Below are 461373 nucleotides of genomic sequence, written 5' to 3' on the forward strand. Positions count from 1 at the left end.
CTCAATCGGCGGACCAAGAACAACCCGGTCCTGATCGGTGAAGCCGGTGTCGGGAAGACCGCCGTGGTTGAGGGCTTGGCCCAGGCGATCGTTTCCGGTGAGGTTCCGGAAAAGCTGGCGAATAAGGAAATTATCCGGCTCGACGTGGTTTCCCTGGTTCAGGGGACCGGGATCCGGGGCCAATTCGAAAAGCGGATGCAACAATTAATGGAAGAAGTCCGCAAGAACAAGAACATCATCCTCTTCATCGACGAAATCCACGAAATCATGGGTGCCGGCAACGCCGAGGGTGGCATGGACGCCGGGAACGTCTTGAAGCCAGCCCTTGCTCGGGGTGACTTCCAACTGCTCGGGGCCACGACCTTAAACGAATACCGGAAGATCGAAAAGGATGCTGCCCTCGCCCGGCGGTTCCAACCGGTTGAGGTCAACGAACCGTCCGTCGAGGAAACGATCAAGATCTTAAATGGGATTAAGGGTCGCTACCAGGATTACCACCACGTCAAGTACACCGACGACGCCATCGTGGCCGCCGCTAAGCTATCCGACCGTTACATCCAGGACCGTTTCCTGCCTGACAAGGCGATCGACCTGCTCGACGAAGCCGGTTCACGCAAGAACCTGACCCTGAAGACGGCCGACCCGAACACGATCGAAAACGAAATTCACACGGCCGAAGCCCACAAGCAACAGGCCGCTGACAACCAGGACTACGAAAAGGCTGCCTTCTACCGTGACCAAGTTTCCAAGCTGGAAAAGGCCAAGAAGGCCGCGGAAGAAAACCACACCGAGGACACCGCGACGGTCACCGTTCAGGACATGCAAAAGATCGTCGAGGAGAAGACCAACATCCCCGTTGGCGACCTACAGAAGCAAGAAGAAAACCAGCTGCGGGACCTCGACAAGAAGCTGGAGCAGCACGTTATCGGCCAAAACGAGGCCGTCAACAAGATTGCCCGGGCCATCCGGCGGAACCGGATTGGGCTCAACAAGTCTGGACGGCCGATTGGTTCCTTCCTCTTCGTTGGACCAACCGGTGTCGGGAAGACCGAAACGGCCAAGCAACTGGCTAAGCAGCTCTTCGGTTCTAAGGATGCCATGATCCGGTTCGACATGTCCGAATACATGGACAAGACTTCAACTTCCAAGCTGATCGGGGCCGCTCCTGGTTACGTCGGCTACGAGGAAGCCGGTCAACTGACCGAACAGGTTCGGCGTCACCCATACAGTCTGATCCTGCTCGATGAAGTTGAAAAGGCCCACCCGGACGTCATGCACATGTTCCTGCAGATCCTGGACGACGGGCGCCTGACCGATTCCCAGGGTCGGACGGTTTCCTTCAAGGACACGATCATCATCATGACCTCCAACGCCGGGACCGGTGACTCCACGGCCAGTGTCGGCTTCGGTGCCGAATCGAATGGTTCCACCCACTCGATTCTCGACAAGCTGACCAACTACTTCAAGCCAGAGTTTTTGAACCGGTTCGATGACATCGTTCAGTTCAACGCCCTGACCAAGCCGGACCTGATGAAGATCGTCAACCTGATGATCACCGACGTCAACAGCATGCTCAGCGACCGTGGCCTCCACATCGCCGTGCCGGATGACGTTGCCGAAAAGCTGGTCGACCTCGGCTACAACCCGAAGATGGGTGCCCGGCCGCTGCGGCGGGTTATCCAAGAACAGATCGAAGACCGGATTGCCGACTACGTTCTCGACCACAACGACGTCAAGAACCTGGCCGCTAAGCTCGACGACGATGGCAACATCACCGTCGTTGCGGCAGCGCCGGTTGCGACCGCGGATGCCAGCGTTGACAGCGATAAGTAATAAACAAGCTCACTCTAGCTTCAAGCCATGAGTGAGCTTTGGTTTACCGCATTCGCCGTCGTACCTCCAGCACCGGCAAGGCTACCAGCGGCACCACAATTACCGCCAAGGTTAGTTCGGCCACCCCGTTCGTTGCCATGATCGTCTCCAGAGCAGGCAGGAGGTGGTCAACGTTGACCCCGTACGCATGAGCGACCGCCGGGGTCCGGTAGAAAAGCGCCACGAAACCGAGGACTAGGCCGGTATTGGTGACCGTCCCACCGATCGCCGCCACGATTGCCGCCGCCCGTTGCGAATGGGCATAACGGTTGACCAGGCGAAAGAGCCAACCGGCGACCAGGCCGATCATGATCCGCGGCACGACCGAGACCAGGGGGTTCACGAATATCAACGGAGCTAGCGGGCTAGACGGCGCCACGAAGGCCCGGACCCAGGTCAAGAGGCCCCAGACGCCACCGATGATGGCCCCCTCCCCCGGTCCTAGGGTAATTGCGGCAATGATGACCGTCACGTGTAGAGTCGTGATGCTCAAGGGGCCCAGCGGGATGTTGCCAAAGAACGGCACAAAGTCCTGTAAGATGATGATTGCAATGAAGATGGCGCGCGTGGCGTTGCGCCGAATTCGTTGGTGGCGTGTCATGATGTTTCCCCCGTTTATTTGAATAAGTCGATTTTAACAGTCCTGGACAATTTTCACCACTATTCTTTCTTGTCCCCGAAAAGCGGTATAATAAAGGTTAAAGATTAAATTTGACGGGGTGTAATTATGTTTGAGCAATTTAAGACCGGCAACCCGATCTGGGTCTACTATGTCGATATCGATTCCGGCGCCAACCTGGTGGTTCCGCAGCTGCTGCGGGGCCGGCTCGGCCAGGCCTACCAGGTCGAAAAAAAGGAGTTTCCACACTATCGCTATGTTAAGACCGAGGGCCAGGCCGCGGGAACCTTTGACATGAGTCAGCACAGCGTTCGGATCTTCTACCGCAAGGAAAACTGGGGCGAGGTTCAGTCTATCGAGATGTTCCTCAAGCTCGATGCTCCGGCAGTCATTTACGATACGGTCAACGGAATGCCGGTTGGCCAGCCCCTGCCGGAGGACATCACCATCAAGGCCTTCAACCGGGTGGCCACCAAGGATGGCGAATTCTGGTACGAGATCGGTGCCGACCAGTGGATCAAGTACGATCAGATGCACGTGGTCGACAATCCCTTCGGCGGCCCGAACGACAAGATCGATTCCCGCCTGGCCCAGCGCCTGACCGTCCTGCCCCTGCACGACATCCCGGCCACCGTCGACTACATCCCCGGCAAGTCGGTCGACGTTTACGATTCACCGTATGGGGAAGCCGTCGACAAGCTGGCGGATGGTCAGGAGATCAAGCTGACTGGCAAACTCAGCGACAACAACGAGATCACCTGGTATCAGCTCGCCCCCGACCGCTACATCTCGGGCAACTACGTCCAAGTAAATGATGAGGATGAATAGAGTGAGTGGGAAATAACCAGCAAAGTGGGGCGAGAGGCTACTAGGACGGGAGTCGGCGCTGAAGGCGTCGGCTTTCGTCCGTAGTCAAATAGACTTGCTTCGCTGCGCTAGACACTAGCCCCACGGTTACGACGCGAAGCTAGCCTTTGGTTTTCCACGTTATCGTTTTAATAAAAGAATCGCTCAGCCATGGTTGGTTGAGCGATTTTTATTTTCAGACTATTCTTCCTTTGCCGGATGTTCAATCCGGTAGATGTCAAAGAAGTATTCGGCGACCGTCTTGACGACCGCGTAGGCGGGGATGCAGAGAATCATGCCGCCGATTCCGGCGATGTGCCCCGCCGCCAGCAGGAGCAGGATGATCGTCAGCGGGTGGATCTTCAGGCTCCGGCCAATGATGTTCGGGTAGACGATGTTACCGTCAATCTGCTGAACGATTATGACGACGATGATCACCGGAATGATCTTGTTCGGGGCCATTGTCAGTGCAACAAAGAGCGCCGGCGCAATCCCAATGTAGGGGCCGATGTAGGGGATGATGTTGCAGAGGCCGGCCGCGATCCCCAGCACCAGGGCCAGCGGTTGGTTGATGATCAGATAGCCGATCGAGGTAAAGATCCCGACGAAGAGGCATTCGATCACCTGACCGGAGATGTAGGAGGACAGGGTGTCGTTCATCTTGGTCAGCAGCTGTCCCACTTCCTTGGCGTGGTGCGGCGACAACCACTTCTGGATACTAGGGGTCAGCTTCGAGCCGTCCTTGAGCATGTAAAAGAGCATCACTGGCACCGTGATCGTCACCACGGTAACGTTGGTGACGGCCCCAATGATGTCCCCGACCCGCGACGAGAGGCCCTTTAAGATCATCTGAGCGTATTTGGCCAGCTGGTGGTCAAACTGCCGGTAGTAGGACGTCAGGTCGACGCTCTTGAGGAACGAATGCTGGATGGTGTTATTCAACAAGTGCTGGATCCCGCTAACCGTCTGCGGCAGGTGCGTGACCAAAGTGGTAATTTCCTTGATTACGGGCGGGATCAGCAAGAAGAGGCCCCAGACGATGATCAGGATTAGGGCCGCCACCAGGAGGAGGCTGGCCAAGCCCTTGTTAATCTGGTGACCGCGAATCTTGATCTTGAGCATTAATTTCAGGATTGGGCTCAGCATGTAATACAAAAAGCCCGAGAGGATCAGCGGCACGAAGACCACCGAGATAAAGGTTAGAAACGGTTTGAAAATGAACTGGATCTTGGTGCAGACAAAAATCAGCGTGGCCAAGATCAGCAGCAACAGCGGCCAAAACAGCCGCCGGTAGAATTTACGACTAGACATCTTTCTCATCCTTAAACTTTATTGAGTCTTTTCATATCATAAGCTAAATCGCCGCTGATTGATAGGTAGAATTTTACTTGCGCGAAGATTTATTTTACAAAAAATAACAAATTCTTTCGATTGAGTTACATTAATATTTCAAACGTGTTACAATTAATGTATCAAAAAGCTAACAATGTTGAAACATTGCGGAAGGGGTGCTATCTATTATGAAGCTTAACAAGAAGATCTTAAACAGTTCGTTGGTAATCATGCTGGCATTGGGACTCGGCGGTTGCGCCGTTAGTTCCGCGCCAACGACCCACAAGGCAAGCGAGGCCACTAGTGCCAAGGTTGTCAAGCAGAGCAGCAAGAAGAATACCGATAAGTCGGCTAAAGCGGATAATAAGGCAGCCACCCAGAAGTCCGCAAGTCAAGCCACGAGCACGAGCAGCAGCGCCAGTTCAACTGCCGCAAGCTCCACGCAGGCAACAAACGTAAGCAGCGCTAGCGCCAAGGAAAGCCTGGCCGCAACGACCAAGACGACCAGCGAGAACACTGCTACTACTGTTGCTACTAACAAGACGGCTCAGACGGCCACCAGCAAGGCCGCCAGTCAGCAAAAGCAAGAAGTTCAGCTCGGTCTCGGTGACGTTGCCAGCTGGACCGATGACAACGGTACGACCCACCACGTTGACAGCGATGGGATGGACCGTTACACCACCAAGGGCAGCCAGGACATCCAATACCAAGACTGGTCCGGCAGCCTGCCGCAGAATGTCGTTGTTAGCCACAACGATTAATTGCTAATCAATAGCATCCCTACTAAAGAAGGAGTTACGTGTGATCGCGCGTAACTCCCTTTTTTACTTTAAATATTTCAAAACGTAATGGTGACCGGCTGTAATGTCGTACTGGAGCAGCTGGTAGTCGTGCCACAGCTGCTTTTGGTGCTTGGTGAAGCTCTTCTTCTTGACGACCTTCCCCTGCTGGTTGACAAATTCGTTGCGGTCCGCCGTCTGGTCGCTGCTGGACTGGTTAAAGTTCACCGCCACGGCCGGCAGCTGCTCGTACACCCGGGTCAGCAGCGCCTGGTACCAATTAACCCGCGAGTTGGTCTGCTTGGCAACCATCGCTATGAAGTCGTTCGGATCAACGATCTTGCTGTTGGCCTTCAGGCTGTGGGCCCCGTGCCGGCGTGCATAGCGGTTCGAGTAGATAAAGTAGTCGGTCTCGTGGAGCTTCAGACCGTCGGTGGCCATGCTATTGCCGTAGATGCCCGGCAAGTGATCCCCGTAGAAGACCACGGTGATCGGCTTATTGATCCGGTCGATCTGCTTGATGAACTGCTTGACGTAGTTGTCGGTGTAGTGAATCCCGGTGATGTAGTCGGTCAGCGAATTCTTATCCGTCCCGCTGGAAACGGTCTTGGCCTGGTATTGAGACAGATTGTTGTAATAATTCTGGTCAAACGGCAGGTGGTTCTGCATCGTGATCAGATTAATAAACTGACCGCCGGAATGGCCCTTGATCTGGTCCAGCGTGTTGGCATAGGCCGTTTTGTCCGACAGGTAGGGACTGCGGTCGATCTTGTGCTGGTGCTTGATCGGGTACTTGCTGCCGAGGTAGAGGAACTTGTCAAAGCCAAACTTCTTGTAAACCGCGATCCGGCTGTAGAAAACGCCCTGGTATGGGTGGATGGCCACCGCGTGCTTGAAGCTGTCGACCACCGACGGATCCTTGGCCAGCCGGGTTACCAGCTGGGTGTAAGGCACCGCCAGCGTCGGCAGGAAGTTGCTGAGGCTCAGCCCGGTCAGGGTCATGTATTCCATGTTCGCCGTTCCCCCACCGTAGCCGGAGCTGAGCATCAGGCCACCGGTCGTCTTTTTCTTGAGACTCGTGATGTAAGGAACCGGATTCTTCGTCAGGGTCACGCCCGGCACTCGCTGTGGATTGGCAAAGCTCTCACTCAGGTTAAAGATCACCGTCTGGTCACCCAGCTTGTTGGTCCGGTGGCGATTAATCTGAGCCGCTTCCTTTTGATAGCGGCGAACAACCCGCTTCATTGTCGCTGCTGAGTAGCCACTGGGCTTTTTCATGACCTCGCTGTCGACGTTGTTTAAGAACTGCAGCGTCGGGCCGTTCCTCCGTGCCCCGTCCAGCTGACTGTAAAAGGTCGGTTGGTCGCCCAGCGAAGTCAGAAAGTTATTCAGCGGTCCCTGCTGGTTCCAGAAAAAGCTGGTTGCCAAAAGCAACGGCAAAACTAGCAGCCAGCTGATCCGGCGCCGCCAGGACCAGGTCAAGCGCAGCGGCATTTTCTTCTCGGCTAAAACGACCAGGACCACCAGTATGAGAATCGCAATGCTCCCCATCAGCAGCGTTTTTGTGTCCACCATCTTGATCAGTTCAACGTTGAGCGCCGACAGGTCGGCCGGAAGCACCGGCTCGTTGCGGGACTGGATCTTAACCCGGCTCCCCACAATGAAAATCAGGTTGAAGATCACCACGATGGCGAGGCTGGTCCAGTAGCGCTTGGTCAGTGCCTGAAAGAACTTGACCCCGGAAAAGATGATCAGGGCCGTCATCAACAGGAGTGGTTCCCGTTGCCCGAGGGCGTAAGCAAGGGTGTTGTAGGTGGCGTTATCGATGTAGATCCGCCAGCCCTCGTTCATCAGCAGCATCGAGATCACCGCGATCAGGTAGGCCACCCCAAAGACGAGGAGGTTCGGCCCCAGGCGACGGCCCCAGCGCTTAATAACGGCCAGTTGATCGCGCGGTGTCCTGCTGCTAAAGCGGTGCAGGCGGTCATTGAAGCGGACCACTAGCGGCACGCGGGCCCAGAATTGCCAAAACACCGCCACCACCATTGCGAGCACTACGACCACCAGGGTCAGGAGGGCCACCCGTCCCGTGGACCGGTCCAGCGAACTCGCCAGGCTGGTGCAGACGTTCAGCGTCGCGGTCGCCTCCACCAGCGGCAAAAAGGCCCAGGTCAGTCGAACCGGTATCGTCGTTAAGGTCCCCTCGCCCAGCAGCTTAACCACGCTTAAAGCAATGAGCACCGTCAGAATATTCACCGGGGTGGAATAGCGGGTGATCGTGGCGCCGTTAATGCTAAACCAGGGCATCACCACCTGGAGCCCGGTATTGAACAACAGGGCTCCGGCGCCAAGCAGCTCCCACCAGCGCTTCCCCCAGTTGAGGAGATGCTGATGACTCTCCAGCCAGCCGAGGAGGAACACTAGCGCGTAGAAAATGCTGGTGGTCTGTTCTCGCCAGCCAAAGATGCTAGGCGTAAAAATCGTCGAGGCGGTGATCATGGCCAGGCTCAGCCCACCAATCACTGCTTGCCAGCGTCGGGTAAGCTGATCGCTGATCCGGCCGAGCACTAGGCCGAGCAAGATCCCACTGATCAATGGGTACGAGTTCCGCAGGATCGGCAGGGCCGCATCATAGAAGGCCGTGGTCATTTCACTGGTGCTGAACAGGCTGATGATTAAACTGAGCAAGCAGCCGACAAACAGCGTATTCAGCCAGATCTTCACCAGCTGGGCCTTGGCATCGACGACCCGGCGTGCCAGGGAGGCCCCGAGCAGCAGAATTAAAATGTCCGGACCGATCATCGTCAAACCGCGGCTGACATTGAATATCACCGTTGCCAGGTCCCAGCCGTGGTTGCTAGTGATTTGCGGATTTAGCCGCCAGTAAAGCTGACTAAAACCCGCCCACCCCAAAATAATCAGGTAGGCGAGTCGTCCCCTAGTTTTCTTCACTGAAAAACACCTCGCTTCGTTGAAAACTATTATAGACGTTAAATATTGCAAATCTGTGACATATCGAAAAAACTAGCGATTGTCCTCAAAAAACAGTCGCTAGTTTTGCTTACTTATTCTTGATGATTTCACCATGACGAAGGACTATTGGGCTCTGCAGTGGTCGGACGGTTGACCAATGGCGACCGGCTAAGTCACTGGTTGCATAGTGTAGCCCATGGTAGACAACACCATTAGCTGCGGTTTGCTCCATTGTATCAAAATACAACCAAATCCGGTTGCCACTAACCAAGGCTTCAACCCCTTCTTTATAGCCCGGGCCAAGATCGAGGTGATGCATCTGATAGTTTCCCGTAGCAGTAGGTGCAGTCCCCATCATCAGTTGCTGGCGACTCTCATCCTTGCAAAACAAGTAGTACTTTCCGCGATAGTATTGAATATGCGGATCAATCACGTTTTCTGGAAAATTCCCTTGCAAACGCTTCCAACGTCTTCCAACCCGGTGATGGGTAAAAGTAGTGAGGTAAAGCTGGTGATGCAGATAAGAATCGTGGGTTTTCGACATCACTACCCATGTTCGTCCTTTGGAACCACTAACGAACTCGGGCGCCCAGTCCTGGGAATAACTGAAACCGTGATCAGCTGGCCATTTAATTTCTTGCCAGTGGCTAAAGTCAGTGGTCGACAGTAACCCCCGAGTATAAATAATGAAGTACCGTTTCCCTTGCCGCATAATACTGGGATCTCGCACACTGAGTGCCGGATAATTGGCACTGACCACCCGGTAGCGATTAAAGCGATCACCGACGATTAGTCGTAAGGTATCTCGGCCGCTGGTTGGTCGATTATAGCGCCGTTCCAAAATCGCCGGATCTGTCTGACCGCCGTGCTGAATGGGCACCGTCGTCGGCTGAAAGGTAACGCCAATGTATTTTGCATTATGAATCACCTTTCGCGGATCCTGCCGTGGTACATAGGTTCCCACAATCATGTGCTGAGAATGGTGATAAGCAACCTTCTTTAAGCGGTACCCATTCTGATGACTAGCTTGCAGGATACGGACAAGTCGGGTAGACCGGTCTGGGGCAATCGACGCCCCATTTTGGTCCAGGTAACGAAAGGTTGTCCAATGCATCCCAAATACAATCAAGGCCACTAGCACCCCCACTGTACAACCGAGTACAATCTTCTTTTTCACAATAAATCTCCCCATCAAAAAAGAGGTTGGGAATTCACCCAGCCTCAGCTAAATTTATTCTTCAGTTACTGACGTGGCGGTCACGTGGTAGGTGTGGCCATTCCCGCTGACCGTCCAATCGTTAACCCCATTCTGAGTGGCCGTGTAGCCATCGATCTCATCCATTGACGGAACGTCCGGCCGTGCTTGACCGTTGACACCGGCCTCGTTGAGCTTATTTAAGATGTGTTCCTTAACGATGTTCTTGGCGTCGGTGGCCGTCATCTGGACCTGACTTGTGGAATCACTATTCGCCTTAACGGCACTGGAATGGTCGCCGGTCTTGATAACGCTGTACTGCCCCTGTGTCTTCTGGGAGCTGCTTGCCTGGCTCGCGCCGGATTGAGAATTAGTCGTCACCTGGGAGCTAGCGGACTGGGCAGTCGAACTGCTGTCTTGCTTGCTCTCACTCTTCGCGGTGGTGTTCTTCTTGGTCGTTGAACTCGAAGGCTTCACAACCTTGGCTGACCGCGCCTCACTATCCTTGCTTGAATTTGTCGAAGTCGAATTGCCACATGCGGCAAGGGTCAACACCAGCGAACCAGCAGCGAATAAAGTCACAAATTTTTTATACATATAGATTTAGACACTCCTCAATACGGTATTACAGAGTTACGTAATAACTAGCGTTGTAGTACTTGTTGTAGCCGATCTTGACAACGTCACCCGGCTCTGGGGCGTGAACGTAGGCACCGTTCCCCAGGGAGATGGCAACATGGTATGGAGCACTGTCGCTACCGAAGAAGAGCAGGGCACCCTTTGGAGCGTTAGCAACGTCGTAGTGGTGCTTGCCCAGGGTCTGCTGCTGACTAGTCGTCCGGTAGTTGCTGCCCAGGCCGTAAGCCCATTGTACTAAACCGGAACAGTCAAAGCCAGTGGATGGCTTGTTGCCACCCCAAACGTAGGCGGTACCACGCACGGACAGGGCCTTGTTGACGGCGGCACTGTGATCGTCAACCCAGGAACCATCGCTGTTGAAGTGGTAGCTCTGGCCGTTGATGGTCTGGTCGCCGGTGGCCATCCAGGCGTTCGTCGTGTCGAAGTAGTACCACTTGTTGTTGATCTTCTGCCAGCCGGTCAGAGCGTTGGCGTTGTTATTATCAAAGTAGTACCAGTTGCCGGCACCAGACTTGTACCAACCAGTGTTGGCCCAAGCGTTGGTTTCGTCGAAGTGGTACCAGTTGTTGTTGATCTTCTGCCAGCCAGTATCGGCCCAGGCGTTGGTCTGGTCAAAGTTGTACCAGTTGTTGTTGATCTTCTGCCAACCGGTGTCTGCCCAAGCGTTGTTGTTATCAAAGTAGTACCAGTTGCCGGCATCGGACTTGTACCAGCCGGTCTTGGCGGAACCGTCGTCGTTGAAGAGGTACCAGTTGGAATTAGATTGGTACCAACCGGTCTTGGCGGCGCCGTTGTCGCCAAAGTAGTACCAGCTGTTGTTGACATTTTCCCAGGTGTTGGTAGCGTAATTGTTGGCGTCCTTGTTGTAGTAGTAAGTCCCGCCATCGCGCTGAACCAGGCCGGATTCACTCGGCTGAGCAGCGTCATCATTGGTAGCGGCGGCGTTCTTCATCGTCCCGGTCAGCTGAACGGTCGTGGTCTGGCCATCCGTCGTCAGCTGGTCGCTGGAAGTTGCTTGGTTAGTCTGCGCAGTCACTGCAGTGTCGGTGGTGGTATCCGCCTGACCATCAACAGTTGCCATCGTCATACCGAGCGTCAGGGAAGCCAAAGCAACCATTGCCATGCTGAACCACTGCTTGCCACTCTTATATAACTTGAACCGTTTCTTAACCATAGATTAAAATTACAACTCCTTTATTTTTCCCGTTTCACAACAGTTATTACTATACACCGCGAAATGAGAAAATCCGGGAATGTCGTCGCTTTGTTATTAATTGTGTTGGTCCTGTAATATTCGTGTAATTTCTTGTAAAAAAAGTGGGACAGAACTCGCTTGCGCGTTCTGTCCCACCGTCTCATTACTACTAGTCGGCGTAACCGAGCCAGTAACCATTATTATCAAAATTGCTGTAACGACCGTCAACCTTTACGTGACCGGTCTGCATCTTGCCCTGGTCGTCAAAGTAGAACCAGTGACCCAGGTACTGCCAGCCGGTGTCGGCCCAAGCGTTCGTCGGGTCGAAGTAGTACCAGCTGTCGCCAATCTTTTGCCAGCCGGTCAGGGCCCAGGCGTTGGTGCTATCGAAGTAGTAGCGGTGGCCGTTAATCGTCTGCCAGCCACTGAGTGAAGCACCATCGCTGCCGAAGTAGTACCAGTTACCGGCACCGGACTTGTACCAGCCAGTGACTGCGGCGCCACTGCCGTTGAAGAGGTACCAGTGACCATTGACCTTTTTCCAGCCAGTCTGCATGGCACCACTGCCGTTCAGCAGGTAGGTTGCACCGTTGATCTTTTGCAGCCCCGTTGCCATCTGGCCGTTAGACTGCAGGTAGTACCAGGCACCGTTGATCCACTGCCAGCCCGTCAACATCCAATCGTTGGTTGGATCCAGGTAGTACCAGCTGTTGCCGAGCTTTAGCCAACCGGCATCCGCCCAGGCGTTGTTGTTGTCAAAGTAGTACCAGTGACCGTTAATCCACTGCCAGCCGCTGGCAGAAGCGCCGTCGCTGCCAAAGTAGTACCAGTTGCCGGCACCGGACTTGTACCAGCCAGTGACTGCGGCGCCACTGCCGTTGAAGAGGTACCAGTGACCATTGACCTTTTGCCAGCCAGTCTGCATGGCCCCGCTGTTGTTCAGCAGGTAGGTTGCGCCATTGATCTTCTGCAGCCCCGTTGCCATCTGACCGTTGGATGAATTCAGATAGTACCAGGCACCGTTGATCTTCTGCCAGCCGGTTTGAAGCTTGCCGTTATTGTCGTAGTGATACCAGACACCGTTAACCTGACTCCAGCCAGGCTGGTGGGTCGTAGTGGTCTGCTGGCTACCGTTGTTCAGCTGCTCAGCCTTTGGCCAGATAAAGTGCATGTCGACCCGCTGAACGTTGAAGTTGAAGTGCCCCACCACGTTGCCGTTGCTGTCGGTCGTGGTCCCGCTGTTCGTCGCGCTGGTGATGGATGGGTAAACCCCCATCACGGTGCCGTGCGTATTAGTCAGGAAGTTCTGGGCGTGGCCAAAGTTATCATTAGCATCCTGGAAGAGCATCCCCATGACCCCGTAGTAGATCATCGCCTGCAGGTCGTCCATATTGGTGACGACAATCAGTGGCAGATGGCTGCTGTCGGTCAGTTCGCTGCCCCGGACGGCCGCGAAGTGCTCGTAGCCGAGGTTGGCGATGTTGTCGTGGTAGAGGCCATAGGCACTGATGTTTTCAGATGCCCCCTGCAGAATGCTCTGGTCGTGCCAGCCGTTATTCAACAGTGAAATCTGCTTGTTCTGGTACTGACCGGCCATGTTCTTGGCCACGTCAATGCTGCCCGCCGTCTGGGTAAAGCCGCTCTCGCCGAACTTGCTCCGGACCTGGTTGACCAGGTTTAAGGCAAAGTTGTTCATCTGGCTGGTTTGGTCCGCATTCAGGTTCGATACGTCAACGCTCTCGCTAGCGGTCTGTGGATCAGAGGTGTAGTTGTTCATCCGCATACCCTGGCCCGCGGTGTTGTTCTGGAAATTAACGGCCGCCGTGTTGTCGTGGATGCTGCCCACCGCATTCAGCGTGTAGCCGTTCGGAATGTTGACCTGCTGGTTGTACTGGCTAGCGGCCGCCTTGGCAGTCGCAGCGTGCAGGTCGGTTGCCGAAATCGTGGCCGAGCTAATTGCCTGCTGCGTCGGCGTGGTCGTTGCCGTCGGGTCAACCTGAGTGTCGGCCTTGACGTTGCTGTCGATCGCCACTAACCCCATCGTCGTGGTCAGGGCTGCGACCATCGTCCATCGAGCAATTTTTCTATTCATGTTACTCCCCCCACAATAAATCAATGATATTCAATACATATCAATTGTATCACTTTCGTCCACTGACAGCCGCCCACATTTGGCAATGAAAAAGGAACTTCCACGGGAAATCTTCCCAGAAGTTCCTCTCTTCTTAATGCTTAGCCGTGGTTGCGAATAACGGTCTCCGGGTTGAGCCAGGTTCCACCACCCGTTGGCTGCGACGAATCGGACCAGCTTGGCTGGAAGGAGTGGGCCAGGTCCTCACCATAGTTCGGGCTGGTGTTAATGCCGAGGTGCAGATGCCCCAGGTCCCGGTAGCCGATTACCTGACCAGGGTAGACGATGTCGTTGCGGCTAACCGTGATCTTGTTCCGGTTGCTGAAGGCCTCCTGGTAGACGTAGAGGTACTTGCCGTCGTAGATCGTGACGAACCACCAGAGGGTCTTGCCCTGGTCGTCACGAACCGTGTTGACGTCCAGCACCTTCCCACCGTGGACGGCGTGGACCGCTGAGCCAGGGTGATCGGAGGAGCCGAAGTCAAGCCCGTCGTGGTAGCCGTTCTCCCGTGGATAGCTCGAGTAGCCAAAGCGTTGGCCTGGCAGGAAGTAACCTTCCCCAGCCTGTGGGAACGGCCAGCTCCAGCCATCGTTCCATGGCTCGGCCGTCTCGGCGCCACTCGTGCCGAAGTTGTAGCAGTGACCGTCGACCCATTGAACGCCGGTGTACATCTGGCCATAGGTATCATCGGAGTAAACCCAGTGTTCGTCGGGCTGGCTGGCGTAATAGCCGTCGGCGAAGTAGTACCAGTGACCATTGATGTACTGCCAGCCGGTCATTGCCCAAGCGTTGGTTGGGTCAAAGTAGTACCAGAAGCCGGCCGCACTCTGGTACCAACCGGTCGTGGCCGTCCCGTTGTCGGCGAAGTGGTACCAATTGCCGGCCGTTGACTTGTACCAGCCGGTCGTGGCCGCACCCTGGTCACCGAAGTAGTACCAGCTGCCGTTGATCTTTTGCCATTGGTTGCTGAGGAAGCGATCGGCACCGCGGTTGTAATAGTAATAGCTGCCGTTGATCTTAATCAGGCCGTCAGCAAGTGTGGACGTGTCGATATCCCCGCTGTTCGCATCAAAATTAAAGGTCCGCCCATCGCTGGTCAGCTGGGTTTGCCGACTGCCCGTCTGTGAATCGTAGTAGATCAGCTTGCCGGTGGCCGGGTCGAGGATCAGCCCCCGCTCCTGGTGGCCGGTAGCGGGATCAAAGTAGTAGTGGTAGCCATCGATCTCCGTGTCCCCGGTTGCCATCCGAGCCTGTGAATCGAAGTGGTACTCGTTGCCGTTGATGTTGCTCCAACCAAAGACGGCGGAACCATCAGCGTTGAAGTAGGACCAGGCGCCGTCGATCCACTGCCAACCAGTCTTCATTGCGCCGTACGTGCCGTCATGGTCTTCATTCAGGTAGTAACGCTTTTGGTTGATCGTCTGCCAGCCGGTCTTCATTTGATCCTGGTTGGCCGGGTCAAAGTAGAACCAGTTATTGTCGATCCACTGCCAGCCACTGAGCGCGGCCCCGCTGCCATTCAGGTAGCGCCAGGCACCGTCAGCCCACTGCCAGCCGGTCTTCATCGCGCCGTACGTGCCGTCGTGACTTTCGTTCAGGTAGTAGAGCTGGTTGTTGATCGTCTGCAGGCCAGTTTCCATCTGACCATGAGCTGCCGAATTGAAGTAGTACCAGTTGCCGTCGATCTTTTGCCAGCCGGTGTCGGCCCAGGTCTGACTCGGGTCGAAATAGTACCAGCTGTTGTTGAGGTTCTGCCAGCCCCGCAGCGTCCAGGCATTGGCGTTGTCACCGTAATACCACTTGCCGCTCGCAGTCTGGAACCAACCGGTCTTGGCCTTGCCGGTGTTGTCAAAGTAGTACCAGTTGGTGGCCGGGCTCTGGTACCAGCCGGTCCGAGCGGCGCCGTTGTCGGCAAAGTCGTACCAGCTGCCGTTCAGGTTCTGCCAGCCAGTCTTCATCGCCCCATAGGTTCCGTCGTGCTGCTCGTTCAGGTAATAGGTGGCGTTATTGATCGTCTGCAAGCCGGTCTCCATGGCGTTACTCTGCTGGTTCAGGTAGTACCAGTTATTGCTGATGCTCTGCCAGCCGGTCTGACTGTTACCGTTAGTGAAATAGTACCAGTTGCCGTTGTCAGTCTGCCAACCATTGGCTGCCTGACCCTCGGCATTCTTCCAGGTGCCATCGGCCTGCTTGGTGTAGCCGGCAACGCTCTGCTGCGTCGTCACCGTGGTGGTCGTGGTGCCCGCAGTCGTCGTGGTATTAGCGTCATCCGCCTGCGCCGGTGCGGCCATGGTCAGGCCGAGTCCGGCCGTCAGCAGGCAGGCAATTAACCACTTTTTCCCCGCTTTGTACAGCTTAAAGTGTGTCTTCATTGCTTCATTACTCCCCTTTGAAATCAGTCGTTACAGGAACATTCTACCACCACTGTCACTTTTCCTTAAGGGGTGATAAATAAAAAACGCCTTAGGACGGTGAAGCCCCAAAGCGTTTCAAAATTAATATTTAGTAGCCAAGCCAGTGGCCATTATTGGCGAAGTGGTAGAGGCGGCCGTTGATCCGCACGCTGCCGGTTTCCATCTTGCCGTTGGCGTCGAAGTAGTACCACTGACCGTTGATGTAGTGCCAGCCGGTCAGGGCCCAGGCGTTGGTTGGGTCGAAGTAGTACCAGTTGCCGTTAACGGTCTTAAACCAGCCCTTCACTGCCCAGGCATTGTCCAGGTCAAAGAAGTACCAGTGACCGTTGATCCGTTGCCAGCCGGTGTCGGCCCAGGCGTTCGTCGGATCGAAGTAGTACCAGTTACCGGCGGCCGTCTGGAACCAGCCCTTCATTGCCCAGACGTTCTGGGTGTCGAAGTAGTACCAGCGGTTGTTGATCTTCTGCCAGCCCTTCAGCGCCCACGCATTCGTCGGGTCAAAGTAGAACCAGTTGCCCGCCGCGGATTGGAACCAACCAGTGTCGGCCCAAGCGTTCGTTGGATCGAAGTAGTACCAGTTCTGGGCGGCCGTCTGGAACCAGCCCTTCAGCGCCCAGGCGTTGTTGTCGTCGAAGTAGTACCAACGACCATTAATCTTCTGCCAGTTAGTGGCTGTCTGTGCCGTGTCCGGGTTAAAGTAGTACCAATTGCCTGCCCCAGACTTATACCAGCCGGTCTGTGCAGCCCCATCGGTATTGAAGTAGTACCAGTGGGAATTGATCGACTGCCAGCCGGTCAGGAACTTACTGTTCTCAAAGCGGTACAGCTTGCCGTTGATCGTCCGCCAGCCGGTTACCGTGCCGGACGTGTTTGAGCTCGACGGCTGCGTCGGCTGAGCTGGCTGCTTTGGCGTGACCGTTTCACCAGTCGTTGTCGATTGCGCAGGAGTCGACGGCTGCTGGGCCGGCGTCGATGGCTGAGCAGCGGGAGTAGTTGGCTGCACAGGAGTGGTCGGCTGCGCGGGAGTGGTTGGCTGGGTTGACGGTGCCGAGGACTGAGTCTCGTTGGAAGTCCCCTGAGCCCAAATGAAGTGCATGTCGACGTTCTTCAGCTTGTACTGGAAGTGCGTCCCATTCGAATAGAGGCCGGTGCCGTAGCCATCAAGGATGGACGGGTAAACCGCCATCGTCGGGATCGGCTGGTAGTTCGTCAGGAAGTTCTGAGCATGGCCGTAGATGTCACTGGCGTCGTCAAAGAGCATCGTCGTGACACCGTAGTAAATCATGGCACGCAGGTCATCCATCGTGGTCACCGTGAACAGGGGAATACTGTTTTCGTTGACGAAGTCGCTGCCCTTGGCGGTCGCAAACGGCCGCACGAGGGTCCCCCACTGGTTATCGGCGTAGATTTGCATGGCGGAGATGTTTTCACTGTCATTCAACAGGATGGTCTCGTCATGCCAGTAACCAGTCAGCAGTGACTCCTTCTTGTTCTGGTACTGCAGAGCCTTATTCCGGACTTCGGCAATCGTTCCGGCGTCCTGGCTGTAGGCGGACTCGCCAAAGGCCGCCCGAGCGTTGTTAACCAAGTTCAGGGCATACTGGTTCATCTCGCGAACCTGCTGGTCGGTTAACTGGTCGATGTTGATCGACTCGGCCGCCGCCGCACTGTTGGATTGGTAGTTGTTGCTGGTCAATCCCGGCAGGGCCTTCTTGTTGAATTCATTGGCCGCCGACAGGTTATTGATACTGCGCAGGTCACTCAAGTTATAACCACTCGGGAAATTGATCTGCTGGGCTGCGGTTACATCGTTGGAATAGGCCGCAGCATTAGAATAGCTAGCCGCCTTGGCCGTAGCAGCGCTGGCTGTTGCCCCACTGACTGCGACGGAACTGCTCGCCACCTGCTGACTTCCGGCAGCGGATTGGTTCAGCGTCGTTGCAACGTTAGTGGTCTCACCGGTCGGTGCATCATCGGCCCGGACGTTGTTGACCATTGAGACGGTACCAAATGCCATCGTCAGGGCCGTCAGCGCCGTTAACTTTAGTACTTTCTTATCCATTACTAACCCCCACTCTCGCGACAAATATCTTTATATTAATGATTATAATAGACATTTGTGTCTTTATAAAGCTTTATTTAAGCCCAGTAGAAGTTTGGCCGGTAGACCATCTGGTAAGGACAGTCATCCTGCTGCCAGTACCACTGGTAGTTGAATTCCTGAACCGCCATGTTCGGGTTACCGTGGCCCCATGGTGCTTGATCACCGTAGTAGGCGTTGGTTGAAATACACATTGGGTCGCTGCCACCAGTTGAAACTACCGAAACGTGGCCGGCGCCACCAGCAGAGTGTCCTGGGTTCCCCCAGATGACGATGTCCCCGTAGCGAACGTCCTGAACGCCACGGCCAGAGCCAGCAACGTAGTAACCGTTGGACAGGAGATAATTGCCAAGGGTCTCAGTCGAGTAAATCATCGATGGCCGGGAACCACCGGCAGACCAAACGGCCATCGTCATCGAACCGGAACAGTCGGCGGTCCCGTCACGACCGGTCCGTGAGCCGTAGAGGGAGTAGGTCAGCTTGCCTTCCCGGTCCAGGAACCAGTTAATGACCCGCTGACTGAAGCCGACGAAGCCACCCCAGCTCTGCAGAGTTACCTTGTGGCCGTCGATCCAGTGCGTCCCGGTGTACATGTAGGCATTGACAGGATCGAAGTAGTACCAGTTGTGACCAATGAAGCCCCAGCCGCGGTCGGCCCAGGCATTGTCAGGATCGAAGTAGTACCAGTTGTTGTTGATCTTCTGCCAACCGGTCAGTGCCCAGGCGTTAGTATCGTCAAAGTAGTACCAGTTGCCGGCGGCCGTCTTGTACCAGCCGGTCCGGGCACTGCCGTTGTCATTGAAGCAGTACCAGCGACCATTAATCTTCTGCCAGCCAGTCTGCATGGCGGCATTGTCACCGAAGTAGTACCAGCTATTAGCATACTTGTACCAGTAATCGTGGGCAAAGGTGTTAGCCGCCCGGTTGAAGAAGTACCAAGTATTGCCGATCTGGTTGAAGCCGTCCGCCAGATCAGTGGTGATCATGTCGCCACTTGCCTGGTCAAACGTGTAGGTCTTGCCGTTAAGGATTACCTGACTCTGCCGGCTGCCGTTCGTTTGGTCAAAGTACTGGAGCAGGCTGGTCGCTGGGTTAAATACCAGGCCCTTCTCCTGCTTGCCGGACGTTGGGTCAAAGGCGTAGTAGTAGTCACCGATCTTCGTGATGCCGGTCGCCATCTGGGCCGTCTCCGGATCGAGGTAGTACTCGCTGCCGTTGATCGACTGCCAGCCTAGCGCGGCCGCACCATTGCCCTGGAAGTAGTACCAGGAACCGTCGACCTGCTGCCAACCGGTCTGCATGGCACCGTAAGTTCCGTCGTGGTTTTCATTCAGGTAGTAGGTCGTGTCACCGAGCTTTTGCACCCCGATCAGCATGGCGCCCGTCTCCGGGTTCAGGTAGTACCAGTGGCCGCCAATGTTCTGCCAGTTGGTCTCCAGCCAGGCGTTGACCGTGTCAAAGTAATACCAGGAGTCACCCAGCGTCTGCCAGCCGGTCAGGGCCCAGGCGTTATTATTGTCGAAGTAGTAACGATGGCCGTTGATCGTCGACCAGCCGGTTTGCCCCTGGCCGTCCTTTAAGAAGTAGTACCAGTGGCCATTGATATAGTGCCAGTCGTTATAAGCTGCACCATCGTCGGGGCCGCCAAAGCCGTACCACTTGCCGTTGATCTTCTGCCAGCCACTCTTCATCGCACCGTACGTGCCGTCGTGCTGGTCATTTAAGTAGTAGGTCCGGTTGTTAATCGACTGCAGCCCCGCCAGCATCTGGCCCTGGTTGGCCGGGTCGAAGTAGTACCACTGCCCGTCCAGCTTGCCCCAGCCGGTGTGGGCGGCACCGTTGCCTTCGAAGTAGTACCAGTGACCACCGACGTTTTGCCAGCCGGTCTTCATGGCGCCATAGGTACCGTCGTGTTGCTCATTCAAGTAGTATGTGGCGTTGTTGATCGTCTGCAGGCCGGTCTCCATGGCACTGCTGTCGTTGTTCATGTAATACCAATTGTTATCGATCTGCTGCCAGCCGGTGGTGTTGGTCCCGTCCTTGAAGTAGTACCAGTCGGAACCCTCGGTCTGCCAGCCGCTTGGCGTTTGGCCGTCAGCGTTCTTCCAGCTGTTGTCCGACTGGTGCGTGTAACCGTTGATGGTCGTCGGCACCGTCGACGTGGACTGCTGATCCTGCTGACTGTTCTGCTGCTGGGTGGCGGCCGTGGTCGTCTGACCGGTAGTCGTAGTCGTCGTGTTCTTGACAACTGCTACCGTGGTCGTGGCGTCATCCGCATGGGCAGCTTCGGGCGCAGCTACCGTCGTCAGGCCAATCCCCAAGGCCACGAGGCACGCCGTCAGCCACAGTTTCCCTGCTTTATACAGCTTAAAATGTGTCTTCATAAATTACTCGATCCCTTCAAAATTTATAGAATCCAACATTATAATACTAACATTGTTTAGCCGTGAATAAAGGCCTTGTCAGCGAACGGTCAAACTTTTCAGTTAGCTGAATTTGCACCGCCACGAATCAATGGTTAATAATAGGTAGCTATTTCAGACAATTGGCTAATAATATTCAATGATGTATCAACTATCTTACATCTATATTGCAAAAATGTTACAATATAAATAGAAGGAGTGGTTAAATTAGATGTTCGATAGAGGGGAGCGCTAAATCATGATTAAAGTTACAAAAAAATTATTAAACACCTCGTTAGCTTTACTATTAGCGTTAGGGCTTGGTGGCTGTGCGGCCACTAATCAGGCTTACACCCACAAGACTTCCAACGAACCAACAAGCGCAAAGACCGTTAAGCAAAGTACTGCCCAGCATAAGGCAGTGACCAAAGAGAGTAAGCAAGCAACTAAGAAGAGCGCCAAGGCGGAATCGACGAGCGCAGCCAGCGAGAGCAGCAGCGCAGCTAGTTCGACCAGCGCACCGGTAAGTTCCACGACCGCACCGAGCCAAGGCACGACGGCTAGTCAGCAGCCAGCCACGACGAATCAGGCAACTCAGGCAGCTACAACGACCACCTACCAGCAGAACAACGCTGACACCACCGCGGCAACTACTAGCCAAGCCCCGGCAGCTGCAACGACCACGCCAAAGGCAACCAGTAACCAGCAGCAGGGCGAAATCCAGCTTGGCCTTGGTGACGTTGCCGTCTGGACCGACTCCTACGGCATCACCCACCATGTCGACAGTGACGGGATGGATCGTCAGACGATCGCCGGCAGCACCCAGGTAAACTACGAAGACTGGTCTGGTTCACTGCCAGCCGACGCCCAGGTGATTCACAATGGTGACGAACAGCACGAAGAGATTCAGCTCGGCCTCGGTGACGTCGCCGTCTGGACCGACTCCTACGGCATCACCCACCACGTCGACAGCGACGGGATGGATCGTCAGACGATTGACGGCAGTTCCGAGATTCACTACGAGGATTGGTACGGATCACTGCCGACCAACGCCCAAGTTATCCACAACGAAACGTCAATTGGTAACTAAATGGTTAAGATTGGGATCATCCGTCATGGATTGGTCCCTTTTCTATGTTATTTTCCCGCTAGATGAACTAGAATGATTCTGTACAGAGGTTCAAAGAAAGGGGCTTTTTTAATGCGCAATCAGCACATCTATTCTCACAAACTTAGAAATACCTTGTTAGTTGCCGGCGCAGCACTGACACTGGGCTTCACGCTCAACACCACCGCTAACGCCGCAACTACTACCACGCAGGAGCCGGCAACCACCCAGACAACGGCCGTTAAGAGCACCGCAACGAGCAGTGCCAGTCAAGCAACGTCATCCGCAGCAAGCAGTGCCGCAGCAACGAGCTCGGCCGCTTCCAGCAGCGCGGCAACCAGCACGGCCAACACCAGTGCCGCTTCTTCATCGGCAGCATCGACGAGCGCCGCAAGCAGTTCAGCCGCCGAGAGTGGCAGCACGAGCAGCGCCACGACGCCAAGCGAAACGCCATCCACCACTACCCTGCCGACGGGCAAGCCTGGCTGGCAGCAGGAAAATGACAGCTGGTACTACTTCAATGAAGACGGAACCGCAACTACCGGCTGGAAGAAGATCAACCAGTGGTACTACTTCGACACGACTAATGGTCAGATGCAGACCGGCCTGAAGGAAATCAACGGCCACTACTACTACCTGAATACCCAGCACGACGGCACTTACGGGGCCATGCAGAATGGCTGGCAAAAGATTGATGGCCAGTGGTACGGCTTTGGTGGTGCGAATGACGGTGCGGCTTACACCGGCTGGCACAAGATCAACAGCCGCTGGTACTACTTCCAAGAAAACGGGAAGGCCCAGACCGGCTGGTTCCAAACTACTGCTCAGAACTGGTACTACTTCGATACCCAAAACGCCTGGGCACTGACCGGCTGGCAAAAGATTAACGGCAACTGGTACTACTTCGATGCCCAAAACGCTTGGGCACTCAAGGGCTGGCAGAAGCTCAACAACAACTGGTACTACTTCGACACCACCAACACCTGGGCCGACACCGGTTGGCAAAAGATTAACAACCGCTGGTACTACTTCGATACCCAAAACGCCTGGGCACTCAAGGGTTGGCAGAAGATTAACGGCAACTGGTACTACTTCGATCCAACCAATGCCTGGGCACTGACCGGTTGGCAGACCATCAACGGCACCCGCTACTACTTTGACCCGACGAACGCCTGGGCCGTAACTGGTTGGGAAAAGATCAATGGTTCCTGGTACTACTTCGATGCCAATAACCACGTCGTCACCGGCTGGAAGACCATCAACGGTCACCGCTACTGCTTCAACTGGACGACCGGTGAAGCCATGACCGGTTGGCACCAGCTTGGCGGCTACTGGTACTACTTTGACCCAACCAATGCTTGGGCACTGACGGGGCTTCAGGAAATTAACGGCAACATCTACTACTTTGACCCTGGCTACGACAGCGCAGCTCAAGGCTGGCGGTGGCTGAACAAGCAGTGGTACTACTTCGACCCAACCAACGCCTGGGCAAGTCGGGAAACCTCGGCTGAACAGGAAAACGGCTGGCAGAAGATCAACGGCAACTGGTACTACTTCAACGCCAAGGGCCAGGCCGTTACCGGTTGGAAGCAGTTCAAGAACGGTGATTGGTACTACTTCAACCCGCAAACTGCCGCAATGGTAACTGGCAGCCAAAAGATTAACGGCAAGACTTACAACTTCTCTAACAGCGGTAAGCTGCTGTAATGAAATTTAATAAACAATCAAGAGCGGACAGTCGCGTACAGATGACGAATGCCCGCTCTTTTTGCTTCTCTATAACTATTAATTATTGGCGGAATGGGTTAGAATTAAGGGTATAATCTAATTTTTGACTAGTAACCAATAAGGAGATTATTTTTAATGACCCTAAATTTCAAGAATAAGTTAGCCACTGGACTCAAATAAATAATACTGACCAATTGATTATTGGTTGATGGAGCTGTGATATCTCTTGGTAGAAGGCCTTACGATAGATATCCATTGACGAATGTCCATTAAACATAGCTCGTGGATAGTGATTCATCCAATCATTAGTCGCTATGATCTGAGCACTACTATAGTTATTTATAGCTTCACCTTTGGTAATCTCCTTGCGGAGAAACCGGTTATTGATCTCATTGGATCCACGTTCCCAAGGGGAATACGGATCAGCATAGAAAACATGATCGTGAACTTGTGTTAACTCACTAAATTCTGAACCGTTGTCAGAGGTTATTGTCTTAAAAATGCGATAGTAAGCATCTGTGCCCATTTTCTGGCGCAAATTTATAAAGAACTGATTTACTGCATGCGCAGTTTTACCAGCAATTTTACTCGTGATATTAACTCGTGAAAGGCGATCAGTCATTACTAGTACAACACTGTCATTACCGTTTTTCTGTCCCTGAACTGTATCCAGTTCCCAATGGCCAATTTCGGACCGTTGGTCCGCAGTTTGAGGTCGTTGAGCAATATTAGGCCCTAAGCACCTTTTAGCTTGCGGATGAGTTTGATGATGCTTACGTTTAGGTTTTTCAAAGAGGTCTAAATTGGACGTACGAAGCACACCCTCATTAATCCATTGATATAAAGTTACAACCGACTTTGGGATCAGGGTGCCATCATTCATTAAATCTCGAGCCTTATAAATAACCGCTTGTGGGGAGTAATGGTGGTCGTCAAACTCACCAAGCATTAGCTGATCAGCTAATCGTAAAAATTGCTTTGAAGAATAATATAAGCGACGACGACCAGAATGGCGGTGATGTTCAAGATATGTGGCCTGACCAGCTTCATAACTATAGATGTAGTAAGAATATTCGTAAATCTTACCATTAGATTTTTGACGACGAAGTTGGCGGACCGTACCACGGTTGAGCTCGTTATTAATTGTTTGATGATTAACTCCTAATTGGCGACCAATTGCGCGATTGGAAAGTCCTTGCGACTTTAAAGTCGCAATCATCACACGTTCTTCTTTAGTAAGATGAGCATTCTTTTTATGAGTAGTCAATAAAATAGTAGACATGGTATCATTTAAGTGCGTCATTTGACGGACATCCTTTCATATAGGTTTGGTTCACTTAATATGATACCTGATGTCACGCCGAATGGCGTTTTTTATTTACCACCAACTGGGTGGCTAACTTCATTCTATAATCTACCTATTTTTAATGACTAATAAACATATCTATTCGCACAAAATTAAAAATTGTGTCCTCTTAGCCGGCGCCGCCCTCGCCTTTGGCGTCTTCGCTAACACGAATAATCAGGTCCACGCCGACACGACTGTCCAGGCAACGACCGTCAACCAGACGAGTGCCCAAAGCAGCGCCCTGGCCGGCAGCCTCAATTCGGCCGCAGCCAGCACGGTTGAAGTAAAGGCCGCTACCAGCATCGCCCCGGTCGAGGCAATCAAGAGCGCCCAGACACCGACTGCCGCCTCCGCCGCGGCCAGCGAGGCAATTAACAGCCAGACGGCCGCAATCAATTCCGAATACCAGAAGAAGATCAGTGACCAGAAGTCTGCCAACGCCGCTGCCGAAAAGAAGCTTGCTTCAGATAACTCCGCGGCTTACAACTCGGCTTCAACGGCAATCGCCAATCACGATTACAGCTCCCTACCGACGATCTCCTCTGCCGTATCCAGCGCCGCTACCAAGCGTGACGACGCAATCAAGGCGGCCAGCGAGGCAAAGACCAAGGCCGACTCAGAGGCGAACAGCAGCTACAATACGGTTGCCAGTGCCGCAAACAAGGCAGCAGATGATCTGAAGAGTGCTCAAGCAAACGAAAAGAGCGCCCAAAGCACGGCTGCTGCGGACAGTACTGCTGCTAGCAGCGCAAAGTCTGCCGCTGCCAAGGCGGCAGATGACCTGAAGAAGGCCAGTGAAGCAGCCAGCACTGCTTCCGCTGCCGTTGTGACAAACAGCACTGCCTTGGCCACTGCCAACACGGCTGCTAGTGACGCTAAAGAGGGTTATGCCAGCGCTTCAACCGCAGTTACTGAAGCACAGGCGGCATACGATGCAGCCAGTGCTGCCGCTAAGAATTTGGCCAGCGACGCAACTCCTGAGGCTCAAGCTTCTGCTTCTAATGCTGTAACCGAGACTGCAAAAAAGCTGTCTACGGCTAAGGCAAATGCTTCCTCAGCTAAATCTGCAGTTGACCAAACCGAAGCGGCGCTTACAGAAGCACAAACCAACTCAGATAACGCGGAAGCCGCATTTCAAAAGGCACAAAAAGATCTTAAGAACGCTACCGCTGACAATAAAAAGGCACAAGACGCTGTCGCTCCAGCCAACAAACAAGCACAGAAGTCCCAAGATGCCTTAGAGAAGGCGCAGGAGGCTACCAAGAAGGCCCAGGCGGCCAACGATCAGGCGGTCAAGGACCAGCAGGCCGCCAAGAAAAAGCTTGACAAGGCCCTGGCTGATAACGAAAAGGCCTATAACGATAAGGAGCAAGAGGCTCGCAACCAGTACGATATCGACCTCATCGGTACCAATCCAGGTGCTTACCTCACCGAACTGCAGAAGGAACAGCAAGAAGCCTACAACAAGCTGGTTGCCGACGACAATAAGAAGGTATCTGACCTGCAGACTGAACAGACCAACGCCATCAAGACGATGACGGAAGCCATCAACCAGCAGCGGGACGACCGGATCAAGGAACTCGGCGTTCACCCTGACCTGCCAACTGGCACCAAGAACACCTGGAAGCAGGATGGCGACAACTGGTACTACTTCGGTGATAATGGCGTTGCCGTAACCGGCTGGAACAAAATTGGCAACCAATGGTTCTACTTTGCTTCATACACTGGTGCTATGGAGTCCGGCTTCCAAACCATCGATAACAAGACATACTATCTGAACCCGAACCACGATGGTTCATTCGGTGCCATGAAGACTGGTTGGCAAAAGATCGACGGTAATTGGTACGGCTTCGGTGGAGACGGTGCCGCGTATACCGACTGGCACTTCATCAATGGTCGTTGGTACTACTTCCAGAAGGATGGCAAAGCGCAAACCGGCTGGTTCAAGTCACAGGCAGGCAACTGGTACTATTTCGACACCACCAATGCCTGGGCACTGACCGGTTGGCAACATATCAACAACAACTGGTACTACTTCGACCCAACTAATGCTTGGGCACTCAAGGGCTGGTTCAAGACGGCCGCCGGCAACTGGTACTACTTTGACCCAGATAACGCCTGGGCACTCAAGGGCTGGCAGCAGATCAACGGTCGCTGGTACTACTTTGACTGGAACAATTGCTGGGCAATCACCGGCTGGCAATACATTAACCACCACTGGTACCACTTTGACCCAGCAAATGCCTGGGCCGACACCGGTTGGCACATGTTCAACGGTCGCTGGTACTACTTCGACCCACAAAACGCTTGGGCCGATACCGGTTGGCTGCAGGTCAATGGCCACTGGTACTACTTCGACCTGAACAACGCCTGGGCAATCACCGGCTGGCAATACACCTCCAACGGTGGTTGGTACTACTTCGACCCGACGAACGCCTGGGCCGTAACCGGCTGGCACAAGATCAACGGTAAATGGTACCAATTCGACGGTAACGGTCGGATGATCTAACCATAATTTTCTAAACAAAAGAAGCAGGATTTCGCAATTGAAATCCTGCTTCTTTGTTGTTTTAAATGGTTTACAATTTCGCCGTCAACTTTACATCCGGGTACTTCTGCTTGAACCAGTTCTCAGCAAACTGGTTTTCAAACAGGAAGAGTGGCTGGTCGTGAATGTCCTTTACCAGGATGTTACGGGATGAGGACATCTTCTCATCCAGCTGTTCGGGATCGATCCACCGTGCCGTCTTGTGGCCCATCGGCTCCATGATGACGTCCGAGTTGTACTCGTTCTTCATCCGGAACTTGAAGACTTCAAACTGCAACTGACCGACCGCCCCGAGGATGTAGTCGTTCGTCGTGTAGGACCGGTAGAGCTGCACAGCCCCCTCTTGAACCAGCTGGTTAATCCCCTTGTGGAAGGACTTCTGCTTCATGACGTTCTTGGCGGAAACGCGGACGAAGAGCTCCGGCGTGAATTGCGGCAGCTTCTCGAACTGCACGGCTTGCTTGCCGGTGTAAATCGAGTCGCCAATCTGGAAGTTCCCGGTGTCGTAGAGTCCGATGATGTCCCCGGCCACGGCTGTCTCGACATTCTCACGAGTATCGGCCATGAATTCCGTCACGTTCGACAGGCGCAGCGGCTTCTGCGTCCGCGCCAGGGTGACGTCCATCCCCCGGTCAAACTCGCCGGAACAAATCCGCACGAAGGCGATTCGGTCCCGGTGCCGCGGGTTCATGTTGGCCTGAATTTTGAAGACGAAGCCGGAGAATTCTGGATCCAGCGGCTTAACGGTCTGACCGTCCTCGGTCTTGTGGTCGCCCGGTGCCGGTGCGAACTGGAGATAGTTCTCCAGGAAGGTCCGGACCCCGAAGTTCGTCAGGGCCGAGCCGAAGAAGACCGGCGTCTGGTCACCACTGGCGATCTTGTCCCGATCCAGCTGGTTGCCGGCCACTTCGACCAGTTCCATCCCGTCCAGGGCATCCTGCCACTCGCCATCACCGGCCAATGGGTTCTCCCCCTCGACGTCCCCGTCGTCATTCAGCGGCAGGTAGGGATTATCCGGATCAGCCGGGTGGGTCAGGGCAACCCGGTGGTTAAAGCGGTCGTAGATCCCCTTGAACTGGTGGCCGGAACCGATCGGCCAGTTCATCGGGTAGGTCTCGATGCCCAGCACGTCCTCGACCTCGTTCAGGAGATCCAGGGGTTCGCGGGCGTCCCGGTCGAACTTGTTCATGAAGGTGAAGATCGGAATGCCCCGCATCTTACAGATCTGGAAGAGCTTCTTGGTCTGAGGCTCGATCCCCTTGGCGGAGTCGATCACCATCACCGCGGAGTCGACGGCCATCAGGGTCCGGTAGGTGTCTTCGGAGAAATCCTCGTGCCCCGGGGTGTCCAGGATGTTGATCCGCTTGCCCTGGAAGTCGAACTGCATGACGGAAGAAGTAACGGAGATTCCCCGCTTCTTTTCGATTTCCATCCAGTCGGACTTGGCGAAGTTCCCGGTCTTCCGTGCCTTGACGGTTCCGGCTTCCCGGACGACGCCCCCGAAGAGGAGGAGCTGTTCGGTGATCGTGGTCTTCCCGGCGTCAGGGTGGGAAATGATGGCGAAGGTCCGCCGCTTATTAACTGCTTCAGCTAATTCTTTAGTTGATTTCATCGATAAAATCCTTTCATATTATTTCGCGCAATATCCTTACTATATTAATATAATTTTCCGCCAAAGTCTAACTTTCCAAATTCTTACGGAAAGGTTAAACTATATGATGTTACGTTGAATTGTACTAGCAATTTTTGCTATATTAGTAGAGTGTTAGAATTTTTTGGTCGAGGTATTAATCTTTATGGATAACAACAATCATCGCGAATCACGCGAAGAATACCGGAAACGGATGGAGGAGCGGATTCGTAAACAGGTTAACGAAAACCGCCAGCAAGAAGAGGCCGAGGAGCAGCCACAGCCGCGCCATTTTAGACCACGCCGCAATGGCCGCCGTCAGCCGAACAATGATTACGATCGTCCAGTCAAGCATCACTACCAGATGCCGAAATGGATGAAGGCACTGATCTGGTTCTTGATTATCATCGTGGCTCTGGGGGGCTTCTATGAGTATCACAAGATCCACTCCGCCACGAACAAGATGTTTGCCAACGGAAACGGGCAGATCAGCAAGAAGCTGCAAAAGGGTGAGCCTGTCTCCGTCCTGGCGATGGGGACCGACGTCGGCGCTCTGAACCGGGGGAACAAGGGTGGAAACACCGACTCGATGGAGCTCTTCACCATCAACCCGAAGAAGAAGACGATCACGATGACCAGTATCCCACGGGACATCCTGGTCCGGGTCAACACCAAGGAGGGTCCGGACTACGTCAAGCTGAACGCCGCTTACTCGATCGGCGGTCCAAAACAGTCGGTCAAGCAGGTCAAGGAGTTGCTGGGCGTCCCGATTGACTACTACGCGGTCATCAACATGGGTGTCCTCGAGAAGGTCGTTAATTCCGTCGGCGGGGTCACTGTTGACAACCCGTTCGCCTTCACCTACGAAGGGCACCACTTCAAGAAGGGTAAGCAGCACCTGAACGGCGCCAACGCCCTGAAGTACTCGCGGATGCGGTATGAAGACCCGAACAACGACTACGGTCGGCAAAAGCGGCAGCAACAGATCCTGACGAGCGTCATTGAGAAGTTCAAGAGCTCCGGTTCCATCGCCGCCGCCAACAAGATCCTTGATGCCGTCGGTGACGGGGTCAAGACCAACATCCCGATTGACGACATCGCCACCCTCTACGGTAACTACCACGGGGCAATGGAAAACATCAAGACCTACCACTTCCAGGGTCAGGACGCTACGATCGACGGCGTTTCCTTCCAGATCGCCAGTCCAAAGGAAATCAACCGGGTTTCCAAGCTGATCCGCAAGCAACTCGGTCTGAAGCCGAAGAAGATCGTCAACCACGAAACCAAGATGTACAAGTCACAGCCAAACTACGATGGCTACAATAACACCGACTTCATCCTGCCGGGTGGCGCTTCTTACAACGACCCGGGCAGCGGTAACGGCAGCGACTATGTAACCGGTGGTCGGACTTCCTCATCGAAGTCCTCATCCACGAGAAGCTCACGGCGGTCGTCCAGCAGCTACGGTGGTGTCTCGTCATCGTACGGCTATGGCTACGGCAGCACCGGTGCCTACTCGATGTACTAAATACTGATAAGACTAAATCATCTCCGCTTGGGGATGATTTTTTATTTCCGAATACCAAAAAAGAGCCGGAGAACGATGAACCAATATTCATCGTTCTCCGGCTCTTTGCTTTAAGCCTTATTATTTATTTGGATCGATCCACTTCAGGGAAGCTGAGTAGGTCAGGTTGATTGGATCACCATACTTGGCGCCCTGGTTAGCCGCCTGGACGTCCTTAGTGGTCAGCCAGTACTCGTAGTGGTACTGGTTGCCATCTGCCATGGTGTAGACCTTAGAGCCAACCAGCGGACCAGTAACCCCCGGCAGGGCATTGGTCAGATTCTGGAAGGCCTGGGCACTGATGGCCGTGCCCTTCTCACCGGTCAGAATGTCCTTGACGGCTTTCTGAACCGTGGCCAGCTCATCAGCAGGCATGTCGTCATTGGCCTTGAGCGGATCATCGATGGTAACCCCATCGAGTCCCCAGGTCTCACTTAACTTGACGTTGACGTGGCCAGCTGGTCTTCGGACGGGTTGGCAACCAGTACTGCCCGGTAGTGGGCCCGCAGAGAGGTGCCGTAGGTTGCGCCCTGGTTGAGGGCCAGGAAGTTGGCCAGCTTGTCGCTTGCGCTGTCGCCGTCCAGCCAGTATTCGTAGTGGTACTGGTTGACCTGAGCATCGGTGTAGGTCGCGCTCTTCAGGCCATCCTGCAGCTCGTGGAAGAGCGCCGTCAGTGAGGACTGACTGATGGTCGTCCCGGCGATCCCGTTCAGGTATTCCCGACCGCTCTTGCTCAGGACGCTGAAGAAGTCGACGTCGTCACCAATCTTCACTGGATTAAGAACCTGGACACCATTATTGTCGATCGACGTTACCACGGCACGGAATTCGGAGGTGGTATTAGCCGGTGACTCGTAGCCGTTCAGGAAGCCGTTGTACATCTTCAGTGACTGCAGCGGGTGTCCCTGGTCATCGAAGAAGGCGTTGTTGTCCCATGAGGAACCACCGGATGCCGGCTTGCCTTCCCACATGATCTTGCTGTCTGGGTAGTAGCCACGGGAGTTGATGGAGGCCCAACCGGTCCCCTCAACGTCACCCATCAGGCGGTTGTATTCCCAGTTGTCCCAACCGGCCTTGGCAGGAATCCAGCTTGGCTCCCAGTAGAAGACCCCGAGACCGTTATCGTTGCTCAGCACGGCCTTGTAGGCGTCGGCGAGCTCATCGACCTGTCCCTGAGGGCTAACTTCGTACAGGTTGCTTGGCACGGAACTAATGTTGTTCGGCGTTCCGTCGGAGTTCTGGAGCGTGAACGGCCAGCCGGTTTCGGCAATCATAAACTTCTTGCCGTACTTGTCCTTGACCATCTTTTCGATCTTGGCAACGTTCGTCGGGTTATTGGTCCCGGTCCCCCAGAATGGGTAGTAGGACGAAGCCAGGATATCGTAGTCGACGTTGTTCGTCTTCAGAGTGTTCATGATGGAGTCGTATTTATTGTATTCTGGCGTTTCGATGTGAATGGCCAGCTGAGTGCTTGGACTTGCTTCACGGAAGCCCCGGGAGATTGACCGCAGGTAGCCGGTCAGCCGTGCGGAGTCGGTTGGGTTGTCCCAAACGCCCCAGTAGCGAATACCGAGCATCCCGGCCGTGATCTCGTTCCCCATCTGAGCCATGTCGACGGTGACACCGGCCTTGGTGAAGTCGTTGGCGATCTTCTTGGTGTAGAGGTAGAGTTCCTCGTTCAGGTCGGTATCGCTCAGGTTCTTCCATTGCTTTGGCAGCAATTGAACACCCGGGTCAGCCCAGAAGTCGGAGTAGTGAAGGGCCAGCAGCACCTTCATGTTGTACTTCTTGGCTTGACGGGCCATCTCTAAGACGTTGGCCTCGTCATCGTTACCCCCACCATAGGTCAGGCCTTGGGCGTTGTAAGGGTCCACCCACATCCGCAGCCGGACGTAGTTGACACCCGCGTCGGAGAGCACCTTCAGCAGGTCGGCCGGCTGACCATTGAAGTCGTAGAACTGCACGCCGTTTTGAACCAGTGCCAGGTAGCTGGACAGGTCGACACCCCGGATGGTGTCCTGCTTCATTCCATCGATTGGCTCAACCTTGACGGTCTCATAGCGGGAGCCGGATTCTGTCCCCTTCTGGTAGGCCAGTTCGATCTCGGTAGAGGACTTAAGGCTTGCCGGGGTCTCATTGACGGCCGGGGTCGCGGTCCCCTGCTCCTCGCCGTAAACCAGGGTGGCCGTGTAGTTGACCTTCAGCTGGTCGCCGTACTTAGCGCCCTTGTTCAGGGTCAGGAAGTTGTTCAGCTTGTCATCGGCATTCTGCCCGGCCAGCCAGAATTGGTAGTGGTAGGCATCGTTGCCGTTGTAGTAGTTCTTGGTCCCTGCGATTGCCGCGGTGTTGCCCGGCAGGCCGGCAAAGATCGTCTTCAAGACGTCCTGACTGATCTCGGTGCCCTCTTCACCCTTCAGCAGGGCTGGACTCAGTTTGCTCAGGACTTCGCCGAGGTCCGCGCTGCTCAGCGTGGTCCCCTTCTCCAGGCCATTCTGAACGTCGGCGGTAACCCCGCTGTTCTTGTAAACATCCGAGATGACGCCGCTGATGGTTGAGGTGGCATCATGCAGTGCCGAAGCACCCGGCCGGAAGAGCAGCATGGCGAAGCGGTTATTGGTCGTGTCGTAGCCGACACCCAGGACGGTGTTGGTCAGATCGCCGGACGGCAGACTGTTGACGAAATTCTGGGTCAGGCTGTTGACGTTCAGGTTGTCCAGGGTGGTGTTGATCACGCTCGAAGCCACGACTTCCCCGTTCAGGAGATCGTTTTGCTTCAGCAGCGATTCGATCACCGTCTTGTCGTTGTCCATATCGCCCTGGGCCAGGAGCTGGGCGTTGTCATGCAGTGCCAGTTCCTGGTAGTCATGATCCTGACTCGTCCAGTCGTAGAGAATGGTGTTGTTGCGCTGCTGGTTGACCAGGGTGGCGATCTTCTGGGCAATCCCTTCCCGGATCGTCCGTTCGGCGTTTGGAATCAGCCCATCGGCGTCCGCGTGGAGGGTCAGGCCGTTGAGGTCAACGTCCTGGCCGGTTGCCGGGTGACCATTCTTGTCCAGGTAGGCCAGGTTGCCGTTGATCCACTGCCAGCCGGTTGCCTCTACCCAGGCGTTCGAGTCGTTGAAGTGGTACCAGTTGCCATCGATCTTCTGCCAGCCCGGATCGGCGGCCTTACCGTTCTGATCGAAGTAGTACCAGGCGTTGTTAACCTTATGCCAACCACCGGTCAGGGCCCAGGCGTTGGTTGGGTCAAAGTAGTACCACTTGCCGGAATGGGTCTGCAGCCAGCCCTTATGTGCCCAGACGTTGGTTGGATCGAAGTAGTACCAGTGATTGTTGATGTACTGCCAATCCTTCAGGGCCCAGGCATTCTGGTTATCAAAGTAGTACCAGTTGTCATTGATGTGCTGCCAACCGGTCAGGGCCCAGGCATTCTGGTTGTCGAAGTAGTACCAGTTGTTATTGATGTGCTGCCAACCGGTGTCGGCCCAGGTATTCTCGGGATCGAAGTGGTACCAATTGTTGTTGATCTTTTGCCAGTTCTTCAGGGCCCAGGCGTTCTGGTTGTCAAAGTAGTACCAACGACCGGCGCCGGACTTATACCAGCCGGTCTGTGCCCAGGCGTTTTGTGGGTCGAAGTAGTACCAATTGTTGTTGATGTGCTGCCAGTCGGTTACGGCGTGGCCATTCTGTTCAAAGTAGTACCAGCGGTTGTTGATGTAGTGCCAGCCGGTGTAGGCCGCACCATCACTGGCACCGCCAAAGCCGTACCACTGGCCGTTGATCTGCTGCCAGCCGGTCAGCATGGCCCCGAAGCTACCGTTGTGGTTTGGGTTCAAGTAGTAGTACTTGTTATTGATGGGCTGCAGTCCCGACTGCATCTGGCCGTTAGTCGGGTCGAAGTAGTACCAACTGCCCAGCTGCTGCCAACCGGTGCTGGCCGTTCCCTGGGCGTTGAAGTAATACCAGTTGCCATTCTGCTGGCTCCAGCCTGGCCGTCCCGTCGGCAGGCTGACCTGGTTTACGTCGGCGGCCAGCTTCATGGTTGTGGTGGCAGTCGCCTCGTCGGTTGACTTCGTCGAATTTGAAGTCGTTTGTGAGTCCGCACTCTTACTGTCGCTAGTAGAAGCAGCCGTCTGCTCGGTTGAACTGGTCTCCTGAGCAGCTTGGCTATTCCCCTGCGTGGTGGCGTCCTTATCAGTCGTCACCGTCTGAGCAACAGTGCTCTCCTGAGTTACCGCCGGCGTTGCGTCATCAGCGGATGCAACGCCTGCAAGGCCGGCTACAACGGCAACGGTGGCGATTGCCGCCACACACCATTGTTTACCAGCCTTATATAACTTGTAGTGTTTCTTAACAGACATAGTAACCTCCAAAATAATTCGTAACACTATCCTTGATAACATACCCATTATACACCTGTCAAGGGCAAGTAAAACGATTACAGAAAAAGCGGCGCCAGGCTGAAAACTTGGCGTCGCTTCCTTAATTCTTAAGTTTACAGTGATTGATTAGCGTAGTAGTCGAGCGAGGAGATTGCTTCCGGCAGGTAGGTGGTGTATGCCTGGTTGCCGTTGCCATTCAGGTAGGCGTAGTCGCCATTCGCCAGCTTGACTGCTAAGCCGATCCCAAGGTTCTGCAGTGAGGTCCCGTTCTGGTACTTCGCTGACCATTCCGTGATCCGGGTGTTCGGATCCGGTGCCACCCCGGTCGAGGCTGCCTTGGTCGTGAAGAGGTCTGGGTACTTGGCCTTCAGTTCGGCCAGGTACTTCCCACCGTATTCCTTCTGGCCTTCGCCACCACCACGGGTGTAAGCGAAGTAGATCTTGTTAGCGAAGGTCTGGCCATCGACATTCATCTGGTGACCACTCGAGTTGACCCGGGTAACCGTGACGGCTTCCTGACTGCTGAAACCGATCATCTGATTCATAACCAGGTCCTCCTGAACCTTCAGTCCGGCCTTGTGGAGGGCGGCGATCGCATCGCTCAGCTCCTGGCCGCTACCGTACTTGGTTGGGTTGCTGGTCGTCCCCAGGGTGTAGCGGTCGGTCATCGAGTAGCCTTCGTGGTAACGGCTCATGCCAAACGGCGTGTAGGCAGGAGCCATCCAGAAGTCGGTGATGCCAAGGTCACTAAAGAGGTTGGCATTCTGGGCGATGATGTTGTAGGCGTGATTTACCTGCGAGGTTGGTTCCGGCTGGTAGAGGCTGAAGTCCTCGTAGATCATGTGGGAATCAAGGGCCGCGTTGGATTCGAAGTACTTGTCCTTGTTAGCCGCGGTCGTGGATGCAGCAGTTGCGGCGCTCTGGGTCCCGTCAATGACTGGTGCCCAGACACTCAGGTATCCACTGACGTATGGGTTGCTGAAGCCCTGGACGCGGACGTGAAGGATCCCGTCGGCGTCAGTCATCAGGACGGCCGGGTTCAATGAGCCGGTGCCGTCGTAGGTCAAGCCCTGCGTGGACGTGTCCATGATGTTTTGATACTGCTGGTTGGCGTGGGCCTTCCCCATGTTGATGGCAACCGTCTGCTCGGTCATCGACGGGTCGTTACCGACGAGGACGGCCAGGCCAGTGGTCCGACTCAGCGGATCGTTCCCCAGACTGTTGGCATCCTTGACGCCCTTCCCGTAACGAACGCTCGCCAGGAGGCCGTCGTTCAGCTTGGTCATCGTTTGACCACCGCTGACGTAGGTCTTCCGTGCCTTCATCAGAGTCGTGATGGCGTCGTAGTACATCGACTTGGTCTGCATGTACTGGTCGGTCTCATCGTAAAGGTCACCGTAGTAAACCTGTGGGACGGTGTCCTTGTTGGTCAGGAGCACTGCGTATTGAGCCGGCACGTTGTACTGAGCGTAGAGCTTGTTCGTCCGAGCCTGGTCGGCATAGAATTCTTTCCAAGCCTGCTCAGCGTACTCGGCCTTGTAGCCGTTAGCCATGATATCAGGAATACCAGGATGATCGTTCATGATGATCCAGTTGATCAGGTTCTTCCGCTGGTCATGGTTAGTAACGAAGGACCAGTTTGGCGTTGCCTCGTTCTCCGTAGTGTCGTTGGCCCGGTTGACCACGCTGTTGGTGATCAGGTTGGCCACGCTGTCCCGGCCATTGAGTCTGCCGAGGACGTTCTGGAGGGTGTTGAAGTAGGTAGCATCCATGAAGAGCTCAGAGTTATTCTTCTTGTTGAGCATCGTGGAGGCACTGCCGTGGTAGCCTTCGTTGTAGAGCAGGTGGTCATTGGCGTTCTGCGGGTTGCCCTTGGTGTGGTAGAGGTCGTTGACCAGCTGAGCTACCTGGTCGAGCACGTCGGCATCGGTGTTGTCGGCCGCGTCGATCCGGAAGCCGTCGAAGTTGCCATCGGCATTGTAACCCATCAGGTTCCCGTAGTTCAGCAGGAAGTACTCCCAGTTCAGGTTCTCAGCCTGGACGACCGGGTTGGAGTTGTCGATGTCGTTACCGACTAACAGCTCCGGACTCTCGTTGCTGGTGCTCGAACCGGTCTGGTTGTTGATGGTCCGGTTGATCAGACGGTAGTTGCTGTCAGCATAGCTGGTGTCACCAGCCGCCTGGTTCCGGGAATTGTTGTTGACGAAGAGCAGCTGGTCGTTATCAGTCGTCCCGTCCACGGTCGGCTGGAAGCCCTTGCTGTAAACAACGGACAGTTCAGAAGCAGCGGACAGTTCCGGCACGGTGGCCATGAAGCCGTTGACGTCGTTGGCCAGCTGGCCGGTGCTCTTGTTGGCAGCGATATGCTGCTCGATGACGTAGCGCAGGTTCTGGGCAGCGTCGTTAAGCGTCTTGGTGTCGGTATCCTTGGTCAGCTTGGCAACGCTGTCCTTGGTCAGGCCGTAGTCGGCGCTCTCGTAGCCGTGGTTGACGAAGTACTTGATGAATTGGGCTTGAACGTCCTTGCTTGGCCAGACGTACATCAGCATCGGCCGCCAGTCACCAGCGCCAGTCTTGTACCAGGTCTTGCCATCCTGGCTGGTCCCGTATGGACGGTACCAACCCGTGTAACTGAGGTAGCCGTCGATATTGTTGATGGAGTTGGTGTCGAGGCTGTAAGCGACGTTCTCCCAGGTGCCGGAGTCCAGCGTCTTAACGACTGAATTATCAGCTGCCTTGTAGATCACAAACTTGCCATTTTCGATCTTGGCGTAGGTCTCGGACATCCGACCATAGTCATCGAAGTAGTAGGACTTGCCGTCGATCTGCTGGTGACCGGTCAAGGCCCAGGCGTTCGTCGGGTCGAAGTAGTACTGGTGACCATCAAGGGTCTGCCAGCCGGTCAGCGCCCAAGCGTTGGTTGGGTCGAAGTAGTAGGTATGGTTGTTGATCCGCTGGAAACCACTCAGTGCCCAGACATTTTCTTCGTCGAAGTAGTACCAGTGATTGTTGATTTGTTGCCAACCGGTCTGGGCCTTGCCGTTCTGATCGAAGTAGTACCAGTGACCGTTGAGCTGCAGCCAACCAGTCTGGGCCCAGGCGTTCTCCGGATCGAAGTAGTACCAGTTGCCGGACTGGGTCCGCAGCCAGCCCTTCTGTGCCCAGACGTTCACTGGGTCGAAGTAGTACCAGTTGTTATTGATCCGTTGCCAACCCTTGAGTGCCCACGCATTCTGGTTGTCGAAGTAGTACCAGTTATTGTTGATGCGCTGCCAACCGGTCAGCGCCCAGGCATTCTCCGGATCGAAGTAGTACCAATTACCATCCGCGGTATTCAGCCACCCCTTCTGTGCCCAGACGTTTACCGGGTCGAAGTAGTACCAGTTGTTGTTGATCCGTTGCCAGCCCTTGAGTGCCCACGCATTCTGGCTATCAAAGTAATACCAGTTATTGTTGATCCGTTGCCAACCAGTCTGGGCCCAGGCGTTCGTCGGGTCGAAGTAGTACCAGTTGTTGTTAACCTGCTGCCAGCCGGTGTCGGCCTGGCCGGTCTGTTGGAAGTAGTACCAGCGACCGTTAATCTTGTGCCAGCCGGTCAGGGCCGCACCGTCGTTGGCACCGCCGAAGCCGTACCACTGGCCGTCAATCTGTTGCCAGCCGGTCAGCATGGCGCCAAAGGTCCCGTCGTGGTTCGGGTTCAGATAGTAGTAGCGACTGTTGATCGACTTCAGTCCCGACTGCATTTGGCCGTTGCTTGGATCAAAGTAGTACCAGTGGCCAAGCTGCTTCCAGCCGGTAACGGCATTCCCCTGGTTATTGAAATAGTACCAGCTGCCAGCCTGCTGGCCCCAACCCGGGGTACCGGTCGGCAGGCTAGTCTTTGCGGCGTCCCGCATGGTTGCGGTGGCCGATTGAACCGTTGCCTGGTCAGTCAGTTGAGCAGCTGCAGTGCTGCCAGTCGTGTTCGTGGACTGCGTGTCGGCCGTGGCGGTAGCATCATCCTTCGTAGCCTGGGTAGTCGTAGTGGCATCATCAGTAGTCCTCTGACTCTGAGAATCAGTGGTGGTGACGAGAGTCGAGTTAGCGGCCCCCGTGCTGGTCGTGTCATCCGCAGAAACCGTTCCCTGAAGAGCGAGCATCCCGCCGGTCATGGCGATGGTGGCAATTGCCGCCACGCACCATTGTTTACCAGCTTTATAGAGCTTATAGTGCTTTTTTAGTGACATAGTAATCCTCCCAATAATTTTCACATTACAGTTCCAGTATTACATAGTTTATAACTTTGTCAATCTTTTTCGAAAGCGCTTTAGTAAAATGCAGTAAAAAAATCGCACTGGCTGAAGCCAATGCGATTTTTTTACTGCATTTTAATTAAATTTCACGATCCCAGGAATCCAGGCCATACGTCTGAATGACGTTGTTAAGGCTGGTCGTGTAGGTTGGGGCCGTAGCATAACCATCGAGCCGGATCTTGTAGGTAACGTCCTTGTAATTCCGGTCCCACAGCAGGTTGTGGTAACGAGAATTCTGGGCCAGGAAGCGACCGTGGTCAACCACGCTCTCGTAGTTGGATGGGTAGCGACGGAAGGCGGCGTTGATGTAATAGTAGCCGCCATTACCGTACTCAGCGGTCCGCATTGTGATTGACTGACCGTTGTAGCTACCTTTGATCCCGAAGAGGTTGTGCCCTTCGGTGGCCAGCTTGGATTGGCCCCAAGCACTTTCCAAGATGGCTTGGGCGGCGGTCAGCGATGGCAGAACCCCGTACTGCTTCCAACCGTCTAGGGCCGCCTGCTTAATGCTGGCGAGGAAGGCCGAGTGACCAGTCAGCTGACTGGTCTTACCGCTGGCGTCTGCCCAGTAGCTGTTGTAACCGTCACTGAAGGACTCGTTAGCGGCCATGGCACAGGAACTCTTGAAGTAGTACCAGGTACCGTTGATCTTCTGCCAGCCCTTCTCGGCCCAAGCATTATTGTTGTCAAAGTAGTACCAAACACCGTTGATCTTTTGCCAACCGGTATCGGCCCAGGCGTTGTTGTTGTCGAAGTAGAACCAGTTACCAGCACCGGACCGGTACCAGCCCTTGTTTGCCCAAGTGTTAGTTGGGTCGAAGTAGTACCAACGGTTGTTGATCTTTTGCCAGTCTTTTTCTGCCCAAGCATTCTGGTTGTCGAAGTAGTACCAGTTGCCAGCAGAGGACTTGAACCAGCCCTTATCGGCCCAGGCATTGTTGTTATCAAAGTAATACCAGTTGCCAGCATTAGATTGGTACCAGCCTTTATTAGCCCAAGCATTAGTTGTATCAAAATGGAACCAATTACCAGCATTAGACTGGTACCAGCCAGTCTTGGCACTACCATCATCATTAAGATAGAACCAATTTTGCGCTGGCGACTGATACCAACCAGTATCAGCAGCACCGTTATCATTGAAATGGTACCATTGATTGTTGATGTTTTGCCAACCAGTCTGGACAGCGCCATCCTGATCGGGACTCAGATAATAGGTCGAACCATCAATGTTTTGTAAACCGGTCTCTTTCTGGCCGTTATTGTAGTAATACTTATTATTGTTGTTGCTTTGCCAGCCATTCTGGGTCTGACTAGTAGAATTATTATCAGCCACTGTAACGGATGAACCACCGCTAGTTAAGCCATCGTCAGCATTCGCAACACTGCCACCAAAGGTAACCCCGGCGGCTAATGCTAGAAGAGTTAATAATTTAAAATGGATATTTTTATTTTTACCCTGATTGCTCAAAATCGTTAATTCCTCCCTATTAAAGTTAATAACAGAACTTTAATATCCATTAAATAGTATAAAAAATAGCAGGCCCGACCTCAAGTCATCCTGCTATTTGTAATTGAATTGTTAAGTTGGCGTAATCAAGCTCATCATGTTAGATTATGTCGTACAAGATTTGATAAAGATTTCGACCCAGATTTACACTTTAAAGTGCAGTGCCATCATAAATTAACAAACATCCTATGAAGGCATCACACATAATATTGCACTAATCCTTTATTGCCTTATGTCTAATATTTCCATAACCAATCCCACTAAGTAATACCATCAACGGTAAGAATTGAATAAGATATCTACTTCGACCTGATTCAAAAATCAATAAGAAGGCAAAGAAGCCGACAATCGCATATTTTAAGAATTGTGAATCATAATCAGAATTCTCAAAAGTAAAAAGAAGACAGATTAATACAATTATCCAGCACGCTTGAATTACTATTGCAAAAAGTTCTTGATATTTTCTGGCAACACCATCATTGTCTAAAAATAATTTTCTAGTGAGTAAGTATTGGCTCCCACTAAAACTATTGCTTCGTATAAACTCTCCTTCTTTTCCCCAGTTAAAACTACTATCTTCCGTATTAGCAACTTGTTTCCTTACTAAAAACAATTGATACTTTAGAGGGCCCATGTTATTAAACCTTTTCATCCATATTCTCTTATCAGATTTCAATCGATTTTTAGGATCTTTTATCTTCCTAAATTTCAAGAATAAGTTAGCCACTGGACTCAAATAAATAATACTGACCAATTGATTATTGGTTGATGGAGCTGTGATATCTCTTGGTAGAAGGCCTTACGATAGATATCCATTGACGAATGTCCATTAAACATAGCTCGTGGATAGTGATTCATCCAATCATTAGTCGCTATGATCTGAGCACTACTATAGTTATTTATAGCTTCACCTTTGGTAATCTCCTTGCGGAGAAACCGGTTATTGATCTCATTGGATCCACGTTCCCAAGGGGAATACGGATCAGCATAGAAAACATGATCGTGAACTTGTGTTAACTCACTAAATTCTGAACCGTTGTCAGAGGTTATTGTCTTAAAAATGCGATAGTAAGCATCTGTGCCCATTTTCTGGCGCAAATTTATAAAGAACTGATTTACTGCATGCGCAGTTTTACCAGCAATTTTACTCGTGATATTAACTCGTGAAAGGCGATCAGTCATTACTAGTACAACACTGTCATTACCGTTTTTCTGTCCCTGAACTGTATCCAGTTCCCAATGGCCAATTTCGGACCGTTGGTCCGCAGTTTGAGGTCGTTGAGCAATATTAGGCCCTAAGCACCTTTTAGCTTGCGGATGAGTTTGATGATGCTTACGTTTAGGTTTTTCAAAGAGGTCTAAATTGGACGTACGAAGCACACCCTCATTAATCCATTGATATAAAGTTACAACCGACTTTGGGATCAGGGTGCCATCATTCATTAAATCTCGAGCCTTATAAATAACCGCTTGTGGGGAGTAATGGTGGTCGTCAAACTCACCAAGCATTAGCTGATCAGCTAATCGTAAAAATTGCTTTGAAGAATAATATAAGCGACGACGACCAGAATGGCGGTGATGTTCAAGATATGTGGCCTGACCAGCTTCATAACTATAGATGTAGTAAGAATATTCGTAAATCTTACCATTAGATTTTTGACGACGAAGTTGGCGGACCGTACCACGGTTGAGCTCGTTATTAATTGTTTGATGATTAACTCCTAATTGGCGACCAATTGCGCGATTGGAAAGTCCTTGCGACTTTAAAGTCGCAATCATCACACGTTCTTCTTTAGTAAGATGAGCATTCTTTTTATGAGTAGTCAATAAAATAGTAGACATGGTATCATTTAAGTGCGTCATTTGACGGACATCCTTTCATATAGGTTTGGTTCACTTAATATGATACCTGATGTCACGCCGAATGGCGTTTTTTATTTACCACCAACTGGGTGGCTAACTTCATTCTATAATCTACCAATGTAATCTTTTTTTCATTCGTTTCTCCCATATTCAATTTCTATATCTACCAATTTTTTCATTAAACTTTCTCTTTAAAAATTATCTACTTTAATACCTTTCTTATATCTAGCAATCACACCGAAAGCAAACAATGTTAAAAGGGATACTAATGATATAGTTCTTGCAACAATAAATAAATGTGGCGTGATAAATTCAATTTTAGCTTTTATAACATTTGAATTTTGCATAGCTCTAAATTGAACACACGAAGACTGATTAACCTTTATTTTTGTCCTTTTGCCATTTACATATAATTTATAATCGTTCTCATTGTAAATTAGGAACGGTAGTTCAATCTGCATTCCCTTTTTTATTTGTCCCTGGTTCAAAGTAAATGTTGCACTTTGATAACCTGATTTTATTTTATTCCGATTTAGTTTAAATTTTTTGTCTCCAATCACTACGTAGTGTTCATATATTGAGTTCAAATCTTTCTTTGATTTTTGAGGTACATAATCAGCAAATCGAGCACTATATGATTGGCTCCTGTTTTTAGACAGAACACTAGTATAATTTTGTGAGTTAATAAATGTTCCCCATGGATTTTCCTTATCACTGATACTAGATGCTACATGGTACTGACTATTTTCAGTAATTTTTAACTGCGATTGTGCACCCAATACCAGGGTTAATGAGAGCAAAGCAACAACCAGATAGCTGTACCGGCTATTAAAATTACATTCAAATACACTAGTTAGATACAATGATAAAAACAACGTACCGAAGATTAGCAGGCGCCACGGGAACTGAAGCATATCAACTGGAGTACCGCTCAATAATTTCCAAGGGAATAGATTCGTAGAAAGAATCGTAAAAAGCCATCCTAATAAAAAATAACTTTTCGTAAGGGACTTCTGTCCTCGGTAGCTTACTATTCCCAAAAGAAGTGTAAGTACTAATACTAACCCAATATTATGATCACCCCATTGTGTTGAGTTTGATAGTGAGTAACTGATTAATTTGGAAAAAGTCAGACTATAGTTAGACAACTGGGAAATCGAGGGAGTTACAATCCCAGCCTTTGACATATGTAGTATTGGGACAAAAATAGCTAGACAAGTTATAAAGTAGATTAATGCAGCCAGCAGTACTGCAAGAATAACCTTTCTTTTTTCTTTTTGAATACTTAAACTTACCAGATAAAAGATAAACAGCATAACCACCGTTGTGACAGGAGTCAGAATATGACAGTAAGTCTGTAATGTTAAGCCAATTGTCATATTTAAAATACCGTTAATATATTCATTCTTTACGGTAATAAGGTATAAGCCGCAAAAAGTTAACGGAAGGAATACTAATGCCCAGCTTTCCCCAATATCCATTCTCATGAAATCGTTGTAACAGACATATGAACTAAGCCTAAACACAATTGCAAAAACGAAAGCGCGACGTTCTATCCCATCAAAAATTTTCATTCCTGCATAAAAAGCTATTATTAATCCCAAGAATTGTTCCAAAAAGATTAAAAGATAGAGTGATAAGATAGGTGATTTAACTATTATCCTTAAAATGGCATATAAACATAAAATAAAGGAAGGATAAAAGCTATTAATAGCCTGTCCTATTCTCAAAAAGCTATACGTAGAAACATATGCAGGGAACAAATGTCCGCTTTTCATATCCTCGTAAGCTTCTTCTAATCTTTCCAAATGAAATATTCTATCATCGGCTACGTACAACTGTTTTGTTTTAAGAAAAAGAAAAATATATATAAACGATACAAGAAAGAAAAATGGTAGATTATAGAATGAAGTTAGCCACCCAGTTGGTGGTAAATAAAAAACGCCATTCGGCGTGACATCAGGTATCATATTAAGTGAACCAAACCTATATGAAAGGATGTCCGTCAAATGACGCACTTAAATGATACCATGTCTACTATTTTATTGACTACTCATAAAAAGAATGCTCATCTTACTAAAGAAGAACGTGTGATGATTGCGACTTTAAAGTCGCAAGGACTTTCCAATCGCGCAATTGGTCGCCAATTAGGAGTTAATCATCAAACAATTAATAACGAGCTCAACCGTGGTACGGTCCGCCAACTTCGTCGTCAAAAATCTAATGGTAAGATTTACGAATATTCTTACTACATCTATAGTTATGAAGCTGGTCAGGCCACATATCTTGAACATCACCGCCATTCTGGTCGTCGTCGCTTATATTATTCTTCAAAGCAATTTTTACGATTAGCTGATCAGCTAATGCTTGGTGAGTTTGACGACCACCATTACTCCCCACAAGCGGTTATTTATAAGGCTCGAGATTTAATGAATGATGGCACCCTGATCCCAAAGTCGGTTGTAACTTTATATCAATGGATTAATGAGGGTGTGCTTCGTACGTCCAATTTAGACCTCTTTGAAAAACCTAAACGTAAGCATCATCAAACTCATCCGCAAGCTAAAAGGTGCTTAGGGCCTAATATTGCTCAACGACCTCAAACTGCGGACCAACGGTCCGAAATTGGCCATTGGGAACTGGATACAGTTCAGGGACAGAAAAACGGTAATGACAGTGTTGTACTAGTAATGACTGATCGCCTTTCACGAGTTAATATCACGAGTAAAATTGCTGGTAAAACTGCGCATGCAGTAAATCAGTTCTTTATAAATTTGCGCCAGAAAATGGGCACAGATGCTTACTATCGCATTTTTAAGACAATAACCTCTGACAACGGTTCAGAATTTAGTGAGTTAACACAAGTTCACGATCATGTTTTCTATGCTGATCCGTATTCCCCTTGGGAACGTGGATCCAATGAGATCAATAACCGGTTTCTCCGCAAGGAGATTACCAAAGGTGAAGCTATAAATAACTATAGTAGTGCTCAGATCATAGCGACTAATGATTGGATGAATCACTATCCACGAGCTATGTTTAATGGACATTCGTCAATGGATATCTATCGTAAGGCCTTCTACCAAGAGATATCACAGCTCCATCAACCAATAATCAATTGGTCAGTATTATTTATTTGAGTCCAGTGGCTAACTTATTCTTGAAATTTAGGAAGAAAGAAAAATAACAAAATCAGAATTTTTTTTACAAGTTGTTCATTATTTTTCTTTTTTAATAAATCTGACATAATATCTCCCTGTCTTATTCTCCCCGTACAAGATTATGTAAGAAGCTAATCACAATCAATACCATCACAATCATCGTTGGAAAAGCCGCGATAATCGCGACCGATTGAATGTTGTACATCGTGCTGTCATTAATCAGTAGCGATAATGGCAAGACAATAAAGACAACCGCCCAAAAGCCCCGCAGAATTCGGCTGGGTTCCTCGTTAATTGCCAGATGGTGGTATGAGTATTTGGAAATCACCATCGTAATCGAATCAAAGACCGTCGAATACAGGCCGATCATCGCAACTGCCAGTAGCACTAGGGCTATCCGGTACTGTGGCAGTGTCTCCATGATTTTTAGGATTACCTGTGAATAAGTAGCACCATTTTGCAGGTCAGCCAGCGCGTTCACCAGATGATTGATTTGCCGCGAGATTCCGAAGTTGCTCAGGACGATAAAGGAAAGGTAGGTTCCGCCGAGCCCCCAGGCAAATCCTCTCAGCACCACGTCCTTAATCGTCCGTCCCTTGCTGATGCTGCCAATAAAGAACGGGGTAGCCACGCACCACACGATCCAGTACGACCAGTAATAGATCGTCCACTTTTGCGTAAAGCCCTGACTTCGCGTCGTCGTCGCCATCCCCACGAAATTCTGTAAGAGATTCCCCGTAGCTTGCACGCCAGAATCAATAATAAAGCTAAACTCGCCACTGAACAATAGGACGTATACCATTAGTCCAATGAAAAAGGTATAGCAAATAGTGCTCAAGCGTGACATCACCTTCATCCCCAGCACGGATGCAATGAGGTAAATAGACACCACGACCACCATCAGAAGAAGCGACAGGGTCTTAACATTCGTTACGCCAATCAGATTGCCAACCGTCGTCGCCAATAAAGGCATCGACATTGAGAAGGTAGTCGCTGTCGCCGCAATCAGGGCAAAGATGGCTACCAGGTCAATTATTTTACCGACCCAGCCATCAATCCGCCTTCCCAGCAACGGCCGGCACGCCTCCGAAAACTTTTGTCGCTTGTTTTTCGTGACGTAAAGCATGTAGCCAAAGGCAACCGCCAGGACAATGTAGAACGACCAAACGATTGGCCCCCAGTGGAAAAGCGAATAGGTCAGCGACCATTCCATCACGTCAGATTTTGCCTTAATAAACGGCTCCTGGGCGTACATAGTCCACTCACTGAGCGAATAAAAGATAATGTCCGCCGACATCGTTGACGTAAAGACCATCATCCCCCACCGCAAATTGGAGTATTCTGGCTGATCATTGTCAGCGCCCAGCTTTACCTTTCCATAACGGGAGAAGGCAAAGTAAAAGCTGCTGCATAGGAAAAAGATGGCAATCAGGATGTAAGCGAAGGTGAAATGCTGGTCCAAGCCCCCGCGAATTGCCGAAAGGATTCGGTGAGACTGCTTCGGCGATCGATCAAAAAGAAAGCTGAGGCTAAATACTCCCAGTATTGGGATAATGATCAATGGCCAATCAATTTTTCTCGTATGATTTTTCAATGCTGTTATCCTTTCAGACGCCGCTCAACTTCCTTTAGTTGATCTAGGCTGTCAATCTCGATGATATCGTTTCTCTTAATTGGCATCATCGCAAGTTCAAACTGGTCAAAGTACTTAAACATAGCAACGTCGTCCCAGTACAGATCATAGTGATGGAGGTCCTCAAATTCGTGGGTAAGCAGTCGTTTCAGTCGCTCACTATCTACTGCACGCCACTTGGACAGGCTGTAGAGCCGCCACCCCTGATCGTCACCATCGCGGCTGCAGGAAATGATTTTATTCTCATCATCGACGTGCATAATCCATTCGTCAGACCATTGATTGATTTTTACTCCGGCATAACCTGAATGTTCAAAATGACGGTCTAAGATCTGAGGATTGGTGATCACTTGGTCACCATCTAAAATCACCGTGTTCTTCAATTCGTTCCGGGCAACGTAAAGCGAGGAGATGTTGTTGTACTGATCATAGTATGGATTGTTGATCAACTTTAATCCCGCATACTTGTCAGTCAAGTAGCTAAAATGTTCCCCGAGGTAGCCAATGACAACCGTGATGTCTTTGATGCCGTTCTGATGCAAGCCATCAATCACCGACTCAATCATCGGCTTCCCGTTAACTTCAATCAGGGGCTTTGGCGTCTGGTAAGTCAGCGGACGCATCCGGGTTCCCTTTCCCGCCGCCATAATAATGGCATTATCAATTAGTGGCATCTTTCTCTCCTTTTAAGTAGCTAAGAACCTTGCGGCTGTACTCCTTCGCGTATCGATACTGGGCAAGCGAATATTCGCCAAAGTCCAGGCCCAGTGACTGCTTATACTCACACCAGTTGCTCCACAAGAGCCCACAAATGGCAATGTAAGCATAGATCTTGTAGCGAACCTGCTGGCTGATGGCATGACCGAAGTAGGCATCGATTAGGCGGTCAACCTGTTTTTGATCATACATTGCATAGATGGCAAACATTGCGATATCGACGTGGGCATCCTGCATTCCGGCATACTCCCAGTCGATCAAATACAGATCCTCTTGATCATCAAAGACGAAGTTATCTGGATTGGCGTCAATGTGGCAGAGCGTCCACTCCTTGTCCTGGCGATCGATGAACTTTCGCAAACGCATAATATTGGCGTGCACCTGGTCGTAGTCGCGGTAGGCAGATGCACCGTTGCGCAACTGTTCATAAAGCGCAATCTGCTTATACAGGTTAAATTCATGGTTAACCTGTAGATGGCTGGCGTGCATCTTCTTCAGGAGTTGCATACACCGACCAACCTCTTCCCAATTATTAGCATCACAGTTATGTGAATGCTCGATGAAGCGGGTTAATTTGTACCCATTCTCTGGATTCAAGTATAGTGTTTGCTCTACATATGGCAGATCCTTCACCTGCTGGTAAACGTCATATTCACCCTGGCGGTCAATTAGCTTTGCCGTGCCGGCACCGGGGATTCGCATAATGTAATGCCGATCGTGACACTCAAAGATGAAGGAGCGATTAGTCATCCCCTTCTTCAGCACGCGAATATTGTGAATTTCATCGTTGGAGACGTTCAATGCCTTTGTAATGACATCAATCGCGTCGTTTTTCAAGTGGTCAGAACTGCCATCCAGATCACGGAGCTCCTCGTAGGAGTTAATTTCCGCGTATCGATCGCTAGAAATCAGTTTACCACTGAGAGCAAACCGGTTACCTTGAATCAAAGCCGACTCCCAGAATTCGCTGAGGCCTTCGTGCTTGTCAACACGTTGGTTTAAGCGATCGGCAAGGCGGTCAGCGTCTTCTTGGTTAAGGTAGGCAACCCCGATCATTCTATTTCCGGGTTGCTTCGTCCTTACAACCCGATTCTTGGCGTTTACCCGCCACATGGACTGGTCTGTCGTTTGAGTGCTGAATGAGTACCAGGATTCATCTTCAATGCTCGAGAATGGATTGTCCTTAAACCAGACATCCGACGGTACCACATAGCCATTTGCAAACTGACTTTTTGCCAGGTAGAGTGAATATAAATTATTCCAATCGGAGTAGTGGGAATTAACAAGGAGCTTAACGTTGTACTTGTCGATCAAGTATTCATAGTGCTCCTTCATGAAACCGACAACGACTTGAATATCGTTAACATTGATGGCACGAAGCTGCTTGATAAGCCGTTCAATCAGAGGCTCACCCTGCACCTCTAGCAGTCCCTTTGGCTCCTCGGTGTTAATTGGAACCATCCGCATCCCGTAGCCAGCAGCTAGGATCACCGCACGTTGGGGATGGTGAGTGTCGATATATTTTTTGCCCTGCAAGCTTACCTGACTGCTCTCGTCTAACAGGCCCTGCTTCTTCAACTCGTCCAGGGACTGGTTAATTTTGCCGAGTGAAAAGTTTGTCTCAGCAGCTAAAGTTCGCTGGGTGCTCTGTGGCTTTTGGGCCTTGAGCTTGAATACTTTAAGTAATTGACTGTTCATAAAATTAAGCTCCTTGTATTTCTTGAACATTTGTATTTTACCACTTACTGGCTGGGCTAACAATCCCATTCATCTCCCTAACATAAAAAGCCTTCTTAGTATCACTGCTCCACTTTGATACTTAAGAAGGCACTATGTTTTTATGAAATTTTTTCTTCTTATACTAATAACTGCTGAAGTTTCTCGGACTGAAAATCAACACTAAATTCTTGTAAAGCTGGGTCTAAATGGTTCCGATCTGGAGAATGATCTAGCATTGTTGCTAACTCTTTTCCCCAACTTATCGGATCCAAATTATTCATCTTTTTAATATTTTTGGTAGCAAAAATCTTCTCTATATTGGTATTCGATGCTAACACGGGCAAATTGCTGATTTGGGCTTCCAGAGCAACTAAACCAAATCCTTCATATTTGCTTGGAAACAGGAAGGCATCCATGGCAGAATACCACTCATTAACATTAGGAGCAAAATCGATTTGAATCACATCATCAGCTAATCCCAATTCTTTGATTCTATTATCAATGCTTTCTTTTAGCGGCCCCTTCCCTAACATTACAAACTTACTATCCGAATTAATTTCATGGTACTTTGCAAAAACTTCTAAAGCAAAAAGTGGATTTTTCCGCTCCTGCAAAACGCCCACAAAGCCAATTAGTTTGATCTGATCAGCTAAGTCAAGCCTATTTCGAATATGCGAACGCTTCTGCTTATCATATTGAAACTTAGGAAGGTCAAGCCCATTCACACTAATGTAAACATCTTTTGTATTTTCTTCACCAAACATCCAAGACGCGGCTTCATCGGATGTTGCCACCTTGACATTGGCATAATGATTAAAAATTTTCTTACCATTGTTATTCAACGCGGTTAATGCTCTCATCAGAACTGGATTAGAAAATTCATGACTGAAATACGCGTTATGGGAATGGCAAACAATAGTTGGAACGTGCCCATAACGTTTAGCATAAACCACTGGTAAGTAATTCCAGGAAGAGGAGTAATTGAAATAGGCGATGTCATAGCTATGCTGCTTAAAGTATTGCTTCCACCAACGCCAGTGCTCAACTGGATTTTTCGTAACTGGAATCACTCGGTGTAAAGGCCACCCAAGCTCAGTACACTTTTTATCCGTATATTGACTAGGATCCTGTCCATAGCCAACTGCTTGAATCTTAAACTGCTCAGCCGGAAAGCGGCTAAATACGTTGAAAATCACCTGAGTTAATCCACTGCCGCTAATGAAGTCGCCAACAATCAGTAGTTTTTTCATTCCTAACTCCCCTACGGTAATAATTCCTTTAGCTTATCCGAATATGGACTTTCAAATTTACGGCCAAACATTGCATCACTTTGTTTGATTTCATCATAGTAGCGTTCATCCAATATTGCGGGAAAACTGTTATGAACGTGTTCCCACTTAACAAAGCGGTAATAGTTGTCAACTAATCTCGATTTATATTGTGGGGCATTGCAAATTATTGTTTGTACCCAAAATTCGTCAGAAAAGCAGCCAGTTTGCAACATTTTGCGGAGATTAGCATGGTGGTCAAAGTAATCAAGACAATATTCCACAACATCACGCGGTAAATCACACCAATTAGCACCACTATAAATTTCTAAATCGATCTCTAACCGCCTAAATTTATTAACACCTAAAATAGTCTGTGCCCATGTGCTTAACCGATTATAGACTTTCCCAAAGAATGAACGTCGATTAATAAGATCATAGTGGTAATAAAATTGCTGCCAGTGAATAATGTTGTCATGACCCTTATGATAGTCCTTAGCTTTGTAATAACGTAGGTAGATTTTATTATTATTTTCAAAAAAATCATAAATTGAAGATACTGGTTTGAGTGGCCAGTCTTGACCTGAAATTAGATGAACGTAGGTAATGTTTGGATCTTCCATTGCCTTTTTCATCAACTCAACCGCAGCTTGACCAATTGACCATCCTCCCCAGTGAACACTGATTTTGGAAAAGAATTGCACCCCTATTTTCCGCAATTCTTCCTTTTGCTGGTCAGTAACCATTGCTTTTTTGTCAAAATGAATAATGACCTTAAAAGTTGGGGAAAGCTTTTGAGAAAGCTCAACCACCTGGTCAATATCTTTATGAGCAATAATTAATACTGCTTGCATCTTACCCACCATCCTATCTACCTTAGCCAAGCCGTCAAGCGATGATCAACTCGTTTGCTCTTTGGTGGAATGGCCATGTAATCAATTCCATAAAGCATCGTTAAATATTTGTCCCAGCAAGCCATTGTTTCAAACTTGTGACCCTCGAAACTCATTGTTGTTGATTGGAAATATTCTTTAACTGATAATGTTTCTTTGCCAAACTCTCCCCACAAAACATCACCAATCCAACCTGTTTGTCTGTAATCATATGTTTGAGCCAATTTATTTAATCGTTTATTTGCCCGTTTTAATCCATATATCTTGGCAAGTGGGATTATCAGTGGCTTAACGAGCTTTTTGACAAGCGTTCGTCCATTTGCCTTTGCAAAACTTAGCATTTGAACTTCACGAACAAAAGTAACTCTTCGATAAAGCCTCTTTTGCTTGTTGACGTCAGCCGGAAGTCCATCCATTGGGAAAACATCAATCCATAAATAATCGGCCTCGTCATTTTCAAATTCTTGACTCATCTTTGTTTCTAAATCAACAATTTTAATAAAAGGGTAACTGGAATTTTCAAAACGAAAATCAACAATCTTGTAATGCCCATTGAACGTATCGCCCTTTTTCGCAATCCGCATTAATTTCTCGTAGCTTACTCGATCTAGGCAGGTATCAATGTCATCATCCCATGGAATAAAGCCTCCATGCCGCACGGCTCCTAATAAAGTCCCCGCGCATAAATACGGATTTAATCCGTTTTGATGGCAAAAATCATAAAAATTCAAGAGAATGTCTAATAATCGTTGTCGTATATCTTGACGTGATAATTGTTTCATAATTAATTCCTTCTATTTTTACTTTTCTCCCTACAGCTTACCAATAGCAAAAACAACTTTTCCCACTGAAAGGATTCAAAATATTTAATTACTTTCAATAAATCTCGCTAATTTTGAGCTCAATACAGAACATAGTTTGAGTCCACCAAATTTACGCTCAATAATCAAGTATATCTGGTCAATAGCAACTGTTACTATAAGCAACAATAAAGCTGATAATATGCCAGCAATCACTAGATTAAAATGTGCCTCTGCTCTAAACATCAGGTTCCCCCACAATACAGGTACAACCAGCGGATGAGTTGTTATCAAATATGTTGCAAATACTGACATAGCAAGTCTATTAATGATTGGACTAAAGAAACTCTTCGATCTAACGATAATGGGGAAAAGAGCGGCCGCACTAACATATGGTAATGCCCCATAAGTCACCATCTGATTTTTAAAAAAGTATATGGAAATGTACTGTATACTAAGTCCCAGCAAAAACACGGAAATAAACAGCCAAATTGAAAAATCTTTCAAATAAATTCTTGTATATCCAGCAAACATATAGGACGCAATCATTATTCCAATATTTAGGTACCCTCCAAATGGTGTAAATCCAACATACAAAGGCATAACACCACTAATAAATACCAAAACAATAATAGAGGCAATTATTTGTCTCGGACTTAAATGGATCAAAACCTGATTCAAAACTGGTACTAGTATCATTAAAAGAATGAAATCAGTGATAAACCAGTACTCATTAAAAGATACTGGTAATAATGCACTTAGTATATTCCAAATATTTAATTTGCTAATCTTGAATACAACAAAAATTAGCAGTATCAACCACGAATAAAATATGGTCCTTAACCATATTCTTGAAACTCTAAAAAAAGTTTTCTCTATGGTTGGTCTTTGCTTACATAGAAAGTATCCAGAAATCATAACAAAGATGTCTGTTCCTATTTCTCCATATGGTTGAAAAATCATAGTATGAAAATTTCTTACAGTTCCAGTACCCCATATAGAAATATGACTAAGAATTATTAAAAACATTGCGATGATTCGCCATAGTTCGAATTTTGAATCTCTCATTTAATTTCCTCACTCTTCCCAAGCTAAAAGCTAAATTTGAGTTAAATGTTGAAAGGCATCTTTAATATAGTAACCCTGGCGAATTTTTTTGCCAACATTAATTGCATTTTTCTTCATAATTGCAAACTCATCTTGCGAAATAGAAGCCAATAAATTATCAAGATCCCCAAGCCTGCTAATGGTTTTACCAACTCCATTATTTACTACAAAGTCTGCAATAGCTGCTTGTTCCCAAACAATAATTGGCAAGCCACTACTTAAATATAACGATGCTTTGTGAGGGGCATTATATCTAAGATATTGGCCGTAGTTACCCGCACACGTATCAACCGATACACCATCCCAGATTAAGCCAAAGTTATAATCAAGATGAGCAGGTAATTCAGTTGGCGTGTACTCCCCTTCATATATAACATTCACAGGTAATTTTTTATCGCAATTTGGCCCAAAAACATGCAATTGATTTTCAATTTTTAATTTGGTTAGAAATTCTGATTTAGTTAAATTACCTGCATAGCAAATCGATGATCGGTAACTATAATCGGTATTAAAGTCCTGAACATTATGATAATCCCATATTTTTAAGGAAACAATTGGAGCTTGTACCCCTTCTTGAGTCAAGAGACTCTTCATCTTGTCATTTAATGCTATAAGTCCGTCTGCTTGATCAAGAAATCGGATCTCTTCTTTGCGTTTTTTTTCATGATCAGCATCATTATGAAAACGTAATACCTCCAGATCATGGATCAGCAAAAAGGTTTTAAGACTTTTGTTATGCTTAGCAGCGTTCAACCATAATCTTCGCAATAATGGTTTCCCAGACGGATACTGAATTAATAGATTTCCATTGAGTGATGACAATCTATACTTTGCAGTTAAAGAGGCATATACTTTACCCCAATTATTGTAAGGGGTATCAATGGCTTTCACGCCATCCTGTGTTAAAAAGTAAACTGTATCCTGTTTTGCTTTGCTTCCACCAGTATTCTTCTCACTATCATGCCATGCTAATACATAATTATTAGACATTTTTATTTTCTCCTCATTCTAAGTTGTGTCTAACTCAATTAATATTTCTTACTTAAACTTTCATATATTAAAAATGAAGGCTGATTCTAAAATTATATCAGTTTATATATTTACCAACAACACATACTATATTCTGCTTTTATGATCTTAAAAGTAAAGGAAGCTAAAGCGAACCCTTTAGCTTCCTAATTCAAAAAATATTTATTGGTTAGTTAACAGTAATAGCTTGTCCAGCATATTCACGTGCAAATTGAGCTGTTGTAATCCAAGCCATAGCACCATAATCAAAACTGTTTCTACCAGAGGAATGACTACCAGACCAGCCATAACATGGATCGTAAACTCTAAGCCAACCATTCCGATATCCAACAATCACCTTGCAGTGGTTCCTATGAGCAAAGCTTGACTCAAATTGTGAATAACCATAATACTCAACTGGTCGACCAGAATTAACCACATTTATAATATCCTGAACAGAGCTACCCGAGATATTAGTGACTGATGAATCAAAATGTCTTGCTAAGTCAACAAGAGAGTTAGGCTGAATTACTATACTGAATCCTGCACCTGTATAGATATTTCCACCCTGTCTCTGCTGTAGCAGCGCCAAAGCATAAGGAATATTTATGTATTCTTTAGGGCTTAACAACATGGCTAGTGAGAATACAGAACAGCCTTCTGCTACCCATGGAGAGCCAAACTGTCCATACCACTTAGGGAACCAAAGTCGTCCAGAATTATCTGCATGATAAGTCCATCCATTAACGTTTACCCATCTGTTCGAATACATGTATGCATTTGTCGGATCAAAATAATATTCAATTCCATTAATTACATTGTAGCCTTCATCAGCCCATGCATTCGTTGGATCAAAGTAATACCAGTAACCATTTATATTTCGCCAGCCAGTTAGTGCCCAGGCATTTTGATTATCAAAGTAATACCAGAAGCCGTTAGGTGATTTAAACCATCCCGTTATTGCCCAGGCGTTTGTTGGATCCAGGTAGAACCAATTACCAGCATTTGACTTAAACCAACCGGTGTTTGCCCAGGTATTTACTGGGTCAAAGTGGTACCAATGACCATTAATCTTTTGCCAGTCCTTTAAGGCCCAGGCATTTTGATCATCAAAGTAGTACCAGAAGCCATTAGCTGACTTAAACCAACCGGTCTTGGCAGAACCGTCATTATTAAAGTAGAACCAGTTAGCTGCTGGTGATTTATACCAGCCAATATTCGCGGCACCTTCATTGCCAAAGTGATACCACTTATTGTTAATCTTCTTCCATTCATTTGCAATAAAGCGCTGTGCTGCCTTATTGAAATAGTAGACATGGTTGGCAATCGTGTTCAAACCATCGATCAGATTGCTTGTGTCGATATCACCCGTCGTTGAGTTAAAGGTATAGGTCTTGCCATTAGCGGTAAGTTGGTTTTCCCGCACACCATTACTCTCATTGTAGTACTTCAGAAGGCCATTCGTATCCAGAACCATTCCCTTGATTTGGTGACCAGAAGTGGTGTCAAAGTAGTAGTGGCTTCCGTTAATCACCGTGTCGCCAGTTGCCATCTGACCGTTCTCAGGATCGAAGTAGTACTCACTGCCGTTCAAATTCTGCCAACCGGTGTAGGCCGCACCGTTACCCTGCAGGCCGTACCAGTGACCGTTGATGTACTGCCAGCCGGTCTTCATTGCCCCGTAGGTACCGTCGTGCTTCTCGTTTAAGTAGTACAGACTCTGGCCGACCTTCTGGAAGCCAACCAGCATCTTGCCGTGATCGTTCGGGTCAAAGTAGTACCAGTTGCCATCAATCTTTTGCCAACCGGTGTCCGCCCAGGTCTGAGTTGTATCGAAGTGGTACCAGCTATTGTTCAATACCTGCCAACCACGCAACGTCCAGGCGTTAGTTGGGTCGGCGTAGTACCAACTGCCCGACGTGGTATCGAACCAGCCGGTCTTAGCCTTGCCGTCGTTGTCGAAGTAGTACCAGTTGCCCGCTTGGGATTCAAACCAACCAGTGTGAGCAGCACCGTTGCTTTCGAAGTAGTACCAACTGTTGTTGACGTTTTGCCAACCAGTCTGCATTGCTCCGTATGTACCATTATTTTGCCGGTCATTCAGGTAGTAAGTATTATTGTTAATCTTCTGAATGCCGGTCTCCATAGCTGAGTTCTGCTCATTCATGTAGAACCAGTCATTGCCAACCTTTTGCCAGCCGGTCTGGGCACTGCCATCCTTGAACTGGTACCAGTTGTTATTAGCACTCTGCCAACCGTTCAGGGTCTGGCCACTGTTGTTCTTCCAAACGGCATTGCCGGACTGATCCTGCTGCTTGGTGTAGCCATTGATATTCTCTGGAACACTGTCCTTGTCAGTTGAGGTCGTTGCACTCGTATCAGTGTTTGCCTTAGCAATCGTGACCGTCGTGCCTTCCTCGCTTACTGGTGACTGGACGGTTTGGACCTGGGTGGTCTGAACGTCATCCGCAGCAGTTGAGACCTGGTCGGCATTAGCACTGGTAGTGGCAACCGCAATCCCCATCGCAGCGACTAATGCCGTCACCCAGAGCTTACCGGCCTTATAAAGCTTCACATGATTCTTCATTACTCTATCCTTCCCAAAAGTTTTTATTCTGTAATCTAACCGTTATGATACTCCGATTTTCGTGCTTTGAAAATATTAACTTAAGGGATTCTTCACAGTTTCTTCAACAAGTTATTAAAAGAACTTAAATAGATGTTGATATAGTAGTATTTGACTTATCTACATTAGGAGGATTAATGTGAATCATCACAAACACATCTATTTAGCATCTACTCTAGCATTACTCACCTTTTCCGCCCTTACCTTCGCTGATAATGCTTCGGCTCAGGCGGATATTAACACTAATTCTCAAGCAACCATCACTGCTTCTGCAAGCAGCAGTGACGCTAATAATTCAGCAAATTCAGAGCAAATCGCATCTACCAGCGCCGAGGCAGCAACAATCGTTACCAGCACGGCCGACACTGCTTCATCAGCAAGTCAACAGTCCACTCCCGCGATCTCATCGGCTGCCCAAAGCACGGTCGTTAATTCAGCAACGAGTACTCCATCTCCATCTGCTTCGGCCAGTGATCAAGCGCGGGTTGCAGCAGCATATACTGTTTCAAAGGCTGCCGCCCAAACCGCATACGACGGTACACCGATCATTAATATCGGTGATTCCCAGTACCCACGGGTAGACGCAGTCGATATCTCCGCCTATCAGGCCGCACTGACTTACGACAATTTCGTTACACTAAAGAATCGCGGGGTCAAGACGATCATCGTCAAGCTTACGGAAGGAACCAGCTACACGAACCAGTACGCCTGGCAACAGATCAGTAACGCTCGTAAAGCCGGCCTGAATATCCAGGTCTACCACTACGCCCACTTCGGTAGCTACAGTGCAGCTGTCAGTGAAGCTAACCACCTGGCCGATGTCATGAGCTCCCTTGGACTGGCGGCCACAACCCGAATCTACGCGGATATGGAAGACAGTACAACTAAATATTCAGGCGTTGCCAGTGATCTAAACGGCTTCTGGGCCCAGTTAAACAACCGTGGCTACACCAACCACGCCGTCTACGCCTCGCTTTCTTACGATGCCACCTACAACGTCAGTTCTACGGTCGGCAAGAGCAAGACCTGGATTGCCCAATACCTTTACAGCCCCTCTTCTAGCAATTTAATAAATCAGAGCTATGGTGCCTGGCAATTTAATGCGCACGGGACAATTCCTGGCTATAGCGGTGAGCTTGACCTCTCAATCGATTATCAAAATTTGCTCACCGATACTGGCCAGTGGAGCTACACCAATGGCAAATGGTACTACAGTGTCGGGAGTCAAAATGATACCGGATGGGAAAAGATTAATGGAAAATGGTATTATTTCAATTCTAATGGCGCCGCACAGACCGGTTGGTTCAAATCTGGCGCTGGTAACTGGTACTACTTTGACCAGAACAACGCCTGGGCACTAACTGGCTGGCAAAAGATTAACGGCAATTGGTACTATTTCGATAATCAGAACGCCTGGGCCTTAAAGGGCTGGCAATCCATCAACAATCACTGGTACTACTTCGACCCAACCAACACTTGGGCCGACAAGGGCTGGTTCAAATCCGGGGCTGGCAATTGGTATTACTTCGACTGGAACAACGCTTGGGCGCTTACTGGCTGGCAGGGTATCAATGGCAACTGGTACTACTTTGATCCGACTAATGCCTGGGCACTGACTGGCTGGCAGTACATGTATGACAATTGGCTCTACTTTGATCCGACCAATGCCTGGCAGGACAAGGGCTGGGCGAAGATCGACGGCCGCTGGTTCTACTTTGACAACAAGGGCCACATGCTGAAGGGCCTGCAGACCATTAACGGTAAGATTTACGACCTGCAGACCGAGCATGACGGCCACTTCGGCGCCATGAAGACCGGCTGGCAGAAGATCAATGGTTTCTGGTACTACTTCAATGGCGGTGGCGACGCGGCGATTGGCTGGTTCCGCTCCGGTGCTGGCAACTGGTTCTACTTCGACAACAATGGCCAAGCACTGACCAGTTGGCGGGAAATCAACAACCGTTGGTACTACTTTGATCCAACCAATGCCTGGGCACTACGAGGCTGGCAATACATGTACAACAACTGGTACTACTTCGATCCCGTTAATGCTTGGCAATACAAGGGGTGGACAAAGATCAACGATCAGTGGTTCTACCTTGATGACAAGGGGCAACTAAAATCCGGTCTGCAGACCATTGATGGCAAGATTTACTACCTAAACCCCAATCATGACGGTTCCTACGGTGCCATGAAGACTGGTTGGCAAACCATCGACGGTCACCAGTACTACTTCGACAGCAATGGTCAGGCAATGACCGGCTCGCTGTACATCGGCGGCAAGCTCTATATATTTGATAACACTACTGGACAATTGAAATGATAAACAAAATCAGCTTATTGCCGTTTAATTGACAATAAGCTGATTTTCCTTTACCAAATGCTTTACGCATTATACTTCTTATCCGGTTTACATATAAGGGACAAACTTCCAAATGCACTAATACCACTAGCCAAAATTATCCAGCCAAGCAAAGCATGATGATCATTCCCAGTTTGCGGTAACCGTTTATTATCCTCATGTGATTTTGAACCAATTATCCTAGTGTCCGTTCCTGCTGGCAAAATTTTGCTTGCTTGAAATGGACTAACTAATGAGTATTCAGGACTTTTAATATCATTGTTCTTTTGAACCATTGACCCTTGTTTTGCTACCACTTGATTGCGCCCAGTTGTAGATGCTTTTTGATCCTTATTAACCGTGGCTGGCCTCTCAACCGTTTCCCCCATTAACACAGCATCCCAGATCCGGTTAATCGCAATCCGGTCCGCATCAGAGAAATACTCCTGCCCCGTCTGGTGATTGACGTTATCCAGCCCCTCAAAGTCCCAGGTTACGTACCAGTGATTGGGGCTTACCAGCTGAAAGCCCATCGCCACGTGGGTGAACAGGGGGTTCAAGGCGTTAGCAAGGTGCTCATTTGCCCCCTCCAGCTTGCCATTCAAGTCGGTGGCTTCACCCCAGAGCATGTCCTCCATCCGGTTGAAGAGGTTAACTTCCGCCTCCAGCATCGTGCTGCCGCTCAGTTTGAAGAGGTTCTCCCCCACCGTAAAGCCGGTCCCGGTCGCGTCCGGTGCAACCGAACGAACGACCTCTTCCGATGGGGTGAGATCGGCTTGGACAATGTATTGGCCATAGGCCGTGTTGCCAGCCGCATTCAGGACGGTACGCTCATCCCCGGTGTGATCGTACCCGTAATTGACCCGGGTCCGGTCCACGGCCATCTCACTGATCGCGTTGAACAGCGCCGGCGGAGTAACCAGATCGTTCGGCGCCTGATAGGCCTGGCCGTGGTAGCTGTACTGGCTTGGAGAGGACTGCCAGATGTGCCGTAGGCTGTTCATCCACCGGTTGGAATAGTCGTTCAGCGTCTGCATCTGCTGGGTTGTCAGTTGACCGTTGATCTTCTCAGAATGATCATTCTGCTGGTCATACTGAATAATCCCCGGCGTAAAGGTTGTCGGCAACTGCTGCTCGCTGCTGACGACGTTGCTGTTGCTATTGAATAGTCCCCGGTCGGGTGTGATGGTCTGATCGACCGCTCCAAGACCGGTTGCCGCTAGCCGTGTACTGGCGCTCGGTGCCAGCCGACTGACCGCCTGCCCCGCCGGGCTAAGGTCAGTCGACGGCGTCACTGGCTGTGCGGTTACGCTGGCTGTGACGGCTCCTGAGGCATCATTAGTGCTGACGTCGGCAAGGGCCCCAGCCGGCAGCATCAGCATGAATAAGACGCTGAGGATCAGTACCCTCCGAATTTGTTTTTTTCTCATAGATTAATCAACCTCAAAAAATGGCGATGTTAGAAAGAATTTCTGAACATCGCCATTTGCTTAATTATTATTAACCATTAATACCGTTCCGGATGACCTGCAGTGGATCCAGCCAAGTACCGTTGTTGGTGAATGAGTACTTCAGTGCCTGGTTGAAGTTGTGGTTCCGGGTAATCCCGATGTGAACGTGGGAGGTGTTCCGGTAGCCAATCACGTCACCGGTGCTGATCTGCTGTCCTTCGTGAACGTAGATGTTAGACTTGTTGGCAAAGGCTTCCTGGTAGACAACCAGGTATTCACCGGTGTCAACGACACAGTACCAGTCCAGGCCCGCGGTGTAGCCAACGATCTTGACCGTCCCACCGTGGATGGCGTGAACTTCGCTGCCCGGGTGGTCGACGGAACCGAAGTCCAGGCCGTCATGGAAGCCATTCTGCCGGAATTGACCACCAGCATGAACACCGAACAGTTGGGCACCGGAGAAGTGACCCTCACCGTCCTGTGGGAATGGCCATGCCCAGCCATCAGCCCAGGAACCGTCGGAATTAAATTTGTAGGTCTTGCCATTGATCTGCTGGCTGCCGGTCAGCATCCAGGCGTTGGTTGGGTCCATGTAGTACCACTTGCCGTTGATCTTCTGCCAACCGGTATCAGCCCAGGTATTGGATGGGTCAAAGTAGTACCAGTGACTATTGATGTACTGCCAGCCCTTTAGTGCCCAAGCATTGTTCTGATCAAAGTAGTACCAGAGACCAGCGTTAGACTTGAACCAACCGGTCTTGGCAGAACCATCGTTATTGAAGTAGAACCAGTTGCCGGCACCGGACTTAAACCAACCGGTAGCGGCATCGCCACCACCATTGAAGTAGTACCAGGAGCCGTTGACCTTTTGCCAACCGGTCTTCATGGCACCGTAGGAACCGTCGTGTTCGGTCCGCAGGTCGTAGCGCTTGCCGTTGATGGTCTGCAGGCCCGTCAGCATGTGGCCCTTGTCATCGAAGTAGTACCACTGACCGTCAATCTTTGCCCAGCCCTTGTCCTGCCAGGCGTTGGTTGGGTCAAAGTGGAGCCAGTTGTTGTCCATGTACTGCCAACCGCGTAATGCCCAGGCATTGGTGGTGTCAAAGTAGTACCAGCGATTGTTGATTCCCTGCCAGCCGGTCTTAGCGGAACCGTCATTATCAAAGTAGAACCAGTTGCCGGCACCGGACTTGTACCAGCCGGTTACGGCACTGCCGTTGTCACCGAAGTAATACCACTTGTTGTTGACCTGTTCCCATGCGTTGCTAGCAAAGGTGTTGCTGCTGGCGTTGAAGAAATAGGTCCGCCCAGCAATCCAGTTCAGGCCGTCGCTCAGGTTGCTGGTGTTCATGCTGCCAGTCTGGGCATCAAAGGTGTAGGTCTGGCCGTTGCTGTACATAACGTTCTGCCGGGAACCGGAGTTGGTGTCGTAGTACTTCAGCGTGTGGGTATTCTGATCGAGGATCAGACCCTTTTCCTGGTGGCCGGAGTTAACATCGAAGTAGAAGTTGTAGCCGTCGATGTTGGTGTCACCGGTGGCCATCTTGGCACTGCTCTGATCGAAGTAGTATTCGTTGCCATCGATGTTGTTCCAGCCGGTATTGGCTGCGCCGTTATTCTGGAAGTGGTACCAGCTGTTGTCAACGTACTGCCAACCGGTCTTCATCGCACCATACGTCCCGTCGTGCTGTTCATTCAGGTAGTAAGTGTTGTTGTCGATCTTTTGAATCCCGGTCTCCATGGCGGCATTGCTCTGGTTCATGTAGTACCAGTTGTTGTCGATGCTCTGCCAGCCGGTAGCGGCGGAACCATTGTTGAAGCGGTACCAGTTGCTGCCGGTCGACTCCCAGCCGTTCAGCGTCTGACCACTGTTGTTCTTCCAGACGTTGTTGCCGTTCTGGTCTTGCTGCTTAGTGTAGCCGTTGATGTTGCTAGGAATGCCAGCAATTGCGGACTGGTTGTTGATAACCACCGTGGTCTGGCCACTGGTCGTAGTGTCCGCCTGGGCCTGCTGCACCTGAACCCCAGCAAAAAAGCCAAGAGAAACGATCGCTGCTGTCAGCCATTGCTTCCCGGCCTTGTATAACTTCACTCTTTTTGTCTGTTTGTGACTACTCAAAATGTCTTAATCCTCCTAAAGTGATTGGGACGAGTAATTCTTAGCTTTTATAATTTTATTTTAAATTTTAACCTATCAAATAGTATAGGAGATCGATCTTTTCAAAACAACTCTCTTGTTTATTTATTAGCAAAATGTAAAAGCCATGTTACATAAATGTAACATAGCTTTTAACGAATTTATTTGCGGCTTTCCTTAACGATGTCAATCGCCTTGTTTAAGATCTTGGCCTTCAGCAGGATCAGCCCCAGACCGTAAATAATGACCCCAAGGGCCACCTCGAGAATCAGGTTGGCGATCGTCATCTGAATCACCTGGCAGATCCGGCTGACCACGATGAACATCACGAGCCCGCTGAGGAAGTACTTCCACACCTCGCGGAACATCACCCGCCGCTTAATCGTCTTGCGGATCATGAACATCTGACTGGCCGTCACCAGGAATTCCGAGCCGACGGTGGCCAGGGCCGCCCCGTTGGCCCCCCAGAGGACGATCAAGAAAAGGTTGAAGAAGACGTTGCTGACCGCCCCGATCGTCACCGAGGTCGTGTACTCCTTCACCCGGTTGACCGGCATCAGGTACTGGGTCCCGGTGACGTTGCTCCAGGCAATCAGGACAATGATCGGCGATTCGAGAAACATGATCTGACCGGAAGGAACGAAGTCACTGCCCAAAAACCAGGGGGCAAACTTATAGGCAATCGCCATCAGACCGAACATCATCGGAATCGAGATGGACGAGACGAAGTCGAAGGAGGCGTAGAGACTATTGCGCACCCCTTCGATGTCCCCCTTGGCAAACTTATTGGCAACGTGCGGCAGCATGACCGTCCCCGTTGCCGTCACAATCGCCAGGACGAACTTGACGATCTTGTCCGACTGGCCGAAGTTCCCCAGGGCCGCCTGAGTCGACATGTGCCCCAGCATCAGTCGGTTCAGGACCAGGTAGACCTGGGTAGTGATGGTCGGAATGAACAGCAAGAGCGACGGGTAGAAGTGCTTGAACGGGTGCCACTCGCGCACGTTCACCCAGATCAGGTTGCCCCGCAGATACGGCCACAGGGTCAGGTTACCGGCTACCTGTGCACCACCAAGGATCAGGATGTAGAGCCCCAGATCCGCGTTCGTCTTGACGAAAGTGAAGATCAGGATCACCGACGCCAGCTTCACCAGGGCGTTTCGGGCCACCGTGACCTTGAAATTCTCCAGGCCCATGAAGTACCAGGAGACGTCAAGCCCGGTCGCAACGATCCAGAGAGTCTGCATCAGGAAGTAGTACTTGAAGGTCGTACTGAACAGGAAGACGGCCGAAAGGTAGGCGATCAAGGCCAGACCAATGGTCATCACCTGAAGACTCTCCACGCCCCAGAAGGTCCGCGACCGCTCGTAGAGGTCATCGCGGTGGTAGGCGACCTCCCGATTACCGTAGAGAGTGATCCCCATCTGACCGATCAGGTAGAAGAAGGAAACCCAGCTGTTGGTATACTCGTTGATCCCGACGTTGTGCGCACCCAACACCCGTGAAATGTAGGGAACGGTGATCAGCGGGATCAGCATGTTCAGGATCTGGTAGCCCGCATTATAGAGATAATTCCTAATTACCTTCATGGTTAGTTATCGAACTCCTCATCCACGGTCTTCAGGGCCGCCGCAATCACCTGGTCCATGTTGTAGTAGCGATACTGGCCGAGGCGGCCGCCGAAGATGACCTTCGGCTGCTGCTGGGCCAGCTGCTGATACTTGGTGTAGAGCTGGTTGTTGCGTTGGTTGTTGACCGGGTAGTAGGGCTCATCCCCACGGTGCCAGTCGGCGGGATACTCACGGGTAATCACGGTCTTGCCCTTGTCGCCCTTGCCGAACTCGAAGTGCTTGTGCTCGATGACCCGGGTGTAGGGCGTCTCCGCGTCGGTGTAATTGATCACCGCGTTCCCCTGGTGGTTATCTTCATCCAGCAGCTCGGTCTCGAAGCGCAGGCTGCGGTACTGGAGTTCGCCCAACTGGTAATCGAAGAACTGGTCGATCGTCCCGGTGAAGACGATCTTCGGGTAATCACTCAGGTACTGGTCCTTGTGATCAAAGAAGTCAACGCCCGTCTCGACGTCGATCAGGTCGCTGGCCAGCATCTTCTCGACGATCTGGGTGTAACCGCCCTCGGGAATTCCCTGGTAGCGGTCGTTGAAGTAGTTGTTATCGAAGGTCAGCCGAACCGGCAGGCGCCGAATGATGAAGGCTGGCAGCTCGGTGGCCTTTTGCCCCCATTGCTTCTCAGTGTAGCCCTTGATCAGCTTCTCGTAGATGTCGCGGCCGATCAGGGAGATCGCCTGCTCCTCCAGGTTGGCCGGCTTCTTCCCCGCCATCTCCTGGCGCTGCTCATCAATCTTCGCCAGGGCTTCCTTCGGCGTGGTCACACCCCACATCTTATTGAAGGTGTTCATATTGAAGGGCAGGTTGTAGAGCTCCCCCTTGTAGTTGGCCACCGGGCTGTTCGTGTAGCGGTTAAAGTCTGCGAACTGGTTGACGTATTGCCAAACCTGGTCATTTGAGGTGTGGAAGATGTGGGCGCCGTATTCGTGCACCTGAATACCAGCGACCTCTTTCGTATAGACATTGCCACCAATGTGCGGCCGTTTCTCGATCACCTTGACCCGCTTGCCGCGCTTGGCAGCTTCGTAGGCAAAGGTTGCACCAAACAGGCCGGCACCGACAACTAAATAATCATACTTTGACATAACTACTTTCCTCTCGCGATCACATAAAATTTCGATATTTTAGTAAACTATGTAAATTCTACCAAAAATCGTTCCAAATTATATTTCATTTCGGTTATAACTTACCTAAGATTCGGTATCAATTAGCAGATTAACATTGATGGTCGGATTTGATGGTGTTAAAATGCTAAATAGTTTGGGTAATTCACCCACCAGATTAATTTGATAGACTTTGATTTCTTACAAATGATATAATTATACTATTAAATTCAAACTTTGCATAGTTACATCACCAATTTAAGTAATAGGAGTTAAAAGAGCTATGAAAAATATTCGACACCTAGTTTTATCGAGTTCATTAGTATTGATGATGGCATTCGGGTTAGCTGGTTGTTCCACCAATAAGAGTGCATCCAAGTCATCCTCATCGAAGGAACAGGCTGCCAAGGTCGTTAAGCAAAAAAAGCACAATTCTTCTAGCAAGCAGAGTACGAAGAGCAGCTCCAAGAAGAATAGTCAGAGCGGCGACAACGAAAGCTCGAGCACCGCTAGTTCGTCCCAAAGCAACACGAGCAGTGCGGTCAGTGACCAGAGCAGCGATTCGACCAGCAGTCAGGCCAACCAAAAGTCACAACGGCAGCTAGGTCTGAGTGATGTCGCCGTCTGGACCGACTCTAATGGTGTTACCCACCACGTCGACAGTGACGGGATGGACCGGCAGACCTCACCGAACAGCCAGAGTACTACCTACGCCGACTGGTCCGGCAGTCTGCCAAGCCAAGCACAGATTGTCCATCAAAACTAAACTAATGAGTTGAAAAGGATCGCGAACGCGGTCCTTTTTATTTACCCTACAAAAATAACGGAGAAGTGACACTCGGTCATTCCTCCGTTATTTTGTGTTCTTATAGTTTTTCAAGCTTTGCAACTGCTTGCTTAATGAAGTATCCGGAGCGCAGCTTTTCCGCAATCTTTAAGACGTTTCCCTTGTAGGCAGCGAATTGTTCTTCACTGACGTTTGCCAGTTCTTGGTCGAGATTCTCAAGGCTATCAACCGCAATTCCCAACTGATTATCCACGATAAAGGACGCCTCAGCTGCCTGCTTCCAGATCATCACTGGCAAGCCACTGCTGAGATAAAGGGAGATCTTGTGGGGATTGTTGTAACGCATGTAGTCACCATACTTGCCACCACAGGTATCCAGGACATCGCCATCCCAGACCAGCCCAAAGTTCTGTGTCAGGTGCTTAGGCAGCTCTTCGGGAGTGAACTGTCCCATATACTCCACGCCTTGGTGATAGTGGTCACTGGGGTGGGAGCCAAAAATCTGCAGTTGACCGTCAGCCAGTTCAACCTTATCCAAGAAGGATGACTTCTCCAGATTGCCGGCAAAGCAGACCTGCTTTTGGTAGCCCGGCTTAGTATTTAATGCCTGCGGGTTGTCATAGTCAAAGACTTCCAGCGAGACCATCGACGTTTCTACCCCATGGTCCTTCAACCACTGGGCCATCTTCTCATTATGAACAATTAGTCCATCGGCGGTATTAAACAGCTGACGCTCACCCTGCCAGTACTCTTCATCATACGTGAACAATCGTAATGATTCAACGTCATGAATGACAAAGTAGAGTTTTTTCGTACTTTCCTTCAGCTTTGGTACCAGCCTCTTCATCAGAAAACTGGAGTAAGTTGGATACTGAAACAGCAGCTCGTCGAACTTTTCCGTGCGACTGAATAGGTGTGGGATCGTCCAGTAATAGTCCTTCAACTTTTGAAGTTTCGAGTGAACCTGGAAGTGCTGGTGAACAATCTGGAAGCCTTCTTGCGAAAGAAAATGATCAATGTCCATCTTCGCCTTTGGGCCGGCATTGTTCTTGTTTGCACCACTGTACTCATCAACAGTAAAAACAGCCTTTTTCATTGCTTCACCTATTTAACAAGAAAGTTCTTAATCGTCACGGCAATAAACGAAACGATCATTCCCAGGAGGCCACCCAGAGCTAGGCCAACTGCGGCATGCTTCTTGATGCTTGGATGGGATGAGCTGCTGACTTCATCCGTGTTTGCCTTCTGCAGAAGCGTCACCTTACCAGATCCTGGTTGAAGCGTCGGCAGTTCTTGCTTCATCGCCTGAGCAGTTGCGTTAACAATGGCAACGGAATCCTTCGGAGATTTAGTTTCGGCCTTGAGATCCATTACCAACGACTGTGGCGTTACCTTTGCCTTAACAGCACTCTTAACATCACTGGAGGAGTACTTAGACCGCAGATGTTTTGACAGGCGATGGTGTGCCGCCGTTGCGATCGTGCCGTTCTCGGCAATTTCCTTGTAGGTTGGCATCATGTTTGCATCTTCGTTTACCAGTGAATCCTGGCTGTTGTTTTGCTTGGACTGATATGCCTTCTCGATATTGTGAGAAATTACGATGCTCCGCGTAGCAGTGTACGTGGTCGTCTTCTTGTGCTTAGCATCTAGCCCCATGGCAACACCGCCAATTAGGGCAAAAATAATAATAACCAGGATGCTCTTACCAAATGTGTGCATGAATTTTTTCAGTGTATAAGTTTTCAACTTTGCTCCTCCAATGTCATTTCTTTTGGTTGCAGGTAACAATTAGCAAATAATGCTAGCAAAAACGGATCATAGCCAAAGTCAAATAGTCGCTGCTCAACCACGGCGCTGACCGCAATCATCACTATGATGCTGGCCAAGGCAAAATCGCGTTTGGCAACCGACCGCCATGAGATGACGCTCATCAATATGACGATTAACAGCAGTACTATCGCCCCGTAAAGGATGAAGGTTCGCACGAACGACGAATCAACAAAAAAGTAATTGGCATCGTTCACCCCTGCAAAGTGTACACCATAGCCAAAGCCATTTTCGTGCATTCGCTGACCCAATAGCGTAAATGGGTGGTGAGCAAGTCCCTCGTGGCCATAGTACAATCGGCCGGATAAGATAGTATTGATCCGCTCCAGGAAACCGCTGCCCCCGGGACGATACAGGTAGGTCATCAGCAGCATTGCATAGGCTAATACCGATGGCACCATCCAGTAGAACGATGCAATCGCCCGGGACAGCTTATTCCCTTTCTGGGCGTACTGACCAATTATCATCACCGGAATTAGGAGAATCAACGAGTATGCACTCAAGCGCGCACTGCAGAACTTAATCAGTGCATACGCCAAGAGAACAAATACGACGTAGCTCTTCCAGCCGACCCGTCTGAAATTCAGGTAACAATATGCCATCACCAGGTATAGAACGTGGGCGGCAAAGTCGGTCGGGTAAATAATCCCGAAAGCCCGCCGGACAAGTCCATTTCCCCGGTGGAAAATCAAATCCTTCGTCAATCCAAGAAGAGACGTAAAGAAGATAAAGGCAAGCAGCGTCGTTCCGATAATCAAGTACAGGTATACAATCCGGCGAAAGTCAACGTTGCGTGCACCGAGGATAAAAATCCCCATCGGTAGCAAGATGTACTCACCAGATGTTCGCCACGTTACCACCAACAAGGCGAGCATTACCAGGTTGAACAGCAATGTCTTTACGTCGAACCGGTCCAACAAGAAGATCTTAAATAGCACCATTATCAAGGGAATAAACGACAGCACGTGCAAGAAATTCCCCGGGAAATAATCCGTGTATGTTGAAGTTTGGAAAAAAGCAATTACAAAATAAAAAGAAAACGCGATTTCATAGATAAGTGGACCATCTAGTCGCATCTCCCCTATTCTTTTGCCCTTGTCTACTAAAGATGTCAATTCCTTTCTCCTCTTTAACAAATTCGCCGGTTAAGCTATTTTTTCTCTTTCACAATATAGATCGGCCGCTTCTTCACCTGCATATAGATCCGGCCGATGTAGCGACCGACGATTCCCAGACAAAGGAGCTGCACCCCGCCCAGGAAGAGCATGATGCAGACCAGCGATGCCCAGCCCACGGTGCTGCTTCCCGGATCAACGAAGTAACGCACGATAACGACGATCAGACCAACGACCGCGATAAATGCCGTGACCCCACCAATCCAGGTGGCCAGTGCCAGCGGCGCCTCGGAGAAGTCGGTGATTCCGTCAATGGCGTACTTGAACAGCTTCCAGGTCGACCAGTCCGTCGTCCCGGCGACCCGCTCGACATTCTTGTAAGGCAGGTACTTGGTCTTGAAACCAACCCAGTTGAAGATCCCCTTCGAGAAGCGGTTGTACTCCTTCATCGAGAGAACGGCATCGACCATCTGCCGGGTCATCATCCGGTAGTCCCGGGCACCAGAAACGATCTTGGTGTCCGAGATCCTGTTGATCACGTTGTAGAACTGGTCGCTAAGGAAGGACTTGAATTTGGCCTCTCCCTTCCGGTCGGTCCGCCGCATCCCCACGCAGTCGTACTCGCCGCTGGTGATGTACTTGTACATCTCCGGCAGGTATTCCGGCGGGTCCTGCAGGTCGGCGTCCATGACCACCACGTAGTCGCCGGTGGCCGCTTCTAATCCCGCATAGAGTCCCGCTTCCTTCCCGAAGTTGCGGGAAAACGAAACGTAGTGGACCCGTTGGGGATCGGTCGCGTGGAGCTTGCGCATCTCGTTGAGGGTGTCGTCCGCGGACCCATCGTTGATGAACCAGTATTCGGTCTCCAGGGGCATCTTGGAAACGACCTTCTCGACCGCTGGGTAGAACAGCGGGATGGCTTCCTGCTCGTTATAGCAGGGCACCACGATTGATAACTTAGCTGTCATTTCACGCCCCTCCTTTTACTTGTAGCCAACGATCTTCCGCTTCAGGAAGGCACCGCCCTTCTTGAACCAGTTGGTGTGTTCCATGAAGACGTAGTTAACCTCGGTTGTCGAGTATTCTGGATGCTGATCCAGCCAGACATCCAGTAGGGGCTCGCTCAGGAAGCCGTAAACCCGCTTTTCGTAAGTGGAGTAATTGCTGATGTCGATCCGTTTTTCAACCTCACTTAAGACATCGAACATCCACTTGCAATATTCGTTCAGCGGGCCACGCTTCATGATGAACATGTTGAACATGTGGGCCCAGGTCCGCTTCATCACCTTTTGGTAGGAGGCCTGATACTCCGGGTACTTCTCGGCAATCACCTGGGTCATCACGTCCAGCGGTTCGTTCTCGTGCGAATGTCGGTAGTGCGACTCGATCGTCTCGATGTAGTAGCGACGCTTCGGCGGCAGGATGATGTCGTGATCCTGCAGAAGGTCCACCGCCTGCTGGCGAGACAACACGGCGTCCAGGGACTTCTTGTGGTTCAGGCTCAGGTAGCGCCGGTAGTGCACCAGCCCCATGGCATCGAGGTCAAGGTTCTTCCAGCCCCAGTAGATCGCCGTCAGTTCATTGTAGTAGGGATTCTTCGCCGAAATGTTGTCCCCCGTGTTGTCCCCCTGAAAACTGTGGTTAACGTCCGGATGAATCGCCTTCCCCACGAAGACCGGCAAATACAGGTCATCCTTTGGCATGGCGTAGTTCTTATGCGCTGCGACAAGTACTTTGATTTCCACTGCTTTACTCCTTTTAGTATGCTCCGTTAGGCTTAATCATGATCTTGACGGTCTCAAACATAATCTTGAGGTCAAGCCAGATCGAGCGCTCCTGGATATAGGTCAAATCTAGTTCAACCATTTCGTCAAAATCGACGTCGTTCCGGCCACCGACCTGCCACATGCCAGTCGCCCCCGGCTTTACCATCAGGCGCTGCTTGTCGTAGTCGGTGTACTCGGCCACCTCGCTGGTTAGCGGCGGCCGCGGGCCCACGATACTCATCGAGCCCCCCACGACGTTCACCAGTTGCGGCAGCTCGTCCAGGCTGTACTTCCGGATGACCCGGCCGACCCGCGTGATCCGCGGATCGTTCTTCATCTTGAACATCGCCCCGTTGACCTCGTTTTGACTCCTGAGCTTTTCCAGCAGTTCATCGGCGTTGGTGACCATCGACCGGAACTTATACATCTTAAAAAGACGGCCATCCTTGCCCACCCGGGTCTGGGAATAAAAGACCGGGCCCTTGGGATCATCGACCTTGATGCAGATCGCGATGATTAAAAAGACGGGGCTCAAGATCACCACGGCGATGGACGCCGCAACGATATCGAATAGCCGTTTAATTGTGCGATAAGCATACTGGTGATTCAGCTCCTGCTCATCGACATGAATCCTCTTATTTTCCATTGTGCATTCTCTTTATCTTACTTCGAAATTAAATCATATCTTATACATGATACCAATAATTTTTCCATTAGGGAAGCTCTTCTTCGTGTTCGTCCAGCCAGGCCTGCACCCGATCCAGGTCAAAGCCCCGCCGAAACATCCCCTGCTTGAAGTGCTGCACCCGTGCGCGGCCTTCGTAACGCCGGTAGCGCCGCCAGAGCTTCTCCGCCTGCTGGGCCAGCAGTGCGTCCTCTTCTTCCGGATCTTCCGTCGGTTCGACCGCCTCCTTGACCTGGTCGAAGAGCGCACTGGCGTAGCCCTTGGTCAGCAGGCCCTGACGCACCTTCTGTTCCTGGCGCATCCGGGGTTGGCTGCGGTAGCGCTTGAAAAGCTTCTGGGCCAGCTTGGCCGCGTTCTCCCGTTGGCGCTCCGGGGTGAACTGGGCCAGCGCCGACTCGATGTCGTTCTCCCCAATCTTCTTGGCCCGCAAGTGCTGACGAATCGCCCCCGGCCCCTTCAGACTAGTGATCATCGCCGTACGTACGTAGCTGGCCGCGTACTCGTGATCGTCGACCAGGTGCTGGTCGCGCAGCTTTTGCAGGATCGGCGCGATGAACTGCTCCGGCGTCTCCAGGTCGCGCAATTTCTTAACGATGTCGCTCTCCGTCCGCAGGCTGTGGGCCAGGTAGTCCAGCATCCGTGAGTAGGCCCGCGCCTGAGCATCGGCCGTGGTGATCGCCGCCACCTGCTCCTTGTCGAGCTCCAATCCCTTCATCAGGCGAAATTTGACCAGGACGCTTTCGGCTACTGGGAAGGCATAGTGCCCATCAAGATAAATATTATAGCGCCCCCGCCGCTTCTGGGCCTCGATTTTTGAAATTTTTGCCATTTCTTAATTTCCCCTTTACTTTTTTCGTTGGTAGATTATAGAATGAAGTTAGCCACCCAGTTGGTGGTAAATAAAAAACGCCATTCGGCGTGACATCAGGTATCATATTAAGTGAACCAAACCTATATGAAAGGATGTCCGTCAAATGACGCACTTAAATGATACCATGTCTACTATTTTATTGACTACTCATAAAAAGAATGCTCATCTTACTAAAGAAGAACGTGTGATGATTGCGACTTTAAAGTCGCAAGGACTTTCCAATCGCGCAATTGGTCGCCAATTAGGAGTTAATCATCAAACAATTAATAACGAGCTCAACCGTGGTACGGTCCGCCAACTTCGTCGTCAAAAATCTAATGGTAAGATTTACGAATATTCTTACTACATCTATAGTTATGAAGCTGGTCAGGCCACATATCTTGAACATCACCGCCATTCTGGTCGTCGTCGCTTATATTATTCTTCAAAGCAATTTTTACGATTAGCTGATCAGCTAATGCTTGGTGAGTTTGACGACCACCATTACTCCCCACAAGCGGTTATTTATAAGGCTCGAGATTTAATGAATGATGGCACCCTGATCCCAAAGTCGGTTGTAACTTTATATCAATGGATTAATGAGGGTGTGCTTCGTACGTCCAATTTAGACCTCTTTGAAAAACCTAAACGTAAGCATCATCAAACTCATCCGCAAGCTAAAAGGTGCTTAGGGCCTAATATTGCTCAACGACCTCAAACTGCGGACCAACGGTCCGAAATTGGCCATTGGGAACTGGATACAGTTCAGGGACAGAAAAACGGTAATGACAGTGTTGTACTAGTAATGACTGATCGCCTTTCACGAGTTAATATCACGAGTAAAATTGCTGGTAAAACTGCGCATGCAGTAAATAAGTTCTTTATAAATTTGCGCCAGAAAATGGGCACAGATGCTTACTATCGCATTTTTAAGACAATAACCTCTGACAACGGTTCAGAATTTAGTGAGTTAACACAAGTTCACGATCATGTTTTCTATGCTGATCCGTATTCCCCTTGGGAACGTGGATCCAATGAGATCAATAACCGGTTTCTCCGCAAGGAGATTACCAAAGGTGAAGCTATAAATAACTATAGTAGTGCTCAGATCATAGCGACTAATGATTGGATGAATCACTATCCACGAGCTATGTTTAATGGACATTCGTCAATGGATATCTATCGTAAGGCCTTCTACCAAGAGATATCACAGCTCCATCAACCAATAATCAATTGGTCAGTATTATTTATTTGAGTCCAGTGGCTAACTTATTCTTGAAATTTAGGTACTTTTTTCGTTCCCATTCGTCTGTATAAGTGTAAGCAGTGGCCACCGCTTATCAAATCAAAATCAAAGGAGTGCTCAAAATGAGTATGGTACGTAATTTTAAGTCCGCAAAGGTTCAACTAACGCTGATCGGTGACAAGCATCCCAAGGGTGTCACCCACCTCTTCAACAACGTCATCGAGCGCGTCACTGACGAACAGCTGACCAGCTTAACGCAGGCCATCGAAATTTTGACCAGTGAAAAGTGTAACGGTGCCAACGTCATCGCTACCGACCACGTCGCGATTGACTAATCTAGCAAAGGAAGGTAATCAAATATGAAGTCTCTCAACCTCACATTCAAGGGCAACACCGGCAAGAAACACCTGCTCAAGCTCAACTACGCCAACGACAACCTTGACCCCAAGACCGTTCGGCAGGCAATGGACCTGATCGTCAAATCGAACCTGTTCGCCAAGGACGACGAGCAGCTCTACGTCACGCCAGTTGCCGCCAAATACGTCGACACCGTCTCCACACCGCTCTTCAACGACGAAGAACAACCAGCCGCTTAATCTAGAATCTCCTCCCATATAAGCTAAAGGGAGCAGTAATCGCGTGCGATTACTGCTCTTTTTTCATTCTTTCCTCATGTTCGATCAGCTGCCAGAAGTGCTTGCGCTCGTATAGTTTGCCCTCGTGCGCCTCCTGGAGTGTCGCGTTGAGCACCGCTCCCCACATGATGATGTAGCCGGAGAAGTCCAGCCAGACCATCATGGCGATGAAGGCCCCGATGGTCTTGTAGGTGATCACGCTGTGGCGAAAGATCACCGTGTAGTAGGAGAAGAGCCGCGACAGTCCCATCCAGAGCAGCGCTGCAAACAGGGCCCCGGCCAGGGCGTAACGCAGCCGCACCTGGGCGTTGGGGACGAAGTAGTACAGCAGGGTCAGCGCGATGAAGAGCACGGTGAAGGTCACCGGCCACCGCAGGGAGCTGAAGATGTAGATGTACTTGCGGTGGAAGTGGAAGATCGGCTGGGCGCTCTTGAGCAGCTGCTCCCCGATCCCGTAGGCCAGGACGATCAGGAAGATGATCATCAGGACGACGATCATCCAGATGAAGGAGATCACCCGGTTGCTGATCGGGTTCTGGTTGCGGGCCACCCCGTAGGTCAGGTTAACGCTCCGTTGGAAGGCGGCGATTCCCTGGCTGGTCGACCAGAGGGCAATCAGGGCCCCGGTCGTCAGCAGGCCCCCACTCCCCTGGCGCAGAAAGTCGTAGATGAAGGGTTGGGTGAAGGTGTAGATCGACTTGGGAACGGCCGTCTGCAGGTAGGACAGCACCGTCTTGGCGTTGAGCCCGACCATTGGCAGAAGGTTCCCGATCACCAGGACTGCTGGGAAGATCGACAGCAGGGTGTAGTAAGCCAGGGTCGCTGCCGAGCTGGAAATCTGAGCCATCTGAAAGTGGCGCAGCAGCAGCAGCACGAATTTTTTCATTTTGCTCGGTTCTTCCGTCGTCCTGACCCCCTAGTTAATATAGGCTAATTATACCAGAACGGCCATAAAAAATAAGACCCGGTAACAAATTGTTATCGAGTCTTAATTTAGGAAGTGCAATTAACGACCAGCGGGACGTATGGCTAACCGCGGGCGGAAGTTGGCGCTGAAGGCGCCGGCTTTTGTCAGTGGTTAGACACTAGGCCCGCAGTTAATTACACGTTATCTAGTGAGTGGGAACAAGCTTCTCGGAGTCCCGTACAGCTAGCCTAGGGCGGGAGTTGGCGCTGAAGGCGCCGGCTCTCGTCCGTAGCTAGATGCTAGGGGCTCGCTTGTTTCCACGTTATCTGCAATTAACGACACTTACTTTTGTTCAATGTGATTCCGCTTCGTCGCGGTCTGGTAGAAGATCAATGCCACTGCGGCGAAGAAGATTGGACCGGCAATCGTCCAGAAGGCCGTCTGCCAATCGTGTTCCAGCATTGGCTGAATGAAGGTGAAGAGAATCCCGATGATCAGGATAATCTCAACGAACCACACGATGACGTTTGTCCAGAACTTGCTCTTGAAAGCAACGAATGGCCGCTCGATGTCAGTCCGCTTCTTGAAGAACGGGAAGGCACCGACTAAGAACAGGTATGGGAAGCAGGTCGAAACGTTGGCCATATCAGTCAGGATGGTGTAGAACTTCTGGGCGGCAGAACCACCGAAGGCTACCAGGAAGATGATGATGGAAACGATCGTAATCTGCAGCCACATGGCGTTGGCAGGCATCCCCGCCTTGTTCAGCTTAGTCAGCTTCTTTGGCCACAGGTCTGGGTTGGAACCCAGGATGAAGGCCTTAATTGGCGAGTACATCAAAACGAAGAGCGCACCCAGGAAACCGAGAGCCTGTGAGAAGGCCACGATCCGGGTCATCGCAGAACCCCAGACAAGGGCAGTGGCGTGGGAAAGGCCCAGCGCCGTCGCCAGCTTAACCCCGAGGACGTTGAAGAGCACGTAGGTAGCGTTCCCCAGGTTGGTCGTGGAAACTGCAAAGTCGTGCTTGTAGTTAGCGAACCAGCCGGCCATCAGAATCATGATGACGTAGGCACCAATCGTGAAGATGGATGCGATGATCAAACCACGTGGGAAGGTCTTTTCAGGCTTCTCCATCGAGTCAGTGACGGAACCCAGTGACTCCATCCCACCGTAAGCGAAGATGGCGTAGACGACGAAGGAAATAATGGCAATCGGCGTCTGGAACTGGGTATTTGGTGACATGATCAAATCCCGTGCGCCGTGGAATGGCTGTGCCAGGGCACCCCGGTTGGCAATCAAAATAACAATCGCTGCAATGACGTAGATGATGTTGACAACCACGGTGAAAATCCCACCGATTGAACCAACCTTGGCAATCGCGGTCATCCCCCGGGAACTGAAGTAGGTGCAGGCAATCATCAGGATGATCCCCAAGATCCCGATCACTTCGGTCGAGGACAGGCCGGCAAAGTGCCATTGCTGGGTGGTATCCTTACCGAAGATCAGCGCGGAGAAGGTGATCCAAATCCGTGAGGCGGTCGAAACCATCCAAACAATCCAGGAAGCAAGCCAAACGAAGGTCCCGATAAAGGCCATTCGTTCACCGATCGAGCCAGCCAGCCAGGAGTAAATACCACCCTTGGCGTCCTTAAAGGCGGACCCGTATTCGGCCATCATTAAGCCACACGGGAAGAAGAAACAAATCCCCGCTAAGGCATACCAGATGATACTACCGTAACCCATTTGCAGGTAGGCGTTTGAAACATTACCAAATCCGAAGATCGAGGTAATGATCATCGTCACCAGGCCAAAGGTAGTAATCATCTTTTTATTATTACTACTCTGCTCATCCAATGTAATAAGCCTCCAAAACATTTAAATTCTTAAATAAAAATAAGAATTTATTTAATAATTCAAGTATAGTCCTTTATTTTCAAAATAAAAGTCTTCTTGGGCGATTCTAATTCTTTTCTCACGCAAAATATACGGTTTTGTGCGCATATTTTATTAATCACCTGCATAATCGGCTATTTTCTGCCGTTTTATGCATAGAAATGTCCCCAATCGCCACAGGATTCATGAATTGTTCGATCAATATTTATGCTTAATTGACTGTATAAAAAACGCCTTCTCTTATAATGGAAGGCGCTTTTCTAATTTATTTCTTGTATTGTTGGGCGATCTTGCGAGCAATTGCACCGTAGTGGTCCAAGTAGCCGGCATAATTGTCGTCGTAGAGGTACTTGGCGTCGGCCTCAGGATCTTGAGAGGTCAGGATCTTCGGGCCGTCATTGGTAACTACCAGGGTGTGTTCGTACTGGCAAGACCAACCACCATCGGCCGTTTTGGCCAGCCAGCCGCTCGGGTCGGAGGTGTCGGCTTCCCAGGTGCCGGTGTTGATCATTGGTTCCACGGTAATCGTCATACCGTTACGCAAACGCAGGCCCTGGCCGTGTTCACCATAGTGCGGTACCATCGGGTCTTCGTGCATCGTTGGCTGGATCCCGTGGCCGACGAATTCCCGGACGTCTCCGTAGCCATTCTCATCCTCGGTGTAGTGCTGAATGACGGCACCAATGTCACCGATCCGGTTACCGGGAACACACTGGTCGATCCCCATGAAGAGGGCCTTCTTGGTGACGTCCATCAGCTTGGCAATCTCTGGCTTAACCGTACCGACCGCGTAGGACCAGCAGGAGTCGGAGAAGAAGCCGTCAACGCTGACCACGGTGTCGACCTTGACCAGGTCCCCCTTCTTCAGGATCAGCTTCTTGCGCGGGAAGCCGTGGCAAATCTCGTCGTTGACGCTGACACAGGTGGCGTACTTGTAGCCTTCAAAGCCGATCTGTTCGGCCTTGGCACCCGCCGCCTTGAAGTACTTGCGGGCAAATTCTTCGATCTCCCAGCTGGACATCCCCGGCCGGATAAACTCACGAATACCGAGGTGCATGCCGGCAAGGGCGGCCCCGGCCTTTTCCATCGCTTCAATTTCACGCGGTGATTTTAAGGTAATCATTCTATGTGATGTCTCCTTTTTTGACATTTCTACCTTACACAGTATACCACTAGTTCGCCGGTTCCGGGTAAAGCATGCTATACTAAGGAATTGATCAAATCTTTTTGAATAGAAGTTGAATCAAAACTAGTGACACTTTTGATAAAATTAGATCAAACTAGTGATAATATGGAGGAATTAACATGAAAGCACTCGTGGTATATGCAACGATTACCGGAAACAACGAAGACGTTGCCGACATCATCACCGAAGCCCTCGAAAAGCAGGACGTCGAGGTCGAGGAAACCGAAATGACGATGGCCGACCCGGCCGACTTCGAGGACGTCGACATCTGCGTCATCTGTCCATACACCTACGACGAAGGGGCACTGCCGGAAGAAGGGCTCGACTTCTACGACGACCTGCAGGATGAGGAACTGGACGGCAAGGTTTACGGCGTGGCCGGCTCCGGTGACACCTTCTACGGCGACAACTTCTGCGTGGCCGTTGATAAGTTCGGCGAGGCCCTGGCCGATGCCGGCGCCACCAAGGGTTCGGAAAACGTCCACGTCAACCTGGCCCCAGACGAGGACGACATCAAGAAGCTCGATGCCTTTGCAAAAGAACTGGTAGAAAAGGCGGGCCAGAATGACTAAGCTGGTCGCCCTCTTCAACAAGTACCGCTCGATCATCGCCTACCTCTTCTGGGGCGTGGTAACCACGGTCGTCAACATCGCGGTCTTCCAATTTCTGAGCTCGGGAGCCCACTGGAATTACCAACTGGCCAACGTGATCGCCTGGTTCCTGTCGGTGCTGGTTGCTTACTTCACCAATAAGGTCTGGGTCTTCGGCTCCCACTATTCGACGGTCAAAGCCTTCGTGAAGGAATTCTTCTTATTCTACTTCTACCGGGGACTGACGCTGATCGTGGATGTCATCATCATGTACGTCGGTGTCACCCTGATGGGCTTCGATTCACCGATCCAGCAGCTGATTGTCAAGATCATCGATAACGTGGTCGTGGTGATCGCCAACTATGTCTTCTCCAAGTGGCTGATTTTTCACGATAACCGCGATATTGCAGAGAAATAATAATATCATTAAAAAGGCTTCGGCAACTTTTTCGGTTGTCGAAGCCTTTTCGTTATCTTAGTTGTTCTGAATTCGGCCATCGTTCCCGGCGTGGTACCAGGTGCCAAAGTACTGGAACCACTTATTGGTTACCATCTTGCCATCATTGCCAACGTAGTACTTCCCGGCCGCTATTTTGTTACCAAATTCTACCTGTCCGTCCTCAAGCTTATTTGTTTCCATTGCATAATCGCCATCGAAACAATACCAGGCATTGTCAATCTTGTGCCAGCCACGAATCAACTGGCCACCTTGACTACCGTCTGCATAGTACCAGTTGCCCAAGGTTTTAATCCAGCCGTTCGTAACTAGCTTACCATCATTGCCAACGTAGTACTTCCCGGCCGCTATTTTGTTACCAAATTCTACCTGTCCGTCCTCAAGCTTATCCGTTTCCATTCCATAATAGCCATCGAAACAATACCAGGCATTGTCAATCTTGTGCCAGCCACGAATCAAACGGCCACCTTGACTACCGTCTGCATAGAACCAATTGCCCAAGGTTTTAATCCAGCCGTTCGTAACTAGCTTGCCGTCATTGCCAACGTAGTACTTCCCGGCCGCTATTTTGTTACCAAACTCTACTTGTCCGTCCTCAAGCTTATCCGTTTCCATTGCGTAAACGCTACTGAAGCAGTACCAAGCATTGTCAATCTTGTGCCAGCCCCTTGCCAGCTGACCATTTGCCAAACGGTATTCCCAGACACCATATTCTTTTAGCCAATTACCGGCTTCGTTCCCGGAGTTCCACGCCCCAGACGATTCGAAGTAGTAGTTTGTGCCATTGATGTTATGCCAGCCGGTGAACATCCAAGCGTTGGTCGGGTCGAAGTAGTACCAAGTGTTGTTAATCTTCTGCCAGCCCTTCAGCGCCCAGGCATTATTCCAATCGAAGTAGTACCAATTACCGTTAATCTTTTGCCAACCGGTCAAAGCCCAGGCGTTATTCCAGTCAAAGTAGTACCAGTTGTTAGCCCCGGATTGGAACCAGCCGCGATCGGCCCAGGCATTCGTCGGGTCAAAGTAGTACCAATGGCTGTTAATGTTTTGCCAACCGGTCAGCGCCCAGGCGTTATTGTTATCAAAGTAGAACCAGTTGCCGGCCCCAGACTTGAACCAGCCGGTCTGGGCATAACCTGCGTTGTTAAAGTAGTACCAGTTGTTATTGATGTGCTGCCACTGGTTGTAAATCCAGTTGCCCTGGTCATCCGTGCGCGACCATCCCTGATCGTAACGAACCCACTGGTTGCTGGCGTTGGCCTTAGGGGCAGAAACTGTTAGTGTGTCGGCATTTGATGTAGTCTGTTCTGCCGTGGTCGCGGTACTTGCCTGCTGCGTGGTTTGGTCGGTGCTTGTAGCCTGACCCTGTTGAGTGCTTTGCTCTTGCTGATCTGCATTAGCTGTGGTGTCCGCTTCTCCTGTAGCTTGTTGCGGTTGCTGAACCGTTTCAGTTTGAGCCACCGGCGTCGCATTCGAGGTTGCATCGGCGTGAGCGCTATTAGCAACCAGGCCGCCAGCCAAGGCAACCGCGGCAATCGTGATCGTTGCCGTCAGCCAATTCTTACCAGCCTTGTATAATTTCTTGTGTTCCTTATTCATAAATGATTCCTCCCTAGTAATATTTCATCAAATCATGATCGTCCGCGTTGCCCGCGCCAGGCGCTCAATCAGGTTGATCCCATTGTTCATCGACGTGTTCGAATCCGTGTACACGGCGATCGTGTAGCCATCGTTTTGGCTCCCCGGAATGAAGCCAATGCTGTTGACGTGCCACCAGCCATTGTCCGGCCGCCAACCGTTCTTGACGTAGAAGCTGCCGCTGCCGGCCGAGATCCCCCAGTTCTGGCTCGCGGAGACGCTCCCCATCAACTGCTGAATGTACTGGCGCGACTGGTTATTGAGGTAGGTCGAGCTCGGCTTCAGGTAGATTTCGGCGAGCAGCTTCAACTGGTCGGCCGGCGTCGTCTTGGTTTTACCCCAGGTTGGCCCAATGCTGGTGCTATTCATCCCCAGCGCGGAATAAATGCTCCGGAGTCCACCCAGGCCGCCCAGGTAGTTGTTTACGATGTAGGTCGTCGCGTCGTTGTCACTGTTGCGGATCATCTTCGCCGCTAGCTGTTGCTGCTGCCAGGTCAGGCTGCCGCCGGTGTTGTGCAGCAGCTCCGCCAGGACGGCCACTTTAACGGTGCTGGCCGTGTCGAAGGTGTGCCCAGCAACGTTCGTATACGTGTACACCTGGTTGGTGGCTTGGGACTGGATCGCAATCGCCACCGGGTTGGAGTACTGGTTGATAATCGACCGCCAAGCGTAGTCCAGGGTTGGCTGATAATCCAGCCAGCAGTTCTGCGGATCGAAATAGTACCAGGTCCCGTTGATCAGCTGCCAATCCTTCAGTGCCCAGGTCTGGTCGGTGTCAAAGTAGTACCAATTATTGTTGATCCGCTGCCAGCCCTTCAAGGCCCAAGCATTCGTCGGATCGAAGTAGTACCAGTTGCCAGCCGCGGACTTGAACCACCCGGTCTGCGCCCAGGCGTTCGTCGGGTCAAAGTAGTACCAATTCCCGGCAGCGGATTTGAACCAGCCGGTCGTGGCGGTTCCATCGGCAGCGAAGTAGTACCAATTGCCGGCCGCGGACCGGTACCAGCCCGTGGTGGCCGCCGCCTGGTCACCGAAGTAGTACCAGTGACCACTAAGCTGCCGCCAGTCGCTGCTGCTGAATTGCCCATTGGCGGCATCGTAGTAATAGTTGTGCCCGTTCAGCTTGACCAGGCCGCTTGCCCAGCCGGTTGTGTCAAGATCGCCGGTCGTCGGGTCAAAGTTCAGCGTCCGTCCTTCCGTGGTCAGCTGTGTCTTTCGACTCCCGGTGCTTTCGTCATAGTACATCAGCTTGTGACTGGTCGGGTTCAGCACCAGTCCCCGCAGCTGGTGACCAGAGGCGGGGTCAAAGTAAAAGTGATAGCCGTCGATCACCGTATCGCCTGTGGCCATCTGAGCCGTTTGCGGGTCAAAATAGTATTCGTTCCCGCCAATCGAGCTCCAGCCAAAGGCCGCGGCCCCATCGCCGTTCAGGAAGTACCAATGACCATTGAGCCACTGCCAGCCGGTCTTCATCGCGCCGTACGTGCCGTCGTGCTGCTCATTCAGATAGTAAGTCTTCTGATTGATCTTTTGCCAGCCAACCTTCATTTGTCCCCGGTTGGCCGCGTCGAAATAATACCAATTGTTATCGATCCACTGCCAGCCAGTCAGTGCGTTGGCCTGGCTGAGATCGAAATAGTACCAGTTGTTGTCCAGGTATTGCCAGCCCTTCAGCGCCCAGGCATTCTGATTGTCAAAATAGTACCAATTACCAACCGTGGTCTTGAGCCAGCCGGTCTGAGCGTAGCCGGCGTCGTTGAAGTAGTACCAGTTGTTGTTGATGTGCTGCCACTGGCTGTAAACCCAGTTGCCCTGGCTATCCGTGTAGGACCAGCCCTGGTCGTAGTGGGCCCACTGATTGGCGGCGTTGGCCTGGGGCTGGGAAACGGTCAGTCCGCTGGTCGCGGTGGTCGCCTGGCTCGTGGCCGTGGTCGTTTCTTCCTGCACCGCCTGGTCTGCATTGGCCGTCGCCTGCTTTTCCTGTGAAGCCTGGCCCTGCTGCTCCTCCTGTGGCACCGTGGTTGTCTGTGTTTGCACCGCTGCGGTCTGTGGCTCGATGGTCGTTGCCTGCGAATCAGCTTGGGCCGTAGCCGCTCCGCCCAGGACGGTGACCGCCCCAATCGTGATCATGGCGGTCAGCCACCGTTTGCCGGCCTTGTAGAGCTTCTTATGCGCTTTTTTCAATGAAATCTCCTCCCGGTTTAACTTGCAATTCCATCATATCATCTTTGGAAGCGCTCAATGGTCAGCATTTTCAGTCATCAAGCATAAACTTCAGTGAACAACAAAATAATAAAAACCGCCTGCCAGCTGGCTGATTGTCTGGCTGGAAGGCGGTTTGCTATTTTGCGCTTAGATAATGATCAATAATTTCAAGAATGTGCTCGCTGGCGTGCCCATCGCCAAAAGGATTCGGCGCGCTGGCGATTTTGCGGTAGGCCCGGTGATTGTGCAGCAGCTCAAAGACCGCCTGCTGGATGGTCGTCGGGTCGGTGCCGACGATTCGGACAACCCCCGCGTCGACCGCTTCCGGCCGCTCGGTTTTCTCCCGCAGGAGCAGCACCGGCTTATGCAGGGCCGGCGCCTCCTCCTGGATGGATCCCGAGTCCGTGATGATCAGGGTGCTGCGGGCCGCCAGGTTCAGGAAGTCCCGGTGCGGCAACGGCTTTACCAGGTGGATCCGCTCATGTTCCCCCAGGATGTCATTGGTCAGATCCATGATTTCCGGATCGTCAACCACCGGATAGATCAGCTCCACGTCGGGGTTGGTTTGGACAATGTCACGCATCGTGTGGAAGACCCGCTTCATCGGGGCCCCCACGCTTTCCGGACGGCGCATCGTCAGAACGATCACCCGGTGGTCCGCCGGCAGCTGGTCGAGGAGCGGACTGTGAAATTCGGTCGAGAGGGCCTCGCGGACGGCATCGATCGAGGTGTTGCCAGTGACGTAGATCTGCTGGGCCGGATGGTGCTCCGCCAGCAGGTTGTCCCGGGCGCGGGTCGTCGGGGCAAAGTAGAGATCGGCCAGGTCGTCGGTCAACCGGCGGTGCATTTCATCGGGGAAGGGCAGGTTCTTGTCGTAGGTCCGCAGCCCGGCCTCGACGTGTCCCAACGGCAGGTGTTGGTAGAAGCTGACCAGGCTGGCCGCCAAACTGGTCGTCGCATCCCCGGCCACCAGTAACATGTCGGGCTGGCTGGCCTTCATGACGTTGTTGAGGTTGTGGAGGAGCTTGCTGAGCTGCTCGACCAGGTCGTATTCGGGCGCGTCGGCCACGTCGAGGTTGAAGTCCGGCCGGATGTTGAAGCGTTCGATCGCCTGCAAAAGCTGCGACTGGTGCTGCTGCTGCGCCGTCGTCACGATCACCGGCTGCCACTTGTCCGGCTGACGACGCATCAGTCGGATGACCGGGATGAGCTTGAGCGCCTCGGCCCGCGTCCCGAAGAGCAGCATGATCTTGTATGGTGCCTGCACGTTGAATCCCCCTTTAGCATTACTATTGTTCATTATACGCTCAAGAAGGTGGCATTGGCGATTTATCGAGATTAATTAGATTTTGACACTCCAGAAATTATCTGTAATAATGAAATTGAACGAGTCCAAAGGGCCCTAGGAGTAGGTGTTGGACTAACAAAGCCTCAGTTCTGTGCATTTGCACAGTTACTGAGGCTTCTGTTTTGAATATTAAATTGACTAATTAATAATGATCCTTGCAAGAGTAAATATAAATGGTGGATTATAGAATGAAGTTAGCCACCTAATTGGTGGTAAATGCAAAAACGCCATTCGGCGTGACATCAGGTATCATATTAAGTGAATCAAACCTATATGAAAGGATGTCCGTCAAATGACGCACTTAAATGATACCATGCCCACTAACCTCTTGGCCACTCATCGCAAATATGCACACCTTACTAAAGAAGAGCGAGTGATGATTGCGACTTTAAAGTCGCAAGGACTTTCCAATCGCGCAATTGGTCGCCAATTAGGAGTTAATCATCAAACAATTAATAACGAGCTCAACCGTGGTACGGTCCGCCAACTTCGTCGTCAAAAATCTAATGGTAAGATTTACGAATATTCTTACTACATCTATAGTTATGAAGCTGGTCAGGCCACATATCTTGAACATCACCGCCATTCTGGTCGTCGTCGCTTATATTATTCTTCAAAGCAATTTTTACGATTAGCTGATCAGCTAATGCTTGGTGAGTTTGACGACCACCATTACTCCCCACAAGCGGTTATTTATAAGGCTCGAGATTTAATGAATGATGGCACCCTGATCCCAAAGTCGGTTGTAACTTTATATCAATGGATTAATGAGGGTGTGCTTCGTACGTCCAATTTAGACCTCTTTGAAAAACCTAAACGTAAGCATCATCAAACTCATCCGCAAGCTAAAAGGTGCTTAGGGCCTAATATTGCTCAACGACCTCAAACTGCGGACCAACGGTCCGAAATTGGCCATTGGGAACTGGATACAGTTCAGGGACAGAAAAACGGTAATGACAGTGTTGTACTAGTAATGACTGATCGCCTTTCACGAGTTAATATCACGAGTAAAATTGCTGGTAAAACTGCGCATGCAGTAAATCAGTTCTTTATAAATTTGCGCCAGAAAATGGGCACAGATGCTTACTATCGCATTTTTAAGACAATAACCTCTGACAACGGTTCAGAATTTAGTGAGTTAACACAAGTTCACGATCATGTTTTCTATGCTGATCCGTATTCCCCTTGGGAACGTGGATCCAATGAGATCAATAACCGGTTTCTCCGCAAGGAGATTACCAAAGGTGAAGCTATAAATAACTATAGTAGTGCTCAGATCATAGCGACTAATGATTGGATGAATCACTATCCACGAGCTATGTTTAATGGACATTCGTCAATGGATATCTATCGTAAGGCCTTCTACCAAGAGATATCACAGCTCCATCAACCAATAATCAATTGGTCAGTATTATTTATTTGAGTCCAGTGGCTAACTTATTCTTGAAATTTAGGAGTAAATATAAATTGTTGTTTCATCAACCTTATAGACTAAACGATCTTCCAGATTAATTCGTCGAGACCATTTACCAGATAAGTTGAACTGCAAGGGCTCCGGTTTCCCTTCTCCATCAAAAGGATGTCTATCAATATCTTTGATGAGTTTATTAATTTTATTGACGACCTTCTTTTGACCTGTTCGATGCCAGTACATATAATCGTCCCAGGCATCATCTGACCATGCCTTAATCATGATTAAATTCCTCAATCAAGTCATGCGTCTTAAAAGAGCCCTTCTCGAATTGCGCATCCCCTCGCGCTATCTTGGCCATCAAGTAATCATTATTGCTAATTGTTAATGTTTCCATGATTGCATCGTAATCATCCTTTGATATTACAACAACATTATCTTGAGGATTCTTATTCGTTACTATCAGGGGTTCATTGTTAGTATTTACCTGTTTGAAATATTCTTTTAATCCCTTGCGAAAATTTGAATAGGCTACTGCTTCCATTTTCTTACCCCCTTTTTATTATATATAAATTGTACAACATTCTGTACAGTTTTTCAAAATTAATGCAAAAAAACGCCAGCCCAGCGTGGGCGTGGCGTTATCAATGATCCCATCCGGGCTTGAACCGGAATCGACCGCTTAGGAGGCGGATGTACTATCCAATTATACTATGGGACCAAACAAAGAATATTATCGCATTTTACCGGGCATTGGTAAAGACGATAATATTCTTTTTCTTTTAGTTGCCGGCATTCTTGCGGCGGTGCTTGAGCCGAATGCCCTTGTTCTTACGATTCTTCTTGTGGTGCCGCTTCTTTGGCTTGGTGAAACCAGCCAGCGTTTTGTGAACGTGCTTTTCCACGCTGCCGTCGTCGCGCTGAGCCTCCTGCAGGTGGTGGCTGAACTTACGCTTCAACGAAACCGTCGCCTGCCCCGCCACCGGCTTCTGGTCGGTCAGTTGGTCGTTGGCGATGTACATCTGAATTAGCTTGACATCGGTCTCGCCCACCAACTTCTTCAAATCCCGGATGTCGTGGTCATCCCCGAGATTCAAAACCACGCCAGGCTCACCTTGGCGACCAGTCCGACCCGCCCGGTGAATGTAGGTGTTGGTCGTCTTCGGCAGATCAAAGTTAACCACACCCGGCAGCTTCGGGATATCCAGGCCCCGGGCCGCCAGATCCGTCGTCAGCAGCAATTTAATCTGCCGCTTCCGGAAGAGCCGCATCGCACGCTCCCGCTGGGTCTGCTTCTGCCGGCCGCCCAGGATGCCAACGTTAACGTGCTCGTGCTTCAGCCGGCTGGCCGCATAATTGAGCGTCCGGGTGCTGTTGAAGAATACCAGGGCCCGAAAGTCCTTGACGCTGGCCAAACGCCGTAGCGTGGCGGTCTTCTGCTGGTTCGTCCGTGCGGTCAGGTAACCGTGCTTGACCGGCCCCCGCGATTTGTCAGTGTCGCGAACGTCAAAGACGACGATGTCCCGGCCAAACATGACATCCAGATCCTTGAAGACCGGTGACATGGTGGCGGAGAAGAAGGCCAGCTGGGTGCTCAGCGGTGTGGCCCGCTCGATATCCTCAACCACGGCCTGGGTATCGTCCTGAAGCAGGTCGTCCGCCTCATCGATCACCAGGGTCTGTAGGTGGCCAAGCTTGAGGTGATGGTTATCCAGCATGTGGAGAACCCGCCCCGGCGTCCCGACGACCACGTCCGGATGCTCATGCAGCTTTTTGACCTGACGATACAGGTTGGCGCCCCCGGTCAGCGACTGGACCTTGACCCCGATCAGGGTCGCCCACTCACGCATCACCCGGGCGGTCTGCAGGGCCAGCTCCTGGGACGGCGACAGGACTAAGATCTGGGTACCGGTCCCCGGCATGACCTTCGGCAGCAACGGCAGCGTGAAGGCCAGGGTCTTCCCCGATCCAGTCGGGGCAATCCCGAGGACTGACTTGTCGTTTTGCAGCGCTTCGGCGACCGCGGATTGGATCGCGGTCGGCTCCTTATAGCGCGCGTTGAAATGTTCCTGAAATTGTTTAATCAATTCAACATCATCCTATTCTTCCTTGTCTGCTGGGAACGTCAGGTTGGCGGACTTGCGCAGCGAGTACATGATGGAGTTGACCGTGCGGGCCAGGTCCAGCCAGTGCTTGTACTTTTCCTGTTCCTCTGGGTCGTCCGGGTTGTTGAAGAGGTCGGCGAAATCGTTCATTTCGTCGGTCATCGAATTCTTGGCGACCGGTGCATCCAGGACGTGGGCGTTTTGGTCGGCATCATAGTAGGTAACGTGCTTGGTGTCAAAGATGCTGTCAAAGACCAGGGTGTCCTTCAAGCCGTACACTTCGGAATCGAGGTGGGAGTTGGCGGTCTTCCCAAAGTTCAGGGTGACCGAGTAGTCCTGGTAGTTCAGGATGGCAACCCCCTTGGCGTCGACACCGGTCTTGGCCAGGGTTGGGAAGTAGAGAACGGACGTCGGCGCGCCAAACAGGGTTACCGCACCGTAGACGGCGTAAACACCGAGGTCCATCAGCGCCCCACCGGCGAAGTCGAGGGTGAAAATGTTCGGGTAGGGCTTCGAGTCGGCCAGCACCTTGTCGTAGCGTGACGAGTACTTCATGACGGTGATCGTCCCGCCCTGGCAGTGCTCCTTCTTCATTTCATCAAACTTGGCGACCGCCTGCCGGTAGAGCGGCGTGTGGATGTGCCGGGCCGCTTCGACTAGGCGGGCCTTCGGGTGAGCGGCCAGCAGTGATTCGATGGCCTCGAATTCGGCCGGGTTAACGAAGGCCGGCTTCTCGACGATGATGAACTTGTCGTTTTCGATTGCCAGACGCACCTGCTGGTAGTGCAGGCTGTTCGGTGAAGCCACGTAGACCACGTCAAAATCACCGTCTTCGAAGAACTTGTGCAGGTCATCGTAGTATTCGGTGGCGCCGTATGGTTCGCCGTATTCCTTGGCCCGGGCCATCGTCCGCGAATAGACGGCCGTCAATTGATATTTGCCGGTCGTCTTTGCTGCATCTAGCATCTGATCAGTGATAATGTGGGTTCCAATAATTCCAAGCTTAAGCATGCTGTATTTCTCTCCCTTTACGCAGATAGTTTTGCTTACTCTAATTCTAACAATTATTGCGTGATTTTAACAGAATTGAAATCTTCTCATAATACAAAAGTGTGTATAATATTGATGATGAAAAATTAACTTATCACTTAATTAATTGAGGAGACTGATGGAATATGAAGAAAAAGGGAATGTTACTTTTCGGCGCGGGACTGATGGCTGGGCTCAGCAGTACTTTTGGGTTCAGTCACGCGAAGAAAAGCAGCAAAACGACCGCGCTGCCGATTTTTTACACGGGCACTTGGCAGTATTATGATAAGGAACGCGATCGCTCCCATAAAATCACCATTTCTCCTGAATTAAAACTGGGAATCGATGATCAGCCGATTCCGGCCACCGTCCAGCAGATTCAGGCCGACAAATTAGTATTCCTCGATAAGTTCGGCTACCACATCACCATTCGGGCTAACGAGAACCGTCCCGTTTCCCTCACCGATGAGGCCGACGATCAGATTTACACCATTCAACCACTGCAATAATTCACGCCGTTTCTGCGGCGTTTTTTATTTTTGGTAGATTGTAAAATTTAAGTTGAACATTTAAGTGGACAGAAAAACCCATCAAGGTCTTTAATGGTGTTACCGTACAATCCATTAGAAAGAAGGGCCTTGATGAGCACCACTATTTTATCATTCCAGAACCGTGTTGTCATTGAAACACTTCATAATGAAGGACGTTCCTTGCGATACATCGCTAACTACTTAGGCTTTAGTAAGACCACCATCTTTAACGAACTTCACCGGCTAAATAGTGAGTACCAGGCTGAGCTAGCGCAAACTGACTTTGAACAAAAGGTTAGTCAACGGGGGCGGAAGTCTTCGCTCACTAAAAACCTTAAACACTTGGTCGAGGAAAAGATTCAAGTCCAGAAGTGGTCCCCTGAACAAGTTGCCCATGTGGTTGGGATTGCCTACAAGACGGTCTATAACTGGATTGATCAAGGCTGGCTTGATGTACAGCTACCCGATTTGCCTGATCATGGAATTCGTCGTCATCGTGCTAAAGAAAAGCGTGGTACGTTCAGTCACGGCCGCTCCATTGAGGAGCGTCCTCATAAAGTCGAAACTCGCCAGGAGTTCGGCCACTTTGAAGCTGATACCGTACTTTCTGGCAAACGTAAAGGTCAAGCTGTGGCTACTTTTGTGGAGCGTAAGAGTCGCCTGACAATTGTTAAACGGCTCCATGGCCGCGACAGTCAGTCTATGACTCAAGCCGTACTTGAACTAGCTAGTCAACTTCAAGACAAGCTCAAGACGCTGACCGTGGATCATGGGAAAGAGTTCGCTAACTATCAGACAATTGAACGGCAAACTGGTACTCCGGTTTATTTTGCCCATGCTTATTCACCACATGAACGCGGTAGTAATGAGAACCGTAATCGAGTTTTACGGCGCTTTATTCCCAAGGGACAAGCTATTGAAGAGCTGAGCGATCGCCAGCTGGTTCAAATCAATTGGTATCTGAATTCCCGGCCACTTAAATGTCTTAATTGGCATACACCGATCGAGATCTTCCTGCTTAATCTACGTCATTAAATTCGTTCAAGTTATTTCTTGCAATCTGCCAATTCTTTATTTGTACTGCCGCCGCAGCGGAGCCCGGTAGCTGTTCATGAAGTCCAAGATCTGGTTGAAATCGTCGCTGAAGCACAGGCTATCCAGGTAGCGCTGCTCCATGAAGCCGGCCCGGTTCATCGCCACGAGCTGGTCGCGGAGGGGATCGTAAAAGCCGTCCAGGTTGTAGAAGGCGACCGGCTTGGCGTTGTCGCCGAGGGTAATCCAGGACGCCGCCTGACTGATCTCCTCAAGGGTCCCCAGGCCACCGGGCAGGGCCAGCATCCCGTCGGCCAGCTGCATCATTTCCTTCTTGCGCGTGTCCATGTCCGGCACCACCCGCAGATCGGCGATGGCGTCAAAGGTGACGCCGCGACTGGCCAGCTGCTTGGTGATGATGCCGTGCACGGTCCCGTCGTGGTCGAGGACGCCCCGGGCCACGGCGCCCATCATTCCGTATTGGCCACCACCGTAGACCAGGTCAATCTGGTGCTGGGCCATCTTAGTGCCGATCTGTTCGGCAATCTTTTCGTAGTCGGGATTCTTTCCGGCACGCGAACCACAGTAAACTGCTAGTTTTTTAATCATTATCTTTCCCCATCCTTTGCATGGCCGCCACCTGTTGTTGAATCGTCGTGGCGGCCGTTTTAATTCCGGCCTCTTCAACCGGGTAGAGCTTCAGTAACAAGAGGTTGCCCACGCCCTGGCAACCGATCAGGGCCGGGAAGCTGACGTAGGTCGAGTATTGTGGCTGGTAGATGGCCACCGGCAGGGCCAATTGCTCATCGGTCAGGATCGCGCTGATGATCCGCTGGGTCCAGGCGCAGGCCGCGTGGGCGTTGTACCCCAGCCCCTGCAGCGAGTACCAGTTGCTCAGGTCGGCGTTGACCTTCAGGCGCGATTGGTCGAGTTTGCGGCCGTTGATCGTCGCGTCCAGTGGCTGGCCATTGACCCGAACCGTCGACCAGGCAAAGACCTGCTGGCCGTCGTGCTGGCCGTAGACGAAGCCCCCCACGTTGGTCGGCGATAGCTTGGCGGCGGTGGCCACGGCACGGTGGAGACGAGCCGTGTCGAGGACGGTTCCAATCCCCAGCACTTGCTTGGCCGGCAGGAGCACCCGCTGCTGCAGGTAGGCCGTCACCGCCTCGTTCGGATTAGCTAGGTTGACGATGACACCCGCGAAGCCGCTCGCGTGAATTTGCGGGGCAATCGCATCCACCAGCTCCCGGTTGGTAGTCAACTCCGCCATCGGTTCTTCCTGGATCAGCTGGCTGTTGCCGGCCGCCACCACCAGCACTTGAGCATCTTTCAGGGCCGCGTAGTCCTGGATGACAATCTGGGGCTGGTGGGCCAGGGCAACCGCGGCATCCGCCAGGTCGCTCTGCAGGCCCAGCGCCAGCTGATCATCTTGATCGATCAGGACCAGCTCGTCAACTGCTTCCGTCACAAGAAGCTGGTGGGCGAGCAACCGACCTACGTGGCCCAGCCCAATAATTCCAATTTTTCGCATTTTTATCACCTTTATTTCCCGGGTAATTAAAGGAGCATCGTGGCCACTTGCTGCCACGATGCTCCTCCCTTTACTTATTTGTTGATTTCTAATGGTTCTTCTTGGAACGCCCGGGCCTCTGGAAAGGCGTCCAAAACGAACTTCCTGACATCCTTGTTACTGAGATCAAGGTCTTCATCGGGCTGGTAGATCTCCTGGTGGTCGTCCACGCTCAGGACAACCTTGTCATCCTCCAGCAGGACCGAGATGCCGAGCTCGATGCCCGCCCGAATCAAGCGCTGAACGTCATCCGAGTAGGTGTCGCTGATCGCCTGCAGTGGGTGCTGGTAACCGATGTTAGCGGTGTAGCGGTCGTTGGCGATCTTCAAGCCAAATGACAGCAGGTTGCCGTTTTCGATCTGGTCGGCCAGTTGCCCACTGATCGTCAGGCTCGGATCATCAATCCGCCGTTGGGCAAAGGTCAGGGCCAGACGGTATTCCCGTGGGGCGTTGAATTCCGCCACGAAGGTCTGCAGCTCGGCCATCAATTGGTTGGCGGCTTCCTTCATCCAGTCCGCCTCTTCCTGCGGCTTCTGCAGGGCCACCTCGTTGTTCTGCTTCCGAGCCTCAGCCAGCCGATGAGCTAAGTTATCCGGCAGTGGCGAAACAATGCTGTCGAGCAGGAGCAATTCCAGGAAGTTGATCGTGTCGTCACTGATCCCCGTCCGGGACAGCGGGTCGAGGTCGAAGTTCCGGAACTCGATGTAGTTGATCCCGTTCTTGAGGATCCCCATCAGGTCGTTGTTGTCGTGGTTGTGACGCCGCATCCGCACTGGCCCGAAGAATTCTTTCAGGCTGTAGAAGGAGCCATTGTCGATGTAATTTTGGAGCTCCGTAAAGTGCTCCTCCAGGGAATTATAGGTGACCTGTTCCGTCGCCAGGTTGTCATCCCCGTAGTTGCTGCAGCGCAGGCTCCGAACCGGCAGTTCGAGGTCATCCGGGAAGCTGTGTGGCATGTCCTCGGTGACCGGGCTGGCACCGAAGAGGTAGGTGAAGAGCCACTGGTAGAGGTAGAAGCTCTGAGCCAGCTTAAAGTAGAGATGGTTCTGGAAGTCAACCAGGCTGTCGTAACGATCCGTGTAGAAGCGCTGATAGAGTTCCTTGACCAGATCACTGTTGAGGCTGAAGTTGACGTGGACGTCCCCTAAGATTTCCTGGGCGATTCCGTACTTCTTGCCGAGGTAGTCGTGGTTGGCCTGGTCCCAGGGCTTGGTAAAGGCCGTCTTCAGGTAGTCCAGGTCATTCTGGTAGAGCGGCGCCGGGGCCATGCTCAGTGGCCACAGGCGCTCGTCGCTGTGCAGCTGGGCAATCATGATCTGCTCCAAAACCTTCAGGTGACGCACGGCCCGCTTGCTCCCAACAACCGGGGCCGTCTCAAAGTCAATCATGTCATCAGTGTAGCCCGAATTTAGGTAAACATTATGTTTTCGAGAACGCAGATTAGCTGGATATGGGTAGCGGCTCGCCCGCCCGTTCGTCAGCACCCGATGCTTCTTAACCTCTAGTCCAAAGCGACAGGCAAACATCTGGGCATTTAGTGCCGGCTCCTTTAATGCCGCCTTGATCGCATCGTATTTTCCAGTCATCGCCTTCACACCCCCATCTTTTTATCTCGCAATCCACTCTAACACTTTTGGGACATAATGAGCAAGATTTTAATTTAATTCATCAGCTTTTGGTTGTCTCCCTTTCAACTACCTAAAATCCTAGCTGAGACAAAAAAGGACAGCCGACGTGAAAAAAAGCATCTCACGAGGACTGCCCTAATTATTTACTTGACAATGTAATCCAAAAGTTTAAACATCACTTGCTGATTTTCGGCCGGCACACCATGAGCAATGATCTCCGCCGGCGTCTGGTGAAGGTCGTTGCCTTCGAGCGGATACTGGTCATCGTTGACCGCCATCTCGCGGACGTTGTCGAGCTGTGGTTCGAAGTGGAACTGGAGGCCGATAACGTTTGTGCCGAGCAGGAAGCCTTGGTTCTTCACCAGGTCACTGGAGAAAAGCAGCTGTGCTTCGGCCGGCACCTGGAACATTTCCTCATGCCAATGCAGGGCCACCAGCTTTTCCGGGATTCCCGGGATCACGTCTGACTGCCGGTAGACCGGCGCCCAGCCGATTTCCTTGTGCGGGGCCTTGCCGATCTCGTAACCCAGCGTCTTGGCGATCTGTTGGGCACCGTAGCAGGCCCCGAAGATCGGCCTGCCCTGGTCGAGAAGCTGCTTGATCAGGACCCGCTCCTGCTTGATCCAATCGAGGTCGTCGTTAGGACTCATCGGGCCGCCGAGGATGACGAGCAGGTCCGTCTCGTCTGCCGTCGGGAGGTTGCCAAACTGGTAGGGATGGTAGACGTAGAATTCATGATTGTGAAGGTGGGCCCAGTCCTGAATGGAGCCGGGACCTTCGTTCGGCGTGTGCTGTAAAACATTGATTCGCATGTTGATCCTTTCCATCGACGGCAATGTTGGATTAGGTATCGCCTGCAAGTACCCTAGTTGGTCACATTTTAGCACAATCCGGACAATTGGGTAATCACCTGATCAAATTTATTTCCCGGGAAATGATTGTCCGGATTTAATCATCGTGATCCGTCTTCGGGGCGGGATGGGCCAGCCGGAGTAGTTGAACCTCTCGTTCCGTGGCCACGCCGTCATTATAGCGACGGGCCCAGTAACGAACCTGGCGCGTCGGCAGCCAGGATTTCCCAACCAGGGTCTGGGCTATTCGGGGTGCCGCAGCGGGACCATACCCCTTCCCCGGGCGGACCCGCTCCAGGTGCCAGCTCGGCCGGGAAATTAATTTAGCGCCCGGAACCCGCTCGTGCCAGCGCGCCTCGTAGTGCCAGTTCTCCGTCTGCCAATCGTATTTGACCTGGTGGTATCCAGCCTTGGATTGACGACTTGCCTGGGCTTCGGGCGGGATCGGCCACGGAGCCGTCTGTCTGAGTTTCACCTAACTCCCCCTTTCATAAGGAAAATCCAGAATCACTCCTCGGTGAGAGCAATTCTGGACCCTACATTTATTACTCGAGGTGAGCGGACTCGGCCAGCTCATCCATTGTCTTGAAGAAGGCATCCTTGTCCGCCTTGGTGACCAGGGTCAGTGGGCGACCATCGGCAGTCTTAAAGGTCCGGCCAGCTGCCTGCCCCTGCGTCTTGACGTCCGCCGTGGTCTGGATCGTCTTGACCAGGTCTGGGTAGAGACTGGACAGGGTCGTCAGGACGTCCCAGAGGTAGTAGGTTGAATCGGCTTCGTCCGCTAAGACCAGCGAGTAGCCCTGGCCAATCAGGTCGATGGCCGGGTACTTGCGGAGACTGGCCCAGTGAAGGCGCAATTCCTTGGTCAGCGGAATCTCTTCGGTACTCTCGAGGCCGACCATCTGAATCTTGATTTTGGAATCAAAGACTGCCTTGACGGCCTCCGGATCCCAGAAGGCATTCCACTCGGCAGTCCCGTCAAAGCCCATTTCATTGACGTTACCGTGACCATCCAGGCAGCCGCCCATCCAGTAGAGGCATTCGATCTTGTCCTGGATGCCTGGGTCCGCCTGCAGGGCCCGGGCCAGGTCAGTCAGCGGGCCGGTCATGATCAGGGTTACCGGACCGTCCGCCTGGTTGATCTTTTCGACCATGTCCAGGTGAGCGGGTTTGGCCGCCTGACGCGTCTTGATGGTGCCGGACTCGTTCAGCATCGGAAAGGCGTCAAAGGAGAATGAACTCAGCCGCCAGTTAGATGGGAACTGGTGGTGGGCCCGGGAATCGGACTTGGCGACTTCCAGCGGGTCGTGGTGCTGGTTGAAGCGGTCGATGATCTTCCGGGAAGCCTCGACGGCCGGATCGACGTAGCAGTCGGCGTCAACCACCCCAACGCCAAGCAGCTTGATGTCCGGCACCTGAAGCAGGAGCAAAAGCGAAACCAAGTCGTCGACGTTGCCATCGTGATCAAAGTAGACGTTTTTCATGATAAATACCTCCTATTTGAGTTGAGTATATCATGGATTGCGGGCCGGCAGATTAACGTTTTCAGCCTAAATCGTTTTACGATTGGCAAGAAAATTTTAGGATGAGTTTTTTCATGATTAATATTTCCTGGGAAATGGTGACGGACGATTGCAGAATATTTTTCTCATCATTTTATAATTTTGCTTTTCCTATTTATATCTTTTCTTATTGTCCCTTTTACCACATCAAATTTACAAATCACTGTTGACAGCTGAGAAAAGTGTGGTTACAATAATGACAATCAAATTAGAAATTGCTTAGAAGAGATGAGTAGTGACCTGAAGTCATCACAGAGAACCGGGGAAGGTGCGAGCCGGCATGATGGATCTTCACGAAGATGGTCTTGGAGCAGTTGCGAGGTGTGAGCCGCTTGGTTAGCACCTCACGGGAGACGCCCGGTATCGCGTCTGGGTCTACCATGGAAATGGTGTACCTACTGAGGATTGGGCAGTGATGCCCGGTTAAACAAGGGTGGTAACACGTTGAAAAGACGTCCCCGCAGATGAGCAAATGCTTTTCTGCGGGGATTTTTATTTACCCTGAGTTAGCTTTTACATGAAGAAAGGATCGATGTTTTATGACTGAATTTACTACACGCACGACTTCCCCATTTCGTTTTGACATTGTCGGCTCATTCCTACGTCCCCAGGAACTGAAGGACGCCCGCGCCAAGTACGCCAAGGGCGAGATCAGCAAGCCCGAGCTGACGGAGGTTGAAAATCACTGTATTGAAGATTTGATTAAAAAGGAAGAAGCGGCTGGCTTGAAGGCCGTGACGGACGGTGAATTTCGGCGCAGCTGGTGGCACCTCGACTTTTTCTGGGGCCTGGGTGGCGTTAAGAAAGCCATTTTGAAGGAAGGTTACCACTTCGCCGACGAAGAGACCCGTCCAGAAACCGCCCAGCTTACCGGCAAGGTCACTGGTGAAAATCACCCCTTCGTTGAATACTTCAAGTTCGTCCGTGACCATGTCAGTCCAGGAACCCAGGTCAAGCAGACGATTCCCGCACCAGCGCAATTTTTGGAGGAGTTCCTGCGACCAGAAAATCAAGCCAATGCGAAGGAATTTTACCCGAACCTGGATGAGCTCGACCATGACGTAGCAGCTGCCTATCACCAGGTAATTGAGGACCTATACGCGGCTGGTTGTCGAACTCTCCAGTTAGACGACTGTACCTGGGGTATCTCGGTCAACAACTTCGCGAACCTAAAGAAGAAGGATCCAAACGCTGATACGTCACAGCTCAAGGCCCTGCAGGAACGCTTCTTAAAGGTTAACAACGAGGCCATTGCCGACCTGCCAACGGACCTAACTATCAACACCCATGTTTGCCGGGGCAACTACCACTCCACCTGGGCCGCGGCTGGTGGCTACGGACCAGTGGCCGACACCCTGCTGGCCCACGAAAACGTCAAGGCCTTCTACCTGGAATACGACAGCGACCGCGCCGGTGGCTTTGAACCGCTCGCCGCTGTACCAGACGACAAATACGTGGTCCTCGGGCTGGTCACCTCCAAGAGCGGTGAGCTGGAAGACAAGCAGGCAATCATTGACCGGATCAATGAGGCAGCGAAGTACCACCCGCTCGATCACCTCTGTCTCAGTCCCCAATGTGGGTTCGCGTCAACGGAAGAAGGTAATATTCTGACGGAAGAGCAGCAATGGAACAAGATCAAGCTGATTAAGGAAATCGCCGAAGAAGTTTGGGGCTAATTTAGAAAGGAAGTTTTTCATTATGGCTAAGGTTGAAAGTTTTACATTGGATCACACAAAGGTAAAGGCACCCTACGTTCGTTTAATTACCGTCGAAACCGGGCCTAAGGGCGACAAGATCAGCAACTACGATCTCCGCCTCGTCCAGCCGAACGTCAACGCCATTCCAACGGCCGGGCTGCACACGATCGAACACCTCCTGGCGGGTCTGCTGCGTGACCGCCTCGATGGTGTGATTGACTGTTCGCCCTTTGGCTGTCGGACCGGCTTCCACCTGATTACCTGGGGCGAACATTCCACGACCGATGTCGCTAAAGCGCTGAAGTCTTCACTGGAGGAAATTGCCTACAAGACCAAGTGGGAAGATGTCCAGGGCACGACCATTGAATCCTGCGGGAACTACCGTGATCACTCGCTCTTCTCCGCCAAGGAATGGTCGAAGAAGATCCTGAGCGAAGGGATTTCCGACCAGCCATTTGAACGCCACGTTGTCGAATAATCTAGCATCCACAGGAAGGGATGATCCAAATGAACATCACCAATTGCCTCAACACGAACCTGCTCGAAATCAAAGAGCAGGAGCAGCAAAAATCCAATCAACAACATCCACAACATCCCAATAATTTCTGGCAGAAAATTTTGAACATCTTTTCCTAATTAAATGACCGCCGAGAGTGAATTGCCCTCGGCGGCCATTTTGGCGTTTTGCTTAGTTTTCTATCTTCTTAATGAGGCGGGCTGGCACCCCGCCGACCACGGTGTTGGCTGGGACGTCCTTGGTGACCACCGCACCGGCAGCGATCACAGCGTTCTCCCCCACCGTGACGCCCTGCAAGATGGTAGCGTTGGCCCCAATCCAGGCATTCTTGCAAATGTGGATTGGCGCGGGGATGAGGTCATGGCGGTGAGCCGCAGCCAAACCGTGATTCAGCGTCGCCAGGACCACATGATGGCCGATCAAAGCGCCATCGTCAATCGTGATGCCGCCCTGATCCTGCATGGCAACGCCAGCATTGACGTAGATGTGCTTGCCAAACTTGATGTTGGCGCCGAAGTCAGTCGTAAAAGGCAGGATCACGGTCACCGTCGAATCGACTGGGCGGCAGGTCAGCTCGGATAAGGCCGCCTGAATCTCCTGGTGATCGTGATAACCGGTACTGATTTCGGCCAGGATCAGGTTCGCCCGGGCGGTCATCTTGGCACTCATCGCCATTTCCGGAGAATCATGCTTGATTGGCTGACCGGTCTGAACGTAGCGGCGGAAATGCGCAAGCTCCGTTGGATCAACTTGACGTAGGTTGGTTTGCTCTTCTGGTGTCATGATATTCTTCCTCCTTATTTAGATTTATAGTCATTTTTTATGCCTGTCATTTTTTAACTTCTGCCTGCCATATAGCGGTAATAAAATAGCCAATGGGAATCTCCCACCGGCTATTTTAGCTTCTTTGCCTTAATTAACCCAAGTTAGCCATATCAAATATAAATTAACAACTCATTTCGACAAAGTTGTTTGTCCCCCATGCGTATGGGGAAAAACTTATTGCTCATTTGATTGATACGAAGAATGCCTCATGTGCATGGGGAAAACATCGCATGAGCAACTTGACAGGCAGCATCCACAGGATCACCCCCATGTGCATGGGGAAAACACTAGCAGATCCCAAGTGAATTGCCGAAAGGTCTTCAAGGCAAAATCTATTTCTCTTAATTTCTAAACTTACGAAGACTAGTTAAGAACTTTTATAGCATTATGTTCTTACAATTAAAGTGTCCCAAAACTAAATTTTTGGCATTCAATGGTACGCAAATTGAAAGCTCGGATCCTTTAAGTTTTCTGACTTTTGAGGATTATAAGAAAAAGCCCTAAATTTCAAGAATAAGTTAGCCACTGGACTCAAATAAATAATACTGACCAATTGATTATTGGTTGATGGAGCTGTGATATCTCTTGGTAGAAGGCCTTACGATAGATATCCATTGACGAATGTCCATTAAACATAGCCCGTGGATAGTGATTCATCCAATCATTAGTCGCTATGATCTGAGCACTACTATAGTTATTTATAGCTTCACCTTTGGTAATCTCCTTGCGGAGAAACCGGTTATTGATCTCATTGGATCCACGTTCCCAAGGGGAATACGGATCAGCATAGAAAACATGATCGTGAACTTGTGTTAACTCACTAAATTCTGAACCGTTGTCAGAGGTTATTGTCTTAAAAATGCGATAGTAAGCATCTGTGCCCATTTTCTGGCGCAAATTTATAAAGAACTGATTTACTGCATGCGCAGTTTTACCAGCAATTTTACTCGTGATATTAACTCGTGAAAGGCGATCAGTCATTACTAGTACAACACTGTCATTACCGTTTTTCTGTCCCTGAACTGTATCCAGTTCCCAATGGCCAATTTCGGACCGTTGGTCCGCAGTTTGAGGTCGTTGAGCAATATTAGGCCCTAAGCACCTTTTAGCTTGCGGATGAGTTTGATGATGCTTACGTTTAGGTTTTTCAAAGAGGTCTAAATTGGACGTACGAAGCACACCCTCATTAATCCATTGATATAAAGTTACAACCGACTTTGGGATCAGGGTGCCATCATTCATTAAATCTCGAGCCTTATAAATAACCGCTTGTGGGGAGTAATGGTGGTCGTCAAACTCACCAAGCATTAGCTGATCAGCTAATCGTAAAAATTGCTTTGAAGAATAATATAAGCGACGACGACCAGAATGGCGGTGATGTTCAAGATATGTGGCCTGACCAGCTTCATAACTATAGATGTAGTAAGAATATTCGTAAATCTTACCATTAGATTTTTGACGACGAAGTTGGCGGACCGTACCACGGTTGAGCTCGTTATTAATTGTTTGATGATTAACTCCTAATTGGCGACCAATTGCGCGATTGGAAAGTCCTTGCGACTTTAAAGTCGCAATCATCACACGTTCTTCTTTAGTAAGATGAGCATTCTTTTTATGAGTAGTCAATAAAATAGTAGACATGGTATCATTTAAGTGCGTCATTTGACGGACATCCTTTCATATAGGTTTGGTTCACTTAATATGATACCTGATGTCACGCCGAATGGCGTTTTTTATTTACCACCAACTGGGTGGCTAACTTCATTCTATAATCTACCTATAAGAAAAAACACCTGTTTCTTTCAGTTGTAAGTACACACTATATGGCTGAATGGTCCACATAATCATTAGTTCTAGTCCTCATCTAAATAAAAGCTCTTCAGGCGATAAGTCGTCACCGGTTCAACATAGTAGCGATATTTAGCCACCAAATCGCAAATCTGATCGCCATTGATTAAAGTAATAATACGAGTACCCTGCCGCGCCGTTCGTACGGCATCCCGCGTGAAATCGGAATTGGTAATAAAGATACCAAACTCAGCGTTGTATTTATCCATTGCACCGCGAAATTTGTCAATCTCGGGCGCCGATACCTTCCCCTGCCAGCGCTTTGCTTGTAAAGCCACCCGGGTCGTCCGATAATCATCAGACCGAACGTAACCAAAACCATCCAAGCCACCGTCGGCAACGTACTGAACACCAATCGTATCATCCACATCAACGCCCATTTTCTTGAGCAGGCCACGGCAGAATAGCTCAAACTTCTTCGGATTCATTCTCATTAGTGCGTCCAGGAGCTGCTGACGCCAAGAATCTTCTTCGTCATCTGTGGACGTTTCTTCGATGATTGCGGTGCTATTACTTTTCTGTGCTGTCTCTTCTCCCTTAGTACTATTATGATGTGGGAATTTAGGCTCCGAAATTGCTCGAACGTCTTTATCTGCATCAAAGGAAGTCAAATCAACGTTTCGTCCTTTTTTAGAAAGCGCAAGTTGATAATTTCCCAAATCATCAATAAACCCAGCTAATATCAAATGTTTAACGGCAAAGTTAAATTTCCATTGAAATGGGTGGTATATCTTTCCAGTTTTTTTCGATCTTTTTTCCTGATCAATTTGTTCTTCGGTGAAACTAGTTGAGTTTTCTCGCAAGTCCTGCAGAATTTCTTTTCTTGTCACTTGACCGCCCAAATTATGCATCGATATCAGGATGTCTTTCATTGCTTTATTTTCAATTTCAGTTTGTCGATTTGCCATTTTATTGCTCCCTATTTTGGCTATTTTTTATTACCTACTTTTCATTGTAGGCTTTCCCTTTTCAGCCCGTTTAATTACTCTCATCAAGCTTTTCTTTGATCTCAGCCAGCTTCACAATCGCCTCTTCTACATCAAGCGTGGTTAGCAGCGGAATAATCCGATCAAGCAACTCATCGGGAAAGCTCCACCATTTAATCTGCTCCAGCTTTGCGATCGTCTCATCATCAAACCTTGAGCGAATTAGCTTAGCAGGATTTCCGCCAACGACCGTATATGGCGCAACGTTTTTCGTCACGACTGCCTGAGCACCAATGATTGCACCATCGCCGACCGTCACGCCGGGCATGATCGTCGCCTTTCTGCCAATCCACACATCATTACCAATCACCGTATCGTTGCGCTTGAGATCCTGACGACTTACCTGGGTCAGTTCCCGCCATTCGGGTGAAAAAGTATTAAAAGGATAGGTTGAAATTGACTTAATTGAGTGATTCGCACTTGCCATCAAAAACTCAACCCCCGTCGCGATCGCACAGAACTTGCCGATCCTGAGTTGATAGGTATCGCGCGGGTTGTTGTACAAAATATGGTTTTGACTGAACTTCGCCGGTTCCTCATCGCGTGCTAAGCTGTAGTAGCTATGCTCACCAACATGGACATTCGTCGGTAAATCAATTCCTGACAGCATCAAGGTCGTTTCGCTATATTTGTTGGCCATTTTAATCCCCACTTTCTTTATACAGTTACTAATGCAATATTATAGTAGTACGAAATAAGCATCGGCTTTAACGGGTCGATGCTTTTATTTTTTCCAAATTAGCAGTCCACTCTCAACGACCCATGTGCCAGCAGCTATCCTCTTGGATACTGCCGCCCAATCCAGTCAATAATATACTGCATTACTTCTTCCTTGTTATACTCATGCAGGATTTCATGTCGAGCTCCCTTAAATAGCTTAAGAGTCACCTTTGAACACCCAGCCACCCGTAGTAGGCGCGTCAGTTTTCTAACGCCCTTACCAAAATCGCCAACCGGGTCCTGAGCACCCGAAATGATCAAAAGCGGCAAATCATGCGGCATTGCCTGAATCGATTTCTTCTTGTTGGCAAAATGAGACAGGTTAAAAATCCCCCGATACATGTTAACTGTCGGACGAAATTGCTGATAAGTGTCTGCTAGGTATTTATCGACTTCTCGCGGATCGCGATTTATCCAATCTGAACGGGTACGATTCGGCCTAAAATTGCGATTGAACGAACCGGTGCTCAATTGTTCCAGTAATTTGCTCCGGTAATCAGGTCCCCTGAATAGTTTAATAATTTCGGCAATTGCAATTCCCAATCCAGTTAGCAGCTGCGATTGCTGGCCAGTTCCCATTAAGATTGCTCCCGCTAGCTGATCATCACCATACTTAGCCAGATACAGTCGGACAATGTAAGAACCCATCGAATGCCCCAACATGGTATAAGGAAGGTTGGGGTAGCGTTCCTGCACCTGCCGCTTGAGGAGACGGACATCCTCCACTAAACTTTCCCACTCGTCAGGAAATTTTCCATAATCATCTTTTTGCCTGACAGTTTTGCCGTGGCCAACATGATCATTGCCGACCACAATGTAACCGGCCCGATTAGCAAAGTGGGCAAACTGATCATAACGCTCCGTGTACTCAATCATGCCGTGCACAATTTGAATAATCCCAACTGGGTGATCGACTTCCCACATGACTGCGTAATTTTCACGTGGGCCATAGTACCAGGACTTTTTCTCCGTCATTGCTTTTCCCCTATCCTTCATCAGTAATTATCTTTAGTATAACGGATCTTGGAAAGCGGTTACAAGTAGTCTTAATGTACCCGGTATGGTTGGCATTTAACTTTCGCTTTGTCTTACCTCCTCGCTATCTTTAATCACAAGCTGCTGAAGAACCTCCGCCGTGTGGCGGTCGCGATACTGGTAGTGATTCGATAATGATAAATTTGAATTTAGCATCTTGATGATCTGGTCGATATCCATATTGTCCGCAACGGTGTTTACCAGAATATTCAAATCCTTCACCTTGCGCCTCGTCCGCCGGGTTCCCTGCAAATACTTAACAAACTCTTCCGCATTAATCGTTTCTAAATTACTCAGTTCAACCAGGTGCAACTGATCCTGAAGCACCTTGCTGTCATACCAGCCCAGCAGCTTGTTCAACTTTTCCCGCTGCGCCAGGCATTCCATGACGTACTTGAGACTATCGAAAAATTTAGAAGCGTCATACCGTGCGAAGTCAATCTGTGGCTTCTCCTTTGTCTTGTCGGTTACCGACAGAATTTCCTGGTCGGTATCATCAAAATGATCGACTAACCGCTGACTAAGCTGGTCGATTCGCCGCGTTATTTGATCAGTTTCCCAAGTCGACATGTTCTGTTCACCCGATCCATTGTCCCAAACTATTTCCCCCGTCCGTAGATTTAAAACCCGCATCGAGTAGGGGTTCAGCTCAGGGAAATTGCTCCAAAAGCGTTTATTGGTCGCGATGCTTCCCGCGGTGGCAACCGCCTTACTTGCCTCATCCCAGCGGCGGACGCGATTACCGAACGGATAAATGAAGCCGCCATTATCATATAAAGTCGTGTCCAGAAAGTAGTAATTATCGCCGACCTCAACGGCGACCGCAAAGAGTTTCATGTCCTTACTAATCTTCTTTGCCATTTTCGGACTGACCCATTCCGGCCACGATGCCTCTGGCACAACTTTCTCTTCCATCTGTTCCTTAGGCTCAGCAGTCGCGTTAATTGGCGAAAGATTATCGGTCCCGATCTCGTGAATATAAAAACGCTCTTTCTTTTTCGCACCAAAAATAGTTGGAAAGTCCTGGCGCAGACGACTAAGTTCCTCTGCCACCTCCAGCTTTGTATCCCAGGAACGATGATCTTCAGCTTTTTTTCTACCATTAGTCAAGCCCCACAAGGAATTTGATTTAGAATTAGTTGTTGAGATGGTCTGAAGGGTATTCATTCAAAGAAGCTTAGGAGTTTAAGGGTATACTAAATAAGCCCATGGCCTTGGTTATTTTGACCATTGGCTGTAAAATGAATCATGACCTAATTTTAGCGATTTATATGGGTTTTAGAATAATCGTAAAACTGGTCATTTTTTACAAGATGATACATCGTACGGATTAGGCGATGTATTGCACTAATGGCAATCTTTTTCGTTTGTGGCGAAGAGGATTGCTTTTTTCTTTTTTGATAAAAGTCCCCAATGTGGTTGGGGTGGTAATGAGAAGCGATTACACAATTCAGAACGGCTTTGTATAGGAGTTTACGCGCAATTGCGTTACCACGCTTGCTAATCGTATCTTTTGCCACAAACTTACCGGATTCATAATGTCGAAAATCAATTCCAACGAATGCATTCATAGCGTTACTGCTCTTGAAACGTCGAATATCACCAAATTCCGCAATCAAGGTCACTACAGTGGTTTCACCAAACCCGGGAATACTAATGAGGTTTTGAAATTCTGGCAACTCCTTAGCGATCGCTACCATTTGCTCAATTAAAGCTGCTTTTTGCTGGTTACCATCAATCAACTGTTGGGCATAGTAACAAAGTTCCATAACCTTGGGAGAATCAGCTGTTACGGCTGGATAAGCTTGCTTGCTTAATCCCACCAGACGGTGGGCAATTCGTTGAAGATAAACGCTGGTAACTTTCTTTTTTGAAACACTGGCTAAAAAGGTAATTATCTGTTTTTCGCTTTCTAAGAGCACAAACGATGGGTGGGCATAATGTACTACAATTTGCCAGTAAAATTCACCGTCAGTAACGCTGAGCAGTTGCTCAAGCTCAGGGAAAGTTAGCTGAAGAATCTTATGTAATCGGTTTTTCAGCCGAACCACGTCATTAGTAACGTTTTGATAAAAGCGGTTGAGATCCCGCAAGTTTTGGTAGACCGGTGCTTCTGGGGAGGTCAAACGGTGATGTCGATAAAAACTACTATAAGCAAGGTTCTGTGCATCATTAACGTCTGTTTTATTGTAGCGGAAACTGGTTAACTCAATTCGGGCCTGCAAGGGATTCAGTCGTACAAATTGGTAGCCGTTATCAGTCAAGAATCGTTCGAGCCGTCGAGAATACACTCCAGTGGCTTCAAAGACCACTTCGGGGTCGGTGTAGGCATCTAGGGCAGCTTTTAACTGATTGAACCCCACCATATCCAAACTCAGTTTGGCCTCGTCTACTAAGTGTTCATTAACTACCACCGCAACGTTACAAGTTTTACTGCTAACATCAATTCCAAACACACAACGCATTAATATCATCTCCTGTATGAAGTTCAATTCTTTTAAGGGTAATTATTCCAATTTTCAATACACGACCTAAGAGCCAACAGACTTCGAACGAAATAGGGATACCCGATGAAGTTGCCAGTTTAGTTCACGACCTCATGGGTCAAAAAAGCCTTCGACATGTCAACTTCATCACTACTTTAACAAAAAAGTAGCGAAATCAATCACCCCGTCGAGCAATTGATTTCGCTACTAATGTTAGTCTGTTTAGTAAAGTGATTCGTTTGCGTCCAGTAGGAGTGGTTCCCCGCCTGCGAAATATAAACAAGTTCAAATGCCATCGTCATAGCCCCATTTTCAATTTTTAGATTAGCGAACATATGTTTGTTTAAATTATATCATAAAGGAAATATAATGGAAGCGCTTTTATCACTGAATAAAAATAAGCAGCCCATATCATTGATATAAGCTGCTTGGAACTCTTATCGTTTAATTTCCGCATTTAACTGCTGCACACTAACAAAATCAAGATTAATCAGCTGACCGCCGAGCCATTCTTTAATCGCCGGGTCAACCCAGCCGGCGCGAAAGTCGTGGTAGTAGTCCTCCAATGCGTCGACACCGCCAATGTCCTCAATAATCCCGTAACCTCGCGCACTGCTAATCCACGGTGTGTGACCACCCAGGTCAATAATAGATTGAACCCTTAGTTTGAATTCCCAACCGTCACCATAATCATAATGCAAGGTCAAACGGTCCCCTATATTCAGGCAGGCAACTGTTGCTTTCTCAGCATCAACCAGCCGATTGTCCGTTTCATAATAATCCTTAAACATTGGGAGCAAGTAGCACTCCCCCGTCGTATCATCTGTTAAATCATAATGGTGCTCAAACCGTCCCCGAAACATTTTGATAATAAGCCTTTGAAGTTCGGCCATTGTTTCCCAGCTACCGATGTTAAATGTTCGTGACATTGTCGGCTTAAACCCTGCCAACTGCACTTTGATCGTGTAACTTTGTTCAAAACCGTCCGCATCCTTTGGCACTTTTTTCAGAGGATAGAGATATTTAGCTAAGCCGGCGGGCAGTTCCCCCTGGCCAATCATCGCTCCCATTTGATCACGGAATTCGTCAACGAACACTGAATCATCATGAATAAACTTAGTTAGATCCGCTTCACTGGCTTCACTGGCTTCACTAAATTCATCCGCTTTTCCATTAAAAATGTCCAGCGCGTCTTGCAAAAATCTCCTGACTTTTGCTATGTTCGGCTTATTGATAATGGCTGTCTGACTGAGAAATTTATAGAAATCCGTTAAAACCACCACTGCCAAATCCTCGTCGCCATCGCTATTGAGAATTTTCCAGAAGTAACGGTTCACATCCGCCAAATTATCGGTCACCAACCCAATTTGTTCGCTCGATAGCAGAAAATCATTGAGGTAGTTATCCAAGAGCTTCTCGGTTGCCTTCTTCTCAACCAATTGTTCCCCAAATTTGCTTGTCAGGAACTGCTTTATCATTACTTGGTTGTTAGCCTTAATTGCGGAAAGTTCAGTGACATGGTCAGCTGATTGTTCACCAACAAGGTCTGCCCATTTTCGTGGGTCTTCGAATTTTGCCTGAATGGTGTGGTACTTAACAGTGCTCTTCGGCTTATTGATTTTCACCGGATGGAGTTCATTCATAACCCGGGAAATTATTTCATTAACCTGATCATTATTTCCCAGGAAATACATCAGTTTTTGGGAGGCTCTACACAGAATTGTGTTGTGCGCTAGCTCTGAGCTGCCCTCTAATTCAGCAATTAGCTCGTTCTGGTGGTCAGCGACTGCTTTTCTTGCTTTTCGGAGCGCTTCATCATCGATTTGTTCCACAAAGCGGTGCTGAGAATAATAGTTAGCCATCTTTTGGGATAATTTCCCCCGTTGTTCAGCAGTCAAAAAGCCCATTTTCTGTATTAGTCGTTTAACAACATATCCAAAAGTTTGGAGATCCAGATTATCACTTAACACAAGCATCCCCGACGTTTTTTCGCGATAGAGATAATATTGCCGACCACCAATTTGAACCGGTTTAAGGTTCCAAATTGTCAATGGCTTCGTCGACTTACCGCCATGCTGATTAGCCAAACTCTCTTCTAGTTCATGATCGAAAAACACCTGCGTCATTGATTTTTCACCTCTGTAAATCTCATTTCAGCATTTGGGACCCGATAAATCTCGAAATTCACGCAACATTGCATAAATCCGCAAATTTATCGTGTCCCGAAAGCACGTTTACACAACATTAGCCAAAATCCGCTCCACGTCATGGCTGAAACTGCTTTTCTGCAGCTGGCTGCTGATGAAGTAAACCGTCACCTGCTCACCATCAATTGTGAACGCCACCCTGGCGGAGCCAATTTTACCCAGGTTCAACCGAAATTCGTACACTGGATGTCCGGCAACCCGCTGCCTGCTGGCCAGCTTAACCTTGGTCATCCCCGTCTCTTGTTCCTCATCAATCGCCGCAGCAATCCGCCGCCGAATTAGCTCAACTTGTCGGGAATGCTTTTTGAAAAAGCTTTTGCACCCCGCCTGATAAAAGTCCACTTTCACTCTGCTTGCCTCGCAATTTTTCATAACTGTTCACGACTGATGTAGAGCTGATGGCTGCGCGGAAATTCGCGCTTAAAGGCCGTCATCAACTGGTGCTTGGCGTCGCTACCGCCGGGATAAGTTGTCGTTAGGTTGAGGTAGCCCTGTTCGGTCAGCGTCACCTGTCCTGCCGCGCTCGTAACGGTTAGCGAACGGTCTTTTTTATTGGTGAGCAGCACCACGCGCTGGTCAGTCCGTGCCCGCACGAGCCGCTTCAGTTCCGCCTGGGCCTGTTTTACTGGTATTTGTCGCATCTGCACACCCCACTATCTCGGCTGAGCTGCTCCTCGGCGCTTCTTCAACAGGAACAGAAAGAGCCCAATCATCAGCAGGTAGGCGACATTGAAGGCCAGACTGCAGTCAGACCCGTATTGGCCGCCGGTGATTAACTGCCGATGGCTGCTGAAAATCAGCTGGAACGGCCAGTCGTGGGTAACGCTGGCCTGGATCGGAACCAAGGTAAAAAAGAGGTTGTAAAAGGCGTGAACGGTATAGTCTGCCCAAATCGAACCCTCGTAAAGGTAGATCAATGATAGCAGGCAGCCCATCAGCGCACCGGAAAGGATCAACTGAACGGCACTGATAATGTTAAGCGGGCCGTTCAGCAGGTGGACAAGGCCAAACAGCAGCGAAGACACAATAACGCCAGCGATGAGATTGTAGCGGCGGGCGACTTGTTCAATGATGACACCCCGGAAGGCCACCTCTTCCACGAACGGCGCCGCAAAGAACATCAATGCTTCGCTCACCAGATTTTGCGTGAAATCCCAGTGATTTAATGCTGGCGTCTCAAACTTCAGGCCGGCAATCAGCGATCCGCACAGTATTAAAGTGTACAGCAATAATCCGTAAGCCAAATACCGCCCCTTGATCCGGACCGGAAAAGAAATTGCTGGGAAATCGTGGTGATAAAAGTGCTTTTTGAGCCAAACAAAACCATAGTAGAACAGAAAGAGGTAGCCCAGCGGCGCCAAGACGTACACCGTTAAAATATAGAGATGGTTGGTTTTCAGCGTAGGAAATACAATCTGCGGAAGGCCAAGTACAACTTGTGCGAGCACCTGGGCGACGATTACCCACAGCAGGATCACAACCACATCACGGACGGCTAGCCAAAATTTTTTCATTGTTCTGTTCCCTCTTCCAAGATCATATCTGCTTTAATTCTATTAGCCATTAACCATCCAGTCATGAAAATCCGGCGACTTTTTCGGATCATAGTGACCATTTGCATCAATTTCAACGTTTTCGACTGGAGTTTGTTTAATCAGGTTCGCCCAATCTGATGCAGTCGGTAGTTTTTTGATGGTGACTTCATCATTCTTCATCTCAAATGACACCTCAATACTTACTGTTAATCCCATTGTCTCACAGTTATATTACAGCTAAATATGATTCTTTACTTAGGGATAATATGATACTTCATATGACGTGCCTTGAAATAACAATAATCAGCTGTTATCTCCTCTACCGTCATCCCCTCTTCATCAACCAAGTAGACAAAGCCGTCTTGAAGAAGAATGGTAGCGTCAAACCAGTACGGGTCAGTCGTCTCTGGATCGCGGCTAGACGTATCATATTCAAGATCACCCCAAAACCAGACCTCTAGATCACATCCCCAGATTCCATCAAATTTCAGATAAAGCTGTCCATCATCTTGCAGCTTTTCCTTTTTGATGCGAGCGTCATGAAAATTTCCAACCGCCCAATCTAAATCTTCGATATCTCGCTGCGTTTTAATTTCATGAATCTCACCATAGACATATCCCCTATCTATATTTCTGCACTGGTTAAGAATATTTTGGGGCTGATTTCTTTTTTCAGTAATTGAATCTAAAAGATCACGACTTAAAAAGTTGACGCAGCCTTCACCATCTTCGTTCAAATTCCAGTCACTCTGGTCTGAATCAACAATCAAAATTTGTGTTTTTAGAAACTGACTGTCAGGTTGAAATGTTAGCCATTTAATTAATCTTTTCTTTTTAGCATCCCACACGATCCAATAGTCATAATAAAAACTATCATCAGATCTTTGCCTATCCTGGTAATGGCCAAATACCATTGATAGATAGTGGCTTCCGTTTTCTTGACGAACAATTGCATGCATCGCTCTTCCCACCAATCATTAAGTATTAAAGTTTTTAACGCATTAGACTATTTATTATTTTACTACCTACTCTAAATTAGATTAAGTCCGCTATCTAGCTAGGTCCTGAATTCATAAGACATATAAAAAGATCTCCTATCTTGAATTCAACTTCAAGAATAGAAGATCCTTAGAACCATACTTTCCCAGTATTTTCCGCTTCAAGCCTTGCTGGCCAATAATTTAAACTGCCCCACTGTTTGTCCCGTCCACCGCTTAAATGCTCTTAGAAAAGAAGAGGTTTCGGTATATCCCACCAAATAGGCAATTTCGTCGGTATTGACTCCGTTCCGGATATAGGACTGCGCCAATTGTTTTTGCACCTTGGTTACCACATTCTTAAAAGTGGTCCCCTCTTCCTTTAGCTTCCTCTGTAGGGTTCGATCACTCATTCCAAGCTGGCTCGCTACCGCTTCAATTGTAGCCTGATTTCCTGGCAGGGCATCTAACAGAAGCTGCTGAACCTTTTCCTTAGTGCCCGCCGAATTGGCAGTATTTTGCAGTTCCTGGTCGAGGCTCGGTTTGAGGTATTTCCACATAATATTGTTTTCTGTTATAAACGCCTGATCCAGGTCATGGCTGGAAAAGACTAATTGATTGTCAGCCGAAAATTCACCCTTAATCCCTAAATAATTTTCTACCACTGCGCCATAACGGTACGGGCCCTTAACCTTTTTTGGCGTTATTTCTTGGCCACTGCCAATTCGTAAGAGGCTCACCACCAATATCTGCTCATTTAATAGCATAAAACGCGGAATCGCTTCGGTTTGGTGCGTAAAGGATAAAGTCACCTCTTGAGGCGTCTTGGTTAGTTTCACATCGACCGGACCCACCACCTTTTTATAGCGAGCAAACCGCTCTAAGGCCGTTATCCCATCCGGACTAGCCAGGGCCGCATAAAACGACGGGATGAACTGCTGCAAGTTATTAATATTGCTTAGCTGGAGAAGCTGCTGATCATCAAGTTCTTGATCTAAAACTCGCATGACTTGAATATACTGCTCGTCATTTAACTCAAGCTCTTCTCCAACGCTAATCGGTAGTTTAGCCTTTTGGTAAAGCGTCGAAAAGTTTATTCCCGATTGCTCAAGCATCCCTATAAATTGCTTGCTTAGATCAAGTTCCATCAGCTTTTTCCTCCTAAGATGCTTTTGAAATGATAAAATCAAAGGCTCGCGTCGGCAAGATAGTGTGCAAAAAGACAAACGGCTTAGCTCCAAAGCCCACCAAGTAACGCGCTTTCGGGTGCTTGGCATTGGCGATTTTTAGCATGGTTTTAGCGATCACCTTAGGACTCGACAACAGGTTGCTGGAATACTGGCGAGTCATCGAATCTGCTGTCTTGCGGGCTTGTTGCTCATAGGCCCCGCCCTGAGCAGATTTGCGCAAATTATCAGCGGCAATGAATCCCCATGGGGTTTTAATCCCACCAGGTTCAACCAAAATAACATCAATGCCAAATGCCTTGGTTTCTAACCGTAAAGCATCGGAAAAAGCCTCCAAGGCATATTTGGTGGCGTGATACCAGGCACCAAACTTGGTGGTTAACCGGCCACCCATGGAGGAAACGTTAATAATCTTCCCCGATTTCTGGGCACGCATGTAGGGCAATACCGCCTTCGTCAGTTCGGCCAGGCCAAAAAGGTTAACCTCGAATTGCCGCTTGGCTTCCTCAATTGTAACATCCTCAACCGCTCCATATGATCCGTATCCCGCATTGTTAATCAGGATATCAATGCGTCCCTCGCGGTCAATCACTTCTTTAACGGCTGCCTGGATAGAGTCTTCCAGAGTAATGTCCAACTGAATCGGAACAATCCCGGCTGCATTTAAGTCCTCCATCGACTTAACGCGCCGGGCGGCTCCGTAGACCTTGTAACCATTTTGAGCCAGACTCTGTGCGGTTTGATGACCAATCCCTGATGATGCACCAGTCAGTAATACTACTTTTGTCATTGTGATACCCTCTTACTTTATATTTGATGTCTTCATTCTAGACAACAATCGCCGCCAATTGGATAGCAATTAATGACAGGTTAGTAGCAAATCACGACAAGGATATTTATGCGGATTTTATTCTCGCACCAGCCGCCGATCGTCAAAATCACGGACGTTCTTCTACCTGCACCGAACAGGACTTTTTCGGATTATAATAACCATTCATATTAATTTCAAAGTCTTAACCGCTAACGGGCAAATGCTAATTATTATTCAGTGTGAAACCGAATTCGACTAATAATTTGATGGCAAATTGGATAAACTATTGTGACCGGTCCAAAGAAATGCTAGATTAGTTCCAAATTGTTAGGAGGTGGTCTACTTGTTCCAGGTAAACACATTATTCGTGATGATGGCTAGTATTCTAGTATTGTTAATGACACCCGGTCTCGCTTTCTTTTACGGTGGTCTAATTAATCGACGTCATGCCAATAACATGCTGCTAACCGTCTTTATGATGTGTGGATTAGCTGTAATTCTCTGGATCTTTGTAGGTTACTCACTATCCTTTTCCGGCAATCATTGGGGGATAGTTGGTAATCTACATGACATTTTAATGATTCACGTTCCAGTTAATACGGCCATTAAAACCGGAATTCCCGTTGCTGACTACGCAATGTTTATGATGATGTTTGCCATCATTACCCCTGCCATCTTTTGTGGCTCAATCGTTGGACACGGTCGATTCAACTTTTTAGTAATCTTCACGATTTGCTGGTCAATCTTAGTTTATTATCCACTCGTTCATATGGTCTGGACACCCCACGGATTGTTGGCAAGGTTGGGGGCGGTCGATTTTGCAGGTGGACTAGTTGTTCACGTGAACGCGGGCATCACAGCCTTGATTCTTTCCGCCTGGTTAGGCCGGCGCAAAGAGGTTCATTCACAACACAATAATCTCTCCTGGGTCTTAATCGGCACGGCACTTTTATGGATTGGCTGGTATGGCTTTAATGCCGGGTCTGCTTTAGCCGTAAATGATACGGCAATTCAAGCAATGTTAACAACGACCATTGCCTGTTCAACCGCAATGGTTACCTGGATGCTTCTAGACCGCTATCGCTTTAACCATGTAACCCTAGCCGGCGCATGCAATGGCGCCATTACTGGATTAGTGGCTATTACTCCCGGCGCTGGCTATGTAACATTAGGCGGTTCAATGGTTATCGGGATCCTTGGCGCCATCATTAGTCAGTCTTTTATTACCAAGATCAAGCCCCATTTGCAAATTGATGATATTGTTGATGCATTTGGCTGCCATGGGATTAGTGGTATTTGGGGAAGCATTGCCACAGGTATTTTTGCTAGTCACCAAATTAATAGTCACGTAGAAAATGGGCTTTTATTTGGTGGTGGTCTCCATCTTCTCCTCGTTCAATTTTTGGTTACAGCGTTAATTATTGTCTTCCTCATAGTAATGGACGTTATATTAATCAAAATTCTCGTCATCATTATCCCTGGTTCAATTGATTACACTCAGTTACCGGCAGTGCGCAATAGCAAGGGCCTTCAAAGTTGACGGTCATCATCCCAATTTTAATGGTCAGACAAATAGCTTTTCAGGCTTGCCAGTTTGCGATCTTCCAACGCTACATGGAGCTCACGTTAACGTTAACCTTAACCAACTCAACTCGCCAAAACGAACACTAATTTCAACAACCAGAAAATCTAGCATGCCACCCACTCGCCCCTCCAGCTTAATAAACAAAAAGTGTATTAATTCCAAGCATCAAAGCAGGAATTAGTACACTTTTTATTATGGATGGTTAAACTTCCTTATAGCACGGTTCATTAGCCGCTATCCTTCTCATTAGATAATTCTCTAAAATTACCCCTTGGCGAATAACTTTTTGTTCTTTAATAACACGATATCCTCGATGCTGAAAAAATGCTTTTGCCGTAATAGAAGCTTGGGTTGTGATCATTTTTCCAGCTACTGATTGCTCTAGCTCGTTGCAAATTGCAGCGGCAACTCCCAATCCTTGATAATCCTTATGCACAAATAATCTGTCCAAATACCCAGAATCGTCTATATCGCCAAAGCCGACAATCACATTACGCTCCATCGCAACAACTGTTTTATGCCTTAGAAAAGAGTGACTCCATTCCTCTAAGTCAACTCGCCCTGTTGCCCAGGCATTTAATGCTTCGACAGGATAGTCCGATAGTCCTTAGCATTGACGCGATGAACTGTATCATAAAATAATTCTGCTAATTGCTTACAATCGGCGGGAATATACTCTCTTAGTTGCATTTCTCTTCTCCAATTTTGATATTGCTCTCAGCGGTTCAGCATAACTCAGAAACAAGAATCTTAATCAGTCTGTGGAAAACTGATCTGCCGGCCTCAAAGTCACTATCCAGTTATGATATAATCACCCTTGCGAGAAGTTTTATGGGCGGTGGCTGTTTTCTCGAGACGAGGTGGTTCTATGAGCTATTCTTCAGAAAGGATTACGGCCCGTGAGCGTCTACCAGGCACTCATGCTAGCGTTAGCATTTGCGACTTTCATCGTTGCATTACTAACCTTTATTTTCACATTTTGTGCATAATAAAAGACCGTCCACTACATAACTTTGGCGAGTTACGGACGATCTTTTATTGATCCAAAATAACTAAGCCACCGCCTTTAAAGCGGCTCGCTTTTTTGTTTACAACTATATTTTACCATCAGCAATTACTGGTAGCAAATTACAGATCCTTAAACTGTACATTACCATTTGGAAATAGCACACCAAGGGCAGTCGATTCATGAGCAGAAGTTATTTCAGAAATAAAACCACCTAAGCTCTTTTACAGTAGTCTATTTTACATTGAAAAAGCTTTTATTGTCGCATAAACAAATATAAATTCTCTACCTCTTCCGGTGACGTGATAAACCATTCTTTACCCGGAGAATCAGATAACCACCGACCTTTTACCTTGAGAATACTATGTAACGCTTTCTCCATTAAAGACGAATTGTCGCAATTAAGAATCAACGCAATATGAGGTAACTCAGGATAACAAGTACCTGCCTGTCCCAAAACCCTACTAATAGGATCTGTTTCAGTTCGTCCAATTTTACATTCCCACACATGCTGACCTTTTAATTCAGCCAATTCTTTGTATTTATCGTAATAATAAAGATACACAGCGTCCATCCCTGTGCCAAGCTCTTTATCAGCAGACCATGCTCTGTCTACCGTTACTTTCTCAGATACGATAACTTCAGTTATTCCTACCTCATAATTTAATCTCCAAATACCATACCCTATGTTCTTTATGCCGTTATTTTTTAATTTCTGAACGGCCTTTTTAAAAACCGAAACATAAGATGCTTTCCCAGTAATCCACCATGATCAAAATGATACTTTTTAACTTTAGCAATAGCATCCTGCCTGGAAAACTGCTTACCGTCAAACAGTTGTAAGAGTAATTCACGGAAAATTGCAGGAGTCAGTTCCAATCCACTAAATTTGTAATCCATAACCGCCATCTCCCTTTCTCTCCATGAATCTTATTAATTCATTTAACGCCAAACAGGAATGCCAACAAACTCAGGCATGAGCTTCCATGTTGTTAGTTTCCCTGAGCATAAATAAGGCGACAAGTGTACCACCGCGTCATCTATTCGCAATCATCAAAGTTTAACGCCTAAGCTATACTGCATGCTGTATTTCAAGCCTCTGAGTATAACTATTCATCCCGCTCCAGCACCGTTACGCTCTCAGCGGTTCGCCACTATCCAATCATTCGTCGCTCTGCTCCTCATTCTTGGGTGGCTATCGCATGGAGTATCACTAGTAATCCCTTCGTCGCTTTTAGCTCCTCGACATTACTGTGATACTCTCAACATGCCACGAGCTGAGTCTCTTAATTAGACATTTGTTACATCAGGTCAGTTTAGTCGATTATCATTCTTTATTACAAAACAGCGTGTTTGTTAGCTCACTGCCATAATTCTAGAAGCTACCTTGTTCTAAAAATCAATAACAGATTCAACATTTTATCAGTTTGCGGGAGAATCTAATTCTCCACAGTTAAAGCAATACGTTCGTGGAAAATTCTAGTATAACTATTATAATTAGAAAAACGCTTCTCACCCATCAGGATCCAAGCGCTTTCCCTATGTCATGCACTATAAAGCAACATGACGCCATTACTGGCAAATATTTATTTCATACTTATCTTATCTAAATTACCTCTAAAAGTCAAATGGCAATGGCCAGTTGCTTTGACGCCAATATCCTATACTTCTTAAATAACTGGACTTTAGTCGACTTGGTATTCGACTTTGTTTTATCAAATTAAAGAATGATATTTTAATTTCTTGGATCGAATCTAAAATACACATTACTTGGAAAAGATTCAAATTCCGTCTGGACCTATTTGTCCTTAATCCCAATCTCTTTATTAAAGAAGCGTCTACCGGGTATTTAGCGTGATATCTACTTTTATTAATCATTTCAAAATGTGCACATTCATTTCTCAACCAATTAACCACATAGAGGACACTTTCAAATTCCTGTCTTTCTACTGGTTTAAGATTGAAGTCAGCTAGGACTTCCTTAGCGACTGTTGCGTTTAATAATGTGAACATTAAATGAGTTTGTCCAAAATCCAAGATTTTTATTGCAACCCACAGAGGTGGACATCCTCCATATGCACTCATGTATCTTTCCTTACGTCTCAGCTTGCGTCTCAAAACATTATCGGTAACAAAAAAAGGAAAAAGGTCTCTCTGATTTATTTTTGGATTATCACCAGAATACTTTATTGAATATCCGAATCTCGCATAAAACACTTCTTCACGATCGTTTCTGGTAATATCTTTGTAATGAGACGGATCACGATAATCATTCCAGATAGGATAATGTCGTGAGAAATGATATGCAATAGATGTTTTTAAGCTAATTTCGAATCTACCAATATTTGCTAACAGCAATTGGCGTAGGTCCTCATTAAGTTTGTACAAGCCTAATAGATCATCTAATGAATAATCTCCATAGTACTTATGCTTTGGATCTGATACGTTAATAACATCTTCTAGGCCATTAACTAAATCAAAATAGTTTTTCTGTATAAGTTCATTCTTTAATCTACCAATAGATTTTTTCTTACACTCATTTGAAGGTACTTTAAGATGCCGCTGATCAAAGATAATATCACACTGTTCATCTAAAGTTTTAAAACTTTTGGGGCTACCACTATTCACAGAAGTACATACCTCCTTATTTTAAGTATTAATCATCTGATGCCATCAGTTCAGCCTGTTCTACCACGGTATTTACTGCTTGAGGCGCAATATCAGGCGGATAACCATACTTTCTAAGAAGGTGTTTTACAGCCACACGCATTTTAGCTTGAATATTACGTCTCTTTTCCCAATCAACGCCAGCTTCTTCTTTAACTAGCTTGACTAGCTCCTGAGCAATCAAATGAAGTTTCCTTTCTCCAAGAACTTCGACAGCTTTCTTATGATCAGCTAGTGCATCATAAAAGGCGATTTCTTCTTGACTAAGTCCTAAGTCTTTACCCTTTTCTTGCTCTGCATTAATCTTTTTAGCCATATCAATCAACTTACGAATAACAATTTCACTGGTAATCCCACGTTGATTATATTCGTCAATTGATTTCTGGAGCATATCTTCAAATTTTTCGGACGTAACTTTATTACTTTTAATCATTGCTTTAATCTTACCCTTAAGTAATTTTTCCAACAGGGTAATTGCAACATCTTGCTCCGGCATACTATTAACTTTCTGCAAGAATTCATCTGAAATTAAATCAATACTTTGTCTTTTTATGCCTAGTTCATTGTAGATGTCAACATTGGGTTCAGAAATGATGGACTGATCCAATAACTGTTGCATTTGATATTTAACATCAGTATGTTTTCCTGAACCGACAGGCGTAGTTGGTTGCTTTAGTTTTTGAATAAACACCTTAACCGTCTTAAAGAAAGCAATCTCTTTGCCATAGGCTTGCGCTTCCGGTTGAGTTGAAGTCAAAGCATAAGCTTTCTGTAATTCAGTCACAACATCCAAAAACTTTTGTTGTGTTTCCTCGTCCTCACCTAGAATCTCGTTAGCAACTCGCCGAGTAATCTTTAAGCGAACAGCTCCATCTTCTGAATCAAACCCTGAGTAATCAACTCCATATAGGAAATCATTAGTAATGATGTCATATTTCTCTTTCAAAAGGGCTAGGGCTTTTTGCATATTGATACCCACTTGCCCCTGGTCTTCTGTGGAATAAACGTTCAGCGCTTCTTTCAGATTTTCAGCGATACCAATGTAGTCCACAATTAAGGCACTATCTTTGTCCTTAAAGACCCGGTTGACACGAGCAATAGCTTGAATTAAATTGTGTCCCTTCATCGGCTTATCAATGTACATAGTATTCATCGAAGGTACGTCAAAACCTGTCAACCACATATCAACCACGATAACAATCTGTAATTCATCATTATTATCTTTCATCCGTTTTTGAAGGACTCGACGATCAGCTTTACTGGTCTGAAACTTTGCCATTTCTGGACCATCGGCCGCAGAAGACGTCATTACAACCTTGATTTTCCCTTTATTAAGGTCATCACTATCCCACTCTGGGCGTAACTTGATGATTTCATTATAGAGACGAACTGCGTTACGACGCGACATTTCAACAATCATTGCCTTGCCAAAAGTCTCTTTTTGTCGTGCTTCGAAATGATTAACAAAATGCTTAGCAATACTTTCTAGTCGCGGCTGAGCACCAGCTAATGCCTCCAAACGGGAGAATTCTCGGTTACGTCGAGCATTTTCTTCTAAGTTAGGATCATCATCTAAGTTGGCCTCTTTTAGCAGTTGTTGATACTTAGCCTGTGCATCGGACTTCAATTTTAGAGGAAATACATGACTCTCATAATAAATTTTGACTGTAGCATGGTCATTAACAGCCTGAGTAATATCATAAACGTCAATATAATTACCGAAGACCGCAACAGTTGATTTATCAGCAGTAGAAATTGGGGTCCCAGTAAAACCTATGAATGATGCATTAGGTAAAGCATCACGTAAGTATTTAGCGAAGCCATATCGTAACCCATTATTAGTGAATTTAGCCTTTAATCCATATTGAGAGCGATGCGCCTCATCTGCAATAACAATTACATCACTACGGTTCGTTAAAACTGGCATCTCTTTTTCCCCGCTGTCAAAATCTGGTGAAAACTTTTGAATAGTTGAAAAAACAATTCCCCCCGATTGTTTATCCATAAATTTACGAAGTTCATCACGAGATTCTGCATGTTCTGGAGTCTGTCGTAAAAATTCATGTGCGGCGGCAAACGTATCAAATAACTGATCATCTAAATCATTACGATCGTTGATTACCAACATCGTTGGATTATTAAGCTTTCTAGCCACAATGCTGGCAAAGAACACCATCGATAAACTTTTACCTGATCCAGTAGTATGCCAAACCACACCAATACGCTTATCATTAGGGTCAACAAGTGTTCGTTTAGCTGCTTTAACCGCTTTATTAACCATGTAGTACTGGTGGTAAGCCGCCAGAATCTTGATTGTATTATCTCCATCAGTTTCAAAAATAATGAAGTTTTCAATTAAATTAAGTAGATCCTTAGGCTTAAGCATGTACTTAATCATTGTCTCTAATTCAAGATCATCACCAGTGTTAATATTTTTTGGTGCTCGCCAGCGCATAAAGCGATCAAAACCAGCAGTTAAAGATCCAGCTCGAGAATTAATACCATCCGATGCAATCAAAATTTCATTATATTTCAGATATTCAGGAATTTCAGCTTTATAAGTTTGTAACTGTCGATAACCATTCTCAATGCTAACATTAGGATTACTTGCGTCCTTAAATTCAAACGTCACCACTGGTAATCCATTCACAAAAATAGTGGTATCTGGACGCCGCTCATTGCTTCCCTTAAAGGTGAACTGATTGGTAGCGATAAATTCATTATTTTCAACATGATCAAAATCAATAGGATATAAAACTTCAGTCCTATTTTCACCCTTAACCGTTGTTTTAACTCGAATACCTTCGATCAACAGCTTATGGAAATAATGATTATTAACCATCATATCTGGATTATTAGCTAACCGCATTATTTGCCGAAATGCTTCTTTATAAATTTCATCTGAGTATCCTGGATTTAGTTTACGAAGTGCAGTTTGAACCTTAGTAGGTAAAATAGCTACCGTATGATCATTACTTCGCATAGCATCAATTTCTGGATTAGGTGATGTTGGGCTTGGGCTTTTATAAACGTCATAGCCAACCTGTTTTAAGGTATCTAATGCCAGATTTTCAACATCTGCTTCTAGTAAATAACCTTTTGACATGATGTATCACACTCCTTTCTTTTTGTTGTGTGTTAAATGCTAATTTAACTAATCAGCTTAACTCAATGTTTGACAAAATGTATTATGAATCATCATCAAGAATTGAGTTGATGAACTTTGTTTCTGAAATGAAATCTGGCGACTGGGGAAAAGCAAAATCAACTGACAATTTTATTAAACCGGCAACTATAATACGGGGAACTGACTTTTGCAATGTTGCAAATGGACAAAAATCCGATGCTCCTATTAGATATTTGAAAACAGCTACTATACAAAAGAAACATCTTATTGCAAATGACGTTTTAATAGAAATATCAGGCGGCTCGCCAACTCAATCTACAGGTAGATCGTTATTGATAACAGATAAATTACTAAATCGATATAATACCCCAGTGTTAGGTACTAATTTCACAAGATTGTTTAGGTGTGAAACTGAAGAAAACGCTGTACTTTTCCATAGTTATATTAATTTTCTCTATAACAAAAATGTTTTCTTCAATTATGAAAATGGAACAACCGGCATTAAAAACTTGGATTATAAGTCAATACTAAAAATTAATGTTAATGATGTTCAAAAGCACTCTTTATTTCCTAAGTATTTCTCAATGTATCATTTTTATGAATCCATGAAGCAACATTTAGGAGATGAATCCACAGTACTAACCTGCTTAAAAGAGCAACTTCTTAGGAAATTCTTTTAGGCAGCTAAATTAGCATTTATTTGATAATTTAATTCGATCTTGCGGGTTATCGGTTCTATTTTTTGAATAATATTTGCTTGCTTATCAAGCGACGGAATATCTACCTCAAACCCCTTCATTACTCTTCCAGAGACCTCTTTGAATGTAGAACCTGAAGATACATTTTCAAGTTCGTCTTTTTTTGTAAGCATTAAGTAATATAGGTATTTAGGTAATACTATATCGGTATTTGGGACAATACTTTTAAACCCTTGATTCGTTGTTATCTTGTTAGCAGCTAAAGCAACATATCCAATTGGTGCTCTTGAGCTAACTAACACTGTATCCTTAGGTAATAATTTAGCACTTGAATTATCCAATCCTTCTTGACTAATATCTCTGGCACCATGTGAAATATACATTTTGGAATATCCACTGAGATCCTTCGGAGTTATCCAGGCAATTCCTTTATTTGCGTAATATTGCTTTTTTCTTGTGGAAGGTGTTCCACCACCAATCACTTTACCGATTTGGTCTAACCTATATTTAGTCACCCTATATACCTCCTGTGAGCTATTTTTACATTACTTTGTTTAACCATTGCATAATGCAATGTTGTGTCTATTCTTTCGTGTCCAAGTAGTTTTTGAACCTGCTCAATCGGCATTCCCTTATCAATAGCATTTGTTGCCAATGTCCTTCTGAATTTGTGAGGATAAACTTTTGCTATCCCTGCTTTCTTACCCAAACTCTTAAGGCGATTTTCAATTCCATTAATACTCATTCGTTGATGTGGTGCGTGTAAAGAAACAAACAATGCAGAATTGGCATCTTTTCTCTTTGCTAAGTAATTCTGTAAATGTATTTTGCTTCTAGCATCAAAATATACTATTCGCTGCTTATTGCCTTTTCCCAATACCACACATTCACGCTCATCAAAATTTATATCATTTTGGTTAAGGTTAACTAATTCACCTATACGCATACCTGTTGAAGCAAGTATGTCAATCATTGCAACATCACGCTCACTATTACAATGATCCCTCAGCCTTTCTAAATCTTCATCACTATAAGTATCCTTAACTTTAGCTGATGACTTAACCTTATGAATCCGTCTTACAGGACTTTTGATAATAACATCTTCATCTTCCAGCCAGCTAAAAAAGCTAGAAAAAATTCGTCTAATATTATCAATAGTCACTCGGCTGGAGTTTCTAGATTGCTGATAATTACCCAAGTAATCACGTAAATCTTCAGTAGTAATCTTTTGAACATGCTTCCCTAAATACGAAAACATCATCTTTAATGTCACTTGATAATAGTTAATTGTTTTTTCAGAACATCCTTCAACCTGTTTAGCGGCTAAATAATCTGCAATATAAGATTCATTGCTTTTTTTAGGACCGCTATCTGTATTATTCCCAAGTTTTTTCTTTAGTACCCGTTTCAGTTGTATTAGTTGACTGTTATCCAAAACCCTTAACATTTCTTGTACGATTTCATCAATAATTGAGTTCATCTGTCATATACCTCATTTTTGAGGTAGATTATAGAATGAAGTTAGCCACCCAGTTGGTGGTAAATAAAAAACGCCATTCGGCGTGACATCAGGTATCATATTAAGTGAACCAAACCTATATGAAAGGATGTCCGTCAAATGACGCACTTAAATGATACCATGTCTACTATTTTATTGACTACTCATAAAAAGAATGCTCATCTTACTAAAGAAGAACGTGTGATGATTGCGACTTTAAAGTCGCAAGGACTTTCCAATCGCGCAATTGGTCGCCAATTAGGAGTTAATCATCAAACAATTAATAACGAGCTCAACCGTGGTACGGTCCGCCAACTTCGTCGTCAAAAATCTAATGGTAAGATTTACGAATATTCTTACTACATCTATAGTTATGAAGCTGGTCAGGCCACATATCTTGAACATCACCGCCATTCTGGTCGTCGTCGCTTATATTATTCTTCAAAGCAATTTTTACGATTAGCTGATCAGCTAATGCTTGGTGAGTTTGACGACCACCATTACTCCCCACAAGCGGTTATTTATAAGGCTCGAGATTTAATGAATGATGGCACCCTGATCCCAAAGTCGGTTGTAACTTTATATCAATGGATTAATGAGGGTGTGCTTCGTACGTCCAATTTAGACCTCTTTGAAAAACCTAAACGTAAGCATCATCAAACTCATCCGCAAGCTAAAAGGTGCTTAGGGCCTAATATTGCTCAACGACCTCAAACTGCGGACCAACGGTCCGAAATTGGCCATTGGGAACTGGATACAGTTCAGGGACAGAAAAACGGTAATGACAGTGTTGTACTAGTAATGACTGATCGCCTTTCACGAGTTAATATCACGAGTAAAATTGCTGGTAAAACTGCGCATGCAGTAAATCAGTTCTTTATAAATTTGCGCCAGAAAATGGGCACAGATGCTTACTATCGCATTTTTAAGACAATAACCTCTGACAACGGTTCAGAATTTAGTGAGTTAACACAAGTTCACGATCATGTTTTCTATGCTGATCCGTATTCCCCTTGGGAACGTGGATCCAATGAGATCAATAACCGGTTTCTCCGCAAGGAGATTACCAAAGGTGAAGCTATAAATAACTATAGTAGTGCTCAGATCATAGCGACTAATGATTGGATGAATCACTATCCACGAGCTATGTTTAATGGACATTCGTCAATGGATATCTATCGTAAGGCCTTCTACCAAGAGATATCACAGCTCCATCAACCAATAATCAATTGGTCAGTATTATTTATTTGAGTCCAGTGGCTAACTTATTCTTGAAATTTAGGACTTATTTAAGAACAATTGATAATAAAATTCAACTAAATAAGCAATTAAATGCTAATTTACAAGAACTAAGACATATTCTATATAAACAGCTAATAGCACAGTCGGCTCTTAAAACGATTAGTATAAAAGAATTGTATAGCATTAAATATGGCAAGACGTTACCCAAATCACAATTGTTAAGAACAGGCACTAAAGTTTTTGGTGCAAAAGGTTTTATGGGATATACAGAAAGAAAGCCCTTAGTTAATAAGGCAACTGTTACAATAACGAGCCGTGGATCTGGGGCAGGATTCGTTAGTTATATTGATGAGGAAGAAGCATTTTTAACAAACAACTTATTGTACTTAATAGATAAAACTGGTTTGGGTTTATCATTCACTTATGAACTTATTAAAAGTAGTAAGCCTTCGCAGTTTGTAACCGGTTCAGCACAGCCACAACTGACTATAAATAATCTTAAGCAATTAAAATTAAAGATTCCCACTGATAGATTTATTATTGAACAGTTTAAAAATAATACCAAACGGATTGAAGATTGTATGAGTAATAATAAAATAGAGAATAATTCGCTTCAAAAACTAAGATTAGCATTTTTAAATTATTACTTTTAGGCGGCTAAATTAGCATTTAGTGACTTGCAGAATATTATTGTATTATTTTATCAAAAATGAGGTACCTAAATTTCAAGAATAAGTTAGCCACTGGACTCAAATAAATAATACTGACCAATTGATTATTGGTTGATGGAGCTGTGATATCTCTTGGTAGAAGGCCTTACGATAGATATCCATTGACGAATGTCCATTAAACATAGCTCGTGGATAGTGATTCATCCAATCATTAGTCGCTATGATCTGAGCACTACTATAGTTATTTATAGCTTCACCTTTGGTAATCTCCTTGCGGAGAAACCGGTTATTGATCTCATTGGATCCACGTTCCCAAGGGGAATACGGATCAGCATAGAAAACATGATCGTGAACTTGTGTTAACTCACTAAATTCTGAACCGTTGTCAGAGGTTATTGTCTTAAAAATGCGATAGTAAGCATCTGTGCCCATTTTCTGGCGCAAATTTATAAAGAACTGATTTACTGCATGCGCAGTTTTACCAGCAATTTTACTCGTGATATTAACTCGTGAAAGGCGATCAGTCATTACTAGTACAACACTGTCATTACCGTTTTTCTGTCCCTGAACTGTATCCAGTTCCCAATGGCCAATTTCGGACCGTTGGTCCGCAGTTTGAGGTCGTTGAGCAATATTAGGCCCTAAGCACCTTTTAGCTTGCGGATGAGTTTGATGATGCTTACGTTTAGGTTTTTCAAAGAGGTCTAAATTGGACGTACGAAGCACACCCTCATTAATCCATTGATATAAAGTTACAACCGACTTTGGGATCAGGGTGCCATCATTCATTAAATCTCGAGCCTTATAAATAACCGCTTGTGGGGAGTAATGGTGGTCGTCAAACTCACCAAGCATTAGCTGATCAGCTAATCGTAAAAATTGCTTTGAAGAATAATATAAGCGACGACGACCAGAATGGCGGTGATGTTCAAGATATGTGGCCTGACCAGCTTCATAACTATAGATGTAGTAAGAATATTCGTAAATCTTACCATTAGATTTTTGACGACGAAGTTGGCGGACCGTACCACGGTTGAGCTCGTTATTAATTGTTTGATGATTAACTCCTAATTGGCGACCAATTGCGCGATTGGAAAGTCCTTGCGACTTTAAAGTCGCAATCATCACACGTTCTTCTTTAGTAAGATGAGCATTCTTTTTATGAGTAGTCAATAAAATAGTAGACATGGTATCATTTAAGTGCGTCATTTGACGGACATCCTTTCATATAGGTTTGGTTCACTTAATATGATACCTGATGTCACGCCGAATGGCGTTTTTTATTTACCACCAACTGGGTGGCTAACTTCATTCTATAATCTACCTTACCAAAAATAACTGGATAATGCTTAACTTTTGCTGACAGAAAGCCATGCTTGTCCCAGATAATTCCTGCTAAACGCTGATCTGTATTTTCACCAAATACTCGTGAATCATCGTGTTGTATTAATAAAGAGCCATCATGGCTAAAATCTTTATTATCAATAACTAGTAATTCATAATTTTGATAAGACACATACTCATTACTTAAAACACGTTCTGAAACCTTATTTACTAGCCGCTGTTGTTTTTGCAACAGTGGTTTTTTCTTTACACTACTTTTCCCTTGGGCTGCATCATTAATGATCTTTTCAAGCTTTCTTGCATATGCATCCCCTGCTTTGGACGGATGAGTACTGATACCAACCTGCATTAAGCTTTTAGCAATCCGCGAGCGCGCCTGATAGTCCAGTCCATCAATATATTTAGCTATTCGCTCTGTACTTAAATGACCACCCACTCGCCGTGCTAAACGATTAATTGATGACCGTCCTGTGAAGTAACTCTTAAAAGTATTTTCATTATATCCAATCAAATGATGGTACTTAACATTAGTCATCAATTCCATCATTTTGTCGACACATTCCGCTTGTGAACCTCCATGACCTAAATATGGCTGCAATATCTTAGCCATTTTCGAGAATTCCTCGTTTGCCACATCTACCACCTACTACTTTTGGTCAGTTGGTCGGTTAACCATAACTAACCAAAGAATATTTTTATCAATCGGTATTAACCATCACCGACCTGAACACACCACCAATCTTTACTATCCTAATCACCGTGATGCTGCTCATGCTATACGCTTTCATTATATCAAGTTTTCTCATTAATACAAACGTATGTTCGGAAACGTCATACGATATGCACCATTTGATCACGGTGTTCCGACATATCAATAATTTAATACTTATTGTTCTGTAACCAACCATCGGAAGGACGGCTGCAGTACCCAAGCGATCTTATCGTTTAGGTCTGTTTTATGCTGTCTTTTTAGTGGTTTTTAATATGCCTTCGATTCCTTCGCTTGGGAGATCCAAGAGGAGGAATTTTTTATGAAGAAATACTACGACGACCGGAAACAACTCAACATGGAGATCTCAGATGCTAAAGATGGCAGCATGCGCATCAAGTTACATCAACCGACTGGCATCAAGGAAATCACGGTCACAGAAGCTGAAGGTAAAGAAATCATCGAACTTAATCGTATTGAGTACAACGATAACCACCGTGAAACTCGTCGTCATGTTTCACTTGAAGCCTATGATCCATACGGCGCCTTAGTACAAAACGATGCTGATCCATATCAAGCCGTAGTTAATAAGGAAGAAATGGACCAACTCTACCACAGCATCAATCAACTTAAACCTGAGCAGCAGAAATTAGTCATGAAAAAATTCTGGAATGATATGAAACAAGTAGATATTGCTAAGGACGATGGAGTGACCAAGATGGCGATCACTAAACGTTTCCAAACTATCTATCGACGGCTCAAGAAAAATCTTCAAAAATAATCGTTTACTTTTTTCTTTCCCATGGCCTGTAAGTGTAAGGCAGTTATTCCTTACCAAACTTAACAAGAAAGGAACGGTCAAAATGGCTAACAAAATTTCTATTTCAGTAGCCAAGCATCCCCAACAAGATGGTGTTGTCAGTATGCGTCAAATCACAATCCGTGAACGGCTGCTGCGTTTACTACTCGGTCAACCACACCATCTGATGGTGATTACACCTGGCAAAGATGTTCAGCAACTGCAAATTAACGAAGTAAAGGAGGATTCATATGAGCGTAATGAATGACTTCGATTTACAACTTAAGGAAGCTGAGAACCAGCTTGATCAAGCCAAGGATGCCATTCAGTCCATCCGTCAATTGCTATCAAGCAATCAGGATGCAGCCCCATGTGATAATGAGCAACCAAAGCGCGATCCAGTTGAAGATAAAGTAACGGTTCGCAAGATGCTAGCAAAGAAGAGTGGTGAAGGCTACACCGCTCAAGTGAAAGCATTGCTTCATAAATTTGGTGCTGAAAAATTATCCGACGTAGGCCCTAAGGATTACAAGGATCTTTACTACAGTGCGGAGGGCTTGGGACAATGAGTTCACCAAAATATCACGCTTTACTATCAGCTTCCAGTGCCAACCGTTGGCTAAGTGCTCCGCCACTACCGCGATTAGAACAATACTTTCCGCACACCACTTCAAACGCTGCCGCTGAAGGAACAGCTGCCCACGCACTAGGAGAATATAAGATCCATCGATTGCTCGGTGATAGGTTCAAGCGTCCTACTTCTGATTACCAATCAGATGAGATGGAAGACCTAACCGATGATTACGCTAGCTATGTCCTGGGACAATACCACCAAGCTAAGAAGTATGCTTCTGACGCCACCATCAATGTGGAACAGAAACTAGACTTCTCCAAGTACGTTCCGGAAGGCTTCGGTACCGGCGACTGCGTGATCGTTTCTGATCACCTGCTCCACATTATCGACTTCAAGTATGGCAAGGGTGTCCGGGTGGAAGCCAAGAACAACCCTCAGATGAAGCTCTATGCCGTTGGAGCATTAGAGATGTTTGGCAATCTGTACAACATCGATGAAGTTGAAACTACAATCTTTCAACCTCGCATGGCCAATATCAGTACCTGGACCATTAATGCCCAAAAATTGATGCACTGGGCCAATACCGAACTGAAAGAAAAAGCCGAATTAGCTTTTGCTGGCAAAGGCACTGTTCGTTATGGCCCCTGGTGCCAGTTCTCTGCCTGCAATGCCGTGCTGCGTGCTCGCTACAATTATCATCACAAGCTCACCCGGTTTCAGCTCCGTTCACCGAGTTTACTAACAGACAGCGAAGTAGCTGAAGTTCTGGAACATATTGATGATTTAAATCGGTGGGCACACGAAGTTAAAGATTACGCTGCTGACTTGGCAATTAATCATGGTAAGCGGTGGCCGGGCTACAAAATTGTTGAAGGCCGTTCCATCCGTCGTTATAAAGATGAGAAAGCAGTCGCCAAGATTGCTGAAACTAATGGCATTCATAACATCTACCAACAAAAGTTATTGCCAATTACTAAGTTAGAAAAACAGCTCGGCAAAAAGAAATTCACCGAACTGTTCAGTCAAGAGATTATTAAACCGGCGGGCAGGCCGACTCTAGTGCCGAATTCCGATTGGCGGCAGAGTATTGGAAAATCAAACCCAAAGGATGAATTTAAGGAGGAACCATAACATGTCACAACAAACTAAGGTCGTTACTGGTATTAACACTCGTCTTTCTTACGCCAACATCTGGGAACCCAAGTCTATTAATGGCGGTAAAGAAAAATACTCAGTCAGTCTGATTATCCCCAAGTCAGATCAGAAGACAGTCTCCGCAATTGAGAAGGCCATCGATGCTGCCATTCAAGAAGGCATTGGAAAGTTTGGTGGTAAGAAGCCTAACAAGGCCGCTCTGAAGCTACCTCTTCGCGATGGAGATGTGGAACGTGATGATGCAGCCTACCAAGATAGCTATTTTATCAACGCTAATTCAATTACTGCTCCACAAATTGTGGACAAGCATGTTCAACCAATCCTTGATCGCAATGAAGTTTACAGTGGCTGCTACGCTCGGGTTTCAATTAACTTCTATGCCTTTAACACCAACGGTAACCGTGGAATCGCCTGTGGCCTGGGTAACATCCAAAAGATCCGTGATGGTGAACCACTGGGTGGACATGCTAGTGCCAGTGATGACTTTACAGCAATTGATGATAGTAATGACGATGATTTCTTAGCTTAAACCAAAAGATGGGCAGTCGACTTTGACTACCCATTTTTTGTAGAAAGGATTTCTAATGAAACAGCTTTCGATTGATATTGAAACTTATTCCAGCACCAACCTAAATCATACCGGGGTTTACCGTTATGCCGATAGTGATGACTTTGAACTCTTGCTATTCGGCTATGCTGTCGACTTTGGACCAGTTAAAGTCGTTGATTTAACCCAAGGCGAAAAGATTCCATCACAGATTATCCAAGCCCTAGATAATCCCAACATTATTAAGAGTGCTTTTAATGCTCAATTTGAACGGGTCTGTCTGTCACGCTTTGTTGGTCACCGCTTAAAGCCAACTGGTTGGCATTGTTCTCGCGTTTGGTCCGCTACTCTCGGACTACCTTTGTCACTGCGAGATGTCGGAAGCGTACTAGGGTTACCACGGCAAAAGATTACTGCTGGTAAGGAACTTGTTCGCTACTTTTGCACACCTTGCAAACCTACGAAGGCCAATCAAAATCGCACTCGTAACTTCCCCTACCATGCTCCTGATAAATGGCAACAGTTTAAGCAATACAATCAGCGTGACGTCGAGGTTGAAATGGAAATCACCCAGAAGCTCGAATGCTTCCCCGTCCCACAGAATGAATGGGAAAACTACTGGATGGATCAAGACATTAACGATCGCGGTATCCGGATTGACCAACAACTGGTTAACAATGCGATCAAATGTCAAAACGTCTTCCATGACCAGTACTTACAAACTGCTAAAGAATTAACAGGTCTAGCAAATCCTAACTCTCCATTACAGCTAAAAGACTGGCTCCAGCAGCAAGGTATTAAAACTAATTCACTATCCAAAGCATCAGTGGCACAGCTATTACAAACCACTACCGGCACGGTCCATCAAGTATTAGCTCTCCGCCAGTTGTTATCTAAATCAAGTGTCAAAAAGTATCAGGCTATGCAGAAAGCTATGTGCCAAGATGGTCGTGTCCATGGTCTTTTACAATTTTATGGTGCTAACCGGACAGGTCGGTGGGCTGGTCGCCTTGTACAAGTACAAAATCTTCCCCGTAATTCAATGCCAGACCTCGAAGAAGCTCGCGAATTAGTTAAGCAAGGCAACGTACCAGCACTTGCAATGCTTTATGATTCAGTGCCAGACGTCTTATCACAATTGATTCGCACTGCTTTTATCCCTAGCAAAAATCATCATTTCTACGTGGCTGACTTCTCAGCGGTTGAAGCACGAGTGATTGCTTGGCTATCTAATGAAAAATGGCGACAAGAATCCTTTGCCAAGAATGAAGATATCTATTGTGCATCCGCAAGCCAGATGTTTGGTGTCCCGGTGGTCAAACATGGAATCAATGGTGAACTCCGTCAAAAGGGTAAAATTGCGGAACTCGCCCTGGGCTATGGCGGTTCTATTGGTGCGCTCAAAGCCATGGGTGCCACTAAACTTGGCCTAACCGATGATGAATTACCACCACTGGTTCAAATGTGGCGTAATGCTAGTCCTCACATTGTGCAGTTTTGGTGGGACGTTGATAAAGCAGCTAAAGAATGTATTAAAACGCACCTCCCGCAAACTACCCACGGAATGAAGTTTATTTACCGGAGTGGCTGCATGTTTCTTCGTTTACGGTCGGGACGTTATCTTTGCTACCCCCAACCTAAAATTGGCATTAACCGGTTTGGTTCTGAATCGATTACCTTCATGGGGAACAACACCGTGAAAAAATGGGATCGAATTGAAACCTATGGGGCCAAGCTGGTAGAAAACATTGTCCAAGCAACTAGTCGTGACCTGCTAGCTGAAGCAATGCGGCGGTTAGAAGCTACTGAGAATACGGTGGTAATGCATATTCACGATGAAGCCGTAATTGATGCCCCTTCCAATCGGTCACTTGACACCATGGTTCAGCTCATGACCGAAGTTCCAGACTGGGCCAATGGCTTAATCCTCAACGCTGCTGGTTTTGTTAGCGACTTTTATAAAAAAGATTAATTTTAATGGTTTACTTTCTGCCCTCATCTGGCTTATTGGTGAGGGCTTTTTTAGTTCTCTAATTTAATGAAAGGATCTGAATCTATGTCAGAAGCAACCATAGCAATTACCAAGCTGCGCCAAGATAAACTGAATCCACACTACCGACCAATGATCTTTGTCATTGCGCCGTTTACAGAAGTAGTAAAGAGCGATGCTAAAAGTACCATGACAGTGCGCTCCAACTGCCGTTTTGTCTATCAACATGGCGGCATCCCCGTTTGTCCACAGCTTTACCTACCTCAATTTATTAACCTGCACCATTCACAGGAATTTCAAGTAGCCGCCTTTATTAACATTGTGCTACTAACCAAATGCGCCGAAGCCTGGTCATTTGGTAAGCCAACACATGATATGCGCTACTTCATCCGCTTAGCCAAACGTAAAAATAAAAATATCCGCTACTTTAATAACGAAATGGAGGCCAACTAAAGATGCATTTTACTTTATCGACGGCAGTTAATTCCGGTCAGGCTAGCAATACGATCTATCCTCATCAACAAGCTATTACTAATACACAGGAATTAGAACAAGCTGTCCGCTATGACCATGTCTGCGGTCAATTTCAAAATAACAAACGCACCATTGCCAACTTCATCAAAGCCGATTGCCTAATTATGGATTGTGACAATGATCATTCTGACGATCCGACTACTTGGATCAACCCTGCAAACATTGCTAACTATTTCGATGATGTTTCCTACGCCATTACCTTGTCACGCAACAACATGAAAGCCAAGCATCATAAAGTACCCCGGCCTAAGTTTCATGTCTACTTTCCGATTACTGAGATTACGGATGCTAAAACCTATGCTGAACTAAAACACGAAATTCAAGAATACTTTCCCTATTTTGATGATAATGCGCTTGATGCGGCCCGGTTTGTCTTTGGTGTGCCTAGTACTAAAGCCATCTGGCATGAAGAATCACAAACCGTAGACAAATTTATGATGGTTCAACATTACTTTGCTCAGCAAAACGTGGGAGCAATCCATGAAGGTCAACGTAATGCAACCCTCTCACATTTTGCCGGTCGCATCATTATGCGTCTTGGCAATACTGCTGAAGCTCGTCAGGCATTTCAGGAAGAAGCTGCTAAATGTGATCCACCACTAAGCAAGCAGGAATTAAAAACTATTTGGAATAGTGCTATTAAATTTGGCCAGCGGATGGCAAGCCAAAAGGGATATATTCCACCCGAAGAATACAACCAGCCTAATGATGAATTACAGCCGGCTGATTACTCGGATACTGGTGAATCTTATGTCTTTGTCAACAACTGCAAGAACCGGGTCTGCTACACCAACCAGTCAGGCTTCATGTGGTTTGATGGCAAAGTCTGGCAGGAATCAGAACCGCTAGCTCTTGGTGAGGTTCAGCGTTTCACCGATCAACAACTAGCTGACGCCCAACTCCGTGTCTCTCAAAGTTACCAAGTAATTAAGAACAATGGAGTCGCCAACGCCCTGCAAACAATGGGCAAGACGAAAGCCAGCCGGACCTTTAATGATGAACAACAAGCAACGTTCAAAGACTACGAAAATGCTAAAGCTTACGAAGCCTTTATTCTCAAGGAACGCAGCACTCGAGGTATTAACGGGATCTTAACCAACTCCCGACCAAAGCTCGTCAAAGAGATTAATGAGTTTGATGCTAATCCATTTCTGCTGAATACCCCGACCGGTCCTTTCAATTTAAGGAAAGGGATGCATGGTCAGCAAGAAATTCAAGCTGATGAATTAATCACTAAATCCACATCCTGTGTTCCTGGTAGTCAAGGAGCTTCACTCTGGCAAGAAGCACTCACTACTTTCTTCTGTGGTGACCAAGCGTTGATTAATTACGTCCAAGAAATTGTGGGTCTGGTGGCGATTGGTCAGGTTTACCTGGAAGCTCTGATTATTGCTTACGGCAGCGGGAGAAATGGTAAATCAACCTTCTGGAACACCATCGCTAATGTACTCGGTACCTATACCGGTCACCTCTCGGCTGATGCCTTAACAACTGGTGTCCGGCGAAACGTCAAACCAGAGATGGCCGAAGTCAAAGGCAAGCGGCTAATCATCTCCGCTGAACTAGAAGAAGGTAAGCGACTGAACACTTCCATCGTCAAGCAACTCTGTTCAACTGATGAAATCTATGCCGAAAAGAAATACATGAAACCTTTCTCTTTTACGCCCAGCCACACCATCGTGTTATACACCAATTACCTGCCCCACGTAGGTGGTAATGATGAAGGAATCTGGCGCCGATTGATTGTGATTCCCTTTAAAGCCACGATTGCTAAACGGAATGACATTAAAAACTATGCTCAGTATCTAACCGAACAAGCTGGTCCAGCGGTATTGCAGTGGATTATTGAGGGTGCCCAGCGAATCATTCAGCAAAATTACCAGTTAACCACCCCCGTTGCCGTAACCAAAGCGGTACGATCCTACCACGCTAATAACGATTGGCTAGGACATTTTCTTAATGAGAATTGTGAACTTGACCCCAGTTATGAACAAAAGTCAGGCGATCTTTATCAAAAGTATCGCGAATATTGCCAAGGCATCGGTGAATATATCCGCAACACAACTGACTTTTACACGGCCCTCAAAAATGCTGGCTTTCAACGTCAACACAAACAAAACGGTCGTTTCATCAAGGGACTGCGATTAAAAGTTGAGGCTGATGAATTCCTCAGTTGACTGTCATCGACTGTCACACTTTAAAACTCTAAAAGCTTGATACATCAGTGTTTACCAACCCTAATGACAGTCGTGACACTCTTTTACATTACTTGTATATAGGAATAAAAATAGAAAAAAAGAGTATAGAGAAGAGTAGTAAAGCAACTGTCACGACCGTCATTAACCCTGACGAACCACCTATATATCAACGTTTAGGAAGGATTTTACAAATGTTAGAAAAACAAATCGAAACTGCTTTTGTCAAAGCTACTCACCAACGCGGAGGTCTTTGCCTAAAGTTCATCTCGCCATCTATGGCCGGAGTACCTGATCGATTGGTCCTCCTGCCTGATGGTCACATGGGCTTTGTGGAGATGAAGGCTCCTGGTAAACATCCCCGCCCGTTACAAGTGCAAAGACTCAACCAGTTAAAACAACTTGGTTTCCAAGTCTTTGTTTGCGATCAGCTTGATCAGATTGGAGGAATGCTTGATGCAATACAAACCGCATGAATATCAACAATATGCAACTCGGTTTATTTTGGACCATCCCGTAGCAGCCATCTTGCTTGATATGGGACTAGGTAAAAGCGTCATTACCCTAACTGCTATTAAACAACTTATTCAGCAGGGGAAAGTTCAACGGGTATTAGTTGTCGCTCCACTGCGCGTGGCTAAACAAACTTGGCCAGAAGAAATTGAAAAATGGGACCACTTAAAAGGCCTTAACTATTCAGTCGTCACTGGTTCTAAGCTTCAAAGGATCAAAGCACTGCAGCAAGATGTCGACATTTATATCATTAATCGGGAAAACTTGAAATGGCTAATTGAATCCTCTGGTAATTCCTTTGACTACGACATGTTGGTGATCGATGAACTCTCTAGTTTTAAGTCTTACCGCTCACAACGCTTCAAAGCCCTCAAACGAGTACGACCTCTGATTAAACGCGTGGTTGGCTTAACAGGTACACCGTCGTCTAATGGCTTGATGGATCTGTGGGCGGAATTCCGCGTGCTGGACATGGGCCAACGACTTGGCCGCTTTATCTCATCTTACCGGATGAACTACTTTGACCCCGACAAGCGAAACATGTATCAAGTGTTTACCTACAAACCTAAGCCCGGTGCTGAACAAAGTATCTACCGCGCCATTGATGACATCACCATTTCTATGAAGTCTAAGGACTACTTGAAGCTGCCACCATTAACTATGAACACCGTTCCGGTAAAAATGAGTGATAGTGAGCAGGCTATCTATGATGAGCTTAACGCCCAGCTAGTAGTTTCAACCCAGGGCAAACAAATCGATGCCTTGAATGCTGCTAGCTTGTCGAACAAGCTATGCCAAATGGCTAACGGATGCGTTTATGATGACCATCAACAAATTGTGCAGATCCACCAGCGAAAACTCGATGCACTCGAGGATTTGATTGAAGCTGCGAATGGCAAACCAGTACTCGTTGCTTACTGGTTCAAACACGATCTCTCCCAGATCAAGCAACGATTCACTGCTCGCGAGATTAAAACTGTTAAAGACATTCAGGACTGGAACGCTGGTAATATTCCATTGGCATTGATTCATCCTGCTTCTGCCGGACATGGTCTCAACCTGCAGGCTGGTGGTGCCACCTTGATTTGGTATGGATTAACTTGGAGTCTGGAACTCTACCAGCAAACTAACGCTCGGCTCTGGCGGCAAGGACAGCGTCAGACAGTAGTCATTCACCACATTATCACCGAAGGCACTATTGACGAAAACATTCTGGCGGCTTTAAAACGTAAAGACAAAACCCAGCTAGCTCTAATCAACGCAGTAAAAGCCAACCTGAAAGGAAGTGTTGTAGCGTGAGTATCATGTGGAACTACTTAGACAAACGACGAGCAACCATCGCAGCCTTGAAAGATTACGATGGTATGAAGTTCATCATTAACTCTTACCAAGACGACTTGAAGCTAGCCAAGGAACAAATGATTGGTGTCAGTTCGCCACGCTACGGTTTCGTACCTGGCAGCAGTAAAAAAGATAACCCAACTGAGCATCGCCTGCTGCATGGCATCGATGAGACAACCAAGCTGAATGAACGCTACCAACAAGCCCAACTTTACTTCAAGTGGTTCGAGCCAGCCTGGCAAGAGTTATCTGAAGACGAGCGCTTTGTTTTAGATGTCTGCTATCGTACTCCAAACCAGTCAATGAACGAGGGACTAACCATCGTGATGGACAAGTACTTCATTGCGAAAACCACTGCTTACAATCGAAAGAACAAAGCACTCGATCACCTCACGCTCTTACTTTATGGATCCCATCATTAGAAAGGTAAAACGCAGAACAAACAATCGGCTTATCTATGTTACGATGGTAGTGTAGAAAATTAGGATAAAGGCATTTGCTTTATAACATTGAAGCCTAGCGGTGCAAAACTGCTGGGCTTTTCTTATACCCTCAGAAAGGAGGAGTGTCATGCCCTACTCACCCAAGAAACCCTGTCGTTACCCTGGCTGCCCGCGACTAACCCACAACACTTATTGTGACGTCCATGCTAAGCAAGTCAGTTCTCACTACAATCGTTACCAACGACCAAAACGTAGTCGTCCGCGCTATCATCGTGGCTGGCCAAAGATCCGTCAACGCTACTTGCTCCACCATCCCTTCTGTGAGATGTGCCTGAGCCAAGGAAGGTATACCCAAGCCACCGAGGTCCATCACGTTCTGCCTCTGGAACACGGCGGCACCAACGAGTTCAAGAACCTGATGGCATTATGTAAGCCATGCCACTCCCGCATCACCGCCCAGATGGATGATCGCTGGCATAAAAAGCCACGTCGATATCATTACTAAACCACGGAGGGGGCCATCAAATCCTTAAAAATTTTTCGCGCGGGAGCGGGCCTGGGCCTTCGTGTACAAAAAAGCGAAATCAAACGGGGTATTAACCCCTGCCGGAAGGAGGGAGAGATTTGGCTAAAGATGGTACAAACCGTGGTGGATCCCGAATTGGTGCTGGACGCAAACCTAAATCACTTCACGATAAAATTCAAGCTGGACAAGACGCCCAAGTAATTGACCTACCAACTCCAACTAATTTGGAAGGTCATGTGATGCCGCCAGTTAAAGAGTACCTAAAAGCCAAGCAGAAAAATGGATTAGAGTTTGACGCTGCTGATATTTTTAAGGAAACCTGGAAATGGCTCGTTGAACGGGGGTGCGAAAGATTAGTCAACACACAACTGATCGAACAATATGCAGTAAGTGTTAGTCGCTGGATTCAGTGTGAAGAGTGTATCTCAAAATTTGGTTTTCTTGCCCGCCACCCGACGACCGGGAATGCGATTGCTTCCCCTTACGTATCAATGAGTCGCGACTATATGAAGCAATCTAGCCAATTATGGTTTCAAATTTTTCAGGTTGTTAAAGAAAACAACGCTACTACTTATCAAGGATCTACCCCACAAGATGATGTGATGGAACGCTTGCTCCGTTCACGGAAAGGAATGAACTGATGAAAATTGTTAAAAAGAAAATAGCAGACCTCATCCCCGCTGACTATAATCCACGTAAAGATTTGCAGCCGGGTGATCCCGACTACGAAAAGTTAAAACGATCAATGAAAGAATTTGGCTACGTTGACCCGATTATCTGGAACCAACAAACTGGCCGCGTGGTTGGAGGACACCAGCGATTAAAAATTCTCCTGGATGAAGGGATCGAAGAAGCCGAATGTGTAGTCGTCAACTTAAACGAAGAGAAAGAAAAAGCACTGAATATTGCACTTAACAAAATCAGCGGTGATTGGGATAAGGATAAGTTGGCTCTGCTCATGACCGACTTACAGGCCAGCGATTTGGATGTTTCATTAACTGGTTTTGACGAGAATGAGATCTCTGATCTTCTCGGTACCGAAGATGACACCCATGATGATAATTTTGACGTTGATAGCGAATTGGATAAACCAACCTTTTCAAAGTCAGGTGATTTATGGCACTTAGGTAAACACACTTTATTATGTGGTGACGCTACTAAAACAGAAAGTTACCAGAAATTGCTAGGTGATCATAAGGTCAACCTCGTGTTAACCGATCCACCATACAATGTTGATTACTCCAGCAAGGCTGGCAAGATCAAGAATGATCATCAAACCGACGAAAAGTTCTACCAGTTTCTACTCGCTGCTTTTCAAAATACGAATCAAGCAATGGCTAATGACGCCAGCATCTATGTTTTCCATGCCGACACGGAAGGCCTTAACTTCCGCCGTGCTTTCCAAGATGCTGGCTTTTATTTATCTGGTTGCTGTATCTGGAAAAAACAATCATTAGTGCTTGGTCGTTCACCATACCAGTGGCAGCATGAACCAGTTCTATATGGCTGGAAGAAAGATGGTAAACACGAATGGTACACCGGACGAAAGGAATCTACCATCTGGGAATTTGATCGTCCAAAGCAAAGTAAGGAACACCCAACGATGAAACCAATCCCATTACTAGCCTATCCAATCATGAACTCTACTATGTCGAACTGCACGGTTCTTGATCCATTCGGCGGTTCTGGTTCGACTCTGATTGCTTGTGAACAGACTAATCGGGTTTGTTACATGATGGAGTTAGATCCAAAATACTGTGATGTCATCGTTAATCGCTACATCAAACAAGTCGATTCGGATCAAGAAGTCAGTGTGGAAAGAGATGGTCATACAATTCCTTATAGTAATCTAAAAAAGCCGGCTTAATGCGTCGAAAGTCCTTGCTATCTGTACCTTCTAGAGTGATGTATACAGTGATCAAACAAGGAGGTATTGAATATGGAAATTAATTTTAATGTTCATGGCCAACAGCGCAAAAAGTTAGTCGAACAGATTGCTGAATACACTCAGCAAAAGGCAGAGTACCAGTACACACCAACTTATGCATACCAGATTGGCAAATACACTATCAGCAAGGATGGCAATCTTCTATCCCCGGATGAGATTCCTGCTGGATTAGTAACACATCTTAAGCAACAGGGATTCACACCCAGCGAGACAGTCAAGTTGAACATAACATATCGCCGCAATGAGTTTACTGACCAAGATCTAGATAACCTACGCCATTTAATCTGGGCAAAAGGACAATTAATCAAAGACGCTTGCCAACTGAACTCGTTGCCTCTCACAATCGATGACCAACAAGTAACCTTCGATTGGTTCACCGAAGTTAACACCGATGATGCTCCAGCTTATCAACAATTGATCGATAAGTTAGTGCGATACGCAAAGAGTCACCAGCGGATTATGTCCCAGCCACGGGAAGAAAGCAATGAAAAATATGCCTTTCGTTGTCTTTTGCTCCGGCTGGGATTTATTGGCCCAAGGTATAAGAAGCAACGGAAGGTGTTACTTAAAAATTTAACCGGGTCCGCCGCATTCAAAAGTCAGGAGGCTTAGTCATGAACAGGATCAAAGATGAATTAGCCAAACGTGATCGTATTCGCCAACAGGTTTTACAAATTCGCAATACCGGTGAAGTAAATATGTTTGATATTGAAAACGTAAAACGACTCGCTTATTACTATAATTGCCACGATCTGATCGACTATTTAACCACTGACCGAGCCAGCTATGTCAACCTGATCTTAACCGGTAAATTTAATTAGCTACCAAGCATTGAGTTCACTCTCAGTGCTTTTTTAGTACTAACGAAAGGAAGTGATGCTTTCTTGAGAAAGTTAAAAGATTATAAACCAACTCGCTTTATGGCTAAAGATTCTACTTACAACAAGGATGCAGCTGATTTTGCGGTTTCTTTTATTGAATGCCTCTGTCATACAAAAGGAACTTGGGCGGGTAAACCATTTGAGTTGATTGATTGGCAGGAGAAAATCATTCGTGACATTTTCGGCATTTTGAAGCCTGATGGTTACCGTCAATTCAATACCGCTTATGTTGAGATTCCAAAGAAACAAGGAAAATCAGAACTAGCGGCAGCAGTTGCCCTTTTGCTTTGCTGCGCTGATGGTGAAGAACGTGCAGAAGTTTATGGTTGTGCTGCTGATCGCCAGCAGGCCGCCATTGTTTTTGACGTCGCCGCTGATATGGTACGAATGAACCCGGCTTTGAAGAAACGATGCAAAATTCTCGCTTCACAAAAACGGCTGATCTATGAACCCACTAATAGTTTCTATCAGGTTCTATCTGCTGACGCTTATTCTAAACATGGGTTCAATGTGTCCGGAGTTATCTTTGACGAACTGCATACCCAACCGAACCGGAAACTCTATGACGTTATGACGAAGGGATCAGGGGATGCCAGAACACAACCTCTTTACTTTCTAATAACCACTGCTGGTAATGATGAAAATTCAATCTGTTATCAAGTCCATCAAAAAGCAATTGATATCATGAAAGGTCGCAAACATGATCCCCGCTTTTATCCGGTAATTTATGGTGCTGGTCGGGATGAAGATTGGTCGAGCCCCGAAGTCTGGAAAAAAGCTAATCCTTCTTTAGGAATTACAGTCAAAATGGAGAAAGTAAAAGATGCCTATAATTCAGCCAAAGAAAACCCAGCTGAAGAAAATACCTTCCGTCAACTCCGTTTAAATCAGTGGGTTAAACAAGATGTCCGATGGATGCCGATGGATAAATGGGATGCTTGTGCATTTCCTGTTGATCCCGATGAGTTACGTGGTCACGATTGTTACGGTGGTCTTGACCTGTCATCAACTACTGATATCACAGCATTCGTTTTGGTCTTTCCACCGCGTGATGATTCCGAAGGTTACACCCTGCTCCCCTACTTCTGGATTCCTGAAGATAATGTCGACCTGCGGGTACGCCGTGACCATGTTCCCTATGATATCTGGAAACAGCAGGGATATTTACAAACCACAGAAGGTAATGTAGTTCACTACGGATTCATCGAACACTTTATTGATGATCTGGGAAAGAAATATCACATCCGTGAAATTGCCTTCGACCGGTGGGGAGCTGTCGAAATGGTCCAGAATCTTGAAGGAATGGGCTTCACGGTAGTGCCATTTGGCCAAGGGTTCAAAGATATGACTCCACCAACCAAAGAGTTGATGCGCTTAACTTTGGAAAAGAAAATTGCTCACGGTGGACACCCAGTTTTGCGTTGGATGATGGACAACATCTACATTCGAACTGATCCGGCAGGCAACATCAAACCAGATAAAGCAAAATCAACTGAAAAGATAGATGGCGTTGTCGCTACTATCATGGGATTGGATCGCGCCATTCGCAATGAAGACAGTGGTGACTCTGTTTATGATGGTCGAGGTCTATTAATGTTGTAATTACGAAAAACTGAAAGGAGTTGATGCCATGAGTCTATTTAATAAATTGTTCCATACCAATAAAGCTTCACCCAAAAACACCCTATCCAGCACCATGTCATTTTTCTTCGGCAGTTCGATGGCTGGCCAAAATGTGACCGAACGCACCGCAATGCAGAATACAGCAGTTTATGCTTGTGTGCGAGTCTTGGCTGAAGGATTAGCTGAACTGCCACTCCATATTTATCAATACACCAGTGATGGTGGCAAACAGCGGGCAACTAACCACCCGCTTTATTTTTTGCTTCATGATGCGCCAAATCCAGAAATGACCAGTTTTATCTTCCGTGAAACTTTGATGAACCATCTCTTACTGTGGGGTAATGCTTATGCTCAGATCATTCGAAACGGTCAGGGCCAGATCACTGGGCTCTATCCTTTGATGCCAGATCGAATGGACGTTAACCGTGCTGCCAACGGTGAAATCTACTATACCTATACCCGCAACTATGATGATTACCAAGCAAACAATAAATCGAAGCAAGTCATTCTCTTATCCGATGAAGTCCTTCATATCGCAGGGTTAGGATTTGATGGTTTGATCGGCTATAGTCCAATTGCGATGGCCAAGAATGCGATTGGATTATCCATGGCCGCCGAACAATATGGAGCCACTTTCTTCAAAAATGATGCCACGCCTGGTGGTGTTCTCGAGCACCCTAATGTAGTCAAAGATCCTGAACGGCTTCGGAAAAGTTGGCAGTCACAATTTTCGGGATCTAATAATCACAGCATTGCTGTCTTGGAGGAAGGAATGACTTTTCACCAGCTTTCCATTCCACCCGACCAAGCGCAATTCCTTGATACCCGAAAATTCCAACTCGACGAAATTGCCAGAATTTTTCGTGTTCCACCGCATATGGTTGGTGGCCTAGACCGTTCAACTTTCTCAAATATTGAGCAGCAATCACTAGAATTCGTAAAGTACACCCTGAACCCTTGGTGCATTCGCTGGGAACAAGCTATGAATCAACAGCTACTTTCCGCTGATGATCAACGAAAGTTCTTCGTCAAATTCAATGTTGATGGACTACTACGTGGCGATTACGAAAGCCGAATGAATGGCTATGCAATTGGACGCCAAAATGGTTGGTTGTCTGCAAATGATATTCGGGAACTTGAAGATCTTAACCGCATCCCTACTAATGAAGGCGGTGACGAATACTTGGTAAATGGCAATATGCTACCACTCAACCAAGCTGGTAACTTCTATAATTCTCAACCATCTAAAGAAAGTGAGGAACCGAAAGAATGAAACGTTTCTGGAACTGGAGCGGTCCTCAAAATCAACGTGTCTTAACTATCAACGGTACGATTGCTGAAGATAGCTGGGTTGATGATGAAGTCACTCCCCAAGTATTTCAAGATGAATTAAGTCAAGGGAAAGGGCCAATCAATCTCTGGTTAAATTCTCCCGGTGGTGACTGTGTCGCTGCCAGTCGCATTTACACGATGCTAATGAATTATCCCGATGACGTGAACGTCAAGATTGACGGTATCGCTGCTTCAGCGGCATCAGTTATCGCCATGGCAGGAACAAAAGTTTCCATGGCTCCAACCGCGATGATCATGATCCATAATCCATTAACCATTGTTGGTGGACAAAAAGAAGATCTTGATCAAGCTGCACAGATGCTAGCTGAAACCAAAGAATCAATCATTAATGCCTATGAGCTTAAAACAAATCTACCCCGCGAGAAGATTTCAGCCATGATGGATGACGAAACCTGGATGAACGTTAACAAGGCCATCGAGTTAGGCTTTGCTGATGATATGCTAGGTCAAAATAAAGATATCACAGATTGTTATTCCTATTCGGATAAGCAATCGGATCTCGTTGTCCTCAATAAACTCAAACGAACAAGCAAAATCTAATATCTCTGTAAAGTCGCTGCAAAAGCGGCTTTCTTTGTTATCACACTAATTTTTAGGAGGACTTATCAATGAGTAAAATTACTGAATTACAAGAAAAGCGTGCCCGTATTTGGAAACAAGCAAAGGATTTCCTAGATGCTAAGCAAAAGGAATCAGATGTACTCTCAGCCGAAGACAATGCCCGCTATGAAAAGATGGAGCAAGAAGTTGTCGACTTAGGTAAGGAAATCAATCGACGGCACAAGCAGGCAGAAATTGAAGTGGCACTGAACCAACCTACCTGTAAGGCCCTTACTAATTCCCCAACTGCTGATCAGCTACCAAAGAGACAGGATGCTTATGCAAAAGATTTCTGGAAAATGATGCGTGGACATGCCGTCATGGATGCTCTTAAGGAAGGTGCGGACCCCGATGGTGGTTTCTTAGTGCCCGACGAATTTGAAAACCAACTTATCCAAAAGTTGCAAGAAGCAAACGTGCTGCGAACGATCAGTCACGTCATCCAAACCAATAGCGGCGAACACAAGATCCCGGTTGTTGCCAGCGAAGGAACAGCTGCTTGGCTTGAAGAAGAAGCAGCCTACACAGAGTCCAACACGCAATTTAGTCAGGTGTCACTAGGCGCCCATAAGTTAGGAACCCTAATCAAAGTGTCGGAAGAATTACTAAACGATTCCGCATTTGATTTGATGTCCTATCTCTCTGATGAATTTGGCCGCCGACTCGGTAATGCCGAAGAACAAGCCTTTTTAACCGGTACCGGTACTGGTCAACCTACTGGCATCTTAACTGACACTAATGGTGCTTCAGCCGGATCCACAGCTGCTAAGGCCGATACGTTAACTTTTGATGATTTGATCGACCTTTTCTATTCCTTAAAGGCGCCATACCGTCAAAATGCTGTCTTTTTGATGAACGATGACACTGTGAAGGCCATCCGCAAGATGAAGGATAAGAATGACCAGTACATTTGGCAACCTTCCGTTCAGGCGGGCCAACCAGACCGAATCCTCAATTGCCCGGTTTATACTAGTCCGTTCATGCCAACCATGGCCGCATCTAATAAGCCAGTGCTCTTTGGTGATTTCAATTACTATTGGATTGCTGATCGTCAAGGTCGAACCTTCAAGCGTCTCAATGAACTTTATGCCGTAACTGGTCAAGTCGGTTTCTTGGGCTCGCAACGAGTAGATGCCAAAGTCATCCTCCCAGAAGCCATTAAGACTCTCGCCATGGCTGCTAAGTAGAAAGGACTGATGTAATGTGGCTGCTATTACTTTGGCCGAAGCAAAAGCCTACCTAAGAGTTGATAACACAACTGAAGATGACCTCATCACAAAGTTGATTGGATCAGCAACTGCTACCGTCGAAAATGTCCTTCGTCAGCCTCTATCAGCATTCGATTCCCTTCCTGATGATATTCACACGGCAATCCTTTATACCGTGGCCTACCTTTACGAATATCGGGAAACCGCCGATTTTGATGCCATGATCAAATTTCTTCGAGCCATCTTGTCCCCTTACCGGAAGGAGGAATTTTAAATGCAACAGCAAAACAAACGGGTCAGTAAGATTGCTGATATTGGTGAATTAGATCGCCGTATTACGCTGATGAAAAAGAAATATGTCGGCGAAAATCCTAATACTGGAATGTCGATGTACAAGGATGTTCGCTTAGGCGATGTGTGGGCAAAAGTTTCTGCTCTGCATGGTCAAGAATATTACACGGCGGTTACGGTCAAATTGGAAAAGCAATTGTCCTTTATTATTCGATATCGTGATGATATTGACGAAGAAACCAACATTTGGTTTGAAGGTCGTGGCTACAATATTGGCTTTATTGATGATGTCAAATATAACCATGAGTACTTGGAAATTAAGGCCGAGTATTCGAGAGGAGTTGATGATCCGAATGAAGACAACTAGTTTAACGGTAATTAATACTTGCTTTGGTGCAATTGGTGCTTTTCTCGGCTGGCTCTTAGGCGGGCTAGATGGTTTCTTATATGTTCTCTTGATTTTTATGGTCGTGGACTATATCACCGGAGTGCTTTGTGCCATTAATGAGCATAAGCTCTCCAGCGAGATTGGCTTTCGTGGGCTTACGCGCAAAGTATTAATCCTATTGTTAGTTGGCATTGCACATTGCCTTGATATTTACCTATTAAAGAATGGTTCAGCAATCCGTACCGCTACTATTTTCTTCTATATCTCTAATGAAGGTATTTCTCTATTAGAAAATATAAGCCGTCTGGGGCTACCCGTACCTGATAAATTGAAAAGTGTTCTCCAACAATTGCACGATAAGGACGATAATAACTAACTTTTGCCTGTGGACTGCGGTCTGCAGGCTTTTTGTTGTTTCTATGGTAAAATATCATCAGGTCTGAAATGGTGGGTCGCTCCCAACATGGAAGGCTTAGTGATAAGGACATGGTCGCATCACCCTTCAACTATTCCTGATAACGCGAGGTGATGACTATGTTAATTTGGAAAGAATCGAGGACTCGGCATTACTGCCGCCATAGTTATCGTGGCAGTCGGCCAGTTGATCATTGACTGCGCCAAAGCCTACGCGATAATAAAAAAAGCCAACCATAACGGTTAGCTTCATCCTCGATCATTCCTGATCACGCTTGAGGGTAACGAGATGCAGCTCGTTGCTCTCTTTTCTTTTATTATGATAGCTGATCTATCCTATTTTTTCAACTTTTTAGCTGGCAGTTTTCTGTCAGCTTTTTTCTTTTACCATGGTTTACTTTTCGACCTCCGCTGGCTTATCAGTGGAGGTAATTAAGATGACCAAACAAGTTAAAGAAGTAACTCATCAACCACTGACGTCGATCAATACAACAATTTCGCAAAAGCAATTGCTAAATGACTTACATTATCGACAATCCAAACAGATCATCCAGAATCTGCTTAATAAAGGCTTAATCTCGCCCACCGAATTTAAGGACATTGATGCCTTAAACAAGCAGTCATTTCCACCATTATTAGGGCCCGGAAACGTTGATACATCAGGTCTCTAGAGCTAACATACCACACTGATGAAAGGAGGTTTGTCATGTCAACCATTACTAAAATCCAAAGCTACCATCGTGATGCCAAGCAACTCCGTGTAGCGGCCTATTGTCGAGTTTCAACTGACAACGTTGAACAACTTGAAAGTCTTGAGAATCAGCGTGAACACTATCAAAAATACATTAGCAATCAACCAAACTGGCAGTTAGCTAAGATCTATTACGATGAAGGAATCTCGGGTACCAAATTGACAAAGCGTGATGCCTTAAAAGAATTACTAGCTGATTGTCATAATCACCGAATTGACCTCGTAATTACCAAGTCGATCAGCCGCTTATCACGGAATACAACCGATTGTTTACGAATCGTTCGAGAGTTACAACAGCTGAACATCCCGATTATCTTTGAAAAGGAACATATCAACACTGGAGCAATGGCCAGCGAATTATTTCTCTCAATTCTCAGCAGTATTGCTCAGGATGAATCTCATTCGACTGCAGGAAATTTACGCTGGTCAATCAGGCAACGTTTCGCTAGTGGTGAGTTTCGAGTATCCTCTGCTCCCTATGGATATTCAATTGAGGATGGCAACTTAGTTATCGATTCAGTGGAAGCCGGGGTTGTGCGAGAAATTTTTCAACAATTTTTAAGCGGGATGTCAGCTAGTCAAATTGCTAGAAAACTGAATCACAGCCATGTCGCAACAAAGCGTGGTGGTCAATGGCGAAGTAACACCGTGATTAACATCTTACGAAACTGTAATTACACCGGTGATATGCTCTGCCAAAAGACTTATCGTGATGATCAATATCACCGTCATTTTAATCAAGGTGAACTCACTCAATACTTAATTGAAAACCATCATCCAAGTTTGATCAGTCACCAAGCCTTCGATCAAGCTCAGAAAATAATTAAGGAAAATGCGCAAAAGCGCCACATTGAAGTCGGTACTCACAAGTATCAGCAACATTATCCTTTCTCAGGAAAAATCATCTGTGGATATTGCAGTACCACCTTTAAGCGACAAACCAGACCTAATAAAATCTGTTGGGCATGTCAAAAGCACTTAAAGTCTGCAAAGCAATGCCCGATTAAAGCAATTAGTGAAGAAAGTTTGGAAGCCGCCTTCTGCAGCATGATGAATAAGTTAATCTTCAGCCAGAAGTTCCTACTGCAACCATTTCTTGAAGAACTACAAAATCAAGCTAATAGCAATTCCAATGGTGAATTAGGAAAATTGGCTGAGCAAATCAAAGCTAACGACCATAAGGCCGAAACGCTAACCCGATTGATGCAAACTGGGCTGCTCGACAAGGCCATTTATGTTAACCAAACGGCCAAACTAGAACAAGACGCTTATCAATGCCGACAAAAGATCAAACTACTGAATAGTCAAAATACTGATTCAGCCAACGATTTTGAAGAAGTCAGGTCTTTACTGCGTTGGTGCCAGAAAGGGCAAACGCTAACCAGCTTTAATCCCAACTTATTTCAAACTTTTGCACAGCAAATCATTGTCAACGATCCGACTGAAGTGATCTTTAAACTCAAATGTGCCTTGGAATTAACTGAAAAACTAACCAAGAAAGCCGCAGTCTATCAACAATTCTACCGTGGCATCATTAAGCAACGGTTCAATGAACCAATCAAGCAAGCCGAATATTTGTACAGCATTATCGAAAGTGAAGGTGATTTAATTGGGTAAAGTACACATTATCCCAGCCCACCAGCAAAAAGGAAATACTATTCATCAGCGGCGTAGTCAACATCCATTTGACCAACTCCGAGTGGCCGCTTATTGCCGGGTTTCGACCGACTATGATGAGCAAGCTAGCTCCTACGAAACTCAGGTAGCTCACTACAAAGAGCTAATTCAAAAGAAACCAACCTGGGAATTTGCAGGTATCTATGCTGATGATGGAATCTCCGGAACCAACACCAAGAAACGGGAACAATTCAATAAAATGATTGCGGCCTGTAAAGCCGGTAAAATTGACTTAATTGTCACCAAGTCAATTAGCCGATTTGCTCGAAATACTATTGATTGCCTGAAGTATATCCGGGACTTAAAAGCTATCAATGTGGCGATCTTCTTTGAAAAGGAAAACATCAACACCATGGACGCCAAGGGTGAAGTTCTGATTACCATCATGGCTTCCCTTGCTCAACAAGAAAGTGAGTCCTTATCACAAAACGTCAAGATGGGGATTCAGTACCGCTATCAGCAAGGAAAAGTATTCGTGAATCATAATCACTTCCTGGGCTATACCAAGGATGCTCAAGGTAACTTGGTAATTGAACCGGAAGAAGCCAAGGTTATTAAACGGATCTTCTATAGCTACTTAAATGGAATGAGCATGAAGCAAATCGCTGATTCACTCAAAGCTGATGGTATTCTGACTGGTGGCAAAACAAAAAATTGGCGCTCTAGCAGCGTGGCTAAAATCCTAAAAAATGAAAAATACATTGGTGATGCCCTTTTACAGAAGACTTACACCGTTGATTTTCTTAATAAAAAACGAGTGAAGAATGAAGGCATCATGCCACAATACTACGTGGAGAATGATCACCCGGCGATTATTCCCAAGTCTGTTTTCATGCAAGTACAGCAGATCATCAAACAGCGCCGAAATGGTATCACTACTAAGAACGGTAAGCATAGGCGCCTTAACGGTAAATATTGCTTCTCTCAAAAAATATTTTGTGGTAAGTGCGGTGATATCATGCAGCGAAACATGTGGTATCGACCAGAGAAAGTAGCAGTCTGGCGCTGCGCCAGTCGGATAAGGAGAAGTAAAACTGGTCGCCGCTGCATGATTCGAAACGTTAAAGAACCCCTTCTAAAAGAAGCTACTATTGAGGCTTTTAACCAGCTCATTGAAGGGCATGAGTTAGCCAACAAACAAATCAAAGCCAACATCATGAAGGTCATCGAGAACTCCAAAGGACCAACACTCGATCAAATCAACCAACAGTTGGAAGAGGTACAGATGAAGCTCATCCAGGCTGCCAATCAGCATCAAGACTGCGACGCGCTAACCCAGCAAATTATGGACCTGCGGAAGCAAAAAGAAAAAGTCCAAAGTCGTGAAACTGATCAACAAGCCAAACTACACAGCCTTGATGAAATTAACAAATTAGTCGAATTGCACAAGTATGGCTTAGTTGACTTTGATGAACAATTGGTTCGTCGCTTGGTAGAAAAAATCACCATCTTCCAACGCTACATGGAATTCACGTTCAAAGATGGTGAAGTAATTAGACCTGAATTATGCATATCTTTTCCTAAACCTTAACGAGAATGCTGCTACACCATAGTTTTATCTTTGATTGAGGGTTTCACCAAAATGGTGTACCAAAAAAGCACCTTCCGTGTTATTGTTATAGCGACCAAACAATAACGAACACAGGAGATGCCTCATGACTAACTTACACGAAACCCAACTGCGATTCAACCCTAAAATCAAAATTAAGACTGATGATGTTCAACTTTCAAATAACGCAGGCCTGTTGTTTTACGCCGAATTTAAGCACGCAGCTGGTCTTGACCAAATTATTGATCAAGCGGCGGCACAATTAAGCGAAAAACATATTGGCCCTCATTATTCTAAAACTAGCTTACTCAATCAAATGCTGGAACTGAATATTGCCGGTTACGGCAATGATGTCGCGGCCGACGCGCTACAACGACCCAGTCATGAAACAGGTCCATGGGACGACTGATTTAGCACCACAACCGACTATTTCTCGTTTTTTAAGTGCGCTAACTTGTGATGATGTTCTGCACTTGAACCGTTTGATTTTAACTTTGGCGCTCGATTATATCAGTACTAAACATATTGACACGGTCATGCTTGATGTTGATTCGACGCATTGTGATACCTTTGGTCATCAAGAAGCTGCTAGTTTCAATGCGCATTATGGGGTTACTGGTTTCCATCCGCTAGTGGCCTATATCGCGCAGCTGAATTTGCTTTTAGGAATCAAGCAACGTCCAGGCAATCAGTACACCAGCACTGGTGTCAAAGAATTCTTAGCCCCGATCTTTGCGGCTTTTTGTGAATTGCCGTTTGATGTTCAGTTGATTTTACGCGGTGATAGTGGTTTTGCGACGCCTGAGCTTTATACGCTCTGCGAATTTTATGATGTAAAATATGTGATCCGCCTGAAGCAAAACGCCGCTTTAGACCAACTAGCTGATGAATTCACACCAGTAGTGCCCAAGCATTTTGATCAGAATTCGGTCATCTATGGTGAATTCAACTACGCGGCCAAGAGCTGGTCGATTGATCGACGTGTCCTAGTAAAATCGACGCATCAAGTAGGCGAACTATTCTTTGAACGGCAATATATGGTCACTAATATGACTGAAGCCGGGGTCAAATTATTGTACTTAGCCTATCAAAAGCGTGGGGCCATGGAAAACCTGATCAAAGAAAGTAAAGCAGGCTTTTTTATGGATAAGACGAATAGCCACACCGTAGCAATTATCGAAGATTTATACCGCCAATGGACCCAAGTATTTTATTTGAAAAGCGCTTTCACAACTGTTATAGTATTAGTGTAACCAATAGTTATGAAGAGGGGGTTCATTATGACAACTTACAATTATGACTTTCCAAAATCAAAAGCACAACTCAATCAACTGATTGCCGATATCAGCCAATTAAAGGTCAACGTTCAACAAACACACTGGTATATGCGCGGTGAAAACTTCTTCCGTCTCCATCCGCTGATGGACGAATATGGCGATCAACTAAGCGAACAGCTCGATCAAATTGCAGAACGCTTGATTGCTTTAAATGGTAGCCCACTGGCAACAACTCACGAATTCATTGAAAATACTGGCCTACCAGATGACAAAGTCGCTTTTGATCAATTAACGATGACTGAATTCATGCAACGGCTAGTTGATCAATTCAAGTACCTACGTGACCAATACCAAAAAGGAATCGAAGTTACTGACGAAGAAAAAGACTTCCCAACTCAAGATATGCTTAATGGCTTCAAGGATGAAACCGATAAAAATATTTGGATGATCAGTGCTTATCTAGGCAAAGCACCATTCGCTGACTAATATAAAAGACCATATGGCTATAAACGAGTAGCAATATGGTCTTTTCTTATGCTGAAAAAATAGCAACCAATAACACGACAATAACTCCCTGAATTATTCACCATAAGTTCTCCAAGCACAGTGTCACCCCGTTATCATGGGCGGTACTGTGTTTTTTATTTTTCACCTTTTTAGAGCAGAAAAAATCACCATCTTCCAACCTGTAGTTAACCGTTAACAAATAGTCATCCACCAGTAACTGTAACTCTTTTGAGGAACTTACCCAATTATTTATCACACTGAGCAACTCCGATTGAACATCATTATAGTCATATAAAAAACTGTACGCTTGAATTATTTAGGGTTGCATACAGCGAATTAAAGTGTTAAAATTATTCAGATTAACACATCAGGAAGTTATAAGTATCATTCATTTTTGCTATCTATTATTTTCTTAGATGTTAATTCAATTTGGTTACTTTGGTTTGATTCCTAGGAGGATATATATATATGCAAAATGGTACTGTAAAATGGTTTAATGCTGATAAGGGCTATGGGTTTATCTCTGGTTCAGATGGTAAAGATGTATTCGTACACTTTTCATCAATTAAAACTAACGGTTTTAAGAGTCTTGAGGAAGGGCAAAAAGTTAGTTACGATGTTGAACAAGCCGATCGAGGACCTCAAGCGACTAATGTTGTTCCACAATAATTTGTCTAATATTATGAAGAACTGCTTTTGATGGAGCAGTTCTTTTTTTATGGCTCTTCGTCAAAAAGTACTGATAGAAAAATTTGAATAACTTTTCAAACAGCTCGTGTCTGAGATTGGACATGAGCTGTTCTTTTATTCTTCCAGTTGATGGCAAAGTATGAGTTAGGAAGGGCAAGCAGGATTTGAGCCCGAAAATTAAAGAAGTTACGAAAGCCATAAGCAGTTCGTTTAATAACTTTGATCTTATTGTTAGTTCCTTCGACTGGACCATTCGTGTAGTCACCATATTTAAAGCTGGTGATAATCTCTTTACGATTCCTCCGGAGAGTCCGTTGAACTTTTTGAAGTGATTGGGGAAGCTGGGTCCATTTAATCGCGAGTAAATGATTGAGTTCATCCTTACTACGATGATTGATCGCGAGAATAAGGTCCTGATAATAACGATAAGCTTGTTTAAGATCATCATTGAAAGCCAGTAAGCGTTGAATAACTTCAACGTCGGTCAACTGAGTATACTCTATTGTAGCAGACTATTGAAAACGTTTACTTATTTTTGCTGATTATTCCAACTTTAAATCGGCTTGACTGACCATAGTATCAACCTTCAATTCATGGATTGTATATTCAGTTGAAATTTGTGATAAATGATGATTAACATTTATTGGTAGATTATAGAATGAAGTTAGCCACCCAGTTGGTGGTAAATAAAAAACGCCATTCGGCGTGACATCAGGTATCATATTAAGTGAACCAAACCTATATGAAAGGATGTCCGTCAAATGACGCACTTAAATGATACCATGTCTACTATTTTATTGACTACTCATAAAAAGAATGCTCATCTTACTAAAGAAGAACGTGTGATGATTGCGACTTTAAAGTCGCAAGGACTTTCCAATCGCGCAATTGGTCGCCAATTAGGAGTTAATCATCAAACAATTAATAACGAGCTCAACCGTGGTACGGTCCGCCAACTTCGTCGTCAAAAATCTAATGGTAAGATTTACGAATATTCTTACTACATCTATAGTTATGAAGCTGGTCAGGCCACATATCTTGAACATCACCGCCATTCTGGTCGTCGTCGCTTATATTATTCTTCAAAGCAATTTTTACGATTAGCTGATCAGCTAATGCTTGGTGAGTTTGACGACCACCATTACTCCCCACAAGCGGTTATTTATAAGGCTCGAGATTTAATGAATGATGGCACCCTGATCCCAAAGTCGGTTGTAACTTTATATCAATGGATTAATGAGGGTGTGCTTCGTACGTCCAATTTAGACCTCTTTGAAAAACCTAAACGTAAGCATCATCAAACTCATCCGCAAGCTAAAAGGTGCTTAGGGCCTAATATTGCTCAACGACCTCAAACTGCGGACCAACGGTCCGAAATTGGCCATTGGGAACTGGATACAGTTCAGGGACAGAAAAACGGTAATGACAGTGTTGTACTAGTAATGACTGATCGCCTTTCACGAGTTAATATCACGAGTAAAATTGCTGGTAAAACTGCGCATGCAGTAAATCAGTTCTTTATAAATTTGCGCCAGAAAATGGGCACAGATGCTTACTATCGCATTTTTAAGACAATAACCTCTGACAACGGTTCAGAATTTAGTGAGTTAACACAAGTTCACGATCATGTTTTCTATGCTGATCCGTATTCCCCTTGGGAACGTGGATCCAATGAGATCAATAACCGGTTTCTCCGCAAGGAGATTACCAAAGGTGAAGCTATAAATAACTATAGTAGTGCTCAGATCATAGCGACTAATGATTGGATGAATCACTATCCACGAGCTATGTTTAATGGACATTCGTCAATGGATATCTATCGTAAGGCCTTCTACCAAGAGATATCACAGCTCCATCAACCAATAATCAATTGGTCAGTATTATTTATTTGAGTCCAGTGGCTAACTTATTCTTGAAATTTAGGATTAACATTTATTTCTTGCATAGCTGATTTATCCTTAAAAAAGAATAATTTTTGTCATACACGTCGAGTATACAACTCTCCTGCGAATTTTCGATATTTTAACCGAATTAGCATAAATTCAATATTATTTTCGTTGACTCACTCCTTGGTACCAAACTGACCGATTCGTACATACCACAAACGCTACCATATCAAGGCTCACTTCTACTTTCACTACCATAATCAACACAACCTGCCAAACTGGACATTCGCACACTCGACTATCGAAATAGGACATAGAACACTCGACCCGCCAGCTTCAAATAGAAGAAGTGTACTATTTCCAATAGTTCAGAAGGGAAAAAGTACACTTTCAATCATCTATAAATACCGTCAGAGCGCGGTTTATCGGCTATTTTTCTGTACGTTCAAGGACTGTAACGCTCTCGACATGCGTAGTCTGCGGGAACTGATCCACCGGCTGAATCGGCTTCGTCACATGGTAGCCGACCTCAGCAAAACGCTGAATATCGCGCACCAGGGTCGCCGGGTTGCAGGAAACGTAGATCACCTTTTGCGGTCCCATCTCGCCGGTTGCTTCAATCAGCGATTCCGCCAGGCCCTTACGCGGCGGGTCCACGATCACGACATCCGGCTTCAGGCCCGCCGCCTGCCACTTGGCAAACTGCTCCTCCGCCTTGCCGACGACAAACTTGGCGTTCTTGATTCCGTTGCGTTTAGCATTGTGCTTGGCATCGTCAATCGCTGCCGGGACAATCTCAACCCCGTAGACCTGCTTGGCGTGCTTAGCCACCGCCAGCGAAATCGTTCCGATCCCACAATAGGCGTCGATCACCGTCTGACTGCCGTCCAACCCCGCATTGTCGATTGCCGTCTGGTAGAGGCGCTCAGTCTGTTGCGGGTTAACCTGGTAGAAGGACAGCGGCGAAATCGCAAAGTCGATCCCCAATAACTGGTCGTGGATCTCACTGGCGCCCCACAGCGTCTTGTCGGTGTCGCCGAGCAAGCGGTTGGTCTTCTTGTCGTTGATGTTTTGGACAATCGACTTGACTTCCGGCACCCCGGCCACGATTCCGTCGACAATCTGTTCCTCCATCGGCAGGCGCTTCGTGTTGGTGACCAGCACCACCATCATCTCGTGACTATAGTAACCGCGGCGCACCATCACCGTCCGGATGACGCCCTTGCCGGTCCGCTCGTCGTACGGCGTCACGTGGTACTTGCGCAGAAGGTCCCGCACCACCACAATCGCCTGGTCAATCTTCGGATCCTGGATGTAGAAGTCCTCAATCGGCACCAGGGTGTGGCTGCCCCGCTTGTAGAAGCCAGTCTCCAGCTGGCCCCGCACCGTCTTCACCGGCACCTGGGCCTTGTTCCGGTAGTGGTAGGGCGTGTCCATCCCCATCGTCGGCAGCACCTTGATCTCATCGAGGTGGGCCTTCTCCAGCAGCTCCTCAATCTGATGCTGCTTAAACTTCAGCTGGGCCGCATACTTCAGGTGCCCCAGCGGCGCAATCCCGGTCTGGATGTAGGCCTTGTCCTTGACGTCGACCCGGTCCGGGCTCTTAGTCTGCCACTCCATCACCCGCCCCCAGGCAAAGTTACGCGTCACCTTGGTCACCCTGATCGTCACCTGTTCCCCGGGCAGGGCGTTGGGCACGAAGACCGGGAAGTCGTCGACCTTGACCACCCCGTTGCCCTGGTAGGTCAGATCAACCACGGTGCCCTGATAATCATTGTTTTTATGTACTGGTACTTGAACCTTCATTTCTTTTCCTCCATCGAAAATCTCTGCTCTCTATTATATAACGACCGCTTTTCTTCCCTCAACTGGGACGCTAAAAAGGGATTGTGAACGCCGCTTTTGGCATTCACAATCCCTTTATTTTACTTTTTCTCTTCTTGGTTCATCTTGTCGACACCCTCAACGAAGTCCTTCTCGACCCGCTTGAAGTCCGCCGATTCGGTGATCGCGTCGTCCGGAATCTCGTCTAGGTTGGCGATTACCTCAATGTGCTGCTTCAGGTCGTGGAACTTCATCGGCGCGTCACCACCGTATTCCCCGTCGAGGTTGATCATCAAGCGATCATCCGGGTTCAGTGGCGTCACCTCGACGTCGGTTGCCTTGGCGTAGATGATGCCGGGGTCGCCAATGTGCTTCCCCTGCAGGGCCTTGGCCATCAGGCTCATCATGTCGACCAGACCGCTCTTCTTGACGATGATCATGGTGAACTTCCCGTCATCCAAGGCGGCGTCCGGCACGATCTGCTCGAAGCCCCCGACCGAATTCGTCAGGGCGAGGAAGAGCGTCGAGGCCTGGCCCCGGTACTCCTGACCATCGTACTTGATGTCGACGTCAACCGGCTTGATCCGTGGCAGGAGTTCCGCCCCCTTGGCAAGGTAGGCGGCGTAGCCAAAGAGCGACTTCATCTGGGATGGCACGTCGTAGGTCAGCTCCGTCAGCGTCCCCCCGGCGGCGATATTCATGAAGTAGTTCTCGCCAGCCTGGCCAATGTCGATCTTGAACTTCTTGTTCTTGCGCAAGATCAGCTTGGCCGCCGCGATCGGATCATCACGCGGAATCCGCAGTGCCCGCGCGTAATCGTTGGTCGTCCCGGCCGGAATGATCGCCATTGTCGGTCGGTGTTCCAGCCCGGCGATCCCGTTGACCACCTCGTTTAACGTCCCGTCACCACCGGCGGCCACGATCAGGTCAAAGCCCTCCTCGGCCGCCCGCCGTGCCTCGTTCTTCGCTGAGTTCGGCGCCGGTGTGGTCGCAAAGGCACTGGTTTCGTAACCGGCCTGCTCGTAGATCGCCAGGATGTCAACCAGGTCGCTGCGCAGGGCTTCCCGGCCGGAAGTCGGGTTATAAATTACTCGTGCTCGTTTTCGCATGAGATCACCTCCAGCTTAGATGTTGGCCAGTGACTTCTTCAGCAGCTGGGTAACCATCTGTGGGTTGGCCTTCCCGTGGGTCTGCTTCATGATCTGACCCATCAGGAAACCGAATGCCCGGTTCTTCCCGTTCTTGTAATCGTCGATTGACTGCTGGTTGTTGGCCAGGACATCGTCAACGATTGGCTGCAGCTGGGCTGGGTCGGACAGCTGAACCAGGCCGTGTTCCTTGGCGTAGGCATTTGGTTCCTCGCCGTTCATGATTCCCTTGAAGACCTTCTTGGCCATCTTAGAGGAAATCGTGCCGTCTTCGATCAGCTTAACCATCCCCGCCAGGTTGGCCGGCGTCAGCTTGGTATCCTGCAGGTCGACGTGGTTGTCGTTCATGTAGGAGTTCACGTCGTTCATCAGGTAGTTGGCCAGGCGCTTCGGGTCACCGCCGTCCTTGACCGCTTCCTCGAAGAAGTCGGACATTTCCTTGGTCTGGGTCAGGACCATGGCGTCGTAGTCGGTCAGCCCGAGATCGTCGACGTAGTGCTTGCGCCGTTCACCCGGCATGACTGGCATTTCGGAAGCAATCTCCTGAATCCATTCGTCGCTGACGTTCAAGTCCGGAATATCTGGTTCTGGGAAGTAACGGTAGTCGTCGGCCCCTTCCTTGGACCGCATGGCAACCGTCGTCCCGGTTGGTTCATCGTAACGCCGCGTTTCCTGGGCGATGTGGCCACCGGACATCAGGAGGTTCTGGTGCCGCTTTTCTTCGTAGGCCAGGGCCTTGCGGACGTAGTTGAAGGAGTTGATGTTCTTCATTTCGGTCTTGGTCCCGAACTTGTCGGAGCCCACCGGCCGGATGGAGATGTTGGTGTCGACACGCATCGACCCTTCTTCCATCTTCACGTCGGAGATCCCGGTGAACTGGATCCGCTGGCGCAGGGCTTCCAGGTAGGCGACCGCTTCTTCTGGGGAAGCGATGTCCGGCTTGGAGACGATTTCGATCAGTGGCGTCCCCTGCCGGTTCAGGTCAACGTAGGAGTACTTGCTGGTGTGGGTGTTCTTCCCGGCATCCTCTTCGATGTGCATCTCTTCGATCCCGATCTTCTTCTTTTTGCCGTCGACCTCGATCTCGATCCAGCCGTCGTGGGCGATTGGCGTGTCGGACTGGGTGATCTGGTAGGCCTTCGGGTTGTCCGGGTAGAAGTAGTTCTTCCGGTCGAAGTGCATGTGGTGGGCAATCTGGGCGTGCAGTGCCAGCCCGGCCATGATCCCGTCACGCACAACGCCCTTGTTCAGGGTTGGCAATACGCCGGGGTATCCCCAGTCGATCACGTTGGTGTTTTCGTTTGGCTGGTCACCATACTCAACCGGTGATGGACTGTAGATCTTGGAATTGGTCTTTAATTCAACGTGGACTTCGAGCCCGATCGTAGTTTGAAAGTTCATCTTAGTTTTGCCCCCCTAACTTTGGTGCTTTCTTGTGAAAGTCAGTGGTTTGTTCAAAGACGTAACCAGCGTTGTAGATGGTCTGCTCGTCGAACGGCTTCCCGATGATCTGCAGGCCAACTGGCATCCCGTTCTTGCTGGAGAAGCCGGCCGGAACGGACATCGATGGCAGACCGGCCATGTTAACTGGGACGGTCAGGACATCGTTCATGTACATCTTCTTTGGATCGTCAACTTCGGCACCAATCTTGAAGGCCGTCGAAGCGCCGGTAGCCCCGAGGATCAGGTCGTGGTCCTTGAAGACATCGTCAAAGTCCTGGGCGATCAGGCGACGAACCTTGGCCGCCTTGTTGAAGTAGGCGTCGTAGAACCCGGCGGACAGGGAGAAGGTCCCCAGCATAATCCGCCGCTTGACTTCTTCACCGAAGCCTTCCGTCCGGGAACGAACGTAAACGTCTTCCAGGTTCTTAACATCCTTGGCCCGGTAGCCGTAACGAATCCCGTCGTAACGCTGCAGGTTGGAGCTGGCTTCGGATGAGGCCAGGATGTAGTAAGCCGGAACCCCGTACTTAGTGTGTGGCAGGGTGACTTCGTCGATGACTGCCCCGAGGGATTCGAGGTGGTCGAGGGCGGCCTTGATAACTTCGTGAACGTCCTCGTCAAGGTCATCGAAGTATTCCTTCGGTACGGCAATCCGCAGACCCTTGACGCTCGTGCTGTCGTTCAAGTTGGCAGCCCAGTCTGGCACTTCCTTCAATGAGGAGGTCATGTCGTGCTCGTCGTTGCCGGCAATCAGGCTCGTCAGGTAGGCATTGTCCTTGACGGTCCGGGTCAACCAGCCGACCTGGTCAAAGCTGGAACCAAAGGCAATGATCCCCCACCGGGAAACACGGCCATAGGTTGGCTTCATGCCGACCACGCCGTTGAAGGAGGCTGGCATCCGGATGGAACCACCGGTATCGGTCCCCAGTGCCCCGAGAACGTCGCCTGCCGCAACGGCCGCCGCGGAACCACCTGAAGAACCGCCGGGTACCCGGGTCAGGTCCCACGGGTTGTGGGTGGTGAAGAAGGCGGAGTTTTCCGTCGAGGAACCCATGGCAAATTCATCCAGGTTGGTCTTCCCAACGTTGATGAAGCCGGCCTGGTTCAGCCGTTCCACCACCGTGGCGTCATAAACTGGGTTGAAGTTTTCCAGGATCTTGGAAGCGGCCGTCGTCTTCAGGCCCTTGGTCAAGATGTTATCCTTAACCGCCAACGGCACCCCGGAGACCAGTTGCTGGGCGCTCACGCCCGCGTTGTCAATCTCTGCTGCCCGCTTCATGGCGGCGTCCTCGTTCAGGGTCAAGAAGGCCTTGACCTGGTCGTCGTTGGCCTTGATGTGGTCAAAGGTGGCCTTCGTCAGTTCGGTGGCGCTGATCTTCTTGTTGACCAGGTCGTCATGCAACTGGGTCAGATCGGTTTGATAGAAATCCATTATTCGCCGTCCTCACTTTCGTCAATGATTGCTGGAACTCTAATGTAGCCGTCATCCGCGTCCGGTGCGTTCTTAAAGATCGCTTCCCGTTCTTCCTTCGATGATCTAACGGCCTTGTCTTCGCGCATGACGTTTACCCGGTCGGTTGCTGACGTCATTGGCTCGACGCCATCGGTATCAACCGCCTGGAGGTCTTCGAACATGTCGATAATGTTTCCTAATTGAGTGGTAAACTGACCAAGCTCGTCCTTCGGGAATTCAAGCTTGGCAAGTTCAGCAACGTGTTGTACCTGTTGCTCAGTGATTTTACTGGCCATTCTCTCTACCTCTTTTCCAGTAATTTTGTTTGCATACATTTTATAATTTTAGCACACTCTCGCCCGGTTTTTTACCGCCAAGGGTCCTGAAAACAAAATCAGTCCGTGGTTTTCACCAACGAACTGATTTTGTTGATCTTAATACGACGTGAGCACGTGAGTCCGGAAGGTATCAGAGCCGCTGTCCCGGTAGACGATCGCCTGCATCTCGGAGTCGGATTGGATCCGGATGTCAATCGGAATCCCGTTTGGCAGGTACTTCTTGGCTGCCCGGGCGATGTACTGGGTGAAGCTGGTGATTTCAGACTGGCTGTAGAACTGGGTCGTGACGGTGATGTGCATCCCGTTCAGCTGCCCGTTTTTGTATTGTGCCTGAGCCGTAACCCCGCTCAGGTTCGGGAAGAAGCTCTGGATTTGGCTCTTGAAATTGGAGAAGCTGTCGCTGTCGGTCTGGTTGGCACTCGTGGTCGAGTTCGTCGCGCTGGCCTTTGGCAGAACCATCGTCTTGTAGTTCAACTTGTGCCAAGAACTGATCGAGTTGCCCCGGTTCTTGCTGTAGGCAAAGAAGCTCCCGCCGACCAGGCTGTCATCTGGCGCCTGCTTGTAAAGGGCGATGACGATTGGCACGTTGCCAATCTTGGAGTTCTTGCGCATCCGTTTCAGCACCTTGGCCGCGGCGATCTTCCCCTGGCGCTGGACCTCGGCGTCGCTGATCTTCTTGGTGTAGCTTGGCCCATCGGTCTTCTTCTTGTAGTTGTACTCGGAGTTGATCCCGATCCCGATGACGATCCCCTTGAGCTTCATCGAGTTCCCGTTTTCGGTCATGTAGTCCTGTTCCTCAATCTGCTGGATGTATTCCGGATTCGGGTCGCTCTTCTTCCCCTGGGCCGGGTTCAGGCCGTTGGGGTTGCTCTTGGTCTTCCGCCCCAGCCAGGATTCAACCGTGCTGGTGTTCAAGTACTGACCTTCCTGGAAGATGTAGCTCTTCGGCGAGAAGACCAGCTTGGAGACTTCGGTCAGGCCGTTTTCAAAGCTCTTCAGGTTGTACTGGTTGTCGTTTTGGCTGACGTTGACCCCCCGGGCCTTGCTGGTCTTGTAGTGACCGTTCTTGATCACACCCTGGTAGGCACCGCTGCTGTTGCCGGTGGTCGTGTAGTTCTTCGACGACTTGCTGCTCCCACAGGCGGCCAGCACGAAGGTACTCATCACGATGACGGCGGCCGTCGTTAATTTCTTTAGTTTCGCATTCAAAATTAATTTTCCTCCTGCATTGCCTGACGGAAACGGGCCTCGTCCCAGACCGTGATGCCCAGGTCCTGGGCCTTGGTCAGCTTGCTTCCCGCCGCTGTTCCGGCAATGACAATATCAGTTTTCTTTGAAACACTTCCGGTGACCTTGGCGCCGTGATCCTCCAACCACTGCTTGGCCGCGCTGCGGGTCAGCTCTTCCAGCTTCCCGGTGAGCACGACCCGGCGACCGTTCCACGGGCTGTCTTCATCCACCGTCGTCGTTGGTCCCTGGTAGGTGAAGTTCACCCCGGCGTCCCGCAGCTGGTTGATCAGGTCGACCACCTGCGGATTGGCAAAGTAGGTGTGGACGCTCTCACCGATGGTTGGGCCAATGCCGTCAACGTTGGCCACCTCTTCGGCCGACGCTTCCATCAGGTGGTCGAGATCGCCAAAGTGGGCCATGATCAGCCGTGCGGCCTTGGCGCCGACGTGGCGAATCCCTAGGCCAAATAATAAGCGCTCGACAGAATTATTACGACTATTGTCGATTGATGTCAATAGGTTAGTGGCTGATTTGTCCCCAAATTTATCTAAAGTTAACAATTGGTCGTGGTCAAGGTGATACAGATCAGCCACGTCACGGACCATCTTCTTGTCCCAGAGCTGCTGAACGATCTTCGGGCCGAGGCCGTCGATGTTCATCGCGTTCCGGGAGGCGAAGTGGGCCAGGCCCTCCTTGATCTGGGCGGGACACATCGGGTTAATGCAGCGCAGGGCCACTTCATCGTCGAGGTGGACCAGATCCGAGCCACAGACCGGACAGGTAGTCGGCACCACGTATTCCTCACTAGCGGCCGGCCGCTTCTTCAGGTCGACCCGAGAGATCTCCGGAATGATGTCACCGGCCTTGTGGAGGTAGACCGTGTCGCCGAGGCGGATGTCCTTCTCCCGCAGATAATCGGGGTTGTGAAGCGAGGCCCGGCTGACGGTCGTCCCGGCCAATTGAACCGGATCCATCACGGCCGTCGGGGTGACGTTGCCGGTCCGGCCCACCGTCCAGACAATATCTCGAACCACGGTCGCCTGCTCCTCCGGTGGGAACTTGTAGGCAATCTCCCAGCGCGGCACCTTGACCGTGTTGCCCAGGGCCGTCTCGGTATCGAGGTCGTTCACCTTTTCGACGATCCCGTCAATCCCGTAGGACAGCTGGTCGCGCTTGGCCGTGTACTCGTCGATGTAGGTGGTGATCTCTTCTTTATTGTGGACCACCCGGTTGTTCGGGTTGACGGTAAAACCGAGCTCACGCATCCGGTCTAGGGCCGCCGCCTGGGTGGTCACGCCGAGCTTTTGGTACTCCGGCACGTAGTACATGAAGGTCGCCAAATCACGCTTGGCCGTCACCTTAGGATCCAGCTGGCGCAGGCTGCCGGCCGCCGCGTTCCGCGGGTTGGCGAAGACGGGCAGGCCCGCCGCCTCCCGCTCCTGATTCAACTTTACAAAGGACGCCTTGGGCATGTAGCACTCGCCCCGAAACTCCAGGCTCAGTGGCTCCGGCAGCTCGTGGGGTACCGACTTGATCGTCTTCACGTTGGCGGTGACGTCCTCGCCGATCGTCCCGTTGCCCCGGGTCGAGCCCTGGACCAGCTTGCCGTTTTCGTAAACCAGGGACAGCGAGAGGCCGTCGATCTTGAGTTCCAGGTTGTATTCCGGCTCCACCTCAACGTCGCGGTTCTCTTGCTGGCGCTGATTGAAGTCCATCAGCTCGTCGACGGAGAAGACATCCCCCATCGACAGCATCGGGATCTCGTGGCGCACCTTGGTCAGCTGGGTGGTCACCTGGCCACCCACCCGTTGCGTCGGCGAATCGGCCGTCTTCAATTCCGGAAAACGCGATTCCAGCTCGACCAGGCGCTGGTAGGCCCGGTCGTAGACGTAATCCTCGACCGTCGGATTATCCTCTTCGTAGTATTCCTTGCCCCACTGAGTCAGCTGCTTTCTCAAAGGCGCAATCTCTTGTTTGGCCTCATCCAGGCTGAGCTGGCTGACTGGTTGTTCTTTTTCCATTCCTTTAGGCCTCACTTTTAATCAACTTTGGTAATCGGGGCAAAGCTGGCGAGCAGCCGCTTGACCCCCTGCTGTGGGAAGGCAATGTCGAGCTCCATGTCGTTGCCGGTCCCGCTGACCTTGACGACGGTGCCCTGACCCCACTTCTTGTGACTGACCTTATCGCCGGTCTTCCAGCTGACCTTGTCGGCCCCGGTCCCGGTGTTGGTGACCGGCGCCTTCTTCTTGCCGGCGTCCTTGTAGCGCCGCTTCTGCTGACTGCGGTAGGTCGTTGCCGTGGCGGACGTCTTGCCAAACGGCAGGGAGCGCTCGCTCAGACCCGCGTCGTTGTTGCCATTCTCGTACTGCAGGAGGTCGGGGTTGATCTCCTCGACGAAGCGTGACGGCTGGTTGCGTTGAATCCGGCCGTACAACAGGCGCGAGTAAGCGTTGGTCAGGTAGAGCTTCTTCTTGGCCCGGGTGATCCCGACGTAGGCCAAGCGCCGCTCCTCTTCCAGCTGGTCGTCCTCCAAGACGGCCCGGGAGAGCGGGAAGATCCCCTCTTCCATCCCGACCAGAAAGACGACCGGGAACTCGAGCCCCTTGGCCGCGTGGAGGGTCATCAGGGTCACTGCCGGTGCCTGCTCGTCGACGTCGTCCTGGTCGGAAACCAGGGCCAGGTCGGCCAGGAAGTTGGTGATCTTCTGGATGTTGGTCCCCTCGTCGTCCTTGTGGTTTTCGTCGTACTCCTGGGTAACCGACTTGAATTCGTCCAGGTTTTCGCGCCGTGCCTGGGACTCGAGGGTATTTTCGCTATCGAGCATCTTGTTGTAGCCGCTCAGTTCCAGGATCTGGTCGGTCAGGTCAGTCAGGTTGAGGAACTCAGCCTGCTTGGTCAGCTTCTGCATCAGCTCACCGAACTCACCGATCTTGTTGCGCGTCCGGGCGGTAATCTGGTTGGCGATGTCGACGTTTTCCGCCGCCTGGAGAAGCGACCAGTGATTGTCGCTGGCGAACTGGCGCAGGTGCTCGACGCTGGTCATCCCAATGCCGCGCTTGGGCGTGTTGACGACCCGCTCAAAGCTCATCGAGTCCTGGGGGTTGACGATCAAAGTCAGGTAGGCCAGGACGTCCCGGATTTCCTTGCGGTCGTAGAACTTGTGGCCCCCGACCATCGTGTAGGGCACGCTGCTCTTCAGGAAGGTTTCTTCGACCACCCGCGACTGGGCGTTGGTCCGGTAGAGAACGGCAAAGTCGTTGTAGTGGTAGCCGTGCTTCTCCCGTTCCTCCTTGATCTTGGCGACGATGAACTGGGCCTCGTCGTGCTCGCTCTGGGCCCGGTAATAGGAGATCTTTTCCCCCTTGCCGTTTTCGGTCCAGAGGTCCTTCTTCTTCCGGTTGACGTTGTTGACGATCACCTCGTTGGCCGCATCCAAAATCGTCTGGGTCGACCGGTAGTTCTGCTCCAGCATGACGGTCTTGGCCTGGGGATAGTCGTGCTCGAAGTTCAGGATGTTGTTCATGTTGGCACCCCGCCAGCCGTAGATACTCTGGTCGGCATCCCCGACGACGCAGATGTTCTGGTACTTCTTGGCCAGCAAATTGACCAGGCGGTACTGGGCGTCGTTGGTATCCTGGTACTCGTCGACGTGGATGTAGTGGAACTTGTCCTGGTAGAACTCCAGGGTCTCCTGGTCGCTTTCGAAGAGCTCGATCGTCTTCATGATCAGGTCGTCGAAGTCGAGGGCCTGGTTGGCCTCCAGTTCCTGCTGGTAGAGCTTGTAGGCCCGGGCCACCATGTTTTCAAACATCGAGTTGGCCTTCTCGCTGTACTGGGCCGGGGTCAGCAGGGCGTTCTTTGCGTTGGAGATCGCGCTCAGGATGCTGCGGGGGTCGAACTTCTTGGTGTCGATGTTGAGCTCGGCGCAGATCCGCTTCATTAATGTCCGCTGCTCGCTGGTGTCGGCAATCGTGAAGGCGCGGTTGTAGCCAATCTTCTCGATGTCGCGCCGCAAAATCCGCACGCAGAGGGCGTGGAAGGTGGAAACCCAGACGTCGCGGGCACTCTCGCCGAGCAGCTTGCCGACCCGCTCCTGCATTTCCTTGGCGGCCTTGTTGGTGAAGGTAATCGCCAGGATGTTCCACGGCAGGACTCCCTTCTCCTCAATCAGATAGGCCACCCGGTGAGTCAGCACCCGGGTCTTGCCGGATCCCGCGCCGGCCATGACCAGCAGCGGTCCCTCCGTGGTCACTACCGCCTCGGCCTGCTTGTCGTTCATTCCTTCTAAAAGCTCTTGACTATTATTCACGCCGTAACCGTCCTCTCTTAAAAAATGATCGGCTAATATTATACCAAATATTCGGGGCCGATGTGCTAAATCGAACACCTGATTGGGAGATTTTCTCCCCGCCCGAAAACAAAAACAGCGCCCCGCTGGTTGGCGGCAGCACTGTTGTTATTATTGCTTTTCTGTTCCCTGATCGGTGGCCTTTTTCTCGGTCACGGTTTCTTGCCAGACCTCGGTGTCATCAACCTGATTCTCCAGGTCAACCAGATTGTTGCTCCCGGTGACCCAGACGAAGCCGAAAATGCTCTGGTCGTCCCCCTCCGAATCGTTGAAGAAACGGAACTGCCAGTTGCTCTTCAGCAGCCACTGGCGCTGAATGGCCACTTGCTGATACTTGCGCACCACCATCAGCAGGCCGGTCTGCAGGGGGTGAATGACGTGCAGCGGCATGCCAACCGTGGCCCGGACCTGTTCCTCGTACTGGTCAACGTTGGCCGTGGTGTCATAGACGTTGGCGATCGAGGTCAGCCCCAGCTCGATATTCTTGACGTAGAGGGTCCCGGTGGCGGTCACGTAGAAGTTGACCGAAAAGACCCCGCGGTACTGGAGCGAATCGGCCACGCTCTGCACGATCCGCTGCATCTCCTCTAACAGATCATCCTGAACGGTGGCTGGTGAGGCAACGGAGATCAGCTGACGGTCCGAATTGAACTGCAGCTTGGCCAGCGGGTAGATCTTCGTATCCTTGCCGGCCGTGGCCGCCGTCATGGTGTACTCGGCGGTGTGATCGATCCAGGATTCCAGGAGGTAGGTCCCGGTGTCGATAAAGTCGGCCGCCCGGGTGATGTCGGACTGACGCCGGATGATCATCGACTGTTCGCCCAGACCGCGCTGGATTGGCTTCAGGAGGGCAGGGTAGCCGATCGAATCAATCGACTGGTAAACGTCGTCCAGGCTCACCACCGTCACGTAGGGGGCAATGTTGATGTTGACTTGATCCAGGAAGGCCCGTTCCATCAGCCGGTCCTGGATGATCTCCAAGCCGTTGATTCCCTGGGGAACGGCCGCAAACTGGCTGAGGTAGCGCAGCACCCGCGAATCGACGTTGGGGGTCTGGTAGATGATGGCATCACAACTCTGGCCAAACTGGGTCAGCTTGACCTTATCGTTGTAGGCCCCGATGATGGTTTCGTCCGCCATCTTGGTGATCGCCGGTTGGGCATGATCATCGTAAACAATGACGTTGAAGCCGGCTTTCTTGGCAGCCGCGATCAGCGCCCCGCCGTTGCGGTTAACGGCAATAATGCCCAGGGTACTGCCCGGGTAAAAAGCAGTTCTACTCATTGAAAAACTCCCCTTACTTGATTAGTCAGTCATAAATTCAATGGAATTATTTTCCAGGGACTTGATCCGGGCCAGTGATTCCAGCCGAATGCCCCGATCCTTGATCTCCTGGGCTCCCGGCTGGAAGCTCTTTTCGATCACGATCCCGGCACCGGCGACCTCAACCCCGGCCTGGTCGGCAATCTCCAGCATCCCCTCGACGGCCTGCCCGTTTGCCAGGAAGTCGTCAATTAGGAGGACCTTGTCACTTGGCGAAACGTACTTCTTCGAGATCGAAATCCGGTTCGTCGTCTTCTTGGTGTAAGAATAAACGTCGGCCACGTACATGTCGTGGTTAAGGGTCAGACTCTTGTGCTTGCGGGCAAAGATCACCGGAATTTTCATTGCCAGGCCGGTCATGACCGCCGGGGCAATCCCGGATGATTCCACGGTCCAGACCTTCGTGATTCCCTCATCTGCAAAGCGCTTGGCAAATTCCTGGCCGATGTGAAGCATCAGCTCAGGATCAACCTGGTGGTTCAAGAAGGCATCGACCTTCAGAACGTTGCCAGGCAGCACGGTTCCGTATTCCCTTATTTTTTCCTCTAATTCACGCATTCTTCTTACCCCTTTTTATCTATTTATCATAATTATATAACTTATAGGTCTTGATTACCGAGATTAATTTCTGGGCATAGTTCGGGTCGGTGGCATAGCCGGCCTCCTGCAGGGCCTTGGCCGCCTCCTGGTAGGAAGTGGCTTTGACGACGGCATCGTAGTTCTGCTGGTTGGTGTCCGTCCCCGTCAGCATTAACTTGGTGTGGTCCTTGATCGAATCACTCCAGCTGTCGTAGACCCGGAAGCGCCCCGTGGTGACGACCCACTTGCCGTTGACGTACTCCTTGGTGCTCAGTTCCTTGGAGTTAGGACCGGTCCCCTTGATTCCGAAGAGGTTGTGGTATTGCGAAGCCAGCTTGCTGGTCCCCCACTGCGACTCCAGGATCGCCTGGGCAATCGTAATCGAAGCGTAGACGTGATAGGTGTTCTGCATGGCCTGGGCTTCGGGCGCCACCTGCTTGATGAAGCGCTCCTTGGCCTCCTGGTCCTGCTTCTTCATCTGTTGCTCAATCCGCTGCTGGTTCCAGATCCGGTAAAAGTGGTGCCCGGCATAGACACCCAGGAAAATGGCGATGACGACGAGCACCCAGATAAGCGTTCGCGTCCCCGAATTGCGTTTTTTCCGACTTCTTTTTCGCTTTGCCAAGAAAAGGCCTCCTTAAATATCCTACTAGCTTTTAATTGTAGCAAAGAACACGGCGTTTGGCCTTAATTTTTGGGAAAAATAAAAGATCCAGCTCCCATTTCGGAAACTGAATCTTCTTTCTTAAATTTTAGTGGAACTGCATCCCACCATCAACAATGATGGTTTGACCGGTGATGTAGTTGGAGTCTGGGCCTGCCAGGAAGGCAACCGCATTGGCAACGTCCTCTGGTTCAGAGAGCCGCTTCAAAGCGATATCCTTGGCAAAGGTCTGCATCCCCCATTCATCACTCTTGCCAGCGTTCTTGCCGACCTGGTGAGCAATGTCAAACATCATTGGGGTCTTAACAATCCCTGGTGCGTAGGCATTAACGGTAATGCCCTCATCGGCCAGGTCCCGTGCCGCAACCTGGGTAATTCCCCGGATCGCAAACTTGGTGCCGGAGTACAGGGCCAGGTTTGGATTACCGACAACCCCGGCCTGCGAACTGGCGTTAATGATCTTGCCACCGTGACCGAGCTTCTTGAAGGCCTGGTGAGCGGCCTGAATTCCCCAGAGGACACCACCGACGTTCACGGCGTAAACCTTCTGGAATTGTTCTGGGGTAATCGTGTCAATCGGGGTAGTTGGGCCCAGGCCAGCGTTGTTAACCATGACGTTGAGGTCGCCGAAGTGATCAACCGTCTTCTGTACCGCTGCAAAAACTGCGTCCCGGTCGGAAACGTCGGCGACGATCGGCAATGCTTCGCCACCCTTATCTTCTAGTTCCTTCGCGGTTGCCTGCAGCTTATCCTCTTCGAGTGCCACCAGGGTAACGGCAAAGCCATCGTGAACCAGTCGTTCAGCAATCGCCTTGCCAATCCCTTGACTACCACCGGTAACTAATGCGACCTTTTTCGTCATAGATAAGACCTCCTTAATATTCATTTAACATCAACGCCTTCATTATAGTGCAAGCGCTATCATTTGTTAAATTATCGACTCCTAAATTTCAAGAATAAGTTAGCCACTGGACTCAAATAAATAATACTGACCAATTGATTATTGGTTGATGGAGCTGTGATATCTCTTGGTAGAAGGCCTTACGATAGATATCCATTGACGAATGTCCATTAAACATAGCTCGTGGATAGTGATTCATCCAATCATTAGTCGCTATGATCTGAGCACTACTATAGTTATTTATAGCTTCACCTTTGGTAATCTCCTTGCGGAGAAACCGGTTATTGATCTCATTGGATCCACGTTCCCAAGGGGAATACGGATCAGCATAGAAAACATGATCGTGAACTTGTGTTAACTCACTAAATTCTGAACCGTTGTCAGAGGTTATTGTCTTAAAAATGCGATAGTAAGCATCTGTGCCCATTTTCTGGCGCAAATTTATAAAGAACTGATTTACTGCATGCGCAGTTTTACCAGCAATTTTACTCGTGATATTAACTCGTGAAAGGCGATCAGTCATTACTAGTACAACACTGTCATTACCGTTTTTCTGTCCCTGAACTGTATCCAGTTCCCAATGGCCAATTTCGGACCGTTGGTCCGCAGTTTGAGGTCGTTGAGCAATATTAGGCCCTAAGCACCTTTTAGCTTGCGGATGAGTTTGATGATGCTTACGTTTAGGTTTTTCAAAGAGGTCTAAATTGGACGTACGAAGCACACCCTCATTAATCCATTGATATAAAGTTACAACCGACTTTGGGATCAGGGTGCCATCATTCATTAAATCTCGAGCCTTATAAATAACCGCTTGTGGGGAGTAATGGTGGTCGTCAAACTCACCAAGCATTAGCTGATCAGCTAATCGTAAAAATTGCTTTGAAGAATAATATAAGCGACGACGACCAGAATGGCGGTGATGTTCAAGATATGTGGCCTGACCAGCTTCATAACTATAGATGTAGTAAGAATATTCGTAAATCTTACCATTAAATTTTTGACGACGAAGTTGGCGGACCGTACCACGGTTGAGCTCGTTATTAATTGTTTGATGATTAACTCCTAATTGGCGACCAATTGCGCGATTGGAAAGTCCTTGCGACTTTAAAGTCGCAATCATCACACGTTCTTCTTTAGTAAGATGAGCATTCTTTTTATGAGTAGTCAATAAAATAGTAGACATGGTATCATTTAAGTGCGTCATTTGACGGACATCCTTTCATATAGGTTTGGTTCACTTAATATGATACCTGATGTCACGCCGAATGGCGTTTTTTATTTACCACCAACTGGGTGGCTAACTTCATTCTATAATCTACCTAAATTATCGACTGCTAGGGGATCTACTTTATTGAAAAATTTAAAAATAAAAAAGCACCAGCCGAAACTGATGCTTTTTGGAATTGAAGCGGTAATCGAATATTAACGCTTACTGAATTGAGCAGCCTTACGAGCCTTCTTCAGACCTGGCTTACGACGTTCCTTCATCCGAGGGTCACGGGTCAAGAGACCGGCCTTCTTCAGGGCGTCACGGAAGTCAGGGTCAACGCTGAGCAGGGCACGGGCGATCCCGTGGCGAACAGCGCCGGCTTGACCGGAGAAGCCACCACCATTGATGTTAGCGATAACGTCGTATTGACCGTTCGTCTTGGTAACATCAAATGGTTGGTTAACGATGGCACGTAAGTTGGCAAATGGAATGTAGTCTTCAATTGCCTTGCCGTTCATCGTAATCTTACCTGAACCTGGTACTAAGCGAACACGTGCGGTTGCGTCCTTGCGCCGACCAGTACCACTGTATTGTACTTGTTGAGCCAATTCCATTCCCTCCTTAGATTAAGTTCGTGATGTCGAGTGCTTCAGGCTTTTGTGCAGCATGACTGTGGTCTTCACCAGCGTAAACATGCAGCTTTAAGCCCATCTTGTGACCAAGGGAGTTGTGTGGAAGCATACCCTTAATAGCAGTCTCCAGCAGCTTCTCTGGTTCCTTAGCACGGAAGTCACCGGCAGTCCGTTCCTTCAAACCACCAGGGTAGTTTGAGTGACGGTAGTACTTCTTTTGGGAAGCCTTCTTACCAGTTAACTTAATTTGTGCGGCGTTGATAACGATGACGTTGTCACCAGTGTCAACGTGTGGAGTAAAGGTTGGCTTGTTCTTACCACGCAGGATTGATGCGACGACGGTGGCCAGACGACCCATTGGGACATCCTTGGCATCGACAACGTACCACTTGCGATCAACTTCACCAGGTTTTGCGATGTATGTCGTTCTCACGATTAAGTCCTCCAATTTTGTTTTTCTTTTACATATAATAGTGTACCGAGTTATTAGATGGAAAAGAAATACCATTTGTTAGTATACCTTTTTCTCTACTGGCCGTCAATTATTTTCCATAATCTACCGAGACCAAATAGAGGCCGCTGGCCGGGGCAGTCATCCGCGCCTGTGTCCGGTCCCGCGCCGCCAGGACCCGCTTGACGTCGGACACCGGCCGTTGCTTGCTGCCGACCTCGAGCAGGAAGGCGACCATGATCCGAATCTGGTTGTAGAGAAAACCGTTGCCGGTAAAGTCAAAGACCACCTCATTGTCGTGTTCGTCACGGTCGATGGTGATTGAATAGACCGTCCGGACGTTGCTCTTGGCCTGGCTGCCCGAGGCAACGAAACTCGTAAAGTCGTGCTCCCCAATGAAGTCCTGGGCCGCCTGACGCATCAACTCGATGTCCAGCGGATACTTGAAGTGGGCGGTGTAGTTGCGCTTGAAGGGGTTAACGAACTCCCCCTGGTCAACCCGGTAACGGTAGGTCTTGCGGTGGGCGCTGTAACGAGCGTGGAAGGAGTCGTCGACCAGCTCGGCCTTTTTGACCAGAATGTCGAGCGGCAAAAGGCTGTTTAAGGCCTTGCGCATCGACTCGTTGCTCAGCTTGTACGGGATGTCGAAGTGGGCAACCTGGTTGAGGGCGTGGACGCCGGCATCGGTCCGCCCCGAGCCAATCACGGGGATTGCCGGGTCCGGGTGTTTAGCAATTTTATTGACGGCGGTCTTTAATGTCTGCTCCACCGTTCGTTTGTGGGGCTGGATCTGAAAGCCAAAAAAGTTCGTGCCGTCGTAGGCAAAGGTGATTTTATAACGATACAAGCGCAAAAACGCCTCCTCTGATTAGAAATAGGACCACAGTCAGGACTACCATGATCACCATGGTGATGTTGTCGGCACCGTGCCAGTGCAACTGCCGGTAGTGGGTGCGCGGTGAATCGGGATCGTATCCCCGGGCCTCCATGGCCGTCGCCAGGTCCTCGGCCCGCTTAAACGAATTGACGAAGAGCGGGATCAGGACCGGCACCAGGTGTTTGACCCGCTGGAAGAGGTTCCCCTGGTGGAAGTTCATCCCCCGCGACCGCTGGGCGTTGGTGATTTTGCCCGCCTCGTCCATGATCGTCGGGATGAAGCGCAGGGCGATCGACAGCATCAGGGTCAGCTGGTTGACCGGCACGTGGATCGCCTTCAAAGGCTGCATGTACCAGTCCAGCCCGTCGGCAATCCGCAGGGTCGGGGTCGTCGCCGTCAGGACCGTCGAGGCCGTGATGATTACCATGAAGCGGTAGAAGATGATCAGCGAGTTAATCAGGCCGTCATGGGTGATCGACATGATCCACCAGTGCCAGTAGACTCTGCCGCCACTGCTGAAGAGGATCTGGAAGACGACCGTGATGACGATCACCCAGGCCAGGGGCCGTATCCCCTGCCAATACTGCCGGAAGCTGACCCGGCTGAGCACCATGGCAAAGCCGAGACCGAGCAGGAGCCACAGACAGGTCCATAAGCTATTGGCAAAGAAAACCAGGATGACGTACCAGATGCACATCAAGAGCTTCATCCGTGGATCCAAGCGGTGCAAGACGGAATCAACCGGGACATAGGAACCAAAAACAACTTTATTCATTCTTCTGCCCCCCTAAGCGCGCCGCCAGTCGATCGGCGAGGTCGCCCATCTTCATCGTCGGCGGCAATTCAACGCCCGCCTGGCGCAACTGGCGATTGATCTCAACCGCTGCTGGTAGGTTCAAGTGGTTGGCAACCAGGAAATCGGGATCGGCAAAGACTTCCTGTGGTGAGGCCGCCTTGACCAGCTGTCCCTGATTCATTACCACCACCTGGTCTGCGTACTGGGCCACCTGATCCATCTGGTGGGTAATGAGTAGGATCGTCGTCCCCTGGGCGTGCAACCGAGCCACGTTTGCCAGGAGCTGATTGGTCGAGGACGCATCCAGGCCGGCCGTCGGTTCATCCAGGATCAGGATCGCGGGCCGCATCGCCAGCACCCCGGCGATTGCCACCCGCCGCATCTGGCCACCGGATAGGGCAAAGGGCGAACGCTGGGCCAGCGACTGGGGCAGCCCCACCAGGTCGAGGGCGTCGTGAACCGCCTGTTGAATCTTATCGTCAGACCAGCCGAGGTTGGTGGGCCCGAAGGCAATGTCCTCGGCAACGGTTTCGGCAAAGAGCTGCTGCTCGGGAAACTGGAAGACATAGCCGACGTGCCGACGCAATGCGGCCATCTCCTTTGCGGACGAATTGGCACCCACGACGACCGACCCCACCTGGATCGTGCCACTGGTCGGCCGGGTCAGACCGTCAATCAGGGAAACTAGGGTGGACTTGCCGCTGCCGGTGTGACCCACGATGCCTACAAAGCTCCCGGCCTCGATCGTCAGGTTAAGGTCCTTTAAGGCCGGATGAGCGGCAATGGCAGAATAGGTAAAGCCGACGTTTTTAATTATAATTGCTGGCTGAGCCATTTGACCATCTCCTCCACCGTAAAGTACCGGTCGGGCACCGCGACTCCCCGGTCGGCCAGTTCCTGACGCAGCTGCTGACCGGCCGGAATACCAACGCCGATCTTTTCCAACAGATCGACATCCCGCAGCACCTCCGCCGTGGTTCCCTGGCGAGCAATCTTGCCTTGATCCAGGACCACCAGTTGATCGGCCATGGCCATTTCAGCGGGGTCGTGGGTGATCGAAATAATCGTAAACTGCTGCTGATCGCGGAGCCGTTCCAGCAACGACAAAACCAGCTGCCGACCGGCCGGATCCAGCATGCTGGTGGCCTCGTCTAAAATGATCACCTGGGGGCGCAGGGCTAGGATGCCGGCCAGGGCCACCCGCTGTTTCTGGCCCCCAGAGAGCATCGTCGGTTCACTCTCGGACAGGCCGGCCATGTCGACCGCTTCCAGGGCCCTTTGGATCCGGGAAGGCATTTCCTCCCGCGGAACCTGCCGATTCTCCAGTCCAAAGGCCACGTCATCGGCGACGGTCGCCCCGACGAATTGGTTATCCGGATTCTGAAAGACGATCCCGACCCGTTGGTGGACCTTGGTCAGGTTGTCCTCGGTCACCGCTAGATCGCCGACTTTGATCTGGCCCCGCTGGGGAACAAGCAATCCGTCAATCAAGCGCGCCATGGTACTCTTACCGCTCCCGTTGCGCCCAATCAGCGCCGTCCATTGACCAGCCGGAAAGGCCAGGCTAATCCCGTCTAAGACCGGCTGTTGAGCATCCGGGTATTGATATTGAATGTCAGTTAACGTCACCGCGTTCACGAGTGTTACGGCCCCCTTGTGCTTAATATTTATATTTTAGCAAAGAATCGATCAGTGAACAGCAAAAATGGCTTTAAACTAAAAAATCACTTACCACCGGGGCGCGCGGGGTTTCCGCATTCGAGCTAGACTAGGGATTGCTCCCACCATCGTAACGCTCTATACCATCGATGATAGTGATTCTTTATTACGTATTTAGTTTTCGCCCGACTAAAAAATTAGTCAACGAATTCCAAAATAACCATTGGTGCACCGTCACCACGACGAGGCATCGTCTTCAAAATCCGCGTGTAACCACCGTTGCGGTCAGCAAACTTTGGTGCCAGGTCTTCAAACAGGTGTTGAAGAGCGGATTGAATCCGAATGTTGTCGCCATCTTCCTTAACGTCAGCAACGACGTTCCGCAGGAAGGCAGCTGCCTTACGACGGGAAGCAAGGTCGCCATGCTTGGCAAGCGTAATCATCTTGTCGGCAGTCTTGCGAACTTCCTTTGCCCGGGATTCAGTAGTGGTAATTTGACCATTAACAATTAAATCAGTAGTTAAATCACGTAATAAAGCTTTACGTTGTGAACTAGTACGTCCTAATTTACGGTAACTCATGAAGTGGTTCCCTCCTTTGCAATTGGTGTTTGTTAGTCATCTTGGCGGAATGACAGGCCAAGATCGCTTAATTTAAGCTTAATTTCTTCTAATGACTTCTGACCAAGGTTCCGAACCTTCATCATGTCCGAAACAGTCCGATCAGTCAGTTCCTTGACGGTGTTGATGCCGGCACGCTTCAGACAGTTGTAAGAACGAACGGAGAGGTCCAGTTCTTCAATCGTCATTTCCAGCATCTTTTCCTTGTGGGTTTCTTCCTTTTCAACCATCACTTGGGCATTTTGTGCTTCCTCAGTCAGGTCGACAAACATGGCCAGGTGTTCGGTCAGGATCTTGGCACCCAGACTTACCGCCTCGGTAGGTGTTAATGAACCGTCAGTCCAAACATCCAAAGTTAACTTGTCGTAATCGTTACGTTGACCAACCCGTGCATTTTCGACAGTGTAGTTTACACGTTCAATTGGGGTATAGATGGAGTCAATTGGCAAAACACCAATGGCCAGATCATCCATCCGGGCCTTATTATCGGTAGCAGAAAGGTACCCGCGACCTTTGTCAGCTGTCAGCTTGATGTGTAATTCCGCACCATCGGCAACAGTTGCAATGTGCAGGTCAGGATTCAGGATCGTTACATCACCATCACCCTGGATATCACCGGCGGTCGCTTCTGCAGGTCCCTTCACGTCCAGCTCCAGGTCCTTAGCGTCCTCGGAGTTGATCTTCAGGGAAACCTTCTTAAGATTTAAGATAATTTGGGTTACATCTTCAGTGACCCCTTCAACGGTACTGAATTCATGTAAAACCCCGTCGATTTGCATGCTGGTAATTGCTGCACCCGGAAGTGAAGCCAGCAGTACGCGTCGTAATGAATTACCAAGAGTGGTTCCATAACCGCGTTCAAGTGGTTCTACAACAAACTTGCCGTAGTTATCAGTCTCTTCAACTTTGTGAATGTTTGGCTTTTCAAATTCGATCATTCTATCCCCGTACCCCTTTCAAAACGTGGTTCGCATTTGAGACGAAAAGGCAACTGATGGAAAATACATCCACCAATGTCAATTAAACACGACGACGCTTTGGAGGACGAGAACCATTATGTGGAACTGGAGTTACGTCACGGATGGCAGTAACTTCCAAACCAGTTGCTTGAAGAGCACGGATAGCAGATTCACGACCGGAACCTGGACCCTTAACTTCAACTTCAACGGTCTTCATACCGTGTTCCATAGCCTGCTTAGCAGCAGCTTCAGATGCCATTTGGGCAGCAAATGGGGTGGACTTACGTGAACCCTTGAAGCCTAAAACACCGGCTGATGACCAAGCAACAGCGTTACCTTGAACATCAGTAATCATGATCAAAGTGTTGTTGAACGTTGAGTGAATGTGAGCAACACCGGTTTCAACGTTCTTTTTTGCACGACGCTTACGCGTACCCTTTTTAGCCATAAACTAACTAACCTCCTTCGCTATATATTATTTTGGTGAGTTGCTGATCTTCTTACCAGCGATTGCAACGGCCTTACCCTTCCGAGTCCGGGCGTTGTTCTTAGTGTGTTGACCACGAACTGGGAGACCACGACGGTGACGCATACCACGGTATGAACCAATTTCTTGGAGCCGCTTGATGTTCATGGAAACTTCCCGACGTAAGTCACCTTCAACTTCGATTTGGTCGACTTGTGCACGGATCTTTTCTTCTTGATCTGGAGTCAGATCACGAACCCGGATGTCTTCTGAAACACCGGCGTTTTCAAGAATCTTCTTTGCACGTGAGTCACCAATACCATAAATATATGTTAAGCCGATTACGATTCGTTTGTCACGAGGTAAATCGACACCTGCAATACGAGCCATTTATTGCACCTCCGTTCTTATCTAATGTAATTACTTACCTTGACGCTGCTTGTGCTTTGGGTTTGCAGAGCAAATAACCATAACACGTCCATGACGCTTAACGATCTTGCAGTGCTCGCACATCCGCTTGACTGATGGTCTTACTTTCATTCTTAAATCCTCCTAGAGAGTTCCTGTAACAATTACTACTTACTTGAACCGGAACGTAATCCGACCCTTAGTCAGGTCGTACGGGGACATTTCAACCTTTACCCGGTCACCAGGCAAGATTTTGATGTAGTGCATCCGAATCTTACCGGAGACGTGGGCCAGGATTTCCGCGCCGTTTTCCAGTTCAACTTTAAACATCGCATTAGGCAAAGTTTCGGTAACTTTACCCTCTACTTCGATCACATCGGCTTTTGCCACGGATTGGTTCCTCCTTGCCTAATCAAGAAATTACGTAAAAACGGTGGAAAGTGCGTCACTTCCCACTGTCAGCTAGATAAACCTTGCCTAGTTTAGCATAACTAACCGCACTTCGCAAGGCATAACCTCATTAAAGGTTATTCAGCACTTCCTTGACGTCAGCGTAGACCTTATCGATGTCCTGTTGACCATCGATCGTGTGCAAAACGCCTTGCTTTTGGTAGTAATCTACCAGTGGTGTATTCAGCTTGATGTTAACGTCCAGACGATTCTTAACCGTTTCCGGCTTGTCGTCTTCACGTTGGTAGAATTCGTGGCCGCCACAAACATCACAGGTTCCTTCAACCTTGGTTGGGTTGTAGATCTTGTGATAAGTTGCTCCACAGTTGCGACAGATATACCGACCACTCAACCGTTCTACCAATACCTCAGGTTGAACATGAATATTGATAACTGCGTCCAGCTGCCGGTCACTCTCAGCTAACATCTTATCCAGGGCTGCTGCCTGGTTCAGGTTACGTGGGAAGCCATCAAGCATGAAACCATTCTTGGTATCATCCTGGGAGAGGCGTTCCTGGACGATGCCGTTAGTAACTTCGTCCGGAACCAGTTCACCCTTATCGATGTACTTCTTGGCTTCAAGTCCCATCGGCGTTTCATTCTTGATCGCCGCACGGAAAATATCCCCGGTTGAGATGTGAGGAATATCAAAGTCTTCTACGATCTTTTGCGCTTGGGTACCCTTACCGGCACCTGGCAAACCCATTAAGACAAGGTTCATACTCATTTGCCATTTCCTCCTTCAGGTTCACGAATAAATCCAATGTATTCACGTTTCATAGTCAAACCATTTAATTGCCGAACGACATCCAGTGCAATCTGAACGACGATCAACAGACTAGTCCCACCAAGACCGATTGACTGTGGCAGGTTCCAGATGATGCTGGCAACCAGCGGGATCAGTGAAATCAGTCCCAAGAAAAGTGAACCAACTGTACTTAAACGCATCAGTAATGCCGAAACATAATCCTGCGTTCCTTTTCCAGGACGAACACCGGAAATATAGCTTCCTTGCTTCTGAAGATTCTCAGCAAGCTTTTCGGGATTAACCTGAACAAAGGCGTAGAAAAAGGTAAAGACAACAATCAGCAGAATGTAGAGGGTGATCCCCGGACCAGTCTGCATGTTAAAGATTGTTGACAAAACTTGATACCAGGTATCCCCACCATGGCTTTGCTGGAACGCCATCAAAATGGTTTGTGGCGTTGAGATAAATGACCCGGCGAAGATAACTGGAATAACTCCAGAAACGTTAATCTTCAGTGGCAGATAACTACTCGATGGTGAAGTGGTCGTCCGACGAGTATATTGAATTGGCAACCGCCGCTCGGCTTGTTGAACCCAAGTGACGAAGGCCACGATGATGATTAATGCAACAACTACTAAGGCCAGGAACCCGATTCCCATCCAAAGACTGGCACCGGATTCGCCAACAATTTGATCATCCCAGAGCTGCCGAATACCAGACGGCATCGCCGCAACAATCCCGGCGAAGATGATGACGGAAACCCCGTTACCAAGGCCGCGTTCCGTGATCATATCACCCATCCAAGTAGCGAACATCGTCCCCGCGGTTAGGATCAACCCAATCGTCAGATAGGTCTGAACATTCGGGTGATCAACCAGGTGAATCGAGCTCAGTGCATTAAAGCCGGCGGTGATCCCGATCGACTGGATAAAACCGAGCACGATCGTTAACCACCGGGTCGCTTGATTCAATTTCCGCCGTCCGACTTCACCCTGCTTACTCCATTCAACGAACCGCGGGACAATGTCCATCTGCAGCAGTTGAACAACAATTTGGGCGGTGATGTATGGTGAAACCCCCATTGCAAACAACGAGTAGTTTTCCAAACCACCACCACTAAACGTATTGAGGATCGATGCTAACCCGGTCGAGGAAATTTCCTGCAAAGCTGCAGCGTTAACTCCAGGAACAGTGATAGCCGCCCCAATCCGATAGACGATCAGCACAAACAAGGTAAAGAAGATCTTTTTACGGATATCCTTAACCTTGAACGCGTTTTTGACGGCTGTGAACAAATTACATCACCTCAGTTTTACCGCCGGCAGCTTCAATTGCAGAAACTGCAGAAGCAGAAAACTTGTTAGCCTTAACAGTTAACTTCTTTTCGAGCTTGCCGCTACCAAGAACCTTAACACCACTCTTGAGGTTCTTAACCAGACCGCTTTCAACAAGTACTTCTGGGGTAACTTCAGTACCGTCATCGAACTTGTTCAGAGCAGTCAGGTTAACAATGGCGTATTCCTTGCGGTTGATGTTGGTGAAACCACGCTTTGGAATCTGCCGGTAGAGTGGCATCTGGCCACCTTCAAAGCCCAGACGAGTCTTACCATGAGCCTTTTGACCCTTCGTACCACGTCCAGAAGTGAAACCATGACCTGAGGAAAGGCCACGACCCTTGCGAAGACGCTTTGAACGAGAACCTGCTGCAGGCTTCAATTCATTTAACTTCATTTAGTAGGCACCTCCTTGTTATTTAATTGTGATTACTTAACTTCTTCAATGGAAACTAAGTGTGCAACCTTGAAAATTTGACCACGTGTTGCGGCGTTGTCTGGCAGGATGTTAGAACTGCCGATCTTGCCAAGGCCTAAAGCCTTAACAGTCTTCCGCTGAGTTGGTTCGCGGTGGGCAACACTGTGGATTAAGGTAACTTTAACTTTAGCCATATTAAGTGCCCCTCCTTACTTTGCTAAGTGGTCAACTGAAACGCCACGAAGTTGAGCAACTTCTTCAGCACTCTTCAATTGCTTCAAACCTTCGAACGTTGCACGAACAACGTTAATAGGAGTATTTGAACCAAGACGCTTGGAAGTAACATCGGCGATTCCGGCCAGGTCCATAACGTTACGTACCGCACCACCGGCAGTAACCCCAGAACCTTCAACGGCTGGCTTCAGCATGATGCGGCCACCACCGTAAACACCAATTGCTTCGTGTGGAATCGTCGTACCAACGATTGGCACTTCAATCAGGTTCTTTTCAGCAGCAGCTTGGGCCTTCCGAATGGCTTCCGGAACTTCTTGCGCCTTACCAGTACCGAAACCAACGTGACCCTTACGATCACCAACGATAACTAAGGCAGCAAAACGCATCCGACGACCACCCTTAACAACCTTGGTAATCCGGTTGATGGCAACAACTTGATCGTCTAAGTCCAACTTTGCTGGATCAATGAATTCTGATGATGTCATTGCAGGTTATTCCTCCTTCTTTTTAGAATTTAAGTCCGTTTTCACGAGCAGCAGTAGCCAGGGCTTCAACACGGCCATGGTAGAGGTAGCCACCACGGTCGAAGACAACATTTTCAATGTTCTTGGCAGCAGCGCGCTTGGCGATCAATGCACCAACACCACTAGCTTGCTCAGTCTTCGTCTTGCCACTAACTTCACTGTCCATTGTGGAGGCACTAGCGAGCGTCACACCCTTTACGTCATCAATTAATTGAGCGTAAATGTTTTTGTTTGAACGGTAAACACTTAAGCGTGGGCGCTCCGCAGTACCAGAAATCTTACCGCGAACGCGCATGTGACGGCGTTGACGGATCTTGTTCTTATCTGGTTTAGAAATCACAATAGTCACCTCTTATTGAATATTTAAATTGTTGTTTAATTTGATTGAGAAAACCACTAAATAACCTCAAGAGATTACTTACCAGTCTTACCTTCCTTACGGATGATGTGTTCGTTCTCGTAACGAATACCCTTACCCTTGTATGGTTCAGGTGAGCGAACAGCACGAACTTGGGCAGCAAAATCACCAAGGTGTTCCTTGTTGATGGAGCTCAGTTCGATGGTAGTGTTGTCAGGAACATTGATGTCAATGTCCTCAGGCTTGTCCATTTCAACTGGGTTGGAGTAACCAACAGTCAGGATCAGCTTGGTGCCCTTGAATTGAGCACGGTAACCAACACCGACCAGCTTCAGAACCTTCTTGTAACCATTAACAACCCCTTCAACCATGTTGTTAACGTTAGCCCGGGTAGTACCGTGCAGCATCTTCAGCTTGTTGGTATCTTCAGCACGATCAAACTTAACAACGTTGTCTTCAACAGTCATCGTGATCAGTGGTGAGATTTCACGGGATAAAGTACCCTTAGGACCCTTAACAGTTACGACGTTACCGTCTTGGGAAACTTCAACGCCCTTTGGCAGGTCAATTTCCTTGTAACCAATACGACTCATACGTACACCTCCTAACTTTTAATTGATATTACCAAACGTAAGCGATAACTTCGCCACCAACGTTCTTTGCACGAGCAACCTTGTCAGTTACAACGCCCTCAGAAGTGGAGATGATGGCAATTCCTAAACCGTTAAGAACCTTCGGCACAGCGTCAGCCTTAACGTATGAGCGTAAACCAGGCTTAGAAATCCGCTTCAAGCCGGAAATAACCCGTTGGCCGTCTTTTCCGTACTTCAAGAATACACGGATGATGCCTTGCTTGTTATCGTCAACATATTCAACATCGCGAATGAAACCTTCGTTCTTTAAGATTTCAGCGATGTCCTTCTTCATCTTTGATGCAGGTGCCTCAACTGATTCGTGGTGAGCCATGTTGGCGTTACGAATCCGCGTTAAGAAATCTGCAATTGGATCACTCATAGACATCGATGTTTTCCTCCTTTTGTCGGTGATTTGTTTACCAGCTAGCCTTCTTCAAACCAGGAATTTGTCCCTTGTGGGCAAGTTCTCGTAAGCAAATCCGGCATAGGTGGAATTTACGGTAAACTGAGTGCGGACGTCCACAACGTGCACAACGCGTGTATTCACGACTTGAGAACTTAGCGGGACGGTTGCACTTAGCAATCATTGATTTTTTAGCCAATTTGTGGAACCTCCTTTATTTAGCAAATGGCATGCCGAGTTGGGCGAGCAATTCGTGTGATTCTTCATCACTCTGGGCAGTCGTAACGATAACAACGTCCAGACCACGAACACGGTTTACCTTGTCGTAATCGATTTCTGGGAAAATTAATTGTTCATGAATACCGAGGGTGTAGTTCCCACGACCATCAAAGGCCTTGTTGGAAACACCATGGAAGTCACGAACCCGTGGCAGGGCAACGTTGATTAACTTGTCCAAGAAATCGTACATCCGTTCACCACGCAGGGTAACCTTGGCACCAATTGGCATTCCTTCACGCAGACGGAAGCCGGCGATGGACTTCTTAGCCTTGGTGATCAGTGGCTTTTGACCGGCGATCAGGCCAAGTTCTTCAACGGCTTCATCCAGGTTCTTGGAATTGGTAGTAGCATCACCAACACCCATGTTCAGAACGATCTTGTCAACCTTAGGTGCTTGCATAACTGAAGAGTAGTTGAACTTTTCAATTAAAGCTGGGCGAATTTCACTTTCGTATTTAGCTTTCAAACGGTTTTCCATTAGTTATTTTTCCTCCTTTCCTTAAAAATTAGTCGAGGGTCTTGCCAGACTTCTTGGCAACGCGAACCTTCTTGCCGTCAACGAACTTGTAACCGACGCGGGTTGGTTCGTTAGTTGAAGGATCAATCAGCATAACGTTAGAAGCGTTGATTGGGGCTTCCGTGTCGATAATCCCACCGTTTGGGTTAGCGTTGTTTGGCTTCTGGTGTTTCTTAATCTTGTTAATGCCTTCAACAATGACCCGGTTGTCAGCAGCGAAAATCTTCTTAACGCTACCTTCCTTACCCTTGTCCTTACCGGCGATAACGCGAACTTTGTCACCTGTCTTAATAAACATGTTGATTGTGCACCTCCTTATTTTTGGTAATCTTTACAGAACTTCTGGAGCCAGTGAAACGATCTTCATGAAGTCGTCACCACGGAGCTCACGAGCGATTGGGCCAAAAATACGGGTACCCTTAGGGCTCTTGTCATTGTTAATCAGAACAGCGGCGTTTTCGTCAAACTTGATGTATGAACCATCCTTACGGTGCAGACCATGCTTAGTCCGTACGACAACGGCCTTAACAACGTCACCCTTCTTAACAACGCCACCTGGTGTTGCCTGCTTTACAGTAGCAACAATAATGTCACCAATATTACCAGTCTTAACTCGGGAACCGCCCAAGATCTTGATAACCAAGATTTCACGCGCACCGGAGTTGTCAGCGACTTTCAACCGACTTTCCTGTTGAATCACGGTTAGGTCCTCCTTCCATTTACAAATAAGAATTAAGAATACGAATTTAAGAGTTATCTGCTAATTAAAGGGTAGCAGCCTTTTCGACAATCTTTACAAGACGGAAACGCTTCTTAGCTGACAGAGGCCGAGTTTCCATGATTTGTACAGTGTCGCCGGTCTTAGCTTCGTTGTTTTCATCGTGAGCGTAGTACTTCTTTGAGTAACGTACACGCTTGCCGTAGACAGGAGCACTCTTGTAAGTGTCAACTACGACAGTGATGGTCTTGTCCATCTTGTCAGAAACAACGCGGCCTTGGTAAACCTTACGTGCATTACGTTCTTCACTCATGCGCTAATCCTCCTTTTCGTATTCTTATTTGTTTAATTCTTGTTGACGAAGAACTGTCTTAACCCGTGCAATGTCCTTACGTACTTGCTTCAGACTTGCAGTGTTTTCCAATTGGCCGGTTGCTAACTGGAAACGTAAGTTAAACAATTGTTCCTTCAATTCCTTCTCACGATCAAGTAGCTTGTCAGTGGTTAATCCATTCAGTTCTTGTACGTAATCTTTACTTTTCATTAGATTGTCCACCTACTTCCTCACGTTGTACGATCTTAGTGCGAACTGGCAACTTGTGACCGGCAAGACGTAAAGCTTCGCGAGCGACTTCTTCAGAAACGCCCCCTACTTCAAACATTACCTTGCCGCGCTTAACTGGGGCAACCCAGCCTTCTGGAGCACCTTTACCATTACCCATCCGGACACCGACACCCTTGCTGGTGTAGGAGAGTTGAGGGAAGATCTTGATCCAAACCTTCCCACCACGCTTCATGTAACGGGTCATGGCGATACGGGCAGCTTCGATTTGACGGTTGCTGATCCAATGAGAATCAAGGGCTTGCAAACCAAATTCACCAAAGGTAACAGTCTTGCCACCCTTAGCTTCACCACGCATGTGACCACGTTGAACCTTACGGTGCTTTACTCGCTTTGGTACTAGCATGTTTTACTTCCCTCCTTGTTCATCATCGTTAGCTTCCTTCTTGGCAGGAAGAACTTCACCACGGTAAATCCAGGTCTTGATACCTAAGACACCGTAAGTGGTGTGTGCTTCGTCCCAAGAGTAGTCAATATCTGCACGAAGAGTATGAAGCGGAACAGTACCGTCTGAGTATGATTCAACCCGAGACATGTCGGCACCATTCAGACGACCAGCAACCTGGGTCTTGATACCCTTGGCACCGGCACGCATTGCCCGCTGCATAGCTCCACGCATTGCCCGACGGAAAGCAATCCGAGCTTCCAGTTGACGAGCGATGCTTTCACCAACCAGGTGTGCATCCAAGTCTGGCTTCTTGATTTCCACAATGTTGATGTGGACACGCTTGCCAGTTAACTTGTTTAATTCCTTCCGAAGTGCTTCAACTTCTGAACCACCCTTACCAATTACCATTCCTGGCTTGGCAGTGTGAATTGAAACGTTGACGCGGTTTGCGGCACGTTCAATTTCAACGGTTGATACAGAGGCTTCAGCAAGTCGCTTTTCAATGTACTTACGGATCCGAAGGTCTTCGTTCAGGTAGTCGGCAAAGTTTTGGTCAGCGTACCACTTTGCGGTCCAATCGCGAATGACTCCGACACGAAAACCATTAGGATTGATCTTTTGACCCACTATTCATTCCTCCTATCGTTCTGTAACAACCACTGTGATGTGACTAGTCCGCTTGTTAATTGGTGAAGCAGAACCCTTTGCACGTGGACGGAACCGCTTTAAGGTTGGTCCTTCGTTCGCATAAGCTTCGCTAACAACCAATGAAGCCCGGTCTAAGTCAAAGTTGTTTTCAGCGTTTGCAACAGCAGAATTTAATACTTTTTGAACATCTGAAGCGGCACCACGGGTGGAGAACTTCAGAATAGCGAATGCTTCGGCAACGCTCTTACCACGGATTGCGTCTAAAACCAGACGAACCTTCCGGGGAGCAACCCGCACCATCTTGGCGGTTGCCTTAGCAGATGTGATGTTTTCAGCCATTTCTTAATTCCCCTCCTTACTTACCAGTCTTCTTGTCATCAGTGGCGTGACCACGGAAAGTCCGCGTTGGTACGAATTCACCTAACTTGTGGCCAACCATGTCTTCTTGTACGTAAACTGGTACGTGCTTCCGACCATCGTAAACGGCAAAAGTGTAGCCGATGAAACTAGGGAAAATGGTGGAACGACGTGACCAAGTCTTGATGACAGTCTTCTTTTCAGAACCTTCTTGAGCCTTAACCTTCTTCAGCAGTGAAGCATCAGCGAAAGGTCCCTTCTTCAAACTACGACCCATTTAGTGTACCTCCTCTCGGGTATTAAAACGTCAATTAACGAGTATGTGGACCGCGCTTCCGACCACGAACAATGAACTTGTTTGAACGAGCCTTGTGTGAACGGGTCTTCTTACCAACGGTCTTCTTACCCCATGGAGACAGAGGAGATGGTAAACCAACTGGTTGCTTACCTTCACCACCACCATGTGGGTGATCATTAGGGTTCATAACAGAACCACGAACGTGTGGACGTTGACCAGCGTAACGGGTCCGACCAGCCTTACCCTTGATTAAGAGGGCGTGTTCGTCGTTACCAACAGTCCCGATAGTTGCACGGCAAGTAGCCAGAACCATCCGAACTTCACCAGAAGAAAGACGAACCAGAACGTACTTTTCTTCCTTACCAAGCAGCTGTGCGGAGGCACCAGCTGAACGGGCGATTTGGCCACCCTTGCCTGGCTTTAATTCAATGTTGTGAATGATGGTACCAACTGGAATGTTCTTCAATGGAAGAGCGTTACCAACCTTGATATCAGCATCTGGACCTGACTGAACGGTCATGCCAACCTTTAAGCCCTTAGGAGCAATGATGTATGACTTAGTACCGTCAGCGTAAACCAGGAGCGCAATGTTAGCAGTCCGGTTAGGGTCGTATTCGATGGCCTTAACAGTTGCTGGAACATCGTCCTTGATCCGCTTGAAGTCAATGATCCGGTATTGACGCTTAACTCCACCACCACGGTGACGAACAGTAATGTGTCCGTAACTGTTACGGCCGGCGGTGTGCTTTAATGGGGCCAGTAATGACTTTTCAGGGGTCGTCTTCGTGATGTCCGCGAAGTCGTAGCCGTTCATGTTCCGGCGACCGTTAGTAGTAGGTTTATACTTACGAATTCCCACTGTGTTTTCCTCCTTTTTTTAATGATTAGTTTTCACTGTTGTCGTTGAACAGCTTGATTTCGTCTGAATCAGCAGAGAGCGTAACGATTGCCTTGCGACGGCGCTTCGTGTAGCCAACGTAACGGCCTTGACGCTTCTTCTTACCCTTCAGGTTCATGATGTTAACCTTAACAACCTTAACACCGAAAATTTCTTCAACGGCGTTCTTAACTTGCGTCTTGGTTGCTCGTAAATCAACATCGAACGTGTAACGCTTGTCGTCCATGCCGGCCATTGAGGCTTCGGTAACAACTGGACGTAAAATAATGTCGCGTGCTTCCATTATGCGAGCACCTCCTCTACTTGAGAAAGAGCAGACTTGGTGATGACAACCTTCTGTGCATCAGCAACGTTTAAGATGTTAACACCGGCTGGAGTAACAACGGTTGCGTTAGCCAAGTTGCGAGCAGATAAGGCAGCGTTCTTGTCATCATCAGTAACAACAACCAGTGCCTTTTCAGCAACGTTTAAGTTGCTCATTGCAGCTGCGAATTCCTTGGTCTTTGGTGCATCAAAGTTCAGAGCATCAACAACTACCAGGCTGTCGTCTTGAACCTTCTGGGAAAGAGCAGACTTGATAGCCAGCTGACGAACCTTGCGTGGCAGGCTGTACTTGTAGGAACGTGGAGTAGGTCCGAAGACAATACCACCACCACGGAATTGTGGTGAACGAATGGATCCCTGACGAGCACGACCAGTACCCTTTTGACGCCATGGCTTCTTACCACCACCGCTAACGGCGGAACGGTTCTTAACGGCGTGAGTACCCTGACGCAGTGAAGCGCGTTGACGCAGGATAGCATCGAATTCAGCGTTTTGGTTAGGTTCGATGCCGAATACAGCGGCGTTCAGTTCAATGGTGCCGTTTTGGCTACCATCTTGCTTGTACAAATTAACGCTAGTCATTTATTTCTTCCTCCTTTCTGATTATTTGTTGTGTTGCTTGCTCAGGCTCTTCTTGGTGTTAGCCTTCACAGAGTTCTTGATCGTAACGTAGGACTTGTTAGCGCCCGGAACGTTACCCTTGATCAACAGAACGTTATTGTCTAAGTCGACCTTAACAACTTGTAAGTGTTGCATCGTAACAGTCTTGTTACCCATCCGGCCTGGGAGCTTCATACCCTTGAATACCCGGTTAATGATGGCACCCAGAGAACCAGGACGACGGTGGTAACGAGAACCGTGCGCCATAGGTCCACGAGATTGGTTATCCTTGTGGATGTTACCTTGGTAACCATGACCCTTGGTAGTACCCGTAACGTCGACAGTTTCACCTTCAGAGAAGACGTCTGCCTTGACTTCGTCGCCGACTTTGATATCCCCTAATTCAGCGTCACGGATTTCACCGATGAAGCGCTTAGGGGTCGTATTTGCTTTTGCTGCATGACCTTGTTCAGGCTTGTTGCTCAAGATTTCGCGCTTGTCGTCAAAACCAAGTTGAACAGCGCTGTAACCATCGTTTTCAACGGTCTTGATTTGCATAACAACGTTTGGCGTTACGTCGATAACAGTAACTGGTACCAATTCACCGTTGTCAGTGAAGACTTGAGTCATACCAACCTTTTTACCTAAGATTCCTTTGGCCATGAGTACACCTCCAATTTAATTGTTTTGATTTTTAATCTGATAAGAAATAATTACAGCTTGATTTCGATGTCAACACCACTTGGCAGGTCGAGCTTCATTAATGAGTCAACCGTCTTTGGCGTTGGGTCGATGATGTCGATCAAACGCTTGTGGGTCCGCATTTCAAACTGTTCCCGAGACTTCTTGAACTTGTGTGGTGAACGGATAACCGTGTAGATAGTCCGTTCAGTTGGTAACGGGATTGGACCTGAGATTTGAGCACCTGTCCGCTTAGCGGTATTCACGATCTTATCAGCAGATTCATCGAGAATACGGTGTTCATAAGCCTTTAACCGAATACGAATCTTTTGTTTTGCCATTATGTTCCCTCCTTCGTCAGATTTAAAATTTGACTAGCTCCGCGGAAATTACCGCCACATCCTGTGGCAAAGCGGCCGGGTGTGTCGCAACCTTCCGCATCAACGCTTCGCAGCTTCAGCTCCTATGGGGGTAGGGCAAAACTACCCGCCAACGCTCAAGCACCTATCCATAATACTAAAGAATCGCCGTCAGATCAAGTCTTTAAAGCAATTAATTTTGACTGAAATCTTTTTGTAACGAAAATCGGTTTCAAAATTGGCAGCAAAAAAAGCGCGAAAAAATTTTTAACGCGCTTTTTGGATCGTTTCTTCTATATTAATTAGGAAAGCTTGGTCTGCTTGGTTGGCATCAAGAGGTGCAGGATGATTGCCGTCAGTGCCGCAACCGCGATTGGGGAACCAAGCAGGTATTGAACCACCTGGGGAGCCGCAGCGGTGATCTTCTTCGGGATCAGTACCAGGGCAATCGTCAGGATGATTGGCAGCCCGATGACGTAGAGGTCACTTTCGCCGGTCTTAATGTTGCGAATGACGTTCAGCCCGTTGAGCATGATCGTCACGGTGATGATCGCAAAGACCCCACCGATCACCGGCGCCGGGATGGCAGCTAAGAAGGCCGACAGCTTCGTGCAGAAGCCGAGGACGATGAACCAGAAGCCGGCCGAGATGAAGACCCGCTTGCTGGCCACCCCAGTGATCGAAATGATCCCGGCGTTGGTCGAGTAACCGGTCACCGGCGTCGTTCCGGTAATCGTAGCAACCAGACAGCTCAGCCCCTCACCGATGATCCCGCGGTTCCACTGCTTCTTAGTGATCTGGTGGTTGGTGACGGCGCCCATCGCAAACCAGGTCCCGGTAGTTTCCGTCGTCAGGATGGCGTAGATGATGATGAAGGTCAAAATCGCCGTGCCGTTAAAGTGCATCCCCCAGTAGAAAACGGTTCGCTGCGGCAGGCTGAACCACGGTGCCGCCGTAACCGAGCTGGCATCGAAGCGGCCCATCGTTGCACTCAGGGCCGTGCCGACCAGGAGGGCAATCACGATCGAGCCGGTCTTAAAGACTTTCTGTACCCGTGGGAAACGAATGCTGATGGCAACGCAGACCAGCAGGACCAGGGCCGTAACGGCGGCCAGCTCCATGTTCTGGTAGACGTTTCCCTTGGCCTCGAAGATATTATCGTTTAAGGCCGATGGAATCAGCGACAGCCCCACGCAGGTGATGATCGTCCCACCAACCACGGCGGGCACCAGGTGGTTAATGATCTTCTGAAAGACCCCACTCAATCCCAACAGGATCAGGAGCAAGCCCCCGATTAAGAGTGAGCCCATTAAGGTCGCCATCCCGCCGCCGTGAACACCGCCGCTGGCGAGAACCACCCCCGCGGCCGCCGTCAGCGGAACGAAGGATGGCCCCTGGGAAACGGGCATCTTCATGAAGTAGGCCGTTTGCAGGATCGTCCCAATTCCGGCCGCCAAGAAGGTCGCCTGCAGAAGCGCCGTGGAATCGGCCGAGCCCATTGCCAGCAGCCCCGCCAGGATAATCGGCGGGACATAGACGTCCATCGCCAGAACGTGCTGCAAGCCGAGCAGGGCAGCTTCACCGGCCGGTACCTTTTCGTCCGGTCCAATCAACAAGTGTGCTTTTTCATCCATTATTTCTCAAATTCCTCCTGTGCCATTATCAAAATCAATTCTCGTAAACTAGGTGCCCGTTGACGTAGACGCCCCGAATATCGGCCGCCTCCGTTTGATAAAGCAGCCGTTCAAAGACATCCTGCGTCGAAAGCGGGGTAAAACTGGAATGGGCGCTGACGACCTGTAAGTCTGCCCGATAGCCGGCCTTGATCTGCCCGCTCTTGATGTTAAGGGCCCGGGCCCCGCCGACCGTCGCCAGGTAAAAGGCGTTGGTCACCGTGATCCGAGAAGCAGCAACGCCCCGCTCGCTTGCTGGCCGCTTGCTATCAACGCCATCCTCCAGCATTCGGGAGGACTTCACGGCCTGACGAATATTATGGTAGAGACTCGGCGTGTAGCCACCCGAAATGTCAGATCCCAGTCCTAGCCGGTTCCCGGCCGCCAGCAGGTAGTGTACCGGCAAAACTCCATTGCCAAAGTAGGCGTTCGAAATCGGGCAGTGCGCCAGCGCGGTTTGCCGTTCCTTCAGTAATCCCATGTCTTCATGGGTTAACTGGGTGCCGTGGGCCATCACCGCCCGGTGGGTCAGCAGACCAAAGTGGTCCAGGGTGACGGCATCGTGCATGCCAAAGTGGTCGATGGCGTACTGACTCTCCCAGTTGCTCTCGCTGACGTGGGATTGGATTGGCAGGTCGTACTTGGCCGCCAGCTTGCCTAGGCCCGCCAGTGTCTCAGCAGTACAGCTGGGCACGAAGCGTGGTGTGATCACCGGCGTCACCAGGTCGTCGGCCCCGGCCGTTTCTTGAACGCGTTGAATGAAGTCTTCACTCGCCCGCAAGGCCGCCGCCGGTGAAGCGTCGCGATAGTATTCCGGGGTCTCTTCCGGATTGTCCATGGCCACCTGACCGACGAAGCCCCGCAGCCCCTGCCGACGACACTGGGCCGCCAGTTCTAGGTTGGCACTCACGTGAATGGTGCCAAACATCATTGCCGTCGTGGTTCCGTGGGCCAACAGGGTGTGAACAAAGTCCTGGTAAACCCGCGCCGCAAAGTCACGGTCGCTAAACTTGGCCTCCAGCGGGAAGGTGTAGTGGTTGAGCCATTCCTCCAGCGGCCGGTCCAGAGCCAACCCCGCCTGCGGCCACTGGGGAGCGTGGACGTGAAGGTCAATAAACCCGGGCAAAAGGTACTCACCCTTGGCAAGCTCTCTTAGCTGGCCCGCCTTCTTGGCTGCCTGCCGGACCCGCTCGAAGTCCTGGTCGCCCGGCGTCAGCACCCGCTCAATCCAGCCGTGATCATCGATCGCCACCAGGCAGTCTGCCAGCGCCTGAACGTGATCGGCATCCAAAGCGGTAAAGGCCGGTCCGTGAATAATCAATTTCTTCACTCCCTCGTTTCATTTTCTGTAGTCTAACACGAACATTAGATGATGTAAACAGTCATTTATTCGTTAATAGTTGTTTTTTAAGCATTAAAAGAGGTAAAAGGTTCAACTAATTATTTAAAACTTTAAAAAGAAAAAAGACCGGCATTTACCGATCTTTTTTACGGTTCAGGCGACAAGATTAGTCGTTGCCCTTACCGTTCTTCTTGATAATGTCTTCTTGGATAGCCTTCGGAACTGGTGCGTAGTGGTCGAAGGACATCGTGAAGGTACCACGACCCTGGGTAGCAGACCGCAGAGCAGTAGCGTAACCAAACATTTCTGACAGTGGAACGTAGGAGTGGATCTGTTGAGCGTTACCACGTTCTTCCATCCCTTCGATGGTCCCACGACGAGCAGTAACCTGACCCATGACGTCACCCATGTTGTCTTCTGGAACAACAATGTCAACCTTCATGATTGGTTCAAGGATTACTGGGTCAGCCTTCTTAGCAGCATTCTTCAGAGCGAGGGATGCGGCAACCTTGAAGGCCGCTTCACTAGAGTCGACTTCGTGGTAAGAACCATCGTAAAGCTTGGCGTGCATGTCAACCAGTGGGTAACCGGCCAGCACACCGTTTTGCATAGCTTCCTTCAGACCCTGTTCAACGGCTGGGATAAATTCACGAGGAACAACCCCACCGACGATGGCGTCTTCGAATTCGAAGCCCTTACCTTCTTCCAGTGGCGTAAATTCGATCCATACATCACCGTATTGACCCTTACCACCAGACTGCCGAACGAACTTACCTTGGGCACTAGCCGTCTTGGTAAATGCTTCACGGTAGGAAACTTGTGGCTTACCAACAGTAACTTCGGCGTGGAATTCACGACGCAGACGTTCAACAATGATGTCCAGGTGCAATTCACCCATCCCGGCGATCAGCGTTTCACCAGTTTCAGGGTTAGTTTCAGCCTTGAAGGTTGGGTCTTCTTCAGCCAGTTTTTGCAGACCACGGTCCATCTTGTCCTGGTCGGCCTTGGACTTAGGTTCAACGGAAACCTGAATAACTGGGTCAGGGAAGTCCATGGATTCAAGTTGCAGTGGGTGATCTGGGTCGGTCAGGGAGTCACCAGTACCAGTGTTCTTCAGACCGATCGCAGCGGCGATATCACCAGAGAATACTTCTGGGATTTCGTGTTGCTGGTTGGAGTGCATCTGCAGCAGACGACCAACACGTTCACGCTTGCCCTTGGTAGCGTTCAGAACGTAAGAACCAGATTGCAGAGAACCAGTGTAAACCCGCAGGAAGGTCAGACGACCAACGAATGGGTCGGTAGCAATCTTGAAGGCCAGGGCAGCGAATGGTGCCTTGTCGTCGGCCTTCAGTTCAACTTCGTTCCCGTCTTCATCGTGGGCAACGTATGGCTTAACGTCCAGTGGTGATGGCAGGTAGTCGATAACGGCGTCCAACAGCATCTGGATACCCTTATCCTTGTAGGCAGAACCAGCCAGAACTGGGTAGAAGTCTTCGTTCAGGGTACCCTTACGGATAGCAGCCTTCATTTCGTCAACGGAAACTTCATCACCGTTCAGGTACTTTTCCATGATGGTGTCGTCAACGTCGGCCAGCGTTTCCAGCAGTTGGTCATGGCGCTTTTCGGCTTCGTCCTTCATGTCAGCTGGAATTTCATCGGTGTCCCAGTGAGTCCCCAGCTTGTCTTCGTCGTAAACGTAGGCGCACATCTTGACCAGGTCAACAACCCCTTGGAAGTTGTCTTCGGCACCGATTGGCATTTGGATCGGCAGTGGGGTAACGTTCAGGCGATCCTTGATCGTTTGAACGGAGTAGTCAAAGTCCGCACCAATCTTATCCATCTTGTTAGCGAAGATGATCCGCGGAACGTTGAAGTCGTCGGACTGACGCCAAACAGTTTCGGTCTGTGGTTCAACCCCGGCCTGGGCGTCCAGGATAACGATCGCACCATCCAGCACCCGGAGTGCACGTTCAACTTCGACAGTGAAGTCAACGTGTCCTGGGGTATCGATGATGTTGATCCGGTAATCCTTCCAAACGGCAGTGGTGGCAGCGGACGTGATAGTGATACCACGTTCCTTTTCTTCATCCATCCAGTCCATTTGTGAAGCACCATCGTGGGTTTCACCAATCTTGTGAATCTTACCAGTGTAGTAAAGAACCCGCTCAGTAGCAGTCGTCTTACCGGCATCAATGTGGGCTACGATCCCGATGTTACGGGTCTTATTAAGAGGGTATTCACGCTTGTTAGCCATCTTTTAAGTGTATCTCCTTCCGTACAATTAAATCGTCATTTTTAGAAAAAGGGATGACGATCATTCATTAATAACGTCACCCCTTAATTGTAACCTGCTAAGCAGCTGGTTTCAATCGACAGTGATTACCAGCGGTAGTGTGCGAAGGCCCGGTTAGCTTCAGCCATCCGGTGAGTGTCTTCACGCTTCTTAACAGAAGCACCAGTGTTGTTGGAAGCATCGATGATTTCACGGGAAAGCCGTTCTACCATCGTGTGTTCCCCACGCAGCCGTGCGTATTGAACAATCCAACGAAGACCTAAAGTAGTCCGCCGGTCTGGACGAACTTCGATCGGAACTTGGTAGTTGGAACCACCAACACGACGAGCCTTAACTTCCAGTACAGGCATAACGTTTTCCATAGCTTGTTGGAAAACTTCAACTGGATCGTTGCCAGTTTCTTCCTTGATTTGGTCAAAGGCAGCGTACAGAATCTTGGTAGCAGTCCCGCGCTTACCGTCAACCATCAAGTGGTCGATTAAGCTCGTAACCAGCTTTGAGTTGTACACTGGATCTGGTAAAATTTCACGCTTTTGTACATGTCCTTTACGTGGCATTACTTAACTCCTCCTTAAAATTACTTCTTCGGCTTCTTGGCACCGTACTTGGACCGTGACTGCATCCGGCCTTCAACACCGGCAGTATCCAGGGTACCACGGATGATGTGGTAACGAACCCCAGGCAAGTCCTTAACACGACCACCACGGATTAAGACAACTGAGTGTTCCTGCAGGTTGTGACCAATACCAGGAATGTAAGCAGTAACTTCGATCAGGTTGGAAAGACGTACACGGGCGTACTTCCGCAGAGCTGAGTTAGGCTTCTTAGGAGTCATCGTCCCGACACGGGTAGCAACCCCACGCTTTTGCGGTGATGGAGTCTTAACTTCTTCCTTCTTAAAAGTGTTGTAAACATAGCCCAGAGCTGGTGACTTTGACTTGCCACGGTGGCTCTTACGGCCCTTACGTACCAATTGGTTAATGGTTGGCATAATTTTTCCCCTTCCTTGATTTAAGTCCACACATCCAGGCGGTTCTTTTTTGAAAATAAAAAAATGACTGGATGAATATTAGATTGTCGTGCCTTCGTTGACGCACAGTCTGCCCAACGACAGACACTCCGTTGCTAAAAAAGCACCTTCAATAGACTATCACGTCCCCCAAGGAATGTCAACGAGAGACGGCAAAATTTAATTTAATGCTTTCGGCGTTTTTTTCCGTACTTATCTAGTAGGAGGGATTTTTTATGCTTATTCTACTAGTCTTTACCGTCCTCGCCACCTGCACGACTTCCTTTATTAACCTTTGCGCCTACCGACTGGGCCAGGGGCAGTCCCCGCACTCCCCCGCCCGCTCTTACTGCGAACACTGCCATCGCGCACTCTCCTGGTGGCAGCTGATCCCCATTTGCGGTTACCTCCTTCAGGCCGGGCGCTGCCGTTTCTGCCGCCAGCCGATTAACCCCTATTGGCCGCTCAGCGAAGCCAGCTGTGGTCTCTTAATGTTTTGCTGCGGTGGTGCGGACGTCTTTCACAACGTTCTCGTCCTGATTTTCCTCATGGCGCTGCTCTTCATCACCACCACCGACCTGCTCTACCAGGTTCTCTACCCGCTCAGCCTGATCGGTCTCATCACGCTGGCGGGACTGCTGCCGGATTGGCACTGGTCCTCCCCGAGCAGCCTCTTGATCGGGGGAGGCTTTCTAGTCTTTATCGGTCTCCTAACTCTGCCCCGCCACGGGATGGGCAGCGGCGACCTCATGTACCTGACCGTCGTTTTTATCTTCTTCGGCTGGTACAAGGGGGTCATCCTCCTACTGGTTGCCTGCCTCCTGGCCCTCCCCTGCTTTGCCTTTTCACGAGCCACGGTCCGCCTTCCCTTCTTACCGGCCCTTTGTCTAGCCACCGTCCTCGTCCTGATTTTTTGCCCATAAAAAAGCCGCCCCAGCAAGTGGAGCGGTTAGTTTTAGTGGTCCTGTTGGTCATCCTCACCCGGCACGATTTTCACCAGGAAGAGGTTATGACCAAAACGGGCCAGGTTTTCGATATTTTGCAACAACAAGAGGAGCCAGGAAAAGGCCAAGCCGAATTCCAAAAGCTCAAAGGCGGTCAGCGAAAGATAGTCGCTGAGCTTGAAGAAAATGTAGCCCAGACCCATCAAGGCACCCATGATGTAGGACAGGATCAGGAACTGGCGGGTCACCTCCGGCAGGATCCAGCGGACCAGCACGATGATGATCAGCATGATGTAGACCAGCCACATCGAGATCCGATCGTGGAGAATATGGTACTTTGGGTCGTTGGGGAAGATCCCAATCGCGGCCACGCAGGCCGACAGCATGTAGAGCAGCCAGCGAAGCACCAGGACCCCCTTGCCCTTGTAGCGCTTCTGGACGTTGACGAACAGGTAGTCCACCAGCACCATCATCAGCAGGCCGGAAAAGATCAGGGTGACGTTGAACTGGAGGTTGGCCGAATTCTGCGCCGTCCCCAGGAAGCTGAAGTTGTGCTTCCACCAATCCCGCGCCGAGTTCGTCAGCATCGAGAAGAGCATTCCCCCGATGATCATGATCGTGAGCAGGTTGGTTACCACGCCCGAGGTCAGGGTCATGGCCAGGTTGATCATGATGTAGTTGACCCCGGCATCGATCACGAAGAGAAAGAAGGTCGACGTATAGAGGTCAAAGCGGGCGTCCATAAACATCTGTCCGAGCAACCAGAAGACCGCCGTAAAGGAGAAGAGCATGATCAGCCCGCAGGCAATCGCCAATGGCGGCAGGCTCCGCCAATAGAAGTCCTTGGCCGGGCCGGTCTTGCGCAGCTTTTCGATCACGAAGGTCGCCACAAAGGTCACCAGACCCGAAATAACCCCCAGGACCAGGGCACCGTTGGCCAGCGAATAGTCGCTGCCGGTCAGCGGCACCGCTCCGTGGTAGTGGATCGAGCGGAAAAACAGGTAAAAGACCACCGTCATGATGGCCGCCGGGAGGGCGTACCACCAGAAACTGATCTGGGGCAGCTGGTCAATCACCCGTGCCGGACGCAGGTCGAGCTGTTTGTGGTTGACGCTCAGGGCTAACTTGTCACCGGGCTTAAAGTCCGTCTGTTTCAGTGCCGACTCGGGAATTTCAATTTGATATTTTTTAGTCAAAGAAACACCTCAAATCACAAAAAAGGAGGCTGGGATACTTCCCAGCCTCCTTTTTTCTTGTCCACAAGCTTAGTTTTGCTTGTCTTCCTCTTTCATCTTGGCTTCTAAGTCCTTGATGGAGTAAGCAGCAACACTAACTTCCTTTGGCTTAATATTCCGGTAGGTTGGCATCCCCGTCCCGGCAGGAATGATCTTCCCGATGATAACATTTTCCTTTAAGCCGACCAGTGGATCGTTCTTACCACGAATAGCAGCGTCGGTCAGGACCCGCGTGGTTTCCTGGAATGAGGCAGCGGACAGGAAACTGTTCGTCTCCAGAGCGGCCTTGGTGATTCCGAGGATCAGCGGACGAGCCGTGGCCGGGATTCCACCGGCGTAGAGGGTCTTCTTGATGGCGTCACGGAATTGACCGATGTCCATCGTCTGACCAGGCAGCAGGTCGGTGTCACCAGGATCCATGACCCGAACCTTGCGCATCATCTGCCGAATCATGATTTCAACGTGCTTATCCAGCAGGTCAATCCCCTGCATCCGGTAAACACCCTGAACCTGAGCCAGCAGGTAGGTTTCGGTGGACAGAACGTCGCGAACCTGAATCAGTTCCTTTGGATCAATGGAACCAACGTTCAGTGCGGTCCCACGGTGAACAAAGTCGCCTTCAGCAACCTCCATCCGGGCCGTAATCGGCAGGGTGTAGGTCCGGGTGTCGGTTTCACCCTTAATAGTAACGTCCTTGGTCCGTTCAGCTGGGTTTTCTTCGATTGACTCAACTTCCCCGGTAACTTCGGAAATGGTTGCACGCCCCTTAGGATTCCGGGCTTCAACAATTTCCTGCACACGAGGGAGACCTTGGGTGATATCTTCGTTGCCGGCAACACCACCAGTGTGGAAGTTCCGCAACGTCAGCTGGGTACCTGGTTCACCGATTGACTGAGCGGCAACCGTACCAACGGCTTCACCCATTTCAACCCGATCACCGGTAGCGGCGTTCCGACCGTAGCAGCGTTCACAAACACCGTGTTCAGTGTTGCAAGTGAAGGCAGAACGAATCGTAACCTTCTTAACGCCGGCGTCAACGATCTTCTGAGCCATCTCTTCGTCGATCAGGACGTTCTTGCCGACGATCTTCTCACCGGTCTTTGGATCAAAGACGGACTTCATCGTGTAACGACCCATGATCCGGTCGTACAGTGGTTCGATCATTTCGTTCCCGTTGGTAATGGCGGTAACTTCCAGACCACGGTCAGTTCCACAGTCCTTTTCACGAACAACCACGTCCTGGGCAACATCAACCAGCCGCCGGGTCAGGTAACCTGAGTTGGCGGTCTTCAGGGCAGTATCCGTCATCCCCTTACGAGCACCGTGTGAGGACAGGAACATTTCCAGGACGGACAGCCCTTCGTAGAAGTTGGACTTAACAGGCAGTTCCATGATCTTACCGTTTGGTGCGGCCATCAGACCACGCATTCCGGCCAGCTGGGTAAAGTTGGAGATGTTACCACGGGCACCGGAGTCGGACATCATGTTGATTGGGTTGTGGATATCCATGTGCTCAATCAGCTTATTTTGAACCTCGTCCTTGGCATCGTTCCAGGCACCGATAACCCGTTCGTACCGTTCGTCATCCGTAATCAGACCACGGCGGAACTGCTTGGTGATCAGGTCAACCTGCTTCTGGGCCTTGTCCAGGATCTCTGGCTTTTCAGGCAGATCGTGAATATCGGACATCGCGGTCGTCAGGCCAGAAATGGTGGATTCGTAGTAACCAAGGTCCTTGATTCGGTCCAGGAACTGGGAGGTCTTAGTAACCTTGTATTGCTTGTAAACTTCGGCAATCAAGTCGGACAAAAAGCCCTTCTTGAATGGTGGAACCAGTGGAGCATTCTCCAGGTATTCGTGGATGTCCTCACCAGGTTCCAGGAAGTACTTGTCGTCAACGCCTTCGTGAATGTTGGCGTCGGTTGGTTCGTTGATGTAGGCGAAGTCCTTTGGCATGATCCGGTTGAAGATCAGCTTACCAACGGAGGTCACCATGATCTTGTTCCGCTGCTCGTCAGTAAATGGCTTGTCAGGGAATGAGGAAACCTGAACACCAACCCGGGTCTGCAGGGAAACGTAATCGTTCCGGTAGGCCATCTCGGCTTCGTCGGTGTTCTTGAAGATCATGCCTTCGCCTTCACGACCCTTGTCTTCAGTGGTCATGTAGTAGTTACCGATAACCATATCCTGAGATGGGGCCACGATTGGTTCACCGTCACGTGGGCTCAGAATGTGGTGGGCAGCCAGCATCAGGAGACGGGCTTCCGCTTGGGCTTCGTCGGACAGTGGCACGTGAATGGCCATCTGGTCACCATCGAAGTCGGCGTTGTAGGCGGTACATACCAGTGGGTGCAGCCGCATTGACTTCCCGGAAACCAGGATTGGTTCGAAGGCCTGAATACCAAGCCGGTGCAGGGTAGGTGCCCGGTTCAGCAGTACTGGGTGTTCCTTGATAACGTCTTCCAGAACATCGAAGACATCGTCATCCCGGCGGTCAATCTTGCGCTTGGCAGCCTTAACGTTAGCGGAAAGGCCCCGCTTAACCAGTTCGTGCATGATGAATGGCTTGAAGAGCTCCAGGGCCATTGGAACTGGCAGACCCATCTGGTTCATCTTCAGGGATGGACCAACATCGATAACGGAACGACCGGAGTAGTCAACCCGCTTCCCCAGCAGGTTCTGACGGAACCGCCCCTGCTTACCCTTGAGCAGGTGGGACAGGGACTTAAGCGGACGGTTACCAGGACCGGCCACCGGACGACCCCGCCGACCGTTATCGATCAGGGCGTCAACGGCTTCCTGCAGCATCCGCTTTTCGTTCTGGACGATGATTCCAGGAGCCTGCAGCTGCAGCAGGCGCTTCAACCGGTTGTTCCGGTTGATAACCCGCCGGTAGAGGTCGTTCAAGTCGGAAGTGGCGAAACGGCCACCTTCCAATTGAACCATTGGACGCAGGTCCGGTGGCATGACCGGAATAACGTCCATGACCATCCATTCTGGCTTGTTGCCGGACTTGAGGAAGGCTTCCAGAATGTCCAGACGCCGGATGGCCCGGGTCCGCTTCTGACCCGTGGCTTCCTTGAGCTCTTCCTTCAGTTCGTTGGCTTCCTTTTGCAGGTCAACGTCGGCCAGAAGCTTCTTGACCGCGGCAGCACCCATCTCAGCGGTGAAGCGGTTGCCGTATTCCTGCTTCTTTTCCCGGTAGTCCGCTTCGGAAAGCAGTTGCTTCTTTTCCAGTGGGGTGTCACCAGGATCCAAAACAACGTAGGAAGCGAAGTAGATGACTTCTTCCAGGGAACGTGGGCTCATGTCCAGTACCAGGCCCATCCGGCTTGGAATTCCCTTAAAGTACCAGATGTGGGAAACCGGCGCAGCTAATTCGATGTGGCCCATCCGTTCACGACGAACCTTGGAACTAGTAACTTCGACACCACAGCGGTCACAAATCCGACCCTTGTAGCGAATCCGCTTGTACTTACCACAAGCACACTCGTAGTCCTTAGTTGGGCCAAAGATTCGCTCGTCAAACAGACCCTGCTTTTCCGGCTTTAAGGTCCGGTAGTTGATCGTTTCTGGCTTTTTAACCTCACCATACGACCAGCTACGGATCTTATCTGGAGAAGCCAGACCGATCTGCATGCTTTCAAATTTATTGACATCAATCAAAGGATGTTCCTCCTTATTTCAGTAAATCTCGGTTGAAGAACGGTTAGTCTTGCTTTGTTTTATCTTCAGTCTTTGATGCAGATGAGGCCTTTGCAGCGTCCTTCTTCTGACCATCGGCGTTGTGCTGTTCGGCGTACTTGGCCAGGGCATCAACGCTGACGACTTCAGAGTCATCTTCATCCATGTTCTTTAATTGAACTTCCTTGTGGTTGCTATCCAAGACCTTCATGTCCAGGCCAAGGGCTTGCAGTTCCTTAACCAGCACACGGAATGATTCTGGAACGCCCGGCTTTGGAATTGGCTGACCGTTGATGATTGCGTCGTAGGTCCGAACACGACCAACGGTATCATCGGACTTGTAAGTCAGGATTTCCTGGAGAGTGTAGGCAGCCCCGTAAGCTTCGAGGGCCCAAACTTCCATTTCACCAAACCGCTGACCACCGAACTGGGCTTTCCCACCCAGTGGCTGTTGCGTAACCAGTGAGTAAGGACCAGTTGAACGGGCGTGGATCTTATCGTCAACCATGTGGGCCAGCTTCAGGTAGTGCATGGAACCAACGGCAACCCGGTTTTCAAATGGTTCACCGGTCCGGCCATCGTAAAGCACCGTCTTCCCGTCTTCAGGGAACCCGGATTCACGAACGGCGTCCCAAACATCCTTGTCGGTGGCACCATCAAAGACTGGCGTGGCCATGTGAATACCAAGGCGCTTAGCAGCCATCCCCAGGTGCAATTCGAGCAGCTGCCCGATGTTCATACGGGATGGCACACCCATTGGACTCAGCATGATGTCGATTGGCGTCCCGTCTGGCATGTATGGCATATCTTCTTCAGGCACAACGATGGAAACAGTACCCTTGTTACCGTGACGACCAGACATCTTGTCACCGACCTGGATCTTCCGCTTCTGAGCGATGTAGACCCGGACCATGGTGTTAACACCTGGTGACAGTTCGTCCCCATTTTCACGGGTGAAGATCTTAACGTCCTGGATGATTCCGCCACCGCCGTGAGGAACCCGCAGTGAGGTATCACGAACTTCACGGGACTTTTCACCAAAGATGGCGTGGAGCAGCCGTTCTTCGGCGGACAGTTCCGTCATCCCCTTTGGCGTCACCTTACCGACCAGGATGTCGCCGTCGTGCACTTCAGCACCGACACGGACAATCCCGTCTTCGTCCAGGTCCTTCAAGGCGTCGTCACCGACGTTTGGAATTTCACGAGTCATTTCTTCAGGTCCCAGTTTGGTTTCCCGGGCTTCGGACTCGTAGGACTCAATGTGGATAGACGTGTAAACGTCATCCTTAACCAGGCGTTCGCTGATGGCGATGGCATCTTCGAAGTTGTACCCTTGCCAAGTCATGAAGGCGATCAGTGGATTTTGACCCAGGGCTAGTTCACCCTGTTCCATTGATGGACCATCGGCTAAGACATCGTCGGCATCAATGTGCTCACCGACCTTGACGATTGGCCGCTGGTTGTAGTTCTTACCACCGTTGGAACGACGGAACTTCATCAGCTTGTAAGTGTCCAAAGTACCATCGTCTTCACGAACCCGTACTTCACGAGCATCAACGTATTCAACCGTTCCTGGCTTCTTGGCAATCATGGCTACCCCGGAGTCATGGGCTGCCTTGTAGTCAATCCCGGTACTTACCAGTGGCGCGTGCGGGTTGATCAGAGGAACCGCCTGCCGCTGCATGTTGGCACCCATCAGGGCACGGTTGGAGTCGTCGTTTTCAAGGAATGGAATACATGCGGAAGCGACGGAGACAACTTGCTTTGGAGAAACGTCCATGTAGTCGACGTTTTCAACACTAGTTTCAACGTATTCATCCTTGTCACGGGCCATAACCTGCTTGTCAACAAATGAACCATCATCAGTTAATGGCGAGTTGGCCTGAGCAATCACGAAGTTATCTTCTTCGTCGGCCGTTAAGTAATCGATCTTGTCAGTAACCTTGTGGGTCTTCCAGGAAACACGCCGGTATGGAGTTTCGATGAAGCCGTACTTGTTAACGCGGGCGTAGGAAGACAGGCTGTTGATCAGACCAATGTTTGGACCTTCAGGCGTTTCGATTGGGCACATCCGGCCGTAGTGGGTGTAGTGCACGTCCCGGACTTCATAGCCGGCCCGGTCACGAGTCAAACCACCAGGACCCAGGGCGGACAGACGCCGCTTGTGGGTCAATTCACCCAGCGGGTTGGTCTGGTCCATGAACTGGGACAGCTGGGATGAACCGAAGAATTCCTTGATGGAGGCAACCACTGGCCGAATGTTGATCAGCTGCTGTGGCGTCACGGTGTCAGGATCTTGAATTGACATCCGCTCACGAACCACCCGTTCCATCCGGGCAAGCCCGATCCGGAACTGGTTTTGCAGCAGTTCACCCACGGAACGAATCCGCCGGTTACCCAAGTGGTCGATATCATCGGTGGAACCAATGCCTTCTTGCAGGTTGAAGAAGTAGTTCAGAGAAGCCAGGATGTCGGCTGGTTCAATGTGCTTGTATTCCAATGGAATGTGACCATTGCCGATGATTGGCACAACGCGGTCAGGGTCAGTCTTGGAGTAAACCAGGACCTTCTGCAGCTTAACCGGGTCGGTCACAACGGCTTCGTCGGATGGCGTGTAGGTAACCATCTTGAAGTCATCGCGGTCCAGGTATGGTTCCAGCTTCTTCAGAACTTCCTTGGTTACCGTGTCGCCCTTTTGTGCCAGCACTTCACCAGTGTCTGGGTCCGCCAGCGTTTCGGCCAGGGTTTCACCCAGCAGCCGGTACTTGAGCATCAGCTTCTTGTTGGTCTTGTAACGACCAACCGGAGCCATGTCGTAACGCTTTGGGTCAAAGAACCGCGCCGTCAGGAGGTTCCGGGCGGAGTCAGCGGTCTTTGGTTCACCTGGACGCAGGCGTTCGTAGATGTCCTTTAAGGATTCCTCAACCCGGGAGTCCTCGGCGTTCTTGTGGACATCCTTGTCCAAGGTCAGTGACAGGGTTTCACTGTCGCCACCGAACATGTCGATAATTTCATCGTCGGAACCGAAGCCCAGTGCCCGAACCAGTTCGGTCATTGGCAGCTTCCGCGTCCGGTCGATCCGAACGTAGGAAACGTTCTTGGCGTCGGTTTCGTATTCCAGCCAAGCACCACGGTTTGGAATGAAGGTTGCGCCGTAGCTTGGCCGACCGTTCTTGTCGGTTTCTTCATTGTAGTAGACACCTGGGGAACGAACTAATTGGGAAACGATAACCCGCTCGGCACCGTTGATAATGAAGGTCCCCTGGTCAGTCATCAGTGGGAAGTCCCCAAAGAAGACGTCCTGAGACTTGATTTCACCAGTCTCGTGGTTAGTAAGGCGCAGCGTCACGTGCAGTGGTGCAGAGTAGTTTGCATCGTGTTCACGTGCTTCGTCAATCGTGTACTTTGGTTCTAAAAGTTGATAGTCGACGAATTCCAGGGAAAGCTTACCTTGGAAGTCATCGATTGGCATAATGTCATCAAACATTTCCCGCAGCCCTTTATCCATGAACCACTTGTAAGAGTCGGTCTGGATTTCAATCAGGTTAGGCAACTCGAGAACTTCTTTAATCCGGGAGTAACTACGACGGGTACGGTGCTTACCGTATTTTACTAAATGTCCGGCCAAACTGTTCACCTCTCTAATTTGTTGGGTGAGCCATTTCCAAATATTACATTTTGGTTACAATTTCACCAAAATCCAACTTTTGGGCAAAAAAAATCCAAAAACAGTCATCAACTGTCTTTGGTTTTATTGCAGAGCGCAATGGACAATAGATCACCACGCTCAAATGAACTCACAAATTACATACTGTATTAGTATAACCGTGTGTCCTTCAATTGTCAATCGTTAGCTTCGGGTTTCTTCGTCATGCCGTTAATGATGCAGTCCAGGATCAATTTGGTCCGCTGCTCATTGTCAATGGCGTGCCCCCCGATCATCTGGTAGGTCCCGAAAACCGGGGTCAGACTGGCCAGGAATAATTCCGCCGCTTCCTTGGGCAACAGGTCGCCACGCAGGTGCACCGCCGGCTGCTTAAAGTAATCACCAATCGGGTCCAGGTAATCCATCATGAAGATCATGTTGAACTTCCGCTGGGCACTCTTGGACAAGAGCCGCATCGCCTGATTGTACTGTTCATAGATGCTGATCGGGTGATGGCGGCGCAAGGCCTTCACAATTTCATACAGCTGGTCTTCCGGTGACAGGTCGTGCTTGCGCAGGGCCTTGTTGATGTCCTGACGCACCTTCAGTGAAAAGCGCGTCATCACTTCCAGGAAGAGCACTTCCTTATCGCTAAAATGGTGATATAAGGCCGGTTGGGTAATCCCAATCTCCTTTGCAATATCTCGGGTCGAGGTCTGACCAAACCCTCGTTGCAAGAAAAGACGGGTGGCAGTGCGCAAGATCGCCTGCCGAGTCTTTTCGAGCTGCTCCGTACGTCGCATTAAACATCTCTCCTCATTCAATTCACGTATTAGTTAACATTATAATGCCGAACAAGTCCTCATGACAACGATTTCACATAATTCGGCACGGATTAGGGGAGCAACCCCTTTGTAGCTGGTTGCTCCCCTAATTTTAATCACTAAGTTTTACCAGGACCGGCTTGGTTCCCGCCGGTTTCTTAACTTTCATTGTCAGCTTACCATGGTTGGCGCCAATTGTCACCTCGTCGCCAGCCTTGATCTGGCCCGCCAGAAGCGCCGTGCTGAGGCCATCCTCAACGTGATCCTGCAGTGCACGCCGCAGCGGCCGGGCCCCGTATGCCGGGTTGTAGCCCAACTTGGCAATCTCATCAATTGCCGCCGGGGTGATCTTCAGGTCGATCCCCTGACTGGCAATCCGTTTGCGAAGCTCATCCGCCATCAGCTTGACGATCTGGTGCAGCTCCTTCTTGTTGAGGGAGTGGAAGATGATCGTCTCATCGATCCGGTTCAAAAATTCTGGCCGGAAATGAAGTTTCAGCTGCTGCTTAATGGCCGCTGCCATCGCGTTGTAATCCTGGCTGAGGTCCTTAGCACCGAAGCCGACCTCCTTTTCGTCCTGAAGTTGGGTTGCTCCCAGGTTGGAGGTCATGATGATGATGGTGTTCCGGAAATCGATCTTCCGCCCCTTGGCATCGGTCAGGTAGCCATCGTCCAAGACCTGCAGCAGAAGGTTGAAAACGTCCGGGTGGGCCTTTTCGGCTTCATCCAGCAAAACGACGGAGTACGGGTGCTGACGAACTTTTTCGGTCAATTGACCCCCTTCGTCGTAGCCAACGTAGCCTGGCGCCGCCCCGATCAGCCGACTGGTACTGTACTTCTCCATGTATTCCGACATGTCGATCCGGATCATGTTGTCTTCCGAACCAAACATCGCCTCGGCCAAGGCCTTGGCAAGCTCGGTCTTCCCAACCCCGGTTGGGCCCAGGAACATGAAGGAGCCAATCGGCCGGTTCGGATTCTTAAGCCCGCTCCGGGCCCGCCGAATGGCCTTGGCCACTGCACTGACGGCCTCGTCCTGGCCGATGACCCGCTGGTGCAAGACCCGTTCCAGGTTGACCAGCCGTTCACTCTCGCTCTTCTTCAGCTGGGTCAACGGCACCCCGGTCCACTCGGAGACAACCTTGGCCACGTCCTCACCGGTGACCTTGAGCCGATAGCCATTCTGCTCCGCTTTGGCCGACCGCTTGGCCTGCCGGTTCAGCTCGGCCCGCAAGGTTAATTCGTCCTGGCGCAATTGGGCAGCCTGGTCGAAGTCCTGATTTTCAATAGCGGCTTCCTTCTTAGAACGGAGCTGGTCGAGCTTGTCTTCTAAGGATGGCTTGCGTTCGTCCCGCTCTTCAGCGTCGATCCGCACCATCGCCGCCGCTTCATCCATCAGGTCAATCGCCTTGTCAGGAAGGAAGCGATCCGAAATGTAGCGATCCGAAAGCTTGACGGCCTGTTCCAGGGCCTCGTCGGTGATCTGGGCGTGGTGGTGTTCCTCATACTTCGGCCGCAAGCCCTTCAAAATCTTCAGGGTCGCATCGGGGGTTGGCTCGTCGACCTGAACCGTCGCGAACCGCCGCTCCAGGGCCGCATCGGACTCGATGTACTTCTGGTACTCGTCCAAAGTCGTGGCCCCGATGGTCTGCAACTCACCCCGGGCCAGGGCCGGCTTGAGGATGTTGGAGGCATCGATGGCCCCCTCGGCACCCCCGGCCCCGATCAGGGTGTGGAGTTCGTCAATAAAGAGGATCACGTGGCCGTCATTTTGGATTTCCTCAATGACCTTCTTCAGCCGGTTTTCAAACTCGCCCCGGTACTTGGTGCCCGCGACCAGCGAGCCCATGTCCAGGACCATCAGTCGCTTGTTAGCCAGTTCTTCCGGAACCGTCCCGGCCACCATCCGCTGGGCCAGGCCCTCGGCAATGGCGGTCTTACCGACACCCGGCTCACCGATCAGGACTGGGTTGTTCTTGGTCCGCCGACTGAGGATTTGGATGACCCGCTTGATTTCCTTGTTCCGGCCAACCACCGGATCAAGCTTGTGACTGCGAGCCAGCCGGGTCATGTCCCGGGCCAGCTTGTCGAGGGTCGGTGTCCCCGCGGCAGCCGCGTTGTTGCCCTGCTGGTTTGGCTGCGGGCGAACCTGGTTTTCGGCGATTCCCAACCGCCGCAGGGTCACCTTGCGAACCTGGCGTGGCAGGACGTCCAGGCTATACAGGATCCGCGACGACAGTACGCCGTCGTCGGCAATCAGTGCCAGCAAAAGGTGCTCGGTGCCGATCTTCAAGGTGTGCATCTGCTGGGCTTCCTGACCAGCCAGGGCCAGCACCTGCTTAGCCTTTGGCGAGTACGGCAGGTAGTCTGCCGGGCCGAGATCGTCCATTGTTCCGTAGCCGATTAGTCGTTCAATTTCTTCACGAATGTCGTCACTGGTGATTGAGAACTGTTCAAAGATCTTGTTGGCAATCCCATCCTTGTCCATGGAAAGGGCCAGCAGGAGGTGTTCAGTGCCGACAGCTTGGTGTTTAAAGTATTTTGCCTGTTCATGCGCAATTTCTAAGACATGTTTGGCGCTTGGTGTAAACATGTTATCCATCAACAATCATCCTCTAACTTTCATACCGTAGCCGATTGAGAAACGAAACTAAGATTCGGGCGCGAAGTTTGTTCTCCAAGTTGGCGTCGTCCACCGCCAGGGTTTGCTTGGACAAGGCCACCAGCATCAGGTCCCCCTCACGTTGCGAAATCAGGTCTTCATTATATAGGGTCTGCACGATCGCAAAGGCATCGCGTTCGCGAATCGAGTCCCCAATTGCCTGGACTAGTGAGTCTAACACATCGACGTCGCCAAGTAAATTAACTCGTTCGATGCGGATATAGCCGCCCCCACCACGCTTGCTCTGGACCAGGTAGCCATTTTGAATGGTGAACCGGGTCTTAATCACGTAGTTAATCTGCGATGGAACGACATTGAAATGGTCAGCAATCTCTGCGCGACGAATCTCAATCTGAGTATCATCCCCAAAAATTCCCTTGAGGTAGTCTTCAATAATATCCGAAATACTTCGATTTTCCACCTTATCACCTTCCATCGTTTGACTAATTCTGACCAAATTTTACCATATTTTAGTCCAAAACACTGCCGAAAAGTCTTGCCGCTCGAGGAAAGATTGAAGCAAATCAGCTCTTTGAAGCCTGTTATTCCCAGCCGAGTTTATGAATTATTTTTTATAATAATTCAGCGACGGTTTGATTTTATTCATCGACCTAAATTTCAAGAATAAGTTAGCCACTGGACTCAAATAAATAATACTGACCAATTGATTATTGGTTGATGGAGCTGTGATATCTCTTGGTAGAAGGCCTTACGATAGATATCCATTGACGAATGTCCATTAAACATAGCTCGTGGATAGTGATTCATCCAATCATTAGTCGCTATGATCTGAGCACTACTATAGTTATTTATAGCTTCACCTTTGGTAATCTCCTTGCGGAGAAACCGGTTATTGATCTCATTGGATCCACGTTCCCAAGGGGAATACGGATCAGCATAGAAAACATGATCGTGAACTTGTGTTAACTCACTAAATTCTGAACCGTTGTCAGAGGTTATTGTCTTAAAAATGCGATAGTAAGCATCTGTGCCCATTTTCTGGCGCAAATTTATAAAGAACTGATTTACTGCATGCGCAGTTTTACCAGCAATTTTACTCGTGATATTAACTCGTGAAAGGCGATCAGTCATTACTAGTACAACACTGTCATTACCGTTTTTCTGTCCCTGAACTGTATCCAGTTCCCAATGGCCAATTTCGGACCGTTGGTCCGCAGTTTGAGGTCGTTGAGCAATATTAGGCCCTAAGCACCTTTTAGCTTGCGGATGAGTTTGATGATGCTTACGTTTAGGTTTTTCAAAGAGGTCTAAATTGGACGTACGAAGCACACCCTCATTAATCCATTGATATAAAGTTACAACCGACTTTGGGATCAGGGTGCCATCATTCATTAAATCTCGAGCCTTATAAATAACCGCTTGTGGGGAGTAATGGTGGTCGTCAAACTCACCAAGCATTAGCTGATCAGCTAATCGTAAAAATTGCTTTGAAGAATAATATAAGCGACGACGACCAGAATGGCGGTGATGTTCAAGATATGTGGCCTGACCAGCTTCATAACTATAGATGTAGTAAGAATATTCGTAAATCTTACCATTAGATTTTTGACGACGAAGTTGGCGGACCGTACCACGGTTGAGCTCGTTATTAATTGTTTGATGATTAACTCCTAATTGGCGACCAATTGCGCGATTGGAAAGTCCTTGCGACTTTAAAGTCGCAATCATCACACGTTCTTCTTTAGTAAGATGAGCATTCTTTTTATGAGTAGTCAATAAAATAGTAGACATGGTATCATTTAAGTGCGTCATTTGACGGACATCCTTTCATATAGGTTTGGTTCACTTAATATGATACCTGATGTCACGCCGAATGGCGTTTTTTATTTACCACCAACTGGGTGGCTAACTTCATTCTATAATCTACCATTTTATTCATCGAAACTGTAAAAATACGAAAAGTTCTGAACTTTGCCGCAAAAGCCCTTGAACGACCGCTCGCCTATCCTTTATAATTTTTCTTGACAAAGGCCGTTTCGGCTGGATAAACAACGCTAATCAATTAAAGGAGACTTTCGATTATGACAGATCGTTTAAAAGATAAAGTTGCGATTATCACCGGTGCCGCAAGTGGTCAGGGTGCCGCCGAAGCCCGCCTCTTCTTGCAAGAAGGAGCCTACGTGGTTGCGACCGACGTCCAGTTCGACCTCTTAAAGAAGCAGGCCAACAAGTTTGCGGAAAAGTTTGGTGACCGCATTCTGCCAATCATCCAGGATGTCACGAAGGAAGACGACTGGCAAAAGGTTGTCGACCAGACGATGGCCAAGTTCGGCAAGATCGATATTCTGGTCAACAACGCCGGCATCGGGAACACCGATACGACCAGCGGCCTGGAGGACTCAACCGTCGACGACTGGCACCACTTCATGGACATCAACGCCATGTCCCACTTTTTGGGGATGAAGTACGTGGTTCCTTACATGAAGCAAAACGGCAAGGGTGCCATCGTCAACGTTTCTTCCCTGGCCAGCGTTCAGGGAATCGCCGGTGCCTCCCCGTACACCGCCTCAAAGGGTGCTTCCCGGGCCCTGACCAAGGGTGCGGCGCGGGACCTCGGCCAGTTCAACATCCGGGTCAACGCTGTCCTGCCTGGCTGGATCGTCACCCCAATGATGCAGCAGTTTACCCTTAGCAAGAAGCTGCTGGACGAGCTGATTGCCGGTATTCCAATGGGGTATTTAGGTAACCCCGAAGACGTGGGTTACGCGGTGCTCTTCCTGGCTTCCGACGAGGCCCGCTTCGTCAACGGAACGGAAATCGTCGTTGACGGTGGCCAGTCCGTGCGGGGCTAATTGCAATTTATAAAGAGAAACGAATGGACGAATTGCGTGGCTAACCACGTGATTCGTCCATTTTTTTGAGTATAAAAAAGCAGCGACCAGACGATCGCTGCTTTTAATTATTTCAAATTACTTTTCCAATGAGAAGTCAACAACGTTCCGACCAACAACCTTGTTGTCCTTCAGTTCTTGGATCATGTCGTTGATTTCGGAGAGCTTCCGGGTGTGAACGATTGGGTGAACCTTGCCTTCAGCACCGAATTGGAAGCATTCTGCCAGGTCCTGACGAGTACCAACCAGGGAACCAGCAACGATGATGCCGTCCAGAACAGTCTTGGCAATGTTCAGCTTCATGTCACCCTGTGGCAGAGCAACGGCAACTAACTTGCCATCTGGACGCAGGGAGTTAACGGCTTGGTCAAAGGCAGCGGTCGTAACGGCAGTAACAACTGCGGCGTGAACCCCGCCAACCTTTTCTTGGATCTGTTCGTCAACGTTGTTATCGTGACGGTTGATGCATACTTCAGCACCGTTTTCCTTAGCGGCCTTCAGCTTGTCTTCGTTACCATCAACGGCAACAACGTGAGCACCGAAGACGTTGTGAGCAAATTGGATCCCGAGGTTACCCAGACCACCGGCACCAACGATGGATACCCATTGACCAGGCTTGATGTCAGCAACCTTCAGAGCCTTGTACATGGTAACACCGGCACAGGTCAGTGAAGTAGCTTCAACTGGGTCCAGACCTTCTGGAACCTTAACGGCGTAGTCAGCTGGAACGATGCATTGTTCAGCCATGGCACCATCGGCAGTCAGGCCGGCGTTCAGGACGTTGCGGCAAAGAGTTTCACGGCCGGTCAGGCAGTATTCACAGTGGCCACAGCCCTTGAAGAACCAAGCGATTGATACCCGGTCGCCAACCTTTAAGCTGGTAACGCCAGGGGCAACCTTGGATACACGGCCGACACCTTCGTGACCGATGATCCGGCCAGGGTACTTGCCGAATTCACCGGCAGCACAGTGCAGGTCGGTGTGGCAAAGACCACAGTATTCCATGTCAACTAAAGCTTCACCTGGCTTGAGGTCACGAAGCTTAACATCCTTAACAGTAACATATCCATCTACTGGATCGTTCATACAAGCAGCTTTCATAAGGTAAACTCTCCTTTTCTCATCAACATGTTATACATTTCACATTTCTTATAGTAGCAGATACCAAACGGAATTTAAAGTGAAATCGCCAACAATTTTATCTCGAAAGCCATACCAATCACCGCTATTTCGAGGAAGTCCCTTTCACAAGCCATCTTACTTCTTCAAACCAATCATCAATTTTTATTTAATTTCTGCCCGCCAAGCCCTAAAGCCCAATCAGTTTTGCGCAAATCCTCACAATTGCTTACTAAAGTTTAGTAAACCTTTTAGTCGTGATAGAGCATCCGGACGCTTTTGACATCGTTCTTGGTGATCCCGGTCTGGATGTTTCGTGGGATCATGACGCTGTGGGCATAGGATGGCGCGTGGGCCAGCCCGATGGCGTGACCAAGTTCGTGCTGGGCAACCTCGCTGCGAAAGTGCCGACTAGTGTAATCCAGCTGCGTGGCGTCCAGCGTTGACGTGGCCCGGATCAGGGTATGCGTATCCGGGTCGAACTCGGTCTTGGTCGAGCCCAGCTGAGATGTGACGTAGCCAACCGTGGCCGACTGCGAATTATCGGACAGGTCCCCGCTTTGGGCGATGACCTCCGCCTTGTTGGCATTCTTGATCCAGCGAAAGTGAATGGCCTTCGTCTTATTCCAACGCTTGACGGCATCCCGGAAGGCCTGTTGAATGTGCGGATCGTCCGTCTGCATGCAGATGGTCACCTTCTTGCTTGGCCAACGAATGCCCTCCAGGGGAACCGGGGTATTCTGCGGAATCGCGTAGTGGTGCCGGCGCTGGGACGGTTTGGTGCTAAAGGTCAGGCTTGGTTGGCTGGCATCACTTGCGCTCGAATCGCTAAAGGGCGTTGTCGGCAGCTGGTCGGCCTGGACTGGCAGGGCAAACGTCAGCCCCAAAAGCGTGATCAAATAAAATAGAATTAATCGCCGCCGCACTGGCTCCCCCTCCTTTCGTCTTCGTCCATGTTAATCGATTGGCTGCTTCGAGGCAATTAAGAAGCCTTGCTAAAAGCCGGACGAAAAACAAAGATTCCCCGCTCGGTTTCAGCACCAGGCGAGGAATCTTTTTTGAAAGTGGGCAAGGAAACACGTTCTTTTAAAGACGTGATGAATTGCCCTTCTTTTGTACCCAGCGGGCACATGGATAGCGTACAATATGATATAATTATTGATATGAAGGATATAAATAGGCTTACATATGGTAGAACATCGGTCTACAATCTTAATTACCATCTCATTTGGGGAACTAAGTATCGCAACAAAGTGCTGAAAGGACACGTTGAAATAGTCTTGAAGCGAACCTTGTATGAAATTGCTTCAAAATATGGCTTTACAATTGCCCACATGGAGATTGGTAAAGACGATCACATTCACTTATTAGTGAGTGCGCCACCTAAATTATCGGTGACGAATATCGTACGCTGGTTAAAAGGGATTTCCGCTTGGCAATTATTTAGAGAGTGCCCTGAGCTGCGAACTAGTTACTGGAAGAAGCAGGGACGCCACCTGTGGTCACCGAGTTACTATGTTGAAAGCATTGGTGCGGTCAATGAGCAGGCCGTGGCCAAATATATTGACGACCAACGCCGTAAAGAGGTGAACTTAGAATGAGTAAGGTAATTAAAGGAGTCAAGCTATGCTTGTACCCAACTAAGGCTCAACAAGACCAGCTTTGGCAGATGTTTGGTAATGACCGGAAAGTCTGGAACCTGATGTTGGGTATGGCTAAGGAACGTTATGAGAACAACCCTAACAGTCATTTTGTTAATGAATACGGCATGAATTACCTGCTTAAACGTCTCAAAGAAGAATATCCGTATCTCAGAGAAAGTGACGCAACTAGTTTTCTAGTGGTTAATCATAATCTCGCTCAAGCATTCAAAATGCTCTTCAAGCATCGGGGTGGTTATCCACGTTTCAAAAGCCGTCACGCTTTACGCCAATCCTATACGGGACGATCAACTTGCAAGGTGATTGCCAAACGTAGAATGCAATTGCCAAAACTAGGCAGTATCCGCACGAGCAAGACTAATCAAGTTGGCAATGCCAAAATTAAGCGGTACACCGTTAGTTATGACCCGACGGGACGTTATTACCTATCCTTACAAGTTGAAACTGAAACTTGCCAGCTGCCCAAAACTGGAAAATCCGTTGGCCTAGATGTTGGCATCGCAGATTTAGCCATCAGTTCCGATGGAGACAAATACGCTTCTTTTAACGCCAAATGGCATGAAAAGCAAGCCGTTAAGTGGCAAAGCAAATACTCTAAACGTCGTCACCAGGCAATGGTAGCCGTTCGTCAGTGGAATCATAATCATAAAACGATTAAAGAAGATCTGGACGACTATCAAAATTGGCAACGGGCCAGAGTGACAAAGGCTCGTTACCAACAAAAGATAGCCAACAAGCGCAAGGATCACCTGCATAAGCTCACTACTAATTTAGTTAAGCAGTATGACGTGATTGTGATTGAGGATTTGAAAACCAAGAATCTCCAAAAGAATCACTGCTTAGCTAAATCTATTGCGAACGCCAGTTGGTATCAATTCCGCACCATGTTGGAGTATAAGTGTGCTTGGTATGGTAAACAGTTAATCGTGGTTAAGCCTAACTACACCAGTCAGATTTGTAGCACTTGTGGGTATCACAGTGGTAAGAAGCCGCTAGAAATCCGGGAATGGACTTGTCCTAAGTGTGGAATACACCACGATCGAGATATTAATGCGGCAGTTAATATCTTGCGTAGAGGATTAAAAGCCGTTGGTTAGGAACTAGCCTTGGTAAAAGAGCGGAGTTCTGTAAGTTAGGTAGCTGGAATACCAGTGCAATATCCTAAATACTACTTCGCGTTCCCAGAAGCTCGGTCATTTATGGCCGAGTAGTTCACTAGTGTTTAATGTAGCGCACCCGACTGACCGCGTCGATTGCTTCCAGTTCCGCGGTTACCTTCTTAATATCTGCAGCATCGAGGTCGCTGATGTCGACGATCGTGTAGGCATACTTGTCACGGGACCGGTTGACCAGGTTTTCGATGTTCAGTTGATTGTCGGCCATGACGGTCGTGATCTGCCCCAGCATGTTCGGCACGTTGCGGTGAATGATGGTGAAACGGTGCGGACCGGCAAAGGGCGCCTTGACATTCGGCAGGTTGACCGAATTGGCGGTGTTCCCGGTGGCGAGGTAGTCCATGATCTCGCGGGCCGCAATCCGGGCGCAGTTGGCCGTGGCCTCCTTCGTCGAACCGCCGATGTGAGGCGTGATCGTGACTTGATCGTTGCCCAGAATCTGCTCGTCACTGAAGTCGGTGCTGTAGTGGGCAACCTGGCCGTTCTCCAGGGCCGCCAGGACGGCCGCATTGTCGACGATTCCCAGGCGGGAGTAGTTGAGCAGCACCGCGCCCGGTTTGAACATCGCCATCTCCTTGGCGCCAATCAGGCCCGTGGTCTCCTCATTCTTTGGTACGTGAACCGTGATAAAGTCGGCCCCAGCAACCGTCTCCTTGATCGTCGCCGCCCGCTTGACTGCCGGCGAAAGGTGCCAGGCCGAGTCAACCGACAGGTAGGGATCGTAGCCGGTGACGTCCATCCCCAGGTCAATTGCGGCGTTGGCCACCAGCGAGCCGACGTGGCCCAGCCCCAGGATGGCCAGCTTCTTGCCCAGCAGTTCCGTGCCGCTGAACTGGGTCTTCTGTTTCTCCGTCCGCAGGGTGATGTCGGCGCCGGGTGCGGCCGAAGCGCTCCAGTTGGCCGCATTGATCAGGTTCCGTTTGGCATCGATCATGATCGCCAGCACCAGTTCTTTAACCGCGTTGGCATTGCCACCGGGCGTGTTGAAGACCGCGATCCCGTCTTCTAAGGCCCGGTCCAGGGGGATGTTGTTAAAGCCGGCACCGCAGCGGGCAATCACCTTTAAGCTGGCCGGGAACTCCTGATCGTGCAGGTCAACGCTGCGGATCATGTAGGCGTCCGGGGCGGCAGCGTCCTGGTTGATTCGGTAGTCGTCGGTAAATTCTGCCAGGCCGGCCTGGGCAATGGCGTTGTAGGTTTTAATATTGTACATGTGGGCTCCTCCTTATCTATGCGTGTTCCCGTTCAAATTTCGCCATAAAATCGCGCAGGGCAACCGCGCCTTCGTATGGCATGGCGTTATAGAGACTGGCCCGCATTCCCCCGACCAGCCGGTGGCCCTTGAGGTTCTTCAAGCCGGCCTGGTCAGCTTCCTGGACAAAGGCGGCATCCAGGTCCGGATCACCGGTCGTAAACGGGATGTTGGTTAGCGAGCGGGCGTCTGGCGCGACCTTGTTGGTGAAGAGCTTCGATTCAGCCAGGTAGTCGTAGATCAGGTTGGACTTCTTGACGTTTTGATCGTTGATTGCTTCGACCCCACCCTGGTCCTCAAGCCACTTCATCACTAGGTTGGCGACGTAAATCTGGAAGACCGGCGGCGTGTTGAGCGTCGAGTGCTTCTTCGCCAGGGCCGGGTAGTTCAGCATGCTTGGCAGGGTGCTTTCCTGATCCAGAAGGTGCTTTTTCAGGACCACGATCGTCAGTCCCGCCGGCGCCAGGTTCTTCTGCGCCCCGGCATAGATCAGGTCGAAACGCTTGAAGTCGTAGGTTTGCCCCAAAAAGTTCGACGACAGGTCCCCCACCAGCGGCACCGTCGTCTCCGGCAGTTCGTGGTAGGTCGTGCCGTAGATCGTATTGTTACCGGTGATGTGCAGGTAGTCGTAGGTGTCAGCCGGCAGTTCGGGAACGGTCGGAATTGTCGTAAAGTCGGGGCCCGCATCCGTGACCGTGTCGACCGTCAGCCCAGGGATCTTCTCGGCTTCCTCAATCGCCCGCTCTGACCAGTGACCGGTATTAGCGTAGGCAACGCGGTGATATCTGGTGGCCAGGTTCAGCGGCACCATCGTAAACTGCAAGGTGCCTCCACCCTGAAGGAAGAGGGCCTCGTAGTCGTCCCCCAGGTGCATCAGCTTGAGGACGCGGTCGTGAGCCTGGGTGAGCACCTCATCAAAGAGTGGCGAACGGTGCGAAATCTCGACAATGCTCATCCCAGAGCCATGGTAATCGAGCAGTTCGGCTTGAACTTGTTTGAGAACGGTCCGTGGCAAGGTAGCTGGACCGGCGGCGTAGTTATAAATTGGCATGTTGATCCCTCCAAATCGTCTGGTACGAAAAAAGGCCCCCACTGTTCGTGGAGACCATTGGATTAGGATCCTAATCTAGTTCGTGGCCCCCACCATGTGAAGGCCACCCCAAAAGGCCAGCCTTCTAAATGCTAGAAGACTGGGAGGAGCTTAATAATACTGTCTTGAGATTCTTCATCATGGTGCTCCCTCCTTTTGGGCATTACAAATCATTAATTAAATTCTAACCTCGATTTAATTTTTTGTCAATATCCGGTATAATAATTAAAAAAATAAAGGAGCAAAACTCGATGACTGAATTATACATTGTCCGCCACGGCCAGACCACGGCTAACCGCGCTGGGCTCAAGCAGGGCGTCATTGATGATGACCGCACCCTGCTGACCGAAGACGGAATAAAACAGGCCCAGGAGCTGGCGGCCGTCTTCCACCCACTGAACCTGAGCGCGCTTTACCAATCACCACTGCGTCGAACCGTTCAGACCGCCCGGATCCTCAATCAAAGCTTGAACCTGCCCGTGGCCACCGACCGCCGCCTGCTGGAGATCTCCTATGGCGACTGGGATGGCCAGGAAAATGCCCGGCTGGAGGCCCAGTATCCCACGCTTTTCTACGACCTGATCCATGACGTTCGACCAAACTATGCTCCAGTGGCCCATGGCGAAACCTTCGACCACGTTCAAAAACGGGTCCTGGCCTTCACCAAAGACGTCGTCAAGGCCCACCCCACCGAGCGGCTCCTGATCGTCACCCACGGCTTCACGGTCCGCTCCTTTGCGGCCAACGCAACCGGGGCCCACGGTTTGGAAATCCTTGAACCGGACAACTGCAGCGTCACCAAGATCATCGTTGATCCACAAACGCTGGAGCAGCACCTCGTTTACTACAACCGGGCCGCCAAGCCAAACTTCTAACTCAAAAAACTGAAAGGCTGCCAACCAACTTCTCGTCGGTTGACAGCTTTTGACTTTAAAATAAAAAAATCGGAAATACAAGATTCGAACTTGCGACCTCTGCGTCCCGAACGCAGCGCTCTACCAAGCTGAGCTAATTTCCGAAAAAAAGAAGCGCCACACCCATCTCAAGGAGATAACTGTCACGCTTTATGATGCACCCAGAAGGAGTCGAACCTTCAACCTTCTGATTCGTAGTCAGACACTCTATCCAATTGCGCTATGGGTGCATAAGAGCGGAAGACGGGATTCGAACCCGCGACCCCCACCATGGCAAGGTGATGTTCTACCACTGAACTACTTCCGCATATGAAGTTTTTGACACATTCCGTATCAACAGTTATTAATTATACGTGATGGCCTCGGAATTGTCAACAGCCTTTTTTTGAAAAGCTGAATGCGGACGAAGGGACTTGAACCCTTACATCAAAAGATACAAGATCCTAAATCTTGCGCGTCTGCCAATTCCGCCACATCCGCATATGGAGGATACAGGGCTCGAACCTGTGACCCTCTGCTTGTAAGGCAGATGCTCTCCCAACTGAGCTAATCCTCCAAAAGAACTAAGCTGAAACAAATCAGCTTAATTAATATAACATCGATCGTTTGCTTTGTCAAACCCTACTTTAAATTTAATTCGGCCAGCTTGCGATCAATCATCCCCAGCACCTCAGTCGCCGCCGTCGGGTTCTCGACGAAGTTGTACTTGTCCCCGTCAATCAGCATCTTCGGGCTCTCGTCGTAGTTTTCGTACCAGGCGTCGTAGCGGTCGTTCAAGTTCTTGTAGTAGGAATACAGTGACGGGTCGTTGGCGATCTGCTCGTAGGCCCGGCCGCGCTTCTCGATCCGGTGCAGCATCGTTTCGAAGGAGACCTTGATCGTGATCAGGAGGTTCGGTGCCTTCTGGTGCACCTGGTCCGGCAGCTCCTCCATCATGTTGCTCAACAAGGAGGAGTAAATATCGGATTCCGTCTCCGTTGCCCGGCCCATGTCGGCGTTGAGCTTGAACAGGAGCTCGTCTTCAAAGATCGACCGGTCCAAGACGTTGAGGTCGTTGCTGTAGGAGGCCTTGATCTCGTCCAGGCGCTTGTTTAAGAAGTAGATCTGCAGCAAAAAGCCGTACTTCTTCGGGTTCTCGTAGAAGAGCGGCAAGATCTTGTTGTCGTCGACGGATTCATAAAAGGCCTGGCTGTTCAAGTGGTTGGCCAGAAGCTGGGTCAGGCTGGTCTTGCCGGCCCCGATTGTTCCTGCTAAAGCAATCATTTCGTAACTATCCCTTTCTCATTAAAATTCTTCTTGGTAAAATTCACGATTACCATTCTAACATTTAAAAACAAAATGACCACCAAAAAGTGGCCATATTTTGTGGTTGGGTTTTAATTAGCCTCATCATCTGGTACGTACTTCTCACCCTTGGTGCTCCGCGACAGGTCAACCTGGTCGAGTGGGATCAGGTGGGTCTTGTAACGCACCTTGTAGTAAATGAACAGGATCAAGAAGATCGGCACACTCATGTAGGAGATGGCAATGTTTTGCCAATCCAGCTTAATGAAGGCGTTGACGTTCTGCCCACAGATAACGATGAAGCAGAGGATAAAGGCGAAGATCGGGCCAAACGGGAAGAAGGCCGACCGGTACTTGAGGTCGTTGAGGTCACGCCCCTGGGCAATGTAGGCCCGCCGGAACCGCCAGTGCGAGGCGGCGATCCCCAGCCAGGCGATGAACCCACACAGCCCGGAGGCACTAATCAGGTAGTTGTAGGCCTGAGGTCCGATGAATTGGGTCAGGTAAATCAAAGTAGAAACCAGCATCGTCCCCAGCAGGGCGTAGATCGGAATCCCCCGCTTGTTGACGTAGCCCAGGAAACGCCATGCGTAGCCTTCCCGCGCCTGGGAGAAGAGCATCCGCGTCGAAGCGTAGAGCCCGGAGTTGGCCGATGAAACCACGGCCGTCAGGATGACCGCGTTCATGATGCTGGCCGCCACTGCCAAGCCGGCCCGCTTGAAGACGATCGTAAACGGACTCATCGTCACGTTGGAAACGTCCTGGTTCAACAGGTTCTTGTCAGTGTACGGCAGGATGCAGGCGATTACGAAGATCGTGCAGATGTAGAAAATCAGGATCCGCCAGAAGGTCGAGTGGATGGCCTTGGAGACGGAGTGTTCGGGATCGTTGGCTTCACCGGCGGTAATCCCGACCAGCTCGGTCCCCTGGAAGGAGAACCCGGCGATCAGGAAGACGCTGATGATCGACGGGATCCCACCGACGAACGGTGCCTTCTTGTAGTGGAAGTTGCTCAGGCCGACCGCGTGACCGCCCATGATTCCCAGAATGATTGCCACCCCGATGATCAGGAAGACGATGACGGTCACGATTTTGATCAGGGCCAGCCAGTACTCCGTTTCCCCGTAGGAACGCACGGAGAGGTAGTTGATGATAAAGATCAGGGCCAGCACCGCCACGCTGAAGACCCATTGCGGAACGTTCGGCAGCCAGTAGTTCATGATGATGCCGGCCGTCGTCGCCTCAACCGGGATCGTTACCGCCCAGTTCAGCCAGTAGTTCCAGCCCATCGCAAAGCCCAGTGCCGGGTCGACGAACTTTGTTGAATAAGCAGAAAACGATCCGGTCAGCGGCATGTAGGTGGCCATTTCCCCGAGACTGGTCATCAAGAAGTAGACCATGAAGCCCATCACGATGTAGGCAACCAGCGCCCCACCTGGCCCGGCAGTGGAGATTGCCTCCCCACTGGTAATGAACAGCCCGGTCCCGATGGTTCCCCCAAGGGCAATCATCGACAGGTGCCGGGTCTGCAACGACCGTTTCATATGGCCGGTCGAATGATCTGTGCTATCTGCCATAAACTCATTCCTCCAATAGTAAATTAAAAGCCTTCTTACCGAGGGCACCCGCAAGAAGACTCAATCAACGTTCTTTTGAATCTATTCCGGAAGCGCCCCGCAGCATTGCGACAGTCCACCGCCTCTTTGACGATGGCCCAACAAGGAACGCTAGTAAGGACGTCCCCGTTTCGGCACTGCTCCCTTTCACCGCGGCTTCAGGTGCTCACTCACCTCACCGTGGCTACTAATCAGCAGTGCAACCTCTTCATTATTTTCTAATTATACTCTAATCTTTTTCTGACGCAAGTCTTTTTTGGTAGCGCCAGGTCGTCTGTCGGGCATCAGCGGTGGTTTGCTGAAAGCCAATTTTCTCCAGAACCCGCGCCGAGGCCGGGTTCGTGCGGTCAACCGTCGCTTCAAGCACTGTCCCCACTTTTAGGCGGTTCACCACCCCGGTTAGGGCCTCGGTCATCAGTCCCCGATTCCAGTCGGCCACCTGGAGGAGGTAGCCGAGCTCCCACTGGTTGGCCCCCGTCGCCGTCAGGAAGAGCAGGCCAATGATTTTTTCCGGGGCGGTGCGGCGCCGGATGGCAAGTGGATGACGGGATTGGATCAAGAACTGGCTGGCCGCTAACGTGGGTGAAATCAGCAGATGGCTCGGTCCAGTCACCCGCGGATCGCTCAATAATTTTTGCAGGCCTGCTGCGTCCCCGCTGGTCGCCCGCTCAATCAATAATCTGTTGGTCCTAATCATGGCAAACTAAAAAGCCGCGTTGCCACGGCTTTTCTCCTCATTAAATTAAATTTCAGAACTCGATAAAAACGGAACCCGCAAGAGGCGCGGCGCCCAGGCCACGTAGAGCCATTCGGCCACCTGCAGCCAAGTGTAGGCCAGAAGCATTGCCCCGATCGTATCGAACGGCCAGTGGGCGTAGAGGTACACCCGGGAAACGGCCAGGAAGAAGACAGCAAAGACGATCAGCAGCTGGCAGATCGTCCGCGTCGAATGCTTGCGGATCAGTGGAACCACGATCAGCAGAAGCACCGCGGCCACCAGGAAGAAGCCCAGCACGTGACCGCTCGGGAAGCTGTAGCCGTCGTCGGCCGCCAGGTGCTGCGCCGGCCGGGCCCGCTTGACGATGTGCTTGAAAAGCTCACCGAAGACGTCCCCACCAAGCAGGGTACAAACCGCCCACAGCGCCGGAATTTGGTAGCGTTTGAGCCAGAGGACCACGGCAATGATCAGGATCCAGATGATGTCCATCGTTGGCTTAGCCAAAAAGGACAAGAGGGTCATCAGGGCGTGGAACCATCCCGCCCCCTCAAGCCGCTGGCCGGTAAACAGTGATTGCAAAACCGCGTCCACCATCGTTGCCACCGACGAGTTAAACATGATCAGCAGCATTAAAACAAGAAAGAACACGCCGCCAACGACAAAGCGCCGTAAGCGGTGGTCGTCACGTTCAATAAACATTTTTGTGCTTTATCTCCTAATTTTCAAATATTGATTTCAATTGAGTATACCACATCAACGGGTCCTTTTAACACTCCGCCACCGGCGATAATGAATTATCCGGTTCAGCAGTTCGCCCAGCCCGAAGCCAAGCGTAATTGCCCCGACGATCACCACCACCTGGTAGAAGTAAAAGGTCACCAGGTGGTAGTTGCCGATCGCAAAGTTGCGGACCATCTTGTAGGCCTGGCCCCCGGGCACGAATGGCACCAGGGCGGGAACCTCGAAGACAATCGTCGGCATTTTCTTGTGCTGGGCGGCAAAACGGCTGCAGATGGCGATCAGAACGGCCGCGGCGAGGTTGCTAAAGGACAGGCCCACGCCCTGCTGGTAGTACATGATCCAGTAGACCACCCAGGAGCCCCCACCGATGATCCCGGCAACGTTATAGGCCTTTACCGGGATGTGAAGCAGGATCCCAAAGCAGATGGTCGAAATGTAGGAAAGAAAAAACTGCAGCAATAAGTTTAACCAATAATGCATCTCTTTCCCCTCCTAAACAAAGTGCAGGACAATTACGATCGCGCTGCCGATCGCCACGGCCGTCAGAATCGCCTCAATTCCCCGCGTCGGTCCACTGATCAGGTTGCCGGACACCAGGTCGCGGGCGGCGTTGGTCAGCGGAATACCGGGCACCAGGGGCATGACGGCACCGATGATGATGTCGTTGATGTCGTGGGCCCAGCCCAGTTTAACCATCATCACGGCCAAAAAACCGATTACCAGAGACGAGCAGAACTCCCCCAGGTACTGGATCTTAAACTTGCGGATCATGTAGGAAAAGACGGCATAGCTGACCCCGCCGTCGATGAAGCCGGCCCAGCAGTCCCGGTAGTCGCCGGTAAAGACGATCATCAGCGCCAGGCTAAGGACGGCGGCGGCCAGGGCCTCGACCAGGTTTTGAAACTTGTAGGGTCCCTGGCGATCCACCCACTTGAGCTGGGCATAGGCCTCCGGCAGGGTGATCAACCCCTGGGCCATTTCCCGGGAAATTTCGTTGACGGCGGCAATTTTGCTCAGGTCGTTTTTGCGCCGGCGGATGTTCATGACGATCGCGTTCGGCAGGTTGTTGGCCCCCAGCACCATCCCCGTGACGGTCGTAAAGGCCTGAAAGTCCTTGAGTCCCGCACTGCGAGCCATGTGATTGAGCGTATCATTAACCCGGTCCATGTTCGACCCGTTCTCGACGAGCAGGCGTCCGGCCAGCGAGCAGGTGCGCAGGGCCAAGCGTCGGCGTTTCTTTGTTAGCATTTTGCCGCCCCCTTTGATAACTTACAAATGGTATTTTAGCAGATTAAAAGGCCCCGCAAACGTTTTGCTGGACCTTTAATATTATTTTTCCTTGATGAAAATATTGTGGGCGGCCTTGTAGGAAACGTTGACCGGTGTCTCCTGGCCGGCCTTCTTGATCACGATTGGTCCCTCGAAGGGTTCGTGGCGCACCACCGTGACCCGTTCCTGGGGACGCAGGCCGAGCTCCTCCAGGTAAGTCAGCAGCTCGTGGTTGTCCAAGAAACGTTCCAATTCGACCTCTTCACCGTCCTTGGCATCCGCCAGCAGACGGTGACTGACATCCGGAAAGCGACCGTTGGCAGACGGAATCACCCCACCATGCGGGCAGGTCTTGGGGTGCTGGAGGAAATCATCCAGGGCCGTGGCCAGGCGATCACTGGTCTGGTGCTCCAGGACCTCGGCCTCGGAGTGCACGTCGGCGAAGTTGTAGTTTAATTTATCAACCAAAAAGGTTTCCCAGAGGCGGTGCTTGCGGACCAATTCGGCCGCATAGCGCTGGCCCTTCTTGGTTAGTGAAATGCCCGCATACGGTTCATGGATGACCAGCCCCTCATCAGACAGCTTGGAAATCATTTCGGTCACGGAACCGGCAGCAATTCCCAGTCCAAGGGAAATTTCCTTATTAGAAACTTTTTTGTAGCTGCCCCCCAGCTCAAAAATGATCTTCAAATAGTCTTCCTTCATTGGAGTCAACATTAATTCACCTCTACAGTAAGAATCTGGCCTGCGAACGGTCACGAAAACATTAATTTAGTCCTAAGTTGAAACTAGGAATATTATAGCATATCATAAAAGTGTGATTTGGAAACCCTAACTTTTTAATTCAGCAACATTTAGTAATTATAAGCCGTTTGGGTAAACAATTGCAATTCTTAAAACAAGGAGCGACCATTAAAAATGGAAGAAAAGATCACCGGGAAACGCTTTTTGGCGGTAACCCTGCTCAACGTTCTAATTACCATTGTCGAAATCATCGGGGGACTGGTTTCCGGCAGCCTGGCCTTGCTCTCGGACGCCTTCCACAACATGGGTGATTCCTTTTCGATCGTCCTCGGCTACTTTGCCCAACACCTCGGCTCGCGACCAGAAACCAAGCAGCGGACCTATGGCTATCGGCGGGCGGAAATTCTGTCGGCCTTGACTAACAGTCTTCTCCTGATCATCATCGCCATCTTCCTGATCGGTGAGGCGATTCAGCGGCTCGGTCATCCCGAACACATCAACGGGGGGATCATGCTGACGGTGGCCATCGTCGGCTTAGTGGCCAACCTGGTCTCCGCCCTCCTGTTGCATTCCGGCAGCCACGACAGCCTGAACGTCAAGGCGACCTACCTCCACGTCCTAAGTGACGCCCTCTCCTCGGTGGCCGTCATTATTGGTGGGGTGATCCTGACCTTTGTCAACGTTCCGTGGCTTGACCCGGCATTAACGATTGGGGTGGCCCTCTACATCGGCTACGAGTCCTGGCCGATCATCGTCCAGACCGTCAAGATCCTGATGCAGTCGTCACCGGACCTCGACTACGAGCAGATCGCCGCCGACATCAAGCAGGTGCCCGGCGTCGAGGACGTTCACCACGTTCACGCCTGGATGATTGATGAGCACCGGATCATCTTTTCCGCCCACCTCAACTGCCAGGACCTCCTCCTGAGCCAGGTGGAGCCAATCTACGCCCAGGTGGAGGACATCCTCCGTCACAAGTATGGCATCTGCCACATCACGCTCCAGGCCGAGTGCGCGCGGGGAAGGGACGAGGAGCTCTTCAATACCCCGGTCGACGAGGAACACGTTATCCGGCCGGGTGGTTACAAGGCCTCATCGGAACCGGAGAAATAATTCAAGGCTACTTAAAAGGGTATCCGTTCGCTTGACGGATACCCTTTTTGAATACTCTTAAAACAATTTCCCCACACCGTAGTGGATGGCGACGGTGATCAGGGCAATAATGATGTTGCGCATCACCGCCACCTTTACCAGGCCGTTACCCAGCTTAGAGCTGATAAACCCGGTCAAGGCGCTGGTGAGGACGACGGCGAGAATCACCGCATACCACTTCAAGGCGTCCGGTGCAAAGGTCATCGCCATCAGGGGAAAGATCCCCCCGGCGGCCGCACTGAAGAGTGACGACCAGGCTGCATCCCAGGGGCTCAGGAAGTGTCCGAGCTCAATGTCGTACTTGATTCGGACCATCGTCTGCAGCGGCTTCTTATTCAGCAGGTCCTTGGCGATCGCCATTGAGGTCTCCGGCGTGACTCCCTTGTTGACGTAGTACTGCTGGACCGCCGCCAGCTCGCTGGCAAAGTCGGTCTTAAGCAGGCGCTCTTCCTTGGCCACGGCAGATTCCTCGGTGTCCCGCTGGGTGGAAACCGATGCGTACTCCCCACAGGCCATCGAGAAGGCACAGGCGAGCAGATCGGACAGACCGGCGATAAAAATCGTAAAGCGGTTGGAGGTGGCCGCCGCCACGGAAACCAGGACCCCGACGACGGTCAAGATCCCGTCGTTTGATCCCAGGACCCCGGCCCGGAGCGTGTTCAGTTTTTCCTCCATCGTTTGCTTCTGGCGCTTAATTCTTGCCATTTACCTCCACCCCCTTAGCGTGCAAAGAGCTGACCGATCAGGTAGGTCACGCCCATCGTCAATAAACCGGCCGTCGCGTTGCGCAGCATTGACTTGACCCGGTCGGCCTTGCTCAAAATCGCCGCGCAGTAACCGGTAATCAGCAGGGCCACCAAAACGGCTGCCATCGTAGCAATGATCCGGACGTTCCCCGGGGCCATCGTCACCGCCAGCATCGGCAGGATTGACCCGGTTGGAAAGGAAATAAAGGAGGCGATGGCCGCCGCGTACGGGCTCGTAAAGTCCCGTGGGTTAAAGCCGTAGCGCTCCTGGACAGCGGTTCCTAAGGCGTCCTTGTCCATCAGCTCCTTGGTTGCCTGCTGGGCGAGCTCGGGAGCGATGTCCTGGGCTTCGTACTTCTTTTGCACGTAGTTAAACTCCTGCTGGTACTGGTCTTCTAACCGTTGCCGCTCGCTGATCAGCGCCATCTTCTGGGAGTCCTTCTGGGTCGAGACGGAGACGTATTCGCCCATGCACATTGAAATGGTTCCGGCCAGGCTGCCAGACAAGCCGGAAATCAGGATTGAGTAAGGATTACTGGTCGCGGCCGCTACCCCAATAACGATCCCGGCGACGGAAATAATCCCGTCATTGGCCCCCATAACGCTGGCCCGCAGCACATTGACTTTTTGTGCCAATGACATTTTCTTCCTTTGCATTCTCGCACCCTCTTTTCCTTAATTTAGAATCATTATAACATAAGATTAAAATTAAGCAATGATATAGTGGCGCCTCTTCGTATTTAATTAGAAACGTTGTAAACAAAATTTGAATCTTAAAAAGCGATCGCCAGGTTGGCAATCGCTTTTGTTAGTTTGGAATAAATTCTATTCGTAGCGCTGAACCGCAGTCGTCCGAATGACAAAGACCGAGGTCCCGGCGTGCCGGGTCATATAGGAGGCCTGGGAACCAACCGCCTTCCGGTCACCCGATTTACCAATCGAGCCGACGATTAACAGGTCGGGCTGGAAGGCTGGAATAACGTGGTTGCAGATACGTTCCGCCGGGCGCTCACCCTGGTCAACGATCGCGGTGATCTTCTTTGGTTCGACCCCGTAATCAATGGCGGCCTGGACGTACTCGTTCACCCGCTTGCGCAGCTCGTCTTCGCTGCTGTGGACGTAATCCTTATCAAGAATCTGGTATACGCTCACGTGACCCGTTTCTAAAATGGACACGATGCCCAGTTCAGAGCCATCACGCTTGGCCTTGTCGACCGCGTAGGAAAATGCTGCCCGGGCATCCGGCGCATCATCAACCCCAACGAGGATTCGCTTGAACTTCTTTGGTTTAATTTCGAACATTCGTCTACCCCTCTCTATGTTCTCATTTAACGATGAAGGCATTTCCCGCTCGTCTTCGTTAAACTCACCTTTAATGTTACTACTAATCTGCTGTTTGTAAATAATTAATTTTGGCTGTCCTAAAACAAAAGTATAAGTAACAGTACTTTTTTGTACATAAAAAGGCGTCAGGCTCACCCAACGCCCCGTTGGTTAATAATGAATTGTAAAGCCAAAGCGCTGGTGTTCACCCGTCAAGCGGGCCACGTGCCGTTCCATGAACTGACGACGCTTGCCGAACATCATCCAGGCAGTCACCCCACCGAAGACCGCCAGCTCAACTAAGACGCTGACCCAGTCCTGCCAGGTCGTCGTCCCCCGCATCAGGTCGCTGCCGGTGACAACAAAACTAGTCCAATCGAGCAGGCCGTGCATCAGCATTGCCAGCCACAACTGGCCGGTGTAGACGTAAACCACCGCGAAGAAGAGCCCCAGGGCAAAGGCGGAAATCGCCTGCAAAATTGTCATGTCCCAGTGCTGCAGGGTGGCGTTGGTCAGGTGCAGCAATCCGAAGAGGGCCGAGCTGGTCACGATCGCGAGCGGCAGGCGCTGCTTAACATTGCGCCAGGCGTAGAAGAGGATCCCCAGCATGGCAAAGCGGAAGAGGGTCTCCTCCAGCACCGCCGCCTCAAAGGCCGACATGGTCAGATCCCAGCTGGCCCGGCGCAGATCCGGCAACTCGCCGGCATTGAAGGCCGTAAACAAGAGGTCTAGTGCTACCAGTCCCAGAAGGATCCACCAGTTGAAGTCACTGCTCCACTGGGGACGCAGGCCGGGCCAGGAAAGTTTCCAGGCCCGCATGGCCGTCATCATCAGGATGAAGTAGGCCACCGAACCCACGGCCCCGGTTGACAGGCCCATCAACAGAAAACGGTTATCGATCAAGTTCGTCGGCAGGGCCATTAGGGGCAGAAAAGCCACGAGGATCATCCAGCAGGCGAAGATGAACCGCTCCACGCTCAAGGTCAGCTGGCTGCCGATCACGTTGGCAAAGGGCGCGAACATGACGAAGTAGTAGACAATCATCAATGTCACCACACCCCGTGATGGCAGGTGCAGCAGAACGATTATTTCCCGGGTAATAACGTCCCAGGCAACAATCAAAATCAGCGGCTGCAAAAGTACCTGCAGCCAGGCATTCAGCCGGGTGACGATGGCCGGCAGCCGGTCGGCAAGCACCTCTACCGTCAAGCCGATGGCGAGTACGACGACCATTATCAGCAGCAATGCCGCAATTCGGCGACGATCAAATTCGTAGTTCCGAATCATCATCATCGCTAGGATTAATAGGGTGGTACCGATCTGTACCCGGTACCAGATTCTTAGGTAATCACTTCCAGACATCTGGAGTACCTTCCTCTCTTTCTTGATTCACGATCTTTTAACATCGATCATACCAGAAAATTCACCTAATTTTAATTGAAAACCAAAAAAGAGACCTGCGAAAAGCTTTTTTTCGCAAATCTCTTTTGTTTCAGGCCGGCTAGTCGTTGGCAACGACCTGTTTTTCATATTCCTGTTTGTTCGAACGAGACCGCCGGTGATGGTGGCCACTAGTGCCATTGCCTTGCTGATGCTGCTTGGCGTTCTTGGCACCGTGTTCCCGGTGTTCATTCTTATTATTGTTATTGTGGTGATTGGAACGGCGGTAGTGATGGTTCTCCGAGCGGTTATCACCGTTTAGGATCGTGATCATCGGAATGATGACCGGCTTCCGCCCCGTCCGATCAAAGAGCAGCTTTTGCAGCCGGCTGACAATCGTCCGGTTCAGTGCCCGCTGGTCGACGTGCTTGTGGTTCTTGAAGGTGTTGAGAATTGCCCAGAAGACCTCGTGGTTGGCGGCCTTGATCAGTTCCTGGGATTCGTGCATGTAGACAAAGCCCCGGGAGACGATGTCCGGCCCGGCCACAATCTGGTAATCCTTCAGGTCAACCACGGCGATGGCGGTCACAACCCCTTCCTCGGACAGCAGGCGCCGTTCGCGGATCTCGGGGTTACCGACCGTGTCGCCGGCGTCCCGACCGTCGATGTAGACGTCGCTGACGCTGTCGATGTGATCGGCCAGACGACAGGAGTCCTTGGTCAGGGCTAAGACATCCCCGTTCTCCAGGATGTAGCAGTGATCCTTCGGCACCCCGGTCAGTTGGGCCAGCTTGGTGTGAATCTTCTGCATCCGGTACTCACCGTGGACCGGCGCGAAGAATTTCGGTTTCATCAGGCGCAGCATAAATTCCTGGTCGACCTGACCACCGTGACCAGAGGTGTGGATGTTGTTGACGTAACCGTGAACAACGGAGGCGCCGTCCTCTTCCAGCTTGTTGATCAGGGCGTTGACGCTGGTGGTGTTCCCCGGAATTGGGTTGGAGGAGAAGACCACCGTATCGCCCGGCTGGATGGAGATCTGCCGGTGGGTACCGTTGGCGATCCGGCTCAGGGCCGCCATCGGTTCACCCTGGGACCCGGTACACATGATCAGGACCTTCTCCGGTGGGTAATTGTTAATTTCATTCTGGTCGATCAGCGAGTCCTTCGGGATATTCAGGTAGCCCAGCTCCTGCCCGGCCGCAATGGCATTCTCCATGCTCCGGCCAAAGACCGCGATCTTCCGGCCCTGGGCAATCGCCGCGTCGGAAGCTTCCCGCAGCCGGTAAACGTTGGAGGCGAAGGAGGCAAAGATAATCCGCCCCTTGATCCGCTCGAAGATCCGCCGAATGTGGACGTCAACCCACCGTTCGGACTTGGTGAACTGTGGCCGCTCGGCGTTGGTCGAATCGGAGGCTAAAAGGAGTACTCCGTCGTCCCCCAGCTTGGCCATCTGCTGAAGGTTCGGACCCGGCAGGTGACCAACCGGCGTCAGGTCAAACTTGAAGTCCCCGGTGTAGACAACCGTTCCCTGTGGCGTGTGCACGGCCACCCCGATCGTGTCGGGGATTGAGTGGGTTGTCCGGAAGAAGCTGACCCAGAGCTTCTTGAAGTGCACCTCGTCGAATTCATCAATCTCGTGCAGCTCGGCGTTGCGCAGCAGGTGCTTTTCGTCCAGCTTGCCCTTAATCAAGGACATTGCAAACGGGGTCGCGTAGATCGGCACGTTGATCTTCTGCAGGAGAAATGGCAGTCCCCCAATGTGGTCTTCGTGACCGTGGGTGATGAAGATTCCCTTGATCTTGTCCTTATTTTCAACCAGGTAGTCATAGTTCTGGATGACGTAATCAACCCCGAGCAACTCGTCTTCGGGGAAGAGGACCCCACAGTCAATGATCACAATTTCATCCTGGAATTGGACACAGTACATGTTCTTACCAATTTCGCCAAGGCCACCCATGGCGTAAAAGGCAACTTCGTTATTCTTAATCTTTAACTTTGCCATAATACCTTTCTTTCCTTTTGATTTTTTAATCCTCGCGTCAACTACTAACGGAAAAATAAGTAGGCCAAAAGAACCGCTTTGTTATCAACAAGGGCGGTGAAAATGTTCAATTGGCAATAAATTGGGTTATTTTTTATCCGTACGTAAAACTAAATTTATTTTACCACAAGTAGATAAATGAGGATAGTGATTAAGAAAAAGGGGGCGACATCCCCTTGCGGATGTCGCCCCCTTATTAGTTCGATTTAATTTTAGTCTTCGCTTGGCAGCTTAACTTCCTGATTCTCCCAGGATTGTTCCCAGTCCTTGACCGGTTCGCCATCTTCCTGGTAGTAAACCGTCGTGAGCTGGTTCAAAATCTTTTCATATAAGGACTTCGACAGCCGGTAGCTCTCGGCCGCCAGGTCACCATGCCCCATAAAGCTGTTCAGGTTCAGGATGCTGTTGATCGTCCCCATGATGCCGTTGTCCACCTTGGACCCGAGGATCTCCAAACTGTCCTTTTCGTACTGGTCAATGTAATAGTCAATGAAGGACTTCAAAGCCGTCTCCTTTGCATCGGCATTGAGGTCTGCGTAGTGCAATCCCTTTTCACTCACAAGTGTCGTCCCTTTCATATCAGTATTGTCAATTCCACCATACCACAAAATGCGCTGGATGGAGCGGAAAAGATCACTTATTGCCGGCGGGGACGAAGATGGATACTTGTTTGGCCGTCTTTAATCAGGGCGTACACCTCCTGGGTCGGATCATCGTCCAATGGCCCGAGGTCCACCTCACCGCTATCTGAATCGACCTGTTGAATATTTTCAATCCGGTCGGCAAGGAACTGACGAAAGATCTTCATCGTCAGTCGGTGCTGCTGCTCATACTCAGCCGCCTTGGCCAGCGTGTAGCCCTGGTCCAGGAAATATTTAATCGTGATGACCCGGCAAATCGTCACCAGGCCGAAGCGGTGGTTGGCATTCTCGGCGTCCTGGTCAGAATGAATGTAGCCCTTGCGCTCCCAGTAACGGATCTGGCGTGGCGACACCCCGGTCTCCTTGGCCAGCTCCGTCATGCTGATGCGGAGGTTGCTGTTGACAAACAGCCGGCGAAATCGCTGGGTTAGTGTTTCCATTGTCACACCTCGTTTCCTAATTTAATTCGGTTTAACTATAGCTAATTCCAAACAACTTTGTCAAATAATTTGACAATGATGTCAAATTATCTTACTATCGTAAGCACGACTAAAAATTAGGAAAAGAGGTCTTCTTCGTGAACAACGCTGCACAAAGCGTCGATATCAATAATCAACCTTATAACCGTTCACTGATGGTCCTGGTCCTCTTGATTGGGGCCTTCTGTACGGTTCTCAACCAGACCATCCTGTCGACGGCTTTCCCTACCTTAATGAAAACCTTCGACATCAGCACCTCCACCGTGCAGTGGCTGACCACCGGATTCATGATGGTTAACGGGATCATGATCCCCATCAGTGCCTACCTGAGCAGCCGCTTCAACACCAAGGTGCTCTTTATTGCGGCCATGACCACCTTTGAAATCGGCACCATCATGGCCTGGGTTGCCCCGAGCTTCGGGGTGCTCCTGGCCGCCCGGCTGATCCAGGCCGTCGGGGTCGGTATCAACATGCCCCTGATGCAGAACATCATGCTGACGATCTACCCGCCAGAAAAGCGGGGTGCCGCCATGGGAATCAACGGCCTGGTCATCGGGCTAGCCCCGGCGATCGGTCCAACCCTGTCCGGATGGGTGATCGACAACTACAGCTGGCGCTGGCTGTTCGGGATGATCGCTCCAATCGCTGCCCTGGTCATCATCGCCAGTTTCTTCTTAGTCAAGAACGTCATTCCAAACCGACGGCCACACCTGGACGCCCTGTCCGTCATCCTTTCGACCGCTGGCTTCGGCAGCATGCTTTACGGTTTTTCCAGCGTCGGTGACAAGGGTTGGACCAGTCCGCTGGTCATCTGGACCATTGTCATCGGGGCCGTGCTCGTCGTCTTCCTGGTGCTGCGCCAGAACAAGCTGGACGAGCCCTTCCTGGAATTCAATGTCTTTGAAAGCGCCGAGTACACCCTGGCAACCATCCTGAGTTCGATCGTCATGATGGCGATGGTCGGCGCCGAGATGGTCATTCCGCTCTACTTGCAGATCATCCACGGCATGTCGGCCTTCCACTCCGGACTGACCCTGCTCTTCGGGGCCCTTTTCATGGGGATCATGAGCCCGATCACCGGACGACTCTTTGACCGGCACGGGGCCAAGCGTCTGGCGATGACCGGGATGTTTATCCTGACCGTCGGCACCCTGCCCTTTGCCTTTCTGACCCGCGACACGCCGACGATCTACATCGTCTTTCTCTACGCCATCCGGATGTTTGGGATCTCCATGGTCATGATGCCGGTGACGACCTCCGGGATGAACTCCCTGCCGTTTAACCTGATCGCCCACGGGACCGCCGTCAACAACACCATTCGACAGGTGGCAACCTCCGTCGGGACCGCGATCATGATCTCTGTTTTGACCAACGTAACCAATAACCACAAGCCGGCCCACGCTCTCTTGGCTCAGGCACCACTTCAGTACAAGTCCAAGATGTTTGACGCCACGCTGACCGGTTACCACGCCGCCTTCTGGTTTGCGATCTTCTTCGCTGCCTTAGGACTGCTCCTGTCCTTCTTCGTTACCAGCGGGACCGGGATTCATCCCCGGATCGATAGCGAGGACATCGTTGGTTCCCATGATGGAAAGGAGGAGAAATAAAATAATGGTTATTATCATCATGTTTGCTGCCGCCATTGCCTTCTTCCTCAGCGTCATGCTGGTTAAGAACAAGGGATTAAGCGCCGTCTTAGCCCTCATCTTCGGGATCCTCTTCGTCGGTTCCACGGCCCTGATGACCCTCAACTACAGCCACCACTTTGGTATGCACCAGGTCACCACGACCACGACTAAACGAATTTACCCGGTAAGCTCAACCATGCCGCTGGCTCTCTACCAGCCGGTGGGCACGAGTGGTGAGGACAACGTCTACATCTATAAGACGTCGGCTCAGCAGAAGAAGCCGGTCCACACCCAGGCCAACGAATACACCCACAGCAAGATCAAGTGGACGAATCGGTCGACGCCACGCCTAGTCACCAAGGAGACGCGCTGGCGCTACAAGAATAACTTCTACCGGGTGCTTTACGGCGGCGCGGGGATGGACAAGACCCTGGTCAAGCGAATCAACACGCTGGAGTACCCCCGGACCTACGTCAAGCTGACCGTCAAGCAGGCGGCAAAGCTTCAGGCCGTGGCCAAATCACCACAGGTTGCGCAAATGCAGGCTAGTGCCCAACAAACGGGCAAGGCCTACGTCAGCGCCAAGGTTCAACAGGCGATGGCCAAGAACCCACACATGAGCGCTAAGCAGATTCAGCAGACTGCCCAAACGGCTCAGCAGGAGTTCCAGGCCAAAATGGTTCGCCAAATGCTAAAACAATTAAACTAAATTCAAAAGGATGCGACCGGGCAAAAGCTCAGTCACATCCTTTTTGAATTCTAATAATAAGATAACGTGGAAATAACCGTGTGGCTAGTGTCTAGCGCAGCGAAGCAAGTCTATTTGACTACGGACGAAAGCCGACGCCTTCAGCGCCGACTCCCGTCCTAGTAGCCTCTCGCCCCACTGATGGTTATTTTCCACTCACTTTTTCCATCAATTCCTCAAATGCCGCCGGGAGCGGGGACGTGAAGGTCAGTTGTCGCAGCGTGAACGGATCCTTGAAGGACAGTTTGGCCGCGTGGAGCAGCTGGTGACCTGCCGCCGTCGCCGGACCGCCGTAAAGGGCATCCCCGATCAAGGGATGGCCCAAGTAGGCGAAGTGAACCCGAATCTGGTGGGTCCGGCCGGTGTGCAGCTGGATCCGAACCAGCGTCCAGTCGGTCCCCCGTTTCTCAGCCCAGTACTCAGTCAGGGCCCGCTGCCCGTCTTCGGCGATTACCCGCTGGGCCTGGTCGGGGCGGCGAGCAATTGGCTGGTCAATCAAACCGTGGTCGTCGGCCAAGCGGCCCGCAATCAGTGCCGTGTACTCCTTGAGCATCCGGTGCTGCTGGACCTGCTGGCTAATCATGCTGGAGGCAACGTGGTGCTTGGCCACCAGGAGCAGGCCGCTGGTGTCGCGGTCCAGCCGGGTGATCAGGTGGGGCTGCAGGTCTTCTGCGCCCTGGGCCGTTAGGTAGCCCTTGACCCGGTTCAGGATGGTGTCGTTGGGCGTACTGGGCCCCGGGATGGAGCTGACCCCGACCGGCTTGTCGACCACCAGCCAGTTGTCATCTTCATAGACTACCTTTAAGGGCTGGTCACTGATGGCGACGGTCGGGTCGGCCGGTTCCGGCTGGACCTGAATCGTTAACGGCTGGTTGGGCAGCACCTTGGTCGTCGGCCGCACCGGACGGTGATCCACCAGGAAGGTCCCCTGCCCCTTCTTGATCTCATTGAAGAGGCGGTGGCCCATCCCCAGCTCCTGCAGGTACTTCTTAATCTTAATCGGTTCGCTTCCCCGATAAATCCACGTATTTTCCATTGTTCCTCCATTATTTTTGGTACAAAAAAAGCTGAGTACAACGACTCAACTTTGACAGTTTATACGGTCCGTACGAGACTCGAACTCGTGATCTCATCCGTGACAGGGATGCGTCCTAAACCAACTAGACCAACGGACCATTTGACAACATCTAAGAGTATACGTGATATTAACCCGGGCGTCAACTACTATTTTACTAATTCACCTGACGCCGCCCCGCTGAGCATTTATAATGGAAATAGCTGTTACTCACGAGGAGGAAATTACTACTATGAAATCATTCGGGATGCGCCTGGCGACCTGGTGGGAGAAATACTCCCGGATCATCAAGCTGCTCTTTGTCACGTCGGTGCTGGTCTTCGTCATCCACGCCCTCGGTGCCTTTTTTCGGACCGTCAATTGGCACCAGGTCGGTCTGGGCCTCACCAGCCTTTCTGTCGGCAAGATCATTCTCCTGCTGGTGGCCGGCTGCATTGCCGTCATTCCAATGCTGGGCTATGACTTTGCCATCACCCAATTATTACCCGGGAAATTTTCCCGCTCCTACATCGTTCGCTGTGGCTGGATCACCAACACTCTGACCAATATCGCCGGTTTCGGCGGCCTGCTCGGCTCCACGCTGCGGGCCTACTTCTACCGCCAAAACGCCACCAAGAAGCAAATTCTTTTGGCGATTTCCAAGATTGCTATCTTCCTGCTCTCCGGCCTGTCCGTCCTCTGCTGGCTGGCCCTGATCGTAATGTTTGGCTTCCACGACGGCGGCCACTTCCGTCAGTATGCCATCTGGCTGGTCGGCGGCGGGCTCTACTTTCCGCTGGTCTTCTACTTCACCATTGTCCACAACAGTAAGCTGTTCGCCGATATCACCCCCAAACTTGAGGGCTTCATCGTCACTAGTTCGACCTTTGAGTGGTTGCTGGTCGCCCTTTTCTTCCTCCTGGTCGGCTGGTGTTTGGGCGTTCGGGGCAACCTGCTCAGCGTCCTGCCGCTCTACGTGGTTGCCCAGGTGCTGGGGATTCTCTCCATGCTCCCCGGGGCCCTGGGTTCCTTTGACCTGATGATGATGATGGAGCTGGCAATGCTGGGCGTTCCGCGGGCCACGATTGTGATCTGGCTGCTATTGTTCCGGCTTTTCTACTACATCGTTCCCCTGATCGTCGCGGCCGGCATGTTTATCCACAACCTGGCCCACCAGATGAACGAATTCTTCGACGGCCTGCCACTGATGATGTCCCGCAAGGCCGCCCACTTCCTGATCACCGCCTTCATGTACATCTCCGGGATCCTGATGCTTTTAACCGCCTCCGTTCCCGACCTGACGGCACAGAACAAACTGATCCAGCGCCTCTATCCCTACACTTTCTTCTTCCTCCACCAGATGACGACGATCCTCTTCGCCGTCGCCATGCTGGCCTGTGCACGGGGGCTTCAGGCCAAGGTGAAAAAAGCCTATTGGCCGACCCTAATCCTTTTGCTGATCGGAATTGGCAACACGATCTGGAACCTGGGGACCTGGAGTTTGACGATCTACCTGAGCATCGTCTTGCTCTTCGTCTTGATGTCGCGCCACGTTCTCTACCGGGAAAAGCTCCAGTACTCGGTCGGCAAGTTCATCGTCGACGGGGTAAGCTTCGCCGGCAGCTTCGTCCTCTACATCCTCGTCGGCGTGATCAACGACCCCCACTACACCGCTAAGCACCACGTCCCGGACTTTCTCTTCTTCCCCGGTGAAAAAATCTGGCTGTCCGGGATGATCGGCCTCCTGCTCGGCCTGGCCCTGATGTTTATCATTTTGAAATATTTCACCACCGGTTGGGACCCCTTCTATTCCGTCCACAGCTTTGCAGCCGACCGGGTCCGCCAGGTGATTGACAAATACGGCGGCTCCACCACCAGCCACCTGGCCTTCCTACGCGACAAGTCAATCTACTTTTACCAGGTCGATGGCGAGGACCAGCTCTTCTTCATGTACCGGCGCAAGTACGATCGGCTCGTCATCATGGGCGATCCAGTCGGCAATCCCGCGGTCTGGCGGCCAGCTATCCGCCAGTTTATCCGCGAGGCCGACCGCTACGGCTACCAGCTGGTCTTCTACGAGGTTTCCGATACCGCCACCCTCCTGCTCCACGAGTTCGGCTTTGACTTCATCAAGACCGGGGAGAGTGGCATGGTCACCCTAGCCGACTTCACCCTGGCCGGGAAAAAGCAGCGGTCGCAGCGGGCCCTGATGCACAAGTTCGACCGGGAAGGCTACACCTTCAACGTCATCCAACCGCCCTTTAACGACGAGCAACTGGCCGAGTTGAAGGCGGTCTCCGACAGTTGGCTGGGTGAGGAGGTCGAAAAGGGCTTTTCACTGGGCTTCTTTGATCCCTACTACATTAACCAGGCGCCGGTGGGCACCGTTCGAGACAAAGACGGCAAGCTAGTTGCCTTTGCCACCTTCATGCCAACCGGGGGCAAGAAGATCCTGACCATCGATCTGATGCGCCACAGCAAGGACGCCCCGTCCGGCATCATGGACAAGATCTTCATCAGTATGTACCAGTACGGCCAGGAAAATGGCTATACCTACTTCGACCTCGGGATGGCCCCGCTCTCCAACGTCGGTGAGTACCAGTTCAGCTTCATCGAGGAAAAGATCGCCCACTTCATCTACGAGTACGGTTACCACCTCTACGGCTTCCAGGGCTTGCGTCATTACAAGGACAAGTACGCCTCCTTCTGGGAATCGCGCTACATCGCCTATCGCAAGAAGAATTCCCTGGTCGGCAACATGTTGATCCTGGTCAGCGTCGTCAACCAGCGGATCGATCAACAAAACCGCCACCTCTTCTTCTTTTGGCTGAATCATAACTAGATCCCGGAATGTTTGCATTGCCTTTTTATGAAGCCTACAATAGAATACGAAAACGCTTACTGTGTATTTTATTTAGTTAGGAAGGCGAAAATATTATGGCAACTGTATATCTTTCTGCAAAATTACCGTCAATCGCAACCAAGATCCTCGACCAGGCCAAGCTGGACTACGAGGTTTTCGATGGTGAGGGGCTGATAACCAAGGACGAGCTGCTCAAGCACGTCGGTGACTGCCAGGTTCTGATCACGCCACTGTCCACCCAGGTCGATCGTGACGTCATCGATGCCGCCCCACAACTGAAGCTGATCGCAAACTTCGGGGCCGGCTTCAACAACATCGACGCCAAGTATGCGCGTTCTAAGGGCATCGACGTCACCAACACGCCATTCGTTTCCTCAACCGCGACGGCCGAGGTTGCCTGTGGACTAATGATCGCCCTGATGCGGCGGATCGTTGAGGGTGATCACCGGATGCGGACCATCGGCTTTGACGGCTGGGCCCCGCTCTTCTTCCTGGGGCACGAACTGGCCGGCAAGACCCTCGGGATCGTTGGCCTGGGCAGCATCGGGAGCGCCGTTGCCAAGCGGATGCACGCCTTTAACATGAAGATCATCTACACGCAGCGTCACCAGGCCGATCCGGCGACCGAGGCTGCCTGTTCCGCCGAATACGTCAGCCTGGACGAGCTGCTCAAGCGCGCTGACGTCGTGACCCTCCACTGCCCACTGACCGACGAGACCCACCACATGATCGACGCCGACCAGCTGAAGCTGATGAAGAACAGCGCCGTTCTGATCAACTGTGCCCGGGGACCGGTCATCAGTGAAGCCGCCGTCCTCGATGCCCTGAACAAGGGTGAAATCGCCGGGGCCGCCCTCGACGTTTACGAGGCCGAACCAGAGGTGGACGACGCCTTCAAGAAGCTCGACAATGTCATCCTGACGCCACACATCGGGAACGCCTCTGTGGAAGCCCGGGACGCCATGGGCGAGATCGTTGCCAACAACGCCGTGGCCGCACTGCAGGATGACCTGGTTAAGTACGTTGTCAACAAGTAATCCCCTAATCTAACCAGACACAAAAAAGAGGAGCAATTCCAACTGGAGTCGCTCCTCTTTTATTGTTAAGTTTACTTTTGCGCCAGCAGGTAGTCGTAAAGCATCTCGTGCTTGATCTGCTTGGTGTCATAGCCGAGCACTTCGGCAATCTGGAAGGCAAAGGCCAGGGCCGTGGCCGGACCGCGGCTGGTAATCACCTTGCCCGCCTCATCGACCACGGTGATGTCCTCCTTGAAGTGGGCATTCTTGGCACTGGCGTCAACTTCCTCGTTGATGCCCGGGAAGCAGGTGTAGTCACGGCCGTCCAGCAGGCCATACTTGGCCAGGGCGATCGGGGCCGCACACATGGCGGCGTCCCACTTGCCCTGCCGGTTGCGTTCCCGCATTAAGTCGGCCAGCTTCGTGTTGTCACGCAGCTTTTGGGCACCGCCACGGCCACCCGGAAAGGCCACGACATCATAGTCGAGCAGTGAATCGTCCATCACCGTGTCACAGGTCAACTCGATCCCGTGCGCGCCCGGCACCTTCAGGTTTTCCAAACCGACCATGGTGGTGTCGATGCCCATCCGGCGCAGAACGTCGATGATCGACAGGCCCTCGACTTCCTCACAGCCTGGTGCAAATACAACTGCAACTTTTGCCATTTAAATCACCCCATCTTAAGAATTAACAACTTTTTTAACCTGCTGCATCGCCTTTTCGGCCTCGGGAACCGGATAGAGCGGGTAGATGTGGAACATCCCCCGACCGATCGTGAAGTGGACCGGAATTCCCGCCGTCTTGAGCTTTTCCACCAGCCGGGCGGCATCGGGATACATGATTTCCTTGGTCCCCGCAAAGACGTAGACGTCGCGCAGCTGGTCAACGTCGCCAAAGAGCGGGCTGAGCCGGTAGTCCCGGTGGTCAACGTCGCCCGCCCAGATATCCGCGATCCGCCGCAAGCCCATCCGACTAAGGGTCACGTCGTCTTTTTCGTAGCGATCAATTACCGGATTCTGCAGGTCCAGGTCGAGCCAGGGCGAAATCAAAATCAAATGACCCGGCTGCGGCAGGCCGCGCTGGCCGAGGTATTCGCTAAAGCCCAGCGCTAGTCCCGCCCCGGCCGAATCGCCCATCAGAGTGATGTCGCTGGCCGGAACCCGCTGGTAGAGGTTGCCGTACAGCTGAGCAATCTCCTGGTAGGCGGCGCGGAAATTGTTCTGCGGAGCCAGGGAGTAAATTGGCACGTAGACCCGGGCGCCGGTCTGTTGGGCCAGGGCGTTCAGGTACTGCCAGTGGGTCTTATCGGGCGCCTGGATGTAGGCCCCGCCCGTCAGGTAAACGATCACCGGCTGCTCTTGTCCCCGTTCGTTGAGCGCGTAAACGGGGATCTGGTAGTGCTTCAGCTGGCGGACCTTCACGTTGAAAGCGACCTGGGGCAGGACATAGGAAGCCGCATTGGCCTCCCGCGCCGTTTGGAGGAGCTGGTCGAACGCCGCCGAATCCGACAGGGCGTGCTTAAACCCGCTGAGCTGGATCCCCATCTCGATAAAGGTCGCCTTATTGGAACGGTGGTCCCCACAGCGGCGCAGGTCACGCAGACTGCCCCCCAGGTTGTTCATTAATTTTGCAACGAGCCCGTTGCCATGTCGTCTTATTAACTTCTCCATCAGATTTTGCCCCTTTACTTGGTTACCCTTATCGTAACACGCATCCCGATACTATTTTGTTAAGATTTAGTTTAGAATAGAGGCGAAAGAAGGTCCGCCTATGCACCAAGAATCACTATTTGCCCAGGAAAGTCCCCAAAACACCCCGCTGGCCAACCGGGTGCGACCGACGACGATCGATGACTTCGTCGGCCAGCAGCACCTGCTGGGCCCCGGCAAGGTCCTGCGCGACATCATCGAACACGACCAGCTCTCCTCCTTAATCTTCTGGGGGCCACCGGGAACGGGCAAGACGACCCTGGCCCAGATCATCGCCCACCAGACCAAGGCCCACTTCATCACCTTCAGCGCCGTCACCTCCAGTATCAGAGACATTCGCAAGATCATGGAGGAGGCCGAGCAGAACCGGGAGTACGGCGAACGGACCGTCTGTTTCATCGACGAAATTCACCGTTTCAACAAGGCCCAGCAGGACGCCTTCCTCCCCTTTGTCGAGCGCGGCAGCATCACCCTGATCGGGGCGACGACCGAGAACCCGTCCTTTGAGATCAATGCCGCCTTGCTCAGCCGCTGCCGGGTCTTCGTCCTCCACTCACTGACCGTTGAAGACATCGAGCAGGTCCTCAGGCGAGCGCTCCACCACCCCAACGGTTTCCCTGGCCTCAAGGTCCACTGCGCTGATGATGAGCTCCATACCATCGCCCAGTTTGCCAACGGTGACGCCCGAATCGCCCTCAACACCCTGGAGATGGCGGTGCTCAATGGTCAGCGCGACGGCCAGGACGTGACCGTCACCACGGCCGACCTGAGCCAGCTGGTCAACACCAAGTCGCTGCGCTACGACAAGCACGACGAGGAGCACTACAACATCATCTCCGCCCTCCACAAGTCGATGCGCAACAGCGACGTCGACGCCGCGATCTACTGGTGCTCGCGGATGCTGGACGGTGGCGAGGATCCGCTCTACATTGCCCGGCGCCTGGTGCGTTTTGCCAGCGAGGACATCGGCCTGGCCAACACCAACGCACTCCGGGTCGCCATCAACACCTTCCAGGCCTGCCAGTTCCTGGGGATGCCCGAATGTGACGTCCACCTGACCGAGTGCGTAATCTACCTGGCGCTAGCTCCCAAGTCCAACGCCGTCTACACGGCGCGGCAGGCGGCCAGAAAGGCGATCAAGAAGACCGGCAACCTGCCCGTCCCGCTGCAGATCCGCAACGCCCCAACCAAGCTGATGAAGGAGCTTCACTACGGCCAGGGCTACCAGTATGCCCACGACACCAAGGACAAGCTGACGAGCATGACCACCATGCCGCCGGAACTTGCCGATGAACACTTCTACCAGCCCGGCGACCAGGGCTTTGAGCCCCGCTTTAAGAACCGGATGGAACAGATTGCTGAATGGCACCGCCGCCACCCGGGCGATGACAATTCCAAGGCAAATAAATAGGGAAAGATCAACCAGCGATTTTTCCCTATTTTTAATCTAAATTATAATTTTTCGTTTCTAACACCCGACAAATCCGCAGGTTTACGCAAGGCTTGCAGAAATCTGTGGATTTATCCGGTAGTAAAGGCCACAATTCAAAAAGCCAGCTTTAATCCTTCGCCGCGTTGGCTAGGTGATGGTGCCAGCCCAGCGGGATCACGATCAACAGCGAGATGACGATCAGGACGATCGCCCCGATCACGATGTCGCGGTAGCCGCTGTAAAGGATGTTGCGCATCGTCGGCACCAGCGCCCGTGGCAGGGTATCGGCCGTCTCCGCGTTGGACAGCTTGTTGAGCATCGTCATTGTGATGCCGTGGTGGGTCTTCACGCCCCGGAAGAGCTGGTTGTTTAGGATTACCCCATAGGCCGCGGCCATCAGGGTTTGGCTCAGGATCCGGAGCAAATAGCCCATCGAGGTCGCGATCGGGACGTCGCGGAGCTCGGCATCGGTCTGGACGCTGATCTGGAGGATGTTAAAGACCAGACCCACGCCCATCCCCTCAAAGGCCCCCATGGCAAGCAGAAGCCAGAACGGCGCGTTTTCACCGGCCAGCAGGATCCCCAGGAAGGCGATGAAGATGCTGCTTGCCCCGGCGGTCACGATCCAGTACTTGCCCCAGCGCTCCTGGAGAAATGGTACCAGTTCCGAGCCGATGAAGTTCGTGATCGCCCCGGGAATCTGGGTCATCCCCCCGAGCAGGGCACTCAACCCCAAGAGCCCCTGCGCCCACATCGGAATGTAGGTGATAAAGGCGATAAAGGATCCCCAGATGATCACGAAGAGCAGGAAGTCAATCACCAGCTCGCGGTTCTTGAAGAGCCGGCTCGGCACGATCGGGTCGGCGGCATGGGCATCAACCCTGGCCATCCACGCTAACAGGGCCAGGCCAATCAGCACCAGCAGGGCCACGATCCACCAGGCCACCGTGCCGATCAATTGAACGGCCACCAGGATCGTCGTCAGGCTGGTCACCAGCAGGGCCGCTCCCAGATAGTCGACGGGCTTGCCGGCCGCCTGCTGACCGGAGTTGCGGTAGAAGAGGCTGATGATCGTGATCGCGATGATGGCGATTGGAACGTTGACGTAGAAGACCCAGTGCCAGCTCCAGGTATCGACCAAAAAGCCCCCCAGCAGCGGGCCGATGATCGAGGCCCCACCGAAGCAGGCGCTGGAGAGACCCAGTACCTCCGCCCGCTTGCGCAGGTTTTGGTAAATTTCGGCAAAGACGATGAAGGGAATCGTGTTCATCCCACCGGCGCCGATCCCCATGACCGTCCGGGCGATGATAAACCAGAGAATGTTCGGCGCCATCCCCTGAAAGATCGCCCCGACCATGAACAGCGTCGTCGCGCAGATGTAGGCCACCTTGTTACCCTTGTGCTCACCAAACTTGCTCCAGAGGGGCGTGGCCACCGCCATCCCCAGCAAAAAGGTGGCCACGATCCAGCCCATGTACTGCAGGGCATGGAGGTCACTGGTGATTGCCGGCAGGGCCGTGTTGACGATCGTCCCGTCCATGCCGGCCATGATGTTCGACAGTAAGAGGGCCCCGGTTACAATTGTCCGTCGCTGGTTATCTTCCATTTCATCCTCCCGTTTGTTCATAATCATAAATAAAAGAACTCCTTGCACGCAAGAAGTCCTTTCAAAAAACTATTGTTCATTATAAGGGCTGTTCCCCGAAAAGTATACGCCCTTAGTGATTTTCTTTCAGATATTTACCCAGCCGCTGCCAATCCGCCTGAACAACCGGCTCCAGGCGTCGAACATAAAGAATTGCTGCCGGATGATACATTGGGAAGATCCGGTAACGCTTCGTCAGCTCTGCGCCGGGGTAAAGTCAGTCAGCCGTTATGGCGCCACTTGCTGTCGGTCAGGATCCGGGCCGCCACTAGGCCGAGCGGCAGGAAGAGGATGATTAAGACCGCCTTGGTGATCCACAGGGCCCCGACACTGATCGAGGTCAGGCCGAGGTTGTACATCCCCCGGTAGAGGTAGAGCCCCGGCACCATGATGACGATCGAAGGAACGGTGATCGAGATCTGTGGGTAACGGACCTTGCGCTTGACAATCGAGGCCAGCAGCCCGGCGATCAAGGCACCGATGAAGGCCGCCGCCCCCGCTGGCATCCCGATTAAGTCGACCAGTTCCAGGCGGGTCGTGTTGGCCACCGCCCCGATCAGCCCGGCAATCGCCGCCATCTTCGGCGTGCTGTTAAACATAATCGAGAAGCCGAAGACCCCGCAGAAGCTGGCCGGGATCCGCAAGAGGAGCAGGGCCGTGGCCGACAGCGGCAGGGCGGCGAAGTTTTCCGGCCGCAGGTTCACCGCCATCGCCATGATCCAGCCCACCAAGGTCGCCACCAGGATGATAGCGATCGCGTAGGTCATCCGTTCCAGCCCCGAGCGCATGTCGAGCTTGGAGATGTCCAGGCCGCTGGTGATGAAGGGAAAGCCGGGGATGATGAAGAGCATCGCCCCAATGTAGCCGGCCTCGTGGCGGGAGCTGACGCCCAGCCCCAGCTGCAGGAGGCTAAGCGAAAGCAGGTAGGTCAGGCAGGCCACCGCCACCGCTACGCCGACGCAGGCGAAGAGCGTGATGTGACGATCAATCAGCTTGCGGCGGACGTAGTTACCTAGGCCCGCACCGATGAAGCTGCAGACCATTTCGATCGGTCCCCCACCGAGGAGGAAAACGAAGGCGCTGCAGGCCAATGCCGCCGCCAGGCCTACCTGGTAGGGGGCGTAGTTGCCCTTGGAATGGGCGATCGTTTCCAGGCGCGAATGGATCTCACCGATCGTCAGCTCGTCACCGTGTTCGTCAAACTCGTCGATGAAGCGCTCCATCTTAGACAACTTGGTCGTGTTGACCCCCGTGCTGGGCAAAGAAACCGCCTGGGTGTAGCTGTGGTGGGCGTCCATGCAGGTGTACTCCAGCGACACCAGGCCGATGTCGACAGTGCAGGTCATCTTCAGCTTCCGGGCTACGGTGTTCATCGAGTCACGGACTCGCCAAGCCCCGGTTCCGTACGAGAGCATCATCAGGCCGATCCGCCCGACGATTGCCGCCCGCTCCACCAGGTTGGCCTCACTGGCCGGTGTGAAGTTGTCGTTCGTGAAGAAGTCCTGCCACGGGATCGCCATGTGGTGCTTGTTGGACAGGTGCCGTGCTGGTTCAAATTCAGACATTAGTTCGTCATTTTTGCTCATGACTAGTATGTTTCTCCCATCGTCTAGTATTCCAATCCGTCAGAAGTCACTAACCATTATACGACCCTTGTCAAGCCTTGGCACCCTAGTCATCCAGGCGAATCTGATGTAAGCGATTCACGAAATCCTGCTCGTCCTCACTCAGGACATAGCCCTCCCGCATGGCCACGGAAATGTAGAAACGCTCCGGGACCGGGTCGGTCAATTCCAGGACCTTGATCCCCGGCTCGTTGATGGCCGCGTCCCTGACCAGGAGGCTGATCCCCAGGTTTTGCCGGACCAGCTCCTTCACCCAGGAAATGTCCGGCAGCCGGTAGACCATCACCTGGGGCTTGATCCGACTGTAGGTGCAGTAAGCCTGGAAAGCCGCCTGGTGGATGTACTGCTGGTCAAAGTTGATGAAGCGCTCGTTGGCCAGCTCCTTGAAGCTGACGCGGTCGCGACGGGCCAGGGGATGGTGGTCGCTGACGACGATGCCAAAGGGCCGGGTGGTGATCAGGTCCGCGAAGACCCCGGGCTCCTTGATCGGGGCGGTCGAACCCAGGATGGCGATGTCGATCTTCCCACTGCGGATCTGGTTGAGCAGGTCCCGGGAGCCCACCGAGGTGATCTTCAACCGGGACAGGAGATCCCCCGAGAATTCCTGGACGATCCGGGAAATGTAAAGCTTCCCGATGATCGGCGGCAGGCCGAAACGGATCTGTTTCTGATTGGCCCGGGAAATTTCCCGGTGGGCCAGGTCAATCCGCTCGTTGATCAGGCGGGCATTTTCGAACAGGAGCTGGCCACTCCTGGTGATCATCTCGTCCCGGTGCCCCCGGTCCTTGCGCACCAGCTGGGCATTGAATTCCCGCTCCAGACGCTGGATGGCCTGGGTAATCGTCGGCTGGGACACCCGAAACTGCTTGGCCACCTGGGTGTAGTTCTTATATTTAACAAGGGCGACAAAATACTGTAGGTCACGCGTATTCATCTAATTCCTCCGTCTCGGCAATCATTTCACCGTATCAATAGTCAGCTCCCATTATAGCAAATTTAAAAACACGCGAATTAGCGATTCGAATCGCATTCGCGTGTTTTAGTAGTTAGATATTGTGTTTTACCACATGCCAATGACCTTCATCCAGAGGCTGCCGATCCCGATCCAAACGACCAGGTAGAAGACCCCGAGGATGAGGTTCAACGACCACCACTTCGACTGCGGCACGTAGCCGGAACCGAAGAGCACCGGTGCGGGGCCGGATGCGTAGTGGGTCGTGGAGGCCATCAGGTTACCAAAGAACCCAAGCAAGAGGGCCGCCAGCATTGGTGGGACGTTAGCGGAGATGGCTACGGCCAAGAGGGCACTGTACATCGCCGTAACGTGGGCCGTCGAACTGGCAAAGAGGTAGTGGCTGTAGAAGTAGAAGACGATCAGGATGATCAGGACCAACACCCAGTTCATCCCGTGCAGGGAGCCACTGATCGCCTTGCTCAGCCACGGAATGAAGCCGAGGGCGGTCAGCGAACCGGCCATCATTACCAGAACGGAGAACCAGGTCAAAGTGTTCCAGGCCCCGGTCTCGTGCAGGACGTCCTGCCAGCTCAGCACCCCGGTCAGGAGCAGCAGGGCCAGCGCGATGAAAGCCGCCAGGGTGGCATCAATGCCGATGAAGCTCCCGGTGATCCAGAGCAGGAGGGCAACGACGAAGACAACTGCCATGATCTTTTCCGGCAGGGTCATCGGGCCCATCTTTGCCAGCTGTTCATCCGCCCATTCCTTGGCGTTCGGCGTTTCCTTGATTTCTGGTGGGTACATTTTGTAGATCAGCCACGGAACGACGATCAGGGAAATGATGCCGGGCACCAGGGCGGCCAGGAACCAGCCCGTCCAGGTGATAATCACGCCGCAACCCTTGGCCAGCGTCTGGACCAGCGGGTTGGCGGCCATGGCGGTCATGAACATGGCCGCCGTGATCATGTCACCATGATATTCGGCAAAGATCAGGAAAGAACCAATCTTCCGCTCCGTCCCGTCTTTCGGGTCGGAACCAAAGGACTGGGACAGCGATTCGATGATTGGGTAGAGCACCCCACCGGCACGGGCCGTGTTGCTTGGCGTGGCCGGGGCCAGGATCAGGTCAACCCCGATCAGGGAGTAGGCCAATCCCAGCGTCCGCTTCCCAAAGGCCTTGACAAAGTTCAGGGCAATCCGGCGGCCCAGGCCGGTCTTGATGAAGCCCCGGGCAATGAAGAAGGCCATGGCGATCATCCAGATCGAGGCGTTCCCGAAGCCGACGATCGCCTTGTCCATCGGGACCGTCTTGGTCAAAACGGTCAGGGCAAAGGCAACGATGGAGACCCCACCGATCGGCAGGGGCCGGGTGATGCAGGCGATGATCGTGCCGACAAAGAGGGCAAACATGTGCCAGCCGGCAACCGGTACGGCCGCGGGCTTGAGCGGTGTCATCAGCCAGAGGACAATCCCCACCACCAGGGGCAGGATGAAGCCCTTGTAGTTAACGTGTTCTAATTTTTCCATTTTCCAATTCTCTCTTAAATGTCAATGATTGCTGTGCGGGGCACTTTCCCCCCCCGTTTGGGCCTAGTGTTCGCCGCGAACGTACAGGGTTACTTGCTGGCCAGCCTGCCGACCAAAGACGATCGTCTCGGCGATCGAATTACCGCCGACCCGGTTGTTTCCGTGCAGTCCACCGGCAACTTCACCGGCCGCGAAGAGTCCAGGGATCACGTCGCCATTGCCGTCCAGAACCTGTGTCTTTGGCGTGATGTGGATACCACCCATCGTGTAGTGGATGGCCGGAGCGATGTGGATGGCGAAGAAGCCTGGCTTGTCAATGCCCCGGTCCATTCCGGTCGTCCGGTTGAATGCGGCATCGTCGTGGTTGGCCACGGCCGTGTTCCAGGTCTTGACCGTCTCTTCCAGGACGGCCGGATCCATCTTCAGCTTGTCCGCCAAGTCCGCGATCGTGTCGCCGTGAACGACCAGGCCAACCTTGTCGTAGAATTCGATGGCCTTGGCCCGATCACGGATTCCCTGGTCAAAAATCAGGTAGGCACTGTGCTCCGGCAGGGCCGTGATCGCGTTGGAAACGATCTTCCGGGTGTTCAGTTCGTTGACGAACCGCTTCCCCTCGGCGTTGACCAGGATGGCCCCCTCGCCACGGACCGCTTCACCGATCAGGTAGACGTGCGGGTGGTCCTGCTGAACGGTCGGGTGAACCTGAACCAGGTTCATCTGCATCAGCTCGGCACCGACGTTCTCGGCCAGCTTCAAGCCGTCACCGGTCGCCCCCGGTTGGTTGGTCGTCTTGTAGTCCTTCAGGTCGGGACGGAAGCGTTCGATGTACTCCTTGGAGGCGCCGAAACCACCGGTGGCCAGAATGACCGCCTTGGCGCTGATCGTCTTGATCAGGCCGTTGGCGTTGACGTGCACCCCGTTGATTCGGCCGGCGTCGTCCTGGAGCAGCTTGGTGACCTTGGTCTGGTTGAAGACCGGAATCTTTTCTTCGGCGACCACCCTTAGCAGGCTCTTGACCAGGAAACCACCGATTGGCGCCATGCTGGCCGGACGGTGGGTCCGTTTTTTGGACATCCCCCCGGTCACGGTGATGTCATCCAGCTTGATGTCGTGGTCGGCCAGCCAGTCGATTGCCGGCGCGGTGTGGTAGACGAAGTAGCCGAGCATGTCCTTATCGTTGAGCCGGCCCCCGTCCTTGTAGGTTTCGTGGTAGAAATCGGCAACGTTGTCGATTACCCCGTGCTTCAGTTGAACGTTGGTTTCGGCGGCGTTCATTCCGGAAGAGGCCCGGTTGGTGTTCCCACCCAGCTCTGCTTCCTTTTCAAAGACGGCGACCTTCATCCCCAGCTCGTGGGCTTGGATGGCGGCGGCCAGACCGGTCCCACCGGAACCGATGATGACGGCGTCGTAGCTGTCTTCTAGTTTGCTAACGGATAATGGTTGAAATTCTTCTGCCATTTTGTTTTAGCTCCTTTTTGAATTAGTCCTGACGATCAACGTTGGTCATCTTGAGCATGTCCATCCATTCGTCATACTGGGCCTCGGTAACCTTACCGGACTTCAATGCCGCTTCCTTCAGCGTGCTGCCGGCCTTGTCAGCGGCCTGAGCAATCTTAGCGCTGTCGTGGTAACCGATGTGTGGTGACAGGGCGGTCACGGTCATCAGGGAGTTGTCAACCAGTTCGGCCATCCGCTTTTCGTTGACGGTCAGGCCGTGAACCAGTTTGTCCGCAAAGCCGGTGATCGTCCCGGTTAAGAGGTCGGCGGATTCCAGAAAGGCGTCGATCATGACCGGCTTGTAAACATTCATTTCAAAGTTCCCCTGGGAAGCGGCCATCGTAACTACGGTGTCGTTTCCGAAGACCCGGATAGCGGCCATCGTAACGGCTTCCGCCTGGGTTGGGTTAACCTTCCCCGGCATGATGGAGGAACCCGGTTCGTTAGCCGGGATGTTCAATTCATCGTAGCCGGCCCGCGGACCTGAAGCGAGGAAACGCAGGTCCTGGGCAATCTTGAACATGTCGGCGGCCAGGGTCTTCAGGGCGCCGTGGACAACGTCTAAGCCGGAGTGGTTGGCCAGGCCAAAGAACTTGTTGCTCTTGGCGGTCAGGTGCAGGCCGTAAACCTCGCTCAGCTTTTCGGCAATCTTTTCCGGCATGCCAGGGGCGGCGTTCAGCCCGGTCCCCACGGCGGTTCCACCGATGGCCAGTTCGTTCAGCGTTGGCTCCAGGGTCTTGATGTAGTCCAGATCGTGTTCCAGGGCGGCCACGTAGCCGGAAATTTCCTGGCCAAACGTCAACGGAACGGCATCCTGCAGGTGGGTCCGGCCAACCTTGACCGTCTTCCAGTACTTGTCCTGCTTAACCTTCAGCTCGTCGATCATGTGCTGAACGGCCGGCTTCAGCTTGTCCAAGGCCTCCAGGGCCACCACGTTCATGGCCGTTGGGAAGGTGTCGTTGGAGCTTTGACCCTTGTTGACGTCGTCGTTTGGCAGGATCTCAATGTCCGGGTTGAGCTGGTGGGCCTTGTGGGCAACTACTTCGTTCGTGTTCATGTTGGTCTGGGTCCCGGAACCGGTCTGGTAGACCTTCAGTGGGAAGTCACGGCGCAGCTCCTCGTCGCTTAATGACAGTAACTCGTCGATGGCCTGGACGATCAGTTCACCTTTTTCGGTGGAAATCGCCTTGGTTTCCATGTTCGCCTGGGCGGCGGCCTTCTTGATGTTCAGCAGGGCGCGGATAATGGCGAGGGGCATGTACTGGCCAGTCGGAAAGTTGTGGCGACTCCGCTCCGTCTGTGGTCCCCACAGGGCATCAGCGGGAATTTGAACGGGGCCGAGAGTATCTTCTTCAGTACGGTATTCTGTCATTTTGAAAACCTCCAAATTAATTTAACAGTCAGTGTGATCATGTAGATTGTGAAATGCTACACATCATTTAAACCACTATCCTACCGCCCAGAATGGGGCATAGTCAAACCTTTAGCACTTAATAAATTTCACTTATGTTGAGGCTTGTAAGCTCTAACACGATTGACTTTGCTGATAGCACTAATTATTTTTTCACAAGCCAGCCAAACAAAAAATCTCAAGAAATTGTTAAGTTAATTTCTTGAGATTTAGGTAATTTAAGATCAGGATCACAAAGTAATTGGACGTTCTTTGTAAAGATTGCTGATTACTTCTCACTTAATTTCAGCGTGATCACGAAGGCCAGCGAATGATCGGCGTACTTGGCGCTGATCTTGCCCTTCATCAGTTTGATCAGATACTGGGCCATCGAAAGACCGATCCCAAAGCCACTCTTGCCGTTCTTGGTGTGGGACTCGTCGGCCCGGTAGAAGCGTTCAAAGAAGCGGTGGTAGTCCTCGTTTTCGCCTTCCTTGTAGGTGTTGGCGACGGTGATCACGGCGTTCTTAGTGTGCTTAGCCGGTTGAACGGTCATTCGGATGGTCCCCTGGGGATCGCAGTACTTGTTGGCGTTGTCGAGCAGGATGTTGAAGAGCTCGCGCAGGAGGTTCTCATCCCCCGTCACCACCAGATTCGGGGCGATCTTTGTTACAAATTGCTTGTCCCCCGACTTGGCCACGCTAGAAAAGCTCTGGCTAACGCTCGTGGCAAGCTTGCTGATGTCGACCGGGGCCATCGTGATGTCCGGCTGTTCCTGCATCCGGGCCAGGGAAACCAGGTTGTTGATTAACTTGGTCAGGCGGTCAACCTGCTGGCGGGTACTCTTGGTCCATTCGTTTTCCCCACCCAGCAGCTCCTGCATCTCCGTGTTGGCGGAGATGACCGTCAGCGGCGTCTTCAACTCGTGGCTGGCGTTGGTGATGAATTGCTTTTGCCGGTGCTCGGCCTGGATGATCGGCCGGATCGCCCGCCGTGAATAGAGCGTCAAAAGCAGGGCGTAAAGAAGCAACACGATTACCCCAAGCAGGGTCCCGGTGTGCATCAGCTCGGTCGTCCGTGCCATCAGCAGCGACTCATCCAGGAAAACCACGGTGGTCGCCTTCTTTTGCTTGCGAATCCGGTAGGCGTAGGCCACCCCCTGGTAGCGCATCTGCCCGTTCTTCAGGCCGCGCTTGACCGCCCGCTGTGCCAGCCGCTTGGCGGTTTGAGGACCGATGCTGGTGATGTGATCATCCTCCACGCTGGTCAGCTGGTCGGCCCGGTCAAAAGTGACGCTGAAGTAGCGGTACTGCTGGAGCCCCTCGCGCGTATACTGCGGCTGCGGGTAATGCTTCGTCTGGCCACTGGTCGGCAGCTGGCCCTCGTTGTCCACCAGGATGGTCAAAACGTTGTTGACCTCCTGACGGGCGTGGTAGTAAGTCAGGCCACAGATGCTGCCGACGATCGTCATGATGACCACCAGCAGGGCCGTGGTCGACATGGCGATGAACTTATAGCGAAACTTTTGGATCATTTACTGGTCACCGCCCGCTCAATCGAAAAGGGGCCGCCCTTTTCGCCGACAATGGTCACGGCCGAGCGGATCGACTGCAGCTTTTGCCGGAGATAGGAGATGTTGATCCAGACGTCCTCGGCATCGGCCTCCTCATCGGACCAGACGTGGTTCACCAGTTCCTCCGCCGTTAAGCTCTTGCCGGCGTTTAAGATCAGGTACTGGAGCAGACGGCTTTCCTTCCTGGTCAGGCTGATCGAATTGTGGCTTTCCAGGGACTGGTCGTTGCTGTTTAAGGTTAGGTCGCCAAATTGGATGACGTCGCGGTTAAATTCCTCACTGCGGCGCTCCCGGGAACGCAGCCGGGCCAGCAGTTCCTTTAAGGAGAAGGGTTTCGTCAGGTAGTCGTCAGCCCCCGCATCGAGGCCGTTAACCCGGTCGTCCTCTTCACCCATCGCCGTCAGCATCATCACGTAGGTCGAATCACCGCTGGCCCGGATCTCCTTCAAGGCTTCCAGGCCCGACTTGACCGGCATCATGATGTCTAAGATGATGACGTCGTAGGGATTCTCCTGGGCGTGATCAACGGCGGCCTGACCGTCACCAACCACGTCGACTTGGTAGCCCTTGGTCCGCATGGCGGTTGCCAGGACGTGGGCCAGTTGTTGTTCGTCTTCCGCTACTAAAATTCTCATTGTTCCATCCCCTAATCGTCTTCGTGAATCAGCTGGCGAATCGTCTGCATCTGAACGTCGCACGAGGCGAGCTGGTCGGCGCAGTGCTTCAACTCCCGGCTAATTCGTTCCGGATCTTTGATATCGTGTTTATACTTCATTTCGTGTTCCAGGCTGGCCCAGGAGTCCATGGCGATCGTCCGCAGCTGGATCTCGACGAAGAAGTGCCCGGGATTTTGGCCTTCAATGTCCGTGTATGGGGTCTCTTCGTCCAGAATTAGGTGGTAGCTGCGGTAGCCGTTGGGCTTGGCGTTGGTGATGTAGTCCTTTTCCTTAACAATCGTGCACCAGTCGGCCTGGCGCAGCTGGGTCAGGCAACGATCGATGTCGTCGATGAAGTTGCAGACGATCCGCAGACCAACCGCGTCCCGGCAGCGGCGCAGGGCCGACTCGGTCGTGACCGGGTAGCCCTTGCGCCGGCACTTTTCCTCCATGCTGGCGGGCTCCTTGACCCGGCCAATCAGGTGCTCGTATAGTTTCGGCTGGTCGGCCGCTACGACCTGGTCATTCAGTTGTTGGATGCGCGTGCGCGTCGTTTCCAGGATCTTGGGCAGAACCTGGTCGTAAGAACCATAGATTGACATTTTTATTCACTCCTAATGTTTCCATTATAACAACTCACTAGTTAATAGAAAAAGGCCGCGCCCCGTTTTTACCGAAACTAAAAAAAGGCGGTGGGACAGAACTCGCTTGCGAGTTCGTCGTCCCACCCCCGCGAGGCCGGCTAGGCATTTCGGGCGTTGATTTATCAACGTTCGGAATCCAGCCGGCTACCGCGCTGCAGCATTTATAAGCTATATAACAGAAAAGAGGCTAGGTTAATTTCCCAGCCTCCTTAATCATTTATTCGTCAATTGTGACCTTTTCCATCACAACGTCGTCCTTCGGCTTATCCATCTGGTCGCGGGCCACCTTGCTGATCTGCTGGACGACATTCATGCCGGAGACCACCTGACCGAAGACGGTGTGGCGGTGATCCAGCCATGGCGTGCCACCAACCTTGGCGTAGTGGTCAATCGCCTCCTGCGGGAAGCCGGCAGCCTTCATCTGCTCAACCATGTTGGCCGGCACGTGCTCGTTGGAGACGATGAAGAACTGGCTGCCGTTGGTGTTCGGGCCGGCATTGGCCATTGAAAGGGCCCCGTTGAAGTTAAACAGCCGATCGGAGAATTCGTCCTCAAAGGCGTGGCCGTAGATGCTTTCGCCACCGCGGCCGGTCCCAGTGGGGTCCCCACCCTGGATCATGAAGTCCGGAATTACCCGGTGAAAGGTCACGCCGTCGTAGTAGCCCTTCTTGGCCAGCTCGACGAAGTTCTTGACCGTCTTGGGAGCCAGGGTGTCAAAGAGCTGCACCGTGATCGTCCCCAGGTTGGTCTTGATTTCAGCCTTCGGACCCTTTGCCTGGTCCAGTGCAAGTTGTGGATAATCCATTGTCATTCCTCATTTCATTTTTCTTTTAATCATACCATGGGACTAGTCGTCCTGGCTAACCCGCAGCACGCAGGCCCCCTTGATGTCGCCCCGCTTGACGTACTTCAGGGCTTCGTCGGCACGATCAAAGGCGTACTCGTGGACCTCGGGGTGAATATCCAGCCGGTCGGCCAGGGTCAGGAACTCCTCACCGTCACGCCGCGTGTTGCTCTCGACACTGGTGATCGTCTTCTCGTGGAAGAGGTGCTTCTGGTAGTTGAGGGCTGGCACGTCGGTCATGTGGATCCCGGCCAGGGCCAGGGTTCCACCCGGAATCAGGCTCTCCATGGCCGGCAGGACAATGTCGCCAACCGGCGCAAAGATGATCGACGAATCCAACGGCACGTCTGACAGGTCGTAAGCGCCGTGGGCCGAGGCACAACCAAGCTGGAGGGCAAACTTCCGCGCATCGGCACCCCGGGTGAAGACGTGGACCTCGATCCCCTGGGCCAGTGCGATCTGGGCGGTGATGTGGGCCGAGCCGCCGAAGCCGTAGAGACCGAGCCGGCCACCAGCTGGAACGTTGGCCCGTTCAAAGGCCCGGTAGCCAATGATCCCGGCGCAGAGCAGTGGTGCCGCCTCTAAGGAATCAAACTTTTCCGGAATCCGGTAGGCAAAGCCCTCGGGCACGGTGACGTATTCGGCATAGCCGCCGTCGTGATCCCAACCGGTGTAGACGGAATGCGGGCAGAGGTTCTCCCGACCAGACCGACAGAACTTGCAGACCCCACAGGCGTGCCGGAACCACGGAATCCCGATCCGCTCGCCAAGGCTAAAGCGCTGGGTTTCCGGTCCCTGAGCAACGACCCGGCCGACGATCTCGTGGCCCGGGGTGACGTGTTCCTGGTGCACGGGCAAATCCCCCTCCGTGACGTGAAGGTCGGTGTGGCAGACCCCGCAGGTCAAAACCTTGACCAGGACCTCGCCCCGGCCTGGCGTTGGCACCGGCTTCTCAACCATCTTGAGCGGGGCACGGTCCCCGTCGATCGGCCCCGGTGTGGTGACGGCCCAGGCCTTCATTGTCTTCGGTAAATCATCCATTTGCTTATCCATGTCTATCAACCTCGCTTAATTGGACTTTACAAGGCTATTGTAGTCCTTTTCACCAGCTTGTGAAGAATTGCGCACCGTTAGTTGTAAATTTCCTGGAGCTGCTCTACCCGGCGGCGCCACTCTTCCTGTTCCTGGGCGAAGTTCGGGGTCCGGTTGATGGACGGATCGTCCGAAGCCGCCTCCTGCAGGCCGGCCGTTCCGCCGATGTCGTCGATGATTCCCGCTCCGGCGCCATCCAGCACGACCGCCCCGCTCATGCCAGCGTTGCGCAGCCGGGATTGCTTCTGCACGCTCTCGACCTTGATTTCAAACATCCAGCTGTCGCCGAAGTCGTAGATCAGGGTCAACTCATCACCCGGCTGATACTCGCCCAGCCAGTGGAGCTCGATGTCCTGCTCGTTGCCGGCCCCGCTCTCAAACACCGGCAGCTGGAAGTGGTGGTCGCCGTCGTTGAGTTCGAAGAGGTGCCCACCGTTGGCCCTAAAGCTGGCCAGGATTTGGTAACAGAGCATGTCCAGCCGGGTTGCCCCGCTGACCCGCAGCTGGCGCCACATGGTCGGCTGGTAGTCCGCCAGCGTCACCGTCAGGGTGTAGGCATCGCCCCGAAAATGACGGCCCCGATCCATCGCCTCCCGCTGCTGTTCAGCCTGCTGCTGCAGATTGCGGAGCAGGCGCTGCAGGTGGTAGACCCGCTGATGGGAATAGTGGTCGTTGATCCCCTGACCGACCGACTGGACGAACTGGTCGAAGTCGGCCGACGAGAAGAGCTGCTGGTTGCGCATGAAGCGACCCAGTTCCCGCAGCGCCGTCCCCAGGTTCCGCATTGCACTCATGCTCATCTGAACGTCGTTGAGTTCCTCATAGTGCAGCAGGTAGTTGTAGACCAGGCCGAGATCCGCCAACATCGAGACCCCCTCGCCCTCGCAAAAGCTGAGGTAGTCGGCCGCCGCGTTGAGGTCCCGGTCAATGATCTGATCACTCTTGTCCCGGTTCGTCAGGTAGCGTTGGTAGTCCTTCAAGAAGAGCTCGCTGACCGCCGTGGCGTTCATAACGTCGTTGAGCGAGGCGCTCCGGTACAGGTAGGAACGGTTGTGTTCGTTCAGCTGCGGGTGGGCCGGCAGCTGGTAGTTGTGGGCAACATAGTCCTCAAAGCGTTCGATCACCGTCTCCGAATCACCGGTCTGCGGATCCGGCAGCGTGGTATTTTCGGCCAGTTGGAGGGCCAGCTGGGCATTCGTCGGCTGCTCCTCCCAGTCAACCGGTGAATTGGGCCCGGTCAACATGTTCTGGTAGCGCTGCAGCTTCTGTTGGGCCGCCGACGAGAGCTGCCGGGTAAACTCAATCTCTTGGAACTGGTGCGACCGGATCATGCTGATCTTGGCGTGCGGCACCGGCAGCTCCCCCAATAGCTCGATGAACTCCCGCTTGAAAGCCGTCACGAAGGCCCGTGAATCGTTGAAGCGCTGCGGGTGACGGACAATCACCGGCAGGGCCAGTGCGTTGTTGACAAAAATAATGAAATCGCCCGCGGAACGGACGGACCAAGTTGCCGGACTGTCAAACTGGTCACGCGCAACTGGACCTGGATTGACGTGCAGATGCGATGCGGTCCGATTTTCAATTGGGTAGATTGTAAAATTTAAGTTGAACATTTAAGTGGACAGAAAAACCCATCAAGGTCTTTAATGGTGTTACCGTACAATCCATTAGAAAGAAGGGCCTTGATGAGCACCACTATTTTATCATTCCAGAACCGTGTTGTCATTGAAACACTTCATAATGAAGGACGTTCCTTGCGATACATCGCTAACTACTTAGGCTTTAGTAAGACCACCATCTTTAACGAACTTCACCGGCTAAATAGTGAGTACCAGGCTGAGCTAGCGCAAACTGACTTTGAACAAAAGGTTAGTCAACGGGGGCGGAAGTCTTCGCTCACTAAAAACCTTAAACACTTGGTCGAGGAAAAGATTCAAGTCCAGAAGTGGTCCCCTGAACAAGTTGCCCATGTGGTTGGGATTGCCTACAAGACGGTCTATAACTGGATTGATCAAGGCTGGCTTGATGTACAGCTACCCGATTTGCCTGATCATGGAATTCGTCGTCATCGTGCTAAAGAAAAGCGTGGTACGTTCAGTCACGGCCGCTCCATTGAGGAGCGTCCTCATAAAGTCGAAACTCGCCAGGAGTTCGGCCACTTTGAAGCTGATACCGTACTTTCTGGCAAACGTAAAGGTCAAGCTGTGGCTACTTTTGTGGAGCGTAAGAGTCGCCTGACAATTGTTAAACGGCTCCATGGCCGCGACAGTCAGTCTATGACTCAAGCCGTACTTGAACTAGCTAGTCAACTTCAAGACAAGCTCAAGACGCTGACCGTGGATCATGGGAAAGAGTTCGCTAACTATCAGACAATTGAACGGCAAACTGGTACTCCGGTTTATTTTGCCCATGCTTATTCACCACATGAACGCGGTAGTAATGAGAACCGTAACCGAGTTTTGCGACGATTTATTCCCAAGGGACAAGCTATTGAAGAGCTGAGCGATCGCCAGCTGGTTCAAATCAATTGGTATCTGAATTCCCGGCCACTTAAATGTCTTAACTGGCGCACACCAATCGAGATCTTCCTGCTTAATTTACGTCATTAAATTCGTTCAAGTTATTTCTTGCAATCTGCCATTGCAATAAACACCCCTACCAACTCCTTTATTTTCTACTATAATAATTGTGACAGAGTTGGCGACAGAACTCAAATTCTTCCGCCAACTTTCACTAAATCATTAGAATATGTCCCGAAAGGAAGGGTTAACGTGAATGAACAATCCCTAGATCTTTTTGACCTGAAACGAATCAAAATTAATCACACCAAGGCGGAGCTGGAACAAATGGGCAAGCAACGCCTCAAGGATGTCTCCAGTAAAGAGCTGGCGACCTTCGTTCCGGTCAAGCGGGACCCCGTGGCCGCCATCAGCCAGACCGAAGCCAAGATGATCCCCGAGCTCCTGCCCCTGCGGCACCAACGAATGACCGCCAGCCGCTTTGCCTTCTTCCGCGGCACGGCCGAGCTGATGGAGCAGGACATGAAGCAACAACACCAGAGCGGGATTCCGATCGTCATCTGTGGTGACGCCCACGTTAACAACTTCGGCTTTTACGCCTCCCCCGAGCGCAAGCTGCTCTTCGGCCTCAACGACTTCGACGAGGCCCGGATCGGCAACTGGGAGTCCGACCTCAAACGCCTCCTGGTCAGCATTGAACTGGCCGGTAGCGAGAACGGCTTTGCTCCGGACGAGCTCACCAAGGTCCTCGAACTGACCACCAAGACCTACCGGCACGCCATCAAGAACGCCAACAAGCTCTCGCTGCCGGAGGTTTTCTACTTCTCCTTTGAAATTCACGACATGATCAATAGCATCAACCAGTTCGGTGACGCCCCGTCCCAGATGGAAAAGATCCTGCAAAACATCATCAAGAAGAGCCAGCACAGCAATTCCGAGGAAATCGTCCGCAAGATGGGGACCATCAACGATCGCGGCCAGCTGGTCTTCCGCGACAACCCGCCACGCGCCCGGCACCTCAGCCCGCTCCAGTACAAACAGGTGGTTGCCGGCTACGAACACTACCGGGATAACGTTCGCCAGGACATCCGGGTCTTCCTCGCTAACTTCCACATCACCGACATCATCCGCTATAGCGTCGGCGTCGGCAGCTTTGGGACTCGTTGCTACCTCCTGATGCTGACCGGGATCGACGGGTCGCACCTGGTCCTCCAGGTCAAGGAGGCCATGCCGCTGCGTTACAACCTGCTCAATCTCAAGGTCCAGCAGGCGATCGACAACGGGATGCTGGCCGGACGGCGGATCGTCACCGCTCAGCGGGTCCTGCAGTCGACCTCCGATCCCTTCCTGGCCAGCACCCGTTTTGGCAACCGGTCCTACTACGTCCGCCAGTTCCGGGACATGAAGGAATCGATCAAGCTGGAACGGCTCGACCTGCCGAGCTACCAGCTGTACTGCCAGACCTGCGCCCTCTGCCTGGCCATGGCCCACGCCCAGAGCCCGACCTCGCCAATGCTGCGGGGATATTTGCGCCACCAAAAGGAGCTGGACACCGGCCTTGCCCAGTGGGCCCACCAGTATGTCCAGCAGGTTGACAAGGACTTCCGGGCCTTCCAGGAATACGTCCAGAAGAATGGTTAAAAATTAAGCTTAGACGACAAAACGGGCCGCAATCTCAAAGGGTTGCGGCCCGTTTTTTGTTAACCATTATTTATTATGCTTCATCTTTTCCCGGTACTGATGCCGGGTCATCGTAACGTCCGCCGAACCAGCATTGGCGGCGTTGGCAGCCGTAGTGCTCGTAGCCTGGGCGGCATTGGCAGTCGAAGCCGTGCTCATGCTCTCCTCAGGGAATGTAACCGTCGTTGACGTTGCGGCGGTCGTTGATGCCGCGGCCGGCGCAGACTGCGGCGTCGTGAAGATCAGCTTGTTGCCCCGTACCACCGACTGCTCGCTGTGCGGCGCGGTCGAGATTGTACTTGATTTTGGAGTTGGTTCCGGTGCCGCGGCCGCACTTGGCTTGTTGTCACCCGCCAACTGCTTAGCCATCTTAACGTTGTTCTTGGCCACCTCGTAGTTGGTCGTGATGATCTTCATCAAGTTTTCGTCTTGGGACAGGTGCTTGTCTTTCTTAGCGTGAATCAGTTCCTTTTCGGCCTTGGCCAGGGCCTCCTTGGTGTTCACCAGTAATTCCTTGGTTTGGCTATCGTTCTTTTCTTCTGCCACGTTCATTCATCCCCCACAATAAAAAATCATTACCCCTAATATAAACTATTTTTCCTTCTTAGTCGAACCATAGCGGCCCTGTTCATTAATCTGGCTGCTCTTGTGGCGGTGCTTGTGGATAAACTGATCCTCGGCCGCAAAGATGAGCAAAAAGTCAATGAAGTTGCGCTTGAAGGCGTGCTTAAAGTTCTCCCACCGTGTCGTTTTCATCCTGAATGCCCCGCTTTTTAGTATGATTATTTTAATTTTAAATGGCTGGCCAGTGCCTGTCAAAGCCTTCTACCCTCTGCAACCGTTTGCACAATAGCAAAAAAAGTGTGGTAGAATATAAAGTATAGCGTAAAGCGCTTACTTTCAAGGAGGTTTTTTCATTATGGATATTACAAAAGTGCCATTTGGCAGTTTTAAGGGTGATCCCGTTACCAAGTATGTCTTAACTAACGACAACGGTGTCCAGGCCAGCGTGCTCGACTTTGCCGGCCTGCTCCAATCCCTCAAGGTCCCAACCAAGGACGGCGGCAAGGCCGACATGGTCCTGACCTCAGAGAACCTGGATGAATTCACCAACAACGGTTTCTGCACCAACCGGCTGATCGGTCGGGTTGCCGGGCGGATTGCCGATGGTGAGGTCCAGATCAACGGCCACGACTACAAGCTGGAACAAAACGAGGGCAAAAACACCCTGCACGGTGGGACGAATGGTTTCTACAACCACATCTGGCACGTTGACAAGACGGCCACTACCGCCGACAGTGCCAGCATCACGCTGAGCCTGACCCTGAGCGAGCAGGATGACACCTTCCCAGCAACCATCCACGTCACCGCTACCTACACGCTGGACAACGACGACAACCTCTCCTTGAAGTTTGGCGCTACCAGCGATGGCGACACGCTCTTCAACCCAACCAACCACACCTACTGGAACATGGCCGATGCCGGTGCCAAGACCGTTGATGGCCTGACCCTGCAGGTTAACTCCAAGCACCACCTGGCAGTTGACGACGGCAAGATCCCAACCGGCGAAATGATCGAAAACGCCGGCACGCCATTTGACTTCTCCAAGCCAACCCTGCTGGGAGACGCTCTCAAGCAGATGGCTTCCACGAAGGAGAACGGCTTCGATGACATCTGGGTCGTTGAACCAAGCCTGACTGAACCAGTGGCCACCCTGGAGGACAAGCAGAGCGGCCGGAAGATGGAACTGTACTCCGACCGGAACGCCCTGATCATGTACACCATGAACTCCGACGACCCCGCCGTTTACAACCACGGTGAGGTTCACCCGCACCTCGGAATCGCCATGGAAGCCCAGACACTTTCGGACGCACCTCACCACCCAGAATTTGGTGACATCACCCTGAAGGCCAACGAAGAAAAGAACTACACGATCAAGTGGCACGTTGAATACTAAAATTTAACAACTGACTAAAAACACCGCCATTGGCAAAAACTGCTAATGGCGGTTGTTTTATTGCTATTTCCAGAAGCCCCGACTGGCAATCGTCTGCGTGACCTTGATCGGCACCTGCATTTCCGGCAGGCCCGACAGCTGGAGATTCAGGTAGCCGACCCGCTGGCCCTTCTTCACGGGAGCCTCGAGCCGCCCCGTGAGTGACTGCTTGCTGCGCTTAATCACAACCGTGGGATGAGTCTGCTTCCAGGTGGTGTTGCGCGGCACCCAAATCCAGGTCGACTTTTTGGCCAGCGCCAGGGAAACGGTCCGGTGCTTCTTGGCATGAACGATCCGGGTGCGCTGGACGCGCTTAGATAGCTGCTGAATATTTTGCAGTTCCGCTGGCTGGTAGGAAGCCGCCAGCTTTTCGTAAAATTCTTTTTGCATCTTGGACTGGTTGTTCCAGTCGCCCTTGGTGTGCAGGCCCACCAGGATGACCCGGTGGCCCATGTAGGTCCCGGTGGTCACGATGCACTTGCCGGCCGCGTCGGTATTCCCGGTCTTCAGGCCATCGATCTCCCAATCCTTCGGTGCGTAGCCGTTCTGTGGCAGGAGGGCGTTGATGTTGACCATCTGGTACTCCTGGCCTTCGGTGATCTTGAAGTTGGCGAACTTCTTCTTGGTGATCTTCAGCGTCTCCGGATAGTGCTTGATCATGTACTGGGAAATCAGCGCCAGATCCTTGGCCGACAGCTTATTTTCGGCATCCCCGTCGACGCCCTTCAGTTTATTCTTGCCCAGGTCCTTGTTCGGCAGGCCGATCATGTTGTAGATCTTGGCATCGGTGACCCCGGCCTTGCGTGCCATCGCCTGCATCTTCTTGTTAAAGGCGGCGGTGCTGCCGGCGTCGGCCAGGGCCAAGGCCTCGGTACTGCCGTCTGCCGAAACGATCATCATTGACTCGGCCAGCTGACGGACCGTGTAGCTCTCGCCGGTATTCAGCTGGACGTTGGAGAAGTGCCAGTCGTTGGCCACCTTGGCGACCGCTGGTGTAATCTTGATCTTTTGGTTCCAACTCAGCTTGTGATCACGGATGTCCTGCTCGATCACCGCCAGGGTCAAGATCTTGGTCAGAGAAGCGATCGGGTAGGTCTTGTTGGCATTCTTCTGGTAGAGGACCTGGCCGGTGTCGGCGTCAATGGCGTACGCTGCCCGGGCATCCATGTGGTAGAAGGAGTCGGTGCTGGCACTCGCCGACTTGACCAGTCCGTCCAGATTCAGACTAATGGTGAGAACCACTAAGAATAGATAAAATAACTTACGACCTAATTTATGCATATCGCTGTCCCTTCACGTTTTATTTTTTCCCAATTAAACAGAATAAACCTCTAATTATGAATTATCAGTGAAAATTGCTTTACTTTCAAGTTAAATTCCGTTGCTACTATAGAATTATCCGCGAGAATGGTTTATTTTTCCCCCATTCCCAAGTATGATAAATCTGTATAACGTTTTAGAGAGGGGTATCATTCATGCAGCGCGTTCCACAGCGAACTCGTCGTCACCGTAAACGAGGCCGACTAATTCTGCTGATCATCATCATTTTAGCGGCCTTCATCGGCATCCACCATTTTACGTCACTGGACGCCCGGCTCAAATCAAGCTGGAACAAGGTCGTCTACACCTCCAGCGACCGGGTCAGCATCGCCGTTTATTCACCAAAGAGTCACAAGACCTACCAGTCCACCAACGCACCCAACCATAAGTTCCACACAGCCAGCACCGTTAAAGTCAGCATCCTGGCGGGAATTTTGGCCAAACAGCACGCGCCGTTGACCAGTACCCAGGAGGCCCTCGCCAAGGCGATGATCGAACAGAGTGATAATGACGCCACGACCGAGTTATTCACCAAGTACCTGGGTGGCAAGGCCGGGCTGCAGGCGACCTTCGACAAGTTCGGCATGAAGGACTCGGTTGCCAGCCAAACCTGGGGACTCACCACCACTACCCCTGCCGACCAGATCAAGCTGCTCAACAACATCTTCTATAGTTCTAAGATCCTCACCAGCCAGGACCGGACCCTGATCCGCAGCATGATGAGCAACGTCGAATCCGACCAGGCCTGGGGGATTTCCGCCGGCAGCAAGCACTACGCCATCAAGAACGGTTGGCTCTCCTACGGCAGCGATAATTGGATCGTCAACAGTATCGGCTACGTCAAGAACGACAACGGGACGGACTACACGATTGCCATTTACACCGACAACAACGACAGCATGGTTACCGGTCAGCAGACGATCGAGCAGCTGGCCCGGGTCACTAAGCCGCTGATGAAGTAGCCGTGGTAGAATAGCAGCAAAGGAAGTGTCAGTGATGGATATTAAAACCAACTATCTTGACCTCGCCGATGGCAACCGGATGCCCCAGGAAGGCTTCGGGCTCTACAAGGTCGACGGTCAGGAAACAATGAACGCATCAATCAAGAGTGCCTATGACGCCGGCTACCGGCTCTTCGACACCGCCCAGCTCTATGGCAACGAGCAGGAGGTCGGGACCGCCTTCAAGCAACTGGGGATCCCACGTGACCAGATCTTCGTCACGACCAAGGTGGCCGAGGGCAACCAGGGCTACGATCAAGCCATCGCCTCGGTCAAGGAATCGCTGAAGAAGCTGCAGATGGACCACGTCGACCTGCTCCTGGTTCACTGGCCGATCGAACGGGCCTTCTTTGAAACCTGGCGGGCCTTCGAGGACATGAAGAAGGCCGGGCTGACCCGGTCCATCGGCGTCAGCAACTACCAGATGATCCACCTCCAGTACCTGGCCACCAAGGCCCACGAGATGCCGGTGGTTGATCAGATCGAGCTCCATCCCCTGCTGACCCAAAAGCCATTGCTGAAGTTCAATCGCGACCAGCAAATCGTCACCCAGGCCTGGAGTCCCCTCGGCCGCGGTGCCGTGCTGGGTGAGGAAGTCTTAAAGCAGATTGCGGCTGCCCACCACAAGTCGCCGGCCCAGGTCATCCTGCGCTGGCACCTGCAGAACGGCGTCTCCTTCATTCCGAAGTCGGTCCACGCCGCCCGCATCCAGCAAAACGCCGCCATCTACGACTTCACGCTCACCGCTGACGAGATGGCCCAGATCGACGCCCTCAACAAGTACCAGCGGACCGGCCGCGAGCCGGAGCTGACCTACGAGTATGATCGGCAATACTAGAGAAGAAAAAACGACTGCCAAACGGCGGTCGTTTTTTTAATGCATTCTTTCACGAAGTCGGCTGCATCCCGCGCTCAGCAAGCTTACATTGCGTTTTCAAAAAGTACCGAAAAACTGGCAATGGAAATGTTTTCAAATTCTTTTGATAAACGTTTGACATTTTACTTTGGACATAGTATATTAATCACGGATTCAAAATGATAAACGTTTATCAATCTAGAGTTCAAGGAAAGAAAGAGTAATTGATAATTTATGACTAATACTAAACATTCTATGGTTACTAAGCTGGCGTTCCTCTCCGTCTCCTTCGTGATTACGAGTGCCTACGCCATCCAGGGGTCCTTGCCCCAGTTGAAGGCGGCGCTGGGTATCAGCCAGACGCAGTCGGAATACCTGGTCACCACCCCATCCTTTGCCGTCATGATCTTCGTGGTTCTCTCCCCATTGATTCAGGAATGGTTCCACATTTCTGACAAGAAGATCATCATGGCCGGGGTGGGCATCGTCGGTGTCGCCGGGCTAGTTCCCTTCTTCGTCAACAACTACCTGACGATCCTGATCTCGCGACTGGTCCTCGGGGCCGGTTTCGGGCTCTACAACTCGCAGGCGATCTCGCTGATTTCCGTCTGGTACGACGGCAGTGAGCGGGCGCAAATGCTGGGCTGGCGGGCCGCGGCCGAACAGATCGGTCAGGCCTGCACCCTGTCGATTGCCGGGTTGATCCTGAGCGTGGCCGGCTGGCATGCGTCCTTCCTGGTTTACGCCCTGGCCTTCATCGTCCTGGTCTTCTTCGCAATGCGGGTTCCAGAGGATACGGCCTCTGAGGACATTGACATCGATGAAGATAGCCTGGCGGATGAACTGGGGGAAGATGAGACCAAGGAGATCACCAAGATCAGTCCGGTCGTCTACCTGCTCGTTTTCTTTGCATTTCTGCTGGTTGTCGACTATGTTGGAATGGAGAACCGCTTCCCTGGTCTGGCCGTCACAATTAAGGGCAGCCACTACACCGGTTCCTCGATGTTCTTGTCACTGATGCTGATCGGGGCCACGCTGGGTGGGATCTGCTACGGGGCGATCCAAAAGCGCCTCGGCTTCGGGACCGTCTACCTGGGCCTCGGCCTGATGGCATTGTCGAACTTCCTGTTTGGTTTTGCCGGCCACAACTTCATCCTGATGGTCATCGGGCTCCTGCTGATTGGCTTCCCGCTGCAGCTGGTTTCGCCGCTGATCTTCAACCTTTTGCCAGACCTGGCGCCGGCCAACCGGCAGCCGCTGGTAACGTCCTTGTGCCTGATCGGCTTTAACTTCGGCTCCTTCTTCTCGCCAACGATTGCCGAGTGGACCAACCATCTGCTGGGCCAACCGCTGGCCGGGATGGGGCTGGCCGCACCGTTCCCGATCTACGGGATCGTGCTGCTGATCATCGCCCTGATCATTTTTGTTGCAACTCGTCGTTCTGCTCAACATTAGATTTAATTTATTTGGAGGTTTTCTACCATGCCTATTCAAAACAAAGCAATGTTAATCACCTATTCTGACTCCATGGCCAAGAACATTAAGGAAACCCATGAAGTCTTGAAGGAATACATCGGTGACGCCATTGGCGGTGTGCACCTGCTGCCATTCTTCCCATCAACCGGTGACCGTGGTTTTGCTCCATACCGTTACGACGTTGTTGACTCCGCATTCGGTGACTGGGACGATGTCGAAGCCCTGGGCAAGGACTACTACCTGATGTTTGACTTCATGATCAACCATATCTCCAAGAAGTCCGTGATGTACCAAGACTTCAAGAAGAACCACGACGCTTCCAAGTACAGCGACTTCTTCATTCGTTGGGAAAAGTTCTGGGAAGCTGCTGGGAAGGGTCGTCCGACCCAAAAGGACATTGACCTGATCTACAAGCGGAAGGACCGTGCTCCTGAACAGGAAATCGACTTCGACGACGGTACCAAGGAACACCTCTGGAACACGTTCGGTGAAGAACAGATCGACATCAACGTCAAGTCCAAGGTGGCCAACGAATTCTTCAAGGAAACCCTGACCAGCATGGTTAAGCACGGTGCCGACCTGATCCGGCTGGACGCCTTTGCCTACGCCATTAAGAAGGCCGACACCAACGACTTCTTTGTTGAACCAGAAATCTGGGACCTGCTCGAAGACGTTCGCAAGATCCTGGCCCCTTACAAGGCTGAAATCCTGCCAGAAATCCACGAACACTACACGATGCCACAAAAGATCTCAAACCACGGCTACTTCATCTACGACTTCGTGCTGCCAATGACCACCCTGTACACCCTGTACTCCGGTAAAACCAACCGCCTGGCCAACTGGCTGAAGATGAGCCCAATGAAGCAGTTCACCACCCTGGACACCCACGACGGGATCGGGGTTGTCGACGCCAAGGACATCCTGACCGACGACGAGATCGACTACACTTCCAAGGAACTCTACAAGGTTGGTGCCAACGTTAAGAAGAAGTACTCCAGTGCTGAATACCACAACCTGGACATCTACCAGATCAACACCACCTTCTACTCCGCCCTCGGTGACGACGATCGCGCCTACCTGATGGCCCGGGCATTCCAGATCTTTGCCCCTGGTATCCCAATGGTTTACTACGTTGGTCTGCTGGCCGGCTCCAACGACCTGGAACTCCTCGAAAAGACCAAGGAAGGTCGGAACATCAACCGTCACTACTACACTAAGGAAGAAGTGGCCAAGGAAGTTCAACGTCCAGTCGTTGCTAACCTGCTGAAGCTTTTGTCCTGGCGGAACAAGTTCGCTGCCTTTGACCTGGATGGCTCCATCAAGGTAGAAACGCCAACCGACACGACCATCAAGATCACCCGGACCGACAAGGACGGCGCAAACGTCGCTGTCCTGGACGCCGACGCAGCTAACAAGACCTTCACCATTACCGCTAACGGTGACGAGGTCTTCGCTCAAAAGTAATTTCTCAATCACGTTTCCATAATTAACAAGCACCCATATACAATCTCTCTCAATTCAATTCACAAAGCTTGTTAAATTAAAACCACCAAGATTGGTTTTCAGCCCTTGCCGCCCAGGCAGGGGCTGTTTTATTACCCCAATCCAAAAAGGACGGACACCATCAAAAGTGCTCGTCCTTTTGCTATATTTGTGTGTCTTGCTTAGTCCACGCAGAGCTTCTTGATTGCCTGAGCAAAAATCTCCATGGCCTTGAACATGTCCGGCAGTGGCCACTGTTCGTTGGCCTGGTGCATATAATCCGGCGTTGTCGGCAGCATCCCCCCGAAGGCCACGCAGTTGTGCATGGTCCGGGCAAAGGTCGCCCCACCTGAGATCTGTGGGGTGGCCGTGGTGTCGCCGGTCTGGTCCTTGTAGACTTCCATCAGGGTCTGAATCAACTTGCTGTCCTTTGGCACGTAAAGCGGCGCCACGTAGTCAAACGGGGCGTATTTGAGCTCGTATGGTGCCACGTTTTCGTTCAGCTTGTCTAGCAGCTTGTCGCGGTCAACGGTGACCGGAATCCGCAGGTCGATCTGCATCCGGGTCTCCTTCTCGTTGATCTCCAGGCTAGAGATGTTGAAGGTCAGGTGACCAGACTCGTCCTTGACGTCCCCCAGCACGTTGGTCCCGGTGGCGTCCTCCTTGAAGAGCTTGCCGAAGAAGTCCAGCGGCTTGAAGTCAAAGACCTCGTCCAGGGCGATCGCCAGCCGCAGAACGGCGTTGGTTCCCTCCGGCGCCAGCATAGCGTGAACGGACTTCCCAATCACCGTGATGGATTTGTCATCACTGGTGTACTTGAAGTTGTGCCGGTCGAGGGCGGCCTTGACCTCGTCCTGCTTCGGGCCATCGTAAACGGCCTTGTCAGGAACGGCGTTGAAAGCATTCTTCAGGCTGATGTGCAGCTTGTCGGTGCCCGGGCCCACCAGGTAAGCCTGCTCCAGGCCCTTTTCGGCGTAGATCAGTGGGAACTCGGCGTCCGGTGAAATCCCGCTGTCGATCTGGGATTCCTTCTTGTTGTACTGGGCAATCCCCCGCCAGAGGATTTCCTCGTCGGTCCCGTAGATGAAGCGGATCCGCTGGTTGAAGTGGTAGCCGGCGTCCATTAAGGCCTTGACGGCGTAGAGGGCCGCGATGCCAGGTCCCTTGTCGTCCTGGGAGCCCCGGCCGTAAATGGCGTTGTTGATGACGGTGCCCTTGAATGGGTCGTGGTCCCAGGTAGCGGGATCACCGGCCGGGACGGTGTCGAGGTGGCAGATCACCCCGAAGACCTTCTCGCCCTCACCAACCTCGGCATAGCCGTAGTAGCCGTCCGGATCCTCGTAGGTCTTAAAGCCCAGCTCGTCGCAGATCTTCATCATTTCGTCGAGGGCGTTGCGGATCCCCCGGCCAAATGGTGCCCCATCCTCTGCCGGCTGGTTGTAAGACGGCACGGAAATCAACCGTTCCAAGGTCTTAACGGCTTCTTGTTGCTCTTGTTCGTTTACCAATTGTGTCATGTTTACTCATTCCTTTTATAATACGGCGGCAACGCCTAAGAATACACAGGTAACAATAAAGAGGTAGATCATCAATTTCAGCATCCACTTCCACCAAACGCTGACGTTGACGTGAGCGATCGCTAAGGCACCCATGACAACCCCGGAGGTCGGCGTGATTAGGTTAACCCAACCGGAAGCGGCCTGGTAAGCGGTGATGACCAGACTACCGGAGACGTGGGCGAAATGGCCCAGTGGTCCGATAATCCCCATCGTCGCGGCGGCCAAACCAGAGGTCGACGGAATCAGGAAGGACATTGGAATGTAGAAGATGTAGGTCAGGATGATGAAGACGCTCTGGGAGAGTCCCCGCAGGCCCGTTTCACCCCAGTGCAGAACGGTCCCGGTGATCATCCCGTTGTTCATGATGACCTGAATCCCACGAGCAACAGCAACGATGATGGCAACGCTCAGGAAGTCGGCCATCCCCTTCATGAAGGCGTCCATGAACTCGCCTTCCGTCATGTGGTAGACCCACATGATCAGAACGGACATGAAGAGGAAGAGCATGGTGATTTCGTTGAAGTACCAGGTCCCCAGTGGGGCAATATCATGACCGACCAGGTTGCCCAGGAACGGAATCCCGGTCAGCCACTTGGTGAACTTGTCAAAGAAGTTCCAGTGGGCGTTCAGGTTGGTCCACGGAACCAGCCCGAGGATCATGATGACGAAGGTCGCACCGAAGAGCCAGAGCACGGCCTTTTGCCGACCGGTCATCTGGTGCTCGTCGTCGGTCCGCGTCTTGATCTCGAACCGCTTCTCATCCTCGGCCCGCTGGTCGTAAATCAGTGACTTGGTCGGGTCCTTCTGGATGACGGAGGCGTAGTGGTAGACGTAGATGATGCTGACGGCGGTCGTGATGATCAACAGGAGGAGCCGCGAGCCCAGCCCGTCACCTGGCGAGATGTTCAGGGTCTGTGATGCAACCCCGGTGGCAAATGGGTTCACGGTCGAGGCCAGGCACCCAACCTGGGTTCCGACCAGGGCGATGGCAACGGCAACCAGTGAGTCGAAGCCGACCCCCATCATAACCGGAATCAGCAACGGGTAGAAGGCGATCGTTTCTTCACCCATCCCGTAAGTCGATCCCCCGATGGCAAACAGGATCATCAGGATTGGAATCAGTTGCTTTTCGCGGCCCTTGTAGCGGCGAACAATCGAACTGATCCCTTCGTTCAAGGCGTCGGTCTTATTGACGACCCCCAAGAAGCCCCCAATGACCAGGATGAACAGGGAAACCGAGATCGCACCCTCGGTCTTCTTGTCCCCGACCATCCCGATGACCGGTGCCATGAAGACGTCCCAGATCCCCTGTGGCTTGCTGGAAACGGCCTTGTAGGTCCCGGAAATGATGTTCCCGGCCTTATCCGTGGCGTAGGTCCCGGCCGGAATAATCCAGGTCAGGATGGCAATAATGACAATGATAATAAACAGAATCGTATAAGCAGTCGGCATATGGAACCGGTGCTTTTTCTTTGCTTCTGGCAAAATCCTCACCCCAAATCTAAAATTAGTGCAGCAAAATCAAGCAAATAATTTCACAATATAATTGTAACTTGATTTGGAAGCGGCTTCAACACTAATTGAACATATTACCGGTACTAATTCACCTGGTTTTCAACCAAAAATGTTATAATTATAATGTTATTGGAATTTTTGTGATGTGAGAGGAGATCTTTATTATGGCAATGAATCCAAGTCAAGCACAGGACGTCTGGAAGGACGCCGGTGAACACGTTCAATTTACGGTGCTCGAACTCAACCGGGAGGACCAAGCAAAGGAGCAGGAGGCCATCCAAGAGTTCGTCGACCGCTACCAGGCGATCATCCGGTCACTGCGGATCCGGGACAACAAGGGGAACTTAAAGGCCTCCCTGGGCTTCAGCAGTGCTGCCTGGGACTACCTCTTCCCGGACGCCCCAAAGCCAAAGGAACTGGAACCCTACCAGACCATTTCCGGCGACAAGTATTCGATGCCGGCCACAAAGGGTGACATCTTCCTCCACATTCGGGCCAACGACGAGGCCGTCGTCTACGAGATGGTCTCCCAGTGCATGCTCTTCTTGAAGGACTACACGACCGTCGTTGACGAGACCAAGGGCTTCCGTTACTTCGAGGGCCGGGCGATCATCGGCTTCATCGATGGCACCGAGGCTCCGCAGGTCGAGGACGCCGCGGACTACGCCATCGTTGGCGACGAGGACCCGTTCTTTGAAAACGGCTCCTACGCTTTTGCCCAGAAGTGGCGCCACCACATGGACATCTGGGACAAGCTGACCACCGAGGATCAGGAAAAGGCCGTGGGCCGGAAGAAGTTCAGCGACCTGGAGCTGGAGGACCAGGAGAAGTTCAAGAACGCCCACAACGTTGCCTCCCAGGCCAAGATCAACGGCGTGGAACAGAAGATCGTCCGGATGAACGTGCCGTATTCTGACCCGGCCTCCGGCATCACCGGGACCTACTTCATCGGTTATTCCCGTTACTGGAAGGTCACCAAGAAGATGCTGGAAAACATGGTAGAAAAGCACGATTACCTGCTCTCCTTCTCCGACATCTTGTCCGGCCAGCTCTTCTTCATCCCGTCCCGGCCGCTTCTAGAAAAGATTGCGGATGGCGAATTGAACAAGTAGTTGACAAGGATCCGGCGGCTTGCTATGCTACTGATAGTTAATTTACGGAGGGATCAAGCATTGAAGTTCTAATTCTACACAAGTTAAAGCATCATTTGTTAATCGACACGACAAGGGGTGCTCTGGGTAGAATTACAGCTTAATCTTGATCACGGCGACTGGCATTGGCCGGTTGTTTTCAGTATCAAAAAAGGGTCTACCCGGGGTGGTAGGCCCTTTTTCGTGTTCCAATCCAGAAAGGAATGTGAGACAACAATGGGAAACATTTCAATTCGGCAGCTGACCTTCGCCTACCCCGGTAAGGATCCGCTCTTTGACCACAGCCAGATCGACATCGACGGCTCCTGGAAGCTGGGCCTGCTGGGCCGCAACGGCCGGGGCAAGACGACCCTGATGCAGATTCTCCTTGGCAACCGCGACTACCAGGGCCAAATCACCACCAACCTGAATTTCGCTTACTTTCCCCAGGAGATTGCCGACCCGACTGACTTCGCCTGGAACGCCATTAACGCGGACGCACCCCAGCTGGAGCAGTGGCAGGTGGAACGGGAACTCAACCTGATGGGCGTCGACCCGGCCCTTCTCTGGCAGCCCTTTGGCACCCTTTCCGGCGGCGAACAAACTAAGGTCCTGCTGGCGGCCCTCTTCGCCGATCCGGCCAGTTTTCCCCTCTTAGACGAGCCGACCAACCACCTGGACCAGCACGGCCGCCAGCAGATCGCCGACTACCTGCGGGGCAAGCGCCAGGGATTCATCATCACCAGCCACGACCAGGACTTCCTCGACCGGGTGATCGACCACACCCTAGTGATTGAACGCCACCAGCTGGTCCTGGAGCGGGGCAACTACTCGACCTACTTCGCCCAAAAGCAGCGCCGCGACCAGGAGGCGATCAGCACGAACGAGCAGCTGCACGCCGACATCAAGAACCTCAAGGCCGCCAAGCAGCAGCGGCTCCAGTGGGCCCAGCGCGCCGAGGGTGAAAAGAAGCATAACTCCCACGCCGACAAGGGCTTCATCGGGGCCAAGGCCGCCCGGATGATGAAGAAGTCAACGGCGATGGCCCGGCGGCTGGACAAAGCCGCCGACGAGAAGACCGGCCTGCTCCAGGAGGTCGAAACCATCGTCCCGCTGACGATCAACCAGCAACCCAGCCACCAGTCGCCGCTCTTAACCCTCGACGACGTTAGCCTCGACCTGCCCGGCCGCCGACTCTTTGACCAGCTTTCCCTGACCGTCAAGCAGGGCGAGCAGGTCGTCCTCTGCGGCGACAATGGCACCGGCAAGTCCAGCCTCTTCAAGGCGATCCTGGGCCGGTTTAAGGGCCAGGTCAGCGGGACGATTACGATTGCCCACAACGCGACGATCAGCCTGGTGCGCCAGGACTACGCCGACTTTCACGGCAACCTGAAGCAGTTCGCCCAGGACAACCGGCTGGAAGAAGACCAGCTGCTCAACATGCTGCGCAAGCTGGGGATGGAGCGCTCCAGCTTCACGACCCCGCTCGACCAGTTAAGCATGGGCCAGCAAAAGAAGGTCGAACTGGCCCGGTCGCTTCTGACTCCCGCCCAGCTCTACCTCTGGGACGAGCCGCTCAACTACCTCGATACCTACAACCAGGACCAGCTGATCCAACTCATCAAAAGGGAAAGGCCGGCGATGCTGATTATCGAGCACGACCGGCACTTTATTGACGAAATCGCCACGAAACGCGTTACAATCTAAGGTAATCCCAATCAAAGAAGGCACTAATTATGTGGCAACGAGAAACGTTTGATGAGTTAACCACCAAGAAACTATTTGAAATCTACAAGCTGCGCAGCGCGGTTTTCATCGTCGACCAGGAGCGGATCGTTAATGACGTCGACGACAACGACTTGAAGGCCGTCCACGTCTATGACGAACTCAATGGCCAACTGGCCGCCTACGCCCGGGTCTTTTTGAAGGCGCCCGGCGTGGTCACCTTCGGCCGGGTGGTCACCGCTCCCGCCTTTCGTGGCCAGGGACTAGGCAACGAATTGCTCCAGGAGATCATGGAGGCCATCAAGGATTATTTCCCGGGAAATGAAATCGAGATCGACGCCCAGGTGCCGGTCGAAGGCTATTATCGAAAGTTTGGCTTCACCACGGTCGGCAAACCATACACCCACGCCGGCTCGCCCCACATCAAGATGGTTCACCCGGCACTTTAAAAAACTGCACCCGACAAATCCGCAGATTTATCGGGTGCAATTTTTACTTTAGCGCAAATTCAGTTCATCCAGCCATTCCAAAAAGAGCGGGAACCAGCGGGACATGTGACGGTCGACCCGGTCACGGTTGACGATCCCCGTGTACTTGTTGGCCAGGGCGATCCCGTGGTTGCCGGTCCCGAACTCGTGCAGCTCAAACGGCACCCTCTGCTTGGCCAGGGCCACCGCGTAGGCGTTAACGTGGTCCAGAAACGGGGTCAGGCCGTCGTTGATCGAGCCCCACAAGAAGGTCGCCGGGGTGGTGGCGGTCACCAGCCGGCTAACGTCTTCCGTCTGGACTTTCATCCGGTCGTCGATCGTCGGCTTGATCACCGGATAGCCGAGGGCCGCGAACTTGGCTTTCGTCTCCGGACGATTGCTGTAGGCCGCGGCCAGTTGCCCGCCGGCGGAGAATCCGATGATCCCTAGTTTGGCGGTGTCGACGCGCAGTGCGGCCGCGTGGTCCACGATGTAGTCGAAGGCCTGGGCGATCGCCAGCTGGGCCTGCTGGTAGTCCCGGTGTTCCAGGATCGGGTAGCGGACGACGAAGGACTGGAAGGCGTGGGTGGCAAAGGTCAAGGCCACCCGCTCCGAGTCGCGCTCCTTGATCTGCTTGTAGCTGCCACCGGGGATGATCACGACCGCCGGCAGGTCCACGTCGCTGTTGCTCTGGTAGATGTCGAGCGAGGAGTCGGGCTGGGGGAGCTTAACATTAGTAATTTTCATTTGATAAATTCCCTTCTCAATTGGTTTTACCGTTAATTGTACGCCGAATTAAAAGGCGGTGGGACAGAACTCGCTTGCGAGTTCGTCTTCCCACCCCCGCGAGGCTGGCTAGGTGTCCCGACGCGAAGCTAGCCTATCCTGGTGGGCGTTGATTTATCAACGTTCAGGATCCAGCCAGCTACCGCGTTGTAAAATTCACAGCTTATACAACAGCGAGGAGGCTGAATTAACTCCAGCCCGTTTTTACTCAATTATTGCAATCCCTTGTACTTTGCTGGTACGTGGAAGTACTTGATGTGGGCGTTGCTTGGCTTCGACAGGTCAACGCCGTAGTACTTAATAAAGATCCGCTTCAGGGTGCCGTTCTTCTTCAGCTTGGTCAGCTGTTGATTGACCTCCTTCTGCAGCTGGGTATCCTTCTTGTTGATCAGGTAACCCTCGCCGGGGCCCATCAGGTTCGTCCGGTAGTAAAGGCCCTTGGCAATGGCCAGGCCTTTAACTGGCGAGTACTTGACGTTCATGTGCAGGCCGTAGTTGTCGTTTGGCACAAAGTCGGCCTTCCCGTTGGCAATGTCGTTCAAGATTCCGGAGGCGTTGTCGTAGTTGACCAGCTTGGCGCCCATGTACTGAGCCCACTTCTGGTAGGTGGTCCCGGCCTCACCAGCCGAGCGCTTGCCCTTGATGTCCTTCCAGGAATGGATTCCGGACTGGTCGCCCGCCCGCACTAGCAGGGCACCGTAAGTATACTTGACCGTCTTGGAGAAGAGGTAGTTCTTCTTGTAGACGGAGGATAAGGCAAACTCCCCCGCCATATCGGCCTTCCCCGTCTTGATGGCGGTCAGTTCCTCTGGCACGGCCATTTCCTTAAAGACGGCCTTCCGGTGCAGGCCCTTGGCGATCTGCTTGTCGATCTCGACTTCGTAGCCGATCAGCTTGTGAGTCTTCGGCGAGTGGTAGGAGCTCATTCGTTCATCCCCGGTCGTCGCAAACACGATCTCCTTGTTGCCCTTGACGCCCTCGCTCCGCTGGTTGCCGTTTGAGCAGCCGGCAAGGCCCAGCGTCAGCAGTGACATTAAACCAATTCCCAACAATGCTTTCCAACGTAACTTCATAGTTTCAATTACTCCTCTTCCCTAATTGTTGTTACTTGTGCATCTTCCATTGCCTGCTCACTCAGCTCCTGGCCAATCCCCGGCCGGTCCGGGATCGCGTAGCTGCCGTCCACGGGGGCGTAGTGGTAGCGCCCGGACGCAATGTTGGCCGGCTTGCGGTTGACCTCGTGCTCCTCGTGAATCAAGAACTGCGGACAGGCGGCCTCGAACTGCAGGGCCGCCGCGGTGGCAAGCGGGCCACCGCACACGTGCAGCTGGATGCTCAGCTCGTGGGCGGCGGCGAGGCCCATGAGCCGCACGGCGGACGTGATGCCGCCGCAGTTCCCCAGGTCAGGCTGGAGCACCTGAATGCTCCCCGAATCGACCAGCGGGGCAAAACTGAGTGCGTTGGTCAGCCGCTCCCCCGTGGCCAGCGGCAGTCCAGATTGCTGGGCCACCGTCGCAAAGCCCGCCACGTTCTGTGGTGAGATCGGCTCCTCAAAGTAGGAGACGTTCAGCGGCGCCAGCTTGTGAGCCAGGGCGATCGCCGCTGCCGGCTCGAGCTTGGCGTGGCAGTCGACAATGAGGCGGGTCTGCTCCCCGGCCGCTTTTCTGATCGCCGCCACCCGGTCATAGGCCTCCTGCAGCTGGTGCGAATCGAGCAGGCCGCGGAACGGCAGGAAAGTCTTGCCCCGCTCAAAGTTCAGGGGATCAATCTTGATGCCCGAATACCCCTGCCCAACCACCCGCTTGGCCAGGCGGGCGAAATCATCCGGCGCGGTCACGTAGCGGGGGAAGGGCCCCCAGCCGTATTCGATGTGGCTGGCGTAGGCAGGCAGCCGATCGTGAACCTTGCCGCCCAGCAGCTGGTAGACCGGTTGGCCCAGCGCCTTTCCCTTGAGGTCCCAGAGGGCGATGTCGATCGCCGAGACGGCGGAGTAGAAAACCACGCCCCCGCCCTTGGCCCAGAAGGAATGCTGGTAGAAGTCCTGCCAAATTTGGCTGATCTGCGCGGGGTCCCTCCCGATGAGGCGGTGGGCCAGCTCCTGGAGGACGCCAACCGTGCCGACGCTACCGATTCCATAGGCGGTCCCGGCCTCGCCAAAGCCGGTCAGTCCCGTGTCGGTCGTCAGCCGGACGACGACCGGGTGCCAGACCGGGCTGAGGCCCTGCCAGTGCAGCTGGTAAATGTCGACCTGCTTAATCTTCATTGTCCGGCGCCCCCTTCGCGGCCTCTTCGACCAACTTATCGGCAACCTGGGTGGCGGCACCGGACGTCACGCTCTGGTCAAAGTTGAATTGTTCAAGGATGGCAACCAGCCGATCCTTATTCGGCTGCGTCCCGTCGAGCGCCCGGGCAATCTGGTCGGCCCGCTTTTGGTCGAGGTACATCAGGTCGCCGTAAAGCTTCACGTGGGTTAGCCGGCTAGCGTCAAGGTCAAAGCCAATCCCCACGCTGCCGACGCCGTGGAAGTAAAGATCGACGTAGTGACTGGCGAGGCTGCTGCCGTAGATCCAGGTCTTGGCGCCGTACTTGCGCTTGCCCAGGTCCAGGACAGCCTGCCATTCCTCCTTCGTCAGCTGGTAGGTATGAAAGTCGGGATCATTCGCCCGGACGTTTTGGAGGATCAGCTCGCGCAGGTCCCGGGTCGTCGTCGGCCGGTTGAAGTGTGGCAGGAGGTTGGTGACCCGGCTGCGGACGGATTCGATTCCCTTGTCCTCCAGCTTCGACTTCGGTGGTGTCAGGACCTGGTTGGCCTGGTCCAGGTCGACGTTGACCATCAGGGTGCCACCGTAGGAAACCCGGTCGCCGACGTTAGCAAAGGACATCCCCGAGAACTTCTGCCCCTGGTAAGTCAGGTCGTTGCGTCCGGTCTGCTGGGCATCAACCCCCAGCTGGCGCAGCGCCTTGAGGATTGGCCGGATGTACTGGTCAAACTTCGGTGTCTTGACCTTCTGGGCGGTATCGATGTAGACATAGGTGAGGTCGCCGGGATCGACGAAGACCGCACCCCCGCCGGAATTGCGCCGCACCAGGGCAATTTTGTGCTCGCGGAGGTACTGGAGGTTGACCTCGTGATAGACGTCCTGATAGTGGCCGAGGATGACCACCGGCTGGGCCGGACTGTAGAAGTACAGCAGCTCCTCGTGGGCAAACTTCGGGTCCCGTTGCAAAAATTCGGGCAAGGCCTCCGGGACCAGCGGGTTGGCCAGGTAGTCCAGTCCATTATCCGTATCAATATACAGCACTTTAACATCCCCACTTCATTTATTGGCGACTATTAGACTCAATCGCTTTTATTGTAGCTTTATTTTGTCAAAATAAAAGCAACTACACTCGAAAGAAATGAAAGATAACTTTAGGACTTAAGATGTAACCATTTACCTCTTCGATTAACGAAAAAAAGAATAGTAAAAATACTATTCTTTTTCATGCAATTTATCGGTAATTAAATCTTGAAAATATAACAATTCGTCTCGCGTGGCCTTTTTGGTTATAAAGTTCTTTGCCTTGCTTTTTAGCTGGTTGCGGTAAATAACCTCTTTATGTTTATCCTGGTAACGCTTATTGCTTTCTAGCTTTCTTTGGTAAGCCTCTTCCGGCGTATATTTCCTAGCTCGTGGCAAACCTATTACCCCTTTTTAATCATGTCCTTGATCTCTTGATATAAAGCTTTGCATTGCTTTATTCCTATAATTATAAATATAGCAGCTAAACCATATATAGCAATTAGCAAAAGATACTTCATTTTACATCCCCCGTTTTATTTAGTATAATAACATTAATTGAAAAAGGGGCAAGCGGTGCAACGCTCAACCCCTTTTTGTAGGCTATTTAGGACCGTTTGGAACGGGCCTTTTTCTTTATCCAGCGAATAAGCTGGGTAAGGTACTCGACTATCGTGAAAATAGCAACAAATGAGCCGCTATATAACGACAATAAAGTACCGATCTTCAAGGATGTTAAAACCACTCAACTCATTTTCGAGAAGAGTGGTTTTTTCGTTCGTCTAAATTTTCTCCAGCGGCACCTTGGTCGTCGGGGCCGGGTATTCCTCATCGATCATCCTTAGTTCGTCATCCGTCAGCTCCAGGTCCAAAGCCGCGATATTGGCCTTGACGTGGTCGACGGAACTGGCCTTGGGCAGGCTGAGGACGTTGTTGTTGCGGGTGATCCAGGCCAGCATCACCTGGTATGGCGTCGCGTGGTGAGCCGCCCCGATCTCGCGCAAGACCAGTGTCGGGTGAAGGTAGTTCCAGCCGACCGCGTGAAACGGCGAGTAGCCGAGGAAGCCAATCCCCCGCTGGGCCTGCCACGGCAACAGGTCGTACTCGACGCCGCGGCTTGCGATGTTATAGAGGTCCTCGTTGGCAAAGACCTGGCCACCGTCCGGCACCTTCAGGAGGTCCTCCATGTCCGCCACGTCAAAGTTGGAAACGCCCCAGTGGCGGATCAGCCCCTCCTGCTTGAGGCCCTCCAGGCCGGCCACTGCCTGGGCAAGGTCGGCGTTGGCCCGCCAGTGCAGGAGGTAGAGGTCCAGGTAGTCGGTCCCCAGCTGCTTCAGGCTGGCTTCCAGGCTGCGCCGCTCCTGATCCGGCGTGGCGTGGCTCGGCAGGACCTTGGAGACAATGAAGGTCTGCGAACGGTCGAGCCCCTGCATCGCCCAGCCGATGATCTTCTCGCTGCCCGGGTAGCTCTCCGCCGTGTCGACCACGTTGATCCCGTGAGTCAGGCCGTAGTGGATTGCGGCGGCCTCGTTTTCGGGCTGGCGGCCCAGATCCGCCCCGCCGAGGCCAATCTGGCTGAGCTTTTCACCCTTAATCGTTAAATACTTCATCTTTTCTACCTCCTTCGCGGATAGCGCTTGGCAATTAAAACCTTGGTCGTCGTCCAGGGGCCGCCCCACCAGCCGTTGAAGCCGGTCGACAGCACCCGAATGTCGTTGAAGCCGAGGTTACCCAGTGCCCGCTGGTACTCATCAATGTAGGCGCAGTCGGCGATCACCAGCGTCCCGTCGGCCTTCAGCACCCGGCTGGCCTCCTGAACCGCCCGGCCGCGCTCCAAGGCGGGGCCGATGTTGTGAAAGGCCAGGTCGACCAGGACGTAGTCGAAGGAGCGGTCCGCAAAGTTCAGGTTGAAGACGTCGGCGTCGACCAGCTTGACCCGGTCGGCCACCTTGGCTGCGTTAATCCGACCCTGGAGCTCCTTTTCGTCCTGGCGCCAGTCGCCAGTCCCGGTAACCTTGGCGGGGGCCGTCAAGCTCTTGGCCAGCAGGAGCAGGTCGTTGAACCGCCCGCCGCTGAGGTCCAGGATCTGGTCATGACCGCCAAAGCCGAAGCGGTCGATGATCCCCTGCCAAACCCGCAGGTGCCCGGCCGTCATCGTGTGGGTGAGGATCAGGCCCCAGGCGGCCAGCAGCACAACCCAGAGCAGGTTCCAGTAATGGGCGCTGATCAGGCTGTAAATCAGGCCGCCGACCACCAGCAGGATGTCCACGGCCAAGAGGGTAATAACGTTGATTCCACGTAGTTTCATAATGATTGCTTCCTTATTAACTGACGATATCGTTCAAGCGCTGGATGTCCTCCAGCTTGCCGACCACGGTGACCTTGTCGCCCTCCTGAATCACGTCGTTGGCCTGGGGCATCTGGTTGACCTGGTCGTCGGCGCTGACGATGATGATCACGGTGACGTGAAACTTGTTGCGAAAGTCCAGCTCGTCCAGGCTGCGGCCCACGAACTTCGGGTTGTCGATCACCACTTCGGCCAGGGTCGTTTCCTTGCTCAGGGTGACGTAATCGACGACGCTCGGGTTGAGCTGCTGGAAGATCAGCCGCTTGGCCAGGTCGTGCTCCGGCCGGACGACCCGGTCGGCACCGACCCGCTCCAGCACCCGGGCGTGGTTGGCGTTTTCGGCCCGGCAGGTCACGTCTTTGGCGCCGAGGTCCTTGGCAATCAGGGTTGCCATGATGCTGGCCTCGATGTTCTGCCCGATCGAAATGTAAACGTGGTCGAAGCTGCCCACGTCGAGTTCGCGCAGGGCGTCCTCGTCCTGGGCGTCGGCGACCACGGCCCGCATGACCGAGTTGGCCAGTTCATTGATGACTTCTTCGTTGATGTCAATCGCCAGGACCTCCTGGCCGGCCGCGACCAGCGCCTCACAGATTGACGCGCCGAACTGGCCGATGCCGATGACGGCGTAGCTTTCTTTTTTAGCCAATTAAAACACTCTCCTCCGGATAACGATAGCTCTTCGTCTTCGGCCGGGCGTTGAAAACCGAGAACATGACGGTGTAGATGCCGACCCGCCCGATGAACATCAGGATCATGATGATGACCTGGCCGATGAAGTTCAGCTGGGGCGTGATCCCCAGTGAAATCCCGGTGGTCCCGAACGCCGCCACGGCCTCGAAGGTCACGTAGGACAGCGAATCGTGCTTCGGCAGGGCCTGGGTTTCGACCAGCAGGAGGACGGCGACGAAGAGGATCAGCAGGGCCACGAAGAGCAGGGTCAGCGCCCGGTAGACGTTCTCCTGGGTGAAGCGCCGGTGGGCAAACTCGGTATCCTTCTGCCCACGCAACGTGGCGATGCTCTGGACGGCCAGGAGCCCGACCGTGGTCGTCTTGATCCCGCCGGCCGTCGATCCGGGGGTCCCGCCGATAAACATCAATAGGATCGTAAAGCTCAGCCCGGCCGCGCTCAGTTTATTATAAGGAAAGGTGATCAGTCCCGCGGTCCGCGGCGTAATCGCCATGAAAATCGTGTTGAGAAAGCGTTGCGGCGCCGAGAGCTGCCCACTGAGCTGGGCCAGGTTGTGCTCGGTCAAAAAGTAGACGATGACTGAGGTGATCATCAGGACCGCCCCGGTGCGCAGGGCCAGCTGGGTGTGCAGGGATAAGTGGTGGTACTTGTGGTAGCCCAAGATGTCCTTCCAGACCAGGAAACCAAAGGAACCGGCCAGGATCAAGACCGCCAGGACGCAGATCATGTAGGGGTCATTGGCGTAATTCTCCATGCTGTTGCCGAAGAGGTCAAAGCCGGCGTTGCAAAAGGCCGAGATGGCGTGAAAGAGGCTGTACCAAATCGCCCGCGTCAGCCCGTACTTCGGGTAGAAATCAAAGAACAAGAAGACGCTGCCGATCAGCTGGATCAGAATCGAGAGGCGGATGATCAGGTAGACCACGCTCAGTTGCGACAGGTGGTCGAGGTTCAGGGCCTCCTGAGTCAGCAAGCGGGTCGACATTCGCCTCCGCCGCCGAATCATCAGGGACATCATGACGGCAAAGGTCATGAAGCCCAGGCCACCAATCTCCATCAGGGCGGCGATCACCACCTGGCCGAGAAGTGCGTAGTCCGCCTGGGCGTCAGTACGGGGCACGACGAACTCCTCGATCAGCTGGTCGAAGAGGTCCGGCAGGCGGTAGTCGCTGGCCCAGTCACCGAGCTGGCGCAGGGCACGCTGGTGGTCACGGATGGCCCGGTTGCGCCGGTGGTAGACCCCTGGCTGGTTAATGACGTTGTGCTGCAGCTGAAGGTCGGTGATGGCCTGACGCAGCTTCTGCAGGATGACCGGGTCGACTGGCAATTGAAGGGCCCGGAGCAGCTGGGTGGCCGAGAGCTTCCCCGCTTCAAAGTAGGCGTTGTCACCGAAGCGGTAGGTGATGGTGTTGGGCAGCTTGGCATACTCACCGGTCGGGTCGAGGATGATTGCCGTCTCGTTCTGTTGCTGAAGCTGGCTCAGCAGGGATAAAGTGGTGGTGGTCTTGCCACTCCCCGTCTGGCCGACGATCAGGAGATGATGAGCGAAAAGCGCGTCGGTCAGCTGCGATTGCTGGCTGGCGCTCAAAGACGATGGATATTGGATGGCTGATTGCACGATGATTCCTCCTTTTTTCTACTATAAATATTATGGGCTAAATTGCTGAAAAGGCAACCAGCATTGAGGGCAAACAAAAAGACGCCCTCGTCTGTTAGACAGCTGGGCGCCTTCTTGATCAAATATTTTAGGGAGACTACGGTTTGATACCCGTAGTAAACAATATAAGTTTATTTGAATTTCTACCGAATGTCAATGAACAAATCAAGATTTAATGCAAAAAAGTACCCCGCGATAGGATTTCCTACCGCGGGGTACTTTTTTGCTTTAAACTTTAGCGACCAATGATCATCCCCAACTCTGTAAAGAGGCAATTTAAAACAAAAAAACTCCCTACCCGAAAGTAGAGAGTTTTGTGTGTGATTCAGTTCGCGATTAAGCCCGTGACTTGTAGCTGCCATCAGTGGTGTTGATGATCAGCTTGTCGCCGTCCTTGATGAAGGCTGGGACGTTGACAACCAGGCCGGTGTTCATAGTAGCAGGCTTGCCACCGCCATCGATGGTTGCACCCTTGATCATTGGTTCAGTGTGGGCAACCGTCATTTCAACCGTGGTTGGCAGGTCAACACCGATGATGTCGCCGTTGACGAAGTTCAGAGTGACCTTCATGTTTTCTACCAGGTAGTTCTTGTCGTCACCCAGCAGGTCGTGGCTCAGCGTGTATTGGTCGTAGCTCTCCAGGTCCATGAAGACGGCGTTGTCGCCTTCGTCGTAGAGGTATTGAGCAGAACGCTTGTCAACGTTAACCTGTTCAACCTTTTCGGAAGGACGCATCGTGGTGTGAACAATGGAGCCGGTCCGCAGATCCTGGATGTCCATCTGCATCAGGGTGTTACCCTTACCTGGCTTGTGGTGGTTGATTTGAAGAACCTTGAGCAGCTTGCCGCCACGTTCAAAAACCATACCCTTTTTCAAATCGATCGTTTGAATCATGTCAAAATCTCCTTTGTATCATAAGTAAGTGCGTTCATCACGGAACTTTAAGCAGTCAGGCGATCAACTGCTTCGGCCGCACCCGGGGCCGTTTTTAGTGTGCTGCTTCACGACAGCATTCACCATTTATTGTATCACATCTGGCCGGGAAACGCCTTATTGCGGGGGGATTGGTGACTATATTTTCAACTAAAATAAAACAGCGGTAGTGGTATAATGTAGGCACAATGATGAAAAAACCGGTGTGCAAATTGGCATAGGGGTAGCTCCTCTTACCGAGCCGGCGGGGCACTTGAAAAAGCGCCCTTTTTTGTATTCGCCAATAACAAAAATGAAATTAAAATTTCAAATTAAGCACTGTTCAAAATATTATATCTATTGACATTCCTATTGCTATTTTGTGATAATACAGTTAATCAATTAAATGACTCTTTAGAGTCCGGAAAGACGGGGCGCAATTCCCGTCTTTTTTTATTTTGCACTAAAAAAATGACCACCGCACAACCGTGCAGTGGTCATCTTTATTTACAAACTAGTCTTCGTCAATTGGGTGCTTGGTCGTCAGCTCGTGGACGCCCTGAGCCACCTCTTCGCGAACCGCGTCGTCATCGGCGTTGGTCAGCAGCTTGACGATCAGGTCGGCGACTTGGCGGGCATCGTCTTCCTTAAAGCCCCGGCTGGTGATGGCCGGCGTCCCAATCCGCAGCCCACTGGTAACGAATGGGCTCCGTGGGTCGCCAGGGATTGATTCCTTGTTGGTCGTGATGTGAACCGCGTCGAGCAGGTCCTGGGCATCCTTGCCGGTGATGCCGGTCTTGGTGATGTCGATGATCATCAGGTGGTTGGCAGTGCCGCCGGAAACGACCCGCACCGCGCCGGACTTGCTGAATTCATCGGCCATGGCAGCGGCGTTCTTAACTACCTGGTTGATGTAGTCGGTGAACTGTGGCTGCAGGTCTTCATAGAATGCCTGGGCCTTGCCGGCAATCACGTGTTCCAGCGGGCCACCCTGGGTTCCTGGGAAGAGGGCGGAATTGATCTTCTTGCCCAGCTTGGCGTCCTTGGACAGGATCATCCCCCCACGTGGGCCACGCAGGGTCTTGTGGGTAGTCGTCGTAACCACGTCGGCAACCGGCACCGGACTCGGGTGGGCGCCAGTGGCAACCAGGCCGGCGATGTGGGCCATGTCAACCATCAGGTAAGCGCCAACCTCATCGGCGATCTCGCGGAACTTCTGCCAGTCGATGATCTGGCTGTAAGCGGAGGCCCCGGCCACGATCAGCTGTGGTTGAACTTCCTTGGCGATTTCACGAATGTGGTCGTAGTCGAGCAGCTCGGTCTCTGGGTCCAGGCCGTAGCTGAAGGATTGGTAGACCTTCCCACTGAAGTTAACCTTGGAGCCGTGGGTCAGGTGCCCACCGGCGTCCATCCCCATGCCGAGGATCTTGTCACCGGGCTTCAGCAGCGCCTGGTAGACGGCCATGTTGGCTTGGGAGCCGGAGTGAGGCTGAACGTTGACGTATTCGGCACCGAAGAGCTTCTTGGCGTAGTCGATCGCCAGCTGTTCGACCTGGTCGATGTACTGGCAGCCACCGTAGTAACGCTTGCCAGGATAGCCTTCCGCGTACTTGTTCGTCAAGACGGAGCCCTGCGCCTGGCGGACTTCCTTAGAGACGATGTTTTCGGAGGCGATCAGTTCGATCGTGTCCTGCTGCCGTTGTTCTTCCTTTGCGATTGCTGCCCACAGTTCGGGTGATTTGCCTGCATATTCCATTTGGAAATTCCTCCTCTGGTTGACTTCGTTGCATTTGTCAATTTGATTATACAATACAAAGCCCGGATATTAAAAGGCCTTTGAAAAATAATTATTTAAAATAATCGAACTTTATTTGTGAAATCGCTAGCTAAAGTTCATGATTTAATTTGATGAGGACAGAGAAAAGGACCCGCTCAGCACAGCTGGCGGGTCCCACTTAGTTTCGGGTGGAGACTAGTCTTCGACCTTCTTGGCTTCTTCCATTGCCTTCATGATGGAAGGGTTCTTGGAGTGACAGTCCTTGATCATTTGCAGGTCTTCTTCGCTTAATTCAACCGTGTACTTAGCCATATTTCTCCCTCACTTTGCTTAAAGAATTAACTTTAATATACCACACTGAGCCCGCGATGCACGGTCAAATTCGACAAGTTGCTTTATCGTGCCTGCTCTAGATAATGCCAGGCTTCCTCGTAAGAAAGATTGTACGCATCCATTAGCTTATGAACAATTGTTTCATCATCCAGCCGCAAGCTGATAAGCATTTTCACCGCAGACTCGATGCCCTGTTCACGACCCTTTTTCAAGCCGATTGCTTGACCTTCGTTCCGTGCTTCCATTAAATCTAACTCGTACTTCATAAAGCTCCGCCGCCTTTCTGGATCGTGCTTGATTCGCTCCATTTTTTGATAAATTCGTTCTGCTAACTCATCCCCCGGCGTTCGCTCATTATGCATTAGGCGGAGGAATCCTGCTACCCCCATTTTATCATGAAAGTCTGTTGCCTTCGCATTGAAAACTACCATGTAAAACTCCGCTCCGGCAGAACGATCGGGATTTTTGACCGAGCGCATCTCATATTCATCGAACATCTCGTCGTCGCCGTAATAGTCAAAGTCGCAGAAGAAAATCACGTAGATCGGGGTGACATGCTGCTCATCATACTTGTCACCAGGCTTGAGTATATCCGCATGGTTCAAGTAGTAGCGCATTCTGAATGGCAGATTATGATTGTTCTTCACCTGCATCTCTAGAATATATATCCGGTTTTGATCATCTTGCACATAAACGTCAAAGCGCGGCGACTTGACACCCAGCGTTGTATTGACCTGCTTTTGCGTCGCAACTCGTTGGATACTTTTGATCTTTAGCTCCGGGAAAATTTGCTGGAGCAGTTGCAAGCAGATCTGCTCGTCCTCCATGACCATTCCAAACATACGATCATTCGCCAACGTTAGCCGCTCCCACTTGGCCGCGGCCGCCCGTCTTTCTTGTTCTCGGCTGCTCATTTCAGTCCCTCCATTCTTATACTCGGCGGCAATCGGGCCCCCTAATATATAAGAACGGAAAAAATGCCGAATTATATTAAATTTTTTGAGAATTTTTCGCCAATCGCGTGCCATGAGAAAACAAAAACAGGGTTGCTATCGCTAGCAATCCTGCCTTCGTTTCGTAAATCCAACTATTTACTCATCTTTTTTTTTCTTCCGCAAGCCTGCGAGGCCGAAGAGGCTAGCCAGGCCAGACAGTGCCAGGCCGAGGGTCGAAGCCTTAGATGCCGCTTCGTTCCCCGTCTGTGGCAGCTGACCAGCTTGCTGATGCCGCTTCTGGTTCTGCGCTGCATCATTGGCCGTCGTCGTTGCCGTGCCGGCGTTAGCACCGGTATGGCCGTTCGTGGCGCTTTGACCCGACTGGTTGCCGCCAGTCGAGCTGCCATTGCCGGAATGACCAGGCTGACCTGGTGCAATTGATCCGGCATTGTCGTCAATGTAGCCAGAGTTGTGCGGCTCGGTTGGCTGACTCGGGCTGACCGGCGTCGTCGGCTGAGTGGATTCACTCGGCTGACTTGGTTCAGTCGGTTGACTCGGGCCTGTTGGTTGGCTCGGGTTCGTCGGCTGACTTGGACTCGTCGGTGATGTCGGACTTGTCGGTGACGTTGGGCTCGTTGGTGACGTTGGACTCGTTGGTGACGTTGGACTTGTCGGTGACGTCGGACTTGTCGGTGACGTCGGGCTCGTCGGCGTCGTTGGACTCGTTGGTGACGTTGGGCTCGTCGGCGTCGTTGGGCTTGTTGGGCTCGTCTCCTTGTAAGTAATCGTGACGATATCGTTGGCGGTATCCGCGTTGACATTCTCTTCCGCTACCTGCATTGGATCGGCCGTGTAGCCCGTGAAGCTTGGTGCGGTGTATGCGTCCCACTGTGCCTTGCCGCTGGTCGAAGCCGCCGGATCCAGCCGCCAAGCACTGTAGCTAGCCTGGCCAGTAACCTCATCGTAGGTCTCCGTCCGCGTAAACGTAACCGTCTGCGTGATGGTTTCCGTGGTGCCATCCGGCTTAAAGACCTTGATCGTCCGCGTCGGCGTGCTCGTCTGCGAACTGGTCGTGATCTTGTGAACCAGGTGAATTGTGATTGTCTGGCTCGCGGCTGCTGTGAAGGTGTAGCTCGTCGGCAGGCTCTGATTCTTGGCAAGCTTGTAATGAGCCGGTACTTCGAGGCCAAGAGCGATCGTTTGACCATTCTTGCCGCCCTTGGTGATCGTCGTGACAACCGGCTGACCCGGCTTGTCATCGTCGACAAAGTTAATCGTCAAGGACTCATCGTTAGCCGTGTAGGTGATGTCAATCGTCTCGTTCGGCGTGTTGGCATTAACCGTGACGGCGCCAATCTGATTAATGGTCGTAGTATGACCATTGATCGTCTGCTTGATCGTCGCCGTGTAGCCAGCTGGTGCCGTTACCGAGTAAGCCGTCCATGCCGAATTGTCGGTTGACCAATTACTCAGGTTAGTCAGCTTGTCCGTGACTTCATTGTAGGTTGCCGTCCGGTGAATGGTTGCCGTCTGCGTTGTTGTGGTCGTCCCACTCAGCTGATGGTCATTGATCGTCCGGGTGACGTCCTTAGTTAGGTCGTGATCCTTGAACCAATTTGGATCAGTCGTTGGATTAGTTGTCGGATCAGTTGGATCAACCGTCCTCGTCTTTTCCTTCAGGTGGATTGTGATCGTTTGATCTGCGTCCGCCGTGAAGGTGTAGCTCGTCGGCAATTTTTGGCCGGATGCCAACTCGTAGTGATCCGGAACTGTGACGCCGCTGAAGTCAATGATTGTATCGCCGGTCTTGCCTGTCTTCGTGATCGTAGTGCCAACCTGACTGTCATTATTGTCGTCATCGACGAACTTGATGTTGACGGTCTGGTCATTAGCCGTGTAGGTCACAGTGACCTTCGAATCATTGTCAGTTGCGGCTGGCGTTACTTCGGCAACCCTGCTTGGATCCGCCGTGTAACCAGCGAAGCTCTTCGGCGTAAAGCCAGTAAACTTGTCGTGGCCACTTTCAGCTGTCCAGGCGCTTTCGCTGTTAGCCACCAGCTTGCCGGTAACCTCGTCATACTTAGCAGTCCGCGTAAATTCAACAGTCTGCTTCTTCTGATCTTCTGGAATCTGGGACAGCTGATCAGTTGTCAGCCCTTCGTAATTAATGGTCCGGGTAACATCTTTGACCAGCCCTTGATTCTTGAACCAGTTCGGATCCTTAGTCGGGTTGGTAGCCGGCTTGGTTGGGTCAACAATCTGCTTAGCGTGAACTAAGTGGATTGTAATCGTCTGATCCTTGTCCGCCGTGAAGGTGTAGCTCGTCGGCAGACTCTGTCCTGATGCCAATGCATAGTGCGCTGGCACCTGAACGCCGCTGAAGTCGGTCAGTGTTTGACCGGTCTTGCCAGCCTTGGTGATCACGGTGCCAACCTGACTGTCACCATCATCGTCATCGACGAACTTGATGTTAACAACCTGGTCACCAGCCGTGTAGCTGATGTTCACAGTTTCATCGGCTGTTTTGCCATCAACCTTCTTTTCAGCAACACTGTCCTGACTAGGCGTGTAGCCCGCAATCGTTGGCACCGTGTAGGCAGCCCACTTTGCTGGGTCGCTGGTGGTCCAAGGACTGTAGGTGGCTTCGCCGGTGACTTCATCAAAGGTCGCGGTCCGGGTAAAGTGAACCGTCTGCTTGATCGTGTCTTTCGTCGTATCCGGCTTCGTGATCGTGATCGTCCGCGTCGTGTCCTTAGTCAAGGCTTCCATCTTCTCGTAAGTCTTGCTCGTGTCGCCTGGTACCGGATCAGTTGGCGCGGCCTCACCTGGGTGAACCGTGATCGTCGCGTGTTCGATCTGAACAACAACCGTTGGAATACCATTGGCCGTGGCATGAACCTTGTTTGGAATTGTCTGTCCAGCAACTATCTTCCAGCCAGCTGGCGCAACCGGGTTAACGGCGACATCCGTACCAGTCTTCCCGCTCAGCGGAGTCGAGCTGATCTCGGTACCAGCCGCATCCTGGTAAGAAATCTTACCAGTTTGTTCATTAGCCGTGTAGCTAATCTCAACTTTTTCGTCAGTAGTATCGGCGTTGACCGTCTTGGCAGCCACCCCAGCCGGCGATGCAGTATAGCCACTGATCGTCTCCGGCGTGTAGACCGCCCACTGGTCACTGCCCTTGTGAGTCCAATCGCTGTACGTTACCGCACCCGTGACCTCATCGAAGGTGGCCGTCCGTGTGAATTCAACTTGCTGGGTAACCGTCAAGCTTGTACCGTCCGGTTTCGTGATCGTGATCGTCCGTGTTGGTGTCTTGGTCAAGGATTCCATCGTTGGGTAACTCTCGCTTGGGTTGCCAGGTACCTTGCCGGTTGGTGCGGTCTCGCCTGGGTGAACCGTAATCGTCGCATGTTCGATCTTGACGACAACTGTTGGAATGCCCGTGGCAGTTGCCTTAACCGTGTCCGGAATCGTCGGCTGGCCGGTAACTAGCTGCCAACCAGCAGGAACATGGTCAACGTGAACCGCAACCTCTTCGCCAGTCTTCCCGCTCAGTGGCGTTGAGCTGATCTCATTGCCTTTTTCATCCTGGTAAGAAATCTTCCCAGTCTGGTCATTAGCGGTGTAGCCAACTTCTGCCGTGGCATTTTCAGTATCAGGCGTAACGTTCTCAGCCGCAACCGTCCCGGCAGTGTAGCCAGGAATTGCAACCGGCGTGTAGGCTGCCCACTGAGCGTCGCCGCTATGGGTCCAGTCACTGTACGTTGCCTTGCCAGTTACTTCATCATAGGTGGCCGTCCGTGTGAACTTGACCTCTTGAGTAACCTTCTGGGTGCTGCCATCCGGCTTCGTAACCGTGATCGTCCGCGTTGGCTTCTTGGTCAAGGCTTCCATCTGTTCATACTTGCCGGAGCCCCCCGGAAGTGTTTGGCCACTCGGGTCGGGGTCATCAAAAGTAACGGTAAGGGTCTTGTGGACCAGATGAATCGTCTTGCTTTGGGCCAGATCCGAACTAAAGGTGTAGCTGGTTGGCAGGCTCTCGTTCTCAGCGAGCTTGTAGCCGGCTGGGATCGTCAAACTAAGGTGGTCAATCGTACTGTTGGCGAGGCCATACTGCGTAATCGGCGAGCCAACCTGTTGATTGCCCTCGTCATCGTCCACAAAGCTGATCGTCAGCGTTGCGTCCAGCTGGAAGTCCGCGTTCGATGAAGCCGTAATTTGATAGTTTGAATTCTCGTCCTGCAGCTTCTTCAACGCGGCTGGCGTCAATTCTACCTTGTACGTTCCCGATTCGCTCGGCGTACCGTCGGCGAACTGGAAGTCGTCCTTGGTCAAACCACTAACTGTAGTTTCACCATTGTCGCCGAGTTTGATCGTAACCGTGATCTGGCTCGGATCAATCGTGGCTGTGGTGTTTTCCTGATGACCCGTCGTCGTGATAGTTCCAGCGGCCTGACTAATCTGGTAGCCAAACTGGCCGCTCTCGCTGACCTGGTAGTTCGGATTATCATCCGCCAGCTGCTGCTGACCATTATGATTCAGCTTCAGGTGGTAGTTACCGACATTGGTTGGTGCACTGTCTAGCTTGTTGCCAGCAGCGTCATACCAGTCAAAGTCGCCTGCCGTTAAGCCTGAAACATTCAAGCTGTCAGTGCCAACTAGGCCTTCTGCCGTCAGCTGACCATCAGTCGGGCTCACGGCTCCCGGCTGACCATCATAGGTCTTGCCCAGAGTCGATCCCGGCTTATCAGCGAGGGTGACGGTCAGGTCCTTCTTCTGAATATCAAATCCAGCGGAACCCTTGAGGTCATTTTCGCTGATCGTGACGTTGCCGGCGCCTGCCAAGCGGTCGATTGCCGCCTGGAGGTGAGTGAGGCCTGCCGCCGTCAGCTTAATCGTGTAGCTGCCAACCTTCGTCGGTGCCGTTGAAAGGCTGTTGTCCTGGGCATCGTACCAAGCATAGTCGCCAGCTTGCAGCGTGTAAGTACTCTGGCTAGTGCTGCCTGGGTAGGCCAAGGTCACGGTGATGTCGCCACTCGGGCTCGTCACCTCGCCGTTCGTAACCGGCTGACCGTCATAGGTCTTGTGGTTGCTGCCGCTCAGGGTTGCACTGACGTTTTCGCTTGCCGGCGTGATTGTGTAGGTAAATTCGCCGGTAACCGCATCGTTGGCAAAGCTGTAGTTGGTGTTAGCAGTGCGCAGCTTACTAATGCTGCTCTGCTTGAACTTCAGACTGTAAGTCCCGACATTCGTTGGCTCGCCGGTCAGGGCTGTGTAGGTACCATCCGCATTCTTGGCAAACCATTCGTAGTCGCTGGCGTCAATTCCGGTCGTACTGAGGCTCTGCCCGGTAACGAGACCAGATGGCGTCCAGCTTACCCCTGCCAAGACATCGCTAGCAGCCGTAGAACTGCCATCATATGCCCGGCTAGCACTGCCGCTAATTGCTGCCGTCGCCGGAGCCTGCTTGATTTCGTAATCAATCGTGCCCGTTGCTTCAGTAATCTCGTAATTAGTGTTGGCCGTCTGCAGCTTCTGGTAAGCAGTACTCTTCAGGCGTGCCTGGTACTTGCCAGCGTTGGTTGGAACCGCGGTTAGCTTGTTGCCCTGGGCATCGTACCAGTCAAAGTCACCCGCAGACAGCGTCCCCTTATCAAGGCTGGTTGTACCATCCTTAACCGTCAGGCCGCTAACGTCCAGGCTTGCCGGCTGACCATCGTAGGTCTTGTCCTGCGAATCGCCTGAAACCGTCACATTGATGAGCGGTTCCGGCGTGATCGTAAAGGTAGCAGATCCCGGAACGCTGGTTACCGTGTCAGCGAACTGAACGTTGGAACCCGTCAGTTGGCTCAAGCGGGCCTTCAGTCTTGTCAGGCTGCTGTCTTTCAGCTTGATCGTGTAGGTGCCAACATCCTGCGGTGCCTCAGTCAGCTTGTGGCCATGAGCGTACCAGTCAAGGTCGCCGGCCGTGATCGTGTAGGTGCTGTTGGCATTGCTGCCTGGGTAGGTTAGCGTCACGGTGATGTTGCCGCTATTGCTGTTAACCTCACCAATCGTGACCCGATTGCCGTCATAGACCTTCGAGTTGGAACCGCTCAGTTTGGCGGTGGCGGCATCCGAAGCCGTGATGACGTAATCAGCATCGCTGTTAAATGTCCACTGATAGTTTTGGCCATGGTTGCCATCCAGCGCCTTCAGCTTTTCCTGACCGGCATTCGAGAGCTGAATCTTGTACGTACCAACGTTAGAGGTACTGCCGTTATTTGGCACAATCTCCAAATCGTCAGCAGTCAAGGCAACTGTCTGTGGCTGACCATCTGCAGCGTAAATCGTAGCAGTATAACTGTACTTGTTCATGTCCAAATCACTGACGGACGTGGACTTCGCATCGTAGGTCCGGCCGTCGTGGCCCGTCAGCTGAACGGTTTCCTTACCCTGCTTAACGGTAAAGGTACCCTTGGTCGTAACGTCAGCCGCGTCCTCCGGGTACTCATAGTTGGTGCCAAGAGCGGTCTTAATATTATTCAGGCCATCCGCCGACAGTTCAACCTCGTAATCGCCGACGTTGCCCGGCTTCTGAGCGTAGACCACGTCGCCATCCCGCTGAGTGTAGCTCAAGGCCGCGCCGCCTTCAGTAGCGATACTCAGGGAGTAGCCAGATGGGTTGCTGCTAAGTGCATCTTTCCAATCTTGGGACCCGTAGACAACCGACTTCTTAGCATCATTAACGGTAATCGTTACCGGCATTTGGGTAACTTCAAACCCGGCCGTGGCGTCCTTCGCCTGGGTCCAGTCATAGTTGCTGCTGCCCGTCTTCGTAGAGATCGACAGGTTAGCGAGCTTTTCTAAGCCATGTTCTGATAACTTGACCCGGTAGTCGCCAACATTAGTTGGGTTAGTCACGAATTCAAGGTCGGCATTGGTCAGCTTTACTTGGCCGGCAAAAATCGGCGTATCAGCCACGCCATTCACGGTCGCGGTGATGGTCAGCTTGTAGTTGCCGGCATTAATTGCCGTTGACTCGCCATACTTAACCTTCTGCGTACCAGTAATCGTGACGGTCGCAGCCGCCGGACTAATGACGTAGGTTGCTGGTTCGTGCGAGGCGTCAGTAGTTGCGGTTTGCTCAAAGTCATAGTCAGGGTAGAGGGACTTCAAGCGAGCAATCAAGGCCGCCGAAGCCTTTACCTGATACTTGCCAGCATCTTTTGGCAGCTGATCAGTGGCGGACCCATTGTTAGTGCCGTAGTCAATGTAAAGCGATCCGGCCTTGAGACCGATCTCTTCCTTGGTTGGCTTATGGTTGGCCGTATCAACCCAGTTACTGAAGTCCAGGTTGTAGGCGTTTGGATCCAGTGCCAGCTCAGTACCATAGGTCGTGGTTTGACTACCAGTCAGGGTCAGTTGCGCCTTCCGCGTGTAGATCAGGTACGTCGCCTCGGTGTCGTCCTGACTGATCTTGTAATTAGCAGCACCAGTGAGGTTATTGATCCGCTCCAGTGCGGCGGCGGTCAGACGAACCGTGTAAACCGGGTTCCCCTCAGTGACGTTGCCACTGGCGTTGGCGTTCTTAACCGCGTTGCCAGCCGCATTGACCACTTCCAAGTCACCGGCAGACAAGGTGTAGCTGGCGATGTCAGTCGGCTGACTGCCGTTGTTCCAGCTAATCTTGATCTTACCGCTCGAAAGATCGTCAGCGGTAATTGCCGCCGTAGATCCGTCATAAACTTTGGAAGCCTGGCCGGACAGCTCGATGACCAGATCACGCTGCTTAATCGTGTAGGTCACTGAACCAGTAATGGTGCTGTTGCCATGCTCGTCGACAAAGGAGTAGTTCGGGTTGGCATCTGCCCACTTCTTCTTGCCATTGGCGTTTAATAGCAGGTAGTAAGTGCCGGCATTCGTTGGCGCACTAATCTTGTGGGTACCGGCCGCATCAGAGTACCAGTCAAAGTCACTAGCGTCGAAGGTTGGCGTCTTCAAGCCTTCAGCGTTGTTAAAGCCATAGTCGGTGGCGCTGGATGGATTGAAGCTGGCTACAGTGCCGTCGTAGGTCGTTTCTTCGTTGCCGTGCAGCTGAACCTTGCCAGAAACGGTTTGCTTGATTTCAAAGCTAGCCTGACCGGCTTGATCAGCGGTGGTGGTTAACTTAACCATCCCTGCGCCAAGCACATGGTCAATCTGGGCTTGGATGCTGCTGATTCCGGCAGCGGTGAGCTTCAGGTGGTATTTGCCGACGTTCGTTGGGGCAGTGCCTTCTACCCATTCGTAGTCGCCCTGCTTCAGTGTGTAGCTGGTTGGCAGGTTGGCAATATCCTCGCCGCCGTTCAGTTCAACCTTGATCGTTGACCCATTCTTATAGAGCTCATCGGCTGTGACGGCGGAACCGTTGTAAACCTTGTAGCCGTTACCGCTAAGGGCAGCAGTCACGTTGGCTTCCGTGATGGTGTAGGTTGCCGTGCCCGCAGTCGACGCGGTTGCCGACCAAGTGACGTTGTCGCTATTGATCTTCTTGATATTGTTCCAACCCTGCTGGGAAAGACGGGCAGCATAGGTGCCGACCTTCACCGGAGCAGTCGTGGTCCAATTACCATCAACCTTGAATTCAACGTCGCCATCTTGCAGCGTGTAGGTTGGGTTGCCAGGCTCATCCAGGGTCAGCGTGTACTTGCTCAGGTAGCCATCTTCGCCAGCTGGGCTGACCGCCTTGCCAGTGTAAGCGTACGATGGCGTCCCGCTGAAGGTTGCCTTCCCAATGGCCTTGTCAATGACCAGGGTACCGTAAGAACTGTCCTTGGAAATCGTGTAATTGTTGCCAGCAAGGCTTTGAATCCTCGTCACTCCCGCATCGGTCAATACGATGTGGTAAGTCCCGCCGGCGTTAATGGCCGTCGTCGGGTTGCCGTCCGCATCAACGATTTGGAAGTCGCCAGAGGTCAGAGCAACCCCGGTCAGGTCCTTGCCGCCGTTGGTCGATTTGAAGCTGACCGTCACGCTATTATTGCCCGTGGTGTTGTAGCTGACGCCAATCGAGCTGCCAGTGTAGGTTTCCGTCTGCGTGCCGGACACAGTGGCGTTGTTCGTCGAAGCGGTGATTGTGAAGCTAGCCGAACCAGTAATGGCGTTATCGGCAAACTTGACATTGCTATCGCCGCTCTGACTAGTACCAGCCAGTGACTTGAGGTAGTTTTCAACGTTCGTCACCCCGGTACTATTCAGGGTGATTGTGTAGCTGCCGGCATCAGTGGCGTTGCCAGTGATGTCGTAATCGGTGTCCTTCAGGGTGTAGCTGGCACTATTGCTGCCTGGGAAGTTCAAGTTAACCTTGATCTGGCCGCCCTGGTTGATTTCGTCAAGCGAGATCGCGTTGCCGTCGTAAACCTTAGAGTTTGATCCAGTCAAAGTTCCTGTAGCCTCGGCGGCAGAAATTACGTATTTGCCTAAGCCCGTCTGCGTCAAAGTGAAGTTCGGGTTCAGGCTCTGCAGCTTTCTCAGACCGCCATCAGTGAGCTTGATGTAGTAAGTGCCGACGTCCTTCGGGTTGCTGGACAGCGCGTTGCCGGTGGCGTTGACCCACTCGTAGTCGTTGCCGGTCATGCCGGTAGTGTTCAGTTCAACTGTCTGACCATCAACCTGCGTCGTCAGCTTCAGCTTGCTTGGGTCAATCGTGTCAGTGGTGGCTGCATCGTAGGTCTTGCCATAGTCACCGTTATTGCTGATTGTAGCAGCCGTCGACAGCGACGTGATTGTGTAATCGGCCGTGCCGGTGATGGCGTCATCCGCAAAGGTGACGTTGCTCAGAGCATTCCCAGCGGCGTCGGTGCCAGAGCCGGCCTTGTCCTCAATCAGCTTTTGAATTGCCGACGGCTTCAAGGACAACGTGTAGGCCTGGCTGTTGGCGTCGACTGGCGCAGAGCCGTCGCTGGTGTTCCAAACGAAGTCATCAGCGGTCAGGGCAACCGTCTCCGAATGACTGGCATCCCCATTTGCTGGGTACTTGATCGTCAGCGTGATGTTGTTGCCCGCATCGTGCTTATTCAAATCATCCAGGGTGACGCCCTTGCCGTTGTAAGCCCGTCTGCCACTGCCGCTCAGCGTTGCGCTGGCGTTGGCCTGGGTAATCGTGTACTTCCCCAGACCGGTGTTAGTCAGGGTGAAGTTCGGGTTATCCGCCTGGAGGGTTGCGAAGGCCGCGTCAGTCAGCTTCAGGTAGTAAGTGCCGACATTCTTCGGCGCGCTGATGGCATTGCCATCCTGGTCGACCCATTCAAAGCTGCTGCCATCGATTCCGGTCGTTGTCAGGTCAACGGTTTGACCATTAACGGTCGTCGTCAATTTGAGCTTGCTTGGATCAATCGTGCTGGTGGCGGCACCGTCATAGGTCTTGGTGTAGTCACTAGCGTTGGCCAAAACCGAATCGCTGGCCAGCGGATTAATCTTGTAGCTGGCGTCACTGGTGATGGTTGACTCACCGCTGGCGTTGGTCCAGACGAGGTTGTCATTGCCAAATTGGCTAATGATCCCGTTCTTGCCCTGGTCGGTTAACCGAACCTGGTAAGTCTTCGCATCCGTTGGCATCGTGGTTGTCCAATTCTGGCCATCCGTTGAAAATTCAACGTCACCACTACTCAAGCTGTAGGCGCTCGCGTTAGCGGTTGGCCCGGTAACCGTGACCTTCAAACCGGTGGTTGAGCTATTCAGGTCACCCACCGTAATTGGCTGGCCATTGTAGGTACTGGACCCGTTACCGGTCAGCTTAGCACTGGCTGTTGCCTTGCTGATTACTAGCTTACCCGCATCAGTATCACTTTGCGAGATCGCGTAGTTGCTGCCAACCGCAGCTTGAATCTTCGCAATGCCGGCATCCGTCAGAACGACCCGGTAAGTGCCGTGATTAGTGGCAGAATTGCCGCTTTCGCCAGCAAGCCGGAAGTCGCCGGAATCCAGGGTGACGTTGGTCAGTGGCGCCGTTGCCCCGTCCGCGTTATTGGCGGCATTGGCAATCGTGACCTTCACACTGTTGGAGCCGCCCTGCTCGTAGGCAACGGAAATCGGGCTGCCAGTGTAGGATTCATTTTGCGTGCCGGAAACGCTGACCACGTTTGCTGACGGGTCAACCGTGAAGGTCGCACTGCCAGTCAATGCAGCGTCGGTCAGGTCAACGTTGCCCTTCCAAGTCGAATCCGCCGCAATCTTCGCTTTCAGGTGCTGAAGGATATTGGCCTTATTCAATTCCAGCGTGTAGGTGGCCGCATCAGTGGCGTTGCCGGATGTCCAGCTGTAGTCGCCGTCCTGCAGCTTGTAATCAATCGTCTTGTTGACACCCGATACGGAAATCGTAACGACGATGTTACCGCCAGTCTTGTTCAGGTCGGCAGTAGTAACTTGAGAGCCGGTGTAGACCCGGTGGTTGCTCCCGGAAAGGACAGCCTTCCCGGCAGCCTGGGTGATTGTGTAAGTCCCATTGCCGATGTTGGCAAAGTCGACCTTGCTCCAATCCAGGTTCGTGTCGTCATCCGTGTTCTGCCGGATCTTCTCCTTGCCAGTCTCGGTCAGTTCAATCTTGTAGTCGCCAACGTTAACTGGTGCCTGGTCGCCAGCGTAGACCGTCCCATCGGCCGCCACGAACTGGTAGTCCTGGCTGTCAAGGGTCAGAGTCGGGTTGCCCGGCGCTGTAATCGTGATGCCAATCGGCGTGGTGTAGCTGGTGATTGCCGTACCATCGTAGACCTTTTGGCCGGCACCCTTCATGACAACCTGTGGCGTTGCCTTGGTGATCGTAAAGGTTCCCTGGCCCGCGCTTTCGACTTTGTAGCTGTAGTGGGCGGAATCAAGCGCACTGATGGCGTTCTTCCCCTGCTCACTCAGTTGAACCTGGTAAGTTCCAGTATTGGTTGGATCCTGGTTCGGTGCGAATTCCAGGTCGCCGTTCTTCAGCGTGTAGGTCTGGCCGTTGCCAAGGGTGATGGCGTAGTCATTGACATCAATCTCGCTGTTGTCAAAGGCCGTCCCCTTGTAGGCCACGCTCTGGCCGCCGTTCTTGTCCGCCAGGGTGACGCTGACCCCCGTGGTCTTTTGAATGGCATAGGTTGCCGAAGTGTTGTTGACCCAGTTGTAGTTGTTGGTTGCCGACTTCAGCTTAGCAAGGCCGGTATCCGTCAGCTTGACGGTGTAGCTGCCCAGCTCAGTTGGTTCAGTACTATCGTTGTCGATAGCAAAATCGCCGCCAGCCAGTGAGAGTGCCACACCTGCTGGAATTGTCAATGTCTTGCCATTATTAGTACTAATGGTCGGAACAAACTTAGTGCTGTCAAACTGTCCGGTCTTGCCGTTGTAGTTAACGGTCTGACCGCTATCAGCAGTAAAACCAACCGTGGCCGTCGCCTTATTAATCTTGTAAGTGGCCTCGCTGGTGATTGTGCTGTTGGCCCAATCAATGTTAGCGGCATTTTCGGCCGTGATCTTGGCCTTGCCAGCAGCCGTCAGTTCAATAGTGTAATCGCCGGCGTCGACTGGGGCAGTCGTGTAGGTTTGGCCGTCCTTCTTCCAGACGTAATCCGTGCCGGCAGTCAGGTCAACGGTCGTCGCGGTGTTAGGAGCGGTGATCGTGACCTTGACCGGCGTCGTGTAGCTGGAAATTGCCGTGCCATCGTAGGTCTTTTCACCAGCCCCATTCAGGGTGGCGGTCCCGGTGGCCTTGGTAATTACCAGGCTGCCGTAAGCACTGCTGTCCTGGGAAATCTGGTAGTTCTTGCCGACCGCGTTTTGCACCTTAGCGACGCCTGCATCAGTCAATACAACGTGGTAGGTGCCGACGTTGATCGGGTCGCCTTCAACGGTGAAGTCACCGGAATCCAGCGTTACCGTGCTTGCATCCGCCGTCTTGCCCGTGGTGTTGCCAGCAGCATTGGCAATCGTGATTGTCACGCTGTTCGTACCGTTGGCCTGGTAGTTCAGGTCAACTTTCTGACCAGTGTAGGTTTCTGTTTGGCTGCCGCCCACCTTAACGACGTTTGCCGAAGCGTTAATCGTGAAGGTGGCCGAACCGGTAATGGCGTCATCAGCAAATTGGACGTTGCTTTGCCCGTCCTGACCGGTCCCGGCCAAGGACTTGATATAGTCCTTAACTGCGGTTACGCCGGCCGAAGTCAGGCTAACGGTGTAGGTGCCAGCATCCGTGGCGTTGCCAGAAATGTAGTAGTCGCCAGTCTTGAGCGTGTAGGAGTGAGTCCCCGTCAGGCCAGGAATGGTCAGCGCCACTTTGATGCTGCCGTTGCTGTTGAGCTCGGTCAGGCTGACTGCATTGCCGTTATAGGTCTTGGAGTTGCTGCCGCTCAGCACGCCACTTGCGTCGGCCTGGGTAATTGTGTATGTCCCCGTGCCGGTCTGGGTCAAGGTGAAGTTCGGGTTGGCCGCGTTCAGCTTAGCAAGCCCATCGGCAGTTAAGGCAATGTGGTAGGTGCCAACCGCCTGCGGGTTGCTGCTTAAGGCATTGCCAGCAGCGTCGACCCACTGGTAGTCGCCGGCCGTCAGGGTACTGGTATCCAAGCTAACGGTCTTCCCATTAACCTGGGTGCTAATCGTCAGCTTGCTTGGGTCCACCTCGGTCGTCGCGGTTCCATCATAAGTCTTGCTGTAGTTACCAGCCGTCGCGTTGTTGGCAATCGTGGCGTCGGCCGCCAGCTTGGTAATGGTGTAGTCCGCGCTCCCGGTGATGGCATCGTCGGCAAACTTGACGTTGCTCAGCTTTTGACCAGCAGCGTCGGTGCCATAGCCAGCCTTGCCTTCAATCAGTTGCTTAATATGATCGGCGTTCAGCGACAGCGTGTAGGCAGTATCGCTGGCGTTAACTGGTGCGGCATGGTCCGTGGTATTCCAAGTGTAGTCGCCACTGGCCAGGTCAACCGTCTCGCTGTGGCTTCCGCCATTTTGCGGGTAGGTAATCGTCAGCGTAATGCCGCCCTTGTTCAGGTCGCTATCGGTGACGGCTTGACCGTTGTAGGCACGGGTCCTGCTCCCGCTCAACGTTGCACTGGCCGTGGCCTGGGTGATCGTGTAAGTTCCCAGACCAGTATTGGTCAGCGTGTAATTCTTGTTATGACTCTGCAGCGTTGCAAAAGCGCTGTTCGTGAGCTTGACGTAGTAGGTTCCAACGTTGACCGGATCGTCAATCTTATTGCCGTTCGCGTCAACCCATTCGTAGCTACTGTCGTCGATTCCGGTCGTGTCCAGCTTTACCGAATTGCCATTCAGGGGCGTTGTCAGCGTAAACTTGCCGGCATCAATCGTGTGGGTTGCCGTACCGTCATAGGTCTTGCTGTAGTTGCCGTCGGTCGTGTTGACCAAGACCGAATTTTCGGCGACTGGGTCAATCTCATAGGTAGCAACGCTCTTAATGGAGCTGTTTGCACTGCCCCAGTCAATGTTCGTATACGTATCCTTGATCTTCTGCTTACCAGCATCGGTCAGTTCAATCGTGTACTTGCCCACGTCAGATGGTGCCGTCGTGTGGGTCTCGCTGCCAAGCTTCCAAACGTAGTCGGTACCGGCAGTGAGCGTAATGGTTTTTGGCTCTTTTTTGTTGCCCTGGGTAGTAAGGGCAGTAACCTTCAAAGCAATCGGCGTCTTGTAACTAGTGATTGGCGAACCATCATAGGTCTTCTTGCCAACACCACTGAGGACGGCGGTCCCGGCAGTTTTGACAACTGTCAAGGTTGCCTGTCCCGTGATCGTTGATGCACCATTTTCTTCCCAGACAATGTTGCCCGTGCTGCCATAGTTTGCCTTAATAGCAGCCAAGCCGTCAGCGCTGATTCGAACAAGGTAAGTTCCGACATCCTTCGGCCTATTTTCTGTCCAAGTCAGTCCATTATCTGAGGAATATTCCAGATTGCCAGTGGTGGAGTGAGAGAAGAACGTATAAAATTCATCATTTTTCGGAATATCAACAGTTAGCGTGACGCCACCATGTTCCATTGAATCTGGGTAAATCCGCTGACCAGTGTAAGTGGTGCTGCCGGTGCCACTCAACACGGCATGAGCAACGCGTGGATTAATCTTCAAGGTTCCATAACTGGCATCCTTGCTGATCGAATAGTTGTCACCAACAGCCTTCCGGAGCTTGGCTAGGCCAGCATCGGTCAAAACAATGTGGTAATTGGTTGGCGTAGTGCCATCAGCTTCAACCGCATTGATAGCATCCACCTTAGCGCCGGTAGCATCAACGATTTCAAAGTCGTCAGAAGAGAGGGTAACACCGCTAATCACCTTGCCCCCATTGCTGGAAATAAAGGTGACTTTAACGCTGTTGTCACCATCAGCCTTGTAGTTAACACTCTTGGCAGTCCCACTGTAGGTTTCTGTCTGTGTTCCGGAGACGGTTGCAACATTGGCGGATTTGTCAATGGTGTAGGTAAAGTCACCAGAAGCCGTAAAGTCGTAGTTCGGGTTGGCAGCGTTCAGCTTGCTGATCCCATTACTGTTGAGCTGCAGGTAGTAAGTGCCCGCACTCGCCGGGTTAGAAGCAGCCGTGTAAGTCCCGTCGGCATTCTTAGTGAACCAGCTGTAATCATCAGCAGTCAGGGTTGAGGTGTCGAGGCTTTGACCCGTCAGCAGATCTGCTTTCAGCGCAACCTTACTGAGAACATCACTCGCACTTGTTGCCTTGCCATCGTAGACTTTGCTGCCTGCACCAGAAACGGTGACAGCAGCTGGCTTGGCCGTGATCTGGTAATTAATCGTTCCGCTAGCTTCAGTGAAAGCATAGTTTGGATTAGCAGACTGCAGCTGTGCCAGGGCCGTGGTCTTAAGCCGTGCCTCGTATTGGCCAACGGCCGTCGGGGCAGCGGCTAGCTTGGTCCCGCTCTGGTCGTACCAGTCAAAGTCATCAGCGGTAAGTCCAGTAGTTGTCACTGGTATATCGGAGATGGTATTGTCAGCCATCGTTTCCAGTTTGGTGAGGTCCAGGCTGGCAGCTTGACCATCGTAAGTCTTGCTTTGGTCGTCAGCTGTAACTTTGACGTTGGAAATTGCCTTTTGCTTGATTTCAAAGCTGGCAGTCCCAATCGTCGCAATAGTGGTCGTTAATTCGACATTATGAATTGGATTTAGATCAGGGTCAAAACCATCCGTACCTGAATAAATGGCTGCTTCAATATTCTGAATACCTTGCTGCGTTAATTTAAGCGTGTAGGTACCGACAGATTTTCCATCCCCGCTAGTCCAGGTATAGTCACCATCTTGTAAGGTGTAACTGGTCGGGATGTTCAAATCAGCGTTGCCGTTGATAGCAACTGTAATTGTTGATCCACTAGCAGTTAATTCAGCTGCCGAAATGGTTTTACCGTTATAAGTCTTACTGCCCTGACCGCTGAAAGCAGCGGTTACTTTGGATATATCAATAACATATTTGGCATTCGATTTGAAGGTCCAATTGTAGTTATCGCCTTTATTGCCATCTTCTCTCTGGAAGCGCTTTGTGCCCGTACTCCCATCTTTTATAACAACGTTATATGTGCCTACATTTGTAATGCTCCCATTTACAGCTTCAGTTTTCAAACCGTTTTTAAGAGAAACAGCGCCCGCAACAGTGCCATCTGATTTATAAATAGATACAGGATTCTCGCCATCTGTAAGCGTATAGCTGAATTTGCTTGCATCAGGTCTCCCATTAGCAACGGCATAGTCTACTTCTTGAGAACCGTTCAAGGTAACAACAATATTCCCCTTATCGACCGTGAAAGTTCCATAAGAAAGGCTGGTCAGACTGCTTGGGAAGGTGTAATTAGTGTTGCCAAGCTTTGCTTCAATGTTAGCCAGACCCGTGCTGGTTAAATGAACTTGATAGGTGCCCGCGTTGCCAAAGGTGGCCGCAGTCGTCCCGTCACTAGTGGTGTAGGCCAGATCGCCATCCTGCAGCTGGTAGGCAATGCTGTTACCCTTGCTATCTTTGATCGTAAGGGTAAAGGCAGCGCTGCCGTCACTGTTCTTGATGCTCGATGGATCCTTGCCAATCGCATTCAGCCAATCCTGTGAGCCATAGGTGACTTCTTTAGAGCCCGTTACACCGATGGTCAATGCTGCATTGTTAATCGTATAAGTAGCACTGCCAGTAATCGTCGATTGACCACTGTCATCGGTCCAAGAAATGCTCTTGTTGCCGAACTTCTTCTCAATGTTCTGCTTACCAGCATCAGTTAGCGTAACAGTGTAGGTTCCGGAATCGGTTGGCAAACTGGTCGTCGTAGTCCCATCCTTGGTAAATTGGACGTCTCCTTGAGTGAGGGTGTAGGTACCCCTCGTGGCAGAGTCTGGCCCCGTTACCGTGACCTTGATGCCGTTGTTGACGTCATTCCAGGTAATTGGACTGCCGTAAGTGCTGCTTGCCAAGCCGGATAATTCGGCCTTTGACGTAGCACTGTAGGTAATATTAATGACCTCAGGCTTGGTGTCATTGGTGACAGTAACTGCTTTCAAATCATCCGTCGAACCAGTCGTTTCTTCGCCACCGTCAACTGACTTGGTGACTTTAATGGTGTAACCAGAATATTTAGGCGTATAAGCATCCCAAGAGCCGGATGTTGCATCTGAAACTACTATTCCCTTGTCATCGTTATCTAGCTTAACCGTCCCACTAAATGGCGACGTTTGCGTGGTGGTCGTCGTGGTGCCATCAGGAGCAGTTTCGTTGATTACTCTGACAATATTGCTTGGAATATAGTAAGTAGTAAGCGTTTTACGCCAGTACCAAGTAGGGTCAGTATCGTTGGTAAAGTAATTTTCACCGCCCGTAGCAGGATAGCCTAAGTTCATGGTGTTGAAACCATTACTTACTCCATCCGTGATAGCAGAGAAGCCGTCTTTGCTAGGAATATCTACACTCCAAGAACCAGTCTTTGGACTTTCTTTAGTGCCTTTAATGTCATACCATTTGCCTGAAATAACTTTGAATCCTGCCGTATTGCTATCGCCTTGCGATGGATCCCATTCCCAGTTGCCAGCCTTGACAACCTTACCAGTGGCCTTGTCCTTAGTTACATTGCGCTTGTAATAAACTTCAATCACGGCATCATCAAACAGCTTGTCACCCTTCTTGTAGAAAGTGCCATTGACGATGCAGTCAGCTGCAACAATGTAATGCTCAGTTACCGTCCTTGCCTCTGTTTCAGTTGCTTCTTCAGTTGGATCTTGGGTATAGGTAATGTTGATTACTTCTGGCTTGGTATCAGTTGTCACAGTGACTGCTTTCAAATCGTCAGTTGAGCCAGTAACAGCTTCACCACCATCGACTGACTTAGTAATCTTAATTTGATAGCCAGCCTCACTTGGAGCCAAGGAAGTAGCATCAGCCCATTGGTTTTTGCTGGAATCAATTGTCCAGTCGCCAAATTTAACACCCGTATCATTTGAATTAATTACCGCGGTTCTGCTCTTTTGGGCCGACTGCGTCTTAGTACTGGTGATGCCATCCTTATTAGTAACGTTAATTACTCGATCAATGCTACTGCTTGTGTCAGCACTTTTAACAAAGAAAATCGTCTGCTCTTTGCTAGTCTGACTTGCACTCTTAGTTGTATAAATAGTGTCCGCATTGGCATTGGTTGGCCGTACGAAAATTTGAGCATCAATAACGGCATGACCGTTATCATCATAGACAACATTTGTAAAATTATATCCAGTAATTGTGTATGTTGGTGCTTTAATGTCACTGCCTATGGTCCAGTTACCGGAAACCACCTTAAATCCTGGCGTTGCAGTATCGCCCTCAGAGGTGTCTAGTGACCAATGATCATCCAGAGTAGCATCCCACGTCCAGTCGGCAGAATTAGTGCTGCCGTTGGTCTTAAACGTGCCGTTGCTGTAATTTTTCTTAAAGTAAACGTCGACCTGGGCGTCGGGTTCGGCTTGCCCAGCGTCATTGCCGTTTGAATCAACGTAGCGGTAGTGTTCAGTTACGGTTCTGACGTCAGTTTCTTTAGTTGGTACGTAGTAAACCGTATTCTCTTGCGTTGTAACTGGGACAGCAGCATAAACCCTATTTCCATCAGTTTCAGTGCTTAACAGTGTGTGGACGGATGTTGGGCTAAAGTGGGTTGCTGACGTATCAAACTTATTTGCTGTGGTTGTCGTCCAGTCACCGGTCGTTAAGGCAGTGTAACCATCAATTGTTGGTAAATCAAATGTAACGGTATTATTATCGCTTGATACAGTAGCTTTGGTATCGTATTTTCCGTCCCGACCGTCATCGTAGCCCTTACCATAATTCCAGTAAGGATCTATTACCCAGCCAGTGTACTTAACATTGCTTTCTTTGCCATTGACGTCATCCTTAGTGGCAGTCTTGGTCCGCTTGTAATGGAAAACAACTTTGGCGTCATCGCTGGCCCTTTCGCCCTTATGGTCACCAGCGCCGTAGACGAAGTGCAGGATGGAGGTCTCATTCGCCTCTTCTGTCGTAGTGACTTCAGTTGTATTGTGCTTTAAGTGAATGACAATGTTGCAGCCAAATAAATCCTTTTTAGCCGTGTCACTCCATCTGAAATTTGGATAAGTCCAGACGCCAGAATTAGCATTTTCAAGTGTATTCCATTGATCTCCGCTAAATGTCACTCCCTCAGGAACACCGGTAGCTGAAACAGAGGTGTAGTTACCAGCATTGGCACCTGTAGGAAAAGTGCCAGCTGGAATAGTTAATTCTGTATAGCCCCCACTTTGGGGATCATCAACTTCTTGAGTGTACAGATCTTTATTATCAGTATCGTCATGAAGAGTAATCTTAAAGTACATCTTTTCATTCAGATGAATCTTCACCGTGGTAGCCGTCGTAGCAGATGCATCAAGTGTGTAGCTAGTTGGCAGACTTTGCCCACTAGCCAACTGGTAGTGCTCTGGCACGGTCATCGTAAAGTTCAGGTTCGTCTCCACGCCCGGGGTCATACTCTGCGTATGAGTTTCACCGACAACAACACCATTATTATCATCATCAACGAATTCAAAAGTTACAATCTCAGATTTTTTCGGCGTGTAGTAAACCGTATGATCGTTTAATTCACCGTAGGTTTTACTACTATCTACTTGATTAGGGTCAAAATCACTGCCTAAAACATCAAATGAAGATGCTGAAGTAGATGCCTTACTACCATCACCATTTAAAGTCCAGTCACCATTAGTAAGGGCATTATATCCAGTAATGTCAGGTGTTGATACAGTTAACGTGCCGTCAGTTACAGCTCCAGTCTGGCCATTTAATGCCGTGATGTTATAGCTATCATAATTCCAACTATACGTCGTTTGTCCTGTCGCTGAGTCTTTAGTAGCTGTTCTGGTATAGTTAATTGTTACTGTTGCATCATCTGCAGCTTTTTGCCCTTTTTTGTCGCCTGTACCATCACCATAAACATAATGAATAGTTGCTGTTCTAGTGGCCGTTTTCTCTCTAAGATGAATAGTAAATGTTGCTCCACGGAGTTCTTTAGCTTGCGCAACTGTCCACTTATAATTGGGGTTCGTCCAGATAGTACTACTGTCACTTAAATCCTTACCTTGATCACCTGTAAGGACCCCTTTTAGATTTTCATCAGGTACAGTAACACCAGCAGACATGTAATGATTCGTATCTACATCCGTTGGCAGGCCCGTATGATTAAAATCTCCTCCAAGGAATCGCCAACTTGAGCCAGCTTCATCTACAGTATTATCGAGATCACATTCCTCACTGTAAAGATCTTGACCATTATCATCGTCATGAAGCTTAATAGTAAAGTATATCTTCTCATTCAGTTTAATCTTAACTGTAGTAGCTGATGTAGTTGATTCAGGAAGTGTGTAGCTAGTTGGGATTGTTTGTCCACTGGCTAACTGATAGTGATCTGGCACCTTCATCGTGAAGTTAAGGTTAGTTGCCTTGCCAGGTGTCATATCTTGTGTATACGTTTTGCCTACAACAGTTTCATTGTTATCAGCATCGACGAATTCAAAGGTTACTTTTTGTGTAGTTTGATCAGTAACATTCAGCGATGCATCAACAGCATCAGTCGTAACCGGCTGACCGTCAGCGTTTTTGTACATTGCCTGTATCTGAACAGTCTGTTCCCCTGCCTTACTCGTGTCCGGCTCCTTAACGAAGCTGTAAGTGGTCCCCTCAGGAAAGACATCCTTGTTAGAAACCAGGTCCGCAGCGCTTACGTTGGAACCAGCCTTGACAGATTTGTTTGTCGTTTCAACCTTCGCCGTCGTCTCAAGAGTGAGTCCCGGTACCTTCGTCTTGGCGCCAGTTGGCAAGGTCACCAGGATGTAGCCCTTGTAGGCTTTCCCAGCAGTAAAGGTCGTCGAGCCGTCATCGTTGACCCACTTGTAGGTCGTACTATCAGGTGAAGCGGCCCCAGTGTTGGCAGCAAGAACGAGCAGGTTAGCCGCTACGGCCGCCTGTTCGTTGGCTGACGAAGCCTTGTTAGTATCGTCGCTAATCTTCTTTACGTATTGGGAGAAGTCAATGCCGGCGAGGCCCTTCGTGATGTCGACCTCAATCTTGCCGCCTGTGCCGACCTTATCGCTCCAGGCAAACTGAGATTGTGAGGAAGTACTGCTATTTGCTGAGGAAGCAGCTGATGAGTCCGCGGATGAAGCACTGCTGTTCGCTGAGGATGCGGCTGACGAGTCCGCAGATGAGGTACTACTATTTGCCGAGGATGCTGCAGAAGCTGCGCTGGAGGCGGCGCTAGCTGCTTGCTCTGCGGCGCTGCTTGTGGAGGAAGAAGCAGTACTCGTAGTATCGGAAGCAGCGTTTTTGGCAGATGAGGTGGCTGGATCAGCACTGGTTGCGCTGGAGGCGGCACTAGAAGCGCTATTTGCCGCGTCTGAGGCCGCACTAGCCCCATTGGACTCAGCACCGCTCTTGGCGGATGAAGAGGTAGCTGAACCCTCACTGCTGGTTGCACTAGAAGCCGCATTGGTTGCGCTGCTCGTCGTGTTTGAGGCCGCACTAGCACCATTGTCGCTTACGGCGCTTGAATTGCTAGCGTTGGAAGCACTGCTTGTTGCCGAGGAATTCCCACTTGCTGAGGCATTCGATGCTGAGCTGGCACTCGTGGTGCTGCTAGTAGACGCACTGCTACCAGTCGACGAGCTGTCTGCGGATGAATCGGCATTTGCAGCACTGCTGCCAGTGGATGAGCCGGCGCCGGATCCTGCTGCTGATGTCACAGGCGTCTCTTCCACTTCTGCATTAGCTTCGGCGTTGTTATTGATATTCAGACCGGCCGAAATGCCGAGAGTGAACATGAAGGTCGCGCAGGCCGTGATCCACCGTTTCTTGGCCTTGTACAACCGGTAGTTCTTCCGTTCAGGAGTCATTTTTCTTAATAAATTATTTTTTCCCATCGTATCTTCCCCCAATTCAACGTGGATTCTACTACATGAGCATAACACTTTTTCGCGCACCTTTAACCTCATCGGCGCGCCTTTTTTGACATCCAACCTAATTAATGTTCAAGTAGCCAAAATTTCTCTCAAAGTGCCAAATTTATACTACATTAATATATCTATAATGATACTCGGCTTTCATTACCGGCTCCAGCTATTTGCAATTAGTTAAGCAATTTTTATTTAATGATCTTTCACCGCAACAGGTCGTTCAGGCTCCACCGAATTAATTCCCGGTGAATCTTCACTGCCTCTGCGGTTCGGTGCCCAGCCAGTGCCCTGACCAGGCGCCGGTTCAACTGGATGATCTTTTCCCGGCCCTTCTTAGTACTGTTCCAACCGCCGAGGACGACGTAGACCGAATGAAAGCTGCTGATCAGAAGCGGGTAAACCTGGTTGTCGGCGTCGATCGCCAGCTGGTGAAAAAAGCGGTAGAGGAATTCGCCGGACTGCTGATCGGACAGGGCAAAGTCGTCCACGATGTTGCGCAGCTGGGCCGCCTGGGCCTTCGTGATGCTCGTGCTGACCAGGCGCACGATCTCGCCCTCGACCAGCTGTCGGGCCTGGTACATCGACCGCAGCAGGGCCGGATCGTAGTGGCCGCGCGTATAGTGCAGAAGCTCGTTTAGCGTCTGCAGGTCGCCCTCCTTGAAGTAGTCGTTCACCGTGCTCCCGCTCTGCGGATTTACCCGGATTAGCTTAAGCTGGGCGAGCTGATTCAGGCCGCGATTGATCACGGAGCGGCTGACCTCCATCTGTTCCGCCAGGGTGCGCTCGCTCGGCAGCGAGTCGCCGGGCTTCAGTTGGCCGGAAAAGATCCAGTCCTCGACCTGCTGAACGAAGAGCTCCTGCTTGGTCTGCGAGCGAATCGGTTTGATCTCCACATGATTACCCTCTTTCTGATTGGTTGAACCAGTATCCAATTTCAATTTTACCACTCTTTTTATGAATGCGGTGCCAATCTGCATTTTGTTTTAGCTTTTCAATTGATAAACTGTGATTGTTTGATATAGAAAGGGTGATTTCGATGAAAATCAAAAATGTAGTTGTCGCGGGCGGCGGTGTACTGGGGAGCCAAATCGCTTACCAATCCGCCCTCCACGATTTCCAGGTAACGCTCTATGACGTCAGTGACGAGTCCATCGCCCGGTCCAAGAAGCGGGTTGAGGGTCTCTTCCCCGACTACCACCATGACATCAACCTGGCGGAGGACGACTTCCGGGCCCACCTGAAGAACCTGACCTACTCCACCGATTTAAAGGGTGCCATGGCCACTGCCGACCTGGTCATCGAGGCGATTCCGGAAAAACTCGCCATCAAGCAGTCCTTCTACGACCAGCTGTCCAAGGTGGCGCCGGAAAAGACGATCTTCGCCAGCAATTCGTCGACACTGACCCCCAGCATGATGGTTGATCACGTCGATCGCCCCGCCAAGTTTGCCAACCTGCACTTTGCCAACCGGATTTGGCTCTTCAACACGGCGGAAATCATGGGAACTCCGCAGACCGCACCGGAGACGATCGCGACTTTGACCGAGTTTGCCCGGGCGATCGGGATGGTACCGATCGTCCTGAAGAAGGAGCAGCCGGGCTACCTGCTCAACTCCCTGCTGGTGCCGTTTGAAATTGCGGCCCTGAAGCTTTGGGCTACCGGCGTGGCGGACCCGGCTACGATCGACAAGGATTGGATCATTTCGACCGGCGCAACGATGGGCCCGATGGCGACGATGGACATCATCGGGCTGCGGACCCCCTACTACGTCGGCCTCGAATATCTGAAGACGCACGACGATCCGGTCTCCAAGCTCACCATGCAGAAGATGAAGGAGAAAATCGACGCCGGCCAATCCGGCAAGGACGATGGCGAGGGCTTCTACTACTACCCGAACCCTGAATACCTCGATCCCGACTTCTTAAAGTAAAACTGTAGAACGCAAAAGCCTCCCCAGAACCATTGTTGCGGTTCTGGGGAGGCTTCTTTTATGCCAATTATTCGATTTTAATCTTCGTCGCGCTTCTTGCGCTTGCCAAGGCCCAGCAGGCCAAACATACCGAGCAGGGCACCCATCCCCGCTACGGCAACGGAGGAATCGTTGCCGGTTTGCGGCAGCTTGTTTTGGGTGGCCTTCTGTTGAGTTTGTGGCTGAGCTGCTGGCTGGGTTGGCGTCAACTTCTGCGACTGACTGGTCGTACTAGTTGACGGCGTCCGCCCTGGCTCGGTCGGCTGGCCAGGTTCAGTTGGCTGACCGGTGATCTCCGAATCGCTTGATTGCGAAGACGTGTTCGGCTCAGTTGGTTGACTCGTCGGCTGACTTGGTTCGCCACTTGGCTGCGTTGGCTGGTTTGTCGGCTGACTCGGCTCGACGCTTGGCTGCGTTGGTTGACTCGTCGGCTGACTTGGTTCGCCACTTGGCTGCGTTGGCTGGCTTGTCGGCTGACTCGGTTCACCGCTCGGCTGCGTTGGTTGACTCGTCGGCTGACTTGGTTCGCCACTTGGTTGGGTCGGCTGGCTCGTCGGTTGACTTGGTTCACTACTTGGCTGCGTTGGTTGATCCGTCGGCTGACTTGGTTCAACGCTCGGCTGCGTTGGCTGCGTCGGCTGTGTCGAGCTTTCCAGCTTGTACTTCAGAATCGTGGTCTGATTGCCACTAGCGAAGGTACCGCTCCCGTTAACAGTGTCCGCCGGTACCAGCTGGTACTTGTGACCATCCTTGGTAGTAATCTCACTTAGGTAGTGAGTGCCCAGCGTAGTGACATCGTAGGAGTCCCAACTGTAGTAGTTGAAACCAGCCCAATAGTTAGACTGAAGCTGCTCGCCATCCTCCGTCTGGTACTCAATGACCCAGTAATAGGTCTTCGGTTGTGGCGTGTAGTGGGTGTAAATCAGGTAAACATCCTGGTTAGCCTTCCAGTCCGCGCTGTTCGGATCGGCAACCAATGCCTTTGGCGCATGGTCCTTGCTTGCAGCCGTGACATTCCAGATGCCCGGCTTCAGACCATGGGTAATCTGGTTCTTCGTAACTTGATCGAAGTACGGCTTCTCGCTCTCCACAGTCGAGCCATCACCAGCCTGGGCCGTCCAGGTCGTGGTGCCAGGCTTGTCAGTAGCAACCTGAGCATCCTGACCGTTGACGACGTCCTTGACCGTTGTTGGCGTGGTCGTCTCACCCGTGACAGCATCTACGTAAACCGTACCCGTGAAGTTAACCGTCTGGGTAGTCGGATTCAGTAAGATCGTGGCTTGTGCTGGATTAGTCTTGTCATTTTCAACATAGTGAACGATCCGGGTAGCCGTCTTGGTCAGATCATTTGGATTTACTACCGGTTTGCCATCCTTGGTTGGGATTTTGTCGACCGGCGTCGTTGGCGTAATTTCTAGAACCCGGTGCTTCAAGAAGATGTACTGGTCCGGAGTATTCTTGGTAAGAATCTGCTTCCCAAGGTTAGCGGATTGAGCAACTTCCACATACTTGTCACTGAAGTTCCAGTATTGGTCAGCTGCGACAGTTGGCGTCTCACCGACGTAACCATGAATGTTCTTGATCTCATGGGCAGTCAGATCAGTTCCGTCGTCCTTCGTCCAGCCACTGGTCTTATCACTGTTGGTAACGTCGATATAGTGGATGTTATAAGCGCCCTGTTCCTGAGTGTAGATCAGGTAGACGTCTTGGCTATCCTTCCAGTCGGCACTTGCCGGATCGGCAACCAATACCTTTGGCGCATTGTCCTTGCTTGCATCCGTGACATCCCAGACACCTGGCTTCAGGCCATTGACAATCTGGTTCTGCGTAACTTGATCGAAGTACGGTTGATCGTTATCCACGGTCGAGCCATCACCAGCCTGGGCCGTCCAGGTCGTGGTGCCAGGCTTGCCAGTTGCAACTTGAACCTCATTGCCGCTGTCGTGATCCGTAGTGGATTCGGCCGTGGTGATTTGGCCGGTGACCAGGTCGACGTAGGTCTTGCCGGTGAAGTTAACTTCTTGGATGGTCGTTGCTAAGAGATCGTCGCCAGTCTGGCTGTTGGCCTTGTAGTGAACCGTCCGTTTTGCCATCTGCTCCAGGGTAGCTGGATTGACAACTGGCTTACCGTCCTTCTTTGGAACCTGTTCGGTTGGCGTCGTCGGCGTAACTTCTACAACCCGGTGCTTCAGGTAGACATACTGGTCGGACATTCCAGCCGTGATGGTCTGGTGGGCCAGGTTGGCATCCGCCTGAACAACCACGTAGCCCTTGGCGGCATAATCCTTCCATAGCTTGTCCGTCTTGTCAGGCGTCGTGCCAACGCTGTCCTTGATGCCGGTGACATCATGACCACTAATTGCAACCCCGTCAGTTGGAGCAAAGGTAGTCTTATCCAGCCCCGTGACATCACGGTAGTGAACGGCGTACTGCCCCTGCAGCTCGTAGATCAGGTAGACCGGCGTCAATGCGGTCTTGCCATCCTTCCACTGAACCTGTGAAGGCTGCAGCTGGAAGTCGGTGTTATATTCCTCAGAGGACTTCTTCCATTCGCCCTGAGCGACGTCATGCTGGCTAGCCCATGCTGCACCGACCGTGATTTCATCAGGTGCTTCAGTGCCAGTTGCTTTGTTGAAGACGTACTGGCCACCATTTTCTGTTACGTCGGTTGGTGTAGTACCGGCCTTAATTGTCCAAGTTTCGACAGCCGTTCCATCAGCAACTACGTAAATTGGATTGCCAGAAGCATCCTTGGCCTCCGTGGCGTTAACCCGGTTGCCCTGGGCATCCACGTAGTAAGTGCCGGTCAGCGTCACTTGTTGGGTTGCATCAGGCTGCAATTGTTTGCCACTAGTGCTGTTGGCAACATAATGAATCAGCCGAGTGGCCGTCTTTTCCTCGGTCTTCTGAGTAGCAACTGGGAGGTAGTAGAAGTTCACCTGCTGTGGCGTTACGGCATATTGACCACTAACGGTCTGTTCCTTGGTCCCTGAGGCCTTAGTGCCAGTGGCAGGCATGCTTCCCAATTCGGCATGATCAAAGACATAGCCATCAATTTGTGGTGCAACAGTTTGCCAGTTACCAGTATATGCTGTCAATTCAACTGCTGGGTGATTCGTAATGGCATCCGTTGTATCAATAATTTCGCCATTTTGATTCTTAGCTTGAAGATAGTTGACAACAATCTGTTGGTTCCTGACGTAGTGATAATCAAATTCATTAATCTGGTTACCCCAAATACCATCGAGGATATTAACACCACCAACAAACTGAGCGCCCTTGCTCTGTTCAAACTGCTGGAATTGCTTATTCATATCGGTGTAGTCAACCGGTTCGTCAACGTTGCCCTTGGCGTTAGTCGGAACAAAGACAGGTGACTCTCCTCCTCTATTGCGGTTCCCTTCACGTGAGAACTGCGCAATCCGTTCTTGGCCCGGTATTACTTTGTAGTAGTACGTAACCACAACAGGATTGGTATCGTTTTGTTTTTGATATTGTTGGATTGTTCCGGTTGTGTTTGTCGAAGCATGATCAAACTGGTAACCAGGGAAGGTCAGTGCCGCCGTGGTGTACTTTTGGCCCGGCAAAGCTTCCTTGTTATCAAAAGTAGCCTCGTAAATCGACTGGTTATTGTCCTCATCGACGTACTTTACGAGAATTGGTGATAGTGGGGCATACTCAAAGGTAATGGTTTGGTCGGTACTATCACCCTTGATTACCTGGCTGGCAATTTGATCATAATTCAGCATCTTATATCCATTAATCGGGTATGCAGGAAGGCTACTGATTGTTGTCCGTCCACTAGCATCTGTATCTCCGGCCCGCAGATAATCACCCAGTGCTTCCCCAACATAGGAAGCATCAAGGTCAAATTCCGTCTGTGCTGGTGCTAAGCCATCTGGATGCTCAGCAGTATGAGCAGTTGGGCCAAGTGGGGTCAAGCTTTCCCCCGTTAAGGCATTGACATATTTGAAGGTGTAGTGAATATGACCAACATAGATGTCCACCGTCTTGTTTCGCTTGGCTGGATCATTGGGGTTGAAATCTTCTGCCGGTAATTTAGACATTGGTGTGCTTGAAATGTAGTCATGATCCTTCATGTAAGAGTCCGCCGGCAAAGTGTACTCTGGCCAGGTATCGCCATCAACCACTTCATACTGATCGTTCAAACCTGTAAATTGTTTGGTGACGGCATCAAAAGAGATCCCTCGTTCTGCTGTCAGCGTTTGTTTTTTAGTTTCAGTATGGCCATCCAAGTAGTGCAAAACAATTGTCCGGGTACAATCTACGGCCACGTCTGTTGGGGTGACATTTTGTGTGTATTTAATTTGGGTACCCGGAACTAGATCATTCGTAGTTGCTTGGGTAACATAGCTGTCATCCGTGCTGTGTTTTTGTGCCTTTTCTTTTGCGGTGACAAAAGTAACCACCCTGTGTTCAAAGAATAGGTCGATTTCAATGTAATCGTCGCTTGACAAGGTCAATGGCCCTGCAGTTTCCGCTGCGCTGAACTGTTTACTAAGTCCACGAAATTCGAACTGAGGAACCGCGCCATTAACTTTCCAGCCCTTGTCTGTGTAATCCCTGACGACACTAGTAATCTGTTGGTTGATCTGATCATCAATATCGTCAGGCAAGGTCCAGTCACTTCTGGTAATCTCGCCAGTTGCTGGATTATAAGTCAATGAACGAGTAGCTTTAACCGTGAAGTTTTTCTTCGTTGGAGTGTAGTCACCGAGCTTACCAGTATAAATTGTGTAAGGAACTTCAACATCTCGTTCCAATTCATCCTGGGTAACGTCTCGTGGATACTTAACGTTAGTCCCGGGAATGGTATCGCTCGTCGTCCCTGGAGTCGTAATCGTGATGCGGGCGTTCGAGGAGTAAGTAACCTTTTGATCCGGTAAAGTCGTCGTACTTGGCAGATTATTCCAAGCTTGGGCATTCACCAGGTTATCACTGGCATCTTGATAATTTTGAGCTTTCAAATACTTCGGGATATCTATAATGCTAAGAGATTTACTTGCAGAGTAGCCAGAAATGTTAGGCGACATGTTCTCTGCGCTTCCACTAGCGATCGGTGAATACGTCCAGGTCCAGGTCGTCGTTCCTTCATCCACATTATTTTGGTAATGTGGCGTCACAGTCACGGAAACAGTCCAAGGATCTTTCATTTGATTGCCTTGAGCATCAACATATTTTACCGTCTGCTTGAAAGTCTTAGAAGCGAGATCACCAGATTCGACAGCAAAGACATGGATTGTCGTGTCGGCGTCAGAGGCGGGTGCCTGGTAAAGGCTGACGAAGACTGAAGCTTGGTTGGCCGTATTCTCCAGCGTTACAGGCATTGCCGGAATGGCAGACAGCTTTTCATCACCGTGTCCTTGGACATAGGCTGATTCCGTGAGGCCAAGCGTTGACAGATCAACACTCTTGTACATTAAGGTACCCGCAGCCAGGCTTTCGGTATGACCGTCCGCATCCGTCCGGCTCCAGTTGCCCTTGTAGGTCACCTTGCCAGTGACTTCATCGTAATCGGCGTCTTGATAAGCCGTGGTTGGGTTAGGGAAGTCCTTGGTCGTACCGTCAGCATATTGAACGACAATCTTTTTCGTAAATTCCTTTTTAAGCTGACTCTGATCAACGGCAGCTGGAATTGTCTGCGTAGTTGAGCCAGTTACAGCCTGCTGACCATTGATAGACTGCGTGGCATGCTTCAGGGTCACGGTGTAGGTCTGGCCCTTCATCCCGTCACTTAAGACGACAACATTGGCATCACTTACCAGCTGGCCGTTTTTAACCAGGTTCAGCGGGTCATTGGCCACCGTGTAGTGCTGGTTGAGCAGAGACTGGTACTCGTCCTTAACGTTCTGGGTCAGATTGTCGCCCGTGTTGCCACTAAAGTCCTTAGTTGCGACTTGCTTGTTATTGCTGTCGGCATCAACAAAGTTAACGGTAAAGGAAGCTGAATCAGCCTTCTTATAGGTCAACGTCAGGTCCAGGCCTTTGAAATCGTCTTTGGTAGCGTAGGCCGCATCTGCCTCGCTGTAATCAAAAGCATTCTTAAAGGCAGCAAGAGATTCTGAAGTCAAGGTGTAGCCCGGAATCTTGGTTAGGTCATCGATTAAGTTATCCGCGGAAGCATCAAGACTGTAAGTACCGTTGCTGTAATAATCGTTAGTCCATTGAATTGGTTGGCCGTCCTGGTCCACCAGATGAATATTCAACGGATAGGCCTGATCGAAGTAGAGAGTTGCAACCTTGTCTGCTTCCCCATCGGTTGGCAATAATTGATTATTCCCATTATCAGTTGTTTGATCCCAGGTAGCTTGTGAATCGCTCGTTAGGTTCCAACCGCTAAGCTGGCTCATATCATCGAAATAATTTTGACCGGCAGCAGCTGTGTACACTCCCGTCTGTGCATTATAGGTTCCATAGTCGAAAGTCCCATCTGGAACCGTAATCGGCTTGCCAGTTGCTTCATTGAGCAGTGTAAACTGGGTCTTGGATTCGGTGTAGTGTAAGGTGATGTCAACATCTGTAGCTTTATCCTGTGACGGCAAGTAACTGCTGCCATTTTTGTCACTGGTAAATGTCTGATCAAGGAGCGCTTGGCTGGCCGATGTCAAGCGGTAGCCAGTGATACCCTTGAATGTTCCGACAAAGTCTCCCGGGACAAAGTAAGAATAAGCATAGGTACCGTTATGATACCAATTAGCCAGCGAGTTATTCGCCGGCAAAACCAATGCTTGACCGGTCGTATCATCAATCAGCTTGACACTAACGGAGTAATTATTCGTATAATAAATTTTTTGCGGATTTGCATCAATGGTCGAACCAGCCGCATTCCATGCATTGGGAATTGGGTTTCCATTGTCATCTACTAGTTTGTCAACTTTTGCCACGGCCGGGACATCCAGCGAGGCAATCACAGAGTTTTCAATATGCCAACTTCCTCCGAAAGAAACTAAGAAGCGATAGCCCTTAACTTTCGGAGCCTGAGCCTCTGCCAAGCCATTGGGCTGACTGTAATACCAGGTCCAGGTCTTCTTGCCCGTGGCATCCGTCGTGTACTTGGGGGTAACGGTAATGACGAAGGTCGTATCCGGAATTAGGGTACCATTATCGTCCTTCATTTGCTGTTGGCTGCTTAGATCAAGATATTTAATAGTCCGGCTAAAGGTCTTAGTAGCCAGCTGGCCGGAGGTTTCCGCCAGGGACTGGTCGAGGCCGGTTGATTTTGTCTGCTTGGCTGTGGCAGTCGATTGGCTATTAGCAGTACTGCTCTGGGCAGCGGCTGAGCTAGCTTGACTACTCTTGTTAGCGCTGCTTGAGGCTTTCTTTTCAGCCTGGCTAGTTGCGGAAGCGCTGTCGGCAGTTGCCGTTGATTGTACATCTGCAGCAGCGCTACTTTGAGCGGCAGTACTTTGGACGGCACTCTGGGCAGCTGGCTGCGCGCTAGCAGTTCCGCTTTGACTATTTGCAGCGGTGCTCTTGTTCTGCAGAGTTACAGTTTGGTCAGAGTTAGCGACCCTGTTTGTCTCTTGCTCTTGCTCTGACGAAGTTCCTTCAGAAGAGTCTTGACTAGCAGCTTGGGCAGTTGTACCCCCCCAATTAGAAAAGTGGTTCCTAACAGAACCGACGCAACACCAACGGACAATTTCCGCAGTCCGAAGCGTTGACGTTGATCGCGATGCTGCTTTTGATAAAGCGAAGTATTATTTTTCGATAACATCTATATTCCCCCAATAAAGTGACCAGTGGTTTCCCAAAAAAGCAATCGGAAATCAAGTTCCTATAAATAAACTTACGAGTCGAGTATATCACTTTTTATAAACGCTTTCGGCCTTTCCAACCTTTTTCTGTCAATCAAATGATAAAGGCATCGTTTCAATCATGAAGGGACTACGGTTTCCTAACTTTGAAAAATACGAATTGGGTTTGGCGCTTTTACGACCCGATAAATCTGCAAATTTACGCAAGCTTGCACAAATCTGTGGATTTATCGGGTAATTATTTTGCTAAAACACAAAAAGGCCCGGGATGAAAAACATCCCAGACCTTTTGTCGGTAACATCAAAATATTAGTCGCGCTTCTTGCGCTTGCCAAGGCCCAGCAGACCGAACATGCCAAGCAGAGCACCCATCCCCGCTACGGCAGCGGAGGAATCGTTGCCGGTTTGCGGCAGCTTGTTTTGGGTGGTCTTCTGTTGAGCTTGTGGCTGAGCTGCCGGTTCTTGTCCCGGTACGCTCGGCTGGTTAACAGTCGTTGGCTGCGTCGGTTGGCTCGGCTCTGTTGGCTGACTTGGACTCGTCGGCTGACTTGGTTCTGTCGGCTGGCTCGGACTTGTCGGTTGACTTGGATTCGTCGGTTGACTCGGTTCCGTCGGCTGGCTCGGACTCGTCGGTTGACTCGGCTCCGTTGGCTGGCTTGGACTCGTCGGTTGACTCGGCTCCGTCGGCTGACTCGGGCTTGTCGGTTGACTTGGCCCCGTCGGCTGTTCCGGCTGGTTAAGCTTATAGACGTAGGTCACGTCGACGTTTGACCTGTTGATCGTGCCAGACTCAGCCGCACCAGTCGTCTTGTCGTAGTCGTAGGTCTGACCGTTGAAGGTGATGGTGCTTTTCTTTGCTGGCGCTGCGTCGTAATGGTCGCCATCTTTGTAATCAGCACCCAGAACTGCTGGATCCTTGATCACGGCGTTATTCTCATCAACATAGTGCACCGTGACCGTGTACTTCTGTTCTACTGGCGCAGTCCGGTGCGTGAAGTGCGCGATGAAGTTCTGATCAGTTGTGTAGTCCGCATCAAAATTTCCGTACTGAACATCACGCAATTGTGCCCCATCAAGTTTTTCTGCGCTCTGCGGGTCAGTTCCCACGGTCACTCCAACAAAATCGTAGCCAGAGAAGTCATAGCCGGCCGGAATGGTGAACGAAATCTTTCCATTACTATTGCCTTTGGCGGACAGTGCCGGCAGGGTGTCAATGAACTTTTCGTCGGTATCATCGTAGAAACGCAGTGAGGCAACCTGATCTCCGTAAGATGCGTAGGTCAGCGTGATAATCTGCGGTTGCGGATCGAGATTCAGTTGGTTGCTGTTATCATACTTCGTCTCATCGTAGACCCAGGTTGAGGAACCCGATGTCACAAGCTGACGATGATTCTCACTCGTATCAATTGAAGATCCGTCAAGTCCGTCAATCTCAATCTCAAACGGTGATTGGTCGGCCCCGTAACCACTACTAGTCAGTTCGAAGGTAGCTTCGTTTCCACCAGTCTCGTTGTAACCCGTGGTTAAGAAATTCAAAATCCTCAATAGTTGCCGATCCACATTGTCTCCTGCCGCATTTTCCAGGTTATAGTGTGAAGTCTTATTGACTTTCAGCGTAACGGTGTGTGTCGTTCCCTGTGCATCGGTCACTTTATATGTAACTTCACTGATATAGTAGCCTTCCCGTGTATACAAACTTGGTCCATTATCCCAAGACGTACTCTCACTAAATTTATTGCTAGCTTCGCCTTGTTCCAATTTGATAAGAGGATCTGCCGAATTGCCTTGTACTTTAAAGTAGCCCGTCCCCGATTGATCGGCTTCCGTAGTCGTCTTTGGCAGTGCGTATTGTTTTGTAGTCTCATTATCCGCGTATGGATCGTTATCGCTCAAAATGTAGAGCGTCTGCTTTGGGGCAACAGCAGTATAGATCACAATGAAGTTCTGGGTGTAGAAGCCAGCAATATTATCAGCTGTCGCCACCGCATCCCAGTCATCTTCATCATCATACTTTGGATGAGCTTTCAGGGCATCACTTAAGCTATCGTAGACTTCACCACTCTGCACTGTTTGTTTCAAAAACGGAACATCTAATTTTTTAAGCAGTGTGGCTTGATCATCCTTGCCTTCACTATTGACAAGGTTAACTAATGATTCACCAAAATAGTAAACCTGATAAGTGTAACCTTCCTTCTTCAGAATATTATTGGCCTTTGTATCATTGGCCTTTGTATCATCGGTCTTTTTGAACTCGATATACTCTTTTACTGTCCCGTCAGCGTTGCCTCCATCTGAAGATTCTACAATTTCGTTATCTGTTGCAGCGCTTCCTTCCGAGTTCGGCACCATCGTAATCAAGTTGGCATGGCTGATGCTCTGAATCGTGACTTTCGCCGAATCCTTATCGCCTGGATTAACCGGATATGGATTCAGCACATTACTTGCCCAGGCAATCGACGAAGACCAGGCCGTCTTGCCCGCATCGGTCTTAAAGGTTGGATCGTTTCCGGACAGGATGATGCCGTAAATATCATTACCCGGCATCTCGTCAATCGTCGTCAGGACCATTCTGACCTTTGACCAATCCGTCACCTGATCGGCGGTGACAAAGCCATAATGGTTGATTGGGTCAGAATCTTTTGCAATCGTGCTCAGGTCCGGAAGACTTTCTGCCAACAGGTAGTAATTCTGGACACCAGCAGTAACGTTCTGTTGGGTCAGCATGTTCTTAACCGTCACCGGACCAGTGAGCGCCATGTCGTACTCCGACTTGCCATCCCACGTCCCCGGAACAACGGAAGCGATTTTCAGGGCTAAGAGCGTATCTTTTTGTGCGTTAACTATGGTATTTTCAAAACTCAGCTCATCGGTTCCCCAACTGGTCGAAAGGCTTGCCTTCTTAAAGTCGCCGCCCTGATTCCCCTTACTAAAGGAAGTCGTGCGCGTCGCGAAGGTGGTCATAATTGTCCACAGGCCACCATCAGTCGTCTTGCTCCCATGGCTTTCCGAGGCTTTCTGCAAATTAGTCTCAGTCATCTCGCCCAGGTAAACCTTAAAGTCACTTTTTTCATTTTTCTCGGTGACCAGGCTGGAATTATTGAGCCAGATGTTGATGCCGCCTTGCTTAAAGGTCCCAGTAATTGTTAGAACCGTCCGGCCGTCCGCATTGATTGATTTTTCAACCTGTCCATCGGCTGGCAGATATTGAACATAGCTAAGGTTCGTGTTGCTTGGCAAAACAACGTTAAAAGTCAGCTTCTCGGCTGTCGATTTCTTAACGTGGATGTCAATGTAACCGGCATTTGCATAGCCTGGATTTGTGTTCCGTTCATCGACAGTAACGTCAATATTATTTTCAACAGGATCAGGCGCCTTTTTGACGACTTCCTGCTCAATGGACTTTTCGACGCTTTCACCCATGCCGGCCGCGCTGACCGTCAGGGTCGTCTTCAGTTTGTCGCCAACCTTGACCTTGGTCGTATCCAGTGTCCCCTTTAGGTAGAGGTTGCCCACTGTCTTGTACGCCCCCATGTCGTCCACCACAATGTCGACACTGGTAATCGTTTTTCCACCGCTGACTTGTTCAGTCATCGCACCGATGCTGGTAGTGGCCCCCGTGACCGTGCTGCCGTCACTCAGGTGCAGAGTGTAATTAAACGGTTGCCGATTGCCAGAAGTACCGACTTCGGTGATCTTCATCCCGTCCGGAATCGTGATGGTTGCCTGAACATTCTTCAACGCATACGGAGCCGCACCAAAGGAAATATTCTGGTTCAGGTTATGACTCTGCGCTTTGTCAATGTACGTTACCGGCTTGCTTCCATCGTACTCATCCGGATCAATATCCAGAGTCAGGGCAGATGGCTGCGGTTCATTGGTGCTTCCCGACTCCTTGCCTATGATATAAACGTACGGCGCATGTTCTGCCGAATAACTCTTCGTCGTCCCCTGGTCATTGGTGTATTCCGTCAGAGTCGGATATTTTCCCGCTGCTAAAAGAGTCTCATGGCCTGGGACATCCATCCTAAATTGCCCCACCAGAGAGAAGTCAGTATTAAAGTGAATTCGAGCGTTAGCCAGCATTTCATTAGTCGACTTAGGAATCGTGATCTTAACCGTGCCATCTTCCTCCTGATTGATGGTGGCGTGGCAAGTGTCAAAAAGATTCTTTTGGTACTTACTATTCTTAGTCAGCTCCTCGTTCAGCTGGAAATGCTCTGGCATAGTGATAGTGATCGTAGTTCCGTGGTTGAATTCCAGTGGGAACTCGGCGTTCATCTTCCACTGATAGTCAGTATTAGCATTCAGCCGCGCATTTGTAACGCTCGTGCCGTCCATGGTATAGATGGAAGTTACATAATCATAACCAAATGTATTGTTGTTCCACTTCAGCTTGATTGTTGGCGCGTCCAAGTTGAGTTTATAGTCCACTTCATCAATCTGTTTATCGTTCTTGTACAGATAGATCTTCCCGGTGAACTGCCCCGTCGAATGCAGGATCTTTTTGTTAAGGTTCTCATCATTAAGGGTAATCGTAAACGGCTGGTTGAAGCTCACCTTTTTGGTAACTTTATCGGTAAGGACCCACTGTTTTTTTACAGCATCATGGGTCAGCGTGGCCGTACCGTACCCGCTTTGATCGTTGTCGTCACCTTGGAAGTCACCGTAAGCAATGTTATAGCCCGAACTAGTATTGTATTCGCTGGTAACATCGAATCCCTCACCAGTCTCCGGAATGACGATCTTAAAGACATCGCCCTCCTTAGTATCACTTGTCTTAAAGCGCAGTTTGATTGTTTTGTTCCCGAAGTTAATCGTATCGGTACCGTCAAACGCCAGCAAGTGTTCTTCATCCTGCTGCGGCGTGGCCGAACCTTCCGTGGACGGTGCTGCGGCCGGCGTATCCGCGGCTGCATCGCTATCCGCTAGAGTGGCAGTCGACGAACTAGCTGATGAATCGGCAGCACTGCTCGTCGCACTGCCGGTGCTGTTAGCCTGTTCTAAAGAAGCCGCCTGGCTGTTGCCCGACGGTTGACTACTGTCATTCTGTGATTGCAGCGCCACTTCATTAGAATTTAATGAGTCAGAACCGGTGGTCACCGTTGCTTGCTCATTATTTGCGGTCGTATCCGCCTGCGCTGTAGTTGTCGTAGTTCCTAAGTACAAGGTTGTACCTAACAGGACTGAAACAGTCCCGATTGACAATTTTCGCAGGCTAAACCGCTGTTTTTGGTTAGCACTGTCTAAAAATTGATTTCTCTTCATTTTCCTTCCTCCTCCACCCGATAAATAGTTATTGTTATGCCACTTTTATTATATCATAGGCCATTTTCTCCCCGCCACCACTTTCTGAAAGCGTTTCACGAAATGCGTAATTTTTCACTAAATTTCTCTTTTTCGTTATTGGACGATAATCGTTATTTTTCTCTTCAACTGATTCATTATTCGATCACACTTAAGGCAAAATTCACAAATTTTAAATTAGATTTTTTTAATAAAGCCTCTTGCATTTTCTAATCAGGCCTGCTATATTTAATGACAATCAATTCAACGTACAATGCAAACACGATGAATCGGAGAGTAGTGTGACCGCGCATCGCACAGGGAGCCCGGTAAGTGAGAACGGGTGGAGGCGCGCTCAGATGAAAGTAGCCGAGGAGTGGCTGGGGCGATCGCCAAGCGAGAGTTCCAGCCGGGTGCGCCCGTTACAGCGTCAACGTATACTGCGGTGTACGGGGTGAGGTGCTGCTAGTGATGGCAGCACGAATAAAGGTGGTAACACGTGAAAACGTCCTTTTCGACAACTGTCGGAAGGGACGTTTTTTTGTACGTTGAAATTCTATTTTGAGGAAGGACTTGTTGATATGGAAACAAAGCTGGATACACGTAAGACAATCATTATCGCATCACTGATTTTTGGAATGCTCTTCGGGGCCGGGAACCTGATCTTTCCCGTTCACCTCGGGCAAATGGCGGGCGGCCACTGGCTCTCTGCGAGTAGTGGCTTCCTGATCTCCGGGGTGCTGCTCCCACTGATGGCCCTGCTCGCCATCAGCATCACCAATTCAAACGGGATCTATGACTTGGCGCTGCCCAACGGCCACCGCTACGCCCTGATCTTTTTGATCCTGATTCATGCCACCCTGGGGCCACTCTTCGCGACCCCACGGACGGCCACCGTTCCCTACGCCATCGGGATCACGCCGCACCTCTCCGCGAGTAGCAACCACATCGGCCTGCTGATCTATTCAGCAATTTTCTTCGCCCTGGTTTACTTCTTCTCTACCAAGCAGGGCCGGATCACCGACCTGATCGGGCGCCTGTTGAACCCAGCCTTTCTGCTCTTGCTCTTCATCATTTTTCTGCTAGCATTTATTCATCCCCTGGGTTCCGCCGCTTCTGGCACCATCACCGCCGCCTACCAGAAGGCCGCCTTCACCAACGGCTTCCTGCAGGGTTACAACACGATGGACGGCTTGGCATCCCTGGCCTTCGGGATCACCGTTATCATGGCAATCCGCAGCTTCGGCATTAAGCGTGAAAAAACGATCTCACTGGCCGTTGCCAAGAGCGGCCTGCTCGGCATGGCCGGCATCGCCATCATCTACCTCGGCCTGACCTGGCTGGGGGCTACCAGTCTCCGCCACTTCAGCCTGGCTGCCAACGGCGGGACCACGCTGAGTCAGATTGCCCACTACTACATGGGGACCGCGGGTGACGCCATCCTCGCCACCCTGGCGACGATTACCTGCATGACCAGTGCGATGGGCTTGGTTGTTGCCTTCTCCCAGGACTTCCACCGGCGCTTCCCACGGATTTCCTACAAGGCCTTCCTGCGGTTTAACTGCCTCCTGTCCTTCCTGATTGCAAACATGGGACTGAACCAGATCATCGCCTGGTCGACGCCGGTTCTGATGTTCCTCTACCCACTGGCAATCACTCTGATCATCCTCGGAATCACCTCGCCGCTCTTCCACTCCGATCCGCTGGTTTACCGGATTACGACTGGCCTGACGCTGATCCCCGCCATCTTCGACATGATCAACGCCACCCCGGCCCTGATCCGCAACACCAGCTGGGCCCAAGCCATGATTGGTTTTGCCCAACACTACTTCCCGTTCTTCGCCAACGGTTTCGGCTGGCTGAGCTTCGGGATCGCCGGAATGCTGATCGGCCTTGGCATCCACGCACTGCGGGGCAAGGCGTTCGGCTTACGGACGAGCGAAGACTAATTGCATTTTAAGAAAAAGTCTCTAGAGCACACGCTCTGGAGACTTTTTTGGTTACAAAAGTTTACAGTCGCTTTCTGGAACCTAGCAAGCCAATTAAGCCAGCCGCGCCAAGTAGAAGACCAACGCAAACCCAGGCGCTGGTATGATTACCGGTTTGTGGAAGCTTTTGCTTGTTATTGGCGTTTGTTGCTACGCCCAGCAATGGCGTCTTGACCGCGGGGTCGCTGCTCAGCTGAGAAGGCTTATGTGTTGCGAGTTGCGGTGCAGAATTTCGAACGGCCGGCTGGGTCGGTTGACCGGATTGCGACAAGGACGCTGATGGCGTTGTTGTCGGAATACTTGGCACCGAGGATTGCGTTGATGAGTTCGGTGTCGAAGTGCTCGGTGCCGTTGGCTGGCTGATTGGCTGCTCAGAAACCTGTGAATCCGGAGCGGTCGGTTGTGCCGATGACTGAGAGCCTGGATTCGTCGGCTGCGCTGAAGGAGCCGTTGGTTGTTCCGTCGGCGTCGAAGCTTGGGAATTTGGATTCATTGGCTGTTCCGTCGGCTGAGTTGCCGGTGCCGAAGCTTGCGAGCTTGGATTCGTTGGCTGCGCTGATGAGGTCGTTGCCTGTGAGCTTGGGTTCGTCGGTTGGGCTGATGGCGTCGAGGCCTGTGAGCTTGGATTCGTCGGCTGGGCTGATGGCGTCGAGGCTTGCGAACTCGGACTCGTCGACTGTGCCGGTACGGAATCAGCCGCATACACTACCGTTACCACTTGATCCGCTGACTGATGGTTTACCCCCTGCAAAGCTTTAACGCTGTTAGTTGCCGGATCGAGAACGTTTTGACCATTGGCACCCTTAGCTGAGGCAACGTGGTAACCAGCAATGCTCGGGTTAACAACAGCCTTAAAGTCACCCTGGTCCGTAGTGGTCCCTTCCAGATGCCAGCTGAGAGGACCATCTTTTTGCAAAACCAGGTCCCTGGAGCCTGTTCCTTCAAAGGGCAAAACTTGGGTGTGATTCTTGGCAGCCTGTTGACCATTATCATACCGATAGTGGATCGTTTCAGTGACCGTCTTAGTGCGACTAATCGGTGTCGTTTCGTGTTTAAAGTGGATCGTAAAGTCCTGGTTAGTCTTTGTATCACTGTCGAACGTGCCAAAGATCGTTGACCAGTCCGCACCGGATAAAGTTGCATGTATATTATCATTAGTCGTTTTAGCTAATTGATAGTGGTGCTGTTCGAACTGATTTATCAAATTGCCAATACTACTAAAGACAATTGCAGCGCCGCTATCACCACTAGTGGTTAGCGCTGGATGAATATTTTCACCGGTTGTATCATCCAAAAAGTTCAAGCTTGCGGTTTGCTGATCAGCTTTCTTATTTTCATTATAGGTGACGGTTTTTATGATATTCAGATTGCTATTGTAGTTATCGTTCGTAACGGTCACCGTCTGCTCAGGGACAGTAGCAATGTCTGGAGTGTAGCCAGCAATCGTGGGAGATGGAACGGCGTCAAAGCTTTGTGGTGCTGTCCATTTGCCATAAGAGGTCTTGTTGGTAACGAGATCCTTGGTTCTGCTTTGCTTGAAAGTCAGCTTCTTGGTGTAATCCGAATGTGCTTGACCTTGGTGCCCGTCAGCATATTTGTAATGGATCGTTTCGGTCACCGTCTTAGAACGACCATCAACTGGCATCGTTGCATGTTTAAAGTGAATCGTAAAGGCTTGGTCAGTCTTTGTGTCGCTGTCAAATGCGCCGAAGATCGTTGCCCAGTCCGTACCAGATAAAGTTGCATGTGTATTATCGTTCGTTACCTTTGCAAGCTCGTAATGCTTTTGCTTTAACTTGTCTATTTGACTGTTAACATCCATAAAGGTAATCGGTGTATTGCTATCGCCGCTGGCAGTCAGCTCGCCAGCCAAGCTTGTCCCATTTTCATCATCATCCACGAATTTTAACGTCGCCTTTTGTTGGCTCGAAGTCCGTTTGAGGTAAATGATGAACTGAGTTGGTCCGTTGCTGCTAAGCTTACCAAAATCATAACTACCGATCTTGGTTGGGTCAAAATTAATCAAGGTTGTTTGTTGGCCGTCCAATACACTGACGGCCTTTACAAATTGGTATCCGCTCAGCTGACTGTAGGCATTCTGTGCTCCGCTGAATTTAATTTGATTAGCCCAGAAACTCTGGTCTTGGATATCCGAGCTCAGCTTTTGCCCCGAGTCAACGTCCTCAAACGATAAAGTGGCAGTTACTAAGGCCGAAACATCCCCGCCGCCCGTGAGGTCGTTATTGCCAACGGTTCGAATGGTCGCTTGCCATGGGCCACCCCAGACACCTGAAGAAGTCTTTTGACCATTCTTATAGGTTATAAATTGACCGGAAAACGGCTTAACCGTTTGTAAAGCTTTCATCAACGCTTCGTTGCTGGTCTTGGCTGCATTTACATCATCATTACCACCACCATAGTTCGCGTTTTGAACGGTATGGGCGGCCGCTAAATCAGCTTGGTAGCTTTTAATGTCAGTAGGCATTGTAAAGCTGTTGGCCGATGCGGTCACTGGTCTAATGGCACCCTTCAACAAAATCTTTGCCGCGGGGTCGTCCGGCGTGGTGAGCTTAACATGATAAGTCACAATTTGGGTGTCCTGGTCGCTAGGATCGGTTGTAATTGTCCGTGTAACCGATACGTGAACCGTTGGCTTTTGCCCGGCGGTCTTGTTGACGGTTGCGTAAAGAGCTGCGTCATTAACTAATTGGTTGGCTGGCAATTGGGTGTCCGGTGCAACCACTTCGTTCTCAATGGCCTGGGCAAGTTCCTCTGGTGAATCATAAGAATAGGTGATCTGTCCCGTTGGGTCGAGGTGGACCGCAATTTTGAGATCAAATTCATTCCCCAAGACATCCGTGGATAGTTCTGCGGCTTCAGAATTATACCAGTCAGTGGTAATGACAACGGTCCCCCGGTTGTTCCAAGTCCGGTTAACTGATCCAATCGTTTCATATGATGCGTTATGGTTGGCAGTATCTGACTTCACTGCAGGATCAACATAGGTTCCGGTTACGGTAAAGCCACTAGCAAAGCGCTGACCGTTAATCATCAGGTCATCAGTCGGCGTGTACTGAAATGTTGTCCCGTTCTTCGTCGCATCATTTGTCTTCTGGTAGACATAGCTCTTGTTAGCATTGAGCGAGGCCTGATTGCTATCCGAGCCCCACTTCAGTTGCAACTTCACCTGCAGATTACTGAGCCGGCTGGCCGTCGAATTGAAAACTAGCCGGTAGTAGTCACCCATGTTGTAAACCGTCCCAACCCCACTCTCTAAGTCGAAGCTTTTCGACAGCGAGGAGTCGTACATCAGGTATTGAGTTTGCCCGCTGTTGTCCTTGTATGGAATTCCCAACCGGAAGTCAATGTAGTCGCCCGCGTTTACCTGACCATTGATTTGAATGGTTGGGTCGATTTCCTCATAGCCCCTGTTGCCGGCTCCGGTCACATCATGCACTGAATGTTCGATCGACGTCACCGTGTACTTGCTGCTATTGAGTGACGTCGATCCCGGAATAATCTTATAATTCAGCGGATTATCGCCAATGAACTGACTGCAATTATCAACGGTATAGATCTGCCCACCAAGGACAATAGAATTGCTGCCCTTAAAGATGCCATTGTCATTAACAGCCATCAGCAGGCTAGGCAATGATTGCCCACTGTACTGGTGAGTGCCCGCTAAATCACTGGTTGCTGTCATGTGCGCAGTTAAGGAAAGTGGAATCCCATAATATGGCGTCTTACTAAGGGTGGCAAGGTAAGCCCATTCGCCATTATTGCCAACCTTTCCTAGATCAGTAATGGTGTAAAAGTCCCCGCTCTGCCACGGTGTTGCCAGCTTGAAGCCTGCCGGTAGCATCAAGATATACTTGCTACCGACCTGCCAATAGTAGTTTTGTACCTTCGACGTATCACCGGTGCTTCGGATCGTATAGGTTAAATCCGCCGTGTCACCCGTCTGGAAATTCATATTAGTGGCAGCTTTACCTGAAGTTGTATTCTTGAGCTCGCTGACGTCACCTGTAAAGGTTAGGCCAGAAATCGTAGGTTCGTCCTGCAAATCAAATACCGTCAAGCCCGCAGATTTAGCTGCCGTAATTGCACTAGCCGAGCCCGCCGCAGCTGACTGTGCTGGCGCGGCGTCTGCCGACCCTGAAGTAGTTTGGCTTGAACCTGAAGACTGCGCATTCGCACTGAGGGCCGCAGTGCTGCCAGTCGCCGATTCGGCCTGAGTGGCAGAGTTCGGCTGCGTGCTGCTTTCCGTCAGGCTCACGTTAGCATCCGCCGATTGGTTAGCGGTGGCAACTTGATCGGCATCGGCAGCACCGTAAATAGTGGTCCCCAGCAAAACGGAGGCCAGTCCAATCGTCAGTTTTCGTAAGGCAAAGTGTTGATGCTGACGAGCATTTTTCCGTGCCAAAAGTTTCTGATTATTTTTTGATACCATAATCGCATACTCCTCCCACCAAAAGCATCCTAGTTACTGCTAATTATAGTTCATTATTTATAATATGATTAATTTAATTATAAATATTACTAACATTGTTAACAAAAACAGCTAGGAGTTAGTTCAATTTTGCGAACTAGCTCCTGGCAATTTATGCTCAATCGTTTTTTTACAAATTTTTTATAATTTTTAGAAGCTCATGCGCGAACCGCGCATCTTCCTTTGCGTCAACAGAATGTAAAAAGAAAAATCCTAGAGTGCCAAGATCGCTACTCTAGGATTTCTTACGTAAAAAGTGATTTTGCATCACAGCAATAAATTCTATTTTTGTTTCCGTTGTTACGGCATCTTCCGATTCCCCAGCTCCCAAAAGGCTAAGGCCGAGGCGGCGGCCACGTTCAAGGAGTCGACGCCCGCCGCCATCGGGATCTTAATCGTAAAATCACTCTGTGCGATCGTCTTTTCCCTTAACCCGGGGCCTTCCGAGCCGAGAATAATGGCTAGCTTATCTACCTCATCCAGGCGCGGATCGGCAATGCTAACGGTGTTGTGACGCAACGCCATCGCCGCCGTCTGGTAACCGAAGTGGTGAAGAAGGCTAATCCCTTTCTCCTGCCAAACCTTGGCATCAATGTAGGTCCACGGAACCTGAAAAACGGTGCCCATCGCCACCCGTGAAGCGCGGCGGTAGAGCGGGTCGGCGGAGTCGCTCGTCACGATCACCCCATCGATGCCCAGGGCTGCTGCTGACCGAAAAATTGCCCCAATATTGGCCGGATTAACCACGTTTTCCAGAATAGCGATCCGGGGATGCGTGCTCGGCATCATTGCCAAAAAGCTGGCGAGGTCCGGCCGCTCCACCCGGTGCATCGCAGCCAGTGCCCCGCGCAACAGATTGTAGCCGGACAGTTGGCCGAACAGATCGCGCTTGATGACGTAGATCGGTGTCTCACCCAATCCCCCAGTCTGGTTGGCCGCCATTTCATGATCCAAATCCACCAGGTCACGCTCAAGGAACTTTTCCTCCACCAAAAGGGACGCCGGCCGGTAGCCTGCGCGTAAGGCACGTTCGATCACTTTCGGGCTTTCCGCAATGAAGAGACCGGGCTTGGGGGTCAGGGCATGAAAGAGCTGGGTTTCGTTGAACCGCACATAGGGAGCCAAATCGGGACTGGCTAGATCTGTCAGAAAAATTAAATTATGCATACTGAATCTACCTTATTCATTTGTAACGCTACTTAGTACAGCTAATAATATAGCATGAATTAGCATCTCCGGTGATCCCGTTAGCTGGCTTTTTAGCCTCTTAAGCAATTATCACCTAGAATATGAAAATAGCGATGAAATTTTATTTGTGAACTCCAACCCCTAATTTTAGGCAAAAGCTAAAAACTATCAATATGATTTTGGGAGGTAGATTATAGAATGAAGTTAGCCACCCAGTTGGTGGTAAATAAAAAACGCCATTCGGCGTGACATCAGGTATCATATTAAGTGAACCAAACCTATATGAAAGGATGTCCGTCAAATGACGCACTTAAATGATACCATGTCTACTATTTTATTGACTACTCATAAAAAGAATGCTCATCTTACTAAAGAAGAACGTGTGATGATTGCGACTTTAAAGTCGCAAGGACTTTCCAATCGCGCAATTGGTCGCCAATTAGGAGTTAATCATCAAACAATTAATAACGAGCTCAACCGTGGTACGGTCCGCCAACTTCGTCGTCAAAAATCTAATGGTAAGATTTACGAATATTCTTACTACATCTATAGTTATGAAGCTGGTCAGGCCACATATCTTGAACATCACCGCCATTCTGGTCGTCGTCGCTTATATTATTCTTCAAAGCAATTTTTACGATTAGCTGATCAGCTAATGCTTGGTGAGTTTGACGACCACCATTACTCCCCACAAGCGGTTATTTATAAGGCTCGAGATTTAATGAATGATGGCACCCTGATCCCAAAGTCGGTTGTAACTTTATATCAATGGATTAATGAGGGTGTGCTTCGTACGTCCAATTTAGACCTCTTTGAAAAACCTAAACGTAAGCATCATCAAACTCATCCGCAAGCTAAAAGGTGCTTAGGGCCTAATATTGCTCAACGACCTCAAACTGCGGACCAACGGTCCGAAATTGGCCATTGGGAACTGGATACAGTTCAGGGACAGAAAAACGGTAATGACAGTGTTGTACTAGTAATGACTGATCGCCTTTCACGAGTTAATATCACGAGTAAAATTGCTGGTAAAACTGCGCATGCAGTAAATCAGTTCTTTATAAATTTGCGCCAGAAAATGGGCACAGATGCTTACTATCGCATTTTTAAGACAATAACCTCTGACAACGGTTCAGAATTTAGTGAGTTAACACAAGTTCACGATCATGTTTTCTATGCTGATCCGTATTCCCCTTGGGAACGTGGATCCAATGAGATCAATAACCGGTTTCTCCGCAAGGAGATTACCAAAGGTGAAGCTATAAATAACTATAGTAGTGCTCAGATCATAGCGACTAATGATTGGATGAATCACTATCCACGAGCTATGTTTAATGGACATTCGTCAATGGATATCTATCGTAAGGCCTTCTACCAAGAGATATCACAGCTCCATCAACCAATAATCAATTGGTCAGTATTATTTATTTGAGTCCAGTGGCTAACTTATTCTTGAAATTTAGGTATGATTTTGGGACCAGTATTCTACAAAATCCGCAAAAAAGGGCAAGGCAAATTGAACATAGCCACGTTGTGGAGCTTTAATAATTTGATCATCAAGTAGTCTAGCACGATAAACTGATAAGTAATTAGCTTTTAACTGTAGTTTTTCGCCTAAAGTACGCATTGCAATTGGCTCATTTCCCACTAAATCAGCAATTGTATGGACAAGCCGCAAATCACCACGGGAAAGGTCTAAATACATTCTTTCATAAGCATTCCTAAACAAATCTTGCTTAGTACTCTTAACAGTAGCTAAATATACATCTTTATCAAGTTGCAAGTTATTTTGACTGTAACGCCAAGCATAATAACCTAATGTTTGAAACGCATAAGCGTAGCCTTTCACATCACCAGTCAAATAATCCAAGACCTTATAATCAATATTTCGCTTGCCTCGTTGAAACGTTTGCTCATATTGATAGCGAACGGATTCTTCATCTAATGGGGATAAAATGATCCGGTTAGCACGCAGTAAAAAGGTTAATGTTTTATCATTTTGGACTTCAGATACTCGACTTGGTAACCCAGTCATTAGTAACGATATATTATAATCATCACCAATTAGGGTTTGATACATTGATCCGAAAGCTCGAACATCATCGCTGATTTCAATTTCATCAATTCCAATTAAGACTGATTGATTCCGCTCCTGAAGTCGTTTTAATATGGTTGGCAAAAGATCAGAATAGTCAAGTTGCCCCGTTGCCTCCAACGTTTTTAATGTAATACTGTTGCCCATAACCGATAATCCTTGAATGCTTTTAATTAAATCTGTTATAGACATCCCGGCAATTTTTTGTAGTCCATGTAAAAGCTGAAAAAGCAAATTACCTTGACCGTTATTCAAACGAATAAAATGCCAATTAGGAATTTGATCAATTGTACGTTGTACTTCAAGTAAAAAAACTGTTTTCCCTGAACCACGGGCGCCATATACTAATGAAGTTTGATATTTAGCATCGTACGTTGTGATTCCTTGCAAATAATCATTTAAGGCATTTTGTTGGTTAATAGCAATTTTAGGTAAACGTCCAAAGCTAGGCATAAATGGATTATTCATCGGGCTCACCTCGTTTTTATAATTCTTTTATAATTGTGTATTTTTATTTTATAATTCCTTTATAAAAGAATCAAGGCTAAAGAATAGCGTCTACATTCCTCATAACAAATAAAGCAGGTACTACGTTTTCTTGATGACGTAGTGCCTGCTTTTTGGTAGATTTAAATTGATTTATTACCGTTTAAATGCCGTTATACCGGCATTTCGCTACCAGGATATTATTCGATATCAATAATAGAAATTTGGTTAACATGTCAGTCATACCAAGGGTTTGCGCGTTTGTTTACTTTTATGGCAAACAGTTTGGCAAACAACCACCTATACAACTTTAGTAAAGGGTACCACTTGATTGCCATTAAATTTAACTTGGGACTGTTTAGCCGGTGTTAAGTCCATTGAACCCACCATCTTATCGGCAATTAACTCATCATTACGATCAAACATGTGAGCGTAATAGCGAAGGGTCACGGCAGGGCTACTATGTCCTAATCGCTTTGATACCGTCAGGACATCGGCTCCTAATTCAGCGATTAAATAAGAAGCATGAGAATGCCTTAAACCACGTCCATTGATTCCTGGTACACCAGCCAACTTAGCATATTTATGCAGTACATTATTTAAAGTCGATTTAATCATTGGACGATCATCATAAGAAAGAACAAACTTTTTAACTCCATGATCTAATTGCGCTTGACGCCAATCTCTTAAGATTTGAACTAATTCATCATCTAAGGTAATAACCCGTTTCCCAGCTTTTGTCTTAGTATAAGGCTTAATTCGATAATCATCCTTATTCTTGTAATACATAGTATGAAAGATTCGCGCCTTTTGATTAACTAGGTCAATATCATCCCATGTTAAAGCAAAGCCTTCAGAAACCCGGACACCGGTTCGATAATAGAATAGTAGCATTACATACAGGCAATATTCATAAAATCCATCGGTACTAATCTGACTCAAGACTTTTTCGAACTCAGCTTTCGTCCAGTATTTAGCAACGGCCTTTCCCTTAGGAATTGCCTTCGTTTTCATTGCCACGTTAGTAGTAATTAAGCCTAAGTGTTCTGCATAGCCTAATGATTGACGAAAAGCCACATAGCAAACATTAGCATAATCACGCGAAAACCCAGAATCACTCATTAGCCAAGTTCGGTATTCTTCGCAGTCACGAACACTAATCTGATCCAGAATACGATCATCAAATCGGTCTACTGATAGCATAATCATTCGCATATGTGAATTATAAGTACTATCTTCCACATCAGCTTTATATTTAGGTAAAAAATCCTGGCGAACAAATTCCCCGTACGTGATACGACGTAAATCTTCGGCGTGTCGATTCATATATTCGACTTTAACTCGCATAGCTTCTGCTTCCGCGGCTTTAGCTGAAGTAAAATTTAGCCCCTTTTGATCTTTACGGCCCTTTTTAAAATGTTGTTTACCTTCGCTGTCTCGTCCTAAAAATACTTGGTAGAAAAAATGCCCGTTCTCATCGATACGGACATATTTATATCCATCAATTTTCGTTGATTTCATTGCTTATCGTCCTCCAAATCTGGAAGAGCGATAATTTCAGTAATGGCAGCCGTTGGTACTAAACCAACTCGCTTACCATTATAAAATGCAAACCCTTGTTTAACAAGATTACGTTTAGCTTGACGGATAATACGTCGAGCTTGATTTTGAGGATAACCGAGATTCCGTAAGTCTTGATAATCCATTACTTTTTTCATGTTATTCATCATCCTTTATTATTCAATGCGATTTACATCTGCAACGATTAGATGGATAATGAGCAGGATAACAATCCTAATTATTGTTATTAAAAGTGACTTTCCAAAGTTGGTAGCTGGGGATAGTCGCTTTTTTGTTTACAATTCAAGACCATCATCCTTATCCTTAGCCTTATTCACCGTTGGTTGATTAGGTTCCTTAGTTGCTGGAACTGGCTTAGCAATAATTTTTGCTTGTTTATCGGCATTGACACTAATCATTTGATGACGCGTAAGCCGCTGATTAACAAGATAATTAGAATGCTGCCGCATAGATTGTACTAATGACTTCAAACGTTCAAATTGAGTACTTGAATGTTCGAAACTATCGTCCTCAACGAAAATCTGATCATCTTTTTCACCAATTTCATTACATAGCTGTTGAACATTCGCTTGCTGTTTAAATAGAACTTTTTCATTCTCGTTTGACTTATCCAGTAACTTACGAATCGTTAATAGTTGAAGGGACTTCTTATCACATAAGATAAGTTCACGTACTCGCCGATAAAGTTCACTGAAGGGATCCTTTTCATGATCTAGTGCCCAGAGCTTCACCTGCTCACAAAATGCTACATAGTCATCATTTGACCAACAATCAGCGAACTTTGTTGCAAAACCAGGTACTTGCATTCCTTCACTTGACCACAAATTTTGCATTGAATCAGCAAGCTGGTCAAATGGCCCTTCCAAATACCGCACACTTGTACTCAATTTAAATTTTGCCATTGCGACAGCATCACAGTATTCTTGTGTATTTTCTACATTCAACGGAGAAGCATCTTGTACTTCACCATTAAAACCATTACAGTGATTCTTATAAATCTTTACCATAGATAATCCCTCCAATAATTGATCCAACGCCAACAATAATCTTTACAGGCCACCAGGGCATCACCCCTGCTAGAACAATCCCTGCTAAAATAACTAATGCCGAGTTTGAAAACTTAGTTAGGGCATCCTTCATCACCTTATGTGACTCAGTGACTTCCCGTTTATCTTCTTTAATCGAATTCTTAACTTGGTTAATATAGGTAACCACTTCCCTACTTAGAAGCTGACTGGTTGTAGAGTTAGCCTCTTCGCGCATTACACGTAACAAGTCCTGTCCATCAATATCAACTGGCTGTTGAACCTCATTGATTAACTGTCGCAGCAAATTACTATTGTGATTAATCACAACAACTAGCTTATTAACAACTTGATTCAATTGTTCAATCTTCGAATGATCAGCACTGGCCATTACTTCGGCTTGTGCTTTTGAAATATTCATACGATCAATTCTCGCTTGTTGGCCTTCAAATTTCTGTTCTAGGTCTGCGTATGACTTAGTACGACCATCATTCCAAGCATCCTTAATAGCCTGGTGGGCAATGTCACTAACTCCCTGGTTCAGATTGTTCTTCTGATTGTTTAGAGTCTTGCTGATGTCGCCCGTCCAGTTTTGTAGATCCTGCTTGGTTGCCAGGCTCTTCATCATCTGCTTCAAGTTGTTGTCGTGCGATGTATTCTTGGAACCTTTGTCGCTGTTGCCTGTTGGCTTCAACAAGTTGTTCAGATCGTCCATGGAATTTTTTAGATTCTTCATCGACTGAAACCTCCTTAGTTTCCTGTTTTTGGTTAAAATAATTATTCAATTTGAGCGGTGTAAACTCCTTCCCCACTCCACGCGTTGATTTAACTAATCCGGTCTTTCGATCGCGACGTTGGTAAAAGTCACGAATGGTCTTCTCTTTACCATTTACGGTCATGTGATACGACCAGTCGCCTTTCTTATTACGCTTTGTCACCGTAATATCTTTATCTTTTAGTAGTAATAAATACTCTTCAATAGACTTTGCCTGACTCCGCGCCCAACTCAACGTATTCTTAAGAACGGCCTGCCATCCCTTAGGTTTGATTACCTCACCTGACTTTTCCTTGTCAAATGGATTAACATACACATGACCAGTGACCTCGAGAAAATGATTGTTCAGATAATCATTCCATTCATGGCGTAATTTACTGACGCTAAAAGAATTAGTTCGAACACATTTGCCATCAGGGTACACACTATTAATCAGAATGTGACAATGTAGTTTATGACCTTCTTGACCATCAGCTTGTACCGCCGACACCCACTGTGTATTAGGAAAGTATTGTTTCATAAATCCGCCGACTAACTGGTTAATTTGGGCAACTTCCAAATCAAATTGTTTTGGATCGTCTGTCGGCATCTCACTTTCTGAGAATGAACAAATCAAATGTTGCGCTTGTTGTCGCTTTCGTTTGTTTGTAGCTCGGCGTCTAACCATCCTAAACTGTTGATTTAAGAAGTAACCACTTTGCGATAAATATGGTTGACCACGTGGTCCCCATAAATACACATGCGAACTATTCACACCGAGTACACGCTGAGCTGAACCATCATGCGCTGGTTCATCAAAGAGATACTTCAACCGTCCATATGCGTTGGTAATGTAATTACTCTTAACGTACATTGCTATCATCACCTTTGAATTTGTTATTTATGAGACTTGATAAATTCACGGTCGCTTGAATTAACTTTTGTAGCTGCTCACTGTTCACTGCATTACCTTGATTAGCCTGATGAGCTAGTTGATTTAAATTAACGCCAATCCGATTTAAGTAGTACACAATCGAATTCCACTGAATCAAAGCAAACTGTTTCAATTTATCGTGCTGTTCTAACCGACATAAATAAGCTTTAATTGTTGCGGGCATCACATGCTTAGCAAGCAATTCCGGGCTACTTTTCAGATGTCTAAAACGCCACTCATCTAATTGCTTTACCGATTGAAAATCAGGTAATTCTTTCATCAAATTCTGCACCGCTAAATGATAGTCCAATTCGGTTTTCATTCCTCGAAGTAGCACTTTACTCATCGACTCATCGCCTACTACAGCTTGAAGTTTTTCAAAGTCACTTTGTGGAATTCGTAGCAAGTATGGGTGCTTTTTCTCCGGCACTCGACGATGCATTTTAATCTGCTGTTTCCGTTTGATTAATTGGTTATTATTCAGCATCAAATCACTCCTTTCTAGTGTGGATAACGTTGCAATTCTGGCCGTTAATTGATGATAAAATCATCAATTAAATTGCTAAAATTCACTTGGTCATTATGGCCCTTAAGGTCCTTTAATTTCCGCGCTCATGTTGATTGGCTACACGTGCCAATCAACTAGCAATAAGGCCAGAAAAGCAACGGGCAAGTAGTTACCTAGTGATATCACTAGGCCTACTTGGCAAAGAGAATTTCATTCCCCCTGCACCTCTAAAATCAAGAACCATCCTGCCGCTTTTTGTTCTTAATAATCTCCTTTTTGGCCTTCATTTGTGTGTGACAAACAGAAGCAAAACACAGCAACCTAAGCCACCCAATTTGGGACCTGTTTAGGCTGGGTTCTACCTTCTCTTTTGTGCCGCAAGGAGAACCAGAACACGTCCTACTTTATGGTTCAAAGTAGTCAAATCCCCACCACTTTCCCGCCACGTTTTGTGGCACCCACTAATTATCAATTCGTTAAAATTCGTGCAACTTTCTTACTCGTTTTCAATTCAAAGTAGTCATCATCCTTGTCGATAGAATCGATCGAATTTAAGTGCATTACTAAGTCAGTTGCACGATGAGTTTTAAGCAAATTTATTGCCTTATCACTTAGCCTAGCCACAATCCACTCATCACCATAACCACGTCGAATTGGTACCAGAAATCCACACATTAACGCCGTAAATTGGTTTAGATCAGGCTTGAAATTGTTATCTTTATTAACAAATTCTGGCCATAATTCATATCTCAGATTATTTAATGTCGATAGCATATTAGTAGTTGGTGAAGTTTTTCCTGTACCGTTAAATAGTCCCCGATAGTCTGAACTATTTTCCTGTCCCTTTTCTTCTGAAAGATAGGCTTGATCATTTTTAACATAAACACCAAAATTCGCATGACGTTCCAAGAATCCATTTGAACCATTAAGAATGGCATTAGGATTTTGACGGAAGATTGTTGTAGCTTTTACCTGGAGATCTTTAATCATTTTGGCAACAGTCTTTACAATGCGTTCCATATCTTGATCGGATAAATCTTCATTAATAACAGTCTTAAAAACGTGATCAGATTGGCGTGTATAAACATAATCGTAATGTCTAACTGCACGTCCACCGGGACGAAAGTTAATGATTGATACCGTTATTTCAGTCCCTTTACCATCATCAGTTGGGCACAAATGAACATTAATTGGTAAGCGCCGCAATAATTGACTTAGTTGTGACAAATAGATTTGGCCGGCTTCAGGATCATTAGTCTTTAACTGCCAAGTTTTACCATATGAATCACTTTGTTCTAGATAGCCTAGCTTCACCACACCAGGAGCATAATGAAGAACGTCACGTACATAGCCTGCAATTCCATCAGAATAGACGTTTGTCATAATCAATAAATTCAAGTTCCAAGGACTCGTATTGTGAAAGCGACTGGAAACACGCGGAATCTTATGCGGATCCAGCATATCCTTAAGTGCACTCCACTCAATTGATGATGGTGAAACCTCATCAATCACGGCGGACGCTTGATCTTGATAATCTTGCCAATAATCTACAGTCTTGCCCTTGTCTTCAGCTGCAGTCATATATGGTGTCCGTCCCTTTTCTAAATACTGACATAAACGACTCGCCAGGTAAGATTTTCCAATACCTCCTTGGGCAGCGGTAATAAAGATAGTGTTCATATTACGATCCGCATTAACATCATTAATGGTAGATTCACGCTGGTCATCCATTACTGCAGTCAAACGTTTAATAAAGTCCTGGTCAGCAATCAAACTAGCAGCATCACCATCATCAAATGCAGCATGGATTGCATCTTTCCAGTCAGTCACCTGCATCCGCCCCGAATAAATCCATTCCATCAATTGGTCAAGAATCATTTTCTTTGATTTCTTACTAAAATTCATTTTTCCCGCACCCTTTGTACCTAAACTTCGCAACTTAGCTAACTGGTGTCCAGAAAATACCCGATCACCATCATTGCGTCCTACCAACCTCGCAGTATGATGTGCAATGTTGTAAGGACTATGAAGATTCCGAACGATAGCCGTATCAATACCATTTGCAACCATTTCGTCATCATAAACACCTGCAATACTTGAATAGCTTTTACCAGGATCATCTGGTAACCAACTGATTACTTCATCAACCGCATACGGCGTCTTCTGGTCACGCTTAGCTTTACTACTTTGGTGTATCAAATATTGAAGTGAAGAGACATAGTGCTTAGTCACAACATAATTCTGCATTGCACCCGAAAGCGTTCCCAAGAACGCTTCGATTCGCTCTTTTCGTTGATCATCAATTTGGTCTATCCACTTAAAAGTCTTAGTCAAATCATCAAAATTATAACCAAGTAATTCCATCATCCGATACCGGGTGCGACGAGTTGGCATATCAATCACCAAATGACTATGCGCTTCTTTATGTTCTACCTCGCCATTCCGCTTATTTTCCTCATCATCCCGAGTATGGTTGCTTAAAAAAGCTGCAAAATGACGATCACGTTTCGGATTACGACAACAAATTTCTTGTAAGTGATTAATCTTCTGCGCTATCCACTTAGTAAAGCCATCTAAGACCGGATGGTTATTGTTATCACGTTTAATAACATTACCGTTGTCATCCCAAGCAGAGCCATAGTCTTCACATCCCTTGCCAACAAAGCGATCATCACCAACCAGCTTATCGCCTGCCCTGATAAGATTACCTTGTTCATCTGTCACCATGTGATCTAGCTCACCAAAGCGATTTAATGGTAGCTGAGTAGCATGTTCCTCATACACTGGACTGTACTTCGGATTGGAACGTTTCTTGATTTTGGGATTGCAAACTGTATACAACCAATGAATTGCTACGTTCCAAGTTCGCGATGCTTCACCAAGCAAATCCATGATCTTTCCGGCCTTAATTGTTAAATCAATACTTTCTGAATCGTATTGATCATTAACCTTTAATGGCGGTAAAGCCTTCAGAATAGCTTGATACAGTTTCCGACTGGAATGGGAGTATCGCTTTAAATAATTCTTTGCTTTCTCGTATCGCTCTTCGATACTTTCAGACTTTTTTTCATCCGACATAGCCTCACATCCTTTTTGGTCAGACGTTCAAGAACTAATAGAACGGGCTTTTAACCCACATCCAAGTATTAATTACTAGATAATTGCAATTACTTCTATAAAATTCACCATTTATTGATTCCACGCATTCTTAACCCCACACCATCAAATAATGTGTTGAGCCATGAAGGCTACTCTGACGGCAATCCTGCTGGATGCCGTTGACGGAGCTCGGCAACGGCGTATGCACGCCGTAAGTACTGTGATATCAAAGTTTATTATTAACTTTATTCGTTAACTATTGACCATCATTACTTACAAATGGCACTACGTTATTAGTAAATGCTAAAATTTAATTGTTGATATCAAAATTCAAACGGTCGCTTTCCTTTTGACATTTTTATTGTCACTCATAATTCCTATTAAAAATACGGACACTTTTTTGCGTTCAAGATTGGAGTGTTATTATGTACAAATACAAAGAAATCCAGCCCCAAACGTACTTGGAGCTGGATAATGGTAAAATATATTGTTCAATTGAAGAAATACTAAGAATCATCAATTTCCCCGCAGAAGGAAATTTTAAGAACAGTATTTCTAGATCTCGTCTAAATAAATTATTAGCAAATGCTAATATTAATTGGCGCCAAATCGACCGCCAAAAGACCATGCTATTAAAAGGCATGAACAATGGAGACCCAGATGACCTTCACGCCGCTTCTTTGTCTACACTTTCAGTATTGGATAGTGAGGAAATTGCTAAACTACTTAACCTAATATCAACATTAAAATCAACTAAAAATAGCAACAATGGTCTGTACGAAGAAATAGAATGGGGCGTTATTAGCCCTAAGAATAACAACATGGATCTTTACTACAGTATGGATAGAATTACATACGACATTCAGGGGCACCTATCTTTGGGCCACAAATCATCAGAATCAATAGGAATTAATCAAAAGAGTGTATTAAAAATGGCAAAAAAGTTTGCTAAGGAGGTGCCAGATCAATACAAGCTAATAACGTTACCGTCTAGTAATATAGATTTTAATAACAGTAAACTTCATACTAACACTACTGAATCATATGCCAATTTGAATTTACATGACAAGCTGATTGTTCACTATAAACATCAAAAAGGAATTTCGTTAAAACGTGAGATGGAAAATCTCGACTCCGTATTACATCCTTTAGAACCCGTATCATTATATATTCGCCGTAATTTAAGCGAAGTTATTAATGGTAATAGTGATGCCTTTTCCGTCACACTCAACGACGCAGATGTTCGCGCTATTGATAGAAGTATCAGTCGCAAGTACAAACGTACTAAGGAATATGTTTTCAACCGTTTCGAGCACTTCGATAAAGAAATTAATCACCGTAACGCCGATATTAATAAGTACGATCAGATGCGTGAGTCATTAAAAAATTTTTTAAACAGTGATTACTATAATAATGTTATTGGTGCGAGTTTTAAGAAGCCTTTTTTTAAAGGCAGTTTAAAACGTCAAATAGAGGATATAATCAATATATTCTAAAAAGCTTCCCTTCGGTGCTTACCTTATTTCCAATCAAATTACCAAACAAACCAAAAAATCCCCCACAGCCCTAAATCCTACTAGCCGTTAGGAGATTTCCATACTCTTGTTATTAACTGATTTAATCATTTATCAGGTTCATTTGATAGTGGTATCTAGGATTAGTAATCGATCCCTTATCCGGATCAATAACTAGATAGTAATCTTCACTCCGATCATATTGTCGATTTTGTATTACGATATCTGCTGATAATGGTTGATTAATCTCTGCATCTGTTCGATTAGCGTTAATAGTAGCAACATTTGAAATTACCTGTCCAAATTGATTCATGAAGTAGATGTTAAATTTACGAGGCCTTATCAAGTCACTAATTGGTTCGACTTGATTGAATTTCAACGTCATCCTTAGGGCATTAATACTATGTTGAGTAGCTGCTAATCTTATTTCGGCAAACTCGGCCTTTGATCTTGACGAGTTCATTCTCATATCTAATACAGGAATTACCATTTCCTGTAATGATGATCCGCCGTGTACATAATTTTTACCACCTTGGGACTTAAAAACATTCACAGTAGCAGGGTAATAAACATTCGTTTGATCATTATTTGTCAGACTAATGCCCAGTTTCACTGACATAACCCCAGGAATATTCGAAAGGTCATCTGGTGTCATCAAATAGCGCGGTGATATTTTACCATTATAATCACTTGCTGGAATATCAATTTTACTTTGTTCCTCCACTGACGCTTCACGGTAGATAAAGCCATGATCAGCAGTCACGATAATATGCGATACACTATTTGTTCTTAATACTTGAATAGCTCTTCTTATCTCATCAATTGCTTGATCAGTCGCCCTAAAAGTCTCGTCTTCCGTTTTTAAATTATCGCCAATTGCATCAACCTGATTGTGATACACATAGATAACATTTTTGTTAGCAATCATGGTCTTAATTTCCTTACTGGTAGCTTTTAGAATATCGTCCAGTTTTAATAGGTCATTATTTTTATCCCATAATTGTAAAATTTTACGGCGATTATCAGCATTATTAGCCATATGACCATCTACCAGCACATTATCCTTTTGCCACTCCAGCTTATGGTGGGGCAGGAGTGAAGGCATCCCCATATAAGTAACGGATGGTAATCCGGTCAGTAGATAGTTCATTTTACTTGTAATCCTATCATCATTAGCTATCTGAGCTTGAAGCTCACGTGCTGCTTCATATCGAAAGGCATCTGAAATAATCACCACAATCCGCTCATTAGCACCATGAACAAAGTTCCTATAGAAGTTTTGTTCCCGCTGATTAGATTCAACATCTTGAAGTTGGAAAGTAGTATTCCATTCACGAACAGACTGATCTAATATCTGATCGTTGTAATAATCATCAACCATACGCTTAATGTCTTCATATTTGTGACGCTTATCTTCGGAAATACGTCGGTAATTAGTCACCAAGTAGCGGTAATGAGTATCAACTTCAAAAACTTTATTTATATAATCATTAAGCATTTCATGCCAGTCATCATAGAATCGTGGTCGATACTTCAACACATGATAAGTCTCTTTTAAAAAGTTGAATTCCGGATTAAACGCATTTACTCCTCCGGTTACTTGATCGATTACACCGATAGTCTCATCACCATCAGTGACAGTACCATCCGCATTAAAATTGGCTCTGACTCTTTCTAAGAGCAATTCGTCAATCTGTTTTATACCGTCAACTCTTAATAAATCTTGAACGTTTTCATCTTTTAGGTAAGTACCTAGCTTAAGTTCATTCCATGCCGTTCCCGTTAAATTCTGGTATAGTTCTTGGTATTTACGAGAATCACTAAAGCGCTTCATGAAAACTTGCACGTTCGAATAATTTTCAAAAGGTTGGGCTAATAAATCTGATGGAATTTTTTCTTCTAATTGACTATAGACGCTTGTAACGAAAGCACCATCGAACAGTCCCTTTAAGCTCCTAACATTACTGCAGCCAAAATATTTATCGTATATCTGCCAAAATAATGGCAAAACATCATATTTACTGAATGATCGAATAATCTTGTTATTAGATTCGTCCATTCCTCCTTTGAAGACTGCCATCAATAGTAAATTTTCATCAAACTGATCTAAGCCAGCTAAATTAGATAAGATCATTAATTCAGGATGATTTATTAATCTTGACTCAAAATTTTGAATATATGTTTGACGCCTGGACTTAGCCCGAAAATATTTTAAATATTTTTTGACAAAATTCCTTTTTGAATTATCAAAGTTTAATTGCTCAGCCAATTGTTCAAACACTATATCGCTAGCCTTAGCACTAAATACATGGCCATAACGCTCCATATCAGCAAAATAATCAAATTGTAGCTGAGGCCTTTTTGCTTTTACATAAACTAAAAAACTACGGTCCTGATTCTTTTTATCCAGTAGTTTTCGCTTGATTTTAAACTGTTCCTTCGCACCAACGGTCTGTAATTCAGCAGCTAAATTATCTTTTAAATACTGATTGTCTTCAGTTACATCATCTGCAAATTCACCATCAGGGTCATACCAGAATACGTACTGATATCCTTGGTCAAAATAATGATTAATTTCTTTAACTATTTTGTCTAACTTTAATTGCACCATACTACTCACTCTTGTTTTTAATTTGATGATTTTTCAAATATCTTGCTACTTTTAACATGACCTCCTCTGAGTCAGGAGAATTAGTAACATCTAAGACCATTTGTCCAGCTTCAATGCCATGAAATTTTACATTAATATTGTTTAGCAGAAGAAAAACTTTCGTTGCTTCTAACGCTGTTCGTTTATTACCATCAGCAAAAACATGCTTTTTAGTAAGCTTTTGTAGGTAATATGCTGCCTTCAGCCAAACTGTTGGATAGGCTTCCCGGCCAAAGAAAGTTTGCTGAGGAGCTTCAACAATACTATTTAGCCCGTTCGGATCTAAAACCTGAATCATACCTTCCCCTGCATACTGAATTATTTGGCGGTTAATTTCCATAATTTCTTCTTCAGTCAAATAATTCATTTTTTACTTATCCTTTAAAAAGTCCAAAGCTTCTTGATCATCCTTCATACTCTTATTTAAGAGTTCTTCAAAGCGGTCATGAAACCCGTTTGTGTCTTTAATAGGTTTAATAACCACGCTGCCATCTTGTTGATTAACCGTAACATCAATTGGGTCATTAACCTTTAATCCAGCAGCTTTCATAATATCTTTGCTTAATCGCACAGCACTAGAATTACCAGTCTTAAAAATTTTAGTTGGTGACTTGATAGCCAATTTAAACACCTCTATTTGTTCTAGTAATATATACAATTAGATTATAACGTATATACTAATAATTGAGTAGTTATTTTTTAAGATTCACAAGTGCCGACGAATTTACTCTACTCTTCCAGGAAATCCCCATCCGTCACATTTCCGTTTTTACTCTAGCGTATATACAATTTCTCTAATCGAGTAGGAGGTAATTGATTAGTTCAATTACCGACTTCACACACCACCGTACGTACGGTTCCGTATACGGCGGTTCGACAACTTAACCACTTTAAATTGACTAGAGCGTCTTGGACTAATAAATATGTCCAAGACGCTCCAGTTTTCTATTAGTTAGAGAATAGCTCAAAATCTTACTGTGTGCAGTTCGCCAGTAGCCCTTGCGGAATACCAGCGAAGACATATTGCCAGGCGCACTATTAAAACCGGAGATGTTAGACCCCATCCCCGGTTTGTTCAATTAATTTAACAATGTTCTACAATTTAGAGAACAATTCTTCGTTCCCTTGAACCTTAGCATGGTTAACAACAACACCGTCATCTAAATCAATAGAAACCTGAGCTAATGCTTGGTGTTGAAGTGCTTCATCATATTTAATAACCTCAGTTATCTTTTTATTTAGCTTAACTGTATCTTTACGATACTGATTCTTCTCACGTGCTGTCGAGGACTTAGTTTCCTGTTCATCGTTAAATTTAATAGTGTTACTGTATGCAGCTTGCAAGTCGTGCAAGTGGTTACGAGCCATCGCCAATTCGTCCTTATTATATCGATGTAAGTACATCAAAGCCTTGAAGCCATCATTACGGCCGCTGTTAAACTGCCAGTAAATAGGACGCTTATGATACGTTCTATCATGATCCTTATAAAAATCGTTAATGAAATAGTTACGAATAATCTGCTCGTCACTTTCACCTCGTTCAGACTTTTTAGGATCAAGTGTTTTGGCAATAAAATGTAGATTATCTTTTAAGGACGAAGGGTCAAAGGTAATACGTAAAAATTCCCTCAAGCGGTTAATGATGTCTCGATCATCCCCAAAGTAATCACGATCTGTTAGCAAGATTAGGTTATCCTGGTTAGGCTTAAAGCTAGTATATACCGATTCATTCCACTTACCACCTGCATACGCTAATCCGGTTTTATCTAGGGAATAACGACCAAATACACAACCAATGAAGTAAGACAATAGCCTTTTTACTGTCAATTCACAATGATCGGTATTTTGGGGATTTTCCATTGAGATTTTAGTTTCTTCAATGTTTGCATCTAACTCGTTACTAAGACCATATAAATCAATAAAAACCCGATTTAATTCAGTTTCATTCGACTGAACCTTACTCCTTTGAGTATTTAAGTCGTTCACTAAATGTTCGTAACTTAATTGAAGTGTTCCAGATTGCTCAACCAACTGGTTTTTATCAAAATTCCATGATGTTTCTTGATTATTCCAATCCTTTTTTTCGATATCTATATTCTCATTAACCAAATGACTAATTCGGCCTGATTCAGGATTTAAAAATGGAATATTCAAAAAATTACCAATTTGAGCATGTATTGTCGGATTTAAAATCTTAAAAATATAATTTCCAACTTTTGAATTTAACAACCCCATAACAGATTTTAAATCCGTACTTTTTCTAAATGCTGACATACCTGTAACATCATGAATACTGCCAGTTTGCCTATATCTAGCTGAAATATCTCCACTGGTTACATCCGACCATGTCACTGCTTTCTTAAAGTAATAATCGGTATTTTGAGGTCTAGACCGTACCTTCCCCCTTGAATCAGTAAAATGCTTGATCTCATAGCCATCATTCTGCCAATTTACAACATAATCATAGTTTCCATACCATTTACGGTAAGAGCCACCCTTGTTATATGGGAACCATTTTTTCCCAGACTGCTTAGCTTCTGCAGTATTATGAGCATCAAAAAAGATATTATTAAAATCAACTTCATACCAGTAGCGTAAGAAACGCTTATTATTACCTGTTTGAAGACCTACTTTAGCATCAACGAGCTGTCCTAATGGTTTACCCTTTTCAAAGTCATTAATTAATGCTTGAGGAGCCCAGTAAGCTATGGGAGAACCAGGGATCTTATTAAAGTTATCCTGATCAGTATGGTATAGATAATCACTGTTAGGATTATCTATAGCTTTAATAACCTTGTCTCTTTGTACATCCATTCCTCCTTTAAAATTGGATAAACGAATGTAGGTGCCGATAGTATCTTCATGTGTTTTCTTTAGAACAAAGCTATCAATTGGAACTGTAGCTTCTTCATACGCGGAATACTCCATTTGGATCAAGCTATCTATCTTAACATGATTGATAATTATCCTTCTAAGGGGCTCATATGTCTTAATAAACATCCATACAAACGGTGTCATAAAGCCAGCATACCCATTATTAGATAATAATTCTTGATTATGGTATACGAATACTGTAAATAGATCCTTAGAATAATCATGATAATGATTATTTAGATACTTCTTAAGTGTTTTATCAAATTTGTTTAGATATGGTGGATTCGTTACTACTACTTCATACTTAGAAGTCAGTAACTTCATCAAATTAAGCGCTTGTAAGGCATTATCCTTGGCCCTATTAATACCATCAATATCCAAGTCTTCAACCGGCTCAATTGAGTTTACTGTTGCCATTAATTTATCCCAATCATGATGACTGTTAATCTGCATAATTGACCCATATTCAGTTGCATTAGAAAAATCCGCCATAGTTTCTTTTAATTCGTCAGCAATCTGTTGTGGCAACCTATCATAAAATACACTCGGCAATACTAAATCCTTAAAGAGATATAGATTGAGATGGATATCTCGCTTAAATATTCGTCGGTCATACTGCCGGGCTTTCATCATTACAGCAAAATAGGCCAGCTGGTAAGCTCGCTTGTCAATTTCAAAGCCATACAGATTATTCTCAAGAATAAGAAGGACCGCCTCACGAGAGGAGTATCCCTCCTCTTGATACATCTTCATAAACAAGTCAAAGGCATATATTAAAACATGGCCTGAACCCATGGCATTATCCAGGAACTTGTATTCAATAAGCTGCTTGCCATTCTGCACCAATTCCATTTTTGCGGGCAATAAGTATTTAAGATCACCTTTAATACTACTTTGGGGATGACGTTCTAAATAGTACTTGCCAAGGGAATTATCAACCATGTATTTGACTACCCAGTCTGTTGTAAATAACTGAGTAGCTGCAGGAATATCGGCTTTTTTTACTGCTTTTTTCCCTGTAATGTTAACGACCTGATCGTGCAATTCAGAAATATAGTATTGGTATAACCAGCCAATAATGGACACCTGGCCAGACTTCGATACATCAAAGTCTTCTTCTGGAATTTCATCAACTAGTTTTTTAATAACTCCATTGCTGTAGTTAGGTACAAACAATAATTTCATATAGTTAGAAGTTTTTTCAAACAATCCTGGTAGCAAATTCGATAATTCATCTGTCTGCTTGATAAACAGCATCCCGAATACCTTATCTAATTGAGTAGGATTATGACTCATTAGAGCATCTGTAATCTGCGTACGTTCTTTATCACTATAGCCACCCAAATCATCCTCAATTTCCAGAGCATGGGTTATCATATCGGGCTCTATTCTGCCCTCTTCACTTGAAAGAACTCGTGTCCTACTAGGTAGGTAATCATTTACCTCCATAAAACGGATGGCAATAATCCTATTAAACCAGGTATAAGCAACTTCATCGATAAATTGATTCAATTTTTTGTCCCATTCCTGATTGGTATCCTGATTAAGTCGACTAACTATTTGCTTACGCCAGCCAATCGCCTTCCCCTTTAATGGGAAGTGTTCATTAGTATAGTACTTAACAGCTGCGGTGGAAATTGGTAGCTCATCGGCTATTCCTGTTTTATCAATCCCAAAGTTTGCCAATCGTTGCCGAACACTATCTATTAATTCTTTACGTGCATTAACAGCAAAATTCTTTATCTTTGTTTTATCCATTTTCTACCCTACTTAAAATCAACATTCACAATATCGTTTAAATCTATTTCACGTTGTAAGGACTGCTTCAACTGGTTAATATAGCTATCCAAATCACTATCACTAGTAATTCGCCATGCTTGTCCTTCAAGATCACTAATCTTAATTGTCTTTACCCGTTTAGTATGAACTACTTCATGGGAGATGCTTTCAACCGGATGAGGCCGCTCACTAGAATCATGTTTCGTTGCTTGTTCTGCCAATTCTTGCTTACGGCGTAAATCTCGAGCAATTTGTTGACTAGTTTCATCAATTTCCCGTTGTAGCTGATCGGCATCACGTTTCAGCAACTGGATTTGGTCATTTAATTCAGTGTACTTGCCATCATTACTCTTTTGTTCAGCAATTTGGTTATCTCTTGAAATTGTATCCTGAATCCGCTGCTGAAGTTTGTTAGCAGTTTGCTCTGGGAAATTAGCGTCTGCTAAGCGTTGTTCCAGTAATTGCGAGTAATTTTCACTCTTGTCCTGGTATTGACAATACAACTTATCAACTAAATCATTAAATTGGGTAGCAAAATCCTGATTCAAGGCTTCTAGTTGAGGAATGACCCGACTAATATTTTGCTTCTTAAGGCTTTCCTTAATGGTTTGTGCAGTTTTATGAACAGCATTATCAGAATCAATAAATCCCTTTGCTAGGTTATATCTATCCATGTAGTCCAACGATCTCCGCCAAACCGATTTCTGAGTATCAGAATGATAGAAATCAGAGATACCATTATCATCCATGTCTTCTAGCCAATCTTCTAACTCATCTAGGTGTTTATCAATCAAGCCATATGTTCGTTCACTATTATTACCTGAATTGGCGATTGGTTTTAACAATTCTACCCCCTGATCAATCAAGGCTTTCCCTGGGCCCTGAGGGAAGGCATCAAAGCCATTTAGTTCATTGATTTTTTCTTCAGTAGTGGTAACAATTTTAGCTGCCAACTGCTCAGTTGAATTATTATTAGCAAGAATACTACGCTTGTGTAAAATATCCTTCACAAAATCACGTGCAGCTTTCCTCTGTTTTTCTGAAACTTCCCGAACAATTTGCAAGGTCAACTTTCTTACTTGCTGTTTTTTCGTTAAGTAGCTAGTAATTAATTGAGCATTATTAACTGCATCGCCAATAGAAATCGGAGCATTATTAAATGCTAATTTAACCTTACCGTCTTTAAATGCCTTCGCTACCAACCAAGCAATATCTTCGTCATTATAGCCAAACGGAATGTCATTAAAGTGATCACGGATGTTTTCCATCGACAGTGCTTGCATCCCTTGATTAGTTTTCATCATCAGGTAATCAATCACTGCCTGAACCGCTTGTTGATTGTCATCAATTATCGTATTTGCCTCTTCACCGGTACCTTTTAACAGGTGAAGTACGTCTTTTTCATCTTTAATTGCAGTCAGATAACTCAAGTTGCGGTAACTAGAATCAATAACTTCTTGATAAGCATCATTTAACCTGCTTGTAATATCAGTATTATCATCCAGAACGTCATTTATGACGTAGATTGTGGAAGTGTTTAAATCATTTAAAAGGGCTTCATCAGCAGCTTTCTCCAGTTTCTTTCGCTCATCCATTTTACCTAAACGGATAGCACCTTCTTGATTATCAAGGTTTCCGGCAGACTTTTGAATGTATTGTTCAATTTGTCCAACACGGCGGAAATTAGAGATGTAACTGTTGTTGTCTGGCAGAACAAGAACCACCGTACTACCACTCTGAGCAGTCATTCGATATTGCTCTTCGCCAGCTGGGTTTAACGGCGTAACGATCCGTAAACTTTGATTGTTATTAGATCTCCCGTATGCCGATCCATCAATATAAATATTAAAGTTAAATACATATTGGTTACCCATATGCTTCGGCACATAACGATCACTCAGGTACTTGTCACCAATTAGATATCCACCAATCTTATTAATGATGTAGGTATCATCAACTTCGTAACTATTAATTGCTTCGTTGACATCCTGTTCTTTATCAGTTAAAAATTCATATGTTTCGACATTCAACTGAACGTATTTTTGAGAAATCAAAAGTTCCAATGCCTTTTTTACCTTAGACGTTAGGTCTTCACGATCAGTAAAAATCCCATCAATCAATAACGTGGTAATGTTTTCCAATGTTGCGGGGAAATTATCAAGATATTTAACCATGAACAGAACTTCAAGAACTTGCATAGCTAAAGTATCATGATTACTATTTGGGCAAACGGCATCGTTACCCTCAGCATTGGTAAATACTACTTGATGATCATGACTTAAGAATTCATACATTCCCCTAAAAAAAGCAGAAAAGGGCACTAAACGACCAACTTTATCATCTTCATAGGTAACTGTTGCTGCCTGAAAAGTAGCAAGCAAAGAACGCTCGCCATCTGACATATGCTTACCTTCTGCCCCATGTTTTCTGACTGCTCCTAATACCTCCTTAAGAAGGTCAAACTGATAGGGGATGAACGGATAATTCGTAATAAAGTCATTATCGTCTGCATATTTCTTACGACTGACCTGATCACTAAAATTAATCTTATTATTAATGTTGTAATGATTTTCTTCAAAAATAGCTGCTAACTGATCACTTGCCGTTGGCTTCTTAGCTAATAATCGTTTCTGAATAACTTCATTGGCATTAGCGGATGACATGTTAATCATTGTATTAAAACGTCCCTGAATCTTTGAAAGGTCTTCACGCTTTTGATTAGTAAAGTTAGCGGTAACCTCATCAATTTGTTGCTGGGAAGTTACTACAACCCATGCTTGACCAGCACATTGTGTTTGAAGTTGTTCGACAATGGTTTGTAGGTTTAACATCCGGTCTCCATTATCGCCGATGAACTGTCCTACTTCATCGGCCAAAAAGATAATATGATGATTATTGCCCTTCTTATCAAGGTACTTCTTAACCATTCCCGCAAACTCTTCAGGATTAATCGTGAAGTTTCCCATGTTAGATAAATAATCGGCAGCATTCCCTTCAGTCATCGATCCGGATTGCACTAAGGCTTCTTTAACACTATTTTTGATAAAACTAAAACTATTACGAACATCAACCCAGTGACTGCCAGAAGCTTTGTAAAAGGCGTCCTTAAATGCCTGATACTGACCATGATCATCTAGCCAACGTTCTAGGTTAGCCACAGACGGATTAGAATCATATCCCAGTTTTTCATTAAAGACTCGAAGAAAAACAGTGAGAATAGCCGACTTATCTGCTGCTGCATTAGCATCCGCTTTAGCATCAATGTTAAATAAGACAACATCGGTCGGAACTTGCTCTGATTGTTCAATTAGCTGGATAGTGTCTGGATCCTTAATTTTGCTATCATCCCTGAAATAATCAATTGGGCGCTTCCCAGCCACCGTAGAATTGTCTAGTAGGTAAGACAAGATCTTAAGGAAATGAGATTTACCGGATCCAAAGAAACCGCTAATCCAAACACCAGTTGCATCAGTTGGCCGATTAATACTATTAACATAAGCTGAAAAGAATCTTTTAAAGTGAGACTGAAGTTCATCAGTTACCACGTATTCTTCGAGCTCTTGTTTTTTTATGGTTTCAGCTTCTTGGCCAATCTTAATGACCCCACGAATATTTCGATTAATGTCTTTTGCAAAAATATCTTTAATAATCATTGTTTTCTCCTAAATTATTAATTAGGTAGATTGTAAAATTTAAGTTGAACATTTAAGTGGACAGAAAAACCCATCAAGGTCTTTAATGGTGTTACCGTACAATCCATTAGAAAGAAGGGCCTTGATGAGCACCACTATTTTATCATTCCAGAACCGTGTTGTCATTGAAACACTTCATAATGAAGGACGTTCCTTGCGATACATCGCTAACTACTTAGGCTTTAGTAAGACCACCATCTTTAACGAACTTCACCGGCTAAATAGTGAGTACCAGGCTGAGCTAGCGCAAACTGACTTTGAACAAAAGGTTAGTCAACGGGGGCGGAAGTCTTCGCTCACTAAAAACCTTAAACACTTGGTCGAGGAAAAGATTCAAGTCCAGAAGTGGTCCCCTGAACAAGTTGCCCATGTGGTTGGGATTGCCTACAAGACGGTCTATAACTGGATTGATCAAGGCTGGCTTGATGTACAGCTACCCGATTTGCCTGATCATGGAATTCGTCGTCATCGTGCTAAAGAAAAGCGTGGTACGTTCAGTCACGGCCGCTCCATTGAGGAGCGTCCTCATAAAGTCGAAACTCGCCAGGAGTTCGGCCACTTTGAAGCTGATACCGTACTTTCTGGCAAACGTAAAGGTCAAGCTGTGGCTACTTTTGTGGAGCGTAAGAGTCGCCTGACAATTGTTAAACGGCTCCATGGCCGCGACAGTCAGTCTATGACTCAAGCCGTACTTGAACTAGCTAGTCAACTTCAAGACAAGCTCAAGACGCTGACCGTGGATCATGGGAAAGAGTTCGCTAACTATCAGACAATTGAACGGCAAACTGGTACTCCGGTTTATTTTGCCCATGCTTATTCACCACATGAACGCGGTAGTAATGAGAACCGTAACCGAGTTTTGCGACGATTTATTCCCAAGGGACAAGCTATTGAAGAGCTGAGCGATCGCCAGCTGGTTCAAATCAATTGGTATCTGAATTCCCGGCCACTTAAATGTCTTAACTGGCGCACACCAATCGAGATCTTCCTGCTTAATTTACGTCATTAAATTCGTTCAAGTTATTTCTTGCAATCTGCCATTACTAAATTGAAAATGCACGATAATAATTTTGGTCGTTAGCTTCAACAAAAATTTGTAAATTTTGTTCATTATACTTACCGGGATAAAACATCACAACTGGATTTTTATCCAACACTTGATGCATTGTATTTAACACTTTGTGCGCTCTAATCAGCGGGTAAACCTTCCCAACACCAGTTATGAAAATCACACAATGCTGATCATCAATGTGATCCTGGACATACCTAACAACATCATTATGGTTTTCATCCATTCGCATCAAGTTATTAATTTGCTGAGCTACTTGATCGATTCCGCTTTGCTTTTCCATTTTAGCTAAAATCCGAAATGGGTCATCATCTGCTATCCCTTTTAATTTGTGAATGCTATCCAGCATAATGTCATACAAATCAAATACTTTTAGGTTAATTTTCATTGCTGTTTCAGACTTAGTAAGGTCATCTAAATTTGCACGCACTTTAGGTGTATCTGCAACATTGTACGGGTAAATATAGTACCCAACTTCATTTGACAACCCTTGATTACGTTGAAAATCAGGTTCTTGAATTTTCTGAATCAATTTTTCAAAATGTAATTGCTCATCTTCACCCATCAGCCTTGCCCTCCTAATGCGGTTAACTCCTTATTTAAGTGGTCTTGCTTCATTAATTTAGCTAGGTGAAGATCAATAAATGGTTGAAGGACAATATCAATATTCTTTTCACGTTTTAGCAATCCTGCATCACGTAAAATAGTTTTTAAGCTACCTCGAACCCTTTTGGATGTTTCATTTGTCCACTTAGCAATTTGTTCACTTTCCATTTGTTTTCTAGTTATGAACTCAATCATTTCACGTTCTTCCAGGACCTTGTCTCCAAGAATAATCTCATTGCGGTAAACCTCATAAACAAACTCATTTAGTAATCGATTAGTTAACATCATCGATAACAAAGCTACTAGTTTTTGATTGTTGACATCCAAAAATTCAAACTGATTAATTATATTTTCAGGTAGAGCCTTTAAGCGTTTAGTTAAATTTCGTGATGCTCGTTTAGCACGATCACGTGATGGCATTTCAAAGACATTGTTATTATCGCTAGCCTGTTTAATATCATCAAGTGTGTTACCTTCTTGATACATAGAAACACCTAATTTAAATTCACTGAACCACAACGCATATGAGGTTATTCCTGCATTGTAATTTTGTGTCATATTATTTCTCCTCAATTATTATTTAAATTAAAAAGTCCTCAGGCACCTTACACGATTATCACGCGTATCTATACCTGAGAACTAATACGTTAATCAAACTAATTGTTTTGTTAAAGCACTAAAGTACTTATGACCAGAATACAATACGCTCCTTACACCATATTGAACCTATAAAGTAGGTACAAAAATAGCTTTACTCTGACAAGAATCATACTTTATTATACCCTAAAATACCATTTATTAATATAATCTGAATAAAGGAAATATAGGGTCACCAAAACACTTTTAGTTTGAATAATTCCTGTCTACAAGTTTATAAAGCAATTGACTCATCAAATAGTAATAAACCACTTAAAACTAAACTTATAGAAGTAGGGATAGCAATGAAATTCAAACCATATATTGATTGATCCCAATAGTGCCAATATTAAGAATAAAGCCGATGCAAACTAAGATATCTTTTTAACTCGTTGAAAACCCAAAAATTTAGTAACGTAGTCTTAGCTATGACTACACTTGATCTTAAATCGATGATTATATTCCTTATCAAATGTTATTGAACAATACAAGTGTATTATCAATACTACTAAACAGTAAGCTATGGTGACTATATTCACCCTCTGCACTTTCTCAGCTAGTATTTATCTATAAAAGCACAACGGCACAATATTTAAATTATTCTTAAATTCCATCATGGCAACGATACAGCACCCATTCTCTTAGTAACCTAACACACCTACCTAATTCTAATGTACCATTATTGTGTCAAATTTCTGTAATTGAATGGAATTTATTGAAACCTAAATTTCAAGAATAAGTTAGCCACTGGACTCAAATAAATAATACTGACCAATTGATTATTGGTTGATGGAGCTGTGATATCTCTTGGTAGAAGGCCTTACGATAGATATCCATTGACGAATGTCCATTAAACATAGCTCGTGGATAGTGATTCATCCAATCATTAGTCGCTATGATCTGAGCACTACTATAGTTATTTATAGCTTCACCTTTGGTAATCTCCTTGCGGAGAAACCGGTTATTGATCTCATTGGATCCACGTTCCCAAGGGGAATACGGATCAGCATAGAAAACATGATCGTGAACTTGTGTTAACTCACTAAATTCTGAACCGTTGTCAGAGGTTATTGTCTTAAAAATGCGATAGTAAGCATCTGTGCCCATTTTCTGGCGCAAATTTATAAAGAACTGATTTACTGCATGCGCAGTTTTACCAGCAATTTTACTCGTGATATTAACTCGTGAAAGGCGATCAGTCATTACTAGTACAACACTGTCATTACCGTTTTTCTGTCCCTGAACTGTATCCAGTTCCCAATGGCCAATTTCGGACCGTTGGTCCGCAGTTTGAGGTCGTTGAGCAATATTAGGCCCTAAGCACCTTTTAGCTTGCGGATGAGTTTGATGATGCTTACGTTTAGGTTTTTCAAAGAGGTCTAAATTGGACGTACGAAGCACACCCTCATTAATCCATTGATATAAAGTTACAACCGACTTTGGGATCAGGGTGCCATCATTCATTAAATCTCGAGCCTTATAAATAACCGCTTGTGGGGAGTAATGGTGGTCGTCAAACTCACCAAGCATTAGCTGATCAGCTAATCGTAAAAATTGCTTTGAAGAATAATATAAGCGACGACGACCAGAATGGCGGTGATGTTCAAGATATGTGGCCTGACCAGCTTCATAACTATAGATGTAGTAAGAATATTCGTAAATCTTACCATTAGATTTTTGACGACGAAGTTGGCGGACCGTACCACGGTTGAGCTCGTTATTAATTGTTTGATGATTAACTCCTAATTGGCGACCAATTGCGCGATTGGAAAGTCCTTGCGACTTTAAAGTCGCAATCATCACACGTTCTTCTTTAGTAAGATGAGCATTCTTTTTATGAGTAGTCAATAAAATAGTAGACATGGTATCATTTAAGTGCGTCATTTGACGGACATCCTTTCATATAGGTTTGGTTCACTTAATATGATACCTGATGTCACGCCGAATGGCGTTTTTTATTTACCACCAACTGGGTGGCTAACTTCATTCTATAATCTACCGAATTTATTGAAAAAGAGCATATGATAGAAGCTCAAACACTTTGGAAACCCCATTTTACCAAAACATGGCTGGAACGAAAGAACATAACTCACACATACTAAAAGCAATTTGCCGAACGATTGAAACAGACTTTTCCTTATTGAAATATTATAATGCCAAAAATAATCGTGCGCGAATTTTAACAGTCTTTCAATAACGGTTGGAAGTAGCGTTTCTGGCATCTAATATTGCTTAGAAAAATTTCACTAGCACCACGCGTTAAATATACTTAATTCTAAAAATAGAATTACATTATTACGATACTAATAATGATACAATTTAATTAAAGTCATATATAGAAGCAGATAAAGGAAGTGGTGCTGATGATTGATAATAACCAAAGAAAGAAGATCATGCATCGTCGTTGGCTGATTACCACAGTTATTGCAATAATTATCATTACATGGTTAGGATTATGGGAATTTATCTCATGGATTGTTGAAGCTTTTCTACTTTATTGTGTCTTATGGTGGATCGTAATGTGGGTAACTGGTATGGATATTGATAACCACAATTTACGTGAAGTCAACAAGAACAGAGCAAAACAAGGCTTACCACCAGTAAATACTCATGAAGGACAAGAAGACCATGAAGTATCAGATACATTATGGGACATTTTTACTTTTAATCAAATGTTTAACCATCATGGAAAGGATTAAGACTTATTGTTAAAAATTTCTTATTATAAAAAGCACCCAGCTTTTACACTGGATGCTTTCTTCATATGGCAAACACTTTGGCAAACAAACATGTTATTTTTTATGAGTTGGTCGAGTTTTAACACTGCCAAATTGCCGTTATATCGCCATTCCAACACTAAGTAACATTACAATTCTATTCGTACTCAATCGTCGAAGGCGGCTTACTCGTGACGTCGTAGAGAATCCGGTTAACGTGGTCGACCTCATTGACGATCCGGACCGAAATCTTCTGCAGGACGTCCCACGGGATCTTCGCAAAGTCCGCCGTCATTCCGTCGATCGAGGTGACCGCCCGGATTGCGACCGCGTAGTCGTAGGTCCGGCCGTCACCCATCACGCCGACGGAACGGATGCCTGGCAGGACGGTGAAGTATTGCCAAATCTTCTCGTCCAGGCCGGCCTTTTTGATTTCATCACGAAGGATAGCGTCGGATTCACGGACGATCTCCAGCTTGTCCGGCGTGATTTCACCGATCACCCGGATCCCCAGACCAGGACCTGGGAATGGCTGCCGCCAAACTAGTTCGTGCGGGATACCGAGCTTTTCGCCCAGCTCCCGGGTCTCATCCTTGAAGAGCTTGCGCAGCGGTTCAATCAGCTTAAAGCCGAGCTTCTTCGGCAGGCCCCCGACGTTATGGTGGGACTTGATCGTCTGCGCGGTGTCGGTCCCGGATTCGATCACGTCGGTGTAGAGGGTTCCCTGTGCCAGGAAGTCGGCATCCGGAATCTTCTTGGCTTCTTCATTGAAGACCTCGATGAATTCCTTTCCGATGATCTTCCGCTTTTGCTCAGGGTCAGTTACGCCCTTGAGCTTACCCAAGAAGCGGTCCGCGGCGTCGACCTTGATGATGTTGACACCGAGGTCGCGGTTCAGGGCGTTCATGACAGAGTCGGCTTCGTTCTTCCGCAACAGGCCGTGGTCAACGAAGATGCAGGTCAGCTGGTCGCCAATTGCCTTGTGGATCAGCACGGCAGTAACGCTGGAGTCCACCCCACCGGAAAGGCCGAGAATGACCTTCTTGTCACCGACCTCTTCACGAATGTGGTCGATCTGCAGGTCGATGAAGTCGTCCATCGTCCAGTTGTCCTTGGCACCACAAACGTCAAAGGCGAAGCGCCGCAGAATGTCGAGCCCGTATTCGGAGTTACGAACTTCGGCGTGGAACTGAATCCCGTAGAACTTCCGCTCGTCGTCAGCGATGGATGAAATCGGGCAGTTCTTGCTCGTCGCCGTGACCTTGAAGCCATCCGGGGCCTTGGTGACCAGGTCACCGTGACTCATCCAGACGTACTGCTTCTTCGGCAGGCCAGAGAAGAGGACCGCGTCGTCATCCGTCACCTCGATGTCCGCGCGACCGTACTCGGAGTTTTCGGCCTTTTCAACCTTACCACCCAGGTCGTAGGACATCAGCTGCATCCCGTAACAAATACCTAAAATTGGAATTCCCAACTTGAAGATTGCTGGGTCAACCTTGAATGCATCCGGATCATACACACTGTTCGGGCCGCCGGAGAAGACGATCCCCTTGAGGTTCTTGATCTTCTTGATCTCTTCCGCCGTGATCTTATGGGAGAGGAGTTCGGAATACACCCCAAAATCACGCAGCCGCCGGGTAATCAGTTGGTTGTACTGGCTACCGAAATCAAGCACGATGATCTTGTCAAATGCATCTAAATTGACGTTTGCCACAATGCCACTTCCTTTGATTGAAATTTTATTCTCAGATGATAGTTTACAAGCTAAAAGACGGACGGTCAACCATCAGGCAGGATTAAATGTTGCGTTTTCCCTAACAATTAAAAAACGACTCCCCGAGGTGGAGGAGCCGTTCAAAAGGAATTGTGCATAAATGTGTGGATAGCGGTCCTACTTCGAAAGGGCCGTGCTTAATAGTTCGAGTTCCTTAGCCGCCGCCTGTTCGTCGAGGGCGGTTTGCTCTTCTTTTTTGACCTTCATCCTGCTTCCTCCTTCCTGACTTGCGGTATTTTCAGCACTGAGCAGTAATTGTTCGGTAATCACAGTGACTTTTGGTTGTAGGCCAGGACCCGGGCACCGGCCGCGCTCACCTGCATTTCCATGAAGGCGCCGTTGCTCAGGCTGCCGAAGCGTTCTTCCGGAGCACCGTAAACGCTGGCGATGTATTGGATGATCGACCCGTGACTGGCCACCACCACGGTGCTCTGGTCGGGAAGACCCTGGAGAAAGGCCACGATCTCCTTGACCCGGGCATCGAGCTGCTGACTTCCTTCCGCCAGATGGGCCGGGTCCGCCTCCCGCAGCAGGTCACGGGTCTTGGCGACGCCGAATTCAGCTACCAGGTCACCAATCCGCCGGAAGCGCTGCCCGCCGAGGTAGCTGGCCCAGATGGCCCCCTCCTCGTTACTGTGACCCTCGAACGAGCCGTAGAAGGTCTCGCGGAAGCACTCCTTTTGTATTGGCGCGCTGATCTGAGTATTTGGACATTGCTTGATCAGGATCCGGGCCGTATCCACCGCCCGCTTCAGGTCGCTGGAAAAGAGGTAGTCAATCTCGAGCGGGGCGAGGACCCGGCCGATCTTGGCGGCGTCCTCCTCGCCCTTCTCGGTCAGCGGGGTATCCGACCAGCCCTGGAGACGAGCAAAGCGGTTGAAGTATGTTTCGCCGTGCCTGACAAAGTAAACCGTAGTTGCCATTTCTCGCTCCTCCCTATGCCGTCACCAGGCTCGGGGTTCCCAGCCAGGCAATCATTTCCTTCATCTTCGCCGTGATGGCTTCGGTCCCCGGCAGCAGCAGCTTCCGCGGGTCGTAGCCCTTGGCCGCCTTGTCGAGGTCCCGCTGTTCCTCGATGTAACGGCGGGTGGCCTCCTGGAAGGCCAGCTGGAATTCGGTGTTGATGTTCACCTTGGCGATCCCCATCGAAATTGCCTTTTGGACCTGGTCCCGCGGGATTCCCGACCCGCCGTGGAGGACGAGCGGAATATCGATGGCCGCCGCAATCTCACGCAGGCGGTCGAAGTTCAGTCCGGGCCAGTCCTTCGGGTAGATCCCGTGGATGTTGCCAATCCCGCAGGCCAGCTTGTCGACGCCCATCTCGGCAAAGGTGATCGCGTCCTTGACCTCTGCCAGCTCGCCACTAGCGTTGTCCTGGTTTTCACCGATCTTGCCGATCTCCGCCTCAACCGAGATCCCGCGACTGTGAGCCGCCTGAATTACTTCCTGCGTCCGGGCGATATTTTCCGCCAGCGGCAGCTTGTGTCCGTCGAACATTACGGAGGAGAAGCCCAGGTCGATGCACTCCATCGCCGCTTCAAAGTCCCCGTGGTCGAGGTGGAGGATCACCGGCACCTGGATGTCCATGGCGTCCATCTGGTCGGCCACCATGTCACGGACGAACTTGTAGCCGCCCATGTACTTGGCCGCCCCCATTGAGACCTGCACCAGGACCGGCGTGTTGGTCTCGGCGGCGGCCCGCAGGATGGCCCGGGTCCATTCCAGGTTGTTGATGTTGTACGCACCGACCGCGTAGTGATTCTGCCGTGCGTCCTTAAAAATTTCGTTTCCGTTATCAAAGTATGCCATTTTGAATATCTCCTCGTTAAATTGCTGTTAATTTTTGCTGCTTAGCTGCTTGGAAGCAGTTGACCATCTGCAGGAAGCTCTGCACGTTCAGGCTGGCCCGGCCGATCAGGGTTCCGTCCACGTCCGGCTGGCTGACGATCCCGTAAATGTTCTGGGGAGTAACGCTGCCACCGTAGAGGATCCGGACTTCATTGGCCACCGCGGCGCCGAAGTGATCGGCAATCGATTGGCGAATCTGCCAGCAGGCCGTCTCCGCCATGTCGGGACTGGCGGCTTGCTTGGCCCCGACCGCATAGCGCGGCTCGTAGGAAATGATGACCCGCCGCATCTGCTTTGGCGAAAGCCCCTGCAGGATGCTGGTCAATTGGTGGAAGAAGTAGTGCTGCTCGCCGTCGATCGTCACCTGGATCTTTTCTTCATCGGTGCAGATGATCGGGGTCACGCCGAACTGCAGGGCGGTCGCCACTTTCTTGCTGATTTCCTCATTCGACTCGTGGAAGAGCAGCCGCCGTTCCAGGTGCCCCAGGATGACGTGGGACACGCCGGCGTCGGCCAGGCTCTCGATACTGATTTCACCGGTCTGGGCACCAGACGGTTGGCTGCCCGCGTTTTGGGCAATGATCCGCAGCGGGGAGTCCCCGATTGCCGCCCGCATGCTGTAGAGGGCCAGCGCCTGGGCGGCGATGCCGACATCCTCACCCAGTGGCACGGCGTCTTGCATCGCTTTGGCAAATTCAACGGATTCTTGGACATTTTTATTCATTTTCCAGTTTGCAATAATAAATGGTTTTCTCATGTTGGTAGCTCCTTTTGTTTTCTTTTCTGAGCACCGCTTCGTTCTTTAATTGAGCATGCCTAATTTCTTAAACGCTATTTTATTGACTGTCAAGCACAATTCTTGGATAAATTTCTGTGCAAACGGTAGCCATGTTGACCTCTCGGGCATGGTTTTTAGTAAATTTTACCGTTTTTACTAATTTTCAGGTCCCTTTTACTTGCTCAAATTGGGAATCAATTCCAAATTTGCTCACTAGTCCAATTACTGATAAGATTAAATTAAATCATTATTAATCAGTGGAGTATCAAAGATGTTTGTACGAAATTTACAACTAGACCAATTAGAAAAATATGCCGATTCTCAGCTGATCAAGGTCATCAGTGGGGTCCACCGTTCCGGCAAAACGGTTTTACTACAGCAACTCAAGGACCGCTTACGGCGGCAGGGAGTCAGCAACGACCAGTTTCAATTTATCCGCTTCGGCCAGCAGCTGGCCAGCGGGGCAGATCTCTGGAACACGATTGAATCCCGGCTGGTAGCAGGGAAGCCGAACTACCTCCTGCTCGACGAGTTCGACTACCTGCCCGAAATCATCCCCCTCCTGCAGCGGCTATTAAAGGACGGCCGGGCCAACGTCTTCATCACCGCGGCGAGCCGGTCGTTTTTGAAACGCCTGGCCCCCTTAGAGGAGCGGTGCGTGACGATTCCGGTCCTGCCGCTGGGCTTTGCCGAATTCTGCCAATACCGGAACCTGCCGGCCAGCAGCCACAGCCTCTACCAGTACCTCAACCGCGGTGGTTTTCCCTTTGCCCAGGAGGTTCACGGTTCCCTGGAGCTGGCCAACTACCTCGATGGAGTGGTCAACACCGCCATCGTCAGCGGCTTCAGCCAGCCGGGAACCCTCTGCAATCCCTTCCTCACTAAGCAGCTGGCCATCTTCCTTGCCGGGCAGGTCGGCAGTCCGGTCAACGTCAGCCAGGCGGTCACCGGCCTCAAGCGCGCCGGCATTCCCGCCTCGAACAAGACGCTGGCAACCTACCTCGGCTTTCTCCAGGACGTCTTCCTCTTTTATCCCTGCCACGAGCTCAACCCGGCTACCAACAAGGTCAAGCCCACCAACGTCAAGTACTACCCGGTCGACCTAAGCCTCCGCAATTTTTGGACAAACCAAAAAGGAGTGCTTTCCCAAACGAATTTGGAAGCACTCCTCTTCATCGAACTGGTCCGCCGCGGCTATCGGGTGTATGCCGGCAAGCATTGCACCTTCATCGCCGAGCGCGATTCAGAACGATCCTATATTCAATTTGTCTATTCCCTGCGCAACCAGCGCGCCTACGACCGGGCCGCAGCCGGTCTGGCCGCACTGCCGGACTCGGCCAAGCGATCCCTGATCGTCATGCAGGCTCCGGAGATGTTCGAAGTCAACCCAGCCATCCGGCCGCTCGCCCTGCTCGACTGGCTTTGCCAGCCGGAGCAATCCTAGTCGCGCCGCAGGAAGATCCGGTCGATCACGTGATCCGTGGTCTTGTGCAGGATCACGTTGGCCCGGTTCTTCGTCGGCAGGATGAAGTCCTTCAGGTTTGGCAGGTCGACGCGTTCCCAGACGTCCCGGGCCATCTGAAAGGCAGCATCGCGATCCCCCTGCGAGTACGGGTAGTAGTAGTTCGACGGGTCGGTGAAGGCCGTGTCGAGCAGCATCCCGAACCGCTGGAGGTACCAGTGCTCGATCAGGTCGGCATTGGCATCGACGTACAGCGAGAGATCGAAGTAGTCGCTGACGTAGATCCGCTGGTTGGTCGGCAGCTGGAGGGTGTTGATCCCCTCGACGATCAGGATGTCAGGCTCGTCGATCAGCTGGGGCTTGTCGAGCTGGACGTCATAGACCTGGTGGGAGTAGGTCGGCGCCTTCAGTTTCGGCTCGCCGGCCTTGACGTCGTTTAAGAACTTCAGGAGCTTCTCCATGTCGTAGGACTCCGGGAAGCCCTTACGATCCATGATCCCCCGCCGCTTCAGCTCCGCGTTCGGGTAGAGAAAACCGTCCGTGGTCATCAATTCGACCCGCTTGTCCGGCAGCAGTTTATTGAGCAAAATGCTCAGCAGCCGGGCAATCGTGCTCTTGCCGACCGCCACCGAACCGGCGATCCCGATGATGTACGGCACCCGGTGGACCGGCTGGCGGAGGAAGTTGGCCTTTTGCATCTGCCACTCCAGGAAATTCTGGTAGCGCAGCTGGATCAGCTTGATTAGCGGCAGGTAGACGTCCTGCACATCCTGGATCGAGATCCGGTCGTTAAGCGACTTGATATCCTCCAGGTTGTCCTGAGTCAGGCGGACCTTGTCGGTTGGAAAAAAGCTGTGCCAGGTCTGCCGGTCAAATTGTTCGTAATTCATCCATTCATCCATCGTCTCTAAATACCCCAATACATGAAAACGTTTACGAATATCATACCATAAAAGCAGTGACTTAGCGCCCACACATGCTAAGTCACTGCTTTTTCGTTCTCTAGGCTGCTTGTTCGATCGCGCTCGTTGGCTCCGTGCCGCCAATCTTGGCCTTATTCAACAGGAGCGACGAGGTAACGACGGAAACGGAACTGAAGGCCATTGCCAGGGCGGCAAATTCCGGGCTGAGCTGAAGGCCGAAGCCGACGAAGAGGCCGGCTGCAATCGGCACCCCGATCAGGTTGTAGATCAGGGCCCAGAAGAGGTTCAGCTTGATCCGGTTGAAGGTCTTCTTGCTGATGTCGATCGCCCTGACCACCCCGCGCAGGTCGTTTTGGACCAGGACGATGCTCCCGGATTCGATGGCAATGTCGGTCCCAGAACCCATGGCAATCCCGACGTCGGCGGTCGTCAGTGCCGGGGCGTCATTGATCCCGTCGCCGACGAAGGCCACCTTGCCTTCCTGCTGGAGGGCCTTGACGTGGTCGGCCTTCTCGTTCGGCAGGACGTTGGCGATGACCCGATCGATGCCGACCTCCTTGGCAATTGCCTGGGCGACCCGGTCGTTGTCCCCCGTCAGCATGACCGTCTGGAGACCCCGGGCCTTCAGCTCGGCGATTGCCTGGGCGGACGTCGGCTTAGGCGCGTCCTGGATGGCGATCAGCCCGATGACCCGCTTGGCACGGCCAACCAGGATAACCGTCTTGGCCGCATCCTGGAGGGCAGTCAGTTGCTGCTTCATGGCGGGTTCAATCAGGTAGTCCGCTAGCAGCTTTTCGTTGCCGACAAAGGCCGGCTGACCGTCAATGGTGGCCTGGACGCCCTTACCCTCGATAGCACGAAAGTCACCAACCGGCTCCGGCGTGATCCCCGAAGCGGCGGCATGCTCCATGACCGCCTTGGCCAGCGGGTGCTCGGAGGAGCTCTCTAGGCTGGCCGCCGTCTGGAGGACCAGGGACTTGTCGCCGACCAGATCGGTGACCCGCGGCTTGCCCACGGTCACCGTCCCGGTCTTGTCGAAGACCACCGTCTTAACATCGTCGATCGTTTCCAGGGCCTGGCCGTCCTTGATCAGAACGCCCATCTTTGCGGCCCGGCCGGTGCCAACCATCAAAGCGGTCGGCGTGGCCAACCCGAGGGCACACGGGCAGGCGATCACGATGACCGCAACGGCGAAGAGCATCGCCTGGACGGCCGTGGCGCCCAGGAAGCTGTACCAGATTACGAAGGTGATGATCGCAATCGACAGCACCGTCGGGACGAAAACCTTGGAGATCTTGTCGGTCAGGTTCTGGATCGGCGCGTGGCTGGTCTGGGCCTTTTTCACCATCTCAACGATCTGCGAAAGCATGGTGTCCTTGCCGACCTTGGTGGCACGGAACTGGATGGCCCCGTCGCCGTTGATGGTCGAACCGACGACGCTATCGCCGGTCTTCTTGGTCACCGGCATGCTCTCACCGGTGATCATCGACTCGTCGATGGTGGTCTTCCCGGTCGTGATCACCCCGTCGACCGGCACCTTCTCCCCAGGCTTGACCTGGATGATGTCGCCGACTTCGACCTGGTCCAGCGGCACGGCGACGAACTTCCCGTCCCGCAGCACGCTGGCGCTCTTCACCTGGAGGTCCAGCAATTTCTTCAGCGCATTGGAGGCGTTGTTGTGCATCCGCTCCTCCATCGTGTCGCCGAGCAGGATGAAGACGGCAATGAAGGCCGCACTCTCGAAGTAGACCGCCCGGCCGGTGATCATGGCGAAGAGGCTGTAGAAGTAGGCAATTCCCGTCCCAATCGCCACCAGGGTGTTCATGTTGGCGTTGTGGTGCTTAAAGGCGGCCCAGGCACTGGTCCAGTACGGTACGGCCGCCACCAGCATGATCAAGGTGGTGGTGACCAGGGCAATCCAGGTGTAGCCCGGCATCATCCAGTGAAAAGGCATTGTCAGCATTTGAATCAGCATCGGGATCACCAGGACAAAGGAGATCCAGAAGCGCTGAATGCTCGTCAGATGTTTCATTGTGGCGACCCCCTTTTCTTACTTCACGATGACCTTACCGTGGAACATGTCCATCCCGCAGGCAAAATTGTATTCGGTCGCCTTGTCGGTTGGAATGTCGACCGTCGTGACCGGCTGCTTGGTCAGGTCCGCGTTGACCCCCAGCTTGTCAAAAACGACGTGGGAGAGGCAGGCCGTCGAGTCCTTCATGTCAAAGTGGACCTTGGCCGGAACCCCCTTTTTCAAAACAACGGTCGATGGGCTGTAGCCGCCCTTGACCACGATCGTCGCCTCCTGGTTTTGATCGTTGACGGTCGCGTCCCCGGCAGCTTCGGTGTGCTTGCCGAAGAACCACCAGAACAGGGCCACGATCAAGATCACCCCGATAATCAATACTAATAGCTGTGACATAATAATTGCTCCCTTTCGTTTACAGTTGTAATTTATATTCTAACTATAAGGCCTGGGTTTACATTTGTCAACACAAATGGATAAAAAAAGCAGCCAGCAATTTTTTCTTGCTGGCCGCCTCACCTGATCCCTACGGCTTCGGGAATTTCAGGCTCGAGTAGTTCTTCAATTCCGGCGCGTCGGTCGTGTAATCGTCGAAGGTACTCTGGTTGTTGTTTTCGGTCTTCACGCTGGTCTTTTTCTTCTTCTGCGCGTTCTTCAGGTTCTTCAGGCTCTTCTTGAGGTTGTAAGTGTAGTCCTTCTTGTTAACCTTCTTGAAGCCCTTCAGCTTGTAGAACCGCAGCAGGTCGCCGTTGACCACCTTGTCAGACAAGCCGAGGTCGGTCGTGACGTACTTTTGGATCTTGCTGAATTCCTTCTTCTGCTTGGCCGTTGCGTGCTTGATCTGCTTCCCGGTCTTGGTGTAGTAGTAATCACCGTTGGACTTGGTGTACTTCGGCGTTACCCAGTCACCATCCCGGAACGGCACGATCTGGTTACGCTTGGTCGACAGCAGGTCCTGACCGAACTGGATGTAGTTCTTGGACGAGATGCCCAGCAGGTCCTCCAGCGTTGGCAGCACGTCGATTTCGCCACCGTACGTGTGGTTGATGCCCCCCTTGAGGCCCGGCGCATTGATCATGAACGGTACCTTCTGGAACATCGCCAGGTCGTAGTTGGTGATCTTCTTCTTGTGCAGGATTTGGGCAATCGCCGGCTGGTGGTTGTTGGAAATCCCGTAGTGGTCCCCGTAGAGAATCAAGACACTGTTCTGGCGCAGGCCGGACTTATCCAGGTAGTCCAGGAACTCACCCAGGGATTCATCCAGGTAGCGAGCCGTCTGGACATACGGATCGACGGTCTTGTCGCCGGTCTTCCAGGCGCTGATGTCCTTGTTCTTCTTGTCCAGGATGTACGGGTAGTGGTTGGTAACCGTGATCAGCTTGGCATAGAACGGCTGTGGCAGCTGCTCAATGTAGTGAGCCGATTCCTTCAGGAAGATCTTATCCTTCATCCCGTAACCGGCGTCGTAGTCCTTGGTCTTCGGGTAGTACTGCTTGCTAAAGAAGTACTGGTAGCCGAAGGACTTGTAGGCGTTGTCCCGGTTCCAGAAACTCGGCACGTCCCCGTGGAAGGAGGCCGTCGTGTAGCCGAGCTTTTGGTGGAGCAGGGCGGGCGCGGACTGGAAGGTGTTGGTCGTCCCGTCCGTTACCATCGCCGACCCTTCAGGCAGACCGAAGAGCGAGTTTTCCAGCATCAGTTCGGCATCGGCGGTCTTCCCCTGACCAACCTGGTGGAAGAAGTTATCGAAGGCAATCGTGTTACTGGAATGGTAGATGCTGTCCAGGTTCGGCATAACTTCTTCGCCGTCTTGCTTGTAGTCAATCATGAACTGCTGCAGACTCTCCAGGTGGATGACGAAGATGTTCTTCCCCTTGGCCACGCCCTGGTACTGGATGTTTGGCCCGGCGTAGTTGTGGTGAATGAAGTTCAGCACCGGCTTAAGCTCATTCTGGTTGGCCCGGGCCTTGACGACGCTGTTGTGGGTCGTCTTGACCCCGTCGTAGATCGTGTAGGCCTCGATCCCCAGGTACTTAACGATGTAGTTGTTGTCAAAGGTCCGCGTCAATAATTGTGACCGGTCCGTCTCGGCCATCCCCAGGTTCGCACCGAAGAGGACGAAGCCGAGCATCGTGATCGTCATCGCATAGCGGATCTTGAAGTAGCGCATGTCCACCCGAATGAAGTGGAACAGTAGGATCAGGGCGAGGATGATCACGTCCGCGTAGACTAAAAAGTCCTCGGGCCTGATGATTCCCATCAGACTCTTGCCCAGGTTGTTTGACGCCGCCCCGGAGCCCTTGATCACGTTGAAGGTGATGAAGTCCGAAAATTCCCGGTAGTAGAGAATGTTGGAAAAGATCCAGGTCGACAGGAGAAAGTTCACGATCAGCATCAGCCAATACGAGAGCCGTCCCCTAAAGTACAGCGCAATCCCCAGGAAGACTAAGGCCCCCGGAATTGTATTAAACGCCAGCAGGAAGTGTTGCATGCTTCCCTTGACACCAAGGTTGAACTCGTTTTGATACGCCCAGTAACTCTTAATGCAGAATAAGAGCACGACGAGCAGGAAGAACCCAATCTTGGTGTTTAAGCCGCGTCGTAACTTCTGCAACGCTGTTTTCATGTTCGTTCCTCCAGAAAAAAATATCAATACTTACAATAATACACTATTACCGCCGCATGCAATCACAAAAGTTTTAATTTTCAAAAAAGTTTAGAAATTCCTGGGAAGGCGCCCCAGACCCTTACCAATCGCGGGTGAACATGATAAGATGTTACGGTTCAAAGAGAGAGAAAGGGGTAATTATGTCTATTAATAAGAAACAAGCCAACCTGATGCTGCTGGCCGTCGCCATCCTCTGGGGCAGCAGCTACGTCTTCGCCAAGCTGACCGTGCAGGCCGGGATGCACTCCGGCCTGATCAACGCCTGCCGGGGCACGATGTGTGTCATCGCTGGCTACCTGCTATTTTTCAAGAAGATCAACAAGATCAACCGCAAGGACATCAAGCTTGGACTGCTGATGGGCACCATCAATTTTCTCGGCTACTACCTGCAGACCGACGCCCTCCGCTACACCACGCCAGCCAAGAACGCCTTTTTGACCACCCTCTACATCGCGGTGGCCCCGCTGATTCTCTGGCTCGTCTGGCACGAGCGGCCCCAGCGCAAGACTTACTTTGCCATCACCCTGGCCATCATCGGCATGGCGATCATCACCAACGTCACCAGCGAAGGACTGCACTTCCAGTACGGTGATCTGCTGACGCTGGTCTCGACAATCTTCTGGGCCCTGCAGCTAATCTACTTCGGCAAGTACGCGCCCCAGGTATCCAGCCCCTGGGTGGTCATCTTCATGATTGGTCTCTGCCAGGGTGTCTACGGCTGGATCACCGTCCTGCTCACCGAACGATCCACCCTGGGGCAGGTCCACTGGCTCCAGGCCCTGGTTCCGCTGGCGATCCTGGCGATCGGGGTCACCTTCCTGGCCCAGGGGATGCAGATCACGGCCCAGGCCTACACCGACGCCACCTCGGCCGGACTGATCCTGATGCTGGAATCCTTCTTCGCCAGCGTCTTTTCGGTCATCCTCGGCTACGACCCGCTGACGCCGCGGCTCGTCGTCGGCGGCATCATCCTGCTCTTGGCCAACGCCGTTATGCAAGTCGACCTGCGGCAGTTGCCGTTCTTTAAGAAAAGGAGTGCATAGAAAAAGTGAGTGGGAAACAACCATCTGAGTGGGGCGTATGGCTAACCTAGGACGGGAGTCGGCGCTGAAGGCGTCGGCTTTCGTCCGTAGTTAGACACTAGCCCCACGGTTGTTTTCCACGTTATCTTTTTAATGTCCAAAAACCAATAGAGGCTAGGAGAACTTTGCTTTCTCCTAGCCTCTTCATTTATTCTTCAATCAATTCGTATTCGTCCTGGGGCACGCCCGCCAGCAGCGGAGTCGACTGGCCGATTGCCGTCAGGGTCAGCGCGTGCATTGCCCGGGAACAGATCGTGTAGAGCAATTGCCGCTCGTCGTCGCCCTGGTACTGGGTCGCATTGGCGTTCCAAACGATTACCGCGTCGAATTCCAGGCCCTTGGCGAGGAAGGACGGCACGATGATGACCCCATTGACCAGCCGCTGGTTCTCGGTCCGGATCAGGGTCGTCTTGACGTTGCGTTTGGTCAGCTCCTGGTAAAGGCGTTCACTGTCCTCCAGGGTCTTGCCGATGATGGCAACCGCGTCGTGCTCCTGCTGGTACTTTTCGAGGACCCGCACCACCGCGTCGACGCTGTGGTCCATGTCCGGGCTGACAATCACTTGTGGCCGCTCGCCGTTCCGATCGAAGGCCCGAATCTCCTCGCCGTCCAGCAGGAGGTGCTTGGTGAAGTCGGTGATCTGCTTGGTCGACCGGTAAGACTCGGTCAGCTGGACCACCTTGGTCTTCTCCGGATCGAACATCGTCCCCAGCTGGTGGAGCAGGGTGTGACTGTTCTCGTGGGTGAAGATCGCCTGGTTCAGGTCCCCCAGCAGCGTGTACTTGGCCCGCGGGAAACGGTACTTGAGGTAGGCCAGCTGGTAGGCGTCGTAGTCCTGGACCTCGTCGACGAAGACGTAGCGAATGCTGCGATCACCGTGCCGCCCCATGATCAGGTCGTAGAGATAAAGGTAGATCGTGATGTTGCTGGCGCTGATCTTGCCGTGCCGGAGGTCTTCCTTGAAGCGATCGACGTATTCCTGCCACTGGGCATCGGTCAGGTCATAGTCCGCCAAATTGATCAGCTTGGGGGTCACCCGCAGGAAGTGGAGCAGCTGGCCGTTGATGTTGATCCAATTGTTGTGGTTGATCGCCCGCTTGATGGGTTCGAAGGCCCGCATGACGATCTTGCGCGCCAGAAAACGGAACTCCTGGTCCTCGCTGTCGAATTCGCGCGGCTCGTTGCCGAAGAGGTTGTCGATCTCCTCCTTGCTCAGGGACTGAACGCGCTGTTCGACCCACTTGCTGCGCATTTCGGTGCTGACCCGGTGATTGAGGTACTTGATCAGTGCCTCCTTGGTCCCGTCAAGGCGGTTGCCCAAGTTGTAGTTGTTGTTGAAGGAGTAGTAGATCTCTTTGATCTTGTCCTTGGCAATAAAGACCTTGTTGTTGAACATGATGTTGCGGAAACGCATGTCGGCGTGGCCGAGGTGCTTGGCGTAGCGGCCCGTCTCCTTAAAGTAGCGCAGGCTGATCAGCAGGCGCTGGATGTTGCGGGACTGCTTGGTCTGGCCGGCCGCGAATCGCTGGGCCAGCGTCTGGACATGGAGGCGTGGGACCCGCTGGTTGACGAATTGGAAGTAGGTCATCTGGACCATGTTGTGTTCTCCCAGTTCCGGCAGCACCTGGTCAATGTAGTCATTAAAGAGCTGGTTGGGCGAGAAGAGAACCACCTGGGACGAGGAGAGGTTGCCCCGGTAACGATAGAGCAGCCAGGCCACCCGCTGCAGGACCGCGGCCGTCTTTCCGGAGCCCGCCGCCCCTTGGACGAAGAGCAGGTCGCTTTCGGTATCCCGGATGATCTGGTTCTGGGTCCGCTGGATGGTCGTGACGATGCTCTTCATCTTCGTGCTGGAGTGGTTGCCCAGCGCCGACAGCAGCATCTGATCGCCGACCTGCTCGTCGGTGTCGAAGATCGTCACGATGGTCCCGTCCTTGATCTGGAACTGGCGCTTGAGGGTCATGTTGACCTCCTGGGTGCCGACCGGGGTCGCATAACTGACCTTGCCCAGCTTGCCCTCGTAGTAAACGGAGGAGATTGGGGCCCGCCAGTCGTAAATCAGGAAGTGGTCGGGACGGTCGCTGAAGGAGGCCAGGCCGATGTAGACGGTCTCGGGCTTCTCGGCGCCCTTCTCCTGGAAGTCAATCCGGGCAAAGTAGGGCTGCTTCTCCAGGCGCTGCAGGGTCGCCAGGTGCTCGGAAGAATGCTGCCAGCTGTTCTGCCGTTCGTCGAGCATCTGCTGCTGGGCCCGGAACGACAGCGCGGTATCCATCATCCCCGAATAGGTGGTGGTGTTGAGGTGGATATCGTTGATCTGCTCGTTGATGCCCCTGATGTCGCGCTTGGCCGTGCTGATCTTCTCGTTGGCCTTGGCCTCGGCCTTCTTGATCTCATCAAGCACGTGATCAAGGTGTGCCTGCTCGTACTTTCTTACTGAATCTTCAACCACATCGATCTTCCTTTCCAAAGCGGTCAGCGCCGCGAAATCGTCTTACCATTATAGCATTATCGCCCGCTTGACCGCTAATATTTGCCCTGATCGCCGGGCTGATTATAAGGATTGGTTAATTTCGCCCAAATCATTAGACACTTTCTTTTCGTTAGGCCTACAATGATACTAATAACACTGAATTTGAAAGGAGACTGTTTATGGCCCATCTCTTCTACATCCTCACCCACATTGCAGAAGTTTTAATTCCCATGTTCCAATGGCTCGGGCCGTGGTCTTACCTGATCCTCTTCACCCTGGTCTTCATGGAAACGGGGTTGGTGATCTTTCCCTGGCTGCCAGGGGGATCACTCGTTTTTTTAACCAGCTCCTTTATTGCCGTCAAGCCGGTCCTGAAAATGGAAATCATCATTCCGGTCTTCTTCTTTGCGGCCTTCATCGGTGACACCGTCAACTACTTCATTGGCCGCGGCCTCTCCCATTGGCCCTGGCTAAAGCGCCAGCTCGAGGGCCCACGGCTAATTGAGGCCGGCCAGTTCCTGGACCGCTACGGTTTCTGGGCCGTCGCCTTTGGCCGCTTCGTCCCCTTCATCCGTTCCTTCATTCCCCTGATCTCCGGTATCATGGGTTACCCCTTCCACCGCTTTACCGTCGCCAACATGATCGGCGTGGCCTCCTGGGTGGCCCTGGGCGCGGGGTGTGGCTACTACCTCGGCTCGATCCCGTTCGTCCGGAAGCACTTCTCGCTGCTGATCCTTGGCTTCGTCCTTATCGGCGCGGCGATCGGCGGGATCACCTTCGGAATCAGACAGCTGCGTAAGAAAATCATTCGGCGAAACCGGATGCTCTAGTTGCGATCCCCCCGCCATTTCATGGTAAAATAAGATCAGTATTCTATCTTATTAAAGGGAGTGTTCGCACACCATGGCAATTAACGTTTATTTCGTTCGTCACGGTCAAACATACTTAAACCGCTACAACCGGATGCAGGGCTGGTCCGACGCCCCGCTCACCGAGAAGGGCCAGGCCGATGCCAAGCGGGCCGGCCAGCTCCTCTCCAAGATCCACTTCGACTACGTCTTCAGCAGCGATCTGGCCCGGACAATGGCGACCGCCCGCCTGCTGCTGGCGGCCGATCCGAACACCGACATCACCGAACCGACCCCGGAGCCAGCCTTCAGGGAAGAGTTCTTCGGTTCCTTCGAGGGCCAAAATGGTGCGGAATTTGCCGACTTTCTAGGCGGCGCCGAGGGCTACCACAGCTTTGCGGCCATGATCGGCGGCTGGGGGCCCGACAAGCTCAAGGACAAGATTGCGGCCGCCGACCAGTACGGTGACGCCGAGGACAGCACCCGCTTCTGGGAGCGGATCAACAAGGGCTTTGATCACCTGCGTGCCCTGCCCGACGGCTCAACCGTCGTCGTCGTTTCGCACGGGGCCGCAATCCGTTCCATCGCTTCCCACTTCTCCGATCAGATTGACCCCGGCGAGTCGCCACGCAACGGCAGCATTACGAAGCTGACCCTCGATGGTGACCGGACCAGCGTCGATTTCTACAACAAATTGGAAATTCCTGACTAATTAAATCCGTAAAGGGGGAAATTCTTCTTCATATGGATACAAACATACAAGCAGATGAACGGGTAATCATTACCGGCCTCGACACCGGCCAGGAGGACTTTGATTACTCGATGACCGAATTGGCTGAGCTTGCCCAGGCCAACCACATGGACGTGGTCGAACGAATCGACCAGGTGGTGGACCGCCCGAACCCGGCCACTTACTTTGGCAAGGGCAAGGTCCAAGAAATTGCCGACGTTGCCTCCGCAAACCACGCCGACACCATCATCACCAACGACGAGCTAACGCCTAGTCAACTGCGTAACCTGGAGGAGGAGACCGGCCACCGGATTCTCGACCGGACGGCACTGATCCTCGAGATCTTCGCCACCCGGGCCAAGACCAAGGAAGCCAAGCTCCAGGTCCAAATTGCCGAGCTCCAGTACCGCCTGCCGCGGCTGCAAACCAGCGCCAGTCAGCGTCTCGACCAGCAGACCGGTGGTGGGAGCGGCTTCACCAACCGTGGTGCCGGTGAAACCAAGCTGGAAATGGACCGCCGGGTAATCCAGCACCAGATCACCCACCTGCGGCACGAACTGGCCGCCATCGACAAGTCCGAGGAGACCAAGCGCAAGCAGCGGGCCAAGAGCGAGATTCCGACGGCCGCCCTGGTCGGCTACACCAACGCCGGCAAGTCGACTTTGATGAACGGCCTGGTCCGCAAGTACGGCAAGGTTGAGGACAAGACGGTCTTTGAAAAGAACATGCTCTTCGCCACCCTGGACACCAGCGTGCGGCGGATGACGCTGCCGGGCAAGAAGGAGTTCCTGCTCAGTGATACCGTCGGCTTCGTCAGCAAGCTGCCGACCCAGTTGATCGAGTCCTTCAAGTCGACGCTGGCCGAGGCTGCCAACGCCGACCTGCTGATCCAGGTGATCGACTACTCCGATCCGCACTACGAGGAAATGATGGAAACCACCAAGAAGACGCTCCATCAGATCGGCATCCACGACATCCCGATGATCTACGTCTTCAACAAGGCCGACAAGACCGAGAACGAAACCGAGTACCCGGTCCTCGAAGGCGACGACCAGCTGGTCATTTCGGCTAAGCAGGACGCCTCGCTGGACCTGCTGGTGGACGTCATCCGCAAGCACCTCTTCCAAGACTACGTGCAGGCCAAGCTCCTGATCCCGTTCGCGGACGGCCAGGTCGTCTCCTACTTAAACGAGCATTCCAACATCTTGGACACCGAGTACCAAAGCAACGGGACCCTGCTGACGATGGAGGCCGCCCCGCAGGACTACCAGCGTTTTGCCCGGTACGAAGTCAAATAAATGCTATAATCGATCTGTAACGATTACGGATCGATTTTTTATTTTAGGAGGCTCTCGCAATGCCTGAAACAATTCCCTTTGCCGATAACAGCTACGTTCAATTTCCAACCGGCCGGGTCAACCTGGCCGAGGTCCACGCCATCTTCAAGACGATGCCCTACGAACTGGACTACGTTGACGCCAACGACCAGTACGTCTGGTACTCGCCAAACCCATGGCGCGACGATGACCGCCTCCAGCAGCGACTGACCCACTCCGTCTTGGGCTGCCATCCCGACCGGGTCGTGCCGATGGTCAAGCAGGTCCTGAAAATGCTGCACACCGGTGAGCGCGACATGGTCGAATCGCCACAAGTCATGGACGGTCACCGCACGCTGATCCGCTACTACGCGATCCGCGACCAAGACAACCATTACCTCGGCGCCCTCCAGGTAACCGAGGACGTCGAGCACATCTGTCGGTTGTGCGAGCAGGACGTCTTCGCCCACGGGATCGTCGAGGGTCAGGTCGTTGATGGAGTCACAACGGCCTCGATCACCGGCGAAGACCAATCACTGGAAAAGTCCACCAAACCCGACGCAACGACGGGTGCCTCGAAGAAAGATGAATAACGAAAATACCACCCGATAAATCTGTAAATTTATCGGGTGGTATTTTCTTATTTGGTGAAATTTTAGATCCGAACCTCGTTGCGTGAGTGCTCGCCGTTGACGACCTTGACCACGTCGTCCAGGCTGATGTGGACCATGTTGCGGATCGAGGTCTTGGTGAAGAAGGCCACGTGCGGCGTTACCAGGACGTTCGGCATCTTGGCCAGCTCCTGGTAGTCCGCCGGCGTCTGGTCAAACGGCACTTCCTGGTTGAAGAAGCTGAATTCGTCGGCCAGGGTGTCGAGGCCGGCCCCGCCCAAGTGCTTGCTCTTCAGGGCATCCAGCAGGTCGGCCGTGTTGATCAGGCCACCCCGGGCCATGTTGATGACGATGGCGCCCTTCTTCATGCTGGCAAACTGTGGGGCCGCCAGCATGTTCTTGGTGCTTGGCAGAAGCGGCGTGTGGAGGGTAATGATGTCCGCGGTCCGAATGATCGTGCTCATGTCGGTGAACTCCACGAACGGTGCGTACTCGACATTCTTGTTCGGGTCGTAAGCCAGGACCCGGGCGCCGAGGGCCTTGTAGAGCTGGGCGGTGGCCCCACCGATGTTGCCGAGGCCGATCACCCCGACGGTCAGGTTGTAGATTTCGTTGCTGATTAGCTCAGGGTTCCAGCGGAAGTCGCCCTGCTTTTCCCGGGACTCGTACTCACCGATCCGCCGCAGCAGGTACATCGCCTGGGTCAGACCCATTTCGGCAATGGCCCGTGGGGAGTAGACAGCGACGTTGGTAACCGTGATCCCGTTGGCCTGGCAAGCCTTAAGGTCGAGCATGTCGTAGCCGGCGGTCCGGGTCGAGATCTGCTTGATCCCCAGCTCAGCCAGCTGACGGTAGAAATCGGCGTCCCCCAGCAGTGAGGTCTCCTGGATCGAAACACCGTCGAAGCCCTTGACCATGTCGAGCGTCTCGGGGGTCAGGTTTTCGCTAACCAGCTTGACCTCGTTGCCGGTCATCTCTGCCCATTCCTTGGCATACGGCCGCTCGGCGGTCTTGGTACCGAACATAATAATTTTCATTTGAATTCATTCCTTTTCTGAAAGCTCTTACATTAATAGGATAACATTAATTTTATTCATCGTCAGCAATCATTTCGCATACTAAGTTTCATTTGCTAAACAAAAAATCCCCACGCCGCAAAACGTGGAGATTTTTTTATTGTTACTTGTTATCGTCGTCCGAGTCAATTCCCTTGGTCTGGGCCTTGTCCATGAACTTTTGCTCACGGTCAAGACGTGGGAAGAGGTTCAGTGCATGAGAGTGAATCCCCTTCATTGACAGCCAGAGCAGGAGGAAGAAGGCAACGGCGATGCCCAGCAGAACTGAATTGCAGAACATTGCGTAGTGCGTTCCTAAGCCGCTGCTGATCGACTGCCGCAAGCCCTGAATCGAGTAGGTCATCGGCAGGAACCAGTGAATGACGTTGTAGAACTTCATCGTGATTTCCATCGGGAAGGTCCCACCAGAACCACCAAGCTGCAGCATCAGCAGAACCATGGCGACGAACCGACCTGGGTTGTCGAAGGTCATCGACAGGAACATCACGATCGCCATCGAGGCCCACCCGAAGAGGATCGTCGTCAGGAAGAACGACGGTGCGTGGTCAACCGTCAGGCCGCAAGCCATCATGATACCACATTCAACGACGGCCATCGTGGTGGCAGCAGTCAGGCCGATAACGACCTTACTAAGCCACCAAGCGGTAGCGGAGTGGCCAGGCATTGCTTCACGCCGGATTGGGTAAACGAAGTTGAAGACCAGCATCCCGACGTAGAGGGCAACGGACAGAACGTACGGTGCTAATGCGTGACCGTAGTTTGGTACGTAGCTGTAGTGCTTGTGGTGAAGCGTCGTTGGTGCGGCGAACATCTTAGCATTCCGGCCACTGACCTTGATGCCGTTGATCGTCTTGGCACCCTTGCCCAGAGCCTTCGACAGCTTCGTTGATCCAGCATTCAGCTTGGCAATCCCGGAAATCAGTGCCGGTGAGTTGTCTTGCAGCTGCTGGGTCCCGGAAGCCAGTTGGTTAATCCCGGCAACCAGGGTTGGAACCTTAGCGTTGAGCTGGGTCAGGGCTGATGCCAGCTGGGCCGCACCGGAGTTCAGCTGACCGCTGTTGGCGTTCAGCTGGCTAACCCCACTGCCGACCTGGCTGACGCCGGCCGTGTACTGACTGATTCCGGCAGCAAGCTGGTTGGCACCGGACTGTAAGGTTCCGGTGCTGGCGGCTAACTTAGCAGAACCAGCGGCGGCAGTGTGGACACCAGCAGTATACTCATTAACACCAGAATTCAGTTGATTCGTGTAATTAACAAGTGAGCTAGTTGCACTAGTCAATTGACTGCTAATATTGGATAGCGCTTGATTGCTGCCGGTCTTCATACTATTCAGGCTTTGTTCTAAGCCATTTGCAGCAGTCATAACCTGCTGAGCATTCTGACCAGAAGTTGCAGCAGATTTATCAACAGCCGCTTGAAGTTGGTCAACCTCAGATTTGAGTTTTCCAATGTTTTGAGCAAGATTACTATTAGCGTTGTTATTAGAGCTAGTAGTCGTCGTCTTGGAACTTGTATCGGCCCCATTCAAATCATTGATTGCGCTGGACAACTTTGTCTTATCAGCATCACTCATATTTGAGGTATCGATCCCACTAAGCTGACTCTTTGCCGCATTAATGCTTGAAGCAGCACTATCATTAGTTGTCGTTTGACTTGTAGAAGATTGCGACTGTCCTTGACTAGCAGCCTGTTGTAATTGTCCCAGCTGTGATGAAAGCTGACCAAGTTGTGACGAAAGCTGCGTAAGTGAACTTGTCGAACTAGCCAGCGGTGCAAGTGCACTCTTAAGAGCGTTGGCATTTTGTTCAACATTTCCGGACATCTGAGTCATCTGACTTTGGATTCCAGGAAGCATGCTGTTAACTTGGCTATTAAACTGACTTGCACCAGTTGCAATTCTACCAGCACCAGTATTTAACTCTTCGCCCTTACTATCCAGCGTCCCCAGTCCAGAGTTTAGCGAGTTGACCCCGCTGGAGAACTGGCCGATACCAGAACTCAACTGCCCGGCACCGCTGTTCAGCGTGCCGGAGTTGGCGATTAATTGGCTCACCCCGCTGCCGAGCTGGCTGACCCCAGCCGTGTACTGGAGAATGCCGCTCGCCAGGGTTTGACTGCCGCTGGCCAGCTGGGCCGCGCCGGATGCCAATGGGGTCACGCCGACCTTCAATTGTTGAACACCGGCGTTGACTTGGCTGACCCCGACGACGTATTGGTTAACCCCGTCGCTTAAGCTGACCATCCCGGTGCTCAATTGCTTGGCACCGCTGGCCGCCGTGTTCATCCCCTTGCCGACGACGTGGAGTTCCTTGAACATCGCCGAAGCGTAGGCATTGGTAACCGCGGCCCGCACCTTGGTGTTCAGCCGGGTCATCCCGGTTTCGGAGATAACTTCCCCGATCATGTTCAGGGAGTCGTTGGTCTCGTACTTGAGCTTCATCGTCTTCGGGTGCTTGTCCATCACCGTCGTGGCGTTCTTCGAGAAGTTCTTCGGGATCGTGACGACCGTGTAGTACTTCCGGTGCGTCATGCCCTCGTGCGCCTTCTTGGCAGAGACGAACTCCCACTTCAGGGAATGGTTATGCTTCAGGTTGTCGACCGTCTGATCGCCGACCGCCATTGTTTTGCCCTGGTATTCCACCGGGACATCCTTGTTTACCACAGCAACTGGTAAATCTCCTGTACTCCCATAAGGGTCCCAGACAGACTTCAGGAAGAAGATACTGTACAGGAAGGGAATGATACAGATTACCACGGTTGATACTAGCAGGATTTTGTTGTGGTAAATATTCTTAAATTCCTGCTTGATCATTTCCCACATTATTCTCTTTCACCTCGAATTGCTTTACTTACTTGACTTTAAGATCGGCCGATCATCGTCAGATAAGATCCGAACGGTTTGGCGGGCGTAATGAATCATGTCCTCAACTGGCACATCATAATTCTTCGTCTGCCACCATTTGAAGGCGCCAAGAATCGAGCCGCTCAACGTGTAGGCCAAAAGCTCCGGATTGTCGGATTCCTGCAGCGCCTGAATGATCGCGTCCTTGCTGGACTGTTCAGACCGTTCCAGGAAAATCTGCGTCAGGATCTGCAGCATTTCCGAATAAATCGAGCTGCGCGAATTGCTGGCGGCCAGGTGCCGAATTACGTTACGGTGCTCGTCAATATAAATAATCAATTGCTTCATAATATCTTCTTCGGAGTCACCACTGTCCGCGATTCGGTTAATCTGGGCCTTCAGTGTCTGTTCCAACAGGTCATACTTATCGTTAAAGTAACGGTAGAAACTGCTCCGGTGCAAAAGAGCTTCCTTACAGATCTGATCAACCGTCAGATGGTCAAACGAATTATTCTCCAATAACACCAGGAGTGCGTTTTGAAAATCACGAACTGTTCGTGTTACACGCATCTACTATTCCTCCCCTCTGTCCCTAATTTACAGAGAACACTATATAACGTTCTGAATTCAAACAACAGGACTATTTGAATATGTTAGTATATAAATGAGACATAAGGTTCAAAACGTTCCAATAGTTTTTCCATGATTCATTTTGGGAATTGTTAATGGAGCTTCGATAAGAAAACGACTTCTTTTCCTATATTTGGATTAAAATCAGGCAAAACAGGCCGGCCGAGTGTCCATTTATGCTACAATCACAATGAAAACAATTATCGCAGGAGGCGTTTATTAATGAAGATTTCAAACGAAAAATTTGGCAGCTACCAAGACACCGACGTCATCAAGTACACCCTGACTAATGACAACAACGTCAGCATCAGTATCCTTAACTTTGCCGGGATTTGGCAGGCCTTTATGGTTCCAAATACCCATGGTGGCCGGGTCAACCTCCTGCTGGCTGCCGATAGCTTCGAACCGTACGTCGAATACGCTAGTCTCTACGCGGGCCGGATCGTCGGCCGGGCCGCTGGACGGATCGCCAAGGGCAAGTTCGACATCGACGGTGAAAGCTACTCGGTCCCAACCAACGAGGGGAACAACCTGCTGCACGGTGGTGCCAACGGTCTTCCCCAGCAGTTCTACCAGGTTGAAACCAAGCAGAACGGTGACAGTCTCCAGGCCATCTTGACCACCAGCATCGACACCGCTACCGACAACCTGCCGGGCAAGGAGGACGTCAAGGTTACCTACACCCTCTTCAATGACAACAGCGTCACGATTGACTTCGACGGTCAAACCGACGCCAAGACCCTCTTCAACCCGACCAGTCACACCTACTGGAACCTGTCCGGTGAAGCCAAGACCATCCAGGGCCATGTCCTGAGCCTGAACTCCACCTACCACCTGCAGCTGGACGACGAGAAGATCCCGACCGGCAAGAAACTGCTGAACAAGGACACGCCGTACGACTTCAAGTACCCAACGGTTCTCGGGACCGCCCTCCAGCACCTTCAGGAGGAACACAACCCCGAGGGCGGCTTCGACGATGTCTTCGTTGTCCTGCCAAGCAACCGGCTGGCCCACGAACCCGTCGCAACCCTGATGGACGCCGCAACCGGCCGGAAGATCAAGATGTACTCCGACCGCAACGGCCTGGTGGTTTACACCGCCAACGGCGTCCAGGTCGACGGCTACAACCGGCCATCCGCCAGCTGGTTTGCCATCGCTCTGGAGGGACAGACCCTGCCCGACTCTCCACACCACTCCCAATTCGGTGACATCGCACTGCGGCCGGGGCACCCGGAGCACTACGAACTGCGTTACGAATACTTTGCCTAAGCGGATTGTGGTATAATTTACTTAGTAAGATAGCATTTTGGAATGGGGGTCATCTTTATGAAAAAGCGTTTAACAAAGTCCAAGAACAAGGTTTTCCTCGGTGTCTGTGGTGGGCTCGCTGAGTACATGCACGTTGACCCGACGGTGATTCGGCTGGTCGCCCTAGTTCTGCTGGTCCTGACCGGCTTCTTCCCGGTCGGCCTGATCTACATCGTAGCGGCCCTGATTATGCCGGACGCCGGCTCGCACGACGACCACGTGGTTGAGGGCGAGTTCGAAGAGAAAAAGTAATTTAAACCTGAAAAAAGCACTTCAGCGAATCGTTTGCTGAAGTGCTTTTCTTGTCTATTGAGATTGTTATTTTTGCCGGTCGCGGTAGGCCACCTGGGCGTTGAGGCTGTAGTCGGCGGTTGTCATGATCGTCGAACCCCGCCGTCCCGGAATCTTGTTTGGTCCCCCGGTCACGGCCAGGTTAGCCAGGTAGATTTGGTAGCGCCGGTGGGCGGCCGAGGCATCCGTCAGGCCGATCTTGACGATGTGACCGACAGCGCGCCGTTCCATCTGGTTGACCCCGATGTAGATCTCCAGGCGGTGGCGCAATTCGTCGTGAACCAGCTCGAAGTACGGCGGTACCGAGCGGGCGTTCAGTGCCGGGATCGGCTGGTTGGTCTCGGCATACTGGTCAATGATCTGTTGGTCGCTCAGGCCGCTGTAATCGTTGACGAAGATCCCCGCCTCCAGCAGCTCGTCGACGACCTTCTGCAGGTTGCGCTGCTCATGATCGTCGATCGCCACAACGGCCGGAATCGTCTCTGCATTGGAGAAGACCCCGTTGGAATTGTTGGCGAGCTGTTCAGCCAGTTGCTGTTGGGCGGCGAAGGACGGCGCCGTCTTCGTAGTGCCGTTATTGAACTTCTGACCGGTGATCTTGGCGAAGCGCGGTGACAGGAAGTCAAGGCGCGAGGTCCGACCGAGGAAGTAGAAGACGAAGTTCAGGTAGAGGAAGTAAGTGATTGCAAGCATCGCCAGGCAGTACAGGAAGCCCCGCAGCCAGACGTGGTTCATGAAGAGCCGGAAGGTGACGTAGACCAGGTAGCCGTCCCCGAGCGTCGCAATGATGATGTAGATCCGGCTCTTCAACTTGGCGTCCAGGTTGAAGTAGCTCAGCGATGAATTAATCATGTCAAGAAAACTAAACATCTAGGCCTGCACCTCCTTACTGATTGGTCTGGCTGGTAGTGCCACCAGTCGTGGTCGTCGTTCCCTGACTGGTGTTGCCATTCGTGCTCGTGGTGTTACCAGTGGACTTATTGGTCGTATTATTATTCGTGGTCGTCTGGCTGCTGCTCTTAGCCTGCGTGCCAGTCGTGTCGTTGTCGTTCGTATTATTGTCGTTATTCGTCTGATTCTTGTTCTCAGTCGTCGTATCGTTATCGTCGTTTGCACGACTAGATGGCTTATTGGCATCATTCTTATCGTCGTCGACCTGACTGGAGCTGTGCGAAGCCTTTTGGTCGTCATCATTCAGCGAGGTCGTACGACTAGATGACACTGAGGTCACCTTGGCACCTTCACTGGTGTGGGTGGTCTTGTTTACCACCACGTTGGTTGCACCCAACGCTAACACCAGCGACACCAAAGCAAAGGGTGTCACCAAGGGTGGAATTTTTCCTGCCATATACATGTCTCCTTTTCTCAGGTCGATTATACCCGCTTTTTTGCGAAACAAATGTTAAAGAAGATTGAAGATTATTGTCCGCGTTGCTGCTTGGCCTGGCACTGGGCACAGATGCCGTGCAGCTCGAAACGGTGGCCGGTGATCTTGATTCCCGGCAGCTGGCGTTCGAAAAAGGCGTCGTCAATTGGCATCATCTTGATCTCCTGAACCCGGCCGCACTGGTCACAGATGAAGTGGTGATGGTGGTAGGGATCGCAGCGGTACTTAACCTGCATCTGGTCGTTGTGCTGCCGTAATTCGACGATGCCGAGGGACTCAAACTCCTTGAAGTTGCGGTAGATTGTGTTGTGACTCAGCCCCGGATAGGCCTGACGCAGGTATTGGTCGACCTGGGTAATATCAACGTAGCGCTGGGGATCCCGGCTGACCGCCTCAATCATCATCTTTCGCTGCTTGGTCCAGCGCATGTGATTCTCTTTTAAGACGCGCTGGGCCCGTCCTACTAAGTCCTGCACACTCAATCCCCCCTCACTTGAAGCCTCAATTTTAGCACAAGTCATCTGCTTTGGGTACTATTTGATCCACCAACTGGTCCAAACGGCGACTGGTGTCCTCCCAACGATCATTCACGATCACGTGGGCAATCCCCCGCAGGCCCTGTGGCAGGACCAGGTCGCGCCGGTACTCCCGACTCTTTAGGCGGGAGACGATGGCGGCTGGCCGGTCGCCACGCTGCGTCATCCGTTTGGCCAGGGCGGCCATCTTGGAAACCGTTAAAAAGATGATTACCGCCCGGTCGCCCAGCTCCTGGTGGTAGGTCAAGGCTCCCGCGGTGTCGAGAACGATCACGTCGTCGCGCCCCAGCTGCCAACCCTCATTTAGGCCTTCATAGGAAGATCCGTACTGGGCGCCATCGTAGGTCACCCGTTCCAGGAGGTGGCGGCGGTTCATCGATTCATCAGTCTCGAAATGGTAGTCGACCCCATCGACCTCCCCGGGCCGCGGCTGCCGGGTCGTGTGGGTGATGACCCGGTGCATCCCGTAGTGCTCCTGAAGGTAGGTGGCCACGGTCGTCTTGCCGGAGCCGGCCGCCCCGCAGATGATGAAAACGTGTCTCTTTTCTGCCATCTTACTTCGTCAGGTGGTCATTGACCTGGTCCAACAGCTCCTTTAAGTTGTCGTAGGTCAATTGCTGGCGAGCGGTGGCGTAGTCAAACCAGCCGCTGTTCTTGATTTCCTCGGCCTGGAGCTTGATGTCCTCCTTTTGCGTCAGTTCGGCGGTGTAGAGGGTCATCTGCTTGCGGTTGCCGTTGGGCAGGTCGTATTCGGTGTAGACGTGGAAGCTGGTGTCGATCGGCAGGACCAGCTGGGTTTCCTCCCTGATCTCCCGTTCGGCCGTCTGCTTCAGGGTTTCGTCACCCTCGACGTGGCCCTTGGGGAAGCCCCAGAAGTGCCCCTTGTTTTGACTCTCTAATAACAGGTATTCAATTCCCTTGTCAGTCCGCCGGTAAACGACGGCGCCACTCGTTACTTCAATTGCCATTTTTATCCGTCTCCTTTAAATTTTTATTAATTTTCTCATTGACTTTTAATATAAGTGCCGTTTATCATTAATAAATAAAAGCGGTGCTCATTGGCACTACCGTTATTATAACAAAGAAAGGTGGTTTATTGATGGGCTTACACATTCTCCGCAAAGAAAGCCTTGATCGTTACTTGGGGGCGGATCAGCAATTTGTTAAGTCAATGACTGCCAAAGACTTGATGGCCATTGGGATTGGGGCCGTCATTGGGACCGGGATTTTCATCCTTCCCGGGACCATCGCGGCCGAGTCAGCTGGACCAGGGGTGACCCTGTCCTTCTTCATCTCCGCCATCGTCTGTGCCCTGGCAGCCATGTGCTACGCGGAGTTCTCATCTGCCCTGCCTGTTGCCGGGAGTGCCTACTCCTACGGTAACATTGTCTTTGGTGAATTCTTTGGTTGGATCCTCGGCTGGGCCCTGGTCCTCGAATACATGCTTGCCGTGGCGACCGTCTCGACCGGGTGGGCAGCCTACTTCAATTCACTGATTGAATCCTTTGGTCTGCACCTCCCGAAGGCGCTGAGCGGTCCCTTCGACCCGGCGCACGGCACCTACGTCAATCTGGTGGCGATCATCATCGTTCTTCTGATTGCGCTGATGCTGTCACACGGGATGCAGTCCTCGATGCGGATCAACGACATCGCCGTGGTCATCAAGCTGCTGATCATCCTGGTCTTCATCGGGGTCGGGCTCTTCTACATCAAGCCCAGCAACTACCACCCCTTCATGCCCTACCACCTCAAGGGTGTGATCCACGGGGCCACGCTTGGTTTCTTCGCCTACCTGGGCTTCGACGTCGTCTCGAGTTCGGCGGCCGAGGTTAAAAATCCGAAGAAGAACATGCCGATCGGGATCATCGGGACCCTGGTCGTCGCCACCGTCCTCTACATGGGCGTGGCCGCCGTGCTGACCGGGATGGTCAAGTACACCAAGCTGGACGTCGCCAACCCGGTTGCCTACGCCCTGCAGCTGGTCCACCAGGGCTGGATCGCCGACCTGCTCTCAATCGGGGCCCTGATCGGGATGTTCACCATGATGATCTCCATGATCTACTCCAGCTCCCGGCTGGTTTACGCGATCGGGCGTGACGGTCTCCTGCCGGCCAAGCTCGCCCAGTTCGACGAGAAGAACCACTCGCCGCAGATCGCCCTCTGGACGGTCTCAATCATCATCGCCGTCATGGGTGGTCTGGTGCCGCTGGATGAATTGACCAGCCTGGTTAACATCGGGACCCTGCTGGCCTTCACCCTGGTGTCCTTCGGGATCATCCCACTGCGGCACCGGAAGGACATCGGCAACCGTGGTGGCTTCAAGGTGCCACTCTACCCGGTTCTGCCGATCATTTCCGGCCTGGCTTGCCTGGGGATGATGACCCAGCTGTCCAAGACGACCTACATTGGCGCCAGCATCTGGTTTGCCATCGGGATCATCATCTACTTCACCTATGGCTACCGCCACAGTAAATTGAATAAAGCAAGTGATTAAATGAAAACAGCCTAGGAACGCTGATGTGCTTCCTAGGCTGTTTTTTTACTATTGTAAAGATAACGTGCAAACAAGCGAGCTCCTAGCATCTAGCTACGGGCGAAAATTGACGCTTTCAGCGCCAACTTCCGTCCGCGGTTAGCCATACGGCCCGCTGGTCGTTAATTGCACTCACTATTTTGCAAACATCTTAAATTCCAAAAACAGGTCATTGTACTCGCCCAAGACGTGCAGCGGCAGGTCGCGGTAGGTCTGGAGGTGCTTCATCGTCTGCTTTGGCGGATAGAAGGCCCGGTTGCTCGTGACCTTCTTCGGCAGCAGCTGCTTAGCCTTCCAGTTCGGCGTCGCGTAACCGACGTAGCGGGCGTTTTGGGCGGCGTTCTTCGGCTCCAGCATGAAGTTGATGAACTTGTAAGCGGCGGCCTTGTTGCGGGCGGATTTTGGAATCACCATGTTGTCAAACCAGATGTTGCTCCCCTCGCTCGGGACGACGTAGTGGAGGTGGTGGTTGACGCTCATCATCTCGCGGGCATCCCCCGAGTAGGTCACCCCAACGGCGGCCTCACCCTGTTCCATGTACATCTTCATCTCGTCGGCAATGATCGCCTTGACGTTGGGCGTCAGCTTTTTGAGCTTGCCCTGGGCGGACTTGAGCTGGCCGTAATTGGTGGTGTTGACCGACCTGCCCTGGGTGATCAGGGCAATCGCGAAGACGTCGCGGGCGCTGTCGATCAGCATTAGGTTGTTTTTCAACCGCGGGCTCCAGAGCTGGCGCCAGTGCTGGACGTCGGCACCCTTAATCTTCTGGTCGTTGTAGATGATCCCCAGCGTTCCCCAGAAGTAGGGAACCGAATAGCGGTTGCCGGGATCAAAGGACCGGTTCAAGAACTGCTTGTCCAGGTAGCGCATGTTCGGCAGCTTGCGGTGGTCCAGCGGGGCAATCAGGTGCTCGCGCCGCATCCGCTGGACGGTGTATTCGCTCGGGATCACCAGGTCGTAGTTGGTCCCGCCCTGACGGATCTTGGTCAGCATCGACTCATTGCTGTCGAAGGTCTCGTAGTCGACATGGTAGCCGGTCTGGTGCTCGAACTTGGTGATCAGGGCCGGGTCGATGTAGTCACCCCAGTTGTAGATGGTGACCGTCTTGCGGCTGCTCCCGTTATTGTGCCGGTTGAGGGCGTAGTCGCCCCCGGCCAGCAGGAGGCAGAGGATCAGGATGCCAATGAAGGCAGACAGCAGCTTTTTCATTGCGCATCCCCCTCCTTTACCGTCACGATCCGGTTGTGCCGGCCGGCGTGCTTGCTAATGAAGTAGTAGCCGATCACCAGCAGCAACGACACGATAAACATCAAAGTCGACAGAGCGTTGATCTCCAGGTTGATCCCCTGGCGTGCCCGGGAATAGATCTCCACGGACAGGGTCGAGAAGCCGTTCCCGGTTACGAAGAAGGTCACCGCAAAGTCGTCTAAGGAATAGGTCAGGGCCATGAAGTAGCCGGCGAAGATTCCCGGGGCGATCGCCGGCAGGACGACCCGCGAGAGGGCCTGCCAGCGCGAGGCCCCCAGGTCATAGGCGGCATCGACCAGGGTCGGCGACAATTCGTTTAACTTCGGCAGGACCATCAGGACGACGATCGGGATGCAGAAGGCGATGTGGCTCAGCAGGACCGAGGCAAAGCCCAGCCGGACGCCCAGCATGGTGAAGAAGATCAGAAAGCTGGCCCCGATGATGACGTCGGGCGAAACCATCAGAACGTTGTTGAGCGACAGGAGGGCGTTGCGCCACTTCCGGCGGGAGCCCTTGATGAGCAGGGCCCCCATCGTCCCCACGATCGTCGCAATCAGGGAGGCCAACAGGGCCACGATCATGGTGTTAATGACGATCGTGATCATCCGGCTGTCGGCGAAGAGGTCGGCGTAGTGCTGGAAGGAGAAACCGTGGTACTTCTCCATCGTCTTGCCGGCGCTAAAGGAGAAGACCACCAGGTAGACGATCGGCGCGTAGAGGATGATGAAGACCAGGGCCAGGTAGACCTTGCCCCAGGAAAAACGCTTCTTGCTCATCGGCGAGCGCCCCCCTTCTTCTTCCGGCGATCACCGGTGACGGCCATGACGATAAACATCGCTAGGATCAGGATGACCCCGATGGTTGAACCCATCCCCCAGTTCTGGGTGGTCAGGAAGTGCTCCTCAATCGCCGTCCCCAGAGTAATCACCCGGTTGCCCCCGATCAGGCGGGTAATCATGAAGAGGGAGAGCGAAGGGATGAAGACCGCTTGGATGCCGGCTTTGACCCCCGGCAGGGACAGCGGCCAGATGACCTTGGTGAAGGTCTGCCAGTCGTTGGCCCCCAGGTCCTTGCTGGCGTTGATCAGTGACGGGTTGATCTCGGCCAGCGAATTGAAGATCGGCAGGACCATGAAGGGAATTTCAATGTAGGCGGCCACGAACATGAAGCTGGCGTCAGTGAAGAGCAGCTGGTGGCTGCCCAGGCCGACGAAGCGCAGGAACTGGTTGATCGTCCCCGCCTGACTGAAGAGGCCGATGAAGGCGTAGGTCTTCAGCAGCAAATTGATCCAGGTCGGCAGGATCACCAGCAGGAGCCAGAACTGCTTGTTGGGCAGGCGGTTTAAGACGTAGGCCGTCGGGTAGGAGATCACCAGGGTGACCAGGGTGATCAAAAAGGCGTACCAGACCGAATCGACGGTCATCTTCAGGTAGACGCTTGAGGTCAGGTAATTCGCGTAGTTGCCCAGGGTGAACTGGCCATCAATGTTGAAGAAGGACTGGTAGAAGATCAACACCAGGGGCGCCACGACGAAGAGGATGATCCACAGGGCGTAGGGAACGGCGAAAAAGACTTTTTGACGCATTATTCACCCTCCTCGTAGCTGTCCAGGCGGGCGTCGAAGTCCTCCTCGCTTTCGTTGTAGCGCATCACGTGGATGTCCTCGGGGTCAAAGGCCAGGCCGACCGTTGCCCCGACCGTCGTCTTGTGGATCGAATTGATCTTCCACTCGTGGTTACGCTGGTCATGGGCCGTGATCTGGTAGTCGACCCCGCGGAAGAGCTGGGTGTCGACGGTCACCGCCAGCTGCCCCTTCTCGACGGTCGTGATGTCGAGGTCCTCGGGCCGGATCACGACCTCGACCCGTTCGTTGGGCCGCATCCCGGCGTCGACGCACTCAAAGTCCTGGCCGTCAATCGTGACCAGGTAGTCGGCCTTCATGATTCCGGGCACGATGTTGCTCTCACCGATGAAGTCGGCGACGAAGTGGTTGAGCGGTTCGTCGTAAATGTCCACCGGCGTCCCACTCTGTTGAATCGTCCCGTCGTTGATGATCATGATCTGGTCGCTCATCGCCAGGGCCTCCTCCTGGTCGTGGGTGACGAAGATGAAGGTGATCCCCAGTTGGCGCTGCAATTGGCGCAGTTCGGTCTGCATCTCGACCCGCAGCTTGTGATCTAGAGCTGACAGGGCCTCGTCGAGCAGGAGCAGCTTGGGTCGGTTGACGAGCGCCCGGGCAATGGCGACCCGCTGCCGCTGCCCACCGGACATCTCCGTGATCTCCCGTTCGCCGTAACCGTCGAGCTGGACCAGGTGCAGGGCCTCTTGCACCCGCTTGGCCGTCTCCTGCTTGCCAACGCCCTTGATCTGGAGGCCAAAGGCAACGTTTTCGGCCACGTTCATGTGCGGGAAGAGCGCGTAGTCCTGGAAGACCGTGTTGACCTGGCGCCGGTTAGCCGGGACGTCGTTGATCCTTTTCCCGTCAAAGTCAATTTCACCGCTCGTCGGCGAATCGAAGCCCGCAATCAGACGCAGGATGGTCGTTTTCCCCGAACCCGAGGGTCCCAGCAGGGTATAGAACTTCCCCGCCTCGATTGCAAAGTCGATGTCCTTGAGCACCACGTTGTCGCCGAACCGCCGCTCGACGTGGTGGAACTCCATGATGTTTTGTGCCAACTATCTCACCATCTTTTCACTTTAAAATATACAAACACTTCAATTATACCCTCAAAGCGCCCCGCCGTCGCCCTTAAAATGTCGGCAGCGCGAGCGAGAAGTGGGATAATGAGGGTAAGAAAGAATTGCGAGGTGTTTTTTATGAAAATCAATCAATTCAGCATCCGACCAACCAGCACGCCCCAGCGTCAACAAGAGCTGCAGCGTATCCAGCTGCTGCAGAGCGGTGACGTTGACCGAATGTCTGCCAAGGAGCTGTTGAAAACGCTGCTGACCCGCACCCAGGACCATTGCGCCTCCCCGCTGACCAGCGCGGAATGGCTCCACGACCTGCTGGCCACCCCGGACCTGGCCGTCGACGAATGGCTGGCAAGCGACCAGCCACTGACTACGGCGATCTTCTACCGGCTGGCCCTCCAGCTGCTGGAGTTCGAACCGGACGTCGACTTTCGCCTCGAGGACCCACTGGCGACCTGGCACAAGCTGACCCTACCAATGGAGGACCACGAAGCGTGGACGAGCACCGACATGGCCAATGCCTACTACCTGCTCTTAAACACCCGGGGCAAGGGCGGCCAAATCCTGCTCGACCAGCTGACCGCCCAGGGCTTTTTGGCCTGGACCTACCAGCTGCCGGCCAAGCAGAAGCCGCTGTTCTTCAACGGCAAGCCCCTGGCCTCCTTTGATCCGGCAAAGTTCATCTGCGAGGTCGTCTACATCGAGACCGACATGGATACTGACTTCGACGGCCAGGCCGACCTGGTCAAGGCTGAGATCATTCGGCCACAGGACACCGAGGACGGGCTGCGGGTCCCGGCCGTCTTTACCGCCAGCCCGTACAACCAGGGCACCAATGACGAGTGGGGCGACAAGGCCACCCACAACGTCAACCATCCCCTCACCCACAAGGAGGCCGGCCAGGAGGCGCCCCATGAAATGGCCTTCCCGACCGAATTCAAGCGCCAGGCCGTCAACGGCTCCACCCAAAAGGCCACCCAGACCTTCAGCGAGACGCCAGGCTACACCCTCAACAACTACCTGGCAACCCGGGGCTACGCGATCGTTTACGCGGCCGGCATCGGCACCAAGGACTCGGACGGCCTGCAGACCTGCGGCTCCCCCGAGCAGACCGATTCGATGAAGGCCGTCGTGGAGTGGCTCCATGGTGATCGGCGGGCCTTCACCGACCGGACCCACGGGATCACGATCACGGCCTGGTGGTGCAACGGCAACGTCGCCATGACCGGCCGGTCCTACCTCGGCACCCTCTCAACGGCGGTCGCCACGACGGGCGTGGCCGGGCTCAAGGCAATCATCAGCGAAGCCGCCATCTCCAGCTGGTACGACTACTACCGGGAGGGCGGTCTGGTCCGGGCAGCCGGGGGCTTTCAGGGTGAGGACGCCGACACCCTGGCCGACGAGACCTTCAGTCGCACCAAGCGCCCCGCCGACTTCCGCCGGATCAAGCCCACCTACGACAAATACATCGACCGCCTGGCCCAGGCCATGGACCGGACGACCGGCAACTACAACGCCTTCTGGGACCGGCGCAACTACCGGAAGGACTTCGCCGGGATCAAGGCGGCGGTCATGATGGTCCACGGCCTCAACGATACCAACGTCAAGCCAAGCAACGTCAAGGCACTCTATGACGCCCTGCAGGACCTGCCCGTCGAAAGCAAGCTGATCCTCCACCAGGGACAGCACATCTACATCAACGCCTTTCAGTCACTGGACTTCTCCGAAATGGTCAACCTCTGGCTCGCCAACAAGCTCTGGGATCTTGACAACCAGGCCGACAGCACCCTGCCGCACGTCCTGGTCCAGGACAACCACCTGCCGGAGACCTGGAACGCCTACGATCACTGGACGGCGGGCAAGCAGCTGACCTTCCACCTGACCGACGGCGACCTGACGCCAGAAAACGTCCACGTGGCCGAGCAGCTGACCTTCAACGATCACCAGGAAAAGGACACTTACCAGGATTGGTGCCAGCACCCCGCCAAGTGGCAGACGGCCCTAATCGCCGATCGGGGGCAGTTCAGCTGCCAGTTCAAGACGGCCCCAGCCAAGCAGGATCTCTTACTGCGGGGAACGCCACGCCTTCAGCTGACGGTGGCCGCATCCCTCGACCACGGATTGGTCAGCGCCGAACTGGTCGACTTCGGGGATGACAAACGCCTGACGACTTCCCCGGTCATCATTAACCGCGGCGGCCTGCCGCTGGGCTATCACTGGAAGGCCGATGACCTGCGGGAGTTCAAGCTGCAAAAGCAGGCCAGCCCCTATAAGGTGATTGCCAGTGGCCACCGTAACCTTCAAAACCGCCACGACTCCGCCACCGTCGACGAGCTCGCCCCGGGACAGCTAGTTGACGTCGCCTTCGACCTTCAGCCGCTCTTCCACCACCTCGCAGCCGGCCACCAGCTGGGTCTGATTATTTATGCAAGCGACTACGCCTTTACCCTCCGCGGCAACGAGGACGTCGATTACCGAATCAGCCTTGAAAACGCTCTTTTAACGATTCCCGGGGTCAGTTACTTGAATTCGGGTCGTGCTTTGCGCTAGAATTATTCTTAATATTTGGTTAATAAATATTAAGGGGATTATGAGATTGAAGCAAGGAACAAAGATTATTACATTAGATAACGGCTACCACCTCTGGACCAACACCCAGGGCGAGGGTGACATCCACCTGCTCGCCCTCCACGGTGGCCCTGGTGGCAACCACGAATACTGGGAAGACGCCGCCGAACAGCTGGCCAAGCAGGGCCTGAACGTCCAGGTCACCATGTACGACCAGCTGGGTTCCCTCTATTCCGACCAGCCGGACTACAGCGATCCGGAAATCGCCAAGAAGTACCTGACCTATGACTACTTCTTGGACGAGGTTGATGAAGTTCGCCAAAAGCTCGGCCTCGACAACATCTACCTGATCGGCCAGAGCTGGGGCGGCCTGCTTGTCCAGGAATACGCCGTCAAGTACGGCCAGCACCTCAAGGGTGCCATTATCTCCTCGATGGTTGACGAAATCGACGACTACGTTAAGCATATCAACGAGCTGCGGGAAAAGACCCTGTCGCCGGAAGCGGTCGCCTTCATGAAGAAGTGCGAAGCCGCAAACGACTACAGCAACCCGAAGTACCAGCAGTACGTTCAGGTGATGAACGAAAACTACATCGACCGGCGCCAGCCATCCCGCCTCTACCACTTAAAGGACCTCGGTGGGGACGCGATCTACCACGTCTTCCAGGGTGACAACGAGTTCGTCATCACCGGGAAGCTCAAGGATTGGCACTTCCGCGATCAGTTGAAGAACATCAAGGTGCCGACCCTGATTACCTACGGGGACCACGAATCGATGCCGGTGCCAACCGGGAAGAAGATGGCCGAGCTGATTCCAAATGCCAAGTTTGTCACGACTCCCGGCGGTGGCCACCACCACATGGTCGACAATCCGGACGTTTACTACAAGCACCTCGCCGACTTCATTCGTTCCGTTGAAGCGGGCACGTTTAACAAGTAAAATCAAGCCACCAACCAGCGCCACGCGGGCGTTTTGGTTGGCGGCTTTTTCTATTTCCGAATTTTTCCTTAAGGCGGTTAAAGATTGCTTAACAACCGCCCTTTTGCCGCCCGCCTATGATATCCTGTTCTTACCAAAAACAAGGAGGATTTGAAAAGCAGTAAATTAATTGGCTTCATTGAACCGGCCGGGAAGTGGAAAAGGATCCCCGGCCCTGCTGCAGGCACACAATCTCAACCAGAAACAAGGTGAATCATGAACAAACAACTCTACCAACTCAGTACGGATGAATTAAAAAACAAGTACCAACTGGCGGACCCGACAGCCGGGCTGACCAGTACCCAGGCCCAAGCACGGCTGGCCCAGGACGGTCCCAACGTGCTGGAGGTCAAGACGACCCCCAAGTGGAAAATTTTTCTGCGCCAATTCAATAACATCGTGATCTATATCCTGCTGGCCGCCGCCGCACTGACGATCCTGATCGGCCACTACACCGACGCGATCGTCATCCTCGCCGTGGTGCTGCTCAACTCGCTGATCGGTTACTTCCAAGAGACCAGTGCTGCCAACGCCCTGGCCAAGATCAAGGAGCTGATGGCGCCGCGGGCAACCGTCTACCGTGACGGCGTTCGCCAGGACATCGACGCTAGCCAACTGGTTGCCGGCGACGTGGTCTTCCTCGAGGCGGGCGACAATGTCCCTGCCGACCTGCGGATCATTTCCGCCGACAACCTCCGCGTCGAGGAGTCGGCCCTGACCGGCGAGACCAATTCCGTCGCCAAAAATTCCGCCGTCCTGAAGACAGCCCAGGTTCCGCTGGCGGAGCGGACCAACGTGGCCTACGCGTCCACCCTGGTGACCAGCGGGAGCGGGACCGGGATCGTCGTGGCCACGGCCGGGGCAACCGAAATTGGCAAGATCTCCCAGGAGGTTGCCCACATCAAGCCGCAAAAGACGCCGCTGACCCGGGAAATCGACCAGGTCGGCAAGGTCGTCTCCTACATCACGATCAGTGCCTCGGTCGTCGTCTTCATCGTCGGCTTTGCCCTCCAGATCTACTCCCTACCGGCCCTCGCCCTGGCGGTGGTCGCAATGCTAGTGGGTTCCATTCCGGAAGGGCTGCCGGCCACGACCTCGGTGATCCTCGCCTTCGGGGTCAGCAAGATGGCCAAAAAGTACAAGACGATCATCAAGTCGATGCCAGCCGTCGAAACCCTTGGCTCAGTTGACGTGATCGCCACCGACAAGACCGGGACACTGACCAAAAACGAGATGGCCGCCAGTGAGCTCTGGGTCGGTGACCGGCGCATTGACGTCACCGGAACCGGCTACGCACCCGCGGGCCAATTGCTCGACAACGGTCAGCCCGCGGAACTGACTCCTGAACTGCGGCTCTTCGTCGAGGCCGGCTACCAGGCCAACGACACCATCCTCACCGAAGAGGACGGGCGCTGGCACATCAACGGGGAGCCGACGGACGGTGCCTTCTTGACCCTCTACCACAAGGCCCACGGCGCCGCCTTCCAGTCGCCATACCAAAAACTGGACCTGCTGCCCTTCGACTCCGACTACCGCTACATCGCCGAGCTCGTCCAGGACATCCAGAGCGACCAGCAGATGATCTTTGTCAAGGGCTCACCGGACAAGCTCTTTGAGATGGCCGCCAAAATGGATGCGGCATTTGACCTTACCAAGTGGGAAAAGCGGGTCAACGCCTGGTCCAAGCAGGGGAAACGAGTAATCGCTGTCGGCTACCGGCCGGTGACTGGCACTCCCCTGAAGACGGTTGACCACGCGGACCTCTACCAGGGCATCCACCTGCTGGGCCTCGCCGCCCTCCAGGATGCCCCACGCGAAGAGGTAATCGCCGCCCTGGAAAAGATGAACCGGGCCGGGGTGGCCGTCAAGATGATCACCGGGGACGACCCGCAGACCGCCCGGGCCATCGGGCAGCAGCTTGGCCTCACTAATGGTCCAATCCACGCCATCACTGGTGAACAGTGGGACCAATTAACCCCCGCAGAACGGGGCAATGTCGCCATGAACACCCAGGTTTTTGCCCGGACGACCCCACAGAACAAGCTTGAGATCATCGAGGCCTTGCAAGAAAGTCAGCAGGTCACGGCCATGGTCGGCGACGGGGTGAACGACGCCCCCGCCCTGAAGCGCGCCGACATCGGAATCGCAATGGGGATCAAGGGAAGCGACGTCGCCAAGGACGCGGCGGACATGGTCTTAGGCGACGACAACTTTGCGACGATGGCCGCCGTGATCAAGGAGGGACGGCGCATCTACGACAACATTAAGAAGAGCATCCTCTTCCTTCTGCCGACCTCGTTCTCCGAGGGGCTGGTCGTCGCCTTCTCCATCCTGACCGGTCAGGAGGTGCCGCTGCTGCCGGTCCAGCTGCTGTGGATCAACCTGATTGCGGCAATCACCATCCAGTTCGCCTTCGTCTTCGAACGGGCGGCGGACGGGATCATGGAGCGGGCACCGCGCCCCGTCAACCAGCGCCTGATGGACCGCCACGACCTGGTGCAGATGGGCTATGTTTCGGCACTGATTGCCGTCTTCTCGCTCGCCGGCTACCACTGGTTCGTGGGTGCCGGTGCCAGCCCGCTCAACGCCACGACAATGATGATCAACACGATCGTCGTCTCCAAGGTCTTCTACTTCTTCAGCATCCGGACCGACCAACCGGGGCTCGGTCAGCTGAAGACGATCAGCACGAAGGCCTGGGGCGTGATCGCATTAATGATCTTCTTCCAGCTGGCCCTGACCTACCTGCCGTTCATGCAGGAGGCCTTCCATGTGACAGCGATCAGCCCGCTGGAATGGCTGGCGGTCATCGGTATTTCCGCGCTGATCATGCTCTGCACGGAGTTTGATAAGGGAATCCACAACCGCCGTCAGCGGATGGCCGTTGTTAAAAATTAACAGAAAAAGCGTGATGCCGAGAGAAAACAAGTTTTCTCTCGGCATCATTTTCTTTTTTGAATATTAGAAAGATAACGTGGAAAACAACCGTGGGGCTAGTGTCTAACTACGGACGAAAGCCGACGCCTTCAGCGCCGACTCCCGCCCTAGGTTAGCCATACGCCCCACTCAGATGGTTGTTTCCCACTCACACGCTTCTTTGTTACAATGGTCCTTATAAGTTGGATGAAAGGATCCGATTACCATGACAGAACAGATGGAAAACTTTATTTTCGACATCGACGGCACCCTGATCGACACCTTCGACATGTACATGCCACCGATGATCAAGCTGCTGCGCGAACACGGCTACCCGGTTGCCCCTGAAGACGAACAGGCGGTCATGCGCAAGCTCTTCGGCATCACCGGCGCCGACGCCCTGCGGATCTACGGGGTCAAGAAAGAGGACGTCGCCCCGATGGTTAAGGAATGGTTTCAGCTCTCCTACCAGCGTGAGGACCGGGTGACGGTGCTTGACGGCATCCCCGCGGCACTGCAGGGGCTCAACGCTGCCGGACGCAACCTGGCCGTGGCCACCTCCAAGGTCCAGGACGAGTACGAGCACTTCCGGCAGGAATTCCCCTTTGCCCAGCTCTTCGACGTGGCAATCACCGAGAAGGACACGGTCAAGCACAAGCCCGACCCGGACCCGATCCTGGCGGCGATGGAGAAAATGGGGATCACCGACCCGGCGCAGACCGTTTACGTGGGCGACACGATCAATGACCTCAAGGCCGCTAAGGCAGCCGGGGTCAAGTCCGCCGCGGCCCTCTATGGCTCGGCCAACCCGGCTTCCATCATGGGGGCCGACTTCCTGCTGCACGAACCGGCCGACCTGTTGAAAATTTAGTGAACTGAAAAACGCCTCGCAAGCAAGCTCGAGTTGCCAGCGAGACGTTTTTTTGATTGGCTACTTGCTCTTCCCAAACAGCGCCGCCATCTTGGCTGCCACTTCCGGATCGAGGTTGTCCGCCAGGGTGCTCTCTTCCTGATGGTCCTCCTCCTGGCGATTCTTCACCGTCTGGGTGAGGTCATCGATCACGGCCTGCTCGCCGACCTTGACCGGATTAACTGTCAGCCGGCCGCCCGCCGCATCGGCATGGCCGCCGCCGTTGAAGTACTGCTCGGCAAACTTGGCCACGTCCAGCTTGCCGTTGCTGCGCAGGGAAACGCTGACCGGGCTGACCACCAGCGCAGCGTCGACGTCCGGGTTTTGTTCCAGCAATTCGTGGGCGATCTCGGACTTGTAGTCGTCGGCATAGACCACCCCGAACTGGTGCCCGGCGATCTTCGTCTTGAGCATGTCCTTGAGGTGGCTCTTGAGATACTTGGCCCGCCGCTCGTTGAGGGTGTGGATCAGCAGCTGATTGTCCTGCCGGTACTGCTCCCAACCGGCCGCCAGCACGCCCTCAACGAAGGAGGCCGAGTCCTGGAGCGGGTAGAACCAGAAGAGCTGGTCGAGGTCATCGGCCGCCCGGCGCTCCGTTTCGGCCATGTCGGGATCGTTTTGCCAGTCCCAGGTATCGTAGGCCCGGATCAACTCGACCAGGTAGGCCAGGTCCTGGCGCCGCTGCTCGCTCAGGTCGGTAAAGTGCGGCTGGGTCTGCAGCCAGTCCCAAACCAGGCTAGCCGCGCTCGGGTTGACGTCCGGGTTGGCCGGGGTGATGCTGTTGGCCGCGTACTTGTTCCGCTGGGCCTCCTCGCTCTCGTGGTGGTCAAACACCAGCCAGTGATTGGCAAAATTGTCGTTGAGCTGCTGGAAGGTGTAGTCGCTGTCCGGAGTCATGTCCATGATGTAGACGTCGGTGAAGCGGCTGGCCTCGGGCGTGCGCATCCAGCGGGCAAATTCATCGTCAATCCGACCGGCCCCGCAGTTGGTCATGTCAAAGTCGGTGTCGTCAAACATCGTCGGCTGGACCGCCTTTAGGAGTAGCGGGGCCCCGAAGCCGTCCAGGTCATTGTGGGAAAATAGTTTAATCGTTCGTTTTGCCATCTTGTACTCGCCTCGTCTTGATTAATCGTTACTACCGACCATTATACTAGATTTTTCTCCCCAATCGGTGACCTTTCCAACTGACAGCGACCCGGGTTGTTGTTATCATGGAAGTAGTGACATTTAGGAAAGGAACGAACATTATGCAAATCTATGATTACCGGCAAGATTTGATCGACTTGCTTCAAAATACCGGTGACGATCCGCGCAGCCTCCAGCAGACCTTGCGCAGCCTCACCACGATCATCAATATTCTCAACCACTATGACGACGGAACTCCCGCTAAGGACAGCGCCCCGGTCAAGCGGCACCACTACCAGACCCACACCCGGCACGAGCAGCCAATGTCCCCAGCGGCCCGGCACACCCTGCGCTCCCTTCTGACCGGGCCATCCAGCAGTGCGGCCAAGCCGGCAGCCAACCGGCCGGCCCAGAATACCGTGGTCAGCCGACCAACCCCGGTCGAACCCGCGGCACCCAAGGAAATCAGCCAGGAGGAACGGTTGGCCGCCGACAACCTGTACCTGGTCCACCGGAAGCTCAGTGGGGCCGAGATCAACCACCGCTACTATTCTGAGGCCATCCTGCACCACCTCCACTTCCCAGTTGAGGACGGTGACGTGGTTGAGCTGGACACCCAGCAGCAGGTCCGCGGCTTGCCGGCAATTCGCCGGGTCACCAGCGACCGGATCGACGACTACGAGCCAACCAAGATCAGCGTGATTGAGTACGCCGAATTGAAGAGCGTTCCCGGATCCGACGTTCTCCAAATCGCTAGCACGATGAAGGGCGATTCGCTCCTCGACCAGGCACCGGCCAACACCGTCGTGATCGACCCGTTCAAGTACCCGGGCCGCGACCTGAAGCCGGGGATGGTAATTGACTTTGCCTACTACGACCGCGGCAACGGGCTCAAGGACGCCAGTGAGGGCAGCATTCGCTGGATCCACGAGAAACAGGACTACGACACCACCAAGCAGCCGGCCAAGCCGAAGCAAGTCAAGAAGGTCACCAACACCCGGCACGACTACGAAAAGAAGCTCGACTACGACCTCAAGCAGCGGACCGTTCTGGTCATTACCGGCGTTCGTGACAAGGTCCAGGGGCTCAAGCCGGTGATCGCCAAGCACCACGGGGTCTTCCACGGCCTCGACGCCTCGGCGGAAGAGAACGTCTCCTCCAGCAAGCTCAAGCGGGAGATCCGTGACGCCGACTTCGTAATTGTCTGCATCGACGCCATCCACCACCGGATCAGCCAGCTGGCCAACCACCACGCCAAGCGCTACGAGAAGCCGCTGGCAATTGCCAACGTGACCTCCAACACGGCGGTCGAACGGGCGGTCGGCCGGGCTTTGAACGGTGACCCGGCATACGCGGTTTCCAGTGAAAAGATTGATTAGCTTAAATAAAATTAAGATATTCCTTGACTTTTATTAAAAAGAGCTTAGAATATGAATCAACAATTTAATTATTCGATCGCAATGAGAAAGAAGAGTAGGTTGAATCGACCACGACAGCGAGTCCCGTTTGGTGTGAGGGGACAGTGAGTTCGACCAATTGAAAATCACTTTCGAGTCCGGGGCTTAAGTTCAGTAAGTTCAGGTGGGAGCACCCATTACCGTGCCAGCGTATCGCCTGCGGGCCGTACGTGAAGGTCTTGTCCATCATGACGAGACGAAGATAGGGTGGTACCACGCTCAAGCGTCCCTTAACCAATTGATTTTGGTTAAGGGACTTTTTTGTTGGGATCGGCGCAATTATTTTTAATTTTATCCTGAGGAGGAGTATTTTTATGCAAGATCTCACATCACGTAAATTAACGTGGAAACAATATCTGGTCGTCGCCTCGCTGCTATTTGGCCTGTTCTTCGGTGCCGGAAACCTGATTTTCCCCCTGCACCTGGGCCAGCTCGCCGGGGCACACTGGGGCACCGCGGCGGTCGGCTTCCTGCTGACCGGGGTGCTGCTGCCGCTGCTGTCGGTCCTCGCCGTGGCCGTCACCCGGGCCGAGGGGGTCTACGACATTGGTCGACCGCTTGGCGCCGCCTTTGCCCTGGTCTTCATGGTCCTGATCCACGCCACCATCGGTCCCCTCTTCGGGACGCCGCGGACCGCGACCGTCTCCTTTACGGTCGGGGTGGCACCGTTTCTGCCTAAGCGGTACGAATCCGTCGCCCTCTTCGTCTTCTCGACCCTCTTTTTCCTGGCGGCCTTCGCCTTTTCCTACCGTGAAAACAGCATTCTGGCCAACGTCGGCAAGGTCTTGAACCCCGTCTTCCTGGCGCTCTTGTTCCTGGTCTTTGTCGTTGCATTTGCCAACCCGCTGGGTAATCCGGCTACCGCGCCCGTTACCAGCGCCTACACTCACAGCGCCCTGTCCAACGGTTTTTTGGAAGGCTACAACACGATGGACGCCCTGGCCGGCCTGGCCTTTGGGGTCACCGTCGTCACGGCCGTCCGCTCCATGGGGCAGCGCCGGGCGAGTGATGTTTCCAAGGTCGTTGCTAAGTCCGGTGTCCTAGCCGTTTCCGCCATTGCCGTTATCTACCTGCTGCTGATCGTCCTCGGTGCCATGTCACTCGGGCGCTTCAAGGTTTCCGCTGACGGTGGGGTGGCCTTCAACCAGCTGGTTAACGCCTATGCTGGGGCCTTTGGTCAGATCGTCCTCGCCTTCCTGCTCACCGTCACCTGCCTGACGACCGCCGTTGGTCTGGTCGCTGCCTTTGCCCAGGACTTCCACAAGCACTTCCCGAAGGTTTCCTACCACACCTGGCTGGCCCTCTCCTGCCTGGCCTCGTTCTTGACCGCCAACTTCGGGCTCGACACGATCATCTCCTGGTACACGCCAATGCTGATGTTCCTCTACCCACTGGCAATGGTCCTGATCCTCTTGTCCGTCACCTCACCGCTCTTCCGGCGTGACGGGGCCGTCTACTTCTTCGTCGTCCTCTTCACCGTTGTGCCGGCCCTGGGCGACATGGTGGTTGCCTTCCCCGCCGTCGTCAGCCAAAGCCACTTCGGCCTGATGGTGGCCGCTTGGCGGAGCCACCTGCCGCTGGCCAGCATGGGCTTGTCCTGGCTGGTACCGGCCCTTGTTGGTCTGGCGGTCGGCCTGCTCTACCATTGGTTCAAGCCAGCCGGTGCCGTTTCCACCAAGACGGAGCTCAACTAACAATTAAATTTTTCAGCCATTAAAAAACGGGATCGTCTCAACCGAGGCGGTCCCGTTTTTGATTAATTTAGATAACGTGGAAAACAACCGTGGGGCTAGTGTCTAACTACGGACGAAAGCCGACGCCTTCAGCGCCGACTCCCGTCCTAGGTTAGCCATACGCCCCACTCAGATGGTTGTTTCCCACTCACTTTCAGTCATATTTATCCAAATTAAACTTCTGAATCGCGTAAATCAGCTTGCTGGCGTAGTCCGGATCGGTCGCGTAGCCGTTCTTCTGCAACGCGTAAGCTGCCTCACGGTAGTTTTTCGCCTTCTGCACGCTGCGGAAACGCTTGTGGTTGTCCGCCGTTCCGTTGACGATCAGCAGGGTGTGGGCCTTAATCGAGGCCGCCCAGCTGTTGTAAACCTGGAAGTACTGCTTGACCTGCTTGTTCTTACCGTTGATGTTTTCGGTCGTGTACATCCGCACCCGGTTGTGCTTGCTGTTGGCCTTGATGCCAAAGAGATTGTTGTATTTGTAGGCGAGCTTGCTGCGGCCCCAGTTGGATTCGATGCCGGCCTGGGCAATCGTGATGCTGGCCGGGATGTGGTACTTCTTTTGTTCCCGCTGGGCCGCCGGGGCAATCTGCTTGATGAACTTGCTGACCGTGATGTCCTTGGGGTGGGTCTGCCGTTGGGGTTTAGTTGTCTTGTGCTGCAACGAGACGATGCCGAAGACCGCCGCCGCGATCAGCACCACGACGAGCAGGCTCCCGATAATGATCTGCCATTTTTTCTTCATGTTCTCACTTCCCCCTCATCTTGGTTGTTGTCCACCATTATAGGGGGTGGCCAAATAAAAAAGCGAAGGTTTCGCTCAATCTTCAGGAAATCTTCGCTTTTATTTACTTGCTGTGCTTCAGCAAATCTTGTTTCATTTCGTTAAACCGCTTGGCATCCAAGACCTTCAACCGTGGGAAGCTCTTGACCAGGCGCCGTTCGTTCCAGTTTAATAGGCGCAAATCCATTTCGGCACGCCGGTCCAGCATCTCCGCACGCCAGTTGTCCAGCTGCTTGGCCAGTGCGGGTTTTTCTTCCGGCAGGGCGGATTCCAGCCGTTTGCGCAGGCGTTCGCGGTAGGCCTCGGCCCGTTCGTTCCACATCTTGGTCGTGGTGTGGAAGTGCTGCACGCTGATGATTGTCAGGACCGTGTCGGTGCCCATCACGAGCACCACCATGAGGGCCAGCATCCCGTGGGTGTGGGCCTCCTCCCAGTTGATCACCCGCTGGACGGCGGGCTGGATGAAGCGGACCAGCACTACCACGCCGATTGCCCAGAAGAGGGAAATCTGTGGTGCCACCCGCCCCTGGAGGTTGCCCCAGAGGTGCGAGTAGTCCCAGAGCTTCATGTGAAAGACCTTTTCCAAGAAGAGGCTGGCGACGTACTCAAAAATGCTGGCGACGACAAAGCCCACCAAAAAGAGCAGGATCAGGTTGTCGGAGACGCGAAATGTCGTGATCAAAATCGTGGTCACCGCAAAACCGTAGACCGGACAGTAGGGGCCGAAAAGAAAGCCCCGGTAGGCAAAGTGGTGGTCTTTGATGGAACAGTAGATTGTCTCCCACACCCAGCCGATGACGGCGTAGGTAAAGAAGAGAACGATGATCTCGGATAGGCTGTAGGGCATGTTTTCCTCCCTTATTTCAGGCTGAGTTTTTCGACGTTGAGAATCTTATCAAGCCACCCGGTGTAGAAGCTTTCCTCGTGGCTGACCAGGAGCAGGTTGCCTGGAAACTCTTGCAGGGCGGTCTTTAGCCCCTCCTTGGTCTCGTCGTCCAGGTGGTTGGTCGGTTCGTCCATGATCAGGAAGTTGCACGGCGTCAGCTCCAGGATAGCCAGCTTGACCTTGGTCTGTTCACCCCCGGACAGGAGCTGAAGCGGCTTTTGGGTGTTGGCGGCATTGATTCCCGCCCGGGCCAGCTTGGTCCGAATGGTCCGCGGCTGCATGGTTGGAAAAAGATTTTGGATCGTCTGCAACGGCGTCAGTGACGGATCGTCCCAGACCAGATCCTGGTCAAAGTAATTGATCTTGGCCGACGGGGAGAAGGTTGCTGTCCCGCCCAGCGCCGGAATTTTTTTCAGGATCGACTTGATCAAAGTCGACTTACCGACCCCATTGAAACCGGTGAAGAGCAGCTTCTCCCCCATCGTCATCGAGAAGGTCACCGGCGCCAGCAGCGGCCGGCCGTAACCCACCGACAGCTTTTCGACCCGCAGTGCGTTGGCCGAGCCGGTGTTTTCGTATGGGAAGTGGAAGGTGGCCTTGAGGTTGTCCTCCGGCGGATCGATCCGCTTCATCCGGGCCAGCATCTTCTCCCGGGACTTGGCCATCGTCGACTTGGATCCGGCCTTGTTCTTGCGGATGAATCGCTCGGCCTTTTCGATCACGACCTGCTGCTTCTCGTATTCGCGCTCCTGGAATTCCTTGCGTTCCTCCTTTTGACGCATTGCCTGCTGGAAGCTGCCCCGGTACTTGGTAATCTTGCCAAAGGAGACGTCACAGATCGTGTTGGTGACCTTTTCGAGGAAGTCGTAGTCGTGGGAAATGATCATCGCCGCCCCGTCGAAATCGTTGAGGTAGTCGATCAGCCATTCGATGTGGGCCGTATCCAGGTAGTTGGTCGGTTCGTCCAGCAGGATCACGTCCGGGTTCTCCAGCAGCATCTTGGCCAAGATGATCTTCGAGCGTTGACCGCCACTCATCTCCGAGACGACGTGATCCTTGCCGATGTCGGTCAGCCCGAGCCCGTTCATGACCCGTTCGACCTGGGTCTCAATATCGTAAAAGTTATTGGCATCCAGTTTTTCCTGAATCCGGCCGGCCTTGGTCAGCAGCTCATCATCCATCTTCGTCGCGTATTCCGTGTAGTAGGCGTTCATCTGGTCGTTGAGCTTGTACAGGTCCGCAAAGGCGGTGTGTAAAAACTCAATCAAAGTCATCCCCTGGGGAATGTCCACGTACTGGTCGAGGTAGCCGATCTTGACCCCCTTCTGCCACTTCACGCTGCCATCGACGGGCAGGACCTTGCCGATCAGGATCTTAATCAGCGTACTCTTGCCGGCCCCGTTTTGGCCGACGATCCCCATGTGTTCGTGTTTTTCCAATTGAAAGCTGGCGTCCTCGTACAATTTCTTGTCGGCATAGGACATCGTCAGGCCTTCAACATCTAACACTGCCATTTATTTTCACCCCATTATGCATCAATATGATTGTTTTCCATGGTATCACAATCCGCGCTGCTCCAGCAATTGCTTGCCTTTATTACAATCAGCTAACATTATTTGTCATTTTTCTTTTGGAAAGCCTTCACATTTTCTTCATATCGTCCGTTTAAGGTAAAAAGCGTAGTCTTAAGCAAAAATTAACAGATGGAGTGATTCTTATCATTAAGAAGAAAATTGTTTCCAAGACACTGATGGCCGCATTGGGGGCAGCGAGTGCCCTGGCCGTCGCAACCACGGCCAACGCCGACACCCAGGTGCAGGTCAAAGCGGGTGACACCGTTTGGAACTACGCCCAGGAATACAAGACCACGGTCAACGCGATCGTCCAACGCAACCAGCTGGCGAATCCAGACGTCCTGCAAGTTGGGCAAACGCTGATCATTCCTGACTCCGCAACGAGCGCCACCAGCCAGGCCGACACGACCAGCGCGGCAGTCGCAAGCATCGTCAACCCGCTGAGCACCAGTACGGCCGCCTCGAGCAGCTCAACGACGGCGGTTCTTGCCACCAGCGCCGCTAGCCAAAGCAGTCTGACCACTAGTCAGAGTTCGACGGCAGATAGTACGGCCCTGACCAGCGCTAACGCCCAGAGCCAAGCGGGTTCCGCAACGACGACCAACAATTACACCCCAGCCAGCGGCACCCCAACGACCTACGCCGCTAATTCTGCCGCCGCTTACCAGGCGATGAGCAACTACACCATCAGCTACGGCAGCGCCCAAGCTCGGACCGCCGCGGCCTACACACCACAGACCAGTAGCCAGAGCTATTCTAGTTCAAGCACGGCGCAAACCACTAGCACTGCTTCGCAAAGCAGTACCAGCACCACGACCTCAAGTGCCGTAGCAACCGCCAAGTCGATGATTGGGGTTCCGTACGTTTGGGGTGGGAACACGCCGAGCGGCTTCGACTGCTCCGGCTTGGTTCAATACTCCTACAACCTGGGGTCCAACTACCGGACTACCTACCAACAGGCCACCCTTGGTCAGCACAAGTACGACGTAGAAAACGCCCAGAGCGGTGACCTCTACTTCTGGGGGACCGAAAGCGCACCGTACCACGTCGCCATTGCGGAGGGGAACGGAAATTACATCCAGGCCCCAACCCCTGGTCAAACCGTTCAGGAAGGTAATATTCAATACTACCGGCCGAACTACTACATCAGCATGAACCAGTAAAGATTAAATTTTTCTAATGAAAAGAATTGACAGCTTGCCAGACCTTGGGTATACTAAGAGCAATTAATAACCAAGGAGCAAGCAACAATGAAGAAGTTTCAATCTCACAACGTGAATATTCGTTGGCAAAGCCGGTAGACGGGTTGTTTCGGTATCGATGCAACCTGACAACAGATTGCATCTGTGCCGGCTGAGATTGTTATTTCATTCAGTCCGCATGGATCCACATGCGGGCTTTTTAATTTGCTTAACCAGCGAGGGTCCTGCATGCGGACGCTCGCTTTTTATTTTAGAAAGGTGTGAATCATCACATGAAGCGCATGTATAGCCTCATTGCAATTATTCTTGTTTTCCTGGGCTTCGCCTTCTTCAAGGAAAACGGTGGTTTGGTCAAGCAGCAAACGCCTAAGATCGGGGTCCTGACCCTGATGCACCACCCGGCCCTCGACCAGATCTACAAGGGCTTTGTCGATGAGTTGGCCAAGGAAGGCTACCACAACGACAAGAACATCAAGATCGAGTACCAAAACGCCAACGGGGACCAGAGCAACCTGAAGACGATGGCCTCCAAGCTGGTCAACGACAACTGTACCGTCATCTACAGCATCACCACCCCGGCGGCCCAGGCGGTTGCCAACTCTACCACCAAGACGCCAATTATCCTCGGTGCGGTCACTGATCCAAAGGGTGCCGGCTTGGTTAAGGACAACAAGCATCCCGGCGGCAACATCACCGGGGTCTCCGATCAGGCCCCAATCAAGGAGCAGATTAACCTGATCAAGGAATTCATGCCAAACATGAAGACGCTCGGGGTCATCTACACCTCTAGCGATTCCTCAGCCGTCGCCGGCTACCACCAGATCGTCCGTGAATGTAAGAAGCAAGGAATCACGCTGAAGGCCTACTCAATCGCCAACAGCAACGACCTCAACCAGGTTTCCGAGCAGATGCTCAGCCAGGTCGACGCCGTGATCGTCCCGACCGACAACACCATCGCCGGGGCCATGCAGACCCTGGTCAAGAACGCCAACGCGGCGAAGAAGCCGGTCTTCCCGGCTGCCGGAACCATGGTCAAGCAGGGCGGGGTTGCAACCTACAGCGTTAACCAGTACGACCTCGGTGTCCGGGGCGCCAAGATGACCGTCAAAGTTCTCAAGGGCAAGAAGCCGGCAGAAACACCGATCCAGTACGTTCGCCACGGTGAACCGGTCCTGAACCTCAAGCAAGCTCGCAAGCTCGGCCTGACCGTTCCAAAGCATTTCCAAAAAGAAGCACAGCAAGAAGGAGTGATCTACAAATGAATCTTATCGTTTCCTCAATCGGGCAAGGGCTGCTCTGGGCACTCCTCGGGCTCGGCCTCTACCTAACCTTTAGAATCCTCGACTTCTGCGACATGACCGTTGAAGGGACCTTCCCGCTGGGCGCGGCCACCGCGGTTACCGCCATCACCCACGGGGTCAGCCCGCTTCTGGCCACCCTGCTAGCGGTCGGGACCGGGATGATCGCCGGCCTGATCACCGGCCTGCTCTATACCAAGGGCAAGATCCCCAGCCTGCTCGCCGGGATCCTGACAATGACCGCCATCTACTCGGTCAATCTGCGAATCATGGGCAAGTCCAACATCTCGCTGCTGGGCAAGCCGACCCTGTTCAACGGGGCCCTCACGAACTTGCCCCAGTACTTCGATAGCGTCACGCTGGGATTGATCGTGATCGCCATCGTCACCATCCTGATGGTTGCCTTCCTCGCAACCGACTACGGCCAGGCCTTCATCGCCACCGGGGACAACCCGACGATGGCCAAGGCATTCGGGATCCACACCGACAAGATGGTGATCGTCGGTCTGATGGTTTCCAACGGGATGGTCGGCCTCTGTGGCGCCCTGATCGCCCAGAACAACGGGTACGCCGACGTCAACATGGGGATTGGGACCATCGTTATTGCCCTGGCCTCAATCATCATCGGTGAGGTGGCCTTCGGTGAACTGACTCTCAACCAACGGCTGGTTGCGGTCACCCTGGGTAGTATCATCTACCGGCTGATCCTGCTGGCGGTTCTGCAGCTTGGTTTTTCCGCCAACGACCTCAACCTCATTTCGTCGATCGTCCTCGCCATCAGCATGATGATTCCGCAATTCGAACAGCACCTCAACATTAAGAAGCCAATTCTCAGGGGGGTTCAGCCACATGAGTAAGCCAATTTTAGAGTTAAAAAACGTTCAGACCGTCGTTAACAAGGGCACTTCCAACGAGACGATGATTTTGAAGGGAATCAACCTGGAGATCAACGACGGCGACTTCATCACCATCGTCGGGACGAACGGGGCCGGGAAATCCACCCTCTTCAACGTCATCGGTGGCAACCTGCGCGCCGACAACGGCCAGATCCTGCACAACGGCAAGGACATCACCTCTTCCAGCGAGGAGGACCGGACCGCCTTCCTCTCGCGGGTCTTCCAGGATCCTAAACTGGGGACGGCACCGCGGATGACGGTCGCCGAAAACATGCTGCTGGCCACCAAGCGGGGCGAGCGGCGCCACCTGATTCCACGAAAGCTCAAGCAGAACATGGCCCGCTTCACCAAGCTGGCCGCCACGATGAATAACGGCCTGGAAGACCGGATGACCACGGCGACCGGGGCCCTCTCCGGTGGTCAGCGTCAGGCCCTGAGCTTCTTGATGGCCACCCTCAAGCGGCCGGATATCCTGCTACTGGACGAACACACCGCCGCCCTGGACCCTCACACCAGTTTGAACCTTCTCCACGCTACGAACGAGCGGATCACCCACGACCACCTGACGGCCCTGATGATCACCCACCACCTGGAGGATGCTCTGACCTACGGCAACCGGCTGATCGTGCTAAAGGACGGTCAGATCAAGGCCGACTTCAGCGGTCCGGAAAAGGAACAACTGACCGTGGACAAGCTGTATCAGTATTTTGAAGATTAATAAAATCGGAAGAGCCAGCATTTCTGCTACCCTTCCGATTTTTATTTTATCTTTATAAAGCTTTTTTCACAGTCAAACTTTATTCCGCTTGCCATTTTCCGAGGCGCCGCAGGTTCATCCGAAACCCACGAGCAGCCCAGGCAACCCAGTGGCTGATCCACTGCTTGCCCATGCTCAGCGGCCGCGAAATCTCTTCGTCATAGTCATCCAAATACAGGTTGTCATACCGATCGAGGTGACCAAACGGCTGGTGGTTGATCGCAAACCGATAGGTGGTCTCACCGCTCGTCGCCGGTTCAACCTCAACCCGCTCTTCCTTCATTACCTTCAACAAATCCTTGTCCGTCATTTATCAGCGCCCCTTTCATTCATTCTTCACCTCCATTATAGGGGGATTGGCCGGCCACGTTAAATTGCGCGCTCTGCTTAGGCCCGTTATGATAGTAATCAGAGGTGAAGAATATGGAACCAAATACCTACCAAGAATTGCTCAACTGGCTGCACGGCCGGCATTACGAGCTGCAGGCCACTGACGGCCGCTTGCAGCTTTTGCGCCAGGGCCAAGTGATCGCCGTGGTAACCCCGCCCGATCGCTACCAGGTACAAAACCTTGACCTGAGCTTTAACGACTGGGTGGAATTCAACAAATGCCTGCGCAACGTTCGCCACTACCTGGTGGCCACGGGCCAGGCAAAATAGGACATTCTTAAGCATCATAAAAAGCCCCGGGCCATTTCCAGATGGTCCGGGGCTTTGTAATCAAAATCAAGGAAATTGACAAAGTACTATCTTATTACCATTCGTAGTCGGTTGGGTCCTGAATTCCACGACCCGTGGCCTTGTCGAGCAGGATCCGCTGTTCGAAGTGAGCGACGTTGCGCTTCGTGGCCTTGACCATGTCAGGGTTGACAGAAACGTAGTCGATCCCACTTTGAATCAGGAAGTTCGTGAATTCTGGATACTCGGACGGTGCCTGCCCACAGATGGAAACAGTCCGACCGTCCTTGTGAGCGGCCTTGATCAGGTGCCGGATAGCCCGCTTAACGGCCAGGTTCCGCTCATCGAACAGGCTGGAAACCGTGTCGTTGTTCCGGTCACAACCCAACAGAAGCATCGTCAGGTCGTTGGAACCGATGGAGTAGCCATCAACGAACTGGTTGAACTGGTCAGCCAGGATAATGTTGGACGGGATTTCGGCCATCATGTAAACCTTGAAGTCGGCGCCCCGAACTAATCCCTGGTCGTGCATAATTGCCGTGACCTTCCGAGCTTCGTCAACGGTCCGGACGAATGGGATCATGACGTTCAAGTTCTTCAGGCCGAACTCTTCACGAACCTTCTTAACGGCAGCCAGTTCCAGCTTGAAGGCTTCCACGTACTTTGGGTCGTAGTAACGGGAGGCACCCCGCCAGCCCAGCAGGTCGGCTGGTTCGTGTGGCTCGTACTTCTCGCCACCCTTGAGCTTCCGGTATTCACTGGACTTGAAGTCGGACAGCCGCAGGACAACCGGCCGTGGTGCCATGGCCCGGGCAACCTTGCTTACCCCGTCGGCCAGCATGTCGACAACCTTCTCCGGGTGTCCCTGGTCAATCAGGTAAAGCGGGTGTTCGTGAATGTAGGTGGTCCAGAGGAATTCTTCCCGCATCAGGCCAATCCCGTCGGCTGGCAGGGTTGAGTACTTCTCGGCCAGCTCTGGGTCCCCAAGGTTCATCATAACCCGGGTAGCGGTTGGTGGGAAGGTCTCGGCAGCAACGACTTGGCCACCGGCAGCGGCCTGGGTCGTCGTTGGCTTCTTGAGCAGGGATTCAACCTTGCCCTTGTAGACAACCCCGTTCTTGGCGTCAACCGTAACAACGTCCCCGGTCTTGAAGACGTCGGTTGCGGCCTTGCCCCGACTCTTGGTCCCGACGATACATGGGATCTCCATTTCCCGGGAAACGATGGCGGCGTGACAGGTCATCCCACCGTTGTTGGTGATGATCCCGGCAGCCTTCTTCATTGCTGGAACCCAGTCAGGTGAAGTCATCAGGGTAACCAGCACTTCGCCGTCCTTGAATTCATCGATGTCCTTTGGGCTGTCGATGACGTGAACGACACCGCTGGCCACGCCTGGGCTAGCTGGCAAACCACGAACTGCAACCTCGGCATCACTTTCGGCAACCACGTTATCATCTCCTGCTGATTCTTCCGACTTCTTATTCTTGTTCCGCTGTGACCAAACCGTCTCTGGACGAGCTTGAACTAACCAGAGCTTGTTGGTGTTGGCGTCAAGGGCAAATTCCATGTCCATGTAGCAGCCATAGTGCTGTTCTATCTGCTTGACGTAGCCCGCCAGCTCCAGAACCTGGTCATCGGTCAGAACCGGCTTGTCTGCCAATTCGGCAGGAACCGGTTCTTCCTTGGTACCACCCTCAGGCAGCCGAACCAGCTCGACCGGCTTGGTGGTGATGTTCTTTTCCACGATCTTCATCGACTTCTTGTCGACAACGAAGTGATCCGGCGTCACCTTCCCTAAGACGATGTATTCACCGAGACCGTAGATGGTATCGATCACGATCTTGGTGTCATCCCCGTTGGTAACGTCGACGGAGAACATGATCCCCGAGGCCTTAGAGAAGACCATCATCTGAACCGCGGCCGACAGGGCAACCTTTTCGTATGGGAAGTTCTGCTTGTGCCGGTAGTAAGTTGCCCGATCCGTGAAGAGTGAGGCGTAGCACTGCTGAACACGGTTAACCACGTCGTCAGCCCCGTGGATGTTCAGGTAGGATTCCTGTTGACCCGCAAAGGAAGCATTTGGCAGGTCCTCGGCCGTGGCAGACGACCGAATAGCAACGAACGGATCCTCCTGATTCATCCGCTTGGCCAGGTCGGCGTAGGCCTGCTTGATGTCAGCAGCTAAGTCATCCGGCATCTTGGCCCCGGTAATCAGGTCACGGATCTTGGTGCAGGCGTCGTGAAGCTCGTCGGCATTTTCGTAGTCCTTGATCTGGTCCAGCAGGGCGTTGACCTGGTCATTTAGGCCGGTCTTTTCCATAAAATAACGGTAAGCGTGGGCCGTAGTAGCAAAGCCGTACGGGACAGGCACGTTCATCGACGAGGTCATCTCCCCCAGTGAGGAAGACTTCCCACCGACCAGGTTAACGTCCTCTCGGTGGAGCTCATCGAACCATAATACATTAGCAACATCGCGATTTCCCATAATACTACCTCCTCTGGATAGCTTGTGAAAGCGGTTACAACTACAATTACATTGTACCCTTTATTTATTAAACGTGGGACGTCAAATGTGTCTTTTTGTCTCTTCTTATAACAAACTTAATATTATGTTCGATATAAAAAAGCTGATGGCCAAATTAATATTTGGCCATCAGCTTCGATTTTTTATTCATTTTCGGTCAGTTTGCGGTCAAAATAGTGGGCTAATTTGGCCTCCGGGTAGACCCCGGTGACCTTTTCCTTAGCCTGCCCATCGCGGAACAGGACTAAGCTCGGAATGCTCATCACCTTGTAGCGCTGGGCAATTTCCTGGTTGCCGTCAACATTCATTTTCACAAACTTGATCTTTCCTTGGTACTGAGCTTCGAGCCGGTCCATGATCGGGTTCATCATCTTGCAGGGCCCACACCAGGGTGCCCAGAAGTCGACGACCGTCAGTGGCCCCGCCGTCAGTTCGGCGAAGTTTTCTGCGGTTGCTTCAATTGCCATTTGTTTATTCCTTCTTTTTATTATTCGAGCGGCGCACAAAGTAGATCACAATCGTCAGCGCGAAGACTATCAGCATGAAGATCCCAAAGATGCTGGACGGAATCTCGATGTCAATTGCCGGAATCGTCAAGAAAAGCTTGACGGCAATGATGGCGATCAGGCAGTAGGCCATCGGCTCCAGTTCCGGAATCTTCCGCATCAAGCGCATGATAATCTCGGCCACGCCCCGCATGCAAGCGATCCCGATCATCCCACCGATCAGGACGATGACCGGATTGGACGAGATTGCCAGCGAGGCCAGAACCGAGTCGACGGAGAAGATGATGTCCATGAACTCAATCTGGGCCACCACCGACCAGAAACGCTTGCGCCCGGTCAGGTGGGCGGCCGTGCTGCGGACCTGACGAACCCGTTTGTGCCCGAAATATTTATTTTTGAAAAAGCGGTATACCAGATAGATAAGGTAGGCGGCGCCAATCACCTTGATCTCCCAAAAGTTGATCAAGTAGGTCCCGACCCCAATGATCAGGAAACGGAACAGGTAGGAGCCCCAGATCCCGTAGAACAGGGATTCCTCTTGTTCCTTGAGCGTTGGCAGCACCCGCGTTTGGGCCGCCAGCACGACGGCATTGTCGACTGACAGCAAACATTCGATCATCACCAGGGAAAAGATGATTAGCCAGTCCTGGCCCGAAGTGATGACAGTTGACCAGTTATGTGGATCGAAGAAGGGTCCATATAACTTTTCTAAAAGTGACAATTAGTGTCCCCCTTTAAATTATTTTTTATCTACCTAATTCAACCCATATTTTACCAGATATTGGGCAAAATATGGGGGCAGGGGGGCCGTAATTTGGATTTTCTTAAGGGAGAATGGAACGACTAAACGCTGGGTGGCACCGTGCAAAAGCATCTTTTCCGGTGAATTCGGGTTGTAGATCGGGTCACCGACGATCGGGTGTCCGCTGTGCGCCAGGTGAACCCGGAGCTGGTGGGTCCGCCCCGTCGCCAGGCGCAGGCGAACCAGGGAGCGTTCGGGGCCGGCGGCGAGGCTAGTATAGTAGGTCAGCGCCGGTTGGGCATGCAGGCCGTCGACGCTGCGCCAACGGGGGTCCCGCGGGTTGCGGCCGATCGGCCAGTTCCATTTTCCCTGGCCGGTGAGCCGCCCTTCGACCACCGCCAGGTATTCCCGGTGGATTTCTCCCGCGGCGATCAGGCGATTGAGTACCGGCACCACCACCGGGTTCTTGGCGACGATCATTGCCCCGCTGGTCTCCAGATCGAGCCGGTGGACCATGTAGGCGCCGTCCCCGGTTCCCCGCAGGTAGCCGGCAACGTCATTCATCACCGTGCCCTCTTCCCCCGCCTGGTTAGGGTGGCTCTTCTGCCCCCGCGGCTTGTTGACCACCAGGAGGTCCCGATTTTCAAAGAGAACCGCCAGCTGCGGGGCCGGGGTCGGGACATAGTGGTTGGCCCCCGGCGTCCGGAATTCATCCCCGCAAAAGAGGAGCTGAACTTGATCGCCGGGATAAATGGGCCGGTTCATCGTCTCGTAGCGCCCGTTGACCAGGACGTGCTGGCGGCGGCGCAGGAAATGAATTAGTCGGTCCGGCAGCAGCCACTGATCGTGCAGGAGCTGGCGCAGTGAAATGACCGGCTGTTCCGGGCGCAGCCGTTCGGTTAGTTGCCAGCGAATGTCTGCTGCCACCTACTTCACCTCCCGGACGCTCAGCCGGTCCGGCACGTGGTAGACCTTGGGCTTGGTCCAATTCAGCATGTCGTCGGTCAACTGAAGCTTGGTAATGTCGCCACGGTGGTAGGACTGGAAATAGTAGCTCCGGCTCTCGGCCACCGTCACGGCCCGGTAAACGGAATAGGTCGGCTGATGGCGGCTGTTCTGCGGGACGGTCACGCTGTCCAGCAGGTGCCACTCGCTGATCAACCCGGTGGCCTCGTCGGCGGGCACGTCCGCCCGTTCTTTCAGGTAGGCCGCCCGGACAAAGCGGGCACTCGGCGAGTAGTAGCCGGGTGGGTTGGTCTTGCCAGAAAGACGCCCCGTCGTGACCCGGGGTGTGTTGAGTGGGACCGTTCCTGCCGCAAACGCTGGCGTGAAGTCCACGTAGCGTTCCATCTGGGCTAACTGGCGATCAAAGTCAGGGCTGTTGGTGACCACGCCAAGCGGGTTCTCGATCACCCGCAGCGGCGTCTGGCTGGGTTCAATCACCACGATCCGGCCAGTCCGGTCGGCCAGGGCAAAGTGCAGCTCCGGGTTGCCGTACTTGGTATCGCTGTTTTTCTCACTCATTAATTCGACCTCATCCAGGTGGTCAATTAAGTCCTGGACCGAGCGGAAGTTGCCCAGCACCCAGAAGATAAACTCGTAGGCCGCCAGCTGGACCTTGGTGCTATTGCGTTCGTCCTGGTAGTGGGCACCGTTATCAAAGGTCAGCTTCTGGGCCATCAGCCCCCACTCGTTGACCCCGTCGGACACGTCGACGCGGCGAGCATCCAGACTGCCGCCACCGACCAAGGCATACTTATTTTCATAGACCCGGTGATCGAAGGCCGTCGCCCAGCGAAAGTGCCGGGGAATAAATAGGGGCGAAACCGCCAGGACCGGCCAGTCCATCGTCCGGGCCAACAGGTGGGTATGGTCCAAGGTCACCTGATAAATACTGGTACACATCATCCAGCACCCCTTTCGTGAATTTCTTAATCTTTCCAAATAGCTTTGAAAGATAACGTGGAAAACCAAAGGCTAGCTTCGCGTCGTAACCGTGGGACTAGTGTCTAGCTACGGCCGAAAGCCGACGCCTTCAGCGCCGACTCCCGTCCTAGTAGCCTCTCGTCCCACTTTAGTGGTTATTTCCCACTCACTTTTTTATTTTAGATTATTTCCCGGGAAATTTGCCACTATTTTGTCTTCGCCATCCCCGTCAGCTTTACTTTTGGGAGCAAAAAGAGTTGAATAGTATTTGTAACTAAAGGCAAGCAACGAGGAGATGAAGTGATGTTAAGTGCCGAAGCAATCAACGACCGGAGTAAGTGGATCAGTGTTTTTGAGCCCCTGCCCCACGAACGGGCGGACCTGATCAAAAAGTACGAGGTCACGAAGGAACTCCTCGACTACGCCATCGACCCCTACGAAAAAGCCCGGGTCGAAATCGATCCCGATGCCGGCGTGACCCTGCTGATCTTCGACGTCTACGTGCCCACCCACGCGGTGACGGCTCCGCAGACCGCCCCGATCGGCATCATGCTGACGGCCAACAACATCATCACCTTCACCAACGCCAAGACCAACTTCGTCAACGGGGTGATCGCCAACCAGCTCCGGATCCTCAAGCGTCGCGGACCGATCACTGATAAGCTCAACCTGGTCTTCCCGATTCTCTACCGGCTCTCCACGAGCTACTTCGGCCCCCTGCGCCGCGTCGACCAGCAGCGGCAACAGATTCAGCGCAATATCCAGCGCCGCACCGGCCGCAAGGCGATTGGTGAGTTCATGGAAATTGAAACCGGCCTGGTCTACATTCTGACCTCGCTGAAGGGCAATGTCTCCCTGCTTGAGGAGTTCAAGCGCCGGTTTGCCGACCAGATGTCGACCCGTCAGAACAACGACCTTGACGACGTAATTGTCGAAGCACAGCAGGGACTGGAGATGGCCCAGATGACCTCCGACGTATCCGAGCGGGTCTCCAATGCCTATAGCAAGGTGATCGACAGCGACCTGAACCAGACGATGAAGTACCTGACCATCTATTCGATCGTCCTCTCCATCCCGACGATCGTCTCCGGTTTCTACGGTGAAAACGTCAAGCTGCCGCTGGCGAACGGCCAGTATTCCTGGGTGATCACCCTGATCATCACCCTAATTTTGATGATCATTACCATGATCTTCATGATTACGCGAAAATGGTGGAAATAGAAACGAGACCGGAAGAAAACTTTTCTTTCTGGCTCGCTTTTTATTCTTAATAAAGATAACGTGGGAAAAAGCGAGCTCCTAGTGTCTATCCACGAACGAAGGCCGACGCTTGCAGCGTCAACCTCCGCTCGCCGATAGCCATACGGAGCTCTTTAAAGCTTTTTCCCACTTCTAAATTTAGAAATGCCCCTTCACATCCTTATCCGAGAACGAGTGCGGATCCGGCATGAAGGAAATATCAACGTCGATGATGCCGAACTTCTTGCGCATCATCCGTTCAATCTCTTCCGACAGCTGGTAGCTCTCCAGGACCGTCATCTTTCCGTTGACAATCAGGGTGGCATCCAGCGAAACCACGTTCCCGTTGTAGTGGGCCTTGAGTTCGACCACCCGCCGGACGTGCTTGACCTTGCCAATTGCTTCGGCGTACTGTTTTTCGGCCGCCGGATCAAAGTAGTCGGCCAGGTTCAGGCTGGTTTCAAAGAAAATCTTCAGTCCGGAATAGAGGATGAAGAAACCAACGATGATACTGGTGACCCCATCGAGCCAGGAAAGCTGAAAGAGCAGGGCCCCGCCGATGGCCACCATCGTGCCAATGCTGGTGAAAGCGTCACTGAGGCTGTCCTGGGCTGATGCCAGCAGGGCCGCATTTTGCAGCTTGCGACCGGTCTGCCTGTTCATGTACCAGACCACGAGCATGATCACCGAGGCGATTCCGGCACCGATCAGGGCCACCGGATCGGGAACCACCCGACTGGCCGGATTGAGCAGGGCCCGGATCCCGCTAATGATGACGCTCAGGGCGATGGCAATCATGACCACCGCCGTTACCAGTGAAAAGACGGTCTCGTAGCGCCAGCGAACAAACTGGATCCGCTGGTCGCCGCCGAGGTGCTGCTGGTACTTGGGTCCCGGCAGCTTGACCCCCGCGATGTCATCATCATGGATGTCCTGGGCAATGTGGAGCCCCATCATCAAGAGCACCGTCGAGATGATCCCCGACAGGTTGTTGAAGGCGTCGGCACGCAGGGTTTGCGACCGGCTGATGGCCGCCAGCCAGTATTCAATCACCGAAATGCTACAGTAGGCCACCACGTTATAAATCAGGTGGCGCTGGGCGGCCCGAATCTTGGCCAATTCAGCGGCCTGGTTGGACTCCCACTGCTTCATCTCCCGGGTAACGTGTTTCTTGAACTTACTCAAACTCACTACTCCTCATGCAAAGTTACAGGGCTATTCTACCACCAACACGAAAAGGCGAGCCGTTTTAGACTCGCCTTTTCGTGTTTTTGCTATGAATTAATTACAGGTTGTCCCCACGTTCGAACTGGAACTTAGAATTCAGCAAGGTCTGGTGAATCAGGCTACTCAAGAGCTTGTGGGTCGCTTCGGTAACGTGAGCGGCCGACTGCTTGTTTTCGGCGGTCAGGTAGTCGATCAGCTCCTGGCCGGACTTGCCGGCAGCACCGGCCGTGATGGCGTCGACCCGGCCGACACCGTAGCTTTGGCACTGGTCACGGTAGTCGTTGACCTCGTTGATGAATTCGTGGTAGCGCGGTTCAACGACCACTTCCAGCAGCTTGTGCATCCAGTAGGCACTCTTGGCTGGTTCGGCATCGTCGGTTGCCAGCTGGTAGTTGGCCGGCGTGTCGTCGATGTTGGTAAAGAATGGCACGTACGGGCTGTAGCAGTAGAAGCCGAAGTCGATCCACTGAATAGCAGCATATTCTGCCGGTACATCGTTGCGGATCTGCAGGATGCAGGAGCTCTGGTTCCGGTCCAGGGCGATGGAGCGGAACTTGCGCTGCTCTTCCGGCGTCCCGGAGGCAAAGGTGCCCATCGGATCGTACGGCGTGCCGTTGTAGTGGGAGGTCAGGAATTGTTCGACGTCCTCGACGGCAATCTTCTTTTCGGCATGTTGAATGAACGGAATCTTCTGGCTGGTTGGTTCCTGCTCTAATGACGGCGTGAAGAGCTTCTGGCCGTACCAGGACCGCGGCGTGTTGTAGTAGGCATCGGCCTCGTCCTGAGTGCCGAAGATGTTCCGGAAATTAAAGGTCCCCGGGTTCGGGTTGAGATGGTACTTTTCAACAAAGTCCCGGATGCCGCTGGCAAACATGTAGTTGTCGGGATCGTCAAAGTCGATTTCCTCGATGCACATGATGTTTGGCGCAATCGCGTAGGCATCGTCAGGAATCCGCTGGGCAACCCACTGGTGACCACCGGCGGTTTCGAGGTACCAAACCTCGTCGTGATCGCTGAAGGCAATCCCGTTGGTTTCGCCGGTCCCGTACTTTTCAATCAGGTGTCCCAGGCGGGCAACCCCTTCGCGGGCAGACTTGATAAATGGCAGAACCAGGTAGAGCATCGAATCCTCGTTGACCCCGTTTTTAACCAGTGGATCGTGGCCGAGCACCCGTGGATTAGTCATCTCGGTTTCGGTCGAAGACATCGCCACGTTGTGTTCGTTGATCCCCTGCTCGTCCCAGCGGCCAATGTCGGGAACCCCGTTTGGCGTCGCCGTGAACCGGCAGCCCTGGCCTTCGAGGTCGACGGTCAAGCCGTTGTACTTGGAAACATAGTGTTCACCGGTATAGTCCTTGGCCGGGAAAACCTTGAATGTCTTTGGATTGACCCCGTCCTCGGCATCCTCGTCCCGGGCAATAATGGTGGAACCATCGATGGTGGCGTTCTTGCCGACCAGCATGGCCGTACAGCTGCTCATCTTTTTCTTCATTTATTTTCTTCCTTTCTTTCTACCATATATAAGATTAATAACTTTTAATTATCATACCACGTTATCTCATCAGGCGTTAATATTCTTTCGGCCAGATCAATGAACGTTAGCCACACCCTCATCAACTTATTTCATCAAATCCCGAACGAAACCGTTTTCTATCCTTGCATCCCCCAACTTTTCGTGTTAGGATAAGGCCACTTCAAATTAATCGATAGCCTATATAATGCCGTAATATGGACGGTAGTTCCTACCCAAAGCCGTAAACTTTGGACTATAAGCGAATTGAACGAAAGCTCTTTTTGCTTTTTCCAGCAAGGAGAGCTTTTTTATTTGGCTGTTGATCAAATTCAATTAATTTGGGAGGAAAAATTTGTGAAACAACCTATGACTGTTTCGACGCACGTTAACCTGCGGCACTTTAGTTTTGCTGACCAGTGGAAAAACTTTGTCCTCGGCTTCCAGCATCTGCTAGCAATGTACTCCGGGGACGTCCTGGTTCCGCTCTTGATCGGGAACTACCTGCACTTCTCGACCCTGCAGATGACCTACCTGGTCTCCATCGACATCTTCATGTGCGGGGTGGCAACCCTGCTCCAGCTCAAGCGGACGCCGCTGACCGGGATCGGGCTGCCCGTCGTCCTCGGCTGTGCAGTGCAGTCCGTAGCCCCGCTGGAATCGATCGGCGGCAAGCTCGGCATCACCTACATGTACGGGGCCATCATTGCCGCCGGGATCTTTGTTTTCTTGATCGCCGGCTTCTTTGCCAAATTAAAGAAGTTCTTCCCACCGGTCGTCACCGGTTCCTTGATCACGATCATCGGCTTTACCCTGGTCCCGGTCGGCTTCCAGGACCTCGGTGGTGGATCGGCAACCGCCCACTCCTTCGGTGACCCGTCCAACTTGCTGATCGGCTTTTTGACGATCGCCATCATCCTGCTCTTTAACGCCTTTGCCAAGGGCTTCATGAAATCGATCGCCATCCTGCTCGGCATCCTGCTGGCTTCCTTTATTGCTGGCGCCATGGGCTTTGTTTCCCTCAAGCCGGTCAGTGAGGCAGCCTGGTTCCACGCCCCGCAGCTCTTCTTCTTCGGCGTGCCCCGTTTCAACCTCAGCGCCATGATCACCATGATGCTGGTTTCCCTGACGACCATGATCGAATCAACCGGGGTCTTCTTCGCCTTGAGCGACCTCACCGGGCGGAAACTGACAACCAAGGACCTCAAACGGGGCTACCGGGCCGAGGGGATCGCCGCCATCCTGGGTGGTCTCTTCAATACCTTCCCGTATTCGACCTTCTCCGAAAACGTCGGCGTCCTCAAGATGTCTGGCGTCAAGACTCGCCGGCCCGTTTACTACGCGGCCTTCATGCTGCTCCTGCTGGGACTCTTGCCAAAGGTCGGTGCCTTGGCAACGGTCATTCCGACGCCGGTCCTGGGTGGTGCCATGATCGTCATGTTCGGGATGGTCGGCGTCCAAGGCGTTCAAATCCTGCACAAGGTTGACTTCAGCAACAACGCCAACCTGTTGACCGCCTCCGTCTCCATCGGGCTGGGACTCGGAATCACTATGTACCCGCACATCTTCCAGTACCTGCCAACGGAAGTGCAGATCATCCTGGGCAACGGGATCGTGGTCACCAGCGTTTCCGCCGTTCTTTTGAACCTACTTTTCAACCACCGGTGGGCAAAGCGGTCTGCCGACTAATCTCATTTTTTTCTCATTTGCGTGTTGACTTTCTCATTTCGACACGCTATGATAATTGCAACAATTATCGTTTCAGTAGCTGCTCTGTTGGGTGTCAGAGAGCCGGTGGTGATGTGCGAACCGGTCAGGCAGGGTGAGTGAATTATCGCGAGGATTTTGATTGTCCGGCCATGATCAGTGCCGTTACCACCTGATAAGAGTGCGCGCCGAATCGCAGTGCGTAAGTGGGTGGTACCGCGGTAATTATCGTCCCGTTGATTTATTTCAACGGGGCGTTTTTTATTGGAAGGAGTATATTTATGAAAAAAGTCAGTTTCGGTGAGTCAATCACCATCCTAGTCATCATGCTAATCATCCTGGGGACGGCCGTCATTCACTTCGGCCTGTCCCCGCAGATTCCGGTCCTCTTTACGATCGCACTGCTGATCTTTTGGGCTCGGTTCCGGGGTGCCGCTTGGGACGATATCCACAAGGGAATCCAGGACGGGATCGGCACCGCCATCATCCCGATCTTCATCTTCATCCTGATCGGGGCCCTGATCGCCGTCTGGATTAAGGCCGGGATCATCCCGTCGATCATGGTGGTCGGCTTCAAGCTCATCAGCAGCCGCTTCTTCATTCCTTCGACCTTCATCGTCTGCTCACTGGTCGGCCTGTCGATCGGGAGTGGCTTCACCACCATTTCCACCATCGGAATTGCCCTCTTCGGGATGGGGGTGGCGATGAACGCCAACCCTGCCCTGGTCGCCGGGGCAATCATCTCCGGGGCCGTCTTCGGGGACAAGATGTCGCCGCTGTCCGATTCGACCAACCTGGCCTCAGCCATCGCCGGCAGCGACCTCTTCGCCCACATTAAGAACATGATGTGGTCCACCATCCCGTCATTCATTGTTTCCTTCATTCTCTTCTGGATTTTGGGAAATTCCAACGGCCAGATGAGTGCCGGCAAGATTGCTCGGACCACTGCCGTCCTGCAGGCCCACTTCAGCGTTACCTGGTGGGCGATTCTACCAATCATCCTAATGTTTGTCTGCGCCTGGCGCCACATTCCGGCGATTCCAACGCTCTTCATCAACATTCTGGTGACGGTCGTTATGATTTTCTGCCAGGACCCGCACGAATCACTGAAATCCCTGACGAACCTGATTTCCGAAGGCTTCGTCGCCCACACCTCGGACGCCGGGGTCAACGCCCTGCTCTCCCGGGGCGGAATCACTAGCATGATGGGGACCGTCTCCCTGATCATCGTCACCCTATCACTCGGGGGGATCCTGATGCAGTTCCACGTCGTCCAATCGGCCATGGAACCCCTGGTCAAGCGGCTGCAAAAGCCTGGTCCGCTGGTGACGACCACGATCTTATCCGGGATCGGCATCAACCTCTTCGTCGGTGAGCAGTACCTCTCCGTCATCCTGCCTGGGAAGGCCTTCAAGCCCGCCTTTCAACGGATGGGCCTGGATCCCCTGGCCCTCAGCCGGGTGCTGGAAGATGGTGGGAGCGTCATCAACTACCTGATCCCGTGGGGCGTGGCCGGTTCGTTTGCCGCCTCGACTCTGGGCGTGCCGGTGCTTCACTTCCTGCCCTTCGTCTTCTTCAGCCTCTTCTCGCCGGTCTTCTCAATCCTGAGTGGATTTACTGGTGTTGGATTGAAATGGAAACAGAAACCAGTAATTAAGAATTAATCAAAAATGCGCTATGTGATTACATAAAAGTAATTACATAGCGCATTTTTAATTATAGTTATTTTCTGATTTGAATACTTCTTTTTCAATTGCGTATTTGTGCAAAGATCTTAAAAGCTGTTCTTTTGGCTCTTCAATATTCGAATTTGCTAACAAAAAACTGATATAGTAATCCATAAATTTTTCTACCTGACCGGTAACATCACTAATTTTTTGAAGATTAATTTGTTCTGCCATACCAATAACAAGAGCATAAAAAAAGTCTAAGCAATATTTTTTCTTATTACTTTTTACTATGCCCTCTTTAATTAGTGAATCAAAGAATAAAGCATCACGTTTGTGAGTACTTCCTGCCCAAACTACTTTATTTAACGTTGGGTCTTGAAATACCGGACTATCAAAAATTTTTAAATACACATCATGTTCATTAAAAACTTCTTGAGAGTGGGCAGAATAAAAAGCATAGTTATAAATTTCAGGTTGCTGGAAAGCAAAGTAAGCATACCTAGTAATCATGGTAATCCACTGATAGTAAGATTTCTGTTCCTTCTTTTTTAAGATAGTTGCCAAATCAGCAAGATACGGACTGATAATGTGTAAGATCGCTAATGATAATAATTGTTCTGAATCTCTGAAGTAATTATAGATGGAAGCACTATTCTTTCCTGCCTCTTTCGCAACATTCCTTACAGTAAAATTAGCTATTCCTAATTTTTGAATGACTAAACAGCTTTGTTCAACAAAATACTTTTTCTTTTTATTACGTGTTGCAGGCGTATCTTTTGTTCGCATTTCTTATTAACTCCTCGTGATTATCTTATATGCTTTAAGCTGTGCCCAATAAGTAATCGGTTACATAGAGCGTGATTATTTTTTAATTCTTATTGTAATTATACACCAAAAGTTATAAATTAAACATGTGGTTAAAATAAACAAGCGATTATTTTATAGTGATGAGGAGTGAAATTATATGATTCAGGTTTCAGAAAAACAGGTTTCGTCTGTATTGACAGCTAATAAAACTCTTGAAGCAATTCGTGAAGCATATAAAGATAATGCTAACGGGCAAATTTATATGCCGGACCGAATGTACATGGATATACGTGGAAAGAAGAACATGGGACAGTGGTTAATCGCTAATGATTTGAAGAAGCCATATTTTGGTGCCAAATTTTCGGCGGTTTTTCCAAACAATCGTAGCAAAAATCTTCCTGTTACAAACTCACAAATTAGTTTATATTCAGCAAATGATGGACAACTGCTGGCGTTAATTGACGCTAACTATTTAACTGCTATTAAAACCGGTGGTAGTGCTGCCGTCGCCACTGACTTATTAGCAAATAAAGATGCGAACACCTTGGCGGTTATTGGTAGCGGCTTTCAAGCATATGCACAAGTAAAAATGATTCAGCACGTTCGCCATTTAAACAAAGTAATCGTTTTCGATTTATCTAAAGACCACTACAAGAAATTCAAAAAACAGATCGAAGATGCTCAGGAATATCCATATGATATTGTCTATTCCTCTTCTGCAGATGAAGCAATAGCTAGCGCAGATATTATCTGCACTTGTACACCATCTCATACACCAGTATTTCACGGTCAAAAACTAAAAGATGGTGCTCATATCAACGCAATTGGATCATTTACCCCTGAAATGCAAGAAATTGATACAACAACAGTTCAAAGGGCATCCAAAGTATTTACAGAACACGTTGATGGGTTGTGGAAAGCGGCAGGCGATATTTTGATTCCATACCAAAATCACGATATTAACAAGGCGAAGGTTAATGGTTCAATCGGCGACATTCTGGTTGGCCAGAAAACAGCAAGATTAAACGATGACGAAATCACTTTATATGAAAGCGTTGGTTCAGGTGTACTAGATATTGCACTAGGTATTCTTGTATACGAGTCCCTCACACATAAGTAAGGAGGGAAGATTATTTTGGATAAGCAAATTGATTATAAAGATGCACCAATGGTGAAAGTCGATTGGCAAATCTTTATTGGCTTCTTTCTAGGCCAGATTGCCTGCAGCTACACATTAGGAGTTGCCGGAACTGCACTTAACCGTGCACAAAATATTCTCAACATTAATAGTTTTTGGATGGGATTACTCGGTGCCGGAACTTTAATCGGTCTATTTGGAAGTTTATTCGTTGGACACATCGCCGACAACATTGGCCGAAGAAAGCTGTTCTTAGTTGACATGTGGGCATTAGTTATCATTTCCCTGTTGCAATTAACGACAACGAACCTAACTTTCATATTAATTATTAGGATTTTGCTTGGAATTTGTATCGCAATCGACTACACGGTTGGTAGCTCTTTAATGACAGAGTGGCTTCCAACAAATAAGTATTCAAAATTTCAAAGTTTTCTTTTGTTATTTTGGATTACCGGTTATGTTGTTGCCTATTTAGTAGGAACTTTCACACCTAATTTAGGGCCTCATACTTGGCAAATAATCCTTGCTTCTACTTCTATTATCGGATTACTACCAGCCATTCAACGTTTAATAGTACGGCAACCCGAATCACCTAGCTGGTTGATCAATAAAGGGAGGAATGAGGAAGCTCAGACGCTCATTCATAAATACATTGGTAAGAATTACTTTATCACTGACCCCGGTCAAAAGACGCGTAAAAAAGTCTCTTGGAGTGAATTATTTAGTAAACGCCTATGGAAGCACACCGTCGTAGGTGGAATGTTTTATGCTTGCCAAACTTTCCCATTCTTTGGAATTAGTATTTTTCTTCCAATTTTGATGCAAAACATGCATATTCATAATCCTTATATGTCAGAAATCCTTTATAACCTTTTTATGATTGTTGGGGTTGTAATTGGAATAATTATCTTCCTAAATTTCAAGAATAAGTTAGCCACTGGACTCAAATAAATAATACTGACCAATTGATTATTGGTTGATGGAGCTGTGATATCTCTTGGTAGAAGGCCTTACGATAGATATCCATTGACGAATGTCCATTAAACATAGCTCGTGGATAGTGATTCATCCAATCATTAGTCGCTATGATCTGAGCACTACTATAGTTATTTATAGCTTCACCTTTGGTAATCTCCTTGCGGAGAAACCGGTTATTGATCTCATTGGATCCACGTTCCCAAGGGGAATACGGATCAGCATAGAAAACATGATCGTGAACTTGTGTTAACTCACTAAATTCTGAACCGTTGTCAGAGGTTATTGTCTTAAAAATGCGATAGTAAGCATCTGTGCCCATTTTCTGGCGCAAATTTATAAAGAACTGATTTACTGCATGCGCAGTTTTACCAGCAATTTTACTCGTGATATTAACTCGTGAAAGGCGATCAGTCATTACTAGTACAACACTGTCATTACCGTTTTTCTGTCCCTGAACTGTATCCAGTTCCCAATGGCCAATTTCGGACCGTTGGTCCGCAGTTTGAGGTCGTTGAGCAATATTAGGCCCTAAGCACCTTTTAGCTTGCGGATGAGTTTGATGATGCTTACGTTTAGGTTTTTCAAAGAGGTCTAAATTGGACGTACGAAGCACACCCTCATTAATCCATTGATATAAAGTTACAACCGACTTTGGGATCAGGGTGCCATCATTCATTAAATCTCGAGCCTTATAAATAACCGCTTGTGGGGAGTAATGGTGGTCGTCAAACTCACCAAGCATTAGCTGATCAGCTAATCGTAAAAATTGCTTTGAAGAATAATATAAGCGACGACGACCAGAATGGCGGTGATGTTCAAGATATGTGGCCTGACCAGCTTCATAACTATAGATGTAGTAAGAATATTCGTAAATCTTACCATTAGATTTTTGACGACGAAGTTGGCGGACCGTACCACGGTTGAGCTCGTTATTAATTGTTTGATGATTAACTCCTAATTGGCGACCAATTGCGCGATTGGAAAGTCCTTGCGACTTTAAAGTCGCAATCATCACACGTTCTTCTTTAGTAAGATGAGCATTCTTTTTATGAGTAGTCAATAAAATAGTAGACATGGTATCATTTAAGTGCGTCATTTGACGGACATCCTTTCATATAGGTTTGGTTCACTTAATATGATACCTGATGTCACGCCGAATGGCGTTTTTTATTTACCACCAACTGGGTGGCTAACTTCATTCTATAATCTACCGAATAATTATCTTTAACCGAATTCCCAGAAGGACATTTTTAATTTCAACATTCTATCTTTCAGCAACACTCTTATTAATTATGACTTGCTGGCGTAACGCACCCACAATAGCTACCCTAGTCTTATTTAGCCTATTTTCCGTCACCTTATCTTCTTCATTGGTGCTGGAAAATCCGTACCCGGCAGAACTGTTTGAAACAGCGTTGCGAGGGTCAGGTGTTGGAATGTGTATTGCAATCAGTCGCATCGGTGCAGCGGCCGGAACATTCCTTTTGCCAATTATTACAACAAATTATGGAATTGTAGGAACGCTTGGAATTTGCACCATCGTTCTTATAGTTGGTGGTGTAATTTGCCAGCTTTGGGCTCCAGAAACATCACCAAAATTTATCAATAGAAAATAAATCAATGCTTTCCTGAAAGGTGGTGGTGCTTTATAAGCACACTTAGAAAGTATTTCGTTGCCTCAGCTAGTTAACTTAAAAAGGAGATTGTTACAATGGTTAAAGCAAAGCGTACTCTTGAAGCGGTAGAAACTCATTCCGGTGAACCAATGCGGGTTGTTACTGGTGGATTACCTGACATTCCAGGCGATTCCGTCTATGAAAAGACAAAGTGGTTGGCAAAACATGATGATCAAATTCGGAAATTAATGCTACGTGAACCTCGTGGCTATGCCCCTCTTTGTTGTAATCTAATTGTTCCATCTAAAAAAGCTGCAGCCGGCTTTATTGTCATGGAGCAAACAGAATATCCAATGATGTCAGGTGGAAATGTTATTTCCGTTGCAACTGCATTACTTGAAACAGGTAAGATTCCAATGCAAGAACCAGTCACCAAGTTTGACTTGGAATCTCCAGCTGGTCTGATTGGCATCACAGCAGAATGTCATGATGGTAAAGTTACCCAAGTTACATTCAAGAATGTTCCTGCATTTGCCGTTTACCTCGACGAAGAAATTGACGTTCCACATTTAGGTAAGGTCAAAGTGGATGTCGCGTGGGGTGGTATGTTCTACGTCATTGCCGATATTCGTCAATTCCAAAAGCGTGGAATGGATATTGAACTCAAGCCAGAATATGGTCGCCAAATTGCTAAAGTATTAGCACTAGTCTTAGGTGCAGCACAGGAACAGCTTCCAGTTTCACATCCTGATTATCCTGGTGTTGGCATTACTATTGCTGAACTCTCTGGTCCAACTGACAATCCTAATGCTGACTGGAAGAATGAAGTTCTGGTTGCCAATGGTAAAATTGATTTTGATGATCCTGCTACCTGGACCGGTTCTCTTGACCGTTGTCCTTGTGGTACCGGTACTTGCGCAAAGATGGCAGCATTATATGCTAAAGGTGAATTAAAATTAAATGAACCTTTCCGTCACGAAAACGCTCTAGGAATCGTTTATACTGGTAAGCTGACTGGAACTGCAAAAATTGGAGATCACGTTGCAGTTATTCCTACTGTTGGTGGTGAATCGTGGATTACCGGATTTAGTAAATGGATTTTAGACGAAAGCGACCCATTCACTAACGGTTACACCATGGGTGACATTTGGAGCAGTGAAGTTATGGAAGACGATGCTAATACAGATGTTAAACATTAATTCAAAATCAAATTATTAGAAGGGATAGAGAAATAAGTTAATTTGCTCCCCTACCCGATTTAAAAAGACTGGTGAGAATTTCTTCTCATCAGTCTTTTTCCTTAATATTAATCGTACTGGTGCATGTACTTGGACAGGCGCTTCAATCCCTCGCGCAGGGTTGCTTCCGGCGCACAGTAGCCGAGCCGGACGTGCCCCGGCGTATCGAAGGCATCCCCCGGCACCAGCAGAACCCCCGTGTCATGGAGCAGGTTCTCACAGAAGGTGTGGATGTCCACCGGCACGTCCAACTTCGGGAAGGAGGTCGAGACGGCCCGCGGCATTACGACGCTGGCCCGGTCCTCATGGTCAATCCAGTCCTTGTAGATGGCCAGGTTGCCCAGCACCAGCTTGCGATTGCGGGCCAGAACCTGGTCACGATGACGGAGAACATAGGTAGCGAGCTGGTCATTAAAGACCCCGCCACAGATCATCGTGTAGTCCCGGAACTTGCGGAAGAGGTCCGCCAGCTCGGCATTGGTGGCCGTCCAGCCGATCCGAACGCCCGGTACCGAGTAGGTTTTGGACAGGGAGTTGGTCGAAATACCCTTGTCGTAGAGGTCCACGATCGGCGTGAAGTCCTCTGGGTGGTCCAGCGGCAGGTAGACCTCGTCGACCAGAACGTAAGCCCCCACGGACTTGGCAATCTCAACGACCTGCTTCAAGAAGTCCTCGTCCAGGATCGTCCCGGTTGGGTTGTTGGCGTTGTTCAGGCAGATCATCTTGGTGTTCGGCCGGATCAACTGCTTCAATTCCTCAATGTCAGGATACCACTGGTCTTCTTCGTGAATGTGCCAGTAGTCGACGTCCGCGCCCAACGACTTCGGAATGTCGTAGAGCTGCTGGTAGGACGGGTACTCGGCAATCACGTGGTCCCCCCGGTTGATCAGGGCATAGAGGGCCAGGTTGTTGGCTCCCGTGGCACCGTTGGTCTGAAGAATATTTTCCGGATCAACGTGCTGGTAGAGTTTGGCAACCTCCTGCTTGAATTCCGGTGAACCCTCGATCCAGCCGTAATTCATCTTCTGCTGGTCGAGCATGGCGTAGAATTCCTCGCCGCCCTTGCCATCGAGGTTCAGCAGCTCGTGCATCGTCAAAGACGCAATCGTGCTCTGTGAAATATCATAGGTTGCGCTCTTTTCCCACTTGTTCAACCAGGATTCAACGCCGAATGGTGCAATTTCAACCATGATTTAATTCCTCCTTAATTAATCGAGATCGTGCCGTTGGCAACCAGGACCAGTGAAATGATCGCAAAGATCGCGATCAGGACCATCGCCCATTTCTCCTTGGCACTAACTGCGTGATGGTATTCCTTAGCAGCCTGCAGGTAGAAGATGAAGCCCGGAATGAAGCCGACCGAGACGATCATGACCTGCTTCCAGCCGGACAGGACCATTGCCATCAGTTCAAACAGGGTGGCAATCAGGCCGATGGTGAATTGGCCCCAGTCCTGGTGCTCCCAGCTGTACATCATCTGGTAGATTCCCACCAGCAGGTAGGAGATCAGGATGGCCGCCGTACAAAGCGTGTAGGCAAAGTTGTAGGCGTAGGACGTGAAGAGCAGGGAGAAGAGGAAGAGCGACTGCAGGACACCGGTGATAACCAGCGCTCGGGTCGGTGCCTTCTTGGCGTTGACCTTGCCCCATGAGGACGGCAGGGTCTGGTCGTCAGCCATCAGCATCAGTGATTCTGCCGGCAGCATCGTCCAGGACAGCCAGGAAACCAGGACGGAGATGATCAGGCCAATGCTGATCAGGGCGGCACCCCAGTTACCAACCAGGTGCTGCATGATTGCACCCAGTGCCGGTTGACCACCAGCGGCCAGTTCGGCCCGGCTCATGACCCCGTATGGCAGGACAGAAACGACGATGTAGATCGTCAGCAGGCTGACCAGCCCCATGATCGAGGCCTTTTCAGCATCGGAACGACTCCGCGCCCGACTGGTCAGGACTGAAGCCCCTTCGACCCCGACGAAGAGCCACATCATAACGATGATCGAGGACTTGACCTGACTAAAGACGGAGGTCGGGCCGCCCTTGATGTTCTGGGCAACGTTGCCCCAGAAATCCGCGGTGAAGATCCGGGCCTTGAAGCCAAGGATTACGCAGATGACGAAGACGATCAGCGGCACAATCTTGCAGATCGTCCCGATCGAATTGATGAAGGCCGCCGACTCGATCCCCTGGTTAACCAGGAAGGTCAGAATCCAGGTTAAAATAATTGCAATGATAATCGAAGTCAGGTTCTGACCATTCTTGAAGACTTTCGGGAAAAAGGTTCCCAAGGCACTCATCGTGATCGTCGCAAAGGCGATGTTGCCCAACCAGGCCGACAGCCAGTAGGCCCAGCCGGAGATAAATTCACCCAGCGGGCCAAACGCGGCCCCGGCGTAGGAGAAGATCCCGGATTCCAGGTCCGGCCGCTTCTGTGACAGGTTGTTCAGTGACAGGACCAGCATCAAGACCCCGATGCCGACGATTACCCAGGCGATCATCGCCGGGCCCGGTGCGGCCGCCGTGGCCAGGTCGCTCGTGATCCCGAACGCCCCGGAGCCAATCGTCGAACCGACGATCAAGAGCGTCAGTTCGGTCGCGGTAATTCCCTTTTTCTCATTCATTAAATCCACCTCGCATTCAAATTGATGCCCCAAGTTGTCGGCCAAATTACTTGACCCAACGTCAACATTATATCAACCGTGAAAAGCGCTTTCAATTTTAAAAAATTAAAGCTTGGCCCCGCCAAAGAGCAGGATCAAGCTAGTAAAATTAATTTAAATTAGACGTAAAACTACTTATCGTATTCCACGATCTGCAGGTCGTCATCGGTCAGGGTTGCCGTCGTCAGGCTGCCGTTCTTCGGCCGCACGGTAACGTCGTACTTGCCCCCACCAAAGCGTTCGACCAGGCTGAGCAGGGTGTTGCCGTGGCTAACCCAGAGGACGTTGGCGTCGTCGTGCAGACCGGCGTGCCGGATCAGGTCAAGGCCCTTGTCGACCCGGGCCCAGTATTCCTCATTGTTCTCGGCATCGTGGAACGGATCGGCCTCCTTCAACCAGTCCTTGGCCGTGCCGATCGAATGCGTGGTGACAATGTCGTGGAAGTTCTTCAGGCCGTGCGGGGCGCCGGCATTGTACCAGGCCATCCCCATGTTTGTCCCTTCATAGGACCCGTAGAACTCCTCCCGGAAGTACGGCGAGGTGACCGGCCACTTGATCGAGTCGGCCTCGTTCATGTTCAGAATCGTCTGGATCGTCTCCATCGCCCGGGTGGTGTCGCTGCAAAAGGCGGCGTCAAAGTGAATGTTCTTCAGCCGTTCGCCGGCCTCCTGGGCATTCTGCTTGCCCTTGGCCGTCAACGGGGAGTTGCTCCAGCCCTGCAGCTTGTCATAGATGTTGAAGTAGGTCTGGCCGTGCCGGACCAGGTATAGGTTAAGTTTTGTCATGTTGATCCCTCCACTATCTGTTCCCATTGTACCGCTTTCATTTAGAAAATCATAACCATTCTTGTCGCGAGCTTAGGACTTTGTTCACAGATTATTCACATTCGTTCTTTAAGATTAAAAGCATAGAAAGAAGGAATTACTATGACATTAAAGGACACTAGCCAGCCCGACATAGTGGCCGCACGAATTGTGGCCGTCAATGGCAGAACTGTAAAGGTCGTCACCGAAGACGGCCAGAAATTGCGAATTCCTCTCACCAAGCAGTACCGCCGCGACAAGACGATGCTGGCTTCATTAAAAGACATTCTCAACGCTGGGATTTGGATCCCGGTTAACCGCCACCTCAAGCGCCTCTTCCATTACGACTGGTTGGCAGCTCCGGCGACAGTCCCGGTAAAGAATTAAGTTTTCTCAACGATTAAATGAAAAACAATGTTTCCGCCCAATCTGTGATAAAATATTTTTGATTTGCTAAATTTCGTGTAGCAGGTTAAACAAACATTTTGATTGCGAGGAACATTCCTAATGAAAAAATTAAGCAAATTTGTGGACACTAGGATTGGTTTTTTTACTCTCCTAGTCGTCCTTTTTTGGTTAAAGACCCTGTTTGCTTACTTTACCGATTTTAAATTAGGGGCGGAGGGGCTCTTTCAATACCTGATTCTCCTCTTTAATCCCCTGGCAACCACGGCTCTGGTCTACAGTCTGGCTTTTTATTTTAAGCGTGCGCGCTTCTTCTACCCCGTCATCATGGGGCTGAACATCGCCAACACCCTTTTGCTCTACCTCAACGTCATCTACTACCGGGAGTTCACCGACTTCATGACGATTGCCACCATGACCGGCTACTCCAAGGTCAATCAGGGGCTGAGCGGGGCTTCCCTGGCCCTGACCAACTTCCATGACGTCTTTTACTGGCTCGACATCGTCATCATCCTCCTGCTGATGCTCTGCCGCAAGATCCACTTCGATCCGCGGGCGGTCGGCAGCCGGCTGGCCTTTGCCTTCACTTCGCTGTCGCTGGTCCTCTTCGGCGTCAACCTGTCCTTTGCTGAGATGAGCCGACCTCAGCTGCTGGGCCGGACCTTTGACCGGACCTACATCGTCAAGTACCTGGGGATCGACGCCTTCACCGGCTATGACCTGGTCAAGTCTCAGCACATCAACGAGATGCGCCAGAGTGCTACCAAGTCGGAGCTGAAGAAGGTCAAGAACTTCACTGACAAGCACTATGCCAAGGCCAACCCGAAGATGTTCGGGATCGCCAAGGGCCGCAACGTGATCGTCATCCACCTGGAGAGCTTCCAGCAGTTCATCATCGACAAGAAGATCAACGGCCAGGAGGTCACGCCCTTCCTGAACTCGCTCTACCACAGCAACGAGACCTACGCCTTCGACAACTTCTTCCACCAGGTTGGTCAAGGGAAAACCAGTGATGCCGAAAACCTGCTGGAAACCTCGACCTTTGGCCTGCCCCAGGGTTCGCTCTTTGCCACCCTCGGCAGCGACAACACCTTCCAGGGGGCCCCGGCAATCTTAAAGCAGCGGGCCGGCTACACCAGTGCCGTCTTCCACGGTAACGTCGCCAGCTTCTGGAACCGGAACAACGTCTACAAGAACCTGGGCTACCAGTACTTCTTCGACGCCAGCTACTACGACACGTCCGGTGATAAGTCGACCGGTTACGGCTTAAAGGACAAGCTGCTCTTCAAGGACTCCATCAAGTACCTGCAGACGCTGCAGCAGCCGTTCTACGCCAAGTACATCACCGTCACCAACCACTTCCCGTACGAGCTCGACGACGAGGACAAGGACCCGAACTTCACGACGACCGACACCGGGGACAGCAACATCGACAACTACTTTGTGACTGCCCACTACCTCGACCAGTCGCTCCAGGAGTTCTTCAACTACCTCAAGAAGTCCGGCCTCTACAACCATTCGATCATCATGATCTACGGTGACCACTACGGGATTTCCAACAGTGAGAACTCCTCGTTGGCCAGTGTCCTGGGCAAGAGCGCCGATGATTGGAACGACTACGACAACGCCCAATTGCAACGGGTGCCGCTGATGTTCGTAATTCCAAATTCCGGCAATAACGGTCACATCGTCCATACTTACGGGGGCGAGGTCGACGTCCTGCCAACCCTACTCCACTTGCTAGGAATCTCGTCCAAACGCTACATCCAGTTTGGGACCGACCTCTTCTCTAGTCAGCACAAGCAGATCGTGGCTTTCCGCAACCAGGACTTCATGACGCCACGCTACACGGTCGTTGGCAACACGGTCTACGATAACAAGACCCAAAAGAAGGCCAAGCTGACCAAGAAGCAGAAGGAAAAGATCAAGAAGGATCACAAGCTGGTCAACACCGAGCTGCGGTTATCGGATTCACTCAATGAAAAGAACCTGCTGCGCTTCTACCATCCGAAGGGCTTCAAGGCGGTTGATCCATCAGACTACAACTACTCACGTGGCCTGCAACGAGCCCAAAAGATCGAGAAGAAGAAGGGCAACCAGTCCACCAGCATCTACTCGAGGAACAACAATCAGTCGACCGAGGATGATTACAGCACGGACGCACCGGAGCAGAACCACTCCTCGACCGATTCCAACCGGATTAAGATTACTAACCCGGACGCCAACAACAAGTAAATACCGCCTGAGCTTTTCGGCGAGGGGTAAAATAAAGGGAGCAGCCCAACGTTCATTGGGTGCTCCCTTTATCTTTTGAGGTGATTTCTAAAATGATTATTCAACAATGTACCAAGCTGACGCCCCAGCACTGGCAGCTTCTCTTGCTGGCCGATCCCGAGCGCGCCGCTATTCAGCGCTACATCAATAGCAGCACCATTTTTGAGGCCCGTCACAAGCAAGCGCTGATCGCCATCATCGTCCTGCAGCCGCGGAATGACCGCAAGCTGGAGATCAAAAATATTGCGGTCCATCCCCATTGGCGGGGCCAACACGTCGCCACCCGCCTGCTGGAGTTTGCCCAGCAGTACGGCAGGCAACACGGCTACCAAAAACTCCTTGTCGGCACCGGTTCCACCAGCTTTACCCAGCTCTACCTCTACCAGAAGGTCGGCTTTCGCGTGGTCGGCATCGACCGGGACTTCTTCGTCCGCAACTACCGCCAGCCGATCTACGAAAACCGGCTCCGCCTACGCGATATGCTAATCCTGGCCCTGCCGTTAGTGGAGTAGCCGCTGGAAGAAGTTACCGCGCAGGATGCTCTGCGTGCTGGTCAATTGGTAGGTCAGGGCCTTCTTGTCAACGGATTTCAGGCCCGGGCCGGACAATTCAAGGCTGCCAACCACCTGGCCGCGCTTGAGGGGGGCCTCAAGCTGGTTCTGCTTGTTTACAAGCTTGGTCCGGTACTTAACCGCCATCGTGTAGTGCCGGGGGCTGCTGGTGCCCCAGGCCGTGACCTGCTTGGGGCCTAGTGAAGCCTGGTGCTGGGCTCCGTCGGCGATTTTTGGCTGGCGCAGGTTGGCAGCGACCTTGACCGTCTGCAGGTGATAATTTTGTTTGAGCATCTGGTACAGCCGCTGGGTTTGCACGAAACGGTTATCCTTGTTTTGCCCGTTGGCATGCAGCACGACCGTGATGATCCGGTGCCCCCTGTAGCGGCCGGTGCTTACGAAGCAGGCCCCCGCCGCATCCGAGGTCCCGGTTTTGAGCCCGTCGATTTGCACCCCGGGGACCGTGTACTTGCCGCCCGGCAGCATCTCATTCAGGTTCTTGCCCACCTTGGACTTGCCCTTGGCGATGTAGAAGGTTGCCTGCTTCTGGGCGGTCACCTGGAGCAGCTGGGGATAGTGGTTGACAAAATAACGGGCCATGATCGCCACGTCCCTTGCTGTCATAGCATTTTCGGCGTTATCCGAATACTGGTTTGACTTGAGATTCTTCAGGTCGCTGTTCGTCAGGCCGACCGGGTTCACAATCGAATAGTTCTTCAGGCCAATCTTTTGCGCCTTTTGCTGGAGCTTGATGGTAAATTCATCCATGCTGTCGCCCGCCGCCGTGGCCAGCGCCAGCGTGGCTCCATCGGCCGATTTGACCAGGGCCGCGTTTAACAGTTCACGCACCGTGTAGGATTCCCCCGACTGCAGACCGATCGCTGAATAGTTCGGGTCGTTGGAGACGGCGGCGATGTCGTCATTTACCTTGACCTTGGTATCACCGGTGATCTGCTTATTTTTCACCTCGTCCTCCACGACCATCGCCGTGAGCAGTTTGCTGACCGAGGCGATCGGCAGCTTCTGATCGGCATTTTGCTCATAGATCACCTGACCCGTGGTGGCATCCACCATCATTGCGGCCGAGGCGTCGATCTGTGCCTGGGCGTGGGCCGGAACGGTCACCACGCTCCAAAGCACCAGGATCGCTGTCATGATAATTGTCCAAAATTTTTTCATTGATTTTCTCCCAAAGTATACTGATTGGTTTCAAATACGCTAAGATAGAGGATAGACTACACACAAAGGAATCAATATCTAATGAATCGCGAACTAAAGCATCTCTTTTACCTGATCGCCATCTTCTTCACAATTAGTGTTGTCATCATTAACGTTCATACCTACCTGAGCAGCAGCAAATTCATCCCGGATGCCAGTCGGACCAGCCAGGTCGCAAGCGCCAACCGGCTGCGGCGTCCCAATCGCAACCGGCCTTCCGAAAACAAGGCCTATCCTAACCTCCGCAAGCAATCTCACCTGCGGATCATCGCGGTAGCCAAGCTGCAGAAGGTCTTCGTCTTGAGCGGTCACCGGGTCATCTACACCATGCACGCTCGGGTCAACGCCAGTCCCCAGGCCACCAGCAGCCAGGGCCACTTTGGCCAGCAGATTAACTACGTTGGCGGACGTCAAGCCCTCGGTGCCAGCAATTGGGTGGCACTCAACCACCACCTTTACTTCGTCGTGCCCGCTACGATTGGCCAGCACGCGGTTGCCAAAAATTGGCTCAAGCAAAACTTTAATTTTCCGCGCACGATCCAAATATCCCAAGCTGACGCCCACTGGCTGCAAAGTCTGCCCAAGGGAACGCCGGTCACAATTCGCTAAGGGAGGTCCACCATGCTCAAACAAATTTTCACCCGGCCCTTTATTCAGCACCTGCTGATCAGCGACGGGGGCCTCATTCTCCTAATTATTTTGTACAACCTGCTTAGCCTGCTCATCCCACTGGTCAGAATCTCGCTGGGAAGTGCACTCCTCATCTTCATCCTGGCCAACCTGCTCATCTGTGGCTTAAAGGCTACCACTTTCTGGCTTAATCAACAATCACAACCTTAGTTCCGGTTGGCAGGTTCTGTTCAATCCAACGGGCGTCGGCAACCGAGAGCCGAATGCAGCCGTGGGAGCCCTGCGTCTTGCCCAGCTTGGCCGCCTCAACCTTGTTGTAGGAGCCGTCCGCCGTCGTTGGGACGCTGTGGAAAAGGTACTGCCCGTGGTCGTGCCAAGAGGTGTAATAGTTGGCACCGACCTGCAGCTGCGAGTTGAAGAAGTGATCGCCCCGCTCGGATTGAACATGGAAGGTCCCCGTCGGCGTCAGGCTCTTCATCTTACCGGTCTGCTTATCCTTCTGGTAGACGCCCCCGCAGCTATACATCGTGTAGAGCAGCTTGTTGCCGTCATAGATATAGGTCCGATTGGCCTTCAGCTCCACCTTCACCCAGAGGTTTTTGGCCTGTTTCAGATCGGGATAGGGAACGGTCTCTGAGGACTTATGCCAGTCGATCGGCGTCCGCATGTGGCTGCTCTGGCTAGTTGCCGCCCGGGCCGTCCCCCAGTTGGCCGGGCCAAAGAGCACCAGGCCGACCGTCAGCAAACAAACAAGTGCAAGTACAAATCGTTTCGTTTTTTCAAACAATTCTTTTCCCTTCTTAATCAAAAACTATATTGATCAACACTACCATGGTAGTTTAATGGGTACCGACATGCAATCACCTTTGCCAATAATCTCAAAACGCAGCAAGTTGCTTTTCTAAAGCAGCCTGCTGCGTTTTTCTACTTTTGCTTGATATGCATCGAAGAACTGTGGGTGGCCATCCGCTTGTCCGGATAAAGCTGCTTGGCCAGGGCGGTCACCGCGGTCGGTGCCTCACCAAAGGCGGTCGCAATCAGGGCCGCCTTGCCGGGATAGGTCACCCCGTCACCGATGGCGTAGACGCCGGGCACACTGGTCTGCATCGTTGAATCCACCTTTAGGAGACGGCGCTCACTGGCCAGGTCCAGCGACCACTTCGACAGGGCCGCGTTATTCGAGGTGAAGCCGTAGTTGACCACCATTTGGTCCACCGTCAGAGTCGTCTCCTCGTCGCTGCGCATCTTCTTCAGCCCGATCGTCACCGCCCCTTCAGCCGTTGTTTGCAGGCTCTTCGGCAGGTAGGGCGTCATCACTTGAACTGAAGACTGCTTCAGGCGCGTCACCGTGTGCTCCAACCCCCGGAACTGGTTGCGCCGGTGAACCAGGTAAACCTCCTTAGCAAGCGGCTCCAGCATCAGCGCAATGTCAATGGCAGAATCGCCGCCACCAAAAACGGCCACCCGCTGCCCGGCAAAATCAGCCTTGTGGGTGACAAAGTAGTGTAACTGGTGCCCTTCCAACTCTTTAGCGCCATCCAAAGCCAGTGGCCGGGGAGTGAAGGCACCATTCCCCAGGGCGATGATCACGGCCTTGGAATGTGAGGTACGGTCAGCGGACTTAATCGTAAAGGTCCCGTCGTCCTCCTTGACCACGTCGTCGACCGTCTCGTTGACAAACTGGTCTACGGGAGCAATCTTCAGCTGGTCCTTGAGGTGGTCAACGAGCTCCTGGCCCGTAACGCCCGGCAAGCCGGCTACGTCCCAGATCTGTTTTTCCGGGTAAAGGGCAGCCACCTGGCCCCCAAGCTGGGGCAGGCTTTCAATCAGCTGGGCGTGCAGCTCGTGCAGCCCGCAGTAGAATGCAGCAAACATCCCGGCGGGGCCCCCACCAATAATAGTTACATCATATTGTGATTCCGTCATCAAACACGGCCTTCTTTCTTCAAAACTTTGTTAAACTATTATAACATCTCGCAAAATAATTAAATTATTTTTGAAGCGCTACCAATTTTAACGTTTTACCTATTGTGTTTACCGAAAAACTAATCTATCATTAAAAGTGTAAATAAACTTTTCTTATTCTTTGGAGGGACTAAATATGGCTAAAAAGAAAATGATTCTTGACCTGGATACCGGTGTTGACGACGCTTTGGCAATTGCCTACGCCCTGGCTGCCCCTGAGGTCGACTTGATTGGGATCGTTAGTGCATTTGGTAACAATCGGCGTGACATCTGTGCCCAAAACAGCCTGAAGCTTCTGGAACTGTTGGGTCATCCTGAGGTTCCGGTTTACAACGGTGCCGACCACTCCTGCACGACCGACCACTTCGATCCAGAACAAGTTTCACTGGACATCCACGGTAACAACGGGATCGGTGAAGTCGAACTGCCAGACCCACAACGCAGCGTAGAAGAAGAGTCCGGCGTGGACTTCTACATTGACGCCGCCCACAAGTACGGCAAGGACCTGATCATCATCCCAACTGGTCCGATGACAACCCTGGCCGCTGCCCTCAAGAAGGATCCTGAAATTGCCCACCTGATCGGCAACGTCACCTTCATGGGTGGTGCCCTGACCGTTGAAGGGAACGTCAGCCCCGTTGCCGAAGCCAACATCCACCAGGATCCAAAGGCCTGCAACGAAGTCCTGACCTCCGACCTGCCACTGACGATGGTGGGCCTGGACGTTACTCTGCGGACCCTGCTGACCAAGAAGGAAACCGCTAAGTGGCGTGAACTCGGCACCAAGGCTGGGAAGGCCTACGCCGACATCACCGACTTCTACATCGACGCCTACTACAACCTCGACATCGACAAGAACGGTTGTGCCATTCACGATCCACTGGCCGTTGGTGTCGGGATCGACCCATCCTTCGTTACCACGCTGAGCCTCTTCGTTAAGTGTGTCTACGAGGAAGGTCCTTACTACGCACGGATCATTGGTGACAACGCCAAGTTGAACGATCCAAATCCAAACGTTAAGGTTGCCATCAACGTGGATAAGGAACGTTACTTAAACGTCTTCATGGACCTGCTGACCAACCTGTTCAAGGAACACTAGTCCACAAAAATAAACACTTCTAACCAAAAGGGATGAAGCCGCCAATGACTTCATCCCTTTTGTTATTCCGTAATCTTCTCCAGCATTCTCTTGAGCCGCGCCAAGGCTTGGTCGCGGTCGTCCGGCACCAGCAGGCATTCCTTGATGGTGGCGTGGCACAGGGTCATCACCGCCCATTGCGTGTCGGTCTGCGGCTCCAGCTGCGTCCCGTTTTCCTGCGGCAGCATCCCCTCGTTGGTCAGGAAATGGTTACGAACAAATTGGTAGTAGGGTCCCTGGTGAACCCGGTCGACGAACTCAGCGACCATTTGGTAGTAGTCCAGCGCGGCAAAGTGCTGCCCCGCCTGGCCCAGGGGAACGTGAATCGCCACCAGGACTTCTTGCAGGAGGTAGAGGTAGGCATCCGTCAGATCCGCAAAATACTTATAGAAGGCGCCGCGCGAAATCTGGGCATCCTTGATGATCCGGGCCACCTCGGCCGTCGCCAGGCTGTGCTGGCTGAATTCATTTAATAGGGCGGTCCGAATCCGCTGCTTTTTAGCGTCCTTGAGGTTGGTAAAGGTTCGACTTGGCATTGGCATTCCTCACATCATGTTTCTAATTACCAGGGAGACGGCCAGCACCAAGGCCCCGATCCCAACGATGATTTGCATCAAACGGCCGGGGAGGTGCCGGACAATGATCGGCCCGAGGATTCCGCCGAGGATGTTTCCCAGGAAAAGCGGGATCACGTAGTTCCAGTGGATTCCCGCCTCCAAGAAGAAGATGATGGCGGCCATCGTGTTGGTGGCCGTCATGGTCACGTTCTTCAGGGCGTTATTGATGGCAAAGGACTGCTGACTGTTGACAACGGTCAAGAGCGTCAGCATCATCACTCCGGCACCCGAGTTAAAGTAGCCGGCGTAGAGGCCGACCAAAAAGATCCCGACCCAGGCCAGCGCCCGGTGCAGGCGGGACCGACCGAATGCCCGACTGTTTTGAACCAGTTCGGGGCGAGCCTGGCGTGGCCGGTGGGGAAAGAGCAGGACGATCCCCGCGGCCCCGATACAGAAGGGTACCAGTTCCTTAAAGTACTTGCTCGGCAGGGTGAAGAGGAGAACGGCCCCGATCATTGACCCTACCAGAACGACCGGGATCATCAGCCACATCTGCTTGCGGTTGTGACGGAGCTCCCGGGCCGAGGCGAAGACCGAGCTGTACCCACTGGCCACCGTCGAATAGCTACTGGTCACGTTTGCAATCACCGGTGGCAAGCCCAACGCCAGCAGCGAGGGGTATGATATTAACGATGCTAGTCCCGCGGCCGCGCTCGTGATCCCGGCACAGATGCCGACAACAACCAATAAAGCAAAAAAAGTTAATCCAGACATTCTACAACCTCACAAATTTATTGACACCAACTATTATAGACGCTGTCACCCAGTCCTGCACCTCTTTCTCTAATTTGAACTTTATCCCCAAGTTATGTATCATAAGTAGTGAGATTAATACGATGTCTGGGGTGCCGGATGGCTGAGATAATACCCATTGAACCTGAACTGGACAATACCAGCGGAGGGAGATTCGGTAAATAATAAGAGAAACAATTCTGCCCCACAATGACTGCATTGTGGGGCCTTTTTCTTACCCGTTGACCGCCTTAATCTAAATCTCACTTTAAGGAGTCTTTCTGATGCACAAAAGAAGTTTTCACCTACGCGATATCATTCTGCTGGCCCTGATCGGGATCATCTTCGGGGTCATCTACTACGCGGCCAGCTTCGTCTACAACGGGCTGACATTGCTGCTGACGCCAATCGGCTACGGCCCGATGGCTAACGACATCACCATGGGAATCTGGTGCATGGCCGGTCCCCTCGCCGGTTTCATGTTCCGCCTGCCCGGCTCGTCCTTTCTTGGCGAGTTTCTCGGAGCGGCCGTCGAAATGTTTCTCGGTGACCAGTGGGGAGCTTCCAACCTGATCTCCGGGGCCGTCCAAGGGGTCGCCACCGAACTGGGCTTTACCGTCACCCTCTACAAGCTTTATAACTGGCTGACCGTCCTGACGGTTTCGCTTTCGACGACCCTGATCACCTTCGGCTGGGACTGGTTCCGGAACGGCTACAGCCACTTCGCCGGCCACATGCTGATTGTGATGTTTGTGGTACGCTTCCTGTCGATCTTCTTCTTCAGTGGCGTCCTCAACAAGCTGATCATCAACATGCTCAACCGGGCCCACGTCATTAAGGAGTAAGCCAATGAACGCTATTCAAACCGACCGGCTGACCTTTCGTTTTGAACACCAGCAGCCAATCCTTGACCAGGTTGATGTTGAATTTCCGCTGGGCCAGAGCGCGCTCGTCGTCGGTCCCTCCGGCTGCGGTAAGTCGACCCTCTTGAAAATCATTGCCGGCCTGTTGCCGAAATACGGGGGCGAAGTAACCAGCGGGCGGGTCGTTGTCCCCACGGATAGCGGCCACCGTCCCCGGATCGGAATGCTCTTTCAGGATCCGGCCATGCAGTTTGCCATGGACACGCCCCAACACGAGATGGAATTCACCCTTGAGAACTGCCAGGTTCCCGCAGAAAAGATGGCGGAACGAATCCAGCAGGCGGCCGCGTTTTGCCAGGTGACGGATTTCCTCGACCGCAAAATTGCGACCCTGTCCGGTGGCCAGCAGCAACGGGTTGCCCTGGCCGTGGTTCTGGTCATGCGCCCGGAAATCCTCCTGCTGGACGAACCCTTCGCCAGCATCGACGAGGCCAACCGCCGTTTTTTGATCGCCCAGCTAGCCAAATGGCAGAAGCATTCCGGCCACACCCTGATCGTCACCGACCACGACTGCCATGGTTATTCCAGATTGGATCCGCGGGTCTACCGCTTTAACGACCACCAGGTTCAATTGATCAGCCCCGACCAGGGACGGGCCTTGATTGCCCAGGCCGACAACGCCAGCCAGGAACCGCTGCACACGGCCGTTCCCGATTCTACGACACCGGCGATTATGCGACTGGACGGTTTGACTATCGAACGGGGTGACAGCCGACTGATCAAGGACGCCAGCCTGCCGATCGTCGAAAACAAGATTACCCTGCTGACCGGAGCCAACGGGGTGGGCAAGTCGACCCTCTTCAAGGCCCTGACCCGCCTGATCTCTTATCGGGGAAACATTTCCTACCGGGAAACCGATATTGCCAAATTATCACCCGGGAAATATCACCAGCAGGTTGGGATGGTCTTTCAGCAGGCCAACGACCAGTTCCTCAACGTCACGGTGGCTGAAGAACTGGATCTCAGCGCCAAGCACCAGCGGCAGCCGGTCCTAACCAATGACCACCTGCAAGCGATCCTGGAAGATTTTGGCCTGGCGGGAATGGAAAACCGGGTCGTCTACTCCCTCAGCGGGGGCCAGCGCAAAAAGCTTCAGCTCCTGGTAATGCTGATGATCGGCCACCCGGTTCTGCTCCTGGACGAACCCTTCGCCGGGCTTGATCGAAAATCGCTTGCGGTCGTGATTGACCTGATCAAGCGTTGCCAGCGGGCCCTGCCACAAACAATCGTCATCATCAGTCACCAGCTGGCCGGACTCGACCGCCTGGTTGACTACCACCTGCACCTGGCTGACCAGCGCCTGACCTACCTGGGAGGTGAATAACCATGAATCCAAGCTTGAAACTCTTTCTCGCGGTGATCATCGCCCTCGAGGTGACCTTCACCACCCACCTCTACACCAACGTGGTCATCATTGTCCTGGCCCTGATCTACCTGCTCGTCCACCACGTCAATGGCCGCCACCTGGTCATGCTGCTCCTGATCACAGCCATCCCGGCCCTGGCAATTTTCGCAACGATTGCCTTCTTCAGCCCCCAGCGCAATGTTTACTTTGCCTGGGTCCTTGTCACCCGGATCTACGTCTACGTCACGGCCGGGTCGGCAGTCAGCCTGACGACAACGCCCCTCCTGCTCGTCCGGTCGCTGGAACAGGACTGCCACCTGCCGAGCAAATTTGCCTACGGGATCCTGGCCGCCCTTAACCTGCTGCCGAAAATCCGCCAAGAAGTCAAGATCATCCGGATCGCCGGACAGATGCGGGGTGTGACCTTGCACTGGTGGTCACCGACCCTCTACTTCAAGGCAATCCTGGCCGCCAGTCAGTGGGCCGACTCGCTCGCCCAGGCGATGGAGAGCCATGGCTTTCGCGAGGGGGCGCCCCGGACGGCTGCCCAGGCGATCGCCATCACCAGGCGCGACTGGTTGCTCTTCGGCGGTGGTTTGATCTTCCTGCAGGTAATTATCGTTGCCCTCCCTTAGCCGATCGGGCATAATATAGGGAAAAGGGAGGAAATTAGCATGCAAAACAATACCACCAACCGGATCGTGAATGCCCTGTCCTACCTCAGCATTCTCTTCCTGCCGGTCATCTTTCCGCTGATCGTCTGGATCGTGGCCCGGGCCAGCGACGACCCATCCATTGTCAAAAACGCCCGCAAAGCCTTTTGGTCACAGATCTTCCCGCTCTTCTACGTGATCTTCGCGATCCTGGTCCTGAGCATTGCCTCGCTCAGCAGTACCCTCGCCCATTCCGGGGCCGTCTTTGGCATCCTGCTGACCTTTGCCCTCCTGATCGCGCTCCTGCTCTTCATCTACAACATCGCCATGGGGGTCAAGATGCTGCTGGGACGGGAATAATCAATAAGGCTGAGAAAGTGTTTTCTCGGCCTTTTTCTAGTGAGTGAATAAATTTTGGAGGGAGAGAAATTGACATGGAATTAGTACTCGGCACCATCCTACTGCTGGCCGCGGTGATCGCCGCCAACGTTGTCCACCTCATCTATCCGCGCATCCCCTTGGCGATTTACCAAATCGTTGCCGGGATCCTGCTGGCCAGCCTGCCCACGAGCGCGACCAACTTCACCATGCATCCTGAATTGTTCATGATGGTGGTGATTGCGCCATTAATGTTCAACGACGGGCAGAACCAGTCCTTCCGCTACCTCTCGAAGAATACTCGCGCCATCTTTTCAATCGCCATCATGCTCGCCCTGGTCACGGTCATCGTCACCGGCTGCCTTTTGCACCTGGCCATGCCAAAGGTCTTTCCGCTGGCCCTGGCCTTTACCCTGGCGGCCATCATCACCCCGACCGATGCGGTAGCCGTCAAGTCACTGACCACCAACGTGACCATGCCGGAAAACGTCAGTGGCGCCCTCGAATACGAATCACTGTTCAATGATGCCTCCGGGATCGTCCTCCTCGACCTGGCCCTGACCGCCTACCAGTCTGGCCAATTCTCGCTGGGCCACGGCCTGTGGATCTTTGCCTACGTCTTCTTCGGCGGGATCATCTTTGGGGCCGTTCTCGGCACGATCCTGATCAAGTTGCGGACCCGGCTGATGCGCAACCATGTCGACATCGGTTCAATCGTGATTCCGATCAACGTCATGACGCCCCTGGTGGTCTACTGGCTGGCCGAAGAACTGCACTTCTCCGGCATCCTGGCCGTCGTGGCCGCCGGGATCGTCCACAGCATTCTCTACGACCGCCTGCGCCTGACCTCAACCAAGGTCCAGATCGCCACCACAACTATCTGGACGATCATCAGCGACGCTTTAAACGGCCTGGTATTCGTTCTCCTCGGGGTCCTTCTGCCCCAGGTGCTGCGACGGACCAGCCTGCTCAGCCTCACCAAGCTGATCGTCATCGCTCTCCTGCTCTACCTGGTCATGACAGCAATGCGCTTCGTCTGGGTTCGCTGGCGGCTCGTCCGGATTGGCTCCACCCCGGAGAGCCTCAGCAAGGACAGCCTGCTGATGGCGATCGGTGGCATCCACGGGACGATCACCCTCTCCTTGGCCTTCTCCCTCCCAGTTGCAATCAATGATCACGCCTTTGTCTTCCGCAACTCGATCATCCTGATCGCCGCCATCGTGATCCTCATCAGCATCCTTGTCGGTGCCGTGGCCTATCCGCTCCTGCTGCCGGCCAAGGCCAAGAGCTTTACCGAGGAGGAATTTCACCACCAGTTGACGGCAACCGTTCAGTATGCGATCAACCAGCTCAATAACCGGTCCACCGCCCACCGGGAAAAGGCAGTGGTCATCGACCAGTTGAGTACCCAGCTAAACCTTTATCACCAGTTGGACCAGCAGCGTTACCAGCACCTTATGGCAGCGGCCCACCAGGTCGAGCTCGACACCGTGGACCAGCTCAACGCGGACGGCGTGATCACCGATCGGGAGGCCAACTTCTACGCCCGCTTCATCAGCCACGCGGTCTTCCGCCACAGCCAGCACGGCTTCTGGGAATACTTCCGGCTGCTCTGGCACCGAATCAAGTGGCGCCACTTCCAACGCAGACACCTCCAGCACCACCTTGACCAGAATCCGCAGCTCAAGCAGGCGGTCCAGGACAAAATGACCGTCGCCAAGCAAAATCGGCAGGTCGTTCAGCGGATTCTCAAGATTACCAGCAAAAAGGTCAACCAGTATTTACAGAGCGTTGAGACTCCTGAAAACGCCAATGAGGTTGCCCTGGTTCGCCGGGCCTACCTCCAGCAGCGGGAACTCTTTTCCCGGGGCCAGGAGCTCGATAGTGACACCGTCAATCACCTCTTCATCGACGCCTTCCAGTATGAACACAGCTACGTCCAGGAGCGCCAGGCCGCCGGCAAGTTAAAACCGGAGCTGGCCAACGCCCTCAACGAACAGATCTCAACTGACGAACTTGTCTATGTTCAGTCATTAGACTAAAAAAAGTCGCGCCCGCAAGCGCGACTTTTTTATTATTTTACGTACTGATTCAAGAACTGAGCAACCTTCTTTGGGTACTCGTGCGGGTAGTGAGCATAGGAGGCCGCGTGTTTGGCGCCCTTCGCTACCCAGAGCTGCTTGGGCCCGCGGGTGGCCGCGTAGTTCTGGTAAACCATCTTCGTCGGCACGAAATGGTCGTCGCCACCGTGGATGAAGAGCATCGGCCGGTGGTTGTGGTGCAGCATTTTAAGCGAGCTGGCCTCACTGGTGAAGAAGCCGTTCTTGGTCCGGTTGATTCCACTCAGAATGGCAATCAGTGGTCCGCGAATAAACTTCGGCAGGTGGTAGAGGTTCCCCGCCTCGTAGTTGAGCTCCGCGTTCAGGCTGGTGTAGCCGCAGTCCTCGACGATCGCCTTGACCTGGTGCGGCAGGTGAAGCCCACTGGTCATCATCGCGGTAGCCCCGCCCATGCTGGTCCCGAAGATGACGACCTGGCTCCTAGTCCCGTTGTGTTGGATCAGCTTATTTGTCCACTTCCGGACGTCATAACGTTCCGGCCAGCCGTAGCCGATGTACTTGCCCTGGCTCTGCCCGTGGGCCCGGGCATCCGGCATCAAAACGTTGTAGCCCATTTGGTGAAACATTGCCGCGTACTCGCCCATCTTTTCCTTTCTCCCCATGAAGCCGTGGAGGATGACGACGTTCTTGGTCGTCTGGCGGGCCGCCGGCAGGTAGTCCGCTACCAAGCGGTAGTGTCCGCTGGCGGATTCCATCGTCCAGGTTTGCTTATGGGCGTGCTTAAACCACATCTTCTGGTCATAAAGCGGGTCCGACCGGCTGATCCGGTTAGAATTGTTGATGAAGGACTTGTGGCTCGGCACCATCGCGACATTGAAAAAGTAGGCGCCCGCTGCCAGCATGGCCACCACGATGACGGTGATGATCCCAATCAGCCAGTTGCGCAGCGGATGACGTTTCTTCTTAATTGCAGTATTCAAAATAGTTAACCCCATGTCATATTTTTGATAATGGAATCAGTTTAGCACACTTTCCGTGGTTTTGCATGTTGTTTTTCCTGCCAAGGCGGCGGAGCAATGGTAAAATAAGAATGATACAGTAAGGAAGTGAGCGAATGTTTCCAGAAAGACTGCGCGCTTTACGAAAGGGCCAGAAAATAACCTTAAAAGAACTTGCCGAACACCTCAACGAGAATCTCGGACCGGGTGAAAAGCCCAACACCGCCTCCCAGATTGGCAACTGGGAGCGGGGCATCCGGAACCCGTCCTACATTGAGGCCCGCAAGCTTGCCGAATTTTTCAACGTGAGCCTCGACTATTTGACCGGGAAAACCGACCGCAACGACTTCGATCTTGCCAAGCTCTTCTTCTCCGATCGGGACCTGACCTTTAACAACACGATCCTGTCGAGTGACGATCGCTACGAGATTTTCCAGCTGATCGACGGCTACCTCAAGGGCCGCAACAACCGGCACGATACCGATAAGTTCTACGGCAAGCAGGAACAACTGAACCTCAAGCTCAAGTAAGGAAGACGCAATGAATCCAAAGCAAGTTAAAAAATTAAGGAAACGGGTCAAAAAGGCCCACCGCACGGTCCAACAGTCACCCTACATTGCGGAATTGACGCGGGACCGGGAGCTTTTCAACGACTTTCCGCCGGTCACCTACCTGATCAACAACGCCCTGGAGAGCGACCGTCTGCTTAGAGCCGGCCTCCTGCCCCAGCCACTGCCGACGATGTTGCTGCCGGATGACATCCAGGACACGATTTTTCAAAAGGTCAACCAGCAGTATCCCCAGGGTGATCCCCGTGGCGACCGCCTGTGGAACAAATATAACGAAGAGTTGCCCAAACTCGACGCCGCCCTGCGCAATTTCCGCGACTACCTCGAGGACACCTACGGAATGTGGTCCTACGTTAACGCGCCCTTCGCCCATGCCCTGTCCGACTACCTGAACGGGGCACCGGTCCTGGAGATCATGGCCGGCAACGGCTACATTTCCAAGGGGCTGCGCAATAACCGGCCGACCCAGCAGATCTACACCACCGACAGTCAGGATTGGGTCAAGGAAAACGAGACCGGCAAGCACCCGGTCACCGCAATCGAAAAGCTGGATGCCATCAGTGCAATCAAGAAGTACGGCGACCAGGTGGATTACGTCATCATGTCCTGGGCTCCCGACAAGGGCGATACCGACTGGCAGGTCCTTCAACTGCTGCGCCGGGACTACCCGGACGTCAAGCTGCTGGTGATCGGCGAAAGAAACGGGGCCACCAACTCCAAGCAGTTCTGGCAGGAGGCCGTCTTGAGTCAGGACGAGGCTCTTAAGCGCGTCAACGTCCAGCTGCACTCCTTCGACCTGATTGACGAACAGGTTTACCTCGCCAAATAAGTGAAACCAAGGGCAGATTAAAGGGCCGGGATCATCATTTTTTGAAGATCCTGGCCTTTTCCTCTAGAATTGTTGGCCAATCTCGGATACACTAGACTGAGTCTGAATTTTTAAAGAAAGGAAGTTCGACGGCCACGCTGCCTGTCGACGGTGATCACCATGAAATATCGCCTGCAAGCCATTCTCTTTGTCTTCGTTGCCTTTATGCTCGGCTGTAACGAGTACATGATCGTCGGGGTCCTGCCCGACATCGCCCACGAGTACCACGACTCCCTGTCTGCCCTGGGGCTTTTGGTAACGGTCTTTGCCCTGATCTACGCCATCTTTACCCCGATCATTACCTCAATGGCGAGCCGGTGGAAACGACACCACGTTCTGCTGACGCTGATGGTGGTTTTCTTTGTCGGCAACACCTGGTCGGCGCTGGCCACAAACTACGTCTCCCTCCTGCTCTCGCGGATCCTGACGGCAACGGTGGCCGGGGCGATCATCTCGCTCGTCCTCGTAATGGCCAGCTTTGTTGCGCCGCGGGAGAAGCGGGCCAGTCTGGTCTCCTGGGTCTTTGCCGGCTTTAGCATCGCCTCGGTCATCGGGATCCCGATCGGGACGGTCATTAGCACGACCTTCTCCTGGCACGACAGCTTCTGGATGATCACCGTTTTGACCATCTTCGTCTTTGCCGGCCTGGTCTGGCTGGTGCCGCGGGACACGCCCCAGTTCAAGAGCACGCTGGGCAAGCAGTTTGCCCTGCTCAAGGACGGGCGGGTGATCCTCGGGGTGATCTTCATCGTAGCGATCTGCGCGGCCGACTACTCGATCTACACTTACATTCGGCCCCTGATCACCAACGAGATGGGCTTTAGCAACGCCTGGCTGAACTGGCTGCTGTTCGGCATGGGGATCTTCTTCATCATCGGCAACAAGTTCGGTGGCTTCCTGGCCGACCGCGGTGGGGTTCACCGCCTCAGCGGGATCTACATCGCAATGACCATCCTCTACCTCGCCTTTGGCCCGCTGCTGAGCTACAAATGGATCGCCATCCTGATCGTCGCCCTGCTCTGCGTAGCCTTCTCCTGCTACGGTTCCTCGACCCAGCTGATGTTTTTGGACATCGCCGAAAAGGACTACCCACAGTCCCTTGACCTGGCCTCGTCTTTGAACTCGATCTTTGCTAATATCGGCATCTCGCTGGGTTCCTTTACCGCATCGACTGCCGTTCAGTTCATTCCAATGCACGATCTCGGCTACGTCGGCTCCCTCTACGGCATCCTGGCCACCGTCCTGGTCATCATCCTCAGCCGGAAGTATACGGGGATGCGGTATTAAAATTTATCACAAAGTATGAAAAAAACACGGCATCAAATAAATGATGCCGTGTTTTTGTGTGTATTGATACTATCTCAGGGTCACCAGCGACGTCCACTTCGCCAATGCCCAGGCGCCCCACAATCCGGTGGGTTAACGCGCCCCACAATCGAAAAAGTATTGGCAGCAATTTGGGTTGCTACCAGACCTCTCGACTCATCGCAAAATCTATTATAGCTCGTCAACCGCCAATCGGCAAGCGCCTAAGCCCGGGCCTCCATCACGTCGGCCAGGTGCGAGGCAACCCATTGCTGGGCTTTTTCTACCAGGTTCGCAACGCTGCCCGCCTGGTCGGTTTCATTAGCCAGTTCGTCGATCCGCAGGCCGGACTTGTTGACGTCGTCACTCTCCATGACCAGGTAGAGGTTGACCGGGTAGGCCGGGCCCTTGTCCAGCAATTTAGGCACCAGACGCTCGGCCTCTTCCATCGGCACGTTGATCAGATTGGTCTCTAGGCGCAGGCTGACCGGATCACCCTTCTTCATCTTGACGTTGACCAGGTACTGGCCCAAATAGCCTTTGTCCAGCTGGTCAATCACGAACTCGATTCCGGCTTTTAATGTCGTCTTCTGTTGGGCCTGGGCCGCCGTCTTGTCGACCGTTTCTTGCTCAACCTTGTTGGCAGTCAGCAACTCAAGGTAATTATCGACCGTTAGTTTCATTCTTCTTCGCCTTCTCCATCAACTTTTCAATCCGCATCTCCGTGTATTCGTGCCGCTGCTTAAATCCGTAGTAGACACCCGCGGCGCCGAGCAGGATCCCGGCAACCCCGAGGGCCTCGACGAACAAGCCATAGGCGCTGGTCCGCGGCCGCACCATTTCAAAGGCAGCCAGGCTGGCGATCGCAAAGTAGAGGTTAATAAAGATGGTCGCATAGCCACAAAAACGCATCTTGACCAGGGCCAGGCCGTCGACCACCCCGGCCAGGATGATGAAGATCAGCAGGCGGGGCCAAACGGCCATTGAAGTCAGGGATTGACCGTGTTGAATAAACATGATGGCATCGAGAACCATGGCCACCACCGCCGCCACGGAGGACACGGCAATGACCTTATCAGAATTTTTCATTGATATTTCTTCTCACTTTCTCGTGAACTTTGTGGTACGCAAAATGGGACTACCACAAATCGTGTTATAGTCCCATTTTACTAGATATTCTGCTAAAGCTCAATTAGGCCAGGAGGTCCGCGATCTCATCGGTCGGGATCCCGGTAATGTATTGCTGGGTGCCGGCGTCTTCCAAGACCTTCTTAATAGCGTCGTGGTCGTACTTGACGCCCTTCAGCTTGTCGGCCAGTTCGGTAACGTCCTTTGGCCCGAAGAAGTCACCGAAGAATTTGATGTTTTCGATCACGCCATTCTTAACGTCGATCCGGGCATCAATTGTCCCCATGTCGAAGTGCTTCCGCCGCTTCGTCGTGAACTCAGGGTTCTTGCCGTAGACCCAGTCCCAGTTGTTGTAGTACTGCTCGTAGATCTTATCGATTTCCTTTTGGTCTTCAGGGGTAACCACGTACTGCTTGTCCTTGATCTCGTCTAAGCTGTCAACGTGGAAGAGGCCCTTGATCAGGTCGTCTCTGAAGGTTGGCACGTCAATGTCCTGGTATTCCTTTGCCAGGTATGGCCGCAGGTTCGTGACCCGGGAACGAACGGACTTGATTCCCTTGGATTCGATCTTGTCCTTGGCAACGTGGAGGGCGTCGGCAACCACGCTCAGATCAACGTTGAGCATCAAGGTCCCGTGGGAGAAGGTCTTGCCGTTCCGTGAGTACATAGCGTTGCCGGAGAACTTCTTGCCGTCAACCAGGATGTCGTTTCGGCCGCTGACCTCGGCGCTGGTAGCCCCCATCTTATGAAGCACGTCAACGATTGGCTGGGTGAAGGACTTAAAGTCCCCGAATTCCTCGCTGTCGCTTGGAACCACAAAGGAGAAGCACAGGTTCCCCATGTCCTGATAAACCGCGCCACCACCGGACAGGCGCCGGGTTACGCGAATGTTATGTTCCTTAACGTAGTCCTGGTTGATTTCTTCTTGAGTGTTCTGATTCCGGCCGACGATAATGCATGGCTCTTCGTAGTAGAACAGCACCAGTGGCTCGTTACCGAAGTCCTTGTCGTTCATCAGATATTGTTCTGTAGCTAAGTTCATCCCGATGTTGTGGGACGTCATTGAAACATAACGCATAGTGTAACCCCTCTTTATAAAATCATACTAAATGCTATGAATTGTCATTTAGTTTCCATTAACGTAGTGTAGTCTTCTTCGCAACCGTTTTCAATAATTTCCACTCGAAACAGTTAATAATTATATCGAAATGCAGGAAAAAACCTTATAATATAGGTGATTACCTAACATTCAAAGGAGTTTTTGATTATGGCAAACGACTTCCAATACCACAACATCATGGTCGCCGTCGACGGTTCCCAGGCCACCAGCCAGGTGCTTGACGCCGCCATCGACAGCGCCCTGCGCAACAACGCCCACCTCGACATCTTAAACGTCACCCAGGTCGACCAGATCACCGATGGCTACAGCAACGCCGTCCTCAGCGAAAAGCAGACCTTCGATGCCGTCCACACCACCCGGGAACGGCTCGACGACCTGAAGGCCAAAGCCGAAAAGGCCGGGCTCAGCGACGTCAGCATTCACATCCGGTTTGGTAACCCCAAGCGGGTCATCGCGCGGGAATTTCCGAAGGACCACCACAATGATCTGATCGTGATGGGCACCACCGGCCTGTCCGGCGTGGAACGCTTCGTGCTCGGTTCGGTTACCAACTACGTCAACCGGAACGCTCTCTGCGACGTGATGGTCGTCCAGGTCAAGAAACAAAAGTAATTTTTGAGGGGGACTTAATCGTGAAGAAAATCGTTACCGGCATTATCGCCCACGTCGACGCCGGTAAGACCACCCTTTCGGAGGCCCTCCTGTTCAAGACCGGAGCCCTGCGCAAACTCGGCCGGGTTGACAAGGGAGATGCCTTCCTCGATCCCGACCAGTTGGAAAAGCAGCGTGGCATCACCATTTACTCGCACGAGGCCCAGTTTAATTACCAGGATCTCGGAATTACCCTGCTCGACACGCCCGGTCACATCGACTTCGTGGCCCAGACCGAACAGGTCCTCCAGGTCTTGGACTACGCAATTCTTGTGATCGACGCCACCAGCGGGTTGACCGGCAGCACGACCAGTCTCTGGCGGCTGCTCGAGCGCTACCAGGTGCCGACGTTTATCTTCATCAACAAGGTTGACAGCGTGGGAGCGGATCCCCAGGCGGTACTCGACCAACTGCAAAGCCGCTTCTCCGCTGGTTGCCTTCCCTTCGATTCACCGCTAGCCTCCGGAACCATCGAGGACATTGCCAGTCAGGACGAGAAAGCCCTCACCGAGTACCTAGAAAACGGTAAATTGACGGACGCGACGATCCAGCGCCTGATCAAGCAGCGGTTGGTCTTTCCGTGCTACCGCGGCTCGGCCCTCAAGCTCACCGGGATCGACCAATTCCTGGCGGGATTGAAGCGTTGGACGCTGCCTTTTGTGGCTCACCAGAAATTCGGTGCCCGGGTCTTCAAGATTTCCCATGACGGTAACGACCGCCTGACCTGGGTCCGGGTCACCGGCGGGAAACTCCGGGCTAAGGCCGAATTGGCAGACGGGCAAAAGGCCGATCAGCTGCGGGACTATAACGGCCGCAAGTTTACCATCCAACAGGAGGTCGCACCTGGGGACGTCTGCGCCATCGCCGGACCGAGCGCGACCTTTCCCGGTCAGGGGCTCGGGAGCGAGCGGGACCAGGATCAGGTCCAATTTCAGCCGGTCCTGACCTACGCCGTTGATCCCCGGGGCAACGATATTCACCACTGCCTGGTCGCCCTGCGGCAGTTGGCCGACGAGGATCCCCAACTGCGGGTTTCCTGGAGCGAACACCTCCAGGAAATCCACGTCAACCTGATGGGAACGGTCCAGCTGGAAATCCTCCAGCAGCTGCTCGATCAGCGTTTCGGACTTCAGCTCGACTTTGATCAGGGGCAGATCCTGTATAAGGAGACCATCACCGGTCCGGTCGAGGGCGTGGGACATTTCGAACCCCTGCGCCACTATGCGGAGGTCCACTTGCTGCTGGAACCGGGCAAGGCCGGTAGTGGCGTGCAAGTGGCCAATACCTGCCGGACCGACGTGCTCAGCCACAACTGGCAGGAGCAAATTATGACCAGCCTGGGAGCCAAGGAGCACCTGGGCGTCCTGATCGGGGCCCCGCTGACCGACGTCAAGATCACCCTGGTCGGCGGCCGCGGCAGCATCGTCCACTCGGTCGGCGGTGACTTTCGCGAGGCTACCTGGCGGGCGGTCCGCCAGGGGCTAATGGAGCTGCGGGCCCAGGGCAAGTGCCAGCTGTTGGAGCCGCGCTACCGTTACCGGTTGACCCTGCCCCAGGAAATGGTCGGCCGGGCGATCAATGATATCCAAAAGATGCACGGCAGCTTCGAACTATCAGCCGACGGCGCGTTGACCACCATTACCGGCACGGCCCCGGTGGCCACAA

Annotated in this window: 383 protein-coding genes, 7 tRNA genes, 4 pseudogenes and 3 riboswitches (2 of these 397 cut by a window edge); of the genes and pseudogenes, 128 read left to right on the plus strand and 266 right to left on the minus strand. The window is 50.8% G+C overall.

Features of this window, described 5'->3' with window-relative positions; all coding sequences use genetic code 11:
- On the plus strand, positions 1–1833 hold the 3' portion of the coding sequence (locus LKE23_RS03955) for an ATP-dependent Clp protease ATP-binding subunit (RefSeq protein ID WP_291978168.1). Its footprint begins 387 nt before the window's first position; only the last 1833 of its 2220 coding nucleotides appear in the window; its start codon lies beyond the left edge, outside the window; its stop codon occupies positions 1831–1833.
- Between the two features lie 43 nt (positions 1834–1876).
- Here LKE23_RS03955 and LKE23_RS03960 read toward each other — a convergent pair whose 3' ends face one another.
- On the minus strand, positions 1877–2473 hold the full coding sequence (locus LKE23_RS03960) for an ECF transporter S component (protein ID WP_291978169.1): 597 nt from the start codon (positions 2471–2473) through the stop codon (positions 1877–1879).
- 126 nt (positions 2474–2599) lie between these two features.
- Here LKE23_RS03960 and LKE23_RS03965 point away from each other — a divergent pair, with 126 nt between their 5' ends.
- On the plus strand, positions 2600–3319 hold the full coding sequence (locus LKE23_RS03965) for a MucBP domain-containing protein (protein WP_291978170.1): 720 nt from the start codon (positions 2600–2602) through the stop codon (positions 3317–3319).
- Positions 3320–3538: 219 nt separating this feature from the next.
- Here the strand turns inward: LKE23_RS03965 and LKE23_RS03970 are convergent, their stop codons facing one another.
- A complete protein-coding gene (locus LKE23_RS03970) occupies positions 3539–4648 on the minus strand; it encodes an AI-2E family transporter (RefSeq protein WP_291978171.1) in 1110 nt (369 codons plus the stop codon).
- A gap of 209 nt (positions 4649–4857) precedes the next feature.
- Between LKE23_RS03970 and LKE23_RS03975 the strand changes: the two genes are divergently transcribed.
- Positions 4858–5430 (plus strand): hypothetical protein, encoded by a 573-nt coding sequence (locus LKE23_RS03975; RefSeq protein ID WP_291978172.1) that lies wholly within the window; start codon positions 4858–4860, stop codon positions 5428–5430.
- Positions 5431–5493: 63 nt separating this feature from the next.
- Here LKE23_RS03975 and LKE23_RS03980 read toward each other — a convergent pair whose 3' ends face one another.
- From LKE23_RS03980 to LKE23_RS04015, 8 genes are all read right to left on the minus strand, one after another.
- Positions 5494–8400 carry an LTA synthase family protein gene (locus LKE23_RS03980; RefSeq protein WP_291978173.1) on the minus strand — a complete coding sequence of 969 codons (2907 nt, stop codon included), beginning with the start codon at positions 8398–8400 and terminating at the stop codon, positions 5494–5496.
- 109 nt (positions 8401–8509) lie between these two features.
- Entirely contained in the window at positions 8510–9598 is a 1089-nt protein-coding gene (locus LKE23_RS03985) for a hypothetical protein (RefSeq protein ID WP_291978174.1), read from the minus strand.
- 54 nt (positions 9599–9652) lie between these two features.
- The gene (locus tag LKE23_RS03990) at positions 9653–10213 is read right to left on the minus strand and encodes a hypothetical protein (RefSeq protein WP_291978175.1); all 561 of its coding nucleotides are present in this window, start codon (positions 10211–10213) and stop codon (positions 9653–9655) included.
- A gap of 28 nt (positions 10214–10241) precedes the next feature.
- Positions 10242–11429, minus strand: a complete 1188-nt coding sequence (locus LKE23_RS03995; protein WP_291978176.1) for an NlpC/P60 family protein — start codon at positions 11427–11429, stop codon at positions 10242–10244.
- Between the two features lie 190 nt (positions 11430–11619).
- Complete coding sequence (locus tag LKE23_RS04000; RefSeq protein ID WP_291978177.1) at positions 11620–13542, minus strand: SEC10/PgrA surface exclusion domain-containing protein; 1923 nt, start codon at positions 13540–13542, stop codon at positions 11620–11622.
- A 140-nt stretch (positions 13543–13682) separates the two neighbouring features.
- The gene (locus LKE23_RS04005) at positions 13683–15953 is read right to left on the minus strand and encodes a KxYKxGKxW signal peptide domain-containing protein (protein ID WP_291978178.1); all 2271 of its coding nucleotides are present in this window, start codon (positions 15951–15953) and stop codon (positions 13683–13685) included.
- A 130-nt stretch (positions 15954–16083) separates the two neighbouring features.
- Positions 16084–18057 (minus strand): SEC10/PgrA surface exclusion domain-containing protein, encoded by a 1974-nt coding sequence (locus LKE23_RS04010; RefSeq protein WP_291978179.1) that lies wholly within the window; start codon positions 18055–18057, stop codon positions 16084–16086.
- 77 nt (positions 18058–18134) lie between these two features.
- The gene (locus tag LKE23_RS04015) at positions 18135–20480 is read right to left on the minus strand and encodes a peptidoglycan amidohydrolase family protein (protein ID WP_291978180.1); all 2346 of its coding nucleotides are present in this window, start codon (positions 20478–20480) and stop codon (positions 18135–18137) included.
- Between the two features lie 277 nt (positions 20481–20757).
- Here LKE23_RS04015 and LKE23_RS04020 point away from each other — a divergent pair, with 277 nt between their 5' ends.
- Both LKE23_RS04020 and LKE23_RS04025 read left to right on the plus strand, forming a co-directional pair.
- Entirely contained in the window at positions 20758–21588 is an 831-nt protein-coding gene (locus LKE23_RS04020) for a hypothetical protein (protein ID WP_291978181.1), read from the plus strand.
- A gap of 111 nt (positions 21589–21699) precedes the next feature.
- Positions 21700–23313 carry a hypothetical protein gene (locus LKE23_RS04025; RefSeq protein WP_291978182.1) on the plus strand — a complete coding sequence of 538 codons (1614 nt, stop codon included), beginning with the start codon at positions 21700–21702 and terminating at the stop codon, positions 23311–23313.
- 193 nt (positions 23314–23506) lie between these two features.
- Here LKE23_RS04025 and LKE23_RS04030 read toward each other — a convergent pair whose 3' ends face one another.
- Positions 23507–24637 (minus strand): IS30 family transposase, encoded by a 1131-nt coding sequence (locus LKE23_RS04030; RefSeq protein WP_291976173.1) that lies wholly within the window; start codon positions 24635–24637, stop codon positions 23507–23509.
- A gap of 124 nt (positions 24638–24761) precedes the next feature.
- Between LKE23_RS04030 and LKE23_RS04035 the strand changes: the two genes are divergently transcribed.
- Positions 24762–27191 (plus strand): hypothetical protein, encoded by a 2430-nt coding sequence (locus LKE23_RS04035; protein WP_291978183.1) that lies wholly within the window; start codon positions 24762–24764, stop codon positions 27189–27191.
- Positions 27192–27261: 70 nt separating this feature from the next.
- On the opposite strand, the gene LKE23_RS04040 is transcribed toward LKE23_RS04035, so the two are convergent.
- Positions 27262–28842, minus strand: coding sequence for a peptide chain release factor 3 (locus LKE23_RS04040; RefSeq protein WP_291978184.1), 1581 nt, complete (start codon positions 28840–28842; stop codon positions 27262–27264).
- A gap of 184 nt (positions 28843–29026) precedes the next feature.
- Here LKE23_RS04040 and LKE23_RS04045 point away from each other — a divergent pair, with 184 nt between their 5' ends.
- Entirely contained in the window at positions 29027–30388 is a 1362-nt protein-coding gene (locus LKE23_RS04045) for an LCP family protein (RefSeq protein ID WP_291978185.1), read from the plus strand.
- A 120-nt stretch (positions 30389–30508) separates the two neighbouring features.
- On the opposite strand, the gene LKE23_RS04050 is transcribed toward LKE23_RS04045, so the two are convergent.
- The 7 genes from LKE23_RS04050 to LKE23_RS04080 form a co-directional block, all read right to left on the minus strand.
- Positions 30509–30802 carry a hypothetical protein gene (locus tag LKE23_RS04050; protein ID WP_291978186.1) on the minus strand — a complete coding sequence of 98 codons (294 nt, stop codon included), beginning with the start codon at positions 30800–30802 and terminating at the stop codon, positions 30509–30511.
- Between the two features lie 59 nt (positions 30803–30861).
- Positions 30862–34788: a glycosyl hydrolase 53 family protein gene (locus tag LKE23_RS04055; protein WP_291978187.1), complete on the minus strand. Its 3927-nt coding sequence runs from the start codon at positions 34786–34788 to the stop codon at positions 30862–30864.
- Between the two features lie 134 nt (positions 34789–34922).
- Positions 34923–39035, minus strand: a complete 4113-nt coding sequence (locus LKE23_RS04060; protein ID WP_291978188.1) for a glycoside hydrolase family 70 protein — start codon at positions 39033–39035, stop codon at positions 34923–34925.
- A gap of 145 nt (positions 39036–39180) precedes the next feature.
- Positions 39181–40434 (minus strand): glucosaminidase domain-containing protein, encoded by a 1254-nt coding sequence (locus LKE23_RS04065; RefSeq protein WP_291978189.1) that lies wholly within the window; start codon positions 40432–40434, stop codon positions 39181–39183.
- Positions 40435–40822: 388 nt separating this feature from the next.
- Positions 40823–41260 (minus strand): hypothetical protein, encoded by a 438-nt coding sequence (locus LKE23_RS04070; RefSeq protein ID WP_291978190.1) that lies wholly within the window; start codon positions 41258–41260, stop codon positions 40823–40825.
- Between the two features lie 80 nt (positions 41261–41340).
- On the minus strand, positions 41341–42471 hold the full coding sequence (locus tag LKE23_RS04075) for an IS30 family transposase (protein WP_291976173.1): 1131 nt from the start codon (positions 42469–42471) through the stop codon (positions 41341–41343).
- A gap of 191 nt (positions 42472–42662) precedes the next feature.
- The gene (locus tag LKE23_RS04080) at positions 42663–44279 is read right to left on the minus strand and encodes a hypothetical protein (protein WP_291978191.1); all 1617 of its coding nucleotides are present in this window, start codon (positions 44277–44279) and stop codon (positions 42663–42665) included.
- 201 nt (positions 44280–44480) lie between these two features.
- On the opposite strand from LKE23_RS04080, the gene LKE23_RS04085 reads away from it, so the two are divergent.
- A complete protein-coding gene (locus tag LKE23_RS04085) occupies positions 44481–45611 on the plus strand; it encodes an IS30 family transposase (RefSeq protein WP_291976173.1) in 1131 nt (376 codons plus the stop codon).
- A gap of 121 nt (positions 45612–45732) precedes the next feature.
- Here LKE23_RS04085 and LKE23_RS04090 read toward each other — a convergent pair whose 3' ends face one another.
- The 9 genes from LKE23_RS04090 to LKE23_RS04130 all read right to left on the minus strand — a co-directional run bounded on the left by LKE23_RS04090 (position 45733) and on the right by LKE23_RS04130 (position 57364).
- Positions 45733–47226 carry a BCCT family transporter gene (locus LKE23_RS04090; RefSeq protein WP_291978192.1) on the minus strand — a complete coding sequence of 498 codons (1494 nt, stop codon included), beginning with the start codon at positions 47224–47226 and terminating at the stop codon, positions 45733–45735.
- A 5-nt stretch (positions 47227–47231) separates the two neighbouring features.
- Positions 47232–47939, minus strand: a complete 708-nt coding sequence (locus LKE23_RS04095) for an NTP transferase domain-containing protein (protein WP_291978193.1) — start codon at positions 47937–47939, stop codon at positions 47232–47234.
- The gene (locus tag LKE23_RS04100; protein ID WP_291978194.1) at positions 47926–49680 is read right to left on the minus strand and encodes a phosphotransferase; all 1755 of its coding nucleotides are present in this window, start codon (positions 49678–49680) and stop codon (positions 47926–47928) included. Before LKE23_RS04100 ends, LKE23_RS04095 begins: the two co-directional genes overlap by 14 nt.
- Before the next feature lie 158 nt (positions 49681–49838).
- Positions 49839–50951: a glycosyltransferase gene (locus LKE23_RS04105; RefSeq protein WP_291978195.1), complete on the minus strand. Its 1113-nt coding sequence runs from the start codon at positions 50949–50951 to the stop codon at positions 49839–49841.
- Between the two features lie 11 nt (positions 50952–50962).
- Positions 50963–51823: a beta-1,6-N-acetylglucosaminyltransferase gene (locus LKE23_RS04110; protein ID WP_291978196.1), complete on the minus strand. Its 861-nt coding sequence runs from the start codon at positions 51821–51823 to the stop codon at positions 50963–50965.
- 17 nt (positions 51824–51840) lie between these two features.
- Positions 51841–52644 carry a LicD family protein gene (locus tag LKE23_RS04115; RefSeq protein ID WP_291978197.1) on the minus strand — a complete coding sequence of 268 codons (804 nt, stop codon included), beginning with the start codon at positions 52642–52644 and terminating at the stop codon, positions 51841–51843.
- A gap of 84 nt (positions 52645–52728) precedes the next feature.
- On the minus strand, positions 52729–53730 hold the full coding sequence (locus LKE23_RS04120) for an acyltransferase family protein (protein ID WP_291978332.1): 1002 nt from the start codon (positions 53728–53730) through the stop codon (positions 52729–52731).
- A 30-nt stretch (positions 53731–53760) separates the two neighbouring features.
- Entirely contained in the window at positions 53761–54759 is a 999-nt protein-coding gene (locus LKE23_RS04125) for a beta-1,6-galactofuranosyltransferase (RefSeq protein ID WP_291978200.1), read from the minus strand.
- A gap of 208 nt (positions 54760–54967) precedes the next feature.
- The gene (locus LKE23_RS04130; RefSeq protein WP_291978201.1) at positions 54968–57364 is read right to left on the minus strand and encodes a C39 family peptidase; all 2397 of its coding nucleotides are present in this window, start codon (positions 57362–57364) and stop codon (positions 54968–54970) included.
- Between the two features lie 178 nt (positions 57365–57542).
- Here LKE23_RS04130 and LKE23_RS04135 point away from each other — a divergent pair, with 178 nt between their 5' ends.
- The gene (locus LKE23_RS04135; protein ID WP_291978202.1) at positions 57543–59726 is read left to right on the plus strand and encodes a GH25 family lysozyme; all 2184 of its coding nucleotides are present in this window, start codon (positions 57543–57545) and stop codon (positions 59724–59726) included.
- 62 nt (positions 59727–59788) lie between these two features.
- Here LKE23_RS04135 and LKE23_RS04140 read toward each other — a convergent pair whose 3' ends face one another.
- The 4 genes from LKE23_RS04140 to glf all read right to left on the minus strand — a co-directional run bounded on the left by LKE23_RS04140 (position 59789) and on the right by glf (position 66042).
- Positions 59789–61174: a hypothetical protein gene (locus LKE23_RS04140; RefSeq protein ID WP_291978203.1), complete on the minus strand. Its 1386-nt coding sequence runs from the start codon at positions 61172–61174 to the stop codon at positions 59789–59791.
- Between the two features lie 70 nt (positions 61175–61244).
- Entirely contained in the window at positions 61245–63287 is a 2043-nt protein-coding gene (locus LKE23_RS04145) for a peptidoglycan DD-metalloendopeptidase family protein (protein WP_291978204.1), read from the minus strand.
- 206 nt (positions 63288–63493) lie between these two features.
- Positions 63494–64921 (minus strand): flippase, encoded by a 1428-nt coding sequence (locus tag LKE23_RS04150; protein ID WP_291978205.1) that lies wholly within the window; start codon positions 64919–64921, stop codon positions 63494–63496.
- A gap of 2 nt (positions 64922–64923) precedes the next feature.
- Positions 64924–66042, minus strand: coding sequence for a UDP-galactopyranose mutase (gene glf, locus LKE23_RS04155; protein WP_291978206.1), 1119 nt, complete (start codon positions 66040–66042; stop codon positions 64924–64926).
- 301 nt (positions 66043–66343) lie between these two features.
- Here glf and LKE23_RS04160 point away from each other — a divergent pair, with 301 nt between their 5' ends.
- Positions 66344–66826 carry a hypothetical protein gene (locus tag LKE23_RS04160; RefSeq protein ID WP_291978207.1) on the plus strand — a complete coding sequence of 161 codons (483 nt, stop codon included), beginning with the start codon at positions 66344–66346 and terminating at the stop codon, positions 66824–66826.
- 100 nt (positions 66827–66926) lie between these two features.
- On the opposite strand, the gene LKE23_RS04165 is transcribed toward LKE23_RS04160, so the two are convergent.
- The 7 genes from LKE23_RS04165 to recX all read right to left on the minus strand — a co-directional run bounded on the left by LKE23_RS04165 (position 66927) and on the right by recX (position 73069).
- The gene (locus LKE23_RS04165) at positions 66927–67943 is read right to left on the minus strand and encodes a galactofuranosyltransferase (protein ID WP_291978208.1); all 1017 of its coding nucleotides are present in this window, start codon (positions 67941–67943) and stop codon (positions 66927–66929) included.
- Positions 67944–67951: 8 nt separating this feature from the next.
- Positions 67952–68593 carry a chain-length determining protein gene (locus LKE23_RS04170; protein ID WP_291978209.1) on the minus strand — a complete coding sequence of 214 codons (642 nt, stop codon included), beginning with the start codon at positions 68591–68593 and terminating at the stop codon, positions 67952–67954.
- Positions 68590–69789, minus strand: coding sequence for a hypothetical protein (locus LKE23_RS04175; protein WP_291978210.1), 1200 nt, complete (start codon positions 69787–69789; stop codon positions 68590–68592). The genes LKE23_RS04170 and LKE23_RS04175 overlap by 4 nt, the downstream gene beginning before the upstream one ends.
- 35 nt (positions 69790–69824) lie before the next feature.
- A complete protein-coding gene (locus LKE23_RS04180; RefSeq protein WP_291978211.1) occupies positions 69825–70757 on the minus strand; it encodes a glycosyltransferase family 2 protein in 933 nt (310 codons plus the stop codon).
- A gap of 15 nt (positions 70758–70772) precedes the next feature.
- Entirely contained in the window at positions 70773–71534 is a 762-nt protein-coding gene (locus LKE23_RS04185) for a DUF4422 domain-containing protein (protein WP_291978212.1), read from the minus strand.
- Positions 71535–71547: 13 nt separating this feature from the next.
- Positions 71548–72201, minus strand: a complete 654-nt coding sequence (locus LKE23_RS04190; RefSeq protein WP_291978213.1) for a sugar transferase — start codon at positions 72199–72201, stop codon at positions 71548–71550.
- A gap of 67 nt (positions 72202–72268) precedes the next feature.
- Positions 72269–73069, minus strand: coding sequence for a recombination regulator RecX (gene recX, locus LKE23_RS04195; protein WP_291978214.1), 801 nt, complete (start codon positions 73067–73069; stop codon positions 72269–72271).
- Positions 73070–73214: 145 nt separating this feature from the next.
- Here recX and LKE23_RS04200 point away from each other — a divergent pair, with 145 nt between their 5' ends.
- The 3 genes from LKE23_RS04200 (at position 73215) to LKE23_RS04210 (ending at position 74932) form a co-directional block, all read left to right on the plus strand.
- Positions 73215–74345, plus strand: a complete 1131-nt coding sequence (locus tag LKE23_RS04200) for an IS30 family transposase (RefSeq protein WP_291978215.1) — start codon at positions 73215–73217, stop codon at positions 74343–74345.
- 113 nt (positions 74346–74458) lie between these two features.
- Positions 74459–74671: a DUF1659 domain-containing protein gene (locus tag LKE23_RS04205; protein WP_291978216.1), complete on the plus strand. Its 213-nt coding sequence runs from the start codon at positions 74459–74461 to the stop codon at positions 74669–74671.
- A 24-nt stretch (positions 74672–74695) separates the two neighbouring features.
- Positions 74696–74932: a DUF2922 domain-containing protein gene (locus LKE23_RS04210; protein ID WP_291978217.1), complete on the plus strand. Its 237-nt coding sequence runs from the start codon at positions 74696–74698 to the stop codon at positions 74930–74932.
- A gap of 49 nt (positions 74933–74981) precedes the next feature.
- On the opposite strand, the gene LKE23_RS04215 is transcribed toward LKE23_RS04210, so the two are convergent.
- The 3 genes from LKE23_RS04215 to map all read right to left on the minus strand — a co-directional run bounded on the left by LKE23_RS04215 (position 74982) and on the right by map (position 78894).
- Complete coding sequence (locus tag LKE23_RS04215; RefSeq protein WP_291978218.1) at positions 74982–75857, minus strand: YihY/virulence factor BrkB family protein; 876 nt, start codon at positions 75855–75857, stop codon at positions 74982–74984.
- 363 nt (positions 75858–76220) lie between these two features.
- Positions 76221–77732: a glutamate/gamma-aminobutyrate family transporter YjeM gene (gene yjeM / locus LKE23_RS04220; protein ID WP_291978219.1), complete on the minus strand. Its 1512-nt coding sequence runs from the start codon at positions 77730–77732 to the stop codon at positions 76221–76223.
- A 304-nt stretch (positions 77733–78036) separates the two neighbouring features.
- Entirely contained in the window at positions 78037–78894 is an 858-nt protein-coding gene (map, locus tag LKE23_RS04225; protein ID WP_291978220.1) for a type I methionyl aminopeptidase, read from the minus strand.
- A 182-nt stretch (positions 78895–79076) separates the two neighbouring features.
- On the opposite strand from map, the gene LKE23_RS04230 reads away from it, so the two are divergent.
- Both LKE23_RS04230 and LKE23_RS04235 read left to right on the plus strand, forming a co-directional pair.
- A complete protein-coding gene (locus LKE23_RS04230; RefSeq protein ID WP_291978221.1) occupies positions 79077–79529 on the plus strand; it encodes a flavodoxin in 453 nt (150 codons plus the stop codon).
- Positions 79522–79965, plus strand: a complete 444-nt coding sequence (locus tag LKE23_RS04235) for a GtrA family protein (protein WP_291978222.1) — start codon at positions 79522–79524, stop codon at positions 79963–79965. Before LKE23_RS04230 ends, LKE23_RS04235 begins: the two co-directional genes overlap by 8 nt.
- Positions 79966–80022: 57 nt before the next feature.
- Here the strand turns inward: LKE23_RS04235 and LKE23_RS04240 are convergent, their stop codons facing one another.
- From LKE23_RS04240 to wecB, 3 genes are all read right to left on the minus strand, one after another.
- Positions 80023–81603, minus strand: coding sequence for a KxYKxGKxW signal peptide domain-containing protein (locus tag LKE23_RS04240; protein ID WP_291978223.1), 1581 nt, complete (start codon positions 81601–81603; stop codon positions 80023–80025).
- 27 nt (positions 81604–81630) lie between these two features.
- Positions 81631–83826: a serine hydrolase gene (locus tag LKE23_RS04245; protein WP_291978224.1), complete on the minus strand. Its 2196-nt coding sequence runs from the start codon at positions 83824–83826 to the stop codon at positions 81631–81633.
- Positions 83827–83983: 157 nt separating this feature from the next.
- A complete protein-coding gene (wecB, locus tag LKE23_RS04250; protein WP_291978225.1) occupies positions 83984–85114 on the minus strand; it encodes a non-hydrolyzing UDP-N-acetylglucosamine 2-epimerase in 1131 nt (376 codons plus the stop codon).
- Positions 85115–85487: 373 nt separating this feature from the next.
- On the opposite strand from wecB, the gene LKE23_RS04255 reads away from it, so the two are divergent.
- A complete protein-coding gene (locus LKE23_RS04255; RefSeq protein ID WP_291978226.1) occupies positions 85488–86618 on the plus strand; it encodes an IS30 family transposase in 1131 nt (376 codons plus the stop codon).
- A 27-nt stretch (positions 86619–86645) separates the two neighbouring features.
- Here LKE23_RS04255 and LKE23_RS04260 read toward each other — a convergent pair whose 3' ends face one another.
- The 5 genes from LKE23_RS04260 to LKE23_RS04280 all read right to left on the minus strand — a co-directional run bounded on the left by LKE23_RS04260 (position 86646) and on the right by LKE23_RS04280 (position 89722).
- Positions 86646–86888 carry a Txe/YoeB family addiction module toxin gene (locus LKE23_RS04260; protein ID WP_291978227.1) on the minus strand — a complete coding sequence of 81 codons (243 nt, stop codon included), beginning with the start codon at positions 86886–86888 and terminating at the stop codon, positions 86646–86648.
- Positions 86881–87150 (minus strand): type II toxin-antitoxin system Phd/YefM family antitoxin, encoded by a 270-nt coding sequence (locus LKE23_RS04265; RefSeq protein WP_291978228.1) that lies wholly within the window; start codon positions 87148–87150, stop codon positions 86881–86883. Before LKE23_RS04265 ends, LKE23_RS04260 begins: the two co-directional genes overlap by 8 nt.
- 104 nt (positions 87151–87254) lie before the next feature.
- Positions 87255–87327 (minus strand) — tRNA-Arg (locus LKE23_RS04270).
- A 61-nt stretch (positions 87328–87388) separates the two neighbouring features.
- Positions 87389–88693 (minus strand): DEAD/DEAH box helicase, encoded by a 1305-nt coding sequence (locus LKE23_RS04275; protein ID WP_291978229.1) that lies wholly within the window; start codon positions 88691–88693, stop codon positions 87389–87391.
- A 12-nt stretch (positions 88694–88705) separates the two neighbouring features.
- Entirely contained in the window at positions 88706–89722 is a 1017-nt protein-coding gene (locus LKE23_RS04280; protein ID WP_291978230.1) for a Gfo/Idh/MocA family protein, read from the minus strand.
- Positions 89723–89886: 164 nt separating this feature from the next.
- On the opposite strand from LKE23_RS04280, the gene LKE23_RS04285 reads away from it, so the two are divergent.
- Positions 89887–90249 (plus strand): DUF4828 domain-containing protein, encoded by a 363-nt coding sequence (locus LKE23_RS04285; protein WP_267201564.1) that lies wholly within the window; start codon positions 89887–89889, stop codon positions 90247–90249.
- A 132-nt stretch (positions 90250–90381) separates the two neighbouring features.
- Entirely contained in the window at positions 90382–91305 is a 924-nt protein-coding gene (locus LKE23_RS04290) for an IS30 family transposase (RefSeq protein ID WP_016496620.1), read from the plus strand.
- A 36-nt stretch (positions 91306–91341) separates the two neighbouring features.
- Here the strand turns inward: LKE23_RS04290 and LKE23_RS04295 are convergent, their stop codons facing one another.
- The 6 genes from LKE23_RS04295 to LKE23_RS04320 form a co-directional block, all read right to left on the minus strand.
- Positions 91342–91911, minus strand: a complete 570-nt coding sequence (locus LKE23_RS04295; protein WP_291978231.1) for a TIGR00730 family Rossman fold protein — start codon at positions 91909–91911, stop codon at positions 91342–91344.
- Positions 91904–92833, minus strand: a complete 930-nt coding sequence (locus tag LKE23_RS04300) for a lactate/malate family dehydrogenase (RefSeq protein ID WP_291978232.1) — start codon at positions 92831–92833, stop codon at positions 91904–91906. The genes LKE23_RS04295 and LKE23_RS04300 overlap by 8 nt, the downstream gene beginning before the upstream one ends.
- Positions 92834–92907: 74 nt before the next feature.
- Positions 92908–94458, minus strand: a complete 1551-nt coding sequence (locus LKE23_RS04305) for a glutamate--cysteine ligase (protein ID WP_291978233.1) — start codon at positions 94456–94458, stop codon at positions 92908–92910.
- Between the two features lie 185 nt (positions 94459–94643).
- Positions 94644–95312 (minus strand): type 1 glutamine amidotransferase, encoded by a 669-nt coding sequence (locus LKE23_RS04310; RefSeq protein ID WP_291978234.1) that lies wholly within the window; start codon positions 95310–95312, stop codon positions 94644–94646.
- Positions 95313–95448: 136 nt separating this feature from the next.
- A complete protein-coding gene (locus tag LKE23_RS04315) occupies positions 95449–95826 on the minus strand; it encodes a hypothetical protein (protein WP_291978235.1) in 378 nt (125 codons plus the stop codon).
- A 70-nt stretch (positions 95827–95896) separates the two neighbouring features.
- Positions 95897–96835: a nucleoside hydrolase gene (locus LKE23_RS04320; protein ID WP_291978236.1), complete on the minus strand. Its 939-nt coding sequence runs from the start codon at positions 96833–96835 to the stop codon at positions 95897–95899.
- A gap of 617 nt (positions 96836–97452) precedes the next feature.
- On the opposite strand from LKE23_RS04320, the gene LKE23_RS04325 reads away from it, so the two are divergent.
- From LKE23_RS04325 to LKE23_RS04335, 3 genes are read left to right on the plus strand one after another with little or no spacing between them, the layout of a single operon-like run.
- The gene (locus LKE23_RS04325) at positions 97453–98589 is read left to right on the plus strand and encodes a 5-methyltetrahydropteroyltriglutamate--homocysteine S-methyltransferase (RefSeq protein WP_291978237.1); all 1137 of its coding nucleotides are present in this window, start codon (positions 97453–97455) and stop codon (positions 98587–98589) included.
- A gap of 22 nt (positions 98590–98611) precedes the next feature.
- Positions 98612–99088 carry an S-ribosylhomocysteine lyase gene (locus tag LKE23_RS04330; protein WP_291978238.1) on the plus strand — a complete coding sequence of 159 codons (477 nt, stop codon included), beginning with the start codon at positions 98612–98614 and terminating at the stop codon, positions 99086–99088.
- A gap of 29 nt (positions 99089–99117) precedes the next feature.
- Positions 99118–99246 (plus strand): hypothetical protein, encoded by a 129-nt coding sequence (locus tag LKE23_RS04335; protein WP_291978239.1) that lies wholly within the window; start codon positions 99118–99120, stop codon positions 99244–99246.
- Positions 99247–99298: 52 nt separating this feature from the next.
- Here LKE23_RS04335 and LKE23_RS04340 read toward each other — a convergent pair whose 3' ends face one another.
- From LKE23_RS04340 to LKE23_RS04410, 15 genes are all read right to left on the minus strand, one after another.
- Positions 99299–99910, minus strand: a complete 612-nt coding sequence (locus LKE23_RS04340) for an acyltransferase (RefSeq protein WP_291978240.1) — start codon at positions 99908–99910, stop codon at positions 99299–99301.
- 573 nt (positions 99911–100483) lie between these two features.
- A complete protein-coding gene (locus LKE23_RS04345) occupies positions 100484–101614 on the minus strand; it encodes an IS30 family transposase (RefSeq protein WP_291976173.1) in 1131 nt (376 codons plus the stop codon).
- A gap of 191 nt (positions 101615–101805) precedes the next feature.
- Entirely contained in the window at positions 101806–102708 is a 903-nt protein-coding gene (locus LKE23_RS04350; protein WP_291978241.1) for a restriction endonuclease, read from the minus strand.
- 70 nt (positions 102709–102778) lie between these two features.
- Complete coding sequence (locus LKE23_RS04355) at positions 102779–103426, minus strand: CatB-related O-acetyltransferase (protein WP_291978242.1); 648 nt, start codon at positions 103424–103426, stop codon at positions 102779–102781.
- A 134-nt stretch (positions 103427–103560) separates the two neighbouring features.
- Positions 103561–104481, minus strand: a complete 921-nt coding sequence (locus LKE23_RS04360; protein WP_291978243.1) for an alpha/beta fold hydrolase — start codon at positions 104479–104481, stop codon at positions 103561–103563.
- A 96-nt stretch (positions 104482–104577) separates the two neighbouring features.
- Complete coding sequence (locus LKE23_RS04365) at positions 104578–105594, minus strand: hypothetical protein (protein ID WP_291978244.1); 1017 nt, start codon at positions 105592–105594, stop codon at positions 104578–104580.
- Between the two features lie 206 nt (positions 105595–105800).
- Complete coding sequence (locus LKE23_RS04370) at positions 105801–107006, minus strand: IS110 family transposase (protein WP_291977204.1); 1206 nt, start codon at positions 107004–107006, stop codon at positions 105801–105803.
- Positions 107007–107464: 458 nt separating this feature from the next.
- The gene (locus tag LKE23_RS04375) at positions 107465–109153 is read right to left on the minus strand and encodes an IS1096 element passenger TnpR family protein (protein WP_291978245.1); all 1689 of its coding nucleotides are present in this window, start codon (positions 109151–109153) and stop codon (positions 107465–107467) included.
- Positions 109154–109261: 108 nt separating this feature from the next.
- Positions 109262–109582, minus strand: a complete 321-nt coding sequence (locus LKE23_RS04380) for a hypothetical protein (protein WP_291978246.1) — start codon at positions 109580–109582, stop codon at positions 109262–109264.
- Between the two features lie 20 nt (positions 109583–109602).
- Positions 109603–109875: a hypothetical protein gene (locus LKE23_RS04385; protein ID WP_291978247.1), complete on the minus strand. Its 273-nt coding sequence runs from the start codon at positions 109873–109875 to the stop codon at positions 109603–109605.
- Positions 109876–109887: 12 nt separating this feature from the next.
- Complete coding sequence (locus LKE23_RS04390) at positions 109888–110748, minus strand: CPBP family intramembrane glutamic endopeptidase (protein ID WP_291978248.1); 861 nt, start codon at positions 110746–110748, stop codon at positions 109888–109890.
- A 42-nt stretch (positions 110749–110790) separates the two neighbouring features.
- Positions 110791–110949, minus strand: a complete 159-nt coding sequence (locus LKE23_RS04395; protein WP_291978249.1) for an AbrB family transcriptional regulator — start codon at positions 110947–110949, stop codon at positions 110791–110793.
- A 71-nt stretch (positions 110950–111020) separates the two neighbouring features.
- Positions 111021–111728 (minus strand): hypothetical protein, encoded by a 708-nt coding sequence (locus LKE23_RS04400; RefSeq protein ID WP_291978250.1) that lies wholly within the window; start codon positions 111726–111728, stop codon positions 111021–111023.
- A gap of 200 nt (positions 111729–111928) precedes the next feature.
- Positions 111929–112894 (minus strand): AraC family transcriptional regulator, encoded by a 966-nt coding sequence (locus LKE23_RS04405; protein ID WP_291978251.1) that lies wholly within the window; start codon positions 112892–112894, stop codon positions 111929–111931.
- A 13-nt stretch (positions 112895–112907) separates the two neighbouring features.
- Positions 112908–113723 carry an oxidoreductase gene (locus LKE23_RS04410; protein ID WP_291978252.1) on the minus strand — a complete coding sequence of 272 codons (816 nt, stop codon included), beginning with the start codon at positions 113721–113723 and terminating at the stop codon, positions 112908–112910.
- Positions 113724–114087: 364 nt separating this feature from the next.
- On the opposite strand from LKE23_RS04410, the gene LKE23_RS04415 reads away from it, so the two are divergent.
- Positions 114088–115284 (plus strand): ammonium transporter, encoded by a 1197-nt coding sequence (locus LKE23_RS04415; protein ID WP_291978253.1) that lies wholly within the window; start codon positions 114088–114090, stop codon positions 115282–115284.
- Between the two features lie 247 nt (positions 115285–115531).
- Here LKE23_RS04415 and LKE23_RS04420 read toward each other — a convergent pair.
- A pseudogene (locus tag LKE23_RS04420) lies at positions 115532–115870 on the minus strand (GNAT family N-acetyltransferase); the annotation flags it as partial.
- A gap of 379 nt (positions 115871–116249) precedes the next feature.
- Between LKE23_RS04420 and LKE23_RS11095 the strand changes: the two are divergent.
- The gene (locus LKE23_RS11095; protein ID WP_219349973.1) at positions 116250–116318 is read left to right on the plus strand and encodes a hypothetical protein; all 69 of its coding nucleotides are present in this window, start codon (positions 116250–116252) and stop codon (positions 116316–116318) included.
- A 273-nt stretch (positions 116319–116591) separates the two neighbouring features.
- Here the strand turns inward: LKE23_RS11095 and LKE23_RS04425 are convergent, their stop codons facing one another.
- The 4 genes from LKE23_RS04425 to LKE23_RS04440 all read right to left on the minus strand — a co-directional run bounded on the left by LKE23_RS04425 (position 116592) and on the right by LKE23_RS04440 (position 122108).
- Positions 116592–116909, minus strand: a complete 318-nt coding sequence (locus tag LKE23_RS04425) for a GIY-YIG nuclease family protein (protein ID WP_291978254.1) — start codon at positions 116907–116909, stop codon at positions 116592–116594.
- A 134-nt stretch (positions 116910–117043) separates the two neighbouring features.
- Positions 117044–117235, minus strand: a complete 192-nt coding sequence (locus LKE23_RS04430; protein WP_291978255.1) for a hypothetical protein — start codon at positions 117233–117235, stop codon at positions 117044–117046.
- A 717-nt stretch (positions 117236–117952) separates the two neighbouring features.
- The gene (locus LKE23_RS04435) at positions 117953–118963 is read right to left on the minus strand and encodes an Abi family protein (protein WP_003716718.1); all 1011 of its coding nucleotides are present in this window, start codon (positions 118961–118963) and stop codon (positions 117953–117955) included.
- A 28-nt stretch (positions 118964–118991) separates the two neighbouring features.
- A complete protein-coding gene (locus LKE23_RS04440) occupies positions 118992–122108 on the minus strand; it encodes a type I restriction endonuclease subunit R (RefSeq protein WP_260236024.1) in 3117 nt (1038 codons plus the stop codon).
- 65 nt (positions 122109–122173) lie between these two features.
- Between LKE23_RS04440 and LKE23_RS04445 the strand changes: the two genes are divergently transcribed.
- Complete coding sequence (locus LKE23_RS04445) at positions 122174–122809, plus strand: restriction endonuclease subunit S (protein ID WP_291978256.1); 636 nt, start codon at positions 122174–122176, stop codon at positions 122807–122809.
- On the opposite strand, the gene LKE23_RS04450 is transcribed toward LKE23_RS04445, so the two are convergent.
- Both LKE23_RS04450 and xerA read right to left on the minus strand, forming a co-directional pair.
- Positions 122806–123342 (minus strand): restriction endonuclease subunit S, encoded by a 537-nt coding sequence (locus LKE23_RS04450; RefSeq protein WP_056974673.1) that lies wholly within the window; start codon positions 123340–123342, stop codon positions 122806–122808. The genes LKE23_RS04445 and LKE23_RS04450 overlap by 4 nt on opposite strands.
- Positions 123339–124307 carry a site-specific tyrosine recombinase/integron integrase gene (gene xerA / locus LKE23_RS04455; protein ID WP_003717945.1) on the minus strand — a complete coding sequence of 323 codons (969 nt, stop codon included), beginning with the start codon at positions 124305–124307 and terminating at the stop codon, positions 123339–123341. The genes LKE23_RS04450 and xerA overlap by 4 nt, the downstream gene beginning before the upstream one ends.
- 138 nt (positions 124308–124445) lie before the next feature.
- Between xerA and LKE23_RS04460 the strand changes: the two genes are divergently transcribed.
- Both LKE23_RS04460 and LKE23_RS04465 read left to right on the plus strand, forming a co-directional pair.
- On the plus strand, positions 124446–125576 hold the full coding sequence (locus LKE23_RS04460; protein WP_291976173.1) for an IS30 family transposase: 1131 nt from the start codon (positions 124446–124448) through the stop codon (positions 125574–125576).
- 5 nt (positions 125577–125581) lie between these two features.
- On the plus strand, positions 125582–126220 hold the full coding sequence (locus tag LKE23_RS04465) for a restriction endonuclease subunit S (RefSeq protein ID WP_291978257.1): 639 nt from the start codon (positions 125582–125584) through the stop codon (positions 126218–126220).
- A gap of 96 nt (positions 126221–126316) precedes the next feature.
- Here the strand turns inward: LKE23_RS04465 and LKE23_RS04470 are convergent, their stop codons facing one another.
- Together LKE23_RS04470 and LKE23_RS04475 are read right to left on the minus strand one after the other, a co-directional pair.
- Positions 126317–127447, minus strand: a complete 1131-nt coding sequence (locus LKE23_RS04470; RefSeq protein ID WP_291976173.1) for an IS30 family transposase — start codon at positions 127445–127447, stop codon at positions 126317–126319.
- Positions 127448–127499: 52 nt separating this feature from the next.
- Positions 127500–128192 carry a hypothetical protein gene (locus tag LKE23_RS04475; RefSeq protein ID WP_291978258.1) on the minus strand — a complete coding sequence of 231 codons (693 nt, stop codon included), beginning with the start codon at positions 128190–128192 and terminating at the stop codon, positions 127500–127502.
- 421 nt (positions 128193–128613) lie between these two features.
- On the opposite strand from LKE23_RS04475, the gene LKE23_RS04480 reads away from it, so the two are divergent.
- From LKE23_RS04480 to LKE23_RS04625, 30 genes and pseudogenes are all read left to right on the plus strand, one after another.
- Positions 128614–129072: a sigma-70 family RNA polymerase sigma factor gene (locus LKE23_RS04480; RefSeq protein ID WP_003716712.1), complete on the plus strand. Its 459-nt coding sequence runs from the start codon at positions 128614–128616 to the stop codon at positions 129070–129072.
- Between the two features lie 82 nt (positions 129073–129154).
- A complete protein-coding gene (locus LKE23_RS04485; RefSeq protein WP_003716711.1) occupies positions 129155–129358 on the plus strand; it encodes a hypothetical protein in 204 nt (67 codons plus the stop codon).
- On the plus strand, positions 129342–129659 hold the full coding sequence (locus LKE23_RS04490; RefSeq protein ID WP_291978259.1) for a hypothetical protein: 318 nt from the start codon (positions 129342–129344) through the stop codon (positions 129657–129659). Before LKE23_RS04485 ends, LKE23_RS04490 begins: the two co-directional genes overlap by 17 nt.
- Entirely contained in the window at positions 129656–130795 is a 1140-nt protein-coding gene (locus LKE23_RS04495; RefSeq protein WP_291978260.1) for a DUF2800 domain-containing protein, read from the plus strand. The genes LKE23_RS04490 and LKE23_RS04495 overlap by 4 nt, the downstream gene beginning before the upstream one ends.
- Position 130796: 1 nt before the next feature.
- Entirely contained in the window at positions 130797–131348 is a 552-nt protein-coding gene (locus tag LKE23_RS04500; protein ID WP_346816012.1) for a DUF2815 family protein, read from the plus strand.
- Between the two features lie 55 nt (positions 131349–131403).
- A complete protein-coding gene (locus LKE23_RS04505) occupies positions 131404–133338 on the plus strand; it encodes a DNA polymerase (protein ID WP_291978261.1) in 1935 nt (644 codons plus the stop codon).
- An 84-nt stretch (positions 133339–133422) separates the two neighbouring features.
- The gene (locus tag LKE23_RS04510) at positions 133423–133809 is read left to right on the plus strand and encodes a DUF7768 domain-containing protein (RefSeq protein WP_291978262.1); all 387 of its coding nucleotides are present in this window, start codon (positions 133423–133425) and stop codon (positions 133807–133809) included.
- A 2-nt stretch (positions 133810–133811) separates the two neighbouring features.
- A complete protein-coding gene (locus LKE23_RS04515; protein WP_291978263.1) occupies positions 133812–136067 on the plus strand; it encodes a phage/plasmid primase, P4 family in 2256 nt (751 codons plus the stop codon).
- 212 nt (positions 136068–136279) lie between these two features.
- A complete protein-coding gene (locus LKE23_RS04520) occupies positions 136280–136561 on the plus strand; it encodes a VRR-NUC domain-containing protein (RefSeq protein ID WP_007124183.1) in 282 nt (93 codons plus the stop codon).
- The gene (locus tag LKE23_RS04525) at positions 136542–137897 is read left to right on the plus strand and encodes a DEAD/DEAH box helicase (protein ID WP_126327916.1); all 1356 of its coding nucleotides are present in this window, start codon (positions 136542–136544) and stop codon (positions 137895–137897) included. The genes LKE23_RS04520 and LKE23_RS04525 overlap by 20 nt, the downstream gene beginning before the upstream one ends.
- Positions 137894–138361, plus strand: a complete 468-nt coding sequence (locus tag LKE23_RS04530; RefSeq protein ID WP_126327917.1) for a restriction endonuclease — start codon at positions 137894–137896, stop codon at positions 138359–138361. Before LKE23_RS04525 ends, LKE23_RS04530 begins: the two co-directional genes overlap by 4 nt.
- Positions 138362–138509: 148 nt before the next feature.
- On the plus strand, positions 138510–138887 hold the full coding sequence (locus LKE23_RS04535) for an HNH endonuclease (protein WP_003671980.1): 378 nt from the start codon (positions 138510–138512) through the stop codon (positions 138885–138887).
- A 119-nt stretch (positions 138888–139006) separates the two neighbouring features.
- Complete coding sequence (locus LKE23_RS04540) at positions 139007–139549, plus strand: P27 family phage terminase small subunit (RefSeq protein ID WP_047767216.1); 543 nt, start codon at positions 139007–139009, stop codon at positions 139547–139549.
- The gene (locus LKE23_RS04545; RefSeq protein WP_048687317.1) at positions 139549–140775 is read left to right on the plus strand and encodes a site-specific DNA-methyltransferase; all 1227 of its coding nucleotides are present in this window, start codon (positions 139549–139551) and stop codon (positions 140773–140775) included. Before LKE23_RS04540 ends, LKE23_RS04545 begins: the two co-directional genes overlap by 1 nt.
- 72 nt (positions 140776–140847) lie before the next feature.
- Positions 140848–141468, plus strand: a complete 621-nt coding sequence (locus tag LKE23_RS04550; protein ID WP_126327918.1) for a hypothetical protein — start codon at positions 140848–140850, stop codon at positions 141466–141468.
- Positions 141469–141470: 2 nt separating this feature from the next.
- Positions 141471–141677 carry a DUF5049 domain-containing protein gene (locus tag LKE23_RS04555; RefSeq protein ID WP_048687321.1) on the plus strand — a complete coding sequence of 69 codons (207 nt, stop codon included), beginning with the start codon at positions 141471–141473 and terminating at the stop codon, positions 141675–141677.
- A 63-nt stretch (positions 141678–141740) separates the two neighbouring features.
- On the plus strand, positions 141741–143339 hold the full coding sequence (locus LKE23_RS04560) for a terminase large subunit (protein ID WP_366512172.1): 1599 nt from the start codon (positions 141741–141743) through the stop codon (positions 143337–143339).
- A gap of 28 nt (positions 143340–143367) precedes the next feature.
- Positions 143368–144633 carry a phage portal protein gene (locus LKE23_RS04565; protein ID WP_291978264.1) on the plus strand — a complete coding sequence of 422 codons (1266 nt, stop codon included), beginning with the start codon at positions 143368–143370 and terminating at the stop codon, positions 144631–144633.
- Positions 144630–145302, plus strand: a pseudogene (locus tag LKE23_RS04570) (head maturation protease, ClpP-related). Before LKE23_RS04565 ends, LKE23_RS04570 begins: the two are co-directional and overlap by 4 nt.
- Before the next feature lie 19 nt (positions 145303–145321).
- Positions 145322–146500, plus strand: a complete 1179-nt coding sequence (locus LKE23_RS04575) for a phage major capsid protein (protein WP_291978333.1) — start codon at positions 145322–145324, stop codon at positions 146498–146500.
- A 16-nt stretch (positions 146501–146516) separates the two neighbouring features.
- Positions 146517–146795: a head-tail connector protein gene (locus LKE23_RS04580; RefSeq protein ID WP_291976146.1), complete on the plus strand. Its 279-nt coding sequence runs from the start codon at positions 146517–146519 to the stop codon at positions 146793–146795.
- A complete protein-coding gene (locus LKE23_RS04585) occupies positions 146796–147179 on the plus strand; it encodes a phage head closure protein (RefSeq protein WP_006916668.1) in 384 nt (127 codons plus the stop codon).
- Positions 147166–147576 (plus strand): phage holin family protein, encoded by a 411-nt coding sequence (locus LKE23_RS04590; RefSeq protein ID WP_291976147.1) that lies wholly within the window; start codon positions 147166–147168, stop codon positions 147574–147576. Before LKE23_RS04585 ends, LKE23_RS04590 begins: the two co-directional genes overlap by 14 nt.
- Before the next feature lie 475 nt (positions 147577–148051).
- Positions 148052–148285: an SHOCT domain-containing protein gene (locus LKE23_RS04595; protein ID WP_291976148.1), complete on the plus strand. Its 234-nt coding sequence runs from the start codon at positions 148052–148054 to the stop codon at positions 148283–148285.
- Between the two features lie 35 nt (positions 148286–148320).
- Positions 148321–149982: a recombinase family protein gene (locus LKE23_RS04600; RefSeq protein ID WP_291976149.1), complete on the plus strand. Its 1662-nt coding sequence runs from the start codon at positions 148321–148323 to the stop codon at positions 149980–149982.
- Positions 149975–151573 (plus strand): recombinase family protein, encoded by a 1599-nt coding sequence (locus LKE23_RS04605; protein WP_291976150.1) that lies wholly within the window; start codon positions 149975–149977, stop codon positions 151571–151573. The genes LKE23_RS04600 and LKE23_RS04605 overlap by 8 nt, the downstream gene beginning before the upstream one ends.
- 124 nt (positions 151574–151697) lie before the next feature.
- Positions 151698–152000, plus strand: a complete 303-nt coding sequence (locus LKE23_RS04610) for a hypothetical protein (protein ID WP_263316704.1) — start codon at positions 151698–151700, stop codon at positions 151998–152000.
- A complete protein-coding gene (locus LKE23_RS04615) occupies positions 151975–152844 on the plus strand; it encodes an IS1380 family transposase (RefSeq protein ID WP_291976151.1) in 870 nt (289 codons plus the stop codon). The genes LKE23_RS04610 and LKE23_RS04615 overlap by 26 nt, the downstream gene beginning before the upstream one ends.
- Before the next feature lie 27 nt (positions 152845–152871).
- On the plus strand, positions 152872–153354 hold the full coding sequence (locus LKE23_RS04620; protein ID WP_002822190.1) for a Dps family protein: 483 nt from the start codon (positions 152872–152874) through the stop codon (positions 153352–153354).
- Between the two features lie 489 nt (positions 153355–153843).
- The gene (locus LKE23_RS04625) at positions 153844–154044 is read left to right on the plus strand and encodes a cold-shock protein (RefSeq protein WP_047767872.1); all 201 of its coding nucleotides are present in this window, start codon (positions 153844–153846) and stop codon (positions 154042–154044) included.
- Positions 154045–154139: 95 nt separating this feature from the next.
- On the opposite strand, the pseudogene LKE23_RS04630 reads toward LKE23_RS04625, so the two are convergent.
- A pseudogene (locus LKE23_RS04630) lies at positions 154140–154562 on the minus strand (ISL3 family transposase); the annotation flags it as partial.
- A 264-nt stretch (positions 154563–154826) separates the two neighbouring features.
- On the opposite strand from LKE23_RS04630, the gene LKE23_RS04635 reads away from it, so the two are divergent.
- Positions 154827–155957, plus strand: coding sequence for an IS30 family transposase (locus LKE23_RS04635; RefSeq protein ID WP_291976173.1), 1131 nt, complete (start codon positions 154827–154829; stop codon positions 155955–155957).
- Between the two features lie 423 nt (positions 155958–156380).
- Here the strand turns inward: LKE23_RS04635 and rlmD are convergent, their stop codons facing one another.
- The 53 genes from rlmD to rpsL form a co-directional block, all read right to left on the minus strand.
- The gene (gene rlmD / locus LKE23_RS04640; protein ID WP_291976174.1) at positions 156381–157757 is read right to left on the minus strand and encodes a 23S rRNA (uracil(1939)-C(5))-methyltransferase RlmD; all 1377 of its coding nucleotides are present in this window, start codon (positions 157755–157757) and stop codon (positions 156381–156383) included.
- A gap of 119 nt (positions 157758–157876) precedes the next feature.
- The gene (locus LKE23_RS04645; RefSeq protein WP_291976175.1) at positions 157877–158884 is read right to left on the minus strand and encodes a diacylglycerol kinase; all 1008 of its coding nucleotides are present in this window, start codon (positions 158882–158884) and stop codon (positions 157877–157879) included.
- Positions 158885–158899: 15 nt separating this feature from the next.
- On the minus strand, positions 158900–160324 hold the full coding sequence (gatB, locus tag LKE23_RS04650; protein ID WP_291976177.1) for an Asp-tRNA(Asn)/Glu-tRNA(Gln) amidotransferase subunit GatB: 1425 nt from the start codon (positions 160322–160324) through the stop codon (positions 158900–158902).
- A gap of 1 nt (position 160325) precedes the next feature.
- Positions 160326–161798: an Asp-tRNA(Asn)/Glu-tRNA(Gln) amidotransferase subunit GatA gene (gene gatA / locus LKE23_RS04655; protein ID WP_291976178.1), complete on the minus strand. Its 1473-nt coding sequence runs from the start codon at positions 161796–161798 to the stop codon at positions 160326–160328.
- The gene (gatC, locus tag LKE23_RS04660; protein ID WP_267200884.1) at positions 161798–162115 is read right to left on the minus strand and encodes an Asp-tRNA(Asn)/Glu-tRNA(Gln) amidotransferase subunit GatC; all 318 of its coding nucleotides are present in this window, start codon (positions 162113–162115) and stop codon (positions 161798–161800) included. The genes gatA and gatC overlap by 1 nt, the downstream gene beginning before the upstream one ends.
- A gap of 138 nt (positions 162116–162253) precedes the next feature.
- Positions 162254–163366, minus strand: coding sequence for a CamS family sex pheromone protein (locus LKE23_RS04665; RefSeq protein ID WP_291976179.1), 1113 nt, complete (start codon positions 163364–163366; stop codon positions 162254–162256).
- Positions 163367–163368: 2 nt separating this feature from the next.
- Complete coding sequence (gene ligA, locus LKE23_RS04670; protein WP_291976180.1) at positions 163369–165408, minus strand: NAD-dependent DNA ligase LigA; 2040 nt, start codon at positions 165406–165408, stop codon at positions 163369–163371.
- Between the two features lie 17 nt (positions 165409–165425).
- Entirely contained in the window at positions 165426–167696 is a 2271-nt protein-coding gene (gene pcrA, locus LKE23_RS04675) for a DNA helicase PcrA (RefSeq protein WP_291976181.1), read from the minus strand.
- A gap of 150 nt (positions 167697–167846) precedes the next feature.
- On the minus strand, positions 167847–169019 hold the full coding sequence (locus tag LKE23_RS04680) for an ATP-grasp domain-containing protein (protein WP_291976182.1): 1173 nt from the start codon (positions 169017–169019) through the stop codon (positions 167847–167849).
- 21 nt (positions 169020–169040) lie between these two features.
- Positions 169041–169616, minus strand: coding sequence for a xanthine phosphoribosyltransferase (locus LKE23_RS04685; protein ID WP_291976183.1), 576 nt, complete (start codon positions 169614–169616; stop codon positions 169041–169043).
- Positions 169617–169635: 19 nt separating this feature from the next.
- Entirely contained in the window at positions 169636–170262 is a 627-nt protein-coding gene (locus LKE23_RS04690) for a glycoside hydrolase family 73 protein (RefSeq protein WP_291976184.1), read from the minus strand.
- Positions 170263–170389: 127 nt separating this feature from the next.
- Positions 170390–171163: a (S)-acetoin forming diacetyl reductase gene (locus LKE23_RS04695; protein ID WP_291976185.1), complete on the minus strand. Its 774-nt coding sequence runs from the start codon at positions 171161–171163 to the stop codon at positions 170390–170392.
- Positions 171164–171275: 112 nt separating this feature from the next.
- Entirely contained in the window at positions 171276–172406 is a 1131-nt protein-coding gene (locus LKE23_RS04700) for an IS30 family transposase (RefSeq protein ID WP_291976186.1), read from the minus strand.
- 218 nt (positions 172407–172624) lie between these two features.
- Positions 172625–173026 carry a 30S ribosomal protein S9 gene (gene rpsI, locus LKE23_RS04705; RefSeq protein WP_104688581.1) on the minus strand — a complete coding sequence of 134 codons (402 nt, stop codon included), beginning with the start codon at positions 173024–173026 and terminating at the stop codon, positions 172625–172627.
- Positions 173027–173033: 7 nt separating this feature from the next.
- On the minus strand, positions 173034–173477 hold the full coding sequence (rplM, locus tag LKE23_RS04710; protein ID WP_267200875.1) for a 50S ribosomal protein L13: 444 nt from the start codon (positions 173475–173477) through the stop codon (positions 173034–173036).
- 109 nt (positions 173478–173586) lie between these two features.
- Positions 173587–174342 (minus strand): tRNA pseudouridine(38-40) synthase TruA, encoded by a 756-nt coding sequence (gene truA, locus LKE23_RS04715; RefSeq protein WP_291976188.1) that lies wholly within the window; start codon positions 174340–174342, stop codon positions 173587–173589.
- Positions 174329–175147 carry an energy-coupling factor transporter transmembrane component T family protein gene (locus LKE23_RS04720; RefSeq protein WP_291976189.1) on the minus strand — a complete coding sequence of 273 codons (819 nt, stop codon included), beginning with the start codon at positions 175145–175147 and terminating at the stop codon, positions 174329–174331. The genes truA and LKE23_RS04720 overlap by 14 nt, the downstream gene beginning before the upstream one ends.
- The gene (locus LKE23_RS04725) at positions 175140–176003 is read right to left on the minus strand and encodes an energy-coupling factor transporter ATPase (RefSeq protein ID WP_291976190.1); all 864 of its coding nucleotides are present in this window, start codon (positions 176001–176003) and stop codon (positions 175140–175142) included. The genes LKE23_RS04720 and LKE23_RS04725 overlap by 8 nt, the downstream gene beginning before the upstream one ends.
- A complete protein-coding gene (locus tag LKE23_RS04730) occupies positions 175982–176806 on the minus strand; it encodes an energy-coupling factor transporter ATPase (RefSeq protein ID WP_291976192.1) in 825 nt (274 codons plus the stop codon). The genes LKE23_RS04725 and LKE23_RS04730 overlap by 22 nt, the downstream gene beginning before the upstream one ends.
- A gap of 218 nt (positions 176807–177024) precedes the next feature.
- On the minus strand, positions 177025–177408 hold the full coding sequence (gene rplQ / locus LKE23_RS04735; RefSeq protein WP_267200870.1) for a 50S ribosomal protein L17: 384 nt from the start codon (positions 177406–177408) through the stop codon (positions 177025–177027).
- A 32-nt stretch (positions 177409–177440) separates the two neighbouring features.
- On the minus strand, positions 177441–178385 hold the full coding sequence (locus LKE23_RS04740; RefSeq protein ID WP_267200869.1) for a DNA-directed RNA polymerase subunit alpha: 945 nt from the start codon (positions 178383–178385) through the stop codon (positions 177441–177443).
- Between the two features lie 82 nt (positions 178386–178467).
- On the minus strand, positions 178468–178854 hold the full coding sequence (gene rpsK, locus LKE23_RS04745) for a 30S ribosomal protein S11 (protein WP_267200867.1): 387 nt from the start codon (positions 178852–178854) through the stop codon (positions 178468–178470).
- A gap of 27 nt (positions 178855–178881) precedes the next feature.
- Positions 178882–179262, minus strand: a complete 381-nt coding sequence (gene rpsM / locus LKE23_RS04750; RefSeq protein ID WP_267200866.1) for a 30S ribosomal protein S13 — start codon at positions 179260–179262, stop codon at positions 178882–178884.
- Positions 179263–179292: 30 nt separating this feature from the next.
- Positions 179293–179412, minus strand: a complete 120-nt coding sequence (gene rpmJ, locus LKE23_RS04755; RefSeq protein WP_003714521.1) for a 50S ribosomal protein L36 — start codon at positions 179410–179412, stop codon at positions 179293–179295.
- 39 nt (positions 179413–179451) lie between these two features.
- Complete coding sequence (gene infA / locus LKE23_RS04760) at positions 179452–179670, minus strand: translation initiation factor IF-1 (RefSeq protein WP_003664537.1); 219 nt, start codon at positions 179668–179670, stop codon at positions 179452–179454.
- 130 nt (positions 179671–179800) lie between these two features.
- The gene (locus LKE23_RS04765) at positions 179801–180457 is read right to left on the minus strand and encodes an adenylate kinase (RefSeq protein ID WP_291976201.1); all 657 of its coding nucleotides are present in this window, start codon (positions 180455–180457) and stop codon (positions 179801–179803) included.
- On the minus strand, positions 180454–181773 hold the full coding sequence (gene secY / locus LKE23_RS04770) for a preprotein translocase subunit SecY (RefSeq protein ID WP_291976202.1): 1320 nt from the start codon (positions 181771–181773) through the stop codon (positions 180454–180456). The genes LKE23_RS04765 and secY overlap by 4 nt, the downstream gene beginning before the upstream one ends.
- Position 181774: 1 nt before the next feature.
- Positions 181775–182209, minus strand: coding sequence for a 50S ribosomal protein L15 (rplO, locus tag LKE23_RS04775; RefSeq protein WP_291976203.1), 435 nt, complete (start codon positions 182207–182209; stop codon positions 181775–181777).
- 32 nt (positions 182210–182241) lie between these two features.
- Entirely contained in the window at positions 182242–182424 is a 183-nt protein-coding gene (gene rpmD / locus LKE23_RS04780; RefSeq protein ID WP_047767366.1) for a 50S ribosomal protein L30, read from the minus strand.
- Between the two features lie 15 nt (positions 182425–182439).
- Complete coding sequence (gene rpsE, locus LKE23_RS04785; protein WP_267200860.1) at positions 182440–182949, minus strand: 30S ribosomal protein S5; 510 nt, start codon at positions 182947–182949, stop codon at positions 182440–182442.
- A 22-nt stretch (positions 182950–182971) separates the two neighbouring features.
- Positions 182972–183328 (minus strand): 50S ribosomal protein L18, encoded by a 357-nt coding sequence (gene rplR, locus LKE23_RS04790; protein WP_291976204.1) that lies wholly within the window; start codon positions 183326–183328, stop codon positions 182972–182974.
- A 74-nt stretch (positions 183329–183402) separates the two neighbouring features.
- The gene (gene rplF / locus LKE23_RS04795; protein WP_291976205.1) at positions 183403–183939 is read right to left on the minus strand and encodes a 50S ribosomal protein L6; all 537 of its coding nucleotides are present in this window, start codon (positions 183937–183939) and stop codon (positions 183403–183405) included.
- A gap of 28 nt (positions 183940–183967) precedes the next feature.
- On the minus strand, positions 183968–184366 hold the full coding sequence (gene rpsH / locus LKE23_RS04800; protein ID WP_267200857.1) for a 30S ribosomal protein S8: 399 nt from the start codon (positions 184364–184366) through the stop codon (positions 183968–183970).
- Between the two features lie 31 nt (positions 184367–184397).
- Positions 184398–184583, minus strand: coding sequence for a type Z 30S ribosomal protein S14 (locus tag LKE23_RS04805; RefSeq protein ID WP_003664547.1), 186 nt, complete (start codon positions 184581–184583; stop codon positions 184398–184400).
- A gap of 15 nt (positions 184584–184598) precedes the next feature.
- A complete protein-coding gene (rplE, locus tag LKE23_RS04810; protein WP_267200856.1) occupies positions 184599–185141 on the minus strand; it encodes a 50S ribosomal protein L5 in 543 nt (180 codons plus the stop codon).
- Between the two features lie 28 nt (positions 185142–185169).
- On the minus strand, positions 185170–185478 hold the full coding sequence (rplX, locus tag LKE23_RS04815) for a 50S ribosomal protein L24 (RefSeq protein ID WP_291976207.1): 309 nt from the start codon (positions 185476–185478) through the stop codon (positions 185170–185172).
- Positions 185479–185511: 33 nt separating this feature from the next.
- A complete protein-coding gene (gene rplN, locus LKE23_RS04820) occupies positions 185512–185880 on the minus strand; it encodes a 50S ribosomal protein L14 (protein ID WP_003714461.1) in 369 nt (122 codons plus the stop codon).
- 64 nt (positions 185881–185944) lie between these two features.
- Positions 185945–186211 (minus strand): 30S ribosomal protein S17, encoded by a 267-nt coding sequence (gene rpsQ / locus LKE23_RS04825; RefSeq protein WP_057805827.1) that lies wholly within the window; start codon positions 186209–186211, stop codon positions 185945–185947.
- A 24-nt stretch (positions 186212–186235) separates the two neighbouring features.
- Positions 186236–186442, minus strand: a complete 207-nt coding sequence (gene rpmC, locus LKE23_RS04830) for a 50S ribosomal protein L29 (protein ID WP_003664552.1) — start codon at positions 186440–186442, stop codon at positions 186236–186238.
- Positions 186432–186866 (minus strand): 50S ribosomal protein L16, encoded by a 435-nt coding sequence (rplP, locus tag LKE23_RS04835; protein WP_003664555.1) that lies wholly within the window; start codon positions 186864–186866, stop codon positions 186432–186434. Before rplP ends, rpmC begins: the two co-directional genes overlap by 11 nt.
- A gap of 3 nt (positions 186867–186869) precedes the next feature.
- Complete coding sequence (gene rpsC / locus LKE23_RS04840) at positions 186870–187535, minus strand: 30S ribosomal protein S3 (RefSeq protein WP_291976209.1); 666 nt, start codon at positions 187533–187535, stop codon at positions 186870–186872.
- A gap of 12 nt (positions 187536–187547) precedes the next feature.
- Positions 187548–187895, minus strand: a complete 348-nt coding sequence (gene rplV / locus LKE23_RS04845) for a 50S ribosomal protein L22 (protein WP_267200853.1) — start codon at positions 187893–187895, stop codon at positions 187548–187550.
- A 16-nt stretch (positions 187896–187911) separates the two neighbouring features.
- The gene (rpsS, locus tag LKE23_RS04850) at positions 187912–188190 is read right to left on the minus strand and encodes a 30S ribosomal protein S19 (RefSeq protein WP_267200852.1); all 279 of its coding nucleotides are present in this window, start codon (positions 188188–188190) and stop codon (positions 187912–187914) included.
- 34 nt (positions 188191–188224) lie between these two features.
- Positions 188225–189070 carry a 50S ribosomal protein L2 gene (gene rplB / locus LKE23_RS04855; RefSeq protein ID WP_291976210.1) on the minus strand — a complete coding sequence of 282 codons (846 nt, stop codon included), beginning with the start codon at positions 189068–189070 and terminating at the stop codon, positions 188225–188227.
- A gap of 25 nt (positions 189071–189095) precedes the next feature.
- Entirely contained in the window at positions 189096–189392 is a 297-nt protein-coding gene (gene rplW / locus LKE23_RS04860) for a 50S ribosomal protein L23 (protein WP_267200850.1), read from the minus strand.
- Positions 189392–190015, minus strand: coding sequence for a 50S ribosomal protein L4 (rplD, locus tag LKE23_RS04865; protein ID WP_291976212.1), 624 nt, complete (start codon positions 190013–190015; stop codon positions 189392–189394). The genes rplW and rplD overlap by 1 nt, the downstream gene beginning before the upstream one ends.
- 21 nt (positions 190016–190036) lie before the next feature.
- A complete protein-coding gene (gene rplC / locus LKE23_RS04870) occupies positions 190037–190696 on the minus strand; it encodes a 50S ribosomal protein L3 (RefSeq protein ID WP_291976213.1) in 660 nt (219 codons plus the stop codon).
- Positions 190697–190746: 50 nt separating this feature from the next.
- Positions 190747–191055 (minus strand): 30S ribosomal protein S10, encoded by a 309-nt coding sequence (gene rpsJ, locus LKE23_RS04875; RefSeq protein ID WP_291976214.1) that lies wholly within the window; start codon positions 191053–191055, stop codon positions 190747–190749.
- Positions 191056–191375: 320 nt separating this feature from the next.
- On the minus strand, positions 191376–192707 hold the full coding sequence (locus tag LKE23_RS04880) for a uracil-xanthine permease family protein (protein ID WP_291976215.1): 1332 nt from the start codon (positions 192705–192707) through the stop codon (positions 191376–191378).
- A 34-nt stretch (positions 192708–192741) separates the two neighbouring features.
- On the minus strand, positions 192742–194076 hold the full coding sequence (gene guaD / locus LKE23_RS04885; RefSeq protein ID WP_291976216.1) for a guanine deaminase: 1335 nt from the start codon (positions 194074–194076) through the stop codon (positions 192742–192744).
- A gap of 178 nt (positions 194077–194254) precedes the next feature.
- Positions 194255–196345, minus strand: coding sequence for an elongation factor G (gene fusA, locus LKE23_RS04890; protein ID WP_291976217.1), 2091 nt, complete (start codon positions 196343–196345; stop codon positions 194255–194257).
- Between the two features lie 125 nt (positions 196346–196470).
- The gene (gene rpsG, locus LKE23_RS04895; RefSeq protein ID WP_267200843.1) at positions 196471–196941 is read right to left on the minus strand and encodes a 30S ribosomal protein S7; all 471 of its coding nucleotides are present in this window, start codon (positions 196939–196941) and stop codon (positions 196471–196473) included.
- 20 nt (positions 196942–196961) lie between these two features.
- Positions 196962–197375, minus strand: coding sequence for a 30S ribosomal protein S12 (gene rpsL / locus LKE23_RS04900; protein WP_267200842.1), 414 nt, complete (start codon positions 197373–197375; stop codon positions 196962–196964).
- 254 nt (positions 197376–197629) lie between these two features.
- On the opposite strand from rpsL, the gene LKE23_RS04905 reads away from it, so the two are divergent.
- Positions 197630–198316, plus strand: a complete 687-nt coding sequence (locus LKE23_RS04905) for a prepilin peptidase (RefSeq protein WP_291976218.1) — start codon at positions 197630–197632, stop codon at positions 198314–198316.
- Positions 198317–198348: 32 nt separating this feature from the next.
- Here the strand turns inward: LKE23_RS04905 and LKE23_RS04910 are convergent, their stop codons facing one another.
- From LKE23_RS04910 to LKE23_RS04940, 7 genes are all read right to left on the minus strand, one after another.
- Positions 198349–199533, minus strand: coding sequence for a DUF998 domain-containing protein (locus LKE23_RS04910; protein ID WP_291976219.1), 1185 nt, complete (start codon positions 199531–199533; stop codon positions 198349–198351).
- A gap of 69 nt (positions 199534–199602) precedes the next feature.
- Entirely contained in the window at positions 199603–203238 is a 3636-nt protein-coding gene (rpoC, locus tag LKE23_RS04915) for a DNA-directed RNA polymerase subunit beta' (RefSeq protein ID WP_291976220.1), read from the minus strand.
- Between the two features lie 43 nt (positions 203239–203281).
- The gene (rpoB, locus tag LKE23_RS04920) at positions 203282–206893 is read right to left on the minus strand and encodes a DNA-directed RNA polymerase subunit beta (protein ID WP_291976222.1); all 3612 of its coding nucleotides are present in this window, start codon (positions 206891–206893) and stop codon (positions 203282–203284) included.
- A gap of 206 nt (positions 206894–207099) precedes the next feature.
- Complete coding sequence (locus LKE23_RS04925; RefSeq protein WP_291976223.1) at positions 207100–207705, minus strand: TetR/AcrR family transcriptional regulator; 606 nt, start codon at positions 207703–207705, stop codon at positions 207100–207102.
- Between the two features lie 133 nt (positions 207706–207838).
- The gene (locus tag LKE23_RS04930) at positions 207839–210328 is read right to left on the minus strand and encodes an ATP-dependent Clp protease ATP-binding subunit (RefSeq protein ID WP_291976224.1); all 2490 of its coding nucleotides are present in this window, start codon (positions 210326–210328) and stop codon (positions 207839–207841) included.
- Between the two features lie 13 nt (positions 210329–210341).
- Positions 210342–210809 carry a CtsR family transcriptional regulator gene (locus LKE23_RS04935; protein WP_267200835.1) on the minus strand — a complete coding sequence of 156 codons (468 nt, stop codon included), beginning with the start codon at positions 210807–210809 and terminating at the stop codon, positions 210342–210344.
- Positions 210810–211030: 221 nt separating this feature from the next.
- Positions 211031–212161 (minus strand): IS30 family transposase, encoded by a 1131-nt coding sequence (locus LKE23_RS04940; protein WP_291976173.1) that lies wholly within the window; start codon positions 212159–212161, stop codon positions 211031–211033.
- A gap of 269 nt (positions 212162–212430) precedes the next feature.
- Between LKE23_RS04940 and LKE23_RS04945 the strand changes: the two genes are divergently transcribed.
- Positions 212431–213201 carry an SDR family NAD(P)-dependent oxidoreductase gene (locus tag LKE23_RS04945; RefSeq protein WP_291976225.1) on the plus strand — a complete coding sequence of 257 codons (771 nt, stop codon included), beginning with the start codon at positions 212431–212433 and terminating at the stop codon, positions 213199–213201.
- Between the two features lie 117 nt (positions 213202–213318).
- Here LKE23_RS04945 and adhP read toward each other — a convergent pair whose 3' ends face one another.
- Together adhP and LKE23_RS04955 are read right to left on the minus strand one after the other, a co-directional pair.
- Positions 213319–214341: an alcohol dehydrogenase AdhP gene (adhP, locus tag LKE23_RS04950; RefSeq protein WP_267200833.1), complete on the minus strand. Its 1023-nt coding sequence runs from the start codon at positions 214339–214341 to the stop codon at positions 213319–213321.
- Between the two features lie 269 nt (positions 214342–214610).
- Positions 214611–215285 (minus strand): matrixin family metalloprotease, encoded by a 675-nt coding sequence (locus tag LKE23_RS04955; RefSeq protein WP_291976226.1) that lies wholly within the window; start codon positions 215283–215285, stop codon positions 214611–214613.
- 237 nt (positions 215286–215522) lie between these two features.
- On the opposite strand from LKE23_RS04955, the gene tnpA reads away from it, so the two are divergent.
- On the plus strand, positions 215523–215960 hold the full coding sequence (gene tnpA, locus LKE23_RS04960; RefSeq protein WP_291978265.1) for an IS200/IS605 family transposase: 438 nt from the start codon (positions 215523–215525) through the stop codon (positions 215958–215960).
- Positions 215957–217117, plus strand: coding sequence for an RNA-guided endonuclease TnpB family protein (locus LKE23_RS04965; protein ID WP_291976228.1), 1161 nt, complete (start codon positions 215957–215959; stop codon positions 217115–217117). The genes tnpA and LKE23_RS04965 overlap by 4 nt, the downstream gene beginning before the upstream one ends.
- 118 nt (positions 217118–217235) lie before the next feature.
- Here LKE23_RS04965 and LKE23_RS04970 read toward each other — a convergent pair whose 3' ends face one another.
- Both LKE23_RS04970 and serC read right to left on the minus strand, forming a co-directional pair.
- Entirely contained in the window at positions 217236–218408 is a 1173-nt protein-coding gene (locus LKE23_RS04970) for a phosphoglycerate dehydrogenase (protein WP_291976229.1), read from the minus strand.
- Positions 218409–218424: 16 nt separating this feature from the next.
- Positions 218425–219498, minus strand: coding sequence for a 3-phosphoserine/phosphohydroxythreonine transaminase (gene serC, locus LKE23_RS04975; RefSeq protein ID WP_291976230.1), 1074 nt, complete (start codon positions 219496–219498; stop codon positions 218425–218427).
- Positions 219499–219788: 290 nt separating this feature from the next.
- On the opposite strand from serC, the gene LKE23_RS04980 reads away from it, so the two are divergent.
- On the plus strand, positions 219789–220412 hold the full coding sequence (locus LKE23_RS04980) for a histidine phosphatase family protein (RefSeq protein WP_291976231.1): 624 nt from the start codon (positions 219789–219791) through the stop codon (positions 220410–220412).
- Between the two features lie 69 nt (positions 220413–220481).
- Here LKE23_RS04980 and LKE23_RS04985 read toward each other — a convergent pair.
- The 12 genes from LKE23_RS04985 to LKE23_RS05040 form a co-directional block, all read right to left on the minus strand.
- Positions 220482–220555 (minus strand) — tRNA-Pro (locus tag LKE23_RS04985).
- Between the two features lie 52 nt (positions 220556–220607).
- Positions 220608–220681, minus strand: a tRNA-Arg gene (locus LKE23_RS04990).
- A gap of 5 nt (positions 220682–220686) precedes the next feature.
- Positions 220687–220758: transfer RNA gene (locus tag LKE23_RS04995), tRNA-Gly, on the minus strand.
- Positions 220759–220849: 91 nt separating this feature from the next.
- Positions 220850–220931: transfer RNA gene (locus LKE23_RS05000), tRNA-Leu, on the minus strand.
- A gap of 3 nt (positions 220932–220934) precedes the next feature.
- A tRNA-Val gene (locus LKE23_RS05005) sits at positions 220935–221007 on the minus strand.
- A 65-nt stretch (positions 221008–221072) separates the two neighbouring features.
- A complete protein-coding gene (locus tag LKE23_RS05010) occupies positions 221073–221714 on the minus strand; it encodes a deoxynucleoside kinase (RefSeq protein ID WP_291976232.1) in 642 nt (213 codons plus the stop codon).
- A 113-nt stretch (positions 221715–221827) separates the two neighbouring features.
- The gene (locus tag LKE23_RS05015) at positions 221828–223312 is read right to left on the minus strand and encodes an amino acid permease (protein ID WP_291976233.1); all 1485 of its coding nucleotides are present in this window, start codon (positions 223310–223312) and stop codon (positions 221828–221830) included.
- Between the two features lie 82 nt (positions 223313–223394).
- A riboswitch (Lysine riboswitch) is annotated at positions 223395–223568 on the minus strand.
- A gap of 12 nt (positions 223569–223580) precedes the next feature.
- Positions 223581–224027 (minus strand): GNAT family N-acetyltransferase, encoded by a 447-nt coding sequence (locus LKE23_RS05020; protein ID WP_291976235.1) that lies wholly within the window; start codon positions 224025–224027, stop codon positions 223581–223583.
- Between the two features lie 66 nt (positions 224028–224093).
- Positions 224094–224768, minus strand: coding sequence for a phosphatase PAP2 family protein (locus LKE23_RS05025; protein WP_291976236.1), 675 nt, complete (start codon positions 224766–224768; stop codon positions 224094–224096).
- A gap of 54 nt (positions 224769–224822) precedes the next feature.
- Positions 224823–225290, minus strand: a complete 468-nt coding sequence (locus tag LKE23_RS05030; RefSeq protein ID WP_291976237.1) for a threonine/serine exporter family protein — start codon at positions 225288–225290, stop codon at positions 224823–224825.
- A gap of 12 nt (positions 225291–225302) precedes the next feature.
- Positions 225303–226058, minus strand: a complete 756-nt coding sequence (locus tag LKE23_RS05035; RefSeq protein WP_291976238.1) for a threonine/serine exporter family protein — start codon at positions 226056–226058, stop codon at positions 225303–225305.
- A gap of 81 nt (positions 226059–226139) precedes the next feature.
- Positions 226140–226793 (minus strand): metal-dependent transcriptional regulator, encoded by a 654-nt coding sequence (locus tag LKE23_RS05040; RefSeq protein WP_291978266.1) that lies wholly within the window; start codon positions 226791–226793, stop codon positions 226140–226142.
- A gap of 204 nt (positions 226794–226997) precedes the next feature.
- Here LKE23_RS05040 and LKE23_RS05045 point away from each other — a divergent pair, with 204 nt between their 5' ends.
- Positions 226998–227936, plus strand: coding sequence for a cation diffusion facilitator family transporter (locus LKE23_RS05045; RefSeq protein WP_291976239.1), 939 nt, complete (start codon positions 226998–227000; stop codon positions 227934–227936).
- Between the two features lie 57 nt (positions 227937–227993).
- Here LKE23_RS05045 and LKE23_RS05050 read toward each other — a convergent pair whose 3' ends face one another.
- From LKE23_RS05050 to LKE23_RS05080, 7 genes are all read right to left on the minus strand, one after another.
- Positions 227994–228680, minus strand: a complete 687-nt coding sequence (locus tag LKE23_RS05050; RefSeq protein ID WP_291976240.1) for a VIT1/CCC1 transporter family protein — start codon at positions 228678–228680, stop codon at positions 227994–227996.
- 14 nt (positions 228681–228694) lie between these two features.
- Positions 228695–229378, minus strand: coding sequence for a VIT1/CCC1 transporter family protein (locus LKE23_RS05055; protein WP_291976241.1), 684 nt, complete (start codon positions 229376–229378; stop codon positions 228695–228697).
- 168 nt (positions 229379–229546) lie between these two features.
- Entirely contained in the window at positions 229547–230023 is a 477-nt protein-coding gene (locus tag LKE23_RS05060) for a universal stress protein (RefSeq protein ID WP_267200815.1), read from the minus strand.
- 192 nt (positions 230024–230215) lie between these two features.
- Positions 230216–231406, minus strand: coding sequence for a CPBP family intramembrane glutamic endopeptidase (locus tag LKE23_RS05065; RefSeq protein WP_291976242.1), 1191 nt, complete (start codon positions 231404–231406; stop codon positions 230216–230218).
- Positions 231407–231545: 139 nt separating this feature from the next.
- Positions 231546–233429, minus strand: a complete 1884-nt coding sequence (rnjA, locus tag LKE23_RS05070) for a ribonuclease J1 (RefSeq protein ID WP_291976243.1) — start codon at positions 233427–233429, stop codon at positions 231546–231548.
- A gap of 251 nt (positions 233430–233680) precedes the next feature.
- On the minus strand, positions 233681–234028 hold the full coding sequence (locus LKE23_RS05075; protein ID WP_291976244.1) for a DUF3368 domain-containing protein: 348 nt from the start codon (positions 234026–234028) through the stop codon (positions 233681–233683).
- A 77-nt stretch (positions 234029–234105) separates the two neighbouring features.
- Positions 234106–234549 (minus strand): MerR family transcriptional regulator, encoded by a 444-nt coding sequence (locus tag LKE23_RS05080; RefSeq protein WP_291976245.1) that lies wholly within the window; start codon positions 234547–234549, stop codon positions 234106–234108.
- A 194-nt stretch (positions 234550–234743) separates the two neighbouring features.
- On the opposite strand from LKE23_RS05080, the gene LKE23_RS05085 reads away from it, so the two are divergent.
- Both LKE23_RS05085 and LKE23_RS05090 read left to right on the plus strand, forming a co-directional pair.
- Positions 234744–236195: an MDR family MFS transporter gene (locus tag LKE23_RS05085; protein ID WP_434737610.1), complete on the plus strand. Its 1452-nt coding sequence runs from the start codon at positions 234744–234746 to the stop codon at positions 236193–236195.
- Positions 236196–236199: 4 nt separating this feature from the next.
- Positions 236200–236925, plus strand: coding sequence for a DUF4811 domain-containing protein (locus tag LKE23_RS05090; RefSeq protein WP_291976247.1), 726 nt, complete (start codon positions 236200–236202; stop codon positions 236923–236925).
- 184 nt (positions 236926–237109) lie between these two features.
- On the opposite strand, the gene LKE23_RS05095 is transcribed toward LKE23_RS05090, so the two are convergent.
- On the minus strand, positions 237110–238000 hold the full coding sequence (locus tag LKE23_RS05095; protein ID WP_291976248.1) for an RluA family pseudouridine synthase: 891 nt from the start codon (positions 237998–238000) through the stop codon (positions 237110–237112).
- A 64-nt stretch (positions 238001–238064) separates the two neighbouring features.
- Positions 238065–238139 (minus strand) — tRNA-Asp (locus LKE23_RS05100).
- 132 nt (positions 238140–238271) lie between these two features.
- On the opposite strand from LKE23_RS05100, the gene mprF reads away from it, so the two are divergent.
- Both mprF and LKE23_RS05110 read left to right on the plus strand, forming a co-directional pair.
- Positions 238272–240860 carry a bifunctional lysylphosphatidylglycerol flippase/synthetase MprF gene (gene mprF, locus LKE23_RS05105; RefSeq protein WP_291976249.1) on the plus strand — a complete coding sequence of 863 codons (2589 nt, stop codon included), beginning with the start codon at positions 238272–238274 and terminating at the stop codon, positions 240858–240860.
- 95 nt (positions 240861–240955) lie between these two features.
- Positions 240956–241918 (plus strand): 2-hydroxyacid dehydrogenase family protein, encoded by a 963-nt coding sequence (locus LKE23_RS05110; protein WP_291976250.1) that lies wholly within the window; start codon positions 240956–240958, stop codon positions 241916–241918.
- Positions 241919–241989: 71 nt separating this feature from the next.
- On the opposite strand, the gene LKE23_RS05115 is transcribed toward LKE23_RS05110, so the two are convergent.
- A complete protein-coding gene (locus LKE23_RS05115) occupies positions 241990–242562 on the minus strand; it encodes a DJ-1 family glyoxalase III (RefSeq protein ID WP_291976251.1) in 573 nt (190 codons plus the stop codon).
- A 15-nt stretch (positions 242563–242577) separates the two neighbouring features.
- A complete protein-coding gene (locus LKE23_RS05120) occupies positions 242578–243567 on the minus strand; it encodes an alpha/beta hydrolase fold domain-containing protein (protein ID WP_291976252.1) in 990 nt (329 codons plus the stop codon).
- Between the two features lie 100 nt (positions 243568–243667).
- Here LKE23_RS05120 and LKE23_RS05125 point away from each other — a divergent pair, with 100 nt between their 5' ends.
- Positions 243668–245017, plus strand: coding sequence for a replication-associated recombination protein A (locus LKE23_RS05125; protein ID WP_291976253.1), 1350 nt, complete (start codon positions 243668–243670; stop codon positions 245015–245017).
- A gap of 148 nt (positions 245018–245165) precedes the next feature.
- On the opposite strand, the gene LKE23_RS05130 is transcribed toward LKE23_RS05125, so the two are convergent.
- The 12 genes from LKE23_RS05130 to LKE23_RS05185 all read right to left on the minus strand — a co-directional run bounded on the left by LKE23_RS05130 (position 245166) and on the right by LKE23_RS05185 (position 260099).
- A complete protein-coding gene (locus tag LKE23_RS05130; protein ID WP_291978267.1) occupies positions 245166–246644 on the minus strand; it encodes an MFS transporter in 1479 nt (492 codons plus the stop codon).
- 260 nt (positions 246645–246904) lie between these two features.
- Entirely contained in the window at positions 246905–248269 is a 1365-nt protein-coding gene (locus LKE23_RS05135; protein WP_291976254.1) for a threonine/serine ThrE exporter family protein, read from the minus strand.
- Between the two features lie 85 nt (positions 248270–248354).
- Positions 248355–249242 (minus strand): LysR family transcriptional regulator, encoded by an 888-nt coding sequence (locus LKE23_RS05140; protein ID WP_291976255.1) that lies wholly within the window; start codon positions 249240–249242, stop codon positions 248355–248357.
- 126 nt (positions 249243–249368) lie between these two features.
- On the minus strand, positions 249369–250790 hold the full coding sequence (locus LKE23_RS05145; protein WP_291976256.1) for an anion permease: 1422 nt from the start codon (positions 250788–250790) through the stop codon (positions 249369–249371).
- A 63-nt stretch (positions 250791–250853) separates the two neighbouring features.
- Entirely contained in the window at positions 250854–252248 is a 1395-nt protein-coding gene (locus LKE23_RS05150; RefSeq protein ID WP_291976257.1) for a flavocytochrome c, read from the minus strand.
- Between the two features lie 22 nt (positions 252249–252270).
- Entirely contained in the window at positions 252271–253659 is a 1389-nt protein-coding gene (locus LKE23_RS05155; RefSeq protein ID WP_267200796.1) for a class II fumarate hydratase, read from the minus strand.
- A gap of 307 nt (positions 253660–253966) precedes the next feature.
- Entirely contained in the window at positions 253967–255211 is a 1245-nt protein-coding gene (locus LKE23_RS05160; protein WP_291976258.1) for a sensor histidine kinase, read from the minus strand.
- Positions 255208–255885 (minus strand): response regulator transcription factor, encoded by a 678-nt coding sequence (locus LKE23_RS05165; RefSeq protein ID WP_291976259.1) that lies wholly within the window; start codon positions 255883–255885, stop codon positions 255208–255210. Before LKE23_RS05165 ends, LKE23_RS05160 begins: the two co-directional genes overlap by 4 nt.
- 11 nt (positions 255886–255896) lie before the next feature.
- Positions 255897–256508 carry a GTP pyrophosphokinase gene (locus tag LKE23_RS05170; RefSeq protein WP_291976260.1) on the minus strand — a complete coding sequence of 204 codons (612 nt, stop codon included), beginning with the start codon at positions 256506–256508 and terminating at the stop codon, positions 255897–255899.
- Between the two features lie 259 nt (positions 256509–256767).
- Positions 256768–257355 carry a peptidylprolyl isomerase gene (locus LKE23_RS05175; protein WP_291976261.1) on the minus strand — a complete coding sequence of 196 codons (588 nt, stop codon included), beginning with the start codon at positions 257353–257355 and terminating at the stop codon, positions 256768–256770.
- 42 nt (positions 257356–257397) lie between these two features.
- Positions 257398–258447: a zinc-dependent alcohol dehydrogenase family protein gene (locus LKE23_RS05180; protein WP_291976263.1), complete on the minus strand. Its 1050-nt coding sequence runs from the start codon at positions 258445–258447 to the stop codon at positions 257398–257400.
- A 77-nt stretch (positions 258448–258524) separates the two neighbouring features.
- Positions 258525–260099 carry a plasmid pRiA4b ORF-3 family protein gene (locus LKE23_RS05185; protein ID WP_291976265.1) on the minus strand — a complete coding sequence of 525 codons (1575 nt, stop codon included), beginning with the start codon at positions 260097–260099 and terminating at the stop codon, positions 258525–258527.
- Positions 260100–260171: 72 nt separating this feature from the next.
- Here LKE23_RS05185 and LKE23_RS05190 point away from each other — a divergent pair, with 72 nt between their 5' ends.
- Together LKE23_RS05190 and LKE23_RS05195 are read left to right on the plus strand one after the other, a co-directional pair.
- Positions 260172–261095, plus strand: coding sequence for an IS30 family transposase (locus LKE23_RS05190; RefSeq protein WP_152720014.1), 924 nt, complete (start codon positions 260172–260174; stop codon positions 261093–261095).
- A gap of 162 nt (positions 261096–261257) precedes the next feature.
- Positions 261258–262646 carry a DUF2252 domain-containing protein gene (locus LKE23_RS05195; protein ID WP_291976266.1) on the plus strand — a complete coding sequence of 463 codons (1389 nt, stop codon included), beginning with the start codon at positions 261258–261260 and terminating at the stop codon, positions 262644–262646.
- Between the two features lie 66 nt (positions 262647–262712).
- Here the strand turns inward: LKE23_RS05195 and LKE23_RS05200 are convergent, their stop codons facing one another.
- Both LKE23_RS05200 and LKE23_RS05205 read right to left on the minus strand, forming a co-directional pair.
- On the minus strand, positions 262713–263231 hold the full coding sequence (locus LKE23_RS05200) for a hypothetical protein (protein ID WP_291976267.1): 519 nt from the start codon (positions 263229–263231) through the stop codon (positions 262713–262715).
- A gap of 45 nt (positions 263232–263276) precedes the next feature.
- The gene (locus tag LKE23_RS05205) at positions 263277–263441 is read right to left on the minus strand and encodes a hypothetical protein (RefSeq protein WP_291976268.1); all 165 of its coding nucleotides are present in this window, start codon (positions 263439–263441) and stop codon (positions 263277–263279) included.
- 163 nt (positions 263442–263604) lie between these two features.
- Here LKE23_RS05205 and LKE23_RS05210 point away from each other — a divergent pair, with 163 nt between their 5' ends.
- Complete coding sequence (locus tag LKE23_RS05210; RefSeq protein WP_291976269.1) at positions 263605–264642, plus strand: aldose epimerase family protein; 1038 nt, start codon at positions 263605–263607, stop codon at positions 264640–264642.
- A gap of 63 nt (positions 264643–264705) precedes the next feature.
- On the opposite strand, the gene LKE23_RS05215 is transcribed toward LKE23_RS05210, so the two are convergent.
- A complete protein-coding gene (locus LKE23_RS05215; RefSeq protein ID WP_291976270.1) occupies positions 264706–265962 on the minus strand; it encodes a D-alanyl-D-alanine carboxypeptidase family protein in 1257 nt (418 codons plus the stop codon).
- A gap of 194 nt (positions 265963–266156) precedes the next feature.
- Between LKE23_RS05215 and LKE23_RS05220 the strand changes: the two genes are divergently transcribed.
- From LKE23_RS05220 to gtfA, 4 genes are all read left to right on the plus strand, one after another.
- Complete coding sequence (locus LKE23_RS05220; protein WP_291976271.1) at positions 266157–266963, plus strand: serine hydrolase; 807 nt, start codon at positions 266157–266159, stop codon at positions 266961–266963.
- Between the two features lie 34 nt (positions 266964–266997).
- On the plus strand, positions 266998–267840 hold the full coding sequence (locus tag LKE23_RS05225) for an aldo/keto reductase (protein ID WP_291976272.1): 843 nt from the start codon (positions 266998–267000) through the stop codon (positions 267838–267840).
- A gap of 252 nt (positions 267841–268092) precedes the next feature.
- Positions 268093–269313: an MFS transporter gene (locus LKE23_RS05230; RefSeq protein ID WP_291976273.1), complete on the plus strand. Its 1221-nt coding sequence runs from the start codon at positions 268093–268095 to the stop codon at positions 269311–269313.
- Between the two features lie 27 nt (positions 269314–269340).
- Positions 269341–270798, plus strand: coding sequence for a sucrose phosphorylase (gtfA, locus tag LKE23_RS05235; RefSeq protein WP_291976274.1), 1458 nt, complete (start codon positions 269341–269343; stop codon positions 270796–270798).
- Positions 270799–270998: 200 nt separating this feature from the next.
- Here gtfA and LKE23_RS05240 read toward each other — a convergent pair whose 3' ends face one another.
- The gene (locus LKE23_RS05240) at positions 270999–272333 is read right to left on the minus strand and encodes a M20 family metallopeptidase (protein WP_291976275.1); all 1335 of its coding nucleotides are present in this window, start codon (positions 272331–272333) and stop codon (positions 270999–271001) included.
- A 15-nt stretch (positions 272334–272348) separates the two neighbouring features.
- The gene (locus LKE23_RS05245; RefSeq protein WP_267200891.1) at positions 272349–273827 is read right to left on the minus strand and encodes a YfcC family protein; all 1479 of its coding nucleotides are present in this window, start codon (positions 273825–273827) and stop codon (positions 272349–272351) included.
- A gap of 227 nt (positions 273828–274054) precedes the next feature.
- On the opposite strand from LKE23_RS05245, the gene LKE23_RS05250 reads away from it, so the two are divergent.
- The 3 genes from LKE23_RS05250 to LKE23_RS05260 all read left to right on the plus strand — a co-directional run bounded on the left by LKE23_RS05250 (position 274055) and on the right by LKE23_RS05260 (position 277194).
- The gene (locus LKE23_RS05250) at positions 274055–275002 is read left to right on the plus strand and encodes a Dyp-type peroxidase (protein WP_291976276.1); all 948 of its coding nucleotides are present in this window, start codon (positions 274055–274057) and stop codon (positions 275000–275002) included.
- Positions 275003–275257: 255 nt separating this feature from the next.
- Positions 275258–276727, plus strand: coding sequence for a ribosomal protection-like ABC-F family protein (gene abc-f / locus LKE23_RS05255; protein ID WP_291976277.1), 1470 nt, complete (start codon positions 275258–275260; stop codon positions 276725–276727).
- Between the two features lie 29 nt (positions 276728–276756).
- Positions 276757–277194 carry a GNAT family N-acetyltransferase gene (locus tag LKE23_RS05260; RefSeq protein ID WP_291976278.1) on the plus strand — a complete coding sequence of 146 codons (438 nt, stop codon included), beginning with the start codon at positions 276757–276759 and terminating at the stop codon, positions 277192–277194.
- A gap of 48 nt (positions 277195–277242) precedes the next feature.
- On the opposite strand, the gene LKE23_RS05265 is transcribed toward LKE23_RS05260, so the two are convergent.
- From LKE23_RS05265 to LKE23_RS05325, 13 genes are all read right to left on the minus strand, one after another.
- Positions 277243–277959, minus strand: a complete 717-nt coding sequence (locus LKE23_RS05265) for an alpha/beta hydrolase (RefSeq protein ID WP_291976279.1) — start codon at positions 277957–277959, stop codon at positions 277243–277245.
- A gap of 251 nt (positions 277960–278210) precedes the next feature.
- A complete protein-coding gene (locus tag LKE23_RS05270) occupies positions 278211–279071 on the minus strand; it encodes a transporter substrate-binding domain-containing protein (protein ID WP_291976280.1) in 861 nt (286 codons plus the stop codon).
- Positions 279072–279079: 8 nt separating this feature from the next.
- The gene (locus LKE23_RS05275) at positions 279080–280261 is read right to left on the minus strand and encodes a mandelate racemase/muconate lactonizing enzyme family protein (protein WP_291976281.1); all 1182 of its coding nucleotides are present in this window, start codon (positions 280259–280261) and stop codon (positions 279080–279082) included.
- Positions 280251–281300 carry a lipoyl protein ligase domain-containing protein gene (locus LKE23_RS05280; protein WP_291976282.1) on the minus strand — a complete coding sequence of 350 codons (1050 nt, stop codon included), beginning with the start codon at positions 281298–281300 and terminating at the stop codon, positions 280251–280253. Before LKE23_RS05280 ends, LKE23_RS05275 begins: the two co-directional genes overlap by 11 nt.
- Before the next feature lie 761 nt (positions 281301–282061).
- Complete coding sequence (locus LKE23_RS05285) at positions 282062–282889, minus strand: aldo/keto reductase (protein WP_291976284.1); 828 nt, start codon at positions 282887–282889, stop codon at positions 282062–282064.
- 5 nt (positions 282890–282894) lie between these two features.
- Complete coding sequence (locus LKE23_RS05290; protein ID WP_291976285.1) at positions 282895–283587, minus strand: class I SAM-dependent methyltransferase; 693 nt, start codon at positions 283585–283587, stop codon at positions 282895–282897.
- A gap of 16 nt (positions 283588–283603) precedes the next feature.
- Positions 283604–284272, minus strand: coding sequence for a potassium channel family protein (locus LKE23_RS05295; protein WP_291976286.1), 669 nt, complete (start codon positions 284270–284272; stop codon positions 283604–283606).
- The gene (locus tag LKE23_RS05300) at positions 284265–285929 is read right to left on the minus strand and encodes a TrkH family potassium uptake protein (RefSeq protein WP_291976287.1); all 1665 of its coding nucleotides are present in this window, start codon (positions 285927–285929) and stop codon (positions 284265–284267) included. Before LKE23_RS05300 ends, LKE23_RS05295 begins: the two co-directional genes overlap by 8 nt.
- 375 nt (positions 285930–286304) lie before the next feature.
- Entirely contained in the window at positions 286305–286862 is a 558-nt protein-coding gene (gene efp, locus LKE23_RS05305) for an elongation factor P (protein WP_267202630.1), read from the minus strand.
- A 532-nt stretch (positions 286863–287394) separates the two neighbouring features.
- Complete coding sequence (gene glyA / locus LKE23_RS05310; protein ID WP_291976288.1) at positions 287395–288636, minus strand: serine hydroxymethyltransferase; 1242 nt, start codon at positions 288634–288636, stop codon at positions 287395–287397.
- Between the two features lie 416 nt (positions 288637–289052).
- Entirely contained in the window at positions 289053–289904 is an 852-nt protein-coding gene (locus LKE23_RS05315; RefSeq protein WP_291976289.1) for an Rpn family recombination-promoting nuclease/putative transposase, read from the minus strand.
- A 177-nt stretch (positions 289905–290081) separates the two neighbouring features.
- Complete coding sequence (locus LKE23_RS05320) at positions 290082–312305, minus strand: MBG domain-containing protein (RefSeq protein ID WP_291976291.1); 22224 nt, start codon at positions 312303–312305, stop codon at positions 290082–290084.
- A gap of 236 nt (positions 312306–312541) precedes the next feature.
- Positions 312542–313231: a FadR/GntR family transcriptional regulator gene (locus LKE23_RS05325; protein ID WP_291976292.1), complete on the minus strand. Its 690-nt coding sequence runs from the start codon at positions 313229–313231 to the stop codon at positions 312542–312544.
- Positions 313232–313374: 143 nt separating this feature from the next.
- Here LKE23_RS05325 and LKE23_RS05330 point away from each other — a divergent pair, with 143 nt between their 5' ends.
- Positions 313375–314268, plus strand: coding sequence for a 3-hydroxyacyl-CoA dehydrogenase (locus LKE23_RS05330; protein WP_291976293.1), 894 nt, complete (start codon positions 313375–313377; stop codon positions 314266–314268).
- 77 nt (positions 314269–314345) lie between these two features.
- Here the strand turns inward: LKE23_RS05330 and LKE23_RS05335 are convergent, their stop codons facing one another.
- The 3 genes from LKE23_RS05335 to LKE23_RS05345 all read right to left on the minus strand — a co-directional run bounded on the left by LKE23_RS05335 (position 314346) and on the right by LKE23_RS05345 (position 327347).
- Complete coding sequence (locus LKE23_RS05335; RefSeq protein WP_291976295.1) at positions 314346–321443, minus strand: mucin-binding protein; 7098 nt, start codon at positions 321441–321443, stop codon at positions 314346–314348.
- Between the two features lie 371 nt (positions 321444–321814).
- The gene (locus tag LKE23_RS05340) at positions 321815–322042 is read right to left on the minus strand and encodes a YSIRK-type signal peptide-containing protein (RefSeq protein WP_291976296.1); all 228 of its coding nucleotides are present in this window, start codon (positions 322040–322042) and stop codon (positions 321815–321817) included.
- A 349-nt stretch (positions 322043–322391) separates the two neighbouring features.
- Positions 322392–327347, minus strand: coding sequence for a YSIRK-type signal peptide-containing protein (locus LKE23_RS05345; protein ID WP_291976297.1), 4956 nt, complete (start codon positions 327345–327347; stop codon positions 322392–322394).
- Between the two features lie 599 nt (positions 327348–327946).
- Between LKE23_RS05345 and brnQ (LKE23_RS05350) the strand changes: the two genes are divergently transcribed.
- The gene (brnQ, locus tag LKE23_RS05350; RefSeq protein ID WP_291976298.1) at positions 327947–329314 is read left to right on the plus strand and encodes a branched-chain amino acid transport system II carrier protein; all 1368 of its coding nucleotides are present in this window, start codon (positions 327947–327949) and stop codon (positions 329312–329314) included.
- A gap of 61 nt (positions 329315–329375) precedes the next feature.
- On the opposite strand, the gene LKE23_RS05355 is transcribed toward brnQ (LKE23_RS05350), so the two are convergent.
- Both LKE23_RS05355 and LKE23_RS05360 read right to left on the minus strand, forming a co-directional pair.
- On the minus strand, positions 329376–333803 hold the full coding sequence (locus tag LKE23_RS05355; RefSeq protein WP_291976300.1) for a mucin-binding protein: 4428 nt from the start codon (positions 333801–333803) through the stop codon (positions 329376–329378).
- Positions 333804–334142: 339 nt separating this feature from the next.
- On the minus strand, positions 334143–335009 hold the full coding sequence (locus tag LKE23_RS05360; RefSeq protein WP_291976301.1) for a TrmH family RNA methyltransferase: 867 nt from the start codon (positions 335007–335009) through the stop codon (positions 334143–334145).
- Positions 335010–335331: 322 nt separating this feature from the next.
- Between LKE23_RS05360 and LKE23_RS05365 the strand changes: the two genes are divergently transcribed.
- On the plus strand, positions 335332–336462 hold the full coding sequence (locus LKE23_RS05365; RefSeq protein ID WP_291976173.1) for an IS30 family transposase: 1131 nt from the start codon (positions 335332–335334) through the stop codon (positions 336460–336462).
- 27 nt (positions 336463–336489) lie between these two features.
- Here the strand turns inward: LKE23_RS05365 and LKE23_RS05370 are convergent, their stop codons facing one another.
- The 8 genes from LKE23_RS05370 to LKE23_RS05405 form a co-directional block, all read right to left on the minus strand.
- Entirely contained in the window at positions 336490–337593 is a 1104-nt protein-coding gene (locus tag LKE23_RS05370; RefSeq protein ID WP_291976302.1) for a hypothetical protein, read from the minus strand.
- Between the two features lie 318 nt (positions 337594–337911).
- Positions 337912–339132, minus strand: a complete 1221-nt coding sequence (locus LKE23_RS05375) for a tyrosine-type recombinase/integrase (protein ID WP_291976303.1) — start codon at positions 339130–339132, stop codon at positions 337912–337914.
- Positions 339129–339329 (minus strand): DUF3173 family protein, encoded by a 201-nt coding sequence (locus LKE23_RS05380; RefSeq protein WP_291976304.1) that lies wholly within the window; start codon positions 339327–339329, stop codon positions 339129–339131. Before LKE23_RS05380 ends, LKE23_RS05375 begins: the two co-directional genes overlap by 4 nt.
- Positions 339330–339467: 138 nt before the next feature.
- Positions 339468–340199, minus strand: coding sequence for a hypothetical protein (locus tag LKE23_RS05385; protein WP_222258113.1), 732 nt, complete (start codon positions 340197–340199; stop codon positions 339468–339470).
- Entirely contained in the window at positions 340183–340638 is a 456-nt protein-coding gene (locus tag LKE23_RS05390) for a hypothetical protein (protein WP_291976306.1), read from the minus strand. The genes LKE23_RS05385 and LKE23_RS05390 overlap by 17 nt, the downstream gene beginning before the upstream one ends.
- 106 nt (positions 340639–340744) lie before the next feature.
- Positions 340745–341845, minus strand: coding sequence for a relaxase/mobilization nuclease domain-containing protein (locus LKE23_RS05395; RefSeq protein WP_291976307.1), 1101 nt, complete (start codon positions 341843–341845; stop codon positions 340745–340747).
- Positions 341835–342392 (minus strand): plasmid mobilization relaxosome protein MobC, encoded by a 558-nt coding sequence (gene mobC / locus LKE23_RS05400; protein ID WP_222258116.1) that lies wholly within the window; start codon positions 342390–342392, stop codon positions 341835–341837. Before mobC ends, LKE23_RS05395 begins: the two co-directional genes overlap by 11 nt.
- A gap of 489 nt (positions 342393–342881) precedes the next feature.
- The gene (locus tag LKE23_RS05405; RefSeq protein ID WP_291976308.1) at positions 342882–345491 is read right to left on the minus strand and encodes a hypothetical protein; all 2610 of its coding nucleotides are present in this window, start codon (positions 345489–345491) and stop codon (positions 342882–342884) included.
- Positions 345492–345937: 446 nt separating this feature from the next.
- On the opposite strand from LKE23_RS05405, the gene LKE23_RS05410 reads away from it, so the two are divergent.
- Complete coding sequence (locus LKE23_RS05410; protein ID WP_222258118.1) at positions 345938–347008, plus strand: hypothetical protein; 1071 nt, start codon at positions 345938–345940, stop codon at positions 347006–347008.
- Positions 347009–347129: 121 nt separating this feature from the next.
- Here the strand turns inward: LKE23_RS05410 and pglZ are convergent, their stop codons facing one another.
- The 5 genes from pglZ to brxC all read right to left on the minus strand — a co-directional run bounded on the left by pglZ (position 347130) and on the right by brxC (position 357982).
- Entirely contained in the window at positions 347130–349637 is a 2508-nt protein-coding gene (gene pglZ, locus LKE23_RS05415) for a BREX-1 system phosphatase PglZ type A (protein WP_291976310.1), read from the minus strand.
- Position 349638: 1 nt separating this feature from the next.
- On the minus strand, positions 349639–350043 hold the full coding sequence (locus LKE23_RS05420) for a type II toxin-antitoxin system death-on-curing family toxin (protein WP_020843324.1): 405 nt from the start codon (positions 350041–350043) through the stop codon (positions 349639–349641).
- Between the two features lie 3 nt (positions 350044–350046).
- On the minus strand, positions 350047–350307 hold the full coding sequence (locus LKE23_RS05425; RefSeq protein WP_291976311.1) for an AbrB/MazE/SpoVT family DNA-binding domain-containing protein: 261 nt from the start codon (positions 350305–350307) through the stop codon (positions 350047–350049).
- A gap of 464 nt (positions 350308–350771) precedes the next feature.
- Positions 350772–354308 carry a BREX-1 system adenine-specific DNA-methyltransferase PglX gene (gene pglX, locus LKE23_RS05430; RefSeq protein WP_291976312.1) on the minus strand — a complete coding sequence of 1179 codons (3537 nt, stop codon included), beginning with the start codon at positions 354306–354308 and terminating at the stop codon, positions 350772–350774.
- An 8-nt stretch (positions 354309–354316) separates the two neighbouring features.
- Entirely contained in the window at positions 354317–357982 is a 3666-nt protein-coding gene (gene brxC, locus LKE23_RS05435) for a BREX system P-loop protein BrxC (protein ID WP_291976313.1), read from the minus strand.
- A 124-nt stretch (positions 357983–358106) separates the two neighbouring features.
- Between brxC and LKE23_RS05440 the strand changes: the two genes are divergently transcribed.
- Positions 358107–359030 (plus strand): IS30 family transposase, encoded by a 924-nt coding sequence (locus LKE23_RS05440; RefSeq protein ID WP_152720014.1) that lies wholly within the window; start codon positions 358107–358109, stop codon positions 359028–359030.
- 34 nt (positions 359031–359064) lie between these two features.
- On the opposite strand, the gene LKE23_RS05445 is transcribed toward LKE23_RS05440, so the two are convergent.
- From LKE23_RS05445 to LKE23_RS05455, 3 genes are all read right to left on the minus strand, one after another.
- Positions 359065–359655, minus strand: a complete 591-nt coding sequence (locus LKE23_RS05445) for a DUF1788 domain-containing protein (RefSeq protein WP_291976315.1) — start codon at positions 359653–359655, stop codon at positions 359065–359067.
- Positions 359655–360254 (minus strand): DUF1819 family protein, encoded by a 600-nt coding sequence (locus LKE23_RS05450; protein WP_273645654.1) that lies wholly within the window; start codon positions 360252–360254, stop codon positions 359655–359657. The genes LKE23_RS05445 and LKE23_RS05450 overlap by 1 nt, the downstream gene beginning before the upstream one ends.
- Before the next feature lie 831 nt (positions 360255–361085).
- Entirely contained in the window at positions 361086–362216 is a 1131-nt protein-coding gene (locus LKE23_RS05455) for an IS30 family transposase (RefSeq protein WP_291976173.1), read from the minus strand.
- Between the two features lie 157 nt (positions 362217–362373).
- Here LKE23_RS05455 and LKE23_RS05460 point away from each other — a divergent pair.
- Positions 362374–362529, plus strand: a pseudogene (locus LKE23_RS05460) (IS982 family transposase); the annotation flags it as partial.
- Positions 362530–362695: 166 nt separating this feature from the next.
- The gene (locus LKE23_RS05465; RefSeq protein WP_222258125.1) at positions 362696–363031 is read left to right on the plus strand and encodes a hypothetical protein; all 336 of its coding nucleotides are present in this window, start codon (positions 362696–362698) and stop codon (positions 363029–363031) included.
- A 175-nt stretch (positions 363032–363206) separates the two neighbouring features.
- Here LKE23_RS05465 and guaA read toward each other — a convergent pair whose 3' ends face one another.
- From guaA to tpiA, 4 genes are all read right to left on the minus strand, one after another.
- Complete coding sequence (gene guaA / locus LKE23_RS05470) at positions 363207–364763, minus strand: glutamine-hydrolyzing GMP synthase (protein WP_291976316.1); 1557 nt, start codon at positions 364761–364763, stop codon at positions 363207–363209.
- A gap of 326 nt (positions 364764–365089) precedes the next feature.
- Entirely contained in the window at positions 365090–365746 is a 657-nt protein-coding gene (locus LKE23_RS05475) for a histidine phosphatase family protein (protein WP_291976317.1), read from the minus strand.
- Positions 365747–365759: 13 nt separating this feature from the next.
- A complete protein-coding gene (fba, locus tag LKE23_RS05480) occupies positions 365760–366632 on the minus strand; it encodes a class II fructose-1,6-bisphosphate aldolase (RefSeq protein WP_291976318.1) in 873 nt (290 codons plus the stop codon).
- A gap of 16 nt (positions 366633–366648) precedes the next feature.
- Positions 366649–367428: a triose-phosphate isomerase gene (tpiA, locus tag LKE23_RS05485; RefSeq protein WP_291976319.1), complete on the minus strand. Its 780-nt coding sequence runs from the start codon at positions 367426–367428 to the stop codon at positions 366649–366651.
- Positions 367429–367720: 292 nt separating this feature from the next.
- Between tpiA and LKE23_RS05490 the strand changes: the two genes are divergently transcribed.
- On the plus strand, positions 367721–368893 hold the full coding sequence (locus LKE23_RS05490; protein WP_291976320.1) for an ATP-binding protein: 1173 nt from the start codon (positions 367721–367723) through the stop codon (positions 368891–368893).
- Here LKE23_RS05490 and coaA read toward each other — a convergent pair.
- The 4 genes from coaA to LKE23_RS05510 form a co-directional block, all read right to left on the minus strand.
- Positions 368890–369813 carry a type I pantothenate kinase gene (gene coaA, locus LKE23_RS05495; RefSeq protein WP_291976321.1) on the minus strand — a complete coding sequence of 308 codons (924 nt, stop codon included), beginning with the start codon at positions 369811–369813 and terminating at the stop codon, positions 368890–368892. The two genes, LKE23_RS05490 and coaA, sit on opposite strands and share 4 nt — an antisense overlap.
- A 100-nt stretch (positions 369814–369913) precedes the next feature.
- Positions 369914–371866: a copper-translocating P-type ATPase gene (locus tag LKE23_RS05500; RefSeq protein WP_291976322.1), complete on the minus strand. Its 1953-nt coding sequence runs from the start codon at positions 371864–371866 to the stop codon at positions 369914–369916.
- Positions 371867–371884: 18 nt separating this feature from the next.
- On the minus strand, positions 371885–372256 hold the full coding sequence (locus LKE23_RS05505) for a cupredoxin domain-containing protein (RefSeq protein ID WP_434737590.1): 372 nt from the start codon (positions 372254–372256) through the stop codon (positions 371885–371887).
- Positions 372257–372386: 130 nt separating this feature from the next.
- Positions 372387–374483: an LTA synthase family protein gene (locus LKE23_RS05510; RefSeq protein WP_291976323.1), complete on the minus strand. Its 2097-nt coding sequence runs from the start codon at positions 374481–374483 to the stop codon at positions 372387–372389.
- 212 nt (positions 374484–374695) lie between these two features.
- Here LKE23_RS05510 and LKE23_RS05515 point away from each other — a divergent pair, with 212 nt between their 5' ends.
- Complete coding sequence (locus tag LKE23_RS05515) at positions 374696–375568, plus strand: DMT family transporter (protein ID WP_291978269.1); 873 nt, start codon at positions 374696–374698, stop codon at positions 375566–375568.
- A gap of 187 nt (positions 375569–375755) precedes the next feature.
- Here the strand turns inward: LKE23_RS05515 and helD are convergent, their stop codons facing one another.
- Positions 375756–378056: an RNA polymerase recycling motor HelD gene (gene helD, locus LKE23_RS05520; RefSeq protein ID WP_291976324.1), complete on the minus strand. Its 2301-nt coding sequence runs from the start codon at positions 378054–378056 to the stop codon at positions 375756–375758.
- A 200-nt stretch (positions 378057–378256) separates the two neighbouring features.
- Here helD and LKE23_RS05525 point away from each other — a divergent pair, with 200 nt between their 5' ends.
- The 4 genes from LKE23_RS05525 to LKE23_RS05540 all read left to right on the plus strand — a co-directional run bounded on the left by LKE23_RS05525 (position 378257) and on the right by LKE23_RS05540 (position 381564).
- Positions 378257–378907 carry a DedA family protein gene (locus LKE23_RS05525; protein ID WP_291976325.1) on the plus strand — a complete coding sequence of 217 codons (651 nt, stop codon included), beginning with the start codon at positions 378257–378259 and terminating at the stop codon, positions 378905–378907.
- Between the two features lie 73 nt (positions 378908–378980).
- The gene (locus tag LKE23_RS05530) at positions 378981–379637 is read left to right on the plus strand and encodes a histidine phosphatase family protein (protein WP_291976326.1); all 657 of its coding nucleotides are present in this window, start codon (positions 378981–378983) and stop codon (positions 379635–379637) included.
- Between the two features lie 32 nt (positions 379638–379669).
- Positions 379670–380953, plus strand: coding sequence for a GTPase HflX (hflX, locus tag LKE23_RS05535; RefSeq protein WP_291976327.1), 1284 nt, complete (start codon positions 379670–379672; stop codon positions 380951–380953).
- Positions 380954–381012: 59 nt separating this feature from the next.
- The gene (locus LKE23_RS05540; protein WP_291976328.1) at positions 381013–381564 is read left to right on the plus strand and encodes a PAS domain-containing protein; all 552 of its coding nucleotides are present in this window, start codon (positions 381013–381015) and stop codon (positions 381562–381564) included.
- Positions 381565–381626: 62 nt separating this feature from the next.
- On the opposite strand, the gene LKE23_RS05545 is transcribed toward LKE23_RS05540, so the two are convergent.
- The 3 genes from LKE23_RS05545 to LKE23_RS05555 form a co-directional block, all read right to left on the minus strand.
- On the minus strand, positions 381627–382619 hold the full coding sequence (locus tag LKE23_RS05545) for a D-2-hydroxyacid dehydrogenase (RefSeq protein ID WP_291976329.1): 993 nt from the start codon (positions 382617–382619) through the stop codon (positions 381627–381629).
- A 142-nt stretch (positions 382620–382761) separates the two neighbouring features.
- Positions 382762–385479: a YhgE/Pip domain-containing protein gene (locus LKE23_RS05550; RefSeq protein ID WP_291976330.1), complete on the minus strand. Its 2718-nt coding sequence runs from the start codon at positions 385477–385479 to the stop codon at positions 382762–382764.
- A 24-nt stretch (positions 385480–385503) separates the two neighbouring features.
- Positions 385504–386070, minus strand: coding sequence for a TetR/AcrR family transcriptional regulator (locus LKE23_RS05555; RefSeq protein ID WP_291976331.1), 567 nt, complete (start codon positions 386068–386070; stop codon positions 385504–385506).
- Between the two features lie 282 nt (positions 386071–386352).
- Between LKE23_RS05555 and LKE23_RS05560 the strand changes: the two genes are divergently transcribed.
- Together LKE23_RS05560 and LKE23_RS05565 are read left to right on the plus strand one after the other, a co-directional pair.
- Positions 386353–387399 (plus strand): aldose epimerase family protein, encoded by a 1047-nt coding sequence (locus LKE23_RS05560; protein ID WP_291976333.1) that lies wholly within the window; start codon positions 386353–386355, stop codon positions 387397–387399.
- A 57-nt stretch (positions 387400–387456) separates the two neighbouring features.
- Positions 387457–387690, plus strand: a complete 234-nt coding sequence (locus tag LKE23_RS05565) for a PspC domain-containing protein (protein WP_267201230.1) — start codon at positions 387457–387459, stop codon at positions 387688–387690.
- A 66-nt stretch (positions 387691–387756) separates the two neighbouring features.
- Here the strand turns inward: LKE23_RS05565 and LKE23_RS05570 are convergent, their stop codons facing one another.
- The 5 genes from LKE23_RS05570 to LKE23_RS05590 form a co-directional block, all read right to left on the minus strand.
- Complete coding sequence (locus tag LKE23_RS05570; RefSeq protein ID WP_291976334.1) at positions 387757–388599, minus strand: DUF6681 family protein; 843 nt, start codon at positions 388597–388599, stop codon at positions 387757–387759.
- A gap of 16 nt (positions 388600–388615) precedes the next feature.
- Positions 388616–389077: a hypothetical protein gene (locus LKE23_RS05575; protein WP_291976335.1), complete on the minus strand. Its 462-nt coding sequence runs from the start codon at positions 389075–389077 to the stop codon at positions 388616–388618.
- 71 nt (positions 389078–389148) lie between these two features.
- On the minus strand, positions 389149–389544 hold the full coding sequence (locus LKE23_RS05580) for a Fur family transcriptional regulator (RefSeq protein ID WP_434737611.1): 396 nt from the start codon (positions 389542–389544) through the stop codon (positions 389149–389151).
- Between the two features lie 79 nt (positions 389545–389623).
- Positions 389624–390205 (minus strand): guanylate kinase, encoded by a 582-nt coding sequence (locus LKE23_RS05585; protein ID WP_291976337.1) that lies wholly within the window; start codon positions 390203–390205, stop codon positions 389624–389626.
- 1 nt (position 390206) lies between these two features.
- Positions 390207–390620 carry a bis(5'-nucleosyl)-tetraphosphatase gene (locus tag LKE23_RS05590; RefSeq protein WP_291976338.1) on the minus strand — a complete coding sequence of 138 codons (414 nt, stop codon included), beginning with the start codon at positions 390618–390620 and terminating at the stop codon, positions 390207–390209.
- A gap of 131 nt (positions 390621–390751) precedes the next feature.
- Between LKE23_RS05590 and LKE23_RS05595 the strand changes: the two genes are divergently transcribed.
- Positions 390752–392146 (plus strand): amino acid permease, encoded by a 1395-nt coding sequence (locus LKE23_RS05595; RefSeq protein ID WP_291976339.1) that lies wholly within the window; start codon positions 390752–390754, stop codon positions 392144–392146.
- A 174-nt stretch (positions 392147–392320) separates the two neighbouring features.
- Here LKE23_RS05595 and LKE23_RS05600 read toward each other — a convergent pair whose 3' ends face one another.
- The 4 genes from LKE23_RS05600 to LKE23_RS05615 are packed head-to-tail and all read right to left on the minus strand — an operon-like array spanning position 392321 to position 396109.
- Positions 392321–393394 (minus strand): ABC transporter substrate-binding protein, encoded by a 1074-nt coding sequence (locus LKE23_RS05600; protein WP_291976340.1) that lies wholly within the window; start codon positions 393392–393394, stop codon positions 392321–392323.
- A complete protein-coding gene (locus tag LKE23_RS05605; protein ID WP_291976341.1) occupies positions 393391–394209 on the minus strand; it encodes an ABC transporter permease in 819 nt (272 codons plus the stop codon). Before LKE23_RS05605 ends, LKE23_RS05600 begins: the two co-directional genes overlap by 4 nt.
- On the minus strand, positions 394206–395018 hold the full coding sequence (locus LKE23_RS05610) for an ABC transporter permease (protein WP_291976342.1): 813 nt from the start codon (positions 395016–395018) through the stop codon (positions 394206–394208). Before LKE23_RS05610 ends, LKE23_RS05605 begins: the two co-directional genes overlap by 4 nt.
- A complete protein-coding gene (locus LKE23_RS05615; protein ID WP_291976343.1) occupies positions 395018–396109 on the minus strand; it encodes an ABC transporter ATP-binding protein in 1092 nt (363 codons plus the stop codon). Before LKE23_RS05615 ends, LKE23_RS05610 begins: the two co-directional genes overlap by 1 nt.
- Before the next feature lie 141 nt (positions 396110–396250).
- Here LKE23_RS05615 and LKE23_RS05620 point away from each other — a divergent pair, with 141 nt between their 5' ends.
- The 4 genes from LKE23_RS05620 (at position 396251) to LKE23_RS05635 (ending at position 403461) form a co-directional block, all read left to right on the plus strand.
- Positions 396251–398677 (plus strand): Xaa-Pro dipeptidyl-peptidase, encoded by a 2427-nt coding sequence (locus LKE23_RS05620; RefSeq protein ID WP_291976344.1) that lies wholly within the window; start codon positions 396251–396253, stop codon positions 398675–398677.
- A gap of 46 nt (positions 398678–398723) precedes the next feature.
- Positions 398724–399635 (plus strand): proline-specific peptidase family protein, encoded by a 912-nt coding sequence (locus LKE23_RS05625; RefSeq protein ID WP_267201244.1) that lies wholly within the window; start codon positions 398724–398726, stop codon positions 399633–399635.
- A gap of 255 nt (positions 399636–399890) precedes the next feature.
- Positions 399891–402572: an HAD-IC family P-type ATPase gene (locus LKE23_RS05630; protein WP_291976346.1), complete on the plus strand. Its 2682-nt coding sequence runs from the start codon at positions 399891–399893 to the stop codon at positions 402570–402572.
- Between the two features lie 244 nt (positions 402573–402816).
- Positions 402817–403461 carry an HAD family hydrolase gene (locus LKE23_RS05635; RefSeq protein WP_291976347.1) on the plus strand — a complete coding sequence of 215 codons (645 nt, stop codon included), beginning with the start codon at positions 402817–402819 and terminating at the stop codon, positions 403459–403461.
- A gap of 60 nt (positions 403462–403521) precedes the next feature.
- On the opposite strand, the gene LKE23_RS05640 is transcribed toward LKE23_RS05635, so the two are convergent.
- Positions 403522–404604 (minus strand): DHHA1 domain-containing protein, encoded by a 1083-nt coding sequence (locus LKE23_RS05640; protein ID WP_291976348.1) that lies wholly within the window; start codon positions 404602–404604, stop codon positions 403522–403524.
- Positions 404605–404747: 143 nt separating this feature from the next.
- On the opposite strand from LKE23_RS05640, the gene LKE23_RS05645 reads away from it, so the two are divergent.
- Together LKE23_RS05645 and brnQ (LKE23_RS05650) are read left to right on the plus strand one after the other, a co-directional pair.
- The gene (locus LKE23_RS05645) at positions 404748–406004 is read left to right on the plus strand and encodes a DUF2325 domain-containing protein (RefSeq protein WP_291976349.1); all 1257 of its coding nucleotides are present in this window, start codon (positions 404748–404750) and stop codon (positions 406002–406004) included.
- A 392-nt stretch (positions 406005–406396) separates the two neighbouring features.
- Positions 406397–407776, plus strand: a complete 1380-nt coding sequence (gene brnQ, locus LKE23_RS05650) for a branched-chain amino acid transport system II carrier protein (RefSeq protein ID WP_291976350.1) — start codon at positions 406397–406399, stop codon at positions 407774–407776.
- Positions 407777–407969: 193 nt separating this feature from the next.
- On the opposite strand, the gene LKE23_RS05655 is transcribed toward brnQ (LKE23_RS05650), so the two are convergent.
- The 3 genes from LKE23_RS05655 to LKE23_RS05665 all read right to left on the minus strand — a co-directional run bounded on the left by LKE23_RS05655 (position 407970) and on the right by LKE23_RS05665 (position 410999).
- On the minus strand, positions 407970–408560 hold the full coding sequence (locus tag LKE23_RS05655) for a glycoside hydrolase family 73 protein (RefSeq protein WP_291976352.1): 591 nt from the start codon (positions 408558–408560) through the stop codon (positions 407970–407972).
- Positions 408561–408663: 103 nt separating this feature from the next.
- A complete protein-coding gene (locus tag LKE23_RS05660; protein ID WP_291976354.1) occupies positions 408664–409446 on the minus strand; it encodes a putative ABC transporter permease in 783 nt (260 codons plus the stop codon).
- An 11-nt stretch (positions 409447–409457) separates the two neighbouring features.
- Entirely contained in the window at positions 409458–410999 is a 1542-nt protein-coding gene (locus LKE23_RS05665; RefSeq protein ID WP_291976355.1) for an ABC-F family ATP-binding cassette domain-containing protein, read from the minus strand.
- 236 nt (positions 411000–411235) lie between these two features.
- Here LKE23_RS05665 and LKE23_RS05670 point away from each other — a divergent pair, with 236 nt between their 5' ends.
- From LKE23_RS05670 to LKE23_RS05685, 4 genes are all read left to right on the plus strand, one after another.
- Positions 411236–412222, plus strand: coding sequence for an NlpC/P60 family protein (locus tag LKE23_RS05670; protein ID WP_434737612.1), 987 nt, complete (start codon positions 411236–411238; stop codon positions 412220–412222).
- A gap of 311 nt (positions 412223–412533) precedes the next feature.
- On the plus strand, positions 412534–413523 hold the full coding sequence (gene trpX / locus LKE23_RS05675; protein ID WP_291976357.1) for a tryptophan ABC transporter substrate-binding protein: 990 nt from the start codon (positions 412534–412536) through the stop codon (positions 413521–413523).
- A complete protein-coding gene (locus LKE23_RS05680; RefSeq protein ID WP_291976358.1) occupies positions 413520–414416 on the plus strand; it encodes an ABC transporter permease in 897 nt (298 codons plus the stop codon). The genes trpX and LKE23_RS05680 overlap by 4 nt, the downstream gene beginning before the upstream one ends.
- The gene (locus tag LKE23_RS05685; RefSeq protein ID WP_291976360.1) at positions 414409–415173 is read left to right on the plus strand and encodes an ABC transporter ATP-binding protein; all 765 of its coding nucleotides are present in this window, start codon (positions 414409–414411) and stop codon (positions 415171–415173) included. The genes LKE23_RS05680 and LKE23_RS05685 overlap by 8 nt, the downstream gene beginning before the upstream one ends.
- A 79-nt stretch (positions 415174–415252) precedes the next feature.
- On the opposite strand, the gene LKE23_RS05690 is transcribed toward LKE23_RS05685, so the two are convergent.
- A complete protein-coding gene (locus tag LKE23_RS05690) occupies positions 415253–415522 on the minus strand; it encodes a hypothetical protein (RefSeq protein WP_291976361.1) in 270 nt (89 codons plus the stop codon).
- A 113-nt stretch (positions 415523–415635) separates the two neighbouring features.
- Here LKE23_RS05690 and LKE23_RS05695 point away from each other — a divergent pair, with 113 nt between their 5' ends.
- Positions 415636–415872, plus strand: coding sequence for a hypothetical protein (locus LKE23_RS05695; protein ID WP_291976363.1), 237 nt, complete (start codon positions 415636–415638; stop codon positions 415870–415872).
- A gap of 94 nt (positions 415873–415966) precedes the next feature.
- Here LKE23_RS05695 and ppsA read toward each other — a convergent pair whose 3' ends face one another.
- From ppsA to LKE23_RS05720, 5 genes are all read right to left on the minus strand, one after another.
- Complete coding sequence (ppsA, locus tag LKE23_RS05700; RefSeq protein ID WP_291976364.1) at positions 415967–418375, minus strand: phosphoenolpyruvate synthase; 2409 nt, start codon at positions 418373–418375, stop codon at positions 415967–415969.
- A 182-nt stretch (positions 418376–418557) separates the two neighbouring features.
- On the minus strand, positions 418558–418881 hold the full coding sequence (gene trxA / locus LKE23_RS05705) for a thioredoxin (protein WP_291976365.1): 324 nt from the start codon (positions 418879–418881) through the stop codon (positions 418558–418560).
- A 4-nt stretch (positions 418882–418885) separates the two neighbouring features.
- The gene (locus LKE23_RS05710) at positions 418886–419641 is read right to left on the minus strand and encodes a TerC family protein (RefSeq protein WP_291976366.1); all 756 of its coding nucleotides are present in this window, start codon (positions 419639–419641) and stop codon (positions 418886–418888) included.
- 33 nt (positions 419642–419674) lie between these two features.
- Positions 419675–420589: an RluA family pseudouridine synthase gene (locus LKE23_RS05715; RefSeq protein WP_291976367.1), complete on the minus strand. Its 915-nt coding sequence runs from the start codon at positions 420587–420589 to the stop codon at positions 419675–419677.
- Entirely contained in the window at positions 420590–421567 is a 978-nt protein-coding gene (locus tag LKE23_RS05720) for a choloylglycine hydrolase family protein (RefSeq protein ID WP_291976368.1), read from the minus strand.
- 324 nt (positions 421568–421891) lie between these two features.
- Here LKE23_RS05720 and LKE23_RS05725 point away from each other — a divergent pair, with 324 nt between their 5' ends.
- Positions 421892–422809, plus strand: a complete 918-nt coding sequence (locus tag LKE23_RS05725) for a magnesium transporter CorA family protein (RefSeq protein WP_291976369.1) — start codon at positions 421892–421894, stop codon at positions 422807–422809.
- Positions 422810–422986: 177 nt separating this feature from the next.
- Here the strand turns inward: LKE23_RS05725 and LKE23_RS05730 are convergent, their stop codons facing one another.
- Both LKE23_RS05730 and LKE23_RS05735 read right to left on the minus strand, forming a co-directional pair.
- A complete protein-coding gene (locus LKE23_RS05730; protein WP_291976370.1) occupies positions 422987–424012 on the minus strand; it encodes a cation diffusion facilitator family transporter in 1026 nt (341 codons plus the stop codon).
- 100 nt (positions 424013–424112) lie between these two features.
- Positions 424113–425546 (minus strand): C69 family dipeptidase, encoded by a 1434-nt coding sequence (locus tag LKE23_RS05735; RefSeq protein WP_291976371.1) that lies wholly within the window; start codon positions 425544–425546, stop codon positions 424113–424115.
- Between the two features lie 199 nt (positions 425547–425745).
- Positions 425746–425843, plus strand: a riboswitch (purine riboswitch).
- Between the two features lie 90 nt (positions 425844–425933).
- On the opposite strand from LKE23_RS05735, the gene LKE23_RS05740 reads away from it, so the two are divergent.
- Positions 425934–427253, plus strand: a complete 1320-nt coding sequence (locus tag LKE23_RS05740) for a nucleobase:cation symporter-2 family protein (protein ID WP_291978270.1) — start codon at positions 425934–425936, stop codon at positions 427251–427253.
- 299 nt (positions 427254–427552) lie between these two features.
- The gene (gene nhaC / locus LKE23_RS05745) at positions 427553–428935 is read left to right on the plus strand and encodes a Na+/H+ antiporter NhaC (RefSeq protein ID WP_291976372.1); all 1383 of its coding nucleotides are present in this window, start codon (positions 427553–427555) and stop codon (positions 428933–428935) included.
- 48 nt (positions 428936–428983) lie between these two features.
- On the opposite strand, the gene LKE23_RS05750 is transcribed toward nhaC, so the two are convergent.
- Complete coding sequence (locus LKE23_RS05750) at positions 428984–429727, minus strand: TetR/AcrR family transcriptional regulator (protein ID WP_291976373.1); 744 nt, start codon at positions 429725–429727, stop codon at positions 428984–428986.
- 178 nt (positions 429728–429905) lie between these two features.
- On the opposite strand from LKE23_RS05750, the gene LKE23_RS05755 reads away from it, so the two are divergent.
- Complete coding sequence (locus tag LKE23_RS05755) at positions 429906–430868, plus strand: ornithine cyclodeaminase family protein (protein ID WP_291976374.1); 963 nt, start codon at positions 429906–429908, stop codon at positions 430866–430868.
- 15 nt (positions 430869–430883) lie between these two features.
- Positions 430884–431837: an MFS transporter gene (locus LKE23_RS05760; RefSeq protein WP_291976375.1), complete on the plus strand. Its 954-nt coding sequence runs from the start codon at positions 430884–430886 to the stop codon at positions 431835–431837.
- Here the strand turns inward: LKE23_RS05760 and LKE23_RS05765 are convergent.
- Entirely contained in the window at positions 431830–432960 is a 1131-nt protein-coding gene (locus tag LKE23_RS05765) for an IS30 family transposase (protein ID WP_291976173.1), read from the minus strand. The two genes, LKE23_RS05760 and LKE23_RS05765, sit on opposite strands and share 8 nt — an antisense overlap.
- A gap of 136 nt (positions 432961–433096) precedes the next feature.
- On the opposite strand from LKE23_RS05765, the gene LKE23_RS05770 reads away from it, so the two are divergent.
- The gene (locus LKE23_RS05770) at positions 433097–433480 is read left to right on the plus strand and encodes an MFS transporter (protein WP_291978271.1); all 384 of its coding nucleotides are present in this window, start codon (positions 433097–433099) and stop codon (positions 433478–433480) included.
- A 95-nt stretch (positions 433481–433575) separates the two neighbouring features.
- The gene (locus LKE23_RS05775) at positions 433576–434679 is read left to right on the plus strand and encodes a proline racemase family protein (RefSeq protein WP_291976376.1); all 1104 of its coding nucleotides are present in this window, start codon (positions 433576–433578) and stop codon (positions 434677–434679) included.
- A 107-nt stretch (positions 434680–434786) separates the two neighbouring features.
- Here the strand turns inward: LKE23_RS05775 and LKE23_RS05780 are convergent, their stop codons facing one another.
- From LKE23_RS05780 to LKE23_RS05790, 3 genes are all read right to left on the minus strand, one after another.
- Complete coding sequence (locus LKE23_RS05780; protein WP_291976377.1) at positions 434787–435908, minus strand: aminotransferase; 1122 nt, start codon at positions 435906–435908, stop codon at positions 434787–434789.
- Between the two features lie 14 nt (positions 435909–435922).
- Positions 435923–437338, minus strand: a complete 1416-nt coding sequence (locus tag LKE23_RS05785) for a basic amino acid/polyamine antiporter (protein ID WP_291976378.1) — start codon at positions 437336–437338, stop codon at positions 435923–435925.
- 170 nt (positions 437339–437508) lie between these two features.
- Positions 437509–438162, minus strand: coding sequence for a histidine phosphatase family protein (locus LKE23_RS05790; RefSeq protein WP_291976379.1), 654 nt, complete (start codon positions 438160–438162; stop codon positions 437509–437511).
- A gap of 141 nt (positions 438163–438303) precedes the next feature.
- Between LKE23_RS05790 and LKE23_RS05795 the strand changes: the two genes are divergently transcribed.
- From LKE23_RS05795 to LKE23_RS05805, 3 genes are all read left to right on the plus strand, one after another.
- Positions 438304–438567, plus strand: coding sequence for a hypothetical protein (locus tag LKE23_RS05795; RefSeq protein ID WP_291976380.1), 264 nt, complete (start codon positions 438304–438306; stop codon positions 438565–438567).
- Between the two features lie 120 nt (positions 438568–438687).
- Positions 438688–440820 (plus strand): LTA synthase family protein, encoded by a 2133-nt coding sequence (locus LKE23_RS05800; RefSeq protein WP_291976381.1) that lies wholly within the window; start codon positions 438688–438690, stop codon positions 440818–440820.
- A gap of 92 nt (positions 440821–440912) precedes the next feature.
- Positions 440913–441371, plus strand: a complete 459-nt coding sequence (locus LKE23_RS05805) for a GNAT family N-acetyltransferase (protein ID WP_291976382.1) — start codon at positions 440913–440915, stop codon at positions 441369–441371.
- Here the strand turns inward: LKE23_RS05805 and LKE23_RS05810 are convergent.
- Complete coding sequence (locus tag LKE23_RS05810) at positions 441360–442589, minus strand: D-alanyl-D-alanine carboxypeptidase family protein (RefSeq protein ID WP_291976383.1); 1230 nt, start codon at positions 442587–442589, stop codon at positions 441360–441362. The two genes, LKE23_RS05805 and LKE23_RS05810, sit on opposite strands and share 12 nt — an antisense overlap.
- Before the next feature lie 81 nt (positions 442590–442670).
- Between LKE23_RS05810 and LKE23_RS05815 the strand changes: the two genes are divergently transcribed.
- Both LKE23_RS05815 and LKE23_RS05820 read left to right on the plus strand, forming a co-directional pair.
- Positions 442671–443237: a hypothetical protein gene (locus tag LKE23_RS05815; RefSeq protein ID WP_291976384.1), complete on the plus strand. Its 567-nt coding sequence runs from the start codon at positions 442671–442673 to the stop codon at positions 443235–443237.
- A gap of 12 nt (positions 443238–443249) precedes the next feature.
- Positions 443250–443468 carry a hypothetical protein gene (locus LKE23_RS05820; RefSeq protein WP_291976385.1) on the plus strand — a complete coding sequence of 73 codons (219 nt, stop codon included), beginning with the start codon at positions 443250–443252 and terminating at the stop codon, positions 443466–443468.
- Here LKE23_RS05820 and LKE23_RS05825 read toward each other — a convergent pair.
- Positions 443446–443988 carry a L,D-transpeptidase gene (locus LKE23_RS05825; RefSeq protein ID WP_434737613.1) on the minus strand — a complete coding sequence of 181 codons (543 nt, stop codon included), beginning with the start codon at positions 443986–443988 and terminating at the stop codon, positions 443446–443448. The two genes, LKE23_RS05820 and LKE23_RS05825, sit on opposite strands and share 23 nt — an antisense overlap.
- A gap of 194 nt (positions 443989–444182) precedes the next feature.
- Entirely contained in the window at positions 444183–445184 is a 1002-nt protein-coding gene (locus LKE23_RS05830) for an NAD(P)/FAD-dependent oxidoreductase (RefSeq protein WP_291976387.1), read from the minus strand.
- Positions 445185–445359: 175 nt separating this feature from the next.
- Here LKE23_RS05830 and LKE23_RS05835 point away from each other — a divergent pair, with 175 nt between their 5' ends.
- Positions 445360–446322 carry a nucleoside hydrolase gene (locus tag LKE23_RS05835; protein WP_291976388.1) on the plus strand — a complete coding sequence of 321 codons (963 nt, stop codon included), beginning with the start codon at positions 445360–445362 and terminating at the stop codon, positions 446320–446322.
- A gap of 62 nt (positions 446323–446384) precedes the next feature.
- On the opposite strand, the gene LKE23_RS05840 is transcribed toward LKE23_RS05835, so the two are convergent.
- Both LKE23_RS05840 and LKE23_RS05845 read right to left on the minus strand, forming a co-directional pair.
- Positions 446385–446897 carry a TetR/AcrR family transcriptional regulator gene (locus tag LKE23_RS05840; protein ID WP_291976389.1) on the minus strand — a complete coding sequence of 171 codons (513 nt, stop codon included), beginning with the start codon at positions 446895–446897 and terminating at the stop codon, positions 446385–446387.
- 9 nt (positions 446898–446906) lie between these two features.
- Positions 446907–447692, minus strand: coding sequence for a sulfite exporter TauE/SafE family protein (locus LKE23_RS05845; protein WP_291976390.1), 786 nt, complete (start codon positions 447690–447692; stop codon positions 446907–446909).
- 117 nt (positions 447693–447809) lie between these two features.
- A riboswitch (TPP riboswitch) is annotated at positions 447810–447899 on the plus strand.
- Positions 447900–447994: 95 nt separating this feature from the next.
- Here LKE23_RS05845 and LKE23_RS05850 point away from each other — a divergent pair.
- The 5 genes from LKE23_RS05850 (at position 447995) to LKE23_RS05870 (ending at position 453051) form a co-directional block, all read left to right on the plus strand.
- Positions 447995–448555, plus strand: coding sequence for an ECF transporter S component (locus tag LKE23_RS05850; protein WP_291976391.1), 561 nt, complete (start codon positions 447995–447997; stop codon positions 448553–448555).
- 4 nt (positions 448556–448559) lie between these two features.
- Entirely contained in the window at positions 448560–449957 is a 1398-nt protein-coding gene (locus tag LKE23_RS05855) for an ATP-binding cassette domain-containing protein (RefSeq protein ID WP_291976392.1), read from the plus strand.
- A gap of 2 nt (positions 449958–449959) precedes the next feature.
- Positions 449960–450613, plus strand: coding sequence for an energy-coupling factor transporter transmembrane component T family protein (locus tag LKE23_RS05860; protein ID WP_291976393.1), 654 nt, complete (start codon positions 449960–449962; stop codon positions 450611–450613).
- Positions 450614–450652: 39 nt separating this feature from the next.
- Positions 450653–450991 (plus strand): DUF4870 domain-containing protein, encoded by a 339-nt coding sequence (locus LKE23_RS05865; protein WP_291976394.1) that lies wholly within the window; start codon positions 450653–450655, stop codon positions 450989–450991.
- 74 nt (positions 450992–451065) lie between these two features.
- On the plus strand, positions 451066–453051 hold the full coding sequence (locus LKE23_RS05870) for a cation:proton antiporter (protein WP_291976396.1): 1986 nt from the start codon (positions 451066–451068) through the stop codon (positions 453049–453051).
- 32 nt (positions 453052–453083) lie between these two features.
- Here LKE23_RS05870 and LKE23_RS05875 read toward each other — a convergent pair whose 3' ends face one another.
- Positions 453084–454064 (minus strand): alpha/beta hydrolase, encoded by a 981-nt coding sequence (locus LKE23_RS05875; RefSeq protein WP_291976397.1) that lies wholly within the window; start codon positions 454062–454064, stop codon positions 453084–453086.
- Positions 454065–454183: 119 nt separating this feature from the next.
- Between LKE23_RS05875 and LKE23_RS05880 the strand changes: the two genes are divergently transcribed.
- The 3 genes from LKE23_RS05880 to LKE23_RS05890 all read left to right on the plus strand — a co-directional run bounded on the left by LKE23_RS05880 (position 454184) and on the right by LKE23_RS05890 (position 456791).
- Positions 454184–454597, plus strand: coding sequence for a helix-turn-helix domain-containing protein (locus LKE23_RS05880; protein WP_291976399.1), 414 nt, complete (start codon positions 454184–454186; stop codon positions 454595–454597).
- Between the two features lie 10 nt (positions 454598–454607).
- Positions 454608–455465: an SAM-dependent methyltransferase gene (locus tag LKE23_RS05885; protein WP_291976400.1), complete on the plus strand. Its 858-nt coding sequence runs from the start codon at positions 454608–454610 to the stop codon at positions 455463–455465.
- A 159-nt stretch (positions 455466–455624) separates the two neighbouring features.
- Positions 455625–456791 (plus strand): MFS transporter, encoded by a 1167-nt coding sequence (locus LKE23_RS05890; protein ID WP_291976402.1) that lies wholly within the window; start codon positions 455625–455627, stop codon positions 456789–456791.
- Between the two features lie 242 nt (positions 456792–457033).
- Here LKE23_RS05890 and LKE23_RS05895 read toward each other — a convergent pair whose 3' ends face one another.
- The 3 genes from LKE23_RS05895 to LKE23_RS05905 form a co-directional block, all read right to left on the minus strand.
- Entirely contained in the window at positions 457034–457492 is a 459-nt protein-coding gene (locus LKE23_RS05895) for a hypothetical protein (RefSeq protein WP_291976403.1), read from the minus strand.
- Positions 457473–457898: a hypothetical protein gene (locus tag LKE23_RS05900; RefSeq protein WP_291976404.1), complete on the minus strand. Its 426-nt coding sequence runs from the start codon at positions 457896–457898 to the stop codon at positions 457473–457475. Before LKE23_RS05900 ends, LKE23_RS05895 begins: the two co-directional genes overlap by 20 nt.
- Positions 457899–458001: 103 nt before the next feature.
- Positions 458002–459015, minus strand: coding sequence for a lipoate--protein ligase (locus LKE23_RS05905; RefSeq protein ID WP_291976405.1), 1014 nt, complete (start codon positions 459013–459015; stop codon positions 458002–458004).
- Positions 459016–459204: 189 nt separating this feature from the next.
- On the opposite strand from LKE23_RS05905, the gene LKE23_RS05910 reads away from it, so the two are divergent.
- Together LKE23_RS05910 and LKE23_RS05915 are read left to right on the plus strand one after the other, a co-directional pair.
- A complete protein-coding gene (locus LKE23_RS05910) occupies positions 459205–459669 on the plus strand; it encodes a universal stress protein (protein WP_267201942.1) in 465 nt (154 codons plus the stop codon).
- A 20-nt stretch (positions 459670–459689) separates the two neighbouring features.
- Positions 459690–461373 carry the 5' portion of an elongation factor G gene (locus LKE23_RS05915; protein ID WP_291976406.1) on the plus strand. It continues 239 nt past the right edge of the window, so only the first 1684 of its 1923 coding nucleotides appear in the window; it begins with the start codon at positions 459690–459692; its stop codon lies beyond the right edge, outside the window.

Origin of the sequence: Limosilactobacillus sp. (genome assembly GCF_022482365.1) — a bacterium.
In the GTDB taxonomy this organism is placed as follows: Bacteria; Bacillota; Bacilli; order Lactobacillales; family Lactobacillaceae; genus Limosilactobacillus.

Coding starts and splice junctions, on each gene's coding strand:
- LKE23_RS03960 (WP_291978169.1), bottom strand. CDS start 2,473: ATGACACGCCACCAACGAATTCGGCGCAACGCCACGCGCGCCATCTTC.
- LKE23_RS03965 (WP_291978170.1), top strand. CDS start 2,600: ATGTTTGAGCAATTTAAGACCGGCAACCCGATCTGGGTCTACTATGTC.
- LKE23_RS03970 (WP_291978171.1), bottom strand. CDS start 4,648: ATGTCTAGTCGTAAATTCTACCGGCGGCTGTTTTGGCCGCTGTTGCTG.
- LKE23_RS03975 (WP_291978172.1), top strand. CDS start 4,858: ATGAAGCTTAACAAGAAGATCTTAAACAGTTCGTTGGTAATCATGCTG.
- LKE23_RS03990 (WP_291978175.1), bottom strand. CDS start 10,213: ATGTATAAAAAATTTGTGACTTTATTCGCTGCTGGTTCGCTGGTGTTG.
- LKE23_RS03995 (WP_291978176.1), bottom strand. CDS start 11,429: ATGGTTAAGAAACGGTTCAAGTTATATAAGAGTGGCAAGCAGTGGTTC.
- LKE23_RS04000 (WP_291978177.1), bottom strand. CDS start 13,542: ATGAATAGAAAAATTGCTCGATGGACGATGGTCGCAGCCCTGACCACG.
- LKE23_RS04005 (WP_291978178.1), bottom strand. CDS start 15,953: ATGAAGACACACTTTAAGCTGTACAAAGCGGGGAAAAAGTGGTTAATT.
- LKE23_RS04010 (WP_291978179.1), bottom strand. CDS start 18,057: ATGGATAAGAAAGTACTAAAGTTAACGGCGCTGACGGCCCTGACGATG.
- LKE23_RS04015 (WP_291978180.1), bottom strand. CDS start 20,480: ATGAAGACACATTTTAAGCTGTATAAAGCAGGGAAACTGTGGCTGACG.
- LKE23_RS04020 (WP_291978181.1), top strand. CDS start 20,758: ATGATTAAAGTTACAAAAAAATTATTAAACACCTCGTTAGCTTTACTA.
- LKE23_RS04025 (WP_291978182.1), top strand. CDS start 21,700: ATGCGCAATCAGCACATCTATTCTCACAAACTTAGAAATACCTTGTTA.
- LKE23_RS04030 (WP_291976173.1), bottom strand. CDS start 24,637: ATGACGCACTTAAATGATACCATGTCTACTATTTTATTGACTACTCAT.
- LKE23_RS04035 (WP_291978183.1), top strand. CDS start 24,762: ATGACTAATAAACATATCTATTCGCACAAAATTAAAAATTGTGTCCTC.
- LKE23_RS04040 (WP_291978184.1), bottom strand. CDS start 28,842: ATGAAATCAACTAAAGAATTAGCTGAAGCAGTTAATAAGCGGCGGACC.
- LKE23_RS04045 (WP_291978185.1), top strand. CDS start 29,027: ATGGATAACAACAATCATCGCGAATCACGCGAAGAATACCGGAAACGG.
- LKE23_RS04050 (WP_291978186.1), bottom strand. CDS start 30,802: ATGCCTGCTGATGAGCTGGCCACGGTTCAGAAAGCCGTCAAGGACATT.
- LKE23_RS04055 (WP_291978187.1), bottom strand. CDS start 34,788: ATGTCTGTTAAGAAACACTACAAGTTATATAAGGCTGGTAAACAATGG.
- LKE23_RS04060 (WP_291978188.1), bottom strand. CDS start 39,035: ATGTCACTAAAAAAGCACTATAAGCTCTATAAAGCTGGTAAACAATGG.
- LKE23_RS04070 (WP_291978190.1), bottom strand. CDS start 41,260: ATGAAAAGGTTTAATAACATGGGCCCTCTAAAGTATCAATTGTTTTTA.
- LKE23_RS04075 (WP_291976173.1), bottom strand. CDS start 42,471: ATGACGCACTTAAATGATACCATGTCTACTATTTTATTGACTACTCAT.
- LKE23_RS04085 (WP_291976173.1), top strand. CDS start 44,481: ATGACGCACTTAAATGATACCATGTCTACTATTTTATTGACTACTCAT.
- LKE23_RS04095 (WP_291978193.1), bottom strand. CDS start 47,939: ATGCCACTAATTGATAATGCCATTATTATGGCGGCGGGAAAGGGAACC.
- LKE23_RS04100 (WP_291978194.1), bottom strand. CDS start 49,680: ATGAACAGTCAATTACTTAAAGTATTCAAGCTCAAGGCCCAAAAGCCA.
- LKE23_RS04105 (WP_291978195.1), bottom strand. CDS start 50,951: ATGAAAAAACTACTGATTGTTGGCGACTTCATTAGCGGCAGTGGATTA.
- LKE23_RS04110 (WP_291978196.1), bottom strand. CDS start 51,823: ATGCAAGCAGTATTAATTATTGCTCATAAAGATATTGACCAGGTGGTT.
- LKE23_RS04115 (WP_291978197.1), bottom strand. CDS start 52,644: ATGAAACAATTATCACGTCAAGATATACGACAACGATTATTAGACATT.
- LKE23_RS04120 (WP_291978332.1), bottom strand. CDS start 53,730: ATGAGAGATTCAAAATTCGAACTATGGCGAATCATCGCAATGTTTTTA.
- LKE23_RS04125 (WP_291978200.1), bottom strand. CDS start 54,759: ATGTCTAATAATTATGTATTAGCATGGCATGATAGTGAGAAGAATACT.
- LKE23_RS04130 (WP_291978201.1), bottom strand. CDS start 57,364: ATGAAGAATCATGTGAAGCTTTATAAGGCCGGTAAGCTCTGGGTGACG.
- LKE23_RS04140 (WP_291978203.1), bottom strand. CDS start 61,174: ATGAGAAAAAAACAAATTCGGAGGGTACTGATCCTCAGCGTCTTATTC.
- LKE23_RS04150 (WP_291978205.1), bottom strand. CDS start 64,921: ATGAAGGTAATTAGGAATTATCTCTATAATGCGGGCTACCAGATCCTG.
- glf (WP_291978206.1), bottom strand. CDS start 66,042: ATGTCAAAGTATGATTATTTAGTTGTCGGTGCCGGCCTGTTTGGTGCA.
- LKE23_RS04160 (WP_291978207.1), top strand. CDS start 66,344: ATGAAAAATATTCGACACCTAGTTTTATCGAGTTCATTAGTATTGATG.
- LKE23_RS04165 (WP_291978208.1), bottom strand. CDS start 67,943: ATGAAAAAGGCTGTTTTTACTGTTGATGAGTACAGTGGTGCAAACAAG.
- LKE23_RS04180 (WP_291978211.1), bottom strand. CDS start 70,757: ATGACAGCTAAGTTATCAATCGTGGTGCCCTGCTATAACGAGCAGGAA.
- LKE23_RS04190 (WP_291978213.1), bottom strand. CDS start 72,201: ATGGAAAATAAGAGGATTCATGTCGATGAGCAGGAGCTGAATCACCAG.
- recX (WP_291978214.1), bottom strand. CDS start 73,069: ATGGCAAAAATTTCAAAAATCGAGGCCCAGAAGCGGCGGGGGCGCTAT.
- LKE23_RS04200 (WP_291978215.1), top strand. CDS start 73,215: ATGACGCACTTAAATGATACCATGTCTACTATTTTATTGACTACTCAT.
- LKE23_RS04205 (WP_291978216.1), top strand. CDS start 74,459: ATGAGTATGGTACGTAATTTTAAGTCCGCAAAGGTTCAACTAACGCTG.
- LKE23_RS04210 (WP_291978217.1), top strand. CDS start 74,696: ATGAAGTCTCTCAACCTCACATTCAAGGGCAACACCGGCAAGAAACAC.
- LKE23_RS04215 (WP_291978218.1), bottom strand. CDS start 75,857: ATGAAAAAATTCGTGCTGCTGCTGCTGCGCCACTTTCAGATGGCTCAG.
- map (WP_291978220.1), bottom strand. CDS start 78,894: ATGATTACCTTAAAATCACCGCGTGAAATTGAAGCGATGGAAAAGGCC.
- LKE23_RS04230 (WP_291978221.1), top strand. CDS start 79,077: ATGAAAGCACTCGTGGTATATGCAACGATTACCGGAAACAACGAAGAC.
- LKE23_RS04235 (WP_291978222.1), top strand. CDS start 79,522: ATGACTAAGCTGGTCGCCCTCTTCAACAAGTACCGCTCGATCATCGCC.
- LKE23_RS04240 (WP_291978223.1), bottom strand. CDS start 81,603: ATGAATAAGGAACACAAGAAATTATACAAGGCTGGTAAGAATTGGCTG.
- LKE23_RS04255 (WP_291978226.1), top strand. CDS start 85,488: ATGACGCACTTAAATGATACCATGCCCACTAACCTCTTGGCCACTCAT.
- LKE23_RS04260 (WP_291978227.1), bottom strand. CDS start 86,888: ATGATTAAGGCATGGTCAGATGATGCCTGGGACGATTATATGTACTGG.
- LKE23_RS04265 (WP_291978228.1), bottom strand. CDS start 87,150: ATGGAAGCAGTAGCCTATTCAAATTTTCGCAAGGGATTAAAAGAATAT.
- LKE23_RS04280 (WP_291978230.1), bottom strand. CDS start 89,722: ATGCTTAAGCTTGGAATTATTGGAACCCACATTATCACTGATCAGATG.
- LKE23_RS04285 (WP_267201564.1), top strand. CDS start 89,887: ATGAAGAAAAAGGGAATGTTACTTTTCGGCGCGGGACTGATGGCTGGG.
- LKE23_RS04290 (WP_016496620.1), top strand. CDS start 90,382: ATGAGCACCACTATTTTATCATTCCAGAACCGTGTTGTCATTGAAACA.
- LKE23_RS04295 (WP_291978231.1), bottom strand. CDS start 91,911: ATGATTAAAAAACTAGCAGTTTACTGTGGTTCGCGTGCCGGAAAGAAT.
- LKE23_RS04300 (WP_291978232.1), bottom strand. CDS start 92,833: ATGCGAAAAATTGGAATTATTGGGCTGGGCCACGTAGGTCGGTTGCTC.
- LKE23_RS04305 (WP_291978233.1), bottom strand. CDS start 94,458: ATGACTGGAAAATACGATGCGATCAAGGCGGCATTAAAGGAGCCGGCA.
- LKE23_RS04310 (WP_291978234.1), bottom strand. CDS start 95,312: ATGCGAATCAATGTTTTACAGCACACGCCGAACGAAGGTCCCGGCTCC.
- LKE23_RS04320 (WP_291978236.1), bottom strand. CDS start 96,835: ATGAAAAACGTCTACTTTGATCACGATGGCAACGTCGACGACTTGGTT.
- LKE23_RS04325 (WP_291978237.1), top strand. CDS start 97,453: ATGACTGAATTTACTACACGCACGACTTCCCCATTTCGTTTTGACATT.
- LKE23_RS04330 (WP_291978238.1), top strand. CDS start 98,612: ATGGCTAAGGTTGAAAGTTTTACATTGGATCACACAAAGGTAAAGGCA.
- LKE23_RS04335 (WP_291978239.1), top strand. CDS start 99,118: ATGAACATCACCAATTGCCTCAACACGAACCTGCTCGAAATCAAAGAG.
- LKE23_RS04340 (WP_291978240.1), bottom strand. CDS start 99,910: ATGACACCAGAAGAGCAAACCAACCTACGTCAAGTTGATCCAACGGAG.
- LKE23_RS04345 (WP_291976173.1), bottom strand. CDS start 101,614: ATGACGCACTTAAATGATACCATGTCTACTATTTTATTGACTACTCAT.
- LKE23_RS04350 (WP_291978241.1), bottom strand. CDS start 102,708: ATGGCAAATCGACAAACTGAAATTGAAAATAAAGCAATGAAAGACATC.
- LKE23_RS04355 (WP_291978242.1), bottom strand. CDS start 103,426: ATGGCCAACAAATATAGCGAAACGACCTTGATGCTGTCAGGAATTGAT.
- LKE23_RS04360 (WP_291978243.1), bottom strand. CDS start 104,481: ATGACGGAGAAAAAGTCCTGGTACTATGGCCCACGTGAAAATTACGCA.
- LKE23_RS04370 (WP_291977204.1), bottom strand. CDS start 107,006: ATGCGTTGTGTGTTTGGAATTGATGTTAGCAGTAAAACTTGTAACGTT.
- LKE23_RS04375 (WP_291978245.1), bottom strand. CDS start 109,153: ATGACGCAGGTGTTTTTCGATCATGAACTAGAAGAGAGTTTGGCTAAT.
- LKE23_RS04385 (WP_291978247.1), bottom strand. CDS start 109,875: ATGCGACAAATACCAGTAAAACAGGCCCAGGCGGAACTGAAGCGGCTC.
- LKE23_RS04390 (WP_291978248.1), bottom strand. CDS start 110,748: ATGAAAAAATTTTGGCTAGCCGTCCGTGATGTGGTTGTGATCCTGCTG.
- LKE23_RS04395 (WP_291978249.1), bottom strand. CDS start 110,949: ATGAAGAATGATGAAGTCACCATCAAAAAACTACCGACTGCATCAGAT.
- LKE23_RS04400 (WP_291978250.1), bottom strand. CDS start 111,728: ATGCATGCAATTGTTCGTCAAGAAAACGGAAGCCACTATCTATCAATG.
- LKE23_RS04405 (WP_291978251.1), bottom strand. CDS start 112,894: ATGGAACTTGATCTAAGCAAGCAATTTATAGGGATGCTTGAGCAATCG.
- LKE23_RS04410 (WP_291978252.1), bottom strand. CDS start 113,723: ATGACAAAAGTAGTATTACTGACTGGTGCATCATCAGGGATTGGTCAT.
- LKE23_RS04425 (WP_291978254.1), bottom strand. CDS start 116,909: ATGGACGCTGTGTATCTTTATTATTACGATAAATACAAAGAATTGGCT.
- LKE23_RS04430 (WP_291978255.1), bottom strand. CDS start 117,235: ATGGATTACAAATTTAGTGGATTGGAACTGACTCCTGCAATTTTCCGT.
- LKE23_RS04440 (WP_260236024.1), bottom strand. CDS start 122,108: ATGTCAAAAGGTTATTTACTAGAAGCAGATGTTGAAAATCTGGCATTA.
- LKE23_RS04445 (WP_291978256.1), top strand. CDS start 122,174: ATGTTTGACAAAATGTATTATGAATCATCATCAAGAATTGAGTTGATG.
- xerA (WP_003717945.1), bottom strand. CDS start 124,307: ATGAACTCAATTATTGATGAAATCGTACAAGAAATGTTAAGGGTTTTG.
- LKE23_RS04460 (WP_291976173.1), top strand. CDS start 124,446: ATGACGCACTTAAATGATACCATGTCTACTATTTTATTGACTACTCAT.
- LKE23_RS04470 (WP_291976173.1), bottom strand. CDS start 127,447: ATGACGCACTTAAATGATACCATGTCTACTATTTTATTGACTACTCAT.
- LKE23_RS04475 (WP_291978258.1), bottom strand. CDS start 128,192: ATGGCTAAGATATTGCAGCCATATTTAGGTCATGGAGGTTCACAAGCG.
- LKE23_RS04480 (WP_003716712.1), top strand. CDS start 128,614: ATGAAGAAATACTACGACGACCGGAAACAACTCAACATGGAGATCTCA.
- LKE23_RS04485 (WP_003716711.1), top strand. CDS start 129,155: ATGGCTAACAAAATTTCTATTTCAGTAGCCAAGCATCCCCAACAAGAT.
- LKE23_RS04490 (WP_291978259.1), top strand. CDS start 129,342: ATGAGCGTAATGAATGACTTCGATTTACAACTTAAGGAAGCTGAGAAC.
- LKE23_RS04495 (WP_291978260.1), top strand. CDS start 129,656: ATGAGTTCACCAAAATATCACGCTTTACTATCAGCTTCCAGTGCCAAC.
- LKE23_RS04500 (WP_346816012.1), top strand. CDS start 130,797: ATGTCACAACAAACTAAGGTCGTTACTGGTATTAACACTCGTCTTTCT.
- LKE23_RS04505 (WP_291978261.1), top strand. CDS start 131,404: ATGAAACAGCTTTCGATTGATATTGAAACTTATTCCAGCACCAACCTA.
- LKE23_RS04510 (WP_291978262.1), top strand. CDS start 133,423: ATGTCAGAAGCAACCATAGCAATTACCAAGCTGCGCCAAGATAAACTG.
- LKE23_RS04515 (WP_291978263.1), top strand. CDS start 133,812: ATGCATTTTACTTTATCGACGGCAGTTAATTCCGGTCAGGCTAGCAAT.
- LKE23_RS04520 (WP_007124183.1), top strand. CDS start 136,280: ATGTTAGAAAAACAAATCGAAACTGCTTTTGTCAAAGCTACTCACCAA.
- LKE23_RS04525 (WP_126327916.1), top strand. CDS start 136,542: ATGCAATACAAACCGCATGAATATCAACAATATGCAACTCGGTTTATT.
- LKE23_RS04535 (WP_003671980.1), top strand. CDS start 138,510: ATGCCCTACTCACCCAAGAAACCCTGTCGTTACCCTGGCTGCCCGCGA.
- LKE23_RS04545 (WP_048687317.1), top strand. CDS start 139,549: ATGAAAATTGTTAAAAAGAAAATAGCAGACCTCATCCCCGCTGACTAT.
- LKE23_RS04550 (WP_126327918.1), top strand. CDS start 140,848: ATGGAAATTAATTTTAATGTTCATGGCCAACAGCGCAAAAAGTTAGTC.
- LKE23_RS04555 (WP_048687321.1), top strand. CDS start 141,471: ATGAACAGGATCAAAGATGAATTAGCCAAACGTGATCGTATTCGCCAA.
- LKE23_RS04565 (WP_291978264.1), top strand. CDS start 143,368: ATGAGTCTATTTAATAAATTGTTCCATACCAATAAAGCTTCACCCAAA.
- LKE23_RS04575 (WP_291978333.1), top strand. CDS start 145,322: ATGAGTAAAATTACTGAATTACAAGAAAAGCGTGCCCGTATTTGGAAA.
- LKE23_RS04585 (WP_006916668.1), top strand. CDS start 146,796: ATGCAACAGCAAAACAAACGGGTCAGTAAGATTGCTGATATTGGTGAA.
- LKE23_RS04590 (WP_291976147.1), top strand. CDS start 147,166: ATGAAGACAACTAGTTTAACGGTAATTAATACTTGCTTTGGTGCAATT.
- LKE23_RS04595 (WP_291976148.1), top strand. CDS start 148,052: ATGACCAAACAAGTTAAAGAAGTAACTCATCAACCACTGACGTCGATC.
- LKE23_RS04600 (WP_291976149.1), top strand. CDS start 148,321: ATGTCAACCATTACTAAAATCCAAAGCTACCATCGTGATGCCAAGCAA.
- LKE23_RS04610 (WP_263316704.1), top strand. CDS start 151,698: ATGACTAACTTACACGAAACCCAACTGCGATTCAACCCTAAAATCAAA.
- LKE23_RS04615 (WP_291976151.1), top strand. CDS start 151,975: ATGAAACAGGTCCATGGGACGACTGATTTAGCACCACAACCGACTATT.
- LKE23_RS04620 (WP_002822190.1), top strand. CDS start 152,872: ATGACAACTTACAATTATGACTTTCCAAAATCAAAAGCACAACTCAAT.
- LKE23_RS04625 (WP_047767872.1), top strand. CDS start 153,844: ATGCAAAATGGTACTGTAAAATGGTTTAATGCTGATAAGGGCTATGGG.
- LKE23_RS04635 (WP_291976173.1), top strand. CDS start 154,827: ATGACGCACTTAAATGATACCATGTCTACTATTTTATTGACTACTCAT.
- rlmD (WP_291976174.1), bottom strand. CDS start 157,757: ATGAAGGTTCAAGTACCAGTACATAAAAACAATGATTATCAGGGCACC.
- LKE23_RS04645 (WP_291976175.1), bottom strand. CDS start 158,884: ATGCGAAAACGAGCACGAGTAATTTATAACCCGACTTCCGGCCGGGAA.
- gatB (WP_291976177.1), bottom strand. CDS start 160,324: ATGAACTTTCAAACTACGATCGGGCTCGAAGTCCACGTTGAATTAAAG.
- gatA (WP_291976178.1), bottom strand. CDS start 161,798: ATGGATTTCTATCAAACCGATCTGACCCAGTTGCATGACGACCTGGTC.
- gatC (WP_267200884.1), bottom strand. CDS start 162,115: ATGGCCAGTAAAATCACTGAGCAACAGGTACAACACGTTGCTGAACTT.
- ligA (WP_291976180.1), bottom strand. CDS start 165,408: ATGGAAAAAGAACAACCAGTCAGCCAGCTCAGCCTGGATGAGGCCAAA.
- LKE23_RS04680 (WP_291976182.1), bottom strand. CDS start 169,019: ATGAGTAGAACTGCTTTTTACCCGGGCAGTACCCTGGGCATTATTGCC.
- LKE23_RS04685 (WP_291976183.1), bottom strand. CDS start 169,616: ATGCGTGAATTAGAGGAAAAAATAAGGGAATACGGAACCGTGCTGCCT.
- LKE23_RS04695 (WP_291976185.1), bottom strand. CDS start 171,163: ATGACGAAAAAGGTCGCATTAGTTACCGGTGGTAGTCAAGGGATTGGC.
- LKE23_RS04700 (WP_291976186.1), bottom strand. CDS start 172,406: ATGACGCACTTAAATGATACCATGTCTACTATTTTATTGACTACTCAT.
- rpsI (WP_104688581.1), bottom strand. CDS start 173,026: ATGGAATTGGCTCAACAAGTACAATACAGTGGTACTGGTCGGCGCAAG.
- LKE23_RS04720 (WP_291976189.1), bottom strand. CDS start 175,147: ATGAATAAAGTTGTTTTTGGTTCCTATGTCCCGGTTGATTCCGTCTTG.
- LKE23_RS04725 (WP_291976190.1), bottom strand. CDS start 176,003: ATGGCTCAGCCAGCAATTATAATTAAAAACGTCGGCTTTACCTATTCT.
- rplQ (WP_267200870.1), bottom strand. CDS start 177,408: ATGAGTTACCGTAAATTAGGACGTACTAGTTCACAACGTAAAGCTTTA.
- LKE23_RS04740 (WP_267200869.1), bottom strand. CDS start 178,385: ATGATCGAATTTGAAAAGCCAAACATTCACAAAGTTGAAGAGACTGAT.
- rpsK (WP_267200867.1), bottom strand. CDS start 178,854: ATGGCTAAAAAGGGTACGCGTAAGCGTCGTGCAAAAAAGAACGTTGAA.
- rpsM (WP_267200866.1), bottom strand. CDS start 179,262: ATGGCTCGTATTGCAGGTGTCGATTTACCTCGTGACAAACGAATCGTA.
- rpmJ (WP_003714521.1), bottom strand. CDS start 179,412: ATGAAAGTAAGACCATCAGTCAAGCGGATGTGCGAGCACTGCAAGATC.
- LKE23_RS04765 (WP_291976201.1), bottom strand. CDS start 180,457: ATGAGTATGAACCTTGTCTTAATGGGTTTGCCAGGTGCCGGTAAGGGT.
- rplO (WP_291976203.1), bottom strand. CDS start 182,209: ATGAAGTTAAATGAATTGAAGCCTGCAGCAGGTTCTCGTTCAAAGCGT.
- rpmD (WP_047767366.1), bottom strand. CDS start 182,424: ATGGCTAAAGTTAAAGTTACCTTAATCCACAGTGTTGCCCACCGCGAA.
- rpsE (WP_267200860.1), bottom strand. CDS start 182,949: ATGACATCATCAGAATTCATTGATCCAGCAAAGTTGGACTTAGACGAT.
- rplF (WP_291976205.1), bottom strand. CDS start 183,939: ATGAGTCGTATTGGTTACAAGGAAATTGACCTGCCAAAGGGCGTTGAA.
- rpsH (WP_267200857.1), bottom strand. CDS start 184,366: ATGTCTATGAGTGATCCAATTGCAGATTTCTTAACGCGGATTCGTAAC.
- rplE (WP_267200856.1), bottom strand. CDS start 185,141: ATGGAAAACCGTTTGAAAGCTAAATACGAAAGTGAAATTCGCCCAGCT.
- rplX (WP_291976207.1), bottom strand. CDS start 185,478: ATGTTTATTAAGACAGGTGACAAAGTTCGCGTTATCGCCGGTAAGGAC.
- rpsQ (WP_057805827.1), bottom strand. CDS start 186,211: ATGAGTGAAGAACGTAATGCACGTAAGGTTTACCAAGGCCGCGTTGTT.
- rpmC (WP_003664552.1), bottom strand. CDS start 186,442: ATGAAAAGTAAAGATTACGTACAAGAACTGAATGGATTAACCACTGAC.
- rplP (WP_003664555.1), bottom strand. CDS start 186,866: ATGCTAGTACCAAAGCGAGTAAAGCACCGTAAGGTTCAACGTGGTCAC.
- rplV (WP_267200853.1), bottom strand. CDS start 187,895: ATGGCTGAAAACATCACATCTGCTAAGGCAACCGCCAAGATGGTGCGG.
- rpsS (WP_267200852.1), bottom strand. CDS start 188,190: ATGGGTCGTAGTTTGAAGAAGGGACCTTTCGCTGATGCTTCACTGCTG.
- rplW (WP_267200850.1), bottom strand. CDS start 189,392: ATGGAAGCACGCGACATTATTTTACGTCCAGTTGTTACCGAAGCCTCA.
- rplD (WP_291976212.1), bottom strand. CDS start 190,015: ATGACTAGCGTTAATTTGTACAAGCAAGATGGTAGCCAAAACGGCACC.
- rplC (WP_291976213.1), bottom strand. CDS start 190,696: ATGGCCAAAGGAATCTTAGGTAAAAAGGTTGGTATGACTCAAGTCTTC.
- rpsJ (WP_291976214.1), bottom strand. CDS start 191,055: ATGGCAAAACAAAAGATTCGTATTCGGTTAAAGGCTTATGAACACCGT.
- LKE23_RS04880 (WP_291976215.1), bottom strand. CDS start 192,707: ATGGATGAAAAAGCACACTTGTTGATTGGACCGGACGAAAAGGTACCG.
- fusA (WP_291976217.1), bottom strand. CDS start 196,345: ATGGCTAACAAGCGTGAATACCCTCTTAATAAGACCCGTAACATCGGG.
- rpsG (WP_267200843.1), bottom strand. CDS start 196,941: ATGCCACGTAAAGGACATGTACAAAAGCGTGAAATTTTACCAGATCCA.
- rpsL (WP_267200842.1), bottom strand. CDS start 197,375: ATGCCAACCATTAACCAATTGGTACGTAAGGGCCGTAAGAGCCACCGT.
- LKE23_RS04905 (WP_291976218.1), top strand. CDS start 197,630: ATGCTTATTCTACTAGTCTTTACCGTCCTCGCCACCTGCACGACTTCC.
- LKE23_RS04925 (WP_291976223.1), bottom strand. CDS start 207,705: ATGCGACGTACGGAGCAGCTCGAAAAGACTCGGCAGGCGATCTTGCGC.
- LKE23_RS04930 (WP_291976224.1), bottom strand. CDS start 210,328: ATGGATAACATGTTTACACCAAGCGCCAAACATGTCTTAGAAATTGCG.
- LKE23_RS04940 (WP_291976173.1), bottom strand. CDS start 212,161: ATGACGCACTTAAATGATACCATGTCTACTATTTTATTGACTACTCAT.
- LKE23_RS04945 (WP_291976225.1), top strand. CDS start 212,431: ATGACAGATCGTTTAAAAGATAAAGTTGCGATTATCACCGGTGCCGCA.
- adhP (WP_267200833.1), bottom strand. CDS start 214,341: ATGAAAGCTGCTTGTATGAACGATCCAGTAGATGGATATGTTACTGTT.
- tnpA (WP_291978265.1), top strand. CDS start 215,523: ATGAAGGATATAAATAGGCTTACATATGGTAGAACATCGGTCTACAAT.
- LKE23_RS04965 (WP_291976228.1), top strand. CDS start 215,957: ATGAGTAAGGTAATTAAAGGAGTCAAGCTATGCTTGTACCCAACTAAG.
- LKE23_RS04970 (WP_291976229.1), bottom strand. CDS start 218,408: ATGTACAATATTAAAACCTACAACGCCATTGCCCAGGCCGGCCTGGCA.
- serC (WP_291976230.1), bottom strand. CDS start 219,498: ATGCCAATTTATAACTACGCCGCCGGTCCAGCTACCTTGCCACGGACC.
- LKE23_RS04980 (WP_291976231.1), top strand. CDS start 219,789: ATGACTGAATTATACATTGTCCGCCACGGCCAGACCACGGCTAACCGC.
- LKE23_RS05010 (WP_291976232.1), bottom strand. CDS start 221,714: ATGATTGCTTTAGCAGGAACAATCGGGGCCGGCAAGACCAGCCTGACC.
- LKE23_RS05015 (WP_291976233.1), bottom strand. CDS start 223,312: ATGGCAGATAGCACAGATCATTCGACCGGCCATATGAAACGGTCGTTG.
- LKE23_RS05025 (WP_291976236.1), bottom strand. CDS start 224,768: ATGTTTATTGAACGTGACGACCACCGCTTACGGCGCTTTGTCGTTGGC.
- LKE23_RS05030 (WP_291976237.1), bottom strand. CDS start 225,290: ATGCATTATTGGTTAAACTTATTGCTGCAGTTTTTTCTTTCCTACATT.
- LKE23_RS05035 (WP_291976238.1), bottom strand. CDS start 226,058: ATGCTAACAAAGAAACGCCGACGCTTGGCCCTGCGCACCTGCTCGCTG.
- LKE23_RS05045 (WP_291976239.1), top strand. CDS start 226,998: ATGGAAGAAAAGATCACCGGGAAACGCTTTTTGGCGGTAACCCTGCTC.
- LKE23_RS05050 (WP_291976240.1), bottom strand. CDS start 228,680: ATGGCAAGAATTAAGCGCCAGAAGCAAACGATGGAGGAAAAACTGAAC.
- LKE23_RS05055 (WP_291976241.1), bottom strand. CDS start 229,378: ATGCAAAGGAAGAAAATGTCATTGGCACAAAAAGTCAATGTGCTGCGG.
- LKE23_RS05060 (WP_267200815.1), bottom strand. CDS start 230,023: ATGTTCGAAATTAAACCAAAGAAGTTCAAGCGAATCCTCGTTGGGGTT.
- LKE23_RS05065 (WP_291976242.1), bottom strand. CDS start 231,406: ATGTCTGGAAGTGATTACCTAAGAATCTGGTACCGGGTACAGATCGGT.
- rnjA (WP_291976243.1), bottom strand. CDS start 233,429: ATGGCAAAGTTAAAGATTAAGAATAACGAAGTTGCCTTTTACGCCATG.
- LKE23_RS05080 (WP_291976245.1), bottom strand. CDS start 234,549: ATGGAAACACTAACCCAGCGATTTCGCCGGCTGTTTGTCAACAGCAAC.
- LKE23_RS05085 (WP_434737610.1), top strand. CDS start 234,744: ATGGTCCTGGTCCTCTTGATTGGGGCCTTCTGTACGGTTCTCAACCAG.
- LKE23_RS05090 (WP_291976247.1), top strand. CDS start 236,200: ATGGTTATTATCATCATGTTTGCTGCCGCCATTGCCTTCTTCCTCAGC.
- LKE23_RS05095 (WP_291976248.1), bottom strand. CDS start 238,000: ATGGAAAATACGTGGATTTATCGGGGAAGCGAACCGATTAAGATTAAG.
- mprF (WP_291976249.1), top strand. CDS start 238,272: ATGAAATCATTCGGGATGCGCCTGGCGACCTGGTGGGAGAAATACTCC.
- LKE23_RS05110 (WP_291976250.1), top strand. CDS start 240,956: ATGGCAACTGTATATCTTTCTGCAAAATTACCGTCAATCGCAACCAAG.
- LKE23_RS05115 (WP_291976251.1), bottom strand. CDS start 242,562: ATGGCAAAAGTTGCAGTTGTATTTGCACCAGGCTGTGAGGAAGTCGAG.
- LKE23_RS05120 (WP_291976252.1), bottom strand. CDS start 243,567: ATGGAGAAGTTAATAAGACGACATGGCAACGGGCTCGTTGCAAAATTA.
- LKE23_RS05125 (WP_291976253.1), top strand. CDS start 243,668: ATGCACCAAGAATCACTATTTGCCCAGGAAAGTCCCCAAAACACCCCG.
- LKE23_RS05130 (WP_291978267.1), bottom strand. CDS start 246,644: ATGGAAGATAACCAGCGACGGACAATTGTAACCGGGGCCCTCTTACTG.
- LKE23_RS05135 (WP_291976254.1), bottom strand. CDS start 248,269: ATGAGCAAAAATGACGAACTAATGTCTGAATTTGAACCAGCACGGCAC.
- LKE23_RS05140 (WP_291976255.1), bottom strand. CDS start 249,242: ATGAATACGCGTGACCTACAGTATTTTGTCGCCCTTGTTAAATATAAG.
- LKE23_RS05145 (WP_291976256.1), bottom strand. CDS start 250,790: ATGGAAAAATTAGAACACGTTAACTACAAGGGCTTCATCCTGCCCCTG.
- LKE23_RS05150 (WP_291976257.1), bottom strand. CDS start 252,248: ATGGCAGAAGAATTTCAACCATTATCCGTTAGCAAACTAGAAGACAGC.
- LKE23_RS05155 (WP_267200796.1), bottom strand. CDS start 253,659: ATGACAGAATACCGTACTGAAGAAGATACTCTCGGCCCCGTTCAAATT.
- LKE23_RS05160 (WP_291976258.1), bottom strand. CDS start 255,211: ATGATCCAAAAGTTTCGCTATAAGTTCATCGCCATGTCGACCACGGCC.
- LKE23_RS05165 (WP_291976259.1), bottom strand. CDS start 255,885: ATGAGAATTTTAGTAGCGGAAGACGAACAACAACTGGCCCACGTCCTG.
- LKE23_RS05170 (WP_291976260.1), bottom strand. CDS start 256,508: ATGTCAATCTATGGTTCTTACGACCAGGTTCTGCCCAAGATCCTGGAA.
- LKE23_RS05175 (WP_291976261.1), bottom strand. CDS start 257,355: ATGGATTATCCACAACTTGCACTGGACCAGGCAAAGGGTCCGAAGGCT.
- LKE23_RS05180 (WP_291976263.1), bottom strand. CDS start 258,447: ATGGATAAGCAAATGGATGATTTACCGAAGACAATGAAGGCCTGGGCC.
- LKE23_RS05185 (WP_291976265.1), bottom strand. CDS start 260,099: ATGTTCAACTTAAATTTTACAATCTACCCAATTGAAAATCGGACCGCA.
- LKE23_RS05190 (WP_152720014.1), top strand. CDS start 260,172: ATGAGCACCACTATTTTATCATTCCAGAACCGTGTTGTCATTGAAACA.
- LKE23_RS05205 (WP_291976268.1), bottom strand. CDS start 263,441: ATGAAAACGACACGGTGGGAGAACTTTAAGCACGCCTTCAAGCGCAAC.
- LKE23_RS05210 (WP_291976269.1), top strand. CDS start 263,605: ATGGATATTACAAAAGTGCCATTTGGCAGTTTTAAGGGTGATCCCGTT.
- LKE23_RS05215 (WP_291976270.1), bottom strand. CDS start 265,962: ATGCATAAATTAGGTCGTAAGTTATTTTATCTATTCTTAGTGGTTCTC.
- LKE23_RS05220 (WP_291976271.1), top strand. CDS start 266,157: ATGCAGCGCGTTCCACAGCGAACTCGTCGTCACCGTAAACGAGGCCGA.
- LKE23_RS05225 (WP_291976272.1), top strand. CDS start 266,998: ATGGATATTAAAACCAACTATCTTGACCTCGCCGATGGCAACCGGATG.
- LKE23_RS05230 (WP_291976273.1), top strand. CDS start 268,093: ATGACTAATACTAAACATTCTATGGTTACTAAGCTGGCGTTCCTCTCC.
- gtfA (WP_291976274.1), top strand. CDS start 269,341: ATGCCTATTCAAAACAAAGCAATGTTAATCACCTATTCTGACTCCATG.
- LKE23_RS05240 (WP_291976275.1), bottom strand. CDS start 272,333: ATGACACAATTGGTAAACGAACAAGAGCAACAAGAAGCCGTTAAGACC.
- LKE23_RS05245 (WP_267200891.1), bottom strand. CDS start 273,827: ATGCCGACTGCTTATACGATTCTGTTTATTATCATTGTCATTATTGCC.
- LKE23_RS05250 (WP_291976276.1), top strand. CDS start 274,055: ATGGCAATGAATCCAAGTCAAGCACAGGACGTCTGGAAGGACGCCGGT.
- abc-f (WP_291976277.1), top strand. CDS start 275,258: ATGGGAAACATTTCAATTCGGCAGCTGACCTTCGCCTACCCCGGTAAG.
- LKE23_RS05260 (WP_291976278.1), top strand. CDS start 276,757: ATGTGGCAACGAGAAACGTTTGATGAGTTAACCACCAAGAAACTATTT.
- LKE23_RS05265 (WP_291976279.1), bottom strand. CDS start 277,959: ATGAAAATTACTAATGTTAAGCTCCCCCAGCCCGACTCCTCGCTCGAC.
- LKE23_RS05270 (WP_291976280.1), bottom strand. CDS start 279,071: ATGAAGTTACGTTGGAAAGCATTGTTGGGAATTGGTTTAATGTCACTG.
- LKE23_RS05275 (WP_291976281.1), bottom strand. CDS start 280,261: ATGAAGATTAAGCAGGTCGACATTTACCAGCTGCACTGGCAGGGCCTC.
- LKE23_RS05285 (WP_291976284.1), bottom strand. CDS start 282,889: ATGAAGTATTTAACGATTAAGGGTGAAAAGCTCAGCCAGATTGGCCTC.
- LKE23_RS05290 (WP_291976285.1), bottom strand. CDS start 283,587: ATGAAACTACGTGGAATCAACGTTATTACCCTCTTGGCCGTGGACATC.
- efp (WP_267202630.1), bottom strand. CDS start 286,862: ATGATTCAAACGATCGATTTGAAAAAGGGTATGGTTTTTGAACGTGGC.
- glyA (WP_291976288.1), bottom strand. CDS start 288,636: ATGGAATATGCAGGCAAATCACCCGAACTGTGGGCAGCAATCGCAAAG.
- LKE23_RS05315 (WP_291976289.1), bottom strand. CDS start 289,904: ATGAGCAGCCGAGAACAAGAAAGACGGGCGGCCGCGGCCAAGTGGGAG.
- LKE23_RS05320 (WP_291976291.1), bottom strand. CDS start 312,305: ATGGGAAAAAATAATTTATTAAGAAAAATGACTCCTGAACGGAAGAAC.
- LKE23_RS05330 (WP_291976293.1), top strand. CDS start 313,375: ATGAAAATCAAAAATGTAGTTGTCGCGGGCGGCGGTGTACTGGGGAGC.
- LKE23_RS05335 (WP_291976295.1), bottom strand. CDS start 321,443: ATGAAGGACGATAATGGTACCCTAATTCCGGATACGACCTTCGTCATT.
- LKE23_RS05340 (WP_291976296.1), bottom strand. CDS start 322,042: ATGTTATCGAAAAATAATACTTCGCTTTATCAAAAGCAGCATCGCGAT.
- LKE23_RS05345 (WP_291976297.1), bottom strand. CDS start 327,347: ATGAAGAGAAATCAATTTTTAGACAGTGCTAACCAAAAACAGCGGTTT.
- brnQ (WP_291976298.1), top strand. CDS start 327,947: ATGGAAACAAAGCTGGATACACGTAAGACAATCATTATCGCATCACTG.
- LKE23_RS05355 (WP_291976300.1), bottom strand. CDS start 333,803: ATGGTATCAAAAAATAATCAGAAACTTTTGGCACGGAAAAATGCTCGT.
- LKE23_RS05360 (WP_291976301.1), bottom strand. CDS start 335,009: ATGCATAATTTAATTTTTCTGACAGATCTAGCCAGTCCCGATTTGGCT.
- LKE23_RS05365 (WP_291976173.1), top strand. CDS start 335,332: ATGACGCACTTAAATGATACCATGTCTACTATTTTATTGACTACTCAT.
- LKE23_RS05370 (WP_291976302.1), bottom strand. CDS start 337,593: ATGAATAATCCATTTATGCCTAGCTTTGGACGTTTACCTAAAATTGCT.
- LKE23_RS05375 (WP_291976303.1), bottom strand. CDS start 339,132: ATGAAATCAACGAAAATTGATGGATATAAATATGTCCGTATCGATGAG.
- LKE23_RS05380 (WP_291976304.1), bottom strand. CDS start 339,329: ATGAAAAAAGTAATGGATTATCAAGACTTACGGAATCTCGGTTATCCT.
- LKE23_RS05385 (WP_222258113.1), bottom strand. CDS start 340,199: ATGGTAAAGATTTATAAGAATCACTGTAATGGTTTTAATGGTGAAGTA.
- LKE23_RS05390 (WP_291976306.1), bottom strand. CDS start 340,638: ATGAATATTTCAAAAGCACAAGCCGAAGTAATGGCCAGTGCTGATCAT.
- LKE23_RS05395 (WP_291976307.1), bottom strand. CDS start 341,845: ATGTACGTTAAGAGTAATTACATTACCAACGCATATGGACGGTTGAAG.
- mobC (WP_222258116.1), bottom strand. CDS start 342,392: ATGCTGAATAATAACCAATTAATCAAACGGAAACAGCAGATTAAAATG.
- LKE23_RS05405 (WP_291976308.1), bottom strand. CDS start 345,491: ATGTCGGATGAAAAAAAGTCTGAAAGTATCGAAGAGCGATACGAGAAA.
- LKE23_RS05410 (WP_222258118.1), top strand. CDS start 345,938: ATGTACAAATACAAAGAAATCCAGCCCCAAACGTACTTGGAGCTGGAT.
- pglZ (WP_291976310.1), bottom strand. CDS start 349,637: ATGGTGCAATTAAAGTTAGACAAAATAGTTAAAGAAATTAATCATTAT.
- LKE23_RS05420 (WP_020843324.1), bottom strand. CDS start 350,043: ATGAATTATTTGACTGAAGAAGAAATTATGGAAATTAACCGCCAAATA.
- pglX (WP_291976312.1), bottom strand. CDS start 354,308: ATGGATAAAACAAAGATAAAGAATTTTGCTGTTAATGCACGTAAAGAA.
- brxC (WP_291976313.1), bottom strand. CDS start 357,982: ATGATTATTAAAGATATTTTTGCAAAAGACATTAATCGAAATATTCGT.
- LKE23_RS05440 (WP_152720014.1), top strand. CDS start 358,107: ATGAGCACCACTATTTTATCATTCCAGAACCGTGTTGTCATTGAAACA.
- LKE23_RS05445 (WP_291976315.1), bottom strand. CDS start 359,655: ATGGGTGAAGATGAGCAATTACATTTTGAAAAATTGATTCAGAAAATT.
- LKE23_RS05450 (WP_273645654.1), bottom strand. CDS start 360,254: ATGACACAAAATTACAATGCAGGAATAACCTCATATGCGTTGTGGTTC.
- LKE23_RS05455 (WP_291976173.1), bottom strand. CDS start 362,216: ATGACGCACTTAAATGATACCATGTCTACTATTTTATTGACTACTCAT.
- LKE23_RS05465 (WP_222258125.1), top strand. CDS start 362,696: ATGATTGATAATAACCAAAGAAAGAAGATCATGCATCGTCGTTGGCTG.
- LKE23_RS05475 (WP_291976317.1), bottom strand. CDS start 365,746: ATGGCAACTACGGTTTACTTTGTCAGGCACGGCGAAACATACTTCAAC.
- fba (WP_291976318.1), bottom strand. CDS start 366,632: ATGGCATACTTTGATAACGGAAACGAAATTTTTAAGGACGCACGGCAG.
- tpiA (WP_291976319.1), bottom strand. CDS start 367,428: ATGAGAAAACCATTTATTATTGCAAACTGGAAAATGAATAAAAATGTC.
- LKE23_RS05490 (WP_291976320.1), top strand. CDS start 367,721: ATGTTTGTACGAAATTTACAACTAGACCAATTAGAAAAATATGCCGAT.
- coaA (WP_291976321.1), bottom strand. CDS start 369,813: ATGGATGAATGGATGAATTACGAACAATTTGACCGGCAGACCTGGCAC.
- LKE23_RS05500 (WP_291976322.1), bottom strand. CDS start 371,866: ATGAAACATCTGACGAGCATTCAGCGCTTCTGGATCTCCTTTGTCCTG.
- LKE23_RS05505 (WP_434737590.1), bottom strand. CDS start 372,256: ATGTCACAGCTATTAGTATTGATTATCGGGGTGATCTTGATCGTGGCC.
- LKE23_RS05510 (WP_291976323.1), bottom strand. CDS start 374,483: ATGAAAACAGCGTTGCAGAAGTTACGACGCGGCTTAAACACCAAGATT.
- LKE23_RS05515 (WP_291978269.1), top strand. CDS start 374,696: ATGCTGCTGGCCGTCGCCATCCTCTGGGGCAGCAGCTACGTCTTCGCC.
- LKE23_RS05525 (WP_291976325.1), top strand. CDS start 378,257: ATGGCCCATCTCTTCTACATCCTCACCCACATTGCAGAAGTTTTAATT.
- LKE23_RS05530 (WP_291976326.1), top strand. CDS start 378,981: ATGGCAATTAACGTTTATTTCGTTCGTCACGGTCAAACATACTTAAAC.
- hflX (WP_291976327.1), top strand. CDS start 379,670: ATGGATACAAACATACAAGCAGATGAACGGGTAATCATTACCGGCCTC.
- LKE23_RS05540 (WP_291976328.1), top strand. CDS start 381,013: ATGCCTGAAACAATTCCCTTTGCCGATAACAGCTACGTTCAATTTCCA.
- LKE23_RS05545 (WP_291976329.1), bottom strand. CDS start 382,619: ATGAAAATTATTATGTTCGGTACCAAGACCGCCGAGCGGCCGTATGCC.
- LKE23_RS05550 (WP_291976330.1), bottom strand. CDS start 385,479: ATGTGGGAAATGATCAAGCAGGAATTTAAGAATATTTACCACAACAAA.
- LKE23_RS05555 (WP_291976331.1), bottom strand. CDS start 386,070: ATGCGTGTAACACGAACAGTTCGTGATTTTCAAAACGCACTCCTGGTG.
- LKE23_RS05560 (WP_291976333.1), top strand. CDS start 386,353: ATGAAGATTTCAAACGAAAAATTTGGCAGCTACCAAGACACCGACGTC.
- LKE23_RS05565 (WP_267201230.1), top strand. CDS start 387,457: ATGAAAAAGCGTTTAACAAAGTCCAAGAACAAGGTTTTCCTCGGTGTC.
- LKE23_RS05570 (WP_291976334.1), bottom strand. CDS start 388,599: ATGTTTAGTTTTCTTGACATGATTAATTCATCGCTGAGCTACTTCAAC.
- LKE23_RS05575 (WP_291976335.1), bottom strand. CDS start 389,077: ATGGCAGGAAAAATTCCACCCTTGGTGACACCCTTTGCTTTGGTGTCG.
- LKE23_RS05580 (WP_434737611.1), bottom strand. CDS start 389,544: ATGCGCTGGACCAAGCAGCGAAAGATGATGATTGAGGCGGTCAGCCGG.
- LKE23_RS05585 (WP_291976337.1), bottom strand. CDS start 390,205: ATGGCAGAAAAGAGACACGTTTTCATCATCTGCGGGGCGGCCGGCTCC.
- LKE23_RS05590 (WP_291976338.1), bottom strand. CDS start 390,620: ATGGCAATTGAAGTAACGAGTGGCGCCGTCGTTTACCGGCGGACTGAC.
- LKE23_RS05595 (WP_291976339.1), top strand. CDS start 390,752: ATGGGCTTACACATTCTCCGCAAAGAAAGCCTTGATCGTTACTTGGGG.
- LKE23_RS05600 (WP_291976340.1), bottom strand. CDS start 393,394: ATGAAAAAGCTGCTGTCTGCCTTCATTGGCATCCTGATCCTCTGCCTC.
- LKE23_RS05605 (WP_291976341.1), bottom strand. CDS start 394,209: ATGAGCAAGAAGCGTTTTTCCTGGGGCAAGGTCTACCTGGCCCTGGTC.
- LKE23_RS05610 (WP_291976342.1), bottom strand. CDS start 395,018: ATGCGTCAAAAAGTCTTTTTCGCCGTTCCCTACGCCCTGTGGATCATC.
- LKE23_RS05620 (WP_291976344.1), top strand. CDS start 396,251: ATGAAAATCAATCAATTCAGCATCCGACCAACCAGCACGCCCCAGCGT.
- LKE23_RS05630 (WP_291976346.1), top strand. CDS start 399,891: ATGAACAAACAACTCTACCAACTCAGTACGGATGAATTAAAAAACAAG.
- LKE23_RS05635 (WP_291976347.1), top strand. CDS start 402,817: ATGACAGAACAGATGGAAAACTTTATTTTCGACATCGACGGCACCCTG.
- LKE23_RS05640 (WP_291976348.1), bottom strand. CDS start 404,604: ATGGCAAAACGAACGATTAAACTATTTTCCCACAATGACCTGGACGGC.
- LKE23_RS05645 (WP_291976349.1), top strand. CDS start 404,748: ATGCAAATCTATGATTACCGGCAAGATTTGATCGACTTGCTTCAAAAT.
- brnQ (WP_291976350.1), top strand. CDS start 406,397: ATGCAAGATCTCACATCACGTAAATTAACGTGGAAACAATATCTGGTC.
- LKE23_RS05655 (WP_291976352.1), bottom strand. CDS start 408,560: ATGAAGAAAAAATGGCAGATCATTATCGGGAGCCTGCTCGTCGTGGTG.
- LKE23_RS05660 (WP_291976354.1), bottom strand. CDS start 409,446: ATGCCCTACAGCCTATCCGAGATCATCGTTCTCTTCTTTACCTACGCC.
- LKE23_RS05665 (WP_291976355.1), bottom strand. CDS start 410,999: ATGGCAGTGTTAGATGTTGAAGGCCTGACGATGTCCTATGCCGACAAG.
- LKE23_RS05670 (WP_434737612.1), top strand. CDS start 411,236: ATGGCCGCATTGGGGGCAGCGAGTGCCCTGGCCGTCGCAACCACGGCC.
- trpX (WP_291976357.1), top strand. CDS start 412,534: ATGAAGCGCATGTATAGCCTCATTGCAATTATTCTTGTTTTCCTGGGC.
- LKE23_RS05680 (WP_291976358.1), top strand. CDS start 413,520: ATGAATCTTATCGTTTCCTCAATCGGGCAAGGGCTGCTCTGGGCACTC.
- LKE23_RS05685 (WP_291976360.1), top strand. CDS start 414,409: ATGAGTAAGCCAATTTTAGAGTTAAAAAACGTTCAGACCGTCGTTAAC.
- LKE23_RS05690 (WP_291976361.1), bottom strand. CDS start 415,522: ATGACGGACAAGGATTTGTTGAAGGTAATGAAGGAAGAGCGGGTTGAG.
- LKE23_RS05695 (WP_291976363.1), top strand. CDS start 415,636: ATGGAACCAAATACCTACCAAGAATTGCTCAACTGGCTGCACGGCCGG.
- ppsA (WP_291976364.1), bottom strand. CDS start 418,375: ATGGGAAATCGCGATGTTGCTAATGTATTATGGTTCGATGAGCTCCAC.
- trxA (WP_291976365.1), bottom strand. CDS start 418,881: ATGGCAATTGAAGCAACCGCAGAAAACTTCGCCGAACTGACGGCGGGG.
- LKE23_RS05720 (WP_291976368.1), bottom strand. CDS start 421,567: ATGTGTACCAGTATTTATCAGGTGACCTTGGACCATACCCACCTGTTG.
- LKE23_RS05725 (WP_291976369.1), top strand. CDS start 421,892: ATGTTAAGTGCCGAAGCAATCAACGACCGGAGTAAGTGGATCAGTGTT.
- LKE23_RS05735 (WP_291976371.1), bottom strand. CDS start 425,546: ATGAAGAAAAAGATGAGCAGCTGTACGGCCATGCTGGTCGGCAAGAAC.
- LKE23_RS05740 (WP_291978270.1), top strand. CDS start 425,934: ATGACTGTTTCGACGCACGTTAACCTGCGGCACTTTAGTTTTGCTGAC.
- nhaC (WP_291976372.1), top strand. CDS start 427,553: ATGAAAAAAGTCAGTTTCGGTGAGTCAATCACCATCCTAGTCATCATG.
- LKE23_RS05750 (WP_291976373.1), bottom strand. CDS start 429,727: ATGCGAACAAAAGATACGCCTGCAACACGTAATAAAAAGAAAAAGTAT.
- LKE23_RS05755 (WP_291976374.1), top strand. CDS start 429,906: ATGATTCAGGTTTCAGAAAAACAGGTTTCGTCTGTATTGACAGCTAAT.
- LKE23_RS05765 (WP_291976173.1), bottom strand. CDS start 432,960: ATGACGCACTTAAATGATACCATGTCTACTATTTTATTGACTACTCAT.
- LKE23_RS05775 (WP_291976376.1), top strand. CDS start 433,576: ATGGTTAAAGCAAAGCGTACTCTTGAAGCGGTAGAAACTCATTCCGGT.
- LKE23_RS05780 (WP_291976377.1), bottom strand. CDS start 435,908: ATGGTTGAAATTGCACCATTCGGCGTTGAATCCTGGTTGAACAAGTGG.
- LKE23_RS05785 (WP_291976378.1), bottom strand. CDS start 437,338: ATGAATGAGAAAAAGGGAATTACCGCGACCGAACTGACGCTCTTGATC.
- LKE23_RS05790 (WP_291976379.1), bottom strand. CDS start 438,162: ATGACAAAACTTAACCTATACCTGGTCCGGCACGGCCAGACCTACTTC.
- LKE23_RS05795 (WP_291976380.1), top strand. CDS start 438,304: ATGACATTAAAGGACACTAGCCAGCCCGACATAGTGGCCGCACGAATT.
- LKE23_RS05800 (WP_291976381.1), top strand. CDS start 438,688: ATGAAAAAATTAAGCAAATTTGTGGACACTAGGATTGGTTTTTTTACT.
- LKE23_RS05805 (WP_291976382.1), top strand. CDS start 440,913: ATGATTATTCAACAATGTACCAAGCTGACGCCCCAGCACTGGCAGCTT.
- LKE23_RS05810 (WP_291976383.1), bottom strand. CDS start 442,589: ATGAAAAAATTTTGGACAATTATCATGACAGCGATCCTGGTGCTTTGG.
- LKE23_RS05815 (WP_291976384.1), top strand. CDS start 442,671: ATGAATCGCGAACTAAAGCATCTCTTTTACCTGATCGCCATCTTCTTC.
- LKE23_RS05820 (WP_291976385.1), top strand. CDS start 443,250: ATGCTCAAACAAATTTTCACCCGGCCCTTTATTCAGCACCTGCTGATC.
- LKE23_RS05830 (WP_291976387.1), bottom strand. CDS start 445,184: ATGACGGAATCACAATATGATGTAACTATTATTGGTGGGGGCCCCGCC.
- LKE23_RS05835 (WP_291976388.1), top strand. CDS start 445,360: ATGGCTAAAAAGAAAATGATTCTTGACCTGGATACCGGTGTTGACGAC.
- LKE23_RS05840 (WP_291976389.1), bottom strand. CDS start 446,897: ATGCCAAGTCGAACCTTTACCAACCTCAAGGACGCTAAAAAGCAGCGG.
- LKE23_RS05845 (WP_291976390.1), bottom strand. CDS start 447,692: ATGTCTGGATTAACTTTTTTTGCTTTATTGGTTGTTGTCGGCATCTGT.
- LKE23_RS05850 (WP_291976391.1), top strand. CDS start 447,995: ATGCACAAAAGAAGTTTTCACCTACGCGATATCATTCTGCTGGCCCTG.
- LKE23_RS05855 (WP_291976392.1), top strand. CDS start 448,560: ATGAACGCTATTCAAACCGACCGGCTGACCTTTCGTTTTGAACACCAG.
- LKE23_RS05860 (WP_291976393.1), top strand. CDS start 449,960: ATGAATCCAAGCTTGAAACTCTTTCTCGCGGTGATCATCGCCCTCGAG.
- LKE23_RS05865 (WP_291976394.1), top strand. CDS start 450,653: ATGCAAAACAATACCACCAACCGGATCGTGAATGCCCTGTCCTACCTC.
- LKE23_RS05870 (WP_291976396.1), top strand. CDS start 451,066: ATGGAATTAGTACTCGGCACCATCCTACTGCTGGCCGCGGTGATCGCC.
- LKE23_RS05875 (WP_291976397.1), bottom strand. CDS start 454,064: ATGGGGTTAACTATTTTGAATACTGCAATTAAGAAGAAACGTCATCCG.
- LKE23_RS05880 (WP_291976399.1), top strand. CDS start 454,184: ATGTTTCCAGAAAGACTGCGCGCTTTACGAAAGGGCCAGAAAATAACC.
- LKE23_RS05885 (WP_291976400.1), top strand. CDS start 454,608: ATGAATCCAAAGCAAGTTAAAAAATTAAGGAAACGGGTCAAAAAGGCC.
- LKE23_RS05890 (WP_291976402.1), top strand. CDS start 455,625: ATGAAATATCGCCTGCAAGCCATTCTCTTTGTCTTCGTTGCCTTTATG.
- LKE23_RS05895 (WP_291976403.1), bottom strand. CDS start 457,492: ATGAAACTAACGGTCGATAATTACCTTGAGTTGCTGACTGCCAACAAG.
- LKE23_RS05900 (WP_291976404.1), bottom strand. CDS start 457,898: ATGAAAAATTCTGATAAGGTCATTGCCGTGTCCTCCGTGGCGGCGGTG.
- LKE23_RS05905 (WP_291976405.1), bottom strand. CDS start 459,015: ATGCGTTATGTTTCAATGACGTCCCACAACATCGGGATGAACTTAGCT.
- LKE23_RS05910 (WP_267201942.1), top strand. CDS start 459,205: ATGGCAAACGACTTCCAATACCACAACATCATGGTCGCCGTCGACGGT.